340 protein-coding genes, 4 pseudogenes and 1 riboswitch (1 of these 345 running past the window's edge) are annotated in these 414,454 nt (G+C 54.0%); of the genes and pseudogenes, 176 read left to right on the top strand and 168 right to left on the bottom strand.

All coding sequences use genetic code 11. The annotated features are described in order from the left end of the window. Positions 1-206, bottom strand: a pseudogene (locus H6G53_RS18565) (IS4 family transposase); the annotation flags it as partial. Positions 207-746: 540 nt separating this feature from the next. Here H6G53_RS18565 and H6G53_RS01900 point away from each other — a divergent pair. From H6G53_RS01900 to H6G53_RS01885, 4 genes are all read left to right on the top strand, one after another. Then, the gene (locus tag H6G53_RS01900) at positions 747-1,163 is read left to right on the top strand and encodes a hypothetical protein (protein ID WP_190530743.1); all 417 of its coding nucleotides are present in this window, start codon (positions 747-749) and stop codon (positions 1,161-1,163) included. A gap of 344 nt (positions 1,164-1,507) precedes the next feature. Further along, positions 1,508-1,795 (top strand): hypothetical protein, encoded by a 288-nt coding sequence (locus H6G53_RS01895; RefSeq protein ID WP_190530742.1) that lies wholly within the window; start codon positions 1,508-1,510, stop codon positions 1,793-1,795. A 629-nt stretch (positions 1,796-2,424) separates the two neighbouring features. Beyond that, on the top strand, positions 2,425-4,719 hold the full coding sequence (gene nrdJ, locus H6G53_RS01890) for a ribonucleoside-triphosphate reductase, adenosylcobalamin-dependent (protein ID WP_190530741.1): 2,295 nt from the start codon (positions 2,425-2,427) through the stop codon (positions 4,717-4,719). Between the two features lie 160 nt (positions 4,720-4,879). Beyond that, the gene (locus tag H6G53_RS01885) at positions 4,880-6,598 is read left to right on the top strand and encodes a tetratricopeptide repeat protein (protein WP_190530740.1); all 1,719 of its coding nucleotides are present in this window, start codon (positions 4,880-4,882) and stop codon (positions 6,596-6,598) included. Between the two features lie 64 nt (positions 6,599-6,662). Here the strand turns inward: H6G53_RS01885 and H6G53_RS01880 are convergent, their stop codons facing one another. Both H6G53_RS01880 and H6G53_RS01875 read right to left on the bottom strand, forming a co-directional pair. Continuing rightward, positions 6,663-8,300, bottom strand: coding sequence for an acetolactate synthase large subunit (locus H6G53_RS01880; RefSeq protein ID WP_190530739.1), 1,638 nt, complete (start codon positions 8,298-8,300; stop codon positions 6,663-6,665). Positions 8,301-8,459: 159 nt separating this feature from the next. Then, positions 8,460-9,851: an aldehyde dehydrogenase family protein gene (locus H6G53_RS01875; protein WP_190530738.1), complete on the bottom strand. Its 1,392-nt coding sequence runs from the start codon at positions 9,849-9,851 to the stop codon at positions 8,460-8,462. 716 nt (positions 9,852-10,567) lie between these two features. Between H6G53_RS01875 and H6G53_RS01870 the strand changes: the two genes are divergently transcribed. Together H6G53_RS01870 and H6G53_RS01865 are read left to right on the top strand one after the other, a co-directional pair. Further along, positions 10,568-13,615 carry a CHAT domain-containing protein gene (locus H6G53_RS01870; RefSeq protein ID WP_190530737.1) on the top strand — a complete coding sequence of 1,016 codons (3,048 nt, stop codon included), beginning with the start codon at positions 10,568-10,570 and terminating at the stop codon, positions 13,613-13,615. 126 nt (positions 13,616-13,741) lie between these two features. Further along, complete coding sequence (locus H6G53_RS01865) at positions 13,742-14,008, top strand: hypothetical protein (protein ID WP_143473006.1); 267 nt, start codon at positions 13,742-13,744, stop codon at positions 14,006-14,008. A 202-nt stretch (positions 14,009-14,210) separates the two neighbouring features. Here H6G53_RS01865 and speA read toward each other — a convergent pair whose 3' ends face one another. Continuing rightward, entirely contained in the window at positions 14,211-16,358 is a 2,148-nt protein-coding gene (gene speA, locus H6G53_RS01860) for a biosynthetic arginine decarboxylase (protein WP_242026374.1), read from the bottom strand. Positions 16,359-16,681: 323 nt separating this feature from the next. On the opposite strand from speA, the gene ndk reads away from it, so the two are divergent. Next, positions 16,682-17,131, top strand: a complete 450-nt coding sequence (gene ndk / locus H6G53_RS01855; RefSeq protein WP_099533180.1) for a nucleoside-diphosphate kinase — start codon at positions 16,682-16,684, stop codon at positions 17,129-17,131. 158 nt (positions 17,132-17,289) lie between these two features. On the opposite strand, the gene H6G53_RS01850 is transcribed toward ndk, so the two are convergent. Next, entirely contained in the window at positions 17,290-18,273 is a 984-nt protein-coding gene (locus H6G53_RS01850) for a TIGR02281 family clan AA aspartic protease (protein WP_190530736.1), read from the bottom strand. A gap of 282 nt (positions 18,274-18,555) precedes the next feature. On the opposite strand from H6G53_RS01850, the gene carA reads away from it, so the two are divergent. Then, a complete protein-coding gene (gene carA / locus H6G53_RS01845) occupies positions 18,556-19,737 on the top strand; it encodes a glutamine-hydrolyzing carbamoyl-phosphate synthase small subunit (RefSeq protein ID WP_099534145.1) in 1,182 nt (393 codons plus the stop codon). A gap of 377 nt (positions 19,738-20,114) precedes the next feature. On the opposite strand, the gene acsF is transcribed toward carA, so the two are convergent. Continuing rightward, positions 20,115-21,176, bottom strand: a complete 1,062-nt coding sequence (gene acsF / locus H6G53_RS01840; protein WP_099534061.1) for a magnesium-protoporphyrin IX monomethyl ester (oxidative) cyclase — start codon at positions 21,174-21,176, stop codon at positions 20,115-20,117. Between the two features lie 295 nt (positions 21,177-21,471). Between acsF and H6G53_RS01835 the strand changes: the two genes are divergently transcribed. After that, entirely contained in the window at positions 21,472-22,236 is a 765-nt protein-coding gene (locus H6G53_RS01835; RefSeq protein ID WP_190530735.1) for a heme oxygenase (biliverdin-producing), read from the top strand. A gap of 23 nt (positions 22,237-22,259) precedes the next feature. On the opposite strand, the gene H6G53_RS01830 is transcribed toward H6G53_RS01835, so the two are convergent. Continuing rightward, positions 22,260-22,454: a hypothetical protein gene (locus H6G53_RS01830; RefSeq protein ID WP_190530734.1), complete on the bottom strand. Its 195-nt coding sequence runs from the start codon at positions 22,452-22,454 to the stop codon at positions 22,260-22,262. On the opposite strand from H6G53_RS01830, the gene hemN reads away from it, so the two are divergent. Further along, entirely contained in the window at positions 22,453-23,856 is a 1,404-nt protein-coding gene (hemN, locus tag H6G53_RS01825; protein ID WP_190530733.1) for an oxygen-independent coproporphyrinogen III oxidase, read from the top strand. The genes H6G53_RS01830 and hemN overlap by 2 nt on opposite strands. Positions 23,857-24,320: 464 nt before the next feature. On the opposite strand, the gene H6G53_RS01820 is transcribed toward hemN, so the two are convergent. Both H6G53_RS01820 and H6G53_RS01815 read right to left on the bottom strand, forming a co-directional pair. Further along, entirely contained in the window at positions 24,321-24,524 is a 204-nt protein-coding gene (locus H6G53_RS01820) for a hypothetical protein (protein ID WP_099534076.1), read from the bottom strand. Positions 24,525-24,643: 119 nt separating this feature from the next. Then, on the bottom strand, positions 24,644-24,808 hold the full coding sequence (locus H6G53_RS01815; RefSeq protein WP_158234473.1) for a hypothetical protein: 165 nt from the start codon (positions 24,806-24,808) through the stop codon (positions 24,644-24,646). Positions 24,809-25,000: 192 nt separating this feature from the next. On the opposite strand from H6G53_RS01815, the gene H6G53_RS01810 reads away from it, so the two are divergent. From H6G53_RS01810 to H6G53_RS01800, 3 genes are all read left to right on the top strand, one after another. Next, entirely contained in the window at positions 25,001-26,104 is a 1,104-nt protein-coding gene (locus tag H6G53_RS01810; RefSeq protein ID WP_190530732.1) for a class I SAM-dependent methyltransferase, read from the top strand. Between the two features lie 89 nt (positions 26,105-26,193). Beyond that, positions 26,194-26,469, top strand: a complete 276-nt coding sequence (locus H6G53_RS01805; protein WP_099534080.1) for a hypothetical protein — start codon at positions 26,194-26,196, stop codon at positions 26,467-26,469. Positions 26,470-26,535: 66 nt separating this feature from the next. Continuing rightward, positions 26,536-27,210, top strand: a complete 675-nt coding sequence (locus H6G53_RS01800) for a hypothetical protein (protein ID WP_190354775.1) — start codon at positions 26,536-26,538, stop codon at positions 27,208-27,210. Positions 27,211-27,570: 360 nt separating this feature from the next. Here the strand turns inward: H6G53_RS01800 and H6G53_RS01795 are convergent, their stop codons facing one another. Both H6G53_RS01795 and H6G53_RS01790 read right to left on the bottom strand, forming a co-directional pair. After that, positions 27,571-28,584 (bottom strand): type I glyceraldehyde-3-phosphate dehydrogenase, encoded by a 1,014-nt coding sequence (locus H6G53_RS01795; protein WP_099534083.1) that lies wholly within the window; start codon positions 28,582-28,584, stop codon positions 27,571-27,573. An 83-nt stretch (positions 28,585-28,667) separates the two neighbouring features. Then, positions 28,668-28,823 carry a hypothetical protein gene (locus H6G53_RS01790; RefSeq protein WP_190528908.1) on the bottom strand — a complete coding sequence of 52 codons (156 nt, stop codon included), beginning with the start codon at positions 28,821-28,823 and terminating at the stop codon, positions 28,668-28,670. Positions 28,824-29,395: 572 nt separating this feature from the next. Between H6G53_RS01790 and murC the strand changes: the two genes are divergently transcribed. The 4 genes from murC (at position 29,396) to sir (ending at position 35,783) form a co-directional block, all read left to right on the top strand. Further along, a complete protein-coding gene (gene murC / locus H6G53_RS01785; protein ID WP_099534085.1) occupies positions 29,396-30,937 on the top strand; it encodes a UDP-N-acetylmuramate--L-alanine ligase in 1,542 nt (513 codons plus the stop codon). A gap of 364 nt (positions 30,938-31,301) precedes the next feature. After that, complete coding sequence (murB, locus tag H6G53_RS01780) at positions 31,302-32,225, top strand: UDP-N-acetylmuramate dehydrogenase (RefSeq protein WP_099534146.1); 924 nt, start codon at positions 31,302-31,304, stop codon at positions 32,223-32,225. 256 nt (positions 32,226-32,481) lie between these two features. After that, on the top strand, positions 32,482-33,675 hold the full coding sequence (locus tag H6G53_RS01775) for a glycosyltransferase (RefSeq protein ID WP_190530731.1): 1,194 nt from the start codon (positions 32,482-32,484) through the stop codon (positions 33,673-33,675). A gap of 152 nt (positions 33,676-33,827) precedes the next feature. Further along, complete coding sequence (gene sir / locus H6G53_RS01770) at positions 33,828-35,783, top strand: sulfite reductase, ferredoxin dependent (RefSeq protein WP_190530730.1); 1,956 nt, start codon at positions 33,828-33,830, stop codon at positions 35,781-35,783. Between the two features lie 108 nt (positions 35,784-35,891). On the opposite strand, the gene H6G53_RS01765 is transcribed toward sir, so the two are convergent. Together H6G53_RS01765 and H6G53_RS01760 are read right to left on the bottom strand one after the other, a co-directional pair. After that, positions 35,892-36,611 carry a YdcF family protein gene (locus tag H6G53_RS01765; protein ID WP_190530729.1) on the bottom strand — a complete coding sequence of 240 codons (720 nt, stop codon included), beginning with the start codon at positions 36,609-36,611 and terminating at the stop codon, positions 35,892-35,894. A 63-nt stretch (positions 36,612-36,674) separates the two neighbouring features. Beyond that, positions 36,675-37,610, bottom strand: coding sequence for a hypothetical protein (locus H6G53_RS01760; protein WP_190530728.1), 936 nt, complete (start codon positions 37,608-37,610; stop codon positions 36,675-36,677). A gap of 225 nt (positions 37,611-37,835) precedes the next feature. Between H6G53_RS01760 and ctpB the strand changes: the two genes are divergently transcribed. Next, positions 37,836-39,194, top strand: a complete 1,359-nt coding sequence (ctpB, locus tag H6G53_RS01755) for a carboxyl-terminal processing protease CtpB (RefSeq protein ID WP_099534147.1) — start codon at positions 37,836-37,838, stop codon at positions 39,192-39,194. A 168-nt stretch (positions 39,195-39,362) separates the two neighbouring features. Here the strand turns inward: ctpB and purH are convergent, their stop codons facing one another. After that, positions 39,363-40,946 carry a bifunctional phosphoribosylaminoimidazolecarboxamide formyltransferase/IMP cyclohydrolase gene (purH, locus tag H6G53_RS01750; RefSeq protein WP_190354782.1) on the bottom strand — a complete coding sequence of 528 codons (1,584 nt, stop codon included), beginning with the start codon at positions 40,944-40,946 and terminating at the stop codon, positions 39,363-39,365. A gap of 56 nt (positions 40,947-41,002) precedes the next feature. Here purH and H6G53_RS01745 point away from each other — a divergent pair, with 56 nt between their 5' ends. Together H6G53_RS01745 and H6G53_RS01740 are read left to right on the top strand one after the other, a co-directional pair. Then, positions 41,003-41,638, top strand: coding sequence for an alpha/beta hydrolase (locus H6G53_RS01745; protein WP_234406991.1), 636 nt, complete (start codon positions 41,003-41,005; stop codon positions 41,636-41,638). A gap of 712 nt (positions 41,639-42,350) precedes the next feature. Next, positions 42,351-42,992 (top strand): peroxiredoxin, encoded by a 642-nt coding sequence (locus H6G53_RS01740; RefSeq protein WP_190530727.1) that lies wholly within the window; start codon positions 42,351-42,353, stop codon positions 42,990-42,992. A 213-nt stretch (positions 42,993-43,205) separates the two neighbouring features. On the opposite strand, the gene H6G53_RS01735 is transcribed toward H6G53_RS01740, so the two are convergent. Continuing rightward, positions 43,206-44,171 carry a LysR family transcriptional regulator gene (locus H6G53_RS01735; protein ID WP_190528922.1) on the bottom strand — a complete coding sequence of 322 codons (966 nt, stop codon included), beginning with the start codon at positions 44,169-44,171 and terminating at the stop codon, positions 43,206-43,208. 345 nt (positions 44,172-44,516) lie between these two features. On the opposite strand from H6G53_RS01735, the gene H6G53_RS01730 reads away from it, so the two are divergent. Continuing rightward, complete coding sequence (locus tag H6G53_RS01730) at positions 44,517-44,798, top strand: hypothetical protein (protein ID WP_190530726.1); 282 nt, start codon at positions 44,517-44,519, stop codon at positions 44,796-44,798. A 343-nt stretch (positions 44,799-45,141) separates the two neighbouring features. Continuing rightward, positions 45,142-47,790, top strand: coding sequence for a CHAT domain-containing protein (locus tag H6G53_RS01725; RefSeq protein ID WP_190530725.1), 2,649 nt, complete (start codon positions 45,142-45,144; stop codon positions 47,788-47,790). Between the two features lie 294 nt (positions 47,791-48,084). On the opposite strand, the gene H6G53_RS01720 is transcribed toward H6G53_RS01725, so the two are convergent. Then, complete coding sequence (locus H6G53_RS01720; protein WP_099534148.1) at positions 48,085-48,693, bottom strand: hypothetical protein; 609 nt, start codon at positions 48,691-48,693, stop codon at positions 48,085-48,087. Between the two features lie 170 nt (positions 48,694-48,863). Continuing rightward, positions 48,864-49,883 carry a type I glyceraldehyde-3-phosphate dehydrogenase gene (gap, locus tag H6G53_RS01715; RefSeq protein WP_099534102.1) on the bottom strand — a complete coding sequence of 340 codons (1,020 nt, stop codon included), beginning with the start codon at positions 49,881-49,883 and terminating at the stop codon, positions 48,864-48,866. 1,255 nt (positions 49,884-51,138) lie between these two features. On the opposite strand from gap, the gene H6G53_RS01710 reads away from it, so the two are divergent. From H6G53_RS01710 to H6G53_RS01690, 5 genes are all read left to right on the top strand, one after another. Continuing rightward, positions 51,139-52,440 carry a polysaccharide biosynthesis/export family protein gene (locus H6G53_RS01710; protein WP_190530724.1) on the top strand — a complete coding sequence of 434 codons (1,302 nt, stop codon included), beginning with the start codon at positions 51,139-51,141 and terminating at the stop codon, positions 52,438-52,440. A 49-nt stretch (positions 52,441-52,489) separates the two neighbouring features. After that, positions 52,490-53,899 carry a GNVR domain-containing protein gene (locus tag H6G53_RS01705; protein ID WP_099534106.1) on the top strand — a complete coding sequence of 470 codons (1,410 nt, stop codon included), beginning with the start codon at positions 52,490-52,492 and terminating at the stop codon, positions 53,897-53,899. A 30-nt stretch (positions 53,900-53,929) separates the two neighbouring features. Then, the gene (locus H6G53_RS01700; protein WP_190530723.1) at positions 53,930-55,705 is read left to right on the top strand and encodes an ABC transporter ATP-binding protein; all 1,776 of its coding nucleotides are present in this window, start codon (positions 53,930-53,932) and stop codon (positions 55,703-55,705) included. A gap of 225 nt (positions 55,706-55,930) precedes the next feature. After that, positions 55,931-56,758, top strand: a complete 828-nt coding sequence (locus H6G53_RS01695) for a M48 family metalloprotease (protein WP_099532704.1) — start codon at positions 55,931-55,933, stop codon at positions 56,756-56,758. 426 nt (positions 56,759-57,184) lie between these two features. Then, positions 57,185-58,141, top strand: a complete 957-nt coding sequence (locus H6G53_RS01690; RefSeq protein ID WP_190530722.1) for an FTR1 family protein — start codon at positions 57,185-57,187, stop codon at positions 58,139-58,141. A gap of 168 nt (positions 58,142-58,309) precedes the next feature. Here the strand turns inward: H6G53_RS01690 and H6G53_RS01685 are convergent, their stop codons facing one another. Next, positions 58,310-58,525 (bottom strand): RNA-binding protein hfq, encoded by a 216-nt coding sequence (locus H6G53_RS01685; protein ID WP_099532706.1) that lies wholly within the window; start codon positions 58,523-58,525, stop codon positions 58,310-58,312. A 12-nt stretch (positions 58,526-58,537) separates the two neighbouring features. Between H6G53_RS01685 and dapF the strand changes: the two genes are divergently transcribed. The 4 genes from dapF to H6G53_RS01665 all read left to right on the top strand — a co-directional run bounded on the left by dapF (position 58,538) and on the right by H6G53_RS01665 (position 63,971). Beyond that, positions 58,538-59,386, top strand: a complete 849-nt coding sequence (dapF, locus tag H6G53_RS01680) for a diaminopimelate epimerase (RefSeq protein WP_190530721.1) — start codon at positions 58,538-58,540, stop codon at positions 59,384-59,386. Between the two features lie 123 nt (positions 59,387-59,509). Beyond that, on the top strand, positions 59,510-60,703 hold the full coding sequence (locus tag H6G53_RS01675) for a hypothetical protein (RefSeq protein WP_099532708.1): 1,194 nt from the start codon (positions 59,510-59,512) through the stop codon (positions 60,701-60,703). Positions 60,704-60,922: 219 nt separating this feature from the next. After that, positions 60,923-62,122 (top strand): aminotransferase class V-fold PLP-dependent enzyme, encoded by a 1,200-nt coding sequence (locus H6G53_RS01670; RefSeq protein WP_099532709.1) that lies wholly within the window; start codon positions 60,923-60,925, stop codon positions 62,120-62,122. Between the two features lie 199 nt (positions 62,123-62,321). Next, on the top strand, positions 62,322-63,971 hold the full coding sequence (locus tag H6G53_RS01665) for a sodium:proton antiporter (protein WP_190530720.1): 1,650 nt from the start codon (positions 62,322-62,324) through the stop codon (positions 63,969-63,971). Here the strand turns inward: H6G53_RS01665 and H6G53_RS01660 are convergent. The 7 genes from H6G53_RS01660 to H6G53_RS01630 all read right to left on the bottom strand — a co-directional run bounded on the left by H6G53_RS01660 (position 63,928) and on the right by H6G53_RS01630 (position 71,034). Further along, entirely contained in the window at positions 63,928-64,644 is a 717-nt protein-coding gene (locus H6G53_RS01660) for a TrkA family potassium uptake protein (RefSeq protein ID WP_190354824.1), read from the bottom strand. The two genes, H6G53_RS01665 and H6G53_RS01660, sit on opposite strands and share 44 nt — an antisense overlap. Positions 64,645-64,936: 292 nt before the next feature. Then, on the bottom strand, positions 64,937-66,109 hold the full coding sequence (locus H6G53_RS01655; protein WP_242030899.1) for a metal ABC transporter substrate-binding protein: 1,173 nt from the start codon (positions 66,107-66,109) through the stop codon (positions 64,937-64,939). Between the two features lie 260 nt (positions 66,110-66,369). Beyond that, positions 66,370-67,104: an SDR family oxidoreductase gene (locus H6G53_RS01650; RefSeq protein ID WP_099532713.1), complete on the bottom strand. Its 735-nt coding sequence runs from the start codon at positions 67,102-67,104 to the stop codon at positions 66,370-66,372. A 111-nt stretch (positions 67,105-67,215) separates the two neighbouring features. Continuing rightward, positions 67,216-67,800, bottom strand: a complete 585-nt coding sequence (locus H6G53_RS01645; RefSeq protein ID WP_190530719.1) for a TIGR04376 family protein — start codon at positions 67,798-67,800, stop codon at positions 67,216-67,218. A gap of 337 nt (positions 67,801-68,137) precedes the next feature. After that, positions 68,138-68,434, bottom strand: coding sequence for a hypothetical protein (locus H6G53_RS01640; protein ID WP_190354752.1), 297 nt, complete (start codon positions 68,432-68,434; stop codon positions 68,138-68,140). 205 nt (positions 68,435-68,639) lie between these two features. Beyond that, a complete protein-coding gene (gene hemC / locus H6G53_RS01635) occupies positions 68,640-69,602 on the bottom strand; it encodes a hydroxymethylbilane synthase (protein ID WP_190354751.1) in 963 nt (320 codons plus the stop codon). A 511-nt stretch (positions 69,603-70,113) separates the two neighbouring features. Beyond that, positions 70,114-71,034: a response regulator gene (locus tag H6G53_RS01630; protein ID WP_190530718.1), complete on the bottom strand. Its 921-nt coding sequence runs from the start codon at positions 71,032-71,034 to the stop codon at positions 70,114-70,116. Between the two features lie 794 nt (positions 71,035-71,828). Here H6G53_RS01630 and H6G53_RS01625 point away from each other — a divergent pair. The 4 genes from H6G53_RS01625 to H6G53_RS01610 all read left to right on the top strand — a co-directional run bounded on the left by H6G53_RS01625 (position 71,829) and on the right by H6G53_RS01610 (position 74,117). Further along, positions 71,829-72,899 (top strand): sodium-dependent bicarbonate transport family permease, encoded by a 1,071-nt coding sequence (locus H6G53_RS01625; protein WP_099532101.1) that lies wholly within the window; start codon positions 71,829-71,831, stop codon positions 72,897-72,899. Positions 72,900-72,982: 83 nt separating this feature from the next. Next, positions 72,983-73,315 (top strand): hypothetical protein, encoded by a 333-nt coding sequence (locus tag H6G53_RS01620; RefSeq protein ID WP_099532102.1) that lies wholly within the window; start codon positions 72,983-72,985, stop codon positions 73,313-73,315. Between the two features lie 170 nt (positions 73,316-73,485). Next, on the top strand, positions 73,486-73,731 hold the full coding sequence (locus H6G53_RS01615; RefSeq protein ID WP_190530717.1) for a hypothetical protein: 246 nt from the start codon (positions 73,486-73,488) through the stop codon (positions 73,729-73,731). Beyond that, a complete protein-coding gene (locus H6G53_RS01610) occupies positions 73,731-74,117 on the top strand; it encodes a type II toxin-antitoxin system death-on-curing family toxin (RefSeq protein ID WP_099532104.1) in 387 nt (128 codons plus the stop codon). The genes H6G53_RS01615 and H6G53_RS01610 overlap by 1 nt, the downstream gene beginning before the upstream one ends. A gap of 98 nt (positions 74,118-74,215) precedes the next feature. Here the strand turns inward: H6G53_RS01610 and H6G53_RS01605 are convergent, their stop codons facing one another. The 3 genes from H6G53_RS01605 to H6G53_RS01595 all read right to left on the bottom strand — a co-directional run bounded on the left by H6G53_RS01605 (position 74,216) and on the right by H6G53_RS01595 (position 77,146). Further along, positions 74,216-74,680, bottom strand: a complete 465-nt coding sequence (locus H6G53_RS01605) for a hypothetical protein (protein WP_190530716.1) — start codon at positions 74,678-74,680, stop codon at positions 74,216-74,218. A gap of 504 nt (positions 74,681-75,184) precedes the next feature. Then, positions 75,185-76,090 carry an S-4TM family putative pore-forming effector gene (locus H6G53_RS01600; RefSeq protein WP_190530715.1) on the bottom strand — a complete coding sequence of 302 codons (906 nt, stop codon included), beginning with the start codon at positions 76,088-76,090 and terminating at the stop codon, positions 75,185-75,187. Positions 76,091-76,144: 54 nt separating this feature from the next. Continuing rightward, positions 76,145-77,146, bottom strand: a complete 1,002-nt coding sequence (locus H6G53_RS01595; RefSeq protein ID WP_190530714.1) for a nucleotidyltransferase — start codon at positions 77,144-77,146, stop codon at positions 76,145-76,147. A gap of 326 nt (positions 77,147-77,472) precedes the next feature. Here H6G53_RS01595 and smc point away from each other — a divergent pair, with 326 nt between their 5' ends. Next, complete coding sequence (gene smc / locus H6G53_RS01590; protein ID WP_190530713.1) at positions 77,473-81,108, top strand: chromosome segregation protein SMC; 3,636 nt, start codon at positions 77,473-77,475, stop codon at positions 81,106-81,108. A gap of 285 nt (positions 81,109-81,393) precedes the next feature. Further along, complete coding sequence (locus H6G53_RS01585; RefSeq protein WP_190530712.1) at positions 81,394-81,984, top strand: Uma2 family endonuclease; 591 nt, start codon at positions 81,394-81,396, stop codon at positions 81,982-81,984. A 1-nt stretch (position 81,985) separates the two neighbouring features. Here H6G53_RS01585 and H6G53_RS01580 read toward each other — a convergent pair whose 3' ends face one another. Then, entirely contained in the window at positions 81,986-82,459 is a 474-nt protein-coding gene (locus tag H6G53_RS01580; protein WP_099532120.1) for an anti-sigma regulatory factor, read from the bottom strand. 718 nt (positions 82,460-83,177) lie between these two features. Here H6G53_RS01580 and H6G53_RS01575 point away from each other — a divergent pair. The 3 genes from H6G53_RS01575 to H6G53_RS01565 all read left to right on the top strand — a co-directional run bounded on the left by H6G53_RS01575 (position 83,178) and on the right by H6G53_RS01565 (position 88,269). Continuing rightward, the gene (locus H6G53_RS01575) at positions 83,178-84,320 is read left to right on the top strand and encodes a PP2C family protein-serine/threonine phosphatase (RefSeq protein WP_099532109.1); all 1,143 of its coding nucleotides are present in this window, start codon (positions 83,178-83,180) and stop codon (positions 84,318-84,320) included. A 363-nt stretch (positions 84,321-84,683) separates the two neighbouring features. Next, positions 84,684-86,267 carry an NAD(P)H-quinone oxidoreductase subunit N gene (locus tag H6G53_RS01570; protein WP_099532111.1) on the top strand — a complete coding sequence of 528 codons (1,584 nt, stop codon included), beginning with the start codon at positions 84,684-84,686 and terminating at the stop codon, positions 86,265-86,267. A 211-nt stretch (positions 86,268-86,478) separates the two neighbouring features. Continuing rightward, positions 86,479-88,269 carry a hypothetical protein gene (locus H6G53_RS01565; protein ID WP_190530711.1) on the top strand — a complete coding sequence of 597 codons (1,791 nt, stop codon included), beginning with the start codon at positions 86,479-86,481 and terminating at the stop codon, positions 88,267-88,269. 316 nt (positions 88,270-88,585) lie between these two features. On the opposite strand, the gene H6G53_RS01560 is transcribed toward H6G53_RS01565, so the two are convergent. Then, positions 88,586-88,969: an AbrB family transcriptional regulator gene (locus tag H6G53_RS01560; protein ID WP_099532113.1), complete on the bottom strand. Its 384-nt coding sequence runs from the start codon at positions 88,967-88,969 to the stop codon at positions 88,586-88,588. A 39-nt stretch (positions 88,970-89,008) separates the two neighbouring features. On the opposite strand from H6G53_RS01560, the gene H6G53_RS01555 reads away from it, so the two are divergent. The 5 genes from H6G53_RS01555 to H6G53_RS01535 all read left to right on the top strand — a co-directional run bounded on the left by H6G53_RS01555 (position 89,009) and on the right by H6G53_RS01535 (position 94,144). Then, positions 89,009-89,257 carry a hypothetical protein gene (locus H6G53_RS01555; RefSeq protein WP_190354740.1) on the top strand — a complete coding sequence of 83 codons (249 nt, stop codon included), beginning with the start codon at positions 89,009-89,011 and terminating at the stop codon, positions 89,255-89,257. Between the two features lie 317 nt (positions 89,258-89,574). Next, a complete protein-coding gene (locus H6G53_RS01550) occupies positions 89,575-90,018 on the top strand; it encodes an Rrf2 family transcriptional regulator (RefSeq protein ID WP_099532115.1) in 444 nt (147 codons plus the stop codon). A 432-nt stretch (positions 90,019-90,450) separates the two neighbouring features. Then, a complete protein-coding gene (locus H6G53_RS01545; protein ID WP_190530710.1) occupies positions 90,451-91,896 on the top strand; it encodes a YdiU family protein in 1,446 nt (481 codons plus the stop codon). Positions 91,897-92,246: 350 nt separating this feature from the next. Then, on the top strand, positions 92,247-92,705 hold the full coding sequence (locus H6G53_RS01540; protein ID WP_099534564.1) for a YbjN domain-containing protein: 459 nt from the start codon (positions 92,247-92,249) through the stop codon (positions 92,703-92,705). A 20-nt stretch (positions 92,706-92,725) separates the two neighbouring features. Next, the gene (locus H6G53_RS01535) at positions 92,726-94,144 is read left to right on the top strand and encodes a tetratricopeptide repeat protein (RefSeq protein ID WP_190530709.1); all 1,419 of its coding nucleotides are present in this window, start codon (positions 92,726-92,728) and stop codon (positions 94,142-94,144) included. 82 nt (positions 94,145-94,226) lie between these two features. On the opposite strand, the gene H6G53_RS01530 is transcribed toward H6G53_RS01535, so the two are convergent. Then, positions 94,227-95,762: a DEAD/DEAH box helicase gene (locus tag H6G53_RS01530; protein WP_190530708.1), complete on the bottom strand. Its 1,536-nt coding sequence runs from the start codon at positions 95,760-95,762 to the stop codon at positions 94,227-94,229. 106 nt (positions 95,763-95,868) lie between these two features. Between H6G53_RS01530 and H6G53_RS01525 the strand changes: the two genes are divergently transcribed. The 3 genes from H6G53_RS01525 (at position 95,869) to H6G53_RS01515 (ending at position 101,956) form a co-directional block, all read left to right on the top strand. After that, positions 95,869-97,815, top strand: coding sequence for a CHAT domain-containing tetratricopeptide repeat protein (locus H6G53_RS01525; RefSeq protein ID WP_190354736.1), 1,947 nt, complete (start codon positions 95,869-95,871; stop codon positions 97,813-97,815). Positions 97,816-98,471: 656 nt separating this feature from the next. Next, positions 98,472-100,364 (top strand): ATP-binding protein, encoded by a 1,893-nt coding sequence (locus H6G53_RS01520; protein ID WP_190530707.1) that lies wholly within the window; start codon positions 98,472-98,474, stop codon positions 100,362-100,364. Positions 100,365-100,519: 155 nt separating this feature from the next. Continuing rightward, positions 100,520-101,956 (top strand): SPOR domain-containing protein, encoded by a 1,437-nt coding sequence (locus H6G53_RS01515; protein WP_190530706.1) that lies wholly within the window; start codon positions 100,520-100,522, stop codon positions 101,954-101,956. Between the two features lie 74 nt (positions 101,957-102,030). Here the strand turns inward: H6G53_RS01515 and patD are convergent, their stop codons facing one another. After that, positions 102,031-102,477, bottom strand: a complete 447-nt coding sequence (gene patD, locus H6G53_RS01510) for a heterocyst frequency control protein PatD (protein WP_190530705.1) — start codon at positions 102,475-102,477, stop codon at positions 102,031-102,033. Between the two features lie 679 nt (positions 102,478-103,156). Here patD and H6G53_RS01505 point away from each other — a divergent pair. Then, positions 103,157-105,421, top strand: a complete 2,265-nt coding sequence (locus H6G53_RS01505) for a bifunctional (p)ppGpp synthetase/guanosine-3',5'-bis(diphosphate) 3'-pyrophosphohydrolase (RefSeq protein WP_099534169.1) — start codon at positions 103,157-103,159, stop codon at positions 105,419-105,421. 88 nt (positions 105,422-105,509) lie between these two features. Here H6G53_RS01505 and H6G53_RS01500 read toward each other — a convergent pair whose 3' ends face one another. Further along, entirely contained in the window at positions 105,510-106,307 is a 798-nt protein-coding gene (locus tag H6G53_RS01500) for an ABC-2 family transporter protein (RefSeq protein ID WP_199309093.1), read from the bottom strand. Between the two features lie 318 nt (positions 106,308-106,625). Here H6G53_RS01500 and H6G53_RS01495 point away from each other — a divergent pair, with 318 nt between their 5' ends. Beyond that, complete coding sequence (locus H6G53_RS01495; RefSeq protein ID WP_190530704.1) at positions 106,626-107,291, top strand: SHOCT domain-containing protein; 666 nt, start codon at positions 106,626-106,628, stop codon at positions 107,289-107,291. A gap of 24 nt (positions 107,292-107,315) precedes the next feature. Then, positions 107,316-110,339 (top strand): glycerol-3-phosphate acyltransferase, encoded by a 3,024-nt coding sequence (locus H6G53_RS01490; protein ID WP_190530703.1) that lies wholly within the window; start codon positions 107,316-107,318, stop codon positions 110,337-110,339. A gap of 116 nt (positions 110,340-110,455) precedes the next feature. Here the strand turns inward: H6G53_RS01490 and H6G53_RS01485 are convergent, their stop codons facing one another. The 7 genes from H6G53_RS01485 to prfC form a co-directional block, all read right to left on the bottom strand. Next, positions 110,456-110,845 (bottom strand): RidA family protein, encoded by a 390-nt coding sequence (locus H6G53_RS01485; protein WP_190530702.1) that lies wholly within the window; start codon positions 110,843-110,845, stop codon positions 110,456-110,458. Between the two features lie 35 nt (positions 110,846-110,880). After that, positions 110,881-111,318: an NUDIX hydrolase gene (locus H6G53_RS01480; protein ID WP_190530701.1), complete on the bottom strand. Its 438-nt coding sequence runs from the start codon at positions 111,316-111,318 to the stop codon at positions 110,881-110,883. Continuing rightward, complete coding sequence (locus H6G53_RS01475; RefSeq protein ID WP_190530700.1) at positions 111,315-113,240, bottom strand: hypothetical protein; 1,926 nt, start codon at positions 113,238-113,240, stop codon at positions 111,315-111,317. Before H6G53_RS01475 ends, H6G53_RS01480 begins: the two co-directional genes overlap by 4 nt. Before the next feature lie 20 nt (positions 113,241-113,260). Next, positions 113,261-115,921: an endonuclease MutS2 gene (locus tag H6G53_RS01470; protein WP_199309081.1), complete on the bottom strand. Its 2,661-nt coding sequence runs from the start codon at positions 115,919-115,921 to the stop codon at positions 113,261-113,263. Positions 115,922-116,221: 300 nt separating this feature from the next. Then, positions 116,222-116,518 carry a hypothetical protein gene (locus tag H6G53_RS01465; protein ID WP_190530699.1) on the bottom strand — a complete coding sequence of 99 codons (297 nt, stop codon included), beginning with the start codon at positions 116,516-116,518 and terminating at the stop codon, positions 116,222-116,224. A gap of 247 nt (positions 116,519-116,765) precedes the next feature. Continuing rightward, entirely contained in the window at positions 116,766-117,392 is a 627-nt protein-coding gene (locus tag H6G53_RS01460; RefSeq protein ID WP_190354729.1) for a class I SAM-dependent methyltransferase, read from the bottom strand. After that, entirely contained in the window at positions 117,392-119,002 is a 1,611-nt protein-coding gene (gene prfC, locus H6G53_RS01455; protein ID WP_190354728.1) for a peptide chain release factor 3, read from the bottom strand. The genes H6G53_RS01460 and prfC overlap by 1 nt, the downstream gene beginning before the upstream one ends. Positions 119,003-119,343: 341 nt before the next feature. Here prfC and H6G53_RS01450 point away from each other — a divergent pair, with 341 nt between their 5' ends. The 3 genes from H6G53_RS01450 to H6G53_RS01440 all read left to right on the top strand — a co-directional run bounded on the left by H6G53_RS01450 (position 119,344) and on the right by H6G53_RS01440 (position 122,126). Beyond that, entirely contained in the window at positions 119,344-119,676 is a 333-nt protein-coding gene (locus H6G53_RS01450; RefSeq protein ID WP_190354727.1) for a hypothetical protein, read from the top strand. Positions 119,677-119,750: 74 nt separating this feature from the next. Then, the gene (locus H6G53_RS01445; protein WP_190530766.1) at positions 119,751-120,557 is read left to right on the top strand and encodes a pseudouridine synthase; all 807 of its coding nucleotides are present in this window, start codon (positions 119,751-119,753) and stop codon (positions 120,555-120,557) included. Positions 120,558-120,881: 324 nt separating this feature from the next. Continuing rightward, on the top strand, positions 120,882-122,126 hold the full coding sequence (locus H6G53_RS01440) for a helix-turn-helix domain-containing protein (protein ID WP_190530698.1): 1,245 nt from the start codon (positions 120,882-120,884) through the stop codon (positions 122,124-122,126). 137 nt (positions 122,127-122,263) lie between these two features. Here H6G53_RS01440 and H6G53_RS01435 read toward each other — a convergent pair whose 3' ends face one another. Genes H6G53_RS01435 through ndhC form a run of 3 tightly spaced genes read right to left on the bottom strand, consistent with a single transcriptional unit; the run spans position 122,264 to position 123,870 of the window. Then, a complete protein-coding gene (locus H6G53_RS01435; RefSeq protein WP_099534304.1) occupies positions 122,264-122,797 on the bottom strand; it encodes an NAD(P)H-quinone oxidoreductase subunit J in 534 nt (177 codons plus the stop codon). A 12-nt stretch (positions 122,798-122,809) separates the two neighbouring features. Continuing rightward, a complete protein-coding gene (locus tag H6G53_RS01430) occupies positions 122,810-123,517 on the bottom strand; it encodes an NADH dehydrogenase subunit K (protein WP_099534303.1) in 708 nt (235 codons plus the stop codon). Beyond that, on the bottom strand, positions 123,508-123,870 hold the full coding sequence (gene ndhC / locus H6G53_RS01425) for a photosynthetic/respiratory NAD(P)H-quinone oxidoreductase subunit C (RefSeq protein ID WP_099534302.1): 363 nt from the start codon (positions 123,868-123,870) through the stop codon (positions 123,508-123,510). Before ndhC ends, H6G53_RS01430 begins: the two co-directional genes overlap by 10 nt. Before the next feature lie 437 nt (positions 123,871-124,307). Between ndhC and H6G53_RS01420 the strand changes: the two genes are divergently transcribed. From H6G53_RS01420 to H6G53_RS01385, 8 genes are all read left to right on the top strand, one after another. Further along, a complete protein-coding gene (locus H6G53_RS01420) occupies positions 124,308-124,712 on the top strand; it encodes a rubredoxin (RefSeq protein WP_099534301.1) in 405 nt (134 codons plus the stop codon). Positions 124,713-124,807: 95 nt separating this feature from the next. Then, positions 124,808-125,839 (top strand): photosynthesis system II assembly factor Ycf48, encoded by a 1,032-nt coding sequence (locus H6G53_RS01415; RefSeq protein ID WP_099534300.1) that lies wholly within the window; start codon positions 124,808-124,810, stop codon positions 125,837-125,839. 35 nt (positions 125,840-125,874) lie between these two features. Beyond that, a complete protein-coding gene (locus tag H6G53_RS01410; protein ID WP_190530697.1) occupies positions 125,875-126,099 on the top strand; it encodes a hypothetical protein in 225 nt (74 codons plus the stop codon). A gap of 91 nt (positions 126,100-126,190) precedes the next feature. After that, positions 126,191-126,442: a cytochrome b559 subunit alpha gene (gene psbE, locus H6G53_RS01405; RefSeq protein ID WP_190530696.1), complete on the top strand. Its 252-nt coding sequence runs from the start codon at positions 126,191-126,193 to the stop codon at positions 126,440-126,442. 22 nt (positions 126,443-126,464) lie between these two features. Continuing rightward, positions 126,465-126,599, top strand: coding sequence for a cytochrome b559 subunit beta (psbF, locus tag H6G53_RS01400; protein WP_099534297.1), 135 nt, complete (start codon positions 126,465-126,467; stop codon positions 126,597-126,599). Between the two features lie 12 nt (positions 126,600-126,611). Next, positions 126,612-126,731, top strand: coding sequence for a photosystem II reaction center protein L (locus H6G53_RS01395; protein WP_099534296.1), 120 nt, complete (start codon positions 126,612-126,614; stop codon positions 126,729-126,731). 214 nt (positions 126,732-126,945) lie between these two features. Continuing rightward, on the top strand, positions 126,946-127,065 hold the full coding sequence (locus H6G53_RS01390; RefSeq protein ID WP_099534295.1) for a photosystem II reaction center protein J: 120 nt from the start codon (positions 126,946-126,948) through the stop codon (positions 127,063-127,065). A gap of 510 nt (positions 127,066-127,575) precedes the next feature. Continuing rightward, on the top strand, positions 127,576-128,250 hold the full coding sequence (locus tag H6G53_RS01385) for a DUF3318 domain-containing protein (protein ID WP_099534294.1): 675 nt from the start codon (positions 127,576-127,578) through the stop codon (positions 128,248-128,250). A 166-nt stretch (positions 128,251-128,416) separates the two neighbouring features. Here H6G53_RS01385 and H6G53_RS01380 read toward each other — a convergent pair whose 3' ends face one another. Together H6G53_RS01380 and H6G53_RS01375 are read right to left on the bottom strand one after the other, a co-directional pair. Continuing rightward, the gene (locus H6G53_RS01380) at positions 128,417-128,788 is read right to left on the bottom strand and encodes a DUF6464 family protein (RefSeq protein ID WP_099534293.1); all 372 of its coding nucleotides are present in this window, start codon (positions 128,786-128,788) and stop codon (positions 128,417-128,419) included. Positions 128,789-128,934: 146 nt separating this feature from the next. Next, a complete protein-coding gene (locus tag H6G53_RS01375) occupies positions 128,935-129,108 on the bottom strand; it encodes a hypothetical protein (RefSeq protein ID WP_190530695.1) in 174 nt (57 codons plus the stop codon). 209 nt (positions 129,109-129,317) lie between these two features. Here H6G53_RS01375 and rpsD point away from each other — a divergent pair, with 209 nt between their 5' ends. Then, positions 129,318-129,926, top strand: coding sequence for a 30S ribosomal protein S4 (gene rpsD, locus H6G53_RS01370; RefSeq protein WP_099534291.1), 609 nt, complete (start codon positions 129,318-129,320; stop codon positions 129,924-129,926). A gap of 127 nt (positions 129,927-130,053) precedes the next feature. Here the strand turns inward: rpsD and H6G53_RS01365 are convergent, their stop codons facing one another. Then, a complete protein-coding gene (locus H6G53_RS01365) occupies positions 130,054-131,487 on the bottom strand; it encodes a circularly permuted type 2 ATP-grasp protein (protein WP_099534307.1) in 1,434 nt (477 codons plus the stop codon). A gap of 319 nt (positions 131,488-131,806) precedes the next feature. On the opposite strand from H6G53_RS01365, the gene H6G53_RS01360 reads away from it, so the two are divergent. The 3 genes from H6G53_RS01360 to H6G53_RS01350 all read left to right on the top strand — a co-directional run bounded on the left by H6G53_RS01360 (position 131,807) and on the right by H6G53_RS01350 (position 132,972). Beyond that, complete coding sequence (locus H6G53_RS01360) at positions 131,807-131,971, top strand: hypothetical protein (protein WP_190530694.1); 165 nt, start codon at positions 131,807-131,809, stop codon at positions 131,969-131,971. 262 nt (positions 131,972-132,233) lie between these two features. Next, positions 132,234-132,434, top strand: coding sequence for a hypothetical protein (locus tag H6G53_RS01355; protein WP_099534289.1), 201 nt, complete (start codon positions 132,234-132,236; stop codon positions 132,432-132,434). Positions 132,435-132,663: 229 nt separating this feature from the next. After that, positions 132,664-132,972, top strand: coding sequence for a hypothetical protein (locus H6G53_RS01350; protein WP_190530693.1), 309 nt, complete (start codon positions 132,664-132,666; stop codon positions 132,970-132,972). A 106-nt stretch (positions 132,973-133,078) separates the two neighbouring features. On the opposite strand, the gene H6G53_RS01345 is transcribed toward H6G53_RS01350, so the two are convergent. Beyond that, positions 133,079-133,285, bottom strand: a complete 207-nt coding sequence (locus tag H6G53_RS01345; RefSeq protein WP_099534287.1) for a hypothetical protein — start codon at positions 133,283-133,285, stop codon at positions 133,079-133,081. A gap of 260 nt (positions 133,286-133,545) precedes the next feature. Between H6G53_RS01345 and H6G53_RS01340 the strand changes: the two genes are divergently transcribed. From H6G53_RS01340 to H6G53_RS01330, 3 genes are all read left to right on the top strand, one after another. Further along, the gene (locus H6G53_RS01340; protein ID WP_190530692.1) at positions 133,546-137,439 is read left to right on the top strand and encodes a PAS domain-containing protein; all 3,894 of its coding nucleotides are present in this window, start codon (positions 133,546-133,548) and stop codon (positions 137,437-137,439) included. Positions 137,440-137,839: 400 nt separating this feature from the next. Continuing rightward, positions 137,840-138,280, top strand: coding sequence for a response regulator (locus tag H6G53_RS01335; protein ID WP_190530691.1), 441 nt, complete (start codon positions 137,840-137,842; stop codon positions 138,278-138,280). A gap of 1,124 nt (positions 138,281-139,404) precedes the next feature. Beyond that, positions 139,405-141,402 carry a diguanylate cyclase domain-containing protein gene (locus H6G53_RS01330; protein ID WP_099534283.1) on the top strand — a complete coding sequence of 666 codons (1,998 nt, stop codon included), beginning with the start codon at positions 139,405-139,407 and terminating at the stop codon, positions 141,400-141,402. A 212-nt stretch (positions 141,403-141,614) separates the two neighbouring features. On the opposite strand, the gene H6G53_RS01325 is transcribed toward H6G53_RS01330, so the two are convergent. From H6G53_RS01325 to hrcA, 4 genes are all read right to left on the bottom strand, one after another. Further along, entirely contained in the window at positions 141,615-141,947 is a 333-nt protein-coding gene (locus H6G53_RS01325) for a rhodanese-like domain-containing protein (RefSeq protein ID WP_190530690.1), read from the bottom strand. Between the two features lie 483 nt (positions 141,948-142,430). Continuing rightward, the gene (locus H6G53_RS01320; RefSeq protein WP_190530689.1) at positions 142,431-143,855 is read right to left on the bottom strand and encodes an NADP-dependent isocitrate dehydrogenase; all 1,425 of its coding nucleotides are present in this window, start codon (positions 143,853-143,855) and stop codon (positions 142,431-142,433) included. Between the two features lie 205 nt (positions 143,856-144,060). Further along, on the bottom strand, positions 144,061-145,014 hold the full coding sequence (locus H6G53_RS01315) for a ribonuclease Z (RefSeq protein ID WP_190530688.1): 954 nt from the start codon (positions 145,012-145,014) through the stop codon (positions 144,061-144,063). A 145-nt stretch (positions 145,015-145,159) separates the two neighbouring features. Next, positions 145,160-146,290: a heat-inducible transcriptional repressor HrcA gene (gene hrcA, locus H6G53_RS01310; RefSeq protein ID WP_099534280.1), complete on the bottom strand. Its 1,131-nt coding sequence runs from the start codon at positions 146,288-146,290 to the stop codon at positions 145,160-145,162. A 364-nt stretch (positions 146,291-146,654) separates the two neighbouring features. On the opposite strand from hrcA, the gene dacB (H6G53_RS01305) reads away from it, so the two are divergent. Then, positions 146,655-148,229, top strand: a complete 1,575-nt coding sequence (gene dacB / locus H6G53_RS01305; protein ID WP_190530687.1) for a D-alanyl-D-alanine carboxypeptidase/D-alanyl-D-alanine-endopeptidase — start codon at positions 146,655-146,657, stop codon at positions 148,227-148,229. A 28-nt stretch (positions 148,230-148,257) separates the two neighbouring features. Here the strand turns inward: dacB (H6G53_RS01305) and H6G53_RS01300 are convergent, their stop codons facing one another. From H6G53_RS01300 to H6G53_RS01285, 4 genes are all read right to left on the bottom strand, one after another. After that, entirely contained in the window at positions 148,258-149,460 is a 1,203-nt protein-coding gene (locus H6G53_RS01300) for a glutathione S-transferase family protein (protein ID WP_190530686.1), read from the bottom strand. 274 nt (positions 149,461-149,734) lie between these two features. Next, positions 149,735-153,697 carry a PAS domain-containing protein gene (locus tag H6G53_RS01295; protein WP_190530685.1) on the bottom strand — a complete coding sequence of 1,321 codons (3,963 nt, stop codon included), beginning with the start codon at positions 153,695-153,697 and terminating at the stop codon, positions 149,735-149,737. A gap of 890 nt (positions 153,698-154,587) precedes the next feature. Continuing rightward, on the bottom strand, positions 154,588-156,348 hold the full coding sequence (locus tag H6G53_RS01290) for a glycosyltransferase family 39 protein (protein WP_190530684.1): 1,761 nt from the start codon (positions 156,346-156,348) through the stop codon (positions 154,588-154,590). 778 nt (positions 156,349-157,126) lie between these two features. Continuing rightward, a complete protein-coding gene (locus H6G53_RS01285; RefSeq protein WP_099534602.1) occupies positions 157,127-157,714 on the bottom strand; it encodes a hypothetical protein in 588 nt (195 codons plus the stop codon). Between the two features lie 565 nt (positions 157,715-158,279). On the opposite strand from H6G53_RS01285, the gene H6G53_RS01280 reads away from it, so the two are divergent. Both H6G53_RS01280 and H6G53_RS01275 read left to right on the top strand, forming a co-directional pair. Then, positions 158,280-159,098, top strand: a complete 819-nt coding sequence (locus H6G53_RS01280; protein ID WP_190530765.1) for a YdcF family protein — start codon at positions 158,280-158,282, stop codon at positions 159,096-159,098. Positions 159,099-159,281: 183 nt separating this feature from the next. Then, positions 159,282-159,563, top strand: coding sequence for a LuxR C-terminal-related transcriptional regulator (locus H6G53_RS01275; RefSeq protein ID WP_099534603.1), 282 nt, complete (start codon positions 159,282-159,284; stop codon positions 159,561-159,563). 144 nt (positions 159,564-159,707) lie between these two features. Here the strand turns inward: H6G53_RS01275 and H6G53_RS01270 are convergent, their stop codons facing one another. From H6G53_RS01270 to H6G53_RS01255, 4 genes are all read right to left on the bottom strand, one after another. Continuing rightward, the gene (locus tag H6G53_RS01270; protein ID WP_190530683.1) at positions 159,708-160,895 is read right to left on the bottom strand and encodes a transposase; all 1,188 of its coding nucleotides are present in this window, start codon (positions 160,893-160,895) and stop codon (positions 159,708-159,710) included. Between the two features lie 287 nt (positions 160,896-161,182). Beyond that, on the bottom strand, positions 161,183-161,494 hold the full coding sequence (locus H6G53_RS01265) for a hypothetical protein (RefSeq protein WP_190530682.1): 312 nt from the start codon (positions 161,492-161,494) through the stop codon (positions 161,183-161,185). Further along, positions 161,491-161,868, bottom strand: coding sequence for a hypothetical protein (locus H6G53_RS01260; protein ID WP_143472939.1), 378 nt, complete (start codon positions 161,866-161,868; stop codon positions 161,491-161,493). The genes H6G53_RS01265 and H6G53_RS01260 overlap by 4 nt, the downstream gene beginning before the upstream one ends. A gap of 200 nt (positions 161,869-162,068) precedes the next feature. Next, the gene (locus H6G53_RS01255) at positions 162,069-162,386 is read right to left on the bottom strand and encodes a hypothetical protein (RefSeq protein WP_190530681.1); all 318 of its coding nucleotides are present in this window, start codon (positions 162,384-162,386) and stop codon (positions 162,069-162,071) included. 310 nt (positions 162,387-162,696) lie between these two features. On the opposite strand from H6G53_RS01255, the gene H6G53_RS01250 reads away from it, so the two are divergent. Beyond that, positions 162,697-162,888, top strand: a complete 192-nt coding sequence (locus tag H6G53_RS01250; protein WP_190356186.1) for a hypothetical protein — start codon at positions 162,697-162,699, stop codon at positions 162,886-162,888. Between the two features lie 272 nt (positions 162,889-163,160). Further along, on the top strand, positions 163,161-163,592 hold the full coding sequence (locus tag H6G53_RS01245) for a hypothetical protein (protein WP_190530680.1): 432 nt from the start codon (positions 163,161-163,163) through the stop codon (positions 163,590-163,592). Positions 163,593-163,602: 10 nt separating this feature from the next. On the opposite strand, the gene H6G53_RS01240 is transcribed toward H6G53_RS01245, so the two are convergent. The 7 genes from H6G53_RS01240 to H6G53_RS01210 all read right to left on the bottom strand — a co-directional run bounded on the left by H6G53_RS01240 (position 163,603) and on the right by H6G53_RS01210 (position 167,935). After that, complete coding sequence (locus tag H6G53_RS01240) at positions 163,603-163,965, bottom strand: hypothetical protein (protein WP_190530679.1); 363 nt, start codon at positions 163,963-163,965, stop codon at positions 163,603-163,605. Between the two features lie 6 nt (positions 163,966-163,971). Next, positions 163,972-164,508 carry a hypothetical protein gene (locus tag H6G53_RS01235; protein ID WP_190530678.1) on the bottom strand — a complete coding sequence of 179 codons (537 nt, stop codon included), beginning with the start codon at positions 164,506-164,508 and terminating at the stop codon, positions 163,972-163,974. Positions 164,509-164,521: 13 nt separating this feature from the next. Beyond that, complete coding sequence (locus H6G53_RS01230; protein WP_190356183.1) at positions 164,522-164,773, bottom strand: hypothetical protein; 252 nt, start codon at positions 164,771-164,773, stop codon at positions 164,522-164,524. A 2-nt stretch (positions 164,774-164,775) separates the two neighbouring features. Next, a complete protein-coding gene (locus H6G53_RS01225) occupies positions 164,776-165,318 on the bottom strand; it encodes a hypothetical protein (protein WP_190530677.1) in 543 nt (180 codons plus the stop codon). A 68-nt stretch (positions 165,319-165,386) separates the two neighbouring features. Further along, positions 165,387-165,746 carry a hypothetical protein gene (locus tag H6G53_RS01220; protein WP_099534312.1) on the bottom strand — a complete coding sequence of 120 codons (360 nt, stop codon included), beginning with the start codon at positions 165,744-165,746 and terminating at the stop codon, positions 165,387-165,389. 150 nt (positions 165,747-165,896) lie between these two features. After that, positions 165,897-166,697, bottom strand: a complete 801-nt coding sequence (locus H6G53_RS01215) for a hypothetical protein (protein WP_190530676.1) — start codon at positions 166,695-166,697, stop codon at positions 165,897-165,899. Positions 166,698-166,774: 77 nt separating this feature from the next. Beyond that, positions 166,775-167,935 carry a hypothetical protein gene (locus tag H6G53_RS01210; protein ID WP_190530675.1) on the bottom strand — a complete coding sequence of 387 codons (1,161 nt, stop codon included), beginning with the start codon at positions 167,933-167,935 and terminating at the stop codon, positions 166,775-166,777. Between the two features lie 490 nt (positions 167,936-168,425). Between H6G53_RS01210 and H6G53_RS01205 the strand changes: the two genes are divergently transcribed. After that, the gene (locus H6G53_RS01205; protein WP_190530674.1) at positions 168,426-168,824 is read left to right on the top strand and encodes a hypothetical protein; all 399 of its coding nucleotides are present in this window, start codon (positions 168,426-168,428) and stop codon (positions 168,822-168,824) included. A 78-nt stretch (positions 168,825-168,902) separates the two neighbouring features. Here H6G53_RS01205 and H6G53_RS01200 read toward each other — a convergent pair whose 3' ends face one another. Further along, positions 168,903-170,279: a hypothetical protein gene (locus tag H6G53_RS01200; protein ID WP_190530673.1), complete on the bottom strand. Its 1,377-nt coding sequence runs from the start codon at positions 170,277-170,279 to the stop codon at positions 168,903-168,905. Between the two features lie 37 nt (positions 170,280-170,316). Here H6G53_RS01200 and H6G53_RS01195 point away from each other — a divergent pair, with 37 nt between their 5' ends. Next, positions 170,317-170,658 carry a hypothetical protein gene (locus H6G53_RS01195; RefSeq protein ID WP_190530672.1) on the top strand — a complete coding sequence of 114 codons (342 nt, stop codon included), beginning with the start codon at positions 170,317-170,319 and terminating at the stop codon, positions 170,656-170,658. Between the two features lie 14 nt (positions 170,659-170,672). On the opposite strand, the gene H6G53_RS01190 is transcribed toward H6G53_RS01195, so the two are convergent. After that, the gene (locus tag H6G53_RS01190) at positions 170,673-170,924 is read right to left on the bottom strand and encodes a hypothetical protein (RefSeq protein WP_190530671.1); all 252 of its coding nucleotides are present in this window, start codon (positions 170,922-170,924) and stop codon (positions 170,673-170,675) included. A gap of 295 nt (positions 170,925-171,219) precedes the next feature. On the opposite strand from H6G53_RS01190, the gene H6G53_RS01185 reads away from it, so the two are divergent. The 7 genes and pseudogenes from H6G53_RS01185 to H6G53_RS01155 all read left to right on the top strand — a co-directional run bounded on the left by H6G53_RS01185 (position 171,220) and on the right by H6G53_RS01155 (position 176,345). Further along, positions 171,220-171,732, top strand: a complete 513-nt coding sequence (locus H6G53_RS01185; protein ID WP_190530670.1) for a tyrosine-type recombinase/integrase — start codon at positions 171,220-171,222, stop codon at positions 171,730-171,732. 202 nt (positions 171,733-171,934) lie between these two features. After that, positions 171,935-173,428 (top strand): carotenoid oxygenase family protein, encoded by a 1,494-nt coding sequence (locus H6G53_RS01180; protein ID WP_190530669.1) that lies wholly within the window; start codon positions 171,935-171,937, stop codon positions 173,426-173,428. Between the two features lie 117 nt (positions 173,429-173,545). Then, a complete protein-coding gene (locus H6G53_RS01175; RefSeq protein WP_099534605.1) occupies positions 173,546-173,815 on the top strand; it encodes a YciI family protein in 270 nt (89 codons plus the stop codon). An 83-nt stretch (positions 173,816-173,898) separates the two neighbouring features. Next, positions 173,899-174,120 (top strand): annotated as a pseudogene (gene yidD / locus H6G53_RS18625) (membrane protein insertion efficiency factor YidD); the annotation flags it as partial. Between the two features lie 409 nt (positions 174,121-174,529). After that, positions 174,530-174,895 carry a chemotaxis response regulator CheY gene (locus tag H6G53_RS01165; protein WP_190530668.1) on the top strand — a complete coding sequence of 122 codons (366 nt, stop codon included), beginning with the start codon at positions 174,530-174,532 and terminating at the stop codon, positions 174,893-174,895. 141 nt (positions 174,896-175,036) lie between these two features. After that, on the top strand, positions 175,037-175,660 hold the full coding sequence (locus tag H6G53_RS01160) for a type I restriction endonuclease (RefSeq protein WP_190354705.1): 624 nt from the start codon (positions 175,037-175,039) through the stop codon (positions 175,658-175,660). Positions 175,661-175,736: 76 nt separating this feature from the next. Then, positions 175,737-176,345, top strand: a complete 609-nt coding sequence (locus H6G53_RS01155; protein WP_190530667.1) for a Uma2 family endonuclease — start codon at positions 175,737-175,739, stop codon at positions 176,343-176,345. A 121-nt stretch (positions 176,346-176,466) separates the two neighbouring features. Here the strand turns inward: H6G53_RS01155 and H6G53_RS01150 are convergent, their stop codons facing one another. Further along, on the bottom strand, positions 176,467-177,792 hold the full coding sequence (locus H6G53_RS01150; protein WP_190530666.1) for a protein kinase: 1,326 nt from the start codon (positions 177,790-177,792) through the stop codon (positions 176,467-176,469). 327 nt (positions 177,793-178,119) lie between these two features. Between H6G53_RS01150 and ileS the strand changes: the two genes are divergently transcribed. Both ileS and H6G53_RS01140 read left to right on the top strand, forming a co-directional pair. After that, positions 178,120-180,948, top strand: a complete 2,829-nt coding sequence (ileS, locus tag H6G53_RS01145) for an isoleucine--tRNA ligase (RefSeq protein WP_242030767.1) — start codon at positions 178,120-178,122, stop codon at positions 180,946-180,948. An 89-nt stretch (positions 180,949-181,037) separates the two neighbouring features. Then, on the top strand, positions 181,038-181,829 hold the full coding sequence (locus tag H6G53_RS01140) for a hypothetical protein (protein WP_190530664.1): 792 nt from the start codon (positions 181,038-181,040) through the stop codon (positions 181,827-181,829). A gap of 1 nt (position 181,830) precedes the next feature. Here H6G53_RS01140 and H6G53_RS01135 read toward each other — a convergent pair whose 3' ends face one another. Further along, positions 181,831-183,444: a DNA cytosine methyltransferase gene (locus H6G53_RS01135; RefSeq protein WP_242030756.1), complete on the bottom strand. Its 1,614-nt coding sequence runs from the start codon at positions 183,442-183,444 to the stop codon at positions 181,831-181,833. Positions 183,445-183,518: 74 nt separating this feature from the next. Here H6G53_RS01135 and prmC point away from each other — a divergent pair, with 74 nt between their 5' ends. The 3 genes from prmC to H6G53_RS01120 all read left to right on the top strand — a co-directional run bounded on the left by prmC (position 183,519) and on the right by H6G53_RS01120 (position 187,794). After that, positions 183,519-184,427: a peptide chain release factor N(5)-glutamine methyltransferase gene (gene prmC, locus H6G53_RS01130; RefSeq protein WP_099534616.1), complete on the top strand. Its 909-nt coding sequence runs from the start codon at positions 183,519-183,521 to the stop codon at positions 184,425-184,427. Between the two features lie 267 nt (positions 184,428-184,694). After that, positions 184,695-185,888, top strand: coding sequence for a formate-dependent phosphoribosylglycinamide formyltransferase (gene purT, locus H6G53_RS01125; protein WP_190530663.1), 1,194 nt, complete (start codon positions 184,695-184,697; stop codon positions 185,886-185,888). 745 nt (positions 185,889-186,633) lie between these two features. Continuing rightward, positions 186,634-187,794 carry a histidinol-phosphate transaminase gene (locus H6G53_RS01120; RefSeq protein WP_099534619.1) on the top strand — a complete coding sequence of 387 codons (1,161 nt, stop codon included), beginning with the start codon at positions 186,634-186,636 and terminating at the stop codon, positions 187,792-187,794. Positions 187,795-188,095: 301 nt separating this feature from the next. On the opposite strand, the gene H6G53_RS01115 is transcribed toward H6G53_RS01120, so the two are convergent. From H6G53_RS01115 to H6G53_RS01105, 3 genes are all read right to left on the bottom strand, one after another. Continuing rightward, positions 188,096-189,385: a D-Ala-D-Ala carboxypeptidase family metallohydrolase gene (locus H6G53_RS01115; protein ID WP_190530662.1), complete on the bottom strand. Its 1,290-nt coding sequence runs from the start codon at positions 189,383-189,385 to the stop codon at positions 188,096-188,098. Between the two features lie 246 nt (positions 189,386-189,631). After that, positions 189,632-191,026 (bottom strand): DUF3086 domain-containing protein, encoded by a 1,395-nt coding sequence (locus tag H6G53_RS01110; protein WP_190530661.1) that lies wholly within the window; start codon positions 191,024-191,026, stop codon positions 189,632-189,634. Positions 191,027-191,244: 218 nt separating this feature from the next. After that, on the bottom strand, positions 191,245-191,712 hold the full coding sequence (locus H6G53_RS01105; RefSeq protein WP_190530660.1) for a DUF3119 family protein: 468 nt from the start codon (positions 191,710-191,712) through the stop codon (positions 191,245-191,247). Positions 191,713-191,919: 207 nt separating this feature from the next. Between H6G53_RS01105 and H6G53_RS01100 the strand changes: the two genes are divergently transcribed. The 10 genes from H6G53_RS01100 to H6G53_RS01055 all read left to right on the top strand — a co-directional run bounded on the left by H6G53_RS01100 (position 191,920) and on the right by H6G53_RS01055 (position 206,519). Further along, positions 191,920-192,081 carry a hypothetical protein gene (locus tag H6G53_RS01100; protein WP_190530659.1) on the top strand — a complete coding sequence of 54 codons (162 nt, stop codon included), beginning with the start codon at positions 191,920-191,922 and terminating at the stop codon, positions 192,079-192,081. 31 nt (positions 192,082-192,112) lie between these two features. Next, positions 192,113-192,691 carry a VOC family protein gene (locus H6G53_RS01095; protein WP_190530658.1) on the top strand — a complete coding sequence of 193 codons (579 nt, stop codon included), beginning with the start codon at positions 192,113-192,115 and terminating at the stop codon, positions 192,689-192,691. Between the two features lie 191 nt (positions 192,692-192,882). Beyond that, positions 192,883-193,830, top strand: a complete 948-nt coding sequence (locus H6G53_RS01090) for an alpha/beta fold hydrolase (RefSeq protein WP_190530657.1) — start codon at positions 192,883-192,885, stop codon at positions 193,828-193,830. 230 nt (positions 193,831-194,060) lie between these two features. Then, the gene (locus tag H6G53_RS01085) at positions 194,061-194,642 is read left to right on the top strand and encodes a pentapeptide repeat-containing protein (protein WP_190354693.1); all 582 of its coding nucleotides are present in this window, start codon (positions 194,061-194,063) and stop codon (positions 194,640-194,642) included. Positions 194,643-195,392: 750 nt separating this feature from the next. Next, positions 195,393-200,195: a CHAT domain-containing protein gene (locus H6G53_RS01080; protein WP_190530656.1), complete on the top strand. Its 4,803-nt coding sequence runs from the start codon at positions 195,393-195,395 to the stop codon at positions 200,193-200,195. An 82-nt stretch (positions 200,196-200,277) separates the two neighbouring features. Then, positions 200,278-200,422, top strand: a riboswitch (cobalamin riboswitch). Between the two features lie 648 nt (positions 200,423-201,070). Next, positions 201,071-203,320 (top strand): 5-methyltetrahydropteroyltriglutamate--homocysteine S-methyltransferase, encoded by a 2,250-nt coding sequence (gene metE, locus H6G53_RS01075; RefSeq protein ID WP_190530655.1) that lies wholly within the window; start codon positions 201,071-201,073, stop codon positions 203,318-203,320. Continuing rightward, positions 203,304-203,738 (top strand): hypothetical protein, encoded by a 435-nt coding sequence (locus H6G53_RS01070; RefSeq protein WP_190530654.1) that lies wholly within the window; start codon positions 203,304-203,306, stop codon positions 203,736-203,738. The genes metE and H6G53_RS01070 overlap by 17 nt, the downstream gene beginning before the upstream one ends. A gap of 100 nt (positions 203,739-203,838) precedes the next feature. Beyond that, a complete protein-coding gene (locus tag H6G53_RS01065) occupies positions 203,839-205,218 on the top strand; it encodes a hypothetical protein (protein WP_199309079.1) in 1,380 nt (459 codons plus the stop codon). Positions 205,219-205,230: 12 nt separating this feature from the next. After that, a complete protein-coding gene (locus H6G53_RS01060; RefSeq protein WP_190530653.1) occupies positions 205,231-205,950 on the top strand; it encodes a ferritin-like domain-containing protein in 720 nt (239 codons plus the stop codon). 101 nt (positions 205,951-206,051) lie between these two features. After that, complete coding sequence (locus tag H6G53_RS01055) at positions 206,052-206,519, top strand: hypothetical protein (RefSeq protein ID WP_190530652.1); 468 nt, start codon at positions 206,052-206,054, stop codon at positions 206,517-206,519. Positions 206,520-206,725: 206 nt separating this feature from the next. On the opposite strand, the gene H6G53_RS01050 is transcribed toward H6G53_RS01055, so the two are convergent. Together H6G53_RS01050 and H6G53_RS01045 are read right to left on the bottom strand one after the other, a co-directional pair. Then, positions 206,726-207,055, bottom strand: coding sequence for a DUF86 domain-containing protein (locus H6G53_RS01050; protein WP_190530651.1), 330 nt, complete (start codon positions 207,053-207,055; stop codon positions 206,726-206,728). Further along, positions 207,052-207,345, bottom strand: coding sequence for a nucleotidyltransferase family protein (locus H6G53_RS01045; RefSeq protein WP_190530650.1), 294 nt, complete (start codon positions 207,343-207,345; stop codon positions 207,052-207,054). Before H6G53_RS01045 ends, H6G53_RS01050 begins: the two co-directional genes overlap by 4 nt. A gap of 135 nt (positions 207,346-207,480) precedes the next feature. Between H6G53_RS01045 and H6G53_RS01040 the strand changes: the two genes are divergently transcribed. Beyond that, positions 207,481-209,283 (top strand): proline--tRNA ligase, encoded by a 1,803-nt coding sequence (locus H6G53_RS01040; RefSeq protein WP_190530649.1) that lies wholly within the window; start codon positions 207,481-207,483, stop codon positions 209,281-209,283. A 6-nt stretch (positions 209,284-209,289) separates the two neighbouring features. Here the strand turns inward: H6G53_RS01040 and H6G53_RS01035 are convergent, their stop codons facing one another. The 3 genes from H6G53_RS01035 to H6G53_RS01025 all read right to left on the bottom strand — a co-directional run bounded on the left by H6G53_RS01035 (position 209,290) and on the right by H6G53_RS01025 (position 213,160). Beyond that, entirely contained in the window at positions 209,290-210,657 is a 1,368-nt protein-coding gene (locus H6G53_RS01035) for a Fic family protein (RefSeq protein WP_190530648.1), read from the bottom strand. A gap of 243 nt (positions 210,658-210,900) precedes the next feature. Beyond that, complete coding sequence (rfbB, locus tag H6G53_RS01030) at positions 210,901-212,016, bottom strand: dTDP-glucose 4,6-dehydratase (protein ID WP_190530647.1); 1,116 nt, start codon at positions 212,014-212,016, stop codon at positions 210,901-210,903. 109 nt (positions 212,017-212,125) lie between these two features. After that, positions 212,126-213,160, bottom strand: a complete 1,035-nt coding sequence (locus H6G53_RS01025) for a bifunctional heptose 7-phosphate kinase/heptose 1-phosphate adenyltransferase (RefSeq protein ID WP_190530646.1) — start codon at positions 213,158-213,160, stop codon at positions 212,126-212,128. Positions 213,161-213,649: 489 nt separating this feature from the next. Between H6G53_RS01025 and H6G53_RS01020 the strand changes: the two genes are divergently transcribed. After that, positions 213,650-214,150, top strand: coding sequence for a hypothetical protein (locus H6G53_RS01020; protein ID WP_099531998.1), 501 nt, complete (start codon positions 213,650-213,652; stop codon positions 214,148-214,150). A 213-nt stretch (positions 214,151-214,363) separates the two neighbouring features. Here the strand turns inward: H6G53_RS01020 and H6G53_RS01015 are convergent, their stop codons facing one another. Then, positions 214,364-214,924, bottom strand: a complete 561-nt coding sequence (locus H6G53_RS01015; protein WP_190530645.1) for a cupin domain-containing protein — start codon at positions 214,922-214,924, stop codon at positions 214,364-214,366. 126 nt (positions 214,925-215,050) lie between these two features. Here H6G53_RS01015 and H6G53_RS01010 point away from each other — a divergent pair, with 126 nt between their 5' ends. Continuing rightward, positions 215,051-215,416 carry a helix-turn-helix domain-containing protein gene (locus tag H6G53_RS01010; protein WP_190356300.1) on the top strand — a complete coding sequence of 122 codons (366 nt, stop codon included), beginning with the start codon at positions 215,051-215,053 and terminating at the stop codon, positions 215,414-215,416. Between the two features lie 50 nt (positions 215,417-215,466). Here H6G53_RS01010 and H6G53_RS01005 read toward each other — a convergent pair whose 3' ends face one another. Both H6G53_RS01005 and H6G53_RS01000 read right to left on the bottom strand, forming a co-directional pair. Beyond that, the gene (locus H6G53_RS01005; RefSeq protein ID WP_190530644.1) at positions 215,467-219,252 is read right to left on the bottom strand and encodes a hydantoinase B/oxoprolinase family protein; all 3,786 of its coding nucleotides are present in this window, start codon (positions 219,250-219,252) and stop codon (positions 215,467-215,469) included. Positions 219,253-219,317: 65 nt separating this feature from the next. Next, the gene (locus tag H6G53_RS01000; RefSeq protein WP_190530643.1) at positions 219,318-219,557 is read right to left on the bottom strand and encodes a DUF2283 domain-containing protein; all 240 of its coding nucleotides are present in this window, start codon (positions 219,555-219,557) and stop codon (positions 219,318-219,320) included. A gap of 758 nt (positions 219,558-220,315) precedes the next feature. Here H6G53_RS01000 and H6G53_RS00995 point away from each other — a divergent pair. After that, a complete protein-coding gene (locus tag H6G53_RS00995) occupies positions 220,316-221,305 on the top strand; it encodes a hypothetical protein (protein ID WP_190530642.1) in 990 nt (329 codons plus the stop codon). A 175-nt stretch (positions 221,306-221,480) separates the two neighbouring features. Here the strand turns inward: H6G53_RS00995 and H6G53_RS00990 are convergent, their stop codons facing one another. After that, a complete protein-coding gene (locus tag H6G53_RS00990) occupies positions 221,481-221,831 on the bottom strand; it encodes a helix-turn-helix transcriptional regulator (RefSeq protein WP_347343099.1) in 351 nt (116 codons plus the stop codon). Between the two features lie 86 nt (positions 221,832-221,917). Between H6G53_RS00990 and H6G53_RS00985 the strand changes: the two genes are divergently transcribed. The 4 genes from H6G53_RS00985 to H6G53_RS00970 all read left to right on the top strand — a co-directional run bounded on the left by H6G53_RS00985 (position 221,918) and on the right by H6G53_RS00970 (position 225,713). Continuing rightward, positions 221,918-222,184, top strand: a complete 267-nt coding sequence (locus tag H6G53_RS00985) for a hypothetical protein (RefSeq protein WP_190530641.1) — start codon at positions 221,918-221,920, stop codon at positions 222,182-222,184. Between the two features lie 141 nt (positions 222,185-222,325). Continuing rightward, positions 222,326-222,949 (top strand): metallophosphoesterase, encoded by a 624-nt coding sequence (locus H6G53_RS00980; protein WP_199309078.1) that lies wholly within the window; start codon positions 222,326-222,328, stop codon positions 222,947-222,949. 143 nt (positions 222,950-223,092) lie between these two features. Next, positions 223,093-223,662 carry a Uma2 family endonuclease gene (locus H6G53_RS00975; protein ID WP_190530640.1) on the top strand — a complete coding sequence of 190 codons (570 nt, stop codon included), beginning with the start codon at positions 223,093-223,095 and terminating at the stop codon, positions 223,660-223,662. A gap of 167 nt (positions 223,663-223,829) precedes the next feature. Then, complete coding sequence (locus tag H6G53_RS00970; protein ID WP_190530639.1) at positions 223,830-225,713, top strand: aspartate kinase; 1,884 nt, start codon at positions 223,830-223,832, stop codon at positions 225,711-225,713. Here H6G53_RS00970 and H6G53_RS00965 read toward each other — a convergent pair. Beyond that, the gene (locus tag H6G53_RS00965; protein WP_190530638.1) at positions 225,644-227,071 is read right to left on the bottom strand and encodes a TIGR04283 family arsenosugar biosynthesis glycosyltransferase; all 1,428 of its coding nucleotides are present in this window, start codon (positions 227,069-227,071) and stop codon (positions 225,644-225,646) included. The two genes, H6G53_RS00970 and H6G53_RS00965, sit on opposite strands and share 70 nt — an antisense overlap. A gap of 128 nt (positions 227,072-227,199) precedes the next feature. Here H6G53_RS00965 and H6G53_RS00960 point away from each other — a divergent pair, with 128 nt between their 5' ends. Then, complete coding sequence (locus tag H6G53_RS00960; protein WP_190530637.1) at positions 227,200-227,760, top strand: Uma2 family endonuclease; 561 nt, start codon at positions 227,200-227,202, stop codon at positions 227,758-227,760. A gap of 60 nt (positions 227,761-227,820) precedes the next feature. Here the strand turns inward: H6G53_RS00960 and argJ are convergent, their stop codons facing one another. The 8 genes from argJ to H6G53_RS00920 form a co-directional block, all read right to left on the bottom strand. Next, positions 227,821-229,062, bottom strand: a complete 1,242-nt coding sequence (gene argJ, locus H6G53_RS00955) for a bifunctional ornithine acetyltransferase/N-acetylglutamate synthase (RefSeq protein ID WP_190530636.1) — start codon at positions 229,060-229,062, stop codon at positions 227,821-227,823. Between the two features lie 350 nt (positions 229,063-229,412). Beyond that, entirely contained in the window at positions 229,413-230,684 is a 1,272-nt protein-coding gene (locus tag H6G53_RS00950) for a sensor histidine kinase (protein ID WP_190530635.1), read from the bottom strand. 132 nt (positions 230,685-230,816) lie between these two features. Continuing rightward, positions 230,817-233,177 carry a hybrid sensor histidine kinase/response regulator gene (locus tag H6G53_RS00945; protein ID WP_242030757.1) on the bottom strand — a complete coding sequence of 787 codons (2,361 nt, stop codon included), beginning with the start codon at positions 233,175-233,177 and terminating at the stop codon, positions 230,817-230,819. Between the two features lie 1,023 nt (positions 233,178-234,200). Beyond that, positions 234,201-235,103 carry an indole-3-glycerol phosphate synthase TrpC gene (trpC, locus tag H6G53_RS00940; protein WP_099531984.1) on the bottom strand — a complete coding sequence of 301 codons (903 nt, stop codon included), beginning with the start codon at positions 235,101-235,103 and terminating at the stop codon, positions 234,201-234,203. Between the two features lie 1,416 nt (positions 235,104-236,519). Next, a complete protein-coding gene (gene pstB / locus H6G53_RS00935) occupies positions 236,520-237,314 on the bottom strand; it encodes a phosphate ABC transporter ATP-binding protein PstB (protein ID WP_099532015.1) in 795 nt (264 codons plus the stop codon). 224 nt (positions 237,315-237,538) lie between these two features. Beyond that, positions 237,539-238,450: a phosphate ABC transporter permease PstA gene (pstA, locus tag H6G53_RS00930; protein WP_099531983.1), complete on the bottom strand. Its 912-nt coding sequence runs from the start codon at positions 238,448-238,450 to the stop codon at positions 237,539-237,541. Then, the gene (pstC, locus tag H6G53_RS00925) at positions 238,450-239,376 is read right to left on the bottom strand and encodes a phosphate ABC transporter permease subunit PstC (protein ID WP_190530634.1); all 927 of its coding nucleotides are present in this window, start codon (positions 239,374-239,376) and stop codon (positions 238,450-238,452) included. The genes pstA and pstC overlap by 1 nt, the downstream gene beginning before the upstream one ends. Before the next feature lie 274 nt (positions 239,377-239,650). Beyond that, positions 239,651-240,754 (bottom strand): PstS family phosphate ABC transporter substrate-binding protein, encoded by a 1,104-nt coding sequence (locus H6G53_RS00920; RefSeq protein ID WP_242030758.1) that lies wholly within the window; start codon positions 240,752-240,754, stop codon positions 239,651-239,653. Between the two features lie 567 nt (positions 240,755-241,321). Here H6G53_RS00920 and H6G53_RS00915 point away from each other — a divergent pair. The 3 genes from H6G53_RS00915 (at position 241,322) to H6G53_RS00905 (ending at position 246,275) form a co-directional block, all read left to right on the top strand. Then, positions 241,322-244,084, top strand: coding sequence for a hypothetical protein (locus H6G53_RS00915; protein ID WP_190530633.1), 2,763 nt, complete (start codon positions 241,322-241,324; stop codon positions 244,082-244,084). A 570-nt stretch (positions 244,085-244,654) separates the two neighbouring features. Next, a complete protein-coding gene (locus H6G53_RS00910) occupies positions 244,655-245,650 on the top strand; it encodes a sugar transferase (protein ID WP_190530632.1) in 996 nt (331 codons plus the stop codon). 13 nt (positions 245,651-245,663) lie between these two features. Continuing rightward, the gene (locus H6G53_RS00905; RefSeq protein ID WP_190355038.1) at positions 245,664-246,275 is read left to right on the top strand and encodes an ATP-binding protein; all 612 of its coding nucleotides are present in this window, start codon (positions 245,664-245,666) and stop codon (positions 246,273-246,275) included. A 29-nt stretch (positions 246,276-246,304) separates the two neighbouring features. Here the strand turns inward: H6G53_RS00905 and H6G53_RS00900 are convergent, their stop codons facing one another. The 3 genes from H6G53_RS00900 to H6G53_RS00890 all read right to left on the bottom strand — a co-directional run bounded on the left by H6G53_RS00900 (position 246,305) and on the right by H6G53_RS00890 (position 250,768). Continuing rightward, positions 246,305-247,501: a glycosyltransferase family 2 protein gene (locus tag H6G53_RS00900; RefSeq protein WP_190530631.1), complete on the bottom strand. Its 1,197-nt coding sequence runs from the start codon at positions 247,499-247,501 to the stop codon at positions 246,305-246,307. Between the two features lie 207 nt (positions 247,502-247,708). Further along, positions 247,709-249,607 (bottom strand): molecular chaperone DnaK, encoded by a 1,899-nt coding sequence (gene dnaK / locus H6G53_RS00895; protein ID WP_099531974.1) that lies wholly within the window; start codon positions 249,605-249,607, stop codon positions 247,709-247,711. Positions 249,608-249,973: 366 nt separating this feature from the next. Then, a complete protein-coding gene (locus H6G53_RS00890) occupies positions 249,974-250,768 on the bottom strand; it encodes an SDR family oxidoreductase (protein WP_190530630.1) in 795 nt (264 codons plus the stop codon). 325 nt (positions 250,769-251,093) lie between these two features. On the opposite strand from H6G53_RS00890, the gene H6G53_RS00885 reads away from it, so the two are divergent. The 3 genes and pseudogenes from H6G53_RS00885 to trmD all read left to right on the top strand — a co-directional run. Then, the gene (locus H6G53_RS00885) at positions 251,094-252,068 is read left to right on the top strand and encodes an alpha/beta hydrolase (RefSeq protein ID WP_099531971.1); all 975 of its coding nucleotides are present in this window, start codon (positions 251,094-251,096) and stop codon (positions 252,066-252,068) included. A gap of 257 nt (positions 252,069-252,325) precedes the next feature. Beyond that, positions 252,326-252,973 (top strand): alpha/beta hydrolase, encoded by a 648-nt coding sequence (locus tag H6G53_RS00880; protein ID WP_190530629.1) that lies wholly within the window; start codon positions 252,326-252,328, stop codon positions 252,971-252,973. A gap of 289 nt (positions 252,974-253,262) precedes the next feature. After that, a pseudogene (trmD, locus tag H6G53_RS18620) lies at positions 253,263-253,925 on the top strand (tRNA (guanosine(37)-N1)-methyltransferase TrmD); the annotation flags it as partial. A 509-nt stretch (positions 253,926-254,434) separates the two neighbouring features. Here the strand turns inward: trmD and H6G53_RS00870 are convergent. Beyond that, complete coding sequence (locus tag H6G53_RS00870) at positions 254,435-254,857, bottom strand: helix-turn-helix transcriptional regulator (protein WP_099531968.1); 423 nt, start codon at positions 254,855-254,857, stop codon at positions 254,435-254,437. Positions 254,858-255,346: 489 nt separating this feature from the next. Between H6G53_RS00870 and H6G53_RS00865 the strand changes: the two genes are divergently transcribed. Both H6G53_RS00865 and H6G53_RS00860 read left to right on the top strand, forming a co-directional pair. After that, positions 255,347-256,330 (top strand): NAD(P)H-binding protein, encoded by a 984-nt coding sequence (locus tag H6G53_RS00865; protein WP_190530627.1) that lies wholly within the window; start codon positions 255,347-255,349, stop codon positions 256,328-256,330. 134 nt (positions 256,331-256,464) lie between these two features. Beyond that, entirely contained in the window at positions 256,465-257,397 is a 933-nt protein-coding gene (locus H6G53_RS00860) for an NAD(+) kinase (RefSeq protein WP_099532014.1), read from the top strand. Positions 257,398-257,505: 108 nt separating this feature from the next. Here the strand turns inward: H6G53_RS00860 and H6G53_RS00855 are convergent, their stop codons facing one another. The 3 genes from H6G53_RS00855 to H6G53_RS00845 all read right to left on the bottom strand — a co-directional run bounded on the left by H6G53_RS00855 (position 257,506) and on the right by H6G53_RS00845 (position 261,407). Beyond that, the gene (locus H6G53_RS00855; protein WP_242030759.1) at positions 257,506-258,831 is read right to left on the bottom strand and encodes a lipid-A-disaccharide synthase; all 1,326 of its coding nucleotides are present in this window, start codon (positions 258,829-258,831) and stop codon (positions 257,506-257,508) included. Between the two features lie 157 nt (positions 258,832-258,988). Then, positions 258,989-259,885 (bottom strand): SH3 domain-containing protein, encoded by an 897-nt coding sequence (locus H6G53_RS00850; RefSeq protein WP_190530626.1) that lies wholly within the window; start codon positions 259,883-259,885, stop codon positions 258,989-258,991. Between the two features lie 208 nt (positions 259,886-260,093). After that, positions 260,094-261,407, bottom strand: coding sequence for a glutamate-5-semialdehyde dehydrogenase (locus tag H6G53_RS00845; protein WP_190530625.1), 1,314 nt, complete (start codon positions 261,405-261,407; stop codon positions 260,094-260,096). A gap of 460 nt (positions 261,408-261,867) precedes the next feature. Between H6G53_RS00845 and H6G53_RS00840 the strand changes: the two genes are divergently transcribed. Further along, positions 261,868-262,143 carry an HU family DNA-binding protein gene (locus H6G53_RS00840; protein WP_099531963.1) on the top strand — a complete coding sequence of 92 codons (276 nt, stop codon included), beginning with the start codon at positions 261,868-261,870 and terminating at the stop codon, positions 262,141-262,143. A gap of 166 nt (positions 262,144-262,309) precedes the next feature. On the opposite strand, the gene dacB (H6G53_RS00835) is transcribed toward H6G53_RS00840, so the two are convergent. Further along, positions 262,310-263,554 carry a D-alanyl-D-alanine carboxypeptidase/D-alanyl-D-alanine-endopeptidase gene (gene dacB, locus H6G53_RS00835; RefSeq protein WP_190530624.1) on the bottom strand — a complete coding sequence of 415 codons (1,245 nt, stop codon included), beginning with the start codon at positions 263,552-263,554 and terminating at the stop codon, positions 262,310-262,312. 111 nt (positions 263,555-263,665) lie between these two features. On the opposite strand from dacB (H6G53_RS00835), the gene H6G53_RS00830 reads away from it, so the two are divergent. Together H6G53_RS00830 and H6G53_RS00825 are read left to right on the top strand one after the other, a co-directional pair. Beyond that, positions 263,666-263,872, top strand: coding sequence for a hypothetical protein (locus H6G53_RS00830; protein WP_190530623.1), 207 nt, complete (start codon positions 263,666-263,668; stop codon positions 263,870-263,872). A 361-nt stretch (positions 263,873-264,233) separates the two neighbouring features. Next, the gene (locus H6G53_RS00825; protein WP_190530622.1) at positions 264,234-265,955 is read left to right on the top strand and encodes an iron ABC transporter permease; all 1,722 of its coding nucleotides are present in this window, start codon (positions 264,234-264,236) and stop codon (positions 265,953-265,955) included. Here the strand turns inward: H6G53_RS00825 and H6G53_RS00820 are convergent. The 4 genes from H6G53_RS00820 to hpsP form a co-directional block, all read right to left on the bottom strand. After that, a complete protein-coding gene (locus H6G53_RS00820) occupies positions 265,948-270,639 on the bottom strand; it encodes a PAS domain S-box protein (protein ID WP_190530621.1) in 4,692 nt (1,563 codons plus the stop codon). The genes H6G53_RS00825 and H6G53_RS00820 overlap by 8 nt on opposite strands. Positions 270,640-271,599: 960 nt before the next feature. Next, positions 271,600-272,721, bottom strand: coding sequence for a glycosyl transferase (locus H6G53_RS00815; RefSeq protein ID WP_190530620.1), 1,122 nt, complete (start codon positions 272,719-272,721; stop codon positions 271,600-271,602). Positions 272,722-272,751: 30 nt separating this feature from the next. Further along, on the bottom strand, positions 272,752-273,498 hold the full coding sequence (locus H6G53_RS00810) for a dienelactone hydrolase family protein (protein ID WP_190530619.1): 747 nt from the start codon (positions 273,496-273,498) through the stop codon (positions 272,752-272,754). A gap of 121 nt (positions 273,499-273,619) precedes the next feature. Beyond that, positions 273,620-274,786 (bottom strand): hormogonium polysaccharide biosynthesis glycosyltransferase HpsP, encoded by a 1,167-nt coding sequence (gene hpsP / locus H6G53_RS00805; RefSeq protein ID WP_190530758.1) that lies wholly within the window; start codon positions 274,784-274,786, stop codon positions 273,620-273,622. Positions 274,787-275,741: 955 nt separating this feature from the next. Between hpsP and H6G53_RS00800 the strand changes: the two genes are divergently transcribed. Together H6G53_RS00800 and ruvB are read left to right on the top strand one after the other, a co-directional pair. Beyond that, positions 275,742-276,281 (top strand): hypothetical protein, encoded by a 540-nt coding sequence (locus H6G53_RS00800; protein ID WP_190530618.1) that lies wholly within the window; start codon positions 275,742-275,744, stop codon positions 276,279-276,281. Between the two features lie 108 nt (positions 276,282-276,389). Beyond that, on the top strand, positions 276,390-277,571 hold the full coding sequence (ruvB, locus tag H6G53_RS00795; RefSeq protein WP_242030760.1) for a Holliday junction branch migration DNA helicase RuvB: 1,182 nt from the start codon (positions 276,390-276,392) through the stop codon (positions 277,569-277,571). A 197-nt stretch (positions 277,572-277,768) separates the two neighbouring features. On the opposite strand, the gene H6G53_RS00790 is transcribed toward ruvB, so the two are convergent. Then, positions 277,769-278,302 carry a nitrate reductase associated protein gene (locus H6G53_RS00790; RefSeq protein WP_242030761.1) on the bottom strand — a complete coding sequence of 178 codons (534 nt, stop codon included), beginning with the start codon at positions 278,300-278,302 and terminating at the stop codon, positions 277,769-277,771. 935 nt (positions 278,303-279,237) lie between these two features. Here H6G53_RS00790 and H6G53_RS00785 point away from each other — a divergent pair. From H6G53_RS00785 to H6G53_RS00775, 3 genes are all read left to right on the top strand, one after another. Then, positions 279,238-281,088, top strand: a complete 1,851-nt coding sequence (locus H6G53_RS00785) for an SLC13 family permease (RefSeq protein ID WP_190529630.1) — start codon at positions 279,238-279,240, stop codon at positions 281,086-281,088. A 162-nt stretch (positions 281,089-281,250) separates the two neighbouring features. Then, on the top strand, positions 281,251-282,309 hold the full coding sequence (locus H6G53_RS00780; protein WP_099531952.1) for an ABC transporter substrate-binding protein: 1,059 nt from the start codon (positions 281,251-281,253) through the stop codon (positions 282,307-282,309). Positions 282,310-283,254: 945 nt separating this feature from the next. Continuing rightward, on the top strand, positions 283,255-285,318 hold the full coding sequence (locus tag H6G53_RS00775; RefSeq protein ID WP_190530617.1) for an adenylate/guanylate cyclase domain-containing protein: 2,064 nt from the start codon (positions 283,255-283,257) through the stop codon (positions 285,316-285,318). 232 nt (positions 285,319-285,550) lie between these two features. On the opposite strand, the gene H6G53_RS00770 is transcribed toward H6G53_RS00775, so the two are convergent. From H6G53_RS00770 to H6G53_RS00760, 3 genes are all read right to left on the bottom strand, one after another. Further along, complete coding sequence (locus H6G53_RS00770; RefSeq protein ID WP_370567728.1) at positions 285,551-286,318, bottom strand: MBL fold metallo-hydrolase; 768 nt, start codon at positions 286,316-286,318, stop codon at positions 285,551-285,553. Between the two features lie 308 nt (positions 286,319-286,626). Continuing rightward, the gene (locus H6G53_RS00765; RefSeq protein WP_190355058.1) at positions 286,627-287,247 is read right to left on the bottom strand and encodes an aminodeoxychorismate/anthranilate synthase component II; all 621 of its coding nucleotides are present in this window, start codon (positions 287,245-287,247) and stop codon (positions 286,627-286,629) included. Positions 287,248-287,581: 334 nt separating this feature from the next. Further along, complete coding sequence (locus tag H6G53_RS00760; RefSeq protein ID WP_190530616.1) at positions 287,582-288,073, bottom strand: hypothetical protein; 492 nt, start codon at positions 288,071-288,073, stop codon at positions 287,582-287,584. A gap of 156 nt (positions 288,074-288,229) precedes the next feature. Here H6G53_RS00760 and H6G53_RS00755 point away from each other — a divergent pair, with 156 nt between their 5' ends. Beyond that, positions 288,230-288,994 (top strand): ABC transporter ATP-binding protein, encoded by a 765-nt coding sequence (locus H6G53_RS00755; RefSeq protein WP_099531948.1) that lies wholly within the window; start codon positions 288,230-288,232, stop codon positions 288,992-288,994. 66 nt (positions 288,995-289,060) lie between these two features. Here H6G53_RS00755 and H6G53_RS00750 read toward each other — a convergent pair whose 3' ends face one another. After that, a complete protein-coding gene (locus H6G53_RS00750; protein WP_099531947.1) occupies positions 289,061-289,495 on the bottom strand; it encodes a thioesterase family protein in 435 nt (144 codons plus the stop codon). A gap of 441 nt (positions 289,496-289,936) precedes the next feature. Between H6G53_RS00750 and H6G53_RS00745 the strand changes: the two genes are divergently transcribed. Beyond that, positions 289,937-290,131 carry a hypothetical protein gene (locus H6G53_RS00745; RefSeq protein ID WP_190530615.1) on the top strand — a complete coding sequence of 65 codons (195 nt, stop codon included), beginning with the start codon at positions 289,937-289,939 and terminating at the stop codon, positions 290,129-290,131. Between the two features lie 68 nt (positions 290,132-290,199). Here H6G53_RS00745 and H6G53_RS00740 read toward each other — a convergent pair whose 3' ends face one another. The 3 genes from H6G53_RS00740 to H6G53_RS00730 all read right to left on the bottom strand — a co-directional run bounded on the left by H6G53_RS00740 (position 290,200) and on the right by H6G53_RS00730 (position 291,162). After that, on the bottom strand, positions 290,200-290,463 hold the full coding sequence (locus H6G53_RS00740; protein ID WP_190530614.1) for a hypothetical protein: 264 nt from the start codon (positions 290,461-290,463) through the stop codon (positions 290,200-290,202). An 80-nt stretch (positions 290,464-290,543) separates the two neighbouring features. Beyond that, a complete protein-coding gene (locus tag H6G53_RS00735) occupies positions 290,544-290,864 on the bottom strand; it encodes a DUF2442 domain-containing protein (RefSeq protein ID WP_190530613.1) in 321 nt (106 codons plus the stop codon). Next, positions 290,827-291,162, bottom strand: a complete 336-nt coding sequence (locus H6G53_RS00730) for a DUF4160 domain-containing protein (protein ID WP_347343100.1) — start codon at positions 291,160-291,162, stop codon at positions 290,827-290,829. The genes H6G53_RS00735 and H6G53_RS00730 overlap by 38 nt, the downstream gene beginning before the upstream one ends. A gap of 20 nt (positions 291,163-291,182) precedes the next feature. Between H6G53_RS00730 and pruA the strand changes: the two genes are divergently transcribed. Continuing rightward, positions 291,183-294,191, top strand: coding sequence for an L-glutamate gamma-semialdehyde dehydrogenase (gene pruA / locus H6G53_RS00725; protein ID WP_190530612.1), 3,009 nt, complete (start codon positions 291,183-291,185; stop codon positions 294,189-294,191). A gap of 134 nt (positions 294,192-294,325) precedes the next feature. On the opposite strand, the gene H6G53_RS00720 is transcribed toward pruA, so the two are convergent. Together H6G53_RS00720 and H6G53_RS00715 are read right to left on the bottom strand one after the other, a co-directional pair. Further along, the gene (locus H6G53_RS00720; RefSeq protein ID WP_190530611.1) at positions 294,326-295,531 is read right to left on the bottom strand and encodes a DNA cytosine methyltransferase; all 1,206 of its coding nucleotides are present in this window, start codon (positions 295,529-295,531) and stop codon (positions 294,326-294,328) included. A 4-nt stretch (positions 295,532-295,535) separates the two neighbouring features. After that, positions 295,536-296,723: an HNH endonuclease gene (locus H6G53_RS00715; protein ID WP_190530610.1), complete on the bottom strand. Its 1,188-nt coding sequence runs from the start codon at positions 296,721-296,723 to the stop codon at positions 295,536-295,538. A gap of 136 nt (positions 296,724-296,859) precedes the next feature. Here H6G53_RS00715 and H6G53_RS00710 point away from each other — a divergent pair. The 6 genes and pseudogenes from H6G53_RS00710 to H6G53_RS00685 form a co-directional block, all read left to right on the top strand. Then, positions 296,860-297,102, top strand: a pseudogene (locus H6G53_RS00710) (nucleotidyltransferase family protein); the annotation flags it as partial. Positions 297,103-297,111: 9 nt separating this feature from the next. After that, on the top strand, positions 297,112-297,522 hold the full coding sequence (locus H6G53_RS00705; protein WP_199309075.1) for a nucleotidyltransferase domain-containing protein: 411 nt from the start codon (positions 297,112-297,114) through the stop codon (positions 297,520-297,522). Continuing rightward, the gene (locus H6G53_RS00700; RefSeq protein WP_190530608.1) at positions 297,515-297,910 is read left to right on the top strand and encodes a HEPN domain-containing protein; all 396 of its coding nucleotides are present in this window, start codon (positions 297,515-297,517) and stop codon (positions 297,908-297,910) included. Before H6G53_RS00705 ends, H6G53_RS00700 begins: the two co-directional genes overlap by 8 nt. 198 nt (positions 297,911-298,108) lie before the next feature. Next, on the top strand, positions 298,109-298,528 hold the full coding sequence (locus H6G53_RS00695; RefSeq protein ID WP_190530607.1) for an element excision factor XisH family protein: 420 nt from the start codon (positions 298,109-298,111) through the stop codon (positions 298,526-298,528). Beyond that, complete coding sequence (locus H6G53_RS00690) at positions 298,513-298,851, top strand: XisI protein (protein WP_190530606.1); 339 nt, start codon at positions 298,513-298,515, stop codon at positions 298,849-298,851. Before H6G53_RS00695 ends, H6G53_RS00690 begins: the two co-directional genes overlap by 16 nt. 59 nt (positions 298,852-298,910) lie before the next feature. Further along, complete coding sequence (locus H6G53_RS00685; RefSeq protein ID WP_190530605.1) at positions 298,911-299,606, top strand: Uma2 family endonuclease; 696 nt, start codon at positions 298,911-298,913, stop codon at positions 299,604-299,606. A gap of 140 nt (positions 299,607-299,746) precedes the next feature. Here the strand turns inward: H6G53_RS00685 and H6G53_RS00680 are convergent, their stop codons facing one another. The 4 genes from H6G53_RS00680 to H6G53_RS00665 all read right to left on the bottom strand — a co-directional run bounded on the left by H6G53_RS00680 (position 299,747) and on the right by H6G53_RS00665 (position 303,605). Continuing rightward, a complete protein-coding gene (locus H6G53_RS00680) occupies positions 299,747-300,337 on the bottom strand; it encodes a diheme cytochrome C (protein ID WP_190530604.1) in 591 nt (196 codons plus the stop codon). A 47-nt stretch (positions 300,338-300,384) separates the two neighbouring features. Continuing rightward, on the bottom strand, positions 300,385-301,323 hold the full coding sequence (locus H6G53_RS00675) for a MoxR family ATPase (RefSeq protein WP_190355069.1): 939 nt from the start codon (positions 301,321-301,323) through the stop codon (positions 300,385-300,387). 168 nt (positions 301,324-301,491) lie between these two features. Next, on the bottom strand, positions 301,492-302,457 hold the full coding sequence (locus tag H6G53_RS00670; protein ID WP_190530603.1) for a bifunctional riboflavin kinase/FAD synthetase: 966 nt from the start codon (positions 302,455-302,457) through the stop codon (positions 301,492-301,494). Positions 302,458-302,705: 248 nt separating this feature from the next. Next, complete coding sequence (locus tag H6G53_RS00665; RefSeq protein ID WP_190530602.1) at positions 302,706-303,605, bottom strand: MBL fold metallo-hydrolase; 900 nt, start codon at positions 303,603-303,605, stop codon at positions 302,706-302,708. Positions 303,606-304,992: 1,387 nt separating this feature from the next. On the opposite strand from H6G53_RS00665, the gene H6G53_RS00660 reads away from it, so the two are divergent. Beyond that, positions 304,993-306,252, top strand: coding sequence for an MlaD family protein (locus tag H6G53_RS00660; protein ID WP_190530601.1), 1,260 nt, complete (start codon positions 304,993-304,995; stop codon positions 306,250-306,252). Between the two features lie 55 nt (positions 306,253-306,307). Here the strand turns inward: H6G53_RS00660 and H6G53_RS00655 are convergent, their stop codons facing one another. Both H6G53_RS00655 and H6G53_RS00650 read right to left on the bottom strand, forming a co-directional pair. Continuing rightward, complete coding sequence (locus tag H6G53_RS00655) at positions 306,308-306,616, bottom strand: TMEM165/GDT1 family protein (protein WP_099531929.1); 309 nt, start codon at positions 306,614-306,616, stop codon at positions 306,308-306,310. Between the two features lie 4 nt (positions 306,617-306,620). Further along, entirely contained in the window at positions 306,621-307,001 is a 381-nt protein-coding gene (locus H6G53_RS00650; RefSeq protein WP_190528402.1) for a TMEM165/GDT1 family protein, read from the bottom strand. Between the two features lie 271 nt (positions 307,002-307,272). On the opposite strand from H6G53_RS00650, the gene H6G53_RS18880 reads away from it, so the two are divergent. From H6G53_RS18880 to H6G53_RS00640, 3 genes are all read left to right on the top strand, one after another. Continuing rightward, positions 307,273-307,398, top strand: coding sequence for a hypothetical protein (locus H6G53_RS18880; RefSeq protein WP_255512329.1), 126 nt, complete (start codon positions 307,273-307,275; stop codon positions 307,396-307,398). Next, positions 307,392-308,564 (top strand): alanine racemase, encoded by a 1,173-nt coding sequence (gene alr, locus H6G53_RS00645; protein WP_099531927.1) that lies wholly within the window; start codon positions 307,392-307,394, stop codon positions 308,562-308,564. Before H6G53_RS18880 ends, alr begins: the two co-directional genes overlap by 7 nt. 120 nt (positions 308,565-308,684) lie before the next feature. Further along, the gene (locus H6G53_RS00640; RefSeq protein WP_190530600.1) at positions 308,685-311,339 is read left to right on the top strand and encodes a CHASE2 domain-containing protein; all 2,655 of its coding nucleotides are present in this window, start codon (positions 308,685-308,687) and stop codon (positions 311,337-311,339) included. On the opposite strand, the gene H6G53_RS00635 is transcribed toward H6G53_RS00640, so the two are convergent. Together H6G53_RS00635 and H6G53_RS00630 are read right to left on the bottom strand one after the other, a co-directional pair. Next, positions 311,314-312,102 (bottom strand): MBL fold metallo-hydrolase, encoded by a 789-nt coding sequence (locus H6G53_RS00635; RefSeq protein ID WP_099531925.1) that lies wholly within the window; start codon positions 312,100-312,102, stop codon positions 311,314-311,316. The genes H6G53_RS00640 and H6G53_RS00635 overlap by 26 nt on opposite strands. A gap of 96 nt (positions 312,103-312,198) precedes the next feature. Continuing rightward, the gene (locus H6G53_RS00630; protein ID WP_199309073.1) at positions 312,199-313,050 is read right to left on the bottom strand and encodes a hypothetical protein; all 852 of its coding nucleotides are present in this window, start codon (positions 313,048-313,050) and stop codon (positions 312,199-312,201) included. Positions 313,051-313,490: 440 nt separating this feature from the next. Here H6G53_RS00630 and H6G53_RS18875 point away from each other — a divergent pair, with 440 nt between their 5' ends. Both H6G53_RS18875 and H6G53_RS00625 read left to right on the top strand, forming a co-directional pair. Next, the gene (locus H6G53_RS18875; protein ID WP_255512328.1) at positions 313,491-313,616 is read left to right on the top strand and encodes a hypothetical protein; all 126 of its coding nucleotides are present in this window, start codon (positions 313,491-313,493) and stop codon (positions 313,614-313,616) included. A 516-nt stretch (positions 313,617-314,132) separates the two neighbouring features. Beyond that, positions 314,133-314,579: a bacteriohemerythrin gene (locus H6G53_RS00625; protein ID WP_190530599.1), complete on the top strand. Its 447-nt coding sequence runs from the start codon at positions 314,133-314,135 to the stop codon at positions 314,577-314,579. Positions 314,580-314,612: 33 nt separating this feature from the next. On the opposite strand, the gene H6G53_RS00620 is transcribed toward H6G53_RS00625, so the two are convergent. Next, a complete protein-coding gene (locus tag H6G53_RS00620; protein ID WP_190530598.1) occupies positions 314,613-315,797 on the bottom strand; it encodes a glycosyltransferase family 4 protein in 1,185 nt (394 codons plus the stop codon). A 21-nt stretch (positions 315,798-315,818) separates the two neighbouring features. After that, on the bottom strand, positions 315,819-317,354 hold the full coding sequence (locus H6G53_RS00615) for a YifB family Mg chelatase-like AAA ATPase (protein ID WP_190530597.1): 1,536 nt from the start codon (positions 317,352-317,354) through the stop codon (positions 315,819-315,821). A 667-nt stretch (positions 317,355-318,021) separates the two neighbouring features. Here H6G53_RS00615 and H6G53_RS00610 point away from each other — a divergent pair. The 4 genes from H6G53_RS00610 to H6G53_RS00595 all read left to right on the top strand — a co-directional run bounded on the left by H6G53_RS00610 (position 318,022) and on the right by H6G53_RS00595 (position 325,748). Further along, on the top strand, positions 318,022-319,974 hold the full coding sequence (locus H6G53_RS00610) for an adenylate/guanylate cyclase domain-containing protein (protein ID WP_199309072.1): 1,953 nt from the start codon (positions 318,022-318,024) through the stop codon (positions 319,972-319,974). Positions 319,975-320,293: 319 nt separating this feature from the next. Continuing rightward, positions 320,294-321,361, top strand: a complete 1,068-nt coding sequence (locus H6G53_RS00605; protein ID WP_190528410.1) for a Gfo/Idh/MocA family protein — start codon at positions 320,294-320,296, stop codon at positions 321,359-321,361. A gap of 194 nt (positions 321,362-321,555) precedes the next feature. Continuing rightward, the gene (locus H6G53_RS00600; protein WP_099533202.1) at positions 321,556-322,854 is read left to right on the top strand and encodes a glycosyltransferase family 4 protein; all 1,299 of its coding nucleotides are present in this window, start codon (positions 321,556-321,558) and stop codon (positions 322,852-322,854) included. A 143-nt stretch (positions 322,855-322,997) separates the two neighbouring features. Further along, entirely contained in the window at positions 322,998-325,748 is a 2,751-nt protein-coding gene (locus H6G53_RS00595) for a tetratricopeptide repeat protein (protein WP_190530595.1), read from the top strand. Between the two features lie 81 nt (positions 325,749-325,829). Here the strand turns inward: H6G53_RS00595 and H6G53_RS00590 are convergent, their stop codons facing one another. Then, positions 325,830-331,133 (bottom strand): PAS domain-containing protein, encoded by a 5,304-nt coding sequence (locus H6G53_RS00590; protein ID WP_190530594.1) that lies wholly within the window; start codon positions 331,131-331,133, stop codon positions 325,830-325,832. A gap of 328 nt (positions 331,134-331,461) precedes the next feature. Continuing rightward, positions 331,462-331,845: a universal stress protein gene (locus tag H6G53_RS00585; protein WP_099533199.1), complete on the bottom strand. Its 384-nt coding sequence runs from the start codon at positions 331,843-331,845 to the stop codon at positions 331,462-331,464. An 86-nt stretch (positions 331,846-331,931) separates the two neighbouring features. On the opposite strand from H6G53_RS00585, the gene pgk reads away from it, so the two are divergent. Both pgk and lpxD read left to right on the top strand, forming a co-directional pair. After that, positions 331,932-333,137: a phosphoglycerate kinase gene (pgk, locus tag H6G53_RS00580; RefSeq protein ID WP_190528417.1), complete on the top strand. Its 1,206-nt coding sequence runs from the start codon at positions 331,932-331,934 to the stop codon at positions 333,135-333,137. Between the two features lie 289 nt (positions 333,138-333,426). Further along, entirely contained in the window at positions 333,427-334,473 is a 1,047-nt protein-coding gene (gene lpxD, locus H6G53_RS00575; protein WP_190530593.1) for a UDP-3-O-(3-hydroxymyristoyl)glucosamine N-acyltransferase, read from the top strand. A gap of 76 nt (positions 334,474-334,549) precedes the next feature. Here the strand turns inward: lpxD and H6G53_RS00570 are convergent, their stop codons facing one another. After that, entirely contained in the window at positions 334,550-334,756 is a 207-nt protein-coding gene (locus H6G53_RS00570) for a hypothetical protein (protein WP_099533196.1), read from the bottom strand. Positions 334,757-334,803: 47 nt separating this feature from the next. On the opposite strand from H6G53_RS00570, the gene H6G53_RS00565 reads away from it, so the two are divergent. Next, positions 334,804-334,956: a hypothetical protein gene (locus H6G53_RS00565; protein ID WP_190530592.1), complete on the top strand. Its 153-nt coding sequence runs from the start codon at positions 334,804-334,806 to the stop codon at positions 334,954-334,956. Positions 334,957-335,139: 183 nt separating this feature from the next. Here the strand turns inward: H6G53_RS00565 and H6G53_RS00560 are convergent, their stop codons facing one another. Continuing rightward, the gene (locus H6G53_RS00560) at positions 335,140-335,661 is read right to left on the bottom strand and encodes an SRPBCC family protein (RefSeq protein ID WP_099533195.1); all 522 of its coding nucleotides are present in this window, start codon (positions 335,659-335,661) and stop codon (positions 335,140-335,142) included. Between the two features lie 144 nt (positions 335,662-335,805). Then, entirely contained in the window at positions 335,806-336,429 is a 624-nt protein-coding gene (locus H6G53_RS00555; RefSeq protein ID WP_190530591.1) for a thioredoxin family protein, read from the bottom strand. A 559-nt stretch (positions 336,430-336,988) separates the two neighbouring features. Between H6G53_RS00555 and H6G53_RS00550 the strand changes: the two genes are divergently transcribed. From H6G53_RS00550 to H6G53_RS00525, 6 genes are all read left to right on the top strand, one after another. After that, on the top strand, positions 336,989-337,393 hold the full coding sequence (locus H6G53_RS00550; RefSeq protein WP_099533193.1) for an NIL domain-containing protein: 405 nt from the start codon (positions 336,989-336,991) through the stop codon (positions 337,391-337,393). A gap of 109 nt (positions 337,394-337,502) precedes the next feature. Next, entirely contained in the window at positions 337,503-337,961 is a 459-nt protein-coding gene (locus H6G53_RS00545) for a hypothetical protein (protein WP_190530590.1), read from the top strand. A gap of 137 nt (positions 337,962-338,098) precedes the next feature. Beyond that, entirely contained in the window at positions 338,099-338,671 is a 573-nt protein-coding gene (gene cobU / locus H6G53_RS00540) for a bifunctional adenosylcobinamide kinase/adenosylcobinamide-phosphate guanylyltransferase (protein ID WP_190530589.1), read from the top strand. 448 nt (positions 338,672-339,119) lie between these two features. Then, positions 339,120-339,629, top strand: coding sequence for a hypothetical protein (locus H6G53_RS00535; protein ID WP_190530588.1), 510 nt, complete (start codon positions 339,120-339,122; stop codon positions 339,627-339,629). Between the two features lie 351 nt (positions 339,630-339,980). Next, positions 339,981-340,217: a 50S ribosomal protein L28 gene (gene rpmB, locus H6G53_RS00530; protein WP_099533188.1), complete on the top strand. Its 237-nt coding sequence runs from the start codon at positions 339,981-339,983 to the stop codon at positions 340,215-340,217. 225 nt (positions 340,218-340,442) lie between these two features. Next, positions 340,443-341,600, top strand: coding sequence for an FAD-dependent oxidoreductase (locus H6G53_RS00525; protein WP_190530587.1), 1,158 nt, complete (start codon positions 340,443-340,445; stop codon positions 341,598-341,600). 219 nt (positions 341,601-341,819) lie between these two features. Here the strand turns inward: H6G53_RS00525 and H6G53_RS00520 are convergent, their stop codons facing one another. Together H6G53_RS00520 and blaOXA are read right to left on the bottom strand one after the other, a co-directional pair. Next, the gene (locus tag H6G53_RS00520) at positions 341,820-343,778 is read right to left on the bottom strand and encodes a hypothetical protein (protein ID WP_190530586.1); all 1,959 of its coding nucleotides are present in this window, start codon (positions 343,776-343,778) and stop codon (positions 341,820-341,822) included. A gap of 249 nt (positions 343,779-344,027) precedes the next feature. Beyond that, positions 344,028-344,912 (bottom strand): class D beta-lactamase, encoded by an 885-nt coding sequence (blaOXA, locus tag H6G53_RS00515; RefSeq protein ID WP_370567772.1) that lies wholly within the window; start codon positions 344,910-344,912, stop codon positions 344,028-344,030. A gap of 297 nt (positions 344,913-345,209) precedes the next feature. Between blaOXA and H6G53_RS00510 the strand changes: the two genes are divergently transcribed. From H6G53_RS00510 to H6G53_RS00495, 4 genes are all read left to right on the top strand, one after another. Then, positions 345,210-345,857: a cob(I)yrinic acid a,c-diamide adenosyltransferase gene (locus H6G53_RS00510; protein WP_190530584.1), complete on the top strand. Its 648-nt coding sequence runs from the start codon at positions 345,210-345,212 to the stop codon at positions 345,855-345,857. 366 nt (positions 345,858-346,223) lie between these two features. After that, complete coding sequence (locus tag H6G53_RS00505) at positions 346,224-347,204, top strand: ABC transporter ATP-binding protein (RefSeq protein ID WP_370567771.1); 981 nt, start codon at positions 346,224-346,226, stop codon at positions 347,202-347,204. After that, entirely contained in the window at positions 347,201-348,907 is a 1,707-nt protein-coding gene (locus tag H6G53_RS00500; protein WP_190530583.1) for a hypothetical protein, read from the top strand. The genes H6G53_RS00505 and H6G53_RS00500 overlap by 4 nt, the downstream gene beginning before the upstream one ends. Before the next feature lie 80 nt (positions 348,908-348,987). Next, positions 348,988-349,719: a hypothetical protein gene (locus tag H6G53_RS00495; protein ID WP_190530582.1), complete on the top strand. Its 732-nt coding sequence runs from the start codon at positions 348,988-348,990 to the stop codon at positions 349,717-349,719. Positions 349,720-349,793: 74 nt separating this feature from the next. Here H6G53_RS00495 and H6G53_RS00490 read toward each other — a convergent pair whose 3' ends face one another. From H6G53_RS00490 to purQ, 8 genes are all read right to left on the bottom strand, one after another. Continuing rightward, the gene (locus H6G53_RS00490; RefSeq protein ID WP_199309071.1) at positions 349,794-349,949 is read right to left on the bottom strand and encodes a hypothetical protein; all 156 of its coding nucleotides are present in this window, start codon (positions 349,947-349,949) and stop codon (positions 349,794-349,796) included. 18 nt (positions 349,950-349,967) lie between these two features. Beyond that, positions 349,968-350,447: a hypothetical protein gene (locus H6G53_RS00485; protein WP_190530581.1), complete on the bottom strand. Its 480-nt coding sequence runs from the start codon at positions 350,445-350,447 to the stop codon at positions 349,968-349,970. A gap of 15 nt (positions 350,448-350,462) precedes the next feature. Beyond that, positions 350,463-350,792, bottom strand: coding sequence for a DUF86 domain-containing protein (locus H6G53_RS00480; protein ID WP_190530580.1), 330 nt, complete (start codon positions 350,790-350,792; stop codon positions 350,463-350,465). After that, on the bottom strand, positions 350,776-351,087 hold the full coding sequence (locus H6G53_RS00475) for a nucleotidyltransferase family protein (RefSeq protein ID WP_199309070.1): 312 nt from the start codon (positions 351,085-351,087) through the stop codon (positions 350,776-350,778). The genes H6G53_RS00480 and H6G53_RS00475 overlap by 17 nt, the downstream gene beginning before the upstream one ends. Before the next feature lie 96 nt (positions 351,088-351,183). Further along, entirely contained in the window at positions 351,184-352,293 is a 1,110-nt protein-coding gene (locus H6G53_RS00470) for a YcjF family protein (RefSeq protein WP_190530579.1), read from the bottom strand. 123 nt (positions 352,294-352,416) lie between these two features. Next, a complete protein-coding gene (locus tag H6G53_RS00465) occupies positions 352,417-352,662 on the bottom strand; it encodes a hypothetical protein (protein WP_190530578.1) in 246 nt (81 codons plus the stop codon). Positions 352,663-352,792: 130 nt separating this feature from the next. Next, positions 352,793-353,332 carry a DUF192 domain-containing protein gene (locus H6G53_RS00460; protein ID WP_242030763.1) on the bottom strand — a complete coding sequence of 180 codons (540 nt, stop codon included), beginning with the start codon at positions 353,330-353,332 and terminating at the stop codon, positions 352,793-352,795. Positions 353,333-353,358: 26 nt separating this feature from the next. After that, positions 353,359-354,030, bottom strand: a complete 672-nt coding sequence (purQ, locus tag H6G53_RS00455) for a phosphoribosylformylglycinamidine synthase subunit PurQ (RefSeq protein WP_190530577.1) — start codon at positions 354,028-354,030, stop codon at positions 353,359-353,361. Between the two features lie 63 nt (positions 354,031-354,093). On the opposite strand from purQ, the gene H6G53_RS00450 reads away from it, so the two are divergent. Continuing rightward, complete coding sequence (locus H6G53_RS00450; protein WP_190530576.1) at positions 354,094-355,593, top strand: TM0106 family RecB-like putative nuclease; 1,500 nt, start codon at positions 354,094-354,096, stop codon at positions 355,591-355,593. Positions 355,594-355,616: 23 nt separating this feature from the next. Here the strand turns inward: H6G53_RS00450 and H6G53_RS00445 are convergent, their stop codons facing one another. The 4 genes from H6G53_RS00445 to rlmD all read right to left on the bottom strand — a co-directional run bounded on the left by H6G53_RS00445 (position 355,617) and on the right by rlmD (position 359,468). Beyond that, a complete protein-coding gene (locus H6G53_RS00445) occupies positions 355,617-356,033 on the bottom strand; it encodes a hypothetical protein (protein WP_190530575.1) in 417 nt (138 codons plus the stop codon). A gap of 6 nt (positions 356,034-356,039) precedes the next feature. Then, positions 356,040-357,071 carry a hypothetical protein gene (locus tag H6G53_RS00440; protein WP_190530574.1) on the bottom strand — a complete coding sequence of 344 codons (1,032 nt, stop codon included), beginning with the start codon at positions 357,069-357,071 and terminating at the stop codon, positions 356,040-356,042. 292 nt (positions 357,072-357,363) lie between these two features. Next, a complete protein-coding gene (locus H6G53_RS00435) occupies positions 357,364-357,975 on the bottom strand; it encodes a hypothetical protein (protein ID WP_190530573.1) in 612 nt (203 codons plus the stop codon). 122 nt (positions 357,976-358,097) lie between these two features. After that, positions 358,098-359,468: a 23S rRNA (uracil(1939)-C(5))-methyltransferase RlmD gene (gene rlmD, locus H6G53_RS00430; protein WP_190530750.1), complete on the bottom strand. Its 1,371-nt coding sequence runs from the start codon at positions 359,466-359,468 to the stop codon at positions 358,098-358,100. Between the two features lie 283 nt (positions 359,469-359,751). Here rlmD and secA point away from each other — a divergent pair, with 283 nt between their 5' ends. Beyond that, positions 359,752-362,556, top strand: coding sequence for a preprotein translocase subunit SecA (gene secA, locus H6G53_RS00425; protein ID WP_190530572.1), 2,805 nt, complete (start codon positions 359,752-359,754; stop codon positions 362,554-362,556). 171 nt (positions 362,557-362,727) lie between these two features. On the opposite strand, the gene xseA is transcribed toward secA, so the two are convergent. From xseA to H6G53_RS00390, 7 genes are all read right to left on the bottom strand, one after another. Continuing rightward, complete coding sequence (gene xseA / locus H6G53_RS00420; protein ID WP_190530571.1) at positions 362,728-364,008, bottom strand: exodeoxyribonuclease VII large subunit; 1,281 nt, start codon at positions 364,006-364,008, stop codon at positions 362,728-362,730. A gap of 3 nt (positions 364,009-364,011) precedes the next feature. Next, positions 364,012-364,506, bottom strand: coding sequence for an adenylyltransferase/cytidyltransferase family protein (locus H6G53_RS00415; protein ID WP_190530749.1), 495 nt, complete (start codon positions 364,504-364,506; stop codon positions 364,012-364,014). A gap of 214 nt (positions 364,507-364,720) precedes the next feature. Further along, entirely contained in the window at positions 364,721-365,554 is an 834-nt protein-coding gene (locus tag H6G53_RS00410) for an ABC transporter permease (RefSeq protein ID WP_190530570.1), read from the bottom strand. Between the two features lie 256 nt (positions 365,555-365,810). Then, entirely contained in the window at positions 365,811-366,605 is a 795-nt protein-coding gene (locus tag H6G53_RS00405; RefSeq protein WP_347278325.1) for an ABC transporter ATP-binding protein, read from the bottom strand. Positions 366,606-366,785: 180 nt separating this feature from the next. Next, entirely contained in the window at positions 366,786-367,826 is a 1,041-nt protein-coding gene (locus tag H6G53_RS00400) for a Ycf66 family protein (protein ID WP_190530569.1), read from the bottom strand. A 27-nt stretch (positions 367,827-367,853) separates the two neighbouring features. Continuing rightward, entirely contained in the window at positions 367,854-368,477 is a 624-nt protein-coding gene (locus H6G53_RS00395; RefSeq protein WP_190530568.1) for a DUF3172 domain-containing protein, read from the bottom strand. A 346-nt stretch (positions 368,478-368,823) separates the two neighbouring features. Further along, a complete protein-coding gene (locus H6G53_RS00390; RefSeq protein WP_190530567.1) occupies positions 368,824-369,915 on the bottom strand; it encodes an anthranilate phosphoribosyltransferase family protein in 1,092 nt (363 codons plus the stop codon). Between the two features lie 450 nt (positions 369,916-370,365). Between H6G53_RS00390 and H6G53_RS00385 the strand changes: the two genes are divergently transcribed. The 4 genes from H6G53_RS00385 (at position 370,366) to H6G53_RS00370 (ending at position 376,049) form a co-directional block, all read left to right on the top strand. Further along, positions 370,366-371,073: a GDSL-type esterase/lipase family protein gene (locus tag H6G53_RS00385; RefSeq protein ID WP_242030771.1), complete on the top strand. Its 708-nt coding sequence runs from the start codon at positions 370,366-370,368 to the stop codon at positions 371,071-371,073. Positions 371,074-371,454: 381 nt separating this feature from the next. Then, complete coding sequence (locus tag H6G53_RS00380; RefSeq protein ID WP_190530565.1) at positions 371,455-372,117, top strand: hypothetical protein; 663 nt, start codon at positions 371,455-371,457, stop codon at positions 372,115-372,117. 62 nt (positions 372,118-372,179) lie between these two features. Then, positions 372,180-374,582: a hypothetical protein gene (locus tag H6G53_RS00375; protein WP_190530564.1), complete on the top strand. Its 2,403-nt coding sequence runs from the start codon at positions 372,180-372,182 to the stop codon at positions 374,580-374,582. 12 nt (positions 374,583-374,594) lie between these two features. Next, a complete protein-coding gene (locus tag H6G53_RS00370) occupies positions 374,595-376,049 on the top strand; it encodes a DUF1802 family protein (protein ID WP_190530563.1) in 1,455 nt (484 codons plus the stop codon). 18 nt (positions 376,050-376,067) lie between these two features. Here the strand turns inward: H6G53_RS00370 and H6G53_RS00365 are convergent, their stop codons facing one another. From H6G53_RS00365 to H6G53_RS00355, 3 genes are all read right to left on the bottom strand, one after another. Next, on the bottom strand, positions 376,068-378,086 hold the full coding sequence (locus H6G53_RS00365; protein ID WP_242037326.1) for a sensor histidine kinase: 2,019 nt from the start codon (positions 378,084-378,086) through the stop codon (positions 376,068-376,070). A gap of 410 nt (positions 378,087-378,496) precedes the next feature. Then, a complete protein-coding gene (locus H6G53_RS00360) occupies positions 378,497-378,760 on the bottom strand; it encodes a helix-turn-helix transcriptional regulator (protein WP_190530561.1) in 264 nt (87 codons plus the stop codon). Further along, complete coding sequence (locus H6G53_RS00355; RefSeq protein ID WP_305068615.1) at positions 378,761-379,033, bottom strand: helix-turn-helix transcriptional regulator; 273 nt, start codon at positions 379,031-379,033, stop codon at positions 378,761-378,763. A 92-nt stretch (positions 379,034-379,125) separates the two neighbouring features. On the opposite strand from H6G53_RS00355, the gene H6G53_RS00350 reads away from it, so the two are divergent. Continuing rightward, positions 379,126-379,347 (top strand): hypothetical protein, encoded by a 222-nt coding sequence (locus tag H6G53_RS00350; protein WP_190530560.1) that lies wholly within the window; start codon positions 379,126-379,128, stop codon positions 379,345-379,347. Here H6G53_RS00350 and H6G53_RS00345 read toward each other — a convergent pair whose 3' ends face one another. The 3 genes from H6G53_RS00345 to H6G53_RS00335 all read right to left on the bottom strand — a co-directional run bounded on the left by H6G53_RS00345 (position 379,348) and on the right by H6G53_RS00335 (position 382,050). Continuing rightward, on the bottom strand, positions 379,348-379,728 hold the full coding sequence (locus H6G53_RS00345) for a HEPN domain-containing protein (protein WP_190530559.1): 381 nt from the start codon (positions 379,726-379,728) through the stop codon (positions 379,348-379,350). Continuing rightward, a complete protein-coding gene (locus tag H6G53_RS00340) occupies positions 379,725-380,060 on the bottom strand; it encodes a nucleotidyltransferase domain-containing protein (RefSeq protein ID WP_190530558.1) in 336 nt (111 codons plus the stop codon). The genes H6G53_RS00345 and H6G53_RS00340 overlap by 4 nt, the downstream gene beginning before the upstream one ends. A 100-nt stretch (positions 380,061-380,160) precedes the next feature. Continuing rightward, positions 380,161-382,050: an AIPR family protein gene (locus tag H6G53_RS00335; RefSeq protein WP_190530557.1), complete on the bottom strand. Its 1,890-nt coding sequence runs from the start codon at positions 382,048-382,050 to the stop codon at positions 380,161-380,163. A gap of 331 nt (positions 382,051-382,381) precedes the next feature. Here H6G53_RS00335 and purL point away from each other — a divergent pair, with 331 nt between their 5' ends. Together purL and purF are read left to right on the top strand one after the other, a co-directional pair. Continuing rightward, complete coding sequence (purL, locus tag H6G53_RS00330; protein ID WP_190530747.1) at positions 382,382-384,709, top strand: phosphoribosylformylglycinamidine synthase subunit PurL; 2,328 nt, start codon at positions 382,382-382,384, stop codon at positions 384,707-384,709. A 520-nt stretch (positions 384,710-385,229) separates the two neighbouring features. Beyond that, positions 385,230-386,714 carry an amidophosphoribosyltransferase gene (gene purF, locus H6G53_RS00325; protein WP_190355122.1) on the top strand — a complete coding sequence of 495 codons (1,485 nt, stop codon included), beginning with the start codon at positions 385,230-385,232 and terminating at the stop codon, positions 386,712-386,714. A 150-nt stretch (positions 386,715-386,864) separates the two neighbouring features. Here purF and H6G53_RS00320 read toward each other — a convergent pair whose 3' ends face one another. After that, on the bottom strand, positions 386,865-387,674 hold the full coding sequence (locus H6G53_RS00320) for a hypothetical protein (RefSeq protein ID WP_190530556.1): 810 nt from the start codon (positions 387,672-387,674) through the stop codon (positions 386,865-386,867). Beyond that, entirely contained in the window at positions 387,668-387,925 is a 258-nt protein-coding gene (locus H6G53_RS00315; protein ID WP_190530555.1) for a hypothetical protein, read from the bottom strand. Before H6G53_RS00315 ends, H6G53_RS00320 begins: the two co-directional genes overlap by 7 nt. Before the next feature lie 133 nt (positions 387,926-388,058). Between H6G53_RS00315 and H6G53_RS00310 the strand changes: the two genes are divergently transcribed. Both H6G53_RS00310 and H6G53_RS00305 read left to right on the top strand, forming a co-directional pair. Continuing rightward, the gene (locus tag H6G53_RS00310; RefSeq protein ID WP_099532910.1) at positions 388,059-388,661 is read left to right on the top strand and encodes a DUF1517 domain-containing protein; all 603 of its coding nucleotides are present in this window, start codon (positions 388,059-388,061) and stop codon (positions 388,659-388,661) included. Between the two features lie 267 nt (positions 388,662-388,928). After that, entirely contained in the window at positions 388,929-389,798 is an 870-nt protein-coding gene (locus H6G53_RS00305; RefSeq protein WP_190530554.1) for a hypothetical protein, read from the top strand. 35 nt (positions 389,799-389,833) lie between these two features. Here H6G53_RS00305 and H6G53_RS00300 read toward each other — a convergent pair whose 3' ends face one another. The 3 genes from H6G53_RS00300 to H6G53_RS00290 form a co-directional block, all read right to left on the bottom strand. Continuing rightward, complete coding sequence (locus H6G53_RS00300) at positions 389,834-390,016, bottom strand: hypothetical protein (protein ID WP_190530553.1); 183 nt, start codon at positions 390,014-390,016, stop codon at positions 389,834-389,836. 21 nt (positions 390,017-390,037) lie between these two features. Further along, complete coding sequence (gene aat, locus H6G53_RS00295; protein ID WP_242026345.1) at positions 390,038-390,643, bottom strand: leucyl/phenylalanyl-tRNA--protein transferase; 606 nt, start codon at positions 390,641-390,643, stop codon at positions 390,038-390,040. Positions 390,644-390,814: 171 nt separating this feature from the next. Further along, positions 390,815-392,083, bottom strand: coding sequence for a PAS domain-containing sensor histidine kinase (locus tag H6G53_RS00290; protein ID WP_190530552.1), 1,269 nt, complete (start codon positions 392,081-392,083; stop codon positions 390,815-390,817). A 135-nt stretch (positions 392,084-392,218) separates the two neighbouring features. Here H6G53_RS00290 and H6G53_RS00285 point away from each other — a divergent pair, with 135 nt between their 5' ends. The 5 genes from H6G53_RS00285 to cynS all read left to right on the top strand — a co-directional run bounded on the left by H6G53_RS00285 (position 392,219) and on the right by cynS (position 397,153). Further along, entirely contained in the window at positions 392,219-392,995 is a 777-nt protein-coding gene (locus H6G53_RS00285; protein WP_190530551.1) for a response regulator, read from the top strand. A gap of 318 nt (positions 392,996-393,313) precedes the next feature. Beyond that, entirely contained in the window at positions 393,314-394,891 is a 1,578-nt protein-coding gene (locus H6G53_RS00280; protein WP_190528485.1) for an ABC transporter substrate-binding protein, read from the top strand. 14 nt (positions 394,892-394,905) lie between these two features. After that, entirely contained in the window at positions 394,906-395,736 is an 831-nt protein-coding gene (locus tag H6G53_RS00275) for an ABC transporter permease subunit (RefSeq protein WP_190530550.1), read from the top strand. A 24-nt stretch (positions 395,737-395,760) separates the two neighbouring features. After that, the gene (locus H6G53_RS00270; RefSeq protein WP_199291557.1) at positions 395,761-396,621 is read left to right on the top strand and encodes an ABC transporter ATP-binding protein; all 861 of its coding nucleotides are present in this window, start codon (positions 395,761-395,763) and stop codon (positions 396,619-396,621) included. 82 nt (positions 396,622-396,703) lie between these two features. After that, positions 396,704-397,153, top strand: coding sequence for a cyanase (cynS, locus tag H6G53_RS00265; RefSeq protein ID WP_190530549.1), 450 nt, complete (start codon positions 396,704-396,706; stop codon positions 397,151-397,153). Positions 397,154-397,478: 325 nt separating this feature from the next. Here cynS and H6G53_RS00260 read toward each other — a convergent pair whose 3' ends face one another. The 3 genes from H6G53_RS00260 to H6G53_RS00250 all read right to left on the bottom strand — a co-directional run bounded on the left by H6G53_RS00260 (position 397,479) and on the right by H6G53_RS00250 (position 404,743). Then, the gene (locus tag H6G53_RS00260) at positions 397,479-400,157 is read right to left on the bottom strand and encodes a P-loop ATPase, Sll1717 family (protein ID WP_190530548.1); all 2,679 of its coding nucleotides are present in this window, start codon (positions 400,155-400,157) and stop codon (positions 397,479-397,481) included. A 21-nt stretch (positions 400,158-400,178) separates the two neighbouring features. Further along, a complete protein-coding gene (locus tag H6G53_RS00255) occupies positions 400,179-400,634 on the bottom strand; it encodes a hypothetical protein (RefSeq protein WP_190530547.1) in 456 nt (151 codons plus the stop codon). 92 nt (positions 400,635-400,726) lie between these two features. Beyond that, positions 400,727-404,743: a magnesium chelatase subunit H gene (locus H6G53_RS00250; RefSeq protein WP_190530546.1), complete on the bottom strand. Its 4,017-nt coding sequence runs from the start codon at positions 404,741-404,743 to the stop codon at positions 400,727-400,729. A 379-nt stretch (positions 404,744-405,122) separates the two neighbouring features. Between H6G53_RS00250 and H6G53_RS18870 the strand changes: the two genes are divergently transcribed. Continuing rightward, entirely contained in the window at positions 405,123-405,248 is a 126-nt protein-coding gene (locus H6G53_RS18870; RefSeq protein ID WP_255512327.1) for a hypothetical protein, read from the top strand. 493 nt (positions 405,249-405,741) lie between these two features. Here the strand turns inward: H6G53_RS18870 and H6G53_RS00245 are convergent, their stop codons facing one another. Beyond that, positions 405,742-406,020 carry a DUF5340 family protein gene (locus H6G53_RS00245; protein WP_190355135.1) on the bottom strand — a complete coding sequence of 93 codons (279 nt, stop codon included), beginning with the start codon at positions 406,018-406,020 and terminating at the stop codon, positions 405,742-405,744. A 440-nt stretch (positions 406,021-406,460) separates the two neighbouring features. Between H6G53_RS00245 and H6G53_RS00240 the strand changes: the two genes are divergently transcribed. Both H6G53_RS00240 and H6G53_RS00235 read left to right on the top strand, forming a co-directional pair. Then, positions 406,461-407,099, top strand: coding sequence for a TVP38/TMEM64 family protein (locus H6G53_RS00240; protein ID WP_347343103.1), 639 nt, complete (start codon positions 406,461-406,463; stop codon positions 407,097-407,099). A gap of 377 nt (positions 407,100-407,476) precedes the next feature. Beyond that, positions 407,477-408,673 (top strand): histidine kinase, encoded by a 1,197-nt coding sequence (locus H6G53_RS00235; protein ID WP_190355136.1) that lies wholly within the window; start codon positions 407,477-407,479, stop codon positions 408,671-408,673. 140 nt (positions 408,674-408,813) lie between these two features. On the opposite strand, the gene clpS is transcribed toward H6G53_RS00235, so the two are convergent. From clpS to secD, 4 genes are all read right to left on the bottom strand, one after another. Then, complete coding sequence (gene clpS / locus H6G53_RS00230; protein WP_099533615.1) at positions 408,814-409,101, bottom strand: ATP-dependent Clp protease adapter ClpS; 288 nt, start codon at positions 409,099-409,101, stop codon at positions 408,814-408,816. 209 nt (positions 409,102-409,310) lie between these two features. Further along, on the bottom strand, positions 409,311-409,592 hold the full coding sequence (locus tag H6G53_RS00225) for a hypothetical protein (RefSeq protein WP_190530545.1): 282 nt from the start codon (positions 409,590-409,592) through the stop codon (positions 409,311-409,313). 192 nt (positions 409,593-409,784) lie between these two features. After that, positions 409,785-410,780: a protein translocase subunit SecF gene (secF, locus tag H6G53_RS00220; protein WP_190355137.1), complete on the bottom strand. Its 996-nt coding sequence runs from the start codon at positions 410,778-410,780 to the stop codon at positions 409,785-409,787. A gap of 48 nt (positions 410,781-410,828) precedes the next feature. Further along, entirely contained in the window at positions 410,829-412,244 is a 1,416-nt protein-coding gene (gene secD / locus H6G53_RS00215; protein WP_190530544.1) for a protein translocase subunit SecD, read from the bottom strand. Positions 412,245-412,672: 428 nt separating this feature from the next. Here secD and H6G53_RS00210 point away from each other — a divergent pair, with 428 nt between their 5' ends. After that, positions 412,673-413,815 carry a GUN4 domain-containing protein gene (locus H6G53_RS00210; RefSeq protein WP_190530543.1) on the top strand — a complete coding sequence of 381 codons (1,143 nt, stop codon included), beginning with the start codon at positions 412,673-412,675 and terminating at the stop codon, positions 413,813-413,815. Continuing rightward, positions 413,812-414,454: the beginning of a glycosyltransferase family 39 protein gene (locus H6G53_RS00205; protein ID WP_190530542.1), read on the top strand. 1,046 nt of this gene lie beyond the right edge of the window; only the first 643 of its 1,689 coding nucleotides appear in the window; its start codon is at positions 413,812-413,814; its stop codon lies off the right edge, out of view. The genes H6G53_RS00210 and H6G53_RS00205 overlap by 4 nt, the downstream gene beginning before the upstream one ends.

Here is a 414,454-nt window from a genome sequence, read left to right as displayed (position 1 = left end):
TTACAAGCCTTGGAAAACGTTGATATGTCTACTGAGATACCGGTGTGATTGAGCTTGAAAAATAGGTCTCTCATGCTCATCAAACCTTGATCAAGAATGAAGGTCAACCAGATCTCAAAAAATCTCCGACTGCTGAGTACTGGGTAATCATGCTCAGGTAAGCTTTTGAGAATAGGTTTGACGATTTGAGAGAATGAGCGTAACATTGGTGTACTACTTTTTGATTGTTTGGGGTAAGAATTACATCTTCTTACCCCTTTTTTATAACCTGAATCTGTCATTCAACACTTCTGGATCTTAATTGCTTATGCCATCTTGCAGTTAATAGAATTGCCGCAATTCTATAGTCAGACGCTACTAGATAAATTGCGATATTTGCAAGTTGTACTCGGTCGCTATGGCTCAATCAGTCATTGGAGCTATGATTTACTGCCAGAAACTCTTGTTGCCTAGAGTATGAAGTTTTGTGTTTAGATTCAACACTTCTGCCTCCTGCGTTATTTCCGCCAACCGCAATACAGTTGAATCTTCAGATATTTGATTTTGCTGATAATCCAATCAAAGCTCCCGAATCAACTGAGCAATCTTCCCCGCTGCCTGAGCTGACCGACGAGAGATCTCTCCAAGAGCAAGTCAAACCGCCTGTCCGTAGATCCAGATCGCCCGCCCGTAGATCCAGACTGCCCGTCGATAAAGTCGATAAGAGGGATTCATCTGGTATTCCTTGGGGGTGGCTTCTGGGTTCTGTGATCGCTTACACAATCATTGGGATTGGTGTCAGTGTGCCACCATCACCACTAATCAACTGGGCTTTGGCTGTGGCTTGGGCTTTGGCTGTGGCTTGGGCTTTGGCTGTGGCTTGGGCTTGGGCTTGGGCTTGGGAGTTGGAGTTGGTGTGGGCTGTGGTTGGGGCTTGGGCTTTGGCGGTGCTTGGGGCTGGAGTAGCTTTATGGCAGGGATCTTGGGAGTTGATTGGTGGTTATGGATTTGTGTTTGTAGGTCTGTGGTGGGGGAGCTGGCCCCTGACCTTGGGTATGCTCTCAGGATTCGCGGCTGGGGAAATGAAAGACCGCAAAGGGTTAGCGATTGTTTTGCCAACCCTGGCGGCTGGAATCGGATTGGCGGTCGGGTGGTGGATCTATCGCGCCGTGCATCCCGCCTAGATGGTTTTGGAGGAAATGCAGTCGCGGAAAACAACAAGTGAGACAACGCTGCACCCAGGAGATTCGGTTAGATGGCGATCGCTGCGAAATTGCTGCTGAATTGCATCATCTCGTACACCATCATCGGGATTGGTGTTAGCGCCTCAGTCACCCAACTGCCATCGCTTAGCGGGTTGGTTTTCATCGCAGTTTTAGCCGGGTCTGGAGCTTGTTTTTGGGCTGAATATGCAGCTCTTGACTATCTACTTAATGTGCTTGGCCATGCCTTTAGACTGACATCTAGACTGTTTCCAAATCTGATATCTACACCGCAAGATCGCACCTCAAAAGCTCTATGGGATATCGTGGGTGCTGCTGCATTGCTGGCTGTGAGGGCCGTGGCGATCGCCTGGACTGTCGCTGGGGCTGGGGTCGTTCTGTGGCAGGGATCCTGGGAATTGGTCAGTGGCTATGGATGGGGGTTTGCGGCGCTCTGGTGGGTGAGCTGGCCCCTCAGCTTGGTTCTGTTCCCAGAATTCACAGTTGACAACCTGGGAATCAACAAAAGATTAGCCGTTACTTTGCTCACCCTAGCGGCTGGAGTCGGCCTCGCGATCGGGTGGTGGATCTATCGCACCTTGCATCCCGCCTAGCCAGTTTGAATTGAGTTGCTAAACTCTCAGTTCAGCAAACGATTTTCCTAAAAACTTAATCTTTTTCTGTATTCTGACTTCCTAATTTCAGCTCCATGAAAATTACTCATCTTACAGAAAATCTTGATAAGAATTTTTAGAAACAATTGACCTGAATTCTCCACGTCCGGGTTACCTTCAACAGAGTCTCAACGACCCAAAATCATCGAGTCGATCGCCCCAAAAATCCGCCCCAGCCCGATCGCACGGCTTTCGGCACTCAGCCAATCACCCCAACCAACCATCCATCAGCCCCAGAGAAGTCCCAGCCCAGACGCAGAAATTTTCACCTCGCATTTCTGAATTTTCACTAGAAGCAAGTGAATTTTTCAGCAACCATGCGCCAGAAACTGCGCGGCAACCTAGACAACTGGCTCAGGATCCATCCCAAGTGGGCCCCAGGGTGGCAAAAATACGAAAATCGTCGTTGACTGGTGGCGGATTCACCATCACCCTGGCAACAATCATTTACAAGTCACCCAGATTTGGTGTTTATTGGATCGGCTGGTCATCGATCAACGCTACATCTTGCGTTGATCGATGACCAGCGGCCTTTCGTGTCGTCTCAACTGTTGTTCACAGCCAATCCCATGGTGCAAGAACTGAACCGCGCTCAGCAGCAACCCGTCGATTTCCCTGACCACGCCCCCACCGCCTACCCGGTGTTTTACCGCACCTACAGCCGTCGGATGGACGGGGAGCGGGAATCGTGGCAGCAAACGACCGATCGCACCCTGCGCGGCTTGGTCAAGTTGGGCAATCTTTCCGATCAGGAAGCGAGCCTGCTCGATCGAATGCAGAAGCGGATTGTGGCGCTGCCGTCGGGGCGTTGGCTGTGGGTTGGGGGCACGGACTGGCTGGAAAACCCACAAAACTTTTCAGGAGCCTACAACTGCACCAGCACCAATGTCATCGACTGGAAAGCCTTTGGGCTGATGATGGACTTGGCGATGATGGGCTGTGGCACGGGCGGCGTGCTGGAACCGCGCTACATTGAACAGCTCCCGCCAGTGCGCAACTCAATCACCGTGACGGTGACGGGCGAGCTGGGTACGGTTCCGGTGGGTCAACGCTTGCAGGAAACAACGGTGGATATCGTTGGCAACGCGGTGCGCGTGGTGGTGGGCGACAGTCGCCAGGGCTGGGTGAAGTCGTACCAAACCTTGCTGGATCTGTGCAGCGATGAGCGCTTTGATGGTGAAGTGCAAGTGGCGATCGACCTCAGCAACGTCCGGCCGGCGGGCGAAACGCTCCGGGGCTTCGGCGGCGTGGCTAACCCGATCAAGCTGCCGGAACTCTACGATCGGGTGACTCGCATCTTGAACCGGGCGATCGGTCGGCAACTCACCTCGGTGGAATGCTGCCTATTGATCGACGAAGCGGCTGTCACAATTGTAGCAGGTAACATAAGAAGAAGTGCCGGAATGCGTCAGTTCAACAGCACTGATGAACTGGGAGCCAAAGCCAAAGATAACTTATGGCAGCAGGATGAGGCGGGGAATTGGCGAATTGATCCCGATCGCGACTCACTTCGGATGGCGAATCATACCCGTGTTTTTCATCAAAAACCCACAGAAACGGAGTGCATCGACGCGGTTCGCAAGCAGTTCTATTCCGGCGAAGGTGCAATTCAATGGGCTGGCGAAGCGATCGCCCGCAGCAATGCCGATTTAATCGCTGGAGACGATGAAAAGAAAGCATTCATTCTTGCTTTTCAAGAAGGAAATGGAAAAAAATGGCTTGCTCAAAAAAGCAGTGAAATTGACGAAAAAGAATTAATTCATAGGCTTGAACGCATTGGACTCAATCCCTGCGGCGAAATTTTGGGTTCTGATTTTCACTGCAATTTGTCAGAGATTCATCTCAATCAAATTGACCCAAAGGATTACAAAACCCAAGAGGATGCCTTCAAGGCTGGGGCCTTGTCGGTGGCAGGTTTGCTCAACCACCGGTTCCAAGAAGAGCGCTACCAATACAGTCGATCGATTGACCCGATCGTGGGCGTTTCCTTCACTGGTTTGTTCGATTTCTTTGTGCAAGCCTTTGGGGTCGATTGGTTGCGCTGGTGGGAAGCGGGTCGCCCGGACACCGTGCAAGGTTTGGAATTTAAAGATCAGGAGCGGCAATACCTCAACCGTTGGCGGGAAATTGTCCACCAAACGGTTTGGGACTACTGCGATCGCCACGGTTTGCGCCGCCCCAACCGCTGCACAACGGTGCAACCCTCGGGCACAAAATCGCTGTTGACGGGGGCTTCACCCGGTTGGCACCCACCCAAGGCCGCGCGGTTCATTCGGCGGATCACGTTCCGCAAAAACGATCCGGTGGCGTTGGCTTGTCTGGACTATGGCTACAGTATTGTGCCGTCCCAGTCCGATAAGGATGAAAACGGCAACTTGCTGAATGATCCGTTCGATCCGCGCTGCACTGAGTGGCTGGTGGAAATTCCGGTGGCGGTGTCTTGGGCAGACTTGCCGGGGGCGGACACGATCGCGATCGAGCAGTTCAGCGCCCTGGCTCAGTTTGACTTCTACATGCAGGTACAAACCCACTACACCACCCACAACACCAGCGCCACAATCGAACTGCGGGAGCCGGAAATCGAACCGTTGGGCCGCCGGATTCACCAGGCGATCCAAAACGATGAGGGCTATATCTCGGCGGCGTTGCTGGCCCGGTTTGACGATCTGCAAACCTTCCCCCGGTTGCCCTTCGAGCCAATTTCGCGGGAAACCTATCAGGAAATGCACGATGCAGTGCTGCAACGGCGGCGGATCAGTAGTTTCCATGAGGCCCTGCGACGCTATGACAAGGGCGAAATGGCGGAAGCGGGCCCGGCGGGCTGCGATTCGGACAAGTGCCTGCTGCCAGAAACGAAGGGCTAGGGCCAGGGGCGATCGCGCCGGTTGAGGCTGGGGCTGTGGTGGTCAGCCCAAATGGCTGATTTTCAGCGCCCCGGCCATCCTAGACTAAAGTCTGTCTTGGGTTGGTTTTGGGGTGATTTTGAGTTCGATCATTGCGAAATGGCGCGATCGGTTGTGCCACATGCCGAATGCTGCTGAGTTATATCAGCAATTAGCAACGGATTTGTGGGCCGCCGGTCAACTGGCCGCGGCCGATCGCGCCTTGGCCCAAGCATTGAAATTAGCCCCCGATCGCGCCAGTTTTTGGGTGCAGCGATCGGCCCTGGCTCACCAATTGGGAAACATTCAACGAGCGGCAACCGATCAGTGGCGGGCCCTGGAACTTGACCCGCAATTGGTGAGCAGTCGTGACCATTTGCAATTGGGTAATCAACTGGCTCAGCAGGGAAAATTAGCCCAAGCTCGCCAGTGCTATGAGTGGGCGATCGCCCAAGATCACCAATGCTGGGAAGCCTATTTTAACTGGGGTTGGGTTGCCCAAAAAAGCCAGGATTTTGCGGCGGAAGTTCAGATTTACCAACGGGCGATCGCTCAGGGTTGTCCCGATCCAAGACTGCCCGATCGCTTGGCCCAAGCCTGGGCTCGGCTCGGCAAAGCGGCCTATCTCGATCGAGCCTATGACCAATCTATTCAGGCCTATCAAAACGCCCTGAATCTCAATTCCCAACAAGCCAGCTACTGGAGTGATTTGGGTTGTGCTTTAACCGCAATGGGGCAATGGACTGAAGCAGAAACAGCGCACCAAAAAGCAATTGCCCTTGATTCTCAAGCTGCCAATTATCATTACAATTTAGGAAATTTCTATTGGAAAAAGGCTGATTATTTACAAGCCATTTCAGCCTTTCAGAATGCGATTCAGCATAATCTGCAAGATGCCAAAAGTCATTGGAATTTAAGCCATATTCTCTTGGCGTTGGGGCAACTCACTGAAGGATTTCGAGAATATGAATGGCGCTGGGCAACGGTGCAACCACCCCCAGAATTACCCCATCCCCAATGGCAAGGAGAATCGCTACATGGCCGCACCATTCTCTTGCAGGCAGAACAGGGGCTAGGAGATTCTTTGCAATTCATTCGCTATGCGGATTTATTAGCAAGCTGGGGAGCAAACATTTGGTTTAGTGGCCCTGCCGTTTTGCATCGACTTTTTGCCCAATTACCCGCCATCGATCGGGTCTTGCCGGTATTGGAACCAGGGCAAATTCTTCCCGGCGTAGACTATCGATCGCCCCTCTTGAGCTTGCCCCACCAATGCAAGACCGATTGGGCAACAATTCCCAACAAAATTCCCTACTTAACCGTTGATCCTGCCTGGCCACTGCCGCCACCTTTCAAGGAATTACCCACAAAACCCAAAAAGATTGGCATTGTTTGGGCGAGTGGCTATCGAGTGGAAGACGAACTGCATGATATCTATCTTGATAAGTCCCTACCTTGCGAGCTTTTGCTGAAAGCTTTGCAGGAATTTCCAGTGATGCTTTATAGCTTACAAGTTGGAAAAAATGCCCAGGACTATCAACCCTTGATCGGTCAATTTCCAAACCTCAATTTAGTGGATTGCAGTCCCTGGATTCAGGACTTTGCGGATACGGCGGCCATTTGTCAACAGCTTGATTTGTTGATCTCGGTGGACACTTCGGTGGTGCATTTAGCGGGTGGGTTGGGCAAGCCCACTTGGGTGTTGCTGCCGGCCCGCTGTGATTGGCGGTGGCTGCTCGATCGCCCCGATTCTCCTTGGTATCCCACCATGCGGCTGTTTCGACAAGCAAAACCGGGCGATTGGTCAGAACCCTTGCAACAGGTGCGATCGACCCTGAATCATTGGTTGACCGCATCCTAGATTCCGATCATGGTGATTGCCTTGAGTTAAAGATTAGGTCACAGGGTGAAGACGAAATTGCAGGTTAGATCGAGCAATGTAAATTGCCAGATTTTTGCGAAAACTTGAAATTCTCCTGATAGTCCACAGGGCAATCAATCACAGCAGGCACAGAATCTGCCAAGGCCTGTTTCAAAATCGGCATTAAGGCTTCATTAGACTCCACCCGATAGCCTTTTAAGCCCATACTTTCGGCAAATTTCACAAAATCAGGATTGCCAAATTTGATGTAGCGCGATCGCCCAAAGGCATCCTGTTGTTTCCACTCAATGAGTCCGTAGCCACTGTCATTGAAAACCAACGTGACAAAGGGAGTGCCAATGCGCAGGGCGGTTTCTAATTCCTGGCAATTCATCAAAAAGCCACCATCACCAGTCACGGCCAAAACCTTGCGATCGGGATGCACCAGTTTGGCGGCCACGGCTCCCGGAATTGCGATGCCCATGGCTGCAAACCCGTTGGAAATGAGGCAAGTATTGGGGCGATCGCAGTGGTAATTCCGTGCAATCCACATCTTGTGGGCCCCCACATCGGAGATCAGAATATCTTCGGGGGCCAGCACTTGCCGAATGTCGTAAACAATTTTTTGAGGCTTAATCGGAAATGCTCGATCGCCTGCATATTGTTCATAATCCTCACGAATTTCAGCCCGCAATTGAACCGCAAAGGGTTCTGGTTGGTGGGAGCGATCGGTACGTCGCAACAGCTCCAACAACGAGTCAGAAATATCGCCTACCACTTCCACTTGGGGGATGTAGCTACTATCAATTTCAGCGGGCATTGCACCCACATGGATAATTGGAATAGAGCCGTAAGGATTCCAGCGCTTGGGTGAATATTCCACCAAGTCATAGCCGATCGCAATGATCAAATCAGCGGCTTCAAATGCACAGGTAATAAAGTCCCGTTTTTGGAGTCCCGTTGTCCACAGGGCTAAGGGATGAGTGTAGGGAATAATGCCCTTACCCATGAAGGTGTTGACCACCGGAATTTGCAATTGGGTGGCAAACTCGGTGACCGCTTGATCGGCCCGGGCCCGAATGGCTCCATTGCCGGCCAGAATCAGGGGATTTTTTGCTTTAGCAATCAGGTTCGCTGCTGAATTGAGGGCACTGAAAGAAGCAAAAGTTTTTTCGTTCTGATCCGTGGCTAAGGGTTTGCCTTCCACGGCCATGGCAGCAATATTTTCGGGCACGTCAATATAAACAGCGCCGGGTTTTTCACTTTGGGCCCGTTTGAAGGCTTTGCGAATAATTTCCGGGGTGTTGCTGGGGCGAACGACTTGGCTGCTCCATTTGGTAATTGGGGCAAAAATTGACACCAAATCCAAATATTGATGGGATTCAATATGCATTCGATCGGTGCCCACTTGTCCCGCGATCGCCACGACCGGTGACCCATCCAAATTGGCATCGGCCACACCAGTAATCAGGTTGGTGGCTCCGGGGCCCAAGGTGGATAAACAAACCCCAGCTTTGCCGGTTAATCGACCATAAACATCAGCCATGAAAGCGGCTCCCTGTTCATGGCGAGTGGTGATGAATTGAATTGAAGATTGGCTGATCGCTTCTAACAAATGAAGGTTTTCTTCTCCAGGCAGTCCAAAAATATATTGCACGCCTTCGTTTTCAAGGCATTTGACCAATAATTCTGCGGTATTCATAGATTAGGTTCCGGGATCGTCAATGGTGGTTGTTTAAACGAGTCAATTCCTGAGAGTCAATTCCTGAAGGACGACGGTAGCTGTGGGTCATAGCAAGGGGCAGATCGTCACGGGAGCAAGGGGCTGAAGCCCCTTGTCTTCTTCAATTTTTTCAAATGCCTAGTGAACCCAAACGGTTTTGGCGTTCATAAATTCCAACATGCCCTGACGAGCGAGTTCACGACCATAGCCGGAACGTTTGATGCCGCCAAAGGGCAATCGCGGATCCGATTTCACCAGGCTATTGACAAACACAGCGCCCGCTTGTAGTTGTTGAATTCCTTGCTCAATTTCTGAAGAATCCGTAGTCCAAATGCTGGCCCCCAAACCGAAGGGTGTGTTGTTAGCTAGGGCGATCGCCTGGTCGAGGGTTTCGGTGTGGAAAAGGAGGGCAACGGGGCCAAAGAATTCCTCTTGGGCGATCGGGGCGTTGGGGGGCAAGTCCGCCAGCAGAGTTGGGGGATAGAAGTGGCCGCCTTGCAGGGAGGGCGGCAGACGATCGAGCAGAGCCGCCCGATCGCCCCCAACCACCACCCGGGCCCCGGCAGCGATCGCCCGGCTCACTTGGTCTGCCAACTCCTCCAGAATTGAGGCCGTGGCCAGGGGCCCCAACTGGGTTGCGCGATCGCCCGGATCGCCAACCACCAACCGAGCAAAGGCTTGGGCAATGGCTGCTTCAAAGGCCGGCCCGATCGATCCCACGGTGATGAATCGTTTGGCGGCGATGCAGGTTTGGCCATTGTTCAGCATTCGCGACGCGACGGCCGTGGCCACCGCTTGCTCAAAATCGGCACTGGGGCAAACGATGAGCGGGTCGCTGCCGCCCAACTCCAGCAGGGTTTTTTTGAGGTGGGTTCCGCAATGGCTCGCCAGGGCGCTGCCTGCCCCTTCGCTGCCGGTGAGGGTAGCCGCCGCCACGCGCGGATCCGCCACCAAGGCCGCCACCCGATCGCTCCCGATCAGCAAGGTTTGGAAGATACCCGCCGGAAAGCCCCCCGCCAAAAATAAGTCCTCTAGCTTTTGGGCCACCTGCGGCACGTTGGACGCATGTTTCAGCAGGGCCCCGTTACCGGCCATCAGGGCCGGAGCGGCAAAGCGAAACACTTGCCAATAGGGAAAGTTCCAAGGCATGACGGCCAAAATGAGGCCCAAGGGTTGATACCGAATAAAGCTGCGGTGAGCATCGGTTTCAACCATTTCATCCGCTAAAAATTCGGCTGCTTGATCGGCATAAAAACGACAAACGGCGGCGCATTTTTGCACCTCCCCGATCGCTGCGGTTAGGGGTTTTCCCATTTCCAAAACAGCTAACTGGGCGAGGGCTTCGCAGTCCGTTTCCAGGCGATCGGCCACTTGGTTTAACCAGGCTGCTCGTTGGGCGATCGGCACAGTTTGGTAAGCCTGAAAGGCGCGATCGGCTAACTCCAGTTTGGTGGCTAATGCCTGATCCGTGAGGGGTTCAAAACTTTGAACCCATTGCCCTGTTGTGGGATTGATGGTTGCGATGGCCACTGGACACCTCCTAGTTTGTCCATCTCTGATCAGAACCTCTCTAGAACTGATCCAGAACTCATTAAGGACTGATCAAGCACTAATCAAGCACTAATCCAGTTCTAACTCAAAAGCTGATTGAAGGGTCAACAAAGGGCTAGTCAAATAAAAATAACAGCAAAAAACAACGAGTAATTAAGCACTAATCAGTGGGCAATTCAAATTGATTATGAACATCAATTGTGAGCATCAATTGAGAATGCCAAATTATTGTTCAGAAATTGCTGAAGTAATCAATAAAAAAACAATGAACAGGAATCAAATAATCAAGATCGAAAAAAGAATTGAAAAATCTGAAAGAAATTCATGATCGATCATGATCGATTCATGTTTCATTCAACACCTATTGCTATCCTAGATGGGTTTTGGGGCCCAATTCTCGGTACTTCACAAAAACCGTGTAACCTTATACAAAACTACATCATGCCCAATCACACCAACCGTTAATGGGCCGTGAATGGGTCACTAGGGTGCAGCGCTTTACGAACGCTGGCAACTGAGTTTGTGCGACTGGGGCCAAGGGGTGTTGTCTTGAATTGCCGTTGTTTTTTGGATTAAGACTGTGCTGAGTTGCGCGTGACCTAATCGTTCTGCCGGGTCGCTTCAGCCTCGCCTGCGATTCACTGCCGCATCACTGGTTTCTCAGCTCTCCTCTTACCCACCCAAGGACAACTCCCATGGCAACTTGGCTCGATCGCTCTGGTAATCGGTTGCTGGTGCTGCTGTTGTGGGGCAGTTGTTTGGGGGGTGGGGGCGATCGTGCTTGGGCCTTTGATCCCGAGCATTTGCGCCAACTATTTGCCACGAACCAATGCGAGGGCTGCGATCTGTCCGGGGCGGATCTCAGCGGCCAACGGATGGGCTATGCCAACTTGAGCGGGGCGGATCTGCGGGGCGCAAATTTATCGGGGGCCAATCTGGAGTCGGTTTTGGCTTGGAATGCTAACTTCGCCGGAGCCAATTTGACGGGGGCCAATTTGGAAGATGCCACCCTATCGAGGGCCAATTTGCAGGGGGTGAATTTGCGATCGGCCACCCTGGAGGATTGCGATCTGGATGGCACAGATTTGACGGGGGTTGACCTTAGCGGCGTGGACTTGTCCCGCGTCAATTTCAACGGGTCGAACCTGACGGGGGCCCAGTTGATGGGGGCCGATTTGTCCTGGGCGGAGCTAAACCGGGCCAATTTGACCAATGCCGACCTCACGGGGGCGATTCTGTTTGGGGCTGACTTGAATCAGGCGAATCTGACCGGGGCCAAGCTGGACGGAGCCAACATCGATGGGGCCGAAATGGCGGGGGTAATTGGCTACAGCGGCCCGCTGCCCAAGGCGGGGCCGGCGATTCTGATTCAGGAGCAACAGGACTCGGCGGAGGGTAATCGCCTGTTGGAGCAGGGGGTGAGCCTGTTTAGCCAAGGTCAGTTGCCGGAAGCGCAGGCCACCTGGGAACAGGCCCTGGGAATTTATCGGCGCGATCGGGATGGGGCGGGTGCGGCGGCGGCCATGGCTCAGTTGGCCTTGGTCAACTTTCAGCGGGGGCAACTGGATCAGGCGATCGATTGGGGATTCCAGGCGCTGAATCTGGCGCGGCAGGAGCGATCGGCCAGTGCTGAATCGGTGGCCTTGGGAATCATTGGCAATGTTCACTACGAACGGGCGGATTATCTGAAAGCCCTGGAGTTTTATCAACAACGGTTACAGGCTTCCGCTGGTGGGCCCTTTTACCATGCAGCTTTGATCGATCGGGCCAAGGGGGCGATCGCCATTGGCGACTATGCCACCGGCATGATCGACAGTTTGGAGGTGCTCAACGATCCGCTGCAAACGGCCACGCCTGTTCGGCGTTTAGGGGCCTTGATCACCATGGTGCAGGGCCTGATCGGTGCGGGAGACTATGCCCAAGCTCGCCGCTACCTGAGCGAAGCCCGCCAAGATCTGAAGGGGGTCAGCAGTCGCCTGTGGGAGCCGGAGTTTTGGCAACTGAGCAGCGCCCTTGACTTGAACCAAGGCAACTTTGCGGCGGCGATCGCAGCGGCGGAACAGGCCTGGGCGATCGCCCCCAGCCCCCGATTGAAATATGCGGCCCAACGCTCGATCGGCCTGGCCCAAGCGGCCCAAGGCAACTGGGGCGCGGCTATCAAATCCTATGAAGCGGCGCTGAAAATTGCCCAAACGGTGAACGATCGACGGGGCCAAGTGGAAGTGCTCAGTGACCTGGGCTTGGCCCTACACCAATCCGGCGATTTGAACCGAGCCGCCAGCGTCCTCACCCAAGCGAGCGAGGGTTGGGATGAGCTGGTGAAAACCTTCATTGGGGAAGATTATTTCAAAGTGGGCTTTATTGAGCTGCAAACTCAAGTCAACCAACGGCTTCAGGATGTGTACTTGGCTCAAAACCGCCCGGAACAAGCCCTGGTGGTGTCAGAGCAGGGGCGATCGCGCGTGTTTTTGGACTTGATGATGGGGAAATTGGCCGCCCAAGGTCGTTTGTCGAACCCTGATGCCGCTGTGTCGGTGGAAAGCATCCAGGCCACAGCCCGATCGCAGCGGGCCACCCTGGTGATCTACGCGGTTCAGCAAGAGGACAGCACGACCTATTGCAGCATCTACAGCAAGTCTTGCCAATTAACCACCGCCAAGCCCCAAACCAGCGCCCTCAACCCGCCGCCGCCGAACCAGGTGAATATTTGGGTGGTGTCGCCCGAGGGACAAATTCACTTTCGGCGCGGCCAGTTACCCCAGGCCGAAAACCAGCCTCATCCGGTTCCCTTGAATGATCTGGTGGGCCGCAGCCGCAGCAAGGTGACCTTTCAACAATTGCCCAGCCTGCGCCAATTACACAGCCTGTTGATTGAGCCGATCGCCGATCTATTGCCCAAGCAGCCGAGCGATCGGGTGGTGTTTATCCCCCAAGGCACGCTGTTTTTGGTGCCCTTTGCGGCCCTGCGCGATGCCGATGGCCAATACCTGATCCAAAATCACACCCTGTCGGTCTCTCCCTCCATTCGTGTGTTGGCCCTGGCCAGCGGCCAACTGCCCCCGCTCTCGGCGGGACAGCCCCAACCCCTGCGCGGCCCGGCTTTGGTGGTGGGTAACCCAACCATGCCCCAAATTCCCGATCGCAACTTGGGCGACCAGGAGCGCTCCTTGGCCCCCTTACCGGGAGCCAGCTTGGAGGCCCGGGCGATCGCCCAATTGCTGAACACTCAACCCCTGGAAGGCGCAGCGGCCACCGAAACCGCCGTCACCGCCCGAATGGAAGAATCCCAAATTATTCACCTTGCCACCCATGGCCTGCTGGATGACTACTTTGGTGAGGGGGTCATTCCAGCGGTTCCGGGGGCTTTGGCTTTGGCTCCCAGCCCCAATCCGGAAGGGGATGACCAAGACGGATTTCTGACCACTGAGGAAATCTTGAACCTGAAACTGAAGGCGCAGTTGGTGGTGCTGAGTGCCTGCGATACGGGGCGGGGCCGACTCACCAGCGATGGGGCGATCGGGCTGTCGCGGGCGTTCATTGTGGCGGGCGCGCCCAGCACGGTTGTTTCCCTTTGGGCAGTGCCAGATCAGCCCACGTCGGAATTGATGTTGACGTTCTACCGGGAATTTTTGAAGTCGGGCGATCGGGCAGCGGCCCTGCGGGCGGCCATGCTGGATACCCAACAGCGTCACCCGGATCCGGTGAATTGGGCGGCCTTTTCCCTGGTGGGGGCAGCCCGTTAGGAATCGACAGGAAAGCAGGCGATCGTGCGTGAATCTGTAACGTTCTTCAACGGAAGATTGACAGGCTTGATGATCATTCCGTAGCTTTAGATACAGAAAAAGACTGGTCTTTTAAGCTGGGCGTTGATGTCCAAAGGAGTTGAGGCCATGCAACTGAGCGATCGCGTCACCCGTTCCTACAGCCCCACAACCTGGACGGCCGCGGCCAACCTTGCCCGCCCTCAGGAGCGCTGCTGGGTTGATCTGCTCTGGTTGCCCAATGATGCTTGCCACGATCGGGCGCTGTTGCTTTGTGAGCATGAGGATGAAGCCTGGACGGTGTGGATTCCTGGCCATGGCGAAATGGTGATTGCTCGATCGCAAATGGGCCCGATCGTCTGCGAAGCGGCCTAGCAACTTCGGCCAAGGTTTCCGGCTGCAATTTCCGAACAGAACAGTGGCCAAGCAGCAGGACAAGCCGCTTGGCCACTGTTTGATTTGATCAGCACCGTCCTGACTCACGCGAACCAGGGGCACGCACAGGGCATGAGCCGGAAAGCCAACACCCGATCGAGTTCAGCTCCCGGCAAGGCCACCCCTGCGAACGCTGATCAGCCTAAGGCGCGAGGTAGGTATAACCCTGAAGGCTGCGCTCATAGTTTTGTAGCAGCAGTTGCGACTCCCGCAAGGAAATGTGTTTTTCCTGCATGGCCTGCTCCGCTTGCCGACGAATACTTTCCACCAAATCATCCGACTCGTATTGCACGTAGCTGAGGGCTTCCTTCATAGTGTCGCCCTTCACCACATGCTCAATCCGGTAGCCCTTGGGGGTGAGGTGGATATGAACCGTGTTGGTGTCGCCAAACAGATTGTGCAGGCTGCCCATAATTTCCTGATAAGCGCCATTCAGGAACATGCCGAGGTAGTAGGGTTCATATTCCCGATCGCCATAGGCCTCCTGTTGGCTGGGATCAACCGGCTTCAGGGCGTGCAGTTCCAACACGTTTTTCACGTCGCGCAAATCGATGAATTGGTCGATTTTGCCGTCGCTGTCGCAGGTGAGATCGGCCAAAATTCCCCGCTCGGTGGGTTCCTCATCGAGGCGGTGGATCGGCGCGATCGGAAAAAGCTGCCCGATCGCCCAAGTATCCGGGGCCGACTGGAACACCGACATATTGATGTAGTAGATCGACGACATCATCTGTTCTAGGTATTCCAAATCATCGGGCACGTAATCTTCCTTGCGGACAATTTCCCGAATCTTGGTGCAACAAGCCCAATACAACCGCTCAATTTTGGCGCGATCGGTCAGGCTCAAATAACCAAAACTAAACAGACTCAAGGCCTCATCCCGAGTTTGCGTTGCATCGTGGAACATCTCTTGATAGTTGTCCCGATCGATCAACGAATAGGTTTCGTAAAGGCTCTTGAGGGCTGCGTGGTCTTCCGGTTCCGAGGGTTGCGGCTCCGTGAAAGCCATTTGGCTCACACTCAGCACATCAAACACCAACACCGACTGGTGCGAAGCCACCGCCCGCCCGCTCTCGCTAATCAGGGTGGGAACCTTCACCCCTCGCGACGAACAGGTATCATTCACCGCCGCCACAATATCATCGGCGTAATTTTGCAGCGTGTAGTTGGTGGAAGCGTGGAAATTCGTCTTGGAACCGTCATAGTCGATCCCCAAGCCGCCTCCCACATCCAGGTATTGCATCCCCGCACCCAGTTCATGCAGTTCCACATAAATCTGGCTGGCTTCACGGATCGCATCCTTAATCACGCTGATTGAGGAGATCTGAGAACCGATGTGGAAATGCAGCAACTGCAAACAGTCGAGCATATCCGCTTGGCGCAGTTGATCCACCGCGCCCAGAATTTCCGGAATCGTCAGGCCAAATTTTGCCCGATCGCCCGCCGAATCTCCCCAGCGGCCCACGCCCTTGGCATTCAGCTTGGCCCGGACACCCAAAATTGGCTTGATGCCTAACCGTTGACTGGCGGAGATGGCAAGTTTCACCTCTTCCACCTGCTCCAGCACAATCACGGGCGTTTTGCCCAAGCGCTGGGCCAAGATCGCCGTTTCGATATATTCCCGATCCTTGTAGCCATTGCAAATCAGCATGGCTCCCGGGGTGGTCAACATCGCCAGGGCGATCATCAATTCTGGCTTTGACCCGGCCTCCAGGCCAAATTGATAGGGCTGGCCAAATTCCACCAGGTCTTCAATCAAGTGGCGCTGCTGGTTGCACTTGACGGGGAACACACCCTTATAGCCCCCGGCATATTTGTACTTGGCGATCGCCTTCGCAAAAACCGCCGTGAGCCGTTCAATGCGATCGGCCAAAATATCCGTGAACCGAATCAACAGAGGCAGACCCAAATTTCGCTGCTTGAGCGCTTCAACGAGTTCATGCAGGTCGATCGCCCCGCCGCGCTCCGCTTTTGGCGAAACCGTCACGTGACCCGCTGCATTAATCGAAAAATACGGCTCACCCCATGCCCGAATGCGATAGGTGGCTTCGCTGTTCTCGATTGTCCAGGGACGTTCCCCGGTCACGCTATTTGTTTTTTGTGCCAATTCCGTTAAACCCTGAATTGCCGTGCGTGCATCGGCCCGCATTCCACGCTTGCGTCGTCCGCCCCGGTCACTGCGGGCTGTTGCTTCCGCTGCCTTTGCAGTAACCGACCCGTCCACCATTGGACTTTCGGCCTGGGCGATCGTCGATTCCGCCGTGGCAGTCTCGACCGTCAAATCGATCCCCATTTTTCGTCAACCTCCAGACGACAGTCCAGCTAGCAGCGGGTCTGCTTGATTGATATTGACCGGCAAGAACCGGACTAAGATAAACCAGCTTCTCAGTGTATCCTAATTCCAATCAAAAGGGCGGCAATCCTGACGGGGTAAGGATTTGGTTAACTTTTGGTTATCCTCCCGCATCCCGATCGCGACCGGTGAAGTCAACCGTGAAGCCCTAATCGACAGTCCCGGCGATCGATCCTGACCAAACTGGGCCATTTTTTTGCACTATTAGAAGGGCAAAAATTTCCCGCCCCTATTATTTTTCCCTTTCTTGAGGAGTGCAAGTCGTGGAACGTACGTTTATTGCCATCAAACCCGATGGCGTGCAGCGCGGTCTGATTGGTGAAATCATCAAGCGTTTTGAAGTCAAAGGCTTCACCCTCGTGGGTCTCAAGCTGCTGAACGTGAGCCGCGAGCTAGCCGAAGAGCACTACTCGGTACACCGCGAGCGCCCCTTCTTTGCTGGTTTGGTGGAATTCATCACCTCCGGCCCCGTGGTGGCGATGGTGTGGGAAGGTGACGGCGTGGTGGCATCGGCCCGCCAAATCATTGGGGCCACCAACCCCCTGACCGCCAATCCAGGCACGATTCGGGGTGACTTTGGGGTCAACATTGGCCGCAACCTGATCCATGGTTCCGACGCAGTGGAAACGGCCCAGCGCGAAATCGCCTTGTGGTTTAAGGATGAGGAGCTGGCCAACTGGTCTCCGACGATCAGCAAGTGGCTGTACGAATAGGATCGTTGATTAACCCTCGCGATTCACGAAACTGGGGCGCATCCTCAAATTCGATTCATTAAAACTCGATTTTTTGGGGCTGAGATAGTGAATCTGCTCAACCCCATGATCCTGGGCAAGGGGCTTCAGCCCCTTGTCTTTGCTGCTTTTGGGGGCCTTTAGCCGCGACTGTGGAACTCGATTTGATTGCCCCGAATGATCAGGTCATAGCCACCGAAAAAGTTTTGACCCAATAGCCCAATTTCCAAGGCCGGCGCAACGCCCACTTCTAGGTTGCTGACCGACAGGCCTTCCACTTGCACGGTGTCAACGCGGGCCAAGTCCATGGTGACGCGGCGATCGCTCGGGGTGGAAACCAAGATTTTGTCGTGGGGCCGAATGCCGAGGGTTGACAGCATTTTGCTGGTGATCACGGTGGCGCTGGCTCCGGTGTCCAACATCATGGGGAACTTGCGCCCGTTGAAGGTCACTTCAATGACGGGAATGCCACTGACCCGCCGGATGATAGGGATGGTGGCGATGACGGGCCCGGAACTGGCGGCGGTGCTGTTTGGGCTGTCGCTGCCGGTTTCCGGAGCGGGCAGGTTGGAGCTGGTGTCAGGGTTGCCGCTGGGGCTGCTGGCGGGAATGGGGGTGGCGGCGGCTCCGGGCTGGGTTCCGCCGTTGCTGTCTGGGGTGGTGTTGCTGGCGGGGGCGCTTAGGGGTTGGGCGGCAATGGTGGCGGGGGGTTGGGCGATCGGCTGGCGCGATCGCTCCCGAGCATAGGCCAAGTTGCTGCGGTATTCCTGGATCTTGGCTTGGGCTTGGGCATGTTGGGCACTTTGGGGCGGGACGGATTGCAGCACCACGATCGCCTCTTGCCAACGGGACATGACATATTGCCAATCCGCTGGAATGTAGGCCGATTGGGTGAGCTTCGCTGCGCCATAGCCCAAGTCCAGGGCTTTTTGGAAGGTGGCGGCTCCGTCGATCGCCGGGGTGGGCGCGGTGGGGGCTTGGGGCTTGGCGGCGATCGGGACGGGGGCGCTTTCGTTGGTTTCGACGGGCGCGGGGGCGGGGGCAGAGCCAAGGGGCAGCGCCTCACAACCGGCCAGGGCGATCGCCCCTAGCCCAATCCAGGTTGCCCACAGTTGCTTCCACATGGCTTTGATTTTTGGCTTGAAGGTTAACTGCAACGTTGACTGTAAAGAAGCCCCTTATTTGGGGGGTGGGTCGGGAAAATCAGCCCTTGGCATCTTGATCGATCGAAATTGATCGAACAGGCGACAACCCCTGAAACCGACCTTGCCCCAATGTTTTTTCCTAGGTTTCCCAAAATCCTATAGAAAACTGTCGAATTTGATAGCACTCGCGGGCCAGAAATGATTCCATATAGACTTGATTTTATGCTCACTTCATCGACTGCTGCACAGGCATTGCTCACCATGTCTTCAACTTCCGATCGCCCAGCGCTTTTAGTCTTGGCCGATGGCAGCGCCTATTTGGGTCGCAGCTTCGGAGCCACCGGCACAACCGTTGGCGAAGTCGTTTTTAACACCGGCATGACTGGCTATCAGGAGGTGCTGACCGATCCGAGCTATTGCGGCCAGATTGTGCTGTTCACCTATCCGGAGTTGGGCAACGTTGGCATCAACCCGGAAGATGAAGAGTCCGATCGCCCCTATGTGTGCGGGGCGATCGCCCGCAACGTGTCTCGCCGGCCGAGCAACTGGCGATCGACCGAGGCCCTGCCCGACTACATGGGCCGCCATGATATTCCAGGCATCTACGGGGTTGATACTCGGGCGATCGTCCGCAAAATTCGGGCCGTGGGGGCCATGAACGGAGCAATTTCCACAGAAATCTTGGATCCGGCAGATTTGCTGCGGTTGGTGCAACAAACCCCGAGCATGGCGGGCTTGAACCTGGTGAAGGAAGTCACCACGGCAGAAATTTACGAGTGGACGGAAGGAACCCAACCGGAATGGGAATTTAACCCGGCGACGGAGGCGGCCAAGGCCACCACGGGCGATCAGCCGTTGACGGTGGTGGCGCTGGACTTTGGCGTGAAGCGGAATATTCTGCGCCGGTTGGCGAGTTTTGGCTGCCGCATCATTGTTGTGCCCGCCAGCACCCCGATCGACACCATCTTGGGATTCAATCCCGATGGGATTTTCCTCTCGAACGGCCCCGGCGATCCGTCCGCTGTCACCGAGGGCATTGAAACCGTGCAACAACTGGTGAATGCCAACAAGCCCATGTTTGGCATTTGCATGGGTCACCAAATTTTGGGCTTGGCCCTGGGAGCCGAAACCTTCAAGCTCAAGTTTGGCCACCGCGGCCTGAACCAGCCGGCTGGCTTTGCGGGGCAACAGGTGGAAATCACCAGCCAAAACCACAGTTTCGCCATTTCTGACGGTTCCCTGACGGAAGGAGAGGTGGAAGTGACGCATTTGAACCTGAACGATCGAACGATCGCGGGGTTGCGCCACCGCCAACTGCCGCTGTTTTCGGTGCAATATCACCCAGAAGCCAGCCCCGGCCCCCACGATGCCGATTATCTGTTTGAAAAATTCGTGCGATCGATGCAAGATGCCCGCCGCAATCGATCGGCTGTCACGGCCTAGGCAACTGGGATTGTGCTTGGGCAATCAGTCCCAATTGACAGGAACTCAAGCACGCTAACCCAACAAATCTAAGGTAGGGGCGCACCGATGTGCGCCCTAAATTGATTGTTTTATTTACTATTCTCGTGCGGAAATTTCAAATTCTTCCATAAAAAAAGGGGCCGAAGCCCCTCAACCACCAAAATTCCACCAAAGATTTAGAGAACTTGACCAGTTAACGATCGCCCTCATGCTTCATGCTTTAGAACTAAATTTAGAACTAACCATCAAGCATCAGAGTCGATCGCGTCACCGGACGAGGAAAGCACTCAATTACAGACAATTCAGCCTGGGTCACTGAGTTAACAACCTAGTTACCAACTCAGCTAGCACCTCAGTTAGCGAACGGTTCCCCGTAGCGCTTCCGCATCCACCCCTGGCAACAGGAACAGACGCAGCAAATGCCCAAAAATTTGCACCTGAATCGGGAGCTTCTTCAGGGATTTCAACCACTTGGGCTGTGGTGATTTCTCGATCGCGCTCATCTGCTGATTCAGATCAGAACATTGATGGAGTCGATCGAGAAATTCTGGATGATCCACATTTAAAACAGACGGGAAAGCCCGCGCCGCCGTTTCGTTGGTTTTGCGAATCACTTCCGCATCAAAGTCCGTGGGATTGATGCCAAGGGTGTGATAGAAATTCGCGCGCTCATGAACCGTTAAGGTGTGGGTTGCAAACACCGTCAGCAGGAAAAAACGGCTCCAGAGACGCGATTGCCAGGTTTGCCACAGGCCGGGCTGCGATCGCAGGAGGGCCTTGAAAATATCGCCATGGCGATTTTCATCCTGACACCAAGGTTCAAAGTATTTGAACAGGGGATAAAACTGATTTTCGGGATGGGCGGCCAGGTGACGATGAATCAGAATGTAGCGCCAATAGCCAATTTTTTCAGACAAATAAACCGTGTAAATCACCCACTCGATCGGGAAGAAGGTGTACTGACGATTCTTGGTTAAATGTCCCAAATCCAGAGTACGCCCAAAATCGCCCATGGCCTTGTTCAAAAATCCCGCATGGCGAGCCTCATCCCGCGCCATCAATTGGAACATTTCTGCCAACAAAGGGCTGCGTTGCTTCACCCGACGCGACAGTTCCTTAAAGAGCAAAAACCCCGAAAATTCAGAAACGCACGATCGCTCCAGGTAATCAATAAACGCTTGCCGAGCCTCGCCCGTAATATGATCCCAGGACTGATTAAACGATTGATCGCGCACAAAGTGGTCGCGATTATAGTCCGCGCGCATTTCCGCCAACATCGCTTCCAGTTCCGTGGCTTGGGCTGACAAGTCCAGGCCCGCCGCCACCTCAAAATTTGTGGTGTAAAAGCGCGGTGTCAGGAGATTTTCTTGAATTGCGACCTGCTTGGCGATCGCGGGTTTTGCCAATGAATCAACCATGGTCAAAGATCAAAGATCAGAAATTAAGGACTAGACCAAAACGGAACGAAGACTAAACAAAAACTCAACTTGCGCCTGCGCTAGCGTTCGGAAAACCCCAACCGTCAGCACTGAGCCATGGGACAGGGCAGGAATTGGGCTTGCTGGCGGGACTGGATGAGCCGGATCGTTGGGGATGACCGCCTGCCGGGGGCTGGTTTGTTAAGTTATGAGAATTTCCTACTATTGAATCATTTAATCGCTATATGGTTATTTATCGTTAACAGAATTTTACGCAGCCTAGGAGCGGGCCACCATGAGCCACGACCTGAGCCACAGTACCCAACCCCTCGCCCCCGGACACCAGCTCGCCGCACGCCTGCGGGAGGGAACCCAGCAATCCCACACCAGCGCCGAGAACACGGCCTACATGAAGTGCTTTCTGAAGGGCATTGTGGTGCGCGAGGCTTTCCAGAAACTTTTGGCGAATTTGTATTGGGTTTATGATGCCCTGGAAACGGAACTCGATCGCCTGAAAAATCACCCGATCGTTGGACAAATCTACTTTCCAGAGTTGCTACGGCGGGATCAACTCGCCCGCGATCTTGCCTTTTATTACGGGGAAGATTGGCCAACCCAAATTACCCCTAGCCCAGTCACGCTCAACTATTTGATGCGAATTCATTGGGCGGCTTCAGAGCAGCCAGAACGGTTAATCGCCCATGCCTATGTGCGCTATTTGGGTGATTTGTCCGGCGGTCAAGGTCTGCGAACGATCGCCCGATCAGCTTTGAATTTGCCAGCCGATCAGGGAACCCGTTTGCATGAATTTGACTCATTGCCAACGCCCGAAGCCAAACGAGATTTCAAGATGCGCTATCGGGATCTCTTGAACACACTGCCCTTGAATGAATCACAAGTGGTGGGCATCGTTGAAGAGGCGAACCTCGCCTTTAGTTTGAATCGCCAGTTGGTAGAAAGTTTGGAACCGATGATTCAAGCGGCCGTGAATCCCGCGATTTTTGAAGAAGTGGTTTTGCAATCTCGCAAGGGCAGCACCGAATTGGTGAGTGTGAGTTAGCGATCGCCCGCCATATTCGTCATTCATCTGCCGTTCACTCGCAATTGCTGGTGAATCTGGTGAATTCTCAGCCAATCAACTGTCCATCCCGCAACAACCATTGCTCGGGAGATCGCTCGGTGAATTAATTTATTGATTTTCTGGGCGATCGCTGCTTTCTTTGTCTGTTCGCATTTTGCCTTTTGGTGTTTTTGAATCCCGCCAGGAATTTCACCCATGCAAGTTTTAGATCAAGCTTTAAATTTGGCCTTTGATGCAGATTTGATTCAAAAATATAATTGCTCTTTACCTCGCTATACCAGCTATCCGCCAGCCACAGAACTTTCGACTCAGTTTCCAGAACAGGACTGGATCCAATCCATTCAGCGTGGCAACGATCGCAAAACGCCCCTTTCCTTATATTGCCACATCCCCTTTTGCGAGTCGGCTTGCTATTTTTGTGGTTGCAACACGGTCATTACTCAACACAAGGCCGTCACAGAAACCTATTTGGATTATCTGCAACGTCACATTGAACAGGTTTCAAGGTATTTATCAGATGACCGATTGGTCAATCAGATGCATTGGGGAGGCGGCACTCCGAATTATTTATCGATCGAGCAGGTGCAGCATCTTTGGAAAATTCTGCACCAACATTTTCAATTCACTGACGATGCAGAACTGTCGATCGAGGTGAATCCGCGACCGCTCACGGAAAGCTATGTTTCGGCCTTGCGATCGCTCGGCTTCAATCGCATTAGCTTTGGCATTCAAGACTTCAATCCTGTTGTTCAAGAAGCCATTAATCGCATCCAGCCAGAAGAAATGCTCTTCCAAGCGATGGATTGGATGCGGGCGGCTGAGTTTGAAAGCATCAATGTCGATTTGATCTATGGGTTGCCTTTCCAGGATCTCAACACCTTCCGAGAAACGCTGCATAAAACCCTAGCCCTGAATCCCGATCGAATTGCAGTGTTTAACTTTGCCTATGTGCCTTGGATGAAACCAATTCAGCGGCGGATTCCCTACGATGCATTGCCATCGGCGGAAGAAAAACTAGACATTTTGCAGATGACGATCGCCACCCTCACGGAAGCGGGCTACACCTTCATTGGCATGGATCACTTTGCAAAACCCGATGATGAATTGGCGATCGCCCAGCACCAGGGACAGCTTCACCGCAACTTCCAAGGCTATACAACACAGCCCGATTCTGATCTGATTGGGTTTGGCATGACTTCGATTGGGATGCTGAATGATGTTTATACCCAAAATCAAAAGCGTCTGCGGGATTATTACCGAGCTATTGACTATCAAACGCTCCCGATCGAGCGTGGGGTGACCTTAGATGCTGATGATATTTTGCGGCGTTCAATCATCATGGAACTGATGTGTCAATTCCAGGTCGATCGGGATGCACTGGCCCAAAAATATGGGCTGTCCTTTAAGCACAGTTTGGAAGCCCATTTTCCGCAGGAATATTTGGATTTACGGAATCTGGAAGCCGATGGCCTGTTAACCCTGATGCCCAACCGGATCACTATCACCCCGATCGGTCGCCTGTTGGTGCGCAATATTGCTTCTGTGTTCGATCGCTATCTGCGTGCCCAGACCTATAACGGTTTCTCAAAGGCAGTTTAGAGAACGAATGAAGGGGATCAGCCTGGCGATTATTTTGAAGTGATCCCAAGCTGTAGAGACAAGGGGCTTAAGCCCCTTGTTTTTGTTGAACATTATTTTAGGGAGTGATCTTCACTTGCCCTGAAAGCTATCTGTAGGGTGGGCAATGCCCACCTAATAATTGCTTTATAGCATCTGTGGCATGGTGTACCGGTCATGCTGGATAAAGGCTGTATTTTCGAGAAATGATCTCCATTGGCTCTGAAAGTAAGCTCCAATTAATCTCCATGAATTAAAGTCTGCATTCTCAAACTCATTGCCAAAAAGTTGCAGCTTCAAATTGGTAAACAATGGGCAATGTGATACATGATTCGTGATGATTGATTTGTCAAAAATAAGGTTAGAAGCACAGGGAAAAAAGATTGGCAGCAAAATAACCGAGGTTCAATAACAGGGCCCAATCAAGGCCCGTGAACCCCCAATCCCTAACGCTGACAAATCAAGCCAGCGGCCATCAAGCTAGACAGGGCCTGTTCCACTTCCGGGCGTGTGTATCGAGAGCAGGCGGAAATGGTGGCGGAGCTGATGGCGGTGGAGTTGTGGGCCAGCATTTGCACCAGGGCTAAAATTTCTCGCTCCACTTCAGTCAAAGTGTACTGAATGCGTTTACCCATGCGAACTTCAGTCATGACGACAACTCCAACCTGTGTGATGCAACCAAAAATCATTTCACCGAGCCGCGAAATTCACCCCATGTGCATCGGGGTTAGCAATTGTCGCGACTGGTTCGTCTAAAGAATCGTGGTTTTCAGATGGTTTTGCGGCGATCGCCATCCGTAGCCAGTTGTGAAATTGCCCTAGGCGAGATGCGATCGAGTGGGGGTGAGTGGTGCGATCGCGATCGCAAGCCAATTGCTTTCCGGTTGCCCTGGCCCGATCGCTCCCCCAAGATTGCGCCAAAAGATTGCCCCATCAGCTTTCCTGACAAGGGTTGATCAACAGTACAATCGCAATCAACCGAGGTTCCTCAACAGCTACGGCAACCCAATTCAGCCGAGTTCTGTTGATCTGGTTGGGAAAATCAGGACACCTTGGGAACCGACGGGTTGCGTTTGCACAATTTTTGGAATCTGGCTGCGTGATTGATTCATCTCCTAACTCACCCTTGCTCCCGAATTCGGCAGAAACCAGCGCTCCTGAAGGGCCGATCGAGCCGACTGTGGTTACGGATCCCGATCGGCTCGATCGCGCCCTGCTGCAAGGGGCCCACGCCTGGGAAGCCTCCCGTGGGGAGCTGGCCCTGCTTTGTGTGCCGGGGATGATCGATTTGCATGTGCGGCGGCTGGAGATGTTGGCCGCCGTGCTGGGCTATCCCTTTTCGCCGGAGGAAATGGCGCGGGTGCGAGCCACGGTGACCCAAAACGTAGAGGAGGGGTTTGCGGCTTCTCCCTATTCGCAATTGCTGGTGCGCTATTCGCCAGCTCCGCCTCCCCATCGGGGTCTGGTTTGGGACATTCGACCGGTGGCCATCTCCTACAGCGATCGCGCCAAATTGTTTTTGCAATACCGCCCGCCTAAGGATAGTGATCGCTATCCCGATGCCAAGGTGTTGGATTTGGCGGCGGCCCTCAGGGCCCAAGCCCCCGCCGCCACAATTCCGGTGTTGGATGTGGGAGCCGGGACGGGGCGCAACGCGATCGCCCTGGCCCAACAAGGCCACCTGGTGGATGCGATCGAGTTCACCCCCGAAATGCTCGACACCATTCGCCAACTGGCTAAGGATGCGGGTGTGGCGATCGACCTGATTGAGCAAGATATTCGTGATCCTGCCTTTACCCCCAAGCCCGATCGCTACGGTCTGATTGTTCTGACCGGTGTGGTGCAATATTTCAGCGATCCGGCCCAACTGGCGCATCTGTTGGCCAAGCTGACTCCGGCGTTGCGGCCCGGCGGGAAAATTGTGATGGACTGCTTTGTCACCACCGATGGCTATGACCCCACGCCGCTGGCGCGGCAACTATCCTACGTGACTGATAGTTTTCTGTTGCAGCCAACGGAGCTAACCCGGGCGATCGCCTCGTTGCCCCTACGGGTGGTGTCCGATGAGCCGGCCTTGGCCTATGAGCGGGAACACTTGCCCCCGGAAGCCTTGGCGGCCCGAGAGTGGTTGGATCCCTGGGCCACGGGCGATCGACTCTTCCCCTTGGGGGATCAACAACGGCCCCCAGTTTCTCTGCGATGGCTGGTGTATGAACGGGTCACGCCCTAGCGCTTTCGTTGGAAATTGCTCGATTTTCAGCGTTTCTGGCTTGTCTGACGGTTGATTTGAACTCAGAGATAACTCAGAGATATTGTCCTATGCCTGCAACCAATCCCAATTCCCCCGGTTCTCAACCAACGCCCGATCGCCCCACTTGGAGCAGCCAGGCCCTGAGCCGTTGTTTACCGACACCGGAATGGATGTTGAGTATGGCCGTCTTGCCCGTTTTGACTGGTTTTGTGGGGATTCGGATGTTGGCAACGGCAACGGCAGAATTAGGAGAATTAGCGGAAGAAATCTTTCGGGGCGATCGGTTGCCCTTGCTGAATATTCCCCAACCCCAATCCAATGAGACCTCAATGGTTGAACAGTAATTGTCCTTCGTCGGTCGTGCGACGATCGGGCTATTGGATCACTCCTAACTTGGTTGCCAAAACACCATGCCCAATCGCCTAGCCCCCCTCTTAAACCCCGATCGTCGATATACCTTTTCCGACTACTTCGACCTCAATATTTCTACCCGCGAGCTGGTTGAATATTTTGGTTGTTCCTACCATCTTCAGCCCCTCAATCTCCCCCGCTGGCAGCAATCCAGCGGTGCGGCTGCGACGCAAACCCTCCGGCCGAGTGATGGCGTAAGCCTGACGGAGCAATCTCGCCTCCGTGCCACCTACACCCAAAAACTGCCCTTCATTTCGTTGACTTCGGAAACGGCCAAACGAGAATTTTATATTGCACCCCTGTTGTTGGAATTACTCGACTACGCCCCGATCGAAATTGAAGTGGAATATAGCCTCAATGGTGGTGAAAACCTCAGTGGAACTGTAGACTATTGCCTCAAGGCAGCGGATCAAATGCTGATTATTGAAGCGAAAAAGGGCGATTTAGAGCGCGGTTTTAACCAATTAGCCGTTGAATTAATTGCCTTAGATCGGGCGATCGCCCCTGGCCAACCCTGGTTATACGGAGCCGTGACGATCGGGAATGTTTGGGTTTTTGGCCAACTCGATCGCGCTAGCCAAGCGATTTATAAAGACCTGAATGCCTATACAATTCCTGGCAATCTAGACGACCTGATCGCCATTTTGCTGGGTATTCTTCAGGCTAAGTCGTGACATTTTAGAGGATCTCTGAAAAGCCTAAATGGCTAACCTTTCAGATCTTGCAAGCCAGCGAAGACAAGGGGCTTAGGTTCCGTGCCCCAGTCGTCGTAACAAGGAGCTTGAGCATCTTGCTCCCCACGATCCACTAACGGCAGATCTAGGGTTTTGGGCTAAATGATGATTATTGCTTGATCTGTGCCAAAAAATGCTTTTCAGACCTCTTCTAAGTCAAGACCCCAAAATAGATTCATCAACAATCAAAAAAGGGAGGCAGAATATAACATCCTGCCTCCCGCATGATTCAAAAAACTACTAGCGAAGACTAGCTACAGAACATTGCAAGATCGAGTAGCTAGCTGAAGCCTTTGGAAACTACTTCCACTTGCGGGCAACCAGTTCCGCCAAGTCCACAACGCGCTGGCTGTAGCCCCACTCGTTGTCATACCAAGCGATGACCTTCACCATGTCGCCGCCCAGCACCAAGGTCAGGCTAGCATCCACGATCGAGGAAGCATCGGTTCCCTTGTAGTCCGAGGAAACCAACGGCAGATCGCTGTATTCCAAAATGCCCTTCAGGCCGTTTTCAGCAGCGGCCTTCAGCACTTCGTTCACCTGCTCGGCGATCGTGCTCTTTTCCACTTGGGCCACAAAGTCCACCACCGAAACGTTCGGGGTCGGCACGCGCATGGCGATCCCGTTCAGTTTGCCCTTCATTTCCGGCAACACCAGGGCCACAGCCTTGGCAGCACCCGTGGAGGTGGGCACAATGTTCATGGCCGCAGCACGGGCCCGACGCACATCCCGGTGGCTGGCATCCAGCAACCGTTGGTCGCCAGTGTAGCTGTGGGTGGTGGTCATGGTGCCTTTGATGATGCCAAAGTTCTCATGCAACACCTTCACCACGGGAGCCAAGCAGTTGGTGGTGCAGCTCGCGTTACTAACGATGTTGAATTTGTCGTGGTCGTAGTCGCTGTCGTTCACGCCCATCACGAACGTGCCAACACCGTCACCCTTGCCCGGAGCGGTGATCAGGACTTTCTTAGCACCGGCTTGGATGTGCTTAGAAGCGCCTTCTTCGCTAACAAATACGCCTGTCGATTCAATGATCAGGTCAATGCCCCACTCGGCCCAGGGCAACTTGAGCGGATCCCGATCAGACACGCATTTGATCGTTTTGCCGTTGACGGTAATGGAATTTTCGTCAGCCTGAATGTCGGCATTTAGCTTGCCGAGCATCGTGTCGTACTTGAGCAGATGAGCATTCGTCTTGGGGTCGGACGTATCGTTAATGCCCACCAGTTCGAGCTGGCTATCTTGGCGGGTCAACCAGCATCTTAAGAAGTTACGACCGATTCGGCCAAAACCGTTAATGGCGACTCTAATCACTATGCTATGCCCTCGCGTGCTTTAGGGTGTATTAAGGAAATAGTTGACGTTTTTCCCACGTTTTCGGAGCGGGATTGCCAGCCCTAATTCAGCAACCACTGAAGTTGCTCAACTAGACCACGGGTTGACGCTTCGTCGGCGGCACGCTGGCGAACCAGGCTGGCGCTGACCTCTGCGTCTGTTTCGAGTCTCGGACTGCCCGCCCGCGACTTGAAGGCGTTGATTGTACCCAAAATCATATGTTACAGGCTAACTGCACGATCTGATTCTGGGAACTGAGGCGGGGTTGATCGGGTCGATCGATCCCCCCAAAACAGAGGGCGAGCACACGAAAAGCTGCCCCAAGCGATCGCCTGACAAGTGCCAAGCCATCATGCCAGCAATGTGCCCACATTTAACCATCGATCCCGGCCCAATCCCAAACTAATCGCAACGGATTTTGCAGAATTTTTGCGGGGATCATGATCGCTGGTTGCTGTTTGACCTCGAAGTGAGTGATGGCCACTGGGAATGAGACTCGGTGGGGCGATCGCAAAACACTGGGTTTGGGCTTGGTTAAGGTCTGCTGGAGGTCTGCTGGAGGCTTGGCTGAGACCCCTCAAACACCCTTCTGGGTCGATCGGGCCAATTGGGCTGTTCCCCATCAAAATGGGTTAAATTCGCAAGAAATTCGTCAGATTTCAGGCCGCAATCGTTCGCCGAAACCCACAGCCCAGGCTGGTTTCAGGAGGATCAACGCTTCTCTGCGGCAATTTGACCGTTGCTGATATGATATGGCGTGATTGTTGGTGTGGTGTTTTGAGGAGCGGCAATGCCGAATCTTGTGGATTTTAGCGGAAGGCCTTTCCACTTTATTGGCATCGGTGGCATCGGCATGTCGGCTCTCGCGTATATTCTGGTCAAGCAGAAGATCCCCGTTTCTGGATCGGACGCGCGATCGAGCCATATTACCCAACGCCTGGAACAACTAGGTGCTCAGATTTTTTGGCAACAATCCGCAACGAACTTCGATGCCTTTCGTTCTGGTGTGCCTTTTGCAACTCCTCCCGCGCTGGCCTCGGATGTTCCCCTGGCGGCAACGGCCCTAGCCACGGTTCCCGAGACCGAAGCGCACTCCACCGCACCGCAAGCCCTGCCGCAGGTTGTCTGTTCAACGGCGATTCAGGCAGAAAACCCGGAATATCAAGCGGCTGTGGAGCTGGGTTGTCCAATTTTGCATCGTTCAGACCTGCTGGCGGCGTTGATCAGCCGATCGCGGGGGATCGCCGTTGCCGGAACCCACGGCAAAACCACCACCAGCAGCCTGATTGGTTACATGCTGCTCCAGGCAGGCATTGATCCCACCATCATTGTGGGCGGCGAGGTGGGCGCTTGGGAGGGCAATGCGCGCTTAGGCCAGGGCCCTTACCTGGTGGCGGAGGCGGATGAGTCCGATGGCTCACTGATTAAGCTTTCTGCGGAACTCGGCGTTATCACCAACATTGAACTCGACCACCCCGATCATTACCAGTCGCTTGATGGGGTGGTCGAAATCTTTGAGCAGTTTACCCACAATTGCCAACGCTGGGTGGGGTGTTTGGACTGTCCCACGCTGCGCGATCGCCTCAAACCCGATATTTCCTACAGCCTTGATCCCGATCGCGTGGCCGATTACACCGTGCTGAACCCCCAATATACGGCCCAGGGTGTGACAGCCACAGTGCTAGAACGTGGGGAGGTGCTCGGGGAAATCCAACTGCAACTGATGGGCCAGCACAATCTCAGCAATGCCCTGGCTGCCGTGGCCGTGGGTCGGGACTTGGGGTTGGACTTTGCCCAAATTGCCGAAGGATTGGCGGGCTTTCAGGGGGCCCAGCGTCGCTTCGAGCATCGGGGCACCGAGGGGGGAATCGCCCTGTATGACGACTACGCACACCATCCGAGCGAAATTCGCGCCACCTTGGCCGCGGCTCGCCAACGGTTGAGCGCCCAAGCAGGGCAATCGCGAGTAGTGGCAATTTTTCAGCCCCACCGCTACAGTCGCACCCAAACCTTTCTTGAGGAGTTTGCCCAATCATTTCAGGATGCAGATTTAGTGGCCATTGCGGATATTTATGCCGCTGGTGAGAAACAGGTTCCAGGACTCAGCGGCCAAACCTTGGCCGATCGGGTGGCGGCCTACCATCCCGAAGTGTCCTATTGCGGCTCGCTCGACAACACACACCAATTTCTGTCTGCGGCTCTCCAACCGGGTGACCTGGCCCTCTTTTTGGGTGCGGGGAATCTCAATCAAATCGTGCCTTCGGTGCTGAAGGATTTGGCAGCTCGGGCCGATCGGGCCACAGATGATTGCAAAACCAGTAGCGCTCTCTAATCTGCGGGTGCATTGCCCGATCGGGTGCTGTTGCTACTTCGCTGACTGAACCGTTTTGAATCGACCTTTAGAGTTTGGATGCGCTCCATCGCATTCCAGTTCTCTATATCTAGGCTCATCTAGGCTCTGGAGCTTGATTTTGAATTTCGATTCTGGAGCTTGATTTTGGATCTTGATTCTGGATTTCGATTTTGGATCTGGGTTGCGGGTCTTGGTTGCAGCTCCTAGTGCTCTGGTTCGGTTCCGCCTCTCGGCTTCCTTGCACCAGTTCACTGCATCCTCCCTAGTTGCAGTTTCTAATCGCAATTCGCAATTCGTTTGTTGCAATCCCTTGTCGCAATCTGTTTGTTGCAATTTTGAACCTATGGTGACTCAACTGCACTCACCCGCCACAAAGACGGGTAGCCTGATTCAGTCCAATGTCTCCCTAGCGCGGTTTACCTCTTTTCGGGTTGGGGGGCCAGCCGAATGGTATGCCGCTCCCAAAACCCTTGATGATTTATACGAGTGCTTTGAGTGGGCCGATCGCAATAGTGTTCCCGTGACCCTTTTGGGGGCGGGATCCAACCTTTTGATCAGCGATCGGGGCATTTCGGGTTTAACCATTGGCACACGCTATCTACGGCGGATCCAGATCGATCGAGAAAACGCCAGGATCACAGCCGGCGCTGGCGTATCCATGGCCGCCTTGGCCTGGAAAGCGGCCTATCTGGGCTGGGGCGGTCTGGAATGGTCGGTGGGCATTCCTGGTAGCATCGGCGGCAGCATTGTCATGAACGCTGGGGCCCATGGCAGCGAAATTCGTGACGTGTTGTTGCAAGCCACCGTTTTGGCTCCCCAAACGGGTCAAATCCAACACCGATCGGCAGCGGATTTGGGCTACAGCTATCGCACTTCCAGCCTGCAAGGAGACAGCCAACTGGTCACGGAAGCCACCTTCCAACTCCAGCCCGGCCACGACTCCCTAGCCCTGCAAGCCCAAACTCGCGAGCACCTGGAGCGCCGCCACGCTACCCAGCCCTACCATCTGCCCAGTTGCGGCAGCGTGTTCCGCAATCCGGAACCCCGCAAGGCCGGCTGGCTGATTGAGCAGTCGGGCTTGAAGGGGCATCGCATTGGGGGCGCGGAAGTGGCCCAAATGCACGCGAACTTCATCTTGAACCGCGATAACGCCACAGCTGCGGACATTTTTAATCTGATTGATTGTGTCCGAAATGAGGTGTACAGCCGTTGGGATGTGCTTCTGGAGCCGGAGGTGCGGATGTTGGGGCCATTTTGCGCCGTTTAACGCTGTCTGGTACTGCTTTTCACTGGCCAGCACCGCCCCAGCGCCCTTGAGTGGGCGTTGACGCGATCGCCTGTTGCGGGGCTTCGCGTCACGGGGCCAAGGCTCGATCGATCAGTGTATCGGCATTTGATCGGCTCTTGAGCGGCGTTCGATCGGTGTGATCCATTCAACCAAAGCCAGCGCCCCTAGGCAGCAACGGGCATGATTCCCGCCCCGTCAACCCATCAACTCAGCCCCTGTCAGGATGCATCACCCCATGATTCCATGCGATCGCCGCTATGCCCTGGTGCATGAATGGTTAACTCCGCTGGCCACGGGGGGGTCTGAGTTGGTGGTGCGGGAAATGGTGACCCAGCTCGATCGCTGGTTGCCGGAACCGGTGGCTTTGCACGCGCTGATCGATTTCGAGTCTAGCAATTCTGAAAGTTACTTGTATGGCCGAGCGATCGGCCATACCTTTTTGCAGCGCTTTCCGGGAGCCATTCGTGGAGTGCAGCGCTATTTGCCCCTTTGGCCCTTGGCGATCGAGCAATTAGACCTGCGAGCCTATGACATCATTCTGTCCTCTTCCCATGCGGTGGCGAAGGGGGCGCTGGTGGCGGCCCATCAGTTGCATGTTTGCTATTGCCATGCGCCCATGCGCTATGCCTGGGACTTGACCCATGATTATTTGGCGGGCAGTCGATCGGGTCGTGGCCCAATCGGCTGGCTCACCCGCTATTTGCTGCATCGGTTGCGGTTGTGGGATGTGCTGGCGGCGAATCGGGTTGATTTTTTTGCGGCCAACTCCCGCACCACGGCCAATCGAATTTGGCGCTGCTATCGACGGCGGGCGGAGGTGATTTACCCGCCGGTACAGGTTGATCGATTCCCCCTGCAAACCACCAAGGATGACTATTACCTCTGCGTTACCAGGCTAGTGCCCTACAAGCGGGTGGACTTGATTGTGGAGGCGTTCAATCAACTGGGATTGCCCCTGATGGTGATTGGGGGCGGGCCGATGCTGGAATCCTTGCGCGAACAGGCTCAGTCCAACGTGCAACTGTTGGGCGAGCAGCCGGACGCAGTGGTGGCCCAAGCCATGGCCCAGGCCCGGGCCTTTGTCTATGCGGCGTTTGAGGATTTTGGGATTGCGCCCGTGGAAGCCCAGGCCTGCGGCACGCCCGTAATTGCCTTTGCCCAGGGGGGAACCGGCGAAACGGTGCGTGACTGTCGCCAGGATCCCAAAACGGGCACGGGGTTGCTGTTTGAGCAACAAACCAGCGAGGCGATCGCGGCGGCGGTGACGGCCTTTGAAGACTATCGATCGCGCCTGAGTGCTGAGGCGATTCACCGCCATGCCCAGTCCTTCAGTCCCGATGTGTTTCGCGATCGTTACTTTGGGTTTGTGAACTGGTGTTGGCAGGAGTTTCAGCGCGATCGACAGACCCCAACTGAGTTTTTCCGTTAACATCCGCGCAACTCAACCCGCCTAAGCCCTACAGTGAATAGTGATGGATCGTGGATCCTACCGAGCCAATGGTAGGATGGAGTATCAATTCTCCGATATCTCGATCGACTTACGGGGCATTCAATCCCCCCTTATTTGCCACTGCTGGACTCATGGCCAAATCTGCTAGCTCGCCGGTTGCTGCACCCACCGAAACTCGTCTCTCGAAAGTTGAAGGACTCAAAGAACGAAGCAACTTTCTCCGGGAACCCGTTGCGTCGGAACTGTTGCTGGACACCAATTATTTTTCCAATGATGCGATTCAAATCCTGAAATTCCACGGCTCCTATCAACAGGTCGATCGAGACCTGCAAAAGCCGGGCCAGGAAAAGCCCTATCAGATGATGTTGCGCACCCGCAGTCCGGGAGGGTTCATCCCGCCGCAACTATACCTGACGCTCGATCGCCTGGCCAGTGAATATGGCAACGAAACCCTGCGCGCCACAACCCGTCAGGGCTTTCAGTTGCACGGGATTCTGAAAAAGAACCTGAAAGCCACGATCGCCGCGATCGTCAACAGCATGGGGTCAACCCTCGGCGCTTGCGGTGACCTGAACCGCAACGTGATGGCCCCACCAGCGCCCTACAAAAACCGCCCCGAGTATCAACTGGCGCTGGCCTATGCCAACAACATTGCGGACTTGCTCACGCCGCAAACGGGGGCCTACTACGAAATTTGGCTGGATGGGGAAAAGGCCATTTCCGCCGAAGAAGACCCGGCCGTGAAGGCGGCCCGCCAAAGCAACGGCTCCACGCCCATGCGCCTGGACACGGAAGAGCCGGTCTATGGCGCAACCTACATGCCCCGCAAGTTCAAATGCGCGGTGACGGTTCCGGGAGACAACTCCGTGGATCTGTTTTCCCAGGACTTGAGCTTGGTGGTGATCACCAATGAGCAAGGGGAGTTGGAAGGGTTCAATGTCTATGCCGGTGGCGGTTTGGGCCGTACCCACAACAAGGAAGAAACCTTCGCCCGCATTGCCGACGAAATTGGCTTTGTGGCGGCGGCAGATGTCTATGGCCTGGTGAAGGCGATCGTGGCGGTGCAACGGGACTATGGCGATCGCTTCGATCGTCGTCACTCCCGGATGAAGTACCTGCTGCATGATTGGGGGGTGGCCAAGTTCCGCGACCATGTGGAAGATTACTTGGGCAAAAAGCTGGAACCGGCGCGCCCCCTGCCCGCCTGGCGCTATGAGGACTTCTTGGGCTGGCACGAACAGGGCGATGGCCATTTGTTCTTGGGCCTGTCGATCCAAAATGGGCGGGTGCGTGACCAGGGTGATTTCAAGCTGCGATCAGCTCTGCGGCAAATTGTGGAACGGTTCCAGTTGCCGATGCTGCTGACTCCCCATCAAAATGTGCTGTTCTATGACATTAAGCCGGGCGATCGAGCCGCCATTGAAAAAATCCTGACCGACTGCGGGGTTTGGGCGATCGAGCAAATTGATCCCCTAGAGCGGCTGGCGATGGCTTGCCCGGCCATGCCCACTTGCGGCTTGGCGATCACCGAATCGGAGCGGGCCCTGCCGGGCTTTGTGGAGCGCATTCGATCACTGATGGAGCGCTTGGGCTTGGGTGATGAATCCTTCGTGATTCGGATGACCGGTTGCCCCAACGGTTGTGCTCGGCCCTACATGGCTGAGTTGGGTTTTGTGGGCAGCGCGCCCAATGCCTACCAAGTCTGGCTCGGGGGTTCTCCTAGCCAAACCCGCTTGGCCCAAACGTTTACGGAACGGATGAAGGATACGGATCTGGAATCGTTCCTGGAACCGATTTTGGTTTACTTCAAGCGATCGCGCGAACCGGGCGAAAGCTTTGGCGATTTCTGCCATCGGGTCGGGTTTGATACGCTGCGGCACTTTATGCAGGCCTATCGCCCGATCGATGCCAAGGCGGAGAAGGACAGCCAGCGAGCCAGCAACGGCAGCGCCGCTCCCCGCCATCGCATTGGCATTCGCGATGAGCTGTACAAGTCGGTGCAGGCCCTGGCTGCCGATCGGGGACAGTCGGCCACCGCGCTGATCAATGAGGCGATCGCCGCTTACCTGAATCAGCAGTCCAACTAGCTGCCGATTTCAAGTCAATCTCCAGCCGATCGATCTCGGATCGGGATCGGCTGGATTCAGCAAGCCTCAACAAGCCTCAATCGATCGGTTGTTGAGCCGTGCGGATCCCTAGCGGGTTGATGGTGATTGAGGAATCGCTGAAGGTGCGCGATCGGGCTGGGGCAATCCCTGGCTCGATCGCGCACAAATTTTAGATAGCCCCGCTTGATATTCACAGCGAAACGCTCGCTGACACCAAGCGGCCATATTCACCTGCTCTAAACGCCCCACCTGTTGGCATTGGGGACTATTCCACTGGCTGCCGATCGCCCAAGCGCCCGCACGTCCCACATCCAAAACGGTTTTCAGCGGGTTTTCTTGATTAGCAGGCACACCCGTTTCCGGCACGGTCACCACATCGACCCAAATACCGTGACTGCCCAGAATGAGCCGAGCCATGGCCCCGGCTCGCCATTGGTGGGAACCGGAAGTCATCAAAATCACCCGTTTTGCACCCCAACGCTGCAAGATCGGCAGACTCCAATAGCAGTTCCCAAACGTGGACTGGGCGCATTGCTCCAGCCAAACGCGATCGCCCTTCACACCAGCGCGATCGAACAACGCCTTGACACAGGGAGGCTTGGAACCCCCGGAAATCAACACCCGCTGTTGGGGATGGGCCGCCGCCCACTGAACCGCCGCCATTTCGCGCCGAATGCTGCCCCCCAAGACCCACAGCACTTCCGGCGGGCCCGAAGCCGCCACCATCAACCGTCCGCCCCACCACAGGCCCCCCAAGGCCAGCAGACCAGCGGTCATCAGCCCAATTTTTCGATGAAATGGCTGCATAGGGCGATTGAGGGGAATCTAATGACTGAGGCGACTGAAACGATGAACTGATTAACACTCGATTCAACGCGCAGCGACACCGGGCGGCGGCAAAAACTGCGATCGACCATTGGGCAGCCGTGGGCCCCGCTTGGCTCCCATGGCTAACAATTCCTGTTCAGCCCGCTGAATCACTAGGCGATCGACTGCCGCTTGATACACCTCATTCCAGGAGTAAAACCGCACCGCCAACGTGTTGGGATCTCGGCGCAAAAAGTCCGCTGTTTCTTGGAAAAACGGAGCCACCCGCCGATATTTTGAAGTCATGGCTGCCCAGCGACCCGCCATTTCCAGGGAAGCCACGGTGGCCGGAATGTCATTCAGCAACAGGTATTGATCAAACGCCTTGAAGCGCCAAACCCAAAAGGCATCGGGTTGGTGCTTGGGATCCAGCACATCGGTCATGCGGGTCATGAGGGCCACGGATTTTTCCGGCTTGCCCGCATAGTACGCCACACCCGCCGAAATGAAAGGAGCCAGCGTGGTGAATCGGGGATCCCGCAGGGTCATCAGCTCAAAGTAATCTTCATTGGCCGTGTAGCCCGTGGCCTGGCGAACTTCCGTGTCTCCGAAATATTGCAAATAGCTTAAAAACGCCCAATTGGCCAGCAAATTATCAAACCCAAGGCTGGGCATTCGGGCCGCCAATTGCAATTGTGTGCGGGTGCGATCCTGAGCCAAAACGGGATCTTCCAATCCCTGGGGAGCGCGTTTGATGGTGGCTTGTTGCAGAAGGACGATTCCCCCGATCACGATCAGGGCGATCGCCCCATTGGTGAAGTGGCCTAACCATTGCAGCCGCCGGAGCGATCGGCTCAGGGCTGCGGTTGATGTTTCGGTTGATGTTGTTGATGTTGTGGTTGATCCGGGCGAACTGGATAGGGACGATGAAGGGGGTGGGGTCGATCGAGCAACCTGGGGGGATGGCGATTCGGGGGGCTGAGTACGTTTCCAAATCATGGTCAACTGCCCGTTAGAGATCCATGCGGGATTGAATGTGGCGATTCGATCGGTGTCTGGAGTCACCCACGGTTCCCGATCGGCGCTCTATGATGAATAGCAATCATCTATCAGCCATCCTGCCATAACTCCCAAAATTGCTGGGTGCTGGTTGGGTGCTAGTTTTGCATTCCCTTGATTTCATTCAAAAACGTTGGCCGTATGCCCCAGGTTGATCCCAAATCTATGCCCGCTGTCTCGTCGGTTTCGCGTCATTGGTTTGATTGGCGGCGATCGCCCAAGAGCCTGGGCGTAAAGGTGGCGATCGCGGCGGCCAGCGTTGCCCTGCTTCATCCAGCCCTGAGTTTGCCGGCCTTCAGCCAAGACCGGGAGCCGCCCGCCCCGGAACCCGGCCAATTCCAAGACAGCCCCAAGCAAATCGTGGATGAAGCTTGGCAAATCATCAACCGTGAATATGTGGATGGGCAGTTTAACCAAAATGATTGGCAAGCCATCCGCCAAGACCTCCTGAGCCGCCAATATACGTCGCGGGATGAAGCCTACGAAGCCCTGCGCAAGGCGATTAAGCTGCTGAATGATCCCTACACGCGCTTCATGACTCCTGAGCAGTTTGAGGAGCTGACCAACCAAACGGCCGGCGAGCTGTCTGGGATTGGGATTCGGATGGGGGTAGATGACAAGACGAAGCACTTGCAAGTGGTGGAGCCAATGCCCAACTCACCGGCCGCTCGGGCCGGTTTGAAGACGGGAGATCTGATCCTGTCGATCGATGGGCAAGCCACCAAGGACATGTCTCCCGACAAGGCTTCCAGCTTGATTCGGGGCCAGGCGGGCACGGCGGTGAAGCTGGAAATTCAGCGGGCGGGCGGTGCGCCGTTTTCGGTGTCCTTAACCCGCGCCCGAATTGAAGTGCCGATCGTTCGATCGAGCCTGCAAACGGAATCGGGCATTCGGGTAGGCTATATCCGCCTCAATGAGTTCAGCGCCCATGCGGCCGAACAGATGGAGCGGGCGATCGAGGATTTGAAAGGTAAGCAGGCCGAAGCGTTTGTCTTGGATCTGCGCGGCAATCCGGGCGGTCTCTTGAACGCCAGCATTGAGATTGCACGCATGTGGCTCGATGCCGGCAGCATTGTCAGCACGACCGATCGCGCAGGAAACAGCCAAGCCGCCCGGGCCAACCGCACTTCCCTCACGAACTTGCCGCTGGCGGTGTTGGTGGATGGCAATTCCGCCAGTGCCAGCGAAATTTTGACCGGGGCGCTGAAGGATAACCGTCGGGCGCTCGTGGTGGGAAGCCAAACCTTTGGCAAGGCCCTGGTTCAATCGGTGCATAGCTTGGGTGATGGTTCGGGTTTAGCCGTCACGATCGCCCATTACTACACCCCCGCTGGCACGGACATCAACAAAACCGGCATCAGCCCCGATGTGGAAATCAAGCTATCGGATGAGCAGGAATATTATCTGTTCTCCAATGGCGGGCGACTGTTGGCCACCGAGAGCGATCCCCAATACACACGGGCTGTGACCATGCTTCGGAACCGGATTGCGGCTAATAACAATGTGGCCCCGCTGCCTCAGTAGGGACAAACTTAGTAGGGACAAAATATCCCCAACCTGAACCCGTCAATCAACGCTAACCATGGCTAGACAAGGGGCTTAAGCCCCTTGCCTCCAATGATGTAGTCAGCGATCGGTGCAGTCAGCGATCGGCCGGACGTGGGGATGGCTTCAGAGCAAACTGCACAACCGTTAGTGCAGGAAGTGGCGGCGATCGGTCATCAGCATCACCAAACCCAGTTCATTGGCCGCCTTGATCGAGTCTTCATCGCGCACGCTGCCACCGGGCTGGACGATCGCCCCGATGCCCGCCGCCGCCGCCGTCCGCACCGAGTCATCAAAGGGAAAGAACCCATCGCTGGCCAAAACAGCGCCCGGGGCTTGGTCGCCCGCTTGGTTGAGGGCGATCGCCACGGAACCCACGCGATTCATTTGGCCCGCACCGATCCCCAGGGTCGATCGGTTGCTGGTCACCACGATCGCATTGGACTTCACATGCTTCACCACCCGCCAGGCAAAGGCCAACTCCGCGAGCTGATCCGCCGTTGGTTGCTTTTCCGTCACCACGCGCCAGGTGTTCGGGTCGCTGGGTTCGTCGTCGGCCGCCTGGAGCAAAAAGCCGCCCGCGATCGTCTTCACCGTGGCCGCCGGTCCCGCTAACAGATCCGGCAGCACCAAGACTCGCAGGTTTTGTTTTTTCTGCAACAAGGCGCGAGCTGCCTCATCACAGCCAGGAGCCACAATGCATTCCAGGAAGGTTTCCGTGAGCGCGGCGGCCGTTTCTGCGTCGATCGGGCGGTTCAGGGCCACGATGCCGCCAAATGCTGACACCGAATCCGCTTCCAGGGCCTTGCGATAGGCCTCAAGCAGGGGGGCATCAGCCGACGATCCCAGGGCCACACCACAGGGATTGTTGTGCTTCAGAATAGCCGCCGCCGGAGGAGCATCGGCGGCCACAAATTCCGCAATCAGGCTCCGGGCCGACTCCAGATCCACCAAGTTGTTGTAACTCAGTTCTTTGCCCTGGAGTTGTTCCGCAGCCGCCCAACCGCTGGGGGTGGAGCCGCTGCGATACCAAGCGGCGCTTTGGTGGGGATTTTCGCCATAGCGCAGGCTTTGCACCCGCTTACCCGCGATCGCCCATTCCACTGGCGTTGCCAAGGCGGGTCGATCCAAATCGGCGGGATTGTCGGCCTGTTGGCTCAGGTAAGTGGCGATCGCGCTGTCATAGGTGGAGGTGTGCCAAAAGGCTTCGCGGGCGCACTGCAACCGGAATTCCAGGGATGGTGTGCCATTGCTGCTCAGCTCATGTAAGTAGCGATCGTATTGAGCTGGGTTGCACAGCACCGTTACGCGGCTGTGGTTTTTGGCAGCGGCGCGGATCATGGCGGGGCCACCGATATCAATTTGTTCGATCGCCTCCGGCAGCGTCACCCCTTCCCGGGCGATCGTCTGCTCAAAGGGATAAAGATTCACCACCACCAAGTCGATTGCGGGGATCTCATTGGCAGCCAAATCAGCGCGATCGCCCTCCAAATCGGTGCGGGCCAAAATTCCCCCATGCACACGCGGGTGGAGTGTCTTGACCCGGCCGCCCAAAATTTCCGGGAAGCCTGTATAGTCCGAAACCTTGGTCACGGGGAGTCCTGCGGCTTTGATGGCATTAGCCGTGCCACCGCTGCTGACCAGGGTAAAGCCGAACCGTTCCACCAGTTGGCGAGCCAGTTCGATTAGACCAGTTTTGTCAGAAACACTAAGCAGGGCTGTCCGCGTCATGGAAGAGTCCGTTAGGATTGAGGCTTAACGGGTTCATTCTACCGAGGAGTTGTCGCGTGGCTTTATTAGAGGCGATCGCGATTTCCCCCGAGGCGAACCGCACACCAGCGGCAATGCTGGTCGCGCTTCATGGTTGGGGGGCAAATGCAAATGATGTGGCCGCGTTGGCTCCGTTGCTGAACTTGCCAGATTGGCACATGGAATTTCCCCAAGCCCCCATGGCCTATCCCTACTCCAATGAAGGGCGCATGTGGTACGACTTGGAATCGTCCGATTATCCAGGCTTGCAGGCCAGTCGAGACCAGCTCCAAAACTGGCTGTTGGCCACCACGGAGCGATCGGGCATCCCGCTCGATCGAACCATCCTTTGTGGATTTTCCCAAGGTGGAGCCATGGCCCTAGACGTGGGGTTAGCGCTACCCCTGGCCGGCGTTGCTTCCCTCAGTGGCTATTTTCACACCCTGCCGCAAGTCAGCTCCCTCAAACAGGGGCCCCAAGTGCTGGTGACCCACGGCCGTCAAGATCTCGTCGTTCCAATCCAAGCCGCCTGGCAAGTGCGCGACGATCTCCAAGCCCGCGATGCCACCGTCACCTATTTGGAACTCGATGGGGGCCATGAAATCCAAATGAGCCAAATTTCCGCCCTGCGCACCTTCTCCCTCGCCTGCATTTCAGCATCCTGTCCGAAATGATGGTTTAAGCAAGCATGGCCGATCGTTCAAGCCAGCATTGCTGACAATCCAGCATTGCTGAGGATGCAAGACCGCATGACGAACCTTTCAGGATCATTGCGGAACTTTACGGTTTGTCCCCAGAAGGATTGCAGATTCACGAAGACTGATAATTTCGCTACAGAGTCCTGCTATTCTGAACATCCAGATCGCAAGATTCGCATCCCGGGCCGTGATTAGGATGACCTGAACGCCTGATCGTTACTCCGGGCCGTGATTAGGATGACCTGAACGCCTAATCGTTAAAGCGCTTCATTAAATTTTTCCAGCAGTACAAGCCCCAGCTACAGCGGAACTGCCAAGCCGAATCAACCGCATTTGTCGCCTGGAATTCCGCTGGCGGGCCTGTTGGGTGAAAAAGATCGAAAATCCGGTCGGAAAACTGGGGTTTCGTGGCATCATGATCTGCGGGCGCTCTCCCCTCTAGCCCCCCAGACCCATCAGCCCGCAAATTCACTCCTGACTGGTTTGATGCATCGTCGCGGGCGGGCAGTCCGAGACTTTAAACGGACGTGGAGGCCAGCGTCAGACTGGTTCGCCAGTGGTGGCCTGTGAAGCGTCAACCCCATTCAGCGACCTCGGCCCGATTCGCTGGGTTCAGGCGCGGTGAGGAATCCTCACCCTTTGGGGCGAGGAGGATGTCAATCAATTAATCATTGACCAACGAAGAATCATGACTCTCAGACTTGGCGATACCGTCCCTAATTTCACGCAGGCTTCCACCCACGGCTCGATCGACTTCTACACTTGGGCTGGTGATAGCTGGGTGGTGCTGTTTTCGCACCCGGCGGACTATACCCCCGTGTGCACCACCGAGCTGGGCCGCGTTGCCCAACTGAAGGGTGAATTTGACAAGCGCAATGTGAAGGCGCTGGCCCTGAGCGTTGACAGCGTGGATTCGCACCATGGCTGGACGGCCGACATTGAAGAAACCCAAAGCACGACGCTGAATTACCCGATTCTGGCCGACGAAGATAAGAAAGTGTCGGAACTGTACGGGATGATTCACCCCAATTCCAGCACCGGTAACACCCTGACGGTGCGATCGGTCTTCATCATCGATCCCAACAAAAAGCTGCGTTTGACGATCACCTATCCCGCTAGCACCGGCCGCAACTTTGATGAGCTGTTGCGCGTGATTGACTCGCTGCAACTGACCGATAACTACAGTGTGGCTACGCCCGCTGACTGGACAGATGGCGGCGATTGCGTGGTGGTTCCCTCGATCCCCACCGAGGAAGCTCGCCAGAAATTCCCCAAGGGCGTGACGGAAATCAAGCCTTACCTGCGCCTGACTCCCCAGCCCAACAAGTAATTTCAATCAGTTTTTAATCTCCAGTGGTTTTTAATTTCAAGCTGAATCCTTGAGCTTGGGGTTAGGGCCACCTGGTGGTTAGCAACATCAACAAATAGCCCCCCGATCGCCCTGGTGTGATCGGGGGGCTATTTTATTAGTCTGGTGTATTGGTTTGGTGTATTGGGCTGGTGTATTGGGCTGGTGTGTCGGGCTGTATTAATGGAACACCGATTAGGCAGGCCGTCCCGATCGCTTGAGATTGGGCCAGGGCTGTTCTGGTCGGGGTTGGCCCGGCAGCGTTAAATGGGCGATCGTTTCCTTCAGCGCATCACGCACCGCAAACACGGGCGGCAAATGCAGCGCATTGGCCAAGATGGCCAGACCGATGTGTCGGTGAAAGGGCACGGGCAGCCGATAGGCCCGCACCTGGGCTGGGATCGGTTCGGCGGCCAGCCGGGCCATGACCGTTGCGCCCAATCCTTGGGCCACCATGCTCAGGATGGTGGAATCTTCCCGGACTTCGTAGCTGGGTTCCACGTTCAGGCCCAGCTTGGCGAAGCGATCGAGCACAATTTGCGCACACAAAAATCGCCGGGGCGGCAAAATCAGCGGGCGAGAAAATAAATCTTCCCAGGCAATCACCTCCGTGGCGTATCGATCGCTGCTGGGGACGATCGCCCAATATTCATCCATCATCACGTTCCAGGTTTCAAACTCACTGCCTGCGGGCAACAGGACAAAACCAACATCTGCCCGGCCGGCGCGGAGTTCTTCCTCAATGTCCTGGCTGGTGTCGTATTCATCAATGGCGATCGCGATGCCGGGGTAGCGGTGGCGCAAATGCTCGATCGCCTTAGGCAACAAGTGGGTGGCCACGCTGCGAAAACAGGCCACGCGCACATGGCCCGAATCGAGGCCGCGGGTGCTTTTGGCCTGGCGCTCAATGTCGTTGAGCAGTTCCAAAATTTTGCGGGCACTGTCGGCAATTTCGCGCCCGGTGTCGGTGAGGGTTGCGCCGTGGCGGCCGCGATTCAGCAAAATGGCCCCCAGTTCGTCTTCGAGGGTGGCGATCGCGTGGCTAACGGCGGATTGGGAAATGTCGAGATCCAGGGCGGCTTGGCTGAAATTTCCCCGATCGGCGATCGCCACCAGGGTTCGTAGTTGAGACAACTTGAGTTTTGCAGCAATTTCGCCCATAGCTGAGTCGATGTTGAATCGACTGGAAAGCGATCTAAAGATTCAGCAACTTATTCGGCAAATTCAGCAAATTCAGCAGATTAAATTTGACAGGCCAAATCCGGCAAATTGAGAAAAGTGCCGTCAGAACCCGGAGCCGAATTGCGCTCGCCGAATTGCTCTCCATGCTATACCGGCACTTTGGAGGATCAACCAAGACATCCATCGATTTCATTCATACCTCCCATGCAAGCCATCGGTCGATCGAACCGCCGACCCTTGATAGGGTGAAGGCACAGCAAATCTCCTGGCTACCGCCTTCCACAACGATGGCCAGGAGATTTGTTTCTTCAGGAGAACCGAGTCATGCACTTTACCTCTGCAACCCGATCGCCCCTGCGGTGGTTGGCGGACTGCTGTGCTGAAAACACCATCCTAGGCAATTTTGGGCAACGGCTGGCCCATTGGGGTCATCGAGCAGTGATGCGGCTCAGCACGCCCGATCAGATCCGAATTTGGTCGCGGACGCTGCCAACCGGTGAGGAAATTTTTTACGGTTGGGATCCACGCACGGGCGATCGATTCTCTAGCCCGGCTGAGCGGGAACTCCGGAGCTGGCTAGAGGAGCGCCATCGCTATCGGTTTTGAATAGACCTCTTACGCGAATCGACCAGAAGCCCTCATCCCCCAACCCCTTCTCCCAAGGGGGGCGAAGGGGGGCCAGAACCATTGCGTTACAGCGATCTCGTAGCTGGTGATCAAGTCCCTCTCCCGACTTGGGAGAGGGATTTAGGGTGAGGGTCTTGATTGACGCAAGAGGTCTAATGACTGGCCATCAAACCAGTTAAAGACCAGTCAAAAACCGGCCAAAACAATCAAAATCACGCTCAAAGCACCGTTAAAAGACCCGGGAAGAGACCGGGAATTCTGGATTGGTCGGTGATAGTGGAGAAAGGAAATTGATCCACAACAGCGAGCGTGATTGATGGGCATGGGGCAAGGTAACGAGCGGGCGTGGGGGCAATGGGGCCGATCGCTCCGATGGTTGGGTTGGGTGGGTTGTGGGTTGGTGTTGGGAACGGTTTCCTTCGCTGCGTTCCCCGCGATCGCCCAAGGGCCAGCCCCAGCCCCCCTGGCCACCCCGGCCGGCGCTCCGGAGTTTGAACAAGCACGCCAGACCTACGAAGCGGGCCGGTTTACGGAGGCGATCGACCATTGGCAGCGGGCGGCCCAACAGGCGGCCCAACGGGATGATCGCGCGGCCCAAGGAGCCGCCTGGCATGGCATCAGCTTGGCTTGGGGGCAATTGGGCGATCGAGCAGCGGCCTTGAAGGCAGTACAGCAGAGTTTGGCCCTGTTGGCGGCGTTGCGCGGCGAGGGAGCCGTGCGGCTGCGGGCGGCGGCCTTGAATCAGCAAGCCCGGTTGGAGCTGACCGCAGGGCAGGCGGCCCGAGCGATTCAACTTTTGGAGCAGGCGGAATCCCTGTATCGATCGGCGGGCGATCGGGATGGGCAATTGGGAGCCAGCCTGAATCGGGCCCAGGCCCTGCAAGCCCTGGGACTCTACGGGCGTGCTCTGATAGTGATTGAAGGGCAAATTGGCACTGCCCCGGAGGCCCCCCGCGAACCCACACGCTTGCAAGGGTTGGGCCTGCTGTCGGCTGGGGAGGCCTTGCGATCGCTGGGGCAATTGGCCCGAGCGGAAACTTGGTTGAGTCAAGCGGCAACGGTGTTGGAACAGTCGGGAACCCTGGCCGATCGCAGCACCGCCGCCCTGGCCCTGGCCCGCACCCGGGCCCTGTTGGCTCGCCAAGGGTTAGATCGCAATGATCCCCAATGGACGACTCTTCGACAACAGGCCATGGCATCGTTCGATCGAGCAAGGGTGGCGGCAGCGGCAGCCGGGAGCGATCGCGATCGGCTGTGGGGTCAGTTGGAGCGCTGGGAGATGGTGTTTCTGGGTTTGGAAACGGGCAGCTCACCCGGAGAAACCGTCAGCAAGGCTCAACTGCAAGCGTTGGCCACCCAGGTGGCACAGCTCCCGATCGGGCGCGATCGGATTGCGGCCCAAATGCGCCTGGCTCGCTGGTGGTCAACCGTGAATGAACCGGCCTTGGCCCTGGCAGGGTTGCAACAGGCGGCCCAAGCGGCCCAAGCCCTGGGCGATCACCGTTTGACGGCGGCGGTTTGGGGTCAGTTGGGCGAAACCTATCGGCAACGGGGGGAAACTGCCCTGGCGGCGCGTTGGCTGGAGCAATCCCTGGCGCTGGTGGAAGGGTTAGCGGCTCCGGAGGTGACCTATCGCACGGCCCGTTCTCTCGGGCAGTTGCGGGCCCAAGGGGGCGATCGCACCGGTTCCCTGGCGGCCTATCGCCTGGCCACCCAAGCGATCGGGCAACTGCGCAATGACCTGGCCGGGATGGATTCCGTGGTGCAGTTTTCCTTCCGCGATCGGGTGGAGCCGGTTTATCGGGAGTTCGTGGATCAGTTGTTGCGGGGCAACCCCAGCCAGGAAGACTTGCAAGCGGCCCGATCGGCGATCGAGGCTTTGCAGTTGGTGGAATTGGAAAACTTCTTTCGCCAAGCTTGTTTGGATGCCAAACCGGAACCGCTCGATCGGGCCATTGACGGGCGATCGGACACGGCCGCCGTGGAGGCCATTGTTTTAAGCGATCGCGTGGCCACCCTCACCAAATTGCCGGGCCAACCGTTGCGCTATGCCGTGGTTCCTGTGCCCCGAGCCACCGTTCTCCAAACCCTGCAACGGGTGCAACAGGCCGTCCAAGACCCAACCATTCCCAACCGGGAGCGCTTGCGCCTGTCCAAGCAGGTTTATGACTGGCTAGTGGCTCCGATTGCCCCAGAATTAGCCCAATCGGGAGTCAAAACCCTGGTGTTTGTGCTGGATGGGCCCTTGGCGAATATCCCGATCGCCGCCCTCCATGACGGAGAGCAATATCTCTTGGAGCGCTACAACACTACCAGGGCCTTGGGTTTGCAGCTTTTTGCCCCCAAAGCCCTGAACCCGCGATCGCTCAACGTCTTGGCGGCGGGTGTTTCGGAAGTGGCCCCCAGTTTCCAGGCGGAAAAATTGGGAGCCTTGCCCTTTGTGGCCGATGAGCTAGATATTTTGGCCCAGGAGTTACCGGCGGCCGTCCTGCGCGATCAGGCCCTGACGGAGCAGGCCCTGCGCCAAGCCTTGCAGCAAAACAACGCCCCGATCGTCCATGTGGCAACCCATGCCCAGTTCAGCTCCCGAGCCGATCGCACCTTTCTGTTGGCTTGGGATCGCCGCATTGAGTTGGCAGATTTTGACCAACTGTTGCGCCGACCGGCCAGCCGCCCCCCGATCGAACTCTTGGTGTTGAGTGCCTGCGAAACAGCCCGAGGGGACGATCGCGCCACCCTGGGTCTCACGGGCATCGCCATCCAGGCCGGCACTCGCAGCGTATTGGGAACCCTGTGGCAGGTTAGCGACGAATCCACCGCTTTGCTGATGGGAGATTTTTACCAAAGCCTGCGCACCGGAGCCACCAAAGCCGAATCCCTGCGCCAGGCCCAGCTTGCCTTGCTCAAAAACCCCAACTTTCGCCATCCCTTCTTTTGGGCCCCCTATATCCTGGTGGGCAATTGGCTGTGAAACCTGAAGTCAAAGCTGATCTTCCGGGACGGGATCAAAAAGAGCCGCTACGATCGGGAGCAGGCCACGGTTTGGCCCCAAAAACTTCCAAAGCCCCAAAAACTTGCAAGCCATTCTGGAATGGTTCGGTTTTTGAAGGGTTGTGTTGAAGGGTTGTGTTGAAGGGTCGTCGCGATCGAGGACTGAAACGAGGATTAAGACTATGAATTGGCATGATCTAGGCACGTTGGTATTGCTGCTGAGTCCCGGGCTGTTGCTGTCGGCCATTGTGATGGGCATTTTTGCGGCCGGCGGCTAGGGCATGGGGCAACCCCCGGGCGGCACAGCATGAACCAACTCGCTGCCCGATTGGGGCCAGTCGCGCCGGTAGCGTGCGCCGGCCGGATCGCCCCAACCCAACTGCAACACCACCTCGCAGGGCAATGCTTGGCCGCGCGGATCCAAACTGACCCACTCAGCGCGATCGATCAAGCGCTGCTCATCACTGGGGGTGAGGGTGCAAAAGTCTCGCCCCCCGGCCACGCTCAAGTGGCGATCGAACCCCACCGTGACCGATCGCCAAAATTCGATCGCATCATCCTTAAAGCGCTGAAGGGTATGGATATCCTCCGGCAGCGCAACTAATTGATCATGTAATTCGGGATAGTTCAGCCGGTGGGGGCCCAGGGCGATCGATCGCCACACCAAGCCCGACACCCCTTGTTCACGCTGGTAGGCATGAATTTGGGCCCGGAAGTTTTGATAAGCCGTAAATTTTTGAATTCCTTTGGGGTCAATCAGGCGATCGAGCGGCGCAATTCCTGATACTTTCGCTGTCAAATGTAAGCGTTGACCTTGCATACAGGCCCGCTGTTCTTCCGCCAAAATTTGTAATAACTCATCGGTGCTGTAGGGTTTTTCCATTTTTTCCTCCACAGTGCCTTCAGAGTGTTTTGGGATGCAATTTCATGACAGCATCACAGGCTAAAAGTGATGGGTCGAATCAAGCCTTCCACCATTACGAAAGTGCGAGAGCAAGGGGCTTAAGCCCCTTGTCTACTGCGTCAATCAATTAGCCAGTGACTAGCGAATGATTAGCTAATTTTGGCAGCCATTGCCACGATCGAATCAACCATCCGCATCGAGTAGCCCCACTCGTTGTCATACCAAGACACAATCTTGAAGAAATTCGAGTTCAGCTCAATGCCCGCCGTTGCGTCAAAGATGCTCGAATGGGCATCGCTCGTGAAGTCCGTAGAAACCACCGGATCTTCCGTGTAGCCCAAAACTCCCTTCAGCTCTCCTTCAGCGGCGGCCTTCATGGCGGCGCAAATGGCTTGGTAGCTGGTGGCTTGCTCAGTGCGGAAGGTCAAATCCACCACCGACACATCGGCCGTGGGCACGCGGAACGCCATGCCAGTCAAGCGCCCCTTCAGGGCCGGCAGAGCCAGGGTCACGGCCTTGGCGGCTCCGGTAGAGGCGGGGATGATGTTTTGCATGGCACTGCGGCCGCCGCGCAAATCCTTGCGGCTGGGGCCGTCCACGGTGGGCTGGGTGGCGGTGGCGGCATGGACAGTGGTCATCAACCCTTCAGCAAGACCGAAGTTGTCATGAATCACCTTGGCGATCGGGGCCAAACAGTTGGTGGTGCAACTGGCGTTGGACACGATGAAATCTTTGGCCGGGTCAAAGCTGCTGTGGTTCACGCCCACCACCAGGGTCGGCACGCGATCGGGATCCTTCGTGGGTGCGGAGATAATCACCCGCTTTGCCCCAGCGGCCAGGTGCTTGCTGGCTCCCGCATGGTCAATGAAAATTCCGGTGGCTTCCACCACAAAGTCCACATTGTGGTCACCCCAGGGCAACTCCTCCGGGTTGCGACAAGCAAAACAGGGAATCAGTTTGCCGTTCACCACTAGGCCGCCTTCGGCCGCTTCCACTGTGCCCTTGAATCGGCCGTGGGTGGAGTCATATTTCAGCAAGTACGCGAGGCTCTCGGGGGGGAACAGGTCGTTAATTGCGCAAACTTCAATGTCGGGATTGGCGATCGCACCGCGAAACACCAATCGGCCAATGCGTCCGAAACCGTTAATGGCAACCTTAATCGGGGCCATGATCAAAACTCTCCTGCTTGCGAAGTCATGAATCAAACGGGCTTGAACCCACAGGGTCAGCCCCGGCAGTTATTTTGACCCAAGGGGTGAGGGAATCAATCCCAACGCGGATCAATCTCTCACGACCCTAAACCGGATTCAGGCAAGGGGTGACGGTTCTTGGCTTTTTTTCAAGACTCTTTTTCCAGTTTGCTCAACCCGATAGGGGGGTTGAAAGGCCAAAACGGATGCCTAATTCAGCGCACCAACCGACGAAAACAGGAAGCCGAAGCCGCTTGCCCCGCAAATCGGGTGATGATTGGTGAGTGTCTCAAGAGATCACCGAGCCATCTTCTAAAGCTGTGATGGGACTGTGATGGGGCTGTGGCGGATTGGGTTTGGTTGCGATCGGGGCGATCGGTTCTGGGATCGGTGTTAATCGATTTCCTCGATCGCCGTTCGGTCAGGGAAGCACGATGGGTACATTTTCCAGGAGGGTGTTCGGAAGGGGTTGACCGGTGATGTTTGCCCTATGGTGTTCGCCAAGTATTTGCCAAGTATTTGCCAAAGTATTTCTCGAAATCTTGGTCAAACATTCACCAAGTCACAACAAACCTGGCAACATTAAGAATTGATGGAAAAATAGGAAAAGGCCGAAAATTTAGCCAATTTCGGGCGAGAAGTTTTATGCAAGATGAATTTTGAGTCAACCCTGCAAGATTACGGGGAATCTCGTGAAAATTGCTACCAAATCTTGATCATCACTAGTGCAATCTAAAGGGGCATCTGACCCGCCATCGATCGAGCCGTTGCCGAGGGATCCCGATCGCACCCCCCTCGGTTTCCCTTGCAGCAACCCTGAAACCCTTGGATTTTTGGGGATTGATTGCGATTGATCCCGATCGCCCCGTGAAGAATAACCGGATTCTGCGATAGGCAAGTTCCCTTGCAGCCGATCCCCAGGGTGAGTAATGGATGAGTTAACCTGAGCACCATCCTCGCTATCGGTCAGATTATGATGGTCGCGATGGTAGTTGATTCCCTGGAAACGATCACTTCTTGGGCAAATCTTGGGCAAATCTTGGGAAATTCCTCAAAATGCCCCAATTCCCGATCGTGACTGGGATTGGGGCGCAGGCCGCTCACCAAGACCCCTCAACCAGTGCGATCGCTCCATTGACGCAACTCATTCAAGAATCGGGTGCATTGCAGCGCTGTTACCGTTCTATGGTCACTTAAACCCTTGCCCGCGCATTTGCTCAATCCTCTGCTGTCTATGTCAGCCCTGCTTCAAAGCCCTCGGCCGTCGAGTCGAATAACTGCACTGCTTGTTAGCATTTTGGGTGGTTGCTGTTGGGGATCGATCGCCCAGCCCGTGGCGGCCCAGCCCCTTGGCCCTTTTGATGAACCGGCCCTCAGTGCGCCCGACGGCCCCTCCAGCGTTGCAGCACCCGATTCCACCCTTAATCCATCGGCTAACTCCACCTCCGGCAATTCCACGCCAGATTCCGCGCCAAACTCTGCGCCGAATTCTGCAACCCTCCAGCCTTTGCTCCGATTGCTTCCGGCTCCCACGTCCACCTCGGCGGGTTCCGTGCTTGATCCAACACTTCAGCCCCCGATCGATGGATATCAATTGGATACGGGCGATCGGCTACAGGTGGAAATTTTTGATGTGCCCGAATTCAGCAACCGTATCTACCTGGTGCTGGTTGATGGCACGATTTCCGTGCCCTGGATTGGTTCTGTGCGGGCCCGAGGCTTAACTCCTCAGCAATTGGCCAGTGCCCTCAGCCAGGCCTATCGCCCCTTCGTCAAGACCCCGATCATCACCGTCAATGTTTTAACGCCCCGCCCGGTTCGGATTGGCGTTTCTGGGGAAGTGAATCGGCCCGGCTCCTACGCGATCGAGGTCAGCAATCGGGACGTAGCGCCCAATCAGTTACCCCTTCAATGGCCAGACGTGACTCGGGCGATCGTGGCGGCCGGCGGCATCACCCCCCTCGCCGATATTCGTAACATCCGCCTCCGGCGCTCAGATCCCAGCGGCACTCCCCAAGACCAAACCCTTAACCTTTGGCAACTGCTGGAAAGTGGCGACCTCAGCCAAAATATCCTGCTGCGGGATGGAGACATGCTGATGATTCCAAAGGCCAGCACCTTTTCTTCTGAGGAGGTTTCGCGCGTGGCCCGGGCTAGCTTTGCCCCCGAAACGATCGGGGTGAACGTGGTTGGCGAAGTGAAAGCCCCCGGCCTCATCAAGCTGCCACCCAACGCCACCCTTAATCAGGCCGTCTTGGCGGCCGGCGGATTCCTGCGCCCCCGCGCCGTCTCCAGCCAAGTTGACCTGATTCGGATTAATCCCGATGGGTCAGCCACCGCCCGCCGCATCCCTATTGACCTGCAAGCCGGCCTGAATGAGGAAACCAATCCCCTGTTGCTGAACAACGACATCGTGGTGATTAACACCAATGGCGTGACCCGGATTACGGACTTCCTGCGGGTGTTGCTGTCGCCTGTGGATAATCTCTCGAACCTGCGTCGCCTGTTGGCCCCCAGCGTTCCCGATTTTCAGTAATTCAATAAACTGCCTAGCCCTCGGCCTTCGATTTCATTACCTGAACCCTATGCAGTCCCAGACATCCCGCGAGGCGATCGACTTCAATCCCCTAGGGCTTATCCTTAAGGCTTGTCAACGGGCCTGGCTACCGGCTGCTTGTGTTTTTATTTTGGGCATGGGTGGTTCTGTGTTGGCGGCTCGGCGCGTGAAGCCTGTGTATGAGGCTGGAGCCAAGATTCTCTTCAGAATTGACTCCACTCAAGAGCTGACGGGTCTTGCACGGGATGAGTCGGATAATCCACTGCGATCGCTGTTGGTTGACCAGAGTCCCATCAGTAATCAGATGGAAATTTTGCTCTCGGAACCATTACTAGAGCGCACCATCAAAAAGCTGGACTTGCGAGATAAAAAAGGCGAACCCTTAGGGCCAGGGGAGCTGAAGACAGCGCTGGAAGTCAAGATCATTGGCGCAACGGATGTGGTCAGCATTACGTATGTCAATGAGTCTCCAGAGTTGGCGGCGGCGGTTGTGAACTCCGTGATTGAGGTCTATCGCAATAACAACGTGGCGATCGCCCGAGAAGACACCGTTCAGGCTCGCATTTTTCTATCCCGCGAGTTGCCACAGGTGGAAAAGCAACTGCGAAATTTGGAACTGAGACTTCAGCGATTCAAAGAACAAAATCAGGTGATTAATTTAGAAGAGGAAGCGCGAACTTCGGTGCTGGCTCTGCGGCTGCTCGATGAGCAAATTACCAACACAGAAGCCGCAGCAATGGAAGCGGCGGCCAAAGCCACAGTCTTGCGCCGTCAACTCAATCTTTCTCCCCAGGAAGCTGTGGTGGTGGCAGCCGTCAGCCAGTCCCCCAGTGTTCAGAAAGTTTTGGTGGATTTGCAAGACACCCAAAAAGAACTCGCAGAGCAACGATCGCGCTTTACGGACAGCAGCCCCACGGTTTCCCGGTTAATGGAACGGGAGCGGCAGTTGCAAGACATTTTGCAAAAGCGAATTCAAGAAACCCTGGGCGATCGGCAAGCGGTTCCGCCCAGCTTCTTACAGGCTGGGGAATTGCGGGTGACTTTAATTCAGCAATACCTCAACTCCGAAACGGAGCGAGTGAGCGCAGTCAATAAACTCAGGTCCTTTGAAGACAGCCGATCGACATATCTCCGACGGAGCCGCAGCTTGCCCAAAATTGAACAAGAGCAGCGTTATTTGGAACGCAAGCTAAAGGCCGCCCAAGGAACCTATGAAACCCTACTTTCCAATTTGCAAACGCTCCTGGTCAAGGAAGAACAGCGCAACAACAGCACCAGAATTTTAGAGCCAGCGACTGTGCCTCGTAAGCCATCTTCTGGTGGCAAGGTCAAGGTTTTAGCCCTAGGGTTATTTGGCAGCACCTTAATGGCTTCTGCAATCATCATCATTGCGGAAGTTTGGAGTTCTCGATCGCGTTCTGAAAAAAAGATGAGTTAATTAATTACTGTTTTTACGTTGCCCCTTCCCATGACTCAGGCTTTGCATCCCCTTCGTCGTTTATTTCTTTACCTGCCGCAATATCGCCGTCAGCTTTGGCAAGCGACGGCCTATTCGGTTTTGAATAAAGTTTTTGACCTGGCTCCACCAGCTTTGCTGGGTTTAGCCGTTGATACATTGGTGCAGCGGCAGGATTCCTGGTTGGCTTCCTGGGGGCTTCAGGGAATCACAGAGCAATTCCTGGTGCTGGCGGTTTTAACCTGGCTGATTTGGATTTTGGAGTCTGTTTTTGAATATGCCTACAAGCGCGTTTGGCGCAATTTAGCCCAATCTATTCAGCATGATTTGCGATTGGAGGTCTATGACCATTTGCAATCCTTGGAGCTGGCTTATTTTGAAGAACGCAGCACCGGAGAATTGCTCTCGATTTTGAATGATGATGTCAATCAGTTGGAGCGTTTTTTAGACACGGGTGCAAATGATGTTTTGCAGGTGACCACGACAGTTTTGATCATTGGGGGTAGCTTTTTTGCGGTTGCGCCTCAGGTGGCCTGGCTGTCGATGTTGCCCATGCCATTTATTTTGTGGGGATCGATCGCCTTTCAGAAAAATTTGGCCCCTCGCTATTCCGAAATGCGAGAAACCGTGGGCTTGCTCAGTGCCCGGTTGGCGAATAATTTGGGTGGCATTTTAACCATCAAAAGTTTCACGGCGGAGCGCTATGAACACGATCGGGTGATGATCGATAGCAATGCCTACCGTCGTTCTAACCAACGGGCGATCGCCTATAGCGCTGCCTTTGTGCCCTTGATTCGGATGGTAATCCTTTGTGGGTTCACGGCTACTTTGGTGGTGGGCGGTTTGGAAGCGGCGGCGGGGCGCATGTCGATCGGGGTTTACAGCACCTCAATTTTCATTATTCAGCGGCTTTTGTGGCCCCTCACTACTTTGGGTCAAACCCTGGATAACTATCAGCGAGCCATGGCTTCTATTCGGCGAATTTTTAATTTGTTGGATACGCCCATTGATGCCCATTCAGGAACCAAAACCTTTGCCCCTTCGGAGATTCGCGGCGAAATTGTGCTCGATCGCGTGGCCTTTGCCTATCGAGGTCGATCGCCCGTGGTGCAAAATCTCTCCCTCACGATCCCCGCTGGTCAAACGATTGCAATTGTGGGGGCCACTGGCTCCGGCAAAAGCACCTTGGTGAAGCTGCTGCTGCGTCTTTATGAAATTAACGATGGCGCTATTTTGCTTGATGGGATTGATACCCGCGAAATCGACCTAGAAAGCTTGCGCGGAGCCATTGGTTTGGTGAGTCAAGATGTTTTTCTGTTCCATGGAACGGTGGCTGAAAACATCGCCTATGGCACATTTCACGCCACCCCGGATGAAATTCTAGCGGCGGCCAAAATTGCGGAAGCTGATGATTTCATTCAGCAACTTCCCCAGGGCTATGAAACCATTGTCGGTGAGCGGGGTCAAAAGCTGTCGGGTGGGCAGCGACAACGGATCGCGATCGCCCGAGCGGTTCTGAAAAATCCCCCCATCCTCATTTTGGACGAGGCCACATCAGCGGTGGACAACGAAACCGAAGCGGCGATTCAACGATCGCTCGATAAAATCACCCAAAATCGCACCACGATCGCGATCGCCCATCGCCTCTCCACCATCCGCAATGCGGACTGTATCTATGTGATGGATCAGGGGCAATTAGTGGAATCGGGCCGCCATGAAAACCTGCTCGATCGCAACGGAATCTATGCCGAATTGTGGCGATTGCAAACCGGCGATCAGGCGGCTTAGGGGCTGTCGTCATTGCCATCTGGCGATAGGCAGTGGGATCAGAGTTCCTGGAATCTGATGTCAACCATTAAGGGCAATTGGGGAAATGGCGGAAAACCACCCTCCAGCGGGGCAATTCCCACCGCGTGCGCATCCCCAAATCCTTCCTAGAATTGAAGCAACGGCCGGTCTTCGGATTTCCAAACTCCAAACACCGATGCCGATTTCTTCTTTCGGTTTGGTGCTATGAATCAACTAAAAACCACGGTTTTGCTCGCCAGCATGAGCGGCCTGCTGATTTTTGCCAGCGGTCTTTTGTTTGGAGGTGCTCGCGGGGCCTTCCTGGGGCTGGTTTTGGCAGCGGTGATGAACCTGGGATCCTGGTTCTATTCGGACAAAATCGCTCTGGCGGCCTATGGGGCCCAGCCCGTGAATCGATCGCAAGCGCCCCACCTTTACGCCATGCTGGAGCAACTGTGCGATCGCGCGGGAATGCCCGTGCCCACCCTGCACATCATCCCCAGCCCGATGGCTAATGCCTTTGCCACCGGTCGTGACCCCAACCATGCGGCGGTGGCTGTGACGGAAGGGATTCTGGAAATTCTGCCGGAAGATGAGTTGGCGGCGGTGATTGCCCACGAACTCAGCCACATCCGCAACCGCGACACCCTGACCCAGGCGGTGGCGGCCACCATTGCGGGCGCGATTTCTTACCTGGCGCAGGCGGCCATGTGGTTTGGGGGCGATCGCGATCGGGGCAATCCGCTTGCAGGGTTGTTGGCCATGCTCTTGGCCCCGATCGCTGCCACGGTGATTCAACTGGGCATTTCCCGAACGCGGGAGTTTTCGGCCGATGCGGGAGCCGCAGAGTTAACGGGCGATCCGATGGCCTTGGCTCGGGCCCTGAAGCGCTTGGAAACGATGGCTGATGCCACCCGTTTGGAGGGCAATCCCGCCTTTTCGCCCTTGCTGATCATTAACCCCAGCGCCAAAGACTGGCTGCGCAACTTGTTTTCCACCCATCCTTCCACGGAGTCCCGAATTGCTGCGTTGGCCCGTTTGGCAGGACGCTAGGGAGTTGGTCTAGTCCATTGCGTTAGGGATTTTGCTCGTTGTCTTTGAGGGGCGATCGGGTCGTGAAAGCGGTTCGATCGCCCATTTTTTGTGCAATTCTGATGATGAAGACTTTTGAGCAAGTTGCTTGAGTATCTTTTTAGGAATGTTGCGGGAATATTTTGCGGGAATATTTTGCGGGAATATTTTTAAGAATGTTTTTCGAGATTATTGTTCAGTCAATCAAGCAAGCAATCAGTTAAGTAATTAACCCAGCAATTAACCCAGTAATCAACCCGGCAATCAACCAATTCATATCCGACTAATTAGCCGGCCGATCTTGTTCTTGTCTTGCCCAATCGCGCCATTCCTCGCTAGCTTGGAGAAGAGCGTCGAACGATTGCTGAACGATTGCTGAACGATTAATGCTATTGGGGTTTCCCCGCCATGAACCTTGTGGATGCGTTGCCAACCTTTTCGATCGCCCTGCGCGAGGGGTTTGAAGCGGTTTTGATCATTGGCTTGGTGTTGGCCTGTTTACAACAAGCGGGCCAAACCCACCTCAACCGATCGGTGGCTTGGGGGATTGTGGCGGGGTTGTGCCTGAGTGCTTTGGTGGGCGTTGGGTTGGCTGGGGTCTTCGGGGCCTTGGATCGATCGGTTGCCCCTTGGGCCCCCTTTTGGACTCAAGGCTTAAAAGTAATTCTGGGGGCGATCGCCATTGGTCTGTTGAGTTGGATGTTGGTTTGGATGACTCAGCAGGCCAAACAACTGAAAGGAGAGGTGCAATCCTCTGTGCAGCGGGCGATCGGGGAGCAAGCGGGGGCCGCCTGGAAAATTTTTGGCTTGGTCACGGCTGCCGTGCTGCAAGAGGGACTGGAAACGGTTATTTTCATTGCCGCCCAGTTTCAGGAAAGCCTCGGGGCCGCCGTGGGGGCGATCGCGGGCGTAATTGGAGCCGCCATCATGGGGCTGCTGCTATTCCGCTTTGGCATCAAGATTGACGTGCGCCGATTTTTCCAAGTGGTAGGTACAATTCTGCTGCTGGTGGTGGGCGCGTTGGTGATTTCCGTACTCAAGCACCTGGACGCGGCGGCGGTGCTTTGGGAGCAACTGCATCCTGCCTGGGCTGGCCTTTGTGCCGTGGGGGGCGATTCCTGCTTGCTGGGGCCCCTGGTTTGGGATTGGTCAGCGACCTTGAGCGATCGGGTGTTGCCGGGTGTATTGCTCAAAACCCTCTTTGGCTACCGTGACCATCTCTACCTAGCTCAGGCGATCGGGTATTGCCTCTTTTTAGGCGGCGTGGGAACCCTTTACTTCCGCAGTTTGCGGGGCCAGCGCTCTCCTGCGGCCCCAGCCGGAGCTTCGCCGGCCCAGTCTTCTGCCCAATCGGGTCAAGGCTAGGGCCTGTCGCCAAACCGCCTGAAACAAATCGTCTGAAACCCTGATTCCACCTTTGGCAGATCATGGGGGACAAGGGGCTTAAGCCCCTTGTTATGACGACTGGGACATGGAAAATCAATCGTTTGCTGATCAGCCAGTTCAGCCGCTGAATGAGCCGTTGAGTTGCCCCTAGGCCTTGGGCTTGAGATAGGCGATCGCGTGTCGCCAAACGATTGTAGGCTGGTCGTAATGGTCAACAATGCAGATGCAATCACTGTCCTGCCACCTCACCTTGCCTGCAATCAGGTCATTGGTTAGCAGCTTTAGTTCCACTTCTTGCTTATTCTTAATGGCTGTCTGCACTTGACGGGTGCTGGGCAGCCCAGTATTAAATTCTTCAGCCATAGGGAGTGCTCAATGGGACTTGCGTTTGCAAAGTATCACGGATTAGGGAATGACTTTATTCTGCTGGATAACCGCGATCGAGCAGAGCCAATTCTCTCGCCTGAGCAGGCCGTGCAACTGTGCGATCGCCATTTTGGCATTGGGGCCGACGGTGTGATCTTCGTGCTGCCCGGCGAGCAGGGAGCCGATTACACCATGCGAATTTTTAACTCCGATGGTTCCGAACCGGAAATGTGCGGCAATGGCATTCGCTGTTTTGCCAAATATTTAGCGGCCCTGGAAGGCCTGGACAACACCGAAAAAACCTACAAAGTCCACACGCTGGCGGGTTCCATTATTCCCACCATTCAGGCCGATGGCCAGGTGACTGTGGACATGGGCCAGCCGATTTTGGCGGCCGAGCGGATTCCCACCACCTTGGGCACAGCGGGCGAAACGGCCCTGGACCGATCGCTCACGGCCGCTGGCCAGGATTGGACAGTAACCACCGTCAGCATGGGAAATCCCCACTGTGTCACCTTTGTGGAGGATGTGAGCGCGATCGACCTGCCCGCCATTGGCCCGCAAATCGAATGCCATCCGGCCTTCCCCCAAAAAACCAATGTGGAATTTGTGGAAGTGGTGCGGCGCGACTATCTACGAATGCGGGTTTGGGAGCGCGGCGCGGGCATTACGTTGGCCTGTGGAACGGGGGCCTGTGCAACACTGGTAGCAGCCGTGTTAAATGGCCACAGTGATCGAGTGGCTACGGTGGAGCTTCCCGGCGGCCCATTGCAGATCACCTGGGATGCTGTGAGCGATCGGATCCTCATGACGGGGCCGGCAGAAGCGGTTTTTAACGGGGTGTGGAGGGGCTGGTGATCCGGCCCCGGGTCAAGTTAATCCGTCGCCAATGAGTCCGTCGCCCAAGCGGTGCTAAGGATTGGGGGCCACCATGGCCCCCGGCGATCACCAGTTCACGGCAGCAACTGAAGAGCAATAGGCATGAGCAGCGGAATTTACTTCGTACGCAATGATGGGCGACTCGTGGAGATGATGGAGCAGCCCTATGGGTCGGTGACGCTTCTTCAGGAACTCTTGGAAACTTACCCCAACCTATTGGCTGGCGATCGCAGCCTCATTAACCGTGATCAGGACTGGTTGGCCATCACTCGCCAGAACACGGTGATTTTTGATGACGAACGGGCCGATCGCTGGTCTCTGGATCGGATTTTTCTCGATCGCAGCGGTGTGCCCACGGTGGTGGAAGTGTTTTGCAGCCACGGACGCGGCGGCGGTCAACAGGCCCAAGAGCTGATTGGCCAGGCGATCGAATATGCTGCGAACCTGTCGCAATATTGGCCGATCGAAACCATGCTGGCCCAATTTGAAGCCAACTGCCGCGCCAACGATCGGGATCCCGATCAAGTGGTGGAAGACTTCCTGGGCCATGACGAGGAAGAAGAACGTTTTTGGCAACAGGTGAAAACCAACCTGCAAGCGGGCCGGATCCGAATTGTGGTGGTTTCCGATGCCCTCTCGCCGGAACTGGTGCGGACGGTGGAGTTTTTGAACGCCCAGATGGATCCGGCAGAGGTTCAGGCGATCGAGCTGCGCCAATACGTGAGCGATGAAGGATTTCGCACCCTCGTGCCCCGATTAATTGGGCGCATGACCGACTCCAAGAGCGCTTCCCCCGCCCTCGATCGGCGGCGTTGGGACGAAGACAGCTTCTTCCAAGAATTCAGCACCCGCCAGGGGGAAGACGAAGCCGCCATTGCACACCACATTTACGAGTGGTGTAGCGATCATCCCAATGTGGAGGTCTACTGGCGCACGGGCGACACCTACGGCGGGTTTGTGGCCATGTGTGATTTTGGGCGGGGCGAGTCCCATGAACTGTTCAAAGTGGGAATTGATGGGGGCTTGGAAATCAATTCCAGCACCTACGCTTCTTGGTATCCCTTCACGCGCCATGACGAATGGATGGAATTGCGCAGCCACTTCAGCTCGATCGGCCTGGCCCTCCCGCCGGACTCACGAGAACGCCGGGCCCCCAACTTCAGCCTTTCAACCCTGCGGGATGAACAATCGCTCCGGCAGGTTTTTGAAACCTTCAGTTGGGTCTTGGAGCGGGTCAAACAGTCTTTGAATGACACCAAACGACGGGCAACCGATCGCGACTGGGCTGCTGGCTAAGATTCATGCAACCTGGCTCATACCCGCCACCTCGAAACATTCGAAACATCGGGATAGCGGCTGCGAGACAGACACTGCGGAATAGAAACTGCGGAATAGAAACCGCAAAAAACCGCAAAATAAAAACCTTGAGATTGACTGCACAAGGGTTAGTTGAAACCCACTAGCAGCCTATTGGCAGGAGCGTTTGGAAACATGGTGGTTGCGGGCAACAGGAATATGGCACAAACGAACCAAGAACCTAGGAACGGAGAACCCTGGAGCATTGATCAGGTGCGTTCCCAATTCCCCGCCCTAGACAACAAAACCTATTTCAACTACGGCGGCCAAGGGCCACTACCCCAAGGATCCCTGGAAGCCATGGTGCAAGCCTGGCAAACGATGCAGCAATTGGGCCCCTTCAGCAGCGCCGTGGGTGACTGGGTTGATGCGCAACTGGCCGCCACCCGCCAAACCATTGCTCAGGAATTGCAGGTGAGTCCGGAGACGATCGCCCTGACTGAGAATGTGACGGCTGGTTGCAACATTGCCCTTTGGGGATTGCCTTGGCGATCGGGCGATCGGCTATTGATTAGCGATTCCGAGCATCCGGGGGTGGTGGCCGCCGCCCAAGCGATCGCCAAGCGTTGGGGAGTGACGATCGATCAGTTTCCCCTGCGCGATCGAGTCCCTGAGCAACCGATCGTGGAAGCCATTTTGGCCCATCTGCATCCCCAAACCCGCTTGGTGCTGGTGAGCCATGCCCTTTGGAATACGGGCGAAATTCTCGATGTGCAAGCCATTGCCCGCGCTTGCCGCCACCAACAGCCCTCTGTGCAAATCCTGGTTGATGCGGCCCAATCGGTGGGCCTGTTGCCCTTGAATCTGTCGGAATTAGAGATTGATTTCTATGCCTTCACGGGCCACAAGTGGTGCTGTGGGCCCGATGGGTTGGGGGGATTGTATGTTAATCCTCGATCGAGCCTGGAGCCGACCTTCGTGGGCTGGCGTGGCATCACGGCCGATCGCCAGGGCAACCCCACGGGCCACAAAACCACCGGTCAGCGCTTTGAAGTGGCCACCTCCGCTTATGCGCTTGGGCTAGGTCTCCAATCGGCTCTGGACTTGCACCGCCGTTGGGGCACACCTCAGCAACGGTACGATCGAATCGTGCAGCTTGCCGGCCGCCTTTGGCAACATCTGCAAACCATTCCCCAGGTGGAATGTTGGCTGCCATACCCGCCGCCAACCGGCCTCATTTCCTTCAAGGTCAGCGGCTCCCACAACGCTCGATCGCTCGTGGCCACCCTGGAAAAACAAAAATACTTGCTCCGAACCCTGCCCAATCCCGATTGTGCGCGGGCCTGTGTTCATTACTTCACCCAAGAAGCGGAAGTCGATCAACTGGCAGAACTGATTCGATCGCTCGTAGCAGCCTAACTTTGACTTAACTTTGACCTATTTAACCTAACTGTTCGGCCTGGGATTGTAATCGGGCGATCGGCTTAATTGTGCGATCGACCGGGCGATCGACCGTAACAGCTTGCCAGAAATCTGGCCATACCTACCCCCCTCCAAACCAGATCAGAGCGGGGTAAATTTGCCATTAATCTTCCTCATTCATCTAGGAGAAAACCGCATGAAGCATGATTGGTTGCTGACTCTTTCCTCCTGGCCACAATCCCTAGCAAACAGCAATTCAGTTCACAATTCCAACGCAGCGGTCAGCAGTCTAGCGATCGGCAGCATTCCCGAACTGATTAATATCCTCATTATCCTGCTCTTGTTAGCAACCACCGTTGCCCTGGTGACTCAGCGGCTGAGAATTCCCTATGTCACCGGCTTGGTGCTGGCGGGGCTACCCATCACCGACTTGCTATCCCAGCGCCTTGGCCTGGATCCGTCGCTGGTGCTCAATCTTTTTCTGCCAATTCTGATCTTTGAAGCGGCAATCAACACGGATATTAGTCGTCTTCGCAGCACCTTCAAACCGATCGCCCTGCTCGCAATTCCTGGCTCCTTGCTCTCCTCAGGGATCATTGCTGTTTTGGTGAAACTGAGCCTAGGGCTGGATTGGATTAATGCGCTGTTGGTCGGTGTAATTTTGGCTAATACCGACACCGTTTCCATGATCGCGGTTTTTAAGGAATTGCGAGTGCCTTCGCGGCTTTCAACGATCGTTGAAGGTGAAACATTATTTAACGATGCCGCCGCCTTAGTTTCCTTCAATCTGCTGTTGGTCATTTACTCCACCGGTAGCATTACCGTCAGTCAAGGCATCAAAGAGATGCTGTTGGTTTCCTTGGGCGGTGCATTCCTAGGCGCAGTTTTAGGCTATCTTTGCTTGCCGATTTTTAATCGCCTGCAAGATCCCTTAAGCAGCTTGTTGCTAACTGTGGCATTGGCTTTAGGCACGTTTCAACTGGGCCAGTTTTTGGGTGTTTCCGGTGCGGTAGCCGTCGTGATTGCTGGTTTGGTTTTTGGTAATTTGGGTTTGCCCCAAGCCACATCAGCCTCTTATCGGATCACGCTACTCAGCTTTTGGGAATATGCAGGTTTTAGTGTTAATACATTCATCTTTCTGTTGATTGGCATTGAAATTAATCCCCTCACTCTCTGGAAAATTCTCCCGGCCGTTATTTTGGTGATCATTGCCTATCAATTGGGACGTATCATCTCTGTTTATTCATTGCTGGCTGGCTTGCGCTGGTTCGATCGCCCGATTCCCCTCCGTTGGCAACATGTCCTAGTGCTCGGCAATATTAAGGGATCGCTGTCCATGGCATTGGCGATCGCTATTCCTGTGGGTTTTGTTGGCCGAGAATTCATTATTGAACTGGTTTTTGGGGCAGTCCTGTTTTCGTTGGTGATTCAGGGACTGGCATTGCCTTGGTTGATCAAGCAGCTCAACATCGGCCAAGGCAATGGCATATCCGAGGAAATTGGCCAATTACAGATTCAACTGATTGGGGCCAAGGCGGCGCAGGATGAACTTGCCCAGCTACTCAAGGCTGGCGTTTTACCAAAAGCAACTTATGAGGAGCTTTGGGCTGCTTATCAAGCCAAAGTCGCTGGATCAGAACGGGTTTTGAGGGAGGTCTATAACCAACACCAAGCCCATTTGGGTCTGCATTATCCCAACCAATTGGATGTGGTGCGAAGACAGTTAATTATTGCGGAAAAGGGTGCAATTAACGATGCCCTGCGCAAGCGAATTGTTCCGGAAGATGTGGTGCAACGCTACATCAAAGATTTGGATCAGAAGCTTCAGTCTCTGAGCGATGACTAGCAGTGAGTCCAAGATATTTGATCATCGGCCGGACGAGTTCCGGCCGGGTCACAACCAAAATGGTGGAGCCAGCTTTCAAGACTGTTTGACCATTGGGAATTTCTAGGTTGCTACAGGCATGACTTTGATAACCAATGATCAGAGATCCCGTTGGAAAATCGGGATCTTGGGCAATCTGGGCCACCGTGCGATCGACCACATAACAATCATTGGGAACGGGCAGCTTGAGCACTTCAACCTGACCCTGTTCAAAGTGCATCATGGATTCCACTTCTGGGTATTCGATCGCGTTGGCCATCGTGGCCACTGCCAAATCAATGGTGCTGATGATGTGGCTAGCGCCGGCCAAACGATAAGCATCCAGAAACTCGCGATCGAGCATCCGAACAACAGTATGGGCAATGCCGTAGCTTTTGGATAAGGTGATGAGCGCCAAATTCAAGGCATCATCCCTCAGGGCTGCTACCACCGCATTGGCCTGCCGGATCCCAGCTTCTAGGAGCACTGCGGTGCTGACTGCGCTACCCTCGAAGGCCATCACCCCGATTTGTTCGCGAGCAAATCGACAGGCTAAGGGATCTTTGTCAATCACAGCAACAGTATGCCCCAGCTCTAGGAGTTGTTGGGCTAACCGCAATCCCATCATTCCTGCGCCGCCAATGAGAACGTACATGGTTGTTGTACTCGCCTCGCAAATCTTGGATATCTCAGGTTAGCGCAGAGATGAAATTGCTTCCTTAAGCTGATGAATTGAATGTATTCATCAATGTATTCATCAAGGAAGCGTAATCCAAGATTAGAGCAGAGTTAAATCTAAGAAAGTGATGAAAAATATGGCTCAAAAATTGAAATTTTGATCACCAAAAATCAAGAACTTAATTTCAAGAACTAAATTCTAGAAACTCAACTTCAAGACCCAAACCCTGAGACCCAGATTTTGAGATTTGAACTTCAAGAATGGGGCTTCAAGAACGAGATTTCTCCAGGGGAGCCGTCTGGGGTTCGCATTGGCCTCCCAAGGCATTCACCACCGTGCAAGTATTGCTAATCAGCATGGTTTGATAGGTGGATCCCGCCGTGCCGGGTGCGCCGGGCCCGTCAATATAGAGCGGGTTGGGGGCCACCTGCACACCGGCCTCGCGAGCGACGGTGGCGATCGTCTTGGGGTTGGTGGAAGCTTCTGCAAAAATGGCTGGCACATTGGCCGCCTTGACCAGTTTCACCAGTTCCGCCAACTTGCTGGGGGTGGGTCGCTCTTCGGTGCTCAGACCGCTGAGGGCCCCTTTCACCTCAAATCCATAGGCTTGGGCATAGTAGCGCAAGGCATCGTGGGTGGTGATGAGTCGCCGTCGATCGGGCGGGACGGTGGCCACTTGGGTTTGAATCCAGCGATCGAGCGCTTGCAGTTCGCCAGTCAGGGCCTGGGCAGCCTGTTGATAGCGATCGGCTTGGGCGGGAATCAGTTGGCTCAGTTGGGCCGCCACGATCGCCGTTAGCTTTTGGCCATTTTGGGGGCTGTGCCACACGTGGGGATCCGCCACCAGTTCCGCCGTTTCCCCAGTGGCAGTTTTTGGATCTGCATCATGGTCGTGATCATGTTCCTCGGGCTTGGCGGCCGCTTCGGTTTTGTGGTCATGGTCATCTTCATGGCCGTGGTCGTGGCCATGGTCATGATCATGGGCGGCCATCTTCAGCGGACTGGGAACGGCCTTCTCAAAAATTGCCACTTTGGGGCCCTGGGTGGGAGCGCTGGTGAGGGTTTTGGTTAACCCTCCTTCAAAGTCGTAGCCGCCATAGAGCACGAGGCTGGCGGACTCGATCGCGGCCCGATCGCTGGGGGTGGGTTCGTAGGTGTGGGGGTCGCGGCCGGGTTGCACCAAACAGGTGAGATCGATCGTCTCGCCCGCAATTTGCTGGGCCAAGTCGCAAACCACGCCGCCACTGGCCACCACCTTGGGGCGATCGGGGTTGGTGCTGCTGGTCGCCGGGGTGTTGTTGCCATTGGGGGTTGTTGCCCCGGAGTTGGCTCCAGTGCCGCAACCCGTTCCCAGCAGGGCCAGGCCGAGGGTGATCGCTGGCCATTGCATCCGCCCGATTCCCCGGTTGCGCGATCGCCGTTCCGCCATGGTTCGAGTCATCCCACCCATCAATCACACCTAAGCTTGCGGTTATGCCTCTGGTTGGCCCACGCCCAGATTCAGAGGCTCATCTAGAATGAGAATCATTCTCAATCACAAGCATAGAGCAATCTGCCAAGGCGAGTCAATGGCGGAGCGGGGCGATCGATCAGCAGGTTTTTTCCCTGAGCAACTGCCTTGAATGGGGGCGCTAAATTGCTATTCTCAATGGCTGATGAATATTCATTCGTGAATATTCATTCGTGAATATTCACAGATGCCTAGAAAAAGAGATGGCTTTCCGGCTGAATATTGATTTCCATGGGAATGGCCTGCGGTTCTGCACTGAGAGCAAATAAAATGGCATCGGCCGCCGTTTCCGTGGACAACATTTTGGTGCGATCGACCTTGAGGCTCACGTTGTCCCAAAAGGGTGAATCAATGCCACCAAAATAGAACAGTGTGACTTTGATCCCGTAGCGCCGGGCTTCATCGGCCATGCATTTGCTAAGGCCCGTGAGCGCAAACTTGGAAGCACAATAGGCCGCACCCATCGCCATGGAATGTTTGCCCAAAATGCCGATCACGTTGCAAATATGCCCCATCTTGCGATCTTTCATCACCTCAATGGCGGCTTGGCAAGTATGAAAACTGCCCTTTAAATTCACCGCCAACATTTGATCCAGATCGGCTTCCGTGAGCTTATTAAACTGTTTGAGAATTCCCGCGCCCGCCGCATTGACCAGCGCATCAATCTGACCAAATTGGGCGATCGCCTGGGTGAATAGATTCGCCACCTGAGCTGCATCGGTAATATCCGTGGGAACCGCCAACACTGTGGCTCCCGTTCCCCGCAGTTCCGCTGCGAGGGCCGCCAATTGTTCCGTTCCCCGAGCCGCCAACACCAACGAGGTTCCAGCCGCTGCCAGCTTGCGAGCCAGGGTTGCGCCAATGCCCCCTGTGCCGCCAACAATGACGATTACTTTGCCTTTGAGCTTGCTTTGCCAGTCTTGCACGATCAGGTTGTTACTTTTCTTTACAAACCGTTACATCCTTAAGCTAGCACGGCCGTTGGAGGCCAAAGCAGTTGAATCGGCTAAAAAAGCCGCTATCCCTTACTCAGACCCTCAAGGGCGGCCCATTTGGCGCTTCAGTTGCTCTAGTTCTTCATCCATTTCCCAGCGTTGGAACTGCTCCTCTAGGGGATCGGCTCCCATTCCTCTGCTGTAGGTGGCCCGATCGCTGCTGTCCCAGGGCGATCGGCTGGTGCGGGTCTTGGCTTGGGTCTGGGTTTGCGCATCGGCCTGGGCAGCCCGCGCGGCCACCTCTTGCCGTTTGCTGGCCAGTTGCGAGACCAGGGTTTCTAACTGTTCAATGCGGGTTTTAATGCCCTGCATTTGTCCCCAAAGTTGATTGCCTTTGCGCAAGAGGGCGGCTTCTCGTTCGCGGGCGGCTGCGGCGAGTTGGTGTTCTCCGGCGGCTTCCACTTTTTCGATGCGAATGTGCCAACGCTGCACGTCTTGGGCTGTTTCCCAAATGTCGGCTTTCAGTTGCTGTTCTTGGGTGTGTAATTCCCCGATCGATCGCTTGGCATCGGCTTCCTGTTCCCGCAGTTGCTCTTCTAGGGCCCGCAACTCTAGCTCGGGATGTTCGCGCAGAAAGGCTTCTAGCCGAGCTTCTAAAAACTGACTGAGATCATCGAGCAAACTCACGCGATCGCTCCTTTTGTTTCAATCCTCGCCCAGCCCGGGGGCCGGGCGCTGCACTTCAATAACATTCATTTAGATGGGGTAGATGGGGAAAGCTGGATAGTTTCAATCCTCGCCCAGCCCGGGGGCTGCTTTGAGGCGATCGTCCGGGTTAACGTGAATTCGGGATAAAGGGAGCGAAGGAAAGACGGGGCTGGTTGGGGAGACCCGCCCCTACAACTAATTGGTTTGAAGAGCGAGGTCATCAGGGGTTTAGGCAATTTGACGACACCCCCTAAGCCCCTTGCCCCGACGGTGATGCTGACTTGACCTGTGCCCCAAAACCTTGCTCAAACATTCCCTAAGCCAGGGGAGTAGTTTTGGGCTGGAAATCTGGACAGTTGATCGCCGCTTCTGACAGGGCCTCGCTGGGACGGACGGGACATTTGAGGTGGTAATCGCCTGTGAAAAAGGCACAGTCTGCACAGGGAATTTGGTGCAAAGTGCGCACCCGCGAAACGCCCTCTTGGGTGAAGCTGGCGATTGATCGCACCAGAACGGCCACCAAATACCAAGCCAACCCAAAGCACAGGGGAATCATCACCGTTTGGGGAATGTGAGCAACGGCCGCACGCAGCAAAAGACTGGCAATATCCATGAGCCAAAGGGGCGATCGAGCAAGACAGTTCCATCTTGCCCGATCGCCCCCAGGATCCTCAAGCGAAATTCAGCATGAACCGGATTAACCCAGCGAACCGGATTAACCGACATCCAAAACCCATAGACTCAGGTGATGGACTCAGGTTGTGGGCCCAAGATCGTCTCATCAGGATCCACATCAGGAGCCACTCGCAAGCAAATCCTTAGCCCCGATTGACCTGAGCCAGGATCTCATTCAAAATTTCCTGGGCCCCTTGGGCGCGCAGCTTTTGGGCCAACTCCGTGCCCAGATCTTCAGCACTGGTGTGGGGGCCGCTCACGGTGTCTTTGATCAGTTGCTTGCCATCCACACTGGCCACCAGGCCCGCCAGGGTTAAGGTGTCACCCTCCAAGCTGGTATTCACCCCGATCGGGACTTGGCAGCCCCCTTCCAAATCGCGCAGGAAAGCCCGTTCCGCCAAGCAGCGCCACTTGCTGGGTTCATGCTCCAGCACCTTCAGCACGCGCAAAATGTCCTCATCGCCCTCGCGGCACTCAATGCCCAAGGCCCCTTGGCCCACCGCATGGAGCGACACATCCGACGGCAACAACTGATCGATGCGATCGGCTAAATCCATCCGCTGCAAACCAGCCGCCGCCAAAATCGTCGCATCATACTCGCCGCTGTCGAGCTTCTTCAGCCGAGTATTCACATTGCCGCGAATGTCCTTGAAGCTCAGATGGGGGTAGTGATAGCGCAACTGAGCCAACCGCCGCAGGGACGACGTACCAATCACAGCGCCTGCGGGCAATTGGTCGATCGTTTTGCCCTTGTGTTGGGCATGGAGCACCACCGCATCAGCCGGGTTCACCCGTTCTGTCACGCAACCCAAGGTCAGCCCTTCCGGCAGGCGGGTCGGCAAATCTTTCAGGGAATGCACCGCCAGATCATAGATCCCGTCGCGCATTCCATCTTCCAACTCGCGGGTAAACAAACCCTTGTCCCCAATTTTGGACAGGGCCACATCCAGCACCTTATCCCCTTGGGTTTCGATCGCGCAGACCTCAAACGTAATGTCCGGAAAATGCCGCTGCAATTCTCCTTGTACCCAGTGCGTTTGCACAAGAGCCAATTGGCTTTTACGAGAGCCGATGCGGATGGTACGGGTGGGACTAGCGACGGACATACGGTTGGAGGTCGGTTAACGAACGTTAGTTGCAATCCTCAGATTGTCTAGATCGGCAGTTGGCGGACGATCGAGCCAATCTGGCCACCCCTCAGCGCCATCGGGCGCATCCGGTTGGAATTTTTATGGGACTTTGCTCGCTAACTGGGAGAAGCAAACCCGAGCATCCGGTGGGATCAGGCGCGGTCTAGCGTACCGTTCGGGCGCGATCGCGATCGAGCGATCGACATGTTCGTTAACAATCACCCCAAAGGGGATCAAGCCCCCAAAAATCTATCTCCCCAAAAACTCACAACCCAACCGAGTAGCGCGGCTACCTTAATTCATGGGGTCAACGTTGCGGAGTCAGTCGTTATAACAAGATGCGCCAGCCCCTTGTTGCCGAGCGATCTGGTGAGCGATCTGGCAACAGCAACAGTTCTTTGAATTGACCTGATGAATTGACCTGAGTTGATCTGAATTGACCTAAATTGACCGATCAAAATCAGCTCAAAATCCGCTTGCCGTGCTACTAGGGCAGCGTGGTCAGCACAAAGGCCGCCTGCTGCACCGCCAAATACATTTGGGTTGCTTCACTTTCTTCCAGGGTGATGGGATTGGCAAACTGCAACGACACCAAAGCCCCAACCGCATCGCGATAGATGGCTGGAATCACCACATGGGTTGCCACCCCGCCTTCTTGATAGAATGCTGTTCCGGCCAAATCCGCATTCGCCGCCGCATTCAAACACACTTGCAGCTTTTTCTCAGCGATCGCCTGTTGGCTGAGCGGATCACCCACCAGAGAAGCAGCTCCCGCTTGGCCGCTGTGGTTGCCCAGTTGCCCTTCTTGCACGAGCTGAATGGTGCAGCGATCGGCCTCAAACCGTTCCACAAACGCCGTCGCCAGCCGCTCCGCACAAATCTCAAACGTGCCGCTGTCGGCCGCGGCCAAAATTGCCGCCAACAGTTGCATCTGCGCCTGGGCCCGTTCCAGCTCGATCGAACGATTCTTCAAAGAGTCGTAGCTATCGGCTGCCCGTTGCACCACGGTTTTCAACTCATCAGGATCCCAAGGCTTGGTGATGTACTTATACACCTGTCCTGAGTTAATCGCCTCCACCAGATCTTCCACATCCGTGAAGCCCGTCAAAATAATCCGCACGGTGTCTGGAAACTGGGGCACGGTTTTACTCAAAAACTCCGTTCCCTTCATCTCCGGCATCCGTTGATCGGAAATGATGACAGCCACTTCCCCTTCCTCGGCCAACAGTTCCAAGGCTCGGGCCCCGCTTTCGGCCTTGAGCACGTTGAAATCTCGGCGGAAGGTGCGATAGAGCAAGTCGAGATTATCTGGCTCGTCATCGACGACGAGCATCTTGGGTTTGGGGGGACGGCGAGCGCTTTTCAACTGTTCGCGGAGGCCTTCGAGGTCAACGATGAGTTTGTTCATAGCAAGTGGGGTGCATCAGGGGCAGTAGGGTGCGATCGCGATCGAAACAGGATGCATCACACCTCCCCTAGGGGCCTGATTAATGGCGGGCAACCAACCATCAACCGGCTTGCAAAGTACGGCGCAAAACGGGTTGCGGCAATCCAGAGAGCATTTTGACATACTCCTCAACCGCCGCGGCCGTTCCGGGAAACACCGGGCAGCCATTGCCCCAAAATCATACCCCCTCAGTCCTAGCATGAATTCCGGGGAACCACACCCGTGAGGCATTGCCCCCAACCCGCCCCAATGCCACAGTTTCGCCCTCCGCAAGCGGAAAATCGTCGCCGGAAACTAGCCGATTCAGCAAAATCCGGCATTAAAGTCAAGAACCTGCGGGTCAAATGAGACAAAAAATTACCTGACAATTACCTGATGCATCCCGAGCTAACGAAAAATATATTTGCCTTGATTGATCCAACAATTAGCTGCTCTAATTGTCCCAATCATCAATTATTCAAAGCCATTAAAAGTCAAGCATCACGATATTTGTTCTGATTTACCCCATAATCAGTTTTTCAAGATAATCCAGCGCCCATAAGGATTTACATCACGTACCCATCTATAGAAAACTGATGGACGAGTCTATAGAAATTAGTTCAACACAACTATTTCGAGACCCGCCTGGAGATCGGCCCCTTCTCAACACCCTAGATACAGGTTTTTTGGGCAACACCTGCACTATGGGCATGAAGTGCCTCCCTCTGACTTTCTTTAACGCTTTTAAAGTTCATGCAGTGGACTAGGAGGTATCCGTGGATTTCTTGTCCCTTTTCGTCAAGGACTTCATTATTCAGTTGCAGTCCCCCACACTGGGTTTTTTGATTGGGGGGATGGTGATTGCAGCACTCGGAAGCCAATTGGTAATTCCAGAGTCGATTTGTACAATCATCGTCTTCATGTTGCTCACCAAAATCGGTTTAACCGGTGGAATTGCAATTCGGAATTCCAACCTGACCGAAATGGTTTTACCGGTTATATTTGCAGCAACCGTAGGGATTCTAGTTGTCTTCATCGCCCGCTACACCTTGGCCAAACTACCAAAGGTCAAGACCGTTGATGCGATCGCGACGGGTGGCTTGTTTGGGGCGGTCAGTGGCTCCACCATGGCGGCAGCCCTGACCTTGCTCGAAGAACAAAAGATTGGGTATGAAGCATGGGCGGGCGCGCTTTATCCCTTCATGGATATTCCGGCGCTGGTCACGGCAATTGTTGTAGCCAACATTTATCTCAACCAGAAAAAGCGCAGCAAAGCCGCTGCTGCGGATTTTCAGGAGCAGCCCAGCACCCGTCAGGAATATCGCGACCAGCAGCAGGGTGATAGTAAGGTCAAAATCTGGCCGATTATCGAAGAAAGCCTGCAAGGGCCCGCTTTGTCTGCCATGTTGCTCGGTTTGGCCTTGGGGATTCTCACCAAGCCGGAAAGCGTTTACGAAAGCTTCTACGATCCGGCTTTCCGGGGTTTGCTTTCAATCCTGATGCTGGTGATGGGGATGGAAGCTTGGTCGCGGATTGGCGAACTGCGCAAAGTGGCTCAGTGGTACGTTGTTTACAGTGTGGTGGCTCCCTTTCTCCATGGGCTGATTGCCTTTGGTCTGGGCATGATTGCTCACTACACAATGAACTTCAGCCTGGGTGGTGTGGTTGTGCTGGCGGTCATTGCATCCTCTAGCTCAGACATTTCGGGCCCGCCCACCTTGCGTGCCGGGATCCCGTCGGCGAACCCTTCCGCCTACATTGGTGCTTCCACGGCCGTTGGTACGCCGATCGCGATCGGTCTGTGCATTCCATTCTTTATCGGGCTGGCTCAAGCACTCGGGGGTTAATCGCCCCAAGCAGGTGGGGTCTGTCGGTGCTTTCTCACGGCCCGACAGACTCGTTAGAGTAGTAGACAAAAGAGGTAACCAACATGGCTAAACCAGCCAAAAAGCTTGTCATCATCACCGAGAAGGTGTTGCTGAAGAAGGTGGCCAAGATCATTGAAGAGTGCGGGGCCAAGGGGTATACGGTGTTGGAAACGGGCGGCAAGGGCAGCCGCAACGTGCGATCGTCCGGGCAGCCCAATGTTTCCGACACCCAAGCGAATATCAAGTTTGAGGTGTTGACCGACACTCGCACCCTGGCTGAGGCGATCGCCGATCGCGTGGCGGTGGAGTTCTTCCTGAATTACGCAGGCATCATCTACATCTGTGATGCGGAGGTGCTGTATGCGCACAGTTTCTGCGGGCCTGAGGGCTGCTAGGTCATCAGTTTTGAAACGCAACCAGTTTTGAAACACAACTTTGATCACAAGAGCCGGGGGATGACCCCGGTTTTTTGATGGTTATTTTTGTGTTGGGGGGCGATCGGTGTTCCGAAGATCAGAGCGATCGGCCTTGCTAAACTACAGAAAATTGCTATCTCAATCCTGTGATGCTGACCCCTGAAACGGAACAAACCGATCTGGAGCGATCGATCTTGGTAATCCTTCGCCAAATGCCCTTGGCAATCCAACAACAGATCTTGGTGCTACTGCAACAGCTCCAGGCGCGATTGATACCTGCTGGCGATCGATCAGGATCTTGTGAACCGAAGCCAATTCAAGCAGAAATTGATCTCGATCATGCGATCAATTATGTCTTAGAGAAGAATGCTGAGTTGCTCGATCGCCTGGCCTAATGCGTTTCCTGTTGGTTGAAGATATCATCCGAATTCATGAGCAAGTCGTTGCACGCTCAGGTGGCTCTTTAGGAATTCTGAATCAAGCAGCCCTAGAATCAGCCGTGGCCCAACCTCAACAGTCCTTTTCAGGCATTGATTTGTATGAGGGATTGGTCGATAAGGCGGCTGCTTTAGCATTTTTTCTGGCACTGAATCATCCATTTATTGATGGCAATAAGCGAGTTGCCTACACAGCCATGGAAGTTTTCCTGGTGCTTAATGGTTATGAGGTGGTTGCGTCAGTTGATGATTCAGAGTCAACCTTTCTCGATTTAGCTGCTGGTAGGCTAACCCGACAACAGCTTACAGAATGGCTCAGGCAGCGAATTTCTCCCTATAGATAAATCACAATCTATGACTCCCAGCCCGATCAAACAAACCCTCCTAAACCAGTAGATCGCGTAAGTTGGGTTGAGGCACGAAACCCAACACCACTCATGTTTCATAGATCGCTGGGCGAATGTCGAGAACGGGGAGGGTGCTTCACCCAAAACACCACGATCGGACTCAGGACACTCACGCTGGGCCCGAGGGAATTGATCAGGCTCATGCTGACAAACAAGACTGGGGGCGGGGTAATTAATGGTCGTTGCTCGCCATCGCGGACGAGGTTATCGCGACCAAGCCCGATTAACCAGCTATAGACGAAGACGTTGATGATGAAGATCAATAAGGCGGCGATCGCCCATGCCTTGATCACGCCGGGAGATTCGTCGCGGCGCACAAAAATTGAGATCAACAGAAAGCCAATTGCCAGCAACCCACCAACGATTAACCCTACGACCGCCAGACCCAATAGCGTTAGGGCTTCAAGTTCTCCAGGATAGCTATCCATCATGGCAATGATCAAAGCTTGACTTGGAAGAGGATGACTGCAAGATACCTTGCGCCACTTCCTCAGCGCCAACCCATGTGGAGGAACAGAAAGCGATCGCTCCGTCCACTATTTTTTGATTGGGCGATCACGTTGCCTGAGCGTTTGTAATCAGAGTTTTGATCCAGCGGGGCGATCGAGTCTTGAAAAACAAATTGATTCATTCTCATAAAATGGTCATAGTCTCACCAGTAATCGCCCCATGACTCCCAGCCCGATCGAACAAACCCTCCTAAACCAGTTTCGTCAGCTTCCCCAAGCGCTCCAACAACTGGTAATTCAATTCATCAACTTGCTATTGGCCGAGCGATCGCAAGTTGACCCATTACTCAGTCGATCAGAGCCGTCCCCTTCAGTATTTGACCTCGCGGGTTCTTTAATTGGTAGTGCTGAAGGCCCTAGCGATCTCTCGACAAATCCCGACTATCTAGAAGGTGTGAGTTTCGAATGAGAAAGGCATTAAAGACTTAACCTTTTCTAATAACTTCTTATCTGTTCTCACTGGCTACTTGCTATGTGATGCTTGGATTATATAAATTAAAAATTCTGAATTAATTCTCGAACTAAGAACTCAGCACCTTTATTCATTTTTTCTTCATCCTCACTTCTTAGTCGTGAATAAATCCAGTCTAGGATTAGTGGGTTACGCCGACGATTGTCAAAAATTTGCATTTGTAGGCTATGTGATTCTCTTTCAAGATCTTGTGAAGTATGTCTTCCATTAATAATTTCTTGAATCAGGATCTCTGCATTTTCTCTTAATTGATCCAATCTAGCAGCAGATTCATTATTTTCAGTATATTGACGTAATCCAAATACAAAGGACGGAGTGAGTGGTGCCAGGACAGCTAAAAGAAATTTTTCAAGAGGCAATCCTCCAACTAAGCCAATCAGAAGTACGGAAATTATTAGAACTAATAAAACAAAAATTATCCATTTGGAGTAGCGTCGCCGTAATTGAGCATCCCACCAAATGTTTGACCTTTGGCAGATGATTCGTGCTTGGTAAATTGGCAACTTACCAACACTAGGCGAATACCAATTTTGAAGTTCTGCAATACTATGCTTTTTTTGCTTATATCTATTGGCCGCATCAATAATTGTTTCTGGATCAACGCGAATTCCACAGTTTAATTTTATCCAATTTAGTTGCAAAACCTCACAATCAAATATTTGTTGCACTTTTGCAGCTTTGTCTTGGGTAGTTCTTTTTAATCGAGAGAAACAAAGAAGTTCTAAGAGTGTTGCAATCATGCCCCACAAAGCAGAATAAGCAGCAAGTGAAGGAAACAAAGCAACCAGAGTTGACCATGCAAATACTACTGGAATGCTCATTACAACACTGATCATTTGTAAATTTTTGGCATCAGAGTATAGCTGGCGTTGGGCAGCTAATAAATCTAGTCTTCGTTGAGTATTTTGTTCTTGAGGGATATTATTCATAGATATTCATTGTAATTTCTAAATTTGAAAAATTGTTGAATTTGAGAAAATTACTCAAACATATTCTGGAAAATTTGAACCAAAAATTTGCCTCCACTTTGCAATGGATAATTTATGATTACCTTCATTTTCAAAAGCTCTGGCTTCCAGTGATTTCAGATAATCTGAATATGCTCTTTTCGAAATTTTCTCTTGCTCTTCGTAGTTTAGTTGATTGATGTTGCCTTGAATTCCTTTCGGATCGTTGATTGGGAAAAAGATCGATTTCTGTATATATTTCAACACTTCTGGTACTTCCAAATCTACGTATTCAGACGCTTTTTTATAACGTATGGTATAGAATTCCAGAATCATGTTTTCAAGTAAATATGAAGACATTGATGGCATAGTTGGCCTTCTATTCCAATATTTCATTAATCTGACAATATTTAATACATTGCCATTGTGAAACTGATTAATATCATGAACCCTCTTTCGGTCAATCCTTGGGTCAGTTTTCTGCCAATATCCATGACCGTCGGGAATCAGGTAATAAGTTCTATTAAGTGTATCTTCTTGGGTGAAAAAGCAAGGAACTAGATCAAATGTCCAAGGGTAGCTCTTCAAATTAAGAGTCACGGCTTCTTTGTTACATTTTATTTCTGCTTTCTCATACTGTGGAACTTGCTTGAGTAAGTCAATGAACTTGTTGATAACTTTTCGAGAGCTGAGCTTATTTGTACCATCAAAGCAAAGAGTTCTGAGTTTACATGCCAACTCAGGAACATAAATTTCAATTCTATTCGTAAAATCTTGATAGACTGAACCTTCAGCGTTGAGGGCAAGCATCACATCAACATCATCCAAAGGTCTTTTTTTAGTATGTCTAGCAAAAGAACCAAAAGATATAGCTTTTTCTGAGTATAGTCTTGGAAAACTCGTGTCTTTATCTGGAAATGAATGAATTTGAAATAGCAACCAATTACGACTATTTCTAGCTTGCTGGGTTTCTCCCGGATCGAGGTTGACATAATCTCTCAAAAAAAGACTGAAGGCCTCGTTAACTGTTGTAACCATAATTTTCTAGAGTTTTAGAACTCAGAAGCTACTCCAGATTTAGTGTCAATGTTTTTGATGAGACGCTAAATCTGGGTCTTCTTGAAATCCTAGCTTTCCAATACATAGATGTGTACCACTTTGAGGTAGGGATAACCGCACCTCTCAATTTCTTTTTTTAAGGTAACCATAAGCCGTGGAATTAAAGAGAAAGAGCCTGGGGATAAAACAGAAAAGCTAACGGGCCGATCGCCGTTTCGCGAGAGTTTTGGGTAAGATAGCGCGGTGGAACGCTGTTTCCGTCTTCCTCGTCCCTGTAACCCGCCCCGTGAGCGGTCGCCGGCCCGTTGTATATCAAGCAAGTTGAAATCACGAACTTCAAATCCTTTGGCGGCACGACGCGAGTTCCCTTGCTGCCCGGATTCACCGTGGTTTCGGGCCCCAACGGCTCCGGCAAATCCAACATTCTCGATGCGCTGCTGTTTGCCCTCGGCCTCTCCTCTTCCAAAGGAATGCGCGCCGATCGCCTGCCTGACTTGGTGAACCAGGGACAAATGGGCAAGGGCCAAGGCAAAGGCAAGCGATCGACCGTGGAAGCTGCCGTTACTGTCACCTTTGATCTGAGCGAAGAAGCCGCCCTGCTGGCCACCGTTTCCGCCGAAGCCGCCGAAGACTTGCCCGGTTTGCGCGATGCCGACGGCCAGCCCCTCAGTGAATGGACTGTTACCCGCAAACTGCGCGTCACCCAACAGGGAACCTACACCTCCAACTACTACATCGGCGGCGAACCCTGCACCCTCAGCGAGTTGCACCAATCCCTCTCGAAGCTGCGGATCTATCCCGAAGGCTACAACGTGGTGCTGCAAGGGGACGTGACTAGCATCATTTCCATGAACCCTCGGGAGCGGCGGCAGATTGTCGATGAGCTGGCGGGGGTGGCCAACTTCGATCGCAAAATTATCCAAACCAAGCAAACCCTCGAAGAGGTGAAGGAGCGCGAAGATCGCTGCCGCATCCTGGAGCAGGAGTTGCAAATTCAGTGCGATCGCCTGGCCAAAGACCGCACCAAGGCTCTGAAATATCAACAAATTCGCCAGGAAATGCAGGGCCAGCAAGGGCGCTTGGCGGTGGTGGATTGGCTGCTGGAACAGTCGAAGGTGGAGCAGTTGCGCCAATCGATCGCCCAGCGGGAACAGGATTTGGCGCAGTTAGCCGATCGCCTGGTGGCGGAACGGGCGACAGTCGAAACCCAGGCGGCGGAACTGGAGCGGCTAAACCAAACCGTGAAATCCCTGGGGGAATCGGAACAAATCGCTCTGCAAACGGAGCTAGCCACCCACCGGGCCCAACGGGATCAGGTGCAACGCCAACAAACGGAGCTGACTCACCAGCAGCAAACCCAACAACAAACGATCGCCCGGTTAACAGCGGAGGTGGCGGAGGTCGATCGCACCGAGGCCGCCTTGGCCGCCACTGGGCCGGAATTGCAAGAGCGCCTGGAGGAATTGCAACAGGCCCACGATCGGGCGGCGGCCAACCTGAACCGGGCCCGGGCTGAGGCGGCAGAGTTGGCGGAAGCGTCCCAGGCTTGGGTGCAACAGCAAACGGACTTGCGCCACCAGTTGGAGACGATCCAAGCGTCGATCGATCCCCAGCGCACGGAGCGGGCCACCTTGCAGGAGCGGCTGAAGCAAATCGAAACCCAGTTGGCGGAAATCGCCACGGAATGGGAGCGGGCGGGCGATCGACTCAATGAGCACGATCGAGAATTCCAAACGGTCGATCGGCAAACCCGCAGCCTGGAACCCCAAATCCAAACGGCCGCCGAGCAGTTGGCCGCCGCCGAGCAGGAGTTGCAGCTCCAACAGAAAACCCGCAGCCGCTTGCAGGACGAGCAGCGACAAGTGCAACGGCAACTGGACAAACTGGAAGCCCAAACCCAGGCCCAACGGGAAGCCCAAGGCACGTTTGGGGTGCAATTGCTGCTGCAAAGTGACTTACCGGGCATTTGCGGCCTGGTGGCCAATTTGGGGCAGGTGGAACCGCGCTATCAGGTGGCCTTGGAGATTGCGGCCGGAGCGCGGCTGGGCCATTTGGTGGTGGAAGATGATGCGGTGGCGGCGGCGGCGATCGAAATCCTGAAACGGGAGCGGGCCGGGCGTGTCACCTTCTTGCCCTTGAACAAAATTCGCGGTGGTGGCGGCGGCGAGTCGGCGGCCATGGCTCGGGGGCGGGCGGCGGTGGCGGGTTGGCTGGATTACGCGGTCAACCTGGTGGATTTTGACGATCGCTACCGGAACATTTTTGAGTATGTGTTTGGCGGGACGGTGGTGTTTGAGCGGTTGGATCAGGCTCGATCGCTCCTGGGTCGCCATCGGATCGTGACGCTGGATGGGGAATTGCTGGAAACCAGCGGAGCGATGACCGGCGGCAGTATGCAAAAGTCCCGGGGCGGCCTGCGGTTTGGCGGTGGCGAACTGACGGAGGAGGCGAAGGCGGCGGCGGAACTGCGCGATCGGCTGCGGGATATCGATCGGGTGTTGGGCCGTTGTGATGGGGCGATCGCCCAGGCTCAATTGGACAGCCAGCGCCACACCCAAACCCTGAACGATTTGCGCCAGGCCCGCCGCGATGCCCAACGGCAACTGGAGCAACTGCAAGCGGCCCTGACGGCCACCACGGGCCAGCGCGATCGCCTGGCCCAACAGCGCGATCGGCTGACCCAGGAACTGACCACCAGCCAGGAACGCTTGGCCCAGCTCGATCGGGCCTTGCCGGCCGCCGAGCGCCAGTTGGCCAACCTGCGCCAGGCGATCGCCCAGCTGGAGGACTCGCCCGCCCACAGCCAATGGAGCGAGGCCCAAACGGAAATCCGCGATCGGGAATCGGTGCTCTCACAATTGGCGGACAATTTGCGATCGGCCCAAGCCCAGCAGGCCGACCAAGCCCGCGAAGTCGATCGCCTCAGCCAACAGCGCCAACAACTGGCGCAACAAATCGCCCAAGCCACAGATCAGCTCACCACAGCGGGCGATCGGTTCCAACAGCTTCAGCAAACCCAAACGGAATTGGATCAAGCGATCGCTGATCTACAAGGGCAAATTGCGGCTTTGGAAACCACCCTTGGCGAAACCAAACAACAGCGAGATCACCAAGAAACAGCTCTGAATCGTCAACGCCAAGCGCTTCAAACCCTGGAATTTCAGCGCGATCGGCTCCAAGAAACCCAACAACAACAGCAAGCGGAATTGCAAGAGTTGGAAAACCGAGCCGAGGGCGATCGGCCCGATCTACCGCCCGACTCGGAACCCCTGCCCAGTGATCCCGCTCAATTGGCCGCCCACCGCGAACAACTGGATCAAACGATTCGCACCTTACAGCGCCGATTGGAAAGTCTGGAGCCGGTGAATATGCTGGCCCTGGAAGAATACGATCAAGTGCAAGGCCGGCTGAATCAACTGAGTGAAAAGCTGGCGACGATCGAGCAGGAGCGCACGGAATTGTTGTTGCGCGTGGAAAATTTCACCACTCTGCGCCAACAGGCATTTTATGAGGCCTTTGATGCGGTCGATCGCAACTTTCAAATCATCTTTGCTGAGCTATCTCAAGGCGACGGCCGCTTGCAACTGGATGATCCCGAAAACCCCTTAGAAAGTGGCCTCAACCTGGTGGCCCACCCCAAGGGCAAACCGGTGCAACGGCTGGCTTCCATGTCCGGCGGCGAAAAATCCTTGACAGCCCTCAGTTTCATTTTTGCCCTTCAGCGCTACCGCCCCTCGCCGTTCTATGCCTTTGACGAGGTGGATATGTTCCTGGATGGATCGAACGTGGAGCGCCTGGCCAAAATGGTGAAACAACAGGCCGCCGAAGCACAGTTCATTGTGGTTAGTTTGCGCCGTCCCACCATTGAAGCGTCCGATCGGGTGATTGGTGTGACCCAAGCCCGAGGCGCACAAACCCAAGTCCTCGGCGTGGTGTTGTAACAAAACTGCAATCTTGACGGGCAATTGCCTAAGAGCTGCACAAATTACGGGACTAAATCGCGATAGGTAATAAGTCACTTAACTGATCGGAATGCGATCGCGCCGGTTGCAGTCGTCAGAATCATGCGCGATCGACTCCTAAAGACTCAGCGCGATCGCTTGCCCAAATTTGCACCATAAAATAAATGAAGAGGGGGATCTGCTCTCCCTTTTTTGGGTTTGGAGCAAGCAACTCGATTGAGGTCATTGGGTCAATGCCCCCAGCAATCTTCTAGGAGGTTTGCCATGTCGATCGCCCTATTACCGGAACCTGCAGTCATTACCGCTGATGATTATTTAGCCCAAGAAGTTCTGGCTGAAACTCGAAATGAATATCGTAATGGAGTTGTTGTTCCAATGACAGGGGGTACACCGGAGCATAATTTCATTGCAATTAATTTGATTACAATTCTGAAATTTGCCTTGCGAGGACAAGCCTATGATCTGGCATTGGCAGATCAGCGGCTGTGGATTCCGGAGCCGAATTTATATACCTATCCTGATGTGATGGTGGCAAAGCGACCCATCGAACGAAAGCCCGATCGCACCGATACCGTAATGAATCCGATCCTGATTGCTGAGGTACTTTCCAAATCAACAGCAGCTTACGATCGCACTGAAAAATTCGCCGCCTACCGGACGATCGCAAGCTTGCAAAACTATTTGTTAATTGATCAATATCAGCCCCATGTGGAACTCTATGCCCGAACGGGGGATCAGCAGTGGCTGTTCAGTGAATATGGGCAATTGAGCGATCGGGTGCTGTTGGATGCGGTGTCAGTGGAATTGCCGCTTGCGGATCTGTACGAGGCGATCGAGTTTGGCGGCGAGGCTTGACTCAATCCGCGATCGGGAGCACCGGTTCAAAATATTTCACAAATTCCAACAAGTTGCGACCATCCGGCTGGGGATCATAGCTCAGGCGATCGGCTACCCGATTCAGAATGGTTAAGCCCCGTCCGCCACCGCTGAGCTGTTCAATATCAAGAGTTTCCGGGGGTTCGGGAGTTTGGCCCCGTTCCAACACCGCCTGTCGCAAGTCAAACGGTTCTCCATGATCCCAAAGGCGCAAGGTCAAGGCCGTGGCCGTGAGTTCTGCCTCCAGCTCGATCGGGGTGTCGCAAGGGTGTTGGCGATGGGCATGGCGCACCGCATTCGTAAAAACCTCCGCCAGCACCGAGAGGCATTGGAGCCACACAGTACGAGGCACGTGGGGGCGATCGAGCGTGTCAAACCAGTTCAAAACGCGATCGAGCACCGCCAAATCGCTAGCAATGCGAAGTCGAATCGTTTGGTTTACGCTGGGATTCAAAGCATCCAACCTCTGCGGCGCGTTCAAGCAAAGCGTTCGGAATTCTCAAGCCTTCAGTCTCAACCCTGAATTTTAGCCACGCCATCCCAGGCATTGTGCCAAAATCAGCCGTAGTCCGTACCATTCCAGGTACTCCACTGATAGCTCACGATTCCTACTCCAGCCAGGGCGGAATTCCCGTGACCGAGACTCATCCGTTTCGGGGCGCGATCGCAACCCGTTGCACGTTGTGGCCCAGGCCCAGCCAACTCAACCCTCAGCCGCCAATCCCAGGGACAATTCGTGAAGGATCACGCATTACTCCCCAGGCTAACTTGCTTCGGAGGATGGCTCAACCCTTCCGGACTATTCGACTGGAATGGCGGCAATCCCCATCGACGCTCATCCCGGGTGTTCATGCTCGGTGCTCATCTACATCAAGGGCCGATCGGACTCGGCGCGATCCCGTTGTCATCGGCTCAATTTGGTTCGCCTGATGTCATTTGATTGACCCCATTCGATTGACCCCATTTGCCCCATTTGATTTGTTTACGCGATACGGCGTATTTCATCCGGTGCATTTCATCTGGCTTCTTTCAGTCACTCGGTTCATTTCAGTGCAACGGCTGCATCTTACGCCGACATTACGCTTAAGACATCATGCCTCAGACATCACGCCTGAATTGACCAACACTTGGGTTGCTCCTCTTGTTCCATCTTGCCACCACTGCCTTGACCTATGTTCCGTCTGCTGATTATCGATGACGATCCCACCATCCGCCGCCTGCTAGAGCGCACCCTGACCAAACAGGGCTATGAGGTGTTGGTTGCAGAAGATGGTGTTGCTGGTTTGGAGTTGGCCTGTAGTCAGCAGCCCGCTCTGATCATTTGCGATTGGATGATGCCGAAGATGGACGGCATTGAGGTTTGTCGGCGGGTCAAGCTGGAGGCCAATTTATCCTCCACGTTTTTCATTTTGTTGACCTCCCTTGGCTCCGTGGACGATCGGGTCAGGGGGTTGGATGCCGGAGCCGATGACTTCCTGTCCAAGCCGATCGAGATGAACGAACTGAAGGCCCGGGTGCGGGCGGGTCTGCGGCTACATCAACTGAATCAGGACTTGAAGGAACAAAAACGGCTGTTGGAAGAGGAAATGGCCGAAGCGGCCGATTATGTCAAAACCCTGCTACCCGCACCCATGGACGGCGCGGTGGGTATTTCGGCCAAATTTGAACCATCCAGCCGCTTGGGGGGTGACTGTTTCGATTTTTATTGGCTCGATGACGATCGACTCGTGGTTTATCTGGTGGATGCGGCGGGCCATGGCCTGAAGGCGGCGCTGCCCTCGTTGTCAGTGTTGAATTTGCTGCGCTCCCGATCGCTCCCGATCCAAGACTATGGCAGCCCCAGCGAGGTGTTGCGGGCCCTGAATGGCGCGTTTCAAATGAACGATCGCAACGACAAATACTTCACTGCTTGGTATGGAGTCTACAGCCGCCGCACCCGGAGCTTGGCCTATGCCAGCGCTGGCCATCCGCCCGGAATTTTGCTCTCGCCCAGCAAAGAATCGTTACCAACGGCCCAACGCCTCCGAACGGTAGGGCTACCCGTTGGCATGTTTGCGGAAGCGAAATATAGCGAGGCCTTTTGCGAAGTTCCCCCCGGCAGCACGCTCTACATCTTCAGCGATGGCATTTACGAACTGGGAATGCCCGATGGTACTGTTTGGGGGCTGGATCCCTTCGTGGAAGTGTTGCGGGAATGTTGGGCGGTTCCTGAGCGGGGAGCCGTGGAGCAAATCGTGAATCGGGTACAGGACTTTAACAGTGGCCGCAGCTATTTTGAAGATGACCTCTCCTTGTTACGGCTGCAATTTGCTTAAAGACTGGGAAGATGCTGAAGGTAGGGAGCAGTTTTGGGGATTTTTGTGGAGATATGGCGGGGAGATTGCGGAGCGGCCTTGGCAACTTGAGGCAATTTCAGCAGCCCTTGAAGCCATTTGAGGCTACTCCAAGCTGTTTTTCAGATGCACGAACCGGGCGATCGGGTGGCGATCGGGTGATGCTCCAAGGGCGATCGATTACTGGCTAGTTATCGGGGCATTTGGGGATTGTTATCGCCTATCCAGCGCGATCGCGTAGCGATCCACACGCCAACCCCTAAAATGGTTAACCGAACGCAGGCCGCATTTCCCTGCAACCTAGAAATGGCAATTGTTTCAAGCGCTCAACGGATTTAATTCCCTATGGACTTCTCAACCGTTGCCTCACAGCTCAACGCTTGGGCAATCCTGCCAGAAGGTATTGTCATTTTGACCCTCCTGGCAGTCTTGTTAATCGATCTCGTGTCCGGGCGGGCCGCATCGCGCTGGACTCCTTATGTGGCCGTGGCCGGTCTGTTGGGATCCGTGGTGGCCCTGTGGCTCCAGTGGAACCCGGAAGACCCGGTTTCCTTCCTGGGCGGCTTCAGCAACGACACCCTGGGCAGTGTTTTCCGGGGAATCGTCGCCCTGTCGTCGGCAATCACAATCTTGATGTCGATCGCCTATGTGGAATCCACCGGCACGGCCCTGGGCGAATTCATCGTCATTTTGCTCACGGCAACGGTTGGCGGGATGTTCCTGTCGGGCGCTGACGAGTTGGTGATGATTTTTGTGGCGTTGGAAACCCTCAGTATCGCGTCCTACTTGTTGACGGGATACATGAAGCGGGATCCGCGCTCCAACGAAGCGGCTCTCAAATATTTGCTGATTGGGGCTTCTAGCTCTGCCATCTTCCTCTACGGCGCTTCGTTGCTCTATGGCCTCTCGGGCGGCCACACCCGCTTGGGCGAAATCGCTGCCGGGATTGCCAGCAACCCCACCACGCCCCAAATTGGGATTGTGGTGGCGCTGGTCTTCGCGATCGCGGGGATTGCCTTCAAGATTTCGGCTGTGCCCTTCCACCAATGGACTCCCGACGTGTATGAAGGCTCGCCCACTCCGGTGGTGGCCTTTTTGTCCGTGGGTTCCAAGGCGGCTGGGTTCGCTCTGGCCATTCGCCTGTTGGTGACGGCGTTCCCGCTGGTGTCGGAACAATGGCACTTTGTGTTCACGGCCCTGGCCATTCTGAGTATGGTGCTGGGGAACGTGGTGGCCCTGGCCCAAACCAGCATGAAGCGGATGCTGGCTTATTCCTCGATCGGGCAGGCCGGCTTCGTGACGATCGGGCTGTTGGCCAACACGGCCGACGGCTACGCCAGCATGGTGTTTTACCTGTTGGTTTATTTGTTCATGAACCTGGGCGGTTTCGCCTGCGTGATTCTGTTCTCCCTGCGCACGGGCACGGATGAGATCAGTGAATACTCGGGGCTTTACCAAAAAGATCCCCTGTTGACCTTGGGGCTGAGTGTGTCGCTGCTGTCCCTGGGTGGCATTCCGCCTCTGGCTGGCTTCTTCGGCAAGATCTACCTGTTCTGGGTGGGCTGGCAAGCGGGCCTGTATACCCTGGTGCTGTTGGGGTTGGTCACCAGCGTGGTTTCCATCTACTACTACATTCGTGTGGTGAAGATGATGGTGGTGAAGGAACCGCACGAAATGTCCGATTCGGTGAAGAACTACCCGGCCATTAGCTGGAAACTCCCGGGGATGCGTCCTTTGCAAGTGGGCTTGGTGTTGTCGGTGATTGCCACATCGCTGGCGGGGATTTTGTCGAATCCGCTGTTTGCGATCGCCAATGATGCCGTGACCCAATCGCCGATGCTGCAAGCTTCGCTGAAGTTACCGGCGGCAACGGCTAAGGCTCCGGTGGTTGATCGGGCAGTGTCCTTGGCTCCGACCCTTGAACCCTAGGTCAGCCTGGACAAGATTGAGAAACCAAAATCGGGATATGGGTTCTCCCAATTAATGGCACTTCAAACGACAAGCCGCCGGATGCTAGACATCTGGCGGTTTTTTTGACGATGTTTTGATGATTTTTGGGTGTTTTCTGGGTGATGTGTTTTCTGGGTGATGATTTGGGCAATTTCTTCGGTATTGGGTTGAGGCTGATTGGGCTGAAATCTTGGGCCATGACCCAGAACGCCTATTGCGCCTGCCGCCCGATCGGGGCATGGTTGTTTTGCAGCGATCGCCCCTTTGGTTCCCGTTGATGGTTATGGATTCGCCCACCCCATCCCCACCGTCCAATTTTGATCCGTCGGCTGCTCCAGGATCCATGGGGGTCGATCGGGCCCATTGGCGATCGCAAATTTTGACCAATCCGATGGCCGCCGAACCCTACGCGGCCTTGGGAGAACTGTTGCGGCAGTCGGGCCAGGTGGCCGGGGCGATCGAGGCCTGGTGCAAAGCCTTGGCCTTGGAACCCCAACGAGAAACTTGGTATGCGGGGGCCCTGGCGGCCTTTGATGGGTGGTTAAAGCTGCCATCGATTTATGAAACTGAGGCCGCCCTCTGGCAGGCGCGATCGAACTATGCCCAAGGATTGGATCGGCTGATCGGCCTCACGCGATCGCACCCGGCCCTGATGCAGTTGGCGCTCCAGGCGATCGCCCTGCGGGTTCCGTTCTATTTGAACTACCAAGGCCAGGATGATCGGGCCTTGCAAGCACAATATGGCGCTTGGGTGTGCCAAACCTTAGCCACGGTTTTTCCTGATTTAGCCCCCTTGCAACCCCGCCGGCCCCGTGAGCGATCCTCGGGCGACCGATTGCGGATTGGCTATTTCAGCAGCCATTTTTATCACCACTCCGTGATGAAAACCCACCTGGGTTGGTTGCGCCATGCTGATCGTGATCGACTGGAAATCTATAGCTACTATGCCGGTAATCGCTGGGATGCCACCACAGACGAAGCCCGCCGCCTGAGCGATCGATTTGCCTTTTGGGAAACGGGCAACGACTTCAATCCCCAGCGCTATGCCGCCTTTTGTCGGGCCGCCTGGCAAGATCAACTCGACGTGGCGGTGATGCTAGATGTGGGTATGGATTCGGTGATGTATCTGATTGGGGGTTGGCGGTTTGCACCTGTCCAATGTGCCACCTGGGGCCATCCGGTCACCACCGGTCTGCCCACGGTGGACTACTACCTCTCAAGCGATCGGATGGAACCGCCCCAAGCCGAAACCCACTACAGCGAAACCCTGATCTGTTTACCGGGATTGGGCATTGCCTACGATCGCCCCCCGATCGCCCCCCAGCCTCAGCTCGATCGGGCCCAATTGGGCCTGGCTGACGACGAAGTGGTTTATCTCTGTTGCCAATCGTTATATAAATATTTGCCCCAAGCCGATCGGCTCTGGGTGGAAATTGCCCAAGCGGTTCCCCGATCGCGCCTCGTTTTCCTGGCCAGCCCTTTTCCAGAAGCGGCCCCGCCCTTTGCCCAGCGCCTCGCGGCCGCCTTTGCGGCCGCCGGCCTCGCTTTTGCCGACCACTGCACAATCTTGCCGCCCCAATCCCAAACGCAATTTTGGCAACTGAACCAACTGGCCGATGTGTTCCTCGACTCGATCGACTGGTCCGGTTGCAACAGCGCCCTGGAGGCGATCGCCGCTGGTCTCCCCGTCGTCACCCTCCCCGGAGCCTTGATGCGCGGTCGCCATGCCGCCGCCATCCTCACGGAATTGGGACTGACGGAAACCATTGCCCAAACCCCCGAAGACTACTGTGATTTGGCGATCGGGTTAGGGTGCGACCGGGCTTGGCGGCAAAATCTTCGCTTAGAAATCGCCCAGCGATCGGCCCGCATATTTAACCAAATTCACGGTGTGCGGGCCCTGGAAACCTTCTATGAATCCGCCGTGCAGCGTCGTCAACAGGAATGCACCCCCTGCCCGATCGCCCAAGCTGGAACCTAGCGATTTCCACGCCATAGAATCCGCCAGAGGATTGACCAGTGGGCACAGAGCCGCACGTCTGGTTCAAGCGATGTGAGAAACGAAAGAGCCAATCCGTCACCAGCCACCAACTTCAAAACCCGATCGCTCCACAGCCAAACACCCACAAAACAAAACAAGGGGCCTTGGCCCCTTGTCAGTCAGCATTCCTGATTACCGATTGATCACTGATTGGTCACCCATTGACCATGCAATCAGATCGTGCGCACTGCATGATCACGCAATGCTCAATGGAAATCGTCACGATCACAATCAGCCGAAACCACCAGATTCGAGCTTAGTTGCCTTCCACCTGTTTCAGGTGAATATGCTTACGGCCCAGGGTAATTTCAAACTCATCACCCGGCTTCAGATCCATTTGCTTGGTGTAAGCCGAGCCAATCAACAAATTGCCATTCGACTGCACCGTAATCCGATAACTTGCACTGCGGCCACCCCGACCATTGGGCTTTGCTTTGTTATCGAGTTCAATCCCTTCCGCGTCAATCAACGCGTTATAGAACTTCATCATGTTGACGCGATCAACGCCATCCTTGGTCGTGGTGTAGTAACCACAGGCCCGCGCCTTTTCTTCCTTGCTGGCGTTTTCCAGTTCCTTGACCTTTTCCAGTAGTTGGGCACCGGTCAGGGGTTGCGGGTCGGTCTTTTTGCGCTTGCTCATTGCTGTTTTAATCCAACAGGCTGGTCAATCTAGAGAGTAATGAATGAATTCACTGATACAGCGTTTGCCGGATCTCAGGCGAAAGGCGAAGATGATCGCGGCAATGGCTGCAAATCGGAATTGTTCCGATCCACAGCTTCCTTCTTGCCAGCAAACGCCTTTGAACATCCCAGCGATTCCCAAAAGATTCCCTGGGACAAGTTGCTTGAATCGGAAGATTGGGGAGATGAGTTCCACCAACCAAGCCGAGCGGTGTTTTTAAACTTCAAGAAGGTAATTTCATGCTAGCATCAGGCTCCATCATGGTACACGATTTGTGTTAAATCGCTAGTGGTTTTTTCAAAAAATCAATGATTGTCTGATTCAGTGGATCTGCTGACAGGATCTCCAAACATCCCTATTCTCGTCTGAGGAGGGATTAACCATCAGAATTTTGCAAGATCAGATGGCGATGCTGGCGTTCTTGCACCATCGAAGCACCGTGGTCAGCAGCAAACTTGAGGAATGATCTTGATAATCTTCGCGGCACAAGAACGGCGCACTGGGGGCGATTTAGCACCGGTTCTGGGAGCAAAACGGTACGATCGGGAGTCATGGTTCCAGCCATGAAGCTAACCGCTCGCGGACGCTACAGCATCAAGGCGATGCTGGATCTCGCCTTGCAACGCGGTCTTGGCCCTTGTCCTGTCCGCGCCATTGCCCAGCGCCAAAATATTCCAATGCCCTATCTAGAAAAATTGCTCATTGAGCTGCGGCGGGCGGGGCTGGTGGAGTCGCTGCGGGGCACTCGAGGTGGCTATCAACTGGCCCGCGACCCTAAGGAAATTTTTTTGGGAGAAATTCTGCGGGCGGTGGGCGAATCATTCACCGCTGCGCTGGGGCAAGAGATGGGTGCAGATTTGGCAGAAGATTGGGTAATGCGATCGCTCTGGAAGCGGCTGGCTCAGAAAATTGGTGACGCGCTCGATCGAATTTCCCTAGAGGATCTTTACTTTGATGCCCGCAGTTGGCAGGCGGCTAAAGGCCAAGACAGTAATTTCATTATTTAGGAAGATTCAAGGTTGCCAGACCCCTTGGCCGGCTCGATCGATCCCAGCCCATTCCCACTGTAGAATTCAACAGCGTAGCGATCGCCCTTAGTCCCCGATCGAAGGATCTTTTGCGGGCCGTTGCCTTGACCCAGATGGGCGATCGCGCTGGGCCTGAACTCACCGCAATTGGGGGCCCCAGATGGCCAGATTTTTTCGTGAATCCTGCCCTGCTTTGGGAAAATCGCAGCGGTTGTTTGAGTTGTCAATCGTCCCGCAGTGAGCACCCAAAACCGTGCCTTGCGAACAGGCTTCGCGCGGCTACTCCGCAAATAATCGCACCCCAGAATACCGCAAATGTGTGAATCATCCACCAGATCGATCCAAACAGTTACGATTTAACTTCTTAAATTAGTTTTCTAAATTATTCCCAACCGATTCCCATTGGTAACCATGACCCCCACCAATCCATTTCTGCGTTTGGATTACGAACCCGCTTTTCAGTCACTGGGGGACGATTATTTTGACCCGGTGGCGGCTGCTGAATTTCCGATGCATCAACTGCGCTTTCGGAATGATCACCTGCTGCCGAAGCTGGGGCTAGATCCTGCGGCGGTTCGTGACGATGATTTTGTGGCGGCCTTTGGGCAATTTGTCGGGCGAGAACCGCTGCTGGCCATGCGTTACCACGGCTATCAGTTTGGGGAATATAACCCACGATTGGGCGATGGACGGGGTTTTTTATATGGCCAAGTGCGAGGCCAAGACGGCGTTCTTTATGATTTGGCTACGAAAGGATCTGGCCAAACCCCCTATTCCCGAAACGGCGATGGGCGCTTAACCCTCAAGGGTGGCGTGCGGGAAGTGTTGGCAACGGAGATGCTCGATCGGTTGGGGGTCAACACATCACGCACCTTGTCACTGATTGAAACGGGCGAAAAACTATGGCGAGGTGATGAACCCTCGCCCACGCGATCGTCCGTGATTGTGCGGATGGGAGCAAGCCACATTCGATTTGGCACATTTGAGCGACTGCACTATCTGAAGCGGCCTGATTTAATCGATCGCCTGTTGGCCCATGTGCTGGAAACCTACTATGGCCATTGGGTGGGCGATCGGGATTGGAAAGCCAAGCTCTATGCCGAATTGGTGGAGCGGGTGGCGCGGCTTTGTGCCCAATGGATGGTGGCGGGGTTCTGCCATGCGGTTTTGAACACGGACAATATGCTGATCACGGGCCAGAGTTTTGACTATGGCCCCTATGCTTTCATTCCCACTTACGATTTGCGATTTACGGCGGCCTATTTTGACTATTACGGCCGCTATGCCTATGGCAATCAGCCCACCATTTGTCGCCTGAATTTAGAGCTATTGCAGCGGCCGTTGGGGATGGTGATGCCGGTGGCGGATCTGGAAGCCGGACTGGAGCGATTCCCAGAGCAATATGCTCAAGAATATCGCCGGTTAATGGCGGCCCGGCTGGGGTTTGAGCATTTGGCAGAAGCGGAGGCGGATGATTTGGTGGAGGCAACGGTGCAATTTTTAGCCGTTTCCCAAACGCCCTATCACGCTTTCTTTGCCAAACTGCGCAGCCATTTTTCCCCCAGTTGGCGCGATCTCCCGGAAGACTATGCCAGCGATCGCCCCTTTTGGGTGGGCCCTGCTGACAGCAACCCCCAAGGGGAAACCCTGGCCTATTGGGGAAAATGGTGTGAAGTTTATGGGCGAATTTTGCAACAACAATCGGATCAGGGGTTGGCTGCCTTGGCCGACCAACTCCAGCGAGCCAACCCGTTGATCACGATCGTCCGGCCAGAGATTGAGCGCGTTTGGGAGGCGATCGACCAGGCCGACGATTGGCAACCCTTCGCGGAACTGCTGCAAGCGATCGGTTCGTAGTAGCGTGGCTGCCTTAATTCGCTGGGTTAAATGACATGGCTGTTATCGTCACCTGATCGTTAAGCAACAAGGGGCTTAAGCCCCTTGTTATCACGACTGGTTCCGCAACTTTGACCCAATGTATTAAGCCTGTCATGCTAGTAGGCTCGCAAGCCGGTAAAAGCTGTAATGATTGGCCACATCAGGACGGCGGTTCCGGATTTTTGTTAAAACGGCAATATTGCAGCCCGATCGAGCCGGCCCAATTCCGCAAGCTCCCACCCTGGTGATTCAGGACAGTTGCTGGAGTCGCTGGCGGATCATCTGCCGCTGAGGAGATTGTTTTTCAACATAGGTTTGGGGTGATCCGCATGGCGACATTTAAAACCGAAGCCCAAAAAAGCTGCTACGAGAAAATCTTTCCCTGGCTCCAAGGGATTTGGTCTGATGTGGTGATTGATATGGAAGCGCCCCATCCCACGGCTTACATCACCGCCGGTTCTGCCTGTGTGTTGGTGGAGGTGTTGCCCTGGGGGGATGATGATGCGGTGGTGAACACGCGCTCCTATGTGGTGACCAATGTGGATTTGTCGCCGGAGCTGATGCACTATCTGTTACGTGAGAATGATCGGTTGCTGTTTGGGGCTTTTGGAATCGATGCCGATGGTGATATTTTCCTAAACCATGCGATCGTGGGTTCTGAGTGCGATCGCCCGGAATTGGAAGCATCGGTGCAGGCGGTTTTGTCCTTGGCGGATGAATATGACGATGCGATCGTCTCGCGCTGGGGCGGTCAACGGGCGGTCGATCGCGTGCCCAGTTTGACCTAACGGCTTGAGAGACCAAATTGATGAGACAAGAACAGTGGCGCGAAGAACAATGGCGCAAAGAATGGTGGCGTAAAGGGCAATGGCGTAAAGGGATCATCCTAATTAGCGGTTCCGTTGCGAGTTTGTGCTTAGCCACAACGGCCAGGGCGATCGCGCCGTCGCTGCCACAACCCAACTTGACTCTGGCCGCCGATCACTGGGTGGCCCAAACCCCTAACTCCGAAGGGGCGATCGGTCAGGAATCTGCGGACTTTTTTGCCAACCGGGCCCAAGAACGGCTCCGTAATCGCGACTTCGCCGGGGCGGTGGCGGATTTTTCCAAGGCGATCGAATTGCAACCGGCGGGTCAACTGCCCCCGGCCCAACTGGCTCGGCTCTATTACAACCGGGGCAATGCCCAATGGAACTTGCAGGTGGCGGAAGCGGCGATCGCGGACTATACCGAAGCCCTGCGTTTGGATCCGCAATTGACCAACGCCCTGGTGAATCGGGGGGTAGTGCGGCGGGCCCGGGGCGATCTGGCCGGGGCGATCGCGGACTATTCATCGGCCCTGAGTCAAAAAGAGGATGACCCAACCATTCACTACAACCGGGGCAATGCCTATCGCGACCAGCAAAATTGGGCCGCGGCTTTGACGGATTACGATCGGGCGATCGCCCTCGATCCCAACTACGTGAATGCCTACATCAACCGGGGAACGGTTCACCGCCAACGGGGCGATGGGGCCGCGGCCTTAGCGGATTTTGACGCGGCGATCGACCGGAATCCCCAATCGGCGGAAGCCCTGTTTAATCGCGGTGTGTTGCGGTTTGACCGGGGCGATCGGCTGGGCGCGGCGGCGGATTTGGATCGGGTGGTGACCCTGCGGCCCCAACAGGCCAGCGGCTGGGTGAAGCGCGGCCTGTTGCGCCACATTGCGGGCGATCGCAATCGAGCCATGGCTGACTACGGCCAGGCGATCGCGGTGGATCCCCAGGTGGCCGAAGCCTATAATTTGCGTGGGTTAGGCTACTTCCAAATGGGACAAATTCGGGAGGCCCTGGCGGACTTGAATCGGGCGATCGAACTCGATCCGCTCTATGCCAATGCCTACGTCAACCGAGGGATGGTTTATCATCAACGGCGCAACTTTGAAGCCGCGATCGCGGACTATTCAGCGGCCCTGCGGGTGAATGTGGACTATGCGGAAGCGTTCCACGCCAGGGGGTTGGCTCGGGCCGGGATGCGCGATTGGCTCGGGGCGATCGCGGATTATTCCGAGGCCTTGCGGTTACAGCCCGCCTATGCCAATGCCCTGTTGAATCGGGCCAGGGCCCATCGTTCCTTGGGCGATCGGGTGGCCGCGCGGGCCGATCTCCAGGCGGCGGAAGTGATCTACCGCGATCGGCAGGATCAAGCCGGGTTGCAACAATTGCGGGAATTGCGGAACGCGCTCTAAATTCCACACCCGGCTCGAAACGCAGACAAGGGGCTTAAGCCCCTTGCCCCGAGGACGATCGGTGCTTTGCAAGTCCCCTCCGTTAGTTTTCAGCTTCTTCAGGATCGGGATCGAGCGCAGGCGTTTCCGGCGGCTGGCGAGATCCATAGCGCGGTTTGGCCTCAGCGGCCTTCAGAGGCGATCGCCCGGAAGATGGACTGGGCAGCAAGGTGAGTTGACCCTTGGCGCGATCGGGTGGGGCCGCCGCCTGGGCAGCGGGGCGGCGGCGATCGCTCGTGCGTTCCTCCACCGTGTCCGCCGCCACCACCTCGTAAAGGATGGCCCGTTTGCCCGGTTCACTACCCTTCCGCAAAATTCGTCCCAACCGTTGAATGAACTGTCGAGTGGAACCGCTGCCCGCCAGGAAAATCGCCACCTTGGCATCGGGCACATCCACCCCTTCATCCAACACATTGGCCACCACGATCGTGCAATAGTCCCCCTGTTTGAACTTTTGTAGAATTTCGTGGCGCTCCTTAACCGGCGTTTGGTGGGTGATGGCGGGGATCAAGAATTCCTGGGAAATTCGATAGACCGTGGCGTTGTCATTTGTGAAAATCAACACTCGATCGGGGTGATGTTGAGCCAATAAATCCGCCAACAGGCGTAATTTGCCATCGGTACCGAGGGCGATCGCCTTGGCCTCGTGGTGTGCCAACAGGGCCCGGCGGCCTTCGGCCGATCGGGCAGAAACCTGGATAAACCGCTGCCACCCATCCAAGGAGCCAAAGCTAATTTTCTGCGATCGTAAAAATTGATTCCGGGTTTGAATCAAGGTCTCGTAGCGGGCCCGCTCCCGATCGGCCAAGTTCACCCGAATTTGCACCACCTCGTGATCGGCCAAGGCTTGGCCCGACAAGTCTTCCGGTGCTTTGCGATAGACCTCGGGCCCAATCAGCTCATCCAAGTCCACATGGCGACCATCCGCCCGATCGGGCGTGGCCGTCAGTCCCAAGCGGTATGGGGCGATCGAACAGTCGGCGATCGCCCGATAAAACTGGCTGGGCAAGTGATGACATTCATCAAAAATCAACAGGCCATACTGATTGCCCAGGGTTTCGGCATGGATAGCGGCGCTGTCGTAGGTGGCCACCAACAGGGGCGTTCGATCGCGCGAGCCACCCCCCAACAACCCCACCGCCACATCGGGAAACGCCGCCGACCAATGGGCATACCACTGGTGCATCAAGTCCAGCGTGGGCACAATCACCAAGGTGCTGCGCGGCGTAGCCACCATGGCCATTTGGGCCAAGTAGGTTTTGCCCGCCGCCGTTGGCAACACCACCACCCCTTGGCGGCCCGCCTGTTTCCAGGCCGCCAGGGCCTCTTGCTGGTGGGGATAGGGTTCCATTTGCAACCGGGGTTGCAGTTCCAAGGGGGCAAATTCCTTGGCCTCGTCCTGAAACTCGATCGCCTCGGCCCGCAAGCGTTCCACCAGCGATCGGTATTGATGCGCTGGAATCCGAAACTTTTCGATGCGATCGTCCCAAACGGCCCATTCAATCCAACTGCGGCCCTTGGGCGGTGGATGCAAAATCAGAGTGCCGCGATCGAAACTTAAGCGGGGCAACCGAGCCATGGGCAGCGCAAGCGGATGGATCTGATCGATCTGATGAATCTGATAGAACAGAAATGAAATTGCAGTAATGGTAGCCCGGTTTGGGTTAATCAACGGAGAGCGCCCTATGGTGGCTTGGCGATGGCACTGGTTAGCAATGGTGACGATCTCGCTCCTGGGGGGATCGGTTAGCTTCGGCGGGCCCGTGACGGCGGCCGGGCGTTTGATTCCCAACGATCAACTGCCCCAGTCCCGCCCCCTGCTCCCCCACCGGGCCCAAAGTCCCGAGGTCGATCGCCTCATTCAACAAGCCGATGAATTGTTCTATCGCCAAGATCGATACGCCGAAGCTGCCCGGTTGTACCAACAGGCGATCGACCAAGGGGGCGTGAATCGGCCCGAAGCCGTTGGCCCCCTGGCCCAATGTCTGATGCTGTTGGGGCGGGATGCGGAGGCCATTCCCCTGTTGCGGCGTTTTGCCAACGGAAACCCGGGCAACGAAACTTGGCTGAGTCGGTTGGCCATTGCGGAATATCGCACCCGCGACTATGCGGCCGCCGAAAGGCATCTGTTGATGGCGATTCAGTCTTGGGAAACCAAACGAGCCAGCGGCGACTTAAACGATATTCAACGGGTGACGCTGCTGGAGCAACAAAGCTACGCCTATCGCCAACTGCTGCGAACGCTGATTGCCCAAGGCAAAACCGAAGCGGCCTTGGAGTGGGCGGAACGGGGCCGGGCCCGGGCCCTGGTCGAGGTGTTGATGCAACAGGCCGCCCGCCAGCCCACGGCCGAGTCCCTGTCGATCGGGCAAATTCGCCAACTGGCCAAACAGCTCAACGCAACCCTTGTCACCTATGCGGTTTTGGGCAAGACCCCGAAGATTATTGGTGATGAATTGGAAGATGACTCGATCGTCGCCATTTGGGCCGTGCAACCCAATGGGTCGATCGCCTTCAAGGAGGTGGATCTCGCCCAAGTGTCCGCCAAATCCCTCACCGAATTGGTGCTGGCGGCTCGGGGAGCCATGACCGCTGTGTTGCCCACCGCTGGCAGCGCCACCACCGAGCTAAAACGCCTCTACCAATTGTTGATTGCCCCGATCGCCCCTCAATTGCCCCGCGATCCAAACCAGCGCTTGGTATTTGTGGTGCAAGGGGCCACTAACCTGGTTCCCTTTGCGGCTCTCCAGAATCCCAACGGCGATTACCTTGTGCAAACTCAGACGATCGCCACAACGCCATCCCTTCAGGTGTTAGCCATCGCCGAACAACGCCGTAAAACGCAAACGCCTGCGGCCCAGCCCGGCCTGGTGGTGGGTAACCCGGTTTTAATGCCGGAAGTACCCGCCGGCCCGGATGGCCAGCGAGAGCGGCTGGCTCCTTTGCCCGGAGCCGAAACCGAAGCCCAAGCGGTGGCTCAAATGTTGGGCGTGCAACCGCTGCTGACCGATCAGGCCACCAAAAGCGCGATCGTGGCTGAGATGCCCAATCAACGGATCCTGCATTTTGCTACCCACGGGGTCTTGGATCTGGATGCCAATTTGAACGAGTTTGGCCGCCCGCGCGATCCCAACGCCCCCAAAGCTCGCCGGGGCGGCGTAATTGTCAGCCCTGGCTCTGTGATCATTGGTGGCAACGTAACGGTCAATGGCAACAATGCCAACCTCGCCTTAGCGGGAGAAGGCGTGGTGCAGCCGGCCGTGCCTGGCCTCTTGGCCCTGGCTCCCTCCCGAGGGGATGATGGTCTGTTACGAGCCGCAGAAATCGCCACCATGCGCTTGCAAGCCCAGCTCGTGGTGTTGAGTGCTTGTAATACTGGTCGGGGTCGCATTACGGGTGATGGGGTGATGGGCCTGGCGCGATCGTTCCTAGTGGCCGGCGTGCCCACGGTGGTGGCTTCCCTCTGGAAAGTGCCCGACAACCCCACCAAAACGCTGATGATTGCCTTTTATCAAGCACTTCAGCGCAATCCCGATACCGCTGTCGCCCTGCGTAGCGCCATGCTGGAAACCATCAAACAGCATCCAAATCCTCGGGACTGGTCTGCTTTTATCACCGTTGGGGCCCCTTAGGGCGAAAAATCAATCAAACCCTTTCAAAATTCGGCTCGTTGAACCGTCACGAGTAACCCTGCGATCGTTGCCTTTCCCGAGCGATCGCTATTCAAGGGCGACCATTGATGCTTCAATTTTCTGGATGATTTCGATTGCCCTTCCCGGATTTTTTCTGGTTTGCCTGATGGGTACTTTATGGACAGTTAGCTCCCTTGGAAACCGTTGGGCCACCAACGCCCTTGGGAGTCAAAACTGGCCATCAAGACTGTTCTTTTCCAGGAATTTGCCCAAAAATTTACCTAGAGGTTGAGTTGGGGATGCTCCTGACAATGACTTCAAAGACTCGCTTAGAGGATGTCTGAAAAGCCACAGCTACTACTTATCGGCCTCATCGATCGACGCAAACCAGGGGCTTGGGGGGTGTCGTCATTGTGCGGGGTGATGCCGAAACAGTTGATCTTCCGCGCCCTGTTGGTGCTTGGTAACTCATCCAAAATACTTTTCAGACATCCTCTGAGAAAGAAATTGACCGAGGGACTGACCGAGGAATGGGCTTCGGACTTGACTGGTGAACTGGCTTGAGAATTGGCGTGAGAACTGATTTGGAGAATTAGCTTGGGAATTAGCTTGAGAGTTTGCTGGAAAGTTTGCCGGAGAGTTTTGATCGCGACCCCATGATTCAACCACGCACCATTCAAGTTTGGGTTGGGGCTGTTTTGGTAATCACCATTCTGCCGTCACTGTTGGAGTTGGCAGGGGTGTCTTTTTCTACGGTGATTCAGCCCTTGGATCCGACGGTCATTCCTGCCATGACGGATCCTCGATTTGTGCAGGATCCGGAATTGGTGGATGGGTTGCACCACATGCTGGCGGGTAGTTTCATTCACACCATTTTGGAATGGAGCGCCTTTGCCGCCGCTACCCTAACGGCGGTGTTGGCCTTTTTGCACTTTACGTTGCATCGAGATTTGGTCACCCCGCTGATTGGGTTGGTGTTGTTTTATGCCGGTTGTATGGATGCGTTTCACACCCTGGCCGCCGATCGCCTGATTGATTCTGTCGATAGCTCGGTGGATTTAATTCCTTTCACTTGGGTGCTCTGCCGATTATTTTCTGGCACTATTTTGACCCTGGGATTGGTTGCAATTACGAACACCAACAGCCATCTTTTGCCCGATCGCTGGCAATGGGTGGGCCGGTCTTGGCTGGGTAGTTCAGCATTAATTGGTTTCGCATCCTTAGGGTTAGGTGTGCTCGCCTATTTAACCATTTGGCTGTGCTTAACCAGTCAGAAACTACCACTCACCTTGTTTCCCGATGCGATCGTAACCCGTCCTTGGGATTTGGGGCCGTTGGTGCTGTTTGCCCTTTTGGGTTTGTGGGGATTGCCTCGGTTTTATGAAAAATATCCCAGCTATTTTTCTTTGGCCCTTTGGGTCAGCATGATTCCCCAGGTGGCCACTCAGCTCCACATGGTGTTTGGGTCAATGGCCCTGTTTGATTCGGGGTTTAATATTGCCCATTTTCTGAAAATCGTGGCCTATTTGGTTCCCTTCAGTGGCCTTTGCTTGAGCTATGTGCAGGTGAATCGGGAGCGAACGGTGGCGATCGGGGACTTGCGACGGGCCAATGAGTCTCTCACTGAATTGGAGCGTTTATCGAGCGATCGAGCCGCAGTCCTCAATCAAGTGTTGTTGGATTTGCGCAACACCCAAAGCCAGCTCATCCATGCGGAAAAAATGTCCGGCTTGGGCCAGTTGGTGGCTGGCATTGCCCATGAAATCAACAATCCTGTTAGTTTTATTCGGGGCAATTTGTTGTATGCCAAAAACTACACCAAGGATTTAATTGATGTGGTGCGAGCCTATCAGGAAACCTATCCCGATCGCCCGGAACATCTACAGGACTTGGAGGCGGAATTAGATCTACCCTTCATCCAAGATGACTTTCTGAAGCTGATGGACTCCATGCAGAATGGTGTGCTGCGAATTAACTCGATCGTTTTGGCTTTGCGCTCCTTTTCGGGTCTGGATGAGGAGGGAATGAAGCCCCTGAATTTGCAGTCGAGCATTAAGCACGCTTTGTTGATTCTGAATCATCGGCTGACGGGCAACGATTCCATGGCCAAAAAGACGGGATTAAGTGTCAATCTCGAAACGCGCTATGAGGCGGTGTCGCCAGTGTTGTGCTATCCCGACCAAATTAATCAGGTTTTGTTGCATTTACTGACCAATGCGCTGGATGCGATCGAGGAGGCAATTCGCCAAGACCGACAGCGCCAAGACCCCAACTGGCAACCCATGTTGGCTGTGTCCCTGGTCAATTTGGGCGATCGGGTGCGGGTGTTGGTGCGGGATAACGGGATGGGGATTCCTGAATCGGCACGAGATCAGCTTTTTAATCCTTTTTTCACCACTAAGCCGGTGGGCCGGGGGACGGGTTTGGGCTTGTCCGTGAGCGAAAGAATTGTGAAGTCCCATGGCGGACTCATTGAATTCAGCACGGCGATCGGGCAAGGAACGGAATTTCGGGTGGAGTTGCCGATTCAACCGGATCCGCTGACCTAGGGGCACAAAACTTGCCCACTTCCATGAACATCTGGGATCGCGGATTGGATGGGTGATGCTGCGGTGGTCGCGTGGCTATGATGATAGGCGGCGATGATGATGGGTGCGTAGCCGATACCGGCGGGCTAGTCGTGGGCTAATCAACGGTCAATTCCATGCAGATCAAGATGGCGATGGATATGGAAATGGATATGGAACCCGAAGCGGTCAAAGTTTCTCAAGTTTCTATGGATATCCACGGTGATATTAAGAGCGCACCCCATCCCACCCATCCTCCGAAACATCGCCAGCGGGGCCAGAATCAGCCGAGTCAACATCCCCAGAACCCAATGGGCCAAAGCTGGGGGCGTTGGTTGGGGGCAATGGCGCTGACCTGCTGCGGCCTGGGAGCGATCGCCCCCGTAGCTTCGGCCAATGACACGCTTCCCTTTGGTGCGCCCTTGCCCGGTGCGCCGGCCGCGCCGATCCCCGAGGTTGAAAGGCCCGCTGCTGCGCCCCCACCGCGCTCGCCGATTGATGTGGAAGTGTTGGAAGCGCCGCGCCCCAGCCCGATCGCGAACCCAACAACTACGGAAGAAACCGGCTGGGTGGTGGAAGAGGGAGCTGGCTCGGGGGTGACCATGGTGCAGGAACCTCCAACCACCTCCAGCGCGATCGCCCCAACCAACCCAACTGATCGCAACTTCTTTGAGCCGGTGGTTCCCAGCCAAGGCCGTTATGTGGTCTATGCCCTCGGCGATAGTTTGGGGCTTTTCGAGCAGGTTAAACAACTGTCTCCCACGGCGGCTTTTGTCACCTATCGGGGGCAAACGGCCGTGCGGGCTGGGCTATTTGAGCGATCGATCGATGCCACTGCCCGGGTACGAGAACTGGCTCAACGGGGGATCACCGCTGAAATTGGCGAATTGAGTGAATCGGCAGCTTCCGGATCGGCGGCTTCTGGATCCGATGCCACCGTTAATGCCAGCGTCAATTCTTTCAATCGGGTGCAACCGGTTCGATCGCCCCTGCCCGCTCGATCGGGCGCGGCCGGGTGGTCGCCAACACGGGGCCCCAATCAGGATGAACCGGATCCCAGCGCCCTTTTTGCTAATTTTGAACCCGCCGGCCGTGATCCCCAATGGCAACCGCCCAGCAACACGGCTCCGCTCCCGATGGCGGGCCGCCGGTTGCCCCCCTTGGGAAACACCAGCCGATCGCGCAGTTTGCCCGAGCCACCACCGGAACCCATGGCCAGCCTGCCGGACTTGGAACCGATCTTTGCGCCAGCCCCCAGCCGCCTTGCGCCTTTGCCTCGATCGAGCAATCAGTTCCCCAGCACCCTGGCCGCCGCCAGTTCCACGGCAACCAATGACCCGGCCTATTTTGTGGTGGTGACCAACGGGCGATCGCCCCTCGCGCAACTGATTAACCGGCTCAGTGAACTGGGGGTTCCGGCTTCCAGCGTCTTCCCCAACGAAACCGGCGGTCTGCGCATTGGCCCCTTTGCCGACCAATCCATGGCCCAACAGTGGCGATCGCGTCTTGGGGCAGCCAACCTAACCACCGAGCTGATGCAAAACGGTTGGATCATCGACGGCAATAATCCCTAGAACATCCCTAAGGCATCCCTAAGGCGGTCACCTCCGCGTTTATTGCCCCTGATCTTTACATTTGCCCCTGATCTTTACATTTGCCCCTGATCTGGCGCGATCGTCCCTTCGCCCGCCGCCAGGGTTTGGCCATGGGCGCAATAGTTCTGCAACAGCTTGAGCCTCTCTTGCATGGTCGATCGCCGCTGGGCAAAGGTCGCTGGTTGACGAGCCATTCGCAAAAATGCCCAATCCGTTTCCAGCAAACGTAACTGTTTGTAAATTTCCACTTGCAGTGATTGCTCCAGGCCGCTGCCCTCCGCCAGCCCCGTCACCGCCATCCGCAGATCGGCCAGCGCTTCATTCAGATCCGCCGGAGGCTGGGTTGCCGCTTGCAAGCGCAATTCAAAGCATTCGAGCGTTAATCGTAGTTTTTCGTAGCCTTGATCCGATAAACTGCCATTATCGACTGGTTCAAGCGAGCCAAGCGCTGCCTTTTCGGAATTTGACACATTTTCACTGATCGAATCGGGAGATTGCATAGGACGATCGGTTGTAATGAAGGGGCGGGGATCAGGGCGATCGGGTGTAATCCAAAAAACATCATTCCCAATTGCGTGAAACCGAAGAGAATTTAGTAGAATCTATTGCATTTCATAAAAATTTCCTCCAACCTTCGGGCCGTTCACAAACCACAGTCCAAGGGTCAGGGATGCTTAGAAAATTTGGTCGAAGCATGACAGAAACCAGCTTTCTAAGTTAGACCTAATTACAGCGTTCTCTAAATTTAAAACTCCTTTTAGCGATAACGGTCTCAGCCGCTATGTTCCAGCCAGGGACAGGGGGTTAACAGCACCCTAGCAGTTTGAGGCTCTTCTTGTCGTCTTCGCAGGTCATTTTGCTTTCAGGCTCTTGGTTTTGAATTGCTGAGTTGATGTGTGATGTTCCCTCAGCCTGGGGTCATCACTCGGCCCCATTTCAGCCAGCCTTTTCCCTGTCTAAGCATTCACTTTGGTTGGTCATTGGTTGGCCATTGGTTCAGCTCCAGTCCTGAAGAATCACCGTTTCTGATCGCCCTTTGCGCAGATTGGGCTTAATTGCACACCCTTCAGGCTGGGGATCATTCTCATCAATGGGAATTGGCCAGTGGAATGACCCTCACTCGTTCGATCGCTCCTCACCCCCCATCCCAGACCCTAACTTTTTTCCCTCAAAAATCCTATGGTTGTCGCCGTTTCCCACCATTACTCGCCCATTGATGAATATCCCAGCCTGTCGTTGCCCACCTGGCTCAGCCAATGTTTAATGGAGGATTTTCATCATCCCCAAGGCACAGAACGCCCCCTAGGCAACAGCTTGATTTGTCGAGCCTTTCAATTTGCCTATGATCTGCATCAAGATCAATATCGGGCTTCCGGTGAACCCTACATTGCCCATCCGGTGGCCGTGGCTGGTTTGCTGCGAGAATTGGGGGGCAGCCCCGAGATGATTGCAGCGGGTTTTCTACACGATATTGTGGAAGACACGGCTACAACCCCGGAAGATTTGGAAGCCAAGTTTGGTGCAGAAGTGCGATTTTTGGTGGAAGGGGTCACGAAGCTTTCTAAGTTTAATTTTTCTAGTAAAAAAGAGCAGCAGGCGGAAAATTTCAGGCGAATGTTTTTGGCGATGGCCAAGGACATTCGTGTGATTGTGGTGAAACTGGCCGATCGCCTGCACAATATGCGAACTTTGGAGCATCTGGCTCCGGAAAAACAGCGCCGAATTTCCCAAGAAACCATGGATATTTTCGCGCCCTTGGCCAATCGTCTGGGCATTGGGCGCTTTAAGTGGGAACTGGAAGATCTGTCGTTTAAATATCTTCAACCGGATGCCTATCGGGAAATTCAAGAACTGGTGGCGGAAAAACGCACCGATCGCGAGGCCCGGCTCGATCGGGTGTTGCAAATTCTGCGCGATCGGCTCAACCAACTGGGCATTCAAAGCGCCGAAACCAGCGGCCGGCCCAAGCATCTCTATGGCATTTACCAAAAGATGCAGCGTCAGAATAAAAGCTTCTGGGAAATTTATGACATTGCTGCCGTGCGCGTCATTGTCCAATCGGTTGATGAATGTTACCGCGCTTTAGCCGTGGTTCATGATGAATTTCGCCCCATCCCTGGCCGGTTCAAGGATTACATTGGTCTGCCCAAACCCAACCGCTATCAATCGCTTCATACCTCAGTAATTGGCTTGACGGGACGGCCCTTGGAGGTGCAAATTCGCACCGAAGAAATGCATCGAGTGGCGGAATACGGGATTGCAGCCCACTGGAAATATAAGGAAACGGGTGGTAGCCACTTGGCCGCCAGCACCGATGATGAAAAGTTTATTTGGCTGCGGCAATTGCTGGAATGGCAAAGCGATCTGAAGGATGCGCATGAGTATCTGGAAAATGTTAAGAAAAATCTCTTTGAGGATGAGATTTATGTCTTTACACCCAAGGGCGATGTGATTGCCCTCAGCAACCATGCAACCCCGGTGGATTTTGCCTACCGGATTCATACGGAGGTGGGCAACCATTGCGCGGGGGCCCTGGTGAATCGCCGGATGGTGACCCTGGATACGGGCCTGCAAAACGGCGACATCATTGAAATCATCACCCAGAAAAATGCGCACCCCAGCCTTGACTGGCTGAATTTTGTGGTGACAGCCACTGCCCGCAACCGGATCCGGCTGTGGTACAAGCGATCGCGCCGGGAAGAAAACATCAGCCGCGGCCGCGAGCTGCTGGAAAAGGAACTGGGTAAGCAAGGGTTTGAAAGTTTTCTGAAGTCCGCACCCATGCAGGCGGTGGCGGAGCGCTGCAACTACCACAGCGTGGATGACACCCTGGCCGCGCTGGGCTACGGGGAAATTACGTTGAATATGCTGCTGGGGCGGATTCGTGAGGTGGTGAAAACCGCGCAACCGGTGGCCGAGGCGGTGATTATGCCGTCGTCCAGCCCGCGCCCCCACGGGGATTCGGGGTCAAATCGCCATCGCCTGTCGCCCATTTTGGGGGTGGAAGGGCTGTTGCATCACATGGCGGGCTGTTGTCACGCGGTGCCGGGTGAGCCGATCGTGGGGGTGGTGACCCGCAGCAGCCGGGGCTTGGCCATTCACCGCCAAGATTGCAGCAATTTGGCCAATGTGCCGGGCGATCGCCTGGTTCCGGTGAGTTGGAACCCCGAGGTGACCAATGTGGGTCGCCAGCCCACCTATCCCGTGGAAATTCGGGTGGAAACGATCGATCGGGTGGGGGTGCTCAAGGATATTTTGACCCGACTGGCGGACTCGAATGTGAACGTGAACCGGGCCGCCGTGAAAACCAAGCCGGGTGAAACGGCCATGATCACCTTGGGCATTGACATCTGCGATCGAACCCAGCTCGATCGGGTCTTTACCCACATTCGCAAGATGAGCGACGTGATTGATCTGCGGCGGGTTTTCCAAAACGCGGAATAGCGATCAACGGAAATACTGGTGGGAGCGCACGGCCGTACGTATACCCGTACGCTCCTACTTGGGCGTTTTTGTTGCTGAGGCCGGCCGCTTAGGCTCCCATGCCGGAATATTGCCGCAGACCCCGCCGCCAGAGCCAACGATTCAAGCCATAAAAAAAGCCACTCCACAGCCCGATCGCCAAGAGTCCCTTACCCCAATCCACCGGCAAACCCATCAACAACGCAGCGGGAAAGTGGATCAGATAAGGAAATGGAGTCCATTCCACAATCGATCGCACCAGGGGCGGAAACACTTCCAACGGAGCCAAAATTCCTGAACCCAGCAGATAAATAAAAAACCAAGCCTGTTCCAGGGCGGCCGCTTTTTCCATCCAAAATGCCCCCATGGCAAAGGTGTATTGAATTAAAAATCGCAGGCCAAAGGCCAAAAGCGTAATGATCATAAACCCCAAGAGATTTGTGGCGCTAGGCAGCCAAAATGATTGGGGATAGAGCACAAAAAATAAGATCACGAGCAACCCAATGATCGGCAATCGCACAAATCGCTCCGTGAGGTGGGAAACCAGGTGATGCCAAACTGGGTCGATCGGCTGTAAAAGCTTGGGCGAAAGGAGACCTTGGTTCACTTCTTTTTCAAATTCCCAAACCACCCAAACCACGTTCATTTGTCGAGCAATGAATGCGGCTAGGTAATATTGAGCAAATTGGATGGAAGACAGCCCGAATTGCCCCGTTTCCGCCGCTTTGACCCAAGCACCCATCAAAATGAACGGCACGGCCCCCGAAAGGGCCCAAAGCAATAATTCCGCCCGATATTCCAACATATAGGCGTAATAGGTGGTGCTCAGGGCGCGGAAGATGGCTCCCGATCGCCGAATTTGTCCCATTAAGGACTTAGGGGAGGATTTAGGGGCTTGAGGAGTAGATTGCATGGGCGCAGTGATGATGAATTTCTAATTGAGCAGTTCCCAATGAATAAATTTCTGATGGATGAATTTTCGATGATCCAACTGTCAATCAATCACAACGTAGATCAAATAGTGATCAAATTGTAATCAGAGAGCCATCAAACAGAGAAATTAAGAAATGAAGAAAAGCAATCAAGAAGAACGACCAGAAAAGCATAGTCAAAAAAGGTAGATCAAAAGTAGATCGAAAGTAGATCAAAAACCGTAAATCCAATCGTCAGGGACTGAGGTAGGGGCATGGATGTTCAAAGGCTACAGTCGATCGCCAATCGCCACGGGTTCTCGGTGGCAGCGGTCAGCCATTTGGCCGACAAGATTCGATCGGGACGCGGAACCATGGCCCAGTTTAATCACCCGGAGTTGGGCGGGGCGGGTCAATGGATGCAGGGAGGGATGGTGATGATTGGGGATCTGTTTAATCAGTCCCTGAAAGCTCGGGTGGCTAACCTGTGCCAAGACTTGTACCAGGACTTGTGCCAGACCTGGGCGACAGAATTGCCAACCACTCCAGGTGTTGCCCACTCAACGCAGGTGCAATACCAAAGCGCCCCGATCGCCCCACCCAGTCAGCCATCTCGCCAGCCCCCCAGTCAAGCAACCCCCGGCCAGTCGCCGCTCCCCTGGAACCCCATGCCGCCCATGGACTTCGGAGCGGTCGATTGCTGGTGGCCAAGGGACTGGGGCCAGCCCTCAATCCAAGGCCGCCAAAACCATCTGGATTATGCTTATTTTGCGCCGTTCAATCGCCTGGCCCTGCGACAGGGTGGAATGGTGACTGTTTATGACACCACGGGTTATCAGATTACGGGATTCAGCCAGCAACAAACGACGGAAAGCCAGGGGCTGATTTGTTTCAGTTCCCGGGGACAGGTGGCGGTTCGTCAGTTCCCACAGTTAGTTTGAGCATTGCCTCGACCGTTGCCATCCATGACCAGCGAACAGACCTTGGGCCTTCTACTGTTGCTAACCCTTTGTCCGGCTTTGGGAGCTTTGCCGCTCACGGACTGGATTGTGCGTTGGGGCACGGGCAAACGGTTGCGACGGTTGGGCACGGGAAATGTCAGCGTCTCGGCGGCTTTTTACCATGCGGGGCCCTGGTGGGGCCTGTTGGCTGTGTCGGGGGAGGCCCTGAAGGGATTGGGCGCGGTGTGGTTGGCTCGGCAGTTTTTCCCGATCGAGTCGGGCTGGGAATGGCTGACGATCGGGGGTGTTGTGTTGGGGCGCTACTGGGTGGGCCGAGGCGCGGGCATGACCAATGCCACTTGGGGGGCGATCGCCCATGAACCCAGTGCGGCGTTGCTAACGGGGTTGCTGTCGGTGTCTGGGTTTGCCTTCACGCGCGATCGCCAAACCAGTCGGTTGCTGGCCCTGGCGCTCTATCCGTTGATGTTGGGGTTGCTGAATCCCAATGGGGTCGATCGGGTGGTGGGGGCTGTGTTGGTGGCGGCTTTGCTGGCCTGGATTTGCCAAACCATGCCCGAGGATCTGGCCTTGGGGCGATCGGGAGCGGCCGCCGGTTCTCAAGGGGCCATGGGCTTTTTTCAAGGCAAGGCAGATTCAATGCTCTCTCTCGATCAACCACTGGATCCACAACGGGCCGGCACGAAGGCCGCTACCCTGTCCCGCTTGAAGGCTTGGGGCTATCCGGTTTTGCCCGGTTGGATTTTGCTGCCGGGAGATGATCCCGTGCTGTTGGCCAACCGCTTGGCGGGCCAGGGCGAGTTAACTGAAGGGGTGGCCCAAGCCATTTTTGATCCGCCTCTGATTGTGCGATCGTCCGCGATCGGGGAGGACGGCGATCGCTCGGCCGCCGCTGGCTTGTATTGCACCGTCAGTGATGTGCGTACCCCCTTGGAGTTGGTGGAAGCGGCGGCGGTGGTTTTTGTGTCCTATGACGCACCGGAGGCGATCGAGTATCGGCGCGATCGCAACCTGCCCGATGCCAGCATGGCCGTGCTGGTGCAACCACAAATTGCCGGAGCCTTTTCGGGAGTAGCCTTCAGCCGCGATCCCGTGACGCAACAGGGCGAAGCGGTTTTGGTGGAAGCCCTGCCCGGTTCCGCTGCCCAGGTGGTTTCCGGGCGCATCACCCCCGAATCGTACCGGATTGATTTGAGTGAATTGGATGTGACGGCCTGGCGCGAGTCCCGATCGGTTGCCTTTCCGGGCCCGGCCAATCCACCCCAGTCGATCGAGTCAGAATTGCGCGCCCTCGCCACCAGCACGCGCCCCCTGGCCGCCGAAACCGGAACCGGCGATGTGCCCGGCTGGTTGGTGCGGGAAGTGGCCCTGTTGACGCGGGATTTGGAATCTCACTTTGATGGCGTTCCCCAGGATGTGGAATGGACATTTGACGGCCAGCACCTGTGGATTTTGCAGGCTCGCCCCATCACCACCCTGCTACCCATTTGGACGCGGCGGATGGCCGCGGAAGCCATTCCCGGCGTAATTCGGCCCCTCACTTGGTCCATTAACCGGCCCATGACCTGTGGGGCTTGGGGGCGACTGTTCACGCTGGTTTTGGGCGATCGGGCAGCGGGATTGGATTTTTTGGAAACGGCCACCCTATTCCACGGCCGCGCCTATTTCAACGTCACCCTGTTGGCGGATCTGTTTCGGCGGATGGGCTTGCCGCCCGAGAGCTTGGAAGCCCTCACCCACGGGGGCAAAATGAGCCGGCCACCCCTCACGGCCACCCTGCGCAACTTGCCGGGGCTTTGGCGGCTGTTGGGTCGGGAGTGGAATTTGGATCGATCGTTTCAGCGCGACTGGGAACAGTGGTTTGAACCCGGACTCCAAAGCCTGGAAACCCTGCCAGCAGAACAGTTTTCAGAGCCAGAACGCCTCCTGGTGCGGGCAGAACAGATTATGGGGCTGCTCGATCGCGCCACGGAGTACAGCATTTTGGCCCCCCTGAGTGCGGCCCTGCGCCAGGCGATCGGCCGTCGCAAACCGGAGCAACTCGATCCCAGCCGCCACCCGGAAGTGGCCGCCACCCGCTGGCTCCAGAATTTGGCTCAACGGATGCAAGCGGTTTTGTCCTTGGAGCGAATTCGCGCCTTGGATCAGGCCCCGGCCGTTTGGGCCGCCTTGGCAGAGTCACCGGAAGGGCGGGAAATTCTCGCTAGCTTTCAAGTGTTTCTGGACACCTATGGCTATTTGAGCGAAGTGGGAACCGATGTGGCCGTGCCCACCTGGCGCGAGGCGGTGGAAATTCCACAGACCATGCTGTTGCAGTTGGCCAAAACCCCAATCACCCAGCCTAGCAACCCTCGCCGTCAAACCTCGATCGCCCAGCGCCGTCTTGATTTGAAAGGGCAGGTGGCAGAACTCTACAACAAGCTTTTGGCGCAACTGCGATGGACTTTTGTGGCCCTAGAGCAGCAGTGGCAGGCGATCGGCCTGTTGCAGCAGGAAGGCGACATTTTTTATCTGGAATTAGCTGAAATTCGGCAATGGGTGGCTCACCCCCAAAACCAAAACCTGCAACGGATTCTGACCGCTCGGATTGCCCAACGCCGCCAGGCCTTTGCCGATTGGTGCGAAACGCCGGCCGCTCCGTTGGTCTATGGCCAAGAGCCGCCCCTTTGTGCGCTGGAGTGGAGTGCGGCGGCGGCGCGATCGACCCTCCGTGGGTTGGGCGGTAGTCCCGGCCGGGTGGAGGGGCGTGTGATTGTGATTCGATCGCTGAGTGAACTGACCCTGGCTCCGGCGATCGATCAACGATCCATTTTGGTGATTCCCCATGCGGATGCAGCTTGGGGGCCCCTTCTGGTGCGGGCTGGCGGCCTCATTTGCGAGGCGGGGGGGCGCTTGTCCCACGGAGCGATCGTGGCGCGGGAATATCGAATCCCAGCGGTGATGGACATTCCCAACGCCACCCAACGACTCCGCACGGGGCAACTGTTGCGGCTGGATGGCACAACCGGCACGATCGAGATCTTAGATTGATTGACCTTGGGGCCGGCTCGATCGTCCGGTTTGTCGGCTGGAAAATACCGCTCTGTTAATCCGCATGAACAGCCCATTCATCACAGCTCGATCGGGCTGTGATCTGGTGAGTTCGGTTAATCAACAATGGCGGTGCAGTCAATTTCCACCAATACATTCTTGGGCAAACGAGCCACTTCCACGGTTGCCCGCGCCGGAGCTGTTACCTCAGAAAAGTATCTGGCATAAACCATATTTACCATGGTGAAATCATCCATATTCGCCAAGAAAATTGTGGTTTTCACCACATTGGCAAAACTGGTTCCTCCGGCTTCCAAAACTGCTTCCAGATTTTGCATCACCCGTTCCGTTTGGGCCACCACATCGCCTTCATGGACGAGCTGATTCGTGGCCGGATCAATGGAAATTTGTCCCGAGGCAAACAGCATTCCATTCGCGACGATCGCTTGGTTATAGGGACCAACGGGGTTAGGCGCTTTGTCGGTTTGAATAACTTGTTTAGGCATGATCTAATGGGCAACCAGAGAATTAGTAATCAAAATCAGGGGCGAGGTCGCTGTCCATAATAGCGGTAACGGAGGTAATCTTCGAGGATGCGATCGTGATCAAAGCAAAGATTTTGGGGTAGCTCCCAAGGATTAAAAATCGCTAAATTTTGGGCATCATCGGCCGCTTGGGGATCGCCCGTTGCTGTGGCAATAAACACCACGCTCATGGTGTGTTTGCGCGCATCCCGCTGCGGGTCGGAATACACATAAAATTGCTCGATTAAGGTCACAGCCAAGCAAGTTTCTTCGAGGGCTTCGCGCCGGGCCGCGTCTTCCACCGATTCGCCATAATCCACAAAGCCGCCGGGAATCGCCCAACCCAGCGGATCGTATTTCCGCTCAATCAACACGATCGGGCGGTGAGGGCGATCGACCAATTCAATAATCAAATCCACCGTGGGGGCTGGATTACGGTAGGTTGGCTCACTCATGATTTTTGCGGAAAAGAATAGGAACCGGCGAGGGGGTAGACCGTGCCGCGATCGGTGTCGAAGGCCCAGGCGGTGATTTTAGGTGATCGCACAATCTCCAGCCGTTTTTGGGGATCAGACACCAATTTGTCTAGCTCAAAACTCTTGCTCCAGCGATTATTAGGACAAACAAAATCACCAATGATTTGCCCCATGCCACGATAGTTTTTGCCCACTTTGGCTGCTGTGAAGGGAATTGTTGCGCCGTCTTTTTCGTAAGCCAATAAAACTGATCGCGTGGGTTGGCAACCACCACCCAAGGTCAGCTCGCCGCCGGCCATATATTCCCAGGTCTCGTCATTTTTTTGGATCGTGAGGGTTTGGAAGTTTCCGGCGATCGGCTGGCCCTTCGCCATAATTTTCAAATCACTCTTAATCGGCATCGGCAAAGCTAAGGGCGGCTTGATAAATCCGAGGCGATCCACATCCCCGATCGTCTTTAAAACATGGTCATTCAGTTCAGGATAAATCCACTCCGTGAAGCAGCGTTCATCTTGGAAACTGTTGATGAACGTTAAGCAAGCTTTGCCCTGATGGCGATCGCGACTGAAGTTTGCCAAGTTGCGCGACCCGATCGCAAAGCTGGCGTAATGCAACACTAAAAATAGGGTTAATGCAAAAATCACCAGCCCTTTTCGCCAAGGTTTGGGTAGGCGGCGCTGAGTGAATTGGGGCAGCAAAATCGCAGACAGATGAATAATCGCAATCCACAGATAAAGCGAAAAGGTTTGGTAACGGGAAGTCAGGGCAGAATCGGGCCCAAATCCAAATCGCCCGAGGGTGACGATCGCATCCGTTCCAATCGCGTAGCACCCAAAGATCACCCACTCAAACGATCGCACCCGATCGCCCCGCCAAGCCAGGATTACTAACCCCAAAAAGCCCAGCAATCCCAAAGCACCCAGCAGTTGACTCAGCCCTAAATCATCAAACCCCAGGATTGCCCCCATCAAGGCAAACCAATATTTCAACCCCTCGATCGGTTGTTGCAGCGGCCCTGCAAAACTCGGGTGGCTGGGGGGTTTGTAGTAATCCCAAAAATAGAGCAGCAAATTCGCCGCCATTGCCGCCAGCCAAACTCCAAGGCCGATCCAGGATTGGCGAGCCGTCGCCCCCAACAATTGAATCGATCGCCCCAAATCCCCCACAACCTTGTAGGGGCGCACCGCCGTGCGCCCACCACCATCTTCGTCACCTAACGATCCAATTTCACCAACATCCCGCACCGCCGTGCGCCCACCAGCATCTTGCCGACCCAACCCAACGATCCAATCCTTTAAAAACAACGCCGGGAACGACAGAAACCAGCAAAACATCCCGCTAGCGCTGGAATAGGTGCTGATTGTAGCTAACACAATATTGATCGCAATTTTCTGCCAAAACTTCAGCGAAGATTGCGCCAACCATAAGCTCGTGGTGATGCAAAAAATCGGCAGGAAAACAACAATTTGAATGCTATAAACCCAGTTTTCCCATTGGGACGGACTGAAGAGTAAGCAACTGGCTAAGGCAAAGGCGATCGCCTGAAATCTGCGATCTAAAACGGTCGATCGCCCCAGGGCAAAAATCGCCCCCGCCGCCCCACAAACCAGGGCAAAAATCACCGCCAACTCTGCCCGAATATCCCAGCCGGTCAGATAAGCCAATCCCAAAAAAATTAGCCGGGGAAAGACTTTGCGGCTTTCATTGTGCTGGGAAATAAAATCCGCGAAGGTCAGGGGTTGTTGCTCCGCCAACTTCACGAACAACACCCCCGGCGTGTCCCACTGGTCGTAGGTGGGTAGGTTTACGCCATAACGCATCATCAAGGCCGCCAGCAGCAGCGCGGGCAGCACCCAAACCGCCAGCCACGGCCAGCCCTTCGATCGAACGGCATTCAACACACACCACTCCTGGCCAGAACCTAACGCAAATAGGCGATCGTCACGCCCGTGCCGCCGTCCTCGCGGGGGGCATCCTCAAACCGTTCCACCAGTCGATGGGTTTTGAGGTGAGCGCGCACGCCGTCTCGCAGTTTACCGGTTCCCTTGCCATGCAAGATCCACAGGCAACCAAAGTCAGCGGAAATCGCCCGATCGATCGCCTGTTCCACCTCGATTTCCGCGTCGGCCACCCGGGCCCCGCGAATATCTAGGGTGTTGCTGCTGGTGCGGAGGATCGATCGCTCCTTGGTTTTCGGCGGCGCGGGTTTTGGCTCCGGTTTTTGCACCTCGATTTTTTTGCCATCGAGGGATTCCACATCGGCAAAACTGAGGGTCGCTTTAATCAGCCCCATCCGAATCGTGATTTCCTCGTCGGCCTCATCGATCGCCAGCACCTCCGCCGCGCCGCCGAGCTTGGGCACGCGCACCCGTTCGCCCACCTGGGGTTTGTAGCCCTTGGGTTTCGGTTTCGGCTGCTGAGACGGTAGAAATCGTTGGGCAATTTCGCCCACCTGGGCCGTGGCTTGCTGGGCTTGCTGGCCCGTGGGTGTGCCCCGCTGCAACTGCCGGATCACCTGGGCAATTTCGCTACGGGCCCGCTCGATTTCCTTTTGGACGGCGGCTTCTTGGGTTTGCTTGAGCTGTTCTTCACGCTCCTTCAGGGTTTGGGCCTTGCGATCGATTTGTTCATGCAAAAACTCCGCCCGCTGCAACAGGTGCGCCACCTCGTTGGCCTTGGCTTCCTGGCGGCGGCGTTCGGCTTCTAGTCCGGCGATCGTCCGGTTGATGTCTTCCGATTGGCCGCCAACCCGATCGCCCGCGGCCGTCACCACGGCTTCATCCAACCCCAACCGGCGGGCAATGCTCAAGGCGTTCGATCGCCCCGGAATCCCCCACAGCAACCGATAGGTGGGGCTGAGGGTTTGGTCATCAAATTCCACCGAGGCGTTCTCGAACCGGCTGTCACGATATTTCAGGGTTTTCAGTTCCCCAAAGTGCGTCGTCGCCACGGTCAAGCGGGCGCGATCGGCTAGAGCTTCCAACAGGGCCGCAGCCAGGGCGCTGCCCTCGGCCGGGTCGGTTCCCGCGCCGACCTCATCCAACAACACCAACGATTCCAGACCACGTTCCCGTAGGGGCGCACCGCCGTGCGCCCTTTCCGTAGCGATCGCACCCAACCCGTTCGGATCATCGTTGGTGGCGGGGCGATCGGCGGAGGGCGCAAGGCCTTGCGCCCCTACGGTTTCGGTTTCGTTGAATTCTGGATTGTTGGCATCGTCAAAATCACCCTCGGGTAGGGGCGCACCGCCGTGCGCCCTTTCCGGGGCGATCACATTCAACCCGTCGGTGGTGGTGGGGCGATCAGGCTCCAGGACATCCAGGATGCGGACGATCCGGCGGATGTGGCCCGAAAAGGTGGACAGGTTCTGCTCGATCGACTGTTCATCACCGATATCCGCCAACACCTGGCTAAACCACGGCAACTCCACCGGCTCCCGCGCGGGCACAAACAGCCCCGCCTTCGCCATCAGGGCCGCCAAGCCCAGGGTTTTCAGGGTGACGGTTTTGCCCCCCGTGTTCGGCCCCGTAATCGCCACCACCCGAATCGTCGGATCCACCCGCACATCGATCGGGATTACGTCCCGCCCTTGCTCGTGCTTCTGTTGCCAAATCAACAGCGGGTGGCGCAACTGCCGCAGGGTCAGGGTTTCACCGGTCTCAATAAAACGTGGTGCATTGCCCTCAATCCAAAAGGAATAGCGGGCCCGCGCGGCGGCTAAATCCAGCTCCGTAGCCACCGCCAACAGTCGCTCCAGATCCGAAGCCACCTCGGCAATTTGCTCGCTCAGCCGCCGCCGGACGATTTCCGACTCGATCGCCTCTTGCCGTTGCCATTGGCGCAGGCGGTTGTTTTGCTCCGTAATCGTGTGGGGTTCCACGTACAGGGTCGCGCCCGTGGAAGACGTGTCGTGGACAATGCCGCGAATCACGTCCTTATGGCTGGCCTTCACGGGAATCACGAACCGATCGCCCCGTTGGCTAATATTTGGTTCCTGAATCGCGTTGGACTGCTGCTGCATGATGTTGTGCAGCTTTTGGTAAATCCAATCGCGGCCAGCCCGCAGCTTTTCGCGGACTTCCGCCAACTTGGGGCTAGCGCGATCGGTCACATCACCGCGATCATCGATGCAGTAGTGAATTTCCTGCTCCAGCTCGGGATAAGTCCGCAGCTCCTCAACCAGGGCCGCCAGGGCCGGCAAATCTTCCCGCTGATCGATCGCCCGGCGCAGGTTGCGGGCCCCGGAGAGGGTGGTGGCCACTTCCAACAGTTCCTCACCGGCCAGCACACCGCCCCGCGTTGCCCGATCGAGCGCTGAGCCAATATCCGCAATCCCGCCAAAATTCAGGCCCCCCGTAGCGCTGCGTTCCAGCTCCCAGGCCTCGCGGGTTTGGGCTAACAGGGCTTCGCTGGTACGGCGATCGCCCGGAATCGGTAACTGTCGGGCCACGATCGCCCCCAGCTTGGTTGCCGTAAAGGTTGCCAGATGCTGGCAAAGGCGCGGCCATTCCAACAATTCCAGGGTTTCAATCTGGATCGACTCAGCTTGATTGGCAATCAGTGATGATGGCAACGGAGACACAGGCAACCTAACGTTATTGCGATGAAAAACGGCGCGGTTCTTCTATTGTAAAGGTCAAGCTCAAAAGACAGATCTAGGAAATTTCAGAAATTGCTGATCTTGTCCTGCTTTGTCCTTGATCAAATTTTCTAACTCAGACCTGATTTTGATTCAAGGATTAATCTGGCTATATTTTTGGGTCTAACTGTGTTGATCCTGATTGCATTTTCTGCCATTGCGTTGGCTGGCCGCGTCGATCGTCTGATCGCTGACGGCTCCAATCTTTGATTGATCTAACTTGACTGATCCAACTTGATTGATCTAATACATTTGCAATTCAATTTGTCGAATCGAAATGAAGCGTTCGTCCGGCAAAAGAATCACTCGATCTTGAAAAATCGGTCGCCCGCGAAAGGTGTGCCAATTCACCACAATTCCATAGGGCCGCCGAGCGCGATCGACCATAATCACACAGTAGGCCTCATAGATAGCTCGGGCTGCTCGCAACAAGTCCAGCTCTGGCCCCTCTGGCGGCAGTTCCAGGTAGTCTGCATAGTCGGTCTCGGGCGGCTGAGACCGTTTAGACAAGGCACGCGATCGGGTGGATGAGTATGGCACAGGGCAGAACCAAGGTGAAGGAAACAAGCAAAGGAACGCGGGGAAGTGCCCTATCACCCATCATCAAGGCACTCTAATTGCAGGTTTACCTCAAATGGTGACAGAATTCCAGTCTCAATTTTTCAGTGATCCCATCAAAGTCCTGCAAACAGCACTTTGAAGCATGAATTTAAGACATGTATCTAAAACATGTATCTAAAACATAAATTTAGAACATAAATTTAGAACACAAGCTGAGAACATGTACTTAAAACATGACTTTCTCGGAAATCCAAAGACTCTGTTGATAGTCGAGGATGCAGCTCCAACCCTGCTGGCTTAAGAATTCCTTCGTGAGTCGGGCTTTGCCACCGCCCGGTAACCCATTGTCATCGAGCAAAATGATGCAACCTTGGCGTAATTTATCCCAGGCGGCTTCAATTTCTGCCAGTTGATGGGCCTGGGATTGTTGTTGAATTTGAGGATCGTCCCACCAATCCAAACTATCCAAATACAGCAAGTCGATCGGGCGATCGAACTGTTTGAGGAAGGTCACCGAATCACTGCAAACATACTCAATTCGCTGAGCCACATGCTGGGTGCAGTGCTGGGAAGTGGTCAGATTTTCCGGCGACAGATCCACCGTCCAAAGACGACCGCCATCAAAGGTTTCTAGGGTTTCACCAAAGATGGTGGTTGAGCAGCCAGCTCCCCAGTCGTCGGGTAGTCGCTGAGTGCCGGTTTCCACAATCACCCCATCCCGCCGATCGCCCAAGTGTTGCAAAAACAGCCCGATCGCTGACTTGAACGTTGGATAGCGGGCTTGGGGGGCTGACCCAAAGCGTTGGTCAAACCAGCCCCCAAAATAGCCAAATGTCGCAGATCGTGAAGTCATTAGGTTAAGGGTGCGATCGATTGGAGTTGTAGGCTGGGGTGATCTCCCTCCACCTGTTGACAATTCCACTCGTTTTTGAACAACAAAACGGGACGATCCCACATATCTTTGACGGTCATGGCATTAAACAACCGGCCCACTTTGGCTAGCTCATCCCAACCGGCAGTGACCCAACGGGCCACGGAGTAGGGCAGCAGCTCAACCCGTGATTCCACACCGTATTCACTTTGCAAGCGGAATTGCACCACTTCAAATTGCAGTTGCCCCACGGCCGCCAGAATTGGATCGCGCTTGGCTTCGTCGGTGGAATACATGATTTGGACGGCTCCTTCTTCGCGAAGTTCCGAAATTCCCTTCTGAAATTGTTTGAATTTAGAGGGGTTAGGGTTTCGCAAATAGGCAAAGAGTTCCGGTGAAAAACAAGGAATGCCTTCGTATTCAATTTTGGGGCCGATGTAAATGGTGTCCCCGATCGAGAAGGCTCCAGGATTGTTTAAGCCAATGACATCGCCCGCATAGGCTTCCTCAACGGATTCGCGATCCTGGGCAAAGAGTTTTTGCGGCCGAGCCAATCGTAAGCTTTTGCCCGATCGCGCATGGGTCACCACCATGTCTTTCTCGAATTTGCCGGAGCAAACCCGCACAAAGGCCACCCGATCGCGGTGTTTCGGATCCATGTTGGCCTGCAACTTGAAGACAAAGCCCGAAAAATGCTCATGGGTTGGGTCAACGGATCCAGTTCGGGCGGTGCGGGGGCCTGGCTTGGCCGCATAGTCCAAGAAGGCATCGAGAAACAGTTGCACCCCAAAATTGGTCATGGCACTACCGAAGAAAACGGGGGTGAGTTCGCCGGCCAAAACCGCTTCGAGATCCAACTCAGAACCCACTTCTTCAATCAGTTCCAGTTCATCCCTAAAGGCTTGATAAACATCCGGTTCCACCAGTTCCAGCAGTTCCGGTGCGTCCAAATCCAGGGTGGTTTCGCCGGCCATTTTGCTGCCGTGGCGCGATCGCTGGAACAGATGCACTTTCCGAGTACGGCGATCGAACACTCCTTTGAAGCGATCGCCCGTCCCGATCGGCCAGTTCACCGGATAGGTGGCGAGTTTTAGTTCCTTTTCAATTTCATCTAATAGATTCAGCGGTTCTTGAGAGGGGCGATCGAGCTTGTTGGCAAAGGTAAAAATCGGCAATTTCCGCAACCGGCAAACCTCAAACAGTTTGCGCGTTTGTGGCTCCAACCCTTTAGCCGCATCAATCAACATCACCGCATTATCCGCAGCGGCCAGGGTGCGGTAAGTGTCTTCGCTGAAATCTTGGTGACCGGGCGTATCCAACAAATTAATTTGGCAGTCACGATATTCAAACTGCAACACCGTGGAGGTGATGGAAATGCCCCGTTGCTTTTCCAATTCCATCCAGTCTGAGGTGGCCTGGCGCTGGTCGCGACGGGCCCGCACGGAACCGGCTTCGTGAATTGCACCGCCATACAGGAGCAACTTTTCCGTGAGGGTGGTTTTCCCCGCGTCCGGGTGGGAAATAATGGCAAAGTTGCGGCGGCGGTTAACTTCCACAGCCAGTTTGGCGGAGTCGGCGAATTCAACGACCATGGTTCAACGGAAGGATTGGCTTTCAGATTATAGGGGCTTGGGCCGGTGTGGGCGGCTGGGGCCCGATCGATTGCAACCGCCGCAACCGATCTCGATCGCAACCATCCTGTTAAATCGATCGCACGGGAACCGAATCAATCCCTGTATCTTCTGAGGATCAGAATCCGATTTTCAATGGCAGTCAGAATTGGCTGAAATCCGAAAGTTGCTGAAAGCCAATGGATTGAAACGCCGTCTGACATGCCATTGACAACCCCCTGACATCTGGCGGCCTTAGGCTGACCGACGATTACCCAGCGGCTGGGCCGCGTTGGAGTCCTGCGTTTTGAGGTGCGATCGACATGCGAAACAATCTCAGCCTTGCGATCACCACCCTAATGACTGTGGTTGGCTTGCAGCTTCTGTTGCTACCGCGATCGAGCACCACGGCCAAAATTCCCCAAACAACAGCTTGCACCCAGGCGGCGGTTTCTGGGCGCTGGTTTGGGGTCTCCTTGGGGCAATCGCAGCAGCAGCTTGATGATCCTTGGACGATCGCCACCCTGGAAACCAATACCATTCCCAGTCCTCAAGGGGCGCTGGATTGGCTGCGGGGCCATACGATAGGCTGCGAACCGCCCCCATCACCCACCCCAACCCCATCACCTACCCCAACCTCAGCATCCCGCCCGTGAGTCGTCGCCGCCGTCCTACTGTCCCTGCCCGATCGTCCGCCTCTGACTTGACCCAGCCGATCGCCCCTGGGGCAATGGCTGCCCCCCACGCGATCGCGCCCCAAGCTGGGCAACGGTTGCAAAAGGTATTGTCCCAATGGGGCTTGGCTTCCCGTCGCCATGCGGAAGTTTGGATTACGGAAGGGCGAGTGCGGGTCAACGGCCAGGTGGCGCAATTGGGCTGCGTGGTCAATCCCGCAGTGGATCAAATTGAGGTTGATGGTCGGCCCGTTCATCCAGCCGATCGACCCGCACTGATCTATCTACTGTTGAATAAGCCCGCCCGGGTGCTGTCGGCTTGTGCAGACGATCGGCAGCGGCGAACCGTGTTGGATTTACTTCCCCGATCGCTCGTTGAACAAACGGGACTGCACCCCGTGGGCCGCTTAGATTGGGATTCCACTGGGGCCTTGTTGTTAACCAACGATGGGGAACTGACCCACGCCCTCACCCATCCTCGGTTTCACCAACCCAAAACCTATCGCGTGTGGGTGCAGGGACAGCCCAGCGCCCAAGTGTTGGCGCAATGGCGACAGGGCATTTTATTGGATGGCCGCCCAACGCTGCCGGCCCAAGTCCGCGAGGTGCAAGGGCGCGGGAATCACCCTCAGGGCGATCGCACGGAACTAGAAATCACTTTGGTGGAAGGTCGAAATCGGCAAATTCGACGCATGGCCGAATTATTCGGTCATCCGGTGATAAAGTTGCACCGTATTGCTATTGGTTCGCTCACCCTGAAATCAAAGCAGGGTCAAGAGCTGCCAATCGGCACTCATCGGCATCTAACAGCCGCTGAAATTCAGCAGTTGCGCCGCCAGTCCGGCTTAGGATCAGCCCATTAATCCCAGTCCGACTCGTTCCCCGTCGATTGATCATGATTGATCATCATGCTTGCCGGAATTCCCCTTGAATTCCCAAAAGCGTCGCGAGCGGTATCGGTCAAGACCCAGCCCATGGGACAATCCTAATCTCAGACCCAAGTACCATCCTCAAGATTCTGACCTCAAAAATCTGACCTCAAAATTCTGATGGTGGTTGTCTAAACCTTCGCAAGATGGCCTCTCGGTCGCTAGGATAGTCACGAGTCTTCGTCTCCCCAACTCTCGGTACAATCTTCCAACTCCTCCCCGTTCCGCCGCATCACGCACCGCAGCAGCCACAAGGATATGAACGACAGCACGATGCCTGCTGACTCGCCCCAAGTTGAGCGCCTTGTTGAAATCGGCGCTCGACTGCGGGAATGTCGCGAAAGCCAAGGCTTAACGATCGAGTCCGTCGCGGCAACCACCAAAATTCAACGTCGTATCCTGCAAGCACTTGAGGCGGCCGACTCGTCCTCGCTGCCCGAGCCGGTTTATGTGCGCGGGTTTATTGCCAAGTACGCCACGGCTTTGGGGTTGGATGGTTCCGAAATTGCCCAGGAATATCCGCTGCAAAATGGCATAGTTCCCGTGCGCTCCCAACGGGTGCTGTCGGTGATTCCTGCTCCCCAGCTCAAGCCGGCCCATTTGGTGATGCTGTATATCGGTGTCCTGATTGCGTCGGTGTTGGGTCTGTCGGCCCTGTTGCGCCAAAGCCAGCCGGCCCCCAGCACGGTGATTGTGCAGCCGCCGGTTGCTTCACCCAGCCCGGCGGTTACGCCGACTCCCCGATCGACTGCCAGCCCCAGTACCCCAGCTCGCCCGACGGCGGCCGCTAGCCCTTCACCTAGCCCCACGCCTTCGCCTAGCCCTTCACCGACTCCCAGTCCTTCACCGACTCCTAGCCCTAGCCCTTCACCGACTCCTAGCCCCAGTCCGTCACCTAGCCCTTCGCCCAGCCCGACTCCTACGGCTTCTGCCACACCGAAGCCCACCACGAGTCCGAGTCCTCGTGCCACGACCCCCACGCCCTCACCGAGGCGCACGGCGGCCCAGTCGCCCCGCCCTGCTGCGACCAGCAGTCCTGCGCGATCGCCCGTTCCAGCCCTAGCCAGTGGGGGTGACGGGGTGTTGGTGGCTCAGGGAATTGCTAGCCAAATTCGCTTTCCGCAGCGGCTCAACCTGGCCCCGATCGCCCCAGTGCGGGTGAATGTGCGGCTCACGGCCCGTTCTTGGGTGCGAATTCTGACCGATGGCAAGGTGACCTATGAAGGGGTCTTGCCCGAAGGAACCCAGCGTTTGGTGACGGGTCAGCGCAATGTGGTGGTGGTGACGGGCAATGCGGGAGGGACATTCCTGAGCTACAACGAGGGCACAGAACGGAAGCTGGGTAATACAGGAGCGGTGCAGTCGGCTCGCTTTGGCACGCCCGGTGCTGGCCAGGCTCCGGGGCGATCGAACAATCGTCCTAGCAATCAGCGTGGCGGCACTCCGGCAAATAACCAAAATCAGGCGCGGGACGGCGCAAATCGCAATAGCTTACCCAACTAGCCGGTTATATTTGCGTGGCTCTTGTGTAGCCGATCAGCGAGTGTTTTCAACCTTTTGATTATTCCCCATATGCTGCAAAGCCCTCGGATCGATCAAATCACGATCCGAGGGCTTTGAGTATCGTTGATTGGGACGGCCTAATAGGCATCCTGCAGTTCGTAGAAGTCTGGCGAGATATAGTCCTTGCGCAAGGGCCAGCCCACCCAATCTTCTGGCATCAGAATCCGCTTCAGGCTCGGGTGGCCTTCGTAGACAATGCCGTACATATCGTAGGCTTCGCGTTCTTGCCAGTCAGCGCCTTTCCAGATCCAGTAGACCGAGGCTACGGTTGGGTTGGCACGCGGCAGGAACACCTTGACACGCACTTCCTTGGGCTTGGTCACGTTGTCGGCCACCTGCACCAGGTGATAGAGACTCACGAGGTCTTCACCGGGGCCCAGGTCGTAGGCACACTGACATTGGAGGTAATTAAACCCGTAGGCATAGAGGGCGGTGGCAATCGGGAGCCATTTGTCCCGATCGACCTTGATCACTTCCACGCCCAAATCATCGATTTCCAGCAGTTCGTTACCGAAGCCGTTGCTGGTCAGCCATTGGGAAATGTCCCCTTTGAGGGCGATCGCACCGGCTTCGTTGGTGGCGAGATCGGTGGGTTGGGTTTCGTCGGCCATGCGTTGCGTCTCCTAAGCTTCCTGTTTGGCCCGATCGGTCAACAGCGCGGGCGGCACGGGCAGCCCGATCGCGTCGGTCAGGCTCTTGGGCGGGGCTTGTCGGCCCGGCTCTTGCAAATAGCGACCGGTCAAAATCGGCGAAGTTGGCTTCATTTGGTGGTCGATTGTGTAGTAGCGGTTGGTTTGGGCCGTGGCTCCGCGCTCCGCCAGTGACTCATTGGCCACCTTTTTGCGCAGCTTGATAATCGCATCCACGATCGCTTCCGGACGGGGCGGGCAACCGGGCAGATACACATCCACCGGAATCAACTTATCCACACCGCGCACGGCCGAAGGTGAGTCCACGCTGAACATGCCACCCGTGATCGTGCAAGCCCCCATGGCGATCACATATTTCGGCTCTGGCATTTGCTCATACAAGCGCACCAGGGCCGGAGCCATTTTCATGGTGATCGTTCCGGCGGTGATCAACAAATCTGCCTGGCGCGGGCTGGAGCGGGGCACCAGTCCAAAGCGGTCAAAGTCAAAACGGGAGCCAATCAGGGCCGCAAATTCAATGAAGCAACAGGCCGTGCCATAGAGCATCGGCCACAAACTCGACAACTTCGCCCAGTTGTAGAGGTCATCCACCGTGGTCAAAATCACGTTTTCCGACAGATCTTGTGTGATCTGCGGACGACCCACGGACTCGATCGGGTTAGGGTTCGGTGTTACGACCATTCCAACGCTCCTTTGCGCCAGGCATAAACAAGGGCAATGACCAGGATGGCAATGAAGACCAGGGCCTCAATGAAAGCCAACAGACCCAAGCGGCTAAAAGCCACCGCCCAGGGGTATAGAAACACGGTTTCCACGTCAAAGACCACGAAAACCAGTGCAAACATGTAGTAACGGATATTGAACTGAATCCAAGCTCCGCCGATCGGCTCCATCCCTGATTCGTAGGTCGTGCGCCGTTCCTTGCCAGGACGCTTGGGGCGCACAACGGCAGAAGCACCTAGGGCAAGCACAGGCACAATGCCGCAAAGCAGCAGGAAGCCTAGAAAGTATTCATAGCCACTCAGCGTAAACATATCTGGGGGTACTGCTGGAGAACTCTAAAGCGGGGATCAGCGCCTTTTTTCCCAACCTGGGGTCGGATTCACCCAGGGTTTGCCAACCCAAGGGCTGGCCATCACTTGCTGGAAGCTGCTGGAAGCTGGCGCTCATTATTCTGACATGAACGAATCGATGAAAACTTTGGATGCTGGGGATTTGATGGCTTTTTGGGGGATTTTGCGCAGGGTCGATCGCCCCAGAGCCTAGACCAGAGGGGCGATCGCGCCTGTGCGATAATCGTTAAGACAATCTTTTAATCCCAGTAATTAGCCCACGTTAACTAGCCCAGGTTAACGGTGGCGGAGCATGGGCCTGTGCCCGGCTCCATGGGGCTAAACCCGATCGAGTCCTGACCGCGATCGGCTCGGTTGAATTCCCGTCGTTTCGATCTTCACGCTTCCTGTCGCAACCCATGACTCATCCACCAGAGGACTCACCGATCGAACCGATCGCGGCTGCCGACTCCAGCGCGATCGAGGCCACCTCCTCGGAACCGGCCGCCCCCGCCCCGCCCGATCGCTATGAATGCCGCTCCTGTGGCTATGTCTACGAACCCGGCAAGGGGGATGAGCGTCGGAACGTGGCCCCCAACACCCCCTTCGAGACCCTGCCTGAAAATTGGCGCTGTCCCGTTTGTGGCGTGAAAAAATATCAATTCAAAAGCATCGGCCCCGCCGGCAAAGCCTCCGGATTTGACGAAAACCTCGGCTACGGCATTGGGGTTAACACCCTCACTCCCGGTGCAAAAAACGTCCTCATTTTCAGCGTTTTGGGCCTGGGAATTCTGTTGCTCCTGAGCTTTTATGGTCTGAATTAGCCCAAGGCAGTTCCCTTGGCTGATTCCCGCTGAGCACCCCTTTCAGACCGCACCGAAACTCTCGATTCCGGTCACCTCATCATCCCATTCATCCCATGACCCACTGGCTTCGTAATCTATTCCCCAAATTATTGCCTGTCCTGTTTGCGGCCCTGCTTTGCGTGGGCTGCACCGCTCGCAAAATTGACTCCGTAGCGGCCAACCCCTGGGAGGTGATTAACCTGCCCACCGAACAAACCATGTTGGATGTGACCCTGGTGGGCAAGGGGCCCCACGGCTGGATGGTGGGTAAAGGGGCCACCATCCTGGAAACCACTGACGGTGGTAAAACCTGGGCCGATAAGTCCCTGGATCTGGGTGACTCGCCCTATAACTTGGAGTCCGTGAGTTTCTCGGGCAAAGAGGGCTGGATTGTCGGTAAGCCCGCCATCCTGCTGCATACCACCGATGAGGGTAAAACCTGGTCGGAAATTCCCCTCAGCAACCAACTGCCCGGCGATCCACGCTTGATTGTGGCTTTGGGATCCCAGCAGGCCGAAATGATGACCGACTTGGGAGCCATTTACCGCACCACGGACGGCGGCCGCAACTGGAAAGCCATGGTGCAAGAGTCGATCGGGGTGGTGCGCAACGTTTCCCGATCGAGCAGCGGTAAATACGTCTCCGTTTCCTCGCGGGGGAGCTACTACTCCACCTGGACTCCTGGCGATGAAGCTTGGCAGCAACACAACCGCAACAGCTCGCGCCGTCTGCAAAACATGGGCTTTGGCCCTGACGATCGCCTGTGGTCTCTCGCACGCGGTGGCCAGGTGCAATTCAGCAGTCCCACCGATGTGGAAACCTGGGCCGCCACCACCAGCCCCGAACTGCGCAACAGCCTTGGGCTGCTGGACTTGGCCTATCGCAATGATCAGGAGTTGTGGATTACTGGGGGGAGCGGCGATTTGCTCGCCAGCTATGACGGCGGTAAAACCTGGCAGAAGGATCGCGCCGTCGGCGATGTGCCCTCCAATTTCTACCGAATTCTGTTCTTTGGGCAGGATCAGGGCTTTGTGCTGGGTCAAAACGGCGTAATCTTGCGCTATGACACAGCCAAGCTCAATGCCGCAGCTCCGGCTGCCAGCTAAGGCGATCGCGGCTTTGCCGATCGATTTTCGGTGAGTTGCGGCCGGGAACGTTGTTGGTGCTCGATCGCTGGTGGATTAGTCGCGGGTTTCTGCATCGGTTCATGTGCCGGTTCATGACAATCGCGGGACGCATCCCCAGCGATCGCCCGATCCCCGCCGCCCCTCGCAAAAAGCTCGATCGCCCAGGATTGGCTTGTGGAGTTTTTCCCCCGTTCTGTATCATGGAAACCAGCAATTGCCCATTCTCCGGCCGTCGCTGAAGTTCCCAAAACTCAGCGGTTTCCGGGTTGAATGATTGGGCAAGCCGCTAGCTCTTGTTTAATTTTCCATTGAGAGAAGACTAAAGAGACTATGTCATCTGGATCAACTGGTGAGCGTCCGTTTTCGGACATCGTAACGAGCATCCGCTATTGGGTCATCCACAGCATCACCATCCCGGCTCTGTTTATCGCTGGTTGGTTGTTTGTCAGCACGGGCTTGGCCTACGACGCATTCGGAACGCCCCGCCCCAACGCATACTTCACCGAGACGCGCACCGAAGTGCCGATCGTGCAAACCCGTCAAGGCGCTAAGACTCAGATTGATCAGTTCTTGCAGAAGTAGTTATTGAGCGTTTTTAACAATCATGGCGACGCAGAATCCCAACCAGCCCGTTGTTTACCCGATTTTTACCGTTCGTTGGTTGTCAGTTCACGCACTGGCAGTACCGACGGTGTTCTTCCTGGGCGCGATCGCGGCCATGCAGTTCATTCAGCGCTAGGAGATTGTCACTGTGGAACGTAGCCCTAACCCCAACAAGCAACCCGTAGAGCTGAACCGGACTTCGCTCTATCTAGGTCTGCTGTTTATTTTCGTGATTGGCATTTTGATGTCCAGCTACTTCTTCAACTAGGCTGGTCAACTGAGCCGCGCAAGCACTTAAGCTCCGGCTTAAGCCTTGGCTGCTGATTGGCTGCTGAATTGATGAAGCATTCGTTGAATGATCGTTGAATGGTCAACGAATGATCAACATCCTCCAGCCCTGAGCTGGGGAAACTATTCAGTGTGATGCGCTCTAGTGGCGCGTCCTCATCAAACCCTATTTCCTTACTAAGGAGGTCACGGCTGTGTCTGGAGGCGGACGAATTCCCCTGTGGGTTGTCGGCACGATCGCCGGTATTGGTGTCATCGGTGTTGTCGGTTTGTTTTTCTATGGCGCTTACGTCGGTCTTGGTTCGTCGATGTAATTTTGGCTGCCTGTTGATTGGGAACGCTCTTGTCGCTTGGCACAAGGGCGTTTTTGCTGATTAGGGTCTGGTCAATGGGAATCAGCGGTTAGGGTTGCCAGCGGCACAATCCAGCCCAGGGCCCCCACCCGATCGAACCCTGGCCAATGGTGGTGGAACCGTGGCAGAACCCCATGGCAACCGCTGAAGATGTGCGATTGGCGACCGGGAGCCGGAAACGGGGCGCGATATACTGCAAATACCCGATCAGATCACCAATCAACGAGCACTGTTCCGCAAGTTGGCATGGGCCCCTGATCAGCCAGAGCCGGACAAGGTTCCCCAGCGATCGATGGCTTGGTTTCCATTAATTCCCATTAAACGGAGCCACCAGCCCAGGGTGCGATCGCCATTGTCCAGAACCTTGCCCAGAACCTTAGAACAGTTGATCGACGGATGCCGGGGTGGGTTGCTCTCCCCAGCTAGATTCGGGTTGTTTCCGGTGCTTTTTCGGTTTGGATACCAGTTGCAATGACCTCGTTTTCCACAGCTCGATCGGATCTCAGCGAACTTCGACGACTCAAAAGCCTGTTGCCCCCTGAGCTACAGAGCTGGGTAACCGTTGAAAAGGCCATGGACGTGAATCCGCCCCTGATTCGTTGCGAAGAAATCGGCAAGGATCAGGTGGAAATTCAGGTGGATTTGGTGGCCTGGGAGCAATTCGCGAAGGATCAGCGCAATTTGCTGTTTTGGCACGAGGTGGCCCGCATTCAAAACGACACCATCCCGCGCGACGGCTGGGAAATGGCGGCCCTGGCGATCGGGCTAGGCGGTGCGGTGGGTGAACTGTGGGTACAAGACGGCCTGTTGCTGCTGTTGGCCTTGGGGCTGTGTGGAGTGTCCGGCTGGCGGCTCTATCAGAAAAACAACAGCGATCGACAACTGAAAGAGTCGATCGAGGCCGATGAAAAGGCGATCGCCCTAGCCGCTCGGTTTGGCTATTCCTTGCCCAATGCCTACAAAAGTTTGGGCAGCGCCCTGAAAACCCTGGTGGAACAAACCCCTAAAAAGAAATTGCGCAGCCGGTATGAATCGCGACTGCAATCCCTGAAGCGTAGTGCCGCCAAGGCCAAAGCTCGGATGCAAGGTGGCCCAGAGTCGGAGCCGAATTTTTACCGCGATCGGGATCGGCAGTTGGAGTTTTAAAGTTGGCGTTTTAAAACTGGCATTTTGAAGCTAGTGCTTTGAGGCCGGGCCCTGAAGTGCCGCTTGAACATTTTGGGGGGATCCCGCAGTTGGCGAGATCCCCCCATGATTTAGGCCCAGACAGCTCAACCCAGCTAGGCTGAATGGGGCTTGATCATCTGGATCATTAGGCCCGCTTAGGAATCAGTTCAAAGGAGCGACAGCCCAAGCAGGGGCCCGACGGGTTCACGGCACAACGGAGCAGTTCCGATCGCGCATTGAATCGACAGCGCGGATCGCCAATGATCCATTGACCTTCAAAGAAATTTTGCTCCGAGGGGCGCTGGGTTGCCTGTACATGCAACGCAATCTTGTAGAGATGGTAGCGGCCCGATCGCAGTTGATAGCGATGGTGTCGTTCCAAGACTGCGTAGGTCTTGCCGGCCAAGTCTAAGTAGCTGCCGGGCTGAGGATGCCAATCAAGTTGCACATCACCGAGGGACTCACGAGGGTGGGTGACAATCACCTCCGTGGGCAATGAGGGTGGATCTTGTTGCATGGGCAAACGGGGGAAGGATTCAGAAGGAACCTGGTTGACAAACTCGATCGGGCAGTTTGCAATCGGATGATGGGAAATCGGCGCGAGGGCCTGGCCCCTTGGGGCGATCGCCCGGCATTCGCAATTGTCCTATCCTAGCCCGAGACTCACCGGAATCCGGCGGCCACCTCACCGGTCGATCGCACAGGGATCCACAATCCAGGGCCAAACCACCGATCAGCCCGGGCGATTTTGGATCGATCGGCCCAGCCAACAAAATCATCCAAGTCCGCCAAGCAATGGCCCCAAAAATCCAGCCCGCATGACTGCGCCGTTGCCACGCAAAAAATGCGCGGGAATTTTGTGCAAAACATTAGGGCGATCGCGCCAATACCTGTATACTGGTCAGTCTGGAAACGTATGCCGCGGCTGGCACGTTTGTCATAAGCTTTCTGGCTCAGAAGCTTGCGTTGCTTGATCTCCAACCGTCCTTCCCGTTGTCGATTAGGCGCAAAAACCGCAACAAGGAAAGGAATCTAAAGTCTTAGTTATGTCTCGATACAGAGGTCCGCGTCTCCGCATTGTGCGTCGTTTGGGCGAGCTGCCGGGTTTGACCCGCAAGAGTGCCAAGCGTGCCTACCCGCCCGGACAACATGGCCAAAACCGCAAAAAGCGTTCGGAATATGCCGTGCGCTTGGAAGAAAAGCAAAAGCTGCGGTTTAACTATGGTGTCAGCGAGCGCCAAATGTTGCGCTACGTTCGGAAAGCTCGTCGGGCAGCCGGTTCCACGGGAACGGTGCTGTTGCAACTGCTGGAAATGCGCCTAGATAACACCGTATTCCGTTTGGGCATGGCTCCCACCATTCCCGCCGCTCGTCAGTTGGTGAACCATGGCCACATCATGGTCAACGGCCGGCGCGTGGACGTGGCTAGCTACCAGTGCCGTCCTGGGGACGTGGTTACGGTGCGGCCGAAAGATCAATCGCGCAAAATTGTGGAAAACAACCTGCAATTCCCCGGTTTGGCCAACATGCCCAGCCACCTGGAATTTGACAAGGAAAAGTTGACCGGCAAGGTGAACAGCGTGATCGATCGCGAGTGGGTGGCGCTGCAAATCAACGAACTGCTGGTGGTTGAGTACTACTCTCGCCAAGCTTAGGTTCGTTGGGGCCAGATTCCCCACTTCTATGCAAATTTGGGATTCAGGTTTCTGGATCCATTGCCAAAAAGGCAATTCAAGAGTCACCCAGCCCGATCGGTTGGGTGATTTTTTTCGATTGCAATGCCTAATCCATCAACACCCAAGTGTCCTTGGAGCCGCCCCCTTGGGAAGAGTTGACCACCAGCGATCCCCGACGCAGGGCCACCCGTGTCAGACCGCCGGGATGCACATAGATATCCTCCCCGTAGAGAACATAGGGGCGCAAATCCACATGGCAGCCCTCAAACTCCCCATCGAGCAGGGTGGGAACCCGCGACAGGCAGAGGGTGGGTTGGGCGATGTAGTTGCGGGGGTTGGCCCGGATTCGATCGGCAAAATCGGCCTGTTGCTCGGCGGTGGATTGGGGGCCAATCAACATGCCATAGCCCCCGGATTCATTGGCCGCCTTGACCACCAATGAATCCAAATGTTCCAGCACATAGGTCAAGTCCGCCGGTTCCCAACAAAGATAGGTGGGCACGTTGGGGATCATGGCCTCTTCATTCAGGTAGTAGCGAATCATTTTGGGCACGTAGGCATAAACTGCCTTGTCGTCGGCCACGCCGGTTCCCAGCGCATTGGCGATCGCCACTCGTCCCGATCGATACACATCCGTTAGCCCAGGCACGCCCAACATAGAATCGGGGCGAAACACCTGAGGATCGATGAAGTCGTCGTCAATCCGTCGATAAATGGCATCCACCCGTTGCAGGCCTTTGGTGGTTTGCATTTGCAAATAGCCATCGGCCACCACCAGGTCTCGCCCCTCCACCAGTTCCACGCCCATTTGTTGAGCCAGGAAAGAATGCTCAAAATAGGCGGAATTGTAGATTCCCGGCGTGAGCACAACGACGGTGGGATTGGCCAGGCGATCGGGCGTAAGGTTCAGCAGCGTTTCCAATAATCGCGACGGATATTCATCCACCGCCTGAATGTTGGCGTTTTCAAAGACCTTGGGGAAGGTGCTTTTCATCACGCGCCGATTTTCCAAAACGTAGGAAATGCCCGACGGGCAGCGCAGGTTATCTTCGAGCACATAAAACTGCCCTTGGCGATCGCGCACCAAGTCGGTTCCGGTCACGTGGCACCAAATGCCCTTGGGGGGCTGCAATCCCATGCAAGGCTGCAAGAAGCCCTTGGCTGATTCGATTAAATCGCGGGGCAAAATACCATCTGCAATAATTTTTTGATCGCTATAGATATCCTGTAAAAAGCAATTCAGGGCATGAATTCGCTGTTTCAGACCCTGTTCGAGAGTTTGCCATTCTTGGGCGTTAATAATGCGCGGAATGATATCGAAGGGAAAGGCTCGCTCAATGCCTTCGCTGGCTCCATACACATTGAAGGTGACCCCCTGGCGGAAGAGGGCAATTTGAGCTGCTTCTTGGCGTTGGCTTACCTCGGCGGCCGACAGTGATCGGAGGCGATCGACCAAAAATTGGGCTTCGGGGCGGGGCTGACCGGGGCCGGCAAACATCTCATCGTAAAAGTCCCCTGGATCGTAGGAGTCCACATTCATAGGCGGATGCGTGGGCCGAGTCATGGGCTTTTGGGGTTGGGCCAGTAAAGAGTGAATCGGGTTGGGCGATCGCTGGCCGAGGCTCGGGGGTTGGGGTCGATCGCCCCTTAGCCCGTGATAACGCAGGGGCTGGCCGTGATTCTGTAAGTTTTGACGCGATCACGGTTGCCCAGAAATGCATGGAAGTTGAGCCAAGGTGTGACTGTTCCGGGGCGATCGCGCGGTGAAGCCTGAACCCAGGCTAAAGGAATCGGCGAAAGGCGTTGGTGATCTCGGAATCCAAACGAGCCTTCTCAATCATCCCAGATGGGCGATGACCATGGCGGTTGGCAGCGGGCAAGAGGTGGCGGCCCCAAGGGGTTGGGCCCCGGCGGGGGATCACCGGGCGATCGGGATCACAGCACCTCTGTCGGTGGATCACGCTTGGCCTGTGAAATTACCACCCACAATCATGGGCTTTCGTCACGCGATTGCGGGGAAATAATCACGGCTTGAATTACAGATGAATCACAACGTTCAAGCCAAAATCACGGCATATTTAATGTCATCGAGATAACTAATTCGCAAGTGCCCAGTGCCTTCATCACTCTTAAAAATTAGTTGTCTCCCATAGCTGGCTTTTGTCCTGTTTCGCCAACCCTTAACCAACTCCAAAGATCATGGCACTGAGCACTGAAACCCGATACATCAACATCGAATTTTTTGTTAGCAATCCAATTCTGAAATGCCCTGGGAGGTTCACAGACATGTCGCAAACAACCTGGTTCTACAAAGATATGTTGGCAGAACTGTTTTCGCGTGTTTGGGAATCCCGGTGCTTGACCATGAGCGATCGCTGGGGTCTGTCCCGTGCTCTGTTGAGCTGCTCGTTAGATCTCGAAGATTTGGCTGCAATCGATCGAATTGTTCACGCTGTGCGCCGTGGCTGGCTCAGTTGCGCAAATTAGTTCGGTAATGGGTTGAGCAATAATGGGTTGAGCAATTAGTTTGCTCCTGAGCTTTTGGATATCTAGCTTGCTTGCGTCCCGTGATATCTGACCCTGCACCATCTGCCCCTGGAATATGTGGCCTCACGATATCTAGCCTTCCGATATAATGGGCTTGCTCAGTTTTGTCAAAATTTCTTCAAGATTTTGAACTCATTGAGTAACTATTAGCAATCGTGTTGTCACTTCGATGATTCTTGGGCATCACTGGGAAAGTTTTCTCATTCAGTTTTTCATTCAGCATGGTTTGGGTTTGATTTTGGCCACCTATTTGGCGGGGTTCTCGATCGCCTACTGGCGATCGCTGAGTCACCGGTTACAAATCCTCAAACAACAACAGGCGGCTCCCGACCACTGGCGATCGGGAACCGCCTTGGTTTTGCAAACGATTTGGCCACAGTTACTCTGGTTCTGGCCTAAGCCCAACGCATCACCAAACACAATCAAGTCATCAAACATAATCAAGTCATCAAGCACAATCAAGCAGATCAATAACTGACTGGATACTTAAATGAATGCTGTGGAGCAATTAAGTTTCTGTAAGTTCCTGGATTGATTTTGCACGGACTGTTGATTAGTGTTTGATGAAGTTAGATTAATTGCTCTTAATTGCTGGCTTCGGAGTTGGCAGTTTCTGGAACCACAAAGAGCAGTAATTTATCAGGATATAATTCATCCTTGGCTCGTTCAGCAAGGGCTTGAACTGAGAAGTTGGGAACAATGATGGTATCGCCATCTTGAGCATTACGAATCACTTGCTCTAAGTTGGCAGCCCAGTTGTCATCGTCAATCAGCGCGAGAGATTCGGCCATGGCTCTGAGGAAAAAGTCTAAAGAAGAGTGAAAGTTCACAAGAGCGGAGGAATGGCGCATCAAGAACTGGAAAGTTGCTGACTTTCACTAGCCCTTGATCGGCATTCATGGTTCATTTAACCACTGAAAGCATTTGGGAGCATGGTCGTTAACAATAGCTGCCAGGATTGATAGTTGGCAAAATTTGCGGTGTGATTGAAGTCTAATTTGGGTGTTTGAGGTTGCAGCACGCGATTGGCGGTTCTGCGTACCATTGGGAGATGGAATATCGGGTTTTGCCAACAACGGTAGTCTGTGCCGATCGCGATCGGGCAGAGCAGGTGGTGCAGTGGCTGGCGCAGGTGGATACGCACTGGGCCCAGGCCGCTTCGATCGTTGACGGGGCGATCGCCCAGCAGCAATGGTTGGCGAATGACAGTTCCCTGTGGCCAACGGGGTTGTTGGTGGTGGATGGGGCGGTGGTGAATGAGCAGGGAGAGCCGTTGTGGCGGTGTTTGCTCCCCTCTGGGTCACCGGTTGCGATGCCCTTGTCCGGGATGGTTGATGAACAATATCAGGTTTCGATCGCCCGCTTGTTGGTGGTGTTGGTGGACTCGCCCGCTGCGGAGGTGGCGGCCATTGAGGCGGGTGCGCTAGATGCTTTGGTGTGGTCGGCGTTGGCGGCGACGGGAGGCCTGATCCGGTTGGGGCGATCGTTGCGGTTGGTGCAAGGGGTGTTGGCCAATTGGGAGCGGCAGTTGGCGTTGGCGGTTCCTTTTGCGGAAGAAATAGGTGAAATCGCGGATTCGGCTGCGGTGATTGTGCGGGCCAGTGCGGAGAAACCAAATTCAGGAACCCAATTGGCCAGCGGCCCGATCGCAAGCCCGATCGAAAACTCGACGATTAACCCAGCTTCCCACTCGAAGACGGGGGCAACTCCGGGCATCATTCCCGGTGTGGTCATCAATTGCGCCCCAGGGTTGCCTTCGATCGAGCAACCCCTGCTCGCAACGGCCAGTTGCGATCGGGAAGACCGCAATCGGGAAGACAACGACTCCACCCGTCCGATCGCCCCATGGACAGCGGACTTGGCAGCCCGTTCAGAATCAGGATTGCAGCCCAGTGATGATTCAGAATTGACGATCGGGTTGCCATCATCCGCGCCAATGGGCTGGCAACCGCAAGCTTCACCGGCCAACCCCGCCGGTCAGCGGCCCAGAGTGCCGTCAACCACCGTGCTACCCGGCTTGAGAATTCCCTTGGGGGGCGTTTTTTCGGGCCCTAGCAGCGATCGGGCCGGGATGGCCGCTGAGAGTTTATTAACCGGCCCTGAAATTAGACCTGAGATTGAACCGGAAATTAGACCGGAAACCAGCTCTGATCCTGGAATTTGCCCCGAAATTAACCCCGAAATTAACGTTGATACCAGCCCCGGAGTTAACCCTGAAATTAACCCCGAAAACTCGATCGAGGCGGTTGCCATGCCGCCGGCCCCAAGTGCCGAGGGCAACGGGCCGAAAATAGTGCCCACTGAGGGCGAAATTACCGCCATTCAAGGCGATCGCCTGCCAGCCTTGGGAGCAGCCGATCGATCTCAAGCGGCATCCCAATCGTGGTTAGCGGTCTTGGATCAGGTGTTGGATCACACGATCGATGGAATCGTGATTGTGAACCGTGAGGGGCGAATTGACTATGCCAACCCGGCGGCCTGTCAGCTTTTTGGGCGATCGCCGGAACAGTTGGTGGGCGAACACCTTGGAATTCCGATCGGCTCCGAGAAAACCACAGAAATTGATATTCTGCACCCCGATGGTTCCGTGGGCGTGGGCGATTTAAATGTGTCCCCGATCGAGTGGTTGGGGGAGCCGGCCTATGCCGTGGCCATTCGGGATGTGAGCGATCGCAAGCGGGTTGAGGCAGACTTGCGCTATCGCCTCAGCCTGGAAAGTGTGGTGGCCTATGTGGCGCGTCTGTTGGTGACTGCCGATGATGATGTGCGGTTTGGGTCTGTTTTGGAAGCGGTGGGGCGAGCCATGTTGGCCGATCGGGTCTTGCTGCTCCATGGGCCCATGGAACGCCCCCTTTTGAACCTGGCCTGCGAGTGGCATGAAGAGAATCAAATGCCCGTGGTACGAGACTTTAACCGCCTTGGCGGCCATTTGCCGCCCCTTTGGACTGAGCAATTAGGGCGCGATCGAGCCGTGGTGATTGAATCCCGACAGGCCCTGCAATCGGAAGATTCCGCCGTGACCGAGTGGCTCAACTGCTTGGGAGCCAACTCCGTGCTCATTGCCGCCATTCACGATCGCCGGGATGCCCTCTGGGGAGCCTTGGTGCTTTGTGTTCATCAAGCGCGTTCCTGGTTAGCCCAAGACCTGCAAATTCTGCAAACCATTGGGGACACCATCTATGCCTGGTACGATCGCCAAGCCACCCAAGATCGGCTGCGAGCCTCAGAAGCGCTCTACTCCAGCATTTTTGAGCGATCGGACGAACGAATTTTTTTGGTCAATGTCCACCCAGACGGACGGTTCACCTACGAAACCGTGAACCCCGCCTTTGAACGGGCCTTGGAACACCGCGCCACCCACATCATCGGTCGATCGCCCCAAGACCTGTTTCCCCCCAGTTGTGCCACGCCGATCATTGCTCGGTTTCGAGCCTGTGTTGCCGGCCGGGACACCATCCGTTGCGAAGAAGAGCTGATGATTCGGGGTAAACAGCGAATTTGGCACACCAGCTTAGTCCCCATCCGCGATGCCTGGAACCGCGTGATTAAGCTCCTGGGCAGCGCCCGCGACATTACCCAAGAGCGAGAAGCCGCCCTCCAGCGCAACAACCAAAACCGCTATCGGCAACTGCTCGCCTCGATCGCCTTCAAAATTCGCCAATCTTTGGATATTCAGGTGATCTTGGGGCGCACGGTCAGCGAACTGCAAAAAACCCTCAAAGCCGATCGCGTGATGTTCTACCGTTGCCAAGCGGACGGCAACGGATCGATCGCCGCCGAAGCCATCGCCCAGCCCTTCGGGGCGATCGACCCCAGCCACACCTGGTGTTGCACCCTCAACCTAGACAACACCCACCCCAACCTCGATCGCTACTGGCAGGGGCAAATTTCCTGCGAAGACGACCTCACCCAACTGCAACTGTCCCCCGAACAGCGCAGTTGCATCGATAGCCTCAGCATTCGTAGCCAAGTGATCGTCCCCGTCACCATCGCCGCCGTTCACTTCAATCCCAGTGCCCTTGGATTTGTGCCCCCGGAAGTGCTGACCGATCGGCTACAACCGGCCACCATTCTGTTGGGGCTGCTGTGCCTTCAGCAATGTCAGGGGCCAAGGCATTGGACTTCCTTTGAAATTGACCTGTTGCAACAACTGGCCGGACAACTGAGCATTGCCCTTTACCAAGCCCACCTCCTTGAAGAACGCACCAGAGCCATTGAAGGATTGCGGCGCTCCAACGAACAGCTCCAGCAATTTGCCTACGTCGCTTCCCATGACTTGCAAGAACCCCTGCGTGGCATCATTGCCTTCTCAGAAATGCTCACAGAAGAATGCGCCCCCCAGCTTGATCAAAACGCCCAAGAATATTTGCAATTCATCATCGACAGCGGCCAACGAATGCGCCAATTGATTCGAGATCTTTTGGCCTATTCCAGAGTGGAAACTCGCGGCCGAACCCTAGAACCGGTTGATTGCAGCCAGATTATTGAGATCGTACTTAATAATTTACGATTAGCAATTCAAGATAATCAGGCCACTATTCAGGCTAAAAATTTGCCCATTGTTTTGGCCGATTCCATGCAATTGGCACAGCTTTTTCAAAATCTCATTGGCAATGCCCTAAAATTTCGGGGCAAATCCAATCCTGTCATTACCATTACTGCTAATCACGAAGAGCATCATTGGCGTTTTCAGGTCATTGATAATGGCATTGGAATTGACCCACAATATAGCGATCGAATTTTTAATATTTTCCAAAGACTCCATAACCGTGAAGAATATGAAGGGACTGGCATTGGGTTAGCCATCTGTCGGAAAATTATTGAGCGTCACGGTGGCTCGATCGGGGTGCAATCTCAACTCGGCCAAGGATCGTCATTCTGGTTTACGATTCCCGACCAGCCCGAAACCATTCCCATCACTGAGCTAAATTTTAGCCCCAGCTAGCGATCGCAACCCTGTAGGATTGATGTTTAATTCCGCTCGATCGCCCGTGCCATGGGTTTTCGGCCGTGTTATTAAAGCCAATGATTGTTATTAAATTGCCCAATCGTTTGAGTTAGGCCAGCCCAAGGAGTGCCATGAGTGCAAGGGACTGAATTGGTTGAGTGGGTTTAATGGAGTAATTGCCAGACAACAGCAGGATTTCTCAGTTGAGGGGTTCTTGATCGGGCTGTGCAGGGTTTGTTGATCGATCGAAGGATTGGTGAATGAGTGAGTTTGTGAGTGAATAGAAATGATGAGTCAATAGGAATATAATTCCATTAATAATGACCCCCAATTTCAGAATCATTACCCCTTTCAGCAAATGAGCAGGCAGTGACCAGGTTGTTAGGATGTCGTTATAATGCCAGCAAAAAATATTGAAATTTTACTCATTGAAGATTCAGCGGTTGATGCCAGGCTAACAGAAAGGCTGTTTGGGCGGCTGAATATTCCCCATCGATTACACTTGGTGCGAGATGGCGAAGAAGCAATCAAGTTTTTAGAGAAAACAGCATTGGTTCCTGGAAAATACTGGCCCGATTTAATTCTTTTAGATTTGAACTTACCCCGTCGTAGTGGCTATGAAGTCTTAGAAGCAATTAAAAAACATCCATCACTCAAAATTATTCCTGTCATTGTGATGACCACTTCTGATCAAGAGGAAGATATTCGCAGATGCTATGAATTGCAAGCCAATGCCTACATTACCAAGCCAGATAGTTTACATAGTCTTTTAGAAACGCTATTGGCGATCGAGGCGTTTTGGTTACGTTCTGTGAAATTACCCTCTCCAAAGTTCTAAAAGCCATCATCGGTTTACTGTTTGAAAATAAAACCCAGAAATAAAACCCAGAGATAAAACCTGAAAATGAAGCCTGGAAATGAAGCTTAGAAATAAACTCTGAAAATAAAATAGATAATTTTTCACTGCTGACAATATGAAACTTGAAGTGATGGTGTAAGATCATACAAGTTCTTGTTCTTGATGTTGATTATTTACTTGATTATTTATTTTGACGAGTTAGTTAATTTTAATATGGTTGTTCCCTGCAAAGAAACCGAACAGATTGGATGAGCCGCTTGTATAACTAAACTTGACCACTATCGATCGAATCGTTAGCTAAAATTGATATAGAGCCTTTACCCGGAACGATCGGCACGCCATATCACAGATGCCATGCAGCAATCATTAGGTGGACATTAGCCACCCTACAGATAACTACAAATAACTATAGATAACTGTGCGTCGTAAGCGAGGTAAGGGCTGTATTTGAATCTGTAATCACTCTGGTAGCATTTCGCACATTGCTCAGACATTCCTTGACCATGCTTGGGTTGCTTTGGGTTAATACTGAACAATTGACCGATCGAGAGCGCATGATTGATCCTGAAAATATTCAAGGACAGTGATGTTTCTATCACAGCGTAAAAACAATCCAAGAATATTGATTGGTAGGCTTCTCTCGTTAATACTTAGACGAAAATCATGAGTTTGATCAGCTCACTTGCTAAGACTTCCCAGTTTAAGGTTGGTCTTAAAAAGATGGGTCATGATGTATAGGGCAGGAATTTGCATGAGATAGACCTAACGAGCCGAACTTCCAAGGATGTTCGGCTGTGCCTTTACTTTGCCTTTACCTTTGGGAAAGTTCTGGTCATGGGGTTGGTTAAATGAGTAGGATCACTGGGATTCTGCTAGACAACCGCCCTCAAGGTCTGATTGCTTTCTGGGTGGGAGGACTGCTGGAGTCGCATGGGCGGAAATGATTAGGCAAACCGGTGGCGGCAATTTTGCCAATCAATCCCCTTGGGGGTTGAGGTTTGGGTGGTTAGGCTGAAGTTGACAACGATCGAGGTCATTTGAGGTCAGTCATGCTATGCCACTCACGATCGCGCGGCCACAGGATCTAGGAGGTTAATTCAGCGGTGGGGGACTCAGCGATTGAAGTGCTGGTCGTGGAAGACAATCCCACGGATGCGCGATTATTGGAAATGATTTTGGCGAAGGTGACGACCCAAGGGTTTCGTTGGCGAAGGGTCGATCGCCTGAGCGATGCCCTGACGCTGTTGAATCAACGGCGGTACGATATTGTGCTGTTGGATTTGGCCCTGCCGGACAGCTACGGGCTGGATACGATTCGGCGGGTGCGATCGGCGGTGGCCGATGTGCCGATCGTGGTGCTGACGGGGTTGGATGACGAGGCGATCGGGTTGGCTTCCTTGCGCGAAGGGGCCCAAGACTACCTTTTAAAAGATGAATTGCGGCCAAATTTGCTGTCGCGGGCCATGCGCTATGCGATCGAGCGGCAACAAATTTTGGATGACCTGCGCCACAACCGCGAAGAATTGCAACGGCAGGAGTCGTTTTTGCGAGCAATTGTTGACGCGAACCCAAACTTTATTTTTGTGAAGGATGAACGAGGGCGATTCACCCTAGTTAATGAAGCTTTGGCAACGTTTTACAACACAACGCCCGGGCGAATGCTGGGCAAAACAGAAGCGGAACTAGGCGGAAACTCGGCCCAGGTGCAACATAGCCAGCGGGAGGAAGAATCGATTATTGAAACCATGCAAGAAAAATATATTGCCCAGGAGCCACGCCGCAGCTCAACGGGCGAAGTGCGTTGGTTTCAAACCATTAAAAAGCCCTTAATGTTGCCCAATTCAACCCAACGGCAACTGCTGGGCGTGATTACGGATATTACGGAACGGCAACAGGCGGAGGCCCTGTTGTGGCAACAGGCGGAACGGGAACAACTGCTGAGCCAAGTGACCCAGCAAATTCGCCGATCGCTAGATTTGGGGGAAATTCTGCAAACGACGGTGCAAACGGTGCGCGAAGTGTTGGGGGTGGATCAAACGGCCATCTATCGTCACTTGACTCCGGCGGGGATGGCGAGTCGATCGGACGCTGACCCATCCAGCACCCATGCACTGGAGCTGTCGGCGATGAATTGCCGTGATGCCGCTCCTCCAGTCTGTGGCAGCGAGGCGGTGACCGACGGGGCGGGCCTGGAGCGGTTGCTCTACCTCGTGAAGCATGAGATTTGGGAGGTGGAGGATGTGTTGGCGGACGATCGCTGGCCGGCCGCTTACCGGGATGCCATTGCCCAGGCGGGGGTGCGTGCCATCCTAGCCGTGCCCATTTTGCGAGGGGAAGCGGTGCCGGTGTTGCCGCTGAAAATGGACGATCGCCCAGAGGGCGGGGCCACCACGGGACATCCGCCTAATCCGCTTGGAGATGATCAGTGGGGACTGTTGGTGGTGTATCAGTGGCACGAACCCCACAGTTGGCAAGCCTGGGAAATTGAGTTTTTGAAGCAGTTGGCCGGCCAACTGGCGATCGCGATTCAACAGGCGGAGTTATATCGACGGTTGGAGTTGGCCAACCGAAAGTTGGAGCGACTGGCTACGTTGGATGGCCTGACGGGCATTTCCAACCGCCGCAGTTTCGATGAGGCCCTGGCCCGAGAGTGGCAAAGGGCCTTGCGCCAACAATCGCCCCTGGCGATTTTGGTGGGCGATATTGATTCGTTCAAAACCTATAACGATCGCTATGGCCATTTGGCGGGGGATGATTGTCTGCGCCAGGTAGCCCGCTCGATCGCCCAGGCCGTGAAGCGATCAACGGATCTCACGTTTCGCTATGGCGGGGAAGAATTCGCGGTAATTTTGCCGGAAACCCACATCGACGGAGCCATGACAGTGGCGCATGGCATTCTCGAAACCATCCGCGATTTGCAAATTCCCCATGCCTATTCGCCCGTGGCTTCGATCGTGACCCTCAGCTTAGGGGCCGCCAGTCTGATTCCGCGTGCCAATTTAGATCCCTCGGCGCTGGTGGCCGCAGCTGACTTAGCCCTGTTTGAGGCTAAAACCCGTGGTCGCAACCGAGCTTGCCCGAGCGGTGAGTTGTCCCACTGAGTTCTGTGGTGTGGGATCAACTCAGATCACATCAGTTAACTTGAGCAATTTCAGCAACTTTCAGATCACACCAGTTAACTTTAGTCACTTCACTTCAGCCAATTTCAGCAACTTTCAGATCACGTCAATTAACTTCAGTGAATTTCAGCAAACAATCAGCAAACCAATTGCGATCTGTTTAGTTGAGAGACCTCAGTAACTCCAAAGAAAACCTAGTAAAGGGGCACTGAGCGATCGATCTCTAGGGCATAGGCATGAATACCGCCTGTGATATTTTTCACGACTTGACAACCCTTCCCCTCTAGCCACTGACACATTTGAGCCGATCGTAACCCGTGGTGACAGATCACCCAGGTTTCCTGATTAAAGTTCAGGATCGATTCGATCATGGTGCTCCATTGCTCATATTCACTCAGAGGCAAATTAATAAATCCAGGGAGTTGCGACAAGGCCAATTCTTGGGGTTCCCGCACATCCACCAGTTGCACCAGACCGGTCGGTTCGCGTAAATAGGCTGCCAAATCTTGCACAGTCACGGTATCCATTAGCATTCGTTCCAAATCACGCTTCTGTTCAAAAGGAGTGAAAAACCGCAGCAAACTGCGATTACTTGAATTTGATCGAGATTGGCCGAGAAGAAGCCCCTGTGAAGGGAGTCTTCATCACCATAGCCCGACTTTTAAAGACTGGCGACTAATTGTATAAACCAGAACTTAACAGCATTTTTTACAGACACTTCGGCCAATTTCAAAAAATTGTAAACAGCAAGTCACTTTGGGATTAACTCAATTTGGGCGATGAAGTCATGGTTTATACCATCGATCAGCATTAAGTAATCGCCATCAAAAATCGCCATTAAAGCCAGTCAGCCAGGCATGGCCATGACTGACCAGCAATTATTTAGGGAAATTGGTTGAGAGCCGATCGAGCCGGGGCCAAGGTCAGCCCTTCCACAGCACAGCGGGTGATGAACCCACTGTTTTAGACTGTTTTAGGTAGGAGGGTTTGGCCCCTTGGCCCATCAAGCCCTAGTCGAAGTTTTTGATGATGGCGCTAGCAAATTCCGAGCACTTCAGCGGCGGATTGACAGGCGGCTCCATCTGTCGAGCCAGATCGTAGGTCACTTCTCGCTGTTCGATCGACTTGGCCAAACCGGTCTTAATCAGATCAGCCGCCTCTTGCCAGCCCATGAATTCCAACATCATTACGCCAGACAAAATCACCGATCCCGGGTTGACCTGATCCAATCCCGCATACTTGGGCGCAGTGCCGTGGGTGGCTTCAAAAATGGCTGCGTTGTCACCAATGTTAGCCCCCGGAGCCATGCCCAAACCGCCTGCGATCGCGGCGGCGGCATCGGACAAATAATCGCCATTCAGGTTCATGGTCGCCAGAATTGAATATTCATCGGGGCGAATTTGAATCTGTTGGAAAATGTTGTCAGCGATGCGATCGTTGACCATCACTTTTTCCTTCCATTGACCGTTGCCGTGACTGTCCCAAATGGCTTCCAGAACCTCGTGCACCTCTTGGCAAATGGCTTCCCGCTTTTCGGCGGGGTAGCTGTCATAGCCGGGGTCAATCAGCTTGGCGTTGTCCTCGATCGACAGGTCAGGATTCTTCTCTTTATTGCTCAGAATCCACGACTCCCGCTCTGTCACACATTCGGCACGAAATTCACCGGTTGCCACCGCATAGCCCCAATCCCGGAAGGCTCCTTCGGTGTATTTCATGATGTTGCCCTTGTGAACCAAGGTCACGGCCTGTTTATTTTTGGGCAACCGCAGGGCGTTTTGAATCGCCCGACGGACTAGGCGCTGGGAACCGGTGATGCTGATGGGTTTGATGCTGATGCCGGAATCTAACCGAATCTGTTTATTTTTCAGTTCCGGAGTTTCGGGAATCAGTTGATTGTTCAGAAAATCAATCAATTGATCGCAGCCAGGAGTGCCCTGTTTCCACTCAATGCCCAGGTAAATATCTTCGGTGTTTTCCCGATAGATAATCACGTCCAGTTTTTCAGGGCTTTTGTGGGGAGAAGGCGTGCCGTTGTAATACTTACAGGGACGAACACAGGCGTAGAGATCAAAAATTTGCCGCAGGGCCACATTGAGCGATCGAATGCCGCCGCCAACGGGAGTCGTGAGGGGGCCTTTAATCGCCATGCCATATTCCCGAATGGCCGTGAGGGTGTCTTCGGGGAGATATTGATAGGTTCCGTAGACTTCACAGGCTTCGTCGCCCGCATAGACCTTGAACCAGGAGATTTTGCGCTGACCACCGTAGGCTTGTTCGATCGCCGCATCAAGCACGCGCTGGCTGGCGGGCCAAAGGTCAATGCCCGTGCCATCGCCGCGAATGAAGGGAACGATCGGGTTGTCGGGGACGATCGGTTGACCGTTTTCAAAGCGAATTTTTTCACCGACGGTGGGGGGCGTAATCTTGTCGTACATGGTTGCGCGAAAAACGGATTGGGGTAACTATACCGTGCGACTCGCAATTCGGCGGGTCATGGCGTACAGACTCGATCGATCTGAGACATCGCCCATCGATCGGTTGATTGGCGCTGGTCGGCACTGGTCAGCATCGATCGACATTCATCGATGTTGTGAATCAGTATCAACGGGCTTTAGGTTGATTGGCCCCGGGCTGATTGGCCTAAGCCGAGGCCAGGTCGATCGCCCGGCGGCGGGGCACTTCATAGCTCCAAAAGTCCTTAGCCATTTCCGTGTTGGGAAAAATCATTCGGGCCTCGTTCAGCAAATCGTGAAAGTCGATCGCGTTGCCCGGGGCGTAGCGGGGGCTGAAGTGCGTGATGATCAGGGTTTTGACCTGCGCCGCCAAGGCCACTTGGGCGGCCATGGTGGTGGTGGAATGGAGCCGCTCAAAGGCCAATTGTGAATCCGCGTGGGCAAAGGTGGCCTCGTGGATCAGCACATCGGCATCCTGGGCTAGCTCGATCGATCGCTCACAAAACACCGTGTCGGTGCAATAAACCCATTTGCGTCCTGGTTCCGGCGGCGCACAGAGGGTTTGGCCGTCAACTGTGCGGCCGTCGGGCAGGGTGACGGTTTCGCCGCGCTTCAGGCGGCCATAAACCGGGCCGGCGGGAATTTCCAGGGCCCGAGCTTTTTCAATATCAAATCGGCCGGGGCGATCTTTTTCCGTGACCGCATAACCATAGGCCGGAACCCGGTGCTCCAGCAGTTGGCAATGCACCGTGAATTCGTCGTCTTCAAAGATTTTGCCCGGTTCCACGGTGTGGACTTTGATGGGAAAAGAAAACCGGGTTTGGGAATAGCGCTGACAGGCTTTTAAATACCCCGATAAATCGGCCGGCCCGTAGAGATCGATCGGGTGAGGTTGCCCCGCCAAGCCAGAACTGGCCAACAATCCCATCAACCCAAAGATATGATCTCCATGCATGTGGGTGATGAAAATGCGGGTGATTTGGCTCGATCGCACTTCACTGCGCAAAAGCTGATGTTGCGTGCCTTCGCCGCAGTCAAATAACCAAGCTTCGGCCCGCTGAGGCAACCGCAACACCAAACTGGAAACGTTGCGCGATCGGGTCGGTACGCCAGAACTCGTGCCCAAAAACGTCACTTCCAAGATGGTCGCTGCTCCTGCGAATCGATCGCCCCTATCTTGCCACGGGCGGGGCCGTTCGTTGCACCCGGAAGCACCCCGGTCGATCGGGTCTGGCAACCACGCCCATTTCGCATCTCAAGGGCTGATGTCCATAGCTTGGGGGCAATTAACCGGAGCTATCGGGGTTGCCGATCGCCGGGTGGTAGCGACCTGCTAGCAGTTCCGATCCTGACGCGCCCATGACCTCGGATAGATAGTCGGCGGTGGCCCCCACGGCGGCGATCGCCCGATCGTAGTCCAGCCGGGTCGGGCCCAAAATGCCCACACTGCCAAGGGGCGATAGGCCGTTGCCGTAGAGGGAAGAAATGAGCGTGTAACCCTGAATGGGTTCCCAGGGGTTTTCCATGCCAATGCGGATGCGCACCCGGCGCTCATCTTCTGGCTCATCAAAAATCAGCGACCACAGTTGATCTTGTTCCGCTTCCAGCAGATGAATCAGGGTTTGCACCTGTTGCAGCTCCGAAAACTCTGGTTGGCGCAACACCTCCGACACGCCGCTAATCAAAATTCGGGTGGCGATCGGGGTTTGGGCCCGGCGCGCCAAATGAATCAAGGCTTCCCGCAGAGCTTGGCCCCGGCGATCGAACTCCCGGCCCAGCTCATCCCAATCCAAATGGGCCACGGCCAAGAAGGAGTGATCCCGCAGACGAGCATCCAAAAAGTTCGACAGAATCACCAACTCCCGCTCCAGGGTTTCCGGATCCGGTAGGGGAGCCTCTTCGGTGTTCGGTAAGGGCACGATCGCGGAGTGGCTTTGGTAATCATCCGTCACCACCAACACCATCACCCGATCGACCTCCATGGGCAGCAGTCGCACATGGCGCACTTGAACCGTGCGGGTTTGGGGCAAGGCGATCGCCGCAATACAACCGCTGAGGCGAGCCAATAACTGGGCCGCTCCCTTCAGCAACACTTCCAAGTGGGGCGACGAAGCATCCAGGCGATCGCTCAGGAGTTGATTCACCTTTTGGGCTGTGCGATCGGACGGGACAGCGCAACGATCGACATAGACCCGATAGCCCGAGTCCGATGGGACGCGCCCGGCTGACGTGTGGGGTTGGTAGAGCAAGCCGGCCTTTTCCAAGGCCCCCATGGCATTTCGCACCGTCGCCGGACTCGCATCCAGTTGATATTCTTCCACCAGCACCTTTGACCCCACCGGCTCGGCCGTGGAGATGTAGTGACGGATGGTGGCGAACAAAATGCGCTCTTGGCGTTCGGTGAGCTGAAACTCCATAAATTAGGAAAAATCGAAAACGGCGATCAGTTGGATGGGGCAGTGAAAACGGGGGGCGCGATCGGGTCGATCGCCCTGGCAGAATGGCTACCAATGAGACTGGGCAGATCGATCGCCTAGCACTGGGCAGGCGGTTCAGAAGCTCGACTGCCTCCTATTGTAGGGGGCGGCGGCGGGAGCAATCTGTCATGGCTGCAACTTAGATCTGAATTGGATCTGGATTGGATCTGGATTGGGGCTTGGCTAAGAGTTGAGTTAGAGCTGAGTTAAAGCTGAAGCCCGATGAGCGAATTGCCGTCTAATGGACGGTTAACGAGCGTTTTCAAGCGAACATTACCAATCAATCTTGTCAATAAACATCGTCATGGGCGATCGAATCAAGGGACGCTGGGCTGCTCAAGGGTTGGCGGCGATCGGGGCGATCGGGCTGTTGGGGGCTGGAGTTGCCGGGGCCACGGAGCCAGCCCAACCCCGTTGCTTGGCGGATTTGCCCGCCGCGATCGCCCAATGGCAACAGGATCCCCGCTGGGCCCGATCGCACTGGGGATTTCTGGCCCGCACCTTGGATCCTGCCAATCCCCAAACCTTGATTCAGGGGCAAGCTCAACAATTTTTTGTGCCGGCCTCCAATGCCAAGTTGTTTTCCACGGCGGCGGCCCTGGCGGCGTTGGGCCCCGAGTTTCGATCGCCCACGCGGGCCTATTGGCGACCCAAAAGCGCCACCCAACCCCGGCCCGCTTGGTGGATTGTGCCCGGTGGTGACCCCACCATCACCCACCAACAACTCCAGGCTTGGGCCGATCGCCTGGCGACCTTGCACCCGCCCACGGAGGCGCTGGATGTGGTGGTGTTCGATCGCTCAGAAACTCCGCCCAGTTGGGAATGGGATGATTTGACCTATGGTTACGCTCCCGTGGTGAACCGGGCCATAGTCGATCGCAACGCCGTTTCCTTGACCTTTCGCCCCCAGTTTTTGGACGGTGCGCCGAGTTTGGAAGTGCAAACCCAAGAGCCAGTGGAAGGGTTGTTGAATTGGTTTCAGCCTCGGGAATTTCAAGCTTTGCCGGCCGACGCGGAACCCACCTGGCAATTGCAGCGCGATCGACAAACAGGATTGATTCTGTTCACTGGGGGGCTGCCCATGGGCACATCGGCCCAAGCGGAAGTGGCCCATCCCCGACCGGGCCAACAATTCGCTTGGCTGATTGCCGATCGCCTGTCGGAGCAATTTTTTCGCCAGGTGCGATCGCGCCCGTTGGTGGCCCCGCCGCCACCGCCGACCGTGAATTGGCAGCGATCGCCCTTGGAAGTGGCCCCCCTGCCTGCCCCTGCCTACGATCGGTTTCGGAATCCGCCCGTTGTCCCGATCGTGAATCTCCGGAATCCGCCCGGGCCCTTGGGACAGCCCACGGCGGAACTGGCATCCGCCAATCTGGCGGCGGTGATTAGCCAGGTGAACCAAGCCAGCGATAACTTGGGGGCGGAGGCCCTGTTGCGTTGGTTGGATCCTGATCGCCCCATGGATCGGCTCACAACCATCTTGACTGATTTGGGTTTGGATCCAACGGCCTATCGGCTGGTGGACGGTGCGGGCCTGTCGCGCCAAAACCTGGTTAGCCCCGAGGCGATCGTGCAACTGCTGACGATCATGGCTCGATCGCCCCATGCCCAGATTTACGAAAATTCCCTGCCGATCGCGGGGGAAACCGGCACGTTGGCCAATCGCTTTCGGGATACTCCCCTAGCGGGCCAGTTACGCGCCAAAACCGGTACGCTGACCGGCGTGGCGGCCCTGTCTGGCTATCTGAACCATCCTGAGTGGGGGCCCGTGGCCTTCAGTTTGATGATTGACCACGCCAACACCCCCACCCGTGACCTGCGGGCCGCGCTGGATCAGGTGGTGCTGTGGCTGTATGGGGCGCGATCGTGTGCCAACTGAGCCATTCCCAACCGTCTTGGATTCATCCTCAGCGCAAGAAATTCGCTGGATCCTGATCGCGGCGGTGCTTGGTGGGAATCGGTGGCCCCTGGCGATCGCCCGCCAAGGCCGCCGTCGCCTCCAGGGCTTCACGCAGATATTTCGCCGCATAAATCGACATATCCCGAGGCACGCTGATTCGATCGCGCAGATATCGCAACGCCACATCCGACCCCGACGGCGGCACACAAACCTCACCCGTCATCATCCGCGTCAGGGCACAGCGCAACGCCTGATCCACCAGCTCATCGTGACTGGGATTCACCCGAATTAAATTCGCCCGATGCTTCACCATCCGAAATAGGGCCTCCGATCGGGCCGTGTCTGGCTCCTCATAGGTTGCGTCCGGCAAGCCCAACCAAGGGCCATGATCCACCTTGGTTTGATTGATCGCAGTTTGTGGATCTTGGTTTTCCCAACAGCCGCCCATTTGTGGCGGCAAATCATGGGCATGGGTATGAAAATCACTTTGGGTTCCGCGATAGGTCGATCGAGTTTCCATCGCCGCAAACCAATCTTTCAAACGGGGATTTTCGTCTCGTAATGAATAGCCTTTGTAGTAAAACAAGCTGGCATTCATCCGCTCCACATAGGGCGTGAAAATCACATCTGCCGTACTGAATTGATCTAAAAAATAAGGCCCAGGCGTTGCCGCCAAGGCCGCCTCAACGGAGGTCACCACCTCCAGAAATTGCCGCCGGTTTCGAGCCTCCTGCTGCTCAGACAAGGTTGGATAGCAAAGCCAGGAACACCAAGCCCGAAACAGCAACCGTTCCAAACGGCGCAAAGGCAACACCAGCGCCGACTCCATGCCATAGATCAATGGCCCAAATGCCTGCTCCAAAGCCAGCAAAATATCATCACTTTCCGTGATCAAATACCCATCTAGTTCCAGGGCTGGCAACATGCCCGAGGGCACTTTTTGCTTATACCATTGCTCCTTTTGGCCATAGCAAAACATCGTGACCTTTTCGATGCGGTAAGGAATTTGCTTTTCCTCTAGCCAAAGCCAAACCTTTTGGCAATAGGGACACCAAGCGTGGTGATCGCGATAGAGCGTGACGCGGGGTTCAGCGTCCGGCTGCCCAAAGAGTCGCAATTTTGCTTGGGAATTGGTGGGCCCATGAACTAAGTTCGGTTGCCATTGGGTCAGCGCTGCTAAATCAGTCCAAGATAGGGGGTCGCGGGTCATGGTTGGTGATGTAGCAAGCCTATTCAAGGTTTCATTCAGTTCTAGATTAGGATATGCAGCCCGGTTTGATAACGTGAAACATACCCAAATTTAGTTTTGAGCTTTTTTGGGCTTTTCTTTTTTGGGCTTTTTCAATATCTGCTGAAGTATTGGTGACTGAGCCTTTGCCATAGTCCCTTGGTGTTGCTCTAGGGGCTTGATTCCAGATTTTTAACTCCAGATTTTTAACTCCAGATTTTTAGCTTCAGCTCCTTAGCTTCAGAACTTTTTTGGGTTATTGCTTCAATAACTCCTGGATCATATTCGCCAATTGCTTGAGCTTAACGGGTTTGTTCAAGTAGGCGGTGGCTCCCGCTTGCAAGCACCGTTCCTGGTCGCCTGCCATAGCGAGGGCCGTCAAGGCAATGATCGGCAAGGATTGAAAGTCGGGATCTTGGCGAATTTGGGCAATAGCCGTCAGCCCGTCCATTTCTGGCATTTGGATATCCATTAACACCAAAGCGGGTTGGTGCGATCGCACCATTTCGATAGCTTCTCGGCCATTTTGGGCCGATAGAATCTGATAGTTTTGTGCCTTTAGATAGCTGGAAATGGTCATGATGTTGGCTTCGTTATCTTCCGCCAACAAAATTAATGGCTGACCGGTTTCAATCGCTTGTAGGTCAATCAATTGGGTTCCGTTGCAAGCAGGCAGTGAGCTATGGAGTCCCGGGGCTACTTCAGAAGCACTGGGCGATCGCGTTGGCCCCTTTGACCAACAGGGCAAATACACCTGAAAACAACTGCCCTGGCCCACTTCGCTTCTGACACTGACCCGACCGCCATGCAATTCAGTGATGCGCTTCACCAGGGCCAAGCCTAGGCCTGTGCCTGCATATTGGCGGCTGAGGCGGCTGTCAATTTGTACGAAAGATTGGAACAGTTTTGATAGGTTTTCTGGCGCGATGCCAATGCCTGTGTCGCGAACAGTGAAGCAAATTTGGGCCGGTCGAAAATCTGAATAGGAACTTTGGGAGCTTGACGCTTGGGAACCTGAAGCTTGGGAATTTGAAGCTTCGATCGGCGCTGAAATAGATGTTGAGATCGGTTCTCGATCGAGCGGTTCATAGGGTGGTTTTTGCGGTGCTTCTTCCATCATCACCACCAGCTCAACGGCCCCAGAATCCGGCGTGAATTTAACCGCATTGCTCAACAAGTTGATTAAAACCTGCCGCATCCGTCGCCCATCCACTTGAATCGACAAATCCCGCAGATTTTCAGCGATCGAGGCTTTCAGGGCAATTTTTTTCTGCGAAGCTAACTGCTTCACAAAAGCCAAGCTGTTTTCGCACAGATCCCAAACCGAAACCAAATCCAAATCTAATTCCAGGCGATTGGCTTCAATTTTCGACAAATCCAGAATGTCGTTAATCAGCTCCAGCAAGTGCCGCCCACTTTTTTCAATGGTGGCAACGGCCTTCGTTTGTTCTGGCGTAATTGGTCCAAAAATATCTTCCTGCAAACTTTCCGACATGCCCAAAATGGCATTGAGAGGCGTTCTTAGCTCATGGCTCATGCTGGCCAAAAACTCATCCTTGAGCCTGGTGGCCCGTTCCAATTGCGCATTGGTTTGCTTGAGGGCTTCTTCAGTATCCTTGCGATCGCTGATATCGGCAAAGTAACCCACCAGTTCTAGGGGTTTACCTTGGGTATCGTAAACCACCCGAAACTCGTCATGCAGCCAACAATAACTGCCATTGCTCTTCAAAAACCGATATTCGCGAACATGATATTTCAGGTCGTTTAAATTATGCAGGCTGTCAAGGACATAGGTTAAGTCTTCTGGGTGAATATGCTCTAGCCAAAAGGCATGATTCTGCAAAAATTCTTCTTTGGGATAGCCCAAAATTGACTCAATGTTGCGGCTGACGAAGGTAAATCGATAATTTTCGCCTAGCTGACAAGTGTAAATAATTGCTGGGTTGGACGAAAGAACAAATTCCAATCGTTCCTTCAGCGACTGATTTTCATGTTCTGCTTGTTTATGCTCAGTAATGTCATAGTTAACCCCAACCATGCGCAGAGGTTGATGGTTGGTGTCGTGCTCAATGATCGCAAAACATTGCACAAACCGTTGTTCCCCGTTGGGGCGGTTAATGCGCAGCTCTAGGTTTAATTCCCCTTGATGATTCATGATGGATTCCCTGAAGGCTTCCATTGCCATGGCATCTTCTGGATGTAAGCAGTTCAGCCAATCTTGGTAAGTGGGATCGCGATCGGGGTTATGCCAGCCATAAATTTCACGAATGCGCGAATCCCATTGAACTTCATCTTGAAAGTTCCATTCCCATGTCCCGATCGCTGCCGATTGCAACGCCAAGGCTAAACGATTAGAAAGACTCGTTAGTTGTGCCTCTGTGTGTTTTTGATGACTAATATCCCGACAGACGCAAATTAAAGTGCCATCTTCGGACAATGTGAGGGACAGCCCTTCATAGAATGTGCTGCCATCTTTGCGCCGGGCGATCGCCTCTCCTTGCCAGGAGCGATCGCGCTGGAGCTGGGGCAAAATATGCTGCTCAAATCGTTCAGTTTCCAGGGGGTCATAGAACTGTTGCCAAGGTTGACCGATGAGTTCTTCAACCCGATCGAACCCAAGCAAATTGGCATGGGCTTGGTTTGCATAGGTCAACTGACCATTTTCAATGAGGGCAATGCCATCAATGGCAGCTTCCATCATTGCCAGTTGTCGCTGAATGGCTTTCTCAGCTTCTTTGCGGGATGTGATGTTTACCGAAATCCCACAGAGACCGTAGGGCTGCCAGTCTCGATCGAGCAACAGAAATTTATTAGACAAAAACGTGTAGAATCTGCCATTAATTTCTGCCTCTTCTTCATACTGCTGAAAACGACCGAGCCGATAGACTTCATCATCGTTTTCACTGAGAATTTTAGCCAACTCTGGCTCGAAAAGCTCTTGATTGGTTTTGCCTAGAATTTCACGCTTAGTGCAGCTAAAAAACTTCAAAAATGATCGATTAACCAAGGTGTGGCGACCCTGGAGATCCTTAACGTAAATCACAGCGGGGGCAAAATCAATAATTGCTTGTAGTCGGGCTTCGCTGTCTTGCAAGGCGGCGGTTCGCTGCTCCACCCGCTCCTCTAGCTCTTGGTTTAAGCGCGCCAAGGCCCGCACTGCCAGTTCTCGTTCCTTGAACAGGGCGATCGCAGCCGCAACGGAACTGAGGGGATTAATTTCGATCGCATCCCACAGGTCTGGAGTGACGCGATCGAACCCAATAAACCCAAAAAATTGGCCATCCACCATCAAGGGCAGCATCAAAACTGCCGCCACCTCTGGTGCAATTAAAGCCTGAAATTCCGACATTGAAACATCGGAAACCAAGCTGTTAATTAACTGCCCTTGAGTTAGCTGAAAAAGGCAATGGTTGGATTCAGGATGGCAACGCAAATTCTGAAATTGGGGATTGCTAAGCTGAGATTGAATGCCAGGGCGACACCATTCCCCATGTTGGCTAATGAGAGAATTTCCAAACCGATCCTGGTGCTTTTCAAACACATAGATCCGATCGGCTCCGGCAATGGGCCCCAGAATTTCCAAAATTGTTTGATAGATATTCTGATCCGTATGGTTGGATAAAAGTTGCTTTTGGATCTCAACAATTGCAGTTAGGTAGCGCTCCCGTTTGCTGAGCAAGGATTCAGATTCTTTGCGCTCTGTGATATCTAGATGTGTCCCTGTGATCCGCAAAGGGCGGCCCGTTGCGTCGCGCTCAACAACTTTGCCCCTTGCCAGCACCCAAACCCAGTGCCCCGATCGATGGCGCATTCGCAATTCACATTCATAGGCGCTGGTTTGGTTTTGAAAATGGCTATCCAGCGCCGAAACTACCTTCGGCCAATCTTCAGGATGGGTGTATTTTTGCCAGGTTCCTAATTGAATGGGGGCTAGTTCTTCGAGGGTATAGCCAATCATGTCAGCCCAACGTTCGTTGAGGGTGACCTCGCCGCGATCGATAAACCAATCCCACAATCCCAACCCAGAACTTTCGATCGCCAATTGCAACCGCTCTTGAACTGCTTCTAATTGGGATGCCCCTAAGCGCTGTTCTCTGCGAATTTGGGCCTCACGAATTTCGCGACGGATCACTTCCGGGAGGCGGGTGGTATTGCCCTTAACAAAACAGTCCACCGCGCCCGCCTGCATGAGGTCAACGGCTAGACTATCCTCGACCACCTCTGAAATAACAATCAGCGGTATATCACGTTTGGATGATTGTAGAATTTTGAGAACATCAAAAGCACTTAATCCAGCATCTTGATGATTAGAGATAATTAAATCCCATGACTGTTTTGCCAGGGCAATTTGTAATTGCTTGGTATTTTTAACCCACTTCCAACTTAAATTAAAGTGATGATGATAAAGTTCTCGAATAATCGATAAAACATCCTCATCTGAGGCTTGAAACAATAGCAAGCTAAGAATAGGCTTCATGACTACTAATTCCTGGGAGGTTTAATTCCTTGAAAGATTATGCAACTATCAGTGCCTTACTATCTTTAAGAAAATGACCCGATCGCTGTCATTGGGGGTTCAAGCTTTTTCATCGATTTTTTGCTGGATCCGCTGCTGCTGACTGGAACGGCTCAGGGGTGCTGCAAATTTAGAACGAAGGAGTTGTATCAATTCTCACTGATGATTTTGCCAAAATGCCTATTAATTTCCATTTAACTGTTATTTCCGTGATAACAAAGAGCTTTTTTATACATTACGAAGCAATTAAATTCGAGGGTGATCCGAATCGGCAAAGACGAAGAACAAACTTGGTGCTTTCTCCATTACGAGCTAGACGATGGTCGATCGCATGGAAGATTCCTGCAACAACCTAAATTTGTTCTAGCACTAATTCACCCCCTTGAGTCTAATTATCCTTCAAAATTCCTGATAACTAACTAGACAGGCGACACAGACCGAATCCGGTAAATTCCCCCTTAACCTGACGCAGCTGGGTTGGATCAATCCCAATGAATTTCGACTTGTCTGGATGAGTCGGAATGGATCGAGATTCATTGAGACTGATCGAGTTTGACTGCGCCCAATCGAGATTGGGTCAATCGAAGGCCTGTTCAAGGAAGCAGGGAATTGCGCTGCGCCGAATCCAGCCAAAGTTGAGCCTGTTTGTCCAGGGGAGATAGATAGGGATAGATGGTGCTGGTTTGAAATTGGCGATCGAGCTGCCAGCCAGAACGCCGCAGTCGATCGCGCACCTCAAGGGAACTACGAAACAACAGCAGATCATAATTTGGGGGCACATTTACAGGTGACTGAGCATGTATAAATTGCATCACGACCCGAGAATTGAGGTGATAGCTGAGGGAGAACATGCGCGGCATGGTGTCGTAAGCAACAATCCAAGGTGATTCATAGCGCTCAATGACTTGAGCTAAGGGAGGAATTGCATAGCTCCCTTGTTTGTTCCACCAAGTATTGGCAGGCAAAATCATGGCGCAAGAACTGCCGCCCGCGATCAACAGGATAGCCAAAAGGCCATAGGCAATGAGCCGCCGATGAATGTAATGAATGTTCTGATCAATGTTCTGCTTGATGAACAAGAATTTGGATGAATGATGAGCTTGCTGAGCAGGGCGATCGGGAATAGTATTTGGCAGCAACAGCGTTGACAAATAGCCCGTGATGGTCAGTTGTAAGCCCAAATAACAAGGTGCAAGGTAGCGAATAATGGCCGATCGAAATCCTCCTTGGCTGAGGTCTAAAATCACCAATGCCAAGCCCTGCGATCCCATCATTGCCCACAACAACAACCGACTCAACAGCGGTTGACGATAAGCCAAGTTCCAAAAACTAATGGCCACCAAAATGGCAATAGCCAAGACAATTCCCTGCGCCGCGATCGGGTTGCTCAAAATCTGTCCTGTTGGCTCCCAATCTGCAAATGGTCGGGCCAAATTTAGCCACCAGTTATAAAGCAATGTGCTGAGAGGAACGGCTTGGGCAGTAAATCCGTTAGTGCGGGAAATGGTGCTGAGGTTTTGGAGAGTGGCAATGATCCAAGGCAAAAATAAAACGCCAGCACTGAGGGTACTGATTCCAAAGAATTGCCATTGCCTGGACAGTAGCACTGGGGGAGCATTTGCCGAAGCAACTTGCTCGGTTATTGCGGATTGATTAGCCGCAGAAAATGATCGAGTGAGAGTAGATTGATCAGCCGGAACAGACTGACTCGATCGCCAGAGCCAATAGGTTGCAACTAGGCAATATCCCCCAGCAATTAAGACTGAAAACAGATGGGTATAGAGCAACAGGGTGAGCGATAAACTCCACCCGACCCAAGCCCAAACGCCACCCGTTCTGAGTGCCCGCAAGAGCAGCCAACCGGTGAGAGCAATCATGGCAGCCCAAAGGCCATACTCCCGCATTTCTTGGGCATAAAGTAAGTGAAATGGCGACAGGGAAACCATGGCCGCCGCAATCCAGCCAGCCAATTGACTACCAAATAATTCCACAGCAATGCCGGCCGATGCTGGAATGAGCAATAGGCTGCAAAGGGCTGCAAAAGCGCGTTTCGTGCCCAATTCACTGCCTAAAATTTGTTCCCAAATCCTGGCGAATACATAGAAAAAAGGGGGGTGTTGGGGGTCATCTTCCGCGAGCGATCGAATGGTGTCATTCATTGATCGCTGCTCATGGGGTTGCTGATAGGTGGCTTGCAGTTCAGCCACGGTGCGGGGGCGCTCATCCAGTAGTTCCCGGTTGACTTCCGCGAGGGTGTAGCCCGCAATCCGAAAGGAGGTGAATACTTCATCACCCCAATACACTTTGGTTTCGAGATGGCTAAATCGGAGAACAACCCCCACACCAACCAGCATGGCTAGAATCCACGCGAGCCAACGATTACCCCAAGGTTGTTTGCTTCGGGTCACGATCGTTTCTTGTGTCATTGATTTTGAATTTTCGTTAAGCAAAAACCACAAACAGGCGATCGCCCGATGAAATTTCAGGGAGATCTCCATTGCTTTTTAAGCTGACTTGTGATGCCTTTACTTGTGAATAGGTTGATTTGTGAATGAGTTGACTGATGAATCGCAGATATTCACCAAGGTATGGATAGAGATTGTCAAAATGATTTTTGACTGTGGAGGCTGTGTTTTACCGTCGGTAGCCTTGCATCTTATAACTTTCGGTTACCCATCGAATTATTTTTTGGAGCTTGTCATGGATTTCGAGGATCGATTATTCTAGATAATCAATTAGAAAATAAAAGCTAATTGGTCTAAGTGTTGGGTTAAAAAAAGCACCCAAAAAACAAACGAGTTTACGGAGTTGCATCGAAAGTCCCAAGCAAGCGTAAACAAGGCAAATCCGGTAACAACGGGCACAATAATTCAAAAATTAATCCCAAAATTAATTCAAAAATTAATCTCAAAGTTTTAGTGTTGATATCAGTATGGGTAATAGCGCTTGAAATTTAGGGAAGACAAGGGGTTGAAGCCCCTTGCCTCAATGGGGTTCTCCCGCAGGGTTGAGGATTTGAGCGATCGGGATTGATCGCCCCCAGACCCCAGGCAAGTGCGACGATCGGGGCTAAACTTCCCCGCCGGTTGAGTGGCTAGCCGGATTTTCGATCGAAAACGCTTGGCCGTTGCCCTAGCGACCCGGTTGCATACCCACATGTTCGATCGCCCGCACGATCGCCCGCCGTTGCAAATCGTCATAGCCCCACCGTTCCAGGAAGTCAGCGAAGGGCCCGGTTTGCTCGGTGGCTGCGGTTCGGAGTTGGTGCAGCAGCTCTGTGATGGAAGGGCTGGCGGCTTTTGCCAGGAGGATCGGATGGGCGGCGAAATACTGATCCAGTTGCTGAAGCAAATTGCCCGATCGGCGGCTGGTGCGGCGAGATTGGTCAGCCATGGCCCCATCGCCCGCTCGCTCGTGAATCACCACCATGGCCGCCGCCATGGCCAGGTTTTTCACCAAAAGTTCCAACACTTGGTCTGGCGATTGAGCGAGGGTGACCACAAGGGCTTCCGGCGCAGGATCCACAATCGATCGCTCATCGGTCAAATAGACCACAAAAAAACCACGGGCCCCGGCCACATTGGCCACTAACTGAGCGGCCGCCGTTGCGAATTCTGTTGTTGTCCAGGATCCAGTAGCCCAGCGATCGAGCCATTCTTGCGTTAGCTCGATCGCCGCTTCAAAGGTTATCGGTTCCGGCAAGGTCATCGATGTTTGCATAGGATCCCATTTCAATTCATTGAGCCAATCCAGCAGACTAATTCTGAAAACCGATTAAAAGGGTAATCTTAATTACTCTGAGCGTGATTAAAACCAATCAAAAGCGATTGGCTGAAAATAATCGGCAATAATTATAGCTTGAATTTTACTGAGTTGACTGGCTTGGTTTTCATTTAATTTCTATTCAATGAATGGTTAAGCCCGTATTAAGTGCTTTGATTCATGCGATCATGAACTGATCGATATTTAATGGTTTTTGCTGAATTAATTAATGATTTCCTAAATATTTTTGACAATTTTGATGATAGATAACCGAAAATCTAATCTGAATCTTAAGTTTTACCGAAAATCAACCCAAAATCAAAACTCAACTCGCTCCAGTAATTTTTGTGTTGAATTCCTGTTTAAGAATTGCTTTAAACTTTGTGCCAAACCTTTAAAAATTACTCATCGATTTCATTGTCTTATGCTGGCTTATGAACTGAAACGGCGATTGACAAGCAAAGGCGAATTATGAATGATGAACTATGCTTTCGTCCTTGTTTTGCCCTTGCCATCGCTGCCCATGTTTTTGTTTTTATCGAAGCTGTTGCCACTGTTTTTTTATCCCCTGGGGCTAAGTTGCGCTCTGATGGTGGCGGCGTTGGTGTTGCTGTCAATGCGGCGCGGGCGTTGGGCGGCTTGGGCGGTGGCCTTGGCGCTGGTGATTTTGTGGACGGCGGCGAATGGGTGGGTGGCGGTGGCCCTGACCCGATCGCTGGAGTCGCGGGCCCTGGTGCTTCAGCAACAAACGGGCGGCTCCGGTGACCTGCCCCGGGCCGATGCGATCGTGGTTTTGGGTGGGGGCATTAAGTCCACGGAGCCACCTCGCCCTTGGATTGATCTGGCTGATGAGGGCGATCGCACCCTCTATGCGGTGAAGCTCTATCGCGATCGCAAGGCTCCGAAGCTGATTTTTAGTGGCGGTCGAATTGCTTGGCGGGGCGGGGGCGGTCAGCCGGAGTCGGCGGCCATGGCGGAGTTGGCGGGAGTAATGGGAGTTCCGAGCGAGGACATGTTGCAGGATCCCAACTCCTTGAACACGCGCCAAAATGCCGAAGAGGTGAAGAAGATTTTGGAGCGGGAACGGTTGCGGCGGGTGTTGTTGGTGACTTCAGCGATGCATATGCCGCGCTCGATCGCCATTTTTCGCAAGCTGGGAATTGAGGCGATCGCGGCTCCCACGGATTTTCTTTTTAGTGATCAAGATGAGCGTGAGCGGCGCAGTTCTCCAGAGGGAATTGCGTTGAATTTCTTGCCCGATGCGGATAATTTGCGGGCCACCACTCGGGCCATTAAAGAATATGTGGGGATGGTGGCTTACTGGTTGCGGGGCTGGATTTAGGGCCGCTGGGATCGATCGGCCCGTGCCCCATAGGCATGTTAAGAATCGTCAAGTACACTCATAGGGATCTGAGTTGCTGAAGCAACGGGGCGCTCGGCCCGGTTGTCGCTTCCCCAGGCCCCAAGCAACTGGGGGAAAATAAGTAAATATACGGATTCAACAAACGGAAAGTCTTACCGTCCCATGGATAACTGGATCTCCCTGTCCGATCGCGAACTGCAAATTGTTGAATTAGTGGCTGCTGGTTTAACCAACCAAGATATTGCGGAGCAGTTAGAGATCAGCAAGCGAACGGTTGATAACCACATCAGTAATATCTTGACCAAAACCAGAACCGAAAATCGGGTGGCTTTGGTGCGTTGGGCGTTGCAGTGGGGCAAGGTTTGCCTAGATCAGGTCAATTGCTGCACATTGCCCAACGTGCCGCCCGTGGAAGTGGAAAACGATCGCGCAACGGCTTCCTAGGAACAGCCGACGATGACTCTTCAGATTCCCTCTAGTCAATATAAATGCAGCGAGTCATCGCAGCACCAACATCCAGACACAGCAAAGCGATCGCCCGTAAATACGAGCGATCGCTTGGGGTCACAAAATTACTGAAAGCATTGCCTATGTAATAAGGGATGCAACCAGCTCGAAAAATAACAACCGGGCAGCGTAGCCAGCGCACCTGGAGCGAGCGAGCCTAATGGGCTTGGTTGACTTCTCTTGATCGAGCCGATCGCCCAGCAGCTTTCCAATTTGATTTTTCGGCCGGGCCCGCTCAGGTTCGATCCGAGTGAAGATCCACTGCCAAAGAGCGCGGCGGCATAAATCAGATCCACCAACGACCTGGACGCGCTTCATGTCGCCTGATTCTTCACGCCCAGGAGCACAGCCCAAGGCCTTGGTAAATCTCCGCAGGCTGAGATGCCGCTTGGTTGGGTTACCGGACTTGCGACCCTTGCGAATCTTGATCTCTGGTTTCCCATCGGGCCCTAGGTAGTTCTCGATCGGGTAAATCTGCGAAATCAGTAAGGCCTCTACCCGCATACCAAACCCAAATCGGGCGAAAACCTTGCGATAGGGTGCAAAGTCAGGAGCCTGAAGATATTGGTAAAGCTGACGTTCGATCGCGCATTCTTCAGCATGAAGATTGCAGAGTCGCGCGGCATGGTTGCGCGACAGCTCATCCAATCCCAGCCCGCAGGTCGCCGCGTACAGGCGATCATATTTGGCCGACGGACGCAGCCCAGCCATCCAGCTCCATAGAAGCGGCGGCAAATCTGAGAGCAAAACCCGCCTTGATTTGACATGGGCCACCTCTGGGAATTGCCACGCGAGATCCTGACGCAGACGATTAACGATCGGACTTTGCACCCGGTTGAGGTGGCAAAGTCTCAGCACCAATCGCCTGATTTGCACGATCGCCTCAGTGCGATCGGACACAAACCGCCGCGGTGAGTCGCAATAGTCCCAGTAGTAGCAGGCCAGGGCCAAGGCATCAGCATCGTCATCTTTATCGGGTAATCCGAGATGGCCCGCACGATAACCCCGCAGCTCCTTGTGGCCGACCAGCACCACCCGCACACCGGCGCGGGCGAGCTGAGTCCCCCAGAGTTTGGAGTAATTAACTCCGGTCGGTTCGAGCACGGCCACATCGGCCCCCAAGTCGAGCAAGGCCCGAATGCCGGCCGCGTTGGCGGGCAGGGTCAGAAATTTTGCATCGTAATAAAATTGTCGAGGTTCGGTCGGTCTGGTGTCTGTAACGCAAGCTGTGACCGATGCTTTGCTTACGTCAATACCAATAACTCGCATGGTATGAATGGGTGTTGGTTGACCCCACACAGCAAGCCTATGAATCACCCAAAAGCCGGGACAGTTGCCTAGCTCAATTCCCTCTTAAGGCATTTACCGGCTTTTGGTTATGGGCCGGTTGTGTGGGTTAAACCGTCAATTGATCGCGCCGAGCCTATGAATCAGAAAGAGCGCGAAAGCTCGGTTCATGCCTCAGGCCCTGAGCGCGATCGCCAGACGGTTGGAGCAGGTTTGGACGCTGCCCCAAGCTTGCCCGGTGAGTCAGACCGAGCAAGTTTGGGGCATGTCTAAAACTCAAGGTCGTCTAGGATGTTGTTTTCCAACTCCACTGGCTCCGGATACTGACCTACGCCCCAAAGCTCCTGAAACCAGTCGGGTAGAGCGGTGTGCAAATCTTGCATCACTTCCACCGCCAGGTTTTTCCCCTCACACCGTTCCTTGAGCGCATGGAACAAGCCCACGGCCATCGTGCCACTGAGGTTCAGGGTGTCCCCATCGGCCCAAACGATGGTCAGCTCGCCAGTTCTTGCCTCAGCATGGATTTGCCGAATCCAGTCGAGATTCAAAAAGCGATCGCCCACCCAAATCACTGAATTCATGAAACGGTGACCTCCGGTATTTCAATTGGGAACATCACAACCGTTTGGATGGCCCCGTTGGCTTCGATCTGGACAAAATCGACATCAGCAACGGGCACGGGGAAACCGCGATCGAGCCTGCATAGTGTTGCTTCTCGATCCAGCCCCTCCTGGTCCATTGACCTGACCAAGATTGATTTCTGCCAATCGGTCAGCTCTTGATCGGACAACTCATAGCACCAGCATTCGGCCTCACCCCCGATGGGAACATCCCGCCGAGGCCGCACCGATCGGATCGGTACGCCAGGATGCAGCGGTAAAAGCCGGCCAGCGGGTCTCAAGGCATGGAGCCAATGGAGACGATTCACCTTAGGCACGGCTAACAATCGAATCATCGGGTAACCTCCCTTCGCAATTTTTAATTTCTAGGCAGTGGGCCAAGTCGGAATTAATGGCAATTAATCCCCGGACGAAGAGTTGAGCGTGAACGTAGCTCGTAAATGCGGCCTGACGGATCCGCGACCGCTGGCCGTGGCGGTTGGGCCGTCCCAACCGATAGACGACCCATGGTAGAGATGGACTGCGATCAATCAGCTCACAATTGTCTAGACTGTCGAGATCTCGTTTCATATGCACTGACGGCAACGATAAAACGCTGAATGGTTTCAGAAATCGTGGTTTTGTCTGAGCTATCGGCCGGCCCCTTTACTTCCCATCCGTTGGCGTGGGAATAGACCAGCAGCGCCCATTTTTCGTTAGGCGCGATGATCAGCCACTCAGGGCGCTGGTTGCGCTTGCGGATGGTGTAACCCAGTTCCTTCAGGGCTTGCCGAACTCGGGCCACCAGTAGAGACAGTTGCTCTGCCCCGAAGGTGAGAGCCTCAGTGCGGTCGTCGTAGATAGATTTCTGCATAGGCAATTTTCCGAAGTTTGGGGGGAAGGAAAGTGGGCGATCGTCCGTGTGGTGAATCGCCCGCTGCAAACCAATCTCTCAACACCAATCAGGGACGCAAATTCACGCGGTGATCTCGGGTGCAAGGTGGCCGGCCGCCGTTTGTGCCGGTCTCCCCCAAATCCCGCGCTGGTCATAGACCGCGCCATCAGGGGCGCTTTGCTCAATTTCAATTTATCCCTGATACAATTCAAATAGTAAATCAATCCGGGATTAAAAATCAAGCATTATCCCGGATAAAATTGGGGGATAGTTATGGGGGACTCTTTCAATGCGAGCAGGACGAAAACCAACCTACGGCGAGCAAAAAAAGGTTTACGAACTGACCCTGACTCCCACTGCCCGCAAATTGCTGACAGTGAAAGCCAAGGCGCTACGAACCAGCGCCAGCGAGCTAGTAGAACGCTTTGCACGGGATCTTCTGGGCAACGACCTAAGCCGCGAACTCACGGGAAAACCCTGAGCTACTTGATTGCGGAATTGCGAGATCAGATTGAGGATTGCCAATTAGACAGAGAGCGCCTGGAGCAGAGGGAGCAGCGCCTCAAGGATCGTCTGAGCAATTTAGAGCAAGTTCTCGCGGAGTGGCAGGAAACTGTAGAAACGCTCGCACCTGAAGATCCGCCGACCCCAACCGAGTAGCGCCCAAAAAAAACGAGCGATCGCCCGACGCGATCGCTCGTTTTGCTTAGTTGTGAAAAGGCTCTGTGGTTTGGTAATTCTACCCCGGGAGAAATGAGAGAGCAGCTCGCATTAGGTTTTGGGAACATCCCAATTTCGGCAGAATTGAAGCCCGATCGCAAAAGCAGGGAGCTTGACCCCAGTTGGGGGCCTGCACCAACCGCACCACCTGCACCACCGGAAGCCGATCGAAAGATCGATCGGTTGTCGATCGCCATCCAGGCCGCCGCCAAACTATCCCCCTCGGAGCTGCTGTTATTGCAGGATGCGATCGCGGGATTGTCCCAAGCTCTTAGGGAGCAAACCCCCGCCGAAACCCAAGAAAACCGCTCCCTAAGTTGTGGAAAAGCCGAAAAATCGGCACAACCGAGCGGTGGATATTTCGAGCTAAAAAAAATTGGCCGCCATGGGCCGTATCTGTATCTGCGATGGCGATCGGCAGGCAAACTGCGATCGACTTATCTGGGCAAAATTACCGACGGTTGAGCTGCGAAGTTTAAAACAGCCGGTGAGCGATCGCCCGCAGCAGCTCCCCCCAGCCCAACAGATCCACCAGCAAATCAACCGCGATCGCACCGGCCAAGACCAGCAGGCCCCAACCGCGCCAGCCCCCGGGCATGGCTTGGGCCGCCCGGGCGGCCCGGGCCGCCAACACCAATCCCGTTTCACCGGCCCGGGCCAACAACTGTTCGATCGCGTTCACCCGGCCATCGATGTCGTTCACCTGATCCGTCAGGCCAGTGACACCCCCCAACTTTTCACGAATTTCACCCAGCTCGAGCAAAATCGCGCGATCGCCCTGATTCACCGTTTCTTCTAAATGCTTTAGCCGATCGCTCAAGAAACCCACAGCATCCATCGCCTGTTACTCCGTGTAAATTTCAACCTGGATCGTGAATTTCGATCGCTCAGTGTCATACCACCAGGGATATCGAGTGACTTGCTCGCCTGTGGAAGTAAGGATCGTGACTGGCTTAACCCCGCGTTTTTTGGGCACGGCCTTAACCCCGATCCAGGTTTCTACCGCCGTCCGCAGCTCGAGATTGCCCGCCCCGTCGCGTTGCCATATCGTAGACCCGGCCACGGTTTGGCCCGTGCTTTCGTCGTAAGTATGGCCTTGGGGGCCAAAGTTAAAAACGATTGATTGGTCTTGTTCAAATGACAGGCGATGGGTCTGAACTTGATAGCTATCAGCCAGGCCCGGTTCCTTGAGGAACTGCCCAAGTAATCCCGTGATCGTGGGGTAGCGCTGCTTACCGGCAACGATCACAATCCCAGCAACATAGGTCACCCGCACCGCAAAGTGATCGAGCGGCGACACCGGCAGCACCAGGAAAGGAAATTCCCAGGCGTTGCTAGCCAGCAAATCCAGTTCATGCAACCCCAGGAAGTCCCAGCCCATGCCGATCTCGCCCCTAAGTTAAATCCAGCCCGATCAATTCTGTGTTGGCGATCGCGATCGCCAGGTAATCATCCATCTGTTGGCCGTTGGCCTCCAAAATGTCGCAAAAATCACTTTCGCTCAGATTGCCGTACAGAAATTGATCGAGCGCCTGATTGATCGTCCAGAGCTGCTGGCAGGCTGCCAAAATGTCGCTGTCCTCCAACTCGGGGAGACAGACCAGCTCAGGCCGAAAGCAGTCTTCCAGCGGCTCCAGATAACGCATCGTTACGAGTACATTCGCTCAGGCTTAAAGCTGACCGATTTGATGTTGGTTGGGGAAGATGCAGCCGTCACGGCAGCGACGATAACGGCCTGACGCTCAAACTCACCCTCCCCCGTGACCTGACCAAAAGGCAAAGTGAAAGAATCGCTGCTGGTTGGTTTTTTGTAAGATAACCCCGTGATTCCGCTGACTTTAGGGGCCGATCCAGACGACCGCTCAGTCAAAACAGCCTTGGCCGGCAAAAAGCCCCGATTTTTGACCGTTGAAGCGTCAACATCATCAAGAGCCAGGATGGTATCAGTAACCCCGAAGCCCGCCTGAGCCGCGGCCGCTCGGCCCGTAAAAGACACCAGTAGAGACACCGGCACAGTAGCAGCGTCACCAAAAGGATTTAGAGCCTTCTTGATCGTGCCTTTACGATCTACCACCTTGGTAATCGTGAGCGGGCTGGACCCGGACTGATAACTGAGGTACTTAGTCAGGTATCCGCCAGTAGCCCCGTTTTTAATTGCTTGCTTGATCCGATTAAACCGTCGCTTGCGCATTGTCTTGCCCTACCACTTAAAAAAAACAGTCATAGAGCGGGTTTGATGCCGTCAAACCCACTCAATCCTTAAGACCGAACCGCTTCGACTTGCTGCATTTCAACCGGCTGCACCACTCGGATCGTGGCTTGGTTGATCACACCCCGAACGCCTGGCGCAATTTGTTGCAAGGACGTAGATTCAACCACCGATAGGGAGTTGACCTTTTTAGTGCCAGCAGGCGGAACCCATGCATCTTCGGCCTTGGAGACCACCTCCATCAGGCGATACAAGAGACCCATCAAAAGGTCATCTCCAATGGCCTCCGCCGAAGTAGGTACGGTTACGGGGCCCAGCAGATCAGCAACCTTGACACCGATCCATTCGCCGTCTGCGAAGATCAGTCCCGGTTTATCCTCAAGCATCTTTTGAACGAGCGAGTTAGCCATTACCTAAGCCCTGAAAGCAGGTGCGTGATTGAATTCTGCTCTCAGTCTGACCCCACTTGGAACTCCAAAAAACAGCCGGAAACCTAATAGGTCTCCTCGCAAACTCCGGCCGATCGGGCTTGGGTACAGGCGATCGCCGCACAGGCATCACTACCCCCTAACCAGCGCGGCCCCAAACCGCCCCGTTGTGTCATAAATCGGAATGGGGACAGGGACAGGCCAGATGTGCGCCACGGCATATTGGAGCTTCACCCTGGCCATGGGCCGCCGTCGTGGCAATTTGCGCGATCGCCCCAGCACCGTATCGGAGCCAGGAACCACCGGGTAGGCCGTCCCTTCCTGTTCGTTTTGGCTGAAGTGGGCCTTAGACCAGTCGGGAGCCTCCCCCAAAACTCGAAAAATCGCCTCCACCATGTCGCGCCCAGCAGCTTTTGAGGCGCAAAGGATTTTGAGCTGAATGGGTGGGTTGCGTTCCAAGTCACGGTAGGCCATGCAATCGCGGCCTTTCTGCCAATGACTTTCCGCACCAGGTGGGAACTCTGATTTGATTCTGCGACCGATCGCCTCTAAAGCCGATTCCGAGAGCGACTCACCCGATTTCAATCGAAACGAAACCTCACCCGTAATCGGGGTCTGACCAGGTTCAAGATCCTGACGGCTTTCCCGAAAAAACAGGGAGATTTGGGGCAAAAATTTAACCGACTGCTGAAACCCAGGGATTGGCAAACCGTAAATCGGTGGATTCACAAGCTCATCACGTCTGGTCACCAGGTAAAACAAAATCAACCGCCCGATCGTTAGGTCGATCGTGTCGGGTTCGAGATGGGAGCAAGCCAGTCGGATCGACGCTCTAGGACTCTTTGACAGATCGCCATTTTGGCCGGGAGTCCAAGACTCATCGCCAACGTCGCGAAAATAACGAGCCACTTCGGGATTAACTAACCGCTTCACTTGATCCTGAAAGTGTTCAGTCGGGGAAAAATTCTTAGGTAATTGGTCTGAGGGGAAACGGTTAGGTGTTGGCATAATTAATCTCCAAATTCCAAATCATCGGGACTTAAATCGCTCGCCTTACTGGCTTTCTTAGCCGCTTCATTCATTAATGTTTGTGGCACATTATCTTCCTGTGCTGCCTTGCCAATCGGTCTTGGCAAATCTGGGTTATAGTTTTCATCCTTAATCGGTTCCTCTGCGTTAGCAATTTGCGCTCTGAAATCTTGCTGATTTTGAGCCAGCAACAAGGTCTCTTCATCAATCGATAACGGTTTTTTGCCAAATAGAGTTGTTAAATCTGGCAGTTCTACAACACCACTACCCGTTAGAGCACCAAAGAGCAAAATTGATCGACCAATCAAGCCCGTAATTCCCACGGGCATCCATTTATAATCATTTTCACCAGCAATTCTTGACCTTTTCAATGCATTGCCAATTCTACTGACGTTGTTTGTTAGCACCTCAGCGACGGCATTAGTGCCCTGGAAATTGGTAGAAAGGCTACTGAATAAGTTGGCAGAACTGGTAACAATCCGATTCTGATTCAGTAGTTTTGATAGAAAGTTAGCCCAATTTTCTTGACCAATCAACGCATTAACAAAGCTTGTGAAACTTTGTTGAATGGTCTCTGCAAAATCAGGTGGCGCGGTCAAGTCATCAGTAGCAGTTAAACTAAATTCGCTAATGAAGTTATTCAGGAAACCGGAAAAGGTATTAGTTACTGATTCAAGAAAATCGGATGATTGAATTAAACCATTGTGAATTTCGAGTAAATTGACGAAAGAAAATTGCGCTTGCTGAATTTCAAACCGCCGCCTAATGGTCTCGATCCGCTTGGTTAGGGTCATCCCCTGCATGGGCCCAACCAGCTCAATACTGCCGATTGCGGCCAAGGCCCGATCGTTGGTGCGCAGAATCTCAGAAAGGTCGATCGCCTGGAATCGACAGACGATCGCCGCGCTGGGGCCGTAACCGGCCTTGGGCGCATCCGATGGAATGGCTGGTGAGCCGATCGCCGGGAAAGGCGAGCCGATCAATGGCAGGCCCGGAAGGGTAGGAATGCCCGGAGCGCCCGCGAGTCCAGGTGCAAAGGGCGTATCAAGGGCGGCCGGTTTGTCTACCGGAATATTGGCCGGGAGCGGGATCTCAATCGGGGGGTTCGCCGCCCCTGGAACTGGGGTGGGCAGGGCTGGCACATCGGGGCGATCGTCCGGTTGGGGGATAGCTGGCTGGGGAATGGCGGCCGGGCGACCAAGCACAGGTGCTGGATTCCGAGAGGGGTAGGGGTCTACCCCTGGCTGAGGTGGTTTGGGTTGCCGATCGGGTAACCATGGCTCAGGCAGGCCATCCACAGCCGTGATCGCCCATGAGGCCGCCCCAAAGTATGCCCCATCAACCAAGTAATGAGTACGGCCAGCGCCATCCCGAATATAGATGTCTTGCCACTCACTTGGCAGCGCATCGGGGTCATAATTAGCCCTAATGCTTGTCAAAATCGGCACTCGCACCACGGTAAGAGGCCCTTGCAGAGTTAAGACCCCACGGCCCGATATACCCCAGTGCGTGAATCGAAATTTACGAGTAGCCGGGTTATATCGCTCATAGGCCGTCCTCCACCACTCATAGGCAACCCAGTAGGGCCGAGCCGATGAGCCGATCGGCGCTCTCTCTCCCGGTTCCCCCGGGATGTCGGCCGGTTTTGCGGCCGAGGGTGATGCACCGGTCGGTTTTGGCAGCGCATCACTAGGCGGCCGGATGCCAGGTTTAGGCCAGCCCATGGGCACAGCCGGCGGCCCGGGCCAGGCTGGCCAATCCGGGAGCGGTGGCAATTGCGGTAGGGCGATCGACGGCAGCGCCGGGGGCGATCTCAACCAATCGGGCAAAAAATCCCACGGGTTTGTGGGTGGTGGAGCTGGTGCGGCTGGTGGCGGCGGGATATCTTCCGGCCTGGGCGGGGCCGGGTCTAAGTCATCGTTAGCCCTGGACGGAGCCGGATCCAAATCATCCCCGCCGCGGCCACCGCCCGATGGGATGGGCACGGGTGGTAGGGGGATTTTGATCGGCTCTCCGATCGGTCTGGCCTGAGCACCCGATCGCAAAATCGGATCATTTAGGACTCTGTAGCCTTCAGGGCTGTCGAGAGAGGATACACCCATGATTGGTCTACCCCTTAGGCGGTGGATCGCCCAGGAATTCCCAAGGCGCGTCGTCGCTAAAAAGGTCAAGCGCCGAGATATCGCTTGCCTCACTCGCTTTTTTGGCCGACTCAGCAATTAGAGTCTGTGGCACGTTTTCAGGATTGAAGCCAGAGCCAACAGGTCGGATCTCGCCTTCAGGCAAGTCCTCCTTATTTAGGATTTCCTGAGCGCCTGAAAGCTGCTTGGTTAACTCCGCCTGAGCCTTGGCCAACTCGCGCGATTCATCGCTAATGTTAACGACCTCACCCGCAATTCCTGTTAGCACATCGGTCAATTCAGTTGCGTTATTAATTGTGTCATACAGCTTTTGAATCCTACCTGAGTTTGCATTGATGCCCGTTGGCATCCATTTATAATCATTCTCACCAACAATTCTTGATTTCTTTAAAGCATTGCCAATGCGACTAACATTATTAGTCGCAATTTCAATCAGCCCTCTAGTCCCATCAAAAATTGATTGAACATTGAAATAAACGTTGCTGGCACTTTGCAAAATGCGATTAGCAGCATCGATTTTGGCTTGAATCAAAATCCATTGCTCTTTACCGAACACATCAATCATCAAAGCTTGCCAACCTTTGCTGATCAGGTCTGCTACATCAATTTGAGCATCTTCATCGGGATCCGATAGCCGAAAAACTCTCATAAACGCTTGCAAACCAACGTCCAACAATCCCGTTACCGATTCAGTCAGATTACGAGATAACATCAAAGCGTTATGCAGGCTAAAAAATACGCTCAAAACGTTTAGTGTTTGGTTGAGCCATTGCATCTTCTGAACGTTTTGAACTGCACCAGACAGCCCGTATTCACCGCCCTTCTTACTTTTGATTTCAGGCCCAAGACGCTTCAGAATATCGTCTTGGTTTTTCAAAATCTTATCGAGATTAGCCTTCTCAAAACGACACTGAGACACGGATCCACCTCCGGGAAAGCGACCAGTAGAACCGGGCGGAAAGGCAAGCGGCGGTAGGGCCCGGTTAGGGGGTGTGCGGATTGGCGGGCTGTTGATGGTAAAGCCGTCACCACTGGGAAAATCAGGAAAATCAGGAACCGGGGTGCTATCGGGATCCTCGCTGGAGACGATCTCGATCGCCGCAATGCAGCCCCAGGATGCGAACGCCAGTTGGACGGTGCGAGCGGTGGGGTCTAAGGGCACGGCTTCGTAGAGACGTTTTGCACCACTCGGGGGCGATCGGTAGCGGCCGGCGTATTCCGGCTCCATAGGCGTGATTCGGAAGCGATAGGGCCCGGCCGGCAGATCGGTGATGCGACTCGAAAAGAAAGACCAGCCCCCAAAATCATAGATTTTGTCTTTGGGGTCATAAATCGCTTCGGCCATCCAGACGGTAAACCTGATTTTAGATTTTCGGTAAGGAATGGTGAACTCATCGGGCCCATCGCCCGGCCCTGTACCCGGATCCTCACCCGGCGATCCGCCGGTTGGGGCCGGTAACCGATCGCCTGGATGGCGGCCGCTTGTGGCCGATGATGGTGAACCCCCGACTGGATTAATCGGGCCCCCCGATAGCGCCGGGGGCAACGCAGGGACGATCGGCTTAAGCGCTGGAGCCAGCGACGGAGCCTCCCACGGCCGGCCCCGTGACCATGCATCATCGATCTGCCGCTGCAAATCTTCGTTGCTGGGCTGGCCAGCGACGCTATTGGCAGTAGGGAAGATGGAGCCGGGTAAGGGAATTTCGGGCATGGCGATCGCCTGACAGATTAGCGATCGTTAATCAACTCGGAATCCCAGGGGGAGTTCTGCCGTGGTCAAGGGGCGCGCAAACATCCAAAGCTTTTTGCTTTGATCAGCGACATAGGCAGGATCCAGCTCGATCGACTGCCTGATGATGCAGCGCACCGTTTCATCGGCCGCCCGAAAAACTTGAAATTGAGCCGCGTAAACCAGCAGTGAATTTTCTTGCTCTTTGATTTGTTTTGTGCCGGTCACGTTATCCAACAGAGTGCCAGCCCAAACGGCCAACTGTTCGACGGTTGCAATCGAAGGTGGGATCTGAGTGCGGTCTAGAAGCATTTTTAATGCCAAACTCTGATCAGTAATCTAATGCGTTTTTAAGTAATACAAAAATTGCCTCAACTATACAAAAGAGGCTATTTTGAAAAGAGCTGAGATCCTTATGAAACAAGCTTTATGAGCTTTGCAAGCTGAAAGGATCTTATCAAGATACCTGATTAGTTAGGCAGGGCAAAAAAGAGGTATGAAAATCAATAGAACTGGGCGATCTACGCCTCTAACAGATCAATTATTTCTTAAGATTTTGGATGCATTTTCTGAAAATGCACATCGACTTTATTGGGCGATCGCTTGGTATACAGGCGAGCGACCCACGGCAATCTTGCGGTTGCCCCAAGCCAGCGTTTATGGCAGTGGTGGCCAGCCGCTGAGGGCGATCGTCTTCAGCGGGCGATCGCGCAAATGCGGCCGCACCCGAGAGGTGCCGATCGCGCGGAAGTTACACCCGTATTTGCTGGCTTACCGGCCAGACCCAGGGCTGCTCATGTTCCCATCGCGCCGATCGCCCGATCGAGAAATTCACCGTCGCACCATGGATGCAGCATTCAGGCGAGCGCTGATCCGAGCTAAGTTAACCGGCTTGGGCCTATCGCTCTATTCCGCCCGCCGAGGATTTTGCTCTGGATTGGCCGCAAAAGGTGTAGGGCTGGCCACCATCCAGACGTTAACCGGCCATCAGTCTCTATCGGTGCTGTCCAGATACATAGAGACAGACCCCATGGATGAGCGGTCGATCGCGGCGATCAATTTGCTCTAAAACAGACCCGTCGATCACGGCAGCTCGATCGCCCCAGCAGTGAAGGCCCACCGATCGAGTTGCTGCGATCGCACCGGCGATGATAAAAGGTTGGGGATTCATGCCAGTTCATTTCAGCTCGTCCCAGGTCATCCCAGATTGACGTAGGGCCGCGCTGAACCGCGAAACACAGGCCATCATTCGTCAGGAGATTGCGAAATTAATGGTTTTAGCAACAGAGCAAGCTCAGACGAGTCGCGATCCTCAGTGGTTGCCGGCCGTGCAGCGACCGGCGATCGAATTTCCGCTCACTCCCTTGACGGTGACCGCTGGGGCAATTCCCGAAAATTTGCAAGGCACGCTTTACCGCAACGGGCCGGGCCGGATAGTGCGATCGGGACAGCCCACGGGCCATTGGTTTGATGGAGATGGGGCGGTGTTGGCGGTGCATTTTGGCCGATCGCCCGATCAACCCCAAGGCCCACCCCAGGCCCGAGCCACCTATCGGATGGTGCAAACGGCCGCCTACGAACAGGAAGAAGCGGCCGATCGATGGTTGTTTGCCAATTACGGGCAACTGGCTCCAAAACCTTGGTGGCAACGGGTGGGGCGCGATCTCAAAAATGCGGCCAATACTTCCGTTTTGCCCTTGGGCGATCGGCTCCTGGCCCTGTGGGAAGGGGGTTGGCCCCATGCGCTGGATTTAGACAACTTGACCACGATCGGCCCCGATTCCTTGGATGGGGTGCTGAAGCCGGGTCAGGCCTTCTCTGCTCACCCCAAGGTGGATCCAGCCACGGGCGAAATCTATAACTTTGGAGTGTTGCCGGGCCCCCGTCCCAAGCTGAACTTGCTGCGGTTCGATCGCGCCGGTCGCCTCCTGGCCCAACGCCAACTGCCCCTGCGATCCCTGCCCTTAATCCATGATTGTGTGTTGGCGGGGCCCTATCTGGTCTTTTGCATTCCGCCCTTGAGTTTGGAACTGTTGCCAGCGCTGTTGAACTTCAAGTGTTTCAGTGACGCGATGAAGTGGCAGGGCAATCGGCCCACGCAAGTTTGGTTTGTCGATCGTGAAACCCTGACCCTCGCCGCCACCATTGAAGCGGAACCTTGGTTTCAGTGGCACTTTGGCAACGGTTGGCAGAATCCCGATCGCTCCGTCAGCCTGACCATGGCGCGTTACCCAAACTTTGCCACCAATCAACACCTGAAGGAAGCGGCCAGCGGCAAAATCAACACCCTTGCAACATCCCAATACGTGGAATTGCGGTTCGATCTCCAGCGGCGGCAATTGCTGGATCAACGGATCCTGTTCGATCGCCATTCGGACTTTCCGACCGTGGCCCCCAGCGAAGTTGGCTCCCCCAACCGCTACAGCTACTTTTCGGCCCATCGACCCGACCTCGATCGCCCCGCCGCTTTCAAACAGGAACAATTCGGCACGATCGCCCGCCACGATGCCCAAACCGATCGCATCACCTATGCCAGCCTAGAACCGGGGTGCTATCCTTCGGAGCCATTGTTTGTGGCCGACCCGGCCGGCGACGGGCGATCGGGTTGGATCCTGAGCGTGGTCTATGATGGCAACCGGGATTGCAGCGACCTGCGCATCTGGCAGAACGATCGGCTAGATGATGTCCCGATCGCCCGCTTAGCCTTCCCCCACCCGATTAACCTCGGATTCCATGGAGTTTGGCATCCCAAATCCACTTCCTAAGTTGCCTGAAGGCGGTGGCTGAAAGGAGCCACGTTCAGCCACCGCTTTCATGCTTGCTTTTGCTTTTTCACGCAATCGGCAGCCCCAAAAAACCTAATTCATCACAACTCTTGAACCATGGCTAAATACATTTTGTTTGGCAGCTACTGTGAAGATGCCCTCGAAAAACGCACCCCCTATCGACAGGCGCACCTAGACGGCTTAGCTAAACAAAAAGCAGAAGGCATTTTGATCACCCTAGGCCCCACCAAAGACAACAGCAAAGTATTTGGCATCTATGAAGCAGACAGCGAAGAAATCGTTCGTCAGCTCATTGAAGCCGATCCCTATTGGGAAAATGGTATTTGGACAGAATACGAAATCAAAGAATGGATTCAAGCCTTCTAAAAAAGATGCCTGAGAGGATATCTCAAAAGCCTAAACAGCTACCAAACGGGTTTTACCAAACAGGTTTTACCAACCATATTTCCCTGTTGCGATCGCTCCCTGGCCGACTGGCGATCGGGCTGGTGCGTCTTTACCAAGTCCTGTTATCGCCCCTGTTGGGCCCCAACTGTCGCTATTACCCCACCTGCTCCCACTACGCGATCGGGGCGATTCAGCGGTTTGGCCTCGGACGCGGAGGCTGGTTAGCCTTGGCCCGCATCCTGCGCTGCCATCCCTTCCAACCGGGAGGCTATGACCCCTTGCCGGAAACCTGGTCTTGGCGGGCGGCCCTGGGCCCCGGCGCGATCGACTCCGATGCAATGGCCGGCCGGCCCCATCCCCTTTGGGCCAAATATCAGCGATCGGGCAACCAGTCGATCGCCTCTGTGGCGATCGAAACCGAGGGCATTGAACCAGTTAATTTAGCCAATTCGGAAGTGGCAAATTCAGAAACAATCCAGCCAAAAGATTGAAATCTAAAAGATTGATATCCAAAAAATTAAAAAACATAAACTAATTTTGAGTCTCGATATTTTTAGCCGCATTAACCAATCCAATCTATTAAGATTCATTCATTGTCGTGACCATCACAGTCAAACTTGCCAAGCGCTGCATTTTTCGCCCAAGCATAGACCTGATGGCTCACCATCTCTTCACCCATAGGAGCAACAGAAGATGAAAGTTCTAGTCGTTGATGACTACGCCACCATGCGTCGAATCATCAGGAATTTGCTGAGGCAGATTGGTTATGACGATATTGAAGAAGCGGGTGATGGTGTTAGCGCCCTTCAGAAGCTGCGAGAGAGCAAGTTTGGGCTGATTATTGCAGATTGGAACATGGAGCCAATGACAGGGCTGCAACTGTTGAAAGAAGTGCGAGCTAACAGCAAGCTAAGCACCACACCTTTCATTATGGTGACAGCAGAATCCAAAACGGAGAATGTGATCGCTGCCAAGGAAGCCGGTGTTAACAACTACATTGTTAAGCCCTTCAATGCCGAGACGCTGAAGCAAAAAATTCAGGCTGTTTTGGGATACTAGTTTGCTCCCGGTCAACTCCTAACGGTTAGTCATTGGGACAATTCATCCGGCGATCGCCCGTGAAATTCAACCAAATCTGGGCGATCGGCTTTGGTTACCAGAACGACGCTGCCACACTAACAATTCCTAACGGTTGATTTCATGCCGATCGCGGTTACTGATGCCATCACAAGTCTGGCGGTTGCAGAACAAACCCTGGCGTTGGCGCGTTGGGAAGAGGGCGGCGACTTCTTCACGGAATGGCGCGATCGTTTACCGCCGCTGTCGGAGAGCGATCGCGCGGCCTTGGCGCAATTGCGACGACGATATCTCTATCAGCGATCGGCCGGGCAACTTTTGGAAGGAACGGTGAATTTGTTGCTCACTTCGCCCCTGTTGGCGATCGCGGGTTTTTACGATCCACCGTTTCAAATTTGTGCGGAACCCTCGGTGGAATTGGCGATCGGGGATGGGGATGAAATCCTGCAAGGTCGTTTGGATGTGTTGGTCTTGCGCGATCGCCTTTGGATTGTGGTGATTGAGTCCAAAAAAACGGCTCTTTCGGTGTGGACAGCTTTGCCCCAATCATTGGCTTATTTGGCAGCGAATCCTGATCCCGATCGCCCCAGCTTTGGCTTTGTCACTAATGGGGATGAAATGTTTTTCGTGAAATTGCAACAGCAACCGCGTCGTTGTTACGATCTTTCGCGACTTTTTTCGCCCCTAACTTCCCTGGAGGAATTGGCGATCGCAACTCAAATTCTGCGCAATCTCGGCAATCAATAACGCCGACCGGCAGCCTCTCGATCGCCTTGCTAAACTAAGCATTAACCTAAAGTTCCCGTTTCCCTCGGGTTTCGCTATGGTTGCGTCAACCCCATCCGCTCCGAGCGTGCCGCCATCGCAGGGCGATCGCCTGTCGTTGGCTGATTATTGGCAGCAGGAAGCGATCGCCGATCAGCGGCATGAATATCACGATGGAATTCGAGTGGAAATGGCTGGCGGATCAGAGGCCCATAGCAAAATCGCGGTGAACCTGGTGGCGTTTCTGCATTTTGCGCTGCGGGATACGGATTGGCAGGTATATAACAGCGATTTGCGGGTTTGGATTCCTGACTATCGCTGCTGCACTTATACGGATGGGATGGTGGTGCGGGGGGAGCCAGAATTTCACGGCGATCGCAATGATGAAATCCTGAATCCTAGTTTGATTGTGGAGGTGTTGTCGCCTGCAATGGAATGGGGCGATCGGGGCGAAAAGTTCCGCAAATATCGATCGCTCCCCAGCTTTCAAGATTATTTGTTGATTAGTGCTGAGGAACCCTACATCGAGCACTATTGCAAAACTGATGCGGTGGCTTGGACGTTTACCAGCTACGGGGAAATCAATGCGGCTCTCTGGTTAAGCAATCTGCAACTCTCGATTCCCCTAGCCGAAATCTACCGACGGGTCAACTTCCCGATCGTGTGATATTCAGCCGAGGCAATGTTGATTCGCATAGTTCCCGTACTCTCGTATCGTTCCCGCGTGAAGTCTGGGAACGATATGATATCGGTCTCAACGGTACACAGAGCATTTATCCCGGTAGCTATCAAGTATTGGTATGCTTCAACAAAATGTTTGCAATAAGTGGATGAAAAGAATGAATACTCTCACCCTTAAATGCAGATGCACATACCCGAAAATGTCCCTGAGACTCATCGTTTGACAGAATTTCCATTTTAATTCTGTTTGCTACTGATTCTGTCAGTGCAGGAGAGCATTTAAGGAGGCATCTCTTCATAACAAACCAACGATTATGAGTTGCACCAAGCCGAGCCATTGCTACTGCTGCTTCTGCTTTGAGTGATGGCTTTCCTAAGTCAAAAATTTTCTCCAGACGCTTAACGATAACGTCGCAGTATTCAAAAACAAACTTCTGATGTGTCCACTCACAATAAGCACTAGCCAGTTCTTCCCAGCAATCTTCATCGCTTGTGTGTATTTTCTCAAGAATTCCTTCATCCACTATTCTAAAAATATTATCTAGGTTCAGGACTTCGGATCTGTTTAAAAATCTGACAAACAATCCTAGTTTTTCAATGTCAACTTTTGAATTTTCCTGGATGCTGATATCTTTTAGATAGTTTATCCACTCCTCATCTCCTGGTACTAGAGTTAATCGAGAAGTTGTCAAGCATGATGAAAGTGCATTTCTTAATGCCGAAATGTTTTTATATCTTCTTTTCCAGTCTTTCTTGGTACACTTTTCGATAATGAAGCCAATGTTCCCTTCGGCTCGATGTTCAGCAAATGGTATTCTTGTAGACCCGTCAAAAATATCATGTAAGATACATCCAAATGAATAAATATCTGCTTGTGGCTTTACATGCTTGAAATTTTCCATTTGCTCTGGAGCACAATAAAATTTTGATCCCCATTTTGCTGAATCTGTAGATGTCAGATCTGTGAAGTCTTCACCATGAGCTAAGATTAATCCAAAATCACATAATTTCCAATTTTCTTGATGCAATAGTACATTCTGAGGTTTTAAGTCTCTATGGACAAGATCCTGGGAATGTAGTTCTTCTAGGCAATTGAGAATATCAAATAGTGCTGATTTTAGCTCCTCGGGATTTTCCTTATTCTTTTTAATAAACTTTTCTAATGTAGTTTCTGCCATGGGCATTGTAAACCAAGGCTTGTCACACTCCAAGTTGGATTCTAAAACAGGTAGAAAAAATTGACTGGAACTGGATAAGCTTTTCTGGTACAACACTTCCTTTTTAAATCTTTTCCTAAGCTTGTTGATGTCAGTTCCTGACTTGACACTAGGTAGTGGATCAAATGTTTTTCTTGCGACAGAGCTACCATCTGCAAGAATGACTTCTTCCACTCTTCCAAAGCCTCCTCGACTGATATCTCGCTTAACCTTCATAAGTCTGAATGTAGTTGAGAGTTGACTAAAAAACAAAGTAGGCTTCGATACGAAGATTGCTGGTTTTAAGCTACTTTGAGTATTCTGAATTTCAGTTTAGTATCTAAATTTCAGTTCAGTATACGATCGCCCAGCCAACAAAACCTCACAAACCATTATACCAATCTTGAATTTCAGCCACCCCGCCAGCCCGGCCGTCAGCCGGTAGAATCTTAGGGACTGCAACCCTTTGATGACGCAAGCGACACCGCCGTGACTGCCGACAAAACTGCCAAGGCCGAAAGCCAATATAAGGACACCGTTAACCTGCCCCAGACCGCCTTCGACATGCGGGCCAACGCCAGCAAGCGCGAACCGGAAATTCAGGCCTTTTGGGCAGAAGCCAACATTTACGAAACCTTGGCAGCAGGCAACCCCGGCGAAACCTTCACCCTGCACGACGGCCCACCCTACGCCAACGGGTCGCTGCACATGGGCCACGCCCTCAACAAAACCCTGAAGGACATCATCAACCGCTACCAACTGCTGCGCGGCCGCAAAGGGCGCTACGTTCCCGGTTGGGACTGCCACGGCCTGCCGATCGAACTGAAAGTGCTGCAATCCCTGGGCAAAGACGAACGCGCCGGCCTTACCCCGATCGCCCTGCGCCAAAAGGCCAAAGCCTACGCCCTCGAACAGGTCGAGATCCAAAAAGCCCAATTCATGCGCTTGGGCGTGTGGGGCGACTGGGAAAATCCCTACCTGACCCTGAAGCCGGAATACGAGGCGGCGCAACTGGAAGTCTTTGGCGAAATGTTCACCAAGGGCTATATCTATCGCGGCCTGAAGCCGGTGCATTGGAGTCCCAGTTCCCAAACGGCCTTGGCGGAAGCGGAGTTGGAATATCCCGAGGGGCACATTTCCCAGTCGATCTATGCGGCGTTTCGGGTGACGGAACTGAGCGCGGCGGCTCAACCGGTGCTGGGTGAGTTCGCGGCGGACTTGGGCGTGGCGATTTGGACTACGACCCCCTGGACGATCCCCGGCAACTTGGGCGTGGCCGTGAATGGGGCCTTGGATTACGCGGTGGTGGACACGGCCGGAGAACTGGCGGGCCTGCCGCGCTATCTCGTGGTGGCTAAGGATTTGGCGGAGTCGCTGGCGGAGACCTTCGGGGCGGCCCTGACGGTGCAAGCCACGTTCAAGGGTGCGCTGTTGGAGCATTGCCAGTACCAGCATCCGCTGTTCGATCGCACCTCACCCGTCGTGATCGGCGGCGAATACATCACCACGGAATCGGGGACAGGGCTGGTGCATACGGCTCCCGGCCATGGTCAAGAGGACTTCATCACCGGGCAAAAGTACGGGTTAGGGGTGTTGTCGCCCGTGGACGATCGGGGGAATTTTACCGAGGAAGCGGGCCCCTTCGCCGGGTTGAACGTGCTGAAGGATGCCAACGACGCGGTAATCGCCGCCCTGACCGAGGCGGGATCCCTGCTGAAGCGGGAACCCTACGCTCACAAATATCCCTACGATTGGCGGACGAAGAAGCCGACGATCTTCCGGGCCACGGAGCAGTGGTTCGCGTCGGTGGATGGCTTCCGGGAGGCGGCCATGGCGGCGATCGGGCAGGTGCGCTGGATTCCGGCCACGGGCCAAAACCGGATCGAGTCGATGGTGGGCGAGCGATCGGACTGGTGCATTTCCCGCCAGCGCAGTTGGGGCGTGCCGATTCCGGCGTTCTTCGACGCGGAAACCGGCGAGGTGCTGATGAACGCCGAGACGATCGCCCATGTGCGCGACATTTTCGCCCAGCGCGGCTCCGATGCCTGGTGGGAACTGTCCGTAGCGGAACTGTTGCCGGAACCCTACCGCAGCAACGGCCGCACCTACACCAAAGGCACGGACACGATGGATGTGTGGTTCGACTCCGGCTCCTCCTGGGCGGCGGTGGCCAAACAGCGCGGCCTGGGCTACCCGGTCGATCTCTACCTGGAAGGCTCCGACCAACACCGGGGCTGGTTCCAATCGAGCTTGCTCACTAGCGTCGCCAACTCCGGCCATGCGCCCTATAAAACGGTGTTGACCCACGGGTTCACGCTCGATGAACAGGGCCGCAAAATGAGCAAATCCCTGGGCAACATCATCGACCCGCTGGAAATCATCAACGGCGGCAAGGATCAAAAACAAAACCCGCCCTACGGCGCGGATGTGCTGCGGTTGTGGGTGTCGTCGGTGGACTATTCCTCCGATGTGCCGATCGGAAAAACGATCCTGAAACAGATGGCCGATGTGTACCGCAAGATCCGGAATACGGCGCGGTTCCTGTTAGGAAACCTGCACGATTTCGACCCGGCAACAGATGCAGTTCCCTACGATCAACTGCCGGAACTCGATCGCTATTTGCTGCATCGGATCTCGGAAGTCTTTGGCGAAATTACGGAAGCCTTCGACAGTTTCCAATTCTTCAAATTCTTCCAAACGGTGCAGAATTTCTGCGTGGTCGATCTGTCGAATTTCTATCTGGATATCGCCAAAGATCGACTTTACATCAGTGCGCCGACCGCCTTCCGTCGCCGCAGTTGCCAAACGGTATTGGCGATCGCCCTAGAAAATCTGGCTAAGGCGATCGCCCCGGTGCTCTGCCACATGGCCGAAGACATCTGGCAAGCGATTCCCTACACCAAATCCCATCAATCGGTGTTCCAAGCCGGTTGGACGGCGATCGATCCCGATTGGTCGCAACCCGCCCTCGCGGAAAAGTGGCAAAGCCTGCGCCAAATCCGCATGGAAACCAACAAGGTCTTGGAAGCGGCCCGCAAGGACGGGGCGATCGGGGCCAGCTTGGAAGCGAAGTTGCTGCTCTATGTGGCCGATGATTCCCTGCGCGATCAACTGTCAAAATTCAACCCGGTTTCTTCCCTGGGCGATGACACGAACGGGGTCGATGAATTGCGCTATTTGTTCATCACCTCCCAGGTGGAATTGCTGGATGGAGTCGATCGGCTCCAGGGCTTGAAATACAGCTTTGAATCGGAGCCGCTGGGTGTGGGCGTGGTGGATGCCGAGGGGCACAAGTGCGATCGCTGCTGGAACTATTCGCCTTCGGTCGGCACGATTGAGGAACATCCCTTAGCGTGCGATCGCTGCGTTTCGGCCTTGGCGGGCACTTTTTAAAACTGGCGAAATTGCGGGCGCACATCGGTGCGCCCCTACCTGGAACATGCTGAATGATTCTGCTCTGCTAATCATCTCGGCCAGACTTTATGAATGATTTGAAAATAGATGACTTGCGATCACTCTCCTTGGGCGATCGGGCAACGTTGATTGATACCTATGCCAAGTCAATAACAGTTCCTCCACAAATCAAACCGAGTTTGCAAACTGCCTATCAGCGAGCAACTGCCATCAAGCCGCTATTGCTGGACTATTGCCGTGAACAAATTACAGCCGATCAGCAAGACAACTCTGTACTCGATCGCCAAAACCAATCAGAGGCGATCACCCAAAAATGTCATGCATTTGCCCAGCAATTTATCGACTCGATTCCGTCCCTAGTGCGATCGCCTCGCCAAGCTGCTGAAAATCCCAAAAATCTCTATGAACTCTGTGGTGCAACACTCTTTACTGCTAGTAATGCAATTTCTCGCAGTTTAAGCACCAAAATGGGTCAACTATGGGAAGATTTGGCTAAAATCAGTCCTTATGCCATCAGCCCAGAAAAAGACTTTGGGATCAAAATTACAGGAATAGACATCATTATTTTTGAGGTGGGCCACACCAACCCGATCTTCACGCAACTCAAAACGACACCTGGCACATTAACCGGTAGCCAAAAGCCCAGATCTCAGGAAGAGTTAGCTATTCATGAATTTTCCTTATTTGCTGCTGCATTCTGTTTAGGGACTTGGAACTTTTCTAGTCCCACAATTCCTCGGGCTTGCGGTCAGGAGTTTTGGTCAAAGATTGGGATTGAGTATGGTCTAGTTGAAGACAGCGTAAAAACCATGATTTTGAATATTGAAGCGGCTTATCTCGCTTTTCAAAGTGAGCAATAGATCAAAAGATATCTAAGCAAAGCTGCTGTGATTTGTCATGACCATGTTCAGGCTGTTCTGAGTTGCCAACAACGTCGGCCCACCAGCTCACGTCATCAGTTTTAGAGTAACGAGAATAGGGAAAGTCAGGATATTTGGTTTCTGTTTGACCATTGAGATAGTCCAGTAACATTTGGCCGATCGCCTTCCCTAGCGAACAGGGCACTGCATTACCAATTTGGCGATAGAGATCGAGCAATCCACCGGCAATTTTCCAATCATCTGGAAATTCCTGTAAGCGTTTATATTCTTGAACACTTAAGGGACGATCTTCCTCAGGATGTGCTAAATCGGTAGCCGGCATTGCTGGATGAGTCACGATCGTGGGCGATGGTTTATCCCAGGCTAAACGGCGATAAAAACCCGTTTTTCCGCCCACTGCTTGATAGGAACCGCCAAGGGCTTCCGCGTGTAATTCTGGTGGTAAATCTCGCCAATATTGTCCGGCTTTTAACAGGCGATAATATTTCAAGCGCTTTTCAGGGAATTTCACAAATTCATGACCTTCGGTGGGTAAGCCCGCTAAGGCATCCTGTAGCGTGCGCCATCGCGGCAAATTATACAGCCCTGTTTCAGAATGGGTTGGTGTTAAATAGGGCAATTTCTGCCCATCGCGACTGCAAGCAATCACCACCCGTTCTCGTTGTTGAGGAGAGCCAAAATTAGCAGCATTGTATAAATTGAATGAAACACTATAGCCAGCAGATTTAATTTTTTGAATGATGTGCAATAGGGCACTACCTCGTTTTTCCTCTGGATTCAGGGGTGGTGCTTGTTTGCCGCGCAGGTGCATGGGGCGGTGCTGGAGAGTTGCTGATAGCAATCCTCGGACGTTTTCTAGGACAAAAAAACGAGGATTTAATTCAATTACCAAATCAATAAACAATAGAAAAACATTGCCACGATCATCATTAAAGCTTTGACGTTTACCAGCACTGCTAAAAGCTTGGCAAGGTGGCCCACCCACAACTAAATCAAGATCCTGATTAGCTTTTAGCTTGGCTAGGGATCGAATTTCGGGGGCTGTGTAATCTCTCACGTCGCCTAATAGGGGTAGGTAGGGACGGTTCAGTTGAATAGTTTGTCGAGCGGCTGGATCAATTTCTGATGCGAGTAACACTTCAATACCCGCTTTTTCGAGACCTAAATCAAGGCCCATACACCCTGAAAAAAAACTTAAGGCTTGAATCATATGAAAGCTATTAACAGCTATTAATTGATGGTGACGGTAAGGAATTTGGGCTAACAGCACCCACTGATAATGACTAAGGATTGGGCATTGCCCTTGCAAGATCTCTGACTTTGCCATGATATGAAATTCCTTGCAAAAATCAAAAGATCTGAGGCTCAAGATCTGGGGAGAGTGTTGCAGTTCAGAATTAACAACCGCGCCTGAGGTGTTCTGTGCTGGCGTGCGATCGCTGCGTTTTGGCCTTGGCGGGCGTGTTTTAGCCGAAATCATTCCTGAAATGGATTGCCGATCGCCTGAGTGGGTGCTCGGGCCAATGGTTGCCGTTGATTTTTGGGCGGGTTCCATGGGCACAATTTGTGGCCCGGTCATTGCGAGAAGGGCCATGAAGCGGTACAAAGCGATCGCAGCGGGGCACTGTTCACTCGGGGCTTTGTGGCAATTGCGGAGCGGTGTGATCCATGACAGCGGATTTTTGGACTTGGTATGCGCAAGCGCGCCGCCAAGCATCGGAGCAGCAAGTGCCCATTGGGGAACTGGATTGGCTCTTGGTTGAATGGGCCGGGGTCGATCGGCTGCGGCTGCGGCTCCAGGTGGGCGATTTGCCTTCGGGAATCGACCTAGAACGCTTGGATCAACTGTGGCAGCGGCGATTGATCGATCGCGTACCGGTGCAGTACCTGGCTGGGGTGGTGGGCTGGCGCAATTTTCGGCTGCAGGTGTCTCCCGGGGTGCTGATTCCTCGGCCCGAGACGGAGTTAATTGTGGACTTGGCTTGGGAGCTGACGGCGACGAATGCCCTCTTGCGGCGGGGTGTTTGGGCGGATTTGGGGACGGGGAGCGGGGCGATCGCCCTGGCGCTGGCGGAAGCCATGCCGGAGGCAACAATTTGGGCGGTGGATCGATCGACAGCGGCGCTGGAAATTGCCCATCTCAACGCCATGCACACAGGGCTGGATCACCGAATTCACCTTGCGTTGGGGAACTGGTTTGAACCCCTGACGGATCTGGCGGGCCACCTGGCGGGGATGGTTTCCAATCCGCCCTATATCCCGAGTGCGGAAGTGCCTGCATTGCAGCCGGAAGTTGCTGACCATGAACCCCATGGGGCGCTCGATGGGGGATCCGATGGCCTCGATTGCTTGCGTCATTTGGTGAAGACAGCTCCGGCCTATCTCCGACCGGGTGGCGTTTGGTTGGTGGAGGTGATGGCTGGGCAGGCTCCGACGGTGATGGAACTGTTGTGGGCCAAGGGGTCTTATCAGGAGATTACGGCCCATCGGGATTTGGCGGGGATTGATCGATTTGTTTCGGCTAGATACCAACCGCTGCGTCGCCCGCTCTCTGTGGAAATCGCCCCCACCGCGTGATAATAGGAAGGTTATCTGAACGGGCTTTTGCCCTGGGTTGCCTGAGCGATTTCTAAGGGGCGATCGGGATGGCGATCGGGACTGGGATGGGTGCTTGATCGGGTGGTTGCGCTGGAATCAGTGCCGCCTCCAGAAAGAGCCGAATCCAGTTCAGTGGCGTTGACTGCATCCAGGAAAGCGTTCAGGCAAAAATGTTCAAGGAAAACGTGGCCTCTGGTCTGGGGCTGCGGCGTTGATGATCGTTCAGCTATGGTGTGTTGAAAGTTCATGTCCGTCACCGGTTCTACTTTGCCTAAAACCTTTTTGCTGCTTGGCTCCGGCGAGTTAGGCAAAGAGTTTGCGATCGCGGCCAAGCGTCTGGGCAACCAGGTGATTGCGGTCGATCGCTATGCCAATGCGCCCGCGATGCAGGTGGCCGACGAGGCAGAGGTCATCTCAATGTTGGATGGGGATGCGCTGGAGTCGATCGTGACGAAGCATCGCCCAGATTTCATCGTTCCGGAAATTGAAGCAATTCGCACCGAAAAGCTCGCGGAATTTGAAGCACGCGGAATCACCGTCATTCCGACGGCCGCCGCCACCCACTACACCATGAACCGCGATCGAATCCGGGACTTGGCGGCGGGCGAGTTGGGGGTGCGCACGGCTCGCTATGGCTATGCGGCCACCTTGGCGGAATTGCAGGCCGTGGCGGCGGAGATTGGCTTTCCGAATGTGGTGAAGCCGGTGATGTCTTCGTCGGGCAAGGGCCAATCCGTGGTGCGATCGCCCGAGGAGCTAACCACCGCTTGGCAATACGCCACCGAACAGGGGCGCGGTGACCAGTCCAAGGTGATTGTTGAGGAATTTATTCACTTTGAGCTGGAGATCACGCTGCTGACGATTCGGCAGTGGGCGGGGCCAACGTTGTTTTGCCCCCCGATCGGCCATCGTCAAGAACGCGGTGACTATCAAGAATCCTGGCAACCGGCCCCGATCGCTCCGGAGCTGTTGAAACAGGCCCAATCGATCGCCCAACGGGTGACGGAGGCCCTGGGCGGCGCGGGCATTTTTGGGGTGGAATTTTTCATCACGCCTGACGCTGCCATTTTCTCTGAGCTGTCGCCCCGCCCCCACGACACGGGCATGGTCACTCTCATCTCCCAAAACCTGAATGAGTTTGAGTTGCACCTGCGGGCCATTCTGGGGTTGCCCATCCCAGAAATTACGGTTTACGAACCGGCTGCGAGTGCTGCCATTTTGGCCAATCGCCAGTCGGATCCCGCAGAGTCGGTGGTCTATGACGGGTTGGCGGAAGCCCTGATGGAGCCGGGCACGGATGTGCGGTTGTTTGGCAAACCCAGCACCCGTCAATATCGGCGGATGGGGGTGGCCCTGGCGCGGGCTGACTCGATCGACCAGGCCCGGGCCAAGGCCAATCGAGTGGCGCGATCGGTTCAGGTCAACCTGACGGGGCTATAGGGAGCCGATGGGGCCGCTGAATGTGCTGCTGGAGCGATCGCCTCCGAGGCCAGCGACGATCGCTCCCCAAGGTCGGGCAGAGCGGAGGCCCCAACCGGTTTTCGATTGCGTTTTCTGGAGTCCAGTGTTTTTGCAAGGAGAATCTCGGTATGATGAGGGCGATCATCCAAATGCATCCTCAAAAATCTTGAGAAAATGTTGGCCGCCGTGGTTTTGGGACTAGATCATTTTTGAAGAACCTTCAGCTCCATCCAGCCACCTTCAGGTCAAGCCATCTTCAAGCCATCTTTAGGTTAAATCGCCAATCAATTCTTGTTTCAATGCTGATCATTTTTGCGTTAACTGGTGGCTTTTCAACCCGGTGCTATGGAAGCCCCAACTAATCAACTTATCCAATGCATTGCATCAGCCCGGTTGAATTAGTCGGATTGAATGAGCCTGAGCGAATTAGCCCGACTAAATTAGCCCAATGAAACTAGCTTGATTAGACTGGCTTGCTTGAACTAGATTAAGTTTGTGTTCTACCTGTGATTCAGTTCGCGATTCAAGGGGGGGATCCTAGCCAAATCACAGACTAACTACAGATCAATAACAGATCAACAGCAGATCAATATCGGTGTTGCCCATCTAATTGCAGTTGAAATTGAATTTTTGGGGTTTGTTTCAGATTTTTTGTGCAGCCCATTCCGTTGTTTGAAGACGGAAGGCCGGTCAACCTCCCTAACAGCCATTTGTAGCCCGCACCATGTTGGAGTTTTTGCGTCCAGATTTGGTTGAGTTTGTCGCCTATCAGGCTCACCCGGGGGGAGAGTTACCCACGGGCGTTGAGATTGATCGTCTGGACACCAATGAATGTCCCTATCAGTTGCCGGAAGCGCTGAAAGAAAAACTCTGCTTAACCTATCAGAACCTGATTGAAACTAACCGTTACCCGGGAGGCGATCATACGGATCTGAAGCGGGCGATCGCCCAATACGTGAATGAAGCCTGCTCGGCCATTGCCAACGGCACGGCGGAGGCGATCGCCCCTGGGCAAATTTCCGTGGGGAATGGCTCGGATGAATTAATTCGATCGATCTTGATTGCCACCTGTGTGGGCGGTCGTGGTCGCGTGTTGGTGGCCCAGCCCACCTTTGGCATGTATGGGATTTTGGCCCAAACCCTGGGAATTCCGGTGGAACGAGTGGGCCGATCGCCCAAAACCTTTGAAATTGATCTGGATGCCGCGCGTCAGGTCATTGCCCAAGCGCAACTGACCCCCTCGCCCGTGCGGGTGGTGTGGATGGTGCATCCCAACTCCCCCACCGCCAACGCTCTGACGACGGCGGAACTCAACTGGTTGCGGGGACTGCCACCCAATATTTTGGTGGTGATTGACGAAGCCTATTTTGAATTCAGCCGTCGCACCGTGGTGGGCGAACTGCAAGCGCGGCCCAACTGGGTGGTTTTGCGGACGTTTTCGAAGGCGTTTCGATTGGCGGCCCATCGGGTGGGTTACGCGATCGCCAATCCCGAGTTGTCCGCCATTCTGGAAAAGGTACGCCTACCCTACAACCTGCCCAGCTTTACCCAAGCGGCCGCCCTCGCCGCATTGGCCCACCGCCGAGACCTGTTGGCGATCGTCCCAGAAATTTTGACGGAGCGCGATCGATTGCTCCAGCAGTTACGGGCCCTGCCAGGACTGGAACTGTGGGACAGCCAAGCGAATTTTCTTTATGCTCGCCTGAAGGGAGCCGCCAACACCGATGAAGCCATGGCTCATTTGGTTCAGCAGCTTAAGCAGCAGGGAACCCTGATTCGTCACACAGGAGGCGGATTGCGTATTACCGTGGGCAGCCCGGCGGAAAATGCACGTACTGTCGATCGAATGCGGGTGGCCCTGGCGCAAACCGTTGCCTCCCGCTAGGCGATCGGGCTGCAATTTGCTGAACCGTGCTGCCAAAATTTGCTGAAAAATTTGCAACAAAAGCGCTTCCCTCTGATCGATCAGGGGGAAGCCGTTTTTTAGCAGCCAGATTTTAGCAGCGAAGTTCGCGAAATTTTAGGGGATATCTGAAAAGTCATCACTGCCACCTTGCGAGTCTCATCGATCATCGAAAACAAGGGGCTGAAGCCCCTTGCTCCACGATGACTCGTGCTTTGCAGGCCTCTCAAGTTGCTTCTCAGACACCCGCTTAGGCGCTAGATGGGATTACCTGTCTCAGGCATTAATTGCCGTAATTCCACCGGGCCCGATACCCCCGGTTATCCACATGGGTGAAGGTGGAGCCATATCCCAGGCCCCCTTCCCACCAAGGATCCAGAATCCGCTGCACCGCTTGGGGCGAAAGACCCTCGACCACAAAATCCACCCCATGGCCGCGCATGTGGGTTGAGTTGGAAGCACCGCCCACAGCCCGGTTCACCGCTGGCGGTCGATACCAACTGGTGATGGTGATGGCGCGATCGCCCAATTTGGTGCGAATTCGCTGCATCTGTTGAGCCATCCGCACAATGTTGCGGGCAATTTCTTCCGACTCAGGGAGCCTGGTGCCGTCCTTAGTCGCTTCTCCCCAGAAAAAGGAACCGTTCGGCACAATTGGATCACGGGTTCCCACCACACCATAGCCAGGGATCCGAATGGCGGGGCCGCGGGAAGGCGCGGGGCTAGGACTAGGCGCGGGCGCAGGTTGAGGGGCGGGCGCGGGCGCGGGAGCCGGGGCCGGTCTTGGGGCGGGGGCTGGAGCCGGGGCGGGCACGGGGCTAGGAGCGGGAGCCGGGGCAGGGCTAGGAGCCGGACTGGCCGAAAGCAATTGATCGGCATCAATTAAGTCCACATGGCCGGCAAACACAAACCAAGTTTGGCGATCGCCCACCGGCTCACTGAGCTGCACCTGATAGTGGCTGCCCGATCGACTGATGGCCCGAATCCGAAAATCGCCCGGCGATACGGACACCTCTTCATCATCCTTGAGTTCTGCGGAAGAGACGGGGCGCTGCTTAAAGATGGTGGGCACTTTGACCCGAATCTTGGGCAGGGGCGGAAAATTAGTTGCGTCCTTTGGCGGCGGGTAGGGCGGCACGTTCAATAGCTCGATGTGCCCCTTAAACACGACCCAATTTTTGCGATCGCGCAGGGGCTGCATCAACACCACGCTCAGGTGGGAATCGGGCGCTTCTTCGTAGCTTTCAAGGGGAAATTCACCCCGGGCCACGCTCAGCTTCTCCGCGCTGCTCAGGGCCGAAGACAGGGCCACACGGGTTTTAAAAACGGTTTCGCTCTTGACAACCAGGGTGGGGACGGCGGCAATTTCCAAATGATCCTTAAAGATGAACCACTCTTGGCGATTCCCGATCGGCTCGATCAGGGTCACCCGATAGTGACTTCCTTCCAAGACGGCCGCCTGTACCGTGAGTTCGCGGGGGGCAACCGAGAGTTTTTCTGCGGTTGGCAGTTCACTCGACGAGACTGGCCGGCTTTTGAAGATCGTGGGTTGAACGATTTTCAGCTTCACCATAGGTTGCACCACACCGAAATACAGCGCCCAGTGATCTTGAACTGGTTGCAGTTACTTGGACATGCTAGCCATCAATAGGTTGGATGGCTTGAAGCTTCAAGGATTTTTACGAATTTTGCCACTCTCGTTGCCCGATCGCCATGGGGCTTCAGCCCTCGATCGCTTGGATTGGCCCTAACAACTGGCCCTAACAACTCATTCGCGGTGTCTACTCGATCCTGACCATTGGTGTCGGCTAGCTCAACGTTAGTAGTCATAGCTGCTGCCGCCGAGGCCGCTGGGGGGCGCAATCCGGGGATCCGGCGCGATCGCCAGCCATAGGGGGAACTGCAACAACGAAAGGCTAATGCGACCGTCGGACTCGTCCACCACAATGAACGGCACGCCACCGCCCCGCTGGATTCGATCGGCCCGTTGCGCCAAGGGATCCGGGGACTCAAATAGCATTACGCCCTGTTCGGCCCCAAAGTCGGCGCGGGAAATGCCCAGGGAGTCTTGCAGGCCGCGCCGCCAGTCGCCCAGCCGCTCGGGACTGTCGATCAGGATCAGGGTTCGGAGTCGATCGCCATGGATGGCCCGCAGCACAGAGATGGTGGCGGAAACCACCAGGATGTTTTGTAGGCGGCTGCCCATGGTGCGCAGGGCCCCTCGACCGCTGAGGTCAAAAAACCACTGACTGACCCGATCGGCGTGAACCTGCTCAAAGGTGCGCCGCAAACGCCACGGGGGGCCGTAATAGTCCGGCCGGGTGCGATATCGCTCTAGGATTTGCTCAATTTTGCGGCGATCGCCCTGAAATTGTCCCTCGATCGCGGTGGGTGGCGTGGGGGCCGATCGCTCCGGAGCCGGGGCTGGAGTTGGGGCGGGCGGCGGCGCAAAGGATAACTCCTCAGCGGCGGCCACCAACTCTTGCAAACTGCCCACCAGGTAGTCCTTGAAACCCTGAACCCTGGCGGCAACGTTTTGGGATGCACCGGCGAACGTGCTTTTCATTTCCTGGCGAATTCGTTCCTGACGGCGCTCCAGTTGCTCAATGCTGGCGGTCAGGTTTTGGCGGCGCTGTTCCAGCTCGGCAGTTCCCAAGCTGAGAATGCGGCTGAGGTCGCGACGGGCTTGGGCAATTTCCGCCAGCAGTTGATCGCGTTGCTCTTGGAGATCGGCCACGCGATCGGCTAAGTCTTGGGTGGCTGATTGGGAATTTTGGGAATTTGAAGTTGGCGCTGGGTCGAGATTGGGCTGTGCGCTTGGATCGGGATCTGGGTTTGGATTTGGGTCTGCACTTGAAGTGGCTGCTGGCGTTGCTCGATCGGGGTTATCCGCCGGAGGCGCTGCCGACTCTGGGGCCGCGACGATCGGGGCCGGAGCCACCGGGGAGCTGTCGATCGGGGATGGTGCGCCGATCGTGTCCGGTGTCGCTGTCGGTTCCGGGGCGGGGGAAGCCTCGGGGGCCAAATCGGTGATCGATTCCCCTGTGGCTGTCAGCGCTGCTGTGCTCGATCGATCTGCCGAGCTGACCGGTGTTCCGGTCGTCGCCGCTTCTCCCACCTGGGGCGATGGGGCAGGGGTGGGCAACGGTTCATCGTCCCAGTTGGTTTCCGAGGGGCGATCGATCGATTCGGACAGATCAGCAATATCAGACATTTCAAGCACTAGATTGCAAACAGTGGAACGCTCAAGCGGAACAACACTGAGCGTTTAAACCTTGGCCGCCATCATCCCAGTTCCTTGGACAATTATGATTCGTAGCCCCACCCGATCTTCGGTCGGGTTTCCCGAAAGTGACCGATCTCGCCAATTCCATCGCGCCCGCTCGATCGCCCTCAGAAATTTCCCCGGCGCTCGATCGTGCCCCAGCGGCCCTATTGCCAAGCGCGGCGCTTAGGTAGTTGTTTCGCTTCCAAACAGGCCCGCAAGAGCTTGGGGTCAAACAAAATGGGCAGGAAATGCAAGCTCTTCACTTCCTTGAAATAGAACAGGGTCGGTAGGTAGTACCAAAAGATATCCCAGTTTTCCCAATCCTGGTAAGGAAAGCGCCGAATCAGCTTGTCGCCCCGGTAAATGTCCAAAGCCGTTGCCGTGAACAACAGCCGCAGGGTGGCCGCTTGCAGGGTCAAAAACGCCGAAAACGCCGCCAGCGCCAACGCCGCCAACAAGTTCCAAGCCAAAAACAGAATTGAGATGGCCGCCAACCCCGTGGGCAACACAAAATCCGGCGGCAGTTCGATCACCTCCGAATCAGGCAGCGAGCCAGCGGTGGTTTCCCCAGGGGCGATCGGGGACAAGTCGGGCGACTGGACAGCGGATGGGGTTGCGTTGGGTTCAGACATACTTAGGCGATCGCGAGTTGGAATCAATTGGGACGCGAGTTGAAATCAATGTTGAAATCAATTGGGATCAGTTGAGATCAAAAAAATACAGCAATAGCTCTGGAATAGCTCTGGGTATGGCTCTGGGATTGCTCCAGACCGCTTTGGCGTTGAGCACAGTCATTTCAACGCGGCAAACATTTCAACGCGGCAAAACGCAGCGATTGGATGACCAAGGGCAGCACTCGCTGTCCCATTCTAAGAGGATGTTTGGAACGGCGCGATCGATCCTGCCCTTCACCCCTGGTCTGTGACTCATGCGCCGGTTCTCAGCACCTTTCTCCGCAAATTTACGGCAACGACACCCACCCGATCGCCCTGTTAACCTGAAAGGCACGAAGCGTTGGGAAAGCATGGAGCGATGGAAACAGCAGTCGATCGAGTGGTGAACCCTGAAGCGATCGCGCCGGATGTGACCCCGGAAGTTGATTCGCCATCTTTGTCTCCTTTGCCTTGTGGGTTGGCATCCGCCCCGTCAGCGTCCGTTGGATTGGGACCAGCCACCCTGCGCAAGGTTCACCACATCGCCCTCAACGTCAAGGATATGGAGGCCGCCCGTCGCTTTTATGGTGGTCTGTTGGGTCTGGAGGAGTTAACGGGCGATCGGGTTCCCAGCACCCTCAAATCCCTGGTGGCGGCGGGCAAGGTTGCCAACTTTTTGCTCCCCGATGGCTTGATTTTGGATTTGTTTTGGGAGCCAGACCTACAGCCGCCGCACCCGGATCCGGGTCAGCAATTTACCCGCGCCAATCATTTGGCCTTTGATATTGCCCCCGAAGCGTTCGATCGCGCCCTTGCTGTCCTTCAGCAGCACCAAGTGGCGATCGCCCATGGGCCCGTCACTCGCCCCACCGGTCGCGGTGTTTACTTTTACGACCCTGACGGATTCATGGTAGAAATTCGCTGTGATCCGGATCCAAAGTCTTCGGAGTCCAGTTAAGAAATCACCGTTGTTGCATTCACCCTTCGCCCCATCTTTGAACCCAATTTCAAAACTCAATTTCAAAGCTCAATTTCAAAGCTCAAGTTCATGAGCCAGTTTCAAAACTCAAGTTCATGAGCCAATTTCGGAAGATATCTGAAAAGCCGAAACAGACACCTGAATTTAGCCATTATTTGCGAGCAAAAACCATGACTAATCTGAAAAATTCGACTGATCGCGCCACTCAATTTTATGATTGGCAAGGCTATCGCTGTAGCTATGATCAGTGGGGAACAGCCCAGCCGAATCAGCCAGTTTTGTTATTAATTCACCCGATCGGGGTTGGCCTATCGCGACACTTTTGGACGCGGTTCATTAATGCTTGGGAGCGATCGGGCAGTGCCTTAGCCATCTTTAATCCAGATTTGTTGGGCTGTGGGGATGCGGCCAAGCCTCGTTACGCCCTTTATCCAGAAGATTGGGCCGATCAACTGCTGCATTTTGTGCAAACGGTGGTGCAGCGGCCGGTGATTTTGGTGGTGCAAGGGGCGTTGTTTCCCGTGGCGATCGAGATGGTGGAGCGATCGACCCATGCCAACAATGCCAACGGGGCGATCGACATTCGCGGCCTGATTCTCTCGGGGCCGCCTGCTTGGCAAGTGATGGCCGAAGTTGCGCCAAAGTGGCAACAGAAATTGCTCTGGAATGGGCTGTTTGACTCTTGGATCGGGGCTGCTTTTTTTCAATATGCGAAGCGGCGGCAATTTTTGAGTTCTTTTTCGGCAAAACAGCTTTTTGCTGCCTTGCCAGACATTGACGAAGAATGGCTTTCCATGCTGGATCAAGGGGCTGCGGATCCGGCCAGTCGCCATGCGGTTTTTGCGTTTCTGGCTCGGTTTTGGCAGAAGGGCTATGCCGAAAAAATTCGCAAAATCCCCTACCCAACCTTGGCCTTGTTTGGGGAAACCGCTTCTAGCATCAGCAAAAGCGGCAAGCAGGAAAGTCCCGATCAGCGTCTCAATCTTTACCTTGAAAACCTTCCCCAAGGTGAAGGCTACAAACTTCCAGGACGGAATGTTTTGCCCTATGAATCCACCGCAGCTTTCACCCATGCGGTTTCAGAATTCACCCTCAAACTGCTTGTAAAGATAGATTGACTGGAAGGGAATAAAAACTAAATCAATCGATAATTAAGCCAACTCGTTTCTACTCATCGTTATTCTGAACAGAATAGAGGGAAGCAGTGAGATTGTCGATTACCCAGAATTGATGACAATACTTCGTCATAATTCAGTCATATTGAGCAGTAACAGCCCTTTGTGACGACAAGGGGCGATCGATTTGGCTCATTCCCAAGCCAATTGAAGTAAATGGGGTGAATAACGTCATGGATGCAGATGAACTGTTGGGGCGCTATCGCTTAGGAGAACGGAATTTTCGAGGTGCAGATCTCAGTGAAGTTAATCTGATTGCGGCTGAGCTACCGGGAATTAATTTGAGCGAAGCCAATTTGGTGTTGGCTAACCTAACCCGTGCCAACTTGAGTGAAGCCAATTTGAACGGTGCAAACTTGATTGGGGTGGATTTGATTGGGGTGAATCTCAGTCGAGCTAGCCTCACTTGGGTCAGGGCGATCGGGGCCAACTTTACCGGAGCCAATTTATCAGCCACTAACTCGATCGAAGCGGTCTTCACCGGGGCAACCTTTGATGGTGCTAATCTTCATCGACTCTGCGCTTTGGGAGCTGATTTTGTGGGCGCATCGTTGGTGGGAGTGAACTTACAAGAAGCAAATATTTTGGGAGCCAATTTTGCCGGGGCCGACCTGCATATGGCAAAGTTAGCCGAGTCCAATTTCCAGGATGCCTATTGGAAGTCTGCCAAGTTGCCTCCCGATTTAATGTTGAAATTACGTCAACATCAGCGCCATCGAATTCATAGCGCTGACACGAGTGCTGAAACGGCCTAAAGGCGCTTAACTGATTTTTGGGAGTGTGGTTTTCGCTCTGTTCACTAGTGAAAAAAGCAGGCCATAAACTTGTAATCCAAAGGATCGATGGCATTGATCAATCATTTCTGGCGCTGCGAGTAATTGCAAAAATGGCAGAAATTTTGGACACCATGCCTGTTTGGATGCTCAAGAAAGTCTGACAGTCATCAGGGTTTATCTTTTTTATTTGAGAATTGATTGCAAAGTCACAACAAGATCACACAGTTACTTGAGGCTGAGTTTCAAGTCTAATTCTGATATTCGCTTGATACAGCCTTTACCTAAAATAATTGGCACGCCATATCACAGATACCATGAAGCAACGGCTCGGTGGGCAGTGCCCACCCTACGGGCTACTAATCGAGGTAAGGGCTGTATTCATTGGTTCTGATATTCATTGCGCTAAAGAATTACGAATGAAAAATTCGGCGTTTTTGTCTGTAATGAGAAAAATTAATAATAGAACTTGATCAGTAATTTAATTGACGGTTTCATCAGTTTTTGAATGGATTCAGAACCGGATCTTGAACAGCCTGCATCGTTTCTAAATTTCATAAACGAATGTTCTAGACTGGCCAGGGAGCGTCTGGGATCAAATTCTTGCGAAAAATGGGTATGTTGCTTGTTGAGCAGCTCTCCAGAAACTTCAGCGATTTGATGGCATCTTGATTTTGCTTGCGTCTTGATCTCGCTGGATCTGACTCCTACTCACTGCTTGTTGTCCTTACCATGCATGTCTTGCGGAACTTAGGTGGCTGCTCCTTCGTGGGGGCAGGTGTTGGGGGCTGTTTAATTGCGGGAATTGCGGGTTTTTTGACGATCGGGAGCCTGGGTGCTGACTCGGGGGCGGTTTGGGCCCAGTCGATCGCCCCGGCGGCCGACGGCACGGGCACGGTGGTGACTCCCCAGGGCGATCGCTTAGATATCAGCGGCGGCAGTCGATCGAGCGATGGGGCCAACCTGTTCCACAGCTTTGAGCGGTTTAATCTCAACACCCAGGAAATTGCGAATTTCCTGGCCACGCCGGACTTGCGCAACATTCTGGGGCGTGTGGTGGGGGGCGATCCGTCGCGAATTGATGGACTCATCCAGGTCAGCGGTGGCAACCCCAATCTGTTTTTGGTGAATCCAGCGGGTTTGGTGTTTGGGCCCAATGCTCGGCTGAATGTGCCCGCTTCCTTCACGGCCACCACGGCCACGGGTGCGAGCTTTGGTGAGTCTGGGGAATTTTGGTTCCAAGCGACAGGAGCCAATCAATACGCGAATTTGTTGGGCGATCCAACGGGGCTGGCGTTTGCCCTGTCGCAACCGGCAGGAATTTTGAACCGGGCGGCCCTGGCTGTGCCAACGGGCCAAAGCTTGAGTTTGGTGGGGGGCGCGGTCTTGAGCGTGGGAACCCTGTCGGCTCCGGGGGGGCGGCTGATGGTGGCGGCGGTTCCGGGCGATCGCTTTGTGCGGTTCACGCCGGAAGGGTCGGTGCTGGCGTTGGATTTGCCGATCGGGGGGCGGCCCGGTGCGGATTTGGCGTTGGACCCGATCGCCCCGCGAACCATTCCGGAACTGCTGGCGGGGCAACCGGTCACGGCCAATGCCTTGACGGTGCGGCCTGATGGCACGGTTTCGATCGGCCATTCTGAGGGCCCCTTGGCGGCGGGTGATGTGGCGGTGCAGTCAGCCACGGCCGGAACGGCCACCCTGTCGGCGGCCCATAACTTGCTGCTGCTGTCTAGTCAGCTCAGCACCACGGGCGATTTACATTTACTGGCGGGACAAGCGGCGATCGGGCGCGACAATTCCACGAATCCTTTGCGGTTGAGCGCCGGGGGACAGTTGACCCTCTGGGGCGATCGGCAGGTGGATCTATACGGCTTGCACCACTCCGACAGCGGCATCATCAGTGATCTCAATCTTTTTTTAGTGAGTTCAGGGGCGATCGCCGGGAATTTGCCCCTGCGCACGGGTGGTCAATTGTTTGTGACGCAACCGACGGGCGATCGGGTGCTGTTTCGCACGGTCTTTGAACCGATCTTCAGCGATCGCGATGGTCAAACCACCCTTGCCTTCGGCTCCACACCCGCCCGCAGCAACCGCGCTCCCTTCATTTCCTCGCCCGTGGTTGCTACCACCACCACTAGACCCACTACGCCCTCACCCAGCAGCACCAGTTCCAGCAGCAGCACCAGCACTGGCTCCACAACCCTACGCCCTGTCGTTCCTTTGAACCCTACGGGCACAACGGGCACGGGCACGGGAACAACGGGCACGAGCACAGGGACAACGGGTACGATCAACCCCGGATCCATTACCCTGATTCCCGGCACAACCAACGATCCCCCCAGTACCAATCCAACCCTGAGCAGTTCAGTGTCGCTGATTCCGGTGGCTCCCATGCAAACTGGCTCCAATTCCAGCACCACCAACACCACCGTTAGCGGCCTGAACACTTCCTTTAGCTTGATCCCGATCGCCCCTGTGGACTCAACCACAACCAATTCCACCAATTCAGAGGATGAGGACGATCGATCTGCTTTCTTGCCTGTGAAGCCGATCGTGGTGAACAACAATTCCAACACCGCTAATACCGGGAACACTGGCCCTTCATTCACGGTGGCTACGGTCAACATCAGCCTTGACGGAGCAAACTTTGGTGGCTTATTGACACCAACCAATCAAGGAATCCATTTCTCTACCGGCAAGGCACCCATTTCGGCTCCTTGGGCCGCCAATGTGGATGGGTTAGTGCAGTCCACCTTGGCCAACACCACTGAACAACCGGTGAGCGCGGGGGGGAGTAGCCCAGTGGCGGGAACTGCCAATGCTGGGAATACGAACCTGATTGGCAATAACCTAAGCGCGGCCATTAGTTCCGATTCGATCGTGCAGCGGGCGAATCTGGCCTCCGCTGCCTTTGCGGCGAACCCGGCATCGGTGAACGGCGTTGCTGGCAATGCGGCCCCTGTGACCAGTGCAGTTCCCACATCCACGAATTTGTCGATCGCGCCATTGATCGCGCCTTCTTCCGGCCAGTCTCCCAATGCAGCGCCTTTGGTTCCGCCCTCGGGGGTGACGGATGCGGCCAACAACTCGATGGTGGGAACCTTGGCAACGGGGCTACCGGTGAGCAGTAACCCCTTACCTAACAGTGGTGCAATTGGAGAGGGTGGCTCGAACCTGGCCCATTCGGCCGGCGTGGTGGATTTCCAAACCAACCAGGCGATTAACCAAACGGCTTTACTGGGGTCTCGATCGCCCGGTTTGGAGAGCACAAATTCCTCGGGAATCCCCGCCAACGGCTCAGTAACCGATCCAGGGCAAGTGTTGAATTTGCAAGCCTTGCGGGCCGAAACCCTGCAAGCAGCCCTTTGCGACAACACCGTTTGGTTAGATTGCCAACGCAAAGACCTTGAGCGGGCCCGCAACAGTGGCGATCGCAAGGCGATCGTGGTGGCCTTGCAGCGGTTGGGTCGGGCCCACTACCAAGCGGGTGAATATGGCGATGCGATTTTGGCCCATCGTGAAAGTCGTGATTTGGCAACGGATCAGCCCCTGTTGGCCGCGATCGCGGAAAGTGACCTGGGCAGTAGTTATGGGGCTTTGGGTCAATACCCAGAGGCGATCGCCCATTATGAGCAGGCCTTGGCCCTGTTGCGATCGAACCCTGCGCCCACGTTGGAAAGCAATATCCTGAATAACTTGGGTCTGATGGCGACCAATCAACAAAACCTGGAGCAAGCCCGCGCCTATTTTGCACAGTCCTTGGCGATCGCCCAGCAGCATCAGGATCTGAGCAACCAAGCCCGCGCCCTCACCCAAATTGGCCTGCTGGATTACCAAGCCACGCGCTACGAGGCGGCCGTGAAAGCCCATCAGGCCAGTTTGGCCCTGGCGGAACAGGCGAACGATCAACCGGCGATCGCCCGCACCCTCGATAATTTGGGCTTGGCCTACTATGCCCAAGGGGACTATGGAACTGCGGCCACGGTTCAACAAAAGGCCCTGGCCCTGTCCCAGGCCTTGGGCGATCGCCACGGTACGGCGCGGGCCCTGTCTAACCTGGGAGATACATACTATCGACTCCAAGACTTTGACGCGGCCACGGATTATCTGCAACGGGCGATCGCCTCTTGGGAACAGGTGCGCGAGAACCTGACCAGCGATGGGGCCCGGCTGGCGATTTTTGAAACCCAAGAAACCACCTACAGCACCTTGCAAACGGTGTTGATTGCGGCCCAAAAACCGGAACAGGCCCTGCTGGCCAATGAACGGGGTCGGGCCCAAGCCCTCTTGAAACTGTTGGCGGAGGAAAGCCAATGGGGCGATCGATCCGCCGCGCGATCGGCCCCAACTCCCAATCCATCGGAATTGACGGACTCGATCGACCTAGGGCAAATTCAGCGGGTGGCCCGCGAGCAGTCCGCCACGCTGATTTCCTACGCGATCGAGCGGGATACCCGAGACCACGAGGGCCAACGCCAGCTCCTCGACTTAGCCATCAATATTTGGGTGGTGCAACCTTCGGGACAGGTGCATTTTCGCCAAGTGCCCTTGCCCAACAGCCAAACCCTACGCGATCAAATTCCCCTGTTGCGGTTGTTTTTGGGAACACGCACCGCCAGCCGATCAGCCCAGTCCACGGTGAACGGCAACCGGCGATCGATTACCCCCGGTTTGCGCCAGCTCCATCGCCTGTTGATTGAGCCGATCGCCGAATGGTTACCCACCCAACCGGGCGATCAATTGATTGTGATGCCCCAGCAGGATCTGTTCCTGGTGCCCTTTTCTGCCCTGCAAGATGATCAAGGCCGATATCTCATCGAGCGCCACAGTTTGGCCATGGCTCCTTCAATTCAAGTGCTCGATCGCACCCAACGCCAGGCCCAGCGCCTGCGCCAGGGAGGAACAGCCCTGACCGATCGCCCCTTGATCGTGGGTAATCCAACCATGCCGCGTCTACCCAGCAGCCGATCCAATACTCGATCGCAATTGGCCCCGCTGCCCAATGCGGAAATCGAAGCCCAATCAATCGCCCACATGTTGAACGCTCGTCCCCTGTTGGGATCCCAAGCCACCAAAGCCGCCGTCCTGGGGCAAATGGAGCAAGCCAGCCTGATCCACTTGGCCACCCATGGAATTCTGGATGCGAAACATGGCCTAGACAGCGCGATCGCCCTGGCCCCCAGCAACAGCCCAGGGGATGATGGTTGGCTGACCGCCCGAGAACTACTGAACCTGGACTTGAAGGCGCAGTTAGTCGTTCTCAGCGCCTGCAACACTGGCCAGGGGGCAATTTCCGGTGATGGGATTGTGGGCCTATCCCGATCGCTCCTGGCGGCCGGAACCCCCAGCGCGATCGTCACCCAATGGGCCGTGCCCGACGCACCCACCGCCTTCCTGATGACCCAGTTCTATCAATTCCTGGGGCAAGGAATGGACAAGGCGGCGGCCCTGCGCCAAGCCACCCTAAGAACCATTCAGGAATATCCCGACCCGATCGACTGGGCCGCCTTCACCCTGATTGGCGACACCCGATAGTTCAGTCTCCAATAGACTCCTGCCCAAAAGGTGAGCATTGATGAATTCCCATCTCACCAGCGCTGAAAGTTGGGGAAACGATGCTATACTGCACCGAGTCGGTTCTAGCGGGGAGCAGCCGCCAGAGGTAACGGGGAAAGTTCGGTGTAAATCCGGCACTGTCCCGCAGCTGTGAAGGAGAAGCGTTTCTCCGAGTCAGAATGCCCGCCGATTCAATCCTACAAAGCACCACACATCTGCGAGGTACAGATGAACCTACAGCATTTTGCTGACGACCCCCAGAAAATTGGGTCGTCAAGCTTTTACAGCGCAACATTTCAGCTCAGCACCTTGACCGTGCCTTCCTGTCCGGCAAACTTCTAAGTCCAGGCGGGCGTGGATCCTAATTCCCTCAAAGAGCTGACCGCTAGGGCAATCCAGTTTCTACCCAATGGCAAGGGCCAACCACGATGACCGGGGACTGACTATCAGGTTGCCCGATCGCTGGTTGCAATTTGGAATTTCTCCAGATTATGAGAAACCCGATCGCCCCGTCAAAATTAGCGGGACTTGGTGTCAGCGGGACTAAAAAGACCGACAAACTCAACCTTCGTCGCTCTCACCAGTGACAAACTCCAGCACAGGGGCACAACCGCCAATCTTGCGAACCTAGCCCCCAAAGCGAGACTTAGGCAACCTCAGAGTAATGCCCACACTCGCTGCATCTTGGCTGGATTAGGTCTGTTTGTCGCCCAGGACTTGGTTTCAACATTCATTCCTTGACATCGCGCGGACTTGCCTAGCCGATCAGCGGGTGCTCGATCGAACAGAGCACCCCTCAATGGCGGTGTCATCGTCACTCAACATTTCACAAAATTTCAGGAGCCTCGATTCCCATGGTTATTCAAACCGCCACCTTGGGCTATGCCCGCATGGGTAAAAATCGTGAAGTCAAAAAGGCCCTAGAGTCTTTTTGGTATGGCAAGTGTGAGATCAGCGCCTTGCGATCGGTCGTAGAAGCCGTGGAAACCCACGCTTGGATAACCCAGTTAAAGGCTGGGGTCGATCGAATTGCCGTCGGAGACCAAACTCTTTACGACCACGTTCTAGATTGGTCGGTGCGTCTGGGGTTAATTCCCGCTCGGTTTCGGCAGTTCACAGGCATTGATCAGTACTTTGCTATGGCCAGGGGCAAAGACGGGATTCCTGCCCTCGAAATGACGAAATGGTTTGATACCAACTATCACTATCTCGTGCCCGAAATTGAGTCTGATCTTGCTCCCGCGGCCAATTTCGATGATTTTCTGGCAACGGTCAAGCGAGCACAGCTCATTCTCCGCGATCGGGCGACTCCCGTGATCCTCAGTCCGGTCACGCTGCTCACCCTCAGTCGGCGCTCCAACGATCTCTACTCAGATTTGGATCGGTTGCTGCCTCTCTACCTTGACCTGCTGGGGCAGTTGAAATCTCTGGGAATCACCGAGGTGCAATTCCATGAGCCAGCCTTGGTGACCAGTCATGCCGGCGATTTAGAAACTGCCATTAAACATACCTACCATCAGCTAGCAACTGCGGGGCTGCCGATTCAACTGGTGACCTACTTTGATGATCTGGGGGATGCCTATAGCTGGGTGATGCAGCTCCCGGTAGCTGGAGTTAGCCTCGATTTCACGCGAGGCAACAATCTGTCTTTAGTGAAAGCCCATGGCATTCCTCGCGACAAAGTGCTTGGGGCCGGTGTTGTGGACGGGCGGAGCGTTTGGGCAATTGAACCCAAGGGACTGCTGGAACTGCTTCAGGAATTGCAGGCAATCACACCAAATTTGCGCGTTCAGCCCTCCGCGTCGCTCCAGTTCGTTCCCCATGATGCAACCTGCGAAACTCAACTCCCCCAACCTTTGCGCGATGTCCTCAGCTTTGCGGAGCAAAAGTTAACGGAAGTGGTGTTGCTGGCCAGGGGCCTCAACGGACAAGACATTGCCCATGAGCAAGCGGCGATCGAGTTGCGTTGGCAGGCATTCAAGCGCTTTAACTTGCCCAATCCGGTGGTGCGCGACGTGTTGCAAACCCTAAAAGTAGAGAATTTTCAGCGCTCCCTTCCCTATGAGCAACGACTGAATCGGCAACCCAAACTCCCTCCCTTGCCCACCACCACGATCGGTTCTTTTCCTCAAACCCAAGACATCCGACAACTGCGGCTCCGATACAAAAAGGGAGAAATTTCCCAAACAGACTATCACCAGGCGATCGATATCAAGATTGCAGAGTGCATCAAGCGCCAAGAGGAAGTTGGGCTAGATGTGCTAGTCCACGGTGAATTTGAGCGGACTGACATGGTGGAGTATTTTGGACAGCAACTCCAGGGCTTTGCCTTCACAACGGATGGATGGGTGCAGAGTTATGGCAGTCGTTGTGTGCGCCCACCCATCATTTATGGTGATGTGTCCCGCTTGCAACCCATGACCGTTCGGGAATTCCGAGTTGCACAATCGTTGACAAACAAGCCAGTGAAGGGAATGCTCACTGGCCCAGTCACAATGATCAATTGGTCATTTCCCCGAGCTGACCTCCCGCGCCGTGAACAGGCCATGCAGATTGCGCTGGCTTTACGAGATGAGGTTGCCGATTTGGAAGCCGCCGGAGCTGCCATGGTGCAAGTGGATGAACCGGCTCTCCGGGAAGGGTTGCCCTTGAAATCTGCCCGGTGGAATGAGTACCTCAGTTGGGCTGTGGATTCGTTCCGATTAGCCACCGGTGGCGCGAAGGCTGAAACCCAGATTCACACGCACATGTGCTATTCCGAGTTTGGAGACATTATTGAGCACATTGAGCGTCTAGATGCTGATGTTCTATCCATTGAAAATAGCCGCAGCAACAACGCAACGCTCTTTGAAATTACGGATGCTGGATATCAGTATCAAGTTGGGAACGGGGTCTATGATGTCCACAGCCCAAGCGTTCCTAGTGTGGAGCAAATTCTCCAACAGTTGCGCACTGGTGTTGATCTTTTGCCTGTTCAGCAAACCTGGATTAATCCTGACTGCGGGCTAAAAACTCGCCAGTGGGAAGAAGTGCTTCCTGCGCTCAAAAATATGGTGCTCGCCACGCAAAAGCTACGGGAAGAAATTCATGATTCATCCCACTAGTTCAAGGTTGCCTGACCTGACTGTTGAGTCACCTACTTTTATTCAGGAAAACTTCCTGTATATCGGCTATGTTGCATGGCAGGGCTACCTCAAACATGGACGAGGAATCGTGGCTTGTGCGGCGAAAGAAACGGTGACTACTCGCTTGGGCTGGATTGAGAATGTAACAGCAAGGTCTGTGCAATATATTCCGTTTGACCTTGCTGCTTTATATCTTGACCTTTGCCTTGTGCCTGTTAGTTCAATCGATCGCCTGTTGAACACAATCAAAACCTATGCACCCGATCGAGAAATTTTGATTTTGGTCAAGCACGGTCAAGAGGTTGAGATTGACTGGCTGCAAAACCTAGCAATTGCGCCTTCTGAGTGTTATCGCCAAGTGTGCGATCGCTGGTCAGAGTTTAATTTGGCTTCTTAACTCGATAGGAGCTGAATTAACACCAAAAATTTCAAGGTTGATGATTGATTCGGCCTATCAGCTCGATGAATGAGCTAGCTCATTGTGTCCTCTTTCATTTATGAATAAGCAGTCAATTTTGGCATTGGCAGACCATCCCACCGTGGCAGTGACAGGGCGAGTGGATCATTGGCTACATGATCCTGCGGGGCGATTGCCCGTGAGCTGCACGGTTCTGGCTGTGCAGGATCGAATGGATGGCCCGGATGGCATCGAAGACAGTTGGCATTTCACGAGCCAGGCCCTCCGCTATGGGGCCGGTGTCGCGATCAACTTGTCAGCGCTGCGGCCCGCTGGTACGGTTTCGCCGAATGTCACGGCCTCTGGCCCCACATCTTTTGCCCGCATTTACAGTGTTCTGAATGAGACGATCCGCCGGGGCGGCCGATTTAAAAACGGAGCGGTCAATTTGCATCTGGATAGTCATCACCCCGATGCTCAGGACTTTATTAATATTCCAATTGATCGCTTGCCTTGGGCTAAACGCACGCTAATTGTCCATGATGATTTGCTGCAATTGCCATACCTAAATGACATCATGGAGCAAATGCAATCCGGCAGTTTGTGGCTCTCTAAAGCTCGGACTGACGCTGCGGGAAATTTGCTGTATGGCAATGTTTGCAATGAAATCTTCTTGCCGTCACGGGGAACCTGTTTGCTGCAGCATGTCAACTTGGGAATGTGCTGCATTGAGGATATTCCTGATGCTTTCGAGCATGGTATGAAGATGCTCTGTGCAATTCACCCTGTGACTGGTGTGGGTGAGAGCGGCCTTTATCGATCGCCCGAACACGATCGACAGGTGGGGTTGGGGGTAATCGGCTTGGCATCGCTTTTGGCGATCGAAGGGATTACTTATCATGAGTTAGTTGAAGCTTGGGAATTGCGCCTGCGGCCGATCGACCACACCAAAAATCAAACCAAGGCCGATCGATTAGTGGGCAGTCTGATTGAAGGGTTCGATCGTGCTGCGGCTTGGGCCCGAAAAAAGGGAATGGAGCGCAGTCTAACAATTGCGCCAACGGCTTCCTGTGCTTATCGCTATGTTGATCGCGACGGCTACACAACAACACCGGAAATTAGCCCCCCGATCGCCTGTGAAGTCGATCGCTACAGTGGCGTTTTTGGGATTCAAACCTATGATCATCATCCCCGAGTAGAAATTGCTTCAGAAGTGGGGTATGAGGACTATTTCCGATTGGCCAATTGTTGGCAGCAAAGTATGGAAGCGACGGGACAGGCTCACTCGATATCCTTTAACGTTTGGGATACCCAGGTGATTGATCAAGCTTTCCTAGAACAATGGATGAGATCGGCTCTCTGGACAACCTACTATCGATTACCAGTCCGTCAGCAGGTTGCCCTTGATAAAACCATCATTCAACAGAAACAGGTCACTTGCGATCTGGCGGCTGACGAATGTGTTGCTTGTGCTGAATAGAAAGGACTTCTGATGGACTTTTACACTGAACAATTAGCTCGTAAGCGCTCTTGGACACCCACTTGTGGCGAAAAAATGAATACAGTGCCGGGGGCAGATCAAGTTTTGGGGCGGGCCCTGGCTCTGCGCATTCTTGAATTAGAAGTGGCGGAATGGCTAGACGAGGCTTTGGGTAAAACGACACTTCCAGCAACAGCAGTTGAATGTCTGCGCTCTAATATTCTGGACGAGGAACGGCACGACAAAGTATTAGGCATGGCCGCTCAAATCTATCAATTAACGACAGATAGAGATGAAGAAACAGCCAAGCAAATTCACCAGCAATGGATTAATCATCCTGATCACCCGCTGGTTAAGGCCTTTGTATTAGAAAATTCTGTTTTCTTTGTGATTTTGCCCTTGCTTCGGATGTTTGGTGGTGTGGGTTTAGGAATCATCTCGGGCGATATTTCTGGTGATGAGTCTGTCCATGCGGCTGTGCATCGCCAAATAGCTCATGATCTGGGATTGACCTACAGCAGTTCCTTAGACCGTCTCAGAAGAGATACCGTTGGTTGGCTTGTTGATGGCTTGCGGATTCCTGAAGCAGGACGCTCTGGGAAGCCTCAACGTTGGTTGGATGCATCAGATAGCTTGCTCTATCAAGGTGCCTCTGATTTGGTGGAAACCCGCCGCGCGATTCAGCCTGCATTTTTTGAAATTGCTAACGATGCCCTGCCGAGTTATCGATAGCTGGTCAGGCAGCGGCTTGGATTCTATCACTGACAATCGTATTTTTCAACTTTTTCGACCATGGTTTTTGATTTGAAGTTGTGACGAATTGGAGTTTTTGTATGGCGACATCTTCTTCTGATTGGCAGGAGTCCTTTGTTGCCACAAATTTAATTGTTCTGGGATATAACGCTTGGAGTAATTATCTGGCGGGAGGACGAGGTGCAGTTATTTGTAGCTTGAATTCACCGCAACTCAATATTACAGGAGAAACATTTCGCACCCATTATGTTGTGAGGCCACGGCTCGCAGCATTTTTAAATGCTTGGCTAGCCTTTCCTGACACGGTTATTTTGAATCATCACCATATCAATGGTCACATCTTGCAAGCCGTTGACAGCTATAACCCCGAAACCGATCTGGTTTTGTTGCTGGAATCTGGCGCTCAAGCCGCTTTTTTGTACTTACGCGCTTTGCCCATTTCGCCTCCTAAAAGTTATCAAGTTGTTTGCCGAATTCAAGATGAATTTCGTCTTGAACAACCGAATGCTGCTGAGGTGGGGCAATCTGGAATCGGTCTGAATTTCTAGTGAAACTGGCTGCGGTCTGTCGGCTTCTGGGGCGATCGCCCTGCCCGATCGCCCCAACAGCAATATTCTGAACTGTGCATTGCTCCTGGCTGTTTTATGCGTCTGTCCTGAGCCTTGTTCGTCACCCTTCGTGAAGACCCCAGGTTTCGCAAGGCTCAACCTAACCTACTGACTATTGGATTATCGCACTACTATTTTTGATAGGATTATGAGTCAAGAATGACTTGAATTTGAGATTTCAATTCAGGAATCTCTTGATCAACAATTCTCCAAACAATTCTTAGATCAACTCGAAAGTATTCATGAACCAAGAGATTTCGGAAGCCAATAATATCACGCCAAGCAATATTTGGGTATTGACTATAGGTTTCCCTGCTGATCGCTCTTGCCGCCTCGCCAATAATTTGTAGTTGAAGTAGGATCCAGCCTTGAATTAATTCATTTTCAAAAAACTCTTTCTCACCTCTTTGTGCATATTTTTCTATTTTTTGAATAGCCTCTTGGATATCTTTGATTCGCTCAAGGTCATTTCTCATAAGGGGCAGGCTTCTTGTAAAACCTCTTGGCGAATTCGATCTTTCAAACCGGCAGGAGTCACCACATCAACTCTAATGGCGAGTAAGTCTTCTAAATCTCGAATCAACCCCACCGGAAACCAAGGACTAATGCGACTGAGATCGTAATCCACCAATAGATCCAGATCGCTATGGTGATCAGCCTGCCCACGGGCAACGGAGCCAAAAATGCGGACATTGTAGGCTCCGTGTTGCGCCGCAATTTCTTTGATGCGTGCTCTGAGCACTGGGGTTAAGTCGTTGAGTGTCATCGGCTGTCATTTTTTTATTCCGATCGTAATGGATCGGCTTGCCAAGCGTCAGGCTCACCCCATTACCCGCGCGATCGCCCTGCCCGATCGCCCCAACTGCGATATTCTGGACTGTGCATTGCTCCTGGCTGTTTTATGCGTCTGTCCCAAGCCCTGTTCGTCACCCTTCGTGAAGACCCCGCCGAAGCCGTTGTCACCAGCCACAAGCTGTTGCTGCGTGCGGGCTACATCCGCCAAATCGGTAGCGGGATTTATGCCTATTTGCCCTTGATGTGGCGCGTGCTGCAAAAGGTGTCGCAGATTGTGCGCGAGGAAATGGACGCGACGGGCGCGCAAGAATGCCTGCTACCGCAATTGCAACCGGCGGAACTGTGGCAGGAGTCCGGCCGCTGGGATGTATACAAAGCAGAAGGAATCGCCTTTACCCTGAGCGATCGCCACGATCGGGAGCTGATGCTCGGGCCCACCCACGAGGAAGTGATCACCACCGTGGCCAAGGAACTGATCCGTTCCTATCGCCAACTGCCGGTGAATTTGTATCAAATTCAAACCAAATTCCGCGATGAAATTCGCCCGCGCTTTGGCCTGCTGCGGGGTCGCGAATTCATTATGAAGGATGCCTATTCCTTCCACACCTCGCCCGAAAGCCTGAAGGAAACCTACGACGCGATGGATCAGGCCTATCGAAATATGCTGCGCCGTTGTGGCCTGAAGTTCCGGCCGGTGCAGGCCGATTCCGGGGCGATCGGGGGCAGCGCCTCCCAGGAATTTATGATCCTGGCGGACACGGGCGAAGACGAAATCCTGTTCACGGAAGATGAGCAGTACGCCGCCAACGTGGAAAAAGCTGTGTCGCAGCCAGTGGATGCGGTTCCTTCGCCCTTTACGAGTTTTGAAACCCTGGAAACGCCAGACACCACCACGATCGCCCGCTTGTGCGAGGTGCTGAAGTGCGACCCGACCCAGGTGGTGAAAAACGTGCTCTATGAAGCCGTGCTGGATAACGGCAAGCGAGTGCTGGTGCTGATTAGTATTCGGGGCGATCGGGACGTGAACGAGGTGAAGCTGTTCAACGCGATCACCCAGCGGGCCCCGAACTACGGCGGCACGAAGGTGCTGGCCCTGAAAGTGCCCGATGCGGATGCCCAAGCCGCCTGGGCCGCCAAACCCTTGCCCCTGGGCTACATTGCACCAGACTTGAGCGACGACCACATCGCCCAGGCCAAGGACACGGCTCCCCAATTCCTGCGGCTCGTGGATCCGAACGCCAGCCAGCTTCAGAACTTTGTGACTGGCGCGAATCAACCGGGCTATCACGTGGTGGGGGCGAACTGGGGCGCTCAATACAAACTGCCGGAAGTGGTGGAGCTGGACTTGGCGCGGCCGGGCGATCGGGCGGTGCATGACCCCTCGCAAATTCTGCAATCAGCGCGGGGCATCGAAGCCGGTCACATTTTTCAACTGGGTCTGAAATATTCCCAGGCCATGGGCGCGGCCTTCACGACGGAATCCGGCGAGAGCCAGCCCTTTTGGATGGGCTGCTACGGCGTGGGGGTGTCGCGGATTGCCCAGGCGGCGGTGGAACAGTCCCACGACAAAAATGGCGTGATTTGGCCAGTGGCGATCGCCCCGTACCAAGCGATCGTCACCGTGCCGAACATTGCCGACGAAAACCAAATGGCGATCGCCCAGCAGCTCTACAGCGACCTGAATGTAGCAGGCATCGAAACGATCCTGGACGATCGGGAAGAGCGGGCCGGCGTGAAGTTCAAGGATGCCGACTTGATCGGGATTCCGTTCCGGGTGGTGACGGGCCGGGCGATCGCCCAGGGCAAGGTGGAACTGGTGACGCGGGCGACGGCCACGGCCGAAGAAGTGGCGATCGCGGAGTTGGTCAGCACGTTGCAAACCAAAATCACCGAAGCCTTGCAGGCATAGCGATCGCTAGGGCAACTCGGTCAATTGTAAGCGGGTCGGTAGATTGGCGGGCGCGATGTAAACGGTGAATTTTTCCACCTTCGATCGCGCCTCAATCAACAAATCCTGAGCCACCAATCGATTCAGATAGCTACGGGCCGTATTTTCGCTAATACCAAATTCCGTAGCCGTTTGTTTGGCGGTAAATTCCCGACCGGGTTGCTTGAAAGCTGCTTTTAAAATTTCTAAATGACCACGCTTCAGGGTCTTGGCGATCGGGCTGCGATCGATCCAGCCCATAAATTCATAAAATTCTCGTTGCTTGCGTTCCAAATAGTCATGCAAAGCTTGGATTGCTTTGATGATTGTTTCCGTTTGGTTATAAAGAAAATAGGTCAAATCAAAGTCATCGGTTTCCGTATAGATAAACGCTTTATCGTAGTCACCGCGCTTGGACTGAATAAATTTGCTAATGGAAATATATTCAAAAACGTCATAGCCTGACCTCAGCACACTCCAATAAAACAGTGCGCGGGCAGTGCGACCATTCCCATCGCCGAAGGGGTGAATATAAGCCAACAGAAAGTGCAGAATAATCGCTTTAGCCACCGGATGAATAAAGCTCTTGGCATTATTGATGCCATAGTCGCCGTTGGCAAACGTACAAAGCGCTTCTAGGCGATCGGGAATAGTTTCCCAGTCGGGCGGCTGGAAAATCGTCTCTTGATAAGCGTCAGCAATAAAAATCTGATTGTCTGTTCTGAATTCTCCAGGAACTGCCTGATTTTCAATCGCCTGATCCGTGGCAATTTGGTGCAGTTCACGGATGAAATGAATCGATAATGGTTCGGACTTTTGCTCAACCACCTTTTTCATTAATTGGTAGTTGTTAAAAATCATCCGTTGCGATTTATCTTTGGGAGCTAATCCTTTTTCAAGCATATCTTTGGCCACAGACCGAGTCGTTGAAGCGCCTTCCAACTGTGATGAAGTAATCGCTTCTTCTTGGATCAGGCTCTTGACCAAGTAGCTATGTTTTTCGTCAGTGCGGAAACTCGCGGCCGTGTCGCCCACTTTGTCACCCAAGCCGGTCATTCGATCAATGTGGTGCAAGTTGGCCAGCAGGGAATTGGGCATACAAGACCGAAAGGGGCGATCGCCCTCCGCCACCAAGATTGGAATGTCTTGGCAAATCATTCCCCTAGCCCATTTGGTTGCTAGCCAAGCGGCTTGTGCATCGTCACCGGGCTGAACCCGCCATTGAAAGTCATTCCAATGCAGATAGCGGCCTTGTTCATCAATCACGCCATAGCGCGGCAGCAGTGGCGACCATTGCTCAAAGGAAATTGCTGCGCTGAGTTGCTCAAAGGTTCGTGGTGTCCTGATTCTGCCCATTGCTGGATTTGTTAACCGCAAAAAATAATTTTTGAGTTTTAAGCATAATCACAGGGTAGTAGGGCCTGTCGTCAAATTGCCTGAAACCCCGATGATTTCGTTCTCCCAACCGATCAGTCGCAGGGGTGGGGTCTCCTCACCCAGCCCCCGTGATCCTGGCTTGTTCCCAGGGATGGACAGGGTTGTGGCGATCGCTCAGATTAGGGTTGGGGTTAACGAGGCGATCGCCCCCTGTACTTACGATTAGCCCACCGCTTCCGGGCGGCGATCGTACATTTTTTGGTAATAGGTTTGGTAATCGGCCGAGAGCAGCGGCTCCCACCAACTGCGGTTCGTCAAATACCAAGTGACCGTGCGCCGCAATCCCTCTTCGACGGTGACGGAGGGTTCCCAGCCCAGCTCGGTGCGGATTTTTTCGGCATTGATCGCGTAGCGGCGATCGTGGCCGGGGCGATCGGTCACGAAGGTAATCAGGCTGCTGCTGGGCTGCTGGGGCAGGTGCCAGCCATACTGCGGGGCCAGCTCATCCATCAGCTCGCACAGCAACTTCACCAAGTCCAGGTTGCGCACCTCGTTGTTGCCGCCAATGTTGTAGGCTTCGCCCGGTTGGCCCTTGTGGATTGCCGCATCAATCCCGCCGCAGTGATCTTCCACGTAGAGCCAGTCGCGGATATTTTGCCCATCGCCATAGACCGGCAGCGGCTTGCCCAGCAGGATGTTGATGCACATCAAGGGGATCAGCTTTTCCGGGAAATGGTAGGGGCCGTAGTTATTCGAGCAGTTGGTGATGATCGTTGGCATCCCGTAGGTGTGGAAGTAGGCGCGGGCCAGGTGGTCGCTGCCGGCCTTGGAGGCGGAATAGGGGCTGTTGGGCGCGTAGGGCGTGGTTTCGCTGAAGGCGGGATCGTCTTCGCCCAGGGAGCCGTAGACCTCATCGGTTGACACATGCAGGAACCGCCAATCGGCCGGTTTGCCCGCCGCCAGCCAATGTTGGCGGAAGGCTTCCAGCAGGGTGAACGTACCAACCACGTTGGTTTGCACAAATGCACCGGGGCCGAGGATCGAGCGATCGACGTGGGATTCGGCGGCGAAGTGGGCGATCGTGTCGATTTGCTCTTCGCTCAGGAGCCGATCGATCAGAACACGATCGGTGATGTCGCCTTGGACAAACCGCAGGCGATCGGCCGCTTCGAGATCGGCCAAGGTTGCCCGGTTGCCCGCATAGGTCAGGGCATCGAGCACCACCACCCGATCGCCCGGATAGCGATCGCACCAATGGCGGACAAAGTTGGAACCAATGAAGCCCGCACCACCCGTGATGATGATGCGGCGAGGGGAACGGGCGATCGAGTCAGTCATAGATTCGTGCAAACTGTGCGAGCAATGAATTCAGATTCTTCAGTCAGGCGATTCCTTCAACCCAGGTCGATCGCCGATCCTTGCCCTAAGGGCGCACGGCCGTGCGCCCCTACTGGCTGTCGCGATCGAGCATAGCTTTCAAGGCTCGTTTCATCTCATCCCGGCTGGTGGTAGCTGTCCCGATGTGGCGCACCACCAGGCTGGCGGCCAAGTTGCCCAGCACCGCCGCTTCCCAGGGCGTGGCCCCCAACACATAGCCCAAGGTCAAGGCCGCCACCACCGTGTCGCCCGCGCCGGTCACGTCAAACACCTCCGCCCGGTTGAAGGCGGGAATGTGGGACACGTCGCCCGATCGCCCAAACAAGCTCATTCCCGACTCACCACAGGTGATCAACACGTATTCCGCCTCGGTTTTGGCCAGCAGCGTTGCCCCCGCCTTCAGCAAACTCTCTTGATCGGTGATGCCAAAGCCCGCTTCCCGCTCCGCTTCCGGCAGGTTGGGCGTGAACCAAGTGGCTCCCCGGTAGCGGGTGAGTTCCTTTTGGGCATCCACGATTACCGGCTGGCCGGTCAGGGCCGCTTGGATCACGCCGCTGGAAAACACCCCATCGCCATAGTCGGAGCAAACCACTGCTTGGGCCTTGGGGGCGCGATCGGCCACAAACTCAGCCAGGCGCTCGCAGTCGGCCGCCGTGGGGGGATCGTCAGATTTGCGATCGAACCGGACGATCTGTTGGGTCACGGACTGGCGCGAGTGGGCCGAAATCCGGGTTTTCGTCACCGTGGGCCGCGCCGCTTCCACCAGCGCCCCGGTGGTGTCAATGCCCGCCGCCTCAAAGATTTGACGCATGGCCAGCCCCTGCACATCGTCCCCCAAAAAGCCAGCAACCTGGACGTTTGCCCCGAGCTTAGCTAGGTTATAGACCGCATTGGCCCCGCCGCCGGGCACTTGGCGCGTTCGTTCGTGGCGGATGATCGGCACTGGCGCTTCTCGGGAAATTCGTTCCACATATCCCGTCAGAAACTCATCCAAGGTCAGATCGCCCACCACCAACACCTGCGCTTCCCCGAAGCGATCGATCAGGGTCAAGAGTCGATCGGTCGATCGGCGCAACAACGGCATGAAGTCTGGATCAAAAGTCATAGGGGGCAAGGTTACGATCGCAAGCATAGAATAGGCTATCAGCACATCAGGATCACTGCTGAAACCACATTCCATTCATTCAAAGACTCTACGAGCGGTTGAGCCTGTCCGTATAGGTAATAAAAATAAAAAAGACCGATTCCTTTAACGGCTAGCCATGGTTCTTGAGTGATGAGTTGCTGGTTTTCGTGAACAACCAATTCGTATTCCGCCGGCGATTGCGCAACCTAAGACGGAACTCTGATTAGATCCAAATTCTTCAAAATTCATCAACCTCAGGAAACAATTTCTTGCGATCAAGACTTGACTGAATCGAAATATCAATCATCATTCAATTTCTTGTGGTGATTGATTGTGGATAATCAGAATCGTGCTTGTCAACTGTGTTAATTTCCGAAAATTTTGATAAGCTTTGGGTTTCGTGGCTAGCGCAATTGGCTGATTTTTTAGATCATTCAAAATGACTTCCATTTGAGGAGTGTTTTACCCATGTCTTTCACCCTGATGCATCGCCTTGGTCAATCCCTATCTGCTGGGCGATTAGTGGCCGCTTCTGCGGTGCTGTCCTTAGCTTTGGTGGGTTGTGGCGAAAGCAAAGTTGCCCAATGCAATAAGCTGATTGCCGTTGTGAACAAAGGGCAGCAGATCAGCTCCAGCATTAAGGGGATGGATGCCCCGGCGATGAAGAAACTGTCCACGGATCTGAGTGGCTTATCGACAGAAATTGGGGCTGTGGAAGTGGCCGATGAGACCCTGAAGGGTTTTCAGGGACGGTTTGTCAAAATCTATTCGGACTTGAGCACCGCTTCCAGCAAAGTGGGCGGCGCATTGGAGGAAATGGAAAAGACGAAAAAGCCGAGTCCTGAAAGCTTGAAGCGGCTGAAGCAATTGCAGGAAGATGTGACCGGGGCCAGCAAGATGGGAGAAACGGCGGCGAAGGACGAAAGCGCCTTGGTCAAGGAAGTGAATACCTACTGTGCCGGTAAGTAGTGTATTGGTTAGTGTGCAAGTCGATTGAGTTTGAGATGAAAAACTTGTTGGATGGTGGAGCAACGTTAGGGGATTGCGCTTGATTGCTTTTCTCTGTTGATGGATCGATCGTCCAACAAGATTCCTGTTCTGTGATTGTGCTTGCGATCGCCCGATCGCTGGAAATGGATTGCCTTTGTTAACACTCGGTAAACGCTGGGTAGCTGAATTTTTCTAAGCTCCACGGTCACCTTGTGCAGAATCTAGCCCTTGTTGAGACGTTGGAACTTTATCAGGGCTAAGCACCTGTTTGCCCATCCAACTCACCCGCTTGGGAACCATGATTCCATCCTCCGTGGTGCTCCCCGAGGAATAGGACTGAGCACGCACCTGTACCACAATCCAAACTAGGCGATCGACGGGCGATCGATTGCGCAAACAGCGTTCACCATCGGGACTAACCCGCACAAAGCTGCCTTCTTGGACTGGAAAAACCCAGTTATTGACTTGAAATTCTCCTTCCCCTGCCAAAAAGAGATAAACCTCTTCATTTTGCTGATGTTTGTGATAGAAAAGCAGCGACTCTTTGGGCGAAAGGCTATTAACAGAAATTTCTGCCCCGGTTAACCCTAGTAAATCCTTCAAGAACAGTTTTCCAGGCGTTGGCAGCGATCGATCGCCCAGGTTGAGGGTAAAGGTGAACTGTTCGAGGTTGGCAAGCGGCCCCGCGTGGGTCACGGCAAAGTCTGGGCCGGTCTGGGCTGTGGGTTGGGTGTTGGATGGGGCGTGGTACATGGCAATTAACTTTTAAATTGCAAGTTGCAAGTCAAAATCAAACTAACAGGGTTACTTGTAAAATGCAAGGGAGACTTGAAAAAGTTGTAAATTCCTGAACGGGAATGAATTTTGGAGCCTTGTGCTATGGCGGTTGACCACCGATCTCACTGCCCGATCGCCTGTACGCTGGATCTGCTGGGCGATCGGTGGACGCTGCTGGTCATTCGGGACATGCTGTTTTTTGGTAAGCAGCGCTTTGAGGAGTTTTTGGAATCGCCCGAGGGAATTTCTACCAATATTTTGGCCAGCCGCCTGAAGTCTCTGGAAGCCCTGGGGCTGATTACCAAACAGCCCTACAGCAATCACACTCGCCGCATGAATTACCAACTTACGGAGGCGGGCGAAAGTTTGCGTCCTGTGCTGCGCTCGATCGCTCGCTGGGGCCTGAAACAATTTCCTGAAGCTCGCCTACCGGATGCTTTGGATTCAAGTTCCGCTAATTCAGATTGAGCCTGCGGCTAATTCGCATCAGTTATAGGTGCTCTATAGTTTGCATCTGATTACTTCCCCAATCGGCCATAGCCGCCGCCGCCGGGGGTTTCGATCGCGATCGCCTCACCGGCTTGTACTTGCACCTGATCGGTAGCGCCGAGAGGGTCGATCGCCCCGTTCAGCCGTTCCACCCAGGCGCGGCCCGGTTGACCCTGTGCGCCGCCGGCCAGGCCCGCCGGTTGGGTCGATCGCCGCCCCGAAACGATCGCCGCCGTCATCGGTTCCAAAAAGCGCAGTTTGCGGATCACGCCGTGGCCGCCGCGCTGTTGGCCCGCGCCGCCGCTATTGGGGCGAATTTGGAAGGACTCCAGCCGCACCGGATAGCGCCACTCCAACACCTCGGGATCTGTGAGCCGGGAGTTGGTCATGTGCGTTTGCACCGCGTCGGCTCCGGGGAAGGTTGCGCCCGCCCCCGCGCCGCCGCAGATCGTTTCGTAATATTGGTGGCGATCGCTCCCAAAGGTGAAGTTGTTCATCGTGCCCTGGGCGTTGGCCATCACCCCGAGGGCTTGGTAGAGCGCATCGACTACGGCTTGGGAGGTTTCCACGTTGCCGGCCACGACGGCGGCGGGCAATCGGGGATCGAGCAGGCTGGCGGGTGGCACGGTCAGATCGATCGGGCGCAAACACCCGGCATTCAGGGGAATTTCGTCGGCCACGAGGGTGCGGAACACGTAGAGGACGGCGGCTTTGGTGATTGCGATCGGGGCGTTGAAGTTGTTCGGCTGCTGGGGCGATGTGCCGCTGAAGTCGATCGCCGCCCGCCGCCGTGCCCGATCGATCCGCACTTGCACCGTAATTTGCGCCCCGCAATCGAGGGCGATCGTCGCTTGCCCGTCCCGCAATTGGGCGATCGCCCGTTCCACCGAGGCGGCGGCGTTGTCCTGCACAAACCCGGCGTAGGCTTGGATCGTGGCGGCTCCGTAGGTATCCGCTAGGCGCTGCAATTCCTGGCAACCGCGCTCGTTGGCGGCAATTTGCGCCTGCAAGTCCGCCAGGTTTTGCACCGGGTTGCGGGCGGGGTAGGGATTATCAGCCAGTTGCGCCAGCACGTCAGCCTCTAGGAATTCCCCGGCGTGGACGATCGGCAGGAAGTCAAACAGGATGCCCTCTTCGGCGATCGAGTGGCTGTGGGGTGGCATCGATCCTGGGGTCAGGCCGCCCAAGTCCGCGTGGTGGCCGCGGGAGGCGACGAAGAAATCCGGGCGATCACTCAGGACTCCGGCGGGCGATCGCAACCAGACCGGCGTAATCACCGTGATATCGGGCAGGTGCGTGCCGCCGTTGTAGGGGTTGTTGCTGGCAAACACATCGCCGGGCCGCAGCTCCCGCGCCGCCATCAGGGCCGTGACCGTTTCGCCCATGGAACCGAGGTGGACGGGAATGTGAGGGGCGTTGGCGATCAGTTGCCCGGCGCGATCGAACAGGGCGCAGGAAAAGTCCAGCCGCTCCTTGATATTCACGGAATAGCTGGTGTTTTGCAGGGTTGCGCCCATCTGCTCGGCGATCGCGCTGAACCGATTGTTGAAGATCTCCAACCGCACCGGATCGGGTTGCGGCGTTGGCTCGTCGTCGGAGACAAGGGGCTGAAGCCCCTTGCTGTCGAGATTTGGGGCGTTAATGAACTGTGTCCCCTTGTCTTCAGAGTTGAGCCGACTTGCGGATGGATCGATTAGATCATCGGAACGGTTGGCAGCAAGGGGCTTAAGCCCCTTGTCCGGGTCAGTTGGGGCGAGGGTTTCGAGGACTAGGCCGCCCCGATCGCCCAAGGTGGCCGCCCAGCCCGGTTCAATCACATTTGTGCCCGTCGGTTCCACAATCACCGCTGGCCCGACGATCCGATCGCCCGGTTGCAAGTCCGATCGCCCAAAGACCGGCGCATCCCACCAGCGATCGGCCGTATAGATCCGAATCGTCGTGATCGGTTCCGGCGGAGTCGATCGACTGGCCACCAGCAGCGGTTCCGGCGGCAGATCTTTATGGCGCACCAACTCCAGGGCGATCGCCTCAATCACCACCGGCTTATCGGGCAGGGCGAACCCGTAGCGCTGGCGGTGGATTGCCTCGAAGCGATCGCGCAACCAGCCCGCCGGGTCGGGTTCCGTCGCCGCCGGCCAGCTCACCACCAAGGGCGAATCCGTGCCGCCGTAGCGCAGCCGGGCCGTGCGGATCGCTTCCTGGAATCCCGGCAATTGCGGCTCCAGTGACCTTTGTAAGTCGCCAAAGCTCGGTTCCAACGCGGTGATCGCCCCCGGTTCCAAGACCTGCTCGATCGCCCGTTCACCAATTTGCCGCACATCCGCCAGCCCAATCCCGTAGGCCGACAGCACCCCGGCGTAGGGATGGATAAAAATCCGCGTCATCCCCAACGCTTCCGCCAATAGGCAAGCGTGCTGGCCGCCCGCCCCGCCGAAGCAACAGAGGGTGTAGTGCGCCAAATCGTAGCCGCGCTGGACGGAAATTTGCTTAATCGCCGCTGCCATTTTCTCGATCGCGATCGCCAGGAACCCGGCCGCCACCGCTTCCGGGCTGCGACCATCGCCGGTGGCCTGGGCGATCGTCGCCGTGAGGGCCGCGAACCGTTCCGCCACGATCGCCTTGTCCAAGGGGCGATCGCCCTCGGGGCCAAACACCGCCGGGAAAAAGTCCGGGTGCAACTTGCCAAGCTGCACATTGCAATCGGTAACGGTCAGAGGGCCGCCGCGCCCGTAGGCCGCCGGGCCGGGATTCGCCCCCGCCGAGTCGGGCCCCACCCGGTAGCGCTGACCATCGAAGTGCAAAATCGAGCCGCCGCCCGCCGCCACCGTATGGATCGCCATCATCGGGGCCCGCAGCCGCACCCCCGCCACCTCCGTCTCGAACTGCCGCTCATACTCGCCCGCATAGTGGGCCACATCGGTGGACGTGCCGCCCATGTCAAAGGTGACGATTTGCTCAAAGCCCGCCGCCACGCAGGTTTGCACCGCCCCGACAATGCCGCCCGCCGGCCCCGACAGCACCGCATCCTTGCCCCGGAACCGATCGGCATCGGTCAGCCCGCCGTTGGACTGCATAAAAAACAGCTTGCCCGCCAAGGCCTCACTGTCCGGCCCCGCCAGGGTCGATCGCACCTGGTTCACATAACGCCGCAGCACGGGCGACAGGTAGGCATCGACCACGGTGGTTTCGGCGCGGCTAACCAGCTTAATCAGCGGACTCACATGATGGGACACGGAAATTTGCTCAAACCCCGCTGCCTCCGCCAGAGCCGCCGCGATGTGCTCATGCTGGGGGTAACGGTAGCCATGGATCAGGGCGATCGCGCAACTGGTGCAACCCTCGGCCCGCGCCGCTTTCAGTTGCGCCAATAAGTCCGCCTGGGCGGCCGCGTCGAAGGGGCGCACCACCTCGCCTTGGGCGCTCAACCGTTCCCGCACCTCGATCGCCCGTTCATAGAGCGGCGCGGGCTTGCGAATCTCCAGCGCAAAAATATCCGGTCGGTTTTGGTAGCCAATCTTCAGGGCATCGCCAAACCCTTCGGTGATCACCAGCACGGTGCGATCGCCTTTGCGTTCCAGCAGGGCGTTGGTGGCGACAGTGGTTCCCATCTCGATCGCCCCAATCTGCGCCAAGTCGATCGGCTCATCGGCGGCTAATCCCATCAGGTCGCGAATCCCCTGGACGGGCGCATCGGCATAGCGATCAGGGTTTTCCGACAGCAGCTTATACACCACCAGCCGCCCATCGGGCCGCCGCGCCACAATGTCGGTAAACGTGCCCCCGCGATCAACCCAAAACCACCAACGCCGATCCATGCTCTGCCCCACCCGAAGCGCCTAATCTCGATTCATCATAGGAGCGGATCGGTTAGTCCGTTGCGCTATGGGGCGATCGCAAGGCGCAAATCGGCCCAAAGGGGAAGTTGCAGGGGGCGATCGGTTTGGAGGCGTTGGGAAAAGAAGAAGATTTCGATCGCTTCAATGTCGTTGGTGTCAGGGTTGAACCGTGCGAGCAAACCATCACCCAGTTCTTCGGTTTCTTGTTCGGGATAGGGCGGACAAATGACAATGAGGAGGCTGTCACCCGTGCGATCGTAACTAAGGCTCAGGTTTGAATCCATTCAACAGTTCCTCACGCTGCGATCGATCCAAAATCACCAACGCCGATCCACGCCCTACCCCACCCGAAGCGCCTATCGTATAAATCCAGTTCGCTGAGGGCAGTAGTACCGGACACTACATACACAGAGTCTGGCAGAAACCTTATAGTCTCGAACTCTCGCCCAAATACTCAGACAACATACAGCCTTTACCTTGCTTACTAAGCAACGTGACCCGCAGGGTGAGCACTTCGCAGCCAAATAACTGCTTCATTGCATCTGCAGTATGGCGTACCCATCATTTTAGGGAATGGCTATATAGTACAAGAACACGATGTCTTTGATTTTGATAAGTTTTGTATCAATCTGATTGTCATACAGAGCCAAGAGAATTTAAAGTCTAAGTCATGAGTAGCTTGATAAAGAATCAACTTCTCACTAATCCTCATGGACTAAAAAACAGACATGGCAAAGAAGTATGAGTTTGGATGCTGCGATGCTGGGAAATCTGCGGATTCCTACAATGGACTCAAAAATTATGTCCCTGCAATCACCAAGCAAGTGAACAAGCTTCAGAAGGAGCAGAAATCAATCAATGCGATTGTCTGATCGCTAATAACCACACGATTTTTGCCTCTCAACGGAAGCATCTTGAGGCAAGTATCTTGCCTCAAGATGTTCGTTAAATCTAAAATTGCAAACAACAAAAGCCTTAATTAGGGTCCTTTGGCGTTAGACGAATATTTTGAATTTCATTGATGTGTTTTTGGACAGTCAACATGAGAATTCAACTACCTGACACGACTATAGTCATTGATTTACAGTCCAAAAACACTCTTGATAGAGTTCGTTGCATTAAGTCTGTTTTAACAATGATTTTATCATATTGGATTGAGAAAAGTGAATCACCCAAAACGTATTACAAGCGAGTGTATGATCGCAATTTAGAGCTTGCAAGACTTAGAAACCTTAGGGTATTTGCGAATCCTAGGCTCATTAATTTTTTGCTACTGACACGACAAGATGGCAGGAGGTTAAATGAGATAAATGATAGTCTTTACGGCGCATTAGAACATGCCATGGACTACGAAGCAAGAAATCCCTATCTGTGCCCAAGGATGTTGTCAATTGGCCATGCTTTTAGTCATTTCGACTCAATCCTAGATGAAACTGAAGGTTTGGGCAACCCTAACAAGGCTCATTCCCTATTAGACATTCTAATTCTCTATGCAAATAAGCCTTTTGACGAAGTCGAAATTGGCATTTTTAAGGCACTCACTAAAAGCAGAATCAGGATTTTTCTGGAAAAAGATTACAAGGTTGAAGTGTTTGAAAAACAAGTAGGGAATCAACTCAAAAGACTTCGGGAAATGTTCTTAAGTAGCATAGTAATAGACCTTATTTCTGAGATCTCTGAGTTGAAAAATGATCAAAGTTTTAATTTCCATATTGTCAAATTCAAAAATGAGCTTAAATCAAGAGTTAAGCACTATTCTACTAAAGCCAACCTTCCAGACTATAATTTCCTTGATTTTATGAATGCGTTCGTTGGCTCGATAAGATCTGATAGTGGCTATGAAGACTCAGATCTTCACAAAATGAGAATGCTACTATCTTCAATGACACAAGACCTAGGTAATCACTGTTCTTGGATTAAGGAAATCATCGCGCTGACAGATAAAGATCCTTTTAATACTCAATATCTTGAGTCTAGCGTTTTACCAAAGTTTGATGAATTTCTAACCGAAATATTAGCTGAATATTATTAGCGGTGCGTATGGTATAGATGAGATTTTGGAAGAAGCAAGCATTGCTCTACGCACCCTACGAAATATCGATCGCACCCTTGTCGCTGCGATATGTCAACAGTGCATCACTGAATGATCTGACCGTGATATCGATTAGAGTTGGCAAATCCAGCGGGGAGCTGGCAAGGCCGATCGGCTATTCCAAAAGCTCGCCTAAGTAGCACTGCACAAAGTCGCGGGCAGCTTCGGGGTTCAATCCTTTCAAAGCTGTGACGATCTCCACAACGGTCTCAGCCGTAGGGTCGCGCTGCTCGTGAAACCACTTAAAAACCACTGACCGATCAACTTGCAACAGCACCGCCAGCCGGTTCTGGCTGATTTTGTGCTGGTCTAATACGGATTTGAGGGCTTTTCCTGCTCTTCCCATGCCCCCAATCCTGTCAAAGAATCTTAATCCGGTAAATGTTGACCTTTGAGCTGACAGCACATAACATCCAAGTGTTGACTCAAAAGACAACATCAGGCACAAAACCTCTAGGCTGGTCATGACTGCAAGCCTGAGCCGAGGGTGGTGTCTTGTTTGTCTTGCTCTGAATCATTCACAGCAGCCAATCCATTTGAGAAGGTATGGCCATGACAATGCAGAGTTTTGTAGAAACGCCGATCGCCTCGGAATCCTTGACTGAGGGGCGATCTCAGCTCGATTCCTTGCTGGCGCGATCGGATGGGCGCGAAACGGTGAAGGTGATGGTGATCGGGTCGCCACGTGCCGTCGAAAACACGATCCGCGTGCTGTATTTGCGCGGCTTTGCGGAGCTGTATGAGTGGTCGCCCATGCAGCCGACGCAAAATCCCGGTGAGGTGATGAGCTTGATGCGGCGGCTATTGTCGTTGAGTTAAGTTCGTGTGTAGGGTGCTTGGGAGAACGCTTGCGGGGAAACGATCGCGCTGGCATTTTCTCCCACGCACCGTCGATCAATCTGTAATTCAGTTTGGGTATCTTGAAGCTAGTAAGCTGTTGGCGCAGTAGGTGATTTGCAAATGGTGAGAACTGCAATCATTTCCGATATTCATGGTCACTGGGATGGCTTAAAAATCGTTTGCGATCACATCAACACCATGCAGGTCGATCGCATCATTTGCCTAGGAGATGTGGTCGAAGGTGGTGATTACAACGACCAAGTTGTCACCTTCCTCAAAACCAACAACATTCTCACTATTCGAGGCAACCATGATGACTACAACAACTGCGATTTACAGCCTGACAACTTTCAGTGGTTGCAAAAACTGCCTACTACCTTTGTGGAAGAATCCATCGTTTTTACACACATTTCACCACGCAAAACACCAAAACGAGTCTCGACTAGTATCGAAGCCTGGAATATTTTTGACGAAACCGAGTATCGCTTCATTTTTATTGGCCACAATCATTTTCCTGCTCTGTTTAGCGCAGATTGCGATGAATATGCTAACAGCACTAGCCATTTTGTTGATGTTGGCTGTTATTCGCTTGATCCTCGTAATCGGTATGTGATTTGTTTTGGAGCTGTGGGCTATCCTCGCGGCGGTGGCTGGTTTCTGCGATATGGCATTTTTGACGACGAAGCCCAGACAGTGGAGTTTATAAAAATTCCTGGTCTTTTATTACCCTATGGCTATCCATAATCTCAAATTACTTGATTCTAAAAATTCGAGAGTTTAAGACGACACTCACTCTCAAATATGCAGCTCATTCAACCGCATTGCTACACTGAAGTTAGGATCGATGTCGCACTGAAAGCAATTGATCAGGAGAAATTAACAAGTCCATGATTGCTCAACAGGATTTATATTTCCTTAGCCCCGATGACTATTTACAACAGGAGGCAAAATCCACCCAAAAGCATGACTATATTGATGGAGAAATTGTAGCGATGGCGGGTGCGAGTAGTGCCCATTGCACGATCGTGGCAACCTTAACGGCGCTGCTCCTGAAATCTGTTCGCCAGCAAGGTTGTCAGCTATTTACCGGTGATATGAAAGTGCGAGTCGATCGCCACAATTGCTTTTACTATCCTGATTTACTCGTCACCCGTGATCCGCGCGACCAAAACACAGATTATTACAAATGCTTTCCTAAATTAATTCTTGAAGTGCTTTCCGATAGCACGGAGCTGCGTGATCGCGGTGAGAAATTCTTTAACTATTCTGCTTTAGAAAGCCTGAGAGAATATGTGCTAATTAGTCAGGACAAGATGCGAGTGGAGTGCTTTCGCCGCGATGACAATAATCGATGGGTTTTGGAGTGGTATGGCCCGGGCGATCGCGTGTTTTTCCACAGCATCGATTGGCAAGGAATGATCAGCGATTTGTACGAAGACGTATCATTGCCCAGTTGAAAGGCCCATTTTGAGCTGATCCCGACCTCGATCGAGATGGTCAAAAAACCAAAAAGAATCGGAAACCTGGGCAAACCGTAGCCGCGATCGCAGACGGGGCAGCGGCGGCCGGCGACGGTTTCCGGTAAAGTTTTTTGCACCTTTAGCGGTTGTGGGGGCAAAGACCAATGGCAACGATCGTTCAGAAATATGGCGGTACATCGGTTGGCTCGATCGAGCGGATTCAGTCCGTGGCGGCTCGGGTGATCGACACGGTGAAAGCGGGAAACTCCGTGGTGGTGGTGGTTTCGGCCATGGGCAAAACCACCGATGGGCTGGTGGCCTTAGCGCGGGAAATTAGCGATCAGCCCAGCCGCCGGGAAATGGATATGCTGCTTTCGACCGGGGAGCAGGTGTCGATCGCCCTGTTGAGCATGGCGCTGCAGGCGGCGGGGCAACCGGCGATTTCCCTGACCGGTGCGCAAATTGGGATCGTCACGGAAGCGTCCCACACGCGGGCGCGGATTTTGAGCATTGATCCCGATCGGCTGCGTCGCCACCTCGATGAGGGCAAAGTGGTGGTGGCGGCGGGCTTCCAAGGGATCTCGAATGCCGATGATTTGGAAATTACTACCCTGGGGCGCGGCGGCTCGGACACGTCGGCGGTGGCCTTGGCGGCGGCCTTGCGGGCCGATGCCTGCGAAATTTACACGGATGTGCCAGGGGTGCTGACCACTGATCCCCGCCTCGTGCCGGAAGCGCAAATCATGGCGGAAATTTCCTGCGATGAAATGCTGGAGCTGGCCAGCTTGGGGGCAAAGGTGCTGCATCCTCGGGCGGTGGAAATCGCCCGCAATTATGGTGTGCCGCTGATTGTGAAGTCGAGCTGGACGAATGATCCCGGGACGCGGGTGGTGTCGCAGCCGGTGGGCGATCGCCCCTTGGAAAACCTGGAAATTGCCCGGCCGGTGGATGCGATTCGCTACAACACGAACCAGGCGCAAATCGGTTTGCTGCGCGTGCCCGATCGCCCCGGGATCGCCGCCAAGCTGTTCGGGGAGCTGGCCAAGCAAGCGGTGGATGTGGACTTGATTATTCAGTCGATCCACGAGGGCAACACCAACGACATCGCCTTCACGGTGACGGAGCAGGAAGCCGATCGGGCCGAGGCCATGGCCGGGGCGATCGCGCCGACCCTGCGGACGGAGCCAACCCGCCCGATGGAAACGGAGGGAGCCGAAGCGGAGTTGGTGGTCGATCGCCATGTGGCCGAAGTCAGTATCTACGGCGCGGGCATGATTGGCCGACCCGGCGTGGCGGCCCAAATGTTCAAGACTCTGGCGGACGCGGGGATCAATATTGAAACCATTTCCACCTCGGAAGTGCAGGTGGGTTGCATCATTGCTCCTGGCGACGACGCGGCCGATCGGGATTTGGAGGCGCTCTGTCAGCGGGCGGTGACAGCCCTGCGCCATACCTTTGAGCTAGACACGGATCAGTTCTTGCCGGAGGTACTACCGATCGAGCAGCCCGCTAGCCCCGAGGAGCCGCCCGTGCGCGGTGTGGCGCTTGATCGCAACCAAAGCCAAATCGCCGTCCGCAACGTGCCCGATCGCCCCGGCATGGCTGCCAAGATCTTCGAGCTGCTGGCGGACAAGAGCATCAGCGTCGATACGATCGTCCAGTCCCAGCGGCGGATCGTCGTCAACGGCTCCCCCACCCGCCACATCGCCTTCACCACCGCCGCCACCGATGCGGAAGCCGCCCGCGCCGTGCTGCTGGCCGCCGGCCAGGAATTCGGCTGGGGCGAAGTGGTGGTGAATGCCCAAGTGGCCAAGGTCAGCGCCGTGGGGACAGGGATGATCAACCGACCCGGCGTGGCGGCCCAAATGTTCAACGCCTTGGCGGCCAAGGGGATCAACCTGCTGATGATCACCACCTCGGCGATCAAGATCAGTTGCGTGGTGGAACAGGATCAAGGCGTGGAAGCCCTGAAGGCGGTTCACGAAGCCTTTGATCTTTCGGGTGAATACCAAGCCAGCAACGTCCACGGACTGACCCCGGCAAAATAGGCAAGCAAAATCGTCCAGTTGCGGAGCGTGCAGCGCCAAACGCCCTCACGCTCCCACCGCCGGGCCGAGGTGAGCACCCGATCAGGCAAAATCCGAATCCGCCACCCCCGCCGCCGAATTGATCGCATCAGGGCCACGTCTTCCATGATCGGAATTTCCGGGTAGCCGCCCAGCGCCACAAAGGCCGATCGCCGGATAAAAATCGCCTGATCCCCATAGGGCAACCGAGTGAGGCGCGATCGCGCCGAAGCGATCCGGGCGATCGTTCGCAAGATCCATCGGGGCGAGGCGATCGATAAGTCAAACGCTCCTCCTACCAAATCCTCGGGTGAGGGCGCACGGCGGTGCGCCCCTACGTTGGGCGTTTGTTTTAGGGTTGTTGTGATTTGGGTAAAGGCCGTTGCGGGTAATTGCGTATCGGCGTGCAGAAATAGCAGGATTTCCCCTCGGGCGATCGCCGCGCCTGCGTTCATTTGTAGCCCCCGACCCCGCGCCGCCGTGATGCCCCGCACTGGGCGATCGCTGGGCAAATACTGCAAGGTTGACCCCGCCCGATCGCCATCGACCACAATCACTTCGTAGGAAATCTGTCCGGCAATTGCTGCTAAGTGATCGAGTGTTTTTTGAATCTGTTTCCCTTCGTTCAGAACGGGCATAATCACCGAAAGGGCGATCGGCTGTCGAATTTTTGCCAACGTTGCTATTGACCGTTTCAGATCTGGATTCTGTTGATTCAATTGCCAGAATCGATCTAAATCAGGTGCGTGATCAATGTCGTACCAATGGGGCAGAATTGCGACTAGTTGGTTAGCTGATTGGAACCGGGCGATCGTCTCCGCAAAAACCGTTTCGGTACTCCAAACCATGTTTTGAAAAATGGTGGGTAACAGGCGATCGCGCCGAAACCCCACCAAGCAATAACCCCCATCTTCCGTGGGGCAAATCACCGCGCCGGTTTCGATCAATGCTTCAGCCGCCTGGGTCAATATTTCATCAGGTAAATCGGGGCTGTCGCTACCGACCAGCAAGATCCGATCGCTTCCCTGCCCAAAACAAGTCGTGAACGCCCGCGCCATTCGATCGCCCAAGTCCCCGTCACCCTGGGCCACCAGTTGCTGATCGTTGCAGCCAAACCAATCCCGCACGGTCGATCGCCCCGAATCAGGTGCATAGAACACGCGGAGATCGGCTTGCTGGCGATCGGCAAATGTGGTGAGGCGATCGAACCAGTCCCGCCCCATCGATCGATAAAATTCCGTCGCAAAATCCGCCCTGATCGTCTTGGCAAGACGCGATTTCACTTGTCCTGCTACGGGGGCTTTGACGAAGAGGGCGATCGTTAATTTTGTATACGTCAAATGTCCATCAACCTCCTGTCTTTTAGGTGCAGTACCAGCCTTTAAGCCTGGCAGGTCAATGCTCCGGGCGATCGCTGGCTCCTATCCATTTGCTATCCTAAAATTCAGAGCGCCAGGACAGTCGCAAGATGATCGCCGTTCCCAGTGGTTTTAGTGCTGTTGATTATTTAGTGCTGGAACAAGACAGTAGCCAACGCCATGAGTACCGTTATGGCTCGGTCTATGCTATGGCTGGCGGCAGCGGCAACCATAGTGCCATCTGCATTAATTTGCTGAGTGCGATTCATAGACATTTGCGCCAAACCGATTGCCGATTCTATGGCAGCGATGTGAAAGTCAGCTATGCCGATCGCTTCTTCTACTATCCCGATGCATTTGTGACTTGTGACCCGCGCGATCGCACCGATCGCTATGTCAAACGCCATCCCAAACTGATTGCGGAAGTGCTATCGCCCTCTACGGAATTATTCGATCGCACCACCAAGTTTGAGGATTATCAAGCGATCGAAACCCTCGAAGAATATGTCTTAATTGACCAAGAAAAAGTCGCTGTGGAATGTCAGCGGCGAGTGGCGGGCGATCGCTGGGAAAGCCAGATTTATCAGGCGGGCGATCGGGTGGAATTAATCAGTATTGGTTTGACCATCGCGATCGAGGATCTCTACGCTGGACTCGATGAAATGCCCTAACAATTACCACCCCAGACAAGGGGCTTCAGCCCCTTGCCTAACAGGATTCAACCATCAGAATTAGGTGGTGTATTCGGCGTTGATCTTTACGTAGTCGTAGCTGAGATCGCAGCCCCAAGCCTTGGCGGAGCCGGGCCCGTCGCCAATGCTGACCCCGATCGCCACCGTGTCGGTTTTCAAATACTCACCCTCAGCGGCGGCCTTCAGGTAGTTGTGGGCGGCCATCCGATCGAACGCTAGCGGTTGCCCGTTTTCCATCAGCACAATCTCACCGAGCTGAATCCGCAGGTTGTTTTGGTCGAACTTCACCCCGGCGCGACCGGCGGCCCCGGCAATTCGGCCCCAGTTGGGATCGCGACCAAAAATGGCGGACTTGGTGAGGGCGGAACCGGCGATCGTCTTGGCCACGGCGCGGGCGGCGGCTTCGTCGGGCGCACCGCTGACGGCCACTTCAATCAAACAGGTCGCCCCTTCCCCATCGCGGGCGATCGCCTTGGCCAGGTGGGTACAAACCGCCGTCAGCATGGCTTCCAGCTTTTCGGCTTCCGGGCCCCACTGGGTGATCGCCGGGGTGCGCGATTGACCGTTGGCCAGGGCAAACAGGGAATCGTTGGTGCTGGTGTCGCCATCAACGGTGATTTGGTTGAAGCTGCGATCGCCCGCCCGCGACAGCATTTCCTGCCAGAGCTGGGGCGACACGGCCGCATCGCAGGTGACAAAGGCCAGCATCGTCGCCATGTTCGGGTGGATCATCCCCGATCCCTTCGACATGCCGCCAATTCGCACGGGACGATCGCCAATCATGGTTTCCAGGGCGATCGACTTCGTAACCAAATCCGTCGTCAAAATCGACTTTTCGGCGCTGGCTCCCCCCTCGTCGGACAGGGCCGCCACCACTTGCGGAATCCCGGCCCGCATCGGCTCCATTTTGATCCGCTGACCGATCACCCCCGTGGAAGCCAGCAACACGGTGTTGGGATCAATATCCAGTTCTTTGGCTAGCAATTGGGCGCATTCTTCCGCGTCGGCCGCACCGGCTGCTCCCGTAGCGGCGTTGGCTTGCCCCGCGTTCACCAAAATCGCGCGGGCACTGGGCTTGGCTTGCAGGCGATCGCGGCAGTAGTCCACGCAGGCGGCGCGTACTTGGCTGGTGGTAAAAATCCCGGCGGCGATCGCCTCCACTTCAGAATAAATCAGGGCCAAATCCGGCGCGCCTGAGGGTTTCAGCCCCGCCGTAATGCCCGCCGCTTTATAACCCTTAGGAGCCGTTACGCCGCCGGAAATCACTTGCCAATTTGCCATGATTCGATCGCCCTTTCACGATTGCTAAGTTGCCCAGAATCCGGGCAATTGGGTGATTATAGCAAGGTCGTTTCGGGCGATCGCGCTGCTTCTGTCACGGGATCACGATGCAAGTCTGGATGAAATTTGCCAGCAAGAGCTAATGAATAGCGCAAATATTAATCAGTTCTTGACTAACTCTTGACTAACGCTTGACCAACGCTTGGGGCTAACAAGGTTGTGCGATCGCGCGCAGGATAAATTATTGTTTGATCGCAATTCATAGATTGTAATTCATACAATTTCGATTCCAGAATTGCTTAATCGAAATAGCCGATGGTTTCAGCAAATTGCGACAATTCCGAATCAATTTATTTTGGATTAATCGGTAAACGAATCAGAAATTGAGTGCCTCGCCCTAGTTCTGACTGCACCTCCAAAGTGCCACTATGCTTTTCAGACACAATCTGATGGGCGATCGCTAGGCCGAGTCCTGTCCCCTTGCCAACGGGCTTGGTTGTAAACAGCGGCTCAAATAGCCGTTGCTTGACTAACTCATTCATGCCGATTCCATTGTCAGCAATGCAAACCGCAATTTGCTGATCGTTGGTGGCCTGAGTTGTAATTTGAATTTGCAGCCCAGAATCGGGGGGTTTGCCTTTCAGTGCGCTCTCCTCTAGGGCATCGATCGCATTGGCGAGCAAATTCATGAATACCTGATTGATTTGTCCTGGATAGCAAGGCAGTAGAGGCAATTCACCATAGGACTTGAGAATCGAAATCTCCGGACGATGATCACTGCTTTTCAATCGATGTTGCAGAATCATCAGGGTGCTGTCTAGACCTTCATGCAAGTTCGCTGGAATTTTAGTTTCGGCATCAGAACGCGAAAAAGTGCGCAACGATGTGGAAATTCCGCGAATTCGATCGGCTCCCAGCGTCAGGGAATTGATAATCTTGAGGCTATCTTCAAAAATAAAATCCGGTTCCAAATCTTCCAAAACGGCGGCTAATTCTGGTGAAGGCTGTGGATGCTCTTGCTGATAGAGCCGCAGGATTTCCGCCATGTTGTTAATGTGCTCTCGCAGCGGATCCACGTTGCTGGCAATGAAGTTGATAGGATTATTGATTTCGTGTGCAATGCCCGCAATCATTTCTCCCAAACTTGATAGCTTTTCCTGCTGAACAAGCTGCACTTGCATTTTTTGCAAAGCGGCTGTGCGGTCATGAACTTGATGTTCCAAAGACTCCGTTAGTTTTTTGAGCTTGAGGTGAACCTGTAGTCGAGCTAAAACTTCTGTTTGATCAAATGGCTTGGGAATATAGTCCACTGCTCCTAGGGCAAAGCCTTTGGCTTTATTTTCTGTGTCTGAAAAAGCAGTTGTAAAAATAACTGGAATCGACCTTGTGAGTGGATTAGCCTTGAGGCGGCGGCAGGTTTCAAAGCCGTCAATACCTGGCATTTGGACATCTAGCAAAATGAGATCTGGAAGATTGCGATCGACCTGCGCCAATGCACTTTCACCATCGATCGCCACGCGAAAACGCAACCCGGCACTATTCAGCGCTTCTGATAAAACCGCCAAATTAGTTGGATTATCATCCACAACTAAAATAAATTCATTCGACGCAGATGCTGACATAGGTCATCAGGAGTTGATTTAATCATCCGGTGATTGGGAGAGACTATGCAAGCATTTCCCAAAATTTTCTAGATCTTCTTGAAGTGTTGAGGATCATTAAACCGAGAGAAGCAAGCTCAATAACCATTTTTGCTATTGAGCTAAGTAGCGCTCAAGCAATGCTTGTAGTTGTTTAAGTTGAAAGCGAGTTGCCAATTGAGTGACTTGCTCAGAAAAAGGTGCCATGCTCGGGTTGGACTCTGCCAGTTCAGCAACCATGGATAAGATTTCTTGAGTATCACCGTCCATCAGGAGATCGTGCAACCGTTGCACAATTTCTGAAGCGGGAGGAATCACATCTTGGGTCTGAAGAGGTTCAGTTTTTGAGGCAGGATCAGGGACGGTGGCTTGCTCATAAATCCAAGTTAAGTTAAGTTGCTCTTGCAAAATTTGAAGTAGTACTTCAGCTTGGACTGGCTTGGGCAAAAACAAGTTAGCGCCCGCATCGATCGCCTCTTGCTGATTGCTTTCAAAGACACTGGCTGACGACGCGATCGCCACAACATTGCGCAAAGTTTCAGAGGCGCGAATTTGTCTGAGTAGTTGATAGCCATCCATGACATGCATCATCAAGTCCGTAATGATTAGGTCAGGAGCATGATTCAGTGCAGTTTCCCAACCATCTTGACCATTTTGGGCTTCCACCATTTTGAATCCAAGTGGCTCTAGGAGGCTGACAATCACAGAGCGATTCTCCCAACGATCATCTACCACAATGATGGTGCGTTGCTTGCCTTCATAACCCACAATTGTTCCTTGGTCAATTGTTCGAGAGGCGGTTGCCCATTCTTTGGCCTCCGGTAGCTGCACATCAAACCAAAAGGTACTGCCTTGGCCCAGTGTGCTCTCTACTTCAATTTGGCTACCCATTAAGGACACAATTTTGTGGCTGATAGCGAGTCCTAAACCAGTGCCCTCTGACTGCTTTTTGCTATTACCCACTTGCTCAAATGGCAAAAAGATCTTTTCTAATTGTTTTGGTGTCATCCCCACACCCGTATCCTCAACCTGGAATCGCAGACGGTATAGGGACGGATCATCGAGTTTTTGGGCTTGAACGCGAAATGTCACTTGTCCTTTATCAGTAAACTTGATTGCATTGCCGAGAAGGTTAATCAAGACTTGGCGTAGTCGCTTCTCGTCGGCGCGAATCCCGATCGGTAGATCTGAATCAGCTCGATAGATAAAAGCAATACCTTTTTGTTCAGCGCGAATTCGACAAATTTCGCCAACGCCTTGCAGAAACGAGGGCAAATGAAATTCATTAATTGCCAGGTCAAATTTACGAGCTTCAATTTTAGAAAGATCCAAAATATCATTAATCAAGGTCAGTAGGTGGGTTCCGCACTGATGAATAATTTGGATGCCATCTTGTTCTTTTTTGCCCCAAGTTTTGGAGCGACTAAGAATTTGGGCATAGCCCAAAATGCCATTCAGGGGCGTGCGTAACTCATGGCTCATGTTTGATAAGAATTCGCTCTTGGCCTGATTGGCGGAATCTGCTGCGGCCTTGGATTGCTTGAGCTGTGCTTGCTCCGTGGATTGAACATAGACCAAAACGCCAATCAGCGTGCCCACGAGGAGCAAAACAACGATCGCAATGCCATCCAGTAGCTGAAGCTGAGATTCAATATTCTGGCGTGGAATCACCAGTGCCACAGACCATTGCGCTTCGGTGAGTGGTCGAAAACCCACATAGCTTTCAAGTCCGTCAATTTTGACCAATTGAATGTCCTGCTGCCGATTGACCATCTGTTGGGCAATGTGGGCCAACCCTGCGTCTTGGGCAACTACCAAGCTTGGCGCGGGCTTGTCTATGGTGGACATGAATGCTGAGTTGGGATGCACGATCGCCTCGCCCTTGGAATTGAGCACAAAGGCATAGCTGCGATCGCCATATTTCAACTGATTGGTGACTTGCTTGATCCGATCGATCGTGACCACCCCATGGATGACTCCAGCGGGTTTCTCTTTTGAGTTTTGATCTTTAAAAATAGGTGCAGCAATGGCCACGCCAGGTACACGAGTGATCCGAGCAATCATGGGATCATCGACATAAATTTGCCCAGTCATTGCCTTCTGAAACCACCGGCGATCGCGCACATCGGCCGGCTTGGTTTTGGCAACAGTGCTTTGGCGGATTCCTGCTGCTGTGGTGAAGCCAAAAAACGAAAAATCTCCAATTCGTTGATCTTCCGCTTTGAGATAGGGACTGGCGATCGCCCAGTCCATCGATCGCACTACTCCAACGTTGGATAACATTTCCACGCGTGTTTTCAACAATGCCAACCAACTATCAATATCCTGGGACTTGTTGGTCACACGGGATAGTGCATCCTGCTTTAAGTTTTCCAGTGTTGCTTGGCGCACAGTTTGATAGCTAATATATGCGCCCACGCCTACGAGCAGCGCCGTGCCTCCCACAATCAACCGCATCAGCAGGTTGCGAGACAACTTCAGGCTGAGGAAAGAACTAAGGCTTGGCAGCGTGGCTGCAAACTTTCGGTCGGTTGGTTGGGAGTGCAAAATCATAACGATCTGAAGTCGGTGGCAAGTGATTAGGTCATGCGCTCGGGCTGTGAAATTTGCTCTAAGTTATGAACAGCTAGAGTAACTTATTTGTTTCATTTCAAAGCAGATAGTAGCTCCCATTTCCCTTGTGTCATGAGGTTGATTGCTGACTGCCAACTCTATTGGAGATTTGTAAAAATTTTGTGAAAGAAATTGATTGAGTGTAAAAAAATACACAAGAAAATATTCAAGTGTAAAAAATCGCACAGGAAAATCCGAGATCTTTACCCTATCAAAATAAATCCGCGATCGACTCTGTAAAAGTAGGCTGACTCAAGATAACACCTAATATTAGTTTTAGGCAGCAACATTACTCTGATTTCAGAACGAATGGCGGCTTTAGGCAGTGATTTGTAGCACTGACAGGCAAGACTGATTTAGATTTTTAGAACTAGTTCGTATATTTGCATTCTATAGAACAAACTTCGGCGCTGTCTGCAAGATGATGATTTCCAGTGCAAGATTGCTTGCCAAGACAGGCTACCGCCTGTTCATTATTACTGAGTCGCAGTACTACCGAATTTTTTAATCAATTAATCTCTAAGAAAATGTCTGGAAAGTCCAAATTGCTACGCTGCACAGCCCCGTGATCAACGCAAACAAGGGACTTAGAGCCTGTCGTCAAATCACCTGAAACCCTGATGACCTCGTTCTTTAAACCAATCAGTCGTAGGGGCGGGGTTTCCCCGCCTAGTTCCCGTGATCCTTGGGTGTTCCCAGGGATGGACAGGGTTGTGGCGATCGCCCGGGTTAGGGTTGGGAGACCCAACCCCTACGGCGATGGAAATGACGAAACACCCTAAACCCTTTCTCCCTCAGCCATTGGTGCTTCACCATTGCCGCAAGTGATCGCTCAACCATCCTCACGACGGTAGATGGTTGACGGACTGGGGTTGATCTAGAGGCTCATTCACGATCGGTCGTGCCATGCAGCAAATCATTGACCGCTTGGCCCACATCCGGCTGACGCATCAGTGATTCCCCCACCAACACGGCCCCGGCTCCGGCATTCAGCACCCGATCGAGATCTGAACGATTGCCCAAGCCCGATTCACTGACCACCAAAATATCGCGCGATCGCAGTTGCTCACCCCGCGTTTCTAAGAGGGCGATCGTGGTTTCCAGCGTCACCTGAAATGTGGCCAAATCACGATTATTGATCCCCACCAACTTCACCCCATCCAGGGCTAAAACCCGGTCTAATTCGGCCAAGGTATGTACCTCAATCAATGCCGTCATTCCCAAGGCATTAATAATCTTCAAGAAATATTGCAGATCCGTATCAGTCAAGATGGCTGCAATTAACAAGATGGCATCGGCCCCGAGCGATCGAGCCAGATAAATTTGGTAAGGATAAAGCACAAATTCTTTACAGAGCAGCGGCAAATTAACCGCCTGCCGAATTTGCGCCAAATAATCGAAACTGCCCTGAAAAAACTCCTGATCCGTCAGCACCGACAAACAGGCTGCACCGCTAGCCTCATAGGTTTGGGCGATTGCCACCGGATCAAAATCCGCACGAATCACGCCCTTGCTGGGGGAGGCTTTTTTCACTTCCGCAATTAGCGCTGGTTGAGGGGCCGGCGGTTGACGCAATGCGGCTAAAAAGTCTTGAGGGGGCTGGGCTTCTCGCACCCGTTGCTGAAGTTTAACTAGGGGTAACGATTCCCGCAGCCGATCGACCTCTGCTTCCTTGTGCCAAACGATTTTTTCCAAAATATGGCGAGGCTCGCTATCGGGCACACGCACTTGATAGCGCAAGGTGTCAACGGCAACGGCCGGATTGGGTTGAATGCGGCGAATTTGCATAGAATTTAGAAGCAGTGAATCGCTAAATGAAGAAAGGGATGAATTTTGCCGATTCTGATGTAGGCTAATGGGCATCGGAGCATCGATAGCCGACCAATTAAATGAGCCAATTCGCCAAACAGCAAAGTTGGTGCTTTAATTGGCAATTTGCTAACGGGCAATTTGTCCTGACCAAGGGAGATCAAAAGCGATCTTTGGGTTAGGGTTCAATGGTCAAAATGCTCTCGGTGATCTGTTGACCTTCATGATCGTTTGGACGACTGATTGCTTTAGCAATGCTCTCCCAGTAACGAGCGAGCCATTGCTTCAAGGCCCTGTAGGCCACCGCTACCCTCTCAACTGCTACTTCTCAAGATCCAGCACCCAAGTCCAGTAGCGACGAATTTGGGTTCAATTGGTTTGCCCACTCGTCTTGGATTGAGTGGCCCTAATCATACGCGAAATCAGTTGTTGCCGGATCGATCGCCCCAGAACTGGCCTGAAATGCCTTGAAATCGCTCTCAGAGAATTTCTCAAGGAAATCTTGTAAAAAACTGGTGATTGCTCTGGATCGCGCTGGAATCTAGGAAGCTGGAATCTGGGAAATCTAGATCATTCATCCCGTGGCTGATTCCATGAATGCCTAACCTAGGGATGCTTAACCTAGGAAACGAACAGTGGGACACCATGGGGGTGCGATCGCGATCGCTCAGACTGACGACAACGATCGACAAAGCCGCCGAGTACTGTCACGCGCCACGGGCTAAACCATCACTGGCTCGATCGGGCGATCGTGACACAATCAAAGTACAAAGCAATCCACCCAGAAAGCATCTATCCTGCATCCATTGAGCGATGCAACTCCTACCTCTACCCTTCACCCAAAAGGGAGGTTCATCAATGTCTGTGCTACTCGTAATTGCCGTTTTGTTTGCGCCCGTTCTGCTGTCCTCAATGATGGTGGATGAAAGCTTTGATGAAGCCTTGGGTCATCCCAATCGCCATTAAAGCGATGTTTGTGTGGTTCCTGTTGGAATCCTAGTCGCAACTCATGGCAACATTGGCTGATCAAAGGCTGATCAACATTGGCTGATCAAAATCCGCTAATCACAATTGATTTGTTGCAGGAGTTAATGGTCTGTTGCAGGGGTGAATGGGCTTTCAGTAAATGGGCCAGAAATCATGGGCAAGAAGCGCCCCAACCCGGCTGAGGCCAATTTCAACGATTGCATTCTGCACCACCTGCCAACTCCTAACGCCACAGCTTCGACGTTACTCAGATCCCCCTCAAGATTTCATCTACCGCCGCCCTTCAAACGCAGTTCAGACGAAGTGCAACCCTAAAGAAGTGCAACCATTAAAAAGGAGAGGATGCTGGTTCATTGAGCCATGAACGCATCCTCTCCTTCGTTTAGGGTTCTGGTTGGGGCCGAAGTTTTAGCCGAATCGACCGGTTACATAATCGCGAGTGGCTTCTTCCACGGGATCGTGGAAAATGCGTTCCGTGCGATCGTACTCCACCAAATAACCAACCTTGTTGCCCGAGTCGGTGGCTTGGGCGTTGAAAAAGGCCGTGCGATCGCTCACCCGCGAGGCCTGTTGCATGTTGTGGGTCACGATCACGATCGTGTAGTCACCACTCAGTTCCTTAATCAGTTCCTCAATCCGGAGGGTGGAAATCGGATCCAAGGCCGAGCAAGGCTCATCCATCAGGATCACTTCCGGTTGAATGGCCACCGCGCGGGCAATGCAAAGGCGCTGTTGTTGCCCACCAGAGAGGGCCAAGCCACTGTCGCGCAGCTTGTCTTTCACCTCATCCCAAAGGGCAGCCCGCCGCAGGGAGCTTTCAACTAGCTCATCCATGTTGCCGCGATAGCCATTGATGCGGGCCCCAAAGGCAATGTTTTCGTAAATGGATTTGGGAAAGGGATTCGGGCGCTGGAACACCATCCCAATGCGGCTACGGATGGAAACGGCATCGACCTTGGGGCCGTAGAGGTCTTCTTCGTTGTAGGTAATTTGTCCCTCAACGCGGGCGCTGGGAACCAGGTCATTCATCCGGTTAAAGCAACGCAAAATCGTGCTCTTGCCACAACCGGAGGGGCCAATGAAGGCCACAATTTCGCCCCGTGGGATGTCTAGTGATGCGTCGCGCACCGCGATGCTGGGACCGTAGTAGACCGAGACCGATCGGGCAGATAACACCGCATTGGACGTGACAGAAGATTGCATACCAGTCAAACCTGAACTGAAAAGTGAAGAAGCAAGGGAGAAGGTCGAAACATCAGCATCCAGCGCGGTCGATCTCAACCCCATCGTCAAGATCCGGTGATTACGGGCCATGAGCAGGCTATGAGTCCTAATCCGATCGATCAACCGCAGAGCGTTTGCAGAACTATAAAACGTACCGGTCACCAGAATTCCCAAAAAACCAGGAATTCTAGGAATCCTAAGAACTAGTTAAGAGTTTTCTGGAACCGGTTGCGCAACAGAATTGCCGTGCCATTCATGGCCAGCAGAACAATCATCAAAACGACAATCCCGGCGGCGGCGTTGATGTGGAAACCTTGCTGAGGTCGGGAGACCCAGTTGTAGATTTGGATCGGCAGCGCCGTGAAGGGGCTTTGGGGATTGTTGGGGATGAAGGGAACGAAGGTTAAGGCTCCAATGGTGATCAGCGCGGCGGTTTCCCCGATCGCCCGGGACAGGGCCAAAATGGTTCCCGTCAAAATCCCCGGCAGGGCCAGCGGCAACACATGGGCCGAAACCACCTCCCAACGGGTTGCCCCCAGCGCAAAGCCTGCCTGACGCAGACCGTCGGGGACGGTGCGCAGGGCTTCGCGGGTGGCCACGATGATCACCGGCAAAATCAGCAATGAGAGGGTTAGGGCCCCGGTCAGAACGCTGCGGCCGCCAGTGATGGGTTGCAGCCAGCGGGCAAACACCTGCAATCCCAGCAAACCATAAATGATCGAGGGTACGCCAGCTAGGTTGGAGATGTTGATCTCAATCAGGCGAGACCACCAGGATTCGAGCGAAAATTCTTCCAGGTACAGGCCCGCGCCCACCCCGATCGGGAAAGCAATCAGCGCCGTCAGCACCAGCAGCCAAATGGAACCACCCAACGCCGCGCCCACCCCGGCCAATTCCGGCTTGCGCGAGGGCAGGCTCGTGATGAATTGCCAGCTAATGCGGGGCATTCCATCAATGAAGGTATCCACCAGCAGCACCACCAAAACCAGGATGGCGAACCCGGTGGCCACCCAGGTGGCTCCAGCAAAGATATTGTCCTTGACGTAGCGCTGATCCAGACGAGGGTTGAAGAGCAACGCGCGCGATCGCCCTTGGGATTCGTTTGAAATAGCCATTAGTCGTATTTTTCCTGGAAGCGACGCACAAACCAAAAGCTGAACACGTTCAATACCAGGGTCATCACAAACAGGGTGGTACCCACTGCGAACAGGGTTCGGTAGGCGATCGACCCGGCCGGCGTATCCCCAAGGCTGACCTGCACGATGTAGGCCGTCATGGTCATGGCGGAAACAAAAGGATTCAGACCCAAGGTGGCATTCTGACCCGCTGCGATCGCCACGATCATGGTTTCCCCGATCGCCCGCGACACTGCCAAAATCACCGAAGCCACAATCCCCGACAGGGCCGCTGGCAACACGACTGAAATGATGGTTTCGCGCTTCGTGGCCCCCAGAGCATAGGAACCATCTCGCAAACTGCGAGGCACGGCATAGATCGCATCTTCACTCAGAGAGGCAATCAGCGGCGTGATCGCCACACCCAACACAATCCCCGCACTCAGGGCATTAAACCCTTGCAGTCCGGGGATGATTTTCTGAAGCAGCGGCGTGACGAACAGCAAAGCAAAGTAGCCATAGACCACCGTGGGCACACCCGCCAACACCTCCAGGGCCGGCTTCAGCACCTGTCGCACCTTGGGGGTAGCATATTCACTCAGGCAAACGGCCGACAGCAGACCCAGGGGCAATGCCACCAAAATGGCGATTCCCGTGGTGAGCACCGTGGCGCTGATCAGGACAATGATCCCGAATTGGGCGCTGGCAAAGAGCGGAGTCCAGCGGGTTTCTGTGAAAAATCGCCAAACGGGAATGATTCTGAAGAAATCGATCGTCTCAAAGATCAGGGTGAAAACAATCCCGATCGTTGTGGCGACCGATACAAATGAAAAAAGACCCAAAATCAGTCGAACGATCAACTCTGTACGGTGACTCGCTTGACGATTGGGCTGCCAAAGTGCGCGATCGCGCAGGGAACTCTCCATAGGGAAGGGGTGCGGGAACCCGCCAAAACCTTTTCGATTTTCTCTAGATTTAACTGCAAACCGGCAATCGGCTGATCAACCACTCAGCACCTGTCGCATCACCTTGACCACGGAGCAAGGTGACCGAAGCATTGTCCATGCTGGATGCTCGGCCCCAAACGCTCCTGTTCAAGAATCTGCCACAAGCCAAGGGATGATCAGCCCTGCCATCTAAAGCCCCCGTGAGGATTTTAAAGACCCAGGCGATCGCCCCTCAGCACCAGGCTGAACCCGTTTACTTCTTCTCGGCACCGCCAGCCTTTTCAGCCGCCAGCAGATCCGACAGCTTAGCCCCAGCCGGAGCCTTGCCACCGAACACAGAACCGGTCACTCCCTTCTCCAGGCGCTCCTTCGCCAGCGTCAGCACCTCATCGGGCAGCGGCAGATAGCCCGTATCCGCAATGATTTGCTTGTTGGCCGCATCAATCTGGAATGCCACAAAGGCCTTCACCTCAGGACGGCTGAGGGCATCCTTGCGGACGTAGATGAATTCCGGACGCGACAGGGGTTCGTAGGAACCGTCGGCGATCGAAGCAGCGCTCGGAGCAACGCACTTGCCGCTCTTGCCCTTGATTTCCACCAGCTTCAGCTTATCCTTGTTTGCTTCGTAATAGGCATAGCCGAAGAAGCCCAAGGAGCCTTCATCACCCGACACGCCCTGCACAATCACATTGTCGTCTTCGCTCGGCGTGTAGTCCCCACGGCTCTTACCTTCCTCGCCAGTAATGGCCTTGGTGAAGTAGTCATAGGTTCCCGAATCCGTACCGGGGCCGTAGAGGGTCATCGGCTTGTCGGGGAATTTCGGATCCACATCCTTCCAGCTCTTCACTTTGCCTTCTGCGGCCGGTTCCCACATCTTCTTGAGCTGATCAACGCTCAAGCAGGTGGCGAAATCATTTTTGGGGTTCACCACCACCGAGAGACCATCAAAGGAGATGGGCAGCTCCACATATTCCACGTTGCCCTTCTTACAGAGTTCGATTTCTTCTGTTTTGATGGGTCGCGAAGCATTGGAAATATCGGTTTCCCCGGCGCAGAACTTCTTGAAACCGCCACCGGTTCCCGACGATCCCACAATCACCTTGGTGCTGGTGTTGACTTTCATGAACTCTTCAGCCATGGCTTCCGAAATCGGAAACACGGTGCTGGAGCCATCAACCTTAACGGTGGCTGTTGCTTCCGCAGCGGCGGGGCTAGCACCGGCAGCGGGGCTTTCGCCAGCGGCGGGGCTGTTGCCTGCTTGGGGTGCGCCACCGCAGGCGGCTAGGGAGAGGGCCAGGGCTGCGATCGAGCCAGCAGCCGCGTGACGGGTCATTCGACGCAGGAGTGAGTAATTCATAGAGCTTCCGTAAGGGGTGAAGTCAATCAACCGATCGAGTCTGAGGTCTGAAATCTGAAACCTGATTTGAAATCGGCGATGAGCTGAAGTCGAGTGGGTTGCTTGACGAGGAAACTGCCTCGCGGCGGCTAAAACTGCCGATTGCGCCGCCCGTTGGTGTGTGGTGAATAATGACAGGGGCAAACGGCGGCTAGCATAAACCGCTTGGGTAAAGAAAAGGTTAATGGGGTCAAGCCGCTTGCTGTCGCGATCGCTACAAATTTTTGAGTTTCGGGCCCAGACCCTTACCCACACAAGGCCGGCTGATGATCTCTGGCTCCCTCAGTGGAAATTTCGCTCATCCGCTTGGGTATAGTTAAATTGGGGCTGCATCTTAAGGTTTCTTTTAAAGTTTTCGTAAATCTCACCCCAAAGCCCCGATTTTCCGACTTGCGTTAGACCAAGCCGCGCGATCGTCAAATCCGGTCTTTGGTCGCCGCCTTTGTCGCTCGGTCAATCGATCGCGACGGGGTTAATTGGTTGTCTACGTCCTTTTCTTAATTTCTTCGATCGTCACGAGGAAGCATCATGCCTACCACCCTGACCCCCGGCGATATCGCGATCGTCCGCTATGACGCAAGCTCATTCGTTTTTATCAATCTTGTACCACTAGCTTCTGGCACAAATATCTACTTTACTGACAACGCATGGAGAGAGGACACAATTGGTTTTAGGACAGGTGAAGGTCTCATCAAATTTACCGCGCCTAGTGACATTCCAGTTGGAACCTACATATCATCCACAAGTGCTTCTGGATGGTCTTCTTCGTCTCCCTATTCACCCCTTTCTTTGGATTCGGCTGGTGATCAAATTACTGCTTTTCAGAGCACAGTAGATCCTCCATCCTTGACCACACCCGCTCAACTGACCCCTATCTTTCAAGTTGATACCACTAATGGTTTTGAGTCTCAATCCACTACTACTATTTTCGGTAACTCGAATAGCCCAATGGCTAAAGGGTTATCGCTAGGGTCAACTGCTACTACTTTACCTGCCGGTAGCTATAGAACCGCTGGGCAACTCAAAGCATGGACTCCCAAAGCCGACAAAAGTGCTTGGTTGTCATACGTTGGGGATCCCAACAACTGGCAAACATCAATTACGCAAATCCCCGTCAGCCTGTCATTTGATCTGGCATCCTTGACAACTCTGTCATCGAACGCAACATCCTTCACAATTGATGAGGAAGAGCCTTTAAATAATGCAGTCATTCAAGTCACTACAACTTCACCAGTTGCGAGTGATCAAACCATTGAAATTGAGTTGGGAGGAAATGCAACAAGACTTACAAGTGACCCAACCGCAGACGCAGACTATGAAATTCATGATGTTGATCCGGCTCAAAGCTCATTAAAGATTATTATTCCAGCCGGTAAAACACAAGGCGTTCTTGTTCTTAATCCAGTTGATCCAGAAGCATTTCCCAAGATTTCAACATTCTCAGATGACGACAGTAATGATGAGACCATCACCCTCACTCTGAAAAATCCATCGCCTGGACTATCCCTGTCTAGCATCGTATCCCAAACCATTACTATCAAAGATGATGATTTACTAACGCCAGGATTACTGGTTACGCCGACCACTGGACTCACAACGGCAGAAAGTGGCAGTAAAACGACATCCTTTGACGTAAAGCTTAAATCTCAGCCCACAGATGATGTAAAAATTAGCTTGACCAGTTCCAATACTGCTGAAGGAACGGTTTCCGTAACTCCTCTCACCTTCACTAAAGATAACTGGAACAGTACTCAGTCAGTTACAGTGACTGGTGTTAATGATGATGTGGACGACGGAGATCAGCCCTATAAAATCGACCTGAAGTCAAGCTCTCCGGATGGAAAATATGATGCGCTAACTGCATCGGTGAGCTTGACCAATACTGATGATGATGTTGCTGGAATTGAGCGGACACCAGCATCAGGATTAGTCACTACAGAGTCGGGTGGTACAGCAAAATTTGATCTAAAGTTGACCTCTCAGCCAACCAGCCCAGTGAAAATTAGTCTGGTTAGCTCCAACAAGGCTGAAGGAACTGTCTCGCCTGCTTCAGTGACGTTTGACGACAAGAACTGGAACACAGCGCAACCTATTACGGTTACAGGTGTTGACGACTCAATTGTTGATGGTACGGTTGCTTACAAAATCACCGGCTCAGTGACAACTGGCGACTCTAAGTACACGTCGCTGTCACCGTTTGAAATTACAGCAACCAATACTGATAACGACACGGCTAGCGGCGGTGGTTCCTCTGGAGGCGGCACATCAGGAGGCGGCACTGGCGGCACATCGGGAGGCGGCACACCAACCGGTGGAAGCAGCACACCAACCACCAGTGGCCCGGGAGTTGTGATCGATGCGTCGCGGGGCATTGTGATTAATGGCGGATCGAACTCGGGGTCAGGGGTCACTTTCCCGAATATTTCGACAGTTACGCCGATCGGCAGTTCGCGTGCTCCCGTTTGTAACCTAGCAACGCAGCCAGCACCGCTGCCGCTGCCGGATTTACCCGGAGTGCAGTTTCGGCAGAACTCGATCGCCCAGCCGGCCACGTTGGGCCGCAACTCCAGCGATTTCATTACCGGCTCGGATCGCAGCGAAGAAATTCGGGGTGGCGAGGGAGCCGATCGCATCTTTGGGCTAGGTGGCAACGATAACCTCTACGGTGATGCGGGCAACGACCAGCTCAACGGCAACGCGGGGGATGACGTGGTGCAAGGGGGCCCCGGGCGCGATCGCATCTTTGGGGGCAGTGGCCAAGATGCCCTTTGGGGCGGCCGAGATGATGACTTTCTGTGGGGTGATTTGGGCCAAGACCTGCTGGTGGGCGGCGCGGGCAATGACACCCTGTTTGGTGACCTTGATGGGGGAGTGACCCGAGATCTCCTGGGTAGCGAAGCGGATGCCGATCGCCTGTTGGGTGGCGAAGGTAATGATTTGTTGGTTGGTCAGAATGGCGACGATACCTTGGGCGGCGGCAATGGTAACGACACCCTCTTTGGCGGTTGGGGCAAAGATCTGCTGTTAGGCAACGATGGAGACGATTGGCTAGATGGTGGCCAAGGAGACGATACCTTGGGCGGTGGCGCGGGACGGGATACGCTCGTGTTGGGCGATCGCCCCGGAACCATCACGATTCTGGACTTTGAGCGAGGGGTCGATCGCATCACCGGCCTTGATTTTGGTCAGGTCACCTTTGAGTCTGTGGGCTGCGATACGAAGGTGCTGCTGGGTAATCGAGTGGTGGCATACCTGGTGGGCGCTCCCGCTGACGGCATTAGCGGCTTTTAGACCGGCTAGCTGAGGAAATGGGGCCGATTTTGAAGCGATCGGCTCCCTTTGCGGTATTGGTTTCTCAAAATTTGGGAGCCGGTTTCAGGGCGATCGACCCCTAGAATCCCTATCAGCTACGCCATCAATCGAACACTATAGAAGTATTTAGGAATTTCAAATGAAATTGATCGTCATCGATCAGAATCAGGCGCAAATGGCCAGTAACTGCCAACAGATGAGCTATATATGAATGAGCGGATCGAATATCCTAAAATTCGTCGTAGCTGACAGCATAATTGCTACCATTGCAAACCCGCACTGGTATTCTGACCGCAAAGGCAAAATCGGTGTTTAGGCCCTCAAAGTCTGAGTCATCGGTTAGGGGATGTCTAAAAAGCCAAAACGGCTATCTTGTGGGTCTCATCGATCGACGACAAGGGGCTTAGGCCCCCTGCCCCGAAGGCAGCTCTTGCGTTGCCAGTACCCCAAGTTACGTCTCAGACATTCTCCTAGGGGTGCAACAGGATATTCGTAACTGTCTTCAGTTTCAGGTTCAACTGCTAATCATCGCGTGATTCGCACGGTTCTATGACTTCGCAGCCGACTAGTATTGGTGTTTCAACTGTGGCTGGAACCACTGAAACGGTTCTTCATATCCCTGAGCGCCTCTCTGTTCTGGAAGCCGTTGATTTTAAGGACACCTGCAAAATGCTCTGTGAATCGGAATCGCTTCCGGTTCAAATCACTCTGGACTTCAGCCGCACCGCTTTTGTGGATAGCAGCGGTATCGGTGCATTGGTCAGCAGCTATAAGCTGGCCCATGCGACGGGTGTGAGCTTTGTACTGCGGGATGTGCAGCCGCCAGTGATGGCTGTGTTGTCCATGACGGGTTTGGATGCGATGTTGCCGATCGAACGGGCCACCACCCTCATGAGCGCCAAGGCTGCATCAGAAGAGGTGTTGCCACCGGCTACTCACCCCTCGGTGCGATCGTGGGTGAAGCGCACCCTCGATATTGCAGGTTCGCTGGTGGGGCTGACCATTTTGGGCGTTTTGTTTGTTCCCCTCGCGATCGCGATTCGTCTTGACAGCCCCGGCCCCATTCTCTTTAGCCAGTCCCGTTGCGGTTGGATGGGTAAGCGGTTTCGGCTTTGGAAATTTCGCTCCATGGTTTCTGATGCAGAAGCCCGGCGCAAGGAAGTTAAAAACCAAGCTGAGGGTGCGTTCTTCAAGAATGACAACGATCCCCGCATTACTCGCATTGGTCGTTTTTTACGCCGCACCAGCCTGGACGAGCTACCCCAATTCTGGAATGTGTTGCGGGGAGATATGAGCCTGGTGGGTACTCGGCCGCCCACGCCTGATGAGGTGGAGCGCTATGAGGTTCCCCAATGGCAGCGGTTAGATGTGCGTCCTGGAATGACCGGTGAGTGGCAGGTTAATGGGCGATCGACGGTGAAAAAATTTGAGGACGTGATTCGCCTAGACCTGAAATATCAGGAAAACTGGAGCTTGAAGCACGACTTAAAACTCATTCTCAAAACCGTCGCACTTCTGTTTTCCCGCAGCAGCGGCGCAATGTAGTTAGGCGAGTCACATGGGCGCGCGTCCTCAAGGTTCGATCAAATCAAACCGCTTTAAATCTCTGCGCGGCCGCCTTGCCTGGTTGCGAGATTGCTTGCGGCCCCGTCGCTGGCAGCAATGGTGGACTCAGGGGTTGGGGCCCCGTCTGCACCATTGGTGGGACTACCAAACGGATAACCGCTGGATGCCCACCAGCCATCAATCGCACCTGCACCTCACAACGGATCTTCAGGAACTGCCTTCGTTGTTGCAGTGGTTTGATGTCATTTTGAAGCGGGCTATTCCTGAATCGCTGCCGCCGCAATTTCTGTGGGAGTGCCAGTTGATTTTGACGGAAGGATTTACGAATGCGGCTCGCCATGCGCACCATCACCGCCCCCCACACACCCCGATCGTGGTTGAGGTGGGCCGTTGCGGACGTTGTTTAAATATTCAAATTTGGGACTACGGCGATCCCTTTGATTGGGATGCAAAGTTGGCTTTACTGAAACAAGAAAAACGCAATCCTTTGGAGAAGGAATCGGGGCGAGGATTGATGTTTATGGAGCAATTGTCGCGGCGGGTGCGTTACCGTCGCTATGGAAAGCGCAATTGCTTGATGGTTCAAAAATCGTTCCCCAGTTAGCTTTCCGGTCTGCTTGTTTGATTCAGGAGTTAAGAACTTTGGGTTAACGGGCGGCCGCGCCAAGTCCATCCCCAACCGGTTTCGACTTTGATGATTGAGGCGATCGCGATCGCGAAAACCAAAACGCCACCCACGCCCATCAGCCACCAGTAGCGCAGGGATTGGTCCGTTTGTTGGGCGATCGCCCAGCGCATCCAGCAGACCGCGATCGTGGTGGCGAGTGCTAGCCCACAGGACGCAAACCCAAGGGGAGAGGGGCCGTCAATCAGTAGCCCGATCGCCCCGACTAACAACCCCAGCCAGGGCATGGCAAACACTTCAAATAGCCCCGCTGCTGAGATCAGGGTTTTGGGGATGTTGTTTTGGTTGGCAATGTGCCAATGCTTAGTCCAACCTTCCCACAGGGCCGCAAAGTTCTGATACATCCGCACGCGCATCAACCCCAACCCCAGCGCGAAATGCAGCGATCGCCCACTTTGGCGAATCTGGCGAGCGAGGGCCAGGTCTTCGGTTAATTCATGGCCCACGGCGGCGTGGCCACCGATGGCGGCATAGCTCGATCGCCGAAAGAACATGAAGGGCCCCGCTGCAAAGGCCGTGGGCGATTTGGGATCGTTCAAGGTGCGGAAGTCAAAAGCAATGGCCATGGCGCTGGCCACAATGGGCTGCACCAACCATTCTGAGAGGCAGCCACAAACCAACAGGGGGGCGCAACTGAGCAAGTCGATTTGTTGGCGATCGGCCAGGGTCAAGGCGGCCCCGATCGCCCCAGGAGCCAACCGCACATCGGCATCAATAAACAGCAAATAATCTACGGTTTCCCCGATCGCCTCTGTCACTTGGACACAGGCCCAGTTTTTGCCTAACCACAATTGCTCCGTGGGGCGCGGGGGCACTCGCAGCACCCGCAACCGGGCATCGGTGGGCATCAAGGCTGCGGCCAGGGCCAGGGTGCGATCGCTGGATTGGTCATCGGCAACCCACACTTGTAATTCCACATTGTCCGGCAGCTCACTGGCCAAGACCGATCGCACGCAATCAACGATGTTTACTTCTTCGTTGTAGGCGGGGATCACCACCGCGATCGATCGAGCCGGAATCTCCGCGAGCGTCACCGGCTCCAGCCGCGATGCACCGGCCAAGGACTGGCACGATCGCACCCAAAAGATCCCAATTCCTAACCCAGACAGGGCCAAGAGTCCATCCAGAATCAGCCAACCCACCATAGTCTCGTCACCCGTCTTGCCACTGCTGCTGTGCCTGGTATGGATTCGTACCCAATCAATGCACTCATCCTAAATGACAAGCGATCGGATAGGTTATCCCTACCCGATCGCTCCTGGAATGACTCTGAAACAACCCTAAAACGAAGTGAATTTCAGCGGCTGAGCTTCACCCGAGTTTTAGCGCCAGGTTTTGCACCTGAGTTTGAGTTACTTCGTTTCCGAGAACTCCGCATCGATGACATCATCGCCATCGCCACCGGTCGAACTATCCCCAGTGGGTGCATCGGGAGCGGCCGCATCCGGGGCCCCTTGCTGATACACCGACGACCCGATCGTATACAGCGCCTGTTGCAGGGCCTCCACCTGGGTCTTGATGGCCGGGTAATCTTCCTTCTGCAACGCATCCTTCAGGCTGGCGATCGCGGCCTCGGCCGTGGCCTTTTGGTCGTCGGAGATCTTGTCTTCCAGTTCCTTCAGTTGCTTCTCAGCCTGGTAAACCAGCGAGTCGCCTTGGTTCTTCAGGTCGATTTGTTCGCGGCGCTCCTTGTCGGCGGCGGCGTTGCGTTCCGCATCCTGCACCATCCGATCCACATCGTCCTTCGGCAATGTCGAAGCACCCGTAATGCTGATCGACTGTTCCTTGCCCGTGCCCTTGTCCTTAGCGGTCACGTTCAGGATGCCGTTTGCATCGATGTCGAAGGTCACCTCAATTTGAGGCACACCCCGGGGCGCAGCCGGAATCCCATCCAAACGGAAGGTTCCCAAGCTCTTGTTATCGTTGGCGAACTCCCGCTCCCCTTGCAGAATGTGAATTTCCACATTGGTTTGGCCGTCGGCCGCCGTCGAGAACACCTCGGACTTCTTGGTGGGGATCGTGGTGTTGCGAGGGATGATCTTGGTCATCACGCCGCCCAGGGTTTCCACACCCAACGACAGCGGAGTCACATCCAACAGCAGGATGTCCTTAACTTCACCGGACAGCACGCCGCCTTGAATCGCAGCGCCCACGGCCACCACTTCATCGGGGTTGACGCTTTGGTTGGGTTCCTTGTCCAGAACGCGACGCACCAGGTCTTTGATGGCCGGGATCCGGGTTGAACCGCCCACCAACACCACTTCGTCAATGTCAGTCTTGGTCAGCTTGGCATCGCGCAGGGAGTTCTCAACGGGGATCCGGCAGCGATCGATCAGGTCAGCGCACAGCTCTTCAAACTTGGCCCGGGTCAGGGTCAAGTCCAAATGCTTGGGCCCGTCCTGGGTTGCCGTAATGAAGGGCAGGTTAATTTCGGCTTGGGTAACGCTCGACAGCTCAATCTTGGCCTTCTCGGCGGCTTCCGTCAGCCGTTGCAGAGCTTGCTTGTCCTTGCGCAGGTCAATGCCTTCGCTGGCTTGGAACGTGTCGGCCAGGAAATCCACAATCTGCTTGTCGAAGTCATCGCCGCCCAGGTGGGTATCCCCCGAGGTGGCCAACACTTCAAACACGCCATCGCCCACTTCCAGCACCGATACGTCAAACGTACCGCCGCCCAAGTCGAAGACCAAAATCGTTTCGTTTTCTTTTTTATCAAGACCGTAAGCCAACGATGCGGCAGTCGGTTCGTTGATAATCCGCAGCACTTCTACGCCTGCGATTTTGCCTGCGTCTTTGGTGGCTTGGCGTTGGGAGTCGTTAAAGTATGCGGGAACCGTAATGACCGCTTGGGTAACGGGTTCACCGATATATTTGCTGGCATCTTCGATCAGCTTGCGCAGCACTTGGGCGGAAATTTGTTCCGGAGCGTATTTTTCACCCTTGGCCGTGCAGTTGATGCGGACGTTTCCACCAACGTTGTCTACGTTGTAGGCCACTTCGGTGGCTTCGTGGGTGATTTCTTCAAAGCGACGACCAATGAAGCGCTTGACCGAGTAGAAGGTGTTCTCGGGGTTCATCACCGCTTGGCGCTTGGCAATTTGACCAACGAGTTTGTCGCCGTTTTTTGCGTAGGCCACGACTGAAGGGGTTGTTCTGAAACCTTCGGCGTTGGCGATGACGGTGGGTTTGCCGCCTTCCATTACGGCAACGCAAGAGTTGGTGGTTCCGAGGTCAATTCCGACGACTTTGGCCATAGGGGTATTGCTGCTTCTGAGGCGATTGGGAAAATTTGGCTGTATTTCTTGCTTTCTATAGTGGTTCGTGGGGGCGAGATGATGAAGGGGTATTTACCGAACCGGCTTGATGGCGGTTTTAGGCGTTGGGGTCATGGTTGAGGCAAGGTTGGGCCCTGGCGATCGCCCCTTGGGAAACCGCCAGGGATACCTACGAGAGCTGGTGATCTGGTTTTGATTCACAGCAAATTTGGAATGAATTTGGGGTGCATTGGGATCAATTTGGGGATCGATGGGATCGATCGCAATCACTCGTAAATTGATCAAATTGAGCTAGTTAAATTGAGCACCCCAAGCGCGATCGCGCTTGGGGTGCTCATGGGGATGCTAAGCCTCGGATCCTGTGGAAGCGGATCGAAACAGCTTCCCAATCCCTTGGATTAAGCTGCTGCGGGGCATGAATCGGCCGGCGTTCACCAAAATTTGATTGGCCAAGCCGCCCGTAACGCAATTGGGCTTCCCTTGGGCGATCGCCTGGAGTGCCTCTTGAACAACGGCCTCGGGAGTGGCGATATCGTTGGGCATCTTCAGGCTGCCGGGGAATTCGGCCGCCGCAGCAAAGTTGGTTGCGGTGGGACCCGGACAAAGGGCCATCACCCGCACACCGCGGCCTTGGCACTCAACCCACAGGCCCTCGCTGAAGCTGAGGACGAAGGCCTTGGTGGCGGCATAGAGCGAGAGGTAGGGAATGGGCTGAAAGGCAGCGGTGGAGGCAACGTTGATGATTTGTCCTTGGCCCCGATCAAGCATCGGTTGCAAGAAGTGGTGTGTTAGCTCCGTCAGGGCCACCACGTTCAGGTTCAACATGGCCCGCTGCTTGGTCAAGTCCCGAGTGGCGAATTCCCCAAAGTCTCCGAAGCCAGCATTGTTAATTAACCAGTCGATCGGCTGACCAAGGGCTTTGACTTGGGCGGCCAACTGGTCGGCCGCGCCCGGCTCACTGAGGTCAAGCGGCAGGGCGATCGCCTGGATCCCAAATTGGGTAGTTAGGGACTGGGCTAACGGTTGGAGTTTTTCGGTCGATCGAGCCGTCAAAATCACACTCACACCACGGGCGGCCAGGGCTTGGGCAAAGGCTGCACCAATGCCACTAGAAGCGCCGGTAATTAGGGCTGTTGCCATGGAATAGCCTCTCAACTTGGGGCAATCAAGAAGGTTCAATCGTGAAGGAAAGCTTAGGATCGATACTGTGCCAATTGCGCCAATGGCACTGCTGGACAGGTTCCCAGGTAAATGCCGGTTTGGAAACCGTGCCATTCTGGACAACAGACCCCCATGAAGCAGCCGATAGTAATCGGGCATGGGTGGCGGGGCTAATCAGCGGTCAGATGTAGCCTGATACAGATGCCTGAACGAATGCCTGAACATTAGTACCTGACCCTATTTTGGGTTGAATTTTGGGTTGAAACAGGTATCAACCCGATTGAGAAAGGAGAAGGAGTGGATCATGGCTCGATCGATCAAACAACCTCAAGCAGTTCAGCAACCTCCCCTGTTGGGTCAACGTGCCATTCGCTGGATTGGCCGAGTCGGCAGCGTGGCCCTGGGAAGTAGCTTGGCGATTGCCTTGGCCGCCGGTCAGGCCCTGGCCCTAGATAAGTTAGTGTTGCGGTTACCGGGCCTGGGTGATGTGGATATCACCATGGCAGAGCTGAAAACCTTTGCGGAAACGGGGCAAGCCAGCGGCGACTTTGGGCAACTGCTGAGCGATCCCAACGTGGCCAAGCAAGTGAGCCGGGCTGATTTGCAACGGATTTTGAAAAGCCCCTTCCAAGTGGGCAGCGCGGCGGCTCGCACGGCTCCGTCCGTGTTGAAGAGCTGTCCCGGTGAGTTGGTGATCGGCTCCATTAGCCAGGTGCTTTATGCCGACAACGCCCAAGGCAATGCTCAGCCCCTGACCGCCGCGATCGAGAAGGTGCTGTCCCGCGCTTCGGCAGCACCCGTCACGGCCTTGGATGTGTTGATGCAGCTTGAACCGAAAACCATGACGGTGGATGCGGGGGAAGCACTCAAAATCTATACCCGCGTTAAAACCAAGGTGCAACCGATTATCAGCAAGGTGGGCGGTCTGACCGTGCGGGAACTGACCAGCATGGATTCGGCCAAGCTGAACCAACTGCTCTCAGAAGCCGGGGTGACCAGCAGCGACATCAGCAAGATTCAAGGGGCAATTCAGGCCTTTGGCACGATCGACCCGGGTTCTGACCTGGATAAACTGTTGCGCCAAGTGAATGTTGGTTCACTGCTGCAAAAGGCGGCCGCTGGGGACTTTTCGGCGCTGCTGTCGGAATTGGGATCGATCGACGTAAGCCAAATCGATCTGAAACCTTATGAAGGGCGCGTTAGTGGGTTCATGGCAGCCATGATGGAAGTCCTCGGGTTGCCGGTGAATCGGGGTGCAGCCTGTCGGGCGGTGATGTAAGACCCCTGCGGTTCTTGACGATTTCCCCTGACCCGGGCCGCCACACCGAGGCAGCAACCAGTCTGATTGAATTTGATCGCAAACTGACTTGCAAACAAACACCATTGCAAACTTGATTGCCATCAACCATCAATGCAAACTGGTTGCGACTCCCTGAAGTCTCTGATGCTGAAGCGTTGGCCGAAACGGTGCAAAAGTACTGTCACTCGGCCACGAGTCCCCATCCCACGAGTCCCCATCCAAGGACGGTACTGCTGATGGTTATGTCTGTAGGTTCTCTCTTGTCGGATTCCGGGCCGGGGTGTGCGATCGCCCCTGCTAGCCCGCTGGGTGCTGCCCCGGCAAAATCCCTTTCTTGCCTGTTGCGTCGCGGGCGTTGGGCCCTGCTGGGGGCTGGAGCGGCGTTGTTGTCGCTGGCTCCCATGGCCCAGGCGGCGGATCAGGTTCAAATTCGCTATGGCCCGATCGGGGTCAGTGCCACCCTGAAGGATCTGCAAGCCTTTGCGGCTGATAAACCGGTTTCCGATAGCTTTAATAGTTTGCTGGGTCAAATCGAATCCTATGGCAAGGTGCCGCGCGATCGCCTGCGGGGCTATCTGAACACCTCGATCGACCTGAAAGTTTTGGGCATTGATCCCGCCGACGCAGTGAAACTGTCCTATGGTTTCGTGGGTGAGCGGTTGCTGAAGCGGGTGAGCGAAGTCATTTACCCCCCCTATGATCGGGGTAACTTCTACGCCCTGCGCGGGGCCCTAGTCACGGCGATTATGGACGATGGCAAAATTTCGGTTTTGGAAGTGCTAGAAGACTACGGCCCCAGCGTCGTGCGCCTGGATGCGGCCGGAGCCATGGGCATGGCCAACGAAATTCGCGACGCGATCGGGCAATTCTTACCCGGTAAGTAATCTTACTCAGTCAGTAATCTTACCCGGTCAGTAAAAGCCAGTGAGCGGGCGGACGGTGGCCGAAGTCTCGGTCAAGATTCTTTCAAAATTCGAGTCTTCCGCAATTTCCGAATTGCCGCCCCTTGCCAAACTGGGCTGTTCAACAGCTAGTCTAAACAACGCAATCAACGCAATCATTGGGATGCTCAGGACATTGGTTTGGATGGCGACATTGCCCCAAGGCCAAGGCCCATGGCAAAACCCCCCAGCGGTTGCGTTGTTTTAGCGCGTTTTTTTAGATTGTTCAACCATGCGCTTTGACCTTGTCACCCTGTTTCCAGACTTTTTTGAATCCCCCCTGCGATCGGGCTTGGTGGGCAAAGCGCTGCAAAAACAAATTGCCGAAGTCTTTGTCACCAATCCCCGGGACTTCGCCACGGACAAACATCGGAAAGTGGACGATGAACCCTACGGTGGTGGCGTGGGCATGGTGATGAAGCCGGAGCCGATCGCGGCGGCCCTCGACTCTTTGCCGCAACTGCCTCGTCGGGAAGTGATTTACTTCACGCCCCAAGGGCAACCCATGACCCAATCCCTGTTTAAGGCCCTATCTGCCAATTGCGATCAACTGGTGTTGCTCTGTGGGCATTACGAAGGGGTGGATGAGCGGGTAATGAGCCTGGTCGATCGGGAAGTGTCCTTGGGGGATTTTGTGCTGACCTGCGGCGAAATTCCGGCCCTCACCCTTCTCAATGGGGTGTTGCGTCTTCAGCCGGGCACGGTGGGCAAGGAAGAATCCTTGAAGGCCGAAAGCTTTGAGGAACCGCTGCTGGATTATCCGCACTACACCCGGCCGCCGGAGTTTCGGGGGCTAACCGTGCCTGCGGTTTTGATGTCTGGAAATCACGGGGCGATCGAGCAATGGCGGCGCGAAGAACAAATTTTGCGCACCCGCGAGCGTCGTCCAGATTTGGATCGCCCCCCCGCCCCCTTGCCGACCCATCCCCCTTGCATGGGGCCCGATCAGTGGACTCAGGTGCAATGGGTGATTCAGCGCCTAGAAACCCACCAAATTCGCTACCAAGTGACGGGGGGCCTGGCGGGAAATCTCTATGGCTCCGCTTGGCCCCTGCATGATTTGGATATTGATGTGGCGATCGCTGATTTTGATCGGGCCTATGCCTGCTTTCAAGATTGGGCGATCGCCCCGCCCGATCGTTACATTGACGCGGAATTTGACCTCTTATTATTGCGGCTCAATGTGAATGGGTTGTTGGTTGATCTTTGCGCTGACGAAGCCGCCTACGCCATTCGAGGGCAAAAACGCTTGCCCCTGAATACTGATCTCAAAACCGCCCATCGCACCCGCTACTTTGGCCAATCCCTATGGGTGCAGTCGCTCCATCATCTGATTGCCTACAAGGAACGGCTGGGGCGATCGGCCGATCTGGCTGAGCTGCGGCAACTGTTGCGCTAGGGCCGCTAATCATCCGGTTCCTGTAAATGCTCCAAGACCTGTTGATAGAGCACCAGGATGTGGCTGTCTTTGAGTCGGTAATAGACATGGCGGCCCTGTTTGCGGTAAGCCACCAAGCGCTGGCTGCGCAAGGCCCGCAACTGATGGGACACGGCCGATTCACTCATGCCAACGGCTTCAGCCAAGTCGCAAACACAAAGTTCTTGATGAACCAGGGCTGACAAAATCCGCAGGCGGTTTGGGTCACCCAACAGGGCAAACACCTCCGCCATCCGCTGGGCCATGTTGGTGGAAAGCACCCGATCGCCCAAGGCATTCTCCACCAAGGGAGCCGGTGTTGTTGATCCATCGGGCGATCGCTTGTCGATCGCCAAACGGGTTGAGGGACTTATCGTGGATAGCTCTATGCAGGAGTGATCGGCAGCCATACCCAGAATCCTTGTCAGTACTACGTTGCATTAACTGCTCGATGCCAAGCCCAGACCCCGTGCGGGAGTTATGGTGCTCTTAATTCTCTAGTACGACTCACTTGCGATCAAAACCAATCACAACCAGGGTACTGCGTTTCGTTTTTCGGGAACAGAGAACGAAAAATGATTGGCTTGTGTGAGGCGATAGGAGAAAACAATCCCTGAGCGAGGCTTCGAGAAGCGATCCCTATGGTTTCAAGATCCTTCCCACACCATATCGTGTCGCTTTCGGAGATGGATGAGCCTAGCAAGCCGGGATCACACCAGCCCAGCTCAGCTCCGTGGAAAATGAGAAGAGACTGGCCCCGAAGCGCAAAGCGCTGGAATCCTAGGAATTAGGGTCGGTTGACGGTGGTTAATTGCAAATCTTGCGATCCCACCTTGTGGTGCTGTTAGCGCTTTCTGATAACATCTTATAAAAAGTTAACGATTAGTAACGAGTCCCTCATGAGCATTCTTGTCGTTGGCGGAACCGGCACCCTCGGCAGGCAAATCGTGCGTCGCGCCCTGGATGAGGGACACACGGTGCGGTGCCTGGTTCGCAGTTACAGCCGTGCTTCGTTCCTGCGGGAGTGGGGAGCAGAGCTGGTGGGCGGCGACATTTGCGATGCGGAGACGATCGCCCCGTCCTTTGCCGGTGGTGAAATTACCGCTGTGATTGACGCGGCCACGGCTCGGGCAACGGATTCCCTGGGGGTGCGCGATGTGGATTGGCGCGGCAAGGTCAATCTGATTCAAGCGGCTAAGGAATCGGGAGTCGATCGCTACATTTTTCTCTCCATTTTGAATGCGAATCAGTTTCCCAAAGTGCCGCTGATGGAAGTCAAGCGCTGCACGGAGGCGTACCTGAAGCAATTGGAGATGAATTACACAATCCTGCGGCCCTGTGGCTTTCTGCAAGGGTTAATCGGTCAGTATGCGATCCCGATTTTGGAAAATCAATCGGTGTGGGTGCCCGATCGGGGATCGCCCGTGGCCTACATGGACACCCAAGATATTGCGAAGTTTGCGGTGCGGGCCCTGACGGCCACGGAAACGGAGCGCCAAGCCTTCCCGGTGGTGGGGCCCAAGGCCTGGACTCCGGCGGAAATTATCGCCCTCTGCGAAAAACTGTCCGATCGCCAAGCCAAAATCACCAGCCCGCCCACGGGTCTGTTGAATTTAGTGCGCAGTGCGGCCCGCTGGTTCAAGTGGAGCTTGAATGTGGCCGATCGCCTGGCCTTTGCGGATGTGTTTTCGTCGGGCCAACCGCTGACGGCGGAGATGGCGGAAACCTATCGCGCGTTTGGCATTGATCCGGCGGAGATTAGCACCCTGGAAGCCTACCTGGAAGAATATTTTGGGCGAATTCTGAAGAAATTGAAGCAAATTGACTACGAACAGTCGATCGCGGCCAAGGAAAGTAAGCGTAAAAAAACCTTGCGGTTTTAAGGCGATCACAGTGGCATCCGGCTGGGGCGCGATAGGATGAGTTTCGCCTGATTCGGTCACCAGGACGGAATCCTAGCCTGACTGACTCATCCACCTCATTTGCCCCGCCCATCTCACTCCTTCGGTCGTTGCCCGTGTCTGACAGCGCCTGCCCCAACGTTGGAATTATCTATAACGATGCCAAACCCGTCGCGGAAAAGACGGCGGCAGATTTGGTCGAACAACTGTCGGCCCGGGGCTGTCGGGTAATTTCCACCACGGGATCCGGTGGAATTTTAGGTTGCTCGCGGCTGAACCATCCCGTTTGTTCTTCGCCGCTTGAGCAGTTGGTGCCACCGGGGTTTGATCCATCCCTGGATTTCGCGATCGTCTTGGGAGGTGATGGGACGGTGCTGTCGGCCTTTCGGCAGTTGGCCCCGATCGGAGTACCCCTGTTGACGGTCAACACCGGGCACATGGGATTTTTGACGGAAATTTACCTGAGCCAACTTCCATCCGCGATCGAACAGCTCTTGGCGGGTAATTTTTCAGTGGAAAGCCGCTCCATGTTGGAGGTGCGGGTTTTTCGGGATGATGACCCCCTTTGGGAGGTGTTGTGCCTGAATGAGATGGTGCTGCACCGGGAACCCATGACCAGCATGTGCCATTTTGAGGTGGCGATCGGGCATCACTCCCCTGTGGATATTGCGGCGGATGGCATTATTTTGTCCACGCCCACCGGCTCCACGGCCTATGCCCTGTCGTCGGGAGGGCCGGTGATTGCGCCGGAAGTGCCGGTGTTGCAACTTGCGCCCATTTGCCCCCACTCCTTGGCCTCTCGGGCGTTGGTGTTTTCCGAAACGGAGCCGGTCACAATTTTTTCGGCAACCCAAAACCCGATCGTGATGGTGGTGGATGGGAATGCGGGATGTTATGTACAGCCGGACGATCGGGTGCGGGTGAATCGATCGGCCTATTCAGCCCAGTTCATTCGGTTGCAACCGCCGGAGTTTTTCCGAATTCTGCGTGAAAAGTTGGGCTGGGGGCTGCCCCACATTGCCAAGCCCACCTCGGTGGAGTTGCCCTAGGCGGCGCTTTAGGATGGATCCATCACCGATCAAAGCACCGGGTCAATCGAAGTATCGGGTCAATTTTCACTAGGCTCAATCTCCACCTAATCAAAACCCAACCGCTCTCTAGCTTTTGGGTTGCTGTAGCAATTCCGTAACCAACGTGGCGAGTTTTTCGGCGGCTCCCGGCTCGCCCCGCACGGCCCGCAACCGATCGCCCATAGCCTGAAGCTGAGTGGGGTTGGCCAATAGGGCGATCGCTTGGTCAGCCACAACCGTTGGCGTGAGCGGCCCCACCAGTTCCGGCACGATCGCTTCCCCGGCCCACAGGTTTGGCCAAGCCAACATCCCCAGCCGACGCAAGGCAAAGCCATTAATCAGCTTGGCAAAGAGGCCGCCCAAACCCGGCAGATTTGCCAACAGCCCCGGAATGCCATTCCAGGCCCGCATGGCATCTAACTGCTGGGTGGGCAACAACACCAACATGGGGCGAGCCAATGCGCCTAGTTCGGCCGTATTTGCGCCGACGGTGGTGAGGCATAGGTCACAGGTGCTGAGTAAGTCCCAGGCGGGCGATCGCTCCCAAAGCCAAATTTTTGTGCCCGCCGGGGTTTCCAGGTAAGGCAAGTTCTGGAGCGATCGGGGATCGGCCGGAGCGATCGCTTCGGGTATTACCAAGCGGGCTGTTGTGCCCGAAACCCAGTCAATTACAGGATTATGGGTGCGATCGGCATAGCGGGCCAAGGTGGACAGGTCGATCGTGGGAGCCACAGGAATCACAAATTCCGCTTGGGGCCGATCGGCTCGAATTTGATCGGCCGTACCCAGCAATAACGGCACGCCTTGAGCGAGTTTGGCGCTTTTGGAGCCGGGCAGCAGGGCCAGCCGTTCCCGATCGCCCTGTGGTGAATGGGTTAAACGGCCAGCCTCCAGCATCAGATCGCCCACCACGGCGACTTTGGAGGTGGCCCAGGGGGGAACTTGGGTGGCCAACCGGGGCAACCGCACCCCCACGCGATCGACCCAACGGAGCCAGCGTAAATCCCATTCCGCATAGATCACGCTGCCATAGCCCAAACGGCGGGCGATCGCCACAGCAAAGAACTGATCGCCGCCCAAAAACAACACCACACCTCGATCTCGCCAGTCCCACCCTTCCGCTGTCCGCCCCCAAAGTAAAAAGGGCCAAAAGGCCGCAGCCCCTTGCACCCGATCGACTTCTGGAAATGATTGCACCACGGCCGCTTCCTGACCCGTTGCATTGGGACAGGGGGCCAAAACCACGGAAATTCGTAGGCGCGATCGATCCGCTCCCCACTGCTGCCGCAAGGCTTGCACCACCGGTCGCACCCAAGTGGTGACCTCTCCGGGGCCGTTGGACAAAATTAAGAGATCCAGCGGCTCGGCAGCAGTTGACATCATCTCAGGGGCGATCGGGCGGGAAGTCGGCATGATTGGTGCGATTGGGGCAGCCCCATGGGGCGCAAATCCAGCAGGGTGATGAACAGGATGGGCCAACGGGCTGGTGAATGGGTTGCATCAGCTAGCCGATTGTCTCAGACGGTCGATCTTCCTTGCGACCCAACTTCCCCGATCGTCGGGATGGAGCTTAAAGGCAATTCAGCACATTCAGTTGATCTGTCGGCCGGTTGAGCGATCGCACAGGAATCCATCCCTGAACCGGCTGATTAATTTGCATCCACACCGCGCCCCCGGCCGTGGTGGACTCCCGATTTAACAACTGCACTTCACTCCCGGCCGCCACACCGCCGCGCCGGGGACTGGTTAGGTCGGGGTTGGCATGAACCGACAGGCCTTCGCCATAGACCACTCGACGGCACAATTCCGGCTTGATCGGATTTTGGGGATTTTGGGCCGTGGTGCAAGGACGCAGGAACGCGGCCGCAGCCCAACCTTCCACCGTGCGCGAGCCATTGCCCGTGATGACCGTGGCCCGCACAGGAACCCAGCCATTGCGGGCGCTGCCTGTGACTTCCAGGGTGCGACCCTTGGCGATCGTACCCAAGATGGGCGCGTCGTCATCGGCCCGGCTGCGAATATTCAAGGGGCGATCGCTCGTGGCCACCATTCGGCAAGTGCGGGGCGGCGTGGCCACTGCACAGGGCCGCAGAAAACTGCTGGCCACCCAACCTTCAACGGTGCGCGAACCGTTGGCGGTGGGTACGGTGGCGCGAACCTGTACCCAACCATTTTGAGGGCCGCCAATCACGTTCAGGGTGCGACCCTTGGCGATCGTGCCCACAATGGAGGCGTTACTGTCGGCGCGGCTGCGAATATTCAAGGGTGAGCCGTTGGTGGTGACCACACGGCAGTTGGCTTCAGCGGCCGCGGCCGGTTGGGCCGTTGCCCCCATTGCCAACCCACCGGCCACCAGGGCCACCGTCAACAGCATTGCTTGGCCATAACGCCGAGCCAGGTGGGCCGAGCGAGTCCGAAGACCGAAAAGGGACTGATCCATAGGGAAAATCTGCAACACAGCAAGCATGGTGATTCATCCTGAAGATGCATCCCCGCGCTGTTGATAGAGCGAAGGAGGCAGGTTTGCAGGAGTTGCTCCCATTCTGGTCGAGCGATCGAGCGATCGCCTAGGATTTGGATCGATCGCTCAATTGACCATTTTGGGGAGCATCGATCGCCCCTCGATCAAGCAAGATTTTGCCCCCATGCGGTGATGCCGCTGAGCAACCCGCAGGCTACAAGTCCCGATGGGTAAAGGGTTTAGCATCGGCTCCGGCATAGGTGGCCGCCACATGCCCCTGGCCCGTTAGGCGGTACTTATAGGTCACTAGACCTTCTAGCCCAACGGGGCCACGCGGTGGGAGGCGATTGGTGCTAATCCCCACCTCAGCCCCGAATCCGTAGCGGAAGCCATCGGCAAAGCGCGTGGAGCAGTTGCGATAGACTCCGGCCGCGTCCACTTCGGCCAGGAAGCGATCGGCGGCGGCATCGTCTTCCGTCACAATGGCTTCCGTATGGCCCGATCCATAGGTGGTGATGTGGTCGATCGCCTCGTCCAAGTCCGCCACCAGTTTGATCGACAAAATCAAATCGCTATATTCCGTCGCCCAATCCGTTTCCGTCGCCGGGGTGATCTCGCAAATGCCTTGCAACAGCTCACAGGTGGGCGCATCCCCGCGCAATTCCACCCCCTTGGCCACCAGGGCCCGGGCCAGCTCCGGCACCCCCTGCGGGGCGATCGCCCGGTGAACCAACAGGGTCTCGATCGCATTGCAAGCGGAAGGGTATTGGGTTTTGGCATCCACCGCGATCGGCACTGCTTTGGTTAAATCCGCGGCCTCATCCACATAGAGATGGCAAATGCCGTCCGCATGGCCCAACACCGGAATTCGCGTGTTGTTTTGCACAAACTGCACAAAGGCGTTGGATCCTCGGGGAATAATCAAATCCACATAGCGATCGAGTCGCAGCAGTTCCAGGGTTTCCTCCCGTGTGGTTAACAGCCGCACGGCCGCCGGATCCACCGCCGAATTAGCTAAGCCCCCGTGAATCGCCTCAATCAGCGCTTGGCAGGAGCGCACCGCCTCTTTGCCCCCTTTCAGGATCACCCCATTCCCTGAGGCGATCGCCAGGGCCGCAATTTGCACCACCGCATCGGGGCGAGCTTCAAAAATCACCCCCAACACCCCCAGCGGACAGGTCACCCGCTCCAAAACCAGCCCTTGATCCAGTTCCCGGTGAATTTGCCGATCGCCCAAGGGATCCGGCAACTGGGCTAAGTCGCGCACCCCAGCGATCGCCCCCGCCAGCTTCACCCCGTCCAGCTTCAGCCGGCCATAAAGTGCCGAAGAAATTCCCTCCGCTTGGGCCGCCGCGCAATCTGCTTCATTGGCCGCCACAATCGCTGCCGCCCGATCGCTCAAAGATTGGGCCACCGCTTCCAAGGCCGCCCGCCGATCGGCCGTCGGCAGCAGCGCCAAAGCTCGGGCCGCCTGGCGGGTTTGGCGCGCAAGATCAACCAACGTGGGTGCAGATGAGGCAACAGTCATGATTGCAAGAGCACAGGGAGCAAAAGGGGTAGAAGACAGTATAGGCAAGGACGGCCCATCCTATGGGCCATGACTCCGCTTGGGATCGGGCGAGGTTGGTTGGTGGGGTCTGAAGGTTGATGGGGTGACAATACATCCCGATCGGGAGGGTTTATGAAGAGGGTTTATAAAATTTTGTAACAACACCCAAACCGGGTCTCAGGGGGGCAAAAGGTATCTAGGCGGGCGATCGCAACGATTTTTGATCCTTAATGTCTAATCGTTACTCAGGCCCGCAGAACCGAGAAAGGCTTGTGAAATAAAGGCTTTCGCCATTGTCAACCGCGATTTAACGGACTGCCAGCGGATCACGCGCTGCCCTGGAACTGGCTCAAACCCGCGAAGTTGCTACAAAACTTTCACTTCACATCGAAAATTGTCGGGCTAGAATCGCTGGAAATACCGAACTTGAGGCGTTTCCATGAACAAGGGCGAACTGATTGACCAAATTGCAGCAAAGGTCAATACCACCAAAAAGGAAGCAGATGCCATCTTGACCGCTGCCATTGAAGTGATCATGGATGCCGTGGCTGAGGGCGAAAAGGTGACCCTGGTGGGGTTTGGTACGTTTGAGCGCCGCGAGCGCCAGGCCCGCGAGGGTCGCAACCCGAAGACCGGCACGAAACTGAAAATCCCCGCCACCAAGGTTCCGGCCTTTTCAGCGGGCAAACAGTTCAAGGAGTCGGTTGCTCCTTAATTTTCGGCGCAAATTCTAGGCGCAAACTCTAGGCGCAAATTCTAGGCGCAAATTCCAACTCTCAGGCTCAACCCCCTAACCATTGTTCGATTGTTAAATTGTTCAACTTTTGTTGGCAAAGGAAAGCCCCGAGCTGGTTTCGCCAGGCCCAGGGCTGTTTTTTTACTTAGGGGGTGAGTTCCGATGAACTGGGGGCATTGGGCCGGGGCACACCCGGTCGCCACCAAGGCAGCAGGGGCCGCAATGTGCCGTCGGGTTCGGTAGGCTGATCCAGCATGGGGTTGGCTTCGGTGTCCCACCCATCACAGGGCCGCATCTGAGCGAGGGTCAACACCACTCGATCGACCGCTGAAACCAAGGTGTCGCCATCTTGGCCCGGTTGATTGACCAACACGCTAAAAACCAAGGTGTTGTAAAGCGGGTGTTCCATGTAGCCCGATAGGGCCCGGACTCCCCGGAGCGTGCCGGTTTTGGCGGAAACACGACCTTGGACCGGTGTGTTGCGGAAACGACGGCGCAGCGTGCCGGTTTGACCCGCGATCGGGAGGGAACTGCGGAAGATGTCGCTTCCCTTAGCTTCGGTCATGGATTCCAATAAATGGACAAAGGCACGGGGCTGCACAGCATTGCTGCGAGAGAGGCCAGACCCGTCACTCATGCGATATTCGCCACGATTAACGCCCAAGGGAGCCAAGGCCCGTTGCACGGCCCCGGAGCCACCAATCGATCGAAACAGAGAATCGGCGTAGCCATTGTTGCTGTTGACGTTGATGGTGCGCACCAACGTGCCCAGGTTGGAGTTCTTGAGCGGGGTTTGACCGTCATAGAGTTGCAGGGCCGCCGCCGTCACAAACAATTTCATGTTGGAGGCGGGAATCAACGCTTGGATGCCGTTGCGATCGAACAGGACGTTGTTCCCGGCCAGGGTTTCTACCCGAATCCCCCAGCGGGCCGATCGAAAAGCAGGCGCATCAATAATGCGGCTTAAGGCTCCGGCCAGTTGGTTGCTGCAAACCCGAGGCGTTTGGGCTAGCAGGGATTTGCCTTCCACGGTTTCGATCGGTTCCTGCTTGGCGGTTTCCGGTTCGATCGAGTCCGGTTCGATCGAGTCCGGTTCGATCAACTCGGTCTCGATCCCCGGTTTACGGGTGACGGTGGTTCCGGGAACCAACTCCGTTGCAGAAGCTGGATTCAGCGTTTTAGACAGCGGTTTTGGCGCGCGCGCGGGATCCGTTGAGGGGTTAGGCGCGGGGGCTGGTGGCGGCGCGATCGCCTCGGTTTGTGAAGCGCTAGCCGGTTCAGCGGTTGTGGCTGCTTGGGAGTTGGCCAGGGCTGGTTCAGTCAGCAAACCACCACCCAACGCCAAACCCAAACCAGCCAAACCAGCGATCCATCGGGGTTGCTCAGACATCTGTTGGATTTCCCTTAAAGGCACGACCGTTCTGCACATCCCTGACAGTCAATCCAATCCTCAGGATTGGGACGGGACACCTGAACCAGTTCCACAAGGATCCAACCGGTGATGGGCGGCCGTGTTCAACGGCTGTACCCTTGGGCGTTGGGAGAGGAACGGCGCGATCGAGCCGGGTCAGTGACCCCAGAAATCGATCGCACTCAGGACAAGCCCATTGACTCGGATGGCAACTCCGAGGACTTAGCGACTAGGGCGATCGCAAAAACGGGTGTGAGTCGCGGCGATCGTCCAACGGCCTTGGCCGCATGGCGCTAACCCTCAGCAAATCTGAGGTCATCAGGCTCGTGATGGCCCATCAGCACAAATTGCCCTCAAGAATATCAGACCTCGGCCAGTGGCCTAGCTGGATCAACTGGCTGGCGATCCCCGCCTAAGCCGGCTCTTCACCATCCGAAAACTCCCATCACCACTAGCTTTTTCCCGATTCTGGTTTGGGGATCGCCGCTTCGGCTGTTCGTCAGCAAATCCTGAACTATTGGAAAAATTTGGGCGATCAATTTGGTCGTTGGGATGGGGTCTCCCCACCCAGCCCCCGTGATCGATGCAACCTAATGCAATTGGCGTGCAATGGTAGGATGGCTTCTGGTTTATTGCAAGTTATTCTCAGGTTTTTGGCATGACCGTCGCCGATCGCCGCTGGCCGCCGCTGAACTTTAATCGCTTCCGTTTGCGCCCCTTCAGCTTCACGGAAGGGTTGTGGATCTGTGCAACGGTGTTGGCGGCGGTGGCGGTGGGCGTGCCGCTCCTGGCCTCAATTGCAGCCGCCCTGAGCGCCAGCGGCCAAACCTGGAACCACCTCACCCGCACTGTGTTGGGGGAATATGTGTCGGCTTCGGTGGGGCTGGCGGTGGGGACGGCGGGCCTGGCGATCGGTCTGGGGGTGGCGACGGCTTGGCTGGTGGTGGCCACTCAGTTTCCCGGGCGGCGATGGTTTGAATGGCTGTTGCTGTTGCCCTTGGCCTTCCCGGCCTATCTGTTGGCTTATGTCTACACGGATTTGCTGGACTTTTATGGGCCCATTCAGTCTTGGGTGCGATCGCTCACGGGCTGGAAATTCGGTGAATATTGGTTTCCCCCCATTCGATCGCTGCCCGGGGCCATTTTGATGATGGGCCTAGTGCTCTATCCCTACGTTTATATGCTGGCGCGGGTGGCCTTTCTGGAGGGAGCAGCCAGCCTGCTGGAGGCGGGCCGCACCTTGGGACTGAATCCCTGGCAGGGGTTTTGGCGGGTGGCTTTGCCCATGGCCCGGCCCGCGATCGCCGGAGGGGCTGCCTTGGTGATGATGGAAGCCCTGGGCGATTACGGCACAGTGGAATTTTTTAGCGTTAACACCTTTGCGGTGGGTATTTATCGAACCTGGTTTGCCATGGGCGATCGCCCGGCGGCCTGTCAACTGTCGGCCCTGCTGTTGGGGGCGGTGTTGTTGTTGGTGTGGGTGGAGCAACGATCGCGCGGTGGGGCTGGCTATCGATCGGGCGGGGCCTATGCGGTGCAAGCACCCTACTCCCTCCGTGGGTTGCGGGCGATCGGGGCCTGGGTGGTTTGTGGGTTGCCGCTGCTTTTGGGCTTTGGGTTGCCGGCCCTGCTGCTGGCCAGCATGGCAATTCGCAATCCCAATAGTCTTCTGGATCCCAGCTTCCTGCTCTACGTGCGCAACACCGCCGTAGTCGCTAGCTTGGCGGCGGTCACGGCGGCAATCATTGCCGGAGCTGCCGTGTATGGGGTGCGGGTAGTTTCGGGGCCCCTGATGCGGTTCCTGCTGAAACTCATGGCGCTGGGCTATGCGATTCCCGGATCCGTGGCCGCCGTGGGCGTTTTGATTTCGGTGGGTTGGGTTGATCAACAGTTGGCGACGCAACCTTTGGCGATCGCCCCGGAAGCGGGAGCCGCATCTTCGGGGTTGTTGCTGAGCGGCACGATCGGGGCCTTGATTTTTGCCTATTGGGTCAGGTTTTTAGCCCTGGCCCTGAACCCAATTGAAGCCAGCCTCGATCGGATTGTGCCCAACCTGGATGGGGCGGCCAGAATTGCCGGATTGTCGCCGGGGGCCGTGTTGTGGCGCGTCCATGTGCCCATGCTGCGCGGGGGGCTGTTGACGGCCTTGCTGTTGGTGTTTGTGGATACGGTGAAGGAGTTACCGGCCACGCTGATTGTGCGCCCGTTTAATTTCGACACCCTGGCCGTACGGGCCTATCAGTTGGCCTCCGATGAACGGATTGTGGATGCGGCGGGGCCCGCTTTGGCGATTGTGGCAGTGGGGATTGTGCCGGTGGCGCTGTTGAGTTGGCAAATTTCCCGATCGCGCCCCCGTCGCCTACCCAGCGAGTTTAGGTAGACTCATTCCACTCGGGCTGTTCGATCGGGATTTCGATCAAGAACTCCGTGCCGCCCCCCTCTGCGGGCCGACAATCAAGAGTTCCGCGATGTTTTTCCACCACAATTTGATAGGAAATGGACAGGCCCAGCCCCGTGCCTTGGCCCACGGGCTTGGTGGTGAAGAACGGATCGAATAGCTTAGAGCGCACTTCATCGCTCATGCCGTTGCCATTGTCGGCAATCAGAATCCGCACCCACTCTCCGGACATCAATTCCGTGGTGATCGTCAGCCTGGGCATCACGATCGAGGTTGCAATGGGGCGATCCTCAAGGTTGTCAGTGATCCAAACCTTGCTGTTGTTGCCGCTGCCGGCCACGAGAGAGGCTTCTTCCACCTGGGCCGATCGCAAGGCTTGGGCTCGCAAATTACGCGATCGCCCGTAACGGTCTTCCAAGGCATCGATCGCATTGCTAATCACATTCATGAACACCTGGTTCAATTGCCCCGCGTAGCAAACCACCAGCGGCAAATCACCATAGTGTTTTTCCACTTCAATGCCAGGGAAATTGCTATTGGCTTTGAAGCGATGTTGCAAAATCAGCAGCGTATTTTCGATGCCCTCGTGGATGTTCACCGGCTTCATTTCCGCCTGATCCAATCGCGAGAAATTCCGCAAGGAAGCGACAATTTGCCGAATTCGTTCCGCTCCCAACTGCATTGATTGCAGGGTTTTGGGCAAATCATCACAGAGGAAATCCACGTCAATGTCCCGCGAGAAATTGGCCACCGCTTCCGTCGGCACAGGATAGCTATCCCGGTAGTGCTGAATGAGCGAGAGCAACTCTTGCGTGTAACGGCGGGCATAGGTCAGGTTGCCATGGATGAAGGTGGTGGGGTTATTGATTTCATGGGCAATCCCAGCCACCATTTGCCCCAGGCTGGACATTTTTTCGTTCTGAATGAGCTGAGTTTGGGCGGTTTTCAGCTCTTGGAGGGCAGTGCTGAGGCGTTTGGCTTGATCTTGGGCCTGCACAGCGGTGACCTGGGCCTTGGCATAGAGTTCCGCTTGGTCGATCGCGGTGGATAGCTGGTCGGTCACAGCCCGCAACAGCTCCACTTCCCGCTCACTCCAAGTGCGCACCTGGGCACTTTGGCCACATTCAATCACCCCGATCGCCCCGGAACGGGTCTGCACCGGTAAGGCCAGCAGGGAACGATAGCCCCGATCCTCCATCATTTGCCGCAGGGTGGGATTATCTAAACGCGACACGTCATCGGCCCGCACACATTTGCTCCACATCAACTGCTGAAGGAAGTAGCTGGCGTGGATATGGTGATAGGGGCCGAGGGCGCTGGGCACGGCTGGGGTGCGGGACTCGTTCACCACATCCCAAGCCGGAATGCCGCCGCCTGCATCGGTGATATACCAAGCGAAAAGACAGCGATCGGTATCCAACAGGTTACGGATGCCTTGGACGGCCGATTCCAGCACCGTATCCAAATCCAGGGAGTTGCGAATTTGGGCCGCCAACTGAAACAACAGGGCCTCGCGGCGGGTGGTCAGTTCCTGGCGGGCTTGGGCGCGGTCAATCCCCACGGCGATCGCGCTGGCCAACCAACCTAGGGCATCCTGCACCGCTTCCGCGAAGGGTTCCACACGATAGAGCGCCAACGCACCCACCAGCCGATCCTCCACCACCAGCGGGAAGCCCGCAAAATGTACTTCTGTGCGGGATCTGCCTTGATGGGGAATCAGGGCGCATTCACTGCGGAATAGGGGATTGCGCGATCGAGCCACGGCCGCCACCGTGGACAGCTCCGGAGTACTCAGGCTGATTTTGTCTCGCAGGGCATCATCGAGCAGGGGGATATCCAGGTGCAGCGCATTGTTGGTGTTGCGGTTGACCTGGGCTTGCAGGGTCAAGTAGGTGGGATCTAAGTCCACCGTCCAAACGCGGGCCAGGTTGCAATCCAGTTGCCCGGCCATCATTTCGGCGCAGGTTTGCAAAATTTCCGAGAGTTCGCCCCGTTGACAAAGGGCCACGCCCACTTCCGCTTCCAAAATCGAAAGGCGCGATCGCTCCATCAGGGTTTCCTGGGCCCGTTTGCGATCGGTGATGTCCTCAACCGTCCCTTCATAACAAACCAGCCGCCCGGCATCATCGAGCAGGGCGGAAGCATTTTCCGAAATCCAAATATGTTGCCCATCCGCTCGGTACACTTCCGATTCAAACCCGGAAACGCTGCCGCTGGCCTCCAGCATGTTCAGCAGTTCCCGTGCCCGATCGATCTGGACGTAGGGCGGCCCACCCATGCGATCGAACGCTTCGATCAGCGCGGTTGGTGACTCATAGCCATAGAGGCGAGCCATGGCCGGGTTTGCGCTCAAGTAGCGACCATCGGGCAGGGCTTGGTAAATGCCCTCGATCGCGTTTTCAAAAATGCTGCGGAACCGTTCTTCGGCTTCGCGCACGGCCCGTTCTGCTTCCTTGCGTTCGGTGATGTCGATCCCCAGCACAAAGGCCGCTTGGTCATTGTTGTATTTTTGGGCCACCACCAAATAGCTTTCGATGCGATCGCCCACCGGTCGCGACACTTCGCGCGTGGCCTCTTGGATCGGAGAAGCAAAAAATTCCGCCACAAATTCCCGAAATTCTTGGCCATAGCCCAAAAAGCCGATGTCTTGGCCAATAAATTCTTCCGGGGCGCGGCCAAAGCTTTCGGCCAAGTGGTGGTTCACTTCCAGGTAACGCAAGTCGCGGCCCACCCGCGACACCGTGCCGGGCACAGCGGCCAAAATCGCTTCCAGTCGATCCTTCAGGGTGCGCAGGCTGGCTTCCGATCGGCGGCGCTCCGTGATGTCTTCAACTGTGCCTTCGTAATAGAGCAATTCACCGTCTTCGTCGTAAACCGCCCGGGCCGATTCGGAAATCCAAATTCGGCGGCCATCGGCCCGGTAAACTTCCGACTCAAAATTGGCAAGGGATCCCTTTTGGCGAATTTGTTCAACAAATTCCTTGCGGCGATTGGGGTTGACGTAGAGATTTTGGGTGGCATTCAGGGCCAGCAGCAGCACATCGGGCCCGCTGTAGCCATAGATGCGGGCCAAGGCCGGGTTTGCGCTCAGGTAGCGACCATCGGGGGTGGTTTGGAAAATGCCCTCGATCGCGTTTTCAAAGATGCTTCGGTATTGGGCTTCGGCGGCGCAAACGGCCGACTGGGACACTTGTAGGCGATCGAGCGTGGCGTTCAAAATAGCCGCCAACTCCGACAACTCATCGGTTCCGGGCATCACCTCCACCCGCTGAGTCGGGTTGCCGCTGGTGCCGATCGCGCTGACCTGTTCACTCAGCCGCATCAACCGCGCCAACACCAAGCGCTCCAGCAGCAGCAGGGTAATGGCCCCAAAAATTAAGCCCCCCAACACCAACAGCACCAGCGTGTAGCGAAGGCTAATTAGCCCTCGGTTATAGATGGCGCGATCGAGTTCAACCCGTACTAACCAAGCCGGTTGCCCATACAAATCGTCCAACAGGGCATAGCTGGCCAGGCGATTATCGGAAAGGGTTTCGATCGCCACCGTTTCCGTACCCAACAGCAGGGCCTTCACCGCTCGGTGGCGCAAAACCTCCGGCCCCTCAGCTCTCGAGTTCGATCGGGAATCGTCGACGGCAGGGGGCATTGTCGCGGCGGAAATTCTGGCAACTTTGGGCGACTGAGGCGATTGGGGTTGGGTAGATTCGGGTTGAATGGATTCTGAGGGCGTAGCACTCAGCCGGGTTGATTGCGGTTGAGTTTGTTCAGTGGGCTGAGCCAGCGCTGATGATTTCGATCGCTCAGGCTCTGATCGTTCAGGTTTCGATCGCTCAGGTATTGACGGTATTGACGTAGCTGGTTTTGGTGCGGATTGCTGCGGTGTTGATTGTTGTGCTGTGGACTGTTGCGGTGCTGGCGTGATGTCAGGAGCCGATCGCGCAACGAGGGGCAACTTGGCAAGGGCTGAAGGTAGCAAAGACCGGCGGCCAGAACTGGCCGGGAGCTTGGCCCAAGCACTCGATGGTTGCACAATCCCATGCAAACTTTGCAGGCTCAGGTTGAGTTGTGTTAAGCGGCTGACCCGTTCAATTTCCGGCCCAGCCAGAAACCGCCCCAGCAACAAGGTTCCGCGAATCGGCCCCTCTGCCTCGCTGGTGACGATCGGGCGAGCCGCCACCATCATCGGCCCCTCGGGCAATTGCAGCAGGCCATGAACGGCGCTGGTGGTTGATGAGTGGGTGAGCAGTGGGCTGCCCGGTTGCAAGTGTTCCCAAAGGCTGCGGGGAATCGGCACGCGCTGCCGACTTTCCAGGTTGTAGCCCTGTTGCAGGAGGGGCTTCCCCGATCGATCCAGCAAAATCAGAGCATTCAGCCGCAAGTAGTCGAAGGTGCGATCGACAAAGTTCGATCGCTCATAGGCAGGATCATGGGTTTCCACAAAACTGTAGGTGGTGTCCCATTCGGAATAGTCCCGCGCCGTCGCATCCAGATCCGTGGCGTTGTCCATCACGACGCTGATGGCCCGCTGCACATCGCGCTCCACCTCACGCCGCTCAAGCTGGCTATAGCCATCCAGCAGGAGATTGGAGGATGTTGTGAACATCACCAAGTTTAAGCAGAGCAGCGCTAGTCCAACAATGACCAGCGTTTTGAGCCGTAATTTCAAATTTGCTACCTCCTACTCAAACCCCTGGATGCGTCCCTGAATGACCGGCCCGAATTTGGGTTTGGGTCTTGGCCGCGATCGGGCGATGTGTCTCTGTGCCTTGATGGGAACCGCCACAGATTGTTCGTTGCAGACTGTCTATTGCAGATTGTCTGTTGCAGATTGTCCGCTGGAAACCATCCGTTGCTGACTGTCGATCGCACACTATCTATCGCAGGCTACCCATTGAAAACCGTCTATTGCAGACTATCTATCGCAGGCTACCCATCGCAGGCTACCCATCGCAGACCAGCCATCACAGACAAATCATTGACGAGCTGCCTCGCGCTGGCCGACTCGGCTGGGCAGTGTCTGAATGATGGTGACCCATGGGGGCTGCCGTTTCTTGTTTCAGCGATCGCAGCCCAAAGTCGGGACTGAAATCGAGTAGCGCCCTATTCCCTATTCTGGATCGAATTGATCAAATCTTAAGGAGATTGGATCCCAGTCGGGGCCACCCTGAGTCTAAATAACCGCCTAATCGCACCCTAACAAATCCCTGACGAAGCGTTTTGATTAAATGAGGCTCGTCTGCGATTTTGATGCACCGATGGGATGGGCCTTGGGGGGTAGCACCCCAGAGCTGTCGAGCTGCTAACTCCAATGGTTAGCCTAATCCAATCGTCGAACAGCCGTTGGTCATTCTAGCGATTTGTGGATGGGCACGTTGTCATGAAACAAACAGGTTGAGGAGTTCAAGTTGGAAATTCCAGGGTGGGAATGTGGGGCGATCGCTGTTGTGGAGCTTGCAGCCTCCCTCTAGACCTCAAGCCTTTACTAGTAGCGTGGCTGCCTTAATTCGCTGAGTTAAATTACATGGCTGTTATCGCCACCAAACCGTTAGGCAGCAAGGGGCTTAAGCCCCTTGTTACCACGACTGGCTCCGCAACTTTGACCCAATATATTAAGCCTGTCATGCTACTAGGTTTCAAGGACTGCGCTAATTGCCTGGGCAATGGTTTCATTGCCATCCAAGGTAAACCGCTGGCCGGGCTGGGAAGGCGTGGGCGCTGCTTGTAGAAAAGACCAATCTCCCTCAAAAAATTCGGTCGGTTGCAAAATCTGGTGGGAAGTTTGGGCTTGAATTTGGTCTAACAAGATGGGAGCTTCGGCAAATCCATCGCGGGTGAGGGTAGCTACGGTTGGGCCTGTGCGGCAGGCTTCGGCAAAGGTTCCGTAGCCGGGTTTGGAAACGATGCGCCCACAAAGGGGCATAAAGTCCACGGGCCGAAAGGGGCGATCGCTCGCGTGGTGTTCGATCGGGTCGAGCACTTGGTATAGGTTGGGCAAGTCCGGGGCCGATCGGTCAAAGGTGATGAAGAGCCAGTCGGGAAATTGCCGCAGCCGCTCGTAGGGAATTTGTTGCAAGCCCAGGCCGCCAAAGGTGAGCAAAACGGTGCGATCGCGCGGGATATCTGGTAAACCCAACTTATCGCGCAATTCCGCCGCACCATAGCGGGGTGCGCCGCCCGTTAAACCCACATCGGTTTGTTGGGGAAAGCTGGCCATGGGTTCGTGAAAAGGCAACCGAAAGAGGCGATCGCACCGATGGAAGCGATCGGCAATCCAGTCCGCCTCTTGCTCAAATTCGCCACCCCAATCGCGGTAAATGAAATCCCAGCCGAAGTTACCGACCGCCCAGCAGGGCAGACCCGCCGCCTGGGCAATGTCGATCGCCAGGGGGGGCAAGTCGGCCAACACCAGAGCCACACGCCCATTTTTGACGGACATTTGCCGGATGAAGTCCACCTCTGCCGCCACAATGGCCGCCGCCCGCGATCGCAGAGCCTGGAGTTGCTCCAGAGTCGTTTGCCGGTCAATTTGCAAACTATCTTGCTGCACCACACCCACATCCAGCGCCCTGGGCCGGTAAAGAAATTCACCGCTGATGTAGGAACCGAGGAGCCAACGGGGGGCGGTGGTGACCAAAATCGGCAACAGGTCAGGCCGCAGCCGTTGCAGGGTATCAACTAGGGCAGCCGCTCGGGTGGCATGGCCAAATCCATGGGCAGTAATGGCAACGTAAAGAATGGGACGGGTCATGCGGCTGGGGGGTGGGCCATGAAATCCGGTCTAGAGGTCTCGAAACAGGGTTTGCACTTTTTCCCAGGCATCGGCGGCGGCCGCTGGATGGTAGCTCGATCGCCGATCGCAGAAGAATCCATGGTCTGCGTCGCGGTAACGGAAGATGCGGAAGTTGCGCCCGTGGGTCACGAGGGCCGCCTCTAGGCGATCGAGCTGGTCAATGGGAATCAGCGGATCGGCCAAGCCTGCGAAAAACCAGAGCTTACCGTGAATTTGGGAAGTGCGGGTGACGGTTGGCTCGCCGCCCCCGGGACAGAAGGTGGGGATCCCTGCGCCATAGAACGCAGCGGTGACGGCGACTTGGGGCAGGGTGGCCGCCAAATAGGCCACATGGCCCCCAAAACAAAAGCCGATGCAGCCCACGGCTCCGGTTTTGGCGTTGGGTTGTTTTTGGGCAAAGGCGATCGCGGCTTGGATATCCGCCAGCAGTTGATCCGCCTTGGTTAAGTCCTTGTGTTGTCGGCCGAGGGCTAGCTCTTCGGCGCTGTAGCCCACGGCAAAGCCCGGAGCGGTGCGCTGAAACAGGGCGGGGGCGATCGCCACATAACCACATCCTGCCAGGCGATCGCAGAGATCTCGAATGTGATCGTTCACCCCAAACACTTCTTGAAGAACCACGATCACCGGATAGGAACCGGCGGCCCGAGGGCGTGCTAGGTAGCCCTGTAGGTCAATCCCTAAGCCAGGCTCCTGGGGGGGAATGATGGTGACTTCGCGGCAAATTTCAAGAACCATAGGCGCAACCTGGCAACGGAGTCATTACATCGCCGCGATCGTCTGCAATTGTGACCGCGATCGGGACTGCGATCATCGATGCGATGAACTTCCGCGAACTTTCATGAACTTCCGTTTCAGTCTACCGGGTTCGGCGAATTTCGCCGTAAGCGGCGATTAATTGCTGGGCAATGGCTGACCAACTGTAGCGATCGCCCGCACAGCGTCGGGCGTTTTGGCCGCGCTGTTGTCGTTCGGTGGGTTGGGTTAATGCCTCGCGCACGGCCCCGGCAAAGGAAGATACGTCGCAAGTGCAAACCCAGCCCGATCGGGTGTCGGCCACATCGGGCCAGATATGCACCTGATCGGAAATCACCACCGGCACTCCGGCGGCCATCGCTTCAGCCACCGCAATTCCGAAGTTTTCATAGTATGACGGCAACACAAATAAATCGGCTTGGGCCAGGAGCGATCGCTTCTGTTCCCCGGTCACGAAGCCCACAATTTCCGTGCGATCGCTCAGGTGCGATCGGTTCAAATAGTCTGAAATCGATTGTTCATAGTCTGGATCCTGTACATTGGCCCCCGCCAACACAAACCGAAAGGGCAGCCCCGACACAGCCAGCGTTTCCAGCGCCGGAATCACAATATCCAATCCTTTTTTGCGATCGAGCCGTGACATAAACAGCACCATCGGCCCCGCTTCCTTGGTCGGTTGCGCCATGGGTTGTTCACGGAGCGGCGGCAACGGAACCCCCAAGGGAATCACCCAATCGCGGGAAATGGCCCCAAACCGTTCAGAGATTTTGCACTCCTCCGCACTGGTGAAGTGAACAGCAGCGGCCTTGGCTAAATTGCGCCGCTCCAGCAGCCGCCCATACCACCATTTCAACTTTGCCTTTTTCCGCAAATCCAGCGGATCCAGCGTGCCGAGGGGCCGCAGCACGTAGGGCAACTTGCGCCACCGACAGACGATCGATGCCATGGTGCTGATGGGCGAAAACAGGGCATGGATGTGGGCCACGTCGTATTCCGGTGCGTGTCGCCAGAGCCACCACAACAGCCCGATCGAGAACTTATAGCGTCGCCAGGGGGCACAGCGAAAGTAATAGATTTTGTAGTCCTTTTCCGACACGGGCTGGGCGATCGGCACATCCAACGGAGCCTGCCCCGCATCCCCATTGCTGTCGGTGGTTAGCAGCGTCACCTGCGCCCCCGCCGCGCCCAGGGCCTGGCTTAGCCCCAACACCATCTGGCTCGGCCCGCCATAGACCAAGGACACGGATGGCACAATTTGCAACAGGCGCAAGGGGCGTGATTCGGTCATGAGAGGCGGACTCCAGCAAGAGGCGATTAGAGCGGGGGGATGAATGCGATCGCCGGGGTCGCACGGCCTGGGTGCGTCGGGCCCGTGGATTAACGATCCCGAATGATCCCGATCGAAGGGGGCATCTGAATCATGATGATCTCAATCATTCATCCAGTTCTTTACCCCTGTTCAGCACCCGTTTTCAGCAAGATTGGCCAAAACCGGGTTTTCCAACCCTAGCCTACCGAAGTCCAACCGGGGGCGGGCACTGGCAATCGGCCGTCCAGACCCATGATTGTGTTGCGGTTCTTAATCAGTCGTTGATGCCGACGTTGACACTGACATCGATATTGACATTGATATTGATGCCGAAAATACCCCACAGTCTATTCAATTGCCGCTTGGCGTTCGATGAATTTGATGGCAATCAGACCTATTTCAACCCCATTCGTAGCCTAGATAACTGATCTAAACTATGTTTAATGACATCTTCGTCAAGATTCTCTAAAAGTCAGCGATTCAGACCAGTTTCCATGACTCAGTTTTCATGACTCAGTTGCTGATACTAACGGCACAATTCGCCCACAGGATGGGTGTGCGCCAAGGGCAAGGCTGAACCCCCCTGAAGACTGCTGATCTTGGCTTCCTTGACCCGCTTCGATCGCCCCTGGGTCATCCTGGACAGTTGGTGAGCAGGAGTTTTTACTCACCACTTTCTTAAAAAATGCTGCGTAATAAGACCGAATATGCTGACAAAGTTACCTTCGTTGATGTAACACTTTGAGTCAGCATGATGATACAGGCGAAATAACGAGCGATTCCCCCCCATCATTTCGCTGCAATTCAGCAAAGATTACTAAGTAAAAATACACATTGCCCATTCTGAAAGGGGCATGTTGATTCTGATTCTGTTGATCATGCGGGCTAGCTGGCAAGTTATTTTGAGGCGTAAGCCATGTCTCTTGGGTTTTTGGTGCCGACTTTGATCTGTGTGGCTGCGGTTTATCTGGCTCCACGATGGCAGGATGAACCGTCGCTGATTCTGAATGGTGTGGCGATTTTGAGCTTTCTGGTGGCCTTGGTTTTGGCTCCCTGGGAAGTTCAGGTGTTGCTGTTGCTGTCGGTGTGGTGGGTGGCGCGGTATGGTCTGCGGTCTCCGGAGCCGGTGGAGGTGCTGGAGTCGGCGGCCTTGGGCGATCGGGCGGAGTTGGCGGATTCGTCGGTGGCGGCTGATGAGGCGGAATTAACGGCGGTTAATACGTCGAATGCGGCGGCCCATGCAGCGAATGATTCGATTTTGGGGCATCCCCATTTGGCGGTAACCGATCGGGTATATCGCGGGGTGATTTGGCATCTGCCCGATCGTGGGGGGCTGAAAATGCCGAAAAAGCGGCAGGAAGTCACTTCCGAAACCACCGAAGCCCCAGAAGTTGAAGCCGCTAACCAAACGATCGAGCTGAAATATCGCGGGGCCACGTTCCGCCGTAAGGTCTGACCCAAGGTCTAACTGCTGCTGGACTCAAGCTGGCGGTTCCCCTCAAATTCCGCTGAGGTTTGCCATTTCGATTTTGGCCGAGCGGATGCCATTGCTAATATCAACGGCATGGCGATTATTTCTTCCAAGTCAACCGGTGGCGGCAATCCTGATCCCCAGCCTCCCCGCAAGCCCGCTAGGCGATCGAATTCCCCGCGATCGTCCGTTTCGCCGTCGCTGCTGGATCCGGTGGCCACGCCTGAGGAAGCTCACCAAGATGCGGCCAAGCCCGCTCACCAGTCTCCTCAGGGCGATCGACCCGATGAGCGTGTGCGCCCCCAACGGCTAGCGGACTATGTGGGGCAGCAGGATTTAAAAGACGTGCTGACCATTGCGATTCAAGCGGCCCAGGGTCGTCGGGAGCCGCTGGATCACCTGTTGCTCTATGGGCCGCCAGGCTTGGGCAAAACCACCATGGCTTTAATTCTGGCCGGCGAGATGGGTGTGTCTTGCAAAATTACGACCGCACCGGCTCTGGAGCGCCCTCGGGATATTGCCGGGCTGCTGGTGAATTTGCAGCCGGGGGATTTGTTGTTTGTGGATGAAATTCACCGGTTGCCCCGGGTCACTGAAGAAATTTTGTATCCAGCGATGGAGGATTTTCGGCTGGATGTGACGGTGGGCAAGGGCCAGAGCGCCCGCACCCGATCGATCCCGTTGCCCAAGTTCACCCTGGTGGGTGCGACAACCCAGGTGGGGGCCCTCAGTTCGCCCCTGCGCGATCGCTTTGGCCTGATTCAACGGTTGCGGTTCTATGAACCCGAGGAGCTGGCCCGGATTGTGTTGCGGACGGCGACGATTTTGCAGGTGGCGATCGAGCCAGACGGGGCCGCAGAAATTGCCCGGCGATCGCGCGGGACACCCCGGATTGCTAACCGCCTGTTGCGGCGGGTGCGGGACTACGCGCAAGTGAAAGGAGCGGAAACCCAAGGCAAAACAACCATTGACGGGGCGATCGCGGCGGCGGCCTTGGAACTGTTCAATGTGGATCCTCGGGGGCTGGATTGGACTGATCGCCGACTCCTGAGCGCCATTATTGAGCAGTTCAACGGCGGCCCCGTGGGTCTGGAAACCTTGGCAGCCGCCACCGGGGAAGATGCCCAGACGATCGAAGAGGTCTATGAACCCTATCTGATGCAGATTGGCTACCTTCAGCGCACCCCTCGCGGCCGCGTGGCCACCCCCGCCGCTTGGCAACACCTGGGCTACTCTAAATTTCTCCCCGCGTCTCTTGACTCTCTAGTGGACTAGAGAATAGAAAATGGGTTTGCTGCCCAGCCCTAGATCCCAAGATCCTGTCAGTACAATCTTGTGGGCAGCTTTTTTCAGTCTTTTTGATCGTTTCGATCGGCCAGCTCCCAACGCCTCAGGTAAACCCCCTTGGCAGCCCCGGCTGATCGCAGGCGTAATCGCATCCTCAAAACGCCCCACCGCAGTGCTGGCAACCGTTAGGGGTTCAGGAGGCCAAATTCTTGAACCGCTGGCAAAAAGTTGCGGTTTTCGTGGCCGGGCTGGCTGAGTTTAATGAGCGCAAATCGCTGCAATTCACTGAGCGATCGCCACTGTTGATGACTCACTGTGACTCCAACCCGCGCTGCTTGTGCTGCGACTGAATCGGGCACGTCGGCACTCAGCCAAGGAAACGGGTTTTCCAGGGGCAAATCTTTGGGAATTTCACCCGATCGCGCTGCCACCAACTCGCGCAATTCCTGGCGATAGGTTTCTTGCTCGGGCAAGGTGTCGCAAGGAGCCAAAACTAACCGCAAGCGATCGGCCTCGGACAGTTGGTTCCAGTGGTGCAGTTTGAGTTTAATGCCGACTCGATCGAGCCGGTAGCGAACCACCATGGGGATGCACCGTAACCCAGTGATGAAGTCTTGCTCAAACTGGAAAAAAGGTGAGGCTTCCGAAACGATTGTTGGGCGATCGGCCATTGTGGGTGAATTGGTTGCTGAATGTTTCGTGACTGACTCAAAACCCATAGGAACCCTGAATACTCTGTTCTTGATGTTCTCAAGATAGTTCTGACCCATGGAATCATAAATTGCAGCTTGCTATTTTCGACGATCTTTCTCTGAAATTTCTGACCAGGGACTGCAATTTCAGGCTTGTCTGGATTTAATCAACGATTGGTGATGGCTGCGAAGTTTTGCGCTAGCATTGCCTTAACCAATTATTAACCAATCTCAAGGGATCACCAAAGATGCTCCTGAAAAACCAAGTCCAAGGTGCAATAATTCACCAGGGCTGCCAACCTGAGATGTGAATTTCTTGGGACTTTCAGCCAGTTCCTAAACATCCTGATCCATTTTGACGATGATTAAGCAACCCGATCGCCCCCACGATCGAGCCAATTCATCAACTCACCCCTGTCAAATGTTTGTCCAAACAGTGGCTTTAGGGAAAACACAGAGAAGCCTGTATTAAATCATTCCTGATCCGTAGTCAAAACCACGGACTTGATCGATGAACTCCGCGCTCTGTGTTTATTTTGACCGGGTTGAATTGATGGCTGTTGTATGAATGACCAGGCGATTGTGGCTTGGCTCAGGCCTACTCCGCTGATCGTCGAGAGTCATTCCCTGACGCTGTTCTCAACAATCAAGACAACCTTAAAATTAGCCACCAACCAATCTGGCACTAATAGTTATTGGTACAACTATTGGCGTTGAATCATAACTTTCAAGATAGTGATGCTCAGCAGGATTGCGAGGGCTGTTACCTTTGGCAGCAAGCTTTTGGAAATGAAATTGAACTACAAACCAATGGTTTATTCAATTGGCTGATTCAATTTCCTCAATAGCTGGCAAGTTGCCTGAAAGATAGAATTGAATCTGTATCCCAAAGCAATTGATCAAACTGCCTTTTTTTAATAGGTCAGACCTACAATTGAAATTCCAGATCAGGACATCAACATATGGCGATCGATCTTAAGCAAATGGCGCAGGAGTTGCGACGCGCTCCTATTCTTTCTGACTGTTCTGTACAAGAACTGGCGAGAGTTGTGCCCTATGCGGTCGAGCATTTTTTGGAAAATGGCCAAGCCCTATTCCAGTCAGGCAACCCCGCCTTAACCCTCTATTTTGTGCGCCGGGGCAAAGTGCAGCTTTGGGCTGGAGGGCGTGTCATTGCGGAGGTGGAGCATGGTTTTGTGGGCGAAGAGGCGGCCGTTTCCTCTGACTACTACATGGCCGACGCGATCGCGGTTGACAACACGGAAGTGATCGCCTTGCCCCGCGAGGCTATTACCAAGGTGGCCGGTGCTGGCACTCCAACCATCGATCGATTCTATGCTTCCCTGCTCAGTCATTACAGCGGACAGCCTAACCGAAAACTGGAGAGTCGATCGCCCATCAGTCAGCTCAAGCGCAATGATTGGGTTCAGTCCTGTGGTTGGATTCTGTCAGTGGTGATCCCCGGTATTTTGTACTTGATTTTGAGGGAAACTGCGGAATTTGACTGGAATTCCCAAATGTTTTTGATTGTACTCACATCCACCATTGTGATGTGGGTTTTTGGGATGGTTCCTGAATTTATTCCTGGTCTTTTTTGCATTCTGTCATTGCTAATTTTAGACATTGCTCCCAGTGAAGTTATTCTTTCTGGCTTTGCATCGGGCAGCTTTTTTATGGCGCTCAGCCTCTTTGGATTGGGAGCTGTTTTGATGGGATCAGGATTAACCTATCGCCTAGTTTTATGGCTCTCTCGATTCATTCCTAAAACAGAAAGCTGGTACGCGACCGCTTTATTTTTAACCGGATTGGCAATGACCCCCATTTTGCCCTCGGCTAATGGTCGAATTGGTCTGTTGTCACCGATTTTGACAGATACCATTGATGCCACAGGAGTCAAACCAGGTGGCAAAGCTGCCAGCCATCTCGCCTTTGCTGCTTTTAGCGGTGCTAGCCTGCTTTCCCATGTTTTTCTAAGCAGTAAGTCGGCTAATTTTGTAGTCTATGGCCTCTTGCCTTTGCAGGTTCAACAACAATTTAGTTGGGTTTATTGGTTGCAGGCGAGTTTGGTGGTGGGGATCGTGACCCTAGTGCTGTATTTTATCTCCACAAAATTCCTGTTTAGTAATAATCAAGCCTTTGAAATTTCCCAACAACAGGTGGAAGCTCAGGTGGAAACCCTAGGGCCCTTAAGCAGCCAAGAGTGGATTTCGCTGGTCAGCACGATCGTGTTGTTGCTGGGAATTGTCACCGCATCCATTCACAAAATCCAATTGCCCTGGATTGGTTTGGGGGTTCTATTTCTGGTGCTATCGCTGGGGATTCTGAAAAAAAATGAATTTCGCACCCAAATCGACTGGCCATTTTTAATCCTATTAGGCAGCTTGGTCGGAATTGCAGAAGCCATGTCCTACTTAGGTCTCGACACGCACTTTGGTGGGTATCTGACTTGGCTCAGCGATTCTATGAAGTCCAACTTTCCCCTTTTTATCTTTTTATTGAGCCTGACAATTTTGGCTGTGCGGTTTGTGATCCCCAACACGACGGCCGTGGCAATTTTTGCCACAATATTAATCCCGATGGCAGAAAGCAACGGGGTAAATCCTTGGATTGTGGGAGCGATTATCCTAAATATCAGCGATGCCTGGTTTTTTCCTTACCAATGTTCCTACTACCTACAATTTCAGGAGCTATTGGACAAACAGCAACTTTTTAATGAGCGTTTAATTTTACGAGGCAATTTCCTGGCAACGCTGATTCGCTTCTTTTCAATCTATTTATCATTGGGATATTTCCGCACCCTTGGAATTCTCTAAATCGTTGCTGAAGACCATGAAATCAACTTTGAGAGACTCCTAAACGAGCATTCATCTGATCTTTTCTCTCAAATCTTTTCTCTCAAATCTTTGCTCTCAAATCTTTGCTCTCAAAGCGATGACAGCTTAAGACCGACCCACTTCTCCACTCATTCTCTAGCCATGTCACGATTTACCTGGAAGCTTTCTAACGTTAACCGCTGGGGCAAGCAGCTTCAAAAATTGCCCATTATTTTCTTTTTGATTTGCGCCTTGGTGTTCTTTGCCTTCAGCAATTCCAGTAAGCCGCGTGTATTGGTGCTGAGCAGCTATGCCACGGACTTTGCCTGGACGAAGGACATTAATGTGGGGCTAAGCTGGACTCTGGATAAGAAGCCTTACTCGATTCAGTATCACTACATGGATACGAAGCGGAATCCTGGCGCGGCTTACAAGGAGAAGGCAGGGCAATTGGCTCGGCGGCTTATTGAGCGCTGGGAACCAAATGTGATTATTTCGATCGATGATAATGCTCAAGAGTTTGTCGCCAAGTATTTCAATAATCACCCCAAGATTGATATCGTCTACAGCGGGGTGAATGCGGAAGCCAGCGCCTACGGATTTGACAAAGCCAGCAATGTGACGGGCATTTTGGAGCGAATTCCCTTCCTTTCCTTGAAAGAGATTTTTCTGCAAATTTTGCCACCCGATCGCCGTCGCATTGTTCACTATTCCGATGACTCGGAAACATCGGAAGCCATTCACCAAGAAATGGCAGATTTTGACTGGCGACCGATCGACCTGATCGAACACCGAAAAGTGGCCACCTTTGAAGAGTGGAAGCAATTTATCAAGAATTCCGGCAAAATTGCTGACTTTTTGCTGATCACGCACTACCACACGCTGCGTCGCTCCAGTACCGATGATACGGTGGTGTCGCCGAAGGAAGTGATGAAGTGGACGATCGAGAACTCACCAATTCCTGATATCGGATGTTGGGGATTTTATGTGGATGATGGCGGCATGTTGGCGGTTGGGATTTCGCCCTATGAGATGGGAGAAGTGGCCGGCAAAATGACAACGGAAATCTTGGAAAATCATCGTCGTCCCAGCGAAATTCCCAGCACGAAAAGCCAAAATTTCGTGATGTATATGCGGGAGTCGCGGCTCAAGCAATATGGCGTTGATCTCCCCAAGGTGTATAAGGACTTCGCCCACGCCACCAACCACTACTACCAATAGGCTGGCTGAGTCATTGGGGGCTTGAGCAATCAGGAAATTCAGTTGGGGTTTAGGGGATCCAAGTCACGGCCCCTGAACCCCTTTAATTTTGTAATTTTGGGTTGTAATTTTGGGTGTTTTGTCGAATCTTGGGCAGGTATTTAGGCTGGCGATGTGGGCCGACAGAGAACCTGCTCAGGTTCTGGCAGCGGGTTCTTGTTCGGTTTGCTGGGTTGGCTCGACTGGCTGGGTTGTGTTCAGTTGCGTTCAGTTGTGCTCAGACCTGCTCACGCTAACGGTGTGACCTATTCAGGGCGGCCCATTCAAGGCGACTAGCGAGGAATTTATGTTCAATCGCAGGAGTTTCTACGTAGAAGGTTGGTGATTAATTTTACTTTGATTAATCTGCTTGGCTTTGCCCTTCTTGAGCGGCAATGGCTTAGCCAGGATATGTTGAGGGCACTCTTTTGCATATCAATCTTGAAATCTCAAGCTTAATGTCAGTGTAATTTTATGCGCTTGGGTCAAGATCTTTCAGCCTGAGACTAGGTTCGATCATAAAAGCTCATTGAAATTGGGTGGATCTTGTTAGAACCTTAAAGATGATTGTTAACTGCAATTTTGAAATTCTGTGGAAAATTACAGACCATTTTTTGTGAAATCTTGATGATGTTGTTTGATTTTTCTGCGGATTTTGAAGCAGGAAGATTGAACAGTCAAGGGAAGGCGATCGCGAATTTGAGAATAGAAGACTGAGGATCTTTTGCTGTCTTGCTGGGCGCAGCTTGGAGCGATTGACCAGCACCCCTGACTCTGTTCCTGGGCAATGGACGCTGGGTAAGATGAAGGTGGGGGTAAACACTCGCATCGCATTTCGCTAGCTGCGGATTCATGGCTGAAGACGAATCAAAGTCATGGTGGCCGCTGCTAAACCTACATTTTGAGTGTGTCTCTCTGAGGTTGTTTGTGAACCGCTGGCGTTGGAGTTGGAATCCGGCTCGCTGGAAAATTGCGCCCAAGCTGTCGGCGGCTTTGTTGGCTGCGTCGCTGCTGCCAATGAGTCTGACGGCGTTTTATAACCTTCGCCAAAGCCTGTATACGGTCAAAATGGCGGAGTACAAAAATCTGGAACTGTTGGCAAAAAGTGTGGCGGCCCGACTGGATCAGTTGCTGATTGACACGCAACGGGTGGGGATTCAGATGGCCAGCGCGCGGGATATTGTGCAATTTGCAGGGTCGGTGGCGGCGAAAGAGCCTCCGGAAAAACAGAATTATTGGCGAATCTTGGCGGCTGAGGCGATCGCGAATGTTCGCAATTCCAATCCTGATTATTTTTCAGTGTTTCTGCTCGATCGCACGGGACGTTGTTTGGTTTCAACGAATCCCAGCAACATTGGCAAGTCCTACGCCTTTCGCAATTACTTCCAAGAAGCGCGCCAAGGCAAACTCTACATTTCGGAATGGACGGTGGGATCCACCACGGGTCAGCCGGGGATTTTCCTTTCGGTGCCGGTGGTGGCCAAGGGCACGCGCAATCTGCTGGGCGTGGTGGTGATTAAGCTGCGATCGGAGGCGGTGGGCCGCTTGCTCACCAGCTTGAACCAAAAGGAAGGCGGCTCTGCTTTCTTGGTCGATCAAAACGGAATTGTGATTGCCCATACGGATCGGCGTTGGGTCTATCGCAGCTTGTTGCCTTTGTCGCCCGTGCAGTTGCGCACGATCGACCCGAAAGTCCAGTTTGGCCTCGATCGAATTGAAAGTTTGAATTTGCCGGTGTTGGCGCGATCGCTGCAATTGCCCTCTGCCCCCACGGCTGCATCATCGGCGGTTCCATTGCCCCCCATTACGCCCACCGCCACCCCAAACCAGTCAACGATGGAGCTGGGCCCGCCATCCTTCGGCAACATTGCCTATCGATCGCCCTTCACGGGCAAAACGGAAATCGTGGGTATGTCGGCTTTGGATATGCGGCCCTGGCGCTTGGCCATCACGGAGCCAGAGTCGGTTTTTGTCACGCCGCTGAATGCACTGGCCCATCGCACCACGGCCAGTGTGTTCCTGGTGGGGGGAGCGGTGGCCCTGCTGGCCCTGGCCCTGGCCCGGAGTATTGTGCGGCCCTTGCACTTGCTCACCCGTGCGGCTCAGGAATTGCGGATGGGACAGTTTGACCGGGCCCATGTGGACATTCAGGGCACTGATGAGCTGGGTTTGTTGGCGGCCACCTTTAACCAAATGGTTTCCGGTTTGCGGGAGCGGGAACAGGAGCTGAATATTTTTGGGCGAATGGTGTCGCCTGTGGTGCGCGAACAACTATTACGGGGTGGGGTGGAGCTAGGCGGGCAAACTTGCTGGGTTTCGGTGTTGTTTTCTGATATTCGGGGATTTTCGACCCTTTCCGAGCAGTTGGATCCCCAGGGGGTGGTGGAATTTTTAAATGAATATATGACGGCGATGACGGAGGCCGTTGCGCCTTGGGGCGGCTATATCAATAACTTCATTGGCGATGCGATCGTGGTGGTATTTGGCGCGCCCGTGCCCCAGCCGGATGCGGAGTGGTGTGCGGTGTCGGCAGCGTTGGCCATGCGCGATCGCCTGGCGGAGTTAAATGAACATCGGCGTGCCCGCGGCCAGGTATCGATCCAAAGCGGTATCGGCATTGGCACCGGTCAGGCGGTGGCGGGTCAAATTGGCTCGCTCGATCGCCTGATTTACACCGTCATTGGGGACGCGGTGAACATTGCTGCCCGCCTGGAAACCCTGACCAAACAGTTTCCGGACTATCCCATTTTGATTAATGAAACCACCGCCAAAGCCCTGCGTAACTATCCAGAGGTGGTGCTCCATTCCCTCGGCCCACAGCGCCTGAAAGGTCGCCATGAGCCGGTGGAGGTCTATGCACCGATGCGGGCCGCAAGTGTGGTGAGCAGCGGCTCGGCGCGATCGATCGATTTGGCGGGCGATTTGTCCAGCGATCTGGCGGGCGATCTGACGAGCGATCGACCACAGCATCGCCAATCTGCCCCCAGTTAACCCAGGAGCACCATCCAGGCGATCGTCCACACGATTTAGACCAATTTAGACCAATAGCGGTCAGCGTTTCCCTTGCCAGAGTCGCCCCTAGATCGGGTGGCTGCCTTAATTCGCTGGGTTAAATGACATGGCTGTTACCGTCACCTGATCGTTAAGCAGCAAGGGGCTTAAGCCCCTTGTTACCACGACTGGCTCCGCAACTTTGACCCAATGTATTAAGCCTGTCATGCTACTAGACCGGGTGGCGCAAAACGCGGATCAGCGTGCCTTGGGGCGGCAGATTTTCCGGCCGCAGGGTCATGGTTTCCGTGTTCAAGGTTTGGATGTCGTAGCCGCTCATCAAGTTCAAGAAGGCCTCTAGCCCATCCAGATCACATTGGCTATCGGCCGCCGCCGTGCGGTATTGGCTGGGGATCACCACCTTGGGTTGCAACGACTCGATCGCCCGTTTTGCTTCCTCAGCGTTATAGGCCTTCGCCCCGCCGCCCACCGGCACAATGGCCACATCGGGCCGCCCCATCAGAATTTTTTCTTCCACTCCCAAAGGAGCCGCAATGCCGCCCAAGTGCAGGATGGAGATGCCCCCCTGCTTCCAGCGCCAAACCACATTGTCGCCAAATCGCCGCCCCCCAAACCGATCGTGGGCGGTGCGAATGCCTTGGAATTGGTTACCGCGAAACTCAAACGTTCCTGGCTCAAACAGCAAACTGGGATTGCCCGGCAGATTGCTGACAAATCCCTCATCAAGCAGTTGGCTGCTGATGGTCACGAGGTCGGCGGTGAAATTGGGCGATCGATAACCAGCAGTGCAACCCAGGGTGTTGAAAGGATTACTCAGAACCCGCAGCCCACCCCCGGTGAAGGCAAAGCAAGTGTGGCCCAAGGACTGAATCGTTAAGCCATCGGCGGCTTGGGCTGAGGTTGCACGGCTCCCGATCGCACTGGCCAGGGCGGCCCCTGCACCCATCAGGCCATATCGCAGAATTTGCCGCCGATTGATCCACCGATCCATAAAATTCCTCGCACCGTTTGAGATTGATTAGGGATTGAATTGATTAGAGACTGAGTTGATCTGAATTTGAATGGGAACTTCAGGGACGCTTTGGGAAATCGTGTTGAAAACTCCCTTTGGGAAACGCTCTGAAAACTCTTTGGATGAACTCTTTGGATGAACTCTTTGGGTAAATTTTTGGGGTGAACTTCTGGGGTGAACTTTTTGGGAACGCTTTGCGTACTCATCAAAGCGATCGAATCGACGTGATCGACCCGATCGACCGCAGAAACCAGGAGCCAGGATGCTCAGGATTCTCAGACCAAAGCGGCGGATTGGTGGAACTGGGCCACCGCCGTCAGCCAATTCGAGAGCAGTTGCTTACCGGCATTAGTCAGAATACTTTCGGGATGAAACTGAACCCCTTCAATGTGGGGATAGTCCCGATGGCGCACGCCCATAATGGTTCCGTCAGCCACCCAAGCGGTAATTTCTAACTGTTCCGGGCAGCTTTCTCGCTCAATGACCAAACTATGATAGCGAGTCGCGGTCATGGGAGATTCAATGCCCTGAAAGACTCCCACATTGCGATGCTCGATCGGGGAGGTTTTGCCATGCATCAGTTCCGGCGCACGCACCACCTTGCCCCCAAATACTTGGCCAATACTTTGGTGACCCAAACAAACTCCAAACACCGGCAGAGTTGGCCCCAACTCCCGAATGATATCTAGGGAAATTCCCGCTTCGTCCGGTGTGCCGGGGCCGGGCGAAATGGTGATGCCATCGGGCTTCAGTTCCCGAATTTGATCCAGGGTGATCTTATCGTTGCGAAAAACCTGAATATCCCGAGCGATCGGGTGGGTTTGGCCCAACTCGCCAAAGTATTGAACGAGGTTGTAAGTGAAACTGTCGTAGTTGTCGATGACAAGGACGGTCATGGCGGGCGATCGGGAAGGGATGCAGTGCCAGAAGCGATCGGGCGATCGCCATTCTGAACCTAGGGTTTAACTATACCGGCATCGGCTTCGATCGACACGGACTCTTTGGCCAGCGGCTCCGGACACAAGGGCCCATCGCCTCCAGCGCCCAACCCTCCCGAACACCTGAGGCAATTGGTTTTCGGCCAGCGACCCACAGGCGATCCGAGATGGACATCAATGATTGGCATCCATGATTGACATCAATTTCGCGCCCCTCCTAAGGCTTTAAATGCCTTGCCCAACAACCTTGGCTACTCCTTTCCCAGCGGTTCTCCTCGCCACCATTTCAAGGTTAGCGATGACCTCCTGACGGCCACAATTTCCCGATCAACAAACCAATCACAAACACCGCCAATTCATAGCCACCAAATAGGCCCAGCAACACCAGAAAAACCGCAAAAACACCCACAGCCGGATAATCAACGGTCATCTTTTTAGATAAAAGTTGGGCGCGATACCGTTCATAGGATTGTGAATAGGCCTCCGGGGTAAGGGATAAACCCTTTTGATAATCCTGTTGGCTTACCTTCAAAAATAACTGGCTGAATCCTCCTGTCACGAGCAACAACACAATCAGCTTGGCCAAGAGCCGATTTCTAGTCGATGTTTGAAAAGTAATGGTGTTGGCGGCTGCAACCGTAACTGGATAATTAGTTGAATTGCCTGATGGATGATTTCCTGGATGATTTGTAGGATTTTCAGGAATGTTTGCGGAAGTGTTTTTGGAAATGTTTCCGGGAGTATTTTCGGGCTGAGTATCTGCGTTGGAACGGTCATTTGTCATCGATCGATCCCCCCATCTTGATTCAACTGAGCGGTGAGCGGCTGAGTTGTCATCTCGAGTCATCCTCTACGGTTATCCCCTGGCCGCACAAAATTGGCCAAGCTTTTTAGAATGGGAGATGGTTCCCGCTCATCCTTGTCTCCCTGAAACAGTGCTATGACCCTTGCCCTGCCTAATCCTCAGCCCCGATCGCCCATTCCCGATCGCCCGCCAGTTATTCAACTCTCCGAGATTTACAAAATCTATGGCAGCGACAACACCGAGGTGCGCGCCTTGAATGGGGTCAACTTGGTGGTGGAAAGTGGTGAATATTGCTCGATTATGGGCGCATCGGGTTCCGGCAAATCCACCATGATGAACGTGATTGGTTGCCTCGATCGCCCCAGTTCTGGGCGCTATCAGCTCGATGGCATTGACGTGGCCGAATTGAACGAAAAAGACCTAGCCACGGTGCGCAATCGCAAGCTGGGGTTTGTGTTTCAGCAATTTCACCTGCTGCCCCAACTGAGCGCCCTGGAAAATGTCATGTTGCCGATGGTCTATGCGGGTGTGCCCAGCGGGGAGCGACGACAGCGGGCCCTGGACGCTTTGGGCCGCGTGGGTTTGGGGAATCGGGTGAATAATCGACCCAACCAACTGTCTGGGGGGCAGCAACAGCGGGTGGCCATTGCACGCGCGATTGTGAATCGCCCGATCGTGCTGTTGGCCGACGAACCAACCGGCGCATTGGACACCAAAACCACCCAAGAAGTGCTGGATATTTTTGAAGAATTAAACCAGAGCGGCATGACTGTGGTGATGGTGACCCACGAACCGGAGGTGGCCCGTCGGACTCATCGTGTGGTTTGGTTTCGGGATGGGCAGGTTTTGCACGATCGCCTCCATCCCGAAGATTTAGGACAAGTGACCGCCGTTGCTTAAAGGGCTGGATCCATCGGCGATCGTGACGATTCATTCTATCAAGAAAGCCAAAGAAATCGACCTTCCCTAAATCTGGGGCTGAGGTTCCTCAAAAAGCTTTAGCCAAACTGCCAGTTCTGGAGGAATTTCGCGTCGTTTGCGAGTTTCTTGGTCAATGCAAACATGGCGCGTGAATGCCTGCGCCGTGTGGAAATCCCGCTGCGATCCTTCAAAAAAGAATTCATATTCACATCGAAATTCGCTTTCTTGGATGGCATAAACCCGCATCACAATTTCCAGGCGATCGCCACAGGACATGGGCTGAAAAAATTTCGCTCCTGTTTCCACAATTGGCATTACCCAAGGCTGCGATCGACTGAAAAAATGTTTGGCATTAACCCCTGAAGCCATCAGCGAGGTTTCATAGACTTCGTGGGCCCATTCCAATAGCCGCGAAAAATACATTACCCCTGCGGCATCGGTTTCGCCAAAGCGAACGGTACGATGGTAGGTAAAAGCCATGAATGATAATTTGAATTGATTAACATGAATAATAAATTGAATTGATTAAATTAAACGTCAGTCTGAGTGGCTGCGGGATGGCTAATATTTAAGGGTGCGATCGCTGGGAGACTCAGATGGCTCGATCAATGTGGCGGTTGGCGGTCATGGAATTCACTCCGGCTTTAACTGGCGAGGAAATTGGTTGAGCCAAGGGAATAGCCGCTGGGGAACAACAACTTCGGTGCGATCACGCCCTTGTCCCTCATCGTATCGGCACTTTAGTGGCTTTAGGGGTTGACATTCCGTGGGTTTAGTATTGCTCAACTCACAGACTGCTACAAACTATCGAAAATCAGATTTTGAAGAAAGCATAAGATATCTATCATTGCTTGAAACTGCATGATACGGTATTCAGAGTTAGCACTTCAAAAGTGTGTGTAAAAATGCAGGTAAGTAAGCATGAATGAACTGCCAGAGCAAGACGCTGAAGATCTATATTCTCAATATCTACAGCAACAGCCGGTAGAAACGCAACAGGAAGGAGATGATCTAAAAGAATACCTTCTTGAAATAGAAGAGCGATTGGATAAATTGGAAAATCAATTTGAAAAACTAGAAAATATAGTCAGGAAGATTGCTGGCAAGTTGAAATAGTTCTTGTGAAGCAATTCATGATTTTGCGGGACAAGTATTGCCTAACTAGTAGGGTGGGCAATGTACACCTACAGTCCATACTGAAGCAGTTTGATCATGTTTCGGGAACGGGTGATTATTGCATTCAAGCTGATGCGTGGCAGGCTTTCTAGGATGCGTGACTTTAAATCTCTCAGGCGATCAAGTTCTCCTGAATAGCTAGGAAGCGTTAGCAGTTGTCGATCAAGCGCAACATTGAAATAGCTCAAGATATCTTGGGGCGCAAAGTTGAGCTTGAAATAATCCGCAAAGCTGTAGGCGCGATCGGGCTGAATAATTGGCAGTTTGGGCATAGTATTGGGCGATTTGCTATGAAGTACTGACTTCAGGATAGCCAGTCAAGACCGTAATGGTCGCCATTACTCCCAACGGTTTACGTTGAAGAACGAGCCCTCGCCGATCGCTTTGCCAGCCATCGCTGAAATGATTCTGGACTTTCAGAAGATTTTTTGCCCAGCAATAGACCCGCAATGCCAATATCTTCATCGAGTTCTGGCCAGTGAATGCCAAAACCTGCACCGCTGATTTGAAAATTTTGGCGCTCTGCTTCTGTGCCGTGAACCAATCGAGGATACCAGGCGATCGGAACTGATAGAACTCGCCCATCCTCTAACTCTAGAATGAGGTAGTCTTCATCCAAACTAATATTCAAAATTCTAGGAGTTGCGATTTCCGCAGAAATTGTCCCACTCATTTTTTAAAGTCTCCAAATTATCGTGAATTAAACGCTCAATCTCCCTCAGTTCTCGGGCACTATAGCCATAGCTCTCTGCCAGGTAAACCTCTGGATCAAGCCAGAACTTTGCCATTTTATTGTCTTGATCGACATGGGTATGTCTTGGCTCATGGCAATCGTAAGCATAAAAGTAAAAACGATAGGGGCCGACTCTTAGGGATGTTGGCATTGCATCGATCTTAGCGAAGTCCAATTCAAATCCTAGCGAAGGTTGCAACCCGATCGCCCCGTAGACCATTGCTGTCGCTTTAAGCACCGTGCACCGGACTTCCTAGAATGGAAGATAAGCACCGGAACGCTTTGAGAGGCTCGCACACCGTGGTTGCAACTGTCCCCAATCCTTACGAAGACCGCACCCAATCGATCGCCCGTGAATTAATTCAAGCCACCCAAACGAAAAAAGGCTTCCTGGCCCAAATGCGCGACCAGATGAAGCTCGACGACAAGCTGATGGATTGGACCATGAGCAATCCTGGCTTGAAAGTCCAATTGTTTCGGTTCATCGACTGCCTGCCCGCGCTGCAATCGAACCCCGAAATTGCGGCTCACCTGCGGGAATATCTGACCACGGAAGAGGTGGAGCTGCCCGACTTGCTGAAGGGGTTGCTGAATTTTTCCGATCCCGGTTCGATGCCTGGTCAGGTGGCGGCGACGACGGTGAGCACGGCCGTGAAGACCTTGGCGCAAAAGTACATTTCTGGGGAGACGATCGAGCAGGCGATTCGGACGATCGAGCGGTTGCGGAAGGACAAAATGGCCTTCACCGTCGATCTGCTTGGCGAGGCGGTGATCACGGAAGTGGAGGCCCAGCAATACCTCGATCGCTATCTGGATTTGATGGAACAGTTGGCGACGGCGGCCCAGCGCTGGCCGACGATCGCCCAAATCGACGAGGCGGACGGTCAGCCCCTGCCCAAGGTGCAGGTGTCCGTGAAGCTGACGGCGTTCTATTCCCAGTTCGACCCGTTGGACGTGGCGGGATCGCAGGCGAAAACGGCCGATCGGGCGCGGGTGTTGCTGCGGCGGGCCAAGGAATTGGGCGCGGCGGTTCACTTCGACATGGAGCAATACAAATATAAGGATGCGACGCTGGCGGCGTTGAAAGCGGTGTTGATGGAGCCGGAGTTTCGCGATCGCACCGATATTGGCCTGACGTTGCAAGCCTATTTGCGCGATTCCTACGCCGATTTGCAGGGCGTGGTGGCCTGGGCAAAGGAGCGCGGCACGCCCGTGACCGTGCGGCTGGTGAAGGGAGCCTATTGGGATCAGGAAACGATCCAATCGGTGCAAAAGGATTGGCCCCAGCCGGTGTTTAACGACAAGGCGGCCACCGATGCCAACTACGAAGCGATGACCCAGTTGCTGCTGGAAAATCATGCTCACTTGTATGCGGCGCTGGGAACCCACAACGCCCGATCGGCGGCGAAGGCGATCGCGGTGGCGGAAAAGGTCGGCGCGCCCCGGCGGAATTTTGAGCTGCAAGTGCTCTACGGCATGGCGGACAAATTGGGCAAAACCCTGGCGGACAAGGGCTATCGGGTGCGGGTCTATTGCCCCTACGGCGACTTGATCCCCGGCATGGCGTACTTGATTCGGCGGCTGCTGGAGAACACGGCCAATTCGTCGTTTTTGCGCCAAAGCAGCCTCGGGGAGCGGGAACTAAACGAGCTGGCCGCCGCACCGCAGCCGAATGATGCGGCCTATGAAACGGCGGTTCCCTTTGCGAATGCGCCGGATACGGACTATTCGCGGCCCCAGTTGCGCGATCCGGCCCTGGCGGCGATCGCCCAGGTGCGATCGCAGTTGGGCCAGCTTTACCGGCCGCTGATTGCCGGTCGGCGGGTGGAAACGGCGGCCACCGTCAATTCGGAAAATCCCTCGAAGCCCCAGGAACTCATCGGCAAGGTGGGGCTGGCCAGCATTGAGCAGGCCGACGAGGCGATCGCGGCGGCCAAGGCGGCCTTCCCGGCCTGGAAAGCCACACCGGCTAAGGAACGGGCGGCGATCCTGCGCAAGGCGGCTGACCTGATGGAAGTGCGGCGGGCGGAGTTGTCGGCTTGGGTGTGCTTGGAAGTGGGCAAAGCCTTGCGCCAAGCGGATCCCGAAGTGTCCGAGGCGATCGACTTTTGCCGCTACTACGCCGACGAAATGGAGCGGCTGGAGGCGGGCGTGGCCTACGACTATCCCGGCGAAACCAACCGCTACCACTACCAACCGAAGGGGATCACGTTGGTGATTTCGCCTTGGAATTTCCCCCTGGCGATCCCGGTGGGCATGACCGTGGCTTCGCTGGTGACCGGCAATTGCACAATCCTGAAACCCGCCGAAACCTCCTCGGTAATCGCCGCCAAATTCATTGAAATTCTGGTGGAAGCGGGCATTCCCGATGGCGTGCTGCAATACGTCCCGGCGCGTGGCTCGACGGCGGGGGCGCACATGGTCAAGCACCCGGATGTGCACACGATCGTCTTCACCGGCTCCCAGGAAGTGGGCTGCTGGATCTACGCCAACGCGGCGATTTTGCAACCGGGTCAGAAGCACCTGAAGCGGGTGATCGCGGAGATGGGCGGCAAAAATGCGATCGTCGTGGATGAGAGCGCCGACCTGGATCAGGCGGTGCAGGGCGTGGTGGATTCGGCCTTTGGCTACAGCGGCCAAAAGTGCTCGGCTTGCTCCCGGGCGATCGTGCTTGCGCCGATTTACGAGGCGTTTGTGGAGCGGCTGGTGGAGGCGGTCAAGTCCCTAAACATTGGCCCGGCGGATGATCCGAGCGTCAAGGTGGGGCCGGTGATTGATGGCACGTCCCAAGCTCGCATCCGCGACTACATCGCCAAGGGCAAGGCGGAATCGACCCTGGCGATCGAGTTGCCGGCCCCCGAGGGTGGCTACTTTGTGGGGCCGACGGTGTTCCGCGATGTGCCCCCGACGGCGGCGATCGCTCAGGAGGAGATCTTTGGGCCGGTGTTGGCGGTGATTAAGGCGGAGACGTTCGAGCAAGCCCTGGCGATCGCGAACGGGACGCAATTTGCGCTCACGGGGGGTCTCTATTCGCGCACGCCGTCACACATCGATCGGGCGGCCCGGGAGTTCGAGGTGGGTAACTTATATATCAACCGGAACATCACGGGGGCGATCGTGGCGCGGCAACCGTTCGGCGGGTTCAAGCTCTCGGGGGTTGGCTCCAAGGCGGGCGGCCCGGACTATCTGTTGCAATTCCTGGAGCCGCGTGTGGTGACGGAAAACGTCCAGCGCCAAGGCTTTGCGCCAGTCGAGGGGTTTGAATAGGGGCGATCGGTCATAATCAAGTGAGGGTGCGCGGCCGCAGTGCGATCAGTCGCGCACTTCCTCAATTTCAGATACGGAGAGGATAGGCATTCAGATTATGCATAGCCCATTGCCGAATTAGGTCAACTGCTCGATTAGAAGTAACTTGCTGCAATGCTGTTCCCTATTTGGGCCGCTAGTACTGGTGGCACAGCATTACCAACTTGGGTAAACTGACGTGCCGATGTACCCATAAAAACATAGTCTTTCGGGAATGTTTGCAGAAGAGCGCATTCTCGAACACTCAACGTTCGCGGGACTTCAGGGTGCAAGTGTGATCGACCACCACCCCGTGTACCTCCTGCGATAACCGTTTTCGACGGCAATGATGGATCAAGTCTATCCACTCGCCCTAGTTGATCTCTCTGTCCATAACCTAATCGCATATATCGAAGAATCGATTCAGCTTTGTGCTCTCTTGTTTCGCTATTTGCAAGCTGACTGAGGGAATCACCCAAAACACTTCCTGCGCCAACTATTTCTTCAAAAGGAGCAGGATGTCTCAATACACCACTGGATCGGGAACCAACAATAAACAGGCGAGATCTATACTGCGGAACACCATAGTTAGCCGCATTGAGAACAAATGGTTCTTCCACACGGTAACCGTTCTGGCTCAATTCTTCAATCATCGTCTTGAGTTGAGTTCCACCATCAATGTCTCTTAGTCCTGTCACATTTTCAATCACAAAAGATCTTGGGCGAAATGCTATAATGAGTTGCAAAAAGTCAAAAAGTAGATTTCCATTCGTTTCATTTAAAAATCCTATTCTTTTGAAGTTTTCATCGGATCTCGAGAACCGTTGATTCGCTGCAATGGAAAATGGTTGACATGGAGGCCCGCCAACAAATAGCCCCTCAAATGGTGTAGATATTATTTGCCCAAGTGTCTCAGTAATTTCTTCAAAGTTAGAAACATCACCAGAGTGCGTTGGGGGACCAAATATATTCCATTGTGGACGGTTACGACGGAGTGTTTTACAAAAGATTTCATTCAACTCAAATGCAGCTAGATGACTATATCCAGAAGCTTCTAACCCCAAGTCCATCCCACCACAACCGGTAAAAAAACTTACTACTGGAACACCTTGAGCTAGAGGGCGCACTTCTTGTAAGTCCAGCGGATGACATCCTGTCCAAGTTTTAGCTTTCGATGTTTCATAGATTAGATCTTCATACGTCCACCCTACATCCTTCAAAACATCAGCAAGGGGAATTTTGGTGTCAACAGATTTTTCGAGCAGCTTAAGCTGTTTTTGAAAAACTAGAGAGTTAGTTGGACTAAGAAGTATTTGATTCATGACACTATCCAGCTATCCAACCAGTAAAGCGATTTTTCATTCTTTGATAAACATCACGGGCTTCCTTGGTGTCTTTGAAATCTATTTTTTCATTTTCGTCAAGCCAAGTATCGTAAAACCTATGAATTGCACGATGACAGTTTGGACAAACTGGGACAACGTCCTCAAAGGTTGTTCCGTGATTCTCAACTCGCGTTCCTGAAGAGAGGGGTAAGAGATGGTGGAGGTCTAAGATCCGTGTTGTCCAAGGATATGTTTTTGTGGTATCTAGACGACAGACATCACAAATCGGGGAAGGATATATCGAAAAAAATTCTTTCCGAAGTCGCTTGTTCCGCTCAATTATAACATGCGTTTTCTTGACTTTACTGCCTTCTATAAAACCACTTTCCACAATTTCTTCAATAGTTGTACTTGGGTAATCAAAAACAATATTTGTGCTGCCATCTTTAAAAAAGCTAGCCAATCGTTGTATTTCTGCCTCTTTGTTATTCGCGCGAGGGCCTGGAATTGCAAATAAATCTTGGAAAATATTAATTGCATCTTCTTGGTTGAGAGTCACGATTATTTCGTTATCTTTTATGTATAGATATGAAATTTGTGAGATAACCTTAAGGCTTTCCTTTGCTTGTCGTTTTATTTCACTAGGCACAGATTTGCCATAGCCTTCATACAAGGAATCAGCTCCCATGATTGCAATAAACTGCTCATCACTTTCTGTGCCATCGAAATTGCTTTCTCTGTAAGCACCAATGATTTCATCCAAGCTAGTTATTGATTCTTTTCCAATGGCAACTTTAGCCAGGAGATATTTGAGAGAGAATAGTAACGGATAGCGAAAATTTTCATCAGGAGACCATTTTTTTGATGCAGGAGAAGGTTCAGTGAATGCACTGATTAGGAAATGAAAGTATTCGTCGCAGGTAACCAATCCGTCTCTAGATAGAATCCTGGCTACAGGTGTAGGTTGAGCGATTCCATCAATTTCACTAACAAGAAGACAGAGCTTTAGAGTACGGGCATAGTTGCGCCATGGACTATGCGTTTCTGGTGCTCGAAAAGCGAGTCCCGTTACATTATGAAGCTGATCACGACTTACCGTTTTGAAGTTATTGTTTTGAACGAAGCCTGCTATCTGCCGAAGAGCGTCAAATTGAAAGTAATTCAAACGTCCCTGATCCCAGTGCCACATTCAATCTTATCTCCGAAAATTAAAAACAAAAAACCACTAAACCATACTAAAATTTATCAAAAAAGTCAAGTTACCATGCTAAGTTAATCAGGTGAGCTAACAGACAGATCGTCTGAATTATAGATGAAACGATTGCTTTGGCTCAGTCTTGCGCGACGACTTTCGCCCCGACAGCGACATCGATGTTTTAGTCAGCTTTGCCCCCACCGCTCAACGGGGACTCACGGAAACCCTGCAAATCCGTGATGAACTAGGAGCACTATTCAGCCGTCCCGTTGACTTGTTGGTAAAAGCCGCGATCGAGCGGAGCGACAACTGGTTACGCCGCCAAAACATCCTCAACACAGCACGAGTGATTTACCGTTCACCCCAATTTTGAGGGTTGACCATGACAGCCTCCCCGATCGCCCAAAACTCAACCGATCAAGACGCGGTACTGATGCGATCGCTGGCTGGGCAATCACGCCATCCTCACCTGGCTCAAATCGCGATCGCCCTGCGCGACACCCTGGTCAAGATTTACGGCGATCGCCTAGCCCACCTCATTCTTTTTGGTTCCCAAGCCCGAGGCGATGCCAAACCAGACTCCGATCTCGATTTGCTGATTGTTCTGCGCGACCAGAACGCCAAAATCGATCGCCTCCAAGAACAAGAACGAACCCAGTTCATCACTGATCTTTGTCTAGACTATGAATTGGTCATCTGCCCCATTTTCTGGCTAGAGCATCAGCTAGATTGGGAACACCATCCACTCCTACAAAATATCAAAGCTGACGGAATTTCACTGATCAATGTCTAGCGAGATTATTGACCGAATTCAAAAAGCCTGTGATAGCCTACGCGCAGCCCAATTGTTGCTAGGCGAAGGTCTTCCAGATTTTGCAATGTCAAGAGCCTACTACACAATGTTCTACGTTGCAGAAGCCTTTCTAATTTCTCGGAATTTCCGATTTTCTAGCCACTCAGCGACTATTAGTGCCTTTGGGCGCGAGTTCATTAAACCCAAAGAATTACCCGTTGAATTTCATCAGTTTTTATTGCAAGCATTTCAGTCTCGGGCGATCGGAGATTATGGCGCTTGTGGCTCAATTGAAATCGAAGAAGCACAAATTCATATTGAGCGTGCGCAAAAGTTCATTGATTTAGCAAACAATTATTTTCAGGTTGAACCCGATCCAGATAAGTAACAAGAGTCTTGCACTTAGTCTACAAAACTTCTAGAAGACACGCACCGCCTCCTGTAGCACAATATCTTTCAGGTAGGGGCGCAGCGACTGTGACGATGCCAACCTCCCCGATCGCCCAGGAACTCACCGATTAAAATACGAAGTAGATTAGCCGTCAGAAAAAATGACGATTACAGCCAGCACAGCAAGAAATCGATCATGCCCGCCAAAGATATTTTCCATAATTGCGTCAAAAATTCTCTAGTCAAAGCAGGCTGGACAATCACCCATGATCCCTTTCGGATTCGATTAACACGCAAAAACCTCTTCGTTGACCTCGGTGCCGAGCGCTTAATTGCAGCCGATCGGGGCACAGAAAAAATCGCCGTTGAAATCAAAAGCTTCACCCGCGCCTCCGACATCAAAGATTTAGAAGATGCCCTCGGTCAATTTATTCTTTATGAACGACTCCTCTTCCGCTACGCTCCCGAAAGAACCCTTTATTTAGCTGTCACCCATTCGGTCTACAAGACTGTTTTTGAAGAAGAAGCTGGCCAAATACTGCTTGAAGATAAATTAATTCGCTTGCTGACATTCGACCCTAACCAGGAGGTTATTAAGCAATGGATTTCAACTTAGACACCGACCAATCAATCATTCAGAAACTCTTCAATAGCTACATTGAATTCTTAGGAACCAGTGATGATGTTCAGCTAGAAACAATCATCGATACTCAGAACCACCATTATCTGTTGGTTGAAGTTGGCTGGCACAATGGACGACGCATCTATGGCACGCTTCTACACATTGACATCATTGATCAGAAGCTTTGGATTCAACAGGATGGAACAGAAGAAGGAATCGCCGATGAACTAGTCGCTTTAGGAATTCCCAAAAATCGCATTGTTCTAGGATTTAAACCCAGCGATCGCCGTCAAATCACTGAATTTGCTGTTTCCTAAACCGCTTGTCGGAACCATCACTCAGCACTGTCCGAAACACCCAATCTGGAGCGTTGACCATGCCAGCCTCCCTGCCCCAATCAACCATTCAGCTAGAATCGATCAACCACTCATCCAGCATCATTCTTGATTATTGGCAGCGCGGAACCTGGGAAGAATTCATCGCGATCGCCCAACAAACCAACCCCGATAATTGTCAGAATTCGCGAGGCTACTACTACAACGGCTGGATGCGCCTGGAACCCACTCGATCGGGTGCGGATCAAGCACGTAGCCATGCCATGGTTGCCAGCCTGGTCGGCTTGTACGCAGCCCTTGCACCAATGAAGCTGGCGGACTACGTGAATCCCATTATTCAACGGTGTCAACAACAGCAAGCACAACCACACCTAGCGTTTTATATCGATCGCGACCTTAAAGACCTACCAACTGGCAACGTACCGATCGACCTCGATCGCTTTGATCCGCCCTCCCTCGTGGTGGAAGTTGGCGCAAGCAGTTTTGCCGATGATGTGGGCATGAAACGGCTGCTATATGAGCGGCTTGGCGTGGCGGAATATTGGGTGGTGAACGTCGAAGCGCGATCGATCATTGGATTTGCGATCGCCGATCGGGGCAGCCGAGAAATTCAAGTCTCCCAAGTGTTGCCCGGTTTAGAATTGTCGATCATCACCGAAGCGCTGCAACGGCTCGATCGCGAAGATGACGGACAAATCACCCGCTGGCTAATCGATCAATTCCAGGAGAAATCTTGAGTCAAAATGCCAAAGTTATCGATTCCTTACTTGGTCATCTGCCCCATTTTCTGGCTAGAGCATCAGCTAGATTGGGAACACCATCCACTCCTGCAAAATATCCAACAAAATATCAAAGCCGACGGAATTCCACTGATCAATTAAGGTGCATTTTCCCAATCGGGAGAAAGGGCACGGAAATTAAAGAAGTCAGCACGGGGATGACAACGAATGCAGGTGCTGAGTTGAACGGGGTCTGGTAGCTGAACGCGGGGGTGCAAAGCCTTGAAAGTGGTGGTTCTGCCAACGCGGTAGTTAATTTGTTCGTTGTTTTCGGCGGGGCGTGAATATTCTTTCAAATAGTTCCAAATGATTTGGAGGCTGGGATCTCGGGGTGTTTCAATGGTGGTTCCGTAGTGGTCGCGATCGCGAATCAGATTTCGCCAAACCTGACTGGGCATCAATCCTGGGGGCACGCCGATATGGCAGGAGGCGCAATTTTCCAGGTACAGTTCTCGCCCCAGCGTGAAAGAGGGCGCAACGCGATCGATGTCGCCGTTGGGGTCGATGAGCACCGATCGCTCGGCTTGGGCGATGACCAATTGGCCAGAATCCGCGATCGGGAGCGAACTCGGCGTGATCGCCCGGGCCAGCCCGACCCCAAACAGCATGGCCAGCAGTGCCAGCAGGAGCGCAATCCCCCAGGATGCACGCCGAGATCGGATGAGATGCCCAAATTTGCTGTCTGCCATGCCCGATGGTTGCCGTGAAGGATTTAGAGGAAAGAAATGGGTGGGAGCTAGTCCACGGGAATCGTTTGCAGGAGCCGATCAACCACGGTGCGGGCGTTTTTGCCCCCAGCGGGAATCAGACGGTGCGCCAAAACCGAGAGCGCCAATTGTTTCACGTCATCGGGCAAAATATAATCCCGATTTTGCAAGAAGGCGAGGGCTTGGGCGGAACGTTGCATGGCAACCGCGCCCCGGGGACTGACTCCAAGGGTGATTTCGTCATCTTGGCGGGTCGATCGCACCAGGCGCAAGATATAGTCCTGGACTGCGGCGGAAACCTGCACTTGGCGACAGGCTTTTTGCAGTTCCCGCACCGACTCCAGCGTAATGCAGGGTTGCAAATCTTGGTCGATCGCCCCCATCTGGTGTCGCTGCAACATCCGCAGTTCATCTTCCGCCGACGGATAGCCTAGGGAAAAGGACAGGGCAAAGCGATCCATTTGGGCTTCCGGCAGCGGAAATGTCCCTTGATACTCGATCGGGTTTTGGGTCGCAATCACAAAAAACGGCTCCGGCACGGGCCGCGACAACCCATCTAAGGTCACCTGCCGCTCTTCCATCACTTCCAACAACGCCGCTTGGGTGCGCGGTGTGGCCCGGTTAATTTCATCGGCCAACAGCACATTGCTGAAAGCGGGCCCCGCCACAAACTCGAATTGCCCCTTTTGGGGATTCCAAATATTAGTACCGGTCACGTCGGCGGGCAACAGGTCGGGGGTGCATTGCAAGCGCTGGAACTTGCCATCAATCGATCGCGCTAGGGACTTGGCCAACAGCGTTTTGCCCACCCCGGGCACATCCTCCAACAGCGCATGGCCACCCCCCAGCAGCGCCACCAACACAAGCTGAATCGCCCCATCTTTGCCAACGATCGCCCGTTGGAGATTGTTCTGAAGTGCTTGCAGTGCCTGTTTGTGCGACTCGATCGTCGGCGAACTTTCACCCATAATTCAATCCTAAAATTTGGCCGAATTGGGCCGAACTTGGCAACGCCAGCTCCAGAGCTTCCGCCCTGAGGGTGCAACCCCAAGGACATGGCCCCAAGCCATCGGCAAGCCATGAAACTGTCGGCCTGAAGGCGGCGGAGGGGCTGGGAAACCAAGCCTTCCGTCAGCTTAACTTAAGGGAACGGCAGTGAGGCGATCGCGGGCCTGTTGACGATCCTGCTCAATTTGAGTTTTCAGGTCTGCCAAAGATGCAAACCGCTGCTCCGGGCGCAGAAAATCAACTAACTCGATCGTCACCCATTGTCCATACAAGTCTCCTGACCAATCCAGCAGATGCACTTCCACGGTCACCGCCGCCTGTTCACCAACCGTGGGCCGCCGACCAATATTCGTGACTCCCGGCCGCAGGGAACCATCGGCCAAGGTGACCCGCACCGCATAGACCCCCAATCGGGGCAGTAGTTTTTCCGGGGGAATGGTTAAGTTGGCTGTCGGGAAGCCCAATTGCCGTCCCAGTTGTTGACCCGCTTCCACCCGTCCGGCGATCGCGTAGGGCCGGCCCAGGAGCGCTTGGGTCTTACGCACATCCCCATCCCCAAGGGCGGCCCGAATTCGGGAACTGCTGATGCGCCCTTCTTGGTCAGACATCAGCGACACGATTTTGACCGGCACGCCAAATTCGGCGGCAATTTCTCGCAGGCGATCGGCCGTTCCCGATCGACCTCGGCCAAAATGAAAGTCGGCCCCCACGGCGATCGCCCGGGCCTGCAAGCCCCGAATCAGGATCTCCACCGTAAAATCTTCGGGGGTCAAATCCGCCAGCGATCGACCAAAGGGCAAAATCACAAATTGCTCAATTCCCAGGCGATCGAGCACCTGCGCCTTCTCATCCATCGGCGTGAGCAAAGGGTGCGATCGCCCACTGAAAAACGCCTTGGGGTGGGGCGAAAAGGAAACCACCGTGCTCACCGGCATCGAACCTGGCTCAGCGGCAGAATCACTTGGGTCGATCGCCGGGCCATTCAAAATGGGCGCAATTACCCGTTGGTGACCCCGATGCACACCATCAAAATTACCGAGTGCGATCGTGGTCGGCGACAGTACCGAATCCAGTGCAGACGTGATCCAAACCAATAGGACTCTCTAAGCTCCCCGAACAACAAACTCCTGCGAGCTGCGCCCTCTAGATCGATCGACAACCTAGAGTGATGACCTAGACCGAGATCCAGGTTCATGACTCCGATGTATCACCTAGCTCAAGACCTGCTAGTTCAAAACTGGCTAGCTCAAGACTTGCTAGTTCAAAACTGGCTAGCTCAAGACCCGATCGTGGCAATCTCAGCTTAGTCCAGGTGTGCAATCTAGGGATGGCTGTCAGTCATCTAGGCGAGCACCGTCACCTCTGGGCGAATGGTCGGTTGTTCCGGTCGTCGGGGGGTCAGTTGAATCGTCATCCCCTCCATTGCAATCAACGCATGGGGGAAAGCCGCCGCCGCCTGCCGACCCATTTCATCCAAGAAGGCATCCGTGTGCAGAGGATCATGATGGAAAATGACCAACTGGTCAACATTGGCCGCCTGCGCCACCTTCACCGCCTCTTGCCAGGTGGAATGGCCCCAGCCCACCTTGCTGGTCTTAGGCGAATGGTATTCATCATCGGTATAGGTGGCATCGTAAATCAGCACATCCGCATCCTTGGCCAGGTGCAGCACGTTCTCATCCAGGCGATCGGAAAAATGTTCCGTATCGGTGACGTAAGCCACAACTCGCCCTTGCCAGGTGATGCGATAGCCCACCGCTTCGCCAGGGTGATTGAGAGACGCATTTTCCACATGCAGATCATCGATCGCGATCGTGTCTCCCACCTGCATGTCATAAAAGGCCAAATCCGCCCCCATCACTTGCAGGGGAACCGGGAAGTTGGGATGCAACATTTGGTCATTCATGCGCTGCTTAATCGTCGCCCCATTGGGCGCGGGCGCTCCATAGATGTGGAAGCGATTGCCCTTGATAAAAGCAGGCACAAAGAACGGAAAGCCTTGAATGTGGTCCCAATGACTGTGGGTGAAGAACATGTGGGCTTCAACGGGCATCTCGGCTAGCATGGATTGCCCCAAGACCCTTAACCCCGTACCACCATCAAAAATCAACCGACGATCGCCCACGCGCATTTCGACACAGGGGGTGTTACCGCCGTATTTAACCGTCTCAGGGCCGGGGCAGGGAATACTGCCACGAACACCCCAAAAGCGGATCTGGAACTGGCTGTTCGGACTGGACATGGGTAAGCGGATAAGCCAAATTTCAGTGCAGAGTGACGCTCCCCGATGCCATACAGCCTAGCGCGATCGGTCGCATGACTGGGGAAAACATTGCGGTGGGTCAGCAGATGGAGATTCAGGCGGAATTCATACGGAGCATGACCAACGATGTTTGCCGAAAGCATTGCCGAAAACAACCGACGGTCGCAGCCCGGCCCTAGGCATAGATTGCATTGCTAAGGAATGCATCTCTAGAATTTTCAGCAAGAATTCCCAGTGAGGAATCTCGGCTTGAAGCTCTAGATTGACTTTGCATTAGGCCAATTGATGCACAGGGATTCGCAAGATGCAAGGTGGTTGGACTGTCACCCAGGTAGAGTCTGGTGAAACCAAAACTAGAGTAAAGCCGCATTCGCACAGGCGAGGTGATTTAAATCAAAGCTTGTCCCGATTGCCGTCAGATTTGTAGTCTGGGATAGCATTTGGGCAATTCTAAAATTTTCATCGACCTAGAGCTTTGACCCAGATCCTCGACCCAGATCCTCGCCTCAGAGGCCAAAGCTAGTGTTGGGCCCTGAGCGGCTCCGCAACCTCTGGATCCAGATCCTGAATCCGGATGACGGATTGATCAGACAGATCAATCAGCAAGCGTGAAATTCCAGCAGCGCTGGGTGACTTCGATTTTGACCCGTTGGGCCCCGATCGTGCCAGGTTATGACCCGACAACTATATTGACCTAATCTGACTCAATTGGGCACTAACCGTTTTGACGAATCGGAACCGATGGCGGGTGGGGGTTGCCCAAGGAAGCGATCGAACCTGAACCTGTTGAACCTCCCAGCATCTTAGCTGACATTCTCCGCCGGCCTGTGAGGGAGAACACAGGCGATCGGGGCAATTTCCGCAAGGATTTAGGGTAGGTTATCCCTCGTTTCGCAGATTGGGGAACAGCGTCCGGAATCCTTAAGGCTTCCAGCGCAATTCCGACCCAGATGATTCGGGCCCAGCGCCAGCGCCAAACCTCGTGGCCCAGACTTGGCTAGGATCCCTGTGGTCAAGATCTGCCGCTAGACATCGGAGCCGTCTTTGGTTCATTCTGGGTCTGATCTGACCGGGCTTGATTGGATTTGAGGACAAGCGGAGGCTAGCCCCTACCATTGGCTTGGGCTGAGTCCACTGATCGGGGGTCATCCTGGAGTCATTGCCTGAGAGCGATGACTGGGGAGCGATGAACTTGGGGAGAACTGCTGGGGCGTGAGTCTGCCTGGGCTGTGCCTCTGTTTAAGCTTTCCTGGAGATCTCCATTTTTGATCCCTGCGCTGTTGACTGCGGGTGTGGCTGATCGTGATCCAACTGCTACTTAGTCTATTGAATTGCTCTAACCAGTGCCATTAGGAGACCATTTACCATGCGATCGCGCACTGTCCGAGAGGGGGCCGTTGGTCTGCTGGTGCTATTGGGACTGGGGCTGGTTGCGGTGCTGAGTTTGTGGCTCAGTGAAACCTATTTGGGTCGTCGTCCCTATCGTTTAATTGTTGAGTTTGCCAATGCCGATGGGCTGAAGGTTGGCTCGCCGGTTTTGTTCCGTGGCGTACCGGTTGGCAAGGTGACGGACATTCGGGCGGCTTCCAATTCGGTTGATGTGGTGATTGAGGTGGAAAATCCGGAGTTACGGATGCCTCGCCAATCCTCGGCGGAAGTTGATCGCACCGGGTTGATTGGCGAAGCATCGTTGGCCATTCGCCCCCTCAACGACAGTCGGCCAGTGCCCACAGTGGGGCCGGGGCCAGCCCAAGGGGATTGTGATTCCCAGTTGCTGCTTTGTGGGGGCGATCGCCTGGTGGGCAGCCCGCCCATTAACTATGGATCGCTGATTCGGGCGATCGTCAAAATTGCGGATTTGATTACGGATCCGACGTTTCAAGGCAAGGTCGATCGAGCCATGGGCAACCTCAACGCCACCACGGCTGAAATTCGCCAGCTCAGTCGAGATGCGGCCAGTTTGGCGCGGTCTTTGCAGCAGGAGGTGCGCACCTTTGGCAACACCGCCCGTTCGATCGCCCGCACCTCAGACACCATTAACCGCGCCACGGGCAACACCACCACGGCCATTGTCCGCACCGCCAATTCCCTGGAGCAAACCAGTACGAGCGTTAATGGGTTAATTGTCAGTAATCGGGGAAATTTGAGCCGAACGCTGACCAGCTTGGCGGAAACCAGTGCGAGCTTGCGCAATGCGTTGGGAGAGGTTGCGCCCGCCATGCGTCAGTTACGCGGTAGCAACCTGCTGCAAAATCTGGATGCGCTGACGGAAAATGCGGCCCAAACGGCGGCCAATTTGCGGGACATCACGGGGGCGATTAAAAGTCCCCAGAGTCTGTTCATGTTGCAACAAACGGTGAATTCCGCGCGATCGACCCTCCAAAATCTTGAAAAAATCACCAGTGATTTGGATGAGCTGACGGGCGATCCACAATTTCGCAGCAGCTTGCGGGTGATTATTACGGCGCTGGGGCAATTTCTGGCCACTACGCAACAGCTTGAGGAACAGGTGCAAGCGCCGGCCCCGGGGCCGGAACGGGCAACCCCGCCCGCCAATCGATCCACCAACCGGCCCGCTAACCGATCCGAGAGTGAACCGGATGCGGATGTGCGGTTTGAGCGTTAGTGGCTTGAGCGTTAGGGATTTGGGCAAGTGTTCGTGAAGAAAGCCGATCGCCCGCTTAATCTGCTTCGGGAGCCTCGTAGTCCGGGGGAAAATCCGCTGCGGGCCACAACAATCGCAGACCCATAATCGCAAACCCGATCGCGGCGGCGGCCTTCACCAAGCGGGTGGGCAAAAGTTGGGCCGTGCCCTCGCCAATCACAACCCCAATCAGGCTGGCGAACACCAGGGCGGCCGCCGTGCCCGCAAACACGGCTCGGGGCGATCGGGAACCACCACTGAGGGCGATCGCGGCCAGTTGGCTCTTGTCGCCCAACTCCGCCAAAAACACGGTGATAAAACTCAGTCCCAGTAATTGCCAGTTCATTGCCCTACCCTCCAACCATGGCTTCCCACAACAGGGAGACGGATACCATCAACAGAATTGCGCCCACGATGGTTTCCAAGGTTTTGATCGACACCCAACGAGCCAGGAGCTGACCCAACAGCACACCAACCAAACTGGTGGAAATGAGGGCGATCGTGGCCCCCAAAAACACCACCCAAGGTTGATGGGACTCAGCAGCCATCAGCAGAACAGCCACTTGCGTTTTGTCCCCAAATTCCGCCAAAAAGATGGCGATGAAGGTGGAGGCAAAGGCGCTGAGGAAATTGCTGCGGGCGCTGGTGGCGGGCGATTGGGCCGCTGATGGGCGATCGGGTTGTGCCTCGGACTGGGCCGGGGTGAGGGCAGAAGGATCAGACAAGTTCACGGGATCTCGTAACGGCGGCGGGAAACGGCGAAAACAAGGCGAAAACAAATGAGATCAGCAGAAATCAGCAAGAATTAACGCTGATTTTCACAGTGCTTTCATTTTTGATGACCCTATTCTATCGCTGATGTTGCAGATGGTTTGGGGAATTGCGGTTCAGGAATTCCAGCGGGCTGAGAACTGGATCAATGGGAGCCGGGCCATGGCCAACCGGCCCTTCAGAGGCAATTGATTTGACCAGTTCCGCCACAGCGGTGAGTTTGGTGAGTTTATGGAATGGGTGCGCTATGGTTGGGGCGATCGAGCGTTGCCGGAATTACCGAAACCGGACGGCGGCGATCGATCCAACGGGCCAACGGCCCAACAGTGGTGTGAAGGAGACAATCGAACATGTTAGTGCAGCAACAGCCGTCCCTGACTTGGTTGCAGCGCGAGCGGGCCTGGGTGGAAATTGACCTAGCGGCCCTGCGCCACAATGTGCGCCACCTGAAAACCTGGGTGGGCGATCGGGTGGAATTGTTGGCGGTGGTTAAGGCCGATGCCTATGGCCACGGGGCGGCGACCATTGCCCGATCGGCCCTAGCGGCGGGGGCCCAATGGCTGGCCGTGGCCACGATCGAGGAAGGCGGCCAACTCCGAGAAGCCAATATTGATGCACCCATTTTGGTGTTAGGCGCAGCTCACACCGCTGATCAGATCAAGGCGCTGCTGCATTGGAAACTGCAACCCACCCTCTGCACCTTGCAACAGAGTTTCACCTTTGCGGAGGTGCTGAAATCCTTAGGGCGATCGCTGCCGGTACACCTCAACATCGACACAGGCATGGCCCGGCTGGGAACCCGCTGGATGGAAGCCGCTGATTGGGCCCAATGGGTTGCCCAAGCGCCGCCCCTGCGCCTGGCCAGTTTGTATTCCCACTTCGCCACGGCCGATGAACCGGATCCCACGGTGATGCGGCTGCAATATCAGCGATTTCAGGGATTTTTGCAGGATTTTTCCGAACGGGCCCGATCGAGCGGCCTGACCCTGCCCAAAATTCACATGGCCAATTCCGCCGCCCTACTGGCCGATCAGGCTTACCACTTCGATCGGGTGCGGGCTGGCCTGGCGCTTTATGGCTTGGCCCCCGCACCACACCTGGCCGGTATTTTGCCCCTGCGGCCGGTGATGAGCATCCGGGCCCGCATCACCCAACTGAAGACGATCGAACCCGGGGAGGGGGTGAGCTATGGCCATCGTTACGTGGCCCAGCGGCCCACCCGGGTGGCCGTGGTCGGAATTGGTTATGCCGATGGAGTGCCGCGCAACCTGTCTAACCAAATGCAGGTTTTGATTCGCGGGCGATCGGTTCCGCAGATTGGGTCAATCACCATGGATCAGTTGATGTTGGATGTGACAGACTTTCCCGGCGATCTGATGCCGGGTGAAGTGGTCACCCTGTTGGGAGAGGATGCCGGCCAGCAAATTCGGGCAGAAGATTGGGCCGATCGCCTGGGAACCATCTCTTGGGAAATCCTTTGCGGCTTTAAGCATCGCCTACCCAGGATTACGGTTAATGATTAATAGGCGGTTGAAAGATTAATAGGGAGCTGAAATGAGCTGGGGGCGGCAATTGCGGGATTTTGAAGAAGCTTTCGCAGATACTAAAGAAATCCTGCTTAACCTTGCGCCCCATCCCACCCAATGACCTTTCGGGTAAAACTCTCGCTTCATGGTTGCCTGGCAACGGAGGGACTGTTGGCCCGCTTGGACTTGTGGCGCAGCCCCCATCACCAACAAACTTGCGATACTCGCCTGCCGCCCGCACCGGAATTGGTCCAAGTGGCCACAGAATTTTGGGACTTGTGGGCGAGTTATCCCAACCTGCGAATTAAGGTGAAGGGCGTTCAGCGACAGTTGCCCCTTTCTTTGCATCGTCAACAGTGCCAACTCGCGGCCGATCGCCTGCAAACTCTGTTTAACAACTGGTTGGAGGGGGAAAGCTTTCGGGAAATTACCCATGAAATTCTGCGATTTAGCAATCCCGATGATGATCTGTGGCTGTCGATCGCCACGGACGATCGCCATGTGCCAAGGCTGCCTTGGGACGAATGGAAACCCCTGAAAAGTCACCGGCTTGCCTGGGGCTGTTGTCCAACCAGTGGCAAAACACCACCCATTCAGGCGCGATCGGCCCCTAGGGGCTTGGTCCGGATTTTGGCGGTTTTGGGCGATCGGGAGGATTTAGACCTGGATCCCGATCATCAGGCCCTTCAACAACTGAGCCAAGCAGGGCTGGCGAATGTGCAGTTGCTGGACGCTCCGACTCCTGAGCAGTTTTTTGATGCCCTGCGCGATAACCAACCGCAAGTGCTGGTCTTTGCGGGCCATGGCTATCCCGGAACTAGCAGCCGATCGGGTCAGATTGGCCTTAACCTGCGGAACAACATTTCCGTAGAAAACTTCAGCCATGCCCTGGAAGGCGCAGTTCAGCAGGGTTTGCAACTGGCGATTTTTAACTGTTGCCACAGCGTGGACTTGGCGGAAGCACTGCATCGATCGCACCTACCGGCCGCCATTGTGATGCGGGCTTCGGTTCCCGATCTAGTCGCTCAACATTTCCTCAAGGACTTTCTGACTCACTACGCCCAATCGCGGTCGCTGCCCCTATCTCTGTACGAAGCCCGTCGATCGCTCCAACGCTCCAGCGCCCAATATCCAAGGGCCGATTGGTTGCCGCTGGTCTTTCACCATCCCCTGTTAGATTTGCCTACTTGGCCCGATCGCTCCCACTCGGAAGCTGATTTCCAAAGCTGGATTGAACCCGTTGGCCCCAGTGCAGCTCGGCCTAGCAGCGATCGGCCACTGAGGCAGGATCCAATCCAGAAATTCAGCCAGGAACCCGGTCAAGAAATCAGTCAGGAAATCAATCAGAAATCAAGCCAGGAATTAGATCAGGAAATCAGTCAGAAATCTAGTCAGGAATCAAATCAGAAATTAAATCAAAAACTAAATCAGGCACTGAGTCCAGAAAACAATCAGCGTCCAGAAAACAATCAGCAAATTAGCCCGAAAGTTAGCCCCAAAGTTAGTCCGAAACCGTGGCAACTAGTCGGGCAGTCCCTTTTAGCCACAGGGATCACCATTGGCCTAGGCGGCATCATCCAGACCCCGGAATTTTGGGTTTATGACGCAATGTTGCAGCAGCGGCCGTTGGAATTACAAGATCAACGTATTTTGCTAGTCACGATTGATGAAAATGACGTGGCTTATCAAGATCGTCAAGGTTGGCGACGGATTCCAACGGCAGCTGGCGGGTTAAATTCCTTGGCTCCGGAGGCCTTGGCCAAGCTTCAGGAGCGACTGGCCACCCTGAAACCCAGCGTCATTGGAGTGGATATTTATTACCCCTGGCCGCTGACCTCCGCTTGGCAAAAGCGCCTCTGGTCGAATTCTCGGGTGGTGGGTCTGTGCAAATTAGCTGACCCAACGGAAGATACTTCGGAAATTCCGGCCCCAGTGGGCTTGACGCGCGATCGGGTGGCTTTTTCTGACCAAGCCAGTGATTCAAAAAGGGTGGTGCGACGGCAACTTTTGGCCATGGCGGTTCCCCAGTCCAGCCAAGCTTGTCACGCTACCTATGGGCTGAGTGCTCTGTTGGTGGATGATTACCTGAAGCAACAGAGGGTGGCGTTTCAATCCGTGGGCGATCGATGGCGGTATGGTTCCGTTACGATTCCCCAAATCACCGCCGGAGCGGGGGGGTATGGGTGGTTTGATGACCAAGGTAATCAACTGCTGTTGGCTCCTCGGCGGGCGGATTGGGTGCGTTTGCCCCTGCGAGAGGTGCTGCAAAGTACCGATCGAATTCCTTGGACTGGTCAACCCAACCCGATCGTATTAATTGGTAATATCCAAGCCAGCTCTGAGGATCGGTGGAAACTACCGGGTGGGCAGGAGATTCCGGGCTTGGAGATTCAGGCTCACGGCATCAGCCAACTGATAAGCGCGGTGCTGGACAATCGCCCTCTGCTCCAGGCGATCGCTTGGCCGCACAAGTTGGGGTGGATTTTGCTTTGGGCGGGTCTTGGGGCAGGGCTGTTGGCGGTTGGGCAGGCAAGGAACCCGCAGCCTCGTTGGTGTGATCGACTTTGGATCGGGGCGATCGGCTCGCTGGCGGTGGGGGCGATCGGGATGATCAGTTTTTTTTGGGCGGCTTGGTGGTTACCGGTGGTGTCGCCCATGGTGGCCATGGGTCTGGTGTTGTTGCCAGTTCCCGGGAGAAAGGGCCGTTCCCAGTTCTCCCGATGGCTTGGCCTGGTGCAGCGACTCCCTAGGCGATTGCTGAGGTCTTCTTGAGGGGCATGGCTAGGCGATCGCCCGGTTTGGGTTCCAGGATTTGGGCTGCCAACCCTGCTCCCTGCAATTGGGTCTGAAGCTCGGCAGCATTGCCCTTCGCCCGCAACAGGGACACCAGCAGGCCTTCGTATTGCACATCGCCCGCCGCCGCCGTCGGTAACATCACTTGGGGCCGCAGCATGGTTGCCAGCTTCAAGGCGCTGTTGGTTCCCTGAATAATCGGCAAGAATCCCCCGATCGATAGATCCATCAGCGGGCAAAGGGTCACATCCACCGGCCCCAACTCGCTCAACTCCGCCGGGTGATAGCCGTGGGGTTCATAGTAAAGACTTTCGCCAGTTTCGGGCCCCGCGATCGCCCGCAGAATGTAGCCGTTTTCTAGGGTTTTGGGCCCCGTAGGGGAGCCGGTGGTGGCGCGGATGGCCACCTGTTGATCCAGCGTCCAAGTTTGACCGTGATCAAGGGCGATCGCCGTTTGGAATCCCAACTGTTCGGCGACCTTGGCCGCGCTGGGCGATCCCAACACCGGCACGGTGCGATCGATCTGTTCCAAGGTGGGGCGATGGGCGTGATCCTCCAGCCCTTGGGACAGCAAAACCAAGTCCAAATTGGCGGGAATTGGACGGGGGTTGGGATGGGTGGCCTTAAAAAACCAAGCGGCATTCCCAAACATCAGCGGCCCCACAAACCAGGGATCGAGCAAAATGCGCTTGCCCGCCAGTTCAATTAACCAGCTATTGCTATCAAACCAAGTGAGGTGCATGGGTGCGGTCGGGAAGTTTGCGAGTGGATCTGCCTTGTATCGTAGCGCTGGATTTTGACTGTCGATCCTGTCCGTCATCGCTCGTCCACCGGATGGCTAACTGGCGCGATCGGCAAATGTTCGATCGTCCTGCCAACCGCGATCGAGCAAACCACGCAGGGCCCGCCGACAAATATAAGCCGTGGCTCGGGTGGCAGACTCCCGCTGCCAACGCTGGCAACAGTCCCAAACAAACTGCGGCTGCGATTTGGCCGCGTCATTGAGCCAATTGGCGACGCTGTTTTGCACATACCGCGCAGGATCCGCCCGCAGGGGTTCCAGTAGCGGCAATCCTAGGGATGGCTCGCGCTTCAGGGCTTGGATGTGCGCACACCACACACCCCGCGGCCGGGTTAACTCCGTGGCGAACCGACGCAGATTCGCCGATGGGTGAAGCGTCCAGGGAATTAACTGGGCGATCGCCAGTTCCAATCGATGGGCCGCATGGGGCCGCAACGCCATCCAAGCCCACTCCCGCACATTGGCGTTGGGATCGTCCGCTAAGTTGGCGATTTGGGCCAGGCGATCGGGCAACGACAGCCCCGGAGCCAAGCCCACTATCATTGCAGCCCAACTGCGGGCCGTGTCACTGCGGTGGGTGGCAAATCGCTCCGAACCGGCTAAACCGTACCGATCGAGCAGCAGTTGCCCGACGATTTGCATCCGAGCCTTGATTTTCAAGTGGTCATGGGCGGTCACCTGTTCCAAAATCGGCGCTCCCACGTCGGGGGCGATCGCCCGGAGCAGTTGCCCATGGTCGATCGCCAGCACTTCCGTTAGTGTCACCGCCTCCAGTGTGCCGTGGTTCAGTTGCTGCAAAATAGCCGGGGCAATTTCTGCGATCGACTTCGCACCGGTACGCGCCGGAGCCGGGGAAACGGGACAAGTTTTCATGCCAGATGTTGTCATGCCAGATACCAGTGGGTGAGGTCAGCCGGGGAGGTCAGGCTTGGATCCAGCAGCCGATGCGACCACCTGCACCAGATCCTAGTGAGGCGATCGCCCAAAAACAAATTTCAGGCAGGAATTCCAATCAGGAATGGGCTGCCCCTCGCACCAATGGCTGATTAACCCCGAAAACTGCGGCTAGGGAACCTGTCAATCAACTGACCAACCACTGACCCATGAATCATGGGTTCAATGAGCACCAATTCAGGATGCATCATCCGGTGATTTCAAATGCTTTAAACACCTTTTTTTCAAGGAATGTTTTAAAACAACATCAAAGTCAAAAATGATTGCGATCGGGCCAGCATTCCGCTAAAACTAGTGACTGTCGTGGGCAGTGACACCCATCAAAGTTGACGAAACCGGCTGGGTTCATCGAACTCGCGGGGGAACTCAAAAGATTGGATTGCTGCCAACTCCCGATCGCCCGGGGAGCCTTGACCCAAGATTTTGTTCTGTATGGTCATCGCGTACCCCATCCCTGGCCCGATCGCCCGATGGTCGAAACTCAAACCGACCATTTCTAGATGCCCGAACACTAATGAACCCTTCAATCTCTTAAGGCTTCAATTGCCCAATATTTCAACAATGAATGATTGAATCATTGGATGATGGAAAACCTTGAGAGATTCTAGTCATGCTTCATTAGTCCTGCGCAGTGCCCCTAAATATCTAACCTGACTCAACAATTCATCTAAGATTCCTTGGATTCAGTTGAATGAATTCATTCAATTCGTCCATGCTTGTTCATGAGCTGAGGGTCATTGACCAAAGTTTGTGAACCCGATCGCCAATTATTCTGTTTTTCTGGGCAAAGTCTCTAGCCAGTTTTCGAGGGAGCCAGAGGTGCAATTAACTTCCGGCTCGCTTGGGCTGCTGTGAACTGGAAAAACTAAAAACTCGCGATTACCCATTGCGATGATTGGTGGACATGGGCTGATGATTGATTCTCGATCAATTTTTGAATTGTTGTGAGATATAGCGGCTGTCTGTGTTGGGCAAGGGTGATTTTTGCTGTTTTGCTGCCTGGAATAATTACTACGATGGCCAAAGTCGAGTGGAGCGATCATTTCTGTATTGGTGACGATCGAGTGGATCAGGAGCACCAAGACATTTTTGAATTAGTGAATGAGTTGCAGAGTGCTATCGATCGTCAGGAATCGATGGACCAGCTAGCGATGATGTTGGAAAAACTAGCTGAACACACGATCGCCCATTTTCAGCACGAGGAATCACTCATGCAGGATCATGCTTACCCGGGACTCGATCGCCACAAACATTGCCACGATCGCCTAATTCAGAAAGTGGCCAAACTGATTCAACAGTTTCAAACGGGTGAAACCAGCGCTATTCAGAATCTGATGAATTTCCTAGCTGATTGGTTGCGCCACCACATCAAGGGCGAAGATCAAAAAATGATTCAGTTTATGCAACAAAAGCACCACCAACTCACGACGGTCGGTAAAGCAGGTGAACTGATTGGAATTTAATGGGGAATTCATTGGAAATTCATTGGCCTTTGATCAGGAATTGGCTTGAAAATTTGCCAAAGATTCCACAATGACCCGAGCAACGGTTTCCGTTGAAAAGTGCTCCATGGTGGTGGCGTATCGATCGAACTGTCGATCGATGCCCATCACCTGTTGAATCGCGGTTGCCAGGGCCGTCGCGTCCCCGATCGGGATTGTTTGCACTGCGGGTAATTCACCAAAATCCACCGTGGAACCCACCGCTTCAGTGGCAATGAAGGGTAAGCCCGCTTGCAGACCTTCGTTAATCACCAATCCCCAGGTTTCTCCTGCCCGATTAGAGGGCAAAATCAGCACATCTGCTGCTAGATAAAAGGGAGGTAACTCCTGCTGATTCCGAAAACCTAAAAACTTGACGGCCAAATCTGGCATAGCTTCCGCCTGGGCTTCCAGTTGTGGTTGCAATTCCCCAGCGCCCAGATATAGAACCGCTAATTGGGCTTGTAATGCTGGGGGTAATTGGGCGATCGCCTGGAGAATTAAACCGGGATTTTTTTTGGGAATTAATTTACCGCTAAAGAGCAAAACGGTTCGCTCTGGATTAAGCCAAAGGGCGGCACGGGTTTTGGCCCGAATCGTTTGTTTTTTTTCAGGAGATAAATCTGCGAACCGATCGGGCACGCAGTAGTAAGCCACGGCAATTCGGCTGGCGGGGATGCCGTGACGAATCAGATGCTCGCGGTTCAGGGAGCCGATCGCCACGGCCGAATCAAACAGCCCATACAGCAACCGATAAACCAGCGATCGCACGAGGCTTTTCCAACCCTGGCGCGGCACTGCCTGATCATTGGTTTCCACCCGCAAACTGCAAGGAATTTTCCGAAATTTAGCGGAAATGGCAGCGGTGACAGCTCCCTTATAAATCAAGCTGTGAATCAGCAGGCGATCAGGTTTTTCTTGGCGCAGGAGGGCCGGAAAACCAGTGGCTCGCAAACTCCAAAAACCTTTGGGTTGCTTTGTTTGGTTGGGATTCAAAACGACCGATCGATAGCCATTGAGTAGGGGTTCATCCCAAGCAATACTTTGGCCAAACTCCCGATCGCGGTAGCCCTGAATTGAAAAATCCGAGAGATAAACCACCAATAATTCATCACCTCTGGCGGCCAATTCTTGGGCCATGCACCGAAATACCGGAGCGTGATATTGCACCGGATGGGAAGCCAAAACCAAAAGCTTCATTGTTAGACCTGTGAGACCTATCTATTGCATTCGATCGACAATGCGATATTGCACCGCTTCAGCCACGTGGCCCGGTTCAATCGTCTCGCTTTGTTCTAAATCCGCGATCGTTCGGGCCACTTTCAGGATCCGATCGGTCGCCCTTGCCGATAATCCTAACCGTCGAATTGCGTTTTCCAATAGCGATCGGGTCTGATCCGTCAGGGCACACCAGCGGCGAATCTGGCGGCTTTGCATTTCCGCATTGCACTGCACGGGCGATTGCGATTCCTCTTGGGCAAAGCGAGACTGGGCCACCTGCCGCGCCGCCAACACCCGATCGCGCACGGCCGCCGAGGGTTCCCCACCGCTCGATCGGGTCACCTCCTCCGGTTGCAGCCGATTCACCACCACCTGCAAATCAATCCGATCCATCAGCGGCCCCGACAGCTTGGCCCAATAGCGTTGGCGCTGCATGGGCGAGCAGGTACAGGCCTGCACCGAATCGCCGTAATAGCCACAGGGACAAGGGTTGGTGCTGGCCACCAGGGTAAACCGTGCCGGAAACCGCACCGTTTGCCGGGCCCGGGAAATGGTCACGCAGCCTTCTTCGAGGGGTTGGCGCAAAAACTCCAGCACGTCCCGCTTAAATTCCGTTAGCTCATCCAAAAACAACACCCCTCGATGGGACAGGGAAATTTCTCCCGGTCGCGGAAAGCTGCCACCACCCACCAGCGAGGGGCCAGAGGCGGAATGGTGCGGACTGCGAAAGGGGCGATCGCGCACCAAGGTTCCCCGCTCCTTCAGCAAGCCAGCCACCGAATGAATTCGCGTCACCTCCAGTGCCTCCGCAAAGGTCAACCGGGGCAAAATACCCGGCAACCGCTGAGCCAGCATGGTTTTGCCACTTCCCGGCGGCCCCACAAAAATCAGGTTATGGCCACCAGCGGCAGCAATTTCCAACGCGCGCCGGGCCTGGGTTTGGCCCTTCACATCAGCCAAGTCCAGCAACGCCAAGGGATCGGGCGATCGCCCTTCTGGGGGCGGTTGATGCGGCGCGATCGTTTGCGGTTGGTTCAAAAACCGCGCCACCTCCGACAAATGCTCAAACCCATAAACCTTTAGCTCCCGCACGATCGCCGCTTCGTCCGCATTGGCCGCCGGCAACACCAAGCCCACAATGCCCAACTGAGCCGCCGCCGCCGCGATCGCCAACACACCCGTCACCGGCCGCAAGGCTCCATCCAGCGCCACTTCTCCCACAAACAAGTGATCCCCCAACAGGGCTGCGCTCACTTGTCCAGAGGCGGCCAAAATTCCCACCCCGATCGCCAGGTCAAAACTCGGCCCCTCTTTCCGCAAATCGGCCGGAGCCAAATTCACAACGATTTTGCGCATGGGATAAGCAAATCCGGCATTTTTCAGGGCCGCTTTCACCCGTTCGCGAGATTCTTGCACCGCCGTATCCGGTAGCCCCACGATCGCAATTCCCGGCATCCCATTGGAGACATCCACCTCCACCCCCACCTTCACCGGGTCGATGCCCACCAAGGCCGCACTCCATACTCGGGCTAACATCGATTCCCGATCGCCTCACATTTTTGTGCAAAATCCAGGCTTTAGTGTATCAGCAGCGCCGGTCTCTCGCGAAACGATCTAATTCACTTGTCGGTTTATGATCAGTAAGTTTCTATCCTTAAAGACTCAAGAGGTGTTTGTTGAATTATTCTTATTTAGTACCTTTTTTGATTTATTTAACTATTAATTTAATGATTAATTTTTACTTTAACTTTTGTTGATTTATTTTACTGAATTAAATTACCAATTAGATAAAAAATAACCTAATGAATCAACCGATCATGACTCAATGATGGTTTGTTGGTTGCAATTATGGTTCAGCAATTCAGTAATCAAGAATTTTTTCGGGTATCAAAACGTACCTAGTATTAATATTTCTTGACACAATCGAATTGAACTGATGGCCACAGGAATTCGCTGGATTGATTCCTTCAGCAAGCCCCCCTTGATAGACGGAATCTTTCGCCATTTCCAGGAACTTGGATTACCGTAAAGCGAAGATGCAATCTTTCCTGTGGCAGTTTCGTTCCCGTCCTGGGCCACAGATCCGAATCCCTAACCCTTGAGCTTTGAACACCCGAGCCATCCTGGCGATCGCGAATCAGTTCCTATGGTCAGCTCAGAAATTCCACTGACACAAGTTTCATCTCAGTCCCTACCTGTACCCGTGCGCCGCAAGTTTCGTCTCCGTACCACCCTGGTTTTGCCCTTTTTAGTCGAGTTAGTAACCGCCGTGGGGTTGGTGGGTTGGCTGTCGTTTCAGAGCGGCCAGGAAGCGGTGCGGGATTTGGCCAACCAATTGCGCAATGAGGTGACAGCCAGGGTGAGCGATCGGGTGCGATCGTATGTGGAAACTCCCCAGTTGGTGAATCAGGTTAATCGCGACGCGATCGAGCTGGGAATTATTGATTTACAAAAAATTGCCGAAGCTCGCACCTATTTTTGGCGACAAACGATCACCTACAAAAACATTGGCTATGTGGGGTTTGCCAATCAACAGGGACAATATTTGCGGGTGGGTTGGATCAATCGCCTTTCCACAACCGAAACGCCCCAAATTGCCGAACAGCTCGTTCCCGGTGGCGGCAACTTAAACTATTACGAAATTGACGAAAAAGGGCAACGGGCCAAGTTAGCCAAAAGCGTGCCTAACTATGATGTGCGCAAACGGCCCTTTTACGAAGTGGCGTTCAAGGCCGGGAAACCCACCTGGAGCCAAATTTATCTCAACTTTGGCAATCCCCTGTTGCAGATTAATGCCAGCTTGCCCATTTACGATCGCAACGGGCAGCCTGCGGGCATCTTAACCAGCCAATTTGGTACGGATCAGATTCGCGGCTTTTTGCAGACTTTGAAAATTGGGAAAACGGGTCAGGTTTTTATTGTCGAACCCAGCGGCGAGCTGGTAGCCACTTCTTTGAAAGATCAGCCCCTTTGGGTGGAGCAGTCCCAAAAAGCCAAAAAAGAACTACAACGAGTCCATGCGCTCCAAAGTAACAATCAGCTTTTGCGATCGAGCGCTGAGTTCTTATATGGTCAATTTGATCAACTCTCAAATATTCAGCGCGATCATCAGTTTGAATTTTGGCTAAACAATGAACGTCAATTTCTGCAAATTTCGCCCTTCAAGGATGCCTATGGCTTGAATTGGCTGATTGTGGTGGTGGTTCCTGAATCGGATTTCATGGCCAAAATTAATGAAAATACCAGAAACACGATCGCCCTTTGCTTTTTAGCGCTTTTAGTTTCGGTTCCAATTGGAATTTTAACGGCCCGTTGGATTACGCAACCCATTTGTCGAATTGCCCAAGCTTCGGGAGAAATGGCCAAGGGCAATTTAGAGCAAACCGTTGCCAGCAGCCCGATCATTGAAGTCGATCGCCTGGCAGATGCTTTCAACAGCATGGCCACCCAACTTCAGCAGTCCTTTGAAGAACTGGAGCAACGGGTGGAGCGGCGCACCGCTGAACTGCGCAAGGAGAAGGAGCGATCGGAATTATTATTGCTAAATATTTTGCCCAGCCGGGTGGCAGACCAGCTCAAGGATTCCAACGAATCACCAGCGGAACAATTTGAAGAAGCAACGATTCTTTTTGCCGACATTGTAGGATTTACTTCCTTGGCGGCGCAACTAGAGCCTTTAGAATTAATTAATTGCTTAAATCAAGTTTTTTCCACCTTCGATCGGCTTGCGGAAAAGCACCATCTCGAAAAAATTAAGACAATTGGGGATGCTTACATGGTGGTGGGGGGCGTGCCGGTTCCCCAGGCAAACCATGCGGAATCCGTGGCGGATATGGCCTTGGAAATGCGATCGAGCATGGCCCATGCACTGGGGCCCTTGGGTGAACGGTTGGAAATCCGGATTGGGATCAACACAGGCCCAGTGATTGCCGGTGTGATTGGCACGAAGAAGTTCATCTACGATCTATGGGGCGACGCGGTTAATATTGCTTCGCGGATGGAGTCCCATGGGGTTCCTGGTTCGATTCAAGTCACCGATTCCACCTATGAACGGCTGAAGGATCGCTATCACTTTGAAGAACGGGGTTCAATTCACATCAAAGGTCGTGGTGAAATGAATACCTATTGGCTGTTGGACAAGCGATCGACCCTTTAGCCCTTCTTCAGCCCTTTTGGTTTCTGGGGCAGTACTTTGGGGTTGGGTTTCGGATCTGATTTTTTGAGGTGCATTGCTGAAGTTCTGGACTGAGATTTTCCAGGTGGAAATTTTCCAGACCGGAATTATTAGAGGCTGCTGGAAAAGTATTGCTCAGGACTTGATCAGCAATTGCCCAGCTCCAATGGTTGTGGGAGCAAGGGGCTTGATCCTCTGGTTTCCGTCGATCGCTGGGGCCAGTTCTGGGTATCAATTTTGGCTTTTCAGACATTCTCTGATTCGGTTGAGATTCCTCGTTGACGTTTTTGGGCTAAAGGCAATGACCGATCGATTGGGACTGGCGGTATTTGGGGCGGGCCGGTGGGGAACACACCTCATTCGCAATTTTTTGGAGCATCCCCGATCACACCTGAAGGCCGTGGTGGAAACCAATCCAGACCTGCTAGCCGCCGTGGGCGATCGATTTGCCAGCTATCCCGGTTGGGCCGAGGTGCAACGGGTCAGCGATCGCCGATCGATCTGGGGCAATCCGGACATTGGGGCCGTGGTGATTGCCACGCCGGCCGCCAGCCATTTTGAACTGGTGCGATCGGCGCTGTTGGCGGGCAAGCATGTGCTGGTGGAAAAGCCCCTAACCCTGGATGTGGCTGAGTGCGAGGATTTGTGTACCTTGGCGCAACGGGTCGATCGTCGGCTGATGGTTGACCATACCTATCTTTTTCATCCGGCGGTGGAAGCGGGGGCCAAAGCCCTGCAATCGGGCGCGATCGGCGATCGGCGCTATGGCTATGCGGCTCGCACCCACCTGGGCCCCGTGCGCCAGGATGTGGATGTGTTGTGGGACTTGGCCATTCACGACATTGCCATCTTTAACCATTGGCTGCAGTCAACTCCGATCGCCCTGCAAGCCAAGGGGCAAACCTGGTTACAACGGGGGCGCGGAACCGGGCTTGAGGTGACCGATCGCCCCAGTCCTGCGGCGGGTTTGGCGGATTTGGTTTGGCTCACCCTTTACTATCCTGAGCAGTTCACCGCCACGATCCATCTGGCTTGGCACAATCCCGATCGGGCCCGGCGCTTGGCCCTGGTCGGAACCCGAGGCACATTGGTTTTTGATGAAATGAACGCCCGATCGCCCCTGACCCTGTGGGCGGGATCCCTGGAACAATCTGGCAGCCAATGGCTTCCTTGCAACCAATCGGAGCAGTCGATCGAGTTGGCGAGCGGTGAACCCCTTGGGCAGGTTTGCGATCAATTTCTGGCCGGCGTTTTGGATGGCGCACCGCTCGATCGCTCCGATGGTTCCATCGGCACGGCCCTGGTGCGGTTGTTGGCGGCCGCTTCCCGATCGTTAGCCCGTCAAGGGGAACTGGTTTGGGTTGCTTAAGGCATCTCAACCGAACGATCCCAACAGCGCTCCCAACAGCGCTCCCAATTCCGGCAGCGGGTTCCAGTCGCTGGCTGCTGGCCCCCAGGTCAAGGGGCAACTTGCGCAAATCCGCATTGCCCGTTTGGCCCTTCGGTGGGACACTGAGACTCGATCGAATTTCAGGACGACTTTTAGGACGACCCACGGCGATCATGCGAATTCTGTTCTTGCATCCCAACTTCCCCGCACAGTTTCGCCACGTCGCGGCGGCCCTCGGGCGCGATCCCGAAAACCAAGTGGTTTTTGGCACGAAAAACGAAAACCCCGAGTGGCAAATTGCCGGCGTTCAAAAAGTATTGTTCAAGCCCAGCCGCGACCCCGCCCCTGGAACCCATCACTACATCCGCCCCTTCGAGGCCGCCGTGCTTCAGGGGCAATCCATGTTCCGGGTGGCCGACGCGCTGAAGTCCAATGGATTTGTGCCCGATGTGGTCTATGGCCACTCCGGTTGGGGATCCACCCTGTTCATGAAGGATGCCTTCCCGGACACCAAATTCTTGGGCTATTTCGAGTGGTTTTATAAATCCAAGGGAGCCGATGCGGATTTTGATCCAGCGGAACCCTTGTCCGTGGATGATCAGGCCCGAATTCGGATTAAAAATGCGTCGATTTTGCAGGATCTCTACACCTGCGATCGAGGAATTTGCCCCACGGCCTGGCAGCGATCGCAATTCCCCGCTGAATACCAATCCAAACTGCATGTACTGCACGATGGTGTAGACACCGATTTCTTTGTGCCCGAGCCGAACGCCAAGCTCGTGCTGCCGAATCTCGACTTGTCCCATGTGGATGAAATCGTTACCTATGTGGGTCGGGGCATGGAACCCTATCGCGGTTTCCCCGAGTTCATGGAATCGTTGGTTTATCTGCAAGAGAAGCGCCCCAACTGCCATGTGGTGATTGTGGGGAGCGATCGGGTTTGCTATGGCCGCGCCCTGCCCGATGGCAAAACCTATAAGCAACTGATGTTGGAACGGTTGCCCCTGGATCTGTCGCGGATCCACTTCGTTGGCTCCTTGCCCTATGGCCTGTACCTGAAGGTACTGCAAGCCTCGAAGGCTCACATTTACCTCACGCGGCCCTTTGTGCTCTCCTGGTCGATGATTGAATCCATGTCGGCCGGTTGCTTAGTGGTGGGTTCGGCCACTGCGCCCGTGCAGGAAGTGATTCGCGACGGGGAAAACGGCCTGTTAGCCGATTTCTTCTCGCCTAAGCAAATTGCCGATCGGGTGTCGGAAGTGCTGGAGCACCCGACTCAAATGGCCCACATTCGCCAAGCGGCCCGCAACACCGTTCTGGAGCGTTATTCACACCAAGCGCTCCTTTGGCGACATGTGCAGTTCCTGAAGGATTTTGCGGCCGATCGCCTGCCGCCGATTCAATATCCTCCCGCCAGTACCCTGGTGGATTACTACAACGAACCCAGTCGCGAGCCGGCCACGGTGGTCTAGGGATCTTCAACCCCTGTCAGCCGGGCTGAGCACTGGAGGGCCCAAGCGGGCGGGGGTTAATCAACGGTCGTGATTCTGGCCAATTTTTTCCCTCCAACTTGCGCGTTTTGCCAACTTCGCCTCCCTCTGCCCTGGATTTTGTCATGGATGATGCTGCTGTTTCTCAGGCCCTCACGCGGGCGATCCAACTGCTGCGATCGGGTCAGCTCGAACAATCGGGCCTGATTTACAAAAAAATCCTGGAGCACCATCCCAACCACGCGGAGGCGCTGCACTGGTTCGGGGCGATCGCCTATCAGATGGGCGAAATGGCGATCGCAGTGGAATATGTGGAAAAAGCCCTCACCCTCACCCCCAATGATCCGGCGGTGTTGAACACCTCGGGGCTAATTTGCCACGCGATCGGCAGTTGGGATCAGGCGCTTCAGTATTACACCAAGGCCCAAAAGATCAAGCCCGACAGTCCGGAGGTGTTGGATAATCTGCGGGCCTTGGTGGCGGATCTGTTGCCGGCCTACAGCCAATATGCCCAGTGGCATTACTTGGCGGGTAGTTTCGATCGCGTGGCCGAAATTGAGCTGGTCTCGGGCAACCTGCTGCTGGAAATTGGTGACCTGGCCGGAGCTGAACAACACTATCGTCGGGGGTTGGCCGTGCGCCCAACCCTCTGGGGCATTGAAGCTCCCGCCGCCGTGATCCAGGCCGATCGCGCTGGCCAGCCCGTTCCCCCCAAAGCCAGCCAAACCACCTGTGATTTGGGACGCGAAGCCGACCTGCGCACCATGGCGATCGCGGTTCCCTTTGCCCAGTTGTTGGAGCGGCTGGGGGCATTGCTGTTCGATCGGGGCGAATTGGACGCGGCCCATGAGCTGGTGACCGAAGCCCTCGCAATCCAAAATGCCTTCCCGGAAGCCCACAAGCTGCTGGGCAACATCATGCTCGGCCGCGGCAACTATCAAGAAGCTGCCGACGCTTACCAAACCGCTGTGCAGTTGAACCCCAACTACGCAGAAGCTTGGTCAAACCTGGGCAGCATTCTGCTTGGCAAGCGGCAAACGGACGAGGCGATCCAATGTTTTCAGCGGGCTATTCAGGCCAATCCGCAAATGGCCCAAGCCTACTGGAGCATGGGTTGCGCCTTTGAAGTGGCCGACAAAAAGGAAGAAGCCATTCAGTGCTGGCAGCAGGCCCTGGCGGTGGATCCAAAAGTGCAAGGGATTCAGGGCTACATCCGAATTGCCCAAACCCTGGTCGGCATGGGCAAGCGCCCGGAAGGGTTTGAATGGTATGAGCGGGCGATTCACTTCGATCGCAAGCACTTGGATGCCCATTGGGACTTGATGGAACATCTGCTGTTCTGGGGATATCTGCCCCAAGCCCGCCAAGTGGCCGATCGCTGTTGGCGCACCTTCAACGAACCGGGCAGCAGCCCCCGGGAGCGCGTCCTCGCGGGCATCATCTCGACCAAAGCCTTTTGTTTCATCGGCTTGGGCCATGTGGCGCGTCAGCGGTTCCTGGAAATTGAAAGTGAGTTTGTTCAGGTCATTGACCAGCTTTCTCCCTTTGACATCACGAAGCTTTACGGGAACGTGCTGTTTGATATGCCACACTTGCGGGACGATGTGGCGGCCAACACCAGGGTGGCCAACGCCCTGGCGGAAGCCTATCGCAAGCTGGTGGAAAATGCCTTTAAAGACCACCAAGCCGCCAACAGCCCCTTGTATGCCATGCCCACGACCCGATCGCCCCGCACGTCCGATCGGCTGCGCATTGGGTTCATGTCTCGCCACTATCGCCGCCATTCCGTGGGGTGGTGCAGCGGCGAAATCCTCACCGCCCTTAAGGAACATACGCCGCACCTGTTCCTCTACGTTACCGGCGACATGCCCAAGGACGATCGAACCAAGGTGTTTGAAGGCTTGGCCGAAAAGTTCTACATGCCCGGTGAGGAAGGATTCCCCGATGCCAACGCCCCCACCATCATTCGCCGGGCCCGGGAAGACAACCTCGATATTCTGTTTGACCTCGATTCGATCACGATTCTGCCTCACGCGGAAGTGCTCTACCACCGGCCCGCGCCCGTTTGCCTCACCTGGTTGGGCTACGACGCGCCCCACATTTGCCCCGATAACTACAACCTGGTGGACTGGAACACCCACCCGGCCGGCGTTGAGCACTATTACATCGAAAAGCTAGTACGGATGTCGGGTTCCTTTGCGGCCCTGTCCTATCTGCCGAGTGTGCCGACCGATCGGGCCAAACAGCGCCAAGCGTTCCGGATTGACCCCAACCAAACCATTTTCCTCAGCGTGCCCACGGGACAAAAGGTCAGCATGGAAATGCTGCAAGCCCAAGTTCATGTGCTGCGCTATGTGCCCGATAGCATTCTGTTCTTCAAATCGCGGATTGGGGACTTGGAACTGATGCTGAGTCTCTATCACGAGGAATGCCGTCGCCAGGGCGTGAACCCCAATCGGGTGCGGATGTTGCCCCGCACCGCCAGCGAGGAAGAGCACCGGGCCGTGTATCAAATCACCGATGTGTTGCTGGATTCCTATCCCTACAGCGGCGCAACCCACAACCTGGAAGCCCTTTACTTCAACCAACCGATCGTGACCAGGGTGGGCGAGCAGTCCTTCTCTCGCTTGGGCTATTCCCTGATGCGGGCGGCGGGCCTCGACCAGGAGGGCATGGCCTGGACTTGGGATGAATATATTGAGTGGGGGGTGCGCTTAGGGCGCGATCGGGAGTTGTGCAATGCGGTGCGCCACAAGTTGCAACAGGCTAAAAATCCGGCCAATCCCGCCCCGCTTTGGAACCCCAAGGGCTTTGCGGCGGAAATGTACGGAATTTTGCAAGATTTACGCAGCAAGGCGGAATTTAGCCAAGTTTAAGGGGTTATGCTGCGGCTCTTTTGCTCCGCTGCCCGCTTGCTATCCTGAGTTCTAGCCATTCAAAAGGCGCATTATTCAACATTACTCAAAAGGCTCATTCAGGCAGCGGCTAACCAGTTGATGGATTTTGTCAAAGGCAAAATCGTAAATCAGTTGGCCCAAATAATCAGACAACGGGGCCTGCTCTTCGGGAATGGTCTGGAGTAATTTGCGCATGGAATCTTCAGCGCAAAGGGCTGCGGCATGTTGTAACTGCATGAGCCAATCGCGAGGCATTTTGGCCAACAATTCTTGGCCCCGCTGGTGATGCCGAAGGCCTGAGAGTGCGTCAGCGCGATCGCCCAATTGATCGGGAAAGGAATCCATGAAATGGTCGGAGAAGGGATCCGGCCGCTGATTTAGCAGTTGATTCAATGGATCTAATGGATCTAATGAATCTGGAGGTTCTCGACTATCCAAAGCACCATTGAAGGGCGCAACCAATTCCGGGGAATGAGCCGGTTTTGTCAATGAAAAATCAGATTGATCCCTAGAGACCTGATGCAGCGGATCCGAGGAGCGATCGGCTTGCTGACAGTAATAGTCCAGTTTTTGGATCAGGACTTGATCGGAAATCGGCTTGCTTAAATAGTCATCGCAGCCGACCGCGATCGCCTGATCTCGATCTTCCACCAACGCCTGGGCCGTGATGGCTAAAATTACCGTCGATCGCGAAGACTCCAACGCCCGAATTTGTTGAGTTGCCTGATAACCATCGCAACCGGGCATTCTTAAATCCATCAAAATTAAATGTGGATGCCAATCTTGCCACCGCTGCACCGCATCAGCCCCGTCCATGGCTTCCTGCACCACAAACCCCAATTGACTCAACAATTGCACTAACAACAGGCGATTATCTGGGCGATCGTCCACAACCAAAATGCGATAGCGCGATCGAATGGCTGCCAAACCGATCGTTGGTGATTCTGTTGGGCGATCGTTCGCCAGAGAATCAGCCACAGTTCCCGATTCCCGGTGACTCAGCCTTGACGGAGACAACATTCTAGAATCCAGGCGATCGCCCCAGAAGGATGCGGGCGATCGAGCTGATTCAGCGATCGTCGTTTGGTTTTGAGGCGGCCCCCAAGGCTGATGTTCAGATTTTTTTCCAGGCGATCGGCCGGTGCGCAGCGGCAAGGTAAACATGAACGTGCTCCCCAAACCAACGGCACTTTCTACCGTCAACACTCCACCCATTAACTGCACCAACTGTTGGCTAATTGTTAGGCCTAAACCAGTGCCTTCCGAGCTTTTTTTACCGGCTGCCGATTGGGAAAAAGCATCAAAAATCGCTTTTAAATCCTCAGATTCAATCCCAGCTCCCGTATCAATCACCTGAAACTGAAGATAGTCATGATTACAAAACTGCCCTTTATAGGACTCGTTCTGGCATGACTGAAACGTTGCAGCCTTGAAATCTGGATTTTCGGTTAATGCTGGGTCGCAAGCACCGGAATCAACCGGCGATCGCCCCTCTGCCAAAGATGAATAGGGATAAACTTGAAATGTATTAACAATTAGGGTTGAAATTAAATCAACTCGAATCGCGATCGATCCTTGGGTGGTGAACTTAATCGCATTACCAACCAAGTTAAACAGGATTTGCTTCAGTTTTTTGGAATCTAAAATAATATATCGAGGAACTCTGTCGCCAATTTCCAAAATGAGTTGATTTTCTCGCTTAAGAGCCTGTTGTTGAAAGGCAATTTGCAAGGAATAGAGAATTTCATAAAGATCTACTTCTTCTTCGTCAAGGGTGAATTGACCCGCTTCAATTTTAGAAAGATCCAGAATATCATTAATGAGCATTAGTAAATGAGTGCCGCTATTCTGAATTAAATTCATATATTCACGATGACTTTCTGATAAATGAATATCACGGTTAATGAGCTGCGAAAATCCCAAGATAATATTTAAAGGTGTTCTGAGTTCATGGCTCATATTTGCCAGAAATAGACTTTTTGCCCGATTAGCTGCCTCAGCCTTATCCTTCGCTTCCTGAAGTTGCAGTTCGGCCAGCTTGCGATCGGTAATGTCGCGAGCTGCCGCATAAATCACCGAGTTAACCGGCACGGAGCGCCATTCAATCCAACGATAGGAACCGTCTTGGCAACGATAGCGGTTCACAAATCCATGAAGCTCCTTTTGATTAACCAGTTCATTCAAAGCCAGCATAGTTTCTTCAACATCATCGGGATGAACATAGTCCATAAACCGCGATCCCTCTAATTCTTCTAAGGGATAGCCCAGAATTTTAGACCACTGTAAATTCAAGCGTTGGAAGCGCCCGCTAATATCCGCAATACATAGTAAATCCAGTGCCACCGAAAAGAATTGATCGAGTTCTTCCGTTGTTTTAGCCAAGGCGTTGGCGATCGCCTTTTGATCTGTAATATCTTGAACAACCCCATGCCAAACGATTTCTTGGTTTCCACGAAGCTCTGGGCGTGAATTGGCTTGCAACCACTTCACCTTGCCAGAAGGTGTAATAATTCGCCACTCATGGCGGAAGTTCTGTAAATTTCGGCTGGACCATTCCACAGCCTGGATATAGCTTTCTTGATCATCCGGATGAATTTGATTAAAAGTAATCATGGGATTTTGGATCGCCGCACTGAGAGGAACTTCATGAATTTCCTCAAAAGCAGCGCTAAGATATTCATACTCCACCGGTTTTCCCGGTTCTTCCACCACGGAATAGATCACCACAGGAGACACACTAGAAAGCCTCACGAGCCGACTTTCACTTTCATTCAAGGCATCTTGAGCAATCTTGCGATCGGTAATATCAATTGCAACGCCATACCAAGCAATTTCGCCATTTTCTCGCCGTTTTGGGCTAGCACTTCCCTGCAACCATTTCACCTTCCCCGATGGATTAATGACGCGCCATTCATGCTCAAAGGGTCGTAAGTTTTCAATGCTGCGTTCAACGGCTTGGTTATAAGCTGCTTGGTCATCGGGGTGGATGCGATCGAGCAGAATATTGGCATCCTGAAGAATCGTCGCCACGGGAATTTCATGAATGGTTTCAGCCGCCCGACTGATGTGCTCAAAATAAAAGGAACCATCCAGACGACGCACCAAAATATAGATATTAGCCGGTGAAGAATCGGAAATATCGAGAAATCTTGATTCACTTTTTTTCAGGGCAACCTCTGTTAGCTTGCGATCAGTGACATCAATGGCGGTAATTGTCACGTGCCAACAATCTCCCAACAAATCCCAAACGGCATTATTCGTTTGGGAAATCCACCGAATCCTCCTTTGGTGATCACAAATTCGATATTCATAGGTTCCCGTTCTTTCATGAAAAATATCTTCAATAATTTGATCTTGAATGTTTTGCAAATCTTCCGGCTCAATATCTTGCATCCAAAGATTTTGATTAGCTAATAGCTCTTCGCAGGTATAGCCAAATAAGGTTTCACAACCGGCAGAAACACGATCAATTTTCCAGGTGTGATTCTTAAAAAAACGCAGACTCACGATCCCCGCGATCGCGCTGTTTAAAATGTCCTTGGCTTGGGCCTCCGATGTTTTGAGGGCCCGCTCTAGCTGCTTGCGCTCTGTGATATCTGCAATGATTCCGGTAACTTGAATAATTTCTTGCTGTGCATTCAAAATCGGCTTGCCTTTAATTTGAATGTAACGAGAATTGCCCTTAGCCGTGATGATTCGTAAATCAGCATCAAAAGCCCGATGAGCAATCACTAAATCAATGACATCCTGCTGAAATCGTTCTCGATAGGCCGGATGGATGAGGTTGATTAGTTGCTGAGCTTTTAAACCCTTGGTGGGTTTGTCAAGTTCACAAATTCGATAAATTTCTGGTGACCAAACGATCGCTCGCTTGGCCACATTCAGCTCCCAATGGCCCACATGGGCAATTCTTTGGGCTTCTAAAAGACGGGCTTGGCTCTTTTGTAAGGCGGCGGTTTTTTCTTCAACCTTTAATTGCAGGGTTTTTTCATAATCTGCCTGGGCTTGTCGAGATTTTTTCAGTGCTTTCAGAACTTTTTGAATGGAAAGATTGAGCAGATCAAATTCCAAAATCTGGACATTTTCAATTGGCTGTAATTCTTGGGTGTGGTGATCATGGTTGAGAGCCTTGGTCGCCACTCGCAACCATTGGAGCGATCGACTAATCCGATAGCCAGTCCAAATTCCTGTGGCTACTGCTCCCAACAAAGCCAACAGGCAAAGCAAGATTGTGCGGTAAATATTGCTATGGATTTGATCCATAAATGCCGACTGGGGTAGCACAATCACCGTGAACCAGTTCAGCTCGCCTCGGATAGGAATAATTTGCACAAAATAGTTTTGCTCTTGAATTTGAACTGTTAGCTTAAGCTTCGTTTCAATTTGCTCTAGGTTGATTTTGTTGTTTCTAATAATTTGTGCCGTTTTTGAAATTAAACTATCCTTGCTTTGAGTGGCATCCAAGCGCCGATTATGGTGTTGAGTATTTTGGGCTAATATTTTTCGAGGACTGGCATCAAAGGGCAATTCATTGGCAGAGCTGGCCACCAACAGCCCGTTGGGTTCCATTACAAAAATTTGCCCCTGATCATTGGTGTTAATGGACTGGAGGAAGTCCCCAAATTGCTGTAAGTAAAAACTCGCTCCTAAAACTCCTTGAAACCGACCCGACTGGTCATAAAAAGGCACAGTCCGAATTAAGTGCAAGATGGGATTTTGCTTGCCCTTAGATAGACTAATTCCCATCGTCCAAAGACCAGTAGGGTTGCGCTGAGCCTTCAAGTACCAAGGATCGTGGGGTGGATCGCGATGGGGATAATAATCACGGCGAACTTCGAGCAAAACGCGCTGCTGGCCCTGACGATTTGCCCAATAGCGAAGGAGCGATCGATCGGGTGAGGCAGCTTGCAACCGACGAATAATCAGCGCATTTGGATCCGGACGTTCAACGGCTAGAAAATCGCCCGCTTCATTAGACAGGGCTAAAGTACTCAGTTTAGGAAATAGCTTAAGCTGTTCAATAAAAAATGACTCAAGCTCGTCTAGGTCTAGGCTATTCAAGTGACCTTTACGGATCAAAAAAGCATTGTTTTGAGTTGTAATTTTAGGAATCGATAGGTAATGATCTAAATCCTGCTGAACTTGGTTTGCTTTATTGTCTAGCAATCGATCGACCAAAGATTCAACAGCATCGCTGCCACTGCGATAGGACAAATATCCCACCAAGCCCACCACGATTCCCACTTGCAGCACAAAGGGAACCGTAATGACGTAATTGAGGGGAAGTTTATGTGTTGCAATTCGCCGAGCCAGCCTTTTCAGATACCCGGGAAAACTGACCTGCTGTAGAGACCCGAAATTCATAAGTACCCAAAATAAGACCCAGAGTTAGAAGGGGGGCGCTGGTGTCCCGGGAAATGTCGCATGGGTCTAACCAGCTTTTGCAGGAAGCTTTTGCAGGAATTAATCCCACCATAACTCTGATAACAAGCAAAAGCGCTCTCCTTTTTAGCAAGGAAAGCGCCCTAATTTAGCAATGTATGAAGCCTGCCGCGCTCCGGCGTAAATGCACGGGAACTCTTTAGAAACTGACTTTCCCTGGCAGAATTACTCCAGTCCAAGGCTTCAGACAAGCTTGTTTTAGTTTTGATTTTGGCTGGTGTTGGCTTTGCTGTTTTACGAATCCCTGGTGCTAAGGAACGATCAACACCGGACAGGGAGACAAGTCAATGACGCGATGGGCAGTGCTTTCGGCGGCTCCTTCGGTGGTTAGACCCATGCCCCGGCTGCCCATGACGACCAGGCTGGCTTCCACTTCATCGGCCACATCACAGATGGTGAACGCAGGCATTCCCTCGCGCTCAATCACTTCGGCTTCGAGGCCCCGCTCAGCAAACATGGCTTTAGCCCGGCTGAGGAGGGTTTCAGCCGCTTCAATGGCCCCTTCATCGGGGCCGGGAACGACCGACAGAATGACTAATCGACTGTTGTGCAGTTGCGCCAGTTGGGCAACGGTTTCGGCCGCCTCACGAGATTCGGGCGATCGATCGATCGGAAAAAGAATCGTCTCGAACATCTTTAGGGGAAAATATTCACCGCGTGAACTTCCGCGAAAACTCCCGCGCGAATTTCCGCGAGACGCATTGAAAGGAGGTTTTTATCGTGTCAAAGAAAACTGTAGCAAATTTGTCGGCGGCTGATGTAGCTGGCAAGCGCGTCCTTGTGCGCGTTGATTTCAACGTACCTCTCGACGATGCTGGCAAAATCACCGACGACACCCGGGTTCGGGCCGCCCTGCCCACAATCCAAGACCTGACCGGCAAAGGCGCGAAGGTCATCCTGGCCAGCCACTTCGGCCGTCCTAAGGGTAAGGTTGTTGATTCGATGCGTCTCACGCCCGTGGCCGTGCGCCTGTCGGAACTGCTGGGCAAACCGGTAGTTAAAACCGACGACTGCATTGGCGACGAGGCAGCAGCAACGGTTGCAGCCATGAACGATGGCGATGTGGTGCTGCTGGAAAACGTGCGGTTCTACGCGGAAGAGGAAGCAAACGATCCTGAGTTCTCGAAGAAGCTGGCTTCGCTGGCTGATTTGTACGTGAACGATGCGTTCGGTACGGCTCACCGGGCCCATGCCTCCACCGAAGGCGTGACCAAGTTCCTCAGCCCCTCCGTTGCGGGTTACCTGATCGAAAAGGAACTGCAATACCTGCAAGCGGCGATCGAAAGCCCCAAGCGTCCTCTAGCGGCAATTGTGGGTGGCTCGAAGGTGTCGAGCAAAATCACCGTGATCGAAACCCTGCTGGACAAGGTGGACAAGCTGTTCATCGGCGGTGGCATGATCTTCACCTTCTACAAAGCACGCGGCTTGGCCGTGGGCAAGTCGTTGGTGGAAGATGACAAGCTGGATCTGGCCTCCGCTCTGGAAGCGAAGGCCAAGGACAAGGGCGTGGAACTGTTGTTGCCGACCGATGTGGTGTTGGCCGATAACTTTGCGCCCGATGCCAACAGCCAAACCGTCAGCGTGGATGCAATCCCCGATGGCTGGATGGGTCTGGACATTGGCCCCGACTCGGTGGCGGCGTTCCAAAAGGCGCTGGAAACCTGCCAATCGGTGATCTGGAACGGGCCCATGGGCGTGTTCGAGTTCGACAAGTTCGCGGCTGGCACCAAGGCGATCGCGGAAACCTTGGCGACCCTGACTCCGAAGGGCGTGACCACGATTATTGGTGGTGGCGACTCGGTGGCAGCGGTGGAAAAGGTGGGTGTGGCTGACCAAATGAGCCACATTTCGACCGGTGGCGGTGCAAGCTTGGAGTTGCTGGAAGGCAAAGTGCTGCCTGGGATTGCGGCATTGGATGAAGCCTAAATCTCAGGCTAGGATCCATTAACCGCTGAAGATTGCAGGAATCCCTGAAGACCGTAGGGACAAGGGGCTTAAGCCCCTTGCCTTGCAATCCTCATCCCTTGCCTTGCAATCTTCATATGGAATCTGGGGGCACACCATCGTTGCAATCCTCCTGCGAGGGCGCACGACGGTGCGTCCCCAACCGGGTTTCCGCTTTCCTACTTGGGGTTTTTGGAATGACTCTTGAGTTTGAATAACTTGAGTCTGAATAACTTAAGTTTGAATAGATTTAAGCCGTTAAGTTTGAGCCATGAAATTTAGCGAATTATTAAAGCAGTTAGAAAAGCTGAGCGATCGCCCCTTCGATCAATTTTCCTTGGCGGATGATCCTGAACTGACAACGATCGCCCCGATCGCCCAGGCCCAGGGCGGTCAGTTGACCTATTTGGAAGGCGATAAATTTGCGGACTGCTTGGAAAGCACCCGAGCCGCCGTGATTTTGCCCAACCGTCCTGAGCTAATTAGCCAAGCTCGCGAGCTGGGGTTGGCCTGGGTGGCGGTGCAAGATCCCAAAATGCTATTTGCCGTGGCAGTGCGGCTGTTCTATCAACCCTTTAAACCCAAGCCGGGGATTCACCCCAGCGCCTGGATTGATCCGACTGTGCAACTGGGTCAGGAAGTGTCGATCGGGCCCCATGTGGCGATTTATGAGGGGGTGACGATCGGGGATCGGGTTTGCTTAATGGCCAATGTGGTGATTTATGGGGGTGCGTCGATCGGGGCCGATTCCTGGCTCCATGCCAACTGCACCATCCACGAGCGATCGATCATTGGGCAACATTGCATCATCCACAGTGGCGCAGTCATTGGCGATGAAGGATTTGGCTTTGTGCCCACGGCCCAAGGCTGGCAAAAGCTGGATCAAACCGGGCGCGTTGTGCTCGAAGACGGTGTGGATGTGGGAGTCAACAGCACGATCGATCGGCCAGCCATGGGCGAAACCCGCATTGGCCGGGGCACAAAGCTTGACAATATGGTTCACATTGGCCATGGCTGCCAACTGGGCGAAGGCTGCGCGATCGCGGCCCAAGCGGGCTTGGCAGGGGGCGTGGAATTGGGCAAAGGGGTGATTCTGGCCGGGCAGGTGGGCGTGGCCAACAACGTCAAAATGGGCGATCGGGCGATCGCCTCCTCCAAGTCCGGTTTGCACAGTGACGTACCGGCCGGTGAGATTGTCTCCGGCTACCCAGCCATTTCCAACAGTCAATGGCTCAGAACCTCAGCCATCTATCGCCGCTTGCCCGAAATGCACAAGCTGCTGCGACAGATTCAATCCCACTTGGGCCTCAAGGACTAGAGGGAAAGGCTAGATGATTGGGAGCAGTCTTCAGTGAAGTTTCTTCAGTGAAATTTCCTATTCCGCCGGCCCGCAATCAATCACCCCAAGCTTCCGTATTCAGAGGACGAATTAGACGGCTTTGAATCAAATGTTCAACGGCCCGCTCGATCGCGTCCAGCGCATAGCCCGTGTTCACTTGAATCAAATCCAACGTGGCTGCAAAACCCTTGCGATCGCACTGTTGAATAACACGTAAAACATCCTGCTCGATGGATGTTAGCTCCTGGGGAGCAAGGTGCATTGAAGATGCTCTAGACATACCAAACCCTCCGACAACGTAGCAGTTCGGTGGCAGATCTGTGGCGAGGAACTGGTATTTTCACCGACTCCATGGAAACCAATCCAGGAATTGATCTAGAAATTCATCCAGGAATCAACTCAGGAATTTATCCAGAAATCAATCCAGAAATCAATCCAGAAATCAAAAAAGTCGGTGAATGAACCCATGGCAAAATGAATCGACCATGGTGCTCATCCAAGAAAAAACCAGAACGAAGGAAAGCCCACCTGAAAAAGCCGCAGGAAAAGAGGCTATCCTTCTGAACTCTACTGTCTTTTAGAGAGCTTGACGGCGATTTCCGGACAATGTTCTATTTTGGTTACGTAATTTTACGTAGGACAGTGCTATCGCCCCGATCGCAGGTGGTAGACTTCCTCGGCCACGCGCTTCAGACGACGGAGCTGGGCTTGCATGTCGCCTTGCACCCAGCCAGCCGCCACCCGATCGAACCCCCAGCGAACAAGGGGATTGGGGATCACAAACTCAAACCGATTGATTAACTGAGTGCCGGATCCATCGGGAATACATTCCCAAGAGTCGCGCCCCACAAAAAAGCCAGAAAAAGCCCAAACAATTTTGCCAGGCGATCGCTCCGCCACCGTGCATTGCAGCGCCGGTTCCAGCAGGGGAATTTGCAACACAAATCGGGTGCGATCGCCCAAATCGGTTCCCCAGCGATCGCCCACGGGATCACAGCGCAGGGCTGGGTTTAGCCACCGATGCATCAGCTCGCGATCGGTGAAGCACCACTCAACCGCCGTGGCACTAGCCTGAATTGCGATCGACTGTTCATAAACTCGCGGCACAACCGATTTACCTTGGCCACGAGCCAGTTGAGTTCGAGTTGTAAAAAGACGGGAAGACATGCCAGGGGCCAAGGAAAAGTAAAAATGGACGGCTGTAGTTCTAGCCGTATTTCTAGAAGTTGCTAGAGGTTTTTTAGAAACTTCTAGACTGGTGGTTTTAGGGACTGTTGAGCATTCCCGACATTCACGGCCGGTTACCCTGTCCTAATTGGCAACTGACGCACCATGACTGCGAGGATCCGTTGCCGCCGATTTTTGGGCCGCATCTCCAGACAACGGAGCATCAAACTCAGAGGTTTGACCTTCGTTGACCTTCGCATAGGGCAAGATGACGGTTCCGTCAGCCAAGGCCGCCAAATTCGCCGCCATGATTGATTTCGGCTGCTCCCCGATCGCCTGGGCCAACTCCTGACCCTGGGCATTCAAAAAGACAAAGTGCGGAATTCCATCCACTCGATAGCTCAGAATTTCGGGTAGCCATTTGGTGTTGTCCACATTCAGCATCGAGAAATTGACCCGATCGCCATAGTCCTGCTTCAACTCCCGCAAATCATTCGCCATGGCCTGGCAACTGGTACACCAATCTGCATAGAACTCCAGCACCGTCGGCTTGCCATTGACGATCGCCTGATCCAACGGCACAGAATCACGTGCCAGCCGTTCCAGAATGTTGCTGTTGGGTTCCGTGCGTAGCCCTAAAAACAACACCACCCCCAACAACGCCGCCACAATGGCCACCACCAAATTTGGCAGACGACTAACGGCCGCGGCAGCTCCGGGGATCACGGTTGAGGGCTGGGAAGTCGGTTCAGGAGAAAGCTGGCTCATGGCAGAATGGCAAAACAAGAGGGCAAAGCGGAATGGCGGCTCAGTTCTGGTGCTAGGCTAGCGATACAGTCCTCAAGAGCCAAGGACGATCGGTCCCGAACTTTTTTTGGTTACTCGTTTCTGGTTCCCCGTGGCTGGTGCTCCAGAATTTTCGGCGCAGGTTGGGCCGATCGCCCAAATCCCGCAACTCCGAAACCAACGGGATCGCCCCCACGACCCCAATCACGACCGCTTTCGGTGATTGGCGCTTCGGTCAGTGTTCTAGGGTTAACAGTATTCTGCAAGGGCTATTTTGATTGTAACAACTTCGTTACATGTCTTCATGGGCTTGTTGAGTCACCGCTGGATGGGCCGCTCGCTATTTAGGATTTAGGGGGTATTGGTCGCTGAAGGCTCGATCGGCCTGTCCGCCGGCCCGAGCGCTGTGGTTTTCCCTATATTGATCTGAACCGATCTGAACTAATCTGAACCAATTTGAACTAAGCCGAATTAACCTAAGTTGACCTGAATTGACCCGATTGCCCTGGTTCCCCCGATCGTTCGCTGGCGGTGATTTGTTTTGAAAAAGCGCGTCACACTCACCTTTCCGAAACATGCGGTGCAAATGCCAATCACCTATCGATTGGCGAAAGAATTTAATGTGGCTGCCAACATCATTCGAGCGCAAGTGGCCCCCGATCGCGTTGGAAAATTAGTCGTTGAACTCATTGGCGACATTGACCAAATGGACGCGGCCATGGAGTGGATGGAATCCCTCGATATTGATGTTTCTTCTGCCAATCGAGAAATCTCGATCGATGAAGCAAGCTGTGTCCACTGCGGTCTTTGTACGGGCGTTTGTCCCACGGGGGCGTTGTCGCTGCACCCAGAAACTTTCCGCCTAGAATTTGCTCGATCGCGCTGTGTAGTTTGCGAGCAATGTGTTCCCACCTGCCCGGTTCAAGCCATTTCCACTAGCTTTTAACTTCTCCGATTTCCTAAAATTCATTAGCCTCTCAATTACGCATTGATTTTCCAGGAAAATTGCCTTTTTTACAGACAAAACCTTGTAGTTGAAGAGGAGACAAGGTTCCATGCGCTTATACAACAACTACACCGGACTATCGCTATTCATCCTGGCGTTGGTTTACTTAGCCTTGAGTTGGGTGGCGTTGCTGGCTGTGCCCCGGCCCCCCTCGCTGGTAGAGGTGGCGGGAGTGGCTTTGTTGGTGGCCGTGGCTTTGGCGGCCCTGTTTACCCTTAAGTTGCCTTGGCCAGAGTTTGGGCGTTTTTCTTGGTTTCAAACGGCCACCAAGTCTTTCGGGGGCGCAATTTTGGCAGCAATGGGCGTGGTGATTGTGCTGTCGCGGTTGGACATTACAACGGATGTGATGTTGTTGTTGGCGGCGGAATTTTTGGCCAAGGTGGAATTGCGGGTGGCGGGCCGATCGCGCTGGCAATCGTTTTGGCAAATGTTGGCGGCCAGTGCTGTGGGCATTGGGAGCGCGATCGGGCTGGCCCCTTGGTTTTTGATGTCGCGGGTCAGCGAGTAGCTCATTCACCGAATGCTTTACTGAGCAGTTTGTTGAGCAATTCATTGAGCAATTCATTGAGCAATTAACCGGGCAATTAACCGGGCAAAGCCCCTTAAGTAGCCCCCTGAGTAACCCCGATTGGGCAACCCATCATCATGACTCAGCCTCAGACTTCAGAATCGGGATGGTCACGGGTGGTGCTGGTGACGGGGCCGGCGCGATCGGGCAAGAGTGAGTGGGCGGAACGGTTGGCCGCGGCCTCGGGGCGATCGGTCATCTATGTGGCTACCTCGTACTTGGATCCCCAGGATCAAGAGTGGGCCGATCGTGTGGCCCAACACCGCCAGCGCCGCCCGGAAACTTGGCAAAATTGGGAAGTGCCGCTGGAGCTGGCTGCGGCCTTGGGCCAAGCGCCCGCCGATAGTTGCTTGCTGGTGGATTCACTGGGAACTTGGGTGGCCAACTGGCTCGATCGCCCCGATCCCGAATGGCAACAAACCTGTGAAGTGCTGTTGGCCACCTGTGCGGCCTTGCCAGCCATGTGTATTTTTGTGGCCGAAGAAACGGGCTGGGGTGTGGTTCCGGCCTTCCCCGCTGGTCGCCTGTTTCGCGATCGCCTCGGCAAACTCGTGCGGGAATTGGGTAGTCGATCCAATGCCTGTTATCTGGTCACAGCGGGCTTTGCAGTGAATTTACGGGCGATCGGTCAATCCTTAACAACTGGATAAAAACTGTTTAATTTCCTTAAATATTGTCCAAAAATTGTCCAAAACTTTAATCTAAGCTCAAGATTCTTTGTCGGTGACCCCTCTAACCTTAGCTTAGGATCGAAAGCAGGATAGTTAGTAACTCAATTTTCCATTCAAGCTTTTCGGTTAACCTGTTTTCATGCGAGCTGTTCACTCAGGTTTCCCCCAATTATTTCTTTAGACGTTTCTCCGAATACCCTCCAGATATTTTCCTAGGCAGTCTCCCAGTTATTGTCTTAATCCAGAAGCTGGTGCTTGGGAAATAAACCCGCAACCTGGAGTTTTAGTTTGCTTTTTAAAGCCAGTTTTGAACTGATTTTTAGTCAAGTTTCTCAACCTGGTTTTGTTTAGCGAAGCTAGCTCTAATCCCAAATCCTGGCCATCAGTGCTTTAACCTTTGGCCCTCGCCCCCGGACTCCACACCAAAATGGCTCCTGAAGAACGCGTCAAACAATATCTTGCTCTTTGGTTGCAGTTGGGTAAGCAAGTGGTGTGCGGTCACGACGATCGCTTGCTCGGGACTCGCCGCACCATTGACGGTGAAGCTTACTCCGCAGAATTTGAGCAACTTTGGCGGCAAATTCTCGAAAAACCCCAGATGTATCACCTGGCGGGCACGGTCTGTTCCATGAAAGATTTATTGTCGGGACATTGGAGCTTGCTGCCCTGCGCGCGGTGTAGTTTGCTCTATCCCATCAATGACAGCTACTTGGAGGCGGGGCCCTGTCCCTGTCAGGATTTGGCCTCTTGGCCCGATGATGGGCCGCCGCCACGGGGGCCCGTCTGTGTGCAGGATTATTTGGATCAAATTCGGCTACGGCTGTCTCGCCAAAAGTTGATCCCCACACCGCCCAACGAGGAAACGACCGGGGGCGAGGCTCGCGAGTCAGATACTTGTAGTTTGCATGGGGGGCGATCGAAACATTCCCTGCCCTAGGAGGGGTTGATCTGAGCCACAGACTGCTGGCCAGAGACTGCTAATCACAGGCGATCGATCGGGTCGATCGGCATTGGTCTTAAGGGCGGAATGGGCTTCTGGCGGGCTGGGCTGTCCGGGTTGGGTTGCCATCTGGGTTATACTGATCAATCGCGCTCTCAATCGGTCATCGATCGCCCGCTGAAGGATCGCCCGCCTAAGCCGACCGCCATGGCCGATGCTGCCAACGGGCCATTGCCTGGAGAGGCATCTTTTGGGTTGGAGTTGTGGTGAATCTTATCCCGATCGCTTGATGGGCCGGGATCAACACAACCGCTAAGTTTTACCTTTTCGTCCTGCTTGGAGAACGTCATGTCCCGTGTTTGCCAACTGACCGGCAAAAAGGCGAACAACGCCTACGCCATTTCCCACTCGCACCGCCGCACCAAAAAGCTCCAAGAAGTTAATCTGCAATGGAAGCGAATTTGGTGGCCCCAAGGTAATCGTTGGGTGCGGTTGCGTCTTTCGACCAAAGCTCTGAAAACCCTGAACACCAAGGGTCTGCAAGCATTTGCTAAGGAAGCTGGCATTGATTTGAATAAGTGCTAATTCTGAATTAAGTGCTAATCCCATACAAAAATTCAGCACTGAAAATTCAGCACTGAGCTGTTTAATTAATCCCGCCCAATTTGTCCTATGTGGCAGCTTTTGTTGGGTGGGTTTTTTTATCTTTTATTCTTTTATTTCTTATCTTTTATTTTTCATTGTGGAATCTAGAAAATCTAGGAAATCTAGAAAATCTAGGAAATTTAGCGAATTTGGGGATTTTGAAAGTTGCCACAGTCAGCCCAGTCCTTGGTTTTGTTGGGGGGCGGCCACAGCCACGCGATCGCCTTGCGACGGTTGATCCAAAAACCCCTGCCCAGCGGCGCGATCGACTCGGTAACCCTGATCAGCGAAGCACCCCGAGCACCTTACTCGGGCATGGTTCCCGGCCATGTGGCGGGGGGTTATGGCCGGGAAGATTGTTTTATTGATTTGCGGGCCCTGTGCGATCGGGCGGGGGTGGCGTTGCGGGTCGATCGCGCTGTGGGATTGAATTTGGGCGATCGACAAGTGCAACTAGCCAGCGGGGAAACGGTTGGGTTTCGCTGGCTCTCGGTTAATTTGGGCAGCACGCCCCTGGTTCCCCCGGGCGTTCAACACCTTCTGGGGCGATCGATCATTGCCGCGAAGCCGATCCAAGCCTTGTTGGCCAACTGGGATGCGCTATTGTCGGCCTTGCCCCAATGGGGATCCAGACCGCTGCGGTTGGTGGTGGTGGGGGGCGGCGCGGGTGGTGTTGAGCTGGCCTTGGCGGCCCAGCGACGTTTGCAACCCCTGGTGGGCGATCGCCTGTCGATTACTTTGATTCAGCGAGAGGCAAAACTCCTGCCCCATTTGGCCCCGGCAGTGGGCGATCGGGTGGCCCAGGTGCTGCAAGCCCAGGGAATTGAGCTGGTTTTGAGTGAAACTATCACCCACGCCACCCTCGTAGGCACAGATACTCAGTTGCGGGCCGCCTCGGGGCAACTGTTTTGGGGCGATCGGGTGCTGTGGGCCACCCAAGCCGCAGCAGCCCCTTGGTTGGCGGCCACCGGCCTCGCCACGGATCCCCAGGGATTTATTGCGGTTAATCGCTATCTGCAATCCTGCTCCCATCCCCAGGTCTTTGCGGCGGGAGATGTGGCGACGATGGTGGAACAGCCACGCCCCAAGGCCGGCGTGTTTGCGGTGCGTCAAGGCCGCCCCCTGGCTGACAACTTGCGAGCAGCCATTTTGGGCCAGCCGCTGAAACCTTTCAAAGCCCAAAAGCAATTTCTCAGCCTTATTAACTTAGCCAATGGCCAGGCGATCGCTACCCGTGGCCGTTGGGCTTTTACGGGAGCTTGGGCTTGGGTTTGGAAAGACTATATTGATCGGAAATTCATGCGGCAATTCCAACAGCTTTAAAGGCAGTATTGCATTTTTAGAGACGATCTAAAAAATTTCCTTGATGCTGAACAAGTGTCAATGCAAGCACTAATAAATGCAAGCACTAATAGTCCTGGAACAAGGGGCTTAAGCCCCTTGTTTGCGATGATAACCCAAGCATACAGAGTGGCAATTTTGGCTTTTCAAGTATCCTTTTAAATTTAAAAATTCCTAGGATTTTCACCACAATTCTCAAAATTAGCTATCCCGTAAACATTGCGCATCTAACAACACCCAGGTTTGATCTTGCAACACGGCGCAACTATTCATGAGGGATTGCACGAGGGGTGTTTGTCCCTGCCTCAGGGTTTGCAGCGCTGGTTCACTAGCCTCTGGATATTGCTCTAGCCAAGAATCTTTGAGGTAATTTTCTGAAAAAGCGGCTCGATCGATCAGCCAAAATGAAATGTGATATCGCGCCAAAAAGAATTTCACAGATTGGGCATGGGTGCTGTATTGGGCTTCAATGGTTCGTAAAATTCGTTCCCGAAACAGGCGGTAATATCCCAAGTGGTAGGGCACGGCATATTCTTTGCCCGTGAGGATTGAACGTCCGGCAAAGGTGGGAATATCATCCCCAATACTGCTCAGGGAAGCAATTTTGATATCCGTTGGTTGCCCCTGAAGGAATTGATAGAGCTTGACGGCACGACCCGTTTGATAACTATTTGCTGGAAAAGTGGGAACCAACAGCGGATATCCCAACACCAGCACGATTAAAATCATGCTGAAGCTTCTGGAAAGATAGACTTTCCAACGAAGGGATTTCGGTTTTGGTCGAATGGCTTGCGAAATTGGAGCATTGAAAAGCGGGGGCAAGGAATAAACCGCAGAGGAATCAAAATTTGGAATCGATCGCCCGGCCCAGCGCTGGAGAGCTTCCCAAACAATCACAAGGCTAATGGCCGCCGCGATCGCGATTATGATTCGGAAGCTGTGCCCCGTGTAGCGACTGGGCAAGTGGAGCCGAAATAACAATCCATGGGCCAACAAAAACCACCCGATCGAAGCCAAGCCCAGTTGCCATAAATTGTTGACCTCCGGCGTAATTCGGTGACTGAGGGGAAATCGCGCTTGAATACCGTTGAGCTGCGAAAGGGAGGGTTGAAAAAGAGGTAAAGCAAAGCCAAAAATTAAAGTGACTGGCGTAAGGAGCGATCGAGGAATGAGATTAGTGCCACGACCGAAAAACCAATAATCAATCCAGTCACGATCAAAAATATTTGTGCGCCCTCCATCCAGAAATTCCGGCATGGTGCGGGCAATTTTTTCAGAAACCACCGGCCCGAAATCTTGCCCCAAAAAGAGCACCGGCAACAGCACCAAAAACAAGCTGCCCAAAGCACCAATATATAAAAATAGTTGTTGGCGTTCCGCATCAATGAGGCGGCTTTGAATTGCCAAAACCAGATCTGATTTCTGTAATGCCAAGTCTTCTGCCACTTTCAAGTCCGAAGGATTGCGAATCGTCCAAGCGGCTGACAACCAGGCGCGTTCCAGCTTTTGATAGCCCACCCAAGCAAGTTTCAGCGAGATTAAACCACCGGAGACCAAGGCATAGGTTGGACAAATTAACCCCTGAAGGGCAATGGAACTCCACAACAGTTGGGGCGACTTGCGAACTAATCCATCCAAAACTGCTAAAAAGAGCGGAAAAGCAAAAGCACGCGACGTACCAGAAACTAGGTCATCTTTTAGCCAAAGACTTTGGTTGAGCAAGACGGTTGCTAGAAAACCGGCTACCGGAACTGGGAAAATAGCAAAAGTGACCCGATAGGTAAAGAAAGTGATAATCAGTCCAAGAATGGGCGGTAGGAGTTTATTAAAAATTAGGGGATTGATTTGGAAGAAAGCGGCCAGTTGATAGAGCTTGGTGTAGCCGATCGGGGCGATCGATTCAAAATAATCGGCAATCAGATCATTGTGAAAAAGGCTAGGATTTAAAAATCGCTGCATCCAAAACACATGCTGGCGAGCGTCATCTTGCACCACAAATTCACCGCTGAATCCTTGATGCAGAGACAGGCCACCATAGAGCGCCGCGATCGCGAGACTCCACAACAAGGGCCAGGGCGATCGCCCCGATCGATCAAAACAAATTTGCATGAGGCGATCGCGCCAGTTCCGCCCTTGGGAATGGTTTACGGAATTGCTCACGGCATCAACCCAAATTGATTTTTTGATAGCTTGTCAATTGATCGATTGCCAGTTGATTGGTAACCGATCATCAATGGACAAGTAATATGATTCTACTGAATTTTCAGAGAACCTAGCTCAGCAAGACTAACAGGACGAGAATCAAGGCTCCCAAGCACAAAATTAGGAAGAAATCTATCGATCCAATTTTGTCAACCTCAGGATTCTGTAATTTACTTGCAGGAATTTATTTGCAATTGAACGCTAGGACTACAGCAGCCCCAATGTTTTAAGGCAGCGGTAGGTAATTTCCTTGCGAGCAGTTGCTTGGGCTGGCTCCGGAAGTTCCAAGTTTGTGGCAAAGAAATAGACCTGCTGATTTTGCTCTAAATAGCCCACATACCAGCCAATTTGGGGGTTTGAGCGCATGGCCCAGCCCGTTTTCGCCCTGACGGTATATTGCGCCGTTTGATCCATAATCATGATGTCTTTCACGATCGAGATCGAGCGTTCAGAAAAAGGCAACTGGTTCAAATAAAGACGCTGAAGAAACTGAATTTGTTCTTCGGGCGTGATTTTGAGCGGGCCCGATAGCCAAAATTGATCAATATTGGCAGAATCGCCAATGTTGCGATCGCCGTAATTTGCCCCAATTACCCCGGCTTTCATGCGTTCATAGCCGATACGCCGAGCCAAAATTTGGTAGAACCAGACGGCTGAAACCTTGAAGGCCTCGCGCATGTTCAAATCTTGGTTCCAACCGGGAAAGGGGCGCTGAATGCCATCCCAAGTGAACCGCACATCCTGATCGGGAATCACTTGGGCATCGAGAGAAATCAGCGAATTCAAAATCTTAAAAGTGGAAGCGGGAGAAAACGGCGTTTGGTTGCGCTTTGGGTTATGTTCATAAATTTGATTTTTCTGGGGATCGTAAATAATAATGGAGCCTTCAACCTTCAGATCTTGAAAATGTTGACCGAATTCAGGAACCACTCGCCGCTCAATCACAGGTTGTGGTTGCGATTTTGGGATCAATAATTTTGGTAGAAATCTTTGATCGGTTACCGACGGGTCAACTGGCTTTTCATTGGTTGTTGCTAAACCAGGCAAGGGAAAACTCAAACAGCAGAAACCCACAAGTGAACCAACCGCGATCAAGACTCGATCGCTAATTTTGGAATTTAATCGGTTCCTTTGCTTGCTTTTTTCTTGATGATTGAATTTTTGATGATTAAATTGGCAATCTTTCATGATTTTTTCAATTTTTCTCATGATTTTATAATTAATCAAAATTCAAGATTGATCTAGATTGACCTAAGCCTTGATCAGATGACTCGAACTGGGTTTGCCGCTTCAGCATACCACCAATTTGATCCCCCTGAAGCCTGATCAAAGATGGTTTCAGGATTAAAATTTGAAAGTGAATGAAATACCAAAAGATCTCAATTAACCATGAGTGATCATCACCCCAGTTTAGAAACTGAGACAACGCCAGCGGAAAAGCCCGATCGCCTGCAAAAAATTAAGGCCGCCAAGGATGCAGCCCGCGACAATCGAGCTGGAAATGAACGGGGATTATATTTGCTATTCACCGGGTTGGGCAAAGGCAAAACCAGCAGCGCCATGAACCTGGTCTATCGCCATTTAGCCCATGATTTGCCCGTGGCGGTGGTGCAATTTGTGAAAAATAACGAGGCGTTTCCCGATGGCGATCGCCTGTTGCTCACCCGGTTGCAAAACTTGGGATTTCCGGTGCAAATGCACACCATGGGCGGCGGGTTCACCTGGGAAACCCAGGATCCCGATCGAGATCGGGCCATGGCGGCGGCTGCCTGGGAACAGGCCCTGATCTACATCCAAGATCCGCAAATTTTCCTTGTGGTGCTCGATGAGTTGCACATTGCCCTCAAGCATCAGCAACTGGCCCTGGAACCGGTGCAAGCGGGAATTCAAAACCGGCCGCCCCATTGCCACGTGGCGAGCACGGGTCGCTATGCTCCTCAGGGGTTAATTGAAATGGCGGATTTGGTGACTGAAATGAACCGCATCAAACACCCGATCGCCCAGGGAATTCCTGCCCAGCAGGGTATTGAGTTTTAGGATTGAGTTTTGAAAAACCTCAGGGCGCAGAATTGCGCCCTGCATTCATCATAGGTTACGAATCCGGGGTGATTGCAATCTTGCTTGATATTTCTTAACCCAAAAGACAACGAACTCTGAAGATTCCCAGTCGTTTGCGAACCGTGCCTTTCGCCCCCGCCGATCGGGAAACTGTTTCAAGCGATCCGGTTGCCTGCCTTGGGGGACTGAATAGCCAATCTGCGATCGATAGCAGTGAAATTGGGTAAGTTCGGAAGAGGCTGAAGGTTGCTGAACGTTGCCGCTGAATGCTTGACCCTTCACCATGCCCCTTCGCCATCGCATCAATCAGGCGGACACCCCAGGCAAGACACCCCAACCGAGAACCTGGCCATGAACTGGGCAATTGAAACCCGTGGTTTAAGTAAACAGTTCGATCGCAAGCTGGCCGTCAATCAGGTGGATCTGAAAATTTCCCCTGGGGAAGTTTATGGGCTAATTGGCCCCAACGGAGCAGGCAAAACCACCCTGATTCGGATGTTGGCGGCCGTGGAGGAACCAACCCTTGGAAAAATTTTGATTGATGGTGAATATTTAACTGGTGAATCCCTCAGCGGTGAAGATCCCAATCGGCGCAGTCGGCGGGCAAAACTGAAACAGCGAATTGGCTTTTTACCGGACGATTTCCCGGTCTATGAAGATCTGACCGTTTGGGATTATTTAGACTATTTTGGGCGGCTCTATGGCCTGCGGCGATCGCACTTGCGGCAGCGGCTTTATGAGGTGCTGGATTTGGTGCAACTGTTGCCGAAGCGCGATAGCCCGATCGCCACCCTCTCGCGCGGCATGAAACAACGGTTGAGCCTAGCTCGCACTATCATTCACGAGCCGATTTTGCTCCTGTTGGATGAACCCGTTTCCGGCCTTGATCCGATCGCCCGTTTGGAATTTCGCAACCTGATGCGGATTCTGCAAGGGGCTGGCATGACCGTGCTGATTTCCTCCCATGTGCTCAGCGACTTGGCGGAACTTTGCACCGCGATCGGGGTGATGGAACTGGGGCGGTTGGTGGCCAGCGCACCTCTGGAAGCCCTTTACGCCCAATTTGCCCGCCACACCCTGGTGATCACAGCCCTCGATCGGCTCAATGATTTGCAAACGATCCTGAGAACCGACCCCAGGGCGATCGCCTGGGAATGTCATCCCACCACCGGCCGCATTACTGTGGACTTTCAGGGTGATGAAACCGACTGTGCCGACCTGCTCGGGGAAATGGTGCGGGCCCAAATTCCGATTGTGGAATTCCGGCGCGATCGAGAAAGCCTGGAGCAAATTTTCTTGAAACTGGGACACCAACAAGCCTCATGAACCCCCGCCCCTCAAGCTGGCTGAATCGCTTGCAAACCAGCCAACGATCGCTCAAAATTCATCTTGATCGCTGGCTCGATCGGCTCGGAAACTGGAATCCCCAACTGTTGCGAGAACTGAAAGGCAACTGCACCTCGCGCAACTTGACCTTAGCCACCCTCAGTTCCCTGATTGCCCAAGCAGCCTTTTGGATGAACTGGCAAAGGATCGCCGTTGAAACCGCCACCGTTTCCACCGAAACCGAAGGCATCCTGCGGTTTTATTGCACCGGCCAGGCCGATGAAGAACTGCGAGCTTGTGAATTGCTGTCGTCCTCAACCTTTGCGGTGAATTGGCCCCTGTGGTGGTTGGACTTGTTCTTTTGGCTGTCTTCAATTCTGGTGGGCCTGTTAGTGCTGGGTGGCACGCAAGCCCTGATCACCAACTGGCTTGAGGAAAGCAAACAGGGAACCCTCGACTTCATTCGCATGACTCCGGAACCCAGCCACCGGATCCTGTGGGGAAAACTCTTAGGTGCGCCGGCCCTGATCCATTGGGCGGTGCTGCTGGCCTTGCCCCTCCAGACCCTCGCCGGCCTGCAAGCGGGCCTGGGCCTCGGCGGTCTGTTGCTGGCGGATGGGGTGGCGGTGGCTTTTCTGGGTGCGCTTTATCTGTTGGGGTTGTTTTATGCCAGCGTCAGCGACAGCAAACAGGCCATATCAAGCTGGGCCTTTGGCATTCTGGGCCTCTTCCTGTTTGCCCCCGCCCTGACAATCGCCCGAGGGGTGATGATCCGAGGCACAATGGACACCCCCGTATCCCCTTCCTGGTTCTGGTTTGGTCAAGATTTAATCCTCCAGCCGCAGCTTTGCGCCGCCATCGCGATCGCGGGGTGTGCGGGGGTGGCGCTGACCTTTTGGCAAGCCGTGATCCGGCGTTTTCAGAACCCCGCCAACACCTTCATCACCAAAGTGCGAAGCTATTGGCTGACGATCGGGTTCAACCTGTTGGCCATGGGCTTTTTTATGCCCTGGAATGCCAACCACTTCCAAGGCTGGGCGGTGGTGGGCTTCTTTTGGCTGATCCAAATGTTCGCTTGGGTTGTGTTGCTGTTGCCGACGCGCCAAACCCTGTTGGATTGGGCCCGCTATCGCCATTTTCAAAGAACCCGAGACGCGCGATCGAGCCAACGGGCGATCGATGACTGGCTTTGGGGCGAAAACAGCCCGCCCCTGTTGGCCTTGCTGGTGAATGGTGGGTTGACGATCGCCCTTTGGTCGCCTTGGGCCCTGGCCTTTTGTTTCAACAGTTCCACCCAAGGCCTGTTGGTGTTGGTGGCGATCGGCTGCACCACGGGTTTGATGCTGCTCTATGGAGCGCTGGCCCAATGGGCCTTGCTGTGGCAGGTGCGCCGACCGGTCGCCTGGGCCGCGGGATTGGTGGGGGCGGCGATCGTCGGTTCGCTCTTGTTGGGCCTGATGATGCGATCGCGCGACGCGATCGGGTGGACGAATGCTTGGGACTGGGTTTGGCTCATGACCCCTGTGGCTCCGATGCTGATGGGGATTGTTTCTGATCCGCTATCCCTGAGCATGGCGGGAGTGGCCTTTGCGATTAACGGTGTGGCGGCCGTGGGGATCAGTTATGTGGCCCTGAACCAGCTCGATCGGTTGGGTCGATCGGAGTCGGCGGCGCTAATTCAGGACGATCGCCCCCAAGTCTAGGAATTCAACAGGAATTCATACCCGCATGATTCATCAACAACTCAAGCGGGTTTCATCCATTTTTTCACTCAAGTCAAACCATGAAATATTTTGTACCGAACCTCAAGCTCAGTGCCGATCTACCGCCTCAAAATCAGTTAGAAGATAAGCTAGGGGGACTCCCTTGGGGCCTACCGCCAGAGCAGTATCCAATCTGTAGTCATTGCGGAAAAAGTCAGTCCCTCTTGGCACAACTCATTCACCATCCAAAGCGACTAGATTTGGGGCGATCGGGTCGTGTGCTGCTCGTTTTTCAGTGCAATCACGACCCGGGCACATGCCCCACCTGGGAAGGGGGATCAGGAGCCAACGCCTGTCTAATTCTGGATCCGGAAGTATTGTCCGATCGGCTTGTGCCCATGCCAGCCGACTCACCGCCGCTAGAGCTAGAAGCCCGAATTACGACCTGGATTCCCAAAAAAGATGCGGTGACCAAGAATCAAAAACCAGCATTTTTTGATGATGATCAATATTGGGACTTGCCCGATGCTGCCACCGACAGCGTTGATTGTGTGACCAAGTTAGGTAGCGTTCCGGCATGGTTGCAAAGCCCGAGTGAGGGCCCTGGGGAAGGCTGGGTTTTTGTGGGTCAACTCAGTGATTCATACCAATTTTTAGAGCAGCCTACTAGTCCAATCGATATTTTTTGGGATGAATCAGAAAATACTTGGATTTGCGAGGGGCCGAACTTTGGTGATGGCGGCATTGGCTATATTTTTCTGCGATTTGGTGCTGACAAACCCGAAGGTTGGTTCTTTTGGCAATGTGGTTGAGGGTGGGCAGTTCATTTCACGGTCGGAGCCGCAGAAAGTAGCCTTGATCTGGCTGAATCGGTCAGTTTCCTGACTCATTCTTGAGAGTCGGCGGCTGGGGTTAGGTTGAGGCCGCGATAGATCTGCTCGATCGGGAAGTGCAAATCAATGCTTTTCAGGGCGATCGTGTCACCGGGTCGAATTTTGGCGATCGCGGCGGAACTTTTCCAGTAGCTACTTTTCCTAAACACTCTCTCGTTCAGACAGATTCACTGGACATCAATCCCCTTGCTTTTCCAAAATTCAATACGCTTTTGATTCGCTTGTTGAATTTTGGCTTGTCTGAGATTTTCTTTTAAAACATCCGATATTTGCTGCCTCATGATGCTGTTGTAGTTCGATCGCACGCTTTGGACGGGCTGCAACTGGCTGAGAATGCTTGATCCTAGGGATTTCCACCAAAGATGTTGTTGAGAAGAAAAATCAATGCCGTAAAGAACATAATTGGCGAAGTGTTCGCAGTTATGGATCGCTAGGCTATACTGAGCGGCCGACATAAATTGTTCGATGCGCTCCAGTTCTTCTGCTGTAATTCTGACCGATCCTTTCAGCTCCAGCCCATTGGGGCCCCACCCTAGAGAATTGGGGCTGTCTGCATACTCAGCCAAATAGTAATGGTCAGCTAATCCCGTCAGAATTGCTGCCTTAAAAATCTTTAAAACGCTAGAATCAGTGACGATGAACCCCATGATCACATGATAAATTTATAACGTCTCTAACTGTTTGACTAAAGCAGGTAGATCGTTCTTAATGGTGTCCCAAATTACATCATCATCTACGCTGAAGTAGTCATGAACCACCTTACTTCTCATCCCAACAATCGCTTTCCAAGGAATCTCTGGATGAGCTTCTCGAAACTCTACAGACACTCTTCGGGCAGCTTCGCCAACGATCTGCAATAGATGTGTGACGGCTAATCGTAGTTGCTCGTCTTGATCAAAGTCTGAACGACTTAATCCCGCAATAAAGCTGATTGCTTTGTTGGCATTATCGATCATGTGCCCAATGTAGACATAATCATTTTTGGGCGACATAACAGACCTCAGAAGTTTCTAGAACATGGTCGCGAATTCTGGGATTTAGCGATTTGAAGGTGACTAAATCAATTGGGCGGTTGTCTAAACAGGCGGATAGTTCTTCTTGGAGTTGATGGAGTTTTAGAAAGCCTGGAGTGAAACCAGGTTCAAACTCGACTAAAACATCAACGTCGCTGGCTGGGGTGAAGTCATCGCGCAGCACTGAACCAAACAGTGACAGCTTAGAAATATGCCACTGCTGACAAATATCCGAAAGCTGTTCACGTGCAACATCAATATTCCTGAGCTTCATGAGCCATCGATGGTAGTCTAGGTTAAGATTTACAAAATTCAACTCGATTAATGAAATTAGTGTAAATTTTACTTAATCCAATCAATTAACTTACTTCTATCTAATAACAAGTTTTGAGCATTTTTCTCTAAAGGCCTCAGCTACTGCTTCAGTAGTAGGAGGTTCACCATTATTATTTAGAAAAAGCATATCCAAAACAGCAATATAGGCTTCACCAATTGCTACAGTAAGTGCTCCTGCTGTAGCTGCGGCAATTGTTCCACCTGCCACAGAGCCTGCCCCAGGAATAAATTTAAGAAAATTAGACACAATGGCTCGACCTGCAAGCGTACCGCCGGATCCAGCAACAATACTACCTACAATTGTACTCAGTAAACTTTTATCAATTGATAGTCCAAAAGTAGCTGAAACCCCAGCGAGCATACCAACCTGTATAGGGATGATTGCAACAGCATCGGAAAAGGGTATCGGTGCGGCAGCTATACCCGCTGCGCTAGCTGCTGCCGACCCAACTATCAGATGTGATCGTGTTTTTTTTAGATCAATATCTACCTTTTGCGCTGCTGCAAAGGCTCTTTTCAATCCATCTGGAACCACTTGCATTGTGGCTTGCACAAGATCATTAAGACCCATTGGAGAAAGAGTTATACCTTCATCCAAAACTTCCTCGATCGCTCGGACTCGAACAGCATTACCCACGAGACCTACAAGTGTCAATATCTGTAAAACTTCAGCACGAAAACCATTATCGGATCTTGCTTTCGTGATGACAACAATAGTAGGTATATTGCGATCTGACAGCATTTTCACCAACTCTTCTTCGGCTGGCTCAACACGTCGGGAATCCTCGGCTATACAGACCCAGGCTGCATGAACATATTGATTTGCATCGGCACTTCGTGATCGCTCACTGATAAAAACTTTGAGAGATTGTAATGTTTCTGTGAAATCTGCCATCTCTAGACCGCGAGTGTCGAAGATGGAAATCGGTATTCCTTCTTTCTTAATTTCTCGCGTATTCTGTGTAACAGGACGACCTTGCCCAGTGGTAGCAAAGTTGCCTTGAAACACTGAATTAATCAATGTACTTTTTCCAACGCCAGTACGTCCGGCAATTAGTATATTGACATGACCGCGTTCCCTTAAGGCTTCTTGTAGGGCGGCTTCCACTAAAGATTCAAGATTGAAATTTCCTGGAGCTACCATTTTTTGATCTCCATTCGGTTGAGATAACAACTAGATAAAATTCTTAGGGTAAGTTTTGGATGACTTAGCTGGTAGGTAGTCAAATTCAGCCAAAACTTACTTGATGATTGAAAGTTACCGATGCTAGTCCTTCAAGACTCGATAAATTCCGTAGGCTGCGAGGCCAGCTAATGCGCCAGCGGCTGCACCTACCGGCCCTGCTGCTGCACCAACACCAGCGCCGCCACCAACCATCCCAGCCGCAGTCATGCCAGTTGCCGTAACAACACCATAACCAGCAGCAGCTCCTGCGCCGCCTGCGCCCGCCGCGCCCAAAGCCTTTTTAGCTTTCCGTTTAACTTTGCCCAACAGCCTTTTAGCCTTGCCCATAACTTCCCTCGTGCCGGAGAGTCAGCTTTTAGATACCCATATCATATTCAATTTTAGAGGAAATTTGCATAAGTGAGGAATGCAGCCGATTACTTTCAAAAAGCCAGGTGATGATCGATTACTGAGTTCGTTAAGGTTTGGCGGGTGGGGCGGGGGTGATGGTGAGCCGATCGCCCACCTTGAGACCTAACTGAGCCGATCGCCCCGCTGGTAATTCCAACACCGCATCCACCCACAAACTCGGGCCATAACTCGGGCAGGGATCTTCACGGCATGGCGGCACATTCACCTCGATCGCCACCACGCGCCCCTCCCGCAAAAAGACCATATCCAACGGAATCAGCGTGTTTTTCATCCAAAACCGCGCCATCCGCGATTGCTCAAAGGGAAACAACATCCCCCGATCGGGTGGCAAATCGCGCCGAAACATCAGGCCAATTTCCTGTTGCTCCGGCGTGCGGGCCACCTCCAGCAAAATCTCCTGAGTCCCGATCAGGGTGCGCGCTTGAATCGGCAACTGCTGCCCGCCTGGCTCCGGTGTGCTCGCCTCCAAAGGCGCACAGGCCATCAAGCCGATCGCCCCCAACACCAGGAGCGATCGCGCCATTTTGTGAGCCACTGCAACAAATAGATCTGGCAAATCCGGTTGATCGGGCGATCGCAGGGTCATAGATTCAGAGCCAATCCTTGAGCGTCCTAGACACTCACTAACGCCGCCGTCATGGTTTGGAACAGCGCCAACCCGTCCGTACTGCCCAACGCTGCATCGGCCGCCCGTTCCGGGTGGGGCATCATCCCCAACACATTGCCCCGATCGTTGCAGATGCCCGCGATCTGGTTCCAAGAGCCGTTGGGATTTCGCCCTGCGTAGCGGAACAGCACTTGGCCCTTGTCCTCAATTTGCTGCAGCGTGTCCGGATCGGCGTAGTAGCGACCCTCCCCGTGGGCGATCGGCAGGTTCAGCACTTGCCCCGCCGCGTAGCCCTCCGTCCACAGGCGGGCGCTGCGTTCCACCTTCACCGGCACCCGATCGCACACAAAGTGCAAATTCTCATTGCGGATCAGCGCCCCCGGCAGCAGCCCCGCCTCCGTCAGGATTTGGAACCCATTGCAAACCCCCAGCACCGGCTTGCCCTGCTCGGCCGCTTCGATCACCGATCGCATGGCCGGCGAGAACCGGGCGATCGCCCCGCAACGCAGATAGTCGCCATAGCTGAAGCCGCCAGGAATCACAATTGCATCAAGATCGCTGAGGTCGCTGTCTTGGTGCCAAACCATGCGCGTGGGCAGGCCCAATAGCCCCTGAAACACCCACTGCATATCCCGATCGCAATTGGAACCCGGAAAAACGATAACGCCAACTTTCATGGACTGGAGCAAACCCGCGACTTGCGCTCCTATCCTATCGTGCGATCGGTTAACTTTAGTTTCATGCTGCTAACCGCTGACGACCTACTCTTTTTTCAGCGCTGCCCCCGGCGCGTCTTTTTGGATTTCTATGGCGATCCCCGTCGGCGCGCCCCCACGGCCGGTTTTATCCAAAAACTCCACGACGAGAGCGATCGCCACAAGCGCGATGCGGCCCAGCAAATTGCCGAGAAGCTGGAACTGGAGCTAGTGCGGCCGCAGTTTCGCCGGGGCGATCGGGATGCGGGCGCGGCGGCTACTTTGGCCCTGATGGAAGCGGGGGCGGGGTTGATCGTCGGGGGGCTGCTGCGGGTGGAGGAAATCCCCGGCGTGGAGCTGGTGGGCCATCCCGATTTGTTGGTGAAACGGCCGGGCCAGTCGGCCTTTGGCGATTGGATCTATGAGCCGGTGGATATCCGGTTGGGCAAGAAGCCAAAGCTGGAATATCAGCTCGTGGCGGCGCTCCACGCGGATTTGTTGACAATGATTCAGGGGGCGGCTCCGGCTAAGGCGGGGGTGGTGTTGCGCGGTCGATCGCCCCATTGGGTGGACTTGCGGACGCGGCTGAAGCAGGTGCAAGACTTGCTGGCGAACCTAATCGACACACTGATGGAGGACGATCGGGAGCCGGATCTGTTCATTTCTCGCAACCGCTGTTCCCTCTGCCATTGGGTGGGCGACTGCACCGATCGAGCGCGGCAAGCCAAGCACCTGTCGCTGATCCCCGGCGTGACTCCTGCCCGCTACCGGGTGTTGGAGCGGCTAAAAATTGAGACGATCGAACAGTTGGCGGCCACACCGCTCGATCGGCTCCAGGAGTTTCCCGAATTTGACGGCGCGGCGGAGGCGGTGTTGGTGCAAACCCGCGCCACCTTGACCCAACAGCCGATCGCCCTGGCCCGCCGCGAGGCCTGGTCGCCCGATCGCCTGCCGGCCGCTCCGGTGGAACTCTATTTCGACATCGAAGCGGAGCCGGATCTTTCGCTGGATTACCTGCTGGGCGTGTTGGTGGTGGATCGATCGCAGCCGGAGCCGACGTTTCACCGCTTCCTGGCGGAAACCCCCGAGGATGAGCAGCGGGTTTGGGATGACTTTTTGGCGCTGGTCGATCGCTACCCCACCGCGCCGATTTTCCACTTTTGTGAGTATGAGCGGGATGCCAGCAAGCGCCTGGCCAAGCTCTATGGTTGCGCCAGTCAGCGGCTAGAGCGTCTGCTCGATCGGTTTGTGGATGTCCATGCTTGGGTGACGCAAACGGTGGTGTTGCCGGTGGAAGGCTATGCCCTGAAGCAAATCGCTGGGTATTTGGGGTTTGGGTGGCGAGACAGCACGGCCAATGGTTCCCAGGCGGTCTATTGGTACGATCGATGGCTGAAAACGGGCGATCGCTCCTATCTAGAGGCGATCGTTACCTACAACGAGGACGATTGTTTGGCCACCTACCGGGTCAAACATTGGCTCGAACAGTTCCATCAACAGCAATTAGCAACGCAATCAGAACTTGCTAAGGCTGGTCGAGGTTGACAAAAATAACGAAATCTAGTTTCTCAAAATTCCCACAGATGATCTGGGTCATCGAGTGCTGCTTGGACAGCGGATAAATCTGCCAAGTCTTTAAAAGGGCTGGTCTTAGCTAGTTCAGTAATTGCATTAAGCGTCAAGCCCAATTGCTGATTATTTCCAGACACAATGGCTTGATCAACTACTTGGAAGAGAGCCTGAAAGTTCATAGCTCGTTCATCAAATGAACGTTCGAGATAGCCAATCAAAAAGTCCCGCTTGGCTTGAATAGTCTCGAGGGTTGTTTTTTCCCAAGCTTCAATTGCGCGTCGCTTGGTCTGCTCTGTTTCGCAAATTTCTACATAGGTTGTCCAAGCCTGTAGAACATCATTAAGGCATTGAACTGCATCAACTGAAGAATTCCAGTCCTGAAAAGAGTCTGATGAATTTTTCTTGATCGTCATAGATTTTTACTCAAAATTGCTGTATTTTTCTTGCAATAAAAATCCATCTTGATTTAGCTTGCCGTCAGCATTCAGAACTGGTGTTCTCATGATTTCAGACAAGGCTTTGATGAGCAGCATGACTTGCTGAAATTGCTTGCCATCTCTCTGAGAATCAAATTCAGCTTTTCCAATGGCAAGTTCTTCTGCCCCTGGAGCCATTATGCCGCAACCAATCAATACTTTAGATTCAAGTTCTGATAGGAGATTCAGCGCCTTGATATCTAGGCTATTTACAAGGTCGCTGACTTCTGTAATTCGCTGTTGAACTTGTTTCAGAAAATCTTCGGAAGCATCCATTTTGGCGCTTTCCGCTTTTACCTTAGCCTCATATTTACGCGCCTTGGTTAATGCTTTTTCTCCCTCGCCGCCCAAGACAAACCCACCAATCATTAGAGCTGGCCCCACAGCAATTCCACCCAAAACAAGTGATCCTAGTGCCATGCCACCACCGCCTGCGGCTAGAGAGCCACCGCCAAGCCAAGCTAGAGTTGCATTCCAAGCCGCAGCACCGCTAAGACCACTGATAGCAGTTCCAGTGCTGGCTGTCCCAAATAGGCCAACTAGTGCGACTGTTCCTTGTCCTGCTGCATATGCCGCTCCTATTGCTTGACCACTGCCAGTCGCTAGCTTCTCAGCCTCTAGCACATCTGCTTGATACACTGCGATCTGATGAAGAATCTCACCTTCTAGCTCTTCAAGGAATTGCTTGTTTTCCAGTGAACCTTGGCGATTAATTCGAGAAATAAATTCAATAAACCTTTTTATAGTCTGAACCTTTACTTTAATTTGTAGTTGACCATATTCCTCGGCAAGTTCCTGCGTTGATTGAAGCGTCTTCTTGAGTGCCTTATGCTTGGCTTTATGCCGCTTCTCAGCAGCTTTACCAATCTTTTTAGCTTCTTGCATTTTAGAGACACCATCTGCTCCTGTTGCAATGCCAACGCCAGCCGTAATCACTGCTGCCGCACCAAAAATAAGCGGGATGATAAAAATCATGAGAAGTCTCCAGAAGTGCTGCTATTTGGGTTGACCTGAAGCGAAAAATCAAACACTTATGCTAATAAAGCAACTCTAACAAAATTGAATTAGTAAGCGTGTTAACGACCTATTGACAACAGCGCGTTAACAATGTTGCTAAGCTTGCTCAGATTCGCTGGCACATAGCTAAAATATTCAATAAAGCTCGATAAAGTGATCAAGTACACCTACATTTAGGTTATCATTTTAATCATAAAATCCATAAAATCATCTATAGAAAAATCTTATACATAAGTCTATGAAATTTAACCTACATAAGAGCTGAAAATCTGGCACTTGTAGCGAAAATCCAGTCGATCGCCCCCATCAGTTCAGACAATCGATCGAGCGTGTAGCCCGTCGGGTGTTTTGTGAAGGTTTCGCCCCACAGCCGCCCAAATTCCCATAACTTCCCGTTGGAGACAATGCCAAACAACGGGCGATCGCCCTCTTGGTTCAACCGTTGCGCCGCCCACAATTCTGCCAAACATTGACCCCAGCCCGCTTCAAAGTCATCTCGCTTGGCTTCAATCAGAATCAAATAAGGCTGCTCAAACAACACCTTCCCTCTGGGCGATCGCTTCGCCACCACATAATCCGGTGTGCCCGAAAGCTGATCGTTGTAGCGCAACGGTTGATGACTCCAAATCAGCAACTCACCCACATACGATCGCCACACTTCCGTCAAAATCGGCGAAATAATATTTTCGCAAATTGCATATTCCGAATTGAAAACCATGCCTTCGGTCAAAACCAGTTGCAAGCGATCCACAAAGCTGGGATCGATCGCTAGAGCGTGATGTTCAAGGAAAGACGCTTCCTGATAAGTCATCGGGAACTCTGCCAAAACATCCGCGATGGTTTTGTACTGTGTGAATGGCATGATTAGAATTGAAATTGGATGAGATTTCGGAACCAGAAAGGTGCTTTTAGAATGCAGTTTATTGAATAAACGATCGCCCTTCTAGATCGTCATAGCGTGCGGCAAAATTTCAATCGCTCATCTTAACGGCGCTCACTCAGAAAGGCGACACATTCCACATGGGGCGTTTGGGGGAAAAAGTCCGCTGGCTGCACTCGATCGAGCTGATATTGTCCCTGTTCACAGAGCAGCTTCAAATCTCGGGCCAGGGTGGCCGGCTTGCAGCTCATGTAAACAATTCGTGCTGGGGCGATCGCCCGTAAGGCTTCAATCACGCCCGGCTCACAACCTTTTCGGGGCGGATCCAACAACACCACGTCCGGTTGCAGTCCCAATTGGGGCAGCAGATCCGCCACTTTCCCCACCTGAAATTCAACATTGGTGAGCTGGTTGCGTTCGGCGTTGTGGCGGGCTTGGGTGACGGCTTCCGCTTGGGCTTCAATCCCGATCGCCCGGCCGGCTCGCTGGGCCAAGGGCAGGGTCAGGGTTCCCACGCCGCAATAGGCATCCACCAAAATTTCCCGGCCGGTCAGGGCCAGTTGTTGGTGAATGGTTTTCAGCAGTTCTTCTGTTTGGTCGGTGTTCACCTGAAAGAAGGTTTCCGGGCGAATTTCAAACACCAATCCATTCAGGTGTTCCTCCAGGGCCGGCCGCCCCAGAACGCAGCGGGTTTCGGGCCCAAAAATCACGTTGTTGCGCTGGGGCTGCTGGTTCACACAGACCCCCACCAACTGCGGAAATTGCTCGCGCCACAGTTCCGCTTGGGTGGCCAAACCGGGCAGCGCTTCCCAGTCGCGCACCACCAGGGTGAGGAGCATTTCGCCCGTGCGCCGCCCAATCCGTAGGGCCAAGTGACGCACCGTGCCCGTGTGGGTGGTTTCGTCGTAGGGTTCCCAACCGCTGGCGGTCAAGTCCTGTTTCACCTGTCGCAGCAGGGGATCGAGTCGATCGTCCTGTACGGGACATTGGTTCAGATTCACAATTTTGTGGCTGCCCTTTTGGTAATAGCCCGCCCGAATTTGATCATCGGGGCCGGGAGCCACGGGATAGGTGGCTTTGTTGCGGTAGGCCAAGGGGGCAGCGGCGGCCAAAATGGGCAAAACGGGTGGCTCTTCAAAGCCTCCGAGCCGGGTGAGGGCCTGTTCCACCTGTCGCTGTTTGGCCAGCAGTTGGGATCCATAGGCCACATGCTGCCATTGGCAACCGCCGCACTTGTCCGCCACGATGCAGCCGGGGCGGACGCGATCGGGCGAAGGATCCAGAATCGACAAAATTTTGGCCCGGGCAAAGGTGGGCTTCACCTGCAACAGCCGCACCGATAGGTAGTCGCCCGGTACGGTTTCCGGCACAAACACCACCCGATCGGCCCAACGGCCCACGCCATCCCCCGAATCGGCCAGGTCGGTAATTTCCAGCTCGATCGCCGCCCCCTGTTTCCATTCCGGTTGGTTCATCTGATTGTCAAGGGTGGTGGTCATGGCTCGATCGGCCTCAATCTCAATAGCGTGCAACGGCGGGCCAATGCGGTTGAGTGGCGTTGTGGGCCCTGGGCCTCCGGTCGATCGTGCCCTTGCACCGGCCGCGACGGGAAACCGAACCGGCCCGGCGCAAAGGTGCGGTGATACGATGGAGGCGCGCCACAGCTCGATCGCGTCATGACGCTCGATCGGGCGATCGCCACCGGCCAACTGCATTGGCCCCCATTATCTCGCCTAGTACGCCACCCGATCGCCTGCCATGTTGAAAGCTCTGCTGGGAGACCCCAACGCCCGCAAACTCAAGCGGTTCCAACCCGACGTGGTGGAAGTCAACCTCCTTGAAGAGGACATCGCGAAGCTGTCGGACGACGAACTCAGGGGCAAAACCGCCGAATTTCGCCAAAAACTGGCCCAAGCCCGCAACGACAGCGAACGCAAGGAACTGCTAGACGACATCCTGCCCGAAGCCTTTGCCGTGGTTCGCGAAGCGGGCAAGCGGGTGTTGGGAATGCGCCACTTTGATGTGCAACTCCTGGGCGGCATTGTGCTGCACAACGGGCAAATTGCAGAAATGAAAACCGGGGAAGGAAAAACCCTGGTGGCCACCCTGCCGTCCTACCTGAACGCCCTCACGGGCCGCGGGGTGCATGTGGTGACGGTGAACGATTACTTGGCCCGCCGGGATGCCGAGTGGATGGGCCAGGTGCATCGGTTCCTGGGCCTGTCCGTGGGGCTGATTCAGCAGGGCATGAGTCCCGAAGAACGCCGCCGGAACTATGCTTGCGACATCACCTACGCCACCAACAGTGAGCTAGGGTTTGATTATCTGCGCGACAACATGGCCACCACTATCAATGAAGTGGTGCAGCGGCCCTTTAACTATTGCGTGATTGATGAAGTGGATTCGGTGCTGGTTGATGAGGCTCGCACCCCGTTGATCATTTCTGGCCAGGTCGATCGCCCCACCGAAAAATATCTGACCGCCGATGAGCTGGTGCGGCAACTGGTGCGCGATGACCACTACGAAGTGGACGAAAAAGCCCGCAACGTGATCATGAGTGATGAGGGATTCATCGCCGCCGAGCAAATGTTGGGGGTTACGGATCTGTTTGATTCGGAAGATCCCTGGGCCCACTACATCTTCAACGCCCTGAAGGCCAAAGAACTCTACCTGCGGGATGTGAACTACATCGTGCGGGCCGGGGAAGTGGTGATTGTGGATGAATTCACCGGGCGGGTGATGCCGGGTCGCCGCTGGAGCGATGGCTTGCACCAGGCGATCGAAGCCAAGGAGCGGGTGGAAATCCAGAACGAAACCCAAACCCTCGCCTCCATCACCTATCAAAACTTCTTCCTGCTCTATCCCAAACTGGCGGGCATGACCGGCACGGCCAAAACCGAAGAGGCCGAGTTTGAGAAGATCTACAACTTGGAAGTGACGATCATTCCCACCAACCGCACCAACTCGCGGAAGAACTACTCGGATGTGGTTTACAAAACCGAGGTGGCCAAGTGGAAGGCCGTGGCCGAAGAGTGCTTGGAAATGCACGAAATGGGTCGCCCCGTGTTGGTGGGAACCACGAGCGTTGAAAAGTCGGAATTGCTGTCGGAACTGCTGGCGGAGCGCAACATTCCCCACAACCTGCTGAACGCCAAGCCGGAAAACGTGGAGCGGGAATCGGAAATCGTGGCCCAGGCGGGGCGGCGCAGAGCCGTGACGATCGCCACGAACATGGCCGGTCGCGGCACGGACATCATCTTGGGCGGGAACGCGGACTACATGGCCCGGCTGAAGGTGCGGGAATACCTGATGCCCAAGCTGGTGCGCCTGGAAGAGGAAGATGAGTTTGAGGTGATGCAGGTGGCGGGCCTGAGTGGCCGGCAAAAGGCCCAGGGCTTTGGCAACTCGGGCAAGAAGCGCAAAACCTGGCAAGCGGCTCCGGAAATTTTCCCCACGCCAATTACGACCGAGGCGGAAAAGATGCTGAAGGATGCGGTGGCCTTTGCGGTCAAGACCTATGGCGAGCGATCGCTCCCGGAGCTAGAAGCCGAAGAACTGTTGGCGATCGCCTCGGAAAAGGCCCCCACCGATAATGAAGTGGTGCAAGGTCTGCGGGAAGCCTACAACCAAATTCGCCGGGAATACGAAGCTTTCACCGACAGTGAACATGAAGAGGTGATCCAACTGGGTGGCCTGCATGTGATCGGCACGGAGCGCCACGAATCGCGCCGGATTGATAACCAGTTGCGCGGGCGGGCGGGTCGCCAAGGTGACCCCGGTTCCACTCGGTTTTTCCTGAGCTTGGAAGATAACCTGCTGCGGATCTTTGGGGGCGATCGGGTGGCCGGCCTGATGCAGATGTTCCGCGTGGAAGAGGACATGCCGATCGAGTCGGGAATGCTGACCCGATCGCTCGAAGGGGCCCAACGGAAAGTCGAAACCTATTACTACGACATTCGGAAGCAGGTTTTTGAATACGACGAGGTGATGAATAACCAGCGTCGGGCCATCTATGCCGAGCGCCGCCGCGTCCTTGAAGGGGAAGACCTGAAAGAGCGGGTGATTGAATATGCCGAGCGGACAATGTTCGACATTGTGGATGCCTATGTGAACCCCGATTTGCCAGCGGAGGAATGGAATCTGGAGAAGATGGTGGACAAGGTAAAGGAATTTGTCAGCACCATCCAAGACCTGACTCCCCAACAGATTGAGGACTTCAACCCCACGGAAATCAAGACTTTCCTGGCCGAGCAAGTGCGGATTGCCTACGACATCAAGGAAGGGCAAATCGACAGCCTGCGCCCTGGCCTGATGCGCGACGCGGAACGCTATTTCATCCTTCAGCAAATTGACACCCTCTGGCGCGAGCACTTGCAACAGATGGATGCGCTGCGGGAAACGGTGGGCCTGCGCGGCTATGGCCAGAAGGATCCGCTGGTGGAATATAAGAGCGAAGGTTATGAACTCTTCTTGGACATGATGACCAACATGCGCCGGAATGTGGTTTATTCCCTGTTCCAATTCCAACCGCAAGTCCAGGAACGCGAACCAGAAACGGTTTAGGGCAGATTAGGGCAGATTTAGACAGCCCCAGAGGATATCTGAGAAGTCTTTGGGACGCTTGCAAAACACCAGTCGTCGTCTAAGCAAGGGGCTTAAGCCCCTTGTCTGTGTTGGTCGCTTGTCTGTGTTCGAGATTCACAAGGTTGCTGTTTTGACTGTGCAGACATCCTCTCAGGGCAACGGATCAAGGTCGATCGAGAGTTGCGCGATCTTGGTTGGGGGTGGAATCACTTTCACCTCTAACCACCCATCGGCCAACTGAATTCGGAGTTGATCGCCCGGTTGGGCTTGGGCCGCCCGCCGAACGATCGCCCCTTGATCATTGCGCACCAAGCTATAGCCCCGTTGCAACACTTGGTTTGGATCCAGCGATCGCAGGGTCTGGTTGAGGGCCCGCTGCCGTTGCTGTTCCCGATCGAGCTGGTGTTGCATGGCCATGCCCAACCGCCGCCGAAGATCCGTCAGCCGCTCCGTTTCCCGCTGCCATTGACGATCGGGGCGCAGCCGTCCCAACCGTTGCTGGAGCAAATCCACCCGATCGAGTCGGTCTTGTAAGTAGCGATCCATGGCTAACTTCAGGCCCAAGGCCTGTTCAGCCCAGCGGTTGCGCAACTCCGCCAAGCTCGGCACGGCCCGTTCCGCTGCGGCCGTGGGCGTGTGGGCACACCAGTCCGCCACCCGATCGCAAAGGGATTGATCCCGTTGGTGACCAATGCCGGTGATCACGGGAATTGGGCAGTCTGCTAGGGTGCGCACCAGTTGCTCATCGTTGAAGCAGGATAGATCCTCCGTGGCCCCGCCACCCCGGGCCAAAATCAGCAGATCGGCTCGACCATCCACCACCACTTGCGCGATCGCCCGCATCAGACTGATTGGGGCCCGATCGCCCTGCACCAAAGCGGGCACAAACAACACCCGCAAGCCGGGATGGCGCTGAAGCAAGGTGCGCTGGATGTCTCCCCAGGCCGCCGCGCGAGGAGACGTGATCACCGCCACGGTTTGGGGAAAAGCGGGCAGGGGCCGACGGCGATCGGGATCAAACAACCCTTCGGCGGCCAGGCGATCGTGGAGCTGTTGCATTCGCAGCGCCTGCAAACCCGCCCCGGCCGGCAGCAGTTGCCAGGTCACTAGCTTCAGCTCGCCCCGTTTGGGCCAAAGCTGCAATTCTCCCAAGGCGATCACCTGCTGACCCGGTTCGGGCAAGCTCGCCAGTCGATCGACCTGACCTCGCCACACCACGCAGCCGATCGCGGCCGTTGCCTCCCGATCGGTCAAAGTGAAATAGATGCCGCTGGGAAATGGCTTGGCGCTGGACACCTCCCCAATCACCCAAACCCGATGAAGCGCCGGTTCCGCCTCCACGCAATCCTTCAGCCACTGGTTGAGGGTGGCCACTGACCAAGGTTCCGTGGCGCTGCTGGGGGCCAACTCCGCAGCCCAATCCTCCGCCATGGCCTATGGCTCCTGGGGACGGGCCGCCAAAATCCGCTCCACCAAACCGCTGGTGCTGCTGGGCACTTCAATTTTCACCAGCTCAATGCGGCCACCTCCGGCAAAGACGGCCGGCGCTTCCGGCAAGGTTTCCACCCGATAATCGCCCCCTTTGACATAGATATCGGGCTGCAACGCTTCGATCAGTGCCGTGGCTGTGGGTTGCTCAAAAATCACCACCGCCGCCACCGCCCGCAGCGCCAACAACACCTCCGCCCGCTGGGTCTGGGGCACGATCGGGCGAGGGGGAAATCCGGGCCGCGCTGGTTTCAAGCCCGCCACCGATTGATCACTGTTCAACCCCACCACCAACGATCGCCCCAACGCACGCGCCGCATTCAGGTAGCGCACATGGCCCGCATGGAGCAAATCAAAACAGCCATTGGTGAACACCAACGGTCGCCAGCGATCGGGATCCTGGGCGATCGCCCGTTGCAGTCCTGCCAAGTCGCTCACCATTGAGGGCAACTCAACCCCTTCCGTCAGGGTTGGAGCGACTAGGGCGATCGACTGAGCAGCATTTTCAACGGGTGAGGGGGCGGTCATGGGAATAATTTCAAGGCTCAATTTCAGGGTTTAATTGTTGGGAGTTTGATTGTTGGGAGATTGTTTGCAAATCAGGGATTGGAAGTCAGCCACTTTTAAGAGCGTTCAAGCTCCCTTTTCAAGCCACCTAACTTTCCTGCTTGACAGCACTTTCATGCCAATCTTTGAGAAGGGCATCGGACAGGGCCGAAAGACCCACAAAAATCAAAATCCCCAAGCCCGTCACCAACAACAATGCTGCAAACATTTTCGGAATTTGTAGATTGTAACTGGCAATCAGAATTTGATAGGCAATGCCTGATTTTGCGCCACCGGTTCCGGCCACAAATTCCGCCACCACGGCTCCAATTAAGGACAGGCCACCGCTGATTCGTAATCCTCCTAGGAAGTAGGGCAACGCGCTGGGTAACCGGAGATAAATCAATCGCTGCCAAGGACTGGTGTTATAGAGCTTAAAGAGGTTAGTTAGGTTCCGATCGACACTGTTCAGCCCCAAGGTGGTGTTAGCAACCACCGGAAAAAAGGCCGCAATCCAGGCACAAAGCACCAATGCTCCCAACGTATTATCCTTGAGCCAAATCACAATCAGCGGCGCGATCGCCACCAAGGGTGTGGTTTGCAGAATCACCGCATAGGGAAACAGGCTCCGTTCAATCCACTTGTTCACCGTAAACAGCACGGAAATCCCTAGTCCAGAAACTGCCGCCGCCAAAAACGCAATGATCGTAATTTGCAGCGTCACCATTAGGGCCGAAAACAGCTCATTCCAGTTTTCAAATAGGGTTTGCAACACCAAGCCAGGCCGAGGGAGTAGATAGGGTGGCAGTCCGGTGATTTGCACAAATAAATCCCAAGCCAACAGAAAAGTCAGTCCCACCCCCAAGGGGGCCAGCACGTCGGCGGAAAAAACGCGCTGAATGAGCGATCGCTTGGAAATTAGGGGAGAACGACTGCGACTCATAGGCTTTAAATTGCGGGAATAATTCAGAAGATTCAGGATCAGGAAGGAATGCTCAAAACCGATCTTTCAGCGGGTTTTCGGCAGTTCTCAAGCAGTTTTTAAGGAATTGCTGGGTGGCTCTGGAATCATTGTAGGGAGTTTCCCCGCCATTCAAAACCAGAATTTTGCAATTCAAGCTCAGTTAATGCTCAGTCAATTTTGAGTAAATTGGGTCAACTTTGCGAAATCGACATTTGCACCATTCCCATTGACACCCTTACAAGGGAACCGTCGCACCCATGCCGAGGGCCAACGCTTCCGCCAGTTGGTAGCGATATTGGCCAAAAGTTGGAGATTGACGGAAAGTTTCCGATCGAGGATAGGGTTCGGGAATGTCCAGCTCCGTGACGATGCGCCCGGGATTAACCCCCATCACCGCCACCCGCGTTGACAAATAAACGGCTTCATAGATGTTGTGGGTCACAAAAGCGATCGTCCAGCGCTTTTGATGCCACAAATTCATCACGTCTTCATTCAGTTTGTTGCGGGTAATTTCATCAAGGGCCCCAAAGGGTTCATCCATCAACAACACCTTGGGTTGGGTGACGATCGCCCGGGCGATCGAAACCCGCATTTTCATCCCGCCGGAGAGTTGCCGGGGAAAGGATTTTTCAAACCCCTTTAACCCCACCAGCTCGATCGCTTCGGCCACGCGGTCTTCGCTGGCCGATCGGGAAATTCCCGCCAACTTCAATGGCAACCGAATATTTTCCTGCACCGTTGCCCAAGGCAGCAGGGCAGAATCTTGGAACACAAAGGCCAAATTCCGGCGAGCGTCCGGCATCTGCCAAGTCAAATCTCCTTGGGTGGGACTGCTCAGACCCGCAATCAGGCTCAAAATGGTGCTTTTCCCACAACCAGAGGGCCCCACCAAGCTCAAAAATTCGCCCTCGTGGATCGTGAGGGACACATCTTGTAGGGCAACGGTTCCCGTGGAAAAGGCCTTGGTGACGTTGCTCAGGGAAATGGCGGGTTGCAAGGTCGATCGCACTGGAGGAACGGTGGAACTCACGGGGCAGGCACTCAAAAACAAACTTCAGCGCTGTTAACCAGCATGGTTGGCTCCTGCTGTTCACCAGAACGCGGCCAACGACCGTTCAGCACGGCTGTTAACCATTGTAGCGGCTTGCTTTGACCGGTCTGGGAAGCGAAGGAGTGCGAATCGGTTCCTCCCGAACCACCCAAACTCCCCTTACCCGGCCGGTGGGCGACGGGGCCGTGGCGGGCGCGGGGGCAACTCTTCGTAATCCACCACCACTTCATCGGGCAAATTGGCCCCGTCGAGTTTGACCGTGCGCGAGGGGGTGGGTCGGGGGCGGGGTGGTCTGGGGGCGATCGGTTCTGAGTTGTCCGGTCTTGCAGCAGCGGGCGACGGTGAATCCGCCGACGCATTGGCAGGCGTTACGGGGTTTGCACTGGGGACAGAATTTGGACTGGGGACAGGAGATGAGTTTTCCAGGGCCTGACGATATTTCTTGCGCACGTAAACGGGCTTGGAACCCTCGGGCACAGGCTCAGGGGAAGGAGCAGGCGACGGCGTAGTCTGATTGGGGGGCGCACCTTCCGGCGGTTGGCGATATTTCTTGCGCACGTAAACCGGTTGCCCTGTGCTTTGCTCTGCACTTTGCCTTGTGCTTTGCTCTGCACTTTGCCCTGTGCTTTGCCCTTCGCTGCCTGTGGTGGGGCTGACCGGAGCGGGCGGCGCGGCTGCGGCGTTGGTCGGGGGTGGCGTTGGGCTGGGCGTTGGTTTGGGTGCTGGGCTAGGCGTTGGGGCAGGACTGCTGCCGGGCGATCGGGAAGCTCGCAGGTTGGCCAATTGGGTCTGGATCTGGATCCAAAGCACGATCCCAAAACCAGTGAGGGATTGGCGGAAAGCTTGCCAACCGGTCAAGTTAGGCTGGCTGGGGCGAAAGAGATTCAGCAACCCGGCCCAGCGATCGAACTGGGGCAACGCGGCAACCAGCACCTCATCCAGGCTCGATCGCGCCACTTGTTCGCGCAGCACCAGGGTTTGCCACCCTTGCCAGGCCATCAACCCCACCACCACCCCTTGGCTGAGCAGCACGGCCCCATGCAGTTGACCACTGCAAACCCACAACACGAGGGCATAAAACAGGCCAAAGCTGCTCCAAATCACGTCACTACGCCGTGACAGGATCGGAAACCGCAGGGCGATCGCGTAGAGCAACAGGCTCCCGATCGCCACTAAAATCGCCAATCCATAAGCCAACATCCCGTCTTTATTCCCCCGTGGGTCACGCTAGAAACGATCGCTTTCTTGGGCCGGAACCACGCCGGGCTGATTCAAGAACAGGTTCCCCGCCGAGTCGTTTTGATAAACACAGTCCACACGGGGTTTGCTGTCAATGCTGCCGGTGAAAGCAAAGGTATTCATCCGGTTTTTGCATTCGGAAACCTGTTTATCCGTCACCACGCCCCGTTGTTGCAGCACGGCCCAGTTGTTGCTGCGCATGACGCAACCGGGCTGCATTTCCGGCTGGGACACGTAAACACTGAAGGGGCTGAGGGTCACAAAAATGCGCGCATTCATGGAAATGGCGCTGGCTCCAAATTGGGCACAAAGTTCCGGGTTGGGAGCCGCCCGATCGATAAATTCCCGCGAAGCCACATTTTGCGGATCAACACTGGCCGAAGAGCTGAACCCAATGCCCACGCCCATACCCAGGATGAACACGCCGGCCAAAATCGCCACCACCGTGTAGTTAAAGCCTTTTTTCTTGGGTGGTTCGGGCGATCGCCCTTCCGATCTCGGTTCGCGATCCGCGTCGCGCCCGGCCGACTCGCGAGCGTTTCCCCGATAATCACTGCGATAACTGTCGCGATCGCGGTAGGGATCGCGGGCGGGTTGCCGTTTGCGGTTCATAGCCAATGGTTAATCACCGATAGGAATTTACTGATCATCAAACTGATCATCAATCTGAATCTCAGTCTAGATTTCAGTCTAAATTGATCCAGTCTGGATTGATGCATGGTTTGTGGATCTCTTGGGGCCCCGATCGGGATTCCCAGCCCCAAAGTTTCAACGAGTCTGGTATCCTGCAAGCGATCGCTCACCTACGAAAAAGCGCCCCACCGATGGGACGCTCGTGTGCAGAGGAGCGATAGTCGATCGTTTTGATGAGTCACATGCGAGTCTAACATGGGAGTCAGACCCCTCTGGGCCGGAATTGTTAACCGGTTTGGGGTTGATTCTGCTTGCCCATTCTTGCCTATTCTGGGGCGATCGCCAGATGGGATCGCAGATCCAAAAGCTTCTGCCAGGCTAATCCTTGATCCAAAATCGTGGCCGCCTGAGCCAAGTAATTCTTCAATGGCGTTCGATCGGTGAAGTCATCGGGCCGATCGGAGCCAGCGCTGCTCAGTCGCCAAAGATAGAAACCCGCATTCCAAATCACACTGGTGCGCCAGGGGTGATCTTGGCCATGGTTCCCTTGGAACAGGGAACTCAAGTTTTCAGCCCATTCAACAGCCGTCCCCAGGGGCAAATTGCTTTGGCTATATCCCAAATCCCAGGGGTTGAGACAGAGGCGATCGAACCGGCCCGGTTGCCCCAATCCCGTGATTACTGTCCGATCGTGCGGTAAGTCGGGACTGCCTTCGAGGCCCTTGACCGTGGTGAAAGACTCAATTTGATGCAGCGCCAAGGCATCACGCATCATCTGTTCCGTGGGCGGATGCACAAACCCCATCACCCGATGTTGGAGCCCTTGGTAGGGCGACCACAACAGCTCCAGGGTGGCCAGGGGCGGCCGTTTGCCAATTTCATCGCGGTAGGCCGCCAGGGGCAAGGTTTCGGGGAAATGCTTCGGCAGGTAGCAGTAGGTTAGGCCCTGTTCTACCAAGCACCGTTCCACCTGCTCCCAACGGGCCCGAGTCCAATCCAAACCCAAGGCCTGCCACAGTTCCGTGAGGGTGATGCCATATTTCGTGGCCATGCGATCGCCCCCATGAAACAGCAAGGGAAACCCCGCCGCCGCCAAGATCAACCCCGTGGCGATGCCCAAAGGGGCCGTGCGCGATCGCCCGTCATAGGGAATCCCAAAGCTGACCAAGGGCCGATCGAGGTCGATCGGCCCCAAGCGCGGCCCCAACTCAGCGTAAGCATCCAACATGCCCGCCAACTCTTCGCCCGTGGGCCGCTTAATCCGATGGGCAATCAGAAACGCACCAATTTGGGCTGGGGTGGCCGCCTGGGTCAACATCAGTCGCATGGCTTCGGCGGCCTGCGATCGATCCAAATTTTTGCCTGTGTGGGGCCCGCTGCCGATGGTTTTCAGCAGCTCGCGGAAGACTTTGCTCATGGGAAACGGCAGGTTACTTGCGGGTGGTTGAAGGTGGTTCAGCGGAGTTTGGCGGGAGAGGCGGTCGGGGCCTGGGCAGTCCGGGGCGTATTATCAAGGGCGATCGAGAGATTAGCAAACTCCCTTGGTGGCCGATGTAGCCTGTTGCGTTCTTTTGGTTCAAACCGGATTCGCTCCGGATTCGCTCCGGATTCGCCCTGAATGTCCCCCAACTTTGCCCCAACCGAATTTGTCCAGCCTTGACCCAGCCGCCGCAACCATCGCCACAACCATCGCCAAAACTGTCCCGATCGGCTCCTTTGACCCGGAATCAGGCTCAATCCCACTGTGAGGATGATTAGGGATGGGTGATTGCCTCAAGCATCCCAGCAGTGATACATTCCGGCTCAATTCCTTTCTCGATCGCGTTCCACGCCGCAGCCTATGCAAGCTCCGATCGCGTCTCCTGTCATGCGCCATAACGCCGTGGTGACTCCATTTCGGCCCAAGCAACCGCAACCCCTCCGCATCATTGCCATGGGCGACAGTGTGATTTATGGCTACGGCGATCTCAGTGGCGGCGGTTGGGTTGAACGATTGCGCCGCCAGTGGATGGCTCCCGACTCAGCCGGCCATGTGATTTATAACTTGGGCGTTCGGGGCGACAAGGTGAGCCAAGTGAGCGATCGACTGGAGTTGGAATTTCGCAGCCGGGGCGAGTTGCGCAATCGCCTGCCCGATCGCCTGATTCTTTCCGTGGGCACCAATGATTCGCCGCGAGTGGGCCGGGCCGATGGCAAAAACATGACCCCCATTGAAATCTTTGGCCCGCAAGTGGAAGCCTTGCTCGATCGGGCCCAGGGCCTCTGTCCCGTCTTGTTTGTGGGCATGATTCCCGTCAACCCCAGCAAAATGCCCTTCTTAGAGTGTTTGTATTACAACCACGCCGATCAGTATCAATATAAAGAAGTGATCCGTCGGGCCTGTGAGACGCGACGGATTCCGTTTTTAGACTGTTTTGAATTGTGGCTCGCGCGTGGGGCTTCCTGGGTTGAACAGCGCCTCGGCTCCGATGGTTTGCACCCCAATGATCTGGGCTATGAAAGTCTCCTGGCTGATGTGACCGCATGGCAACCGATCGCCCAACTTGCCGCCATGGACACCAAGCCGATCGCCTAAAACCAGTTTTGGTTTAATCCATCCCCAACCACTCGATCGCCCTTTCCTTCAGTCCCATCCTCCAATCTAGCCATCGGTTGGAGGATTTTTATGAGGTGATCAGCACAATCAGCCACGATTGAGCCTCCCAGCGCAAATAGGCGCGTTCTGCTTAGAAAACAGCCGAAAACCTCCCTTATTTGCTTCCTGAGAAATCAATTTCATCCTCTGGTAATAGATTCATCACAGGTTTAATTTTTATTTCGCCTTTAAAGCAAATCTCAAAAAATCATTTTCAAAATTCACTTTTTCTAGATTTCGCAAACCGCAATCAGCAAAATCGTTTACCATGGTTTACGTGATCCATTCATCCATGCACGGGTCACAAAGGAGTAAGGCGAGATGCAATCAACGCTGCTGTTGCTGGTCTTGTGGGATCTAGAACGCATGACGGGGGCGGGCGTACCTCGCAAAGGCAAAGTTAGTGGCAAGGGTAAGGACGACACGGCGCGATCTCGCTGTGGCAGCAAGGTCAAGGTTTCGGATTTTGAGGAAGCGGTGGATGCGCTGCTCCAAGCGGGAGCTGTGAGCGAGAACGGGGGACGGTTATCCCTGACGGCGGCGGGCAAGGCGCGGCTGGATCAAGAATTGCGGGCGGGCAAACTGACGTTTTGGACAAAGGGACAAAAGGGCACGGTGGTGAGTGCCAAAAATGCTCAGGCGGCGTTGAATTGGTTGCAACAGGCTCCCGCTCCGGCGGCTGGGGCTGTTTCGGCGGGCGAAAAAATTACGTCCTACGACGAATTTAAGACGGTGGTTTTGGACACCCACAAGTTCTTGAATGAGGAACATCGCTGCGAAAATTTTGTGCCGATCTACCAAATTCGTCGGCAACTGGGCGATCGAATTTCGCGCACACAATTCGATGAATGGCTACTGGAAATGCAGGGCGATGACATTTTCCAATTGGAAAAGGGCAATGCATCCGATGCGTCGAAGGATCAGCTCAAAGACTCAATTGAAACAAAAACTAGTGGTTTACGGTTCTATGCCAAGCTGCTGTAAAGCGGCTTGATTTGTCTTGTTTTGTTCCTTGCACACCAGATCGCAAAGTTGAGTTTTGGGTTATGACGAATGCTTCCCCTTTGCATGAAATTCATCAGGCCATTCAGGAATATAATCCGTTCAACTTGCGATCTGTTGTCAAGCATCAGGATGTTTGGAATACAAACTTTATCGATTTTGAGTTTTTGCACGCTTCGGCATCGGACTTGATTTTAAAAAGACTGAAGGAAGTTCAAGAAAATTCTGATCGAGAAAGAAAGATTTCATCTTTCGTAATCACTGCCGAACAGGGGATGGGAAAAAGTCACTTGGTTCGGCGGCTTCACAGGCGGATCTATGAAGCCCAAGATGCTTTTTTTCTCTACATGAGTTTTTCTCTATGTGGAAATATTGATCTGATCAATTATGAGCTACGTCAAGCTATTTCCCGAAGCTTGTCACAACTTACTGTGCTAGGCATTTCTCAGTGGCAAGCATTGGCAACTTCTATTATCGAGAAAAGAATACTGAACACCAAAAGTAATCAGAGTCTCGATTCAGTACGCTTTGTTAAGCAATTTGATGAAAACTGCCGTAGCTATCAAGCAAAGGGAAAAAGCTTAATTGAGACGCTGTTTGCTAAGTGCCAGCCTTGCTTTCCAGACGTTGATCCTGACATCCTCAAGGCCTTAATTTGGACTCTATCAGAATCTTATGCTCCTTATGCTATTAAATGGCTGAGCGGCGATGAACTATCGACAGCCTATCTTGAGAAAATGGGTTTACCCAGTATTCCAGCTTCTGATTCATCTAGGGAGTCGGAATCTTTAAAAGCGAACCTGGCAATTTTAAAGCTTTTGGTTGCTCATCGTCCTGTTTTACTTTGTTTTGATGAGACTGAAATTTCACAATTGAATAATCAGGGCTTGACCTCAACGCAAGTTTTAGCTTATTTGATCAAGTCTATCTTTGATTCATTACATCTTTCCGAGGAAGATTGTGGATTAATTCTAACCTCCTTCTTATTTCCCAATTCATGGCAATCTGAAATACCGTCTCTGGCTGGTGCTACTGATCGAATGACAGCGGGTACTGGTCAGCCTATTAGCCTGAAGCAACTAGATAGTCAGTTACTCCTCAAGCTAGTCAGATTCTTACTAGAGAAGAAATTTTATGAGCCACGCAATTTAACGCCGCCTCATCCGTTCTATCCCTTTGATGAAGATGAGCTGAGGGAACTTGGTAAAAAAGAACGCCCACCAATTCGTTACGCCCTGCGTTGGTGCGCTGAAAACTTTGTGGTAACAGCGCCACCGATTCCGCCTGAGGAGCGTTTTCAAAAGGGATTTGAAGAGAAACTCCAAGATGATTATCGCGAAGCAATGGCCGATGGCACTACTGTTGCTGAAACCCTGCGCTATTGCTTTGAGTTGGTCGTCAATCAAACCATCAGCGGTGAAACAAAATCCGGCGAGAAAATTGAAGGGGCTACAATTACCGCGATCGCCAATATTGAACCCAAAGCCAAAAATGCTGGCTACATCAACTTCAAGATTGTCGGAACCGAACAGGACAAACCCTTCGCGATCGGGGTAGCCGTCCTGCAACAATCGGGCCTCTCCTTTGCCGCCGGTTTGAATCGCCTAGTGGACTACAAAACCTATGGGCTGACGCGCGGCTGTCTGATTCGTGGCGCAGACTTCAAGATCAAGACCTTCTGGGATTCCTACAAAACCTACCAGAACTTTATCCAGCGCCAAGGCGGCGAACACATTGAACCTGACCCGGAACAGTTGAAAGTCTTGATGGCTCTAAAAGCCGTCTTTGAAAGCGCTTCAATTTATGGCTTGACGGAAGCAGAAGTACAGGAGTTTTCTCGCGAAATTGCACTGAATAATGAAATTTTGCTGGAAATTCTCAGTGATCCATCGGGTTTGATTGATCCGAGCATTATCGATGATGAAACCCTCGTCAGCATCATTATTGGTGACGATGATTTGATCGATACCAGCGCGATCGAGGACAACGAAGAAGACCTGATCGATTTTTTGGTGGGTAGTGGCGACGATGATTTAGAACCAGACGGCGCGAGCCAGTCCACAACTCCACCCACTGATGCATCGACAATTCAGTCACTCACTCTCAAGTCTGATTACAAAGGCAAAAAACTTTGTGCTTTTACCCTGCGTGGCGAAAATTATTCGGTCAAGAGCTGGCGCGAGTTCTTTATCACCATTAACCAAGTACTGGCAGAGAAACACGCCGAGAAATTTGTCAAAGTTGCGCTGGAGTCCAATGGCCGAAAGGCTCGGTTTTCTCAAAAAACTGAGGGGATGTTTAAGCCTATCTTCCTAGAAAAGGTAGAGCTATACATTGAAACAGATTTGGGAATTTCTAGCGTTCTAACCCTCACGGAAAAACTGCTAGCTCCTCTGGGGTATTTGGAGGACGAATTGACTTTGCAAGTGGTTGACAAAATTAATTAGTAATCCAGCCACATGGAACTACAACCCAAACCCACCGCCGCCCTCTGCTTGCCAGAATCTGAGATTTCAGCACTGTTGCAAGGGCGAATGTTGGCGATGTTGTCCGCCACGTTCATCAAGCCCCAGCGTATGTTGGCGCTTCAGCCGATTCCCGATCGCCTCAATCCCCGATCGCACGATCGCCCCTACCGATTCGCAGATTTGGGTTCCGAGAGCTTTCCCCCCGCGATCCGGGCGATCGTCACCTGTGTGGAATGCCAAATTATTGACGACTTGGCGGCCGTTGATGCGATCGCCGCCCTCACCATTTGGTCTGAGGATTTCCTCGCTCGCTCGATCGCCACCAAAGGACATTTATTCCTAGCCACCGTCCGTGCTTTTCGACTGCTCACCCCCCACCCGCTGGAGCACGATTTTGAAGACCTCAGCGTGATCGGAAAATGCGTGGTGATGCCCCGTCCCTTCACAGGCGAAAATCCTGAGCCGGTGCTGCCAGAAGCGGTTTTCAAACGGCGATCGCAACAACTGCGCGATCGACAGCCGCCCGAACATTCAGAACTCGAAGCCCTCCAATCCACCCTTGCTGATTTAGCCAACACACTGCCCAGCGCCACACAATTAGACAACCGCATCCAAGCCTTTTTGGGGTGGCGCGTGCCAGGGCGATCGTCCCGTCTCAGTCCCTGGATGAGCAAAATTTCTAAAGTCGGCGCATCCAGCGAAGGCAATGAATTCGAGCGGCTGGTGCGCCAAGCCATGATTTCTTTGGGATTTTCTAACCGCAATCAAAACCCCAAAGCTAGCCTTGATCCTGATAGTGTTGGCGGCGCAGGCGGTCTAGATTTTGTTTGTGAATCGCCCTATTTAATCATCGGTGAATGTAAATCCAGCAGCCGCGATACGCTACCCGATGGGGTGTTTTCGCAGCTTATGAAACTTGGTAACAAATATCTCAATCCTGAAGACTATGAACAAGCCATAAAATTAGTCATTTCTGTTGGTAAACCCAACCACCATGCTCAAAAAACAGCCCAAGGTAACCGTATGAATTTGATTAAACCCACTACCCTAGAACGCTTGGTTAAGCTCAATGTTTCCTATCCTGGTTCGTTGAACTTATGGGAGCTAGAAAATTGCCTAAAAAATCCGCCCTATGCTCAAGAAGCCGATGACCAAATCAATAACTTTATAGATGAAAAAATCGAACAATTGCGAATTCGTGCATTTTTGATTGATTGCCTGAAACGACTAACAAGTAACAATCAAAATAGAGGAGCCAGCACAGTCGAGCTTCACGCGGTCTATATCACTTCCCAGCCACCAAAATTACTGGAAATGGAAGATCTGCACAGCGTGGCGATCGAACTGGCTTCCCCACTCACCGGTTATCTAAGCCGCGAAAAGGGTCGTGAATGGCGGGACGATCGCTTTTTTTGGTTGCGCGACCTGGCGATCGAAAAAATCTAGGCGATTCCTTTTCAGTCCTCATTCTCGGGCTACTTCAGTGCAGGTTTCCCGATCTTTCTGTAAATTGGGCTTGCTTTCTCGTTCTCGCCCGACGGAAAATCGCGTTTCAATATAAGGCAAATCGATCGTAAAACAACTACCCACATTCACTTCACTGGTCAACCCCACACGACCACCGTGAAGTTCAACAATTCGCTTCACCAGAGCCAAACCCAAACCCGTTCCCTCATATTTACGATTGAGGGCACTATCAATTTGCACGAACGGCTGAAAAAGACGCTTGATATCTTCTGGCGCAATCCCAATACCCGTATCAGTGATCGAAATTCGCACAAAATATTTTTGTAATTCTCCATTTTTGTCTGCCTCGTCCTCGCCCTCTTCCTTTTGGCAAGTCACTTCTAGGGTGATGTGTCCCCCTTCTGGCGTAAATTTAAAAGCATTATTGAGCAAATTCAGCAAAACTTGGCGGATACGACGTTCATCGATGTATAGATCTGGCAAATTAGGCGATAGATTGGTTTCCAGTCGAATATTCTTCTGTTCGGCTTGGGGCTGAATGAATGCCACGCTTGATGTGCAAAGCGCCCCGATCGCGACGGTCGTGCAATTCAGCTCCAAAAATTCCGACTCGATCTTGGCAATATCCAAAATATCGTTAATTAGAGACAGAAGATGCGCGCCGCTTTTTTCAATATTTTCTAAGGCTTTGTGCTGTTGCTTATTAACTCCACCAAAGATGCCCTCTTGCAAAATTTCCGCCACTCCCAAAATCGTATTTAACGGAGTGCGGAGTTCGTGGCTCATGGTTGCCAAGAAATTATCTTTCAGTCGATTTGACTGCGCGAGTTGATTGTTGGCTGTTTGCAACTTGCGCAGTAGGGTTTGCTGCTGATTAACCATATTGAAAAAGACATCAGACAAATGGCTAATTTCATCGCCTGAATTGTTGATGTCCCTATGATTCCCAATCGTGCGATCGCAAACATCTAAAATGGGTTGCAAACGGCGATTTAAAAATCGAATAAACAACCAAACAACCAAAAGCAAAAAGACGGCTGCAATGATTGTGGCGCTAATGGCTCCTAGCAGAGCAGGCTTGGCAACCGTCTCATAGGGAATTGCTTCCAGCATCACCCATTGAGTTCTGGGAACTGTTTGATAAACCCAATAGATTGAATCAAATTCAAAATGTGATTTTTCAATGCCTTGGTTAATTCGGTAACGAATTTGTTCCCAAACCGGTTTTAGGGATGGAATGGATGAAACATTAGCCATTTGGGCAGCCTGACGAGGATCAAGAGAATAACTCAAGAGTTGCCCATTTTTTGTAATTAGGGCATGGTAGCCATTGCTATTGAATGAAGGATCATCTTGACTCAAATTAAGATCACTAGCATCAATATCTTTATTAAGATCATCAATATTAATATCTCCGTTCATCACGGCAATTAATTGACCTTTTTGATTACGAATCGTCCCTGAAAAGGTCATGAGCGGAATGGGATAATTATCATTCATATAAGGCTTTGACCAAAGATAGCGATCGGCCTTAACCGCGTCTTTAAAATATTGCATCTTGGGATATTGATCTACTGCCCATAGATCAACCAGCGTAAATTTAGGATTTTGAGCCAGGCTAACCCCGCGATCGGGAATAGATTCTTCAATATAGGGCCCAAACCACTCACGATCGACCAAACCCTTGGGGAACTGCATCACCCCAAATCCAGTGATCAGCTTAGGACGAGCTGACATAAATGAAAGTACTAATTTCTCGTATGCCTCGGGCGATCGCACACCACTATCGTGCAAGAAGATCGTTGCGGAAACCAAACTTTTTAAAAAAGTTTCACCACTGAGCAGCTCCGCATCAAGATGTCGAACCTTGTTATCCGTTTCCGACGTTAGTTGCAAAATCCGAACGGACTTCAGCTCACTATAAAATAAATACCCTAAGCTGCCGAGACCAATGGCAGCGGCAGAAATCACCGCCACAAACAAGCGAGTGCCGATCGAACGAAGTCCAAATTTCATTGATTTAGCCGGAACGGTTAGACCGTTTTGGGTTGAATGGCTTGTCATTGTTTAGCCCAGTAGCCTCAGTGGTGAACTGTGCAAAGTATAAAGAAGCACCTCTTTAACTAAAGAAAACCTAGTCTGAAACGCTTGTTAAGGCACATGGCAAAATCACGAGGTATAAAAATATAATTGAGTCCTAAATTTATGGATGCTAAATTTTTAAATTAGACTGAGAAAGATACAACAAATCTAACAGCAGTTAACATTTTTGCCCACGATCAATTAACTGTTGAATGACCTAATCAACAGCTCATCTGCGGCCCGCTCTTGGCCGCCCAACCAATACCCATAGCCCTCGTCTGCTGACTTCGGACAGCGGGCTAACTGTGGGGTGTTTCGCGTAATGCTTTTCCGGCTGTTTCCGCTCAGCCCTCGCCCTCAGACTCTTTAGAAGCCAGCTCCCCGATCGCCCGGCCCAAATAGGCTTCAACAAAAGCCTGCGCCGCTTCCGGGTTCAACTGCTCTAGGGCATCCACGATCGCCGGAATCGATTCCGCCGTCGGGTCGCGTGTTTCCGCAAACCAATGGCTAATGGTGGCGCGATTGATGCCCATGCTCACCGCCAGTCGATTCTGGGCGATGTTGTACTGCTGCAATGTTTTGCGTAGTGCTTTCCCGGCTTTTCCCATTCAGCTTCCATCTTCAATCTGCTTGGGCGACAGTTCCCCGATCGCTCGGCCCAAGTACGCCTCAACAAATGTTCGCGCGGCTTCCGGGTTCAACTGCTCCAGGGCATCCACAATGGTTGGAATCGATTCCGCCGTCGGGTCGCGTGTTTCCGCCACCCAATGGCTCATCGTGCCGCGCGCAATTCCCATCGTTACGGCTAAACGATTTTGCGTGAGGTTGTGTTGCTGTAGCGTTTCGCGTAGTGCTTTCCCGGCTTTTCCCATGCCGCTCATGGTGTCAAACTCGGGAAATCGCGTAAAGGTTGCGAGTTGACAACTTGATCGACTACAGTAAGTTTGTTGTCAATTCGCAGCACTCAATCGATATGACTACCCCAACCAACGGCGATCGACCCATTCTGGAACGCCTGAACCATCTGGACGATCGCTGCAACCGGATCATCCTCGTGGGTCAAAGCGAGTGGGTCGATCACCTTGTCAAGAGCCTGCACCTCTGCGGCATCGGCGAAACCATCCTGTGGAGTCCCGCCGTCCCCACGGGCCAACCCGATCAAGTGGTGCGAATCCTGTCGCGATCACGTGTGTAGCTATTCGTCGCGCAGCAGGTCTACCGCAACGGAATAGAGTTCCTGTGCCTGATCAATTAGCGCTTGAGCATCAGTGAGGGAAAGGTCAGAACTGGTGTCATAATCAGCGCGAGTTCTTTGAGCCTGCGCATCGATTAGAAACCGGTGAAATTTCACAGGAACAATCCCTGTCCGGGCCAAGTGCTGTCCAAAAGCACCGATGACTGCTGCGTGACTCGAAAAGGCCAACCCTTCGCGATCTAGCAAGGCTTCTGCGATATAAAAGGCAGCGTAATAAGCCCGAGAAACTGCAAAATCGTAGAAGCCCTGCGTTAATAGGCTATCGGCTGCTTGCAAGCTGCGTTGTGACTTTACCAAAAGAGCGGCTTGCTCTGGGGTCATAGTGTAATTCCCTCGCGCCGGATATTTCGCAGCAGAGGAGAATTCTCAAATTCAAAGCGCGATCGCCCCATAAAGAGTCGCGATATCAAAATGTTGTGATCTAAGCAAAGTTGACCAATAAATTCACTGGTTTGGCTAATTTCTCGGCTGGGTGAAACCGGATCGCGTAAAACCACCAATAGATCCAGGTCTGAATCAGCGGTTGCCTCTCCCCGTGCCCATGAGCCGAATAGCATTAGTCGATCGAGGCGATCGGGGTAGGTTTGCTGAAAGTATGCCCGCAGTTGATGGGTGATGGGAATCAGAGCTGCTGGTAAATCGGGGACTTGCATGGGATGACTGGGGCGATCGCGCAATTTGCCCTGATTCTAGCTGTGCGAGAAATGACAACCCATATCGTACAGAATTAATACGCGACATTAATACGTGACCCTAAAGCTCTAGTTCTAGAAGGTATGTACTAGTAATAGTTTCATAGAGATTGCTAAAGCCAACGCCAGTTCCCAAATCGCGAAATTTGGCAAACAGTTGTTTCAGGTTTATTTCTCTAGCAACCTTATTCTCAATTGCCACTGTTGTTATCGCTTTCCAGCACTCGAGATAATACTTAGTTCTTTGTTTATCATTGAAATTGATAACTCCTTCTAAAAAGCTTTCCATTTCATGGAATGCAATTTGACGAGATTGAGCATAGATATTCCTACGGTTAATCACGCAAGCAACAAGTATATTCATGAATGCTTGGTAATTTGGCTTTTCCAGACGAGACCAGAGGGTATCGGCTACTGATTCTTGATTTTTATCCTTTTCTTGAGACTTCCTGGATTTCAATTCACTAATCTTTGAATAATCACTAAGAAACTTAGAGTTCATATCAAAAATCAGTCCAAATATTTTTTGTCCGGTGTCATCATTACTCAGAAATTCTTCAAGAAGGTCTGTCCTGAGTGCTGTATAGTCTCCTGCAATTGTATTGTTTAGCACTCGACTAAATAAACCAATAAACGTGGATCTTGTTGAATCATAATCCACTGTTACTTTCGTCATGGTTTTAATAATCGAATATGGCGTGTCTTTTTGATTTTCCAAAGAAGCCTGCTCAGCAAAGATACCAAGGTTTACACTGGCGCGCTGTACAATTTGCGGACGGAAATACCTTGCCAGCTCCAAATCAATCTGGACGACTTCATTCTGAAAATTAGCCGATTTTGCTATATCCCAAGAATTGTTTGTTTCAACAACTTTAACTAATACAAAAGGAGGCTTATCGTACAAAGAGATATTATCTTTCTCCAAAGATTCATCATCAATCAATCCCTTGACGAAACACATAGTTGTTTGACAACCATTAATAATGCTTGCCTCGGACAAATTAAGTATTGTTGTGTCACCAGCAATAATTTTAGATGATCTAAAGGTAATTCCGTTGTTGCGAGCCAGCATCACTTCTGGTTCCTGTTTGACCGTTTTGAGAATAACTTGATTTACGCTATCACCTCCAGATTTTGAAACCTTGCTTCCTTCGCCAAGAAAGAGCCTGATATTTTCAAAGAAAATTGCTTCACCAAATTCATGGTACAGGCGCTTCAATTCATATCCAGAAACAACGCCGATGTAAGCATTTTCAACTTGAAGTATTTGCCCATAAAAACGTAGTTCTATATCAGGCAGTTTTCCGGAAAGCTTGGAAAAGTTTGCCTTTAGGATAGATAGGATATCTGTTCCATCAATGAATAGTATTTTATTTCGCTCTTCTAAGCTTCTGTGGAAGGCGCATGATGACAAGTTGGCTCTTGAGTATTTTGCCAAAAGACCATTTTCAGAACTGCGTAAATCACTCATCGTCAAAACAATAAAGGTGATGCCGTAACCATCACCAAGAGATGAGTTATGTTTTAGAAGACTGAGCTGTTGTGGAGGCTGTTGATGATCAGTCTCTTGGATAAATCCCTCGAATTTTGAAATAACTGAATCAATTTCTTCAATGGTTCTAATTCTGAACTTAGATTGTCCTATAAGGACTAGCTGTCCTTCTTCCCCAAAACCTTTCAAGTCAATTCCTTTGTCATGACTTCCCTTGGTGGTTTCAATTCGAGACAGGTCAGGAATTACTTCCAAAGAAGATTGATTTGGATTTTGCATTTGAATAATTAATGCCTTGCAAAAATCTTCAAAGGCTTGTCCTTTTTCCTTGTCGGTAAACTGCTGAGAAAAGAATTCTGCTAGTTTCTCTCGCGATTCCAAAAAGTTAGGAAGTGTTGCCATTTTATTATCCCAGATATTGCTTAGTAGTGTTTTACCTTGACGATGGACAAGCTTCACATCTTACGATTGTTCCTGTGTTGATTTCAGTCTTAAGGTAGTATTAAGAGCTGCGAATAACTGAGTAAAGGTTAAATAGAACCCTGATGCCTACAATAATTTTAGATGTCTACAACAATTTTACCACTACCACATAGTCCCTGATCGTGCCTGTGATCACTACTCTGGTAGAGCCGTACCATTACTTCACTAGCTGTGCGCTGCTATAGTGCTTGCGAGCTACAAGATAAACTGAACTTTAGTTACTGAAGGAGTAAGGGAAGTGGGGGCGGGCGCGCCGATCGCCTCGGTTGTACAATTAGGGCGCTTTCTGAATCGCGCCACCAAAGCCGTGTCAACCCCCGAAACCGTTCTCGAATCCGCACCCTTCCCGATCGCTGAAATCACCGCCGAAGGCATCAAGCCCGATGAATACGTCGATATTGTGAATCGACTGGGCCGCCACCCCAACAAAGCCGAACTGGGGATGTTTGGTGTGATGTGGTCGGAACACTGCTGCTACAAGAATTCTCGCCCCCTGCTCAGCCAATTTCCCACCAGCGGCCCGCGCATCCTCGTGGGCCCCGGCGAAAACGCTGGCGTGGTGGATCTGGGCGATGGGCTGCACCTGGCCTTCAAGATCGAATCCCACAACCACCCGTCCGCCGTGGAACCCTTCCAGGGGGCGGCGACCGGCGTGGGCGGCATCCTGCGGGACATCTTCACCATGGGGGCCCGCCCGATCGCCATTTTGAATGCCCTGCGGTTTGGCTCCCTGGATGATGCCCGCAACCGCCGCCTGTTTGAAGGGGTGGTGGCTGGCATTTCCCACTACGGCAACTGCGTGGGCGTGCCCACCGTTGGCGGTGAGGTCTATTTTGACCCCGCTTACAGTGGCAACCCGCTGGTGAATGCCATGGCCCTGGGGCTGATGGAAACACCGGAAATCGTCAAGGCGGGAGCCTATGGCATTGGCAACCCGGTGCTGTACGTGGGATCCACGACGGGCCGCGACGGCATGGGCGGGGCCAGCTTTGCCAGCGCGGAGTTGACCGATGAGTCGATGGACGATCGCCCGGCCGTACAGGTGGGTGATCCGTTCCTCGAAAAGTCCCTGATCGAAGCCTGTTTGGAAGCCTTCAAAACCGGCGCAGTGGCAGCGGCCCAGGACATGGGCGCGGCGGGCATCACCTGCTCCACGGCGGAAATGGCGGCCAAGGGCGGCGTGGGCATCGATTTGGATCTCGACAAGATTCCCGTGCGCGAGTCGGGGATGGTTCCCTACGAATATCTGCTATCGGAATCCCAGGAGCGGATGCTGTTTGTGGCGCACAAGGGCCGCGAGCAGGAGCTGATCGACATCTTCCACCGCTGGGGTCTGCAAGCGGTGGTGGCCGGGGAAGTGATCGAGGAGTCGATCGTCCGGATTCGGTTCCAGGGGGGAATTGCGGCGGAAATTCCGGCGACGGCCCTGGCGGACAACACCCCAATCTATCGCCGGGAACTGATGGCGGAAGCGCCGGCCTACGCGCAACAGGCCTGGGCTTGGTCGCCGGACTCGTTGCCCGCTTGTTCGGTGACGGGGCTAGCCGATCGCCCCTGGAGCGCGGTGCTGCAAAGCCTGCTGGAAACCCCCTCGATCGCCTCGAAATCCTGGGTCTATCGCCAATACGATCACCAGGTGCAGAACAACACGGTGATTGTGCCCGGTGGAGCCGATGCGGCGGTGGTGCGGCTGCGGCCCCAACTGGTCACAGACAACGGCACTCCCTTCACCAAGGGCGTGGCGGCCACGGTGGATTGCAATGCTCGCCATGTGTACCTCGATCCCTACCAAGGGGCCTTGGGTGTGGTGGCGGAGGCGGCCCGCAACCTGTCTTGCGTGGGCGCGGAACCGTTGGCCGTGACCGATAACCTGAACTTCGGCAGCCCCGAAAAGCCCGTGGGCTATTGGCAACTGGCGAATGCTTGTCGCGGCCTGGCCGATGCCTGCCGGGAGTTGGGTACGCCGGTCACGGGCGGCAACGTGTCGCTCTACAACGAAACCTTGGATTCCGAGGGCAATCCCCAGGCGATCTATCCCACGCCCGTGGTGGGCATGGTGGGGGCGATCGAGAACATTCACCAAATCGCTGGCCAGGGTTTCCAAGGGGCGGGCGATGGGATCTATCTACTGGGTGCTCAGGCTCCCGTCACCCTTGGTGCGTCGGATTATTTGGCGGCAATCCATGGCACGATCGCCGGTCGGCCGCCCGTGGTGGAGTTCGATCGGGAGCGGGCCGTGCAAGCCGCCTGCCGCAACGGCATTCGCCAGGGCTGGATTCGATCGGCCCACGACTGCGCAGAAGGGGGCCTGGCCGTCACCCTGGCCGAGTCCTGCATTAGCGGCAACCTGGGCGCAACGGTGACGATCGACCCCGGAGCCGATCGCTGGGATGCGGCCCTGTTTGGCGAAGGCGGCGCGCGGATCGTGGTGTCCGTGGCGGGCGATCGCGCGGCCGAGTTTGAAAGTTGGCTGACGGAGCAGCTCGGCTCCGATTGGGCCAAGCTGGGCACTGTCGGGGGCGATCGGCTGGTGATCAACGCACCGGACGGCACAACGGCGATCGATGCGGCCCTGGCGACCATGACCGAAGGCTGGAGCGAGTCGATCGCCCGCCGGATGGAGCGGTTGGTTTAAGGGAGATTGCCCCGTCATCTCGCGCCGCTCGATCGCCCACCAAGGATCACTGCTGATCGTTATCGATTGATCGTTTGATCGTTCATCGATCGTCAGGTTGATGATCGATAACGATCAACTTAATGATCAACGACGATCAATCAGCAGTGCAATCAGGTGATGAACCGCTGATCAGCCACAGGGGCGAGCTTGGTGCTTGCCCAGCAAGCCGATCGGGAGCCAGCAGGATCATTGGAGGCGCGATCGGGCAGCCATGGAAATTGCCCCGATGATGATTGCCCTTGAATTCGCCATCGCCACAGCCGATCGATTCCGCAACTTCTGTTACTGTTAAGGCGGGATCGTTAAGAGCTTGTTAACTTCCTGAGTGGCCGATTTTTTGGCTTCCAATCGCTGCACCAGGAATCACCTGGCTCAGGAAACGTTGCGCTAACCAGCCGCGCCAGCCTCACTCGATCGCGATTCTGACCGTCTTTTTGCTAATTCACCCGCTCTTGCTGCTAGGAGTCATTGTCGCCCAATGTTTCCCTCCGAGTCTGAAGACCTGTTCGATCTGATGGGCGATCGGCCCGACAAACCCGAAGAAGCCTGTGGCGTTTTTGGGGTTTACGCGCCGGGCGAAAACATCGCCACCCTTGCTTATTTTGGCCTCTTTGCACTCCAGCACCGGGGGCAAGAATCGGCGGGGATTGCCACCTTTGATGGCTCAACGGTGCATGTCCACAAGGACATGGGCCTCGTTTCGCAAGTCTTCAACGAAAAAATCCTGCAAGAGCTACCGGGAAATTTGGCCGTGGGCCACACCCGCTACTCCACCACCGGATCCAGCCGTCGCGTCAATGCACAACCGGCCGTGGTGAAAACGCGCTTGGGGTCTTTGGCCCTGGCCCACAATGGCAACTTGGTCAACACGGCGGAACTGCGAGATTCCTTGGCCGCCCGCAACTGTGAATTTGCCACCACCACGGACTCCGAGGCGATCGCGATCGCCATTGGCCAAGAGGTGGACAGCGGTTTGGGTTGGATGGAAGGGGCCATTCGGGCCTTCCAGCAATGCCAAGGGGCCTTCAGTTTGGTCATTGGGACTCCCGACGGCATGATCGGCACTCGCGACACCAACGGCGTGCGACCGCTGGTGATTGGCACGCTGCCCGGTGCGCCCGAGCGCTATGTGCTGGCTTCGGAAACCTGTGCCCTAGACATCATCGGCGCGGACTATCTGCGGGATGTGGAACCGGGGGAAATGGTTTGGATCACGAACGATGGTCTCGCCTCCTTCTTTTGGGCCACGCAGCCGGAGCCGAAGCTGTGCGTTTTTGAGATGATCTATTTCGCTCGCCCAGACAGCAAGTTCCACAACGACAGCCTTTATAGCTATCGAATGCGGTTGGGACGGCGTTTGGCGATCGAAACCCCGATCGATGCGGACATTGTGATTGCTGTGCCCGATTCCGGTGTTCCTGCCGCGATCGGCTATTCCCAGGTTTCGGGCATCACCTACGCCGAAGGGTTGATCAAAAACCGCTACGTGGGCCGCACCTTCATTCAACCGACCCAAACCATGCGGGAATCGGGAATTCGGATGAAGCTGAACCCGCTGCGGGATGTGCTCGCGGGCAAACGGGTGATTATTGTGGATGATTCGATCGTCCGGGGAACCACCAGCCGCAAGATTGTAAAAGCCTTGCGGGATGCGGGAGCCACGGAAGTTCACATGCGCATTTCTTCGCCGCCGGTCACCCATCCTTGCTTCTATGGCATCGACACGGATAACCAATCGCAACTGATTGCGGCCACCAAGTCAGTGCAGGAAATTGCCGATCAAATTGGTGTGGATACGCTGGCTTACCTGAGCGAAGAAGGGATGCTGGAGGCGACCCAGGATGCCACGCAGAATTTCTGTACGGCTTGTTTCAATGGTCGCTACCCAATTCCAGTGCCAGCCCTGTTGAAGCGATCGAAGCTGATGTTGGAAAAGCTGGAACCGGCTACGGTGGGTTCTTAGTTCCAAGGGCCTGTTATCAGCGACCCATGCATTAACCAGGAATTAACTAATGGGGCGATCGAACTTCTCGATCGCCCCATTTTTGATGGTTTTGATAGTTGGGATGGTTTTGAATTGAATTGTGTTGAGTTGTTTTGAATTGGATTATTTCTAGGGGGTTTGGGGTTCTCGATCGCCAGGTGAATTTTCCAAGGGCGGCAACTCCAGGGGAAGTAACTGCTGGGCCGGTGTGCGTATGTCGGTGGGTTGCTCAAAAAACAGCTCGATCGAGCGGTGAATTTTGGTTAGCACCGCCTCCGCCGTCGGATTTTCGCGGGGGTTATAGCTCCCCACCAGCAACAAACTCAAGCGCGGGGTGACGGGAATCAGGGTGAGCCAGGTGCGATCGAACTCTGGGCCCGCTTCTGGTTTTGTGTCCTTTGCGTCTTTGGCCTCTGAACTCACCGGATTTGGCATCGCCTGATCCGAGATTACTTGGTCTGAAATCACCCGATCTGAAATCACTCGATCTAAAACCATCCGCACAGCCGATCGCCCGGCCAAGCTCAGAGTCGATCGCTCGGTTAAGGTCAAGCCTGCCGCTTCTGCCCGAGTTGTTAAATCCGTTTCCGCCGCTTCCATGGATTGATCTAGCAGCACCAAATCCAACCGAATCAGCGATCGGGGCAGGGGTTTGGGTTGCCATCCCCGAGACGGGGCGATCGGCTCGCTATAGAACACCGAGTGATAATCCCGATGGAGCGGCATATTCCAATCGATCGGCAGTTCGATCGCCCAAAAGCCTTGGGGATGGCGCACTTTGCGATATTGATAACGCCAGTCCAAGGGCGTTTGGGGCGCTTGCACAGCCGGCCCCGGCTCGGCCCCGGCTGGGGTCAGGATTCCACCCCACAGCCATCCCAGGCAGCCCACCAGCCCGATTGTTCGCCAACACCAACCACTCCGCACACCTTTCACCATTCCCAAGTCCCGACTACCGCCGAATCATCGCCCAAACGCCGCCCATTTGCCCCGATCGCGCGATCGATCGCTTCCCTAAAACTCCCCTCGTCCCACCACGCCTCAGGAATGCAACGCAATCGGTACCCGATCAGCCACCATTCCGCTAGGCCGGCCAGCGGTCGGTTATCTCGCCAGAGCCGCCCCCGCTCCACAGGATAAGCTGGATAGTAGGCAAGCCAAGGCTTGCACGCTTTTGGATTTTGAGCCACTCCTGTTGCATTCAATTTGTATTCAACTTGCATTCAAACCGGATTGATTTGATCTCGAATCAGTACCGAATCAAGACTGAATCAAGACCGAATCAGTACCGCGTCAACATCGCGTCAATAGCGTTCCAGAACCATGAGTTTAGGTGATCAGTGGAATCGACTGACGGGCAAAAGCCGCTTCGTCGTCACCCGCATTTTTGTGCATCTAGCTGGGTCAGAAGTGGCCCCCCTGCTGGGCAAGCTCAACCAAATTGCTCGGGAGGCGATCGAAGCGGAAGGGGACTTGGACGTTTTGGGCCAAGGCCTGTCAGACCTTTGCGAAAGCCTGCTGCAATATCGAACCTATTGGCAGTCCGCCAGCAATGAGGGGGATGTGTTTTGGGATGAAGGAGAAGCGGGCGATCGGTTCAATGACCTATTCACCGACTCGGCGGCCCGTTATCTCAGTCAACCTGACCTGGATTTGCCCAGCCAACTGGATGACGACCTGCTGACCCTCCCGGCCACGAGCAACCTGTTGGTGATGTTGACGGTGGGCTATGAAGGCGAAGTCCCCAGCCTCGAAACCAACCTGGCCGATTCTGAAGCCTTAGCAACGGGTCTCAAGGCTCTGGCAAACCTCCACTACAATCAAAAATTGCGGGCTGTGCAGGTACACTTTGCCCCTGCCCGTCTGGGAGATGAGCTAACGAATGATCAGCTCCTGCAAAATTTCCCGGAACTGATTCCGCTGTAGAAACTCCCGCTTAGGGGGTCTTTTGGAGGAATGCCGTCCCATCGGAATTTCAATCCGAGAAATCAGGGTCGGTCTTTTTTAATCAATGCTCGCTTGCTGTTTTGGCTTGCTGTTTTGGGGCTGCGGCTCTTGGTTCGGCCGCCACCGCGCGATCGATTCGTTGCTGGCGGATTGCAGACTTGGCCCATTGCCGGCTTGGCCCACAGAACTCAGCTTCTTGGCCGCCCAATGGCCTCAAGCGTGATTTTGTTGTTTTGAGATAGCCCTATGCTCCGAAAATTATTGGCTTTGGTACTGGCGATCGCGATCGCCTGGGTCACAATCACCGGCTCACCAACGGTGGTGCGAGCGGAAGCCTTGCCCAGCGCCATTGTGGCCGCCGCGCCTAGTGCTGCCAAATCCCTGCCCACGGGCGACTATCCGGTTCAGCAGGCCGCCTATGACGACGGCACGGGGGAATATGCCCTGATGCTGTTAAACACGCCCGCTGGTGCTTCGCCGGTTTTTCGCACCTCCGAGTTGCAGATGGCCCGGCTGGATGACGAGGCGATCGCCCAAGGGAAAAAGCCCTACCTGGCCATGAAAGACGGTCGGCCCGTGCTGTACCTCAACGAAGACTTCAAAATCGAATATCTCCATAGCGAAACCGCTGTCCAAACCAATCCCCAAACGGGTGAGCAACAAGCGGTGATTGTTCGCCGTGAGTCTAGTTTCTGGTCTCCCTTTGCTGGAGCGATCGCGGGTCAAGTGGTGGCGAATGCTTTGTTTGCACCCCATTACGTGCTGCCCCCGGCCTATCTGCCCGGTCGCCCCTTGGTGGGCTACGGCGGCTATGGTCGCAGCTACGGTGATGCCATCAGCAGCTATCAAAACCGCTACAACGCTGCCCCCGTGGCCGAGCGCAACCGCCAGCAGTTCCGCGCCACCGGCAATGTGGCTCGCAATGCTACGGGGCTGAACCGCCCGGCCGCCAACAACCGAGCCAAGGCCACTGGCTCCGGCTTTGGGAGCAGCACCTTCCGCAGCAACCCCAACCGCCGCGTGGCTGCTCCCCGGCCCCGCAGCAGCTTTGGCAGCAGCTTTGGGCGATCGCCCGTGCGGATGCGATCGAGCTTTGGCAGCTTCCGCCGTCGGTAGGTAATTGCTCCCGGTTGATTACTGATCCCAGTTGATTAGCGTCCCATTACCATCGTCTGATTAACGGTGGTTTGCGGAACAATTTCCGAACAATTGCCAGCGTTACTCACCGTTTGGCACAGCGCGATCGATTCCTGAAACAGAGGAGTCGATCGCTTTTTGATCTCTGACTTTTTCAAACTGGCTAACTGCATTGCTAACCGCTTGGCTAACTGCATTGCTAACCCCTGGCAAAATGGCTAGCAAAATGAGCAGCGATGCTGGGTTGCACGATGCAACAGCACCTCGTAGTGGCGATCGCGGATGTTGTAAGCCCCAAATCGTTCCAAGTGTGGATTCATCATTTGGGCATCAAACAACAGAAAATCGCGACGGCGCAGATGCTCAACCAGCTTGACCATTGCCACCTTCGAGCCATCGGGAATTTGATAAAACATCGATTCGCCAATGAACGCCCCACCGATCACAATCCCCAAAACGCCGCCGGCCAGGTGGTCGCCCTGCCAGGTTTCAAAACTGTGGGCATAGCCAGCGCAATGGAGCGCCCAATAAATTTCCTTTAGCTCTTCCGAGATCCAAGTGGTGTCCCGATCGGCACAGCCTTCCACCACATCCCGAAATGCTCGATCGATCGCCACCGTAAACCGATTTTGATTCAGCACTCGCCGCAGGGACTTGGGATATCGGAAGCGATCGTCCAGCGGAATCAGTGTCCGTTCCCGGCTGCAATACCAGCCCAAATCGTTACCCGTTTCATCGGCCATCAAAAAATAGCCGCGCGAATAGCCAGCAATCAGCGCCGGAATATCGTATTGGGACATGCAGGAGTCGGTGGTGTTGCCCATCGGCCCTTGAAATAGCACAGTGGAGCCGATTCTAGCGCGATCGCCTGATCCCTATGCAACCAATCCTCTGAATCTCTGCAACTGATCAGCCAGCCCCATGCAAATTAGAAATACTTGTTTGGGCGATTTCGCTGCGATCGCTCGCTTAATTTCGCAATTGATGGCTTATTTCTATGTTTCGCTCCAGCCAAGCGGTAACGTAATTTTAAAAGTTGTCCCTACATTAAGCTTGCTGTCTACTTTGATTGTTCCATGCTGCAAGTCTACAAAGCGCTTGACAATATTCAAACCCAAGCCAGTTCCAGGAATATTACTGACGTTTTTACCTCGACGAAAAGGTTCAAATAGGTGGGGTAAATCTTCGCGGGGAATGCCGATGCCTTGATCGCAAATTTGGAACGTCACCTGGCCGCTGCGCTTTGACAGTCGCAAACAAATTGGGCTTTGACGGTGATGGGAATATCGAATTGAATTAGAGAGAATATTGGTCAGAATCGATCGCAATAGTTTTTCGTCTAAATTGGCCATCATATGACGATGCCGACTCAACATCGATATTGATTGTTGAGCAGATGTCGCCTGCATTTCTGCTACCAAGCCATGGCAAAACTGCACTAGCTCGATCGGCTGAGGTTGAACCATGAGCTTATGGGCCTCAGTTTTACCGATCACTAGAATGTCATCAATCATTTGAGTCATGCGTTCTACATCGTTCTTGACTCCCTGAAGATAATTTTGGCGCTGCTCGTGGGAAAGTTGTGCATCATAACGGTCAAGCGATGATGCTGACAGCAAAATATTATTCAGTGGATTGCGAAATTCATGACAAACCATCGAAACAAAGCGAGATTTGAGATCGCTTAGCTCCTGGAGTTCTTGATTGGCACGATGAAGTTGAGCCGTGCGATCGCGCACTTTTAACTCAAGTTCCTCATTGGTTCGCTGCAACAAAGTCTCTGCCCATTTGCGTTGGGTAATATCTTGGAAGGTAACCACCGTTCCAATCACATTTCCTTGCTGATCTTGCATGGGCGTGCTGATATATTCAACGGGAAAACTCGATCCATCCTTGCGCCAAAAAACTTCCGTATTGGCACGATGAATTCGTCCGTCTTGAAAAGCTTGATAAATTGGGCAGTCATGGATGGGATAGGGTTGGCCATCGGGTTTGGAATGATGCAAAACCGAATGCATGGACTGACCAATTAAGTCCTGAATTTCCCAACCAATCATGCTGGCCGCTGCTGGATTCACAAAAGTTACTCGACCTGCTAAATCCAGCCCATAGACCCCCTCGCCCACCGCATTCAGGATTAACTCATGCTGGCGACGCAGGGCTTCTAGGTCAGTTTCCGGCGATGCTCGTAAGGCGGAGATATGCGCCTCAGCCGGTGTCGTGGTCGGCTTTGAAACAGGCTGTGACCAATAATATTGCCGCATGATGTCCAGAATTCCTGACAAATTTTGCGACTGATGAGGATGTGTATCCTCTTACACTACACGGTTTGGAGAATACGCCCGAAACTTGGCCGGCATGGTACACCACCCAGGTCATTACTGTAAATCAGGCAGTTCATGACGAAAGTTTTGGTGATTGAAGACGAAGCGCAAACCCGCAGCATCTTCATGGGATGTCTGACGTTTGAGGGGTTTTGTGCGATCGAGGCTGAGAACGGTTCGATCGGGATCAAGTTAGCCCAAATGCATCTGCCAGATTTGATTATCTGCGACGTTATGATGCCCGATCTTGATGGTTACAGCGTTCTATCGGCCATTCGTCGCCATCCGGCCACCGCTGCAATTCCATTTATTTTCCTCACTGCCAAAGCAACCATGGCAGATTTGCGCCAGGGGATGGAATTGGGCGCAGATGATTATTTAACCAAGCCCTGTAGCGTTGAACAATTGTTGGCGGCGATCACTACTCGCCTAGAACGAAAAGCCCAATTGGCAGCGAGTTTTCATGCATCCCCAGCAGAAAGCACAATAAACGGTCAATCCGAAAACGGAATTTTTCCTGACTGTTCTCGTTTATCGCAAGTATTTGCATTCATCGAAGCCAACTATCACCGCCCGATCGGGTTAAATGATGTGGCCAAGGCGGTCGGCTATTCTCCCGCCTATTTAACGAATTTGACCCAAGAGCTAACGGGCTATAGCATCAAGCGTTGGATTACGGAACGCCGTATGTCCCAGGCACGAATGTTACTTTGTGAAACCGATCAACCCGTGCGCCAAATTGCAGCGGGAGTGGGCTATGCAGACGTGGCTTACTTCACTCGCCAATTTCGGCAGCTCTATGGCGATCCGCCCCAGTCCTGGCGAAACTCTGTGCGACTACGATTCGCATAGGAATGGTATTGAATACAACAAAATAGATCAATTATTTGTGTATAGAACTATCTCTGCATAAAGCGCAGGTGTGATTCCAAAATTTCAGAAAAATTGACGCTTTTTGCTTGATTTTTCCGAAATCAGGGGATTCTAGCGCATTATTTTCCAAATGAGAATTTTCTAAACTTCCCACAAAGTTCTAGGTTGTTCTTTGAAGAGCGAAAAAAAATCCTACTCTTGCCAAAAAAATTCTAATGCGATCGCCCATTATTCCTTGGTATTGTGCAAGGCAACAGACCCGAATGTTGTCCTGCGCAATACCAATTGGAGCAGCTCATGTCATCAGTGGATATTCGCTCTCAGGCTCAAGTCGAACTCAGTCGTTGTCCCTGCGGAGGAACTCATTTTCCTCAGGATCACTGGCAAGCGGCCGAAGGAATGCCCCACGATCCGGCAGAACTCGTTAATGATCTCATTCGGATGGGTTTGTACAAGCCTGAAACCCTAGAGCTGGCCAGGACACTGACTGAAGTGGAGATGAAAGAAGCGCTGCTGCTACGACAGATGGGCGGCAACCCAGAGCGAGAACGCTTTTGTCAGGCGCTGATTAAGGAAGCAGGCGGGCTTGATCAGGTATTTGCAGCCGCATTCGGTGTTCACTCCACGGAATTTTTTAGCAACACCATTCACAATAGTGAATTTAGCCGACGAGAATTCCTAAAACGAGTGGTGGTGGCTGGAGCATTGATCGCCGCTGCTAGCTGCGGCCCACAACAGGGTCAAGCCCCCACAACAGATCAGTCCCCTGCGGCGGATGCGCCAACGAATTTGGAGAAAAAGGATTTAACGATCGGGTTCATTCCCATCACCTGTGCCACCCCGATCGTGATGTCGGAGCCGCTGGGTTTCTACAGCAAATATGGCTTGAATGTGCAAGTGAAAAAGATGCCCAACTGGGCTGCTGTTCGGGACTCCGCGATCGCGGGTGAACTCGATGCTTATCACATGCTTTCTCCCATGCCGATCGCAATCACCCTCGGCTTAGGTTCAGCAGCATTTCCCATCAAGCTGGCCAGCATTGAAAACATCAATGGTCAGGCAATTACCGTTGCTGCCAAGCATAAAGGCAAGGTGAAGGAAGCCAAAGACTTCAAGGGCTTCAAAATTGGCGTGCCCTTCCCCTTCTCGATGCACAATATGCTGATTCGCTATTACCTAGCGGCTGGGGGACTGAATCCAGATAAGGATGTGCAAATTTCACCCGTGCCACCGCCGGACAGTGTTGCCAAAATGGCAGCAGGTGAAATTGATGCCATGTTGATGCCTGATCCCTTCAATCAACGGGCTGTTTTTGAACAGGTTGGGTTCATTCACATGTTGACGAAAGATCTGTGGGATGGACACCCTTGCTGTGCTTTTGCCGCTAGTCAATCGTGGATTGATGCAAATCCCAACACCTTCCGGGCCGTAAACAAGTCGATTATTGACGCGGCTGCCTATGCAAATACGCCAGCTAATCGTCCTGAAATTGCCAGGGCTTTGATTGAGCGTAAGTATCTCAATCAACCCTTGCCTGTGGTGGAAGCTGTGCTAACGGGCAAATTTGAAGATGGGCTGGGTAATACGCAGGATGTGCCCGATCGTATTGGCTTTGATCCCTATCCTTGGAAGAGTTTTTCCAAGTGGATTGCAGCACAATTAGTCCGCTGGGATCTGATGCCCAAAGACAAAGCAGATTACGACAAGATGGCCCAAGATATCTTCTTGACGGATTTGGCAGCGGAACTGCAAAAAGAACTGGGTCAAACGCCGCCCAGCACTGCCGAGCGGTCTGAAAAGCTGAAGTACGACACCTTCGATCCCAAAGACCCCGCCGCTTATGTTGATGAGCAAATCAAGCGGTTTAAAGTCTAGCGAGGTTTACCATCGTGACCAATGAAGTACTCCGCTCTGCTCCATCAAAGGTTAAGCCATTTCGGCTGAATACTGACCAACAAGCCTTCTTGTTGTTTGTGGGAATTCTGCTAGTGTTTTTGGGTTTGTGGGAGTTGGGCGCAAATTCCAAACTCTTCTTGCCCATCATGCCCTCTGCTAGCCAAACGATCGCCGATCTTTGGTTTTGGATCTCAAACCCGTTTTTTGATAATGGGCCTAATGATCAGGGCATTGGTCTCTTGTTATTGACCAGTTTGCGCCGAGTTTTGAGCGGTTTTTTGATTGGCACGACGATCGCCATTCCCCTGGGAATTTTGATTGGTCTATCGCCCGTGGTTTCCAAAGCCGTTGATCCCTTCATTCAAATTCTGCGTCCTGTTTCTCCGCTCGCCTGGCTGCCATTGGGTCTGGCGCTCATGCGAGATTCGGAAAGAACAGCCCTGTTTGTCATCGCAATCACCAGCATTTGGCCCACCCTAATTAACACCAAGTTCGGGGTCAGTAATGTGGATCCAGCCTATCTGAACGTGGCCCACACCTTAGGCGCTTCCCGCTGGCGAATCATTACCAGGGTAATTTTGCCGGCCGCTGCTCCCAACATTGTGTCCGGGCTACGAATTAGCCTAGGAATTGCTTGGTTGGTGATTGTAGCGGCGGAGATTCTGTTGAGTGGTGGAATTGGCTATTTCGTTTGGAATGAATGGAATAACTTGAAGATCACCAGCATCATTACTGCCATCTTGATTGTTGGGCTGGTAGGGCTGCTGATGGACTACCTATTTGGTGTATTGCAACATCGAGTTTCCTTTGGCCAAAGGTCTTAATCCATGCAAGTTCCTGCATCTAAAATGGCGCTCCCCTCCCTTGAACCGCCTGTAGCGCATCTGACACTGCACGGTATTTCCAAAGTATTCCCGGGACGCACGGGCAAGATGGACAAATTGCTGCGGCGCACCTCAAAATCTTTTGTGGCGATCGCGGATATTGATCTGGAAGTGGAGCCTAACACCTTCGTTTCGATCATTGGGCCATCGGGTTGCGGCAAGTCCACGTTGCTGAACATTATTGCGGGATTATCTCAGCCCACCACGGGACAAGTCAGCATCAATGGTCAGCCGGTTTCTGCACCTGGGCCCGATCGCGGCGTTGTGTTTCAAAACTATGCCCTGATGCCCTGGATGACGGTTGCCGAAAACATCGATTTTGCGGTGGAAACAGTCTACCCAACCATGGGAATTGCCCAGCGAAAATCGATCGTCCAAGACTACATTGGTTTGGTGGGGCTACGGGGAGCTGAGGCTAAACACCCCCATGAACTTTCAGGGGGAATGAAGCAACGGGTGGGCATTGCTAGGGCGCTGGCAATCAATCCACAAATTTTGTTGATGGATGAACCCTTTGGCGCTTTGGATGCGCTCACACGCGGTTTTCTCCAAGACGAAATTGAGCGAATTTGGGAACAAGAGCGCAAGACCGTGATCTTGATTACTCACAGCATTGAAGAAGCGCTGCTGTTGTCTGACAAGATTGTGATGATGACACGGGGCCCGGCTGCGGGTATTGCTCAGGTGCTGGATGTGCCATTTCCTCGGCCGCGCCGTCGGGAAGAACTGGATCAATATCCGGGCTACCACGAACTGAAAGCGGCCATGGAGCAGCATTTGTCCTACGAAACACGGGCTGTGGAAGAGTCTCGGGTGCGGAAATAACTACCGTTGGCCGCAGACAGAATCAACCCCGTCAAAATCAGCAACGCAACCCAAACATTGAAAGGAAAAGAAAGGAAAAAATATGTCTACCACTGAAATTCCCGCGATCACCGCAACCCTATTGGCAGCTAAAAAGGCAAAGGGGGTGACATTCACGGAGTTAGAACAGGCGATCGGTCGGGATGAAGTGTGGATTGCAGCGGTGATCTATCGCCAAGCTTCTGCCTCTGCTGATGAAGCTAGCAAGCTGCTCAGCGCTCTGGGACTCAGCGAAGATTTAGTGCCAGAACTGACAGAATCTTCGGTGAAAGGGCTGGGGCCTGTGGTTCCCACCGATCCGCTGATCTATCGGTTCTACGAAATCATGCAGGTCTATGGAATGCCGATGAAAGCTGTGATTCATGAGAAGTTTGGTGATGGGATCATGAGCGCGATCGACTTCACCTTGGACATTGAAAAAGAGGAAGATCCCAAGGGCGATCGCGTGAAAATCACCATGAATGGTAAATTCCTGCCCTACAAAAAATGGTAATCAGGAGCATCAACCATGAAACAGCGCCATGCTGCTGCTAGGTCAACAGCTAAAACTGACTGGCTAGCCTACATCACCAAAATCTTAGCCTTCATCGGACTTTGGCAAGTCATTTCTAACAGTGCCCAGTTGTTGACTCATTGGTTTTGATAGGTGCAAAATTTAGTGTGGAGGCGATGCGATGCATTACTTCCACACTAAAATCAATAATGAAATCGATATTCTTAAACAGGGCGATCGGCTTGTAGTTTCTTCAACGCTCTTCCTGATCCCTAGTTCCGTGCTATCTCGACCAGCCCGTAACCAGCTACATCAACAAAATGCTTTATCGCATCCCTTTTTTGTTCATATTAAACCCATAAACGTAAAGGTCAGCAAAGCGATATCGCTCATCCTTAGGTCGCCATTCCGCCAGCCCGATCGACTTCAAAAGCTGCACAAAACGCTCAAAATCTGGCTCAACCTCTCGGGCAGAATTTTCCCAGCATTGCTCCAACTCTTTCAGTTCCAGTAAGGCATCTTTTCCTGACAAGGAATCAAAGAACGCTGAGAGATTGCCATACTCTTCACGCATTTCTTGGCAACGTGCTCGTGAGGCTTCTTCGAGTGCGAGTGCCATAAAGCGGCTTCGGAAAAGACGATCCGCTTGGAATTTAGAATCATCTTTATGTTGCAATTCTAATTTTTTGGCTTCAGCGAGCAACACGACCAAGCTACGGGGATAGGTCGCACCACTGGTGTCGCTAAGGCGGTCATAGACCCAGCGATAGAGATATTTTCCACGCGATCCCAACCGGATGCGATCACCCCACAGAACCTTTAACGCTTCAACCAGCATCTCTTCTGTTGCGGAATTGGGATCTGGGATCGGAGTAACTCGACTAACCAGCTTTTTAAACTTCTCTGATTGCGTAACCTGGCGATAGGCAAAGCGTAGTAATTCAATACGCTTCCACTCTAATCTGATAGATCGTCCGCGAAGATGACTTCTGTTGTCGAAAATTAATCTTTCCCAAATATCTTCACGGAGAAAGATTTTAATCCGAAGATTGGTTAATTCTTTGGCATCAAACTCTTGAACCAATTTAAAGAGTCCGATCAATGCATCACTGCGCAAGTTATTGGCTTCCGCCAAGTCTTGATCTAGATTGTCATAAAGCAGCCAAATTTTTTGGCCTTGCCTCTTGAGATAGTTGTTAATATCTTTTAGAGCATCAAAAATCAATGGTCGTAGCTCTCGGCCTTGAGACCACTGAAGCAATAAATTTTGGTGTTCTGAGCCAAATTGAAGATTTTTTACATTACCAAAACTGTCTTTTAGTAGTTTATATTTTTCTTTTCTCAGACTAATCAATGACTGGCTATAATCAGTCAGTATTCTAAAGAGCGCATAAGAGGCCCAAAAGCCCAACCAACTGGTTTGAGAATCGCGTAAATCGGTACGAATAAAGTCAAATTCACTCTCTGTTGGGCGACCAGAGGACAACATACCATGCCCTGAAAGAATCGTAATGTTCTTCAAACGATCAGTAAGCTTTTGGGCAAAATCAAAATGCTTCAAAAATAGAAAATAAAGAGCCGTTTTACCAGTTCCTTTACGACCAGTAACTAGACAAACTCTGTCATCTAGGAAATCGTAAAAATTAGAGGTCTTCTGAAAAAGATCACTGAGATTTGCTTGCTCTTGCGTAGCATCAACATCAGAAAATCGCAGATTTTTAATGATTTCCCAACGATCATCTTTTAATTGAGTTGATACGGACAAGCTAGAAGTTGAGTCTTTTAGGATTAAATTTGCAATCGGCTGATACCAGTCCACGACAGTATGGACAGGGTAGTGAGGAGCTACTGCAATCGGGAGAAGATATTCAATACAAATCGCGTTATCAGTGCTAGCTGAATCATCACTCTCAGCATTGTCGATCTCTTCTTCACTGTCTTGCGGAATGAAGTGATTAAGAATTTCGCTTAAATCGCTCTGAATTAGTTGGGCTGTTTTCTTAGAATCCGAGTTGGGAATTGGTGAAAAGACAAAATTAATATTCTGCTTGCCCAATGAGCCGAGAGCTTGCACTAAAATTTTTGCTCCCTCTGCATTTTGAGCATTGGGGAACAACACCAAAATGGCAGAATCTGCTGCTTGAACCAAGGAAAAAGCACCCCATTGATTCAAGCCAGTTCGAGAATCTACTAAAATCAAATCTGGCTCAATCTGTTTTTTGATATCGCGGGTAAAGACATCCCACAAAGACTCATTACCATTAACCCAAGTACTGGCCTTTAAGTCGTCCACTTTTGCTAAGTAATCAAGATCGAGTTTTCCCGTGGGCACAACAAAGAAGCGACCACCACGGGTATCGCCTAATTGCTGATCTCGATATTCCGCTAAGATATCGCCGATTTGAATTTCATAATTTGCTCCGTCAGGCGCATAAGCCCGCTCATAGAAATAATCAACAATGCCGACTTCTGGCGAATCATCCAGATCCAAAGCTTTACTGAGTCCTGGAGCTTCGATATCCAGATCGACAACTACAACTTTCTTGCCCTGTTTTACCAATAGCCAAGCCACATGAATCAGGGCTGTTGTGCGGCCAACACCCCCTTTGAAGGAATAGAAAGCAACAGTACGGGGCGATCGGGGCGATCGTTCCTTCACCTCACCGTGATTCTGGGGATTTTGCGCCCAAATTGCTAAGTCATGCCAAGTTCTAACTGATTGAACACGATCGCTAGCAGGCCGCTCAATTTCCAACGTTTTTGCTTCATCTTGTGTATACAGCGATAGAAAGCCCGTCGGACTTTGAACAATTTCATTGACCTGAGCGCGGCGGTCGCTATGGCTAGTCCCACGAAATTGATCGCTGACCACCGTAATGTTCAATAATCCGGAGGGCGATCGATATAAATGAACCCAATTAGTTGATGCATTGGCAACAAAATGATCAACCAATCGTTGGTAAATGGTTTGAATATCCCAAGATTCAGATAACTTTTGGCTCATACAAATTGTTGGAACTATGAATTAAGAAGACTGCAATGATTGCCGATTCAACCAAGTCGTGAGGGCTTGATAGTTGACTTTCCATCGCTCGTAATCTGAAGCCTCTAAAGAACCGCCGTAATATCGAAGATTAATAAATGGGTATCCAGGCAAAGGATTCTGAATCGCAGTTAAAGCGTCTCGAATTTGACTACTGGGTGATGGGATAACTCCAATCTCTTCTAGTTTATTCAGTGCTTCCTCTAGGTTATGTCCAGGATTAGAAATGTTGCAATGTTGACTAGGTTGATGTTCAGATCTCGGGTGCGGCCTCCAGTACCGTTGGTTTTCAGGAAAATATCCGAGGATTAATGCTTTCAAACGACATTCAATGACAATACCGCCCATGTGCATAGCCGCAATTCGACGATCGGCTTTGGCGAGAACAGCTTGGTCTTGAGCGCGTTCCACAAAGGCGCTTGCATAGTCTTCAATCATCAGCTTATCGCATACAACAAAGGGTAGACAGGTTGCTGTCTACCCTCGAAGTTTAGTCTAGCCTAGACTCACAATAGAGTCTACAGCCGCCCTTACTCGATGCCTTCGATGCGGTCTTCCACTTCTTGGTAGAGATCCCGCAGGCGATCGAGGTTTTCATCGCTCGTATCCCAGTAGCCACGGCCGTTGGCTTCCAGCAGCGTGCCGAGCATCCGGCGGAAAGAGTGAGGATTCAGATCCATCAGTCGCTTGCACATTTCGGGGTCAGCGATGAAGGTGTCGTTTGTGTCCTCATAGACCCAGTTGTCCACTGCGTCCGCCGTGGCGCTCCAGCCCAGGGTGTTGTTTAGGCGCTTGGCCAGCTCGCGCACCCCTTCGTAGCCGTGGGACAGCATCCCTTCGTACCACTTGGGATTCAACATCTTGGTGCGGGCATCCAAGCGGACGGTTTCCGACAGGGTACGCACTTGGGCGTTGGCGGTGCTGGTGTCGGCCATGTAGGCGGCGGGCTTTTTGCCGTCACCACGCAGGCTGGCCACCACCTTGGTCGGGTCGGAGTCGTAGTAGTGCGACACGTCGGTCATGGAAATTTCCGACGAATCCAGGTTTTGGAAGGTCACGTCTACGGTCTTCAGGGCGCGTTCCAGCAACTCGCGGGACTGCTCCATTTCGCCGGGGTTGTCGGCGGAGAAGGCGAAGGACTTGCGCGACAGGTACATGTCTTGCAGGTCTTTTTCCTGTTCCCAGGTGCCGTTTTCCACCGCTAGACCGACGTTGGTGGAGTAGGAGCCGGAGGAGTTGGTGAACACGCGGGTGGCGGCTTGGCGCAGGTTGATGCCGAGTTCTGCCGCTTGGGCCATGGCGTGCTTGCGGACGAAGTTCATTTCCAACGGCTCGTCGGCTTCGGCGGCCATCTTGACGGCGCGATCGAGCAGGGCCATTTGGTTCACAAACAAGTCACGGAACACGCCGGAGCAGGTGATCACCGTGTCGATCCGGGGGCGACCCAGTTCCTCAAGGGAGACGAGTTCCAGCTTGTTGACGCGACCCAGGGCATCGGGCACGGGCTTCACGCCCACCAGCCAGAGGATCTGTGCCAGGGATTCGCCGTAGGTCTTGATGTTGTCGGTTCCCCAGAGGACGCAGGCGATCGTCTCGGGGTATGCGCCGCCGTTGTCTTGGCGTTGGCGATCGAGCAGCCGATCAACCACCACCTTGGCCGACTGCACCGCCGCCGTGGTCGGAATCGACTGGGGATCGAGGGCGTGCATGTTCTTGCCCGTGGGCAGCACTTCCGGGTTCCGAACCGGGTCGCCGCCGGGGCCGGGCAGGATGTATTCCCCTTCGAGGGCCCGCAGCAGGGAGGCCATTTCGTTGTCGGCCACGATTTGCTGGAGGCAGAATTCCAAGTACTCGAACAACGGTTTTAGGGAGTCGCGATCGACGTTGTTAAACCCAGCCTCGCCCAGGGCTTCAACCCAGGGCTGCTTTTGCGTGCCGAAGCCAAAGAAGTTGAACTTGGCTAGCTTCGAGAGGCGACCATCGGTGTCGATTTGGGCATCAACCATGGCCTTGACTGCCGTGCGGGTGGCCAGGGTGATTTGTTGCAACAGTTCCACATCGGCCAGCACGCCCTTATCGCTGTTGCGATAGATCTCTTCGATGTCGCGATAGATGCTGTTGGCGATGATCCGGGGCAGGGCGATGATCCCGTCTTCGGGACGATCGAGTGCAGCAATGTTGACCAGGGTGGCCACCGCTTCTTCGGCCGTCGGCGGCTTACCAATCACGTGCAGGCCGCAAGGCAACAGGCGCGACTCAATTTCCATCAACTTCCGGTAGACGGAGCCGACCACCGTATCGCGTTCGCTGTCGGTCAAGTCCTTGGCGGTCGTTTCCGGCAAGTTCACGTCTTTGTCGAGGTTGACAGCGCGGGCTTGCTCGATAATCGCATCGACGATCGAGGGGCCGCGGCCCGTGTCCTTCAGGGTTTGGTAGGAACCGATCAGATCGCTCAGTTCCTTCAGACCCTTATAGAGACCCGCGTTTTCGGCGGGCGGGGTCAGGTAGGAAATGGTTTCCGCGTAGCCCCGGCGCTTAGCGATCGTCGCTTCGCTGGGGTTGTTGGCCGCGTAGTAGTAGAGGTTGGGGATCGAACCAATCAGGCTATCGGGATAGCAGTCGTTGGACATGCCGATTTGCTTACCGGGCATGAACTCCAGCGAACCGTGGGTGCCGAAGTGCAGCACCGCATCTGCGCCCCAGACCTTTTCCAGGTAGGTGTAGTAGGCAGCAAAGCCGTGGTGGGGGCTAGCCGATCGCGAGAACAGCAGCAACATCGGGTCACCTTCGTAGCCGAAGGTGGGCTGCACACCGATGAACACGTTGCCGAAATGCTTCCCGAACACCAGCAGGTTTTGGCCGTCGCTGTTCAGGTTCCCCGGCGGTTTGCCCCAGTTTTCTTCCAGCTTCTTGGAATAGGGAGTGAGCTTTTCGTATTCCGCCACGCTCATCCGGTAGGCCACGTTCAGCTCGGGGCTGGCGTATTGGGCCTGGGCATCCTTGAGGACGGCTTCCATCAGTTCCTTGGGCGACTCGGGCACGTCGCGTAGGTCGTAGCCTTCCCGTTGCAGCCCCTTCAGCACCTCATGGATCGAGCCAAACACGTCCAGATAGGCCGCCGTGCCCACGTTGCCCTTGTCCGGCGGGAAGCTGAAGACGGTGATCGCCACTTTCTTGTGCAGCTTCGGCTTGCGACGCAGGTTGGCCCACTTGAGGGCGCGCTCGGCGATCGCCTGGACTCGGTCTTGCAGGGCGATCGCCTTGCCGGTGTTGCCGTCGCGACCGGAGACGATAATCGGCTCGATCGCCCCGTCCAACTCAGGAATCGCGATTTGCAGGGCCACCTGGATCGGGTGCAAGCCCAGCTCGCTTTCTTCCCACTCTTCGGTGGTTTGGAACACCAACGGCAGCGCCACCATGTAGGGACGGTTCAGGCGCTTCAGGGATTCGATCGCCTTCGGATGATCCTGCCGGGCCGGGCCGCCCACCAGGGCAAATCCCGTCAGCGACACCACCGCATCGACGATCGTGGTCGGTTCGCCGCCGTTCTTGCTCGGCAAGTAGAAATATTCATCCACCGGCTTCGAGAAGTCCAAGCCCCCGGCAAACACCGGGATCACCTTCGCGCCTTGGGCTTCAAACTCTTGCACCATGCCCACATAGTGCGCGTCATCACCCGTTACCAAGTGCGTCCGCTGCAACACCAAACCCACACAGGGCGCATCGGGATCACGCACCGCATCGGGCACGACGGACGAGCTGCGATACCAAGCCAAATACTCGTTCGTGTCCTCAAACATCTTGGGAGCCAGCGGGTGCCAAATCCCCATATCGGGATAGGTCACCGGCTCGGCATAGTCCAAATCAATTTTTTCGACTGACTGATCGCGCCCCGATTTGTCCGTCTTAAAGACATATTTATCGGCCAGCATCAGCAGGAAGTTTTCCAGGTTCTCCGGCGAACCACCCAGCCAATATTGGAAGCTGAGCATGAAACTGCGGGCATCCTGCGCCTTTTCCACGGGCAGGAATTTCAGCACGTTGGGCAGCGTCCGCAACAGCTTCAGCATCGCGTCTTCAAAGCCGCTGCCGTTTTGCTGTTTGCGCTTCTTCATGAACTCACCGATCACGCTCTTGGACTGGCCCAATTGCGCCATCGAGAAGGTGCCCAGCTTGTTCAGCCGCATCACGGGGGGCATGGAGGGGAAAACCACGGCCGCATCAAGGCGATCGCGGTGGGGCTGCACGGCGGCCACCACCTTTTCGGCCAGGTCTTCAATAAAGATCAATGAAGCAATGAAGATGTTGGCTCTGGCCACATCATCACAAAAAGCTTCGTAATTTTCGGGGCTACGCAGCTCTTCAATCAAATAGCCGCTGATTTCCACGGCCACATTCGGATTGTTGGCATTAATCGACTTGACTGCTGCCGTCAAGGCGCTCTGGTACTGCGCTTCCAGAACGACGTAGACCACCTTGACTAAAGACCGCCCCCGAAGATCTTCGGGTTGGACGTGGCGCACGGCGGGCTTGACGTAGGTGAACATCCGGTACTCTCTCCTGCGGCTGGGTTGGATGAGGATGGAAACTCGAAAACGCTTGCTCTCTAGGCACTTTTACCAGATCGCCGATTGGCGCTGATCTGCAATTCTAGGATCTGACACAATTCGATAAAAATAATCCTGCTAATTATTTCAGTTTGTTGCAAATTGGAAACTGTAAGCGATCGCCTGATCCGGCAGATTTGTCTTGAGTCGTTGATGGGCTGGATCTTTAATTGGGAGGGGTTTTTACAGGTTTCGGAATCGGCATAAACAAGAATCTTTTGCAATTAGGATTCAGCTAAAAATATGGACAAAACCAAAATAAATCTGCCGCTAACTGGCACAAGCTTCTCTGAAATGGGGTCGATTTGATCGGGCTGGCTTGGGTCAATCCTTAAGAATTAGCGATCGCCATGGGTTACAAAACGAGCTATCCCAAGCACTTTGGGCGATCGCCTGGGGCCTTTGGCATCCTGCTTGGGAAGATTGGGAACTGAGCACGGCGTGAGAAACCAATTGAACTGGCAAAAAATTGAGCAAAAGCCAGCAATTTTGGTGATCAATCGATCCTTTGATCTTGATTAATCCATGTTGATCTATTTTGGTTAATTTAAATTCGTTAAATTAGCCTGTTAGCCTTTGATCTTTAATTTTCTGATCAAATCAGCTTTGGGTTTGCCAATTTCTAATCAGTTAAAGCTGGCAACTAAATTACTTTATTGATTAACTGCGATAGTTTTTTCAGAAAATATTCAAATGGAGAAAAAGAGTCGATAGTGAGTTTAATTGGAAATTATTCAAAGGTTATCGAAATTGCTTGAATCATTTGAATTTATTTCAATATCAAACCAAAATCACTAATTTGGTGGTTATAGTCAAACTGCCAATCATGAAAAATTGATCAATACGAAATGAAAATTCGATCAAGCATTGATCGGTGAAATTGATTGATGATAGTTGGCCAATCAATCAATCGTTCCTGATTGATCATTGATCCTGGATTATTCTTCGCCTTTGGCAGCGTTGCTCAGAGGGCCAACGGCTGGCAGATTCAACGACCAGTGATATTCGATCGGGAGCTGTTTGTTTTGGCAACTGGCTTCCAACTGTTTTTGAACGGCGAGTGCCCGGCGGAGGGTGGCCACCAATTCTTGGAGCTGTCGGTGTTCCTCCGTGCCTCGTTTGAGAGTGCCACTGGTTTCTCGTTCCAGCAACTGAAGAAGTAGTTCGTAGTGAATGTGTGAAGGCAGCGGAATTGGAGTTTGGGACGGCCGATCCATAGGACATTCACGAAGTGATTCTGAAAAGATTCTAAAGTCAAGTTCAAGGTTAGTGGGATTTGGTTACCGTTTTAGTTGCAGCTTTTGCTCCAGTGATTTTGTGGGAATCAATTCTGTGGCAATATTTTGTGGCAATAGATAATATTGAACCATTTTACTGCTATTGTCGGGGCCTTCATCGGGAAAATTTCGATTTAGGCCTTTTAACTGTCCATGGGGAAGAGCACGAGGAAGGGGATATAGGTTCAGTATTTATCGAGTAGCGATCAGGCAAAGATCAAGCTAAATTTCAAGTAAGATTTTCCAAAAATTTTTGATGACTTGATGGCTGGCAGAAGCAGATTTATAGATGCGGATTTTTATAGACGGAGAGCATTGGGGGGCTAAAACGAGGGATTTCTTGAAATTCACCGATTTGGGGTTGAGGGAGGCTGGTTAGCGTGCAGGCGTTCTTGGAGTGGGTTTTATCGGAAATTATGCATCTGGGGCCCTGGAGCGGTGTCGCTTTCATGGTTGTGTATGTGGTTGCCACGGTGGCGCTGGTTCCCGGATCGCTGTTGACCTTGGGGGCCGGGGTGCTGTTTGGGGTGGGTTGGGGGTCGGTGATTGTTTTCTGGGCGGCCACGCTGGGGTCGCTGGCGGCGTTCCTGGTGGGGCGCTATGGCATTCGGGATTGGGTGGAACAGCGCTGGATTGCTGGAAATCGACAATTTCAGGCGATCGATCGCGCCATTGCAGAAGATGGCCTCAAGATTGTGTTGCTGATGCGCTTGTCGCCGCTGTTTCCCTTTAATGCCTTGAACTATATGTTGGGGCTAACGCAGGTTTCGATCCGAGACTACCTATTGGCTTCGATCGGGATGTTGCCGGGAACGGTTGCTTATGTCTATATCGGGGCTTCTTTTCGGGACTTGGCTAGCCTGTTTGCGGGGTATGGAGAACGAGCCAAAAGCCCGATCGAGTGGTTACTCTTTGTTTTGGGTTTGATCGCCACCCTAGTTGTAACCGGGATCGTGACGAAGGCGGCCCGCTCGGCGCTCGATCGAATTGCCGCTTCCACCCCTCCCGATTTACCGTAATTGGCAGCTCCCGCTGAAAAAAGCGATAGGCTGGAGAAATCAACACCCATTCAAGCTCAACTTAGCCTGAACGCAACCGACTGGCGACTTTTAGCCTGCGGCCTCATTTCTAACCCCACCCTTGATCCAGTAACGGTTGATCCAGCGACGGCATTTCTACGGTATTGGTATCGACAGAGGCAACCACTGCCAGCTCCATCACCCCCCACTGCCCTTGATGGGCGTTTGCATGTAGTTTGATTGCAACTGGCTTGCAGCTTGATTTTGATTGACGTTGATTGTAAAGAGTTTGCGCCTTTTTGGTTGGAATGCGGGTGGATGGTCACGGTGCAGGCCCGCCTCGATCCATAACTTATTGATCTTATGGTTCATCGCTTATGTCGGTTTCGCCCGATCCTTTCCCTGCCTCACGCGCGCCCTTGCAACTGCTTCTGTTTGTGGATCACCGCTCCAGTTCCTGGGAGCAAGCAAGCCTAATTCAGGGCCGATTACAGGCCCTAAAAGCCCGCTATCCCTTTGCTTTCGACATTGTGGACGTGGCCGAGCAACCCTACGTGGCTGAACATTTCCGGCTGATTGCCACGCCCGCGCTGGTGAAGGTGCATCCCCACCCTCGCCAAACCCTGACGGGAATGGACTTGGCCCAGCAACTGGATGCTTGGTGGGAGCGGTGGCAGGAGGCAATTCACGACAGCTTGGACTCGCCGGAGAAGAACCAGTCGATGGACATGATGCCGACGGATGGTTCGCCCTCGTCGTTGGCAACGGCGGCGGAGGTGATTCGTCTGTCAGATGAAGTCTTTCGGTTAGGGCGGGAAAAGGCGGAGTTAAGGGAACTGTTGCGGTTTAAGGATCGGGCGATCGAGATTGTGGCCCACGATTTGCGAAACCCTTTAGCGGCGGCTTCGATGGCGATCGAGACCCTGGAGGCCAGCTATCGACCCAACACCATTCAGGCGGCCCAGATGACCGATAGCCTGCGGGAGCGACTGTTGATGCAGGCGCGATCGCAAATTCGGGCGATCGATCGCTTGATTGCCAACCTGTTGGAAGTGTCCCAAGGGGAGGGGCAAGAGGCCGACATTCAACCCCAGTCCGTTGATCTCAAGGCCCTGTGTCACGCGGTGATCGACACCTTCAGCAGTCGAATTCACCTGAAGCACCAAACCCTAGAAACGGATATTCCCCAGGACTTGCCGGTGGTTTATGCCGACCCCGATCGAATTCGGCAAGTGATTTCCAACCTGCTGGACAATGCCGTGAAATACACGCCGGATGGGGGCACAATCCATGTGGCCGCCCTCCACCGCACCACCCAGAATGTGCAGGTCAGCATTTGCGACAGTGGCCCCGGCATTCCCGACAGTCAACGTAGCTCCATCTTTAAAGAGCGATTCCGACTGCAACGAGATCAACGCTCAGAAGGATATGGCATTGGGCTAGCTGCCTGTCAGCGGGCGATTCGGGCCCACTATGGACAAATTTGGGTTGATGAGCGGCCGGGCGGCGGGAGTTGTTTTCATTTCACCCTCCCGGTTTACCAAAAGCTGGGGTACAAGCCGTCTGCTTTATAGGGCAACCATTAACTGATCAAGAAGATGTCTGAGCAATAACTTGGGGTACTGGCAAAGCACCAGTAGTGGTGAAGACAAGGGGCTTAAGCCCCTTGTCTTTGGTTCCTTAGAATCGCTCAAAACGACTGATGAATTGGTTCCTATTCATCTGGCTCGATCGTGCTGGTTAGCCCTTTGTTTTTGAGGGTTTCGCAATAAAATTCCGCATGTTCTTGGGCACAGGTAATCACTAAAGCCAAGCCGTTAAAATGGGCTTCCATCATGATGTTAACGGCTTGGGGTTGGGTAAGGCTGCTAACGGTTTGTAACAGCGTTTCCACCACGTATTCCATGGAATTAAAGTCATCGTTATGCAGCAGCACTTTGTAGCGAGGTGCTGGTTTACGGATGGTGGCGGCTGACTTCTTTTCTATGATTTCAACGGACATGGCGTAGTTCCTCGGTAAACGGCATAAGTAACCATTGGGGCGATCGAGCCGTTGGCCTAATTGCTTAAACCCGATTAGCAAGAGGAGCGATCGCTCACTGCAATTCACTCTTTATTATTATCAACTTTTCTCGACAGTCAACTTGCGATCGCGGTTCTGAAAATGCCTAGGTCTGGGGGTTGGTTAAAGCGTTTACGCCTGTGACCCATTTAGGGTTTACGTGGGCGATCGGGCTGCTGATCACAGAAATAATGGCGACCGTAATCGATCAGCGTGGTGACAGTCAGCCCCAGGCAAAGGGACAGGCCAAAAACCGGCCAGCGGTTGAAAAAAATGGCATAGCGCACCGCAGCCCAGGTGAAATAGGTGCGCCAGAGATCAAATTCTTCGCGCATTGCCCAGAGACTAGCTAGGCCGATCGTGCCCCAACAGAGGACGAGCAGCAACCAGCGCGATCGACTGGGCAAGCGAGAGGAAGAAGGAGCAGGCACACTTGGGCAAGGGGCGAGGAAGAAAAGACAAACGGCCGATTGAGAAGTCTCTGGAGTTGAGCAAGAAACTGGCATTGGGGCAATCAGCAACAGCAAAGTTGCAGAAGCTCAGAAAACCCGTTCAGTAAACCTGTTCAGCCAACCGATTCAGTAAACCGACTCAGTAAATCAGTTCAGCAAAGAAGGGAATGGCTAAATAGAGTCTTGGAGCTTGGTTTCGGTTTCCGTGGCAGGTTTGGGGGGCACATAGCCTGGGCGCGATCGCCACCAGGCTAGCAGGGTACTGGCGATGAAAATACTGGAGTAAGCCCCAGAGATGAACCCAATGATCAGGGCTAGCGAAAAGTCCCGCAGGGTGGAACCCCCAAACAGGAAGATCGCCACAACCGAAAGCAAGGTGCTGGCGGTGGTGTTGAGCGATCGGGTCAGGGTTTGATTCACCGCATCGTTCACTACTGTATCGATCGGGGCGGTGGGATTTTGGGCAATGTTTTCCCGCACCCGATCGTAAATCACCACAGTGTCATTCACGGAAAAACCAATGATCGTCAGCAAGGCCACGATAAACAGCGTGTCAATTTCCGTGCCGCCAAACCAGCCCATGGCCGCAAATGCCCCGACCGTAATCAGCACATCGTGGATTAGGGCCACCACCGCAAAAATAGCGTAGTCCCACTGGAAGCGAAAACGCAGATAGATCACAATGCCCAGCAGGGACAGCAACACAGCCATCACCCCGGAGTTCAGCACCTGCTGCCCCAGTACGGGCCCCACCGTGTCAATCAGCGTTCCTTGGGCATCAAACTTGCCCAATTTGGCTTCCAGGGCGGTCACCAAGGCCGTGCGCTTCTCGGCCGCTAAATCCTGCGATCGAATGGCGATGATATGTCGGTCTTGGGCCTTGGAATCCACATCCAACAACTGAACAGCCGCGCCGCCCAAATCCTGTTCGTTCAGCACGGCCCGCACATCGGCCAGCTCCACAGGTTTTTGGCATTGGGGTTGGGCCCCGGTGGCTGGGCAGTCCAATTGCAGTTGCAGACGAGTTCCCCCCACAAAGTCTAGTCCCAACTTCAGGGGCGTGCCAAAGGTGACCATGCAACCAATCACGGCGATCGCCCCGGCAACGGTCAAGGCCAGGGACAGCGACCACCACAACCGACTTTTTTCAATAATCTTCAGGTTCATCACGCTTGCTGATTCAGGAGGGCAGGTGGAATGGGGCGAAGGGGGGCGCTAGTTGCCCGAGCCAGCCGTTTTCAGATTGGCTTTTAAACCGGGGCAATACCACTCAGGACGGCGCAGGGAAGGAATACTGAGGGCCACAAACAACAGAGTGCGGCTACAGGTGAGGGCGGTGAACATGCTCAACAACACCCCGATCGCCAGGGTGAGGGCAAACCCTTTAACCAAACCTGTGCCCAGCCAAAACAGCACCACACAGGCAATCAGGGTGGTGACGTTACCATCCAAAATGCTGGAAAACGCCCGATAGAAACCGGATTCAACCGATCGATAAAGACTCTTGCCCGCTTGCAGTTCCTCGCGGGTGCGCTCAAAGATCAGCACGTTGGCATCCACCGCCATCCCGATGCTGAGAATGAAGCCCGCAATCCCCGGTAACGAGAGGGTGACAGGCACCAGCGCGAATACTGCAAAGTTCAACAGGGCATAGATGATCAGGGCCAGGTCAGCCACCACGCCGGGCAGGCGATAGTAGATGGCCATAAAGATCAGCACCAACACCAAGCCACCCACACCGGCCCAAATGCTGCTTTCTACGCTGTCGCGACCCAAAGTTGCGCCTACGGTGCGGGTTTCCACCAACTTCACGGGCAGGGGCAAGGCTCCACCCTTCAGTTGAATTACCAACTCTTGGGAGGAGTCGGCGGTGAAGTTACCGCGAATTTCGGTGCTGCCGCCGGTAATTCCCAATTGGGCATATTCCGGCCCCACCACGGGTGCGGTTAACAAGTCCCGATCGAGAAAAATACCCAGGCCGCGACCCGTGCCCGCCAGTTTTTTGGTCAGTTCCGCATAGCGATCGGCGGCATCGGCTGAAAAGCGAATAATCACAACCCAAGAGTTACCCAAGCCACCATCCGGGGCGGCTCCCGCTTCCCGGAGATCTTGGCCCGTGAGCACCGCTTTTTCAAACAGTTGGCTAATGGCTTCCTGGCTCCGTTCGATCGCCCGCTGATTTTCGTCGATCGCGGCCTTGTCCCCTGCCTGAATCAGCGCGGCCCGTTTCGCCTTCAGCTCGTCGTAAACTTGCCGTTCCGCTTGGTATTGGGCCTCGGTTCCCGGTTTTTGCTCCCGAAACTCCAGCCGCGCCGTGTTGCCCAAAACTCGCTCCGCCTGTTCCGGGTCGCTGACCCCCGGCAGTTGCACCACCAGCTTGTCGTTGCCGGACGTTTGCACCAGGGCTTCGGAAACCCCCAGCTCATTAATCCGGTTATCAATAACTTTGCGGACGGCCGAGAGATCTTCGGGCGTGACCTGGGGAATTTCCGGCGTGGTCATGACCTGGAGTGTCAGTTGGGAACCACCGCGTAGGTCAAGCCCCAACTGCACGGGCAGGTTAACAATCACGGCGATCGCCGCGATCGTCAGCACCACAATGAAACCAAGGGTAAATTTTTGGCGTTGCATAGGCCTCAGGATTGCGCGTCGCCGATCGGCTGAACCAACGACCCCCGAAACGGGCCGGATGTCGCAACGAACATACTACACCGCAACCCCGACCGCCGAAGCGAGTGATCGCGGCTGTAACCCTTGAACTGTTTATGAACCTTCGGCGCTGGATTGGTACTGAACTGAATTGGTACTGAGTTGGCGCTGCATTGATTCTGAACGGCGTTGCCATCAACCCGTGATCCCAACGGTTGATTGACCCCAGCAGTTCAGGCAACGGCCCACAGGGTTCATCAACAGGGGTTCATCAACACACTGAGCGCCAGGAAATAGAAACCAGAAAATCAGGCAAAATAACCCACAGACAAACGCCGATCGCCCCCGATGGTTGCAAAATTTTGCATAACTGGAGCGATCGCCCGGGGTTGAGCAACGCAGGAGAATGCATGGCTGAGTTATCCACCTGCCTGGACTGTGGCGGAGCAGTGCCCTTGGGGGCGGCGGCCTGTCCCCATTGCGGGGCGATCGACTATTTGGGATTGCCCTGTGCGGTTTGTCAGCAGCCGATCGCCCCCTCGGCGGTGGTTTATTTACCCCAGTTGCAGCGCTTCTTTCATGAAGATTGCTTGGCTCAGGTGCAATTAGCCCCGCGCCCCTGTGGCAGTTGTGGAGCCTTGGCCCTGGATGCGTCCTTGGAACATTGCCCCAACTGTGGTGCGCCTCTGGATCACCAGGCCTGTAAATTTTGTGGCCATGCCTTTGCACCAGAGCTGACCGGCTGTGAGGATTGGATCCACAACGTTGAACGAGATGGCCTGCTGATCTACGAAGATATTGCCCGCCGAGGCGAAGCCCATCGGATTTGTGCGGAAGCAAGGGGCGGGTTTGCCCGCCAAGATTTGTATCAGGATTTGTTTGAAGCATTGAAAGTGGGAGATTGGCGATCGGCCGATCGGGAAACCGATCGGCTAGTGCGTTACTTTGCCGCCCAATGCTCCTTTCTGGAATTACCCACGGCGGAACTGCAACAGATTGATGAGCTGTGGGTGACCTACAGTCGCGGGCAATTTGGCTGGAGCATTCAAGCGGCCCTGTGGACAGAATTGGGCGGGCAGCCGGGAGACTGGGATCCAGAGGTTTATGAGCAGTTGGCGGACTATGTGGGCTGGCAAGTGACCCTGTTTGATCCCGATGCGGTGGCCCAGGATGACTGGCAACGGCTGGCCCTCTGGTGGCAACGGTTTCGGGGCACTGCGCCCGATCGGGTGGTGGAACTGATTCCTTACGATTCCCTCATTTTTGACCTGTCGGCCCCGGTGGGTCATTTGCCCTACCCCGGTGCGGAGACGGGGCGCAACTTTGCAGCGGGGCGATCGCGCCAAGACTCTTGGGATGTACCCTATTTGGCGCTTCACTGGCCCCCGGCCGATTGGTCGGCCGTCGAGGAGGATCGATTCATGAATGATGACCAGGAGCATGGGTTGAGATTGCCAGCGGATGATGTTCCCGATGATGATCTCCCTGAGGATTTCGATGATTTGCCGGATGCCGCCGCTGAGATTGCCCGCGATCGGGATGTGAACCCATGAGCAGCTCCCCGAAGCGATCGAGCCGATTTGGGAATTTAGGCGGTTTTTGGCCCGGCGGATCTGGGCCGGGCCGATCGGGTTGGGTGCTTGGGTTCGTTCTGGTGGTGGCGGTGCTGTTGCGGTTTTCGGCCCTCGATCGCGCGGTTTACTGGTACGACGAAACCATCACCTCCGTGCGCATTGCGGGTTATACCAAGGAGCAAGTGGAGGACTTTTTCCAGCCCCAAGGGCGGCCCGTTTTCCCCGCTGATTTAGTTCCCTTGCAGCGATCGGGCGATCATCCTTGGCTGGCGACGCTCCACAGCCTGGCCACCGAAACCCCCGACCAAGTGCCGCTCTATTACCTGTTGCTGCGGGGCTGGACGCATTTGGCAGGGGACTCGGTAGCGGCGATTCGGGCCTTTTCTGCCCTGGTGAGTCTGCTGGTGTTTCCGGCTTTAGTTCTGTTTGGGCAGGCTTGGTTAGCCGATTGGCCCAGGGCCCGATCGGTGATTGGTTTGGCGATCGGTCTGGTGGCCGTTTCCCCGATCCAAGTGGTCTATGCCCGCGAAGCCCGGGGCTACAGTTTGGCGGTGGTGTTGTTTTTGTTGGCCAGTTGGGCCCTGTTGCGTGCTCTGCGGCTCGATCGCTTGGGCAAAC

It is taken from the genome of Limnothrix sp. FACHB-406, from assembly GCF_014698235.1.
In the GTDB taxonomy this organism is placed as follows: Bacteria; Cyanobacteriota; Cyanobacteriia; order CACIAM-69d; family CACIAM-69d; genus CACIAM-69d.
Note: the sequence above shows the minus strand (reverse complement) of the source record. Positions and strands in the feature narration are given on the sequence as shown.

Bases quoted from the DNA above. Each gene is read 5' to 3' on its own strand.
- H6G53_RS01020 (WP_099531998.1), top strand. From the start codon at position 213,650: ATGTCTTTCACCCTGATGCATCGCCTTGGTCAATCCCTATCTGCTGGG.
- H6G53_RS00555 (WP_190530591.1), bottom strand. From the start codon at position 336,429: ATGAGCCAGCTTTCTCCTGAACCGACTTCCCAGCCCTCAACCGTGATC.
- sir (WP_190530730.1), top strand. From the start codon at position 33,828: ATGGCCAAATCTGCTAGCTCGCCGGTTGCTGCACCCACCGAAACTCGT.
- H6G53_RS01155 (WP_190530667.1), top strand. From the start codon at position 175,737: ATGGTTGCGTCAACCCCATCCGCTCCGAGCGTGCCGCCATCGCAGGGC.
- H6G53_RS01440 (WP_190530698.1), top strand. From the start codon at position 120,882: ATGAACGACAGCACGATGCCTGCTGACTCGCCCCAAGTTGAGCGCCTT.
- H6G53_RS00285 (WP_190530551.1), top strand. From the start codon at position 392,219: ATGACGAAAGTTTTGGTGATTGAAGACGAAGCGCAAACCCGCAGCATC.
- H6G53_RS00985 (WP_190530641.1), top strand. From the start codon at position 221,918: ATGACAATGCAGAGTTTTGTAGAAACGCCGATCGCCTCGGAATCCTTG.
- H6G53_RS01615 (WP_190530717.1), top strand. From the start codon at position 73,486: ATGCTGACCCCTGAAACGGAACAAACCGATCTGGAGCGATCGATCTTG.
- H6G53_RS01705 (WP_099534106.1), top strand. From the start codon at position 52,490: ATGCAGTCCCAGACATCCCGCGAGGCGATCGACTTCAATCCCCTAGGG.
- H6G53_RS00350 (WP_190530560.1), top strand. From the start codon at position 379,126: ATGACTACCCCAACCAACGGCGATCGACCCATTCTGGAACGCCTGAAC.
- H6G53_RS01230 (WP_190356183.1), bottom strand. From the start codon at position 164,773: ATGCGTTATCTGGAGCCGCTGGAAGACTGCTTTCGGCCTGAGCTGGTC.
- H6G53_RS00920 (WP_242030758.1), bottom strand. From the start codon at position 240,754: ATGAATTACTCACTCCTGCGTCGAATGACCCGTCACGCGGCTGCTGGC.
- ileS (WP_242030767.1), top strand. From the start codon at position 178,120: ATGCGGGCCAACGCCAGCAAGCGCGAACCGGAAATTCAGGCCTTTTGG.
- H6G53_RS00880 (WP_190530629.1), top strand. From the start codon at position 252,326: ATGGTTATGTCTGTAGGTTCTCTCTTGTCGGATTCCGGGCCGGGGTGT.
- H6G53_RS01120 (WP_099534619.1), top strand. From the start codon at position 186,634: ATGTTGGAGTTTTTGCGTCCAGATTTGGTTGAGTTTGTCGCCTATCAG.
- H6G53_RS00630 (WP_199309073.1), bottom strand. From the start codon at position 313,050: ATGACAACATCTGGCATGAAAACTTGTCCCGTTTCCCCGGCTCCGGCG.
- pstB (WP_099532015.1), bottom strand. From the start codon at position 237,314: ATGCAATCTTCTGTCACGTCCAATGCGGTGTTATCTGCCCGATCGGTC.
- H6G53_RS00355 (WP_305068615.1), bottom strand. From the start codon at position 379,033: ATGAGCGGCATGGGAAAAGCCGGGAAAGCACTACGCGAAACGCTACAG.
- H6G53_RS00440 (WP_190530574.1), bottom strand. From the start codon at position 357,071: ATGATTTTTATCATCCCGCTTATTTTTGGTGCGGCAGCAGTGATTACG.
- metE (WP_190530655.1), top strand. From the start codon at position 201,071: ATGGTTATTCAAACCGCCACCTTGGGCTATGCCCGCATGGGTAAAAAT.
- H6G53_RS01805 (WP_099534080.1), top strand. From the start codon at position 26,194: ATGCCTGCAACCAATCCCAATTCCCCCGGTTCTCAACCAACGCCCGAT.
- H6G53_RS01710 (WP_190530724.1), top strand. From the start codon at position 51,139: ATGTCAGCCCTGCTTCAAAGCCCTCGGCCGTCGAGTCGAATAACTGCA.
- H6G53_RS00625 (WP_190530599.1), top strand. From the start codon at position 314,133: ATGGCCAAAGTCGAGTGGAGCGATCATTTCTGTATTGGTGACGATCGA.
- H6G53_RS01655 (WP_242030899.1), bottom strand. From the start codon at position 66,109: ATGACTCGAACCATGGCGGAACGGCGATCGCGCAACCGGGGAATCGGG.
- H6G53_RS00445 (WP_190530575.1), bottom strand. From the start codon at position 356,033: ATGACGATCAAGAAAAATTCATCAGACTCTTTTCAGGACTGGAATTCT.
- alr (WP_099531927.1), top strand. From the start codon at position 307,392: ATGTTAGTGCAGCAACAGCCGTCCCTGACTTGGTTGCAGCGCGAGCGG.
- H6G53_RS00685 (WP_190530605.1), top strand. From the start codon at position 298,911: ATGCCAGCCTCCCTGCCCCAATCAACCATTCAGCTAGAATCGATCAAC.
- H6G53_RS00535 (WP_190530588.1), top strand. From the start codon at position 339,120: ATGGCTCCTGAAGAACGCGTCAAACAATATCTTGCTCTTTGGTTGCAG.
- H6G53_RS01520 (WP_190530707.1), top strand. From the start codon at position 98,472: ATGATTCAACCACGCACCATTCAAGTTTGGGTTGGGGCTGTTTTGGTA.
- H6G53_RS01870 (WP_190530737.1), top strand. From the start codon at position 10,568: ATGGCAACTTGGCTCGATCGCTCTGGTAATCGGTTGCTGGTGCTGCTG.
- H6G53_RS01545 (WP_190530710.1), top strand. From the start codon at position 90,451: ATGACCCCCACCAATCCATTTCTGCGTTTGGATTACGAACCCGCTTTT.
- H6G53_RS00245 (WP_190355135.1), bottom strand. From the start codon at position 406,020: ATGGATCGGCCGTCCCAAACTCCAATTCCGCTGCCTTCACACATTCAC.
- H6G53_RS01485 (WP_190530702.1), bottom strand. From the start codon at position 110,845: ATGCCTAAACAAGTTATTCAAACCGACAAAGCGCCTAACCCCGTTGGT.
- H6G53_RS01240 (WP_190530679.1), bottom strand. From the start codon at position 163,965: ATGGATGCTGTGGGTTTCTTGAGCGATCGGCTAAAGCATTTAGAAGAA.
- H6G53_RS00915 (WP_190530633.1), top strand. From the start codon at position 241,322: ATGCCTACCACCCTGACCCCCGGCGATATCGCGATCGTCCGCTATGAC.
- H6G53_RS01270 (WP_190530683.1), bottom strand. From the start codon at position 160,895: ATGCGAGTTATTGGTATTGACGTAAGCAAAGCATCGGTCACAGCTTGC.
- H6G53_RS00305 (WP_190530554.1), top strand. From the start codon at position 388,929: ATGCTCCGAAAATTATTGGCTTTGGTACTGGCGATCGCGATCGCCTGG.
- H6G53_RS00400 (WP_190530569.1), bottom strand. From the start codon at position 367,826: ATGTTGGCTTATGGATTGGCGATTTTAGTGGCGATCGGGAGCCTGTTG.
- H6G53_RS01250 (WP_190356186.1), top strand. From the start codon at position 162,697: ATGCGAGCAGGACGAAAACCAACCTACGGCGAGCAAAAAAAGGTTTAC.
- H6G53_RS01235 (WP_190530678.1), bottom strand. From the start codon at position 164,508: ATGGGCTGGGACTTCCTGGGGTTGCATGAACTGGATTTGCTGGCTAGC.
- H6G53_RS01760 (WP_190530728.1), bottom strand. From the start codon at position 37,610: ATGATTTGGAAACGTACTCAGCCCCCCGAATCGCCATCCCCCCAGGTT.
- pruA (WP_190530612.1), top strand. From the start codon at position 291,183: ATGGAAGATAAGCACCGGAACGCTTTGAGAGGCTCGCACACCGTGGTT.
- H6G53_RS00865 (WP_190530627.1), top strand. From the start codon at position 255,347: ATGAGCATTCTTGTCGTTGGCGGAACCGGCACCCTCGGCAGGCAAATC.
- H6G53_RS01575 (WP_099532109.1), top strand. From the start codon at position 83,178: ATGTTCCGTCTGCTGATTATCGATGACGATCCCACCATCCGCCGCCTG.
- H6G53_RS01525 (WP_190354736.1), top strand. From the start codon at position 95,869: ATGGTGGCTTGGCGATGGCACTGGTTAGCAATGGTGACGATCTCGCTC.
- secF (WP_190355137.1), bottom strand. From the start codon at position 410,780: ATGAACCTGAAGATTATTGAAAAAAGTCGGTTGTGGTGGTCGCTGTCC.
- H6G53_RS01600 (WP_190530715.1), bottom strand. From the start codon at position 76,090: ATGAATAATATCCCTCAAGAACAAAATACTCAACGAAGACTAGATTTA.
- H6G53_RS01205 (WP_190530674.1), top strand. From the start codon at position 168,426: ATGTCGGCCGGTTTTGCGGCCGAGGGTGATGCACCGGTCGGTTTTGGC.
- psbF (WP_099534297.1), top strand. From the start codon at position 126,465: ATGGCGACGCAGAATCCCAACCAGCCCGTTGTTTACCCGATTTTTACC.
- H6G53_RS01135 (WP_242030756.1), bottom strand. From the start codon at position 183,444: ATGGCCCTTCTCGCAATGACCGGGCCACAAATTGTGCCCATGGAACCC.
- H6G53_RS00790 (WP_242030761.1), bottom strand. From the start codon at position 278,302: ATGGGTTTTGAGTCAGTCACGAAACATTCAGCAACCAATTCACCCACA.
- H6G53_RS00600 (WP_099533202.1), top strand. From the start codon at position 321,556: ATGCGAATTCTGTTCTTGCATCCCAACTTCCCCGCACAGTTTCGCCAC.
- H6G53_RS00320 (WP_190530556.1), bottom strand. From the start codon at position 387,674: ATGGTGAAAGGTGTGCGGAGTGGTTGGTGTTGGCGAACAATCGGGCTG.
- H6G53_RS01675 (WP_099532708.1), top strand. From the start codon at position 59,510: ATGAGCAGCGGAATTTACTTCGTACGCAATGATGGGCGACTCGTGGAG.
- H6G53_RS00560 (WP_099533195.1), bottom strand. From the start codon at position 335,661: ATGTCTTCCCGTCTTTTTACAACTCGAACTCAACTGGCTCGTGGCCAA.
- H6G53_RS01200 (WP_190530673.1), bottom strand. From the start codon at position 170,279: ATGGCCGAAGCGATTTATGACCCCAAAGACAAAATCTATGATTTTGGG.
- cobU (WP_190530589.1), top strand. From the start codon at position 338,099: ATGACTCAGCCTCAGACTTCAGAATCGGGATGGTCACGGGTGGTGCTG.
- H6G53_RS01095 (WP_190530658.1), top strand. From the start codon at position 192,113: ATGGAAACAGCAGTCGATCGAGTGGTGAACCCTGAAGCGATCGCGCCG.
- purQ (WP_190530577.1), bottom strand. From the start codon at position 354,030: ATGAAAGTTGGCGTTATCGTTTTTCCGGGTTCCAATTGCGATCGGGAT.
- H6G53_RS01430 (WP_099534303.1), bottom strand. From the start codon at position 123,517: ATGGTCGTAACACCGAACCCTAACCCGATCGAGTCCGTGGGTCGTCCG.
- H6G53_RS00870 (WP_099531968.1), bottom strand. From the start codon at position 254,857: ATGGCTGCCGATCACTCCTGCATAGAGCTATCCACGATAAGTCCCTCA.
- H6G53_RS00885 (WP_099531971.1), top strand. From the start codon at position 251,094: ATGGCTCGATCGATCAAACAACCTCAAGCAGTTCAGCAACCTCCCCTG.
- nrdJ (WP_190530741.1), top strand. From the start codon at position 2,425: ATGGTGCAAGAACTGAACCGCGCTCAGCAGCAACCCGTCGATTTCCCT.
- H6G53_RS01500 (WP_199309093.1), bottom strand. From the start codon at position 106,307: ATGGGACAAATTCGGCGATCGGGAGCCATCTTCCGCGCCCTGAGCACC.
- H6G53_RS01800 (WP_190354775.1), top strand. From the start codon at position 26,536: ATGCCCAATCGCCTAGCCCCCCTCTTAAACCCCGATCGTCGATATACC.
- H6G53_RS01700 (WP_190530723.1), top strand. From the start codon at position 53,930: ATGACTCAGGCTTTGCATCCCCTTCGTCGTTTATTTCTTTACCTGCCG.
- rfbB (WP_190530647.1), bottom strand. From the start codon at position 212,016: ATGACTGACTCGATCGCCCGTTCCCCTCGCCGCATCATCATCACGGGT.
- dacB (WP_190530624.1), bottom strand. From the start codon at position 263,554: ATGTCTGAGCAACCCCGATGGATCGCTGGTTTGGCTGGTTTGGGTTTG.
- ruvB (WP_242030760.1), top strand. From the start codon at position 276,390: ATGGCGATTATTTCTTCCAAGTCAACCGGTGGCGGCAATCCTGATCCC.
- H6G53_RS00905 (WP_190355038.1), top strand. From the start codon at position 245,664: ATGGGCGCGCGTCCTCAAGGTTCGATCAAATCAAACCGCTTTAAATCT.
- purH (WP_190354782.1), bottom strand. From the start codon at position 40,946: ATGACGCGGACAGCCCTGCTTAGTGTTTCTGACAAAACTGGTCTAATC.
- H6G53_RS01415 (WP_099534300.1), top strand. From the start codon at position 124,808: ATGACCCACTGGCTTCGTAATCTATTCCCCAAATTATTGCCTGTCCTG.
- H6G53_RS00480 (WP_190530580.1), bottom strand. From the start codon at position 350,792: ATGTCGCCCAAAAATGATTATGTCTACATTGGGCACATGATCGATAAT.
- H6G53_RS00740 (WP_190530614.1), bottom strand. From the start codon at position 290,463: ATGCCCAAACTGCCAATTATTCAGCCCGATCGCGCCTACAGCTTTGCG.
- H6G53_RS01730 (WP_190530726.1), top strand. From the start codon at position 44,517: ATGCACTTTACCTCTGCAACCCGATCGCCCCTGCGGTGGTTGGCGGAC.
- H6G53_RS00620 (WP_190530598.1), bottom strand. From the start codon at position 315,797: ATGAAGCTTTTGGTTTTGGCTTCCCATCCGGTGCAATATCACGCTCCG.
- H6G53_RS01260 (WP_143472939.1), bottom strand. From the start codon at position 161,868: ATGATTCGATTGTTAGCCGTGCCTAAGGTGAATCGTCTCCATTGGCTC.
- H6G53_RS00700 (WP_190530608.1), top strand. From the start codon at position 297,515: ATGTCTAGCGAGATTATTGACCGAATTCAAAAAGCCTGTGATAGCCTA.
- H6G53_RS00785 (WP_190529630.1), top strand. From the start codon at position 279,238: ATGGCGATCGATCTTAAGCAAATGGCGCAGGAGTTGCGACGCGCTCCT.
- H6G53_RS01000 (WP_190530643.1), bottom strand. From the start codon at position 219,557: ATGGATTCAAACCTGAGCCTTAGTTACGATCGCACGGGTGACAGCCTC.
- H6G53_RS00900 (WP_190530631.1), bottom strand. From the start codon at position 247,501: ATGGTGGGTTGGCTGATTCTGGATGGACTCTTGGCCCTGTCTGGGTTA.
- H6G53_RS01180 (WP_190530669.1), top strand. From the start codon at position 171,935: ATGGTTTTAGCAACAGAGCAAGCTCAGACGAGTCGCGATCCTCAGTGG.
- H6G53_RS01140 (WP_190530664.1), top strand. From the start codon at position 181,038: ATGAATGATTTGAAAATAGATGACTTGCGATCACTCTCCTTGGGCGAT.
- H6G53_RS01040 (WP_190530649.1), top strand. From the start codon at position 207,481: ATGCGTCTGTCCCAAGCCCTGTTCGTCACCCTTCGTGAAGACCCCGCC.
- H6G53_RS01195 (WP_190530672.1), top strand. From the start codon at position 170,317: ATGGTGAACTCATCGGGCCCATCGCCCGGCCCTGTACCCGGATCCTCA.
- purF (WP_190355122.1), top strand. From the start codon at position 385,230: ATGTTTCCCTCCGAGTCTGAAGACCTGTTCGATCTGATGGGCGATCGG.
- H6G53_RS01010 (WP_190356300.1), top strand. From the start codon at position 215,051: ATGGCGGTTGACCACCGATCTCACTGCCCGATCGCCTGTACGCTGGAT.
- H6G53_RS00595 (WP_190530595.1), top strand. From the start codon at position 322,998: ATGGATGATGCTGCTGTTTCTCAGGCCCTCACGCGGGCGATCCAACTG.
- H6G53_RS01285 (WP_099534602.1), bottom strand. From the start codon at position 157,714: ATGCAAACATCGATGACCTTGCCGGAACCGATAACCTTTGAAGCGGCG.
- H6G53_RS00605 (WP_190528410.1), top strand. From the start codon at position 320,294: ATGACCGATCGATTGGGACTGGCGGTATTTGGGGCGGGCCGGTGGGGA.
- cynS (WP_190530549.1), top strand. From the start codon at position 396,704: ATGTCTACCACTGAAATTCCCGCGATCACCGCAACCCTATTGGCAGCT.
- H6G53_RS01085 (WP_190354693.1), top strand. From the start codon at position 194,061: ATGGATGCAGATGAACTGTTGGGGCGCTATCGCTTAGGAGAACGGAAT.
- H6G53_RS01535 (WP_190530709.1), top strand. From the start codon at position 92,726: ATGAGACAAGAACAGTGGCGCGAAGAACAATGGCGCAAAGAATGGTGG.
- H6G53_RS01540 (WP_099534564.1), top strand. From the start codon at position 92,247: ATGGCGACATTTAAAACCGAAGCCCAAAAAAGCTGCTACGAGAAAATC.
- H6G53_RS01720 (WP_099534148.1), bottom strand. From the start codon at position 48,693: ATGGAAAAACCCTACAGCACCGATGAGTTATTACAAATTTTGGCGGAA.
- H6G53_RS00760 (WP_190530616.1), bottom strand. From the start codon at position 288,073: ATGACAAATGACCGTTCCAACGCAGATACTCAGCCCGAAAATACTCCC.
- H6G53_RS00750 (WP_099531947.1), bottom strand. From the start codon at position 289,495: ATGGCTTTTACCTACCATCGTACCGTTCGCTTTGGCGAAACCGATGCC.
- H6G53_RS00585 (WP_099533199.1), bottom strand. From the start codon at position 331,845: ATGTTCGAGACGATTCTTTTTCCGATCGATCGATCGCCCGAATCTCGT.
- H6G53_RS00765 (WP_190355058.1), bottom strand. From the start codon at position 287,247: ATGACCGTCCTTGTCATCGACAACTACGACAGTTTCACTTACAACCTC.
- H6G53_RS01685 (WP_099532706.1), bottom strand. From the start codon at position 58,525: ATGGCTGAAGAATTTAATACTGGGCTGCCCAGCACCCGTCAAGTGCAG.
- H6G53_RS01775 (WP_190530731.1), top strand. From the start codon at position 32,482: ATGATTCCATGCGATCGCCGCTATGCCCTGGTGCATGAATGGTTAACT.
- H6G53_RS01070 (WP_190530654.1), top strand. From the start codon at position 203,304: ATGATTCATCCCACTAGTTCAAGGTTGCCTGACCTGACTGTTGAGTCA.
- H6G53_RS01570 (WP_099532111.1), top strand. From the start codon at position 84,684: ATGGACTTCTCAACCGTTGCCTCACAGCTCAACGCTTGGGCAATCCTG.
- H6G53_RS00665 (WP_190530602.1), bottom strand. From the start codon at position 303,605: ATGTCCAGTCCGAACAGCCAGTTCCAGATCCGCTTTTGGGGTGTTCGT.
- acsF (WP_099534061.1), bottom strand. From the start codon at position 21,176: ATGGTTGATTCATTGGCAAAACCCGCGATCGCCAAGCAGGTCGCAATT.
- H6G53_RS00235 (WP_190355136.1), top strand. From the start codon at position 407,477: ATGTCGGTTTCGCCCGATCCTTTCCCTGCCTCACGCGCGCCCTTGCAA.
- hrcA (WP_099534280.1), bottom strand. From the start codon at position 146,290: ATGGAGTTTCAGCTCACCGAACGCCAAGAGCGCATTTTGTTCGCCACC.
- H6G53_RS00545 (WP_190530590.1), top strand. From the start codon at position 337,503: ATGCGCTTATACAACAACTACACCGGACTATCGCTATTCATCCTGGCG.
- H6G53_RS00960 (WP_190530637.1), top strand. From the start codon at position 227,200: ATGATCGCCGTTCCCAGTGGTTTTAGTGCTGTTGATTATTTAGTGCTG.
- H6G53_RS00485 (WP_190530581.1), bottom strand. From the start codon at position 350,447: ATGGGGTTCATCGTCACTGATTCTAGCGTTTTAAAGATTTTTAAGGCA.
- H6G53_RS01365 (WP_099534307.1), bottom strand. From the start codon at position 131,487: ATGAATGTGGACTCCTACGATCCAGGGGACTTTTACGATGAGATGTTT.
- H6G53_RS01550 (WP_099532115.1), top strand. From the start codon at position 89,575: ATGAAGCTAACCGCTCGCGGACGCTACAGCATCAAGGCGATGCTGGAT.
- H6G53_RS01490 (WP_190530703.1), top strand. From the start codon at position 107,316: ATGACCAGCGAACAGACCTTGGGCCTTCTACTGTTGCTAACCCTTTGT.
- H6G53_RS00470 (WP_190530579.1), bottom strand. From the start codon at position 352,293: ATGGTAGCTCCAGGAAATTTCAATCTTGAATCTTTAGTGGAAGCCGCC.
- pstA (WP_099531983.1), bottom strand. From the start codon at position 238,450: ATGGCTATTTCAAACGAATCCCAAGGGCGATCGCGCGCGTTGCTCTTC.
- H6G53_RS00570 (WP_099533196.1), bottom strand. From the start codon at position 334,756: ATGCACCTTGCTCCCCAGGAGCTAACATCCATCGAGCAGGATGTTTTA.
- H6G53_RS01880 (WP_190530739.1), bottom strand. From the start codon at position 8,300: ATGAATACCGCAGAATTATTGGTCAAATGCCTTGAAAACGAAGGCGTG.
- H6G53_RS00495 (WP_190530582.1), top strand. From the start codon at position 348,988: ATGAAATATTTTGTACCGAACCTCAAGCTCAGTGCCGATCTACCGCCT.
- H6G53_RS00475 (WP_199309070.1), bottom strand. From the start codon at position 351,087: ATGAAGCTCAGGAATATTGATGTTGCACGTGAACAGCTTTCGGATATT.
- H6G53_RS01080 (WP_190530656.1), top strand. From the start codon at position 195,393: ATGCATGTCTTGCGGAACTTAGGTGGCTGCTCCTTCGTGGGGGCAGGT.
- H6G53_RS00970 (WP_190530639.1), top strand. From the start codon at position 223,830: ATGGCAACGATCGTTCAGAAATATGGCGGTACATCGGTTGGCTCGATC.
- H6G53_RS00660 (WP_190530601.1), top strand. From the start codon at position 304,993: ATGCGATCGCGCACTGTCCGAGAGGGGGCCGTTGGTCTGCTGGTGCTA.
- H6G53_RS01100 (WP_190530659.1), top strand. From the start codon at position 191,920: ATGACCAAGGGCAGCACTCGCTGTCCCATTCTAAGAGGATGTTTGGAA.
- H6G53_RS01105 (WP_190530660.1), bottom strand. From the start codon at position 191,712: ATGTCTGAACCCAACGCAACCCCATCCGCTGTCCAGTCGCCCGACTTG.
- H6G53_RS00340 (WP_190530558.1), bottom strand. From the start codon at position 380,060: ATGCAAGTCCCCGATTTACCAGCAGCTCTGATTCCCATCACCCATCAA.
- H6G53_RS01165 (WP_190530668.1), top strand. From the start codon at position 174,530: ATGAAAGTTCTAGTCGTTGATGACTACGCCACCATGCGTCGAATCATC.
- H6G53_RS01005 (WP_190530644.1), bottom strand. From the start codon at position 219,252: ATGGATCGGCGTTGGTGGTTTTGGGTTGATCGCGGGGGCACGTTTACC.
- dapF (WP_190530721.1), top strand. From the start codon at position 58,538: ATGGGACTTGCGTTTGCAAAGTATCACGGATTAGGGAATGACTTTATT.
- H6G53_RS01160 (WP_190354705.1), top strand. From the start codon at position 175,037: ATGCCGATCGCGGTTACTGATGCCATCACAAGTCTGGCGGTTGCAGAA.
- prmC (WP_099534616.1), top strand. From the start codon at position 183,519: ATGACAGCGGATTTTTGGACTTGGTATGCGCAAGCGCGCCGCCAAGCA.
- H6G53_RS01585 (WP_190530712.1), top strand. From the start codon at position 81,394: ATGTCGATCGCCCTATTACCGGAACCTGCAGTCATTACCGCTGATGAT.
- H6G53_RS01220 (WP_099534312.1), bottom strand. From the start codon at position 165,746: ATGGCTAACTCGCTCGTTCAAAAGATGCTTGAGGATAAACCGGGACTG.
- H6G53_RS00995 (WP_190530642.1), top strand. From the start codon at position 220,316: ATGAGAATTCAACTACCTGACACGACTATAGTCATTGATTTACAGTCC.
- H6G53_RS01820 (WP_099534076.1), bottom strand. From the start codon at position 24,524: ATGACTGAAGTTCGCATGGGTAAACGCATTCAGTACACTTTGACTGAA.
- trpC (WP_099531984.1), bottom strand. From the start codon at position 235,103: ATGCAAATTCGCCGCATTCAACCCAATCCGGCCGTTGCCGTTGACACC.
- H6G53_RS01595 (WP_190530714.1), bottom strand. From the start codon at position 77,146: ATGGTTACAACAGTTAACGAGGCCTTCAGTCTTTTTTTGAGAGATTAT.
- murC (WP_099534085.1), top strand. From the start codon at position 29,396: ATGCCGAATCTTGTGGATTTTAGCGGAAGGCCTTTCCACTTTATTGGC.
- H6G53_RS01445 (WP_190530766.1), top strand. From the start codon at position 119,751: ATGGCTGCCCCCCACGCGATCGCGCCCCAAGCTGGGCAACGGTTGCAA.
- H6G53_RS01275 (WP_099534603.1), top strand. From the start codon at position 159,282: ATGGATAACTGGATCTCCCTGTCCGATCGCGAACTGCAAATTGTTGAA.
- clpS (WP_099533615.1), bottom strand. From the start codon at position 409,101: ATGTCCGTTGAAATCATAGAAAAGAAGTCAGCCGCCACCATCCGTAAA.
- H6G53_RS00755 (WP_099531948.1), top strand. From the start codon at position 288,230: ATGACCCTTGCCCTGCCTAATCCTCAGCCCCGATCGCCCATTCCCGAT.
- H6G53_RS01045 (WP_190530650.1), bottom strand. From the start codon at position 207,345: ATGACACTCAACGACTTAACCCCAGTGCTCAGAGCACGCATCAAAGAA.
- H6G53_RS01035 (WP_190530648.1), bottom strand. From the start codon at position 210,657: ATGGGCAGAATCAGGACACCACGAACCTTTGAGCAACTCAGCGCAGCA.
- lpxD (WP_190530593.1), top strand. From the start codon at position 333,427: ATGAAATTTAGCGAATTATTAAAGCAGTTAGAAAAGCTGAGCGATCGC.
- H6G53_RS00270 (WP_199291557.1), top strand. From the start codon at position 395,761: ATGGCGCTCCCCTCCCTTGAACCGCCTGTAGCGCATCTGACACTGCAC.
- H6G53_RS01740 (WP_190530727.1), top strand. From the start codon at position 42,351: ATGACTCTCAGACTTGGCGATACCGTCCCTAATTTCACGCAGGCTTCC.
- H6G53_RS00830 (WP_190530623.1), top strand. From the start codon at position 263,666: ATGGGCGGCCGTGTTCAACGGCTGTACCCTTGGGCGTTGGGAGAGGAA.
- hemC (WP_190354751.1), bottom strand. From the start codon at position 69,602: ATGTCCGTCGCTAGTCCCACCCGTACCATCCGCATCGGCTCTCGTAAA.
- hemN (WP_190530733.1), top strand. From the start codon at position 22,453: ATGCAAGTTTTAGATCAAGCTTTAAATTTGGCCTTTGATGCAGATTTG.
- H6G53_RS01640 (WP_190354752.1), bottom strand. From the start codon at position 68,434: ATGGATATTGCCAGTCTTTTGCTGCGTGCGGCCGTTGCTCACATTCCC.
- H6G53_RS00500 (WP_190530583.1), top strand. From the start codon at position 347,201: ATGAACCCCCGCCCCTCAAGCTGGCTGAATCGCTTGCAAACCAGCCAA.
- H6G53_RS01665 (WP_190530720.1), top strand. From the start codon at position 62,322: ATGAAGCATGATTGGTTGCTGACTCTTTCCTCCTGGCCACAATCCCTA.
- secA (WP_190530572.1), top strand. From the start codon at position 359,752: ATGTTGAAAGCTCTGCTGGGAGACCCCAACGCCCGCAAACTCAAGCGG.
- H6G53_RS00280 (WP_190528485.1), top strand. From the start codon at position 393,314: ATGTCATCAGTGGATATTCGCTCTCAGGCTCAAGTCGAACTCAGTCGT.
- H6G53_RS01670 (WP_099532709.1), top strand. From the start codon at position 60,923: ATGGCACAAACGAACCAAGAACCTAGGAACGGAGAACCCTGGAGCATT.
- H6G53_RS01345 (WP_099534287.1), bottom strand. From the start codon at position 133,285: ATGGCCGAATCTCTCGCGCTGATTGACGATGACAACTGGGCTGCCAAC.
- H6G53_RS01555 (WP_190354740.1), top strand. From the start codon at position 89,009: ATGAATGAATTCACTGATACAGCGTTTGCCGGATCTCAGGCGAAAGGC.
- H6G53_RS01620 (WP_099532102.1), top strand. From the start codon at position 72,983: ATGGCTAAACCAGCCAAAAAGCTTGTCATCATCACCGAGAAGGTGTTG.
- aat (WP_242026345.1), bottom strand. From the start codon at position 390,643: ATGGGCAACACCACCGACTCCTGCATGTCCCAATACGATATTCCGGCG.
- H6G53_RS00250 (WP_190530546.1), bottom strand. From the start codon at position 404,743: ATGTTCACCTACGTCAAGCCCGCCGTGCGCCACGTCCAACCCGAAGAT.
- H6G53_RS00715 (WP_190530610.1), bottom strand. From the start codon at position 296,723: ATGTGGCACTGGGATCAGGGACGTTTGAATTACTTTCAATTTGACGCT.
- H6G53_RS00840 (WP_099531963.1), top strand. From the start codon at position 261,868: ATGAACAAGGGCGAACTGATTGACCAAATTGCAGCAAAGGTCAATACC.
- murB (WP_099534146.1), top strand. From the start codon at position 31,302: ATGGTGACTCAACTGCACTCACCCGCCACAAAGACGGGTAGCCTGATT.
- H6G53_RS01320 (WP_190530689.1), bottom strand. From the start codon at position 143,855: ATGTACGACAAGATTACGCCCCCCACCGTCGGTGAAAAAATTCGCTTT.
- H6G53_RS00675 (WP_190355069.1), bottom strand. From the start codon at position 301,323: ATGGGTGAAAGTTCGCCGACGATCGAGTCGCACAAACAGGCACTGCAA.
- H6G53_RS00655 (WP_099531929.1), bottom strand. From the start codon at position 306,616: ATGAACTGGCAATTACTGGGACTGAGTTTTATCACCGTGTTTTTGGCG.
- H6G53_RS00800 (WP_190530618.1), top strand. From the start codon at position 275,742: ATGTCTCTTGGGTTTTTGGTGCCGACTTTGATCTGTGTGGCTGCGGTT.
- ctpB (WP_099534147.1), top strand. From the start codon at position 37,836: ATGCCCGCTGTCTCGTCGGTTTCGCGTCATTGGTTTGATTGGCGGCGA.
- H6G53_RS01015 (WP_190530645.1), bottom strand. From the start codon at position 214,924: ATGTACCACGCCCCATCCAACACCCAACCCACAGCCCAGACCGGCCCA.
- H6G53_RS00745 (WP_190530615.1), top strand. From the start codon at position 289,937: ATGAATGAACTGCCAGAGCAAGACGCTGAAGATCTATATTCTCAATAT.
- pstC (WP_190530634.1), bottom strand. From the start codon at position 239,376: ATGGAGAGTTCCCTGCGCGATCGCGCACTTTGGCAGCCCAATCGTCAA.
- H6G53_RS01055 (WP_190530652.1), top strand. From the start codon at position 206,052: ATGGCGACATCTTCTTCTGATTGGCAGGAGTCCTTTGTTGCCACAAAT.
- H6G53_RS01865 (WP_143473006.1), top strand. From the start codon at position 13,742: ATGTCCAAAGGAGTTGAGGCCATGCAACTGAGCGATCGCGTCACCCGT.
- H6G53_RS01290 (WP_190530684.1), bottom strand. From the start codon at position 156,348: ATGCTGGTTGGTGTGGGGGTTGTTCTCCGATTTAGCCATCTCGAAACC.
- H6G53_RS01050 (WP_190530651.1), bottom strand. From the start codon at position 207,055: ATGAGAAATGACCTTGAGCGAATCAAAGATATCCAAGAGGCTATTCAA.
- H6G53_RS00705 (WP_199309075.1), top strand. From the start codon at position 297,112: ATGACAGCCTCCCCGATCGCCCAAAACTCAACCGATCAAGACGCGGTA.
- H6G53_RS01225 (WP_190530677.1), bottom strand. From the start codon at position 165,318: ATGCGCAAGCGACGGTTTAATCGGATCAAGCAAGCAATTAAAAACGGG.
- H6G53_RS00680 (WP_190530604.1), bottom strand. From the start codon at position 300,337: ATGGCAGACAGCAAATTTGGGCATCTCATCCGATCTCGGCGTGCATCC.
- H6G53_RS00950 (WP_190530635.1), bottom strand. From the start codon at position 230,684: ATGTCAGCATCTGCGTCGAATGAATTTATTTTAGTTGTGGATGATAAT.
- H6G53_RS01255 (WP_190530681.1), bottom strand. From the start codon at position 162,386: ATGCAGAAATCTATCTACGACGACCGCACTGAGGCTCTCACCTTCGGG.
- H6G53_RS01280 (WP_190530765.1), top strand. From the start codon at position 158,280: ATGTTTTTGTTTTTATCGAAGCTGTTGCCACTGTTTTTTTATCCCCTG.
- H6G53_RS01335 (WP_190530691.1), top strand. From the start codon at position 137,840: ATGCCAGCAAAAAATATTGAAATTTTACTCATTGAAGATTCAGCGGTT.
- H6G53_RS00380 (WP_190530565.1), top strand. From the start codon at position 371,455: ATGCAATCAACGCTGCTGTTGCTGGTCTTGTGGGATCTAGAACGCATG.
- H6G53_RS00435 (WP_190530573.1), bottom strand. From the start codon at position 357,975: ATGCCATTCACACAGTACAAAACCATCGCGGATGTTTTGGCAGAGTTC.
- H6G53_RS01435 (WP_099534304.1), bottom strand. From the start codon at position 122,797: ATGGCCGACGAAACCCAACCCACCGATCTCGCCACCAACGAAGCCGGT.
- H6G53_RS01560 (WP_099532113.1), bottom strand. From the start codon at position 88,969: ATGAGCAAGCGCAAAAAGACCGACCCGCAACCCCTGACCGGTGCCCAA.
- rlmD (WP_190530750.1), bottom strand. From the start codon at position 359,468: ATGAACCAACCGGAATGGAAACAGGGGGCGGCGATCGAGCTGGAAATT.
- H6G53_RS01025 (WP_190530646.1), bottom strand. From the start codon at position 213,160: ATGACTTTTGATCCAGACTTCATGCCGTTGTTGCGCCGATCGACCGAT.
- H6G53_RS01325 (WP_190530690.1), bottom strand. From the start codon at position 141,947: ATGGATACCGTGACTGTGCAAGATTTGGCAGCCTATTTACGCGAACCG.
- H6G53_RS00980 (WP_199309078.1), top strand. From the start codon at position 222,326: ATGGTGAGAACTGCAATCATTTCCGATATTCATGGTCACTGGGATGGC.
- prfC (WP_190354728.1), bottom strand. From the start codon at position 119,002: ATGGTCGTTGAATTCGCCGACTCCGCCAAACTGGCTGTGGAAGTTAAC.
- H6G53_RS01385 (WP_099534294.1), top strand. From the start codon at position 127,576: ATGACCTCGTTTTCCACAGCTCGATCGGATCTCAGCGAACTTCGACGA.
- H6G53_RS01495 (WP_190530704.1), top strand. From the start codon at position 106,626: ATGGATGTTCAAAGGCTACAGTCGATCGCCAATCGCCACGGGTTCTCG.
- H6G53_RS01355 (WP_099534289.1), top strand. From the start codon at position 132,234: ATGTCGCAAACAACCTGGTTCTACAAAGATATGTTGGCAGAACTGTTT.
- purT (WP_190530663.1), top strand. From the start codon at position 184,695: ATGTCCGTCACCGGTTCTACTTTGCCTAAAACCTTTTTGCTGCTTGGC.
- H6G53_RS00450 (WP_190530576.1), top strand. From the start codon at position 354,094: ATGCTGCTAACCGCTGACGACCTACTCTTTTTTCAGCGCTGCCCCCGG.
- H6G53_RS00825 (WP_190530622.1), top strand. From the start codon at position 264,234: ATGACCGTCGCCGATCGCCGCTGGCCGCCGCTGAACTTTAATCGCTTC.
- H6G53_RS00780 (WP_099531952.1), top strand. From the start codon at position 281,251: ATGTCACGATTTACCTGGAAGCTTTCTAACGTTAACCGCTGGGGCAAG.
- H6G53_RS00370 (WP_190530563.1), top strand. From the start codon at position 374,595: ATGGAACTACAACCCAAACCCACCGCCGCCCTCTGCTTGCCAGAATCT.
- H6G53_RS00460 (WP_242030763.1), bottom strand. From the start codon at position 353,332: ATGACCCTGCGATCGCCCGATCAACCGGATTTGCCAGATCTATTTGTT.
- H6G53_RS01660 (WP_190354824.1), bottom strand. From the start codon at position 64,644: ATGTACGTTCTCATTGGCGGCGCAGGAATGATGGGATTGCGGTTAGCC.
- H6G53_RS00345 (WP_190530559.1), bottom strand. From the start codon at position 379,728: ATGACCCCAGAGCAAGCCGCTCTTTTGGTAAAGTCACAACGCAGCTTG.
- H6G53_RS00890 (WP_190530630.1), bottom strand. From the start codon at position 250,768: ATGGCAACAGCCCTAATTACCGGCGCTTCTAGTGGCATTGGTGCAGCC.
- dnaK (WP_099531974.1), bottom strand. From the start codon at position 249,607: ATGGCCAAAGTCGTCGGAATTGACCTCGGAACCACCAACTCTTGCGTT.
- H6G53_RS01065 (WP_199309079.1), top strand. From the start codon at position 203,839: ATGAATAAGCAGTCAATTTTGGCATTGGCAGACCATCCCACCGTGGCA.
- H6G53_RS01090 (WP_190530657.1), top strand. From the start codon at position 192,883: ATGACTAATCTGAAAAATTCGACTGATCGCGCCACTCAATTTTATGAT.
- H6G53_RS00290 (WP_190530552.1), bottom strand. From the start codon at position 392,083: ATGCGGCAATATTATTGGTCACAGCCTGTTTCAAAGCCGACCACGACA.
- H6G53_RS01735 (WP_190528922.1), bottom strand. From the start codon at position 44,171: ATGGGCGAAATTGCTGCAAAACTCAAGTTGTCTCAACTACGAACCCTG.
- H6G53_RS00415 (WP_190530749.1), bottom strand. From the start codon at position 364,506: ATGGTGAGCGACTTGGCAGGACTGCAACGGGCGATCGCCCAGGATCCC.
- H6G53_RS01610 (WP_099532104.1), top strand. From the start codon at position 73,731: ATGCGTTTCCTGTTGGTTGAAGATATCATCCGAATTCATGAGCAAGTC.
- H6G53_RS00465 (WP_190530578.1), bottom strand. From the start codon at position 352,662: ATGGGCAAGGCTAAAAGGCTGTTGGGCAAAGTTAAACGGAAAGCTAAA.
- psbE (WP_190530696.1), top strand. From the start codon at position 126,191: ATGTCATCTGGATCAACTGGTGAGCGTCCGTTTTCGGACATCGTAACG.
- H6G53_RS01695 (WP_099532704.1), top strand. From the start codon at position 55,931: ATGAATCAACTAAAAACCACGGTTTTGCTCGCCAGCATGAGCGGCCTG.
- H6G53_RS01175 (WP_099534605.1), top strand. From the start codon at position 173,546: ATGGCTAAATACATTTTGTTTGGCAGCTACTGTGAAGATGCCCTCGAA.
- H6G53_RS00210 (WP_190530543.1), top strand. From the start codon at position 412,673: ATGGCTGAGTTATCCACCTGCCTGGACTGTGGCGGAGCAGTGCCCTTG.
- H6G53_RS18880 (WP_255512329.1), top strand. From the start codon at position 307,273: ATGGAATGGGTGCGCTATGGTTGGGGCGATCGAGCGTTGCCGGAATTA.
- H6G53_RS01530 (WP_190530708.1), bottom strand. From the start codon at position 95,762: ATGGCTCGGTTGCCCCGCTTAAGTTTCGATCGCGGCACTCTGATTTTG.
- H6G53_RS00360 (WP_190530561.1), bottom strand. From the start codon at position 378,760: ATGGGAAAAGCCGGGAAAGCACTACGCAAAACATTGCAGCAGTACAAC.
- H6G53_RS01480 (WP_190530701.1), bottom strand. From the start codon at position 111,318: ATGAGTGAGCCAACCTACCGTAATCCAGCCCCCACGGTGGATTTGATT.
- H6G53_RS00310 (WP_099532910.1), top strand. From the start codon at position 388,059: ATGAGTTTAGGTGATCAGTGGAATCGACTGACGGGCAAAAGCCGCTTC.
- H6G53_RS01505 (WP_099534169.1), top strand. From the start codon at position 103,157: ATGGTTGTCGCCGTTTCCCACCATTACTCGCCCATTGATGAATATCCC.
- H6G53_RS01630 (WP_190530718.1), bottom strand. From the start codon at position 71,034: ATGAACAAACTCATCGTTGACCTCGAAGGCCTCCGCGAACAGTTGAAA.
- H6G53_RS00385 (WP_242030771.1), top strand. From the start codon at position 370,366: ATGCGCCATAACGCCGTGGTGACTCCATTTCGGCCCAAGCAACCGCAA.
- rpsD (WP_099534291.1), top strand. From the start codon at position 129,318: ATGTCTCGATACAGAGGTCCGCGTCTCCGCATTGTGCGTCGTTTGGGC.
- H6G53_RS01765 (WP_190530729.1), bottom strand. From the start codon at position 36,611: ATGCAGCCATTTCATCGAAAAATTGGGCTGATGACCGCTGGTCTGCTG.
- H6G53_RS00365 (WP_242037326.1), bottom strand. From the start codon at position 378,086: ATGAAATTTGGACTTCGTTCGATCGGCACTCGCTTGTTTGTGGCGGTG.
- H6G53_RS00615 (WP_190530597.1), bottom strand. From the start codon at position 317,354: ATGTTAGCCCGAGTATGGAGTGCGGCCTTGGTGGGCATCGACCCGGTG.
- H6G53_RS00810 (WP_190530619.1), bottom strand. From the start codon at position 273,498: ATGGTTCTTGAAATTTGCCGCGAAGTCACCATCATTCCCCCCCAGGAG.
- H6G53_RS01300 (WP_190530686.1), bottom strand. From the start codon at position 149,460: ATGACCCGCGACCCCCTATCTTGGACTGATTTAGCAGCGCTGACCCAA.
- H6G53_RS00300 (WP_190530553.1), bottom strand. From the start codon at position 390,016: ATGCAGTTAGCCAAGCGGTTAGCAATGCAGTTAGCCAGTTTGAAAAAG.
- H6G53_RS00720 (WP_190530611.1), bottom strand. From the start codon at position 295,531: ATGAATCAAATACTTCTTAGTCCAACTAACTCTCTAGTTTTTCAAAAA.
- H6G53_RS00375 (WP_190530564.1), top strand. From the start codon at position 372,180: ATGACGAATGCTTCCCCTTTGCATGAAATTCATCAGGCCATTCAGGAA.
- H6G53_RS01115 (WP_190530662.1), bottom strand. From the start codon at position 189,385: ATGGTGAAGCTGAAAATCGTTCAACCCACGATCTTCAAAAGCCGGCCA.
- dacB (WP_190530687.1), top strand. From the start codon at position 146,655: ATGGGCGATCGAATCAAGGGACGCTGGGCTGCTCAAGGGTTGGCGGCG.
- H6G53_RS01265 (WP_190530682.1), bottom strand. From the start codon at position 161,494: ATGAATTCAGTGATTTGGGTGGGCGATCGCTTTTTGAATCTCGACTGG.
- H6G53_RS01350 (WP_190530693.1), top strand. From the start codon at position 132,664: ATGATTCTTGGGCATCACTGGGAAAGTTTTCTCATTCAGTTTTTCATT.
- H6G53_RS01110 (WP_190530661.1), bottom strand. From the start codon at position 191,026: ATGTCTGATATTGCTGATCTGTCCGAATCGATCGATCGCCCCTCGGAA.
- ndhC (WP_099534302.1), bottom strand. From the start codon at position 123,870: ATGTTTACGCTGAGTGGCTATGAATACTTTCTAGGCTTCCTGCTGCTT.
- H6G53_RS00990 (WP_347343099.1), bottom strand. From the start codon at position 221,831: ATGACCAGCCTAGAGGTTTTGTGCCTGATGTTGTCTTTTGAGTCAACA.
- H6G53_RS01815 (WP_158234473.1), bottom strand. From the start codon at position 24,808: ATGGGGCAATCTTTTGGCGCAATCTTGGGGGAGCGATCGGGCCAGGGC.
- H6G53_RS00850 (WP_190530626.1), bottom strand. From the start codon at position 259,885: ATGCTTGCTGTGTTGCAGATTTTCCCTATGGATCAGTCCCTTTTCGGT.
- H6G53_RS01885 (WP_190530740.1), top strand. From the start codon at position 4,880: ATGCCGAATGCTGCTGAGTTATATCAGCAATTAGCAACGGATTTGTGG.
- H6G53_RS01360 (WP_190530694.1), top strand. From the start codon at position 131,807: ATGGCGGTTGGCAGCGGGCAAGAGGTGGCGGCCCCAAGGGGTTGGGCC.
- H6G53_RS00735 (WP_190530613.1), bottom strand. From the start codon at position 290,864: ATGAGTGGGACAATTTCTGCGGAAATCGCAACTCCTAGAATTTTGAAT.
- H6G53_RS00260 (WP_190530548.1), bottom strand. From the start codon at position 400,157: ATGAGCCAAAAGTTATCTGAATCTTGGGATATTCAAACCATTTACCAA.
- H6G53_RS00395 (WP_190530568.1), bottom strand. From the start codon at position 368,477: ATGAACCGCAAACGGCAACCCGCCCGCGATCCCTACCGCGATCGCGAC.
- H6G53_RS00635 (WP_099531925.1), bottom strand. From the start codon at position 312,102: ATGCACCTCACTTGGTTTGATAGCAATAGCTGGTTAATTGAACTGGCG.
- H6G53_RS00695 (WP_190530607.1), top strand. From the start codon at position 298,109: ATGCCCGCCAAAGATATTTTCCATAATTGCGTCAAAAATTCTCTAGTC.
- H6G53_RS01245 (WP_190530680.1), top strand. From the start codon at position 163,161: ATGAGAGAGCAGCTCGCATTAGGTTTTGGGAACATCCCAATTTCGGCA.
- patD (WP_190530705.1), bottom strand. From the start codon at position 102,477: ATGCAATCTCCCGATTCGATCAGTGAAAATGTGTCAAATTCCGAAAAG.
- carA (WP_099534145.1), top strand. From the start codon at position 18,556: ATGTCTTCAACTTCCGATCGCCCAGCGCTTTTAGTCTTGGCCGATGGC.
- H6G53_RS01380 (WP_099534293.1), bottom strand. From the start codon at position 128,788: ATGCAACAAGATCCACCCTCATTGCCCACGGAGGTGATTGTCACCCAC.
- gap (WP_099534102.1), bottom strand. From the start codon at position 49,883: ATGGCCCCGATTAAGGTTGCCATTAACGGTTTCGGACGCATTGGCCGA.
- H6G53_RS00390 (WP_190530567.1), bottom strand. From the start codon at position 369,915: ATGAGCAAAGTCTTCCGCGAGCTGCTGAAAACCATCGGCAGCGGGCCC.
- H6G53_RS00255 (WP_190530547.1), bottom strand. From the start codon at position 400,634: ATGATTGAAGACTATGCAAGCGCCTTTGTGGAACGCGCTCAAGACCAA.
- H6G53_RS00855 (WP_242030759.1), bottom strand. From the start codon at position 258,831: ATGCCGACTTCCCGCCCGATCGCCCCTGAGATGATGTCAACTGCTGCC.
- H6G53_RS00640 (WP_190530600.1), top strand. From the start codon at position 308,685: ATGACCTTTCGGGTAAAACTCTCGCTTCATGGTTGCCTGGCAACGGAG.
- H6G53_RS01460 (WP_190354729.1), bottom strand. From the start codon at position 117,392: ATGACTTCACGATCTGCGACATTTGGCTATTTTGGGGGCTGGTTTGAC.
- H6G53_RS01850 (WP_190530736.1), bottom strand. From the start codon at position 18,273: ATGTGGAAGCAACTGTGGGCAACCTGGATTGGGCTAGGGGCGATCGCC.
- H6G53_RS01690 (WP_190530722.1), top strand. From the start codon at position 57,185: ATGAACCTTGTGGATGCGTTGCCAACCTTTTCGATCGCCCTGCGCGAG.
- H6G53_RS01725 (WP_190530725.1), top strand. From the start codon at position 45,142: ATGGGGCAAGGTAACGAGCGGGCGTGGGGGCAATGGGGCCGATCGCTC.
- H6G53_RS01060 (WP_190530653.1), top strand. From the start codon at position 205,231: ATGGACTTTTACACTGAACAATTAGCTCGTAAGCGCTCTTGGACACCC.
- H6G53_RS00410 (WP_190530570.1), bottom strand. From the start codon at position 365,554: ATGAGTCGCAGTCGTTCTCCCCTAATTTCCAAGCGATCGCTCATTCAG.
- H6G53_RS01835 (WP_190530735.1), top strand. From the start codon at position 21,472: ATGAGCCACGACCTGAGCCACAGTACCCAACCCCTCGCCCCCGGACAC.
- H6G53_RS01340 (WP_190530692.1), top strand. From the start codon at position 133,546: ATGGAATATCGGGTTTTGCCAACAACGGTAGTCTGTGCCGATCGCGAT.
- argJ (WP_190530636.1), bottom strand. From the start codon at position 229,062: ATGGCAAATTGGCAAGTGATTTCCGGCGGCGTAACGGCTCCTAAGGGT.
- speA (WP_242026374.1), bottom strand. From the start codon at position 16,358: ATGGGGATCGATTTGACGGTCGAGACTGCCACGGCGGAATCGACGATC.
- H6G53_RS01790 (WP_190528908.1), bottom strand. From the start codon at position 28,823: ATGATTTTGGGTACAATCAACGCCTTCAAGTCGCGGGCGGGCAGTCCG.
- H6G53_RS00845 (WP_190530625.1), bottom strand. From the start codon at position 261,407: ATGACTGTTGCCTCATCTGCACCCACGTTGGTTGATCTTGCGCGCCAA.
- rpmB (WP_099533188.1), top strand. From the start codon at position 339,981: ATGTCCCGTGTTTGCCAACTGACCGGCAAAAAGGCGAACAACGCCTAC.
- H6G53_RS01150 (WP_190530666.1), bottom strand. From the start codon at position 177,792: ATGAAGGTTAAGCGAGATATCAGTCGAGGAGGCTTTGGAAGAGTGGAA.
- secD (WP_190530544.1), bottom strand. From the start codon at position 412,244: ATGCAACGCCAAAAATTTACCCTTGGTTTCATTGTGGTGCTGACGATC.
- H6G53_RS01830 (WP_190530734.1), bottom strand. From the start codon at position 22,454: ATGGGTGAAATTCCTGGCGGGATTCAAAAACACCAAAAGGCAAAATGC.
- H6G53_RS01450 (WP_190354727.1), top strand. From the start codon at position 119,344: ATGCGAAACAATCTCAGCCTTGCGATCACCACCCTAATGACTGTGGTT.
- H6G53_RS00815 (WP_190530620.1), bottom strand. From the start codon at position 272,721: ATGACCCGTCCCATTCTTTACGTTGCCATTACTGCCCATGGATTTGGC.
- H6G53_RS00510 (WP_190530584.1), top strand. From the start codon at position 345,210: ATGAGTGATCATCACCCCAGTTTAGAAACTGAGACAACGCCAGCGGAA.
- H6G53_RS00975 (WP_190530640.1), top strand. From the start codon at position 223,093: ATGATTGCTCAACAGGATTTATATTTCCTTAGCCCCGATGACTATTTA.
- H6G53_RS00590 (WP_190530594.1), bottom strand. From the start codon at position 331,133: ATGAATTTCGGGTCTCTACAGCAGGTCAGTTTTCCCGGGTATCTGAAA.
- H6G53_RS00910 (WP_190530632.1), top strand. From the start codon at position 244,655: ATGACTTCGCAGCCGACTAGTATTGGTGTTTCAACTGTGGCTGGAACC.
- H6G53_RS01515 (WP_190530706.1), top strand. From the start codon at position 100,520: ATGCAGATCAAGATGGCGATGGATATGGAAATGGATATGGAACCCGAA.
- H6G53_RS01420 (WP_099534301.1), top strand. From the start codon at position 124,308: ATGACTCATCCACCAGAGGACTCACCGATCGAACCGATCGCGGCTGCC.
- xseA (WP_190530571.1), bottom strand. From the start codon at position 364,008: ATGGCGGAGGATTGGGCTGCGGAGTTGGCCCCCAGCAGCGCCACGGAA.
- H6G53_RS00690 (WP_190530606.1), top strand. From the start codon at position 298,513: ATGGATTTCAACTTAGACACCGACCAATCAATCATTCAGAAACTCTTC.